This is a genomic window from Aquimarina sp. ERC-38 (assembly GCF_026222555.1).
Taxonomy (GTDB): Bacteria; Bacteroidota; Bacteroidia; order Flavobacteriales; family Flavobacteriaceae; genus Aquimarina.
In genome coordinates, this window is sequence record NZ_CP098511.1 from 3,570,115 (window position 1) to 4,031,487 (window position 461,373).

Sequence of the window (461,373 nt, forward strand, 5' to 3'; positions counted from 1 at the left end):
AAGATAAAAGTTATCCGGTTAAAGGTGAAGTGATGTTTGAACGTCTTATGATTGAAAATAGTAATTGGGGAGCTTTATATTCTAGAAAACCTAGTAATTCTTATTTTGTAACTTTCAAAGATTGTGTGTTTAAAGATATTTGTAAGAATGGTGATAAATCTCCAATCTATCTTGAGGTACAAGATTATAGTAATACTTCACCTTTCCTCGGAGGATACAAATTTGAAAATGTTGTTATTGATTATAAAAGTAATACCGAAGCTTTTGTTGTGTTTGGTCACAAAACATTAAAAGGAGTATCTAATATATCAGGAAACATCAATATCATTCATCCCGATTTGAAGAAAGGACTTTATTTACGTGAAGTAAAAAAACAAGAAAACCTTAGTTTAAAGATAAATAATTTGAATGCTTACCCAAAAACTTCTTTAAGTGTATCCGCCACTGTTCCTAATGCAATTGAAAAAACTGAATCTTCCGGTTACTATACTTTTACTCGTTCCGGAGGAGATATAAATTTACCTTTAGCACTTAAATATTCGTATTCAGGTAGAGTTTCAACTAGATTAGATATGCAATATATTGGTATTCATAAGATTATTCCTTCTAATACTCCTAGTGCTAAACTATACATTAACCCCATTAAAGATACTTATGAAGAAGGTATTGAAAATTTTAGAATTACTTTAAAATCAAGCAATCATTATGATAGGGAGGATTCTAAAGGCACTGCTACTTCATATATCTTAGACGAAAAAACACTTGCTCCCATAGCTACTGATGATTATATTAAAATAGATTCAGGTGAAACTAAAAAATCTATAAATGTTATTAAAAATGATAACAAAGGTGGATCTATAGATCCTGATTCACTTGCCCTTATTGACCCAATGGATTCTTCAAATCATCTTCAAGAATATTTTGATCCGAATACTGGTCGATGGAGTGTTAATAAAAAAGATAGTACTATTACTTTTAGTCCTTGTAGTTCAGGGGATAAAAATTGTAATAAAACATTTTCTTCAGGAAAAGCAACTATCAGGTATTATATTGAAGATCAAACAAATACCGAAAATACATCGGCTGAAGTAACTTTCAGTAGAGAAAATACAATTATTCCGGATCCTTTGCCTATTGCAAGAGATGATACCTTTCTATTTACACCTGGTGTGCCTGAGGAGTTATATATTTTAGCTAATGATCAATCCGGAGATGCTATTGATCATTCCACTTTAAAATTAATTAGAGATATTCCAGGAGGTACTAAAGAAGTTGAAGAAATAGATATACCTAATCAAGGATTATGGGCTATTGATTATGATAATGATTTTGTTGTATTTACTCCGAAATTAGAAGACGTAGTACTTGAAAATTTTAAACTGAAATATTCTGTGAAGGATTTTCAAGGAAATACCACTTACGGATATATGATTTTTTCTAAAAAAAAGATTATCATCGATAAATTACCTATCTCCTACGATGACTATGGAAATATTATTCCTAATGATATTTCAGAAATTAATGTCGTAGATAATGATGTAGATGGTGATGAAGTAGTAGTATCTACCCTTAAAATTTTTAATGAAGATTCTGAAACAAGTGAAGGAGTTTATACTGATAACTTATTGATCGAAAATATAGGAGAATGGAAAGTTAATACAACTGACGGAAGTATTAGTTTTTTACCATTTGATCTTGAAAAAATTGAAGGTGAAGAAATTACAATTCAATATGCTATTGAAGATCCACAAGGTAATAAATCTTATGCTACGGTACACTGGTTGAAAAAAAATACTGTTGCTTCTACTATAGTAGCGGTTGATGATATGGATACTTATACTCCTGGTGAAATCACAAATTTAAAAATATTAGATAACGATGAAAACATAGAACTTGCTGATTTATCCACTCTACACCTACTGGATGAAGAAGGTAACGAAATTAAGCAGTTACATTATGAAGATGCTACTTGGAGCGTTAACGAAGATGAATATAGTATTGTTTTTGATCCTTGCGGTTCTGAAAGTAACACTTGTTCAAATAGTTTTTCTAAAGAAAAAGCTGAAGTTTTGTATTCCATCAAAGATAAAAATGGAATACCTGTGACAGCGAAGATTGTTTTAGAACGAAAAAATAATCTAAGTGTAACTAAGGTTGAAAATTATATTTATCCAAATCCAAATAGTGGTAGTTTTGAAATTGTTATGAAGGAAGATGTTTCTGATGCAATTATTACGGTTACAGATCTTACTGGAAAAACTATCATAAAACAACAAAATTTGAGTGGTCATACTTTTAAAGTTGATTTGGTTGACAATCTATCTAAAGGTCTGTATATTGCTAATGTTAAAACTAATGGTATAATAAATTCTATTAAATTTATAATTAATTAGATAATTTTAAATTTACAATTAAACCTGTATAAAAAATTAGACAGGTTTTTTAGGTAGTGTAAATTAAACTCTGTCTGAGTTATTTTTTCTTATCCATTTCAAAATTAGTCGAAACTTATTTTCGACTGATTTTGGAATGCGACCTAGCGTCAGCGACACGTTTTGATTGGTTTTTACCAATATCCAGGTTTATCCTATCCTCAAAGATAATATAAAGTTGCTGTATGGTAGAGTTCCAGTTGTGCAGAGGGCTTGTCCACTTTTTCTGGATGTTCATCGTAGCAAGGTAAACGAGCTTGAGCAGTGCCATATCATTTGTAAAGGCACCCTTGGTCTTGGTTACTTTGCGTACCTGGCGATGGTACCCCTCTACAGCGTTCGTGGTATAGATGATTTTTCTAATAGGTGCTGTATACTTAAAGTACTGTGATAGATGCTCCCAGTTGTTTTGCCAACTTTGAATGACTACCGGATATTTTTCTTCCCACTTGCCCGATAGCTTTTCCAGTTCATCCTCTGCCACTTGTTTATTTGTTGCCCGATAGACTTTTTTAAGGTCCCTCATAAATTCCTTTTGATCCTTTGAAGCTATATACTTTAAGGAGTTACGTATTTGGTGAACGATACAAAGTTGAACCTCAGCTTTGGGGAAAACACCGAGTATCGCATTAGTAAATCCTTTTAGGTTATCGGTACAGGCTATCAAAATATCTTCAAGCCCCCTATTGTTAAGGTCGGTGAGTACCTGCAACCAGAAGTTAGCACCTTCGCTCTCAGATAAGTATATCCCTAGTATTTCTTTTTGCCCCTCTTTGTTAATTCCCAAGATGTTGTAAAGTGCCTTGTGAACGATCTTCCCTTCTACTTTAACCTTGTAGTGCATAGCATCTAACCAGACGATGCAGTATAAAGGTTCTAGAGGACGGTTCTGCCATGCTTTTACATCCGGAATGATCTTATCTGTAATCTGGCTTAGCACGGTATGGGAGATCTCTGTGTCGTACATCTCTTTGATGTGTGAAGAGATATCACGGTAGCTCATCCCCAGGCCATAGAGACCGATTATTTTATCTGAAAGGTTGTCTGCCAGGATACTTTGCCGCTTTTTGACCAGCTCTGGTTCAAAGCTACTGAGACGATCTTGAGGGGTTTCAATATCAAAAGTCCCAAAACCGCTCTTGATGGTCTTCTTGCCCTTGCCATTACGTTTGTTTCCTTTGGAACGTTCAACATCGTCCAGGTGACCTTCCATCTCAGACGCTAAAGCCTTCTCAATAAAACTTTTAAGCATTAGTGCAAAAGCACCATCTTTACTAAAAAGACTCTTACCAGACATAAATTGCTCTAGTGCCTTCTTCTCTAATTCTTGTTGTTCTTGTGTTGTCATAATATCTCATTAAAATTAAACTAAAATTTTAATCAGACAGAGTACGGTTTACACTCTCTTATTTATTAAATTAATTTTAATGTTATTTAATTTATATTAAATATGTAGACTTATGGATATTAATAATTCTATGTAAAACACTAATATCAACGTTTATGTTATAAGATGTATTGAACTCTTTATAATATAACGAAATAGCATATCATTATTTTTATAGAACTATGTGCTTTCCTTAATTAAAACTAATATTCATTCTAAATTTACTTTTTAATAAACATTTTAGAATTTGACTCACCGTTACTTAATATTCTAACAAAGTAACTACCATTGGGCAATACATTAGTATTAATCAATATCTTATTATTGTTAATACCTTCTAATCTCTCTATTAAAAGTCTTCCTTGCAAATCAAAAATTTGAATTTGATATTTTTCAACTAAATTTTGGTTCATCTGTACTATTAATTTATCCTGAACAGGATTCGGATATAACCAAAAATCTTCGTTTATATTCTTATTATTTTTTTCGATATTGGATGTTTTATTTTTTTTGATTGAAGATGTACAACTTCTAATGACCCTAACATTATCAATATATAAAAGATTACCAATTGTAGTAGCTTTTGTAGGGAAAAAATTAATTTGAGAAATACCGGAGTCGTTTGCTACAAAATCAAATTGGTATCGATCATATGAAGCTGTTTTAACGTCTGTTCCGTATTTCGTATTGCTAGCCAAACATACGTAAGAATCAGCATTCTTTCCAGTAGAAGTATTAATACTTTTACCATCAAAGCTAAAAGTATACGTTTCTCCTGGTATTAAATTATCTAACAGTAAATGATATTCACTCCATCCTGCTGTATTCGATTTAATTTGAACAGCATAATCACCTGAACTGGAATCGTCAGTCAATTTTATAGTAGCGGTATTATGTCTTATCCAATTAGTTAACTCATCTTTTTCTACATTTGCGTTGGTTGGATCTTGTTTTGCAAATAAATTGATAGGTAATAATTTAAAGTTATCTACCCATAGAGTAGCCAACGCCTCACCATCGTCATTATTTAAAGTAGGATAAAAATATATGGTTTTATTTGCATATAAAGAATTTGGTTCGGCTGAACCTGTTCTAAAGCGAATACGATAATTCTCATAATCAGCGCTAGTTATGTAAACTCCCCTTTTTTTAATATCATACGTTACATACGCGGATCCTCTAAAGTTACCAGTGCTATTTAAACTTTTAGCATCGAAAAATAATAAATATTCTGTATTCGGAGTTAGTTTAGAAAATTCATATTTTCCATTACCCCAACTTTTTACGTTTGCTTTTAATTTTACTGCATAAGAACTAGAAAAAGCTTCTCTAACTGTTTCTAAAGTAACTTGACTATCTTTTGTCCAGTTAGTACTAAGGGCGGAACTTTCATTTTTAATACTCGTGGGATCGCTTTGTGTAAATTCATATTCATTACAATTTGTATAGCATGGTATAGCAAAACTTCCGTAATCCACCTGATTATAAAATTCTTCAATATTAGTATATCCATCCCCATCGCAGTCATCGTTGTAGGATTGCGATAAATCCCCGAAAACGCGTATTTCCCAAGCATCAGACATACCATCCTTATCAGTATCATAATTAGCATCCCGTCTAACCATTTTAAATTTAGGTAGTTTCCATTTTTTAGTATTATTAGCGTCGTACCATTGATTCATAGTTATAGTTCTCAAAAATATCATATCTAAACTATCAGAGTCTCTTTCTATAAATCCACCTTCTGTAATAAAGCTATTTGCTCCTGCATTTCCGGAAGTTAAAACTTGAGTAAAAGCTTCTTGCGCACTTTTAACCTGGTATTTATTCGGAAAATTATTCTTATGTTCAGATTCTACAAAAAAATCAGAAGAAACTGGTCTGGTTAATTCAAGTCCAAACTTTCCACCATTTATGGGTACTACATCAATTTCAGCCCAAATTGTATCATTACTTTTTACCTCATCACCGTCTAAAATTCCCTGATAATAATTTCTGTGACTATATATTAACGGATAACCACCGTTATTGTCATCTACATCTCTATCAATATGACTCCAACCTTTTTTTTCGTTTGGAAAAAGGCGTACATTATCCTGATAAGAATAATAGTTTGATATGTGATTAAGATTTAATCCTCTACTCACATTTGAGTTTTTTGTCGGAGTATTATGGATTATGTTATTTATGATTTCTCCATTTCCTTCAAAAGACATATTTGGAGTTCGATTAACAGAATTAAAAATGTTTTGCAGGATGGAGATATTCTTAATTTTATCTGCAAGAATACTATCATTTTTATTTACACCAAAAACACATCCAGTATTGGAATCGGCAACTATATTATTAGAGAAAGTAAAGTTTCCACCTGGTCCAAAATTCCCATTAGCATAATCGTCAGTTGCACCTAAAGTAAAAGCTTTATCTTGTGCAAATGAAAAAGAGCAATGATCTACAATTGAATTATTTGCTCCAGCCAATAGTAAACCGTAAGTAAAATTATCGTCTGATGTATCTAGAAGTCCATTTTTATTAAAAATTGGTCGACTTTTTATAAAACGAATTATTAAATTTTGGTTGTTTCCATTCCTACCATCAAACCTAAGATTTCCTCCGGTTATCGTGACTCCACCTTGAGGAGCAGATTGTCCAAAGATAGTTTTATTGTTAATATTGGGGATTCCACTAAAACCAAAATCTTTATTTGTTCCACCAGTATCAAGATTTATAACCATAGAACGATCAAATATAATATAAGCAGGATTGGGATGTTGTAGAGCGGCATAAAGCCCGCCAGTATAATGTGCATCAGTTTTACTAGCTGCACTGTGAAATGTTAATGGTACTTTTCTCTTGTCCGTATTAACAATTATTAAATCTCCTCCTCTACCTCCGGATGCCTTTGATCCTGCTCCAAAGGCTGTAGGAAAAGCTTTTAATGGGGAATTGTAACCATTCTGCGAAATTATTTGACTTGAATAAATAATAAACATAATAATTAAGTGATAAATTTTCATTTTATTAAAATTTAAATTAACATATAACTAAAAGTCGATGTTAGTTTTAAAATGTTACTTAATAAATTCATAAATAAACCTAACCGTAAAATTTTATTATATGATTAGCAAGGTATGAGTGATTTGTAATATTCAAGTTCTTTCTTTTATGATGATCAACTTCTTTGCCATCCCATTAGAAGTAAGTATAGCTATCGGCAAAATCCATATTAAATATATCTCGACAACACTTGAAGTCTCAAGGAATTTGTTCCGCAATTTTTCTTAATTTGAGATAGATACTATTTATAATGATAATAGTGAAAAAAGCTTAAATAGTACCATATTGTGAAATAAAATTCTTACCAGTATATAGATCAGTGAACCTCTATTTTTGACTTATAAGTAAAGTATAGCTTTTCCAACTATGAGAATTATATGTTATATATTACGACTAAACTCAGGAAGGTATATACAATTAATATTTCTTTCACATATTTCTCATATAGAATACATAGAGATTATTTTAGTTTGATTATTTTTTTGACTATACAAATTTCTGACAATCTTTATTTTATCATTAAAAGTTGAAGAAACCTTATTATAGTTTATAGACTTTATCCTTGAAATTATTAAGCGTAAAAACTTACATTTGTTATTTAAAATAGTACAGTCATATGTTTAAGAATAACAATCCATAGTTCATTAATTAAATTATGAAACAAATAATAAAAACTGATCTCTATAGATATAAGCAACATACCTCAATCTTAAAGGGTTTACTTATACCTGGTTTTAGATACACGTATTTTCTTCGAAAAGCTTCGCAATATAAAAAACTATCAGTTCTAGGTCTACTATATCGATTTATTCATAGAAGATTAGGGTATAAATTTGGTTTTCAAATTCCACCTAATACAAAAATTGGGAAGGGTTTATTCCTAGGTCATTTTGGTACCGTTGTCATAAATGAACAGGTAACCATTGGTAATTATTGTAATATAGCACATACGGTAACCATTGGTCGCGCTAGTAGAGGTAAACTACAGGGAAGTCCAACTATTGGTAACCAGGTATGGATTGGAACAGGAGCAGTTATCGTAGGTAAAATATCAATTGGTTCTGATGTAATAATTGCTCCTAATGCTTATGTAAATATGAATATTCCCGAGCATTCTATAGTTATTGGAAACCCTGCAAAAATTATTAAAAAAGATAATCCTACTAAGGGATACATTAATCATATTCTTTAAAATTGGATAGCTTCTTTATATGTAATAACTAAAAAAGTTCACAACATAATTGAAGAATTATTGGAAGATAAAAGTTGAATAGAATAAACAAAAATATTTCCTGTTTTGATATTGCAGACTATACATATGCATATAGCTCCAGGTTATAAAGAACTTTACTAAGAATACTATTAAACAGAAGTATTTTTTACTGGTGGGGCTAAGACAACCTATCAAGTAACTATTAAAATTTAAAAGTAAGTAAACATAGTTCTACTTTAATAAATCCGTTTGTAAGTCCGGTTGAATGCGTTTCAAAAATAAACTGTTCTCAAGAATAATAAGTGTTAAAATTAACAGGTTATAACTTTTTACAAATATAAAATTTTGATAATGAAGTGGTTTAAACTTTTCTGATTGAAGCGAAAAATAGGTATTTTTTGCTTAATTGAAATCATTTTTCAGTTGCATAGCCGTAGCTACGGAACTTAAAAATGATAAAAAGTAAGTGAAAAAGAACATTTTGCAGCCAATTAAGGAAAGTTTAAACAACTTCAATATGTATAAATCATACATAATATGTAAAATGAATATATTTGTGCATTTGTAACAAGCTTTATTAGTATTACAACTAAAAAGGTTACTAAGACCTCAGAATTCTATGAATTATATTTATGACAAATAAAATTATTCGAGTAACTACAGTACCTGGTTCACTTAATAAACTTTTAAAAGGACAGCTAAGGTTTATGAGTAAACATTTTGAAGTTATAGCTATATCTAGCAGAAAAGATTCAGTTACATCAACCTCTGGTATTAGTAATGTAGCTATCAATGAAGATGTGGAGGTTTATTCAGTAGAAATGACTAGAAAGATCACTCCGATTCAGGATTTAAAAGCAGTTTATCAACTTTATAGAATTTTTAGAAAAGAGAAACCAGATATAGTACATAGTCACACGCCTAAAGCTGGTACTGTTGCTATGATAGCAGCAAAACTTGCAGGAGTCCCGCAAAGGCTTCATACCATAGCCGGCTTACCTTTGTTAGTTACAACAGGATTTAAACGCACTCTATTGGATACGGTAGAAAAAGTTACTTATGGTTGTGCGACAAAAATATATCCGAATTCCTTTGGACTGAAAGATATTATAATAGCAGCGCAATTTACTAAACCTAGTAAATTAAAAGTTATTGGAAGGGGAAGTTCTAATGGTATTGATACCACTTATTTTTCACCTAATTCTATTTCTAATGATGATAGAAAGAGTCTTAAAAAGCAACTTGATATTTCAGAAGACGATTTTGTTTTTATCTATTTAGGAAGGATTACTGGAGATAAAGGAATTAAGGAATTGGTAGAAGCATTCAAAAATATAAAACAAAATCAACCTTCAAAATTACTTATTGTAGGTACTTTCGAACCGGATTTGGATCCAATACCCTCCTCTACTCAAAAAGAAATCGAATTAAATTCTAACATCCTTCTAGTTGGTTGGCAGAAAGACGTTCGTCCATACCTGTCTATTGCCCATGTGTTAACTTTTCCCAGTTACCGTGAAGGATTTCCAAATGTAGTAATGCAAGCCGGAGCTATGGGTATTTTTAGTATTGTAAGTAATATTAATGGATGTAATGAAATTATTAAAGAAAGCAAAAATGGATATATTATTCCCGTAAAAGACAGTCATTCATTACAAAATGCGATGGAAAAAGTTTTAGATAACAAATTAGAAATTATAAATAACACTGATATTTATAGAAAAATTATAGTTGATTCTTATGAACAACAATTTATCTGGGAAGAACTTTTAAATGAATATCATTTACTATTAAGAACAATATAAAGTGAAGCCGTCTCATAACTCAATGAAACGGCTTTTTTTGTTGTTTTTTCTCGGACTCCTATCCGTGAATGGTTATCAAATACTCAATTCTTAGAAAGGTCGATTAGGTATTGAGACACTTTCACTTCAATGGTGTAACCAATAGAAAACTAATTTTTGATAAAAGTTTGTACTTCACTATTAAATTTAATAAAGTAGGTTCCTGTAGGTAACTTAGAAATATCAACAGAAGTTTTATTATTTGTTATACTGATGTTCTTTTTATCTTCTAAAACCCTACCTTGTAGATCAAAAATTTGTAAATGATATATATCACGATTATTTGTTGGAAAAGTATATAATTGAATATTGAGTTTATTTTCTGAAGGATTAGGATAAATCTTGAAGTGTTTTATAGAGTTAAGTTTATTTCCGGCAGTAGTATTTGATTTATCTGAAAGTGGAAAATTACAAGACTTAACAATACGAATATTATCAATAAATAATTTTTCTCCAGCTGCTACTTCCAGTGTTGGATAAAATCGTATCTCTTTTGACGTAGCATTAATGTCAGTAGTAAAGTCAAAATTGAAATTTTGATAGTTCATACTATTAACACCTTTCCCTCTTATATCTATACTTTCAGCTACGTATCCGCTACCAGGTCCGGCACCTTCTGCATTCAAACTTTTACCATCAAAAAACAAAGTATATTTAGTATTAGGAAGTAAATTTTTAAAATTTAACATGTAGTATCCATGAGCCTTTCTTATAGCCTCTAATCTAACCGCATAATTACCAACGGTACTTTCTGTAGTTATAGAAATATGAGTAGCATTATCTCTAGTATACCAATTCGATAAATTATTAGATTCATTTTCTTGTAAAGAACTTGTTGGATCCACAGTATTATAATAATTAGTAATAGCTTGTATCTTTAAATTATCAATCCAAATTATCTCATTAGCCATTTTATTTAAAGTTGGATAAAATAAAATGGTATCATTTACTAAATTTTTTCCGGTTTCTGCATTATTAGTTCTGAATCGTAATCGATACTCCTTATAATCTGCACTTGTTATTGAAACTCCGGTATTATTTATATGATTAGTAACATAACCGGATCCATGAAATACTCCTGAGCTATCCGAACTTTTACCATCAAAGAATAATAAATACTCAGTATCTGGTTTTAAGTTTTTAAATATATACTTAGCATAAGCATATCCTTTTTTATTAGATTTTAATTTCATCACATAATTGCTTTTAAAACCATCTCGCTCTATAGTATAAGTAATACTATTATGAATTTTCCAATTTGTACTTTTACTTGAATTCTCACTAACCATACTAGTAGCATCTTGTTCTGAATACAAGTATTCCTCACAGCCTAAATCGCATGGCAATGAATGCCTACCATAATCTACCTGATTATAGAATTCTTCAATATTTGTATAACCGTCTCCATCACAATCTCCATTATAACTTTCTGCTAAACTATTAAATACCCTTAATTCCCAAGCATCAGCCATCCCATCTTTATCAGAGTCGTAATATGAAGGTCTTTTATATGGTTCCCCGTTTCTAAGAGGTAGTTTAGGCATTACCCAATTAATTGGTTTTAACGGTGTATAATTGGGATCATCGTTAGCAATATAAGTTAATTGCGAAGAATCATAAGAATCCAGGTAAAAACGAACATAGCCTCTATCATCGATATATCTTGAGGCACCAACATTTTTAGAAATAATCACATTTCTAAAAGCTTGAAAAGCATCAACCTGATTATAAGGGTTTGAAAAATCGTGGTTATGCGCAGAATTTACAAAATAAGAATTATCAGCTGGTGGAGATTTTGGTCCTAAATTTTCTTTCCAAATTTTTCTATTATCTTCGTTTTCTAATCCGTTAAGAATAACATGGTAATAATTTAAATTAGAATATATAGATGGGTTTCCTGGTGAACTATCCAAATCAACTTGAATAACGTTAAACCCTTCATTCATAACACCTTCTCTTATAGGCCTTTGCTGACTATAATAATTTCCAATATGATTTAGTTTTAATTTATGAAAGGTTACTGAATTTTTATTAGGCGTATCATTTGCTATGTTATTAATTATTTCTCCATTACCAGAAAATGCCATATTAGGTGTTCGATTAACAGCATTAGATGCGTTGTTAAAAACAGAAACGTTACCAAAGAACTTCTCAGGATCCCCTTTTTGATTAGGATAAACAGAAAAATAATAACCTGTATCTGAATCAGCAACAAGATTATTAGAAAATGTAAAATTTTCACTACGTCCATGACCTCCTTTGATATGCTCTTCACCTATAGTTGCCCCCATAGCTTTATCAAACGCAAAAGAAAATGAACAATGATCTACGATACAATTATTTCCACCACGCAAGTTTAGTGCCCACGTCCATTCATCGTCAATAATATTCTTAGTTTTTTCATCGACAGGCTGTAAACTATCTTTATTTACAATAGGTCTACTTTTCAAATATCTGAAAACTAAATTATTATTTGCTCCGAAGCGTCCATCAAACCGAAAAGTTCCTCCTGTAATATTTACACCCCCTTTTGGAGCGGATTGACCAAAAATAGTTTTATTCCGAACATCTGGTATACCTTCAAATTTAAAATCTCCACTGGTACCTCCCTTCCCCAATTTTATAACTAATGCACGGTCAAAAATAATGTAAGCTTTATTCGGATATTGTAAAGCGGCATATAACCCTCCTGTATAATGTTTATCTGTAGTCGCGGTAGCTTCATGTAAAGTTAAAGGAACGTGCGGATTATTAGTATTAACAATGATAAGATTCCCTCCTCTACCTCCTGATGCATTCGATCCAGCTCCGTAAGCGCTGGGAAATGCTTTTAAGACTGGATCATATCCATTTTGAGTATGAACTTGGATCACATATAAAGCGATTAAAACAATCAAGTAATAATTTTTCATTTAATCTAAGTTTTAAATTAGTTTATAACTAAAAGGCGCTATAAACATTAATCCGTTACTTAATAAAATCATAAAATCTATAATTGTTTAAAATTATTGATACAATTAAAAGTTAGTAACTATGAACTTACTTGAATATCCATTCAAGTATAAAAAGTTCAAGGGAATTTCTTTAAATTATTACAATTATAAAATGCACTTTTTATGTAGTTTCCCGTGATAAAAATCCTCACAATTAATTGAAATAATACTTAACAAAAAAGAAAGGCTATTTTTCAATAAATCACTATTTAAAGTATAATACTAATTATCTGCCTTTTATTTAAATACTATTTTCTATTTATTAAACCAAAGTAGTTTAATTAAGAGTATTATAAACTTATGTAATTTTCATTGCAAGCTTATCACTCAAAACTTACCTTTACATCTTCTTAAAACAATCTCTTTTTTATAATAAATATTTCTTTCTATTTATAACGATCTATGAAACAATTAATTAAAAGAATTTATCGTGAAAGTAGATTTGGGTTTTATATATCTCATCCCTTTATAAAGTTTTACCAATTCTTTTCGATGAAGAAATTTTTAACTTCTGAAAAATTAATAAAAAAGAGGTTTAAAAAAACTTTTAATTACGATTTAAATTTAAATAACCCTAAAACATTAAATGAAAAGGTTAATTGGTTAATAATTAATGAAACTAATCCGATAGCTACTAGTTTAGTAGATAAGTACCTAGTTAGAAATTATATTAAGGAAGAAATTGGGGAAAAATATCTTATTCCTTTATTATTTAGAACAGCCAAAGTAAGTGATATTATTCCTAAAAATTTACCAAATTGTCCATTTATCATTAAAACCACTCATAATAGCTCGGGTGGTATAATTATTAAAAATAAACAGGATCCTACATTAAATTGGAATAAAATTAGAAGTACACTTCGGTGGAATTTAGCTGATAATTATTACTGGCATTGTAGAGAAAAACCTTATCAGAATATTCAACCTCAAATTATTGTTGAAAAATTATTGTTTGATAAAAATAATATGCTTCCCAATGATTATAAAGTACATTGTTTTAATGGTAAAGCTATAATGACAAGTGTCTATTCTGGACGGTTAGAGGGCAATCTTAAAGCAACAACCTATTCTAATAGTTGGGAACCTTTACCATACATATGGTCTGGGGTTGTAAAAACGATCACTACAAGAAATGATGAAATAGATCCAAAACCCCCCAATTTTGAGTTAATGATTGAATTATCCGAGAAACTCGCGACTAGTTCGGATTATTTAAGAATAGATTGGTATGATATTAATAATAAATTATATTTTGGTGAAATTACATTTTATCATCAGGGAGGTCTTGCGCCAATTATTCCAAAGGAATGGGACCAAAAATTGGGAATGAAACTAAAGTTAACAACGTTTAATTCTTAATTTCTAGATATAGTTGGTTGTAATTATAAACCATTGTATTAATATCAAATCTAGAGGCTCTCTTTAAACACTTTTGAATAACTTCATCTTTATACTCTTTATTTGTACTAAGTTTAATAATAGCTTCATAAAGTGTTTTATGATCTTGATCAGGGAAAAGAATTCCGGCTTCTTCTACAACCTCAGTTAAACCTGGAACATCCGAAGCTAAGAATGGATTTCCAGAAGCTAAACCTTCAACACTAGATAGAGATAAACCTTCAAAATGAGAAGAAAGGACAACTATGTCAACTGTTTTAAGTAATTCCGGAATATCCTTTCGTACACCTAAGAAAACAACTCTATCAGATATTTCTAATTCTTTGACAAGTTTTTTACAATTTTCCATAGTTTTACCCTTTCCAGCAAAAAATAAATAATAAGAATCTGGTAGTAGTGCAAAAGCTCGAATTAAAGTCGTTTGATCTTTTTGAATTGTAAAACTTGAAACTTGTAAAATGGCTGTATTAACCTCTGTTATATTTATAATACTTTTATCATAAGACTTTGCTTTATTAATTATGTCTAAATCAATACCATTATAAACTTTGCGTATATAAGGAGGCTTATTTAATGATTTCAAATATATTTTCAAACTCTCATCTACAGCATTTGATATGGTAATAATTAAATCATATCTAGGATAGATAATTTTATCGAGATATTTTAATATAAAATTACTTCTTCTTTTATTAGTGGTATTATGTTCTGTAAAGACTAGTTTATAGGTTCGATTCGGATTAAAAAACTTTGATAATGCGGCCCAGTATAAAGTTGGAAAAAGATGTACATGCACGATATCATAGTTTTTAAAAAATTTGTTTAATTTAAAAGATAGTATAGGGTTATATATATTTAGATTCGTACCTAAATAATGTACAGAAATATTTGTATTATCTTCTAATATTTTTTCAAAGGGAGAATTCGTTTTTTTTAATATTAATAAAGATACTATATGTCCTAGATTTTGAAATTTTATTGAGGTATCTACAACTAACTTTTCAGCTCCACCTGCTGCTAGTGTTGTAATAAATTGAATAATTTTCATTTTTGAGTTTTGAAAATAATATAAGGAGGTTATAAATCAATAAATATTAGGAGATACTACCTCTAAAAACATTTTTTCATATTGAGCTATAATTTTATCAGCACTATATCTACTTAATACGGATTCTCTAACTTTTTCACGAGACGACTTAAACTCTCCACTTTTAAATAATTTTATTTGATCTACGAATTCATCGCTAGTTTCAACCTTAAATCCATTAATCCCATTCAAGATAATTTCACGAGTACCCCCCGGAGTGTCAAAGGCAATAGCTGGAGTACCAATTACTAAACTTTCTATTAAAGCATTCGGAAAACCTTCTACATAAGAGCCTTGAATAAATACATCATGCATTGCTAAATGTTTAGTAACTTCTGTAGTAAATGGAATCCATTTAATACAATCTTGAAGTTTAAGTTGATCAATTTTTTCAAATATCTCTTCTTTTTTCGGCCCATCACCAATTAACGTATAGGTAAAAGGGAAATTTAATTTTTGTAAAATATCTAAAATTCTTAATTGACCTTTTTGATTACACAATCTTCCAACAGTTATCAGTTTTAATGGTGAATTTACATGATAAGCCGTATCCATTAAATCCGGTACTGTAACAATTGGGTTGTTAATAAGAACAGTTTTATCAATTTTAGCTCCAGTTTTTAACTGTACGTCTTCCAACATATCGTTAGATTGACAAACAATTTTGTCTAAGTTTTGATTAGCATAACTTGATAAAAAACTACTTAGCTGAAATAAACCTAATTTTTTCTTTTCCGTAATTTTATTTAAAACACTACTAACATTAGCTTCCCTAGCAATAAACTTCATAGAAGGGAAGAGAATTTTTAAAAGACCTAAAATCCTATTCAAGTGACCAATAGAACTCATAGTAATATCAGGTTTTTCTTTTTTTAAAATTTTAACTATACTCCATATTCCCCTAGAAACTCTTTCTTTATCTAAAAAAATAGTTTTGACCTGAGAAGTATCATAGGCAACTTCTTTATTAAAGCCGATGATTAGTAAAATACAAGTAAACTTTTGTTTATCTAAATGCTGGGATAGAAAAGTTATAACACGCTCTGCACCTCCAGCTCTTAAGGAAGGTAAAATAAAAAGAATTTTAATTTTCATAAACTTTTATACTATTACGCCGGGCGTTATTATAATTTTAATTCTTTGAATAATTTTTCCCATTTCTGACCAATTTCTTCAATCGAGAACTTATCCACAATCTTAACTGAATTTTCTCTTAAAACTAATCGTTTATCAGGATTTTCAATAAGTTGGATTAAGGAATCTCTCATTGCTTTCTGATTTTGATTTTCAATAAGGATTCCATCATAACCATCCGTTATAATGTCAGAAGGACCAGTAATACAATCGTAAGCGGTACACGCCATACCCTGTGACATTGCTTCCAGAAGTACCATAGGTAAACCTTCATATCTAGAAGACAAAATGAATACTTCAGATTCTTGCATAAAATTTTGTACTTTATTTGTGTAGCCTACAAGTTCAATTTTATTTTGTAGTTGTTTTTTAGCAATTATTCTTTCTAATTTATTTGAATTTCCTCCACCTAAAATTTTTAATGTCCAATCCTTATATTTCTTCAGAACAGGTTCAACTATTTCAATCAAATTATCAAAACCTTTATGATAGGTTCTATCTAAATCACCAATTGCTAATATCACCTTTTGACGTCTGTTATTCGCACGGTATGCATTAAAAGTGCAGGGGTTAGGCATAACGGTAACATTAACTTTATACTTTTTATAAAATGCAATATCATATTCGGTTAGCACTGTTAATTTATTTGCATACCTATACATATATTTTCTTAAAAAATTTGACTGTTTACTAACACCTCTACTATGGTTAATATGTTCACAAACTATAATTTTTAAACCTCTTAATTTTGCAGTTATTATAGAAACTAGATTTGTATTTTTTAAAAAAGAAATAATAACATTAGGTTTGTTACTCGATTCTGAATAATAGAAATACAGAGACCTTAATTTACGTACGGTATGATTGATTTTTTTATTTTTTTCATTATCATGAAATTGTACTCTTTTAATTTCTTCATTTAAAATGTATGCCTCACCTGATATAAAGGTAATAACAGTTACATCATAGTAATTAATAAAATGATTAGCTAATAATACTAACACTCTCTCTGCACCGCCTGAATTTAATGAAGGTATAATAAAATCTATTTTCATTATAAATGATCCTTTTAAAACTTAACTAATATCAATTTAATTATATTAAAGGTTGCTCTTGCATATTATTACTTCCTACTAGTTTAAGTTTATTGACTTCAATATGTAACCATAAAGAAATAAAAATCAAATAATAATTTGTGTAGTAATTATGATTAGTCAGTAGAAATAATATTTGAACAATAGTTAAAAATAAGATATAAGGTTTTTCCTTAAAAAATTTAAGACCCCAATAAAACAGATGAAGGTAAAAGCAAATAAAAAGTAATAAAACAAAAATACCAGATTCCCCGTAAATCATCATAAAAGAATTATGTGATCCGACAAAATTCAAACCGCGACCTTGAAAAGATCTGTAACCATGACCAAAAAAGGGTTTATCTGATAAATAAGGGTAAAATTTTGACCATGTTTCAGTCCTACCCCCCTTATTTAAATCTTGTTTTGTTACTTGCTCATTATTTACAATAGCTTGCAATTGAGAAAACCGGGTAGTATTAAAATTTAAAATTCCAGCTAAAGAAATTATTAATATTACAATCCCTATTCCCATACCAAAAATCTTATAATTCTTGGAATCTACTCGAAGAGACAAAAAGTTTATAATTAACCAAATGACAATAAAAGTCCTTGAAAAAGTAATTATTCCTGCAAACGTAAATAAGAACAAAAGGGGTAATCTAATTTTTTGATTAGCTATATTTATAGCTAATCCATATCCCATTAAACAGATAAGTCCACCAGTATTAGGATCAAGGTAGAAACCGCTGTACCTTCCGTAATCACTAGAAAAAATAATGGCATGTAAAAATATAGAAAATGCACCGATAGAAAGAAAAACTAATAACTCATCTTTACTTGTTCTAGCAGCTAAAGAAGTACCTATTATAATAATCCAAAAATATTTTATAAATTTTATAAAATATTCGCGTTCGTCACCTACATAAAACTGTATTCCAGAAATTAAAAAATATCCGAATCCTGCTATTAATAGTAAATTAATAATTATTATTTCTTTTTCTATAATAGCATAGATCAGTAAAGAGAAAAACATTAAAGCACTAAATATAGCACCTAGAGTTGAACTTAAAGTAATTATAAAGAAAGTAGGTAAATTAAATACAATTGTTCCCAGACTAAGATATTTTATAAATCTTATCATATCTTAAATAGTCTATTCATTGATATTCTTAAAAAGCTTAAAAATGAGATAAAAAGCTTTGAACTTGATAAGCTACATTTCTGATCTCTATAAATTAAATAAGCTTTAATAAATTCAAAAGCTAAATTACGATAATATTTTTTAGAGTATATCTCTAAAGTATTTGCAGTATACAATTGATAATAAGAGCTATAATATCGAATTTTAGCTCTCTTTATCTTTGATTTTTTTTGCTGGATAAGACCTTCTGCAGAAAACCAATATGTTCTATGAACTTTGTTAGTACATAAAAAATCATATTTTTTATTTATGCTATTCCATGTAGCTCCCTCGCTAACATAGGCGGCATTTTCGTTATAAAACATTTTGTGTTCAGCTAAAATTTGAGTACGCCAACTATGCCATTTTTCGCCCTTAATTCTCTTTGTTCTGTCTAAAATTCGTTCGTTAAGATTTACTTGCCATAAATTCTTAGGAAATAGATCTCCTTCTATTTGTCCTTCTTCATTTTGTGTCAAAGTCCAAACGGAAGCTATACGATTACCTTCAATGGTTTTGTCTATTTCCCTCCATAATATATGAAGATCTTCTAGTGTATTTGAATAAAAAGAGTCATCACTATCAGCGATAATAGTTATGGGTTCTTTACAGTATTTAAATCCATAATTTAAAGCAAAAGGTTTGCCCTTATTCTTTTTTAATTTGTAGTATGTAATTTCAAAAAAATTATTTTCATTGATCCAGGTTCGAATCAAATCTTCCGTCTTATCAGTACTAGCATCATCAATTATTATCCAATGAAAGTTCTTAAAAGTCTGTTGTTTTAAGGAATCATAAACTCGATAAAGAGTATTATAACGATTATACGTAGGTGTAATTATACTAAACATAAGATTTACTATTAATTCTTTGGATATAGATAAATAAATAAATAGTATTTACTAGAGAAACGATAGATGTAGCTAGTGCTAAGCCGTACACTTTAAATCTACTAATTAATAAGTAATTTAAAACCGTATTAAGTATCAAACTAATTAGAGAAGTTAATAAAAGAATATTATTCTTATTAATAGAAGTAAGGTATCTATTCATAATTAAACCTGATACATAAAATGGTATTTGAATAATATACATTTGCTGTACTCGATAAACAATATCAGTATCATCCGCAGTAAATTCTTTACGTTCAAAAACTAAACTCGTAATCCATTCTGAAAATATATATAAAAATGCGGCAACAACCACACAAAGGATGAAATTAAAAGATAATATTTTCTTTAATTTATCATAAAGAAGACCGGGATTATCCGCGTATTTGGAAAAATAAGGAAGAACTACTTTTCCCATAGACATACCTATAAGTCCGATAACTAACATTGGAATTTTTAAACCATAATTAAGCGCAGCAACTGATCCGACCACTAATTGTGCAGAAAAATACTGATCAATAACTGAATTACTTGAATTCAAAACCGATGAAGAAACTTTAACAGGTACTTGTTTTATCAGTATCCTTATATTCTTACTTCTGAAGTCAAGTTTTCCGATAAATAGAATTTTCTTATATATCGAAAGTAAGAAAAGGTATATAAATACTCCGAAACTACCAATTAAAATTCCAATAGCCAATACTGTTACTGGAAATTGATCTTTTAAAAACCAAATTGAAAATAATGTTCCTAATGGCAAAAGTATATAGGCTAAAGAAGAATATAAAAAATCATTATCTATGTTTAATAATCCGGTGAGTTGAGAAGATAACGCCCATAATAAAATACAGGGTAGTAGATAATACAACTGTTGCCTAATTAAATTATAATATTCTGCATCGTGCCCTTTGAATATATTTTCTAAATAAATACCATTAAAAAAATAAGTGATAATTATAAAAAATAAAGCAATTGCTATGGTAATAATAAAACTGGTAGTTTGAAAAGATTTTATATTACCTTTTTGTTTTAACTCCAAAACGTAGTTTGGGATAAAAACACCTTTATAAGATCCTAGAAATACGTTATTTATAAAACCAGGAATTAACATTGCTATAAGGAAAGTATCTAATAATTCAGAAAGACCAAAGTTTTTTGCTACTTCTAACTCTTTGTAAAAACTTATCGCTTTTGTAAATAATGACACGGAAATTACAATAAGAACACTTTGAAAAAAAGGTTTTTTAATGAATTCCTGAATTTTTTTAAAAACCATTCCTAAGCTTATCTATAGGTTATGCTTACTTAGTAATTTATAAATTAAAATAAGTTAATTTATAATCTTCCGTCAGTTTTTACTTTTAAAATACCTTTTACATCATAAAGAACTCCATTTTTATTTAATAATGAAGCAAAATCAATTTTTAAATACTCATTATGACTAACGGTAAGCACTACGGCATCATATTTTTCTGAAGGTAATTTTTTGGTCGTAGTAAGACCATATTCATGTTTCACTTCATCCGGGTTGGCCCAGGGGTCGTAAATGGTTACATTTGTACCAAAACTTTCCAAATTTGAAATAACATCTACAGCTTTCGTATTCCGAACATCGGGACAATTTTCTTTAAAAGTTATACCTAGAACTAAAACTTTGGCGCCTTTAATATGAATATCTTTTTTGACCATTAATTTAATAATTTCAGAAGCTACATATTGCCCCATACTGTCGTTAAGACGACGTCCAGCAAGGATAATTTCAGGATGATATCCGAATTCCTGAGCTCTTTGAGCCAGGTAATACGGATCAACTCCTATGCAATGACCTCCTACTAAGCCAGGTTTAAATGGTAGAAAGTTCCATTTAGTTCCTGCAGCTTCTAATACTGCATGCGTATCAATATCCATGGCATTAAAAATTTTCGCCAATTCATTCACAAATGCAATATTGATATCTCTCTGTGAATTTTCTATAACTTTAGCAGCTTCAGCCACCTTTATGGTCGGAGCCCGATGCGTGCCCGCTTCAATAACCGAAGCATAGAGAGCGTCAACCTTTTTTCCTATTTCCGGTGTTGATCCAGCAGTAACCTTTAATATTTTTTCAACAGTATGTAATTTATCCCCCGGGTTAATACGCTCAGGAGAATACCCCGCATAAAAATCTTCATTAAATTTTAATCCACTAATATTTTCTAAAACGGGAATACACTCCTCTTCAGTTACACCAGGATACACGGTGGATTCATAAATAACAATATCTCCTTTTTTTAATACTTTACCTACCGTCTCGCTTGACTTATATAAGGGTGTTAAGTCAGGTCGATTATTTTTATCTACAGGAGTAGGTACTGTTACAATATAATAGTTACAATTCCTTATATCTTCAAGATTTGAACTACAAAATAGTCCGTTTTCACTACTTGGCTCTTTTACCAGTACGGATTGAAGCACTTCATCTTCTACCTCTAGTGTAGTATCTGTTCCGGATTGTAAATCATGAATTCGATCCTTATTAATATCAAAACCAATTACGGCAAATTTAGTTGCAAATAATCTGGCTAACGGAAGCCCTACATAACCTAAGCCAATAACGGCAATTTTTATAGTATTCATTTCTTAAATAATTCCTTTTAAAGTTAGTTTTATACTATTTTAAATTCTGCCAATACCAGGATACCGCTTCTTTTAAACCTGATTTTATATCAAATTCGGGTTGATAGTTCAGGAGTTCTTTTGCTTTATCTATTGATGCTAGCGAATGAGGAACATCTCCCTTACGCTCAGGCCCGTGTTTTATTTTAATTTTGGCAATTTTCGGATCATATACTGATAAATATTCTTTAAGAAGTTCTACTAGTTCTAATAAAGTAGTTCTATCCCCAAAGGCAGTATTATAAACCGTATTAAGAGCTTTATCATTATCTGCAACTATAGCCCTCATATTCATTTGAATCACATTATCGATATACGTAAAATCCCTTGAATAGGATCCATCTCCATTAATTACCGGGGATTCATACTTCATAAGTTGCATTACAAATTTTGGGATAACCGCAGCGTATGCACCGTTTGGATCTTGTTTTCTGCCAAAAACATTAAAATATCGTAAACCAATAGTATCTAAATTATAGGTTCTTTTGAAATTCTCAGCATACAATTCATTTACATACTTAGTAATGGCATAGGGAGATAAGGGTTTACCAATGTTATCCTCCACCTTTGGCAGTGATTTTGAATCACCGTAGGTTGAAGAACTTGCAGCATAAACAAATTTTTTAATTCCTGCATCTCTCGAAGCCACTAACATGTTTAAAAATCCTCCAACATTTACATTATTTGATGTAATCGGATCATTGATTGATCTAGGTACTGAACCTAGAGCTGCTTGATGTAAGACATAATCAATACCTTCACAAGATTTGTGACAATCCTCAAGATTACGTATATCCCCCTTTATAAATTTGAAATTTTTGTAGCTCTCAAGCGTTTTTAAATTTTTTTGATGTCCGGTAGCAAAACTATCTAATGCCACTACGGTGCTTCCTATGTCAACCAGATATTCACATAAGTTGCTACCTATAAAACCAGCAGCGCCAGTTACTAAAATTCGAGATTGTTTTAATTGTTCAATATGGCTTTTGTCCAAAATCCTCTAAAATTAATTATTGCTTTCTTTTTTCTAAAATCCAATCTAACTGTTCTTGAACACCTTGCTTAAGTGTTACTTTAGGATTATAATTTAAAAGGTGTTTAGCCTTAGTAATAATAGCTTTTGTTCTAGTTTGATCCCCTGTTCTAGGTGGTTTCATATCAAAAGAAATTTTAGTATTTACCAATTCTTCAACCATTTCAACCCCTTGTTGAGTGGTATATTCTTCTGCGGTTCCCAAATTAATCACCTCTCCGTTACATTTTGATTCATTACCTATTGTATTTATAATTCCATCGATAATATCAAAAACATGTGTAAAGCTTCTTCTGTGAGAAAGGCTTCCTTCAAATAAGGGGAAGGGTTCATTATCCAAAGCACATTCTATTAATTGACTAAACATCTTATCTGGCCTTTCTCTAGATCCGTATACAGAATAAAGTCTTAAAGAACATGCTTTAAAGTATCCCAATCTGGCTTTGGACAATGCCAACTGTTCAGCAGCAAGTTTAGTTACTCCATAATTAGATATAGGTTTTGGTAATGTATCTTCTTCGCAAAAAACATCCTTACCATAAATAGATGACGTACCAATATTTATAAATAATTCTAAGGCTTCTAAATCTTTGGTATAATTTGTTAAATTTTCGGTAGCTAGAACATTATTACTCAGATAATCTTCAAAAGTAGAGGTTGCTGCGATTCCAGGTCGGGCAGCAAAATGAAAAATGTAATTAACATCTTTAGGAAGGTCTTCTGTTAAAGTAGCTGCTGCTAAATCAAGTTCTAAAATAGTGACACCTAACTTATTTAGATCTGATTCATTTTTTCGCTTCAAAGAAACATCATAATAGTCAGAGAATTTATCTACTCCTATTACATCATATCCTTGCTTTTTTAAACGTTCAGCTAGATGAGAACCTATAAAACCAGCCGCTCCGGTTACTAAAATTTTGGAAGATTTAAAAGACTTAAGTGGTTGATCGTCCATAAGATAAATTTAGGTGGTTTAATCTTTGTAGGTAAAATACCGCGCGAAAGTAATACTTCACAAAACAACTAACAACAAAATTTAACATTAATAGATAAAAAACAATCTAAAAAGATTGGTTACTGATTTCAAGAATATGTAAATTTTCTAAATTCATTACTACACTAAAAAATTAAGAATCTTAAATCTATTTTCCTAAGTTTAATTTCTAAATCCTATTAAACAAATTATTATAAAAATAATAGCAATTTTCTTATCATTTTATAATATAACTTATAAAAACTAATTTAGAAAAACTTATTACTAATTAGGTAATACAATGTTTATACTGTTCTTTAGATAATTCGATACTTGCTTAGCCACTTGTTCATGTCCGTAACAAGTCCAATGACGATCATGGCTAAAGGTCCATACCTCCTTATGATTGTTTAATAATATTGTTTTAATAGAATAGTTTTTCATTAGTTTAACTATTTCTTTATTTATTTCAGGTCTTAAAATAAATATAATATCTTTTAACCTGTAATGCCGAGAAAGGTAGTCTATTAATTCTTTATATTCCTTTAAATACATGATTTTCCCCTCTTTTTTTACCAGTGAAAGAGTAGCGTTTTTTTTTGTTTTGAATTTAGGTAGTTTTAAAGGAAAACGCATATACATATAGTAAATAAATTTCCAGTTATATAGAATTTTTTTAAAAATTGGGGCTTTTAATTTACTAGGCAGTAATATTTGTTCCTTTAAATCAACTTGGGTTATATTTGGTTTTCTAGAGATATCGGCAATACTTTCTTTAAAATCACTTTCTCCTAGATAAAGCAATTGTAATTTTGGTTTATATTCTTCTTCTAAATTTTTAGTAATTTCCATAGCCTCAATAAGTGAAACTCCTGAGCGTCCTGCTTCAAAAAAATTATAATCCTCAAAATATTTTTTTAAATAAACTCCTTGATGACAATAATCTGGGTTCATTAAATTTTCTATAAAGGAATCGCCAACAATTGTAATTAAATTATCATAATTTTCGGGTAGTTCTCCGACCCAACCTTTACTATTAACTTTCCATTGGTGTCCACCTCCTTTCCAATACCCCTGCTGATTCGGAAAATATTTTTGAATGGTACCTTGCATCTGTCGATTTGGAATATCTGATGTTAAGTGAAAAAAACGAATAACAATTTCCCCTAATATCAGGATATAAACAGTAAATAAAAATAACCGTAAAATTAATTTCTTCATTTTTTAGAACTGAAAGTATATAAATGATCTATCTGCACTATCATCATAGAACACAAATAAACATGCTATAATTATAGTATATAATCCTACTCTTAATATTCTGGATTTAAATTTAAATGGATCCCGTTCATCTTTTCTTATGACATATTCGTAAACAATGAATGCAAATAACAAATAAAAATATTGTGATAATTCATAGCCTAACGGATGACTATAAGATTCGTAGACAAAGTTTGTAAATATTCTATAAATAAATCTAAAAGCGTCTGATATTGTGTTAGATCTAAAAAAGATCCAAGCAATCGTCACAGAAGAAAATGTAATAAGTATTTGACAAACTTCTTTAAAATTAGGGAAAAACCTATTTTCCGATACTGTAATACCTAAAAATTTTCGATTAGTATTAAATAAAAAAGAAGGAATATATAATAATGCATGAATAAGACCCCAAACTATAAAAGTCCAATTAGCACCATGCCAAAATCCGCTAACTAAAAATATAATAAAAATATTGCGAAGAGAAAACCATTTACCCAATTTAGAACCTCCTAATGGTATATATAAATAGTCCTTAAACCATGTAGATAATGAAATATGCCATCTACGCCAAAATTCGCCTATATTTCTGGAAAAATAAGGAAATTTAAAATTAGACATTAATTCAATTCCAAATAACTTAGACGTTCCGATAGCAATATCAGAATAACCACTAAAATCTCCATAAATTTGAAAACTGAATAAAACAACACCTAGAACTAAAGTAACTCCGGAATAGCTTCCGTAATTCGCAAATATATCATCCACTATAGGAGTTAAAGAATCAGCAATAACTACCTTTTTAAACAATCCCCACAAAATTAATCGTAAACCCTGAACACTTTGTTTATAATCAAAATTTCTCCTATTAGTAATTTGACCCAATAGACTAGATGCTCTTTCAATAGGTCCAGCCACTAATTGTGGGAAATAAGAAACAAAGGTAGCACAGGCAAGGAAATCTTTAGTAGGTTTAACCTTATTATAATAAGCATCTAAAGAATAGGACATTGTTTGAAAAGTATAAAAACTAATTCCAACCGGCAATATAATTCTTAGAGTCCAGTCGCTCTTTATCTGGTATCCCAGACTTTGAAATAAATCTAAGAGCGAATCAACAAAGAAATTATAATATTTTAAAAAGCCAAGTAGTGATAAATTAAAAATTATACTAATCCATAGCCAAAATTTCTTTAATTTAAAATTGTTTATATTTTTCTCAATATTAATGGCAACAAAAAAATCGACAATTGTACTGGCAATTATTAAAGATAGAAATCTCCAATCCCATAAAGCATAAAAAAAGTAACTGGCAACTAAAATTAATAAATTCTGCAGACGTAAATTCTTATTAAATACAAACCAGTAAAGAATCCAAACTGTAGGAAGAAAAAATAAGTATTGCGTAGAATTAAAAAGCATTTGTCTTAGAAAATAGAATTACAACTAACAGCATTAAGCGATAAATTATTTAAATTAAAAGCTGATTTGACTACAAAAAGCAGCATTGATAGCTTTCTCCGAAAAATTTTAATCCTAATTTAATTTTTAACTACCAAAATACCTGAATTTTATTATGAAAATCAATAATTTTTATAATACCGCGCGAAAATAATATTTAGCAAAACAACTGACAACTATAATTGTAAATAAAAGAAAAAAGTATCCCAGATCAGATCAAAAACACCTTATACCTAATATGCCAACAGCTCAGCGATAACTTGTTCCAAACGTTCTTTACCTAAGTATTGCTGTTCTAGGTTTTTTTGAAACGGAATCGGAGTATCCAGACTGGCAACTCTTCTTACGGGCGCATCCAGATATTCAAAGCAGTGTTCTGCTACCAGTGCCGCAATTTCGGAAGCCATACCCCCGAATAAACTATCCTCTTGTAAAATAAGAAGTTTCCCGGTTTTTTGAACAGATTCAAAAATGGTTTCTGTGTCCAAAGGTTGTAAACATCTGAGGTCAATCAAATCTATATGTAGATCCGAAGAAGATTCTAGAAATTCAAGTACCCAATGTACCCCTGCACCATAAGTGACAATGGTCAGGTCGTTTCCCTGTTGCAACACTTTTGCTTGACCTAACGGAAGGGTGTGATCATCTTCTGTAACCAATCCTTTAACTGTTCGGTATAAAGCCTTGTGTTCAAAAAATAAGACTGGGTTCGGATCTTCAATAGCGGATAGTAACAAAACTTTTGCATCTTCCGGAAAAGCAGGGTATACCACTTTTAGTCCCGGGACTTTAGTAAACCAGGCTTCATTAGTTTGACTGTGGAAGGGTCCGGCTCCTACCCCGCCACCACAAGGCATACGTACTACAACATCAGCGGGTTGACCCCATCGATAATAAGATTTTGCCAGTAAATTCACAATTGGGTTAAAACCAGAGGATACAAAGTCAGCAAATTGCATTTCTACTACGCTTTTATGACCTTCAACCGATAATCCGTAGGCCGTCGAGACTATAATAGATTCACAAATCGGCGTATTACGAACGCGGTCTTTACCAAATTCAGCGGTAAAACCATCCGTAATCTTAAAAACACCTCCGTACTCTGCAATATCCTGACCCATAATAAGTAACCGGTCATATTTTTGCATTGCCTGACGTAAAGCCATCGAAATAGCGTCAATAAATCGAATCTCCTGAGTGCCATAGGTAGTATCTTGAATGCTATTTTTAGCAACGGAATAAGGTGCAAAAACATCCTCTAATTCAGTTGAAATATCAGGAACCACTTCCGGTTGAGCAATGGTTTGTTCCCAGGCAATCTGAATTTGCTTACTGATACGTTGACGAATATTGTTTTTATCAACCTCCGTTAGTATACCTTTCTCTCTTAAAAAATGTTCGAATTGTACCACAGGGTCCTTCCGCTTCCAGAGTGCCAACACCTCCTCCGGAACGTAGGCTGTACCACTTGCTTCCTCGTGACCCCGAATCCGAAAGGTTTTAAATTCGATCAATACCGGTTGCGGGTTTTCTCGCATGGTAGTCACAATCTCAGACAACTGTTGATAAATTTCAACAATATTGTTACCATCCAGTACAAAAGATTTCATTCCATATCCCTTGCCTCGATCTGCCAGATGTTCACAAGCATATTGTTCAGACGTTGGAGTAGATAGTCCGTATCCATTATTTTCTATACAAAACAACACCGGGAGTTGCCAGACAGATGCTAAATTTAAAGCCTCATGAAAATCTCCTTCGCTGGTGCCACCGTCACCAGTAAACACTGCAGTGACCGAGTTTTTACTTTCCATTTTATCCGCAAGTGCAATACCACAGGCTACTCCCAGTTGAGGCCCCAGATGCGAAATCATCCCGACAATTTTATGTTCCTGAGAGCCAAAGTGAAAAGAACGGTCCCGCCCTTTTGTAAAACCCTCTGGTTTTCCCTGCCATTGACTAAATAAATGATAAAGAGGTACTTTTCGGGTAGTAAAAACTCCCAGATTTCGATGCATAGGCAGAATATACTCCTCATTGTTTAAAACAGAAGCAACCCCTACAGAAATAGCTTCCTGACCGATACCACTAAACCATTTTGAAATTTTACCCTGTCGTAATAAAACCAGCATTTTTTCTTCGATCATCCTGGATTTAAGCATCTCTTCGTATAATTTTAGAAGTAATGTAGCCTCCGGTAATGAACTATCTTTAAAATTTACGGTTTCAGGAAAATGCATAATAAAGGGTGTTGGAATAAGCTTATTAAACAAACTAAAATAATAAGAAGTATCATAAGATAAGAAATAAACTATCAATTTTTAATCAACCTTACCTGTTATCCCTAGAACTATCTTGTTTTAAATATCCTTAACGTCCTGTTAATATAACGAGGGCAACTAAGGAAATCAGTACATTTATCAATAATTTTAAACGAGGGCACGTTTTAAATTAACACCCGTAAAATAAGTATTTTCTAACATGAAAAATATACCTAGTGTAGACCTGGCTGATTTCATATCAGACGATCACAGTCGCAAATTGCAATTTGTAGCCTCTATAGGAAGGGCCTATGAAGATATAGGTTTTGTCAGCCTTAAAAATCATTTTTTGAGCGAAGAATTAGTAACGGAATTATATAAAGAAGTAACGTCCTTTTTTGCACTTCCGCTAGAAATAAAGAAAAAATATGAAATTGAAGAACTACATGGACAAAGAGGATATATTTCTTTTGGAAAAGAACATGCAAAAGGTAAAAAAGAAGGGGATTTAAAAGAGTTTTGGCATTTTGGTCAGGAAGCTTCCGGAGATGCTAACCTTCCCGAAGAATATCCGTCAAACGTGCAGGTAGAAGAATTAATGGATTTTAACCATACGGGCATGGAAGCTTATCGTATGCTTGAAAAAACCGGAATGTTTGTACTAAGAGCATTGGCACTTCACATCGGTTTAGAAGAAACTTATTTTGATTATTGGATTAGTAATGGAAACAGTATCTTACGCCCGATTCACTACCCTCCTATTACTGAAGAGCCTAAAGGAGCAGTTCGTGCCGGAGCGCATGGAGATATTAACCTGATTACTTTATTAATGGGAGCCTCTGCCGGAGGCTTACAAGTACAAAACCGCGAGGGGCAATGGATGGATGCTATTCCTAATGAAAATGAATTGGTAATTAATGTAGGAGATATGTTAGAACGATTAACTAACGGTAAATTGAAATCCACTATTCACCGTGTGGTCAATCCGCCCAAATCAGAATGGGATCAACCTCGATATAGCATTCCCTTTTTTATGCACCCTCGTAGTGATATGAAATTGAATTGCCTGGAAAAATGTATTACAGAAGAGCATCCTAGAAAATACGAAGATATAACTGCCGGAGAATTTTTAAAACAACGCTTACTGGAAATAGGACTGATAAAAAAATAATTTTTTTTATATTCATATATGGATTTAAAAGACCAATTAAAAAACCTGTTTCCGGAGCATAAAGAAGAAGAAGTAACCGAACATATACCGGAAAAAGAACAGGTATGGATACAAGATGCTGCCCTACTCTGTAAATATGAAAAAAAAAAAGGAAAACCAATCACTATTATTGATGGGTATAACGGAGCTACAGATGACTTTAAAAAGTTGGCCAAACAACTTAAGAAATCCTTAAATACCGGGGGTAGTTTTAAAGACGAAAAAATTATCATACAGGGTGATTACCGAGATCAGATTATGCAAATGCTGAAAAATAAAGGATTTAGTGTAAAAAGAGTGGGAGGATAAATAGGTATTAGTTAAAAGATTATTGTTGAAATCAAGAGCACTACATATAGTTAATGGAGATCACCTCATGCAACGTGTCCATGGTTTTGGCTGGGGTGCAGAATTTGTGGTTTGGCGAGAAATGTTTTGTGAAGGACCATCTGATATTAAAATTGATTCGGAATCTGCTATTAAAAAAAGAATTTCCTTTCTTCAAAAATATTATAGGATTACAGCCGAAGATTATGAAAAGAAGTTTATTACCCAACTTCGTAAATTAAGTAACATCAAGTCTTATGATGATATTGTGCTTTGGTTTGATAGCGACTTATTTTGTCAGATTAATATGGTAGCGGCAATAAGCCTGATTTTACGTAAAATGAAAAAAACCAGTAAGGTTTATCTGGTTGGTAACTATCGTGAGAATAATAAAAATGAATTAAAACCCTTATCATTACTTAGCGATCCTGAAATATTAACTTACTATAATAAGAAAAGTACTTTGGATATGAACGATTTGGAGTTCGCTTCTCATATTTGGACATTGTACTGTGAATCTAATCCAACTAAAATTATCGGGCAAATTAAAAAACAATCTAACTTTCAATACCTTGCAATATGCCTTCGGGCGCATTTACAGCGCTTTCCTAATATGTTAACTGGCTTGAATACCCTGGAGCATAATATTTTGAGAATGGTAGATCAATATGATATACAGAATATGCGGCAACTATTGGGATATGCCTTAGAATATCAGGGGTATTACGGGTACGGAGATATACAAATGAAACGTGTGCTTGCCCGTTTATTCCAGTTTTTCGATCAAAGAAAAGATAGGCTTTACTTATCAGAAAGAGGAAAACTGGCACTGGAACAAAAGAAGAACTTTTACAATACGCAAAAATTAGATTGGTACTACGGTGGCGTTAAAAAGTATGACTATCTGTATAACAATGATACGCATCACTTGCTAAAATTATAATATGCATTTTCCGGAATCCGAATTGATTCTTAATAAAGACGGTTCTGTCTACCATCTTAACTTACATCCTAATCAAATTAGTGATACCATCATCACCGTAGGAGATCCTGATCGGGTTCCGCAGATTACCAAGTACTTTGATAAAATATATGATCAGGTACAAAAACGGGAGTTTCATACCACCACAGGAGCTTATAATAATAAACGAATAACAGTTATATCAACGGGAATAGGTACAGATAATATTGATATTGTCCTTAACGAACTGGATGCTTTGGTAAATATCGATATAAAGACCAGGAAGTTAAAAGAAAAACAAACCTCTTTAAATCTTATTAGAATTGGAACTTCCGGAGCCATTCAACCCGACATTAAAGTTAATTCCTTCCTTCTTACTGAAACTGCGATTGGATTAGATGCATTGTTACCATTTTATAAGGAAAGTACCATTGAGGATGCTTCCCTATTTCAATCCTTGCAAAACCATTTTATAAAGAATCAGTTTACCATTCCTTTCTATATGTCAGAAGCAAACAAGGCTTTAGTTATGCGTTTTGAGGATTCACAATTAATAAAAGGTGTTACTCTAACTAATCCGGGATTCTATGCGCCTCAGGGCAGGGCTTTAAGGCTTCCATTACGTTTTCCTAATTTTAATCAGATGATTCGGGATTTTACTTTTAAAAGTCAAAAAATAACCAATCTGGAAATGGAAACCGCTGGTATCTACGGACTGGCAAACTTATTAGGGCATAGAGCAATTTCCCTAAATGCAATTTTGGCTAATCGTGCAACCCATACCTTCAGTAAACACCCTGACAAAACAATAGAAGCTTTAATTGTATTCGCCTTAGAAAAGATAAGTAACCTCTAAAAGGTAATTAGTGATATGATATATTTTTATCATTAGTGTCCGGTTAAAATATATTATAGTTGATAAAACATAGTAAAATAAAGTGATTCCAAGCTTTAAAGTATTTAGAGGATGCTTTTCTATTTTTCAAAAGTAATTTGCTTTTTTAGACATCGATAATTTTATACTATTGATTTTCAATATTATAATAATTTGTCTTGAGTCTTGATTCTAGAAGCGACAGCGATCTTGAATCTTTACCGAACACTAATGATTTTACGCAACCTAAATCCACTATAACACTCTCAAATGGTCGTCATACTTATAATCTGTAACCAATAGAAAGCTGGATATTAGTAAGGTTTCCTTTAAATTCCCTTTGAATTCCTTCCTGCTCATATAAATTATTGATTCCGTATTCATAACGGGCATCAATATAAAAATTATCGGTAATATTGAAACCAAGTCCACCTACCGCCGCAAAATTTATCGTATTGAAATTCGCTTCGCGTAAACCATTATCTTCCCATTCCCAGATTTTTAATCCGGCTTGTGGACCTAACTGAAGGTTGATTACCTGATTAAAATTATATTTAAAGATAACCGGAAGTTGTATATAATTTACTCTTAAATCTTCCGCTTTATTTCCTTGACTGGAGAATTGTAACTCCGGTTGGATACTAATATGATTCGTTACATAATATTCTGCAAAAAACCCTACGGCAACTCCAATTCTCGCATCTTCTGCATCTTCTTCAATATCATCGGAACTTATAGAACTTAAATTAGCACCTACACGTATTCCATAACGAGAATCTTGCGCATTTGCTACAAATAAAGATAAAAAGACAATTAAAACGAAAAGTAATAGTTTGTTCATAATGTATTATTTATGGTCGGAAAATTATTGTAAAAATAGAATTTTATTTAACAAATATAAATCATACCATGTTATCCCCAGTAATTAATTTTCTTATTTATCCCTTTTTTCAACTTAGGAAACTCTATTGCGCTCGTTGTAAAGTGATTTGATAATACCATCAGTCAGTCCTATTTTCGGGACATAAATCTGTCTTGCTTTACTCCACTTCATGGCTGATAAATAAATTTTTGTTGCAGGGATAATCACATCCGCCCTGTCCTGATTTAAGTTAAGTTCCCAGATACGCTCTTCATAAGTCAGTGAATTGAGTAGTTGGTAATATGAACTCAAGTATAAATATGATAGTGGTTTTCCAATACTTTTTCCGCTATTTTTAAAAATATTATTTATGTTTCCCCCGGATCCGATCAGGGAAATACGTTGATAGGGCTTTGTATTCTCCTTAATCCAATCTTCCGCATCTTTCCAGACTGTTTCATCTACAACATTATTCAACAAACGTACGGTTCCCAGTTTAAAAGAACGAGAGGTAATCGTTCGGCCATTATGGTATAAGGTAAACTCCGTACTTCCCCCTCCCACATCTACATAAAGGTAGGTCGCATCCGTATTAATTAGTTCATTCAAATCCGTCATGGCGATAATGGCAGCTTCATCTTTCCCGTCGATAATATGGATTTGCACACCCGTTTCTACTGCAATTTTAGCTACTAATTCCTGACCGTTTTCCGCCTCACGCATCGCCGAAGTAGCACAAGCTTTATAAGCAACTACCGAATGGTTTTTCATCAATAACTGATACGCTTGCATGGTTTCTATCATACGATCCACATTGCGTTGCGATATTACTTTTGTTAAAAAAACATCAGCTCCTAATCGAATCGGGACTCGTATCAGGCTGGTTTTTTTAAAACGGGTGGTTTTACCTTCCTCCTGGTGAACACTACTTATTAATAATCTTACGGCGTTAGAACCTATATCAATGGCTGCAAATTTTTCTATTACTAACATCTAATTCAATTCTAATTTCTTTTGATAATATTCATAAGTAGCTACTTGTGAACGTAAGGGCGGATCATCGTTATGTACGTACTGGTTAGACTGATCGTAGGTCAATTTTCTGGCTTTTACATTATCTTTCCAGCATATGTTAAAGGTATCAATCAATTCGTTTTTAATACTTTCTTCATAGATCGGACAGGAGATTTCTACCCGGCGGTCCAGGTTACGTGTCATCAAATCAGCCGAAGATATATATACCTTTGGATCATTTGCATTACAAAAGATGTACAACCTGGGATGTTCCAGAAATTTATCTACCACACTGATTGCGCGGATGTTTTCGCTTATTCCCGGTAATTCCGGGACCAGGCAACAAATACCCCTTACAATCAAATCAATTTTTACCCCGGCTTGGCTTGCCTCATATAATTTATCGATCATCGGGTAGTCACTGATACTATTCAGTTTTAACCGTATGTAAGCCGGAAGTCCGTTTTTACAATTCGTAATTTCTTTATCGATTAACTTGGTAATAGCACTTCTGGTATAATGCGGAGATACCAGCAGGTGTTTGTAGCGGTTGACTTTATAATTTGTTTCAAAAAACTTAAATACTTTATTAACCTCTTTTAAAATTGCCTCATTTGTAGTAAATAACGTATAATCCGTATAAATCTTGGCTGTAGATTCATTAAAGTTACCCGTACTGATAAAGCCGTACCGAATCATTTTTCCATTTTCTTCCCGTTCGATAACACAAGCTTTACAATGTACTTTAAGGCCAGGAACGCCAAATATAAGTTTCACCCCTTCTCTTTGCATTTGTTCTGCATATTGAATATTTGCCGCTTCATCAAACCTTGCCGTTAACTCAATCTGAACCGTTACTCTTTTTCCGTTTTTGGCCGCATTAATTAAACTACTGGCGATATGCGAAATAGAAGCCAAGCGGTAAATAGTAATCTTGATTACTTTTACTTTAGGATCGATAGCAGCTTCCCGAAGGAATTTAACGGTATATGAAAAGGTGTGGTAAGGGGTATACTGTAAGAAGTCCTTTTTAGCAATATTACTGAGCAAACTACCTTGCAAACGCAGACCAGGAATGGTTAACGGAACCATTTCTTCATAGGTTAGTTCTTTTTTCTTTAGAATCGGGAAGTTCATATAATCCCTACGGTTATGATACTTTCCGCCGGGGATAATACTATCCGTATCATCAATTCCCATTTTATTCATTAAGAATTTTAAGGTGTCTTTATCAATTTTTTTATCATATACAAAACGAACCGGTTCTCCATCCCTCCTGGATTTTACACTACTCGAGATTTTTTCAATAAAGCTTTTACTAAAGTCATTATCAAAATCCAATTGCGCATCTCGGGTAATCTTTATCATATGGGCAGTTGCCTGCTTATACTCAAAAATACTGAAATTGATTTGTAGACAATACCTGATCAGATCGTCCAGAATAATAACATATTGATTTCCGTCCTTTTCCGGTAAAACGACAAATCGATCCGTATTCTTAGGAATCTCAATTAAAGCATAAATTTTCTCTTGAGTAGTTTGATTCAAAAATTTAGAAATGGTACCTTCCTTAGGTACAGTTTCATTAAGCACTAGTTTTACTGCCAGATATGCAATACTATCCCTTAAGTGAGGAAATTTTTCAAGGTCATTTAGAATATAAGTAACTAAAGCCGGACTTACTTTGTTCACAAAATATTTTCGGATAAATTCATCCTGATCCGGTTGTACCTGGGTTTCATCAATAATATAAATCTGATGCTCCTGAAGTTTCTTGCGAATAATCTCAATCGTCTTTAAGCTTTCGGATTGTTGTTTGATCACAATATTAGTGATTTGTTCCAGAAGCTGTTTTGCCGTTTTACCTTTTAAAACATTAGTACCTCCCTTTCCGGCCAGGTCAATACGTTTAATTGTAGCGTAGCGCACCTTAAAAAACTCATCCAGGTTGTTAGAAAATATTCCGATAAAACGAAGTCTTTCTAATAAAGGAACATTACTATCTGCTGCTTCCTGTAGGACCCTTGCGTTGAATTGTAACCAACTTAACTCACGATTAATGTACTGTTTTATAGGTTGTCCCGTCATTTATCGTAGTGATTTAGGAAATAAGGTTAAAAAAGTTTCGCCAGCAGATATATCTTTCCAGTCCGTTATATCAAATTTAATCCCAACCACGCCTGCCGTAGGTACATTTTCTATAAATTTATTTCCGTATTTATTTGCAATCAAAGTAAACGCATGATTATGCCCGAATAATAGTAACGTATTTACCGTTGTACTTGTAGATTTTATATACCATACCACCTGATCTCCCGTAAAATCATACAACCGGGATTCCAGGTCAAACTTATGGTACTTTTTATCCAGTTGCTCGGTAATAATAGCTGCAGTAGTTTGTGCACGTAAAGCATCACTACTCACTATCTTATCTACACTATCCAGTTTTTCGCGTAAACCTAAGCCAATTAATTTGGCATCATTTAATCCTCTTTCATTTAAAGGTCTTTCATGATCTTCAAGATCAAATTCCCACGAAGATTTTGCATGTCGTACCAAATATAATTTTTTCATTGTTTCGTTTATCAGACGTCGGCTATCAGGACTACAAGTTTAAACAATCAATTTTATAATTAATACAAATAATTCAAAAAATGCGAAATGGCTGGTTCTACTTTATTATAACACATTTTACACCAAACTTCTTAATCTTTTCATATGGATAAGCATAGGAATTTTACCAAAGTCATATACTTTATCAATAGATTTAGAACTGGTAAAAAACCTAACCCTATTATCGATAAAACATTGATTTACATCGAAAAACGAATGAAAATTACTATTTTTACAAAACAAACTCTAAATTTGTAGAATAATTCCTACCTTTTCCGACTTACTAACTTATAAAATTTAGGACTATTTTATTTGTAGTTTTTAAGTGGTAGGATAAATTGTTGTTTGTGATAAAGGGAAAATTTAAATTATTTAATAGTGTAAAACTATGGTGCATCCTATTCGTAGGTATGTTGCCCTTAGGGATGTACGCACAGGTAGAAGTACCGTTACTACAACGTACCCAGCTTACCATAAAAGGGGATCTTACTTTTGTCTCAAACACCATTTTAGGTAAAGTAAGTCATGACGACGGAACTCAGGTGTTTGACCCAAACAAAAGCTATAATGACGGCGGACTAAATAATCAGTTTAAAATGGGTTTTATTGATATTGATAAAGATCCTAGCACCTTTAATTCCAGTAGCGCAGACCTAATCATTAATTCAAAATGTGCTAAAATTAAATATGTAGGATTGTATTGGACCGCCTCTTATGCCGACCAACCCCGTTCTCAAAAAATTAACGAATTAAAAATAAAGTATCCGGGTAGTAGTACCTATTCGCTTATCACCGATGGTCTGATCATACACGATTATAAAGACGACCCTGCTTCTGTTTTCAAACAGTATTCCTGTTATAAAGATATTACACAAGAAGTATTAAACCTTCCGGAAAGTACCGGTACTTATACGGTGGCTAATATTGCCGCTTCAACTACCGCTAGCAACCCTGATCCGGAGGTAGGCAACGGCCTTGCGGCAGGTTGGACTATGGTGGTGATTTATGAAGATATATCGTTACCACAAAAACGTTTCTACGTATACGACGGGTATGTAAATATTGATGCGAATGCTGATCCGGTAGCGTTTTCTTTTGATAATTTTCAAACTATTCCTAAAGGGGCGGTACACGGTAAAATCGGAGTGATTTCTTACGAAGGTGATAAGGGTATTCGGGGAGATCGTTTCCAAATTTATTCTGAAGTAGCTGAAAAATTTAAAAACCTTTCTGACATCAGTAACCCGGTAAACAACTTTTTTAATGCGAATATTACTGAAAATGGTAGAAATGTAAATACTCGTAATCCTGCAAGTTATAACACCCTGGGTTATGATGCCGATTTGTTTGAAATTAAAAACCCTAATAATAGCATCATAGGAAATAACCAATCTCGTTCTACTTTTAAATTGTTAACGGATAATGACGGATATTCTGTACTTGCAGTTGCCTTTAGTGTTGAAATTTACGAACCTTCTCTCCAAATTATAAAGTTATCTCGACATGAAAATAAAGAATTGATTTTTCCCGATGATATACTAAAACCAAAACAAAAGATTTCATATAAGCTTACTATCAAAAATGAAGGGAATGACCATGCGGAGAATACTATTATAAAAGATCAACTACCAGAACACGTCATATTGTTAGAAGAGAGTATACAGTTACCTTCTAAAAAGGTAAAGTACATATTTAATGCTAAAGACCGTACCATCTCCTTTATAATTCCAAATAAATATGTTAAAATAGATAGTGAAGCCTTTACCATCAATTATGATGTATTAGTTGATACTTCTTGCGAACTACTTGCTGAAACCGGAGAAGTATTTATTAAAGATCAGTTGGTTACCGCTGAGTTTAATGGTTCATTTAATGATACTAAAAGATTTGCAACCGGTTATAATTATTTTAACGAATGTAAATTACCGGACTATTATCCATTTAATTTGGCTGTTGATATGTCAGAATTACAATGTCCGTTTGTACCGGCGGATATGGTTACTAATACAACTGAAATTGGTAAATTAAATCAGGAAAAAGGCGACGAAAATACTTCTCGTTTTACCGAAAGTACCGGTGGTACTATTAAAAAAGACGGTATTAATAAAAATTCGGATTTAGAAAAGGGGGCACCACTACAACCAGAAGGTACGGTAACCAAAACGATTAATGATTTAATCGAATTAAACGAAATTTATTTTGAGTTTGATAAATGGGAGATTACGAAACGTGCCGAAGTTGAATTACAAAAAGTAGTAGATCTTATGGTCAATCGGTATCCGGATATGATTATTAAAATCGAAACGCATTCGGATAGTAGAGGTAATGAATATTACAACCTACTCTTATCTCAACGCAGGGCCGAGTCAATTTACAACTATTTAGTAAGTAAAAATATTAGTAGCAACCGAATCATTTCATACGTAGGTTTTGGGGAAACAAAACCGGTTAATAATTGTGGAAATGATAAAAATTGTTCAGAAGAAGAATACCGTAAAAATAGAAGATCTAACTTCGTGATCATGTAACTTGTATTTCAAGCATAAGTGTCCGATTAAAATAAATAAAAGTTCATAAAGCATAGTAAAATAAGGTAATTCCAAACTTTGAACTGTTTGGAGGTTGCTTTTCACTTTTTTAAAAGTAATTTGTTCTTTAATATAAAAATTGGCTCTAGTTTAGGATAGCGTAGATAATTCCAATTCATATAAATCCCATCCCCAGCCCTTCCCAAAGGGAAGGTAGCTAAAAGTCCTTTCCTTTGGAAAGGATTTAGGATAGGATAGATAGTTGTAAATAAAATAGTTGGGTCAATTTTGATACGCCAACGCTATTATCTACTAAAGCATAAAAATTTATTACAATATTGATTTTTAATACTATAATGAATAGTCTTGATTCTTGTTTCTAGAAGCAATAGCGACCTGCCCGTCCGCAGGCGGGTCTTGAATCCTTACCGGATAATCATGATTTTCAAGTTTTAAACTAATTTAAGGCGCCAATCTTTTCGTTTTCCAATGTAATTTTTCCTGATCCTTTTCCGGTACAAATAATATTCGATCGTGTAAACGGTTAGGACGTCCCTGCCAGAATTCAAAAGTCACCGGAGCAATTCTAATACCTCCCCAAAAGTCCGGTTTAGGAATAGGTTGTTCTTTATATTTATCTTCCAGAGCTTTCAACTCTTTTTCTAAAACCTCCCTGGACGGAATTACACTACTTTGATCAGATGCCCATGCTCCCAATTGACTTCCCCTAGGACGACTGTGAAAATAAGTAGTACTTTGCTCTTCTGAAACTTTAGCTGCTTCCCCTCTAATAATAACCTGCCGTTCCAGGTTAGGCCAGAAAAATGAAAGGCATACTTTATTATTTTGAAGAATTGCCTTGCCTTTTTCAGAAGTATAGTTGGTATAAAACACAAATCCGTCCTGGTCAAAATGTTTTAGTAAAACAATCCGGGCTTTAGGATACCCGTCCGCTCCTATACTTGCGACCGTCATCGCATTTGCCTCTTCGACACCTCCCTCCGCTTCTACTTCATTAAACCATTGTTCGAATAATTCAAATGGATTATTGGGTAATTGAGTTTCCACCAACTCATTTTTATCGTATGATTTTCTATAATCTGCTAAATCTTTAGCCATAGTAAAAGGGTTTAAAATTCAAAAACTTTTCCGTCATCTGCTACATCACTATTCTTAAAAATGGTTTGTGCTTCTTCTTTAAATAAAGAAATATCTTTATACCGAGTAGAATAATGCCCTAAGATTAAATGTTCTACCTCAGCTAATTTGGCAATAGTCGCAGCTTGCTTTGCTGAACTATGTCCGGTATACTCACATAAATCTTTATTTTTTTCTAAAAAAGTGGATTCATGGTAAAGAGCCGTAACCTTCTTGATCTGATCTAGCTTGCGTTCATCATAACGGGTGTCACTGCAAAAAGCATAACTCTTAACGGGAGCTGGGTCTTCGGTTAGTTCTTTATTATCAATTAATTTTCCGTCAGGCCCAGGGACATCTTTTCCTTTTTTAATGGATTTAAACAAACTAACGTCAATATTATAATTTAAGGCTTTACTAATAATCAGTTTACGATCCCCCGGTTTTTCTTTAATTAAAAAACCATTACAATATATCCGATGTTGCAATGGAATTGTGGTGACTTCTATTTTTTCATCTTCAAAGATAAGTTCCGGTTCTTTTTTAGTCAATTCATAAAAGTGCAAAGGATAAGCTGTCCAGGAGTTAGATAATTTAAGGAGCAAAGTAATTGCTTCCTTAATTCCTTTAGGGCCATAAATATAAAGGGGGTTCTCCCGGTTTAACATTTGGAAAGTAGCTACAAGTCCGGGCAGGCCAAAGAAATGATCCCCATGTAAATGAGAAATAAAAATATGGTTAATTCGTGAAAAACGGACTTTATTTTTCCTGAGTTGTACTTGAGTACCTTCGCCACAATCAATCAATAAGATACGATCATTTATTTCCAGCACCTGTGAAGTGGGATTCGTAAAAGTCCGGGGTGTTGCTGAGTAGCAACCTAAAATAGTTAATTTCAAAAAATAAGTTTAGCAAGTTTATAAAACATTTCTACTTGCGTTAAAGATCAAGGTCTCTTTCAATATCTTCCATAGCAATAATATCACGGGCTTCCTGCAATGTAGGGACCAGGCTCAGTTCTTCCGGCACATCATTATAAGTAAGTTCTCCCGAAACCAGTACAAACGATTGCTTTTTTGCTTTGTGAGCTTTAGAAATCCTTAAAAAATCCGAAATATTTTCGGCCTCATTGTTTTTAAGACTGGACAGTTGAACAATGATATGGTTGTTCTTAAAAGAATCGTATTTTTCTTCTAATTGCTTTACAAATTCGGGGGTACTTAATTTCTCCTGAATAAGCACTACGGTGGAACCTTCGGGATTAATAATCATAATCTTTACTGTTTAATTTTTGAAGCTAATAAATAAATAACTGCCATACGAACCGCTACCCCGTTTTCTACCTGATCCAAGATAATGGCCTGATCAGAGTCCGCCACTTCACTGGTAATTTCTACCCCACGGTTAATCGGTCCCGGGTGCATTACGGTAATTTCTTTGGATAAACTTTGAAGCAACTTCATATGTAAGCCATATTGCTGTATATATTCCCTTTTTGAAGGAAAATAGCTAATTTCCATACGTTCATTCTGTACCCGTAACATATTTGCCACGTCACACCATTCTAATGCCTTTCTTAAGTCTAACTCTACGCCTACTCCTAATTCCTGAATATATTTAGGGATCAAGGTTTTGGGACCACAAACCTTCACCTCTGCCCCTTGTAATTGTAAGGCAAAGATATTAGATAGTGCGACCCTAGAATGTAAAATATCACCTACAATGACTACTTTTTTACCCTTTACTTCGCCAAAGCGTTCCCGGATGGAATAGGAATCTAATAAAGCCTGTGTAGGATGTTCATGCGCCCCATCACCTGCATTGATAATACTGGCATTGATATTTTGCGATAAAAAGACACCCGCTCCGGCACTAGGATGTCGCATCACTATCATATCCACTTTCATAGAAAGGATATTGTTTACCGTGTCTATCAAAGTTTCCCCCTTTTTAACTGATGAAGAAGCCGCCGAAAAATTAATCACATCAGCAGACAAGCGTTTTTCGGCCAATTCAAAAGATAAACGCGTACGGGTACTATTTTCAAAAAATAAATTTGCAATAGTAATATCCCGTAACGAAGGAACTTTTTTTATAGGACGGTTAATCACTTCTTTAAAGTGATCTGCCGTTTCAAAGATCAACTGAATATCTTCGTTAGTTACATATTTAATTCCGAGTAAATGATTTACACTCAGTTCACTCATATACCGGTATTTAGTATTTGCATATTATTCAGATAGTACATAAATAGCATCTTCACCTTCGTTTTCTTTCCAGTGCACCTTCACCTTTTCATTATTAATAGCATCTACCTGCCTTCCTTTATAATTAGGCTGTATCGGTAAATGTCTGCTAAACCTACGATCGATTAAGGTCAATAATTCAATCTCGCTCGGTCTTCCAAAAGATTGAATAGCCGTCAATGCTGATCGTATGCTACGCCCGGTGTACAATACGTCATCAATAAAAACCACCTTTTTATCTTCTACTACAAAATTAATTTGGGTTTTATTAGCTTCCAGGGTTTTAGCACCTCTTCTAAAATCATCCCGATAAAACGTAATGTCCAGATACCCTAATTGCAAGTCCGGTATCTGGTATTCGTTCTCTAAAATACTTTTAATCCGATCTGCCAGAAAAATACCCCTGGGTTGGATTCCGATTAGGATAGAGTCCTTAAAATCCGTATGATTCTCAATTAATTGACAAGCAAGCCTATGTAGAATAATTTCTATTTCATGAGCATTTAATAATAACTTTTGATTCATAGGAGCCGGATATGCGCTTTACAAAAATACATAATTTGACCTTAGTAAACCTATTCTTTATACAGAGCAACTACCAATTTCTTTTACGTAGGCATTGCTGTACTTCCTATTGCATTTGGGTTAATCTTTATAGAGATGAACGGAAGTTAATGTTAAATAAAACAATACTTTTAACCGGATTTCTAAATTACTGTTAATTTGAAACATCATACTATTCTTTTCTTTGCTTTAATACTAACCCTATTACTGGTATCGCAAACTACGTTTACCCAGGAACTACCGGTTATTCAAATTCAAAAACAAATTGAAACTTTAAAAAACGATCGTCGCGGGCCGTATTATCGTATCAAATGGTTTTGTAAAGACGGATCGATTCGGGAACCCAAAGATCCCTGTCCTGACTCTATCGGTGGCGGTATCCAACATGCCAGCTATAAAAAAGAAGTTGAAGAACTGGGCAAAAAACATCATATTTTTTTTGGTGAAATATTAGCCTATACCAATCCTAAAGAATTTTGGGATGCTACAAATAATAATAGCCGAATCAAACAGTATCAGTTGGGGAGATATTTAAATAGTGTTGACGATGGCTGGATATTACAAAAAGGACAATACTACCGGGGAGCCGTACAGTCAGAAGATGAAGAAGAATGGGGAATCCAATTTTATACGGATTTGCTTAAAAACGACCAAATTTTAAAAGAACAGTACTATTTTATTCGCCAAACTTTAAAAGACATTCCGCATGAAGGGGATAGTAACCTGGCGCAACTGATGCGGAGTCAATCCAAGGTTTTAGCCGAAGAATTACCGGAATTTATGGATGCTCGTATTAAAATTCACGGAAATCCTGATCAAACCGATATAGCTTTAGTTCAGACTTTTATAAAAAAAAATCAATCTAAAATTACTCCAGCCTTAAAAAAACAATTTGATGAGTTAAATACAACCATGACCGCTTATTATGAGCCGGTAGATGTAGCAAGCTTAACTGCTATCATTGACAAACTATCAAATTCCGTAGGACTAACTACTACGCTCAAAACATTCACCAACACCCTTAGCCAAAAGAAACCATCCGAACAAATTATGGCTATTGCCGTAGCTTTATGTGATATTCGTGAACAGATTACTGCTTATAAAACCGGAAAAGAAAGGCTTTTACTTCTGGACCTATCTAATAAATTAGAAGGCATTGCCCTGAAAGAAACTCAAAATTGGAACCCGGAAAGCGTATCCGAATTGCTTGGGAAAATTGAAGTACTGGCAAAATTGACTACAGGTACCGGATTGTTAGAAGAATGGGAATGGAATGCAGTAGAGAATCAGCTTATAATTGCGGATAAACAAAAAGAGGTAAGCTTAAAAGAATTGAACAATTTTTTAAAAAGCGCACGTAGTATTGTAGAATGGTCAACCTCACAGGTAAAAGCCGTCTATCAAGATGTAGTCACTACCTATACATCCTTTGAGCCTAAGTCGTATGGGTTTATCGATGACCGGATACGTTCTTCGGTAGCTTTAAGTTTAGGAGAAAGTGTGAGTAAACTTGGATCGTTTATTGCCCAAAAATCCGCAGTCCAAAATGAAGTATTTTCTTTAGAAAATCAAAGTAGCATTCGGGGTTTAAATCCGGGATATGCACAGGGAACTTTAATTGTGGTTTCCGGTTCTCCCGAAAAAACCGAAGTAAACTCAGAAAATATTTACGTTTTTAAACAACCCCCTTCGGATCTAAAACCGGTAGCAGGAATCTTAACCGTTTCCGAAGGTAATTTAGTGTCACACGTTCAGTTATTAGCCCGTAACTTGGGAATACCAAATGCAGCGCTATCTGATAAAAACCTGGAAGATTTACTACCCTATAACGGTTCCAAAGTTTTTTATGCGGTTTCTAATAAGGGCAACGTAATTATCAAGCCTGCTGATCAAATGTCGGCAAAAGAACTTCAATTGTTTACTAAAAAAGAGCGTAAAACAGATAAAATTGAAGTACCTGTAGCTCAAATCCAATTAGATACTAAAGAAGTATTAGATATGCGGAAAGTAGATGCTTCCGATTCCGGTAAGCTTTGCGGACCTAAAGCAGCCAACCTGGGACAATTAAAAAAGATGTTCCCGGACAAAGTAGTTGAAGGTCTGGTGATTCCTTTTGGAATTTTTAAAGCACATATGGATCAAAAAATGCCCGGAACTTCACAATCCTATTGGGAGTATCTAACTAGCATGTTTAAAACCGCTGATGAAAAAAGAGCGAGTGGTACCCCGGAAGAAGAAGTAGAACAATATCAATTAAAAAGCCTGGTAACCCTTAGGGAAGCCATTCTTAAAATGCCACTATTACCGGAATTTGAAAACAATCTTACTTCCCAATTCAAAACCATCTTTAAGGGAAAAATAGGTAGCGTACCAGTCTTTTTACGTAGTGATACGAATATGGAAGACTTAAAAGAATTTACGGGTGCCGGCCTCAACCTTACGTTATTTAATATATTAGATACTACGCAAATCTTAAAAGGCATTAAAAATGTTTGGGCTTCACCCTATACAGAACGTAGTTTTAAATGGCGACAGAAATACCTGGCAAACCCTGAAAATGTATTTCCGTCCATTTTAATTATTCCTAGTGTAGATGTGGATTACTCCGGGGTGTTAATTACCAAAGGCATTAATGAAGGAACGGATAATGATCTTACCGTAGCCTTTAGCCGGGGTGCCGGAGGTGCAGTTGACGGGCAATCTGCAGAAACCCGTTTAATTACCAAAAACTCACAATATTTATTAGCCCCTGCACGGCAAGTAGATTATATCCGATTACCAAAAACCGGGGGAACTTCTAAACATACAACCCATTTTGACCAACCTATTTTAAATGACTCTAATATTTCAGCCATACGCGAAGTTGCCCGACAAATTCGTACAATTTTACCTAAAGAAACCCAATCGGACTACGATGGTGCGTATGATGTGGAATTAGGCTTTCAAAGTGATAAACTATGGCTCTTTCAGATTCGGCCTTTTGTAGAAAATAAAAATGCTAAAACATCCGAATATTTAACCTCCATTACCCCGATTGTGCGGGAACAACAAAAAATTAATTTAGCTTCTAAACTTTAGCCTATGCGTACCCTGTTTACTTTTATCGTTGCCACTGCCATTATTTTATCTTTTGGTTTTAGTACTTACTATCCTATTGACGGATATAAAAAAACGGGTATTGCCCGGTTGTATCAACTTCAGAAAATGATGGAAGATAGTGTGGATAACCGTAGGATTCCGCAAGGTGCTTTTAAAAATGTGGCAGACATTACTTTAAACCTTCTTTCGCGTAAAGATGATAGCATTTCGTTGTTATTGCAAGAGGATGCGACGTTTGCTAAGGAAATCAATCGTTTGTTTCCCGGAAGTGGTTATTCTGCGACCGTTCTGGATATGTCCAATCCTGATAGTTTAAAGTACGCCGCGTATCGCGAAAATAGTGGGTATCAACCGGGTAGTGTTGGAAAAATAGCAGTGTTAAATGCATTATTTACACAGTTAGCAAAATTATGTCCGGATTCCTGGGAAGCCCGTACCGCCCTGCTTAAAAATAAACGGGTACACGCTCGATACTGGGGCACCGGAGATCATCATACCATCCCAATTTATGATATTGAAAGTGAAAAATTAACCCGCAGAAGGGTGCAATCCGGTGACGAATTTTCATTATACGAATGGGCAGATCATATGGTTTCGGTAAGTAATAATGGGGCTGCTAGTGTAGTTTGGAGAGAAGCCCTGTTGATGGCAGCTTTTGGTGAACAATATGAAAAGTTAACCGAAGAGGAAGCAGAAACCTATTTTAAAGATACCCCAAGGGATTCTTTAACCAATTTAGCCAATGATGTAGTAAACCTACCTTTACGGGAGCTGGGTATTACCCATGACGAATGGCGTTTAGGTAGCTTTTTTACCGGAGCCGCAAATAAATATGTGGGAGATAAAGGTGGAAGTATTGGTACTCCGGTTGGGTTAATGAAATTTCTGGTACAATTGGAACAAGGAAAGGTAGTAGACGAAAAATCAAGCTTAGAAATGAAGCGTTTGTTATATCTCACGGACCGAAGAATTCGATACGCCAAATCCCCTGAACTGGACGATGCTTCCGTATACTTTAAATCCGGTAGCTTTTATAAATGTGATCGTAATAAAGATCCTAATTGTGCGGCTTATGCAGGTAACGTTTATAATTATATGAATTCGGTAATTATTGTAGAGCAACCGGACGGTACTAAATATATTGTTTGTTTAATGAGTAATGTATTAAATAAAAACAGCGCAGGGGCACATATGTATTTAGGTAGCAAAATTGATAAGGTAATACGGTCGTAGGTTATTATTGTTTTCTAATAATTAATATCTCGAAGAGCCAATCTAGTTTAGTACTTCTAATACCTTAAAAGCGCTCTTTACAACTTCTGGGTTTTTATGGTTTCTTAAGGCTCGAACCGTTCTTTTAAAACGATGATCTTTAAGATGAAAAACAAGGTTTAATACGGCTAACTTCGTTGTCTTACCCCGGTTTTTTAATAAAAGCAACAAGCATTTCATTTCTTCTTTGATAGGAACGGAAGCTTGCTCTTCAAACTGTTGATTCAACATATAAGTGGTATGAAACTCTATTAATGGCAATACCTTCATCTTTACTTTTGTTTGTAACATATTATCCAGAAATTCGATAGCATTCATTTTAGCTTCCTTAAAATCACTTTTTAATCCATCATAAACTACTTTAATATCTGTCTGATCGTATAATAAACTTAGTAGGTTAAAAATTGCAGTTAAATTTAAGTCCAACTGTTGTTTAAGTAAAAGGATAATTTCATTTCTAGCAATATGTTGTTCCGTTTGCTGATCGCTTAACTTTTCTGAATGTTCCAGTAGTAATCTATTTTGATATTCAAGTGAGATAATACTGTTAATCGTATTTTTATAAGAAATACTTTCTTTATGTAAATACTTATTAATTAGGGTTCGATTGATTTGAAGTACTGGTTTTTTTCTTTTAATTTTTAATAAAGATTTTGAAGCCTGCACTCTTACAATAATATCTTTACTCCGTAAAAAGCGAACCAAAATGCTAACTGCATTTTGATTATAAAAAGACTCCACAATCTTCGGAATGTATTTTTTTGTAGCAACTTTAAGTAAATCATCACTATCCATTTTTAATACGGTTTGGGTGATTTCAGGACCATAGGATTGTAAAGCTCTAATGGTTTTTTTCCTTAATTTGTTATACTTTAAAAAAGATAACAGGGGGAGTACAAACTGTTCTGAAGCCGTAAGTCCCGCTGCTTTAATTGCATGCTTAATGATATATTCGTCTTTATGATGAAGGTTTGCCCCGATATAAGAATAAAACCTAGGAATTCTTGCATATCCGATGGTAATTAATAATTCCGCTATTTCTTCTCTTCGATGCGAGGCTTCATCTTCAGAAAGTTCTTTGACCTTTTCATTAATCCGATAATCCAATTGGTACTTTGTGGCAATCCGCAGGTTGTGTTGCGCTTCTTTTGCCAGACAAAGTAAAGCGGCATTTGAGATATAATCGATTTCATGATCCAGGTAGGCTTTAAATAATTCATCATCCTTTAAATCCGTATGTAGTAATAAATAATTTAAGGAAGCTACGACCAACTCATCATCCTGAACCCATAACAACTGTTCGATTCTATCAGTTACCGTACCTTTATCAAAAGCATATAACTGGTTTACCGCTGCCGTTTTTACCCGATGTGAAGGATGGTCTAATAAGCGAATGATACTTTCCTTAAGGTTTTTACTATTAAATTCGGTTAAGCGATCTAATAAGACTAAAATTTCAGTCTCGGAGCCTTCATTTAAAATCTGGAAGGTGGATTGGAGATTATTTTCTTTTTGTACTTGTCCGGAATTTTCTTCTGAAGCGGATAAAGAAAGTTGTAAGTTTTGCCGAAACGAATCAAAATACGCTTCTCTTAATTTGTAAATAAGGAGCACCCAAACAAATAGAAAAAATAAAATGATAATGGTGATATAGGTAGTATCTAATTGCCATTTCCGAATAATAAATACTAAAATTAGACCGGCGATACCAGTTGCCAGGCTATCTACCACTACATCAATAAAAGCTTTAGCACTGTTTTTTATATCATATGGGATAGGTAAGATTGAAAGTTCGACTGCGGCTTTATTTAAAGACTGTTTAAAACTTCCGTCCAAACCTTTAATGATAATTAAAATAGCTAGTTCAGGTACGGCTAAAAAAATTAAACACCCTAAAGCTATGGTTAAAGGTAAAATCAGTAAAGTAGAACTAACTCCTAATACTCCTAAAACCCGGTTGGTTAAGAATAATTGAATTACCAATGCCAATACATTAAAAGTAGAAAACCAAAATCCAAAGAACGAAGCCAGTTGATCCGAATCCGGTATCCGGACCGAAGCAAAATCACTAAATTGAAAATCTACCAATTTTGCCATAATCACACTAACCCCAATAATTAAAGCCAGTAAAGACAAATGTTTCGAATTTAAGATAAGTTGAAAGGAGTTTTTACTATTTTCTGTAGTTTTAGAAAGTTGGCGTTGTTGTATGGCATATTTATTCAGCTTTCTAATCCTAATAAACCAGACTATTTTAAGGATGGGTATACATAATAGAATAAGGCAAGCGGCTAAAATAATCAGAAATTGATTTCCGGTTATCGGTGCCAAAATGGTAGTTAGATATCCCCCAAAAATACCCCCGGCAATTGCTCCGGAGCCTATAAATCCAAAAAGCCGTTTAGCTTCCCTGGCATTGTAAACCAGATTTGCTATCAACCAAAATTGGGAAGTGGTTAGAACCGCAAAAAGTGCGATCAGAATATAATACACATATAAAATCCAATTATTTAAGAATATGGTTTTTAAAAGAAATCCGAAAACAAGGAAACACATACTAAAAAAGAAAAGAGTTCCCATCGTTAATCGTTGTAGAGAAACTTTCTTTACCAGACGATTATAGAAGTACGAAGCTATTACTGCCACAATAGCAACAATCATATAGGCATAAGGCAGATGGGAGGCTCCGAGTTTGGATAAGAAAAGAGCAGTAACCGTAGGTTTTACAATAAGTAGCACCGTTATAATTAAGAAAATGTAAAGTTGCATAAAGAACGAAATCCGTATTTCTCCGTCCCGTATATCAAAGGTCTTTTTAAACAGTGTTTTTAACATTGACACCTATTTACTAACAATCGACCTTGACTTTTTCATTACTTTTTCAAGAGGTACCACGAGATCCCGGATAATTTGTTCGCCGTAGGAGTCTTCAATCAGGGCTACTAAAATATATCTACGCTTAGGTCCCCATACCATTACAGAATCCGAATGATAGTTTTTCCAGGAACCTGATTTACGATAGAAAGTGGCTTTAGGTGCAATTTTATCTAACGTATTGATAAATTTATGGTGTAAGGCTGGGTCTTTCATAATTTTTAGCATCTCTTCGGAGCGTTCTTCACTTACCAGGTTTCCTAAAGCCAATTGATAATAGAAACTACAAACCTGTCTTGTAGTGGCTGCGTGACTTAAACCTTTGAGTGGGTCGGGGTATCTTCTACCTCCGGCAGCATAACGTTTTCCTACCCATAGCCCACCTCCTACTTCTTCGTTATATAAATCTGTTTTTGGGCTTCGTAATACAGCTTCTATTTTTTCATAACCTACCCGGTCAATCATACGGGTAGAAGCTTGATTATTAGATTTACTAATCATTAACCGCATATCTTTCCTAACCTCAGGAGTATCTTTTAATTCCCCTTTATCAATGGCGTCCATAGCTGCTAATAGCACCGCAATTTTAGGAAGGCTGGCCGCATACATCATATGGGTGTCGTTTAACCCGGCGTATTCAATATTATTAATATCACTAAGGTCTACAATACCTATGGACATCCGTTTAGAATTTACCAGTTGCTTCCACTTTTTATTAATAAATATTTCATTTTCAAGAGTTTTCTGTAATTTCGGACTGTATCTCTCATAAAGCGGGTCTACTTCGCTATTTGCATCAATGGGCAATTCACTGGTTTGACCTGATATTGTAAAACAAGAAAGAAACAAGGAAAGGATAAGAAAACCGTAATTCGAAATCATGTATTAAATTTTAGTCAATGTAATCATAGTCCGTACCAATTACTAACTTATCTGTAATAAATTAGTTGTCAATACCTATAGTAAAGATAAACTAAAAAAAGCCACCCGGTTTACAGGTGGCTTTTTCTATTTGAAATATTAAGGAGTTTAGTTACCTCCTTTTTCCATTTTTGCTTTAAGATCTGCCAATGCGTCAATATCACCAAGGGTGGTTTTCTCTGCATTGCTAGCTGCAACTTTCTTAGCTGCCTGCTTTACAATCTTAGCTTCTTCTTCTTTGAATAATGCGGTGTGAGAAGCAACCACTCTTTTGAATTCTTTATTAAATTCAATGATTTGAAATTCTGCTTCTTCTCCTTTTGCTAACTTTTTCCCATCCTCTTTTTCAAGGTGTCTAGATGGTACAAAGGCAACAATATCTTCATTAAATTCAATAGTTGCGCCTTTATCAACAATATCAGCAATAGTTGCAGTATGTTTAGTTCCTACGGCAAAGTCTTTCTCATATTTATCCCAAGGATTATCCTCGGTTTGTTTATGACCCAGACTTAGCTTACGACCATCCACATCTAATTCAAGAACCACTACTTCTAACTTGTCTCCTACGTTAGTAAAGTCAGACGGGTGCTTGACCTTTTTAGTCCAGGATAAATCAGAAATATAGATAAGCCCGTCGATACCTTCTTCTAGTTCTACAAACACTCCAAAATTGGTAAAGTTTCTTACAATTCCGGTATGTCTTGAACCTACAGGGTATTTAGAAGTAATATCCGTCCATGGGTCCGGAGTTAATTGCTTCACACCCAGTGACATTTTTCTTTCTTCACGATCAAGGGTTAAGATAACCGCATCTACTTCATCTCCTACGCTTACAAAATCCTGAGCCGATCTTAAATGTGTCGACCATGACATTTCAGAAACGTGGATTAAACCTTCTACGCCTTCTTCTACTTCGATAAAAGCACCATAGTCAGCAATAACTACTACTTTACCTTTAACCTTATCTCCAACCTTAACTTCTTTGCTAAGCGCTTCCCACGGATGTGGTTTTAATTGTTTAAGACCTAATTGGATACGTGTTTTAGCCTCGTCAAAGTCTAAAATTACCACGTTTAATTTCTGATCTAATTCTACAATCTCATTAGGATGGTTAATTCTTGACCAGGAAAGATCCGTGATGTGAATTAATCCGTCTACACCTCCTAAATCTACGAATACCCCGTAAGAAGTAACATTTTTTACGGTACCTTCCAGAACCTGACCTTTTTCTAACTGGCCAATGATCTCTTTCTTTTGTTCTTCGATATCCGCTTCAATCAATGCTTTATGCGATACTACTACGTTTTTAAATTCATGGTTGATTTTCACCACTTTAAATTCCATAGTTTTACCTACATACGCATCATAATCCCGAATTGGTTTTACATCAATTTGAGACCCAGGTAAAAAGGCTTCGATACCAAAAACATCAACGATCATTCCTCCTTTTGTTCTACATTTTACAAAACCGTTTACGATCTCGCCAGTATCATGGGCGTTGTTTACACGCTCCCAGGCTTTAATCACTCGGGCTTTACGGTGGGATAAGATCAATTGTCCGGTAGCATCTTCTCGTACATCAATTAATACCTCAACCTTATCACCTTCCTTTAAATCCGGATTGTACCGAAATTCATTTAAAGAAATAACACCTTCACTTTTTGCGTTGATGTCAATAATAGCATCACGATCCGTAATATTAATTACTTTTCCTTCTACTACTTCGTCATTTAACGTGTCCACAAAATTTTCAGCCACCAATTTTTCAAATTCTTCTAATTTTGAATCTGCAATCGGATCAATACCTTCTTCGTAATTGTGCCAGTTAAATTCCTCTAAAAATTGTTCCGGATTTTTTTGTTGCTCGGACACTGCTTTTGGTGCCTCTTGTATTGCAACCTCCTGAACATCTGTGTTTTTTGTTTCTTCAGACATTGAAGATTAAATTTGTATCCTGTATATTATTGAGAACTTATGTGAAAACTATACAGAAGTTATGATTAAAAATTTAATTCCTTTTTATTCTCCTATTCATCAAAAGGAGTGCAAAATTACGATTTAATTTGATAATATACAATTATTTGGTGATTGAGAATTATTATGATGTATGTAAAGAATATTTGGCAAATATGAACTTCACTTATTTATATATGAATGTGTTAGAAAAATATAATTTAAGATAAAATTTTGAATAGGTTAATCTTAACTTTTCTTATTGTTTGATTTGTTTTTAGCAATTTCAATAGCGCGATGCAACTTATTTTGTAAGATCTCTTTAGATGGTAAAAGCGTTAGATATTCGGCTATTCTTATGTTGCTTTTATCCAATTGTAATAATTCCACATGTTCTTCATTTTTTCCGGTACAAAGAATCAAACCTATTGGGCTATTTTCACCTTCAACAATTTCATATTTTTCAAGATAGCGCAGGTATAGTTCCATCTGTCCTTTAAAAGAAGCTTCAAACTCCCCTATTTTTAAATCAATTGCTACTAAAGATTTTAACCTTCGATGATAAAACAAGAGATCAATGTAATAATCTCTACTATCTATCATAATACGTTTTTGACGTGCCATAAAGGCAAAATCACTACCAAGTTCTATTATAAATCTCTGAAGCTCAATAAGAATAGAACTTTCCAAATCTTGTTCGGAATAAGAATCAGATAAGCCCAAAAAATCCAGAAAATACGGGTCTCTAAATACTAGATCGGGCGAAATATTTTGATCTTTATATAGTTTAGCCAAATCCTTTCTTATTGTTTCTTCAGGTTTTTTACTTATGGCAGTACGTTCATAAAGCATTGACTTAATTCTTTCACGAAACGTCCGTACACTCCATTTTTCATGAATACATAATTGTAAATAGAATTTACGTTTTAAAGGATCCTCCATAGGAATAAGGGCTAAAATATGAGTCCAACTCAATTGTCGTATCATTGGTACGACAATATTTTCCTTTGGAAAGCATGAAGCAAACTGCATCATTCTACGCAAATTTTTCTCAGAAAAGGATTTGCCATATTCAGTTGTCAATTGTTTTGATAGTAATAGGACAATCTGTTTACCATAAGTGCCTCTTTCGTATTTTAAAACTTCTTTATTAATTTTTCTACCAATTTGCCAGTACATTAGACTCATTGTGGTATTAACCGAAAGCGCAACTTGTTGTTTACTTTGCTCTATAAGTAGTTGAATTTCTTTGGCAATTTGATTTATATTACTTACTTTTTTATCTGTCATAAGGTATTTCTCAAACGTATTAAAGGTTTCTACTTTTAGTTACACAAATATTTCGACATTTTGATCTTTTACTCCTGTGAATTTTTTGTCACTTCTTAAAACTACGAATCACATATTCAATCGCTTTATCCTTGTTCGTAGTACTAAGTTCATTTTTTAAATTTTCCACAAATTTATATGGATCTTTAGGGTAGTTTAAATCTTTATGAACTGGTATTCCGATTACTTCGTAGCTTATCCCTTCTTTATCTTTATAAACTTGATTGGATAACTCGAAATCCCATCTATTGGGTAGCTTCTTGGACAAAATATCCGAAAAAATACCTTCGGAAGGGGAACCTATTCTTTCTATATTCTCATACGCTTTGGATGCTAACAATAATACTTCAGAAGCACTAGCAGTCCAATAACTTTGTAAAATATGAAGTTTACCCATGTAGGTTTTTGTCGCAGGTTTTAGTATATAATTATAACTATCCGCGTATTGATCTCCTACCCGATGTGTTTTTGTAAAAACTTCTTTTTCCTCGTTAATTAAGTAGCTTAAAGCTGTAAGTCCAACCATATCTACACCCCCTCCATTAAACCGAAGGTCAAGTATTAAATGCTCCGTAGTTTTTAAATCTTCAACTACTTTTTTCATAATCGAATTAATTCCATTTATTAGATCTTTTAAAGGGGTATTACTTTCTGACATTGCTTTTACGTACAATTTTTTAGCTTCTTTAGCACTCATATCCGGGGTAATTCCGTAATCTGCAACGGTTTCCATACTATTAAGCTGTAAATACCCTACTTGATCATTAATTTTACCCCAAACAACTTTAGATAAATTAAAGGCTTTAGGATCTGTAACATAACGTTCTATTATTTGTTTACGTAGTCCATAAAAATCGGCATCATCCCTGGTATCCCAATTGCCAAGTTTAGCCGCTTTACGCATCAATTTATCCGAAGCTTCAATGCTCACATGTCCGTCATTTAGTTCTTCTAGCATAGCATCACAAAGTACTAGCAATTCTACATCGGTTGTATGTTGATCAATTTGTTTACGGTACTTCGTATTTAAGGCTTGCCAATCCACCTTTCTTTCCTTGAAATAAGCGTATTGGTTATTAAACGTATGCCATAAGAATTCAAAGTTTAAAATTGGATCACGTAGTTCCTTTTTTGACCACTTTTTATTGCATAATTCCGGAACCTGAGCAATTCGATCAAACCAATATTTAGTTACTCCCTGCTCTATGATCAAAACATTGTCGTCTACTTTCATTTTGTCTTGAAGAAATGAAATAGGAAAGGTCTGATTAAAAACACATGCCTGATCGTTACTATCATAAAACTGTATATTTTCATTATCTATTTTAATAATCCAACCGTAACCCCTGGATTTCCAAAATCCCAGATAATTATTATTGACCTGTGCATAGGTCGACGAAAAAACAAAAAAGATCAAACTTAAAACAAAAGAGGAAGGGAATAAATTCATCCGCCCAATATAGCTGATCTTATTTCAAATTACAACTGCTCTAGTTTAAACTAATTCATATCAATTAATCCCATCCCCAGACCTTCCCAAAGGGAAGGTAGCTAAAAGTCCTTTCCTTTGGAAAGGATTTAGGGTAGGATTAATAGCTATAAATAAAATAGTTGGGTCAATTCTAATACACCAATACTATTGTATATTAAAGCCATTACAATTGCTATACGATTGAAAATTATATTTTAGAAGATGTTTTTTTAAGAACAACACTTAAATAAATACAAGTCTTTTGAGTTTTTATAAGCCTTTCGCATAATAATTATTACGCTTAACAAGAGCATCATCATAAAACTATAAAACACCGTGTCAGAAATATGTGTATGTACTATATTGTGAAATTTAATTGCTAATACATTTGTGTTATATGATGTTTCTGTATTTTCAGCATATAAACTTCCAATAGTATATAAAAAGGTTGTAAAAAGCAGGTATAGAAAAATATAGAAGGAATAATGATTAATAACTGAAAAAAAAGCTAATTCCTTTCTTTGTAAAGACTTCAGATAAGAATTATCATATAAAGCTAAAACTAATCTTCCTGAATCTTCTGTATTGACTAATTTTAATTTAAATAAGGGAACTATCTCTTGCGCTTTTTTTTCTGCTAAACGAATAAATAGAAATTTTTCTTTCACCGTAATTTTATCAATATCTAAAAAATTAAAAGACAATGAATCATCATCTTTTGTTCCCAGATTTTTAGAAGTTGATGGATGTAGAAAAACCTTATTTTCTGAAATCGAAATTTCTTTGAATTTTGTGTGATGCACTTTAAATGACATCAAATTCATAACTAATACTATTTGCTAAAGAAAGCACATTAAATTAAGTATCATCTGAAATGTTGTGAAATGCAAAGATAGAAATTCTCCATAGAAATAACCAAAATTTCGGGAAATTATAGGTCAATTTTTTACGAATTCCTCAATTAACTTTTTGTTATATACTTGAATCATTGATAGCTGTAGTAGTTATAATTAACTCACCTTCTATCTCCTAATATTCATTACCTTCAAACTTACCCTAGAATAAATAATCCAAAAATTTTCATAATAACAATTAATATTTAACAATTTCAAATTCACTTCGCCGGTTTAGCTGATGTTCTTTTTCACCGCAATCGTTACTATCACAATTTATTAAAGGTTGTGATTCACCATATCCGGCAAACTTCATTCTTCGCGCATTTACATAGCCTTCCAGGGCAAGGTAGTTACGCGTGGATTCTGCTCTTTTTTCAGATAATTCCTGATTATAATCTACCGTTCCCCTACTATCAGTATGAGATGCAATGGTGATGTAAACGGTATTGTATTTATCCAGTTTTTTTGCAAAATCATCCAGAACTTTTTTTGAATCAGCCCTAATATTCCATTTATCATAGTCAAAATAAATAGGGGGTAATTCAAAGAATAACCTACCGTTTTTTTCTACCACCGGCGGACCTTCTACATCTTCCAGCAATTTCTTTTTTAAAGCTTCACCAGTTAATTTTGGCTTTTGATTACCTTCCGTAGCGGTAAGGAGCTGTCCGTTTGCCGTATTTAATTTAGTTGAATCCAAAATAGTCTTGTCTTCTTCTAAAAACAGCGTATAAGTTTGATTTTGTTTTTCTTTAACTACCAACTGTTTTTGCTTCTCAGAATAATTTTTAGCATTTCCGGACCATTTATATTTACCAGGTAGTACTGTAATCTGCGTACTACCAGTCACCAAACTATCTTTTACTATACTTTCCTCCCCAATAATTAATTCGGTATATGCATTTTTAATGAGACTATCCGTAGCAAAATCTTTGATTTCTAAAGTAACCTGGTAAGGTTTTGGAAAAATCTCACCTACTTGTTCGAACTGATAGATATCATCGTTGTTTTTACTTTTTCGATTAGATGAAAAATAGCCCTTAGTAGCTTCATGATAGCTTATACCAAAATCATCATAACTGGAGTTAATAGGGGTACCTAGATTTATGGGTTTTTGTAATTTTCCATCTTTAAATTCGGCGGCAAAATTATCCATCATTCCTAATCCTAAATGACCGTTTGATGCAAAAAACAAATGTCCTATTTTACTAATAAATGGAAATTGTTCGCGATTCGAAGTGTTTATGGTTTCTCCCAGATTATGAGGCTCTCCGTAAGTACCATCTTCATTAATCTGTACTGCATAGATATCGAAATCTCCGTATCCCCCGGGCCTATTAGAGCTAAAATACAATGTAGTTCCATCCGAACTAATGGCAGGATGTTCCGTAGAATATTGTAGATCGTTAAAGGGTAAAGCTTCCGGTTTTTCCCAGTTACCATCCACTTTGAGAGACCGATACAGATGTACCGGGTTGTTGCCCAAAGAATCAAATTTCTTTTTTCCGTCTTTTTCGTAACTTTTAGAAAAATAAACGGCATTATTATTTAGGGCAAAACAAAAGGTACCTTCATGTAATGGCGTATTAATTTCATCAGAAATAGATTCGATGTCACTAACTACATTATTATCATCAATCTTTCCTTTTAAAATATTAAGGAAAGGTCGATGTGTCCACTTATAATTTTTTCCTAACAACTTCCCCATCGGGCGGTCACTAGTAAAGTAGAGTAAAGAATCCATTTTTACCGCACCAAATTCAGAATACTCCGTATTAAATCCTGCTTCTTCAATAACATAATCGTCATCTTTTAACTTAAAGGCTTCTATCTCTTCGATAGCTTCCATTTTTAAGAAATTAGTGACTCCGGAATTCTTTCTATAAGTAGCTAAGAAGTCTATGGCTTTTTCATATTTGCCTAAAGCCGACAAGACCTGGAACATCATAAAATTATACTGGTTGTCGTAACTTTTATCTTTTGCATAAAACTTACCAGCCGTTAGAATTTTAAGATACCGATATGCATTTTTAAACTGAAACGTATTGTAATAAGCCACTGAAATATTTTCAAGTATATGTTTCTCATATCCTTTTTGATTTAGTTCTTCTTCATAGGATAAAGCGGCATTTTTATAATCTCTAATTTCAAAAAACCGATCGGCTCTGCTTTTCTTTTGTGCTGTTAAATGGCTGGAAAAGGCTATTATTGCTATAAATAGTAGTAATTTTTTCATAGTACTAGTAGAATCTAGGTGAAGTAAACGTTTTGCTAAAACTCAATAAATCAAAATTATAGAGTAATATAATTTCATGGCTTCCGTTGTTATAACCACTTAAATCACTGGTGCTAAAATCATAGGAATAGCCTAGCTTTAAATTTGGGGTTACTGAAAAACCTGCCAGGGCAATAAAAGCATCCTGATACCGGTACGAAACTCCAAGTTCAAAACGATTAAACAACAAAGAATTTAAAGAGACATCAAAGGTCAGCGGAGAGTCTAAAACTTGTTTAATAACCGTAGAGGGTTTTAGTTTTACATCACTACTCACATCAAAGATATAACCACTAATCGCATAGAGATGCGTTTTTGATTGTGCAACTCCAATTTCTCCTAACTCCGCATCATTCGGTAATAAATTAGGAGATGAAACTCCAGCATAGAAATTATTAGCAAACAAGAATAATCCGGCACCTAAGGTCATATTAAGTTGGGAGGCGTTGTCTGCAAAGGCAGGATCATCACTTACATTAGAATCCAAAGCATTTACCTGAAGACTATTTAAACCAAGCTTAAGACCGTAGGATAATCTGAACTTTTCAGAAAGTCGTGTGATATACGCAACATCTGCATTTACAAAATCATTCTTCACATTGATAGCATCCCCTATATTGTCATTTACATAGTTGACACTTACTTCTATCTTTTCATTTAAAGGAATGTTGGCAAAAACATTCGCCGTTTGCGGGGATCCCGGTATGGAAGTCCACTGTTTGCGATACAATAATCCGGTAGAAATCATTCCGGTTTGATTAGTTACATATCCGGGATTAACCGTACTCATATTGTACATATACTGGGAATATTGAGGCTCTTGTTGTCCGTAAGTAAAGACGGAAAAAAGCATGGCTATTCCTAAAATTAGTAGTGTTCTCATAGGTTATCGGGCTAGGTAAAAGCTTCCCTGCATCGGAAGGTTATTATCAAAGTTCGGGTTGAAAATATAAAAGTAGGTACCTGATGGCAAATCGTCTCCCAGACGGACGGAAGTATTACTTTCTCCTCTAAATTCTTCCGTATTTTTATCTGCTTCGTATACCAGCGTACCGTAACGGTTAAAAATTTGAAGGTTAAAATCCGGAAAGGCTTCGGGTATATTAAACTCTTCTTCTACAAATAAAGAAAAAGTATCGTTCTGATTATTATTATCCGGTGAGACGCCATCCTGAAACTCCAGGGTACAAATATCTCCGTTTGCAAAGCGTTCTCCGGTGTTTAAGATATCTACGGTTACCGTTACCCGGTCCGATTCACAATTATCTACATCTACATTAGCAATATAGTATACATCATTATCGAGTAAGATAGGATTATCTGTGATGGGTGTATCACTTTCTAAGGTTGCATACCAATTAAAGTTATCTACATCTACTTCAATATCATCCAGACGTTTAGCATCCAGGATACAAAATTGAGGATTAGGTACTACCGGTTCTGGCAGGTCAATAATAGTCACTTCTACGTTTAACGTAGATTCATCACAGGGAGCAAGGTTAGGAACAACGTATTGAAAATTATAAATTTTATTTACCTCATTGTTCGGATTAGGTAACTGCTCAAAAGTGACAACTCCATCCGCACTCAAGGCTGCTGTGTTTTCAATATCCCGAAAGACTCCGGTTCTGGTAGTTTGACGGTCTAATACATCATATAAATTGACACGACCATCCAATATACAATACGAAACAAAGATGTCTTCACCGATAGGAACCGGATCGATAATGGTAACATTTACGGTTGCCTGATCCGAATCCGGACAACCTTCGTTTCCTTCTATTAAATACGTATAAGTACCTTGACCCAATACAGGTAACATCGTATTATTAGCATCAAATACACCCCGGTGATCTTCGGATTCATACCCGAAAGGTCCTGTCCATCTACCGATAGTATCCGGAGTTTGCGTAAGTAAGTCAAATAATGTTACGTTCAAATCATCAGAACATAGTGTGATATCGGTACCATCTCCCGCATTTGCCTGTTTATAAACGGCAAACTTAAGGTTAGCACTATCCGTACAGCTTTTAGCCGTAGTGGTAGTATAGGTAAAATTAAAGCGTTGTACCGAGTCGATTACCGGAAATACAAATTCATTCTGAATAGGGTTTCCAATAGAATCTCTCCAAACCCCGCCAGGCACTATTGTATCACGACCGTTTGTATCCAGTAAGCTTACCAGGTTAATTGATGTATCCGTATTACAAAAGATTAAGTCTTCTGTATTTTCTCCAGCATAGTCAAAAGGTAATAATTCAATGGTAATAAGGGTAGATAATACACTACAGGGAGTAAGGTCAAAAGTAAGATCCAGTGAATCCGTAACAAAGGGGTCAAGAATCTCATTAGCGCCAGTACAGTTAATTTTTGGAGCTACTGCATACTCAAATGTATAACTTCCGGGAACTCCTGCGTTTAAATTAATAGTACCCAAATGATAATCATAATCCGGTATAAAGTCCGATAGGGAATTAGGTTGGGTTAAAATTCCTAAATCTGCCGGACCGGAAACCTGTCTCCAGCTAACGTAATTATCATCATTATAGCTAAAATTATTAGTACCATCGTCTTCAAAATCTATTAAATTATAAAGGTCATATGTAGACGGAATTTGGTTGATACATAGCTCAGGGATACCCGGGGATTGCTCAAAAGGCCTTAATTCTTCAAAAATTTGAAAAGATACCGAAGCTCTCCTTTCTGTACAAACCGCAGAACGTTGGGGTACAAAATAGGTAAAGGAATAGGATGCACAACCAAAACGAGCTCCTCTATTTGCTATTAAATCATCATAGATCTCTCTTATGTTAATAATAGAATCCTGTTCGTTTTCAAGTTGTCCGGTAAGGTCTAACTCAGATAACCAGTATCCTTCTTTATCTTCACCGACCAGATACGCATCATCATTTAAATTAATATCTGTATCCCAGTTCCCGGCGGTAATATCTTCTTCACAAATCTCTATCAAATTTCCGGTTCCGGGATCTACCTGACGTACTACAGAAACTTTTACTATAGTCTCTCCTTTACTATTAGCAGTACAGTCTGTGGTATTACTAACAGTATATCTTAACTCAAAAATTTCATTATCCGTAGAACGATCATCATCATTTTTAGGGACAACGGCACTAAAAGTAGAACCGTTTAAATCAAAGGATCCTTTAAAATTAGCTCCCGAACTACTTCCTATATATTCCCATCTACCGTTTAAATGTGGTGCGGGGATAAATTCGTTTTGTGTTAGGGTTTCAAATAAATCCAATCGATCCGTTTCACATATTTCCGCATTGGCACCATTAGCTTGTGGTGGAGCCGCTTCACCAGCATAGGGACCAAGAATCAAATCAGCAACAATCGCTGGTGTATTACCACAGGCTGCGGTAAACAACTCAAACCTGTATTCTTCACGAGTAATATTAGTCGTAGCGTTTAGAAATTCCCAGGTTCTTACATTTCCGGTACTTTGATCTAGAGTACCAGCGTATCTGGGACGTGCCTGCCAGGTACCTGTACCGGAAGGGATACCTAACTCGGTGTACAGGTTGATAATTCCGTCTGGTCCGGGAGTACTATCGCCATCTATAGTTTGCATATTACAAACGACTATTTCCCGGCTCTCATTACATTGACTATACGAGAAGGAGTACAGTAGAAAAAATGCGATAAAAGCGTAAAGTAATTTTGCTCTATAATTCAAAACATTAAATTTTATAGGGCAAAAATATAATTTTTTGTTAATAAAACAACTTTTTAGCGGATAATTTTACTTTTAACCGATTATTTAATTGATAGGAACTAAACCCTTGACTTCAAAATTCTTACAACGTCAGTAATTTTGTAGTCCTTAGCTTGTAGGAGTATTAAATAATGAAATAATAAGTCGGCACTTTCATTAAGAAACAAATCGTCGTTATTATCTTTTGCTTCAATAACGACTTCTACGGCTTCTTCCCCTACTTTCTGTGCAATTTTATTCATTCCTTTTTTAAATAGAGAAGATACGTAAGAAGTGTCTTTTTCTTCGGTTATTTTCTGAGATTGTAGTTTACGTTGTTCGATTACGTTTTCTAATTCTGTGATGAATCCGTAATCCGATGTATTTTCTTCATTCCAACACGTATCCGAACCGGTATGGCAGGTTGGTCCTTGAGGGTTTACTTGAATAAGTAAGGTATCCTTATCACAATCATTTTTAATAGAAACCACCTGTAAAAAGTTACCACTTTCTTCTCCTTTTGTCCATAAACGTTGCTTTGAGCGACTGTAGAAGGTGACTTTTCCGGAAGTTTCAGTTTGTTTAAAAGCTTCCTGATTCATATACCCCAGCATTAACACCGTCTTAGTAGTGGCATCTTGAATAATTACCGGAACTAAACCGTTGTCTGTTTTAGTAAAATCGATTGTCATTGATTAGTTTAAATTTTGTAGTATTTATTTTAAAACTACAATTGATTAAATTACCTATGAATATGTACACATCATAGTGATTATAAAGAATTATAAGTTACCTAGAAAGTACTTTAAAGATTTCCTCTTCAGTAACAATATCTTTTCTATTTGCCTTTAGCATCAAAAGTAATAAACCTAAATCTTCTTTATCCTCGTTACTTAATATATGTTTGTTTTTAGACTCCATACTTACTATTTTATATTCGAACTGGTATTCCTTCTTTCTCAAGCTCTTCTTTTAAGTCATCAATAGCAATTTCTTTAAAATGAAAAACGCTTGCTGCCAGTACTGCATCTGCTTTACCCACTTTAAAAGCATCCACAAAATGTGCTATGGAACCGGCTCCACCCGAAGCAATAATTGGAATATTACATTCTTTAGAAAGCTTAGATAAAGCCCAATTTGAGAATCCGTCTTTAGTCCCGTCATTATCCATAGAGGTAAATAAAATTTCGCCTGCCCCTCTTTCTTCGGCTTCTTTTGCCCATTCAAATAAATCCAGTTCTGTAGGTACTTTCCCCCCTACCAGGTGAACTTTCCAACCTCCTTTAACTTGTTTGGCATCTATTGCTACGGTAATACATTGACTACCAAATTTTGCTGCCAACTGATTGATTAAGTCCGGGCTTTTTACTGCAGAAGAATTAATGGAAACTTTATCCGCCCCATTTTGCAATAAAATATCCACATCCTCTACCGAAGAAATGCCACCTCCTACGGTAAATGGAATATTAATTTTTTCTGCTATTCTCAGTACCAGGTTGGCCAGGGTTTTACGACGTTCTTCTGTAGCAGAAATATCCAGGAACACCAGTTCATCTGCTCCTGCTTTTGAATAAGTATCTGCTAGTTCAACCGGATCTCCGGCATCTCGTAAACCTACAAAATTAACACCTTTTACGGTTCGTCCATTTTTAATATCCAAACAAGGAATGATTCTTTTTGTTAGCATGCTAATTTTTATTTTTAAGGTTTAAATCAAATCCTTTGTAAAAACCCAAATCCTTTTTATTTTTCAATTGTTTTACCCAAAATGCAATTTGTCCGGTATGATACGAATAATGTTCGGTCACATGAATCGCAATTCCTATTCCGGTAAAGTGAAACCCCTGTACTTCTCTTTTTCGCATCATCTCAGAATGGGAACAATTCTTTAAAACTTCTTTACTTTCTTCTACAGTATTGGATAATTTAGTTAAAAGACTTTGTTTATCATGTCCTCCCGTACTTGAAAATTCTTCATTTCTTATTCTAATATCTTTCTGATTTCCTAAAGAAGCAATAGCATATTGACGGATATTACCACACAAATGCAAGATTAAATTTCCAATACTATTAGAAGATTCATTAAAACGCTTCCAAATTTCTTCTTCGTTTATCTCTTCTAAAGCCTTATAAATCATTCTTGTAGATTCGTCTAGCCGATAACAGGTTTGTTCTTTAAATTCTCTTAAAATTTCTGCTTCCATAGTATATAAGTTCGCTATTTTATCAGTTTATTCTGAAACTTTCTTAATTATCAGTTGTTTAGAATAAATCCTTCTAATTGTTTTAAACTAATCCTATTTTCATAAATCGCTTTTCCGATAATGACCCCTTCGCAACCTATTTCTGCTAATTTAGGTAGTTCATCAAAAGTTGAAATTCCCCCGGAAGCAATTAACCTTAATTTAATTTTCTCGTTCGGATTCTTACAATTATCAAGAATTTTTTGATATAAATTAAAAGCCGGGCCTTCGAGCATACCGTCTTTACTAATATCGGTACAAATAACATAGGAAATTCCGTTTTCCTGATATTTTTGAATAAACGGAATTAAATCTTCTTCACTCTCTTCCTGCCAGCCGCTTACCGCAATTTTTTCATTTTGAGCATCAGCTCCTAAGATAATTTTATCAGACCCGTAATTTTTAATCCAAGATATAAAGGTTGACGGGTCTTTTACGGCAATACTTCCCCCGGTAATTTGATTAGCTCCACTTTCAAAAGCTGTTTTAAGGTCATCATCAGTTTTCAAACCTCCCCCAAAATCAATTTTTAACCTTGTTTTAGTTGCAATCTTTTCTAAAATTTTGTGATTGACGATATGCTTAGATTTGGCTCCATCCAAGTCAACCAAATGTAAGTATTGAATACCACTGTCTTCAAACTCCTTAGCAACTTCCAGCGGGTTTTCGTTGTATATTTTTTTAGTAGCATAATCCCCTTTGGAAAGCCGGACACACTTTCCGTCGATGATATCAATGGCCGGGATGATTCTCATGATTATAGTTTTTTAGTATTAGGTACGAAGTATTAAGTTATAAAAAGATCAATTTTTTAAGTTATAAGTTAAAACTCATTTATGTTTGTTTTTAATACTTCTTTGTAAGGAAAAGTTCATATTCCTAATTTCTCGACACTTACAAATTATATCGTCTGTATTTTCTTTAGTTGTCATTTTAAGTTTTGTAGCTAATAAAATTTGAGTTTCTAATTCGCATAGCGATCCATTTGCTATACTGAGAAAATGTAAAAATTCTTTCGATGAATTTCTACCTGAACCTTCTGCTATGTTTGAAGGTACAGATATAGCCGACCTTTTAATTTGAGAAATTAATCCATATTTTTCATCATTTGGTAATAATCCTACTATTTCATAAACTTTTTCAACCAGTTCCATAGACTTCTTCCAAATATTTAAATTTTCAAACTTATTCATTATCCATAATTCACTTTTTACTTAATACTTAATACCGTAGGAGAGAAAGTTTTCTAGAATTTTCTCTCCTACGGTACTACTCTTTTCCGGGTGAAATTGGGTTCCGTAAAAATTGTCTTTTTGTAAAGCGGTTGAATAAGTGATGCCGTATGTGGATTGAGCAATGGTTTCGGTAATGACCGGGGCGTAGTAACTATGTACTAAATAAATGTATTCTTTCTCTTTAATGTCTTTAAACAAAGGGGAAGATAGTTGTTCGATCTGATTCCAACCAATCTGCGGAACTTTAACATCAGAGCTGAATTTTTTAACCTTTACATCAAAGATTCCTAAGCCCTCCGTATCTCCCTCTTCAGTGTGAGTACACATTAATTGCATTCCCAAACAAATACCAAGTACCGGTTGGGTTAATTGCGGAATTAAGGTATGCAATCCGGAAGCTTTTAATTTATTCATGGCACTACTTGCTTCTCCGACTCCCGGAAAGATTACTTTGTCTGCATTCTTAATCACTTCCGGATCGTCACTCAAAATAGCTTTGTAACCTAAACGTTGAAAAGCAAATTTAATTGACTGAATATTACCTGCTCCGTAATTGATAATCACTATGCCCCCTCCGCCTGGAGGCAAAGTAGAATCATCATTCTTTATAATTTCATTCATAATTCTGAATTCTGAATTCATAATTCTTATATAATTCCCCCCTTTAGGTGCTTGGGGGCTCTAAAGCATCCCCTTTGTACTCGGCAAAATCATTTTATCCGCATCTCTTTTTACCGCTACTTTAATAGCTTTGGCAAAAGCTTTAAAAATTGCTTCAATCTTATGGTGTTCATTTTCCCCTTCCGCTTTAATGTTTAAATTAGCTTTGGCACCATCAGTAAAGGATTTAAAGAAATGGTAAAACATTTCCGTAGGCATTTTGCCAATCATTTCTCTCTTAAAGTCCGCTTTCCAAACTAACCAGTTACGTCCGCCAAAATCAATGGCTGCTTGCGCTAAGCAATCATCCATAGGTAAACAAAAGCCATAGCGCTCAATTCCTAATTTAGTACCTAATGCCTTACTAAAGACTTCACCCAAAGCAATAGCGGTATCTTCAATAGTGTGGTGCTCATCTACTTCAAGGTCTCCTTTTACGTTGATATCCAAGTCCATTTGTCCGTGACGCGAAATCTGATCTAACATATGATCAAAAAAAGCAATCCCAGTAGTGATATCACTTTTTCCGGTACCATCGAGGTTTAATTTGATATAAATATCAGTTTCATTCGTTTTTCGGGTGATTTCAGCAACCCGTTCTTCTAGTTTTAAAAATTCATAAATTTTTTCCCAATCATTAGTTTCAATGGCAATATAAGGTTGAAGTTCTTCTTGTTTGACAGTTACTTCATCAGTACCCAAATGGGTTTGATCCTGTATAAAAATCCCTTTTGCTCCTAGGTTTTTAGCCAACTCCATATCGGTTAAACGATCTCCGATGACAAATGAATTAGCCAAATCGTATTCTTCGGAAAAATATTCGGTTAGTAGCCCGGTTCCTGGTTTTCGGGTATTAGCATTTTCATGAGGAAAAGTCCGATCTAAAAAAACCTTATCAAACACCACTCCCTCATTCTCAAAAGATTTTAAAATAAAATTATGAACCGGCCAGAAGGTATCTTCCGGAAAGGAATCAGTTCCTAATCCGTCTTGATTGGTAATCATCACCAATTCGTAATCCAATTCTTTGGCAATTTTACCCAGATAGGTAAATGCTTTAGGATAAAAAATCATCTTTTCAAACGCATCAATTTGTTCATCCACGGTTTCTTTAATGATCGTACCATCCCGGTCTATGAATAGTACTTTCTTTTTTTCTATATGGGTAGCGGAGTCTTCTTTGTCTTTACTCATTTTTATATCTTTATCAAATCAAAATGATTCTAAATTCAGAGTTCAGAATTTAGAATTGTTAGGGTATTCATTAATTTTTTATTTTCTTCGGAAGTTCCTACCGTGAATCGCAAGGTGTTTTTACAAAGCGGTTGTGTAGTACGATTCCTAATCACGATACCTTTAGCTAATAGTTGATCGTAACGTTTATTGGCATCATCCACTTTAGCTAAAATAAAGTTGGCATCACTTTGATATACTTGTTCAACAAAACTCAACTCTTTTAAAAAGGCATTTAGTTTATCACGTTCTTTTAGAATGTCTTTGACTTCACTCTGAACGCTGGATTGATCTAAAATACGTTGTAAAGCCCTTTTTTGAGTTAACTCATTAACGTTATACGGGGGTTTGATTTTATTTAAAATCCGGATTATTTCTTCGGAAGCGATACATAAACCTAACCGGATACCTGCTAATCCATATGCTTTTGACAAAGTTTGGGTGATCATTAAGTTAGGATAACTTGTCAATTGATTTGTCCAGGAAGGTGCTTCGGAAAAATCGATATAGGCTTCATCAATTATGACCAAACCGTGAAAAGCTTGTAATAACTTTTCTATTTTTTCCTTCTGAAAAGAATTTCCGGTGGGGTTATTCGGCGAACATAAAAAAATAATTTTGGTATGTTTATCAATCGTATTTAATATTGCGTCAACATCCGGCTGAAAATCAAGAGTTAATAAAACTTCACGTTCGTTAACAATATTGATTTCAGACAGAACTTTATACATGCCGTAGGTAGGAGGTAACGTAATAATGTTATCTACCTTAGGTTCGCAAAATGCCCGAAAAATCAAATCTAACACTTCATCACTTCCATTTCCTAACAAAATATTTTCCGGTTGTATACCTTTTTGATCAGCAATTACTTCTTTTAAACTACGTTGTTGCGGATCCGGATATCGGTTTACCCCGTTTTCAAACGGATTCTCGTTAGCATCCAAAAATACCATCTCCGAACCATCCGAAACATATTCATCCCTCGCTGAAGAATAGGGCTTTAGTTTTTTTACGTTGTCCCGGACTAGTTGGTTAATATTGAAGTTTTGTGTTGTCATTATTACATTTAAAATGTTCCTTTAAATAGGAGCGTTCCTATGATACCGATTATCATTATGATTAAAAAAACACCTACAGTTATTATAGGAAACTTTAATAATTTTAAAAAAGTTTTACCCCAGGATAATTTTAGTAATTGTTTGTAGGTAACTAAATAGTAAATCATTAAAAATGGTACATTAAAATAAATTCCATTCACTTTTAATAAAGGAGATAATGTAAACATTAGAGTCATAGTAATCATAGAAAAACCTTGTAGATAACAGTTAATTACCAGATGTTCTCCATAATTTAATTTTTTCCAACCAAAGACTAAAAATGCAATAAAAGTATACATTGGAATGGTCAAAAAAGCTATTAGATTAAAATGCTTTAAAACTGTAGCATTTTGAGACTTCATAGTTGCAATCTGCTGTTCTTTATATTCTGTATATTCCTTTAAATAATTGGGAGTTCCTATTAATTCTGGAGTTTTGGCATATTTCGCATCAAATGTGATTTTATAAAATGACTCCGGAAAAATAGAAGATTGCATTGTTAAATATTGGTTAGGAAAAAAATTAAATACAAGAATACTTACGGTTAATCCAATTGCCAAAAAAGAAAAAGGCGATAAATATTTTTTACGAACTCCTGCAATAAATTCCTGGCATACCAATCCGGGGGATTTTAAAAAAGTAAAAAAGGTCTGAAAATATCGATTATCCCAACCAATATAGTCTTGTAAAAAATCATTAGTAATCTTACGAACTGTTAGCCTATAATCCACAAATTTTGCTCCGCATTGATGACAAAACGTTGCAGATTCTTCAATCGCATTTTTACAATTTTTACATTTTACTTCGCTAATCTCTAAAGATTCTCCTATCGTTGGTTGTAATTCCATATTACTCTAATTAATCAAAGACTTCCCTTTTAAATCTCCTTTACAGTTATTACTAATTTCGTTTCTATTTTATTAGTAATGGTCATTACCATATTGTTACATTAAATTCTAAAAAGTTTTAGTCCATTCTAAAACAAATTTAAAATTGTCTTGTTTCATCGAATTTCTACTTTAAACTATCCAACCGCAAGGTTACCGCATTTTTATGTGCTTGTAAACCTTCGGCTTCTGCCATAATTTCTATAGCCTCCCCAATTTCTTTAATACCCTCTTTACTAATTTTCTGAAAGGTCATAGCTTTCATAAAACTATCCAGATGTACCCCACTGTATTGTTTGGCATATCCATTGGTTGGTAAAGTGTGATTGGTTCCGGAGGCGTAATCCCCGGCACTTTCCGGCGTATAATTTCCTATAAAAACCGAACCTGCATTTTCAATATGACTTATATAATAATTTTCATCTTCAACACAAACGATAAAATGCTCCGGCCCATATTCATTAATCAACTCTAGGGCAATCTGATCATTTTCTACATAAACCAATTTTGAATTTTTAATAGCTGCTTTAGCAATTTCCATACGGGGTAATTGCTGTAATTGAGCGTCAACTTCTTTTTCAACTTCGGCTATCAATTCTTTTGAAGTGGATACTAAAATAACCTGGCTATCCTTACCATGTTCTGCCTGGCTTAATAAATCCGAAGCAACAAAAGCTGCATTTGCAGATGTATCTGCAACTACCAATAATTCACTGGGGCCTGCTGGCATATCGATTGCTACTCCAAATTGGGTTGCCAATTGTTTAGCTACCGTGACATATTGATTTCCCGGACCAAAAATTTTATAAACCTTAGGAATGCTATCGGTACCAAAAGTAAGTCCGGCTACTGCCTGAATCCCTCCTACTTTACAAATTTTGGTAACTCCACAAAGATTAGCCGTATATAAAATTGCCGGATGTATCTTACCTTCATTATTCGGTGGCGAACATAAAACAATTTCGCTACAACCTGCAATGTTAGCAGGTATAGCCAACATTAATATGGTTGAAAACAAGGGTGCGGTTCCTCCTGGAATATATAATCCCACCTTTTGAATCGGACGTTTTTCCTGCCAGCAATCCACTCCGGTAGTAGTTTCTACCCGTACCTGAGTAGTTTTTTGAGCTTCGTGAAAGCGTTCGATATTACCTTTAGCTACCTGAATAGCATTTTTTAATTCTTCGCTAACCAGCGTGTTTGCGGTACTTAATTCTTCTTGCGAAACGACAATTTGATCAGTACGGACACCATCAAATTTTTTCGTATACTTTTGAATGGCCTGATCTCCATCTTTTTGAACTTCTTTAAAAACTTCCAAAACCGTAGCTTCAATATCCGCCACCGTTTTAGTAGGACGTTTCAAAATCTCTGCCCAGGATTCCCGGTTTGGATTATATATCTTTTTCATAGTCCTCTGCCTTTTGCATCTCCCCCAATTGGGGAGATACCGTAGAATTTCTTTAAAATTTTTATTATCTCTTTTTTAATTATAAATATCACTCTTCAGTAATAAAAACACTTCCCCTTTTGGGGTTAGGGGGCTTATAAAACCATCTTCTCAATTGGGCAAACCAGAATCCCCTCTGCCCCGGCTTGTTTTAATTCATCCAGAATTTCCCAAAACCTATTTTTTTCTACTACGGTATGTATCGAACTCCACCCCTTTTCGGCTAATGGTAATACTGTTGGACTTCGCATCCCCGGTAAAATCTTCACAATTTGATCAATATTCTCATTGGGTGCATTTAATAATACATATTTAGAAGCTCTTGCTTTTAAAACAGACTGAATCCTAAACTGTAATTTCTCCAACAATTGCTTGTTTTCCGAATCAATTTTAGGAGATACTGCCAGTACCGCCTCAGAAGTTAACATTACTTCTACTTCCTTTAAATTATTTTTAAACAACGTACTCCCACTAGAAACTATATCGCAAATGGCATCTGCTAACCCAATATTCGGAGCAATTTCTACCGAACCCGAAATTTGATGTAACTCAGCTTTTATCCCTTTTTTCTCCAAGTACTGATTTACCGTGTTTGGGTAGGATGTTGCAATTTTTTTACCGTCCAGATCTTTAATGGAATGGTATTCAAACTCTTTTGGTACCGCTAGAGAGACTTTACATTTAGAAAAATTTAACCGTTCAGCAATACTAATATCTTCTCCTTTTTCGACTAAAACATTTTCTCCGATAATAGCAATATCAACTACGCCATCACGTAGATATTGAGGAATATCACCATTTCGTAAAAACATAACTTCCATTGGAAAGTTTCGGGTGGCTGCTTTAAGCTGGTCTTTCCCATTATCAATTGAAATTCCGCAATCTTTTAAAATCTGAACCGAATCTTCGTTCAGCCTGCCACTTTTTTGAATGGCAATTTTAATTTTTGACATGTATGTTTAATTTGTGTCTAAGCCTTTTTTACAACAAGTTTGAACTACATTTAAAGTCCTTACCTGAGCAGAGTCTATTTGTAAAAATCAACTACTGCGTTTCGTTTGTACAAACAGGTTCTCATTAAAAAAACCCGTTTGATAGCTCAAACGGGTTTTAAAATATGATTACTTTTTACGCATATCTCTTTTACCTCGCCTGAACGATTCCGTAAAAATGATGATGATGTAAAAAGATAAAATTCATTTTCTTATTTTCACTGCGAATGTATAAAAATAAATTGAATTTCTAAATTACTTTTAAATTTTACTTTTTAGATATTTATTGTTGCACTTCCGTTGACTTTTGTTACCAAACTTAAACCTGTATTCACTTTCATTTAAAAACAGTAGATTTACTTTAAGTTATAAATTGTTTATATGTCATTATCAGTATTAGATTGGGGTATCATTGCTTCCTTTTTTATCATTTTTGCTATTATCGGAATTAAGGTATCCAAACAATCCGGAAAAAACGCGCAGGAATTTTTTCTTTCCGGACGTAATATGCCTTGGTGGTTGTTAGGTATTTCCATGGTTGCCACCACTTTTTCAGCAGATACCCCTAATCTGGTCACTGATATAATTCGGCAAAACGGAATTTCTGGTAATTGGGTTTGGTGGGCTTTTTTACTTACGGGGATGCTCACTGTTTTTGTATATGCAAAATTGTGGAGACGTTCTGAAGTTTTAACGGATTTGGAATTCTATGAAATACGCTATAGTGGTAAAGCTGCTGCTTTTTTAAGAGGTTTTCGAGCCATCTATTTAGGAGTTTTTTTTAACGTAATGATTATGGCTTCGGTTTGCCTGGCCGCCATAAAAATCGGCGGAATCCTTTTTGGATTGCAACCCTGGGAGTGTGTCACCTATGCGTCTATCATTACTGTGCTCTATAGTGCTTTGGGCGGATTACGAGGGGTCATATTTACCGATTTTCTACAGTTTATCGTAGCCATGGTAGGTTCTATCTGGGCGGCGTACTACTTAGTTAACTTACCGGAAATCGGAGGATTACAACAACTATTAACCCATGATAAAGTGGCGAATAAATTAAACTTTCTACCGGACTTTAAAGATACAAAAACCCTGATTCCGTTGTTAGTAATTCCCTTGGCGGTACAGTGGTGGAGCGTTTGGTATCCGGGTGCCGAACCCGGTGGCGGGGGTTATATTGCTCAAAGAATGCTATCGGCTAAAGATGAAAAACATGCGGTAGGTGCTACATTATTATTTAACATTGCGCATTACGCATTACGACCCTGGCCCTGGATTTTAATTGCGCTAGCATCCCTGGTTGCTTTTCCGGAATTGAGTACGATACAGGCGGCGTTTCCGGAAGTAAATGCTTCCATCATAGGACATGATTTGGCTTATCCCGCTATGTTAACGAAACTACCTAGCGGATTATTAGGTATCGTGGCTGCTTCGTTAATTGCAGCATTTATGAGTACCATCTCAACGCATTTAAATTGGGGTTCTTCTTATATCGCCATTGACTTTTACAAACGTTTTGTAAATCCAAATAGTGAAGAAAAAACCCTGGTCAATGTAGGAAGGCTAAGTACCGTTTTGTTGATGGTATTTGCAGCGCTTCTTGCTTTGGTTTTAGAAAGTGCACTAAGTACGTTTAATATTTTATTACAAATTGGTGCCGGAACCGGATTGATTTTTATTTTACGTTGGTTCTGGTGGCGTATCAATGCTTATAGCGAAATCACCGGAATGATTGTTTCTTTTCTATTTGCCGTATATTTTGAATTTGTACACGAAGCAATTTTTGGTAGTCGGATGGAAAATTACCAGGAATTAATTATTGGAGTAATTTTTACTACCCTGTCCTGGATTGTAGTTACCCTCCTCACCCCTCCTACCGAAAATTTGGTGTTACTGGAATTTTACAAAAAAGTAAAACCATATGGTATGGGGTGGAATGGTTTTAAAAAAATAGTAGCGGCTCAAACGGAAGCTAAACTGGAAGAAAGTCCGGATCAATTTACTATAGATTTAGCATCTATGTTACTGGGAGTATTACTGGTCTATTGTGCCCTTTTTGCTACAGGATACTTTATTTATGGCAACTGGATTGGTACCTTAGTTTTAAGTACGGTAACCGCATTAGCGATTGTATTGTTGATTCGGATCCAGAAAAGCAGGTAAATGTTCTTCAGAAATATAAGTTTAAGACCCCAAAGGTTTTAAAACCTTTGAGGTATTTACTTTAGTAATTGAATTACTCATTTGCAATTAGAAGAATAGGTAATTGAAAATTTTGGTAATAATTAGGCAAAACATATTGGACAAAGCAAATTGTATCCAACTGTATTAAATTGTAAAATACTTAATTGATAGTCGATGTATTAGTATTTAATTTTAAAAATATAATATGGTAAATGACTATAACTATTACGCTATCTTAGCTTTATATTCATTTTTATCCCTTTCTTTTTAAAAGTGAAAATAGCAATTTTTACCACGCTTATTTGGTAGTCTTTGATTAGAACTATTCCTATTTTACGGATTTAATAAATTTTTTGTTATGTTTCTTAATTCTTATTTTCGGACTAGGCGAATTGCATATATTTATCCTAACTAAGCTTACAAATTACTATGGATTTAGATAAAATTGTTTCACATTCAATCAAAGAATTTTTAAACGTTGAGGTACATCGGGACACTGAAGATTTGGATTATTTATCCAAAATTGAAATTGTAAAAAGAAAAATTAGTAGAAAAGTACGGCAAAACCCGGATTTATTTTCAGCAACTACTCTTGAAGAAGAATAGTTTTTACTAATAGAAGTCTCACACTAACTTTCTTAAAACAAAATTTAGGGATTGACATAAATAATTTTTATGTCGATCCCGAATTGGTATGAAATTTATAATGTAAAATATTATATTTTCCTCGTCTTAATCTTCAAAAATTCTATTTACTTTTCTTCTTCATTAGTTTTTAATAAAGTTGACTTTTATTCCAACCTTATTCTCAATCACAGATGACCCTTTACTCGTGTTTGTAATTTTATTGAAATTTAATAAGCTAAAGATGAAAGCTATCATTCTCCTATCTTCCTTCCATTCTTTACATTAACCAAACAGTACAAATTACTTTATAATCAAAAATACAAGTACATAATGTTATAAAATGCAGAATAGTAGTACGAAATAAGACAAATGTGCTATTTATCTCAATAGAGAACTACTACATTTCCAAAAAATTAAGTAAAATGAGATTACGGATTACTTTATTAAAAATCCAAACTGTCATTGCGATAATCCTATCCATGAATACAGGTTGGACGCAAACTTCTAAAAAACTAAATGGCGGTTTTATTTTAATCGATGACTTTAGCTGGAATGAGGTAGGATATGACAGCTCTACCATCTATGAAACTCCCTACTTGGACCAACTGTCTAAAGAATTCATGCATTTTGACAGATACTATACGCCCAGTCCTATATGTTCGCCTACACATGTAAATATTATTACCGGTAAAAAACATGGCAAGATATGGCGCCAAGTTATGGTTACCGGGACGAGCTAACTGACCGGGGAAACCAAAACACTTCAAAAGATAGGTTCTTGTATCTTACTAGCTTTCTTTATATTAACATTACTATCATAAAATCACAAATTCACCATGAACATAAAAAAGTTGTTTTTTAACTATTATATTGTAGTAGTATTGCTTTCAATTTCAAGTGTAGCATTCGCTCAAAAAGATCGGGATAAAGCTTATATCCCTTTAGAAAAGAATATATCAGATGACTATATAAATTCACTATTTAAAAAAGGGGATCAAAAAATATATTCAAAAGAAGAATTAAAGCATATTTCAATGCCTTGTGGGGGTATAGGTACGGGGCAGGTAGAAGTTACTGGTTATGGTGAGTTGATTTTTTCAGAATCTATTTATAACCAACAACAACAACCCAATGCAGGTTTTGGACTTTCGACAGGTTATCAATATATACATCCTCAAGAATTACAGCAGAAGTTACCGAATGAATTTACAGTGATTATTAAACCAAAAGGAGCAGAAGCAATTGTCAAACCTTTAAACGACAAGGGGTTTGATGCTATTGAATTTATAGGGGAATATCCTATAGCTCAAATCGCATATCGTAACACTGATACGCAAATACCCGTAGATATAAAATCCGAAGTGTTCTCTCCCTTTGTTCCGCATGATTTACGAAGTTCATCAAACCCGGTGACTATACTTAAATACGCTATAACTAATAATAGTAAAACAAAAGTTGAAGTAACCTTGGCAGGTTGGCTAAAAAATGCCGATTTTCCGGTGGAAGGAGCAGTTAACCAGACTAATACGCTGAAAAAGTCAAAAGGATTAAGTGCTGTCTCTTTAGAAATGCAAACTTTAAAAAATATTGATTCCATAAATAAACATCCTGGATTAGGTGGTGTCTCTATTGGTGTTATGGACTCAAAAGCTATATACTCAGTTGCAAGTGAATCATCGGAAGAATTTATTAAACAATTAGTAAAGGGGAATGTAAGTCAAGCAAAAAAGTATACATCAGATAAAGCTATAGGATCAGGCTTAAGTTCAACCGTATCTTTAACTCCAAATGAAACTAAAGAAATTACTTTTTTAATATCCTGGTATTTTCCGAATTATTACGAAAATGGCCGGCGATATGAGCAACTTATGAATGAAGCTCCAGGGTTAGTAGGGCACTTGTATAATAATTGGTATCAACATTCTTTTGATGTTGCTACTTATGTCACAAATAATTTTGATAGCTTATATAATAATACTAAGCTTTATAGAGACACCTATTTTGATACTACATTGCCGTATTGGTTAGCGAATCGTATATCTATGCCACTATCTACCCTAGCAGCAGGTAACATTGCAATTTGGCAAAACGGACGCATGTACGGATATGAAGGAATTGGATTTTGCCAGGGAACTTGCGGACATGTATATAATTTTGTAGTTCCTATTTCCAAATTATTTCCGGAATTAGAACGATCTGTGAGGCTTCAACAGGATTTTAATAGTTCCGGTTCTTACAGTGCCTATAGTAAATCAGGGCGTATTAACTTTAGAGGTTATGGTGTGGATGACCCAAATGCTAAACATGCTTACGCTTCTGATGCACAAAGTGGTTATGTTTTAAAAGCATATAGAGAACATTTAATGTCAACGGATAATACTTTCCTAAATAAAGTTTGGGAGCAGGTCAAAGGTGCAATCGGCTACCAAATTTATAAAGACGGAGCGGAAATAGGACTTGAACCTAATGGTGTTCTTGAAGGAATTCAAACCTTTTGGGATCCGATGTGGTATGGACCAAATCCGTATAACAATTCCCTATACCTTGCAGCTTTAAGAGCAGTAGAAGAAATGGCAAAAATTCAGGGTGAATTTGACTTAGCCAAACGTTATCGTTCCTTATTTGAGAAAGGACAAGCATTTATGGAAGAACAATTATGGAACGGAGAATTTTATATGCATTTATACCCTAACGGATTCAGAGCAAAAAAAGCAGGTAACGGTTTTATTGCGCCTGAAAATACTGAAATTAATGCAGAAAGATTCATCAAAAATTTTAATAGTGGCGGTGCTAATTATTATGAAGGTGGGGGTTGTGACGCACAACAACTATTCGGTCAAAACTGGGCTCGTCAATTAGGTTTGGGTTATATTTTACCTAAAGAACATTGTGCCATAGCAGCAGCGAATATTTTCAAGTATAATTGGACACCGGATATAAGTACTATATATGATTACTTTGAGCCAAATGCCAGAAAATTAGCCGACAAAGGAGAGGCAGCGATGGTAAATGGTAGCTGGCCCCATAAAAAATCATTATGGTTTGAAAACAGACATGATAAATACAATATTTGGTCAGGATTAGAGTATGAAGCCAGTTGTGATATGATTAATGAAGGATTAGTCAAAGAAGGTCTTATCATTATACGTTCGATTCATGATCGATATGACGGGGTAAAGCGTAACCCCTGGAATGAAATAGAAGGTTCCGACCACTATTCCAGAGCTATGCAATCCTGGAATGTACTACTTTCTTTAAGTGGGTTTACTTATAACGGACCTGCCATGGAAATAGGATTTACCCCTAAATTTAAACCGGAAGATTTCAAAACCTTTTTTTCTGCTGCAGAGGGCTGGGGAACTTTTGAACAAAAAAGAGAAAATAAACAACAGAAAAATAAAATTACGCTTCGTTTCGGATCGCTTAAACTAAAAAAAATAAATCTAGATATGGATAGCACCCAAAAATTTCAGAAGGCTCAAGTATTACTAAATGGTAAAAAAATCAAAAGTGAATTTGAATCAGAAGATACAAATGCTTTTATTAGATTTCAATCTCCACTTCAAATTAAAAAAGACGATGAGCTTTTAATAACACTTCTATGAATTTAAATAAACTTATTCTTTTAAGCCTATTTATTCTAACGACAGTATCCTGTGACGAACAAAAGCCAATTATCCAGAATATTGAGGTCACTAAAAAGGATAATTGGAAGGATGTACTAGAAGATCAAATCAAGCTTTTAGGGCATAGGAACTGGATAGTTGTTGTAGATAAAGCCTATCCGTTACAAAGTAATACAGGAATTACAACCTTATTGAGTGATACCGGACAATTAGAAACTTTAAAGTATGTGGCGGATGTAATTGATAGGCAACAACATATCAAACCTATTATTTACGTTGATAAAGAAATAGATTTTATAGAAGAAAGTGCTGCACCAGGAATTTCTAAATATCGCGAAAGTCTACGTAATTTATTAGAAAAAGAAAGCTTCAATAAAATCATTCATGAAGATATTATCACCATGTTAGATAAAGCAGCAGATCAATTTAAAATTATCATCATCAAAACTGATTTTACCATTCCATATACATCAGTATTTTTTCAATTGGATTGTAAATATTGGAATACCGAATCTGAACTACTATTAAGAAAAAAGATTATAAATTCTAAAGAATGAAAACATTTAAAATGTTAGTCCATTTAGCAAAAATTCAAACCGTTGTTGCAGTCATCCTTTCAATAAATACAGGTTGGACCCAAACTTCTAAAAAACCAAATGTTGTTTTTATCCTGATTGATGACTTTGGCTGGAATGATGTAGGTTACAACGGCTCTACCTTCTATGAAACTCCCCATTTAGACCAACTGTCTAAAGAATTTATGCGTTTCGACAGATGTTATACGCCTAGTCCGATGTGTTCACCTACACGTGTGAGTATAATAACCGGTAAAAACCCGGCTAGACATGGAGTCACGCAATGGCTACCGGGACGAGCCAACTGGCCGGGAAAACCAAAAACACTACAAAAGGTCTTGTGCCCCGCTCCACAAGTTAGTGGTATCAATCGTAACGAAACCACACTTGCGGAAGCACTACAAAAAGTTGGCTATGACACTGGTTTTTTTGGAAAATGGCACATGGGTAAGTTTAGTGAAACGGGAGATCCTTCTGCACACGGATTTGCTACGCAAAAAGCAGTCATTGAAGAAAATAGTTGTGCTATGTTCTACCCGTTTAAAGACCATAAAGAATATTTTCCAGAGGCGGTACCAGGTGATAATTTCACGGATTTACTAACGGAGAGTGCCATTGAATTTATAGATAAAAAACGTTCGGAACCCTTCTTTCTTTACTTATCTCATTTCGCAATGCACGCCCCTATTGCTTCAAAAAAAGAGGAATTACAGAAGTTCACAGAAAAAGCCAAATTACTTCCAAACCTTTCAAAAGAAGAGAAAAAAATCAAGGATCCTTATGCGCATAAACCCTATAACAGTCGCCAGGACTCCCCTGATTATGCAGGTGAACTAGCTACCCTAGATGAGAATATTGGGAAACTTGTTCAACATTTAAAAGATAGTAATCAGTTTGAAAATACGATCATTATCATTACGGGTGATAATGGTGGCAGAACTTCGTTCTTTCACTCTCCACCCACAGCGGTAATGCCTCTAAGGGGGGGTAAAACTTTTAATTTTGACGGCGGATTACGAACCCCTTTGTTAATACATTGTCCGGGGATTACCAGGCCCAATCAGCAGGATAGTACCGTAATTACAAGTATTGATTTTTATCCGACGATCTTAGAGATGATCGGTCAACCATTATTGCCTAATCAACATCAGGACGGTGTAAGTCTTGTACCTTTGATGAAAGATAAAACTATTGAAAAGCGTAACGTATATTGGCATTTTCCTCATTATCAAGGCGAAGGAAGCTACCCTACCAGCGCTATAATGGACGGAGCATATAAATTAATTGTAAATTATCATCAAGAGGACGTTCTGCTATTTAATGTTTTTGAAGATATTGGTGAAACTCACAACCTTGCAAAATCAATGCCTGACAAAGTGTTAGAAATGCAAAAAAACCTTTCTGAATACCTTAAAAGTACAAATGCTTTGATCCCAAAAGCCAATCCTGATTATGTACATCAATAAAGGTAGGTTTAATTTAAAAGCTTGGATTATTCGATGGCTTCATAGATTATACGCTGTATTTCCGATCGAATATCATTTACAATTAATTTCCGGTTAGAAGCATCAGGAAAAGTACGGTTACTAAGAAATACGTATACTATTTCTTCTTCGGGGTCCGCCCAGGTAAAAGTACCGGTAAAGCCACTATGACCAAAACTTGTATCTGACACACACCCGCAGGTAGGTCCTACGCTTCCTAATTGAGGTTTATCAAACCCAATGCCCCTTCTTACTTTTTTATAACAATACGTACAGGTATTAAATGCTTCTATAGTTTCTTTTTTAAGGTATTGCTTCCCTCCGTAACTTCCTCCGTTCAGGTACATTTGCATTATTTTAGCCACATCATTGGCATTAGAAAACAGACCGGCATGTCCGCCTACTCCTCCCATCATCGCAGCTCCCTGATCGTGTACATACCCATGAACTATCTGATTCCTAAAAGTGACGTCATCTTCTGATGGAACAATTTCTTTTTTATTAAATCGTTGCAATGGCAGGTAGCCCATACGATAGGCACCCAAAGGCTGGTAGAAATGATTTGCTGTTAATTCGCTTAAAGAACCATCATAGTGTTTTTCTATAAACGTTTTTAAAATATAATAAGGTAGATCACTGTATTTATATTGCAACCTCTTTCTAAGTTCGCTATCTTTAATTTGTAATAGTAAGGAATCCTTCATATCCTCCCTTAAATATAAATTATTAGTCACCTCCACATTAAACTCTTTATTCAACTTATTTCGATAATATCTTTTATCCGGTTTTGCAGTTATTGAGTCCATTGTTTTTAAGTAAAACGGAATCCAGGCTTTTAACCTTGCATAGTGCGATAGCATAGATCGTACGGTGATATACTCTTTATTAGAACCCTTAAAAGAAGGTAGCAATTCACCTACTCTTGTTTTTAAATCAATAACCCCCTGATCTACCAGTTCCATAACTAAAGGTAACGTACCTAAAATCTTAGTTAAAGAAGCCAAATCATAAATATCCGTATTTTTTACCGGGCGTTTTTTATCATACGTATGAAAACCGTAACTTTTGTTAAAAACCACTTTACCCTTTCGGGCTACCAGTAATTGTAAACCCGGTGCCATTTTTTCGTTTAACACCCGGTATACTACAGAATCAATACGTTTTAAACCAATACTATTCAATCCAACTGTTTCCGGTACTCCGTAAGAAAGCCGATTCATAGCCCGGGTTTCTAACCCATGGTTAATCTGAAATTCCTTATTAACACTCACGGGTAATTTACCTTTAGCATCAATGGCTCCGAAAAGAAGCTGAGCCGATTTTTGCTGTGCTAGTACACTATTTTGATAAGATACTAAAACTCCTTCGTAATTTTTAAAAGATTTAAAGTCCAGCAATGCATACGGACTGGCAAATAAAGTAAAAATGGTGGTATTAAGCTTTGCAATTTCCTGTACCCAGTCTAATTCTTTTTCACTTAATTGATATTTAGTCCAGGGCGAAGTATTTAAAGAATGATGTCCTATGATGACGTGATTATACTCCCGCAGTTTTTTAGTCAAATCATTTAATTGCCCTGATTTTACCCAATCTACTTTAGCATATTTATTTAATTCTTCATAGAAAGGTTGTGCATCCCCTTTCCCAAAAGATACATAAGCGATCTTTTTAATATCTAAATTTTTAACCGGTAAAACGGATTTGTAATTTTTAACCAAAGTCAAGGATGCCTCGTAAAGCTGATCTCTTAAGGCAGCATCTTTAAAAGAATTTAAATCATTTGTAAGATTAAATAAAGAAACCGGTTGGTACTTATTTAATCCCACTTTATATTTTGCTTTTAGAATTTTCTTCACTGAAATAGATAAGCGCTCCTCTGTTATCTGTCCTGCATAGTAAGCGGATACTATTTTTTGCGAAGCCAAAGGGACATCTTCAGAAATTAACAGGATATCGTTACCTGCCATAAAAGTAGCTAAGTCTAGTTCGCCCGGAGTTTTAAAATCCGAAGCTCCTTTCATATTAAGAGCATCCGTTATAATCAGGCCTTTAAACTCAAGCTGTTTTTTTAAAATATCCGTAACAATTTTATCTGATGCAGATGAAGGAAACCCGACGCGAGATTCCAGCGAAGGAATATTTAAATGTGCGGTCATCACGCTTTCTAACCCATTTTTAAATAGTTCTTTGTAGGGATATAACTCTACTTCATTAATACGCTTGGAATCAAAATTAATGGTAGGTAAGGTTTTATGCGAATCCTGATCCGTATCTCCATGTCCGGGAAAATGCTTTGCACTTGCCAAAACACCCTGGGATTGCATTCCTTGTAAAAAGGCCAAAGACTTTTGGGTAACACCTTCTTTATCTTCTCCAAAAGAGCGGTTACCAATAATTGGATTTTGAGGGTTAGTATTGATATCTACTACCGGAGCAAAGTTGATATGAACCCCCAGGCGTTTACAGTTTTGGGCAATATGCTGACCGGTTTGTTTAATCAATTCCAGATCCTGAATGGCGCCCAGAGTCATATTCCAAGGAAATGGCTGTACGGAATCCAAACGCATAGCAAGCCCCCATTCTGCGTCCATACCGATTAGTAGGGGAATCGTACTTTTTTCCTGAAATTGATTGGTTAATCGAGCTTGACGTCCGGGTCCTCCCTTAGAAAAGATAATACCTCCAATATAAAAATCTTTAATTAATTTTTGAACATTAGCAAAGTCTTCTTTAGTACCTGAAGAGAAAACATCTACCATAAATAGTTGTCCTACCTTTTGTTTTAGGTTCATCGTATTGTAAATACTATCTACCCAGAACTGTTGTTGATCTTCTTTTCCTTTGACTAAAAGGGGATCTTCCTGCTGACCATACGTGGGGGCCACCAAAAGGAAAAATACAAATACAGGAATAGAAAAAACTTTAAAATGTTGCCACACAAATAATTTTAGTTTAAAAAACGGTTATGCCAACTATCCTTTGCCGGGACTTCCCAGTTGGAAAGATATTCCCCTTTGTTGGTAACCAAGTTGTTAAATACAATAGTGTTTGGGGAAACAGAACGGTTTTTAGCCATTTTTTTAAAATCAGTAAGTGTTTTATAGGCAACGAATTCTCCTTGTTTAAAGGAAACATTCATTTTATCCAATAAATTAATCCGGTAATCCTTTTCTAATTGTTGGATAAAGTGAACGGATGCATCGATAGAACATCCTGTAGCATTTGCTACTTCTTGATCCAAACCAATAGTGATAAATCGTTTATACTTAATGTCATAACCTGCCTGTAGATGAGCTCCGTGTGCAGTCCAGCTTTCAATAAAAGTGTCTAATTTCTCTTTTATCTCTTGCAGTTCAACCGGGCTTAAAGAACGATCTGCCTGGTAAATCCATATTCTGGAAGAATTCGGTAATTGTTCAAAATCAACAAGCATATTCTGTTTTATTTAGGGAAACTTAAAATAACGAAAAGTATTCCGAATTTGTACGATTTTTCGGATAAAATTTATAAATCTTTTGCAGTAGCAATCATTTCGGCCACGTCAAGTACTTCTATCGTGTCTTCTTTCTCTTTGTTTTTAATTCCGTCAGTCATCATAGTATTACAAAAAGGACAACCTGCCGCAATTACCTGGGGTTTTGTTTCCAGGGCATCTTCAGTACGCTCGATATTAACGTCTTTATTTCCGGGTTCGGGTTCTTTAAACATTTGTGCCCCACCGGCTCCGCAACATAATCCGTTACGTTTACTACGTTTCATCTCTATAAGTTCTACCTCTAGTTTTTCCAGTAGCTCCCTAGGGGCTTCATATACATTATTAGCTCGTCCTAAATAACAAGGATCATGAAAGGTAATACGTTTTCCTTTAAATTTACCTCCCGCCACCTTTAAACGGCCTTCTTCTAAAAGAGATTTTAAAAATTGCGTATGATGTACCACTTCGTAGGAACCTCCCAATCCGGGATATTCATTTTTGATGGTGTTAAAACAATGTGGGCAGGCGGTTACTACTTTCTTTATTTCATATGCATTCATTACTTCGATATTAGTAACCGCTTGCATTTGAAATAAAAATTCATTTCCTGTCCTTTTTGCCGGATCTCCGGTACAACTTTCTTCGGTACCTAATACGGCAAAATCCACTCCAGCATGATGCAACAATTTGACAAAAGCCTTAGTTATCTTTTTTGCTCTATCATCAAAACTACCAGCGCACCCTACCCAAAATAATACTTCAGGTTGTTTACCCGCGGCCATATATTCTGCCATTGTTGGCACTTTGATTGTTTCACTCATTGCGTATGTGCTTCTACATTAAATAGACCTTTATTTTAAGGTCAAATTATCAATCGTGTTTACCATCGTCAAAAACTTCGATAGTAACCACCCGCTCTACCAATTCTGTAAATTTACCAGTATAACGAGTTGCTTTTACCAGGTGATTATCAATCCAATGATAATTTCCACCTCTTGGTTTTCCCATTAATAAACTATGGTATTTAAAATCGTGCTTTTGTAACCATTTTTCTGTTACTTCTCTGTGTTCTTCTGTTCTAGAAGTAAAAAAACAAATTCTATGCCCTTCATCATACCATTTATTCAGAGTATGTAAAGCATCCGGGAAAGGGATACAGGTTTCCATACGTTCCGGCTCTTCGTTAGGAACATCCTCAGTGATGGTACCATCAATATCAATCAGGTAATTTTTTACTCCTTCGGGTAATACGGGGCTGATACTTTCTCCATCTTCAATTTTTTTACTCAACAATTTGTCTACATCCTCTTTTTTCATGTGTGTTTTTATAGTTATTAATAGGGTATATTTATTTTATTAGTCCTTACTCCAGTTTAATCGATCCATTTGATTAAACGGCCAGGGAGCTCCATTATTTTCTATATTGGACATCATATTATTTAAATCTCCCGGGGCAGCACTCTGCTCCATTACCAGGTATCGCCTTAAATCAACAATAATAGATAGCGGATTGATACTTACCGGACATGCTTCAACACAGGCATTGCAGGTAGTACAGGCCCAAAGTTCTTCCGGGGTAATGTAATCATTTAATAATTTTTTTCCATCATCCTGAAAAGAACCGTTTTTGTCAATATTCTCCCCCACTTCTACCAGGCGATCTCGGGTATCCATCATGATTTTACGTGGAGATAGCTTTTTACCCGTCTGATTTGCCGGACATTCACTGGTACAACGCCCACATTCCGTACAGGTATATGCATTTAACAATTGTGCCCAATTTAAATCCGTTACATCAGAGGCTCCGAAAGATTCGGGAATTGCTTCGGCATCTCCTTCTGCCGGAGCAGCAAAAGGATCTGCACTCGGGTCCATCATTAATTTAACCTCATCGGTAACCGAATCCAAGTTATCAAATTTACCCTGTGGTTTTAAATTGGCAAAAAATGTATTTGGGAAAGCCAGTAAAATATGTAAATGTTTTGAAAAATATAAGTAATTTAAAAAAATCAAAATACCTATTATATGAAGCCACCAAGCGGTTCGCTCCACTATTATCAGGTTTTCAATGGACATCCCATCAAATAATGGTAATAAAAACTGACTGATAGGGAATGATCCAGCTCTCTGATAATGTTCTGCTCCCAGGTTTTGCAATTGTAAATCCGCAGCATTCATAGTTAAAAACAAAACCATCAACACCACTTCAAAATACAAAATGATATTTCCATCTTGCTTAGGCCAACCTTTTAAACTTTTAAAACGATAAATATTCAACACATTTCGTCGTATCCAAAAAATTAATACGCTAACTAATACTAAAAAAGCCAAAATTTCAAAAGAACCTATTAATATATTATAAACAGTACCTAAGGGTGCAAAAATACGATGTGTACCAAAAATGCCATCAATAATAATTTCCAGGACTTCAATATTAATAATGATAAAACCTACGTAAACGATCAAATGTAAAATACCAGCAATAGGCCTACGAACCATTTTAGTCTGCCCCAAAGCGATCTTAGCCATATGCTTCCAGCGTTCCGGTTTACGATCCGTTCGGTCTACTTCTTTACCTAATTTAATGTTACGTATGACTTTACGGATATTCAAAGTGAAATACCCTATCCCTGCTACTAACAGAAGTATAAAAATAATATTAGGAATATATTGCATTATTCGTTCTTAATTACTTGTTCAACAGGATCATCTTCCGGAAGTTCGTAAGGATCTCCTTTTTTACCAAAAACGGAAATATGTACGTAACGCTTCGGATTAAGACGTAAATCCTGAAGTAGAAATTCTAACTGCTTGGTAGATTCAGTTAAATTGTAATAAAGTTGATCATCTTTTAGTAATTTACCTACCGTTCCCTGATCCAGGTTATTTACCGTTTTATCTAAATTATCTAATACTGTAGTTATATTTTGTTCCAAACGCTTAATATCGACGGAAGCTAAAGAATTCGTAAATTGATTTAACTCCATTGTCATTTGGTCAAGATTGGTCATAGTACGACTTAATTTATCCTGGTTTTGATCAAAAACCCCATTTAGCGAACCCGAAACTTTTCTAAAATTTCTTGCGGTAATACTTAAATCATTAAATATTGCGGATAGGTTTTTTTGGTTATCCAGAGATAACACCCCATTTACCGAAGTAAGGAGCGTATCCGCATCTGTAATAGCCGATTCCAGTTTAGCTTGTAACGGAGTCAATTTTTCATTTACTAATTCTAACAATCCGGCTTCAATTCTTCCTGGTAAGGTATCCCCGTCCTTAGCTTCTTTTCCAGCTTCGTATTTAGGTATAATTGCCAGGGATTTCCCTCCAATTAATCCCCCTCCATATACTTTAGCCTCACTATTTTTAGAAAATGGAAAATCACTACTTACAATAAACTCAACGACCAGGTTTGCCTCTTGATCTGCAAAGGTAATATTAGTTACCTTACCAATATTAAGTCCGTTTATAGTGACCGGCGAAGAAGGAATTAATCCCTCCACATTTTCATATACTGCATAAAAGGTACGGTCGTCTTTAAGGAGATTATTACCTTTTAAAAATGCATATCCGAATATTAACAAAGCAATTGCTGTCAGGGCAAGTAATCCGGTCTTAACTTCTCTGGTTAGTTTCAAAATTATCTATTTAAGAAACAAATTTAGAATAAAATTCATACTTGCCATGGATATTAACGAATCATTTATGAGTCTTTATCACCAATAAGTCTAATTTTTCATGTCTTTTATTGCTTCTTGAAGCGAAATAGGTTTATTGTTTTTAAAGGCTACCACAAAACTTGCTTCGTAGCCTTTTGTCTTTACTTCTTCCTGTAATTCACAGGCTTCTTGATAAGAAAAAGTCTGCCCAAAATAGTACTTATACACACTACCTACTTTTTCTTTAGAAAGATGAGTAAGACCTTTAAAGTTTGACGCATCCAGTTTTAAATTTTGTGAACTTGCTGCGATTTGCACTTTAAAAAACAACTCCTTAGAAGGTAGTTCGGCTTTGTTATCATTTTTAGCTACTTCAGGAGAAACTTCTTTTTTCTGAGCATCCGGCGCATTTTCTACAACAATTTCTTCATTCACATAAGATTCGTCCAGGCCGTCTTTATAATTGATAATAGAAGCAGTAATAGCATTTGCCATATTAGTTTGACCAATTTTCGAATTTAAATATTTACCCTCTCGATTATTGGTTAAAAAACCCAGTTCAATTAAAACACTAGGCATATAGGTTTGGTGTAAAACAATAAATCCGGCTTGTTTGACACCACGACTCTTTCTTTTTAAATTTTTAGTAAATTCTTTTTCTACTACACTTGCCAGGTGCAAACTTTGATCTAAATATTCTTCTTGTAATAAGGTGAGACCAATAATAGATTCCGGTGCATTAGGATCAAAACCGTCGTAATTTGCCTGATAATTATCCTCCAATAAAATTACCGAGTTCTCATTTTTTGCTACTTCAAAGTTTTTGTTGTTAGCATTTAATCCTAAAACAAAAGTTTCCGTACCATAGGCTTGCGACCTGTGAGAATTGCAGTGTATGGAGACAAATAAATCCGCTTTAGCCTTATTCGCAATTTTACCTCGCTCAAATAATTCCACAAATTTATCAGATTTACGGGTGTATATTACCTCAAACCTTCCGTCTGCTTCCAGCAACTTACCTACTGCCAATACTACTTTTAAAGCAATATCCTTTTCCTTATAACCATTTCCCCGATTGCCCGGATCGTGCCCCCCGTGCCCGGCATCTAATACCACTACAAATTTGTCTTTAGTATCCGTTTTAAGGGCCGCGCTGACTTTTTTCTGAATTGGTAAAAGAAATACCACAATTAGCACCACTAAAAATCTCGTTTCTCTCATATCATCCTTATACCTGAAACATTTACTACGACCACTCGTTTGTTATACGAGAGCTTCAGCATTTTGTAAGTTCATATTATATCTGACAATTGCCTTAAAAATAAATTTATTTTATTGCAACTGCTTGAACAAAAATAAATGTAATTTTGCCACTTCAAAAACTGAGCCATAGTTTTACAAAAATAGAATTAAAACCATTGCAAACAAAGGTAGTTCACATACTTTATTTATTAAGTTTTTCACTTCTGTGCTGGTGCAATGTTAGCGCTCAAGAATTCGGAAAAACAAATAAAGTTCCGGTTGAAAACCCAATTGATACTACTATTCTTAAGTCACAACTTTCTAGAGACACTCTTACCAATGTTCCTGCAAATCCTGTAAATGAAAAAGTACAGGATACTGTAAAAAAAGATACGCTACCGGAACCTTCTTTATTAACGGATAATGTAAGGTATAAATCAAAAGATTACATGCGTTTGAGCCGACGGGAAAATAAGATGTACCTATATAATGAAGCCGAAATTATATACGGGGATATGCAAATCAATGCCGGATATATTATTGTAGATAACGAAAAAAACGAGGTATATGCTTACGGAATTAAAGATTCTACGGGAGTGTATACGCAAACCCCCATTTTTAAACAGGCGCAAAATGTAGTAGAACCTGATTCCATACGTTTTAATTTTGATACGGAACGTGCCCTTATCTATAATTCTCGTACCAAACAAGGAGAAATGAATATTAAAGGGGAAGTGTCCAAACGGGTAAATGATTCGGTGATCTATATGAGTAATGTTAAGTTTACGACTTCAGAAAATGTGGATGAAGCGGATTACTATTTTTACGCCCGTAAAATCAAATTAGTACCCAAGAAAAAAATTGTTACCGGATTGGTCAATATGTATATTGCTGATGTACCTACCCCCCTGGGGTTACCCTTTGGTTATTTTCCGTTACAGGAAAAGAGGACTTCGGGATTTATCATTCCCAGTTACGGAGAAGAAAATACGCGTGGTTATTTTTTACAAAACGGAGGTTATTATTTTGCTGTAAGCGATTATGCGGATTTAACTGTAACCGGAGATTACTATACAAACGGAAGTTACACCTTACTTACTCAAACGCAATATGCCCTGCGTTATAAGTTTTCCGGTAATTTTAGGGTTCGATACGAGAATAATTTACAAAGTGAACGCGGATTTCCGGATTTTTCTCAAACTACCTCCTATAATATACAATGGTCCCATAGCCAGGATGCGAAATCCAATCCTAATTCACGCTTTTCAGCATCCGTAAACTTCGGGAGTAGTGATTTTTTCAGGCAATCCACTAATCAGTTAAATACTGGTAACTTTTTAAATAATACGTTGAATTCATCTATCTCTTATGCTAGAACATTTACCGGTGATCCTCAAGTAAATGTAAATGTAGCGGCTACGCATAATTCTAATGTGAATACGGGTATTGTAAATCTTACCTTGCCTAATGTAAGTGCCAGCGTTTCCCGTGTCTTTCCGTTTGCTCCTAAAACCGGAACCAAAAAAGGAATCATACATAATATTAATACACAATACAACTTTAGGGGAGAAAATCAAATTCAGACCCTAGATAGCCTTTTATTCACCGCACGTATGTTTGAAAATACCCGTATGGGACTACAACATAGCGTTCCTTTGAGCACTAACTTTAAAATTTTTAAATATTTCAGTGCTTCTATGGGTACCACCTTGGAAGAAAATTGGGTTTTTGAAACTTATGAACAACGTTTTGATGAAGAAACGGATATGGTAGTTCGAGATACTATTTCCGGATTTGAAGCCTATCGTACCTACAATTTTTCAACAAGTTTAGGGACCACTATTTACGGTACGTTTAATTTTAAGAAAGATAAAAAAATACAGGCAATTCGTCATACGCTTCGGCCTTCTATTAGTTATAATATCAATCCTGCTTTTAATAATTCTTACCGAACCTATACCCGACCAGTTACGGATAATCCTACAACTCCGGAAGTTGAGGAGTTTGAAGAGGTGGAGTATTCTATATTTGATGGTAGTTTTTACGGGGCTCCCAGTAACGTATTCTCAAGTAGTATTGGTTTTGGGGTAAGTAATAATCTGGAAGCTAAGGTAAAGGATAAAGATACCACTGCTACTGAATTAAAGAAGATTGTATTTTTAAATAACCTGTCCATTCGTTCTTCTTATAACCTGGCGGGGGACTCCTTGAGGTTAAGTCCGGTTTCTATTAGTGGTAATATACCGATAATTACCGGAAAGCTGGATATTAATTTCTCGGCACAACTGGATCCTTATGCCCTGGATAATAATAACGTACGTATAGATACTTGGAATATAAATAACGGCGGAAGTTTATTCAGGCTTACCCGGGCTAATGCCAATTTTGGCTATTCCTTTTCTAGTAAAGATTTCCAGAGGGTTGAAGAAGATGACCCTCTTAAAAATCAAACCTTAAGAAACGGTGGAAGAACAGACAACCTATTTGGAGGCGGAACAAATTTTGGGGACGAACAAAGTTTTGATCGGAAAAACGAGAATAAAGAAAAAAAAGAAGTAGAAAATTATAATTTTAAAGTACCCTGGACCTTAAATTTGACCTATGTAATCAATTACTCAAACAGCCGTAGAGAAAATGATATTAGTTCGCACACCCTTATGTTTACGGGAGATGTGGAACTTGCTCCCAAGTGGTCCGTAGGGGTATCCTCAGGTTATGATTTAAGAAACCCCGGGTTTACCTTTACAAATCTACGATTTCAAAGAGATTTAGATAGCTGGCGATTAAGTTTTAACTGGATTCCCTTTAGTGAACGAACTTCCTGGAACTTTTTTATTGGTATAAAATCATCCGTATTAAGTGATATTAAATATGATAAAAGAAGGCAACCGGACCGCAGGTTGTAAAAGTTTTAAGTATTTCGACGACCAAAAGACCAGTTATCTAATCATATCTAACTAAATCAAAATTAAATTACATTAACTTATTAAAGAAAATTATTTTGAAACAAATTATTAATACTAAAAAAGCCCCAGCGCCCATTGGACCTTATAATCAGGCGGTTAAAACAGGTAATATGTTGTATACTTCGGGACAAATTGCAATCAATCCCGAAACTAACGAACTGGTTTTAGATTCAATTAAAGAAGAAACCAAACAAGTAATGCTTAATTTAAAAGCCGTATTGGCTGAGAACGATATGACGTTTGAAAATGTAATAAAAACTACCATTTTCCTTAGTGATATGCATAATTTTACTGAGGTGAACGAAGTATACGGCTCTTATTTTAAAGAAGATACCGCTCCGGCAAGAGAAACTGTGGCCGTGGCAGCGCTTCCTAAATTTGTTAATGTTGAAATTTCTGTTATTGCCGTAGCGTAATTTCTTAATTCAACTTAGAGAGCGAATTATCTATTATGAACCTATTATGTAGATTTTTAGCCATTTTTTAAAGAAATCCCTTTATGATGTTGTATTTTTAGCCAAAAATTCCAAGCATTAACATGAACTCAAACGAAAAAGGATTTAATACCATTTGTACTCATTACGGGGAACTAATAGATACTCAGTTTAAAGGAGCTATTTCTCCTATTTATTTATCAACCTCTTACGCATTTGACGGGGTTGATGAAAAGCGATATCCCAGATATTTTAATACCCCAAACCAACAAGCACTTTCTAAGAAAATTGCAAAATTAGAACATGCGGAGTCAGGACTGATCTTTGGTAGCGGGATGGCTGCCATAAGTACTTCTTTATTTGCTTTTTTACAACAGGGAGATCACATTATCTTACAACGGAATCTTTACGGTGGGACTATAAATTTAGTTATTGAGGAATTTAAAAGATTTGGTATTGAACATACATTTGTAGATGCAAAAAATGGAAACGGTTTTGAAGAATATATAAAATCTAATACTAAAGTTATTTATATCGAAACCCCTTCAAATCCTTTACTAACCGTTACCGATATTGCTTCTGTAACAAAATTAGCTAAGAAACACGGTTTGATGACCATGATAGACAATACCTTTGCCTCACCGGTCAATCAAAATCCAATTTTATTGGGCGTGGATATCGTTATTCATTCGGCTACTAAATATCTAGGCGGACATAGTGATATCCTTGCCGGTGCGGTTGTTTCTACAGAAGAGAATATGCAACGTATTTTTAAAATGGCCATTAACTTTGGAGGGAGCTTAAGTGATTTTACGGTGTGGATGCTGGAGCGGAGTATCAAAACCTTAGGTTTACGGGTAAGACAACAAAATGAAAATGCAATGGCTTTGGCTCAGTGGCTATCTCAACATGAAGATGTGGCGCAAGTGTACTATCCAGGGCTAGAAAGCCACCCGGATCATGCTGTAGCCTCTCAACAAATGAAAGCTTACGGAGGCATGCTCTCTTTTGAATTAAAAGAAAATATAGATTCTTCACTTTTTCAAAAGAAATTACAGCTTATTAAAAGTTCAATGAGCCTTGCGGGAGTAGAAAGTACAATCCTATCCCCTACACTAACTTCACACGCCCTGCTTACGGAAGAAGAACGCTATCATCAGGGAATTCGAAACGGATTATTACGTTTTAGTTTAGGTATTGAAGAAGCAGAAGATTTAATTGAAGATATTGAGCAAGCTTTACGAGTAGTTAAAAACCAGCAATATTCCGTACCCACTTAATAGCATCCTTTTATGAAACTAGATATTTTAGCTTTTGGAGCGCATCCGGATGATGTAGAATTAAGTTGTGCCGGTACGCTGGCAAAAGAAATTAGTAAGGGTAAAAAAGCAGGAATTATCGATTTAACTCGTGGGGAATTAGGAACCCGGGGTTCTGCTACCTTAAGACAACAAGAAGCCGATAAAGCAGCTAAAATTCTGGGGGTTGATGTAAGGGAGAACTTAAAATTCAGGGACGGTTTTTTTCAGAATGATGAAAAACATCAGTTAGAAATCATTAAAATTTTACGAAAATACCGTCCGGAGATTGTTTTTTGTAATGCTATTGAAGATCGACATATTGATCATGGTAAAGGGAGCCAATTGGTAAGCGATGCTTGTTTTTTATCCGGACTTGAAAAAATCGTAACTGACCAGGACGGAGGACAACAGAGAAAGTGGCGTCCAAAACAGGTGTACCATTATATCCAGTGGAAATCCATTACCCCGGATTTTGTAGTTGATATCTCGGGCTATATGGATATAAAAATAAAAAGTGTAGAGGCATATGCTTCTCAGTTTTTTACCAAAGAAGCTACGGATAAGCCGTCTACTCCCATATCTAGCCAAAATTTTAAAGATAGTATTAGCTATAGGGCAGCCGATTTTGGTAGGTTGATAGGTACGGATTATGCAGAAGGTTTTACCGCTGAACGTTATGTAGCGGTTGATTCAATTTTTGATTTAATTTAAGTTCAAAATACTTGTACTAACGGTATAAATATTTTATTTTTGCATGCTCAATTTAAATGGTGGTTGTAGCTCAGTTGGTTAGAGCGCCTGATTGTGGTTCAGGAGGTCGTCGGTTCGAGACCGATCTTCCACCCTTATTAACAAAAAACCCTGCGATTTGCAGGGTTTTTTGTTAAAGCTAAGTACCGGTTTGTGACTATTGATTGCCTAGTATTAAAGGCATTCCACTTTCACCTGAACCTACTACAATCACTTTTGAATTTGGTGATTTTGCTAACTCCAGGGTAGCTTCTATTCCTTTTTCCGTTAGGATTTTATCGGTAAGGGACGCGCTTAGAATTTGGTTTGCCACAGCTTTACCTTCCGCATCAATTTTTTGTCGTTCTGCTTCTTTTTTAGCTTTAGCTAACCTAAACTCATATTCTAAAGATTCCTGTTCCTGACGTAGTTTACGTTCGATCGCATCTTTAATCGTTGGTGGTAAAGTTACGTCCCTTACAAGTATCTCATTTAGCTGAATAAACTGATTTTCCACGATTTTTTTTGTTTCTTCAAAGATTTCCTGTTGGATTACATCTCTTTTGCTTGAATATAGCTGTTCCGGGGTGTACCGCCCCACTACACTACGTGCTGCAGAACGAATGGTAGGTAAAAGTACTCGGGATTTGTATTCCTCGCCCTTCTGCTGATGCAATAAGCCAAGTTTATTATAATCAGGTTGATACCAGGCCGATGCTTCTAACTTAATTTCCAATCCGTTTGATGATAATACCTGCATTTTTTCAAATGCTTCCTGTTGTCGTACTTCGTATACAATTACTTTATTCCAGGGAGCTACCAGGTGAAAGCCTTCTCCTAGAGGGGGCGCATCGGTGACTACCCCACCACTAAAGGTTTTATATAATACCCCTGCTTCTCCGGAACTTATCGTCACCGTAGATTTTGAGATAAAAATAATTAGTAAAACAATTGCAATTAAAATCGGCACTCCGATTTTTGGTAATCTATCCATAATGATTTAAATTATATTAATCCTTTGTATTTTCGAACAAACCATTCGGTTGCTAATAAGAGGAGTAACAAGGCTAATAGAATTTTCCAATCAATAATGGAAATTTGTGTTACTTTACTTCTTTGAACGGTTTGATACCTTTTATCTGATAGCAAATCCCGAACCAAGCTATCTTTCTGATCAATAGTATATAATTTACCTTCTGTGTCAGTGGCAAGTTGTCGTAAACTTGCCAGATTAGCGGACAAGCTTTGTTTTTCCACATCAAATTCTAAAACTGAGAAGGAATCAGATACTGCTATTTCTTCACCTTTTACCGAGACCGTATATTTATAATCCCCGGGGGGAAGGTCGCTAAGTTCTACTTCATAAGTACTATCTTTTAATAGTAATGGTACACTTTTTACAAAGCTTTTATCTTTATTGCTAATAGTGATGGTTAATCTTGCCCTTTTATCAAATTCGTAGTTTTTAGTAAAATACTCTGCTTTGATAACTACTCCTGCATTGCTATAATAAAAAGATTCGGAAAATACGTTCAACCGGCTTCTTTTTTTAGTAGATGATAAATATTGAACAATTTTAGCTATAAACAGATCAACGGATTCAAAAGACTTGTTCTGAGTATAGGCATAAGACCTCCATTTCCAAAAACCTTCTCCCAACAAAAAACCATGGCGCTGCCCTTCGGTTTCAAAAGTAACCAACAAAGGATCTTCCGTTTCAATGGAATTGATCGTTCGGTACATTAAAATATCCGAGGTTGTTAGTAAACGAACCTCTCCGAATGCCCCAACTAAAGGCGGATATTCATTAAAGATATTGGGACTCACCAGGAAGCTGTTATATAACGTATTTATTTTGGGTTGATAATATTCGGTTTGCCCGGTAAGCTCTTGCGAAATTAATTTTTGCGCGCCGTTTAAAAATCGCCAATCCGTAGATTCTCCACTTACTATTAAGTAATTCTTTTTAGCTGTTTGTAGGCTTGTCATAATACTTTTAAATGAAGCATCAGGTTGGTATAACAATATCAACTGGAAATCTTCAAAATTAGTAACTTCCCCTGGTTTTTTAATGACTACAGAACGATTCTCCTGGCTTTCAATACTTTTTTTAAACGCCCCGATATCGGGATGTATGATGTTGGAAATAATCAGGGCTTGTGTTTTTTGTTCAATTACTTCAACAGCAAAATTCTTTTGATTATTTACCGTATTTCTTTCATCCGGATCCGGTTCCAGGACTGCACGGTATTTTTGAATCCCAGAACGGGAAGCAGGTAGGGTAAAGTTGATTATTTTTGAAGTAACTTCCGAAGAGAAAGAAAGCTTTTGCCGATAAACTACTTTTCCTTTTTGATATACTTTAAACTCGCTATCCTTTTGTACATTACTGGAAACCAAAACTTCTACCGGAAATTTATTCTTTAAAAAAGCATATCGATTTACGTTTAACCATTCAATTTTACTATCCTTAGTTTGAGCAGTATCTCCTATAACTATTGGGAAAATTTGTTGTTTATACAAAGTTCCCTTATAGGTATAATCTTTACCTACCGTTTGGTTACCATCACTAACTAATACAATAGGTGCTAACGTACCTTTATATATTTGATCAATTTCATTCAGACTTTTTTCAATATTCGTTTGCTTATCTTTAAAACTAAGATGTAGTGAATCCAGTAGATGATTTGAAAAACTAATCAAATTAAGGTCAAACTTTTTGTTTAAATCTTCGTTAGCTTTTAATTCTGAAATGAATTGTGAAGTATTTTTATCTTCTTCAAGGTAGGCAATGGAAGCACTATTATCTACAGCTACAGTTAAAATAGGTTTAATTGACTCAAAACTACGTTTGGTAAGGGATGGATTGATTAATAAAATTAATACGATTAGTATACTTAAAAAGCGTAGTGAAGCTAAAATCCAATTGATCTTTTCTTTTTGTTTAAAGAAATATTGAAACCAGGTAATTGATAAGGCTACACATATAGCTCCTACGATCAATACCACGGTTTCTGATTGCATAAAATTGGCTTAGGCTTAATTAAAGAAATAAGTTAGGTAAGCATTCCGCCGTCTACCTGTAATACCTGACCGGTAATATAACCACTTAAATCACTCGCCATAAAAACACAGGCATCTGCGATATCTTGAGGAGTTCCTCCCCGTTTCAAAGGGATGGCTTTTCGCCATTCTTCTACTACTTTATCATCCAGTTTCCCGGTCATTTCTGTTTCAATAAAGCCGGGAGCAATCACGTTACTACGAATGTTCCGGGAACCGAGTTCGAGTGCTACGGATTTAGCAAAACCAATAATTCCTGCTTTTGAAGCTGCATAATTAGCCTGACCCGCGTTTCCTTTAACCCCCACTACGGAACTCATAAAAATAAGACTACCTTTCCTCTGTCGTAGCATGGTTTTTTGTACAGCTTTAGTCATGTTAAAGACACTCTTTAAATTTACCTGGATTACTGCATCAAAATCATCTTCTCCCATTCGCATTAATAGATTGTCTTTAGTGATTCCGGCATTGTTTACTAATACATCAATTTTTCCATCAAAATCCCTAAGTATTTGTGCCACTAATTCCTGAGATTGCTCGTAATCTGCAGCATTACTCTGATACCCTTTTGCATTAACCCCCATTTCTTTTAATTCTTTTTCAAGCGAAATGGCCGCATCGACAGAACTACTATAAGTAAAGGCAATATGAGCACCTTGTTTTGCAAAAGTTGTGGCTATGCCTTTTCCGATACCACGGGTTGCTCCGGTAATGATAGCAGTTTTTCCTTCTAAAAGATTCATTTGTAAACGTAATTATTTTCTAAAGTGAGCCTCAAATATACAGATTACTATAAGGCAAAGCTATAAATTCAAATATTAAAAAGGAAATATCTTATTTTGATTTATACGCTTTATAGATGGTTTTGAATAATAAAATTGCCGAAAAACTTAGGATTACTTAGTCTTCCGGCAACTTATTTATTTACTTTTGATTTACAATTTTACGGCTTCATCACTATTTTCGTAATTAAAGAGGTAGTCAATCTCTAATTCCTGTACTTTACCTATTTTCTGTAATGCTTTTAAATCTACATCTTTTTTATTACCTATAACCAGCATGTTATACTGTTCCCCTTTAATATTTTCTTCAAAGAAACCTTTGAGATCAGACATAGTCATGGATTTGATTTGGTTATAGATTGCTTCTCTGTTATCGTTTGTGATACCTAACCTCTTTAACCTTTCATAATTCCAGAAAATATTAGCCTTGGTGATACGTTGCGCTGCTATCTTTTTTAAAGTGGCCTCTTTAGCTTGTTCAAACTGTTCCTGAGCTTCGGGCATTGTGGTCATTAAATCCATCATCGCATCTACGGCTTCCGGCATTTTATTTGCCTGTGTACCAATATAGGCGTATAAATAATTGCTCTTACCTTTATCTCGAGCCTGAGCATATTGTGAAAAAGCTGAATAGGCTAAAGATTTAGATTCTCTAATCTCCTGAAAAACTATAGAAGAAAGTCCGCTACCAAAATAGGTGTTAAATAATAACGAACCAGCCATCTTCTCCGCATCAAACTCCGAACCTTTAGCAAGTAATAGCATTTCTGCCTGTACCATATCATAATTTACAAAATATACATTACCCCCGGTTTCTTTCTGTTCGTAGATAGTTTGTTCAGGATAATCTTTTAAGTTTTCCGGAATGCTATGGTATTGATCTACTACCTTAATAGCGTTATCAACGTCTTTTCCATAATAAAATAACCGATGCTTATAATTCTTCAAATCTTTAATAGTGTTTACTAATTCCTCCGGGTTTAAATCCTTTAATTCCTGAGCGGTATAGATATTACGTAAGGGTGAGTTCTCGCCATATTTACCGTAGTTAAACAATCCATTCCATAAAATATTACCTTTTTGTGTCTTGCCATCTTCTCTACCCTTTAGGATACTATCTACATAATCTGCATAGGTTTTAGGATCTGCTTTAGCATTTTCTAGTAAATGCTCCAGTAACTTTAAGCCTTTGTCCAGGTTTTCTTCTAATCCGGATAGTTTTATAATAGTCCGGTCAGAGGATGCGGTAACAGAATAGTTAACCCCTAATTTATAGAATTCTTTCTGTAAGTCTTCAGGAGTATACGTATCAGTACCTAGAAAATTTAGATATCCGGTGGCCAGGGAAACCTTTTTGTTGTGATCCTGCCCCATGTCCAGAATAAAATTAAGTTCAAAAAGATCGTTATTTTCATTTTTCACATAAGCAAGAGGTAATCCGGAAGTTGTGTTTGCTTTCGAAATAGCGGTTTGGTAATTTACAAACTTAGGTGATAGTTCCGGAGACTCGATTTGATTAATTTTCGTTAAAAAGATAGATTCCTTATCCCTGTTTAGGTCTACCGGAGTAATACCCGGATTATTTACTTTGATTACAGAAGGGTCTTCGCCTTTTAACTTATGAACCTCAACGTAGTTAGTTCCATATAATGTATTTGCGTATGCTACCACTTCCTGTTTAGTAATCTCTTTCATCTTATCCAAAGTTTGCAAATATTCATCCCAGGGAAGATCGTAGATATAAGCATCCAGGTACGCATAAGCTACAGAAGATGCATTTTCATATTCTTTGATTTTATTTACCTTTAAATCGTTAACTACGGCTTCGATTAACCAATCGTCAAAATTTCCTTTTTTTACTTGTTCCACTTGAGCTAAAAGTAAGTCTCTTACCTCATCCAGACTTTGATTTGCTTTAGGGGTTCCATAAAGTAGGTGAAACCCATATTCTCGATCAAAATTAGTGAATGAAGAGGCATTTTGTACTTTCTGCTTTTGGTTTAGGTTTAAATCGATCAATCCGGCTTTTGAATTTGCCAGAATCATATCGATTAAACTAACCATGATTTCATCTTTAGTACCTTTTCCCGGAGTTCGATATGCCAGATATAAGGATTCTGAAGTAGGTCCAAATATTTCTTTTTTAATAGGTGAAGTGATGGGTTGTTCTTCAGAAAATTCAGGTTGTACCACTTCTTTCTTTTCGTAACTACCAAAAGCTTTATCTACCATTTTTATCGTAGTATCATAATCCAAATCTCCAACTAGAATGACCGCCATATTATTAGGCACATAATAGGTATTAAAATAGTTATGAATTGCCTCCATAGAAGGGTTTTTCAAATGTTCTGATTTACCTATAGTAGTTTGAGTTCCATAAGGGTGAGTAGGATACAAACCTTCCAGAACGGCATAATACTGTTTTCGACCGTCGCTATCCTGTCCGCGATTAAATTCTTCATATACCGCTTCTAATTCCGTATGAAATAAACGAAGTACAAGTTGGCTAAAACGCTCACTTTCTATCTGTAACCACTTATCAAGTTCGTTAGAAGGGATTTTATTTACATAAACTGTCTGCTCCTGAGAGGTAAAAGCATTAGTTCCTTCTGAACCTAAGGAATTAACCAACTTATCATACTCATTAGCAATCGCTAATTTTGAAGCCTCTTTTGAAATTTGGTCAATTTCTTTATAAATGGCTTTTTTTGCAACGGAATCTGAAGTTGCTTTATGCTTTTCATATAAATCGGAAATCTGCTGAATCAGCTTATTCTCTTCTTCAAAATTTTGAGTACCCATTTCATCCGTACCTTTAAAGACCATATGTTCCAGGTAGTGTGCTAGACCGGTATTATCAGCGGGATCATAGGTAGATCCGGCTTTTACCGCAATTAAAGTTTGGATTTTAGGTTCTTCCTGATTCTGTCCCAGGTACACCTTTAAACCGTTGTCCAATGTATACAACCTTAGACCCGTAGGATCGTTGGCAACTTCTTGATAGGCATATCCATTGCTATCCTTTTCATTTTTAATAGCATATTCTTTTTCTACACTGGCTATTTGATCAGATTCCTTTTTACAGGAAAAGAAAAAAACCACGCAGAGCATGTAAATTAGATAAATTTGATTTTTCATTTTGTAAGTAGCTTAGTTTATCGTTAAAGATATCTTATGAGACACTTTTTAGTCAATAATGTTACTCTTTTTAATATTTATTTAACAGGGAATAACTATAATAAAAATTGATAACTGAAAAAAGTGGTATGGATGCAACCTTTATTCTTTAGCTATATGTTGTTTTAATCTATTCTAATCTCAAAATCAAATTACTGATTAACCCTAGCCCTTTCTTTATAAATATTAATCGATAATTGGCTAATAGAACGTGATACCTCATCATATTGCATAAAAGGATTCTAAATAAGAAGCTTTTATGATAAATTTGATAATTGTATATCATCGTAACTTGTAATTTTAAATAAAAACTAAGATATGTTGGGATTATTTAAAAAAAGATCGGAAAAGGAAATTTTAGAGAAAAAATATCAAAAGTTGATGAAAGAGTCTTATGAACTTTCTCACCGTAACCGTAAGGCCAGCGATACTAAATTAGCAGAAGCAGAGGCGCTTATGAATCAAATTGAGCAATTAAAGGTTACTTCTTGAAGATAGCTTTTAGTGTTTTATACATTATTTTGTTTCAGGTTTATCCAACCACTATGACTATTTTTGACTTCACCAAAAACCCTACTATGAAGCAATGGAAAGTAGTTGACGATGTAGTTATGGGAGGTAAGTCAGCCGGTTCTTTTCAGTTAGACCCAAAAGGTTTTGGTGTTTTTTCCGGTACAATTTCATTAGAAAATAACGGTGGATTCTCTTCGGTTCGCTATGATTTTCCTTCAAAAGAAATTAAAAATTTTACATATATCTCATTGAGGGTTCGCGGAAAACCCAGTCGTTATCAATTACGATTAAAAACGAATACAGAAGACCGACACGCCTATATTCACTATTTTGAAATTGATGAGAATTGGAAAACCGTACTTCTTAAGATTTCTGATTTTTACCCTACCTTCAGAGGTAAAAGATTGGATATGCCTAACTTCTCAGAGGCAACTCTGGAACAGGTAGCTTTTCTACTTGCCAATAAAAAACAAGAATCATTTAGATTGGAAATTAAAAATATACATCTAGGTTCTTACTAATATAGAAATAACACCATATGAAAGTAATTAATGCATTTGCCGCGCAAAAAGCTGGCGGTTTACTAACTCCGTATTCTTATAAAATACCCGAAATCAATTATGATGAAGTTGATATTAAAATTCATTATTGTGGTATATGCCATTCGGACCTAAGTGTAATTAGTAATGACTGGGGAAACGCTCAATATCCTTTAGTTCCCGGGCATGAAATTGTAGGAGAAGTTGAAGAAGTGGGCAATCAGGTCAAACATCTTAAAAAAGGTGACCTTGTAGGTTTAGGTTGGTTCTCAGAATCATGTATGCACTGCAATCAATGCCTGAACGGAAGTCATAACCTATGTCCTAATCGAAAAGAAACGATTATCGGGCGTCACGGAGGCTTTGCAGATAAAGTTCGCTGTCACTGGTCTTGGGCTACTCCTTTACCAAAAGGGATTGATATGAAAAAAGCAGGGCCTCTTCTATGTGGTGGTATTACTGTTTTTAACCCAATTCTAATGGCAGGAGTAAAACCTACAGATACCGTAGGGGTTATTGGTATTGGTGGATTGGGACATATGGCTTTACAGTTTCTAAACAAATGGGGGTGTAAAGTAGTGGCTTTTACCTCCAGCATGGACAAAAAAGAACAAATTCTTAAAATGGGAGCACATGAGGTAATTAATTCAAAGGATTTATCTACTATGGAACCAATTACCGGCAGACTGGACTTTATTTTAAATACAACTAATGTATCACTCCCTTGGGATGAATACTTAAATGCACTAGCACCACAAGGCACCTTACATACCGTGGGTGCTGTATTAGAACCTATGCAAATACCGGCATTTGGGTTGATCGGTGGTGAAAAAACACTTTCCGGAAGCCCTTTGGGAAGTCCGGCACTTACCCGAACCATGTTGGACTTTTGCATTCGGCATGATATTTACCCAATCGTTGAGGAATATCCTATGGATCAGGTCAACGACGCAATACAACACTTGAAAGAGGGTAAAGCTCGATATCGGATCGTTTTAAAAGCGTAATTTTTATATTACAAGAATGTAATAATAATGAAAAGGCCTGATTTTGAAACTATTGCTTCCGGAGAAGAATTCAATAAATGGTATTGGTTAAAAGATGAAATGATGGCAATCTGTAAAAAATCAGGGCTTTCTTCTACGGGTTCCAAATTTAAATTACGTGACAGGATCATGTACGCTTTGGATCATAACGGAAAACAACTTCCCAAATCCAAAGTTAAAAAGAAAACTTCTTCTTTTAACTGGTCGAAGGAAACTCTTACCCTAGAAACCATTATTACTGATTCCATTTCTTTTGGTCCTAATTTTAGAAATTTTATGAAAGGTCATATTGGCAATTCTTTTTCTTGTCATGGGGATTTTATGGATTGGGTAAAGAGCAATACCGGAAAGAAGTTAGAAGATGCCATAAAACAATGGAAACTTCTTGAAGATAGAAAAAATGACCCCGCGTTTAAAAGAGAAATTGCAGATCACAACATGTATAATCAATATCTTCGTGATTTTGCAAAGGCAAACCCTAAGGCTTCGTTGCATCAAGCTATAACCTGTTGGTTGTTAAAAAAGCAATTACCTACAAAAAATGGTTTTGTAAAATATGAAGATACAGATCTAAACTTAGGGAAATTCACATAGAATTGCTGCAATCTATCCTATTTTTTTATTTCTTTTCTCATTTTGTTTTTTGATAAAAATATCCGCTATTTTTCTATTAAAAGTTATATTTACATCTGTCATGATTGGTATGAAGAAGTAATCCTAATTTTGATAAGTAACCTTATAATTCTTAAAAAACTATGAAAAAATTTGTGCATCTTTTTCTTTTATTTCCTCTTTTGTGTAATACGATCATTGCACAATCGGAATCTTTACCTGATGTAGAAGTTACCTCGGTTGACGGTACTAAAATTAAACTACAAAAGGTTATTGATAAATTAACAATATTAGATTTTTGGGCTACCTGGTGTACCCCTTGTATTGCAGAAAACCCTTATCTAGATAAAATATCTGATCAGTATAAAGGTAAAATAAATATTCTGTCCATATCCATCGATGAAAATGTGGATAAATGGAAAGCATTTTTGACTAAAACTAATAAAACTAGAAATCAGTTTTGGGTAGAGGCAAATAATGAATTGCAGGATGTCATTACTGAAAAGAAAACCAATATTAGAGGTGAAGCTTATACAGAGCTGTATATTCCAAGATTTTTCTTAATTGATAAGAATTTTAATGTTTTATCAAGAGAACTTCCCCCTCCTTCTACCGGACAATTGCAAAAAGTATTGGATTCTTATCTATAGCTATTCTAATAACTACCTTAGTTGTAAATTTCACTTGTATTTACACTTTATGAACTATACTGATTTTTGGATAAAAGTTCTATCAGGTTTACAAACAGAAAAAATTAGAGAAAAAGTTTTAGGTGAAAATGAGCAAAGCATATGAAAAGAAATTTCCGAGAAACGGTTGATTGTAAAGTTAACTAAGATTTATCTAAATAAAACTATGGACAAAACCATCACTATTGAACCACTAGGCTTCCCTTGGAAAACCAGCGATCCTTTTTTATTTTGTGCTTTTCATCATGACAATTATCCTAAAGGAAACGGGCAATTTGGACCTTCAGATACTTTGCAGGGCAGGAACCTGAGGCAGGATTTTTCAGGAAAAGATGGTTGGAGTATGTATCATGGTACTAAGGTTCCTGGATTTCCAGCCCATCCGCATTGTGGTTTTGAAACCATTACTATAGCTGAAAAAGGAATGGTCGATCATTCGGATTCTTTAGGTGCCGCCGGAAGGTTCGGAAACGGTGATGTACAATGGATGACTGCCGGAAAAGGGGTACAGCATTCGGAAATGTTTCCGTTAGTTGAAGATACTAAAGAAAATGAACTTCTACTATTCCAAATTTGGCTTAATTTACCTAAAAACAAAAAGAAAGTTCCGCCATTTTTTAAAATGTTATGGAAAGAAGACATTCCTGCGATTTATCTAGAAAATAACACTGAAATTAAATTAATTGCCGGAAGTTATAAAAATAAAACGGCTTTATCTCCTGCCCCTGAATCCTGGGCCAGTCAAACAGGTAGTGAAGTTGCCATCTGGATTATTAAATCAGCACCACATAGTTCATTTACGCTACCTAAAGTTAATGAAGGTACCAATCGATCCCTTTATTTTTACAAAGGAGAAAAAGTGGAAATAGCAAAAACTTCAGTAAATGTAAACCTTAGGGTACATATACATTCTTATGACGAAATAACAATAAAAAATACCGGAGGTGAAGCACACTTTTTACTGTTGCAAGGAAAACCTTTGGAAGAACCTGTAGTACAACAAGGACCCTTTGTTTCAAATTCCAAAGAAGGAATTATAGAAGCAATCCGGGATTTTCAGGCTACCGAATACGGAGGTTGGCCCTGGCCAAATAAAGATCAGGTTCACGATAAAAGTAAGGGGCGATTCGCACTATATCCAAACGGGGAGAAAACGTATAAGTAACTCAATGTTTTTCGGACAAGAGCTAAGATTGAAAGTTATAATATTAAATATTTAGCATTTATTGTACTATATTTAGAAATAAACCTTTCTAAATAGCCTTTATGATCAAAAAAATGTATCTTTTTTTGATAATACCTTTATTTGTCTATAGTATCAGCTCTTGTACTCGGGAACTAAACTTAACAAAAGAAGAAAAAGCATATTTAAAAGCTACCGATAGTATAAAAGTAGGACTCTATCCTTATTATCCTCCCTATCAGTTTATCAACGAACAAGGTAAGATTGATGGAATTTTTGTAGATTACCTAAAACTGATTGAGAATAAACTAGGATATACCTTTAAAAAAGTCCATTATATGGACTGGTCTGAGTTAATTCAAGATACCCGTACCGGACAACTTGATGTAATCCTGGAAATACAAAGTACCAAGGAAAAAGAAAACTACCTCACCTTCTTCCCTCCTATTTTTAGTTCAGAACACGTTTTGGTAACCCATAAAGATAAAAAGGAAAAATTTTTAAAAAATTACTTAGATAAAAAATTTATTTTACCAAAAGAATACGCATCTACCGAGATCTTATTACAGAAATATCCAAAATTATCTATTACTACGGTAAGCAATGACTTAAAATGCCTGGAACTATTAAATGAGGGTACATATGATGCTTATATTGGTCCAAAGGCTTTGGTTTACTACTTACTAACCAATAAAAAGCTAACAAATCTGAGAATACGTTCCCGGGTCAATTTAAAATACGAACCAGGTATAGCGACGTCTAAAAGAGATCCAAAAATTAAAGAAATTCTAGAAAAAGTCATTAATTCTATCTCTAGAGAAGAAAGGGATGAAGTTATGAATAATTGGCTATTTACCTCAGTTCTTCCGTTATACGAACAACCTAAATTTTGGTTATATCTATCATTGCTTAGTATACTGGTGCTAAGTCTTATTGCTGCAACAAATCGATATCTTAAATATCAAATTCGAAAAAATGTAAAAGAATTACGTATTGCAAAGGAAAAAGCAGAACAAAGTGATCGCTTAAAAAGTAATTTCATTCAAAATATTTCTCATGAAATACGGACTCCTATGAATAGTATTATTGGGTTTTCAGAATTATTATCTGATGAAAATATTAAAAAAGAAGAAATTAATTTATACACCAGTACCATTATTAAAAACGGAGAGAATTTAATATCGATTATAGATAGTATAATTGAAATTTCAAAACTCCAATCTAAAAGTGAAACTGTCCGTCCGGTGGCGACAAGTTTAAGAGAAATTATTGATGAGATTGAAGGCTTGTATCGAACTAAAATTGAGGCTAAGGAGGTAGATTTTATCATAAATTGTAATCCTGATAAGGAATTAATTCCAATTGTTATTGACAAAATAAAGGTGCATATTATCTTGTGCAAACTATTGGATAATGCTTATAAATTTACGGATAAAGGTTTTATTAAGGTAATAGCTGTACTTGCTGATAAAAGCATTACTATGATAATTAAGGATACCGGTATTGGTATTTCAAATGAATATATTGAACTTATTTTTAATGATTTTGAACGACTGGAAAAAGATATTTCTCAAAATTTAGGAGGATTGGGATTGGGATTAGCTATTGCACGAATGAATACGCTGCTAATCGGAGGTACGCTAACAGTTCAAAGTAATTTGGATATTGGTTCAACCTTTACGCTAACTTTTCCTTATAAGCCCATTACTAATAAGTAAACTTAGTATAATTAAATATACAGTAGTTTTATCCGTATGATAGTTTTTGTTCTTTAATGTACTGCTACGGAATGCGCACATTTTTATATGGTTTTCCGGTAAAGAGATTAAAGCCTAATCTTTACTTTTAAAAGATTTTCAAAATTACATGTCCTTATTAAAACAGTATCTTGGATTTCTTCAAAGTCATATACTTTGGAAAAATTCCAAACTTTTTGGGTTAATTGCTTTTGACCCTAAATTAAGCATTGATAAATTAGATAATATCGTCCATGTGGAAATTCCTAATTTTGAAGTATTAGGGAAACGGATAGAGTCCTTCTTTGCGGATTACCTGGAGCACTCAAATGATTTTGATATTCTTGCAAAAAACATTCAAATATTTTCAGGTACCACGACCATAGGAGAAATTGATTTTTTGTTGAAGGAAAGAATGACTGGACAGCGTATACATGTAGAGTTAGTATATAAATTTTACCTTTATAATCCTGCTCTTAGCAACGATCAATTAAAATGTTGGGTTGGTCCAAATAAAAGGGATCATCTCCTAAAGAAAATCAAGAAAATTACCGAAAAACAACTACCGCTTTTATATACGGAAGAAGCAATTTTTAAATTAAAAACCGAATACGACTTGTTAGTTGATGGCTTCGATCAGCAAGTTTGTTATTTTGCTAACCTTTTTTTACCCTTGTCAGTCAGTAAAGAAGAGCTCAAATATATTAACCCGGATTGTATTGAAGGTTTTTGGATTCGGAAAATAGATTTTACGGTAGCAAATTTTGGTAAGAATCAATATAAAATTCCGGATAAAGCAGATTGGATTATTGCTCCGGCTAGCAATCCGGATTGGCAAAGTTTTGAAAAAGTACTTTCACAAATAGACACCTATTTGCTCAATGAATATGCACCACTTATTTGGCTAAAAACACCGGACGGGGAATTCCAAAAATTTTTTATAGTATGGTGGTAATCTAAGATAAAGAACAAATAGTTTAATGTTAAAACCATTAATGTCCGGAAAAGATCCAAGATCGCTATCGCTTCTAGAATCAAGAATCAAGACTAAGTATTATAATAACCAGTGGTGCTTTTAAATAATAATTATTGTAAAATACGTCCGTTCGAGTCAAGGGATTTTCTATTGAAAATCATATCGAAAACATGAAATGTTTATGATAAGAAATAACTAGAGAATGAACTATTAAAAAACACTAAACAGTTCATTTTCCAATTATTTCATCATATCATTCTAATTAGTTATTACAAGCCTAAAGTCCTGAAATATAGCTACCATAGATATCTTTAAACCGAAAACCTTCTGTAAGACGGTACTTGCTTAACTTTTTAAATTCTACCAATCCCCAAAGCAGAAATTCCTTTAAGAAAAATACATCCCCAGCTGGAATGTCGTTTTGATACTTTTTAATCAAATCGTCCAGCGGTTTGATAGCATTCAATTGCTTTTTGTATTCTTCATCACTAATATCGTCTAGTAATTCAAAATTACTTTCCTCAAAAAACCAGTCAATTACCTCCTGATAGGGACTTCGTTCATTTTCCTTTTCTAATTTTTCAATTTTCGGAAAATATTGAGGGAACAAACTTTTAATCGCATCCGTTATTAACGATTGTGCTACAAAGTCAGCTCCTTCCTGTTCTCCTTCATAAACCAATTCTACCTTACCTGTAATTGCCGGTACAATACCCATAAAATCGCTAACTCTTATTGTAGTATTTTCATCTCCGTTCATTAAAGATCGATATTCTGCCGTACTCAAGAGATTTTGAAATGCCGTAATACTCATTCTGGCACTAATACCACTTTTATGATCTATAAATTCACTATCACGTGCTTCAAAACTGATTTGTTCTAGTAAATCTCTAGCCAATTCCGGAACGTAAATCTTATCACTCTGTCGGGTATCCAGATTAGCCTCTTGTGAAGTAATGGTTTTGGCAATTTCTATAGTTTCCGGATAATGTGTTAAGATTTGTGACCCGATTCGGTCTTTTAACGGAGTAACGATACTTCCTCTATTGGTATAATCTTCAGGATTTGCCGTAAACACAAATTGAATGTCCAGAGGTAAACGCAATTTAAATCCCCTGATCTGTATATCACCTTCCTGTAGAATATTAAATAAAGCTACCTGAATCCTGGCTTGTAGATCCGGAAGTTCATTGATCACAAAAATGCAACGGTTCGCCCGGGGGATCATTCCGAAATGAATCACCCGGTCATCTGCATAACTTAACTTTAAGTTAGCTGCTTTAATAGGATCCACATCTCCAATAATATCCGCTACGGTTACATCTGGCGTTGCCAGTTTTTCAGCAAAGCGGTCTTCTCTGTGTAGCCAAGTAATAGGGGTTTGATCTCCTTTTTCTTTGATCAGATTAGTTGCAAACCTGGACATAGGTTGCATTGGGTCGTCATTTATTTCGGAACCTGCAACCACCGGGATGTACTCATCAAGTAGCGTTACCATTTGACGTGCCAATCGGGTTTTTGCCTGTCCGCGTAATCCTAATAAATTGATATTATGGCGGGATAAGATGGCTCTTTCTAATTCAGGGATTACCGTGTTTTCATACCCATGAATTCCGGTAAAAGTAACATCCCCATTCTGAATTTTAGTTCTTAAATTATCCCTTAATTCATCCTTAATTGATTTGGATTGGTACCCGGAAGATTTTAATGCCCCCAGGGTTTTTATATGTTCAATATTCATTCTTTAGTATTCAATTTTAGTTTGTTAATATATTTGTCAAACAATATAATCACGTGTAGTAAAAGCTTTACGACTGTATAGACATAAACTTACTAATGAAATTTTAAACGGAGTGCTATACTAGCAAAATCTTAGAAATTTATCCTTTAATTCTCTTTTTACGATTACTTTCGTAATCTTCAAAAATCATTTCACCCAAGCCTTTTAGTCCGGTATAAAAAGCCTTGCCTTGATTAGCTTGCGTAAACTTACGAACAAATTGCATCAAGTACGGGTCTTGTGCAATCATAAATGTAGTAATAGGTATATGTAGTTTTCTGGCTTGTTGCGCCATCATATAACATTTACCTACAATATGCTGATCCAGCCCGTTACTATTTTTGTAATACTGCCCGTCTGATAATTTTAAACAACTCGGTTTTCCGTCAGTAATCATAAATATTTGCTTGTTCGTATTACGTTTACGTCGTAGCATGTCCATGGCCAACTGAAGCCCTGCCACCGTATTCGTATGATAGGGACCAACTTGTAAATAAGGTAAATCTTTAATCGCAATCGGCCAGGCATCATTACCGAACACTAATATATCCAAAGTATCTTTTGGGTAACGAGTAGTGATGAGTTCTGCTAAGGCCATAGCCACTTTTTTTGCCGGGGTTATCCGATCTTCACCGTACAGGATCATACTATGACTAATATCTATCATGAGCACCGTACTCATTTGTGCTTTGTACTGAGTTTCTTCTACAACTAGATCATCTTCGGTAAGGTTAAAGTCAGCCATTCCATGATTGATCTGCGCGTTTCGTAAACTTTCGGTCATAGAAATTCGCTCTAAAGCATCACCGTACTGGTAATTACGAAACTCTCCGGCATGCTCATCACCCTGTCCGGTATATTTAGTTTTATGATTTCCTGAACCGCTTCGTTTTAATCTACCAAAAATCTGATCCAATGCACGTTGGCGTATGGCCCTTTCTGTTTTAGCAGTAATCGCCATACCCCCTCCTTTACCATCCGGTTTAATTTCTTCTCGGATGTATCCTTTCTTCTTTAAATCTTCAATAAAATCATCCATGGTATACTCATCCGTAGTCAACTTATATTCTTTGTCTAACTGATCTAACCAATCTAGTGCTTCATCCAGGTCACCAGAAGTATGTGTTATAATTTCCTGAAAAATATCAAAAAGCTTATCAAAAGGAGATTGTTCAGGGGCGGTGTACTGTTTAAAGGTGAATCCTTTTTTAAATACATTCTTATTCTTTTCCATACCTTAAAGTTACTATAAAATCAAGTAGATTCCCAGTATTTACAGTAGTCGAAATAAAAATTAACAAAATTTAAGAAACTAGCATTTTTTACGGATTAGTCTTTGTCTTTTAAAATCATACTATAAGGATTATATCATACTTTTATTTCCCATCGAGCTTCCTTATCATCCTTAATAGTATGCAGTCATTAAATAGTTGATAATCTATAAGTTTTATAACACTCTAACCACAATATCAACAAGGGTTTTTATCCTAAATTGCAAATTTGATAATAATCATATTTATTACGGCATTCCCTTATTTTTTCGTATTTTTACCTTACTTATTTATTAACACATATTATACTTTACGAATGCTAAAAAAACTACTCTTTATCCTGTTTCTAACAGGATCCTCTCTAATCTCACACGCTTCAATTAATAAGGAATTATCATTAGACCTTATTACATTTATAAATGATAGAAAATTAAGCGAAGAAGAGGTGCAGGAACGTGGTCTGGACGTATTGGTTGCTAAACTTCTGGAAACTGCAAATCAGGAGGTGCTCAAAAAAATGGCACGTTCCTCTATTTTTGAAACCAATTACGGTTTTCGATGGAAAATGATCAATACGATTTCCGGCGAGATTGTAATCATAAAGGTAGATAAAGATTTTAAACTTATTGAATTAAAAAGTAAAGGCTTGTACTAAGCCTTACTTTATTTAATTATTTGTGTTCCTTTTAAAATAAGTAATAGTTCATTAAAGTATAGAAAAATAAGGTGATTTCAGACTCTAAAGTATTTGGAGGTTACTTTTTTAAAAATAATTTGCTGTTTACGGTGAATGATTATTATCATATTGATATTCAATATGATAATAATTGATCTTGATTTTTGGTTTTTAAAGCGATAGCGACCTGCCCGTCCGCAGGCGGGTCTTAAATCTTTACCGGACACAAATATCATTCAATTATAGCTTCTTGTTTTTTAACATTGCTCTAAGGTTTTGGCCTAATATCTTTAATATATTTAGCCTTTTCTAATAAGTACGTATTTCTATGAAAAGGGCTTTTTTAATTCTATGCTTTTGTATAAGCTATTCTATATTTTCCCAGGGTATTACCGATAGTATTTTTAAAGAAATTAAACCTCGTAATATTGGTCCGGGAGGAATGAGTGGCCGGGTAACTAGCATTGCTGTAGTTAATAAGAATCCGGATATTATGTATGCCGGGACTGCCTCCGGTGGCTTATGGAAATCTACTTCGGGTGGTATTAAATGGAAACCTATTTTTGAAAATGAAGCTACTGCCTCTATTGGCGCGGTTGCCATCCAACAGAGCAACCCATCCGTTATCTGGGCTGGCACTGGTGAAGGCAATCCCCGAAATAGCCTGAATGGCGGTTATGGTATCTATAAATCCCTGGATGCCGGTAGAACCTGGCAATTGATGGGACTTGAAAAAACCCGACATATTCACCGGGTAATCATTGATCCAACTAATCCTGATATTGTATATGTTGCTGCAATTGGTTCCCCCTGGGGAGAACATCCGGAACGTGGCGTTTTTAAAACTACAGATGGTGGGTTGACCTGGAACAAAATACTTTTTGCAAATAATAAAACCGGAGCGGCAGACTTGGTGATCGATCCTTCAAACCCGAATAAATTGATTGCAACCCTTTGGGAGCATAAACGAGAACCCTGGTTTTTTAAGTCAGGTGGTGAAGGCTCCGGATTATTTATAACCTATGATGGTGGAAAAACCTGGAAAGAAAAAACAAAGAAAGATGGTTTGCCAGAGGGGGAATTAGGTCGTATAGGTATTGCTATTGCACGTAATAAACCTGATATTGTTTATGCGCTGATTGAAGCCAAAAAAAATGCACTTTATAAATCTACAGATGGTGGTTTCAGTTGGAAAAAAATAAATGATAAAAATGATATTGGAAACCGCCCATTCTATTATTCTGAAATCTACGTAGACCCACAAAATGAAAACCGGGTATATTCTATTTTTACATACGTGAATGTTTCAGAAGATGGGGGTCAAAATTTTAAGCAATTAATGCCTGCGTACGGAGTAGATAACGGGGTACATCCGGATCATCACGCCTGGTGGATTCACCCGGAAAATGGTGATTTTATGATTGACGGTAATGATGGAGGTCTTAATATCACCAAAGATGGCGGACAGACCTGGCGTTTTATTGGTAATCTACCGGTGGCACAATTTTATCATATTAATGTAGATAATGAGTTTCCATATAACGTATACGGAGGTATGCAGGACAATGGTAGTTGGCGTGGACCTGCTTACGTCTGGAAAGATCAGGGCATCCGAAACAGCTACTGGCAGGAAATATCTTTTGGAGATGGATTTGATGTAGTTCCCGATAAAGAAGACTCCCGTTACGGATGGTCTATGAGTCAGCAGGGATATGTAAGTCGATACGACTGGATGACCGGTAATAATTATACCGTACGCCCTACACATCCTGATCCGGATGTTGAATTGCGATTTAACTGGAACGCAGCAATTAACATAGATCCGTTCGATAGTAAAACGCTTTATTTTGGGAGTCAGTTTGTACATAAAAGTACGGATAAAGGAAATACCTGGACTATTATCTCATCTGATCTTACCACAAATGATCTGGAAAAGCAGAAACAAGGAGAAAGTGGAGGGCTTACCATGGATGCCACCGGAGCAGAAAATTATACAACCATATTAGTAATCGAACCTTCACCTTTACAACAAGACTTACTTTGGGTAGGAACCGATGACGGCAAAATCCATATTACCCAAAACGGAGGTGCTGATTGGACAGATGTATCCGAAAACTTAAAAGATTTACCAAAAGGTAGCTGGATTGTACAGATTAAGGCTTCTAATAAAAATAAATCCGAAGCTTTACTGGTGGCAAATGATTATCGTCGCTTTAATTACCAACCTTATGTATACCGAACTACGGACTACGGAAAATCATGGAAACGTATCGTAGATAATGCTGATGTACAAAGTTATGCTTTAAGTATCGTAGAAGACCCCAAAGAGAAAAAACTCCTTTTTTTAGGGACGGATGATGGCCTATATGTTTCTTTTACTGCCGGAGAAAGCTGGCAAAAATGGACGAACGGTTTTCCCACGGTACCAGTCAAGGATTTAGTTATTCATCCAAGGGAAGATGACCTTGTGATCGGTACATTTGGTAGAGCAGCCTGGGTATTAGATAATATCAAGCCACTTCGGGCACTGGCAAAAAATCAGGGAATTCTTAAGAAGAAAATACACGCTTTTCCTACTACTACGGCTTATCAGGCAGCCTATCAGCAACCTTCCGGAAGCCGTTTTGGGGCAGATGCTATTTTTAACGCAAAAAACCGTCCGTACGGCGCCAGTTTATCTTATTATGTAATTCCTCAGAAAAAAGACAAAAAAAGTGAGGAAGATAATGAAAATGAAGATGATAATGCTACTGAAGAGAATGAAGAAAAGGTTGATGAAAGCGGAACGCCCAAGGTAAAATGGGACTCTATATATGTAAAAGTATATAAAGAGAATTCTTTACTACGAACCTTAAAACATAAAACACCGGACTCTACGGGAATCTATAAAATCTATTGGAACCTGGACGAAAAAGGGCCCGAGCGTCCGTCACGAACTTTATCCAAAAAGAAAAATAAGACCGAGCCTAGTGGTACGGATGTAATACCCGGAACCTATAAGGTTGTTTTTGAATATGGTAATCAGAAAGATAGTACCACAGTTACCGTTAAAAGTGACCCCAGGTTAAAAATCTCCGAACAAAACATACAAGAAGTGTATACGGCATCAAAACAGGTAGAAGAATTGATTCAAACCGCAGCTACTGCGGTAAAACAGCTGGTAGAAAGTAAAACTATAGTATCGCGGTATCAGAAGGACCTTAAAGAACTGGATAAGAAAAAATATAAAAGCGCTATCGATTCCTCAAAAGCAGTAACTAAGAAAATAGATAGCTTAGTTGCTTTTTATATTGGTAAAGAAGATAAAAGACAAGGAATTACACGTACTCCGGAAGTTACTATAATGCAACGACTGAGTACTGCCAACTGGTACGTAAGTAGCAGACAAAATGGTTTGACGGCAACGGAACGTACCTTAATTAAACATGCAAAAAATGACCTTACGGAAGCTTTACAAAAAACCAATTCGTTCTATACTTCAGATTGGGAAAGTTACGAAGCACAGATCAAAGCCTTAAACCTATCACCCTTTAAAAAACCGGAATTGTTTAGCACGGAGTAACATACTATATAAGTTTACTTTATTTATAATGATCAGGTTTTTTGATGAATCTGAGGGCATATTGCATTAACACAGTTTTAACCCCTATTTCCGTTAGTTCCATTTTTAATTTTCGACATTTAGTTCTTAAGTATTAATACGAAAATTTAAAACATTTATGGGGTTGCAAAAGGTAACATTTCAGAATAAAGAAGGACATCAACTTACAGGACGGCTTGACCTTCCGGCAGATCAGCATCCTCATAATTATGCTTTGTTTGCTCACTGTTTTACCTGTAATAAAAACCTAGGTGCCGTTCGGAATATTAGCCAGGCATTAACCAATGAAGGGTTTGGCGTACTACGCTTTGATTTTACCGGTCTGGGAGAAAGTGACGGGGATTTTGAAGACACTAATTTCTCAGGGAATGTAGAGGACCTAATTGCCGCAGCAGCATACCTTACAAAAGAGTATCAGGCTCCTTCGCTTTTAGTTGGTCATTCCCTGGGAGGTGCCGCAGCGATCTTTGCTGCAAGCCAGTTGACATCTGTAAAAGCCGTTACTACAGTGGGAGCACCATCAAACCCAAAACATGTACAAAAGTTGCTAAAAAGCAATTTAGCTGAGATAGAAGAGAAAGGAGTTGCCACGGTAAATTTAAGCGGGAGAGATTTTACCATTAAAAAACAGTTTCTTGAGGATCTGGAAACCAAATCTTTACCAGACGCCGTAAAAGAATTTGATAAAGCGCTGTTAGTCATGCATTCTCCACAAGATACTACGGTAGGTATTAACAATGCGGAGGAAATCTATATGGCAGCAAAACATCCTAAAAGTTTTGTCTCCCTGGATGGTGCAGATCATTTATTAATGAATAAAAAAGACTCGTTGTATGTTGGGAAAGTAATTGCAGGTTGGTCGTCACGTTACGTTGATATGCCGGAAGAACCTAAGATTAAAACTAAACATCAGGTAGTGGCAAGCCTGGATAGTACCGAGGAATTTACTACTCAAATGAAAGCCGGATCACACTATTTTATCGCAGATGAACCAATTGATTTCGGTGGAAACAATTTTGGTCCGACACCTTACGATTATATTTCAGCCGGATTGTCTGCTTGTACTGCAATGACTATCCAGATGTACGCCCGCCGCAAAAAATGGGAAATTAATACTGTTGAGGTACATACCAGCTATGATAAAATTCATAAAGAAGATTGTGATCATTGTGAAGAAACTACAGCTAAAATCGATTTATTCCAACGTGAGATTAGGTTTGGCGGTAATTTAGACCAAAAACAGGTAGCTAAACTACTAGAAATTGCAGATAAATGCCCGGTACATAAAACCTTAGCGTCCGAAACCAAAATTGAAACCAAGTTACTTACTGATAATAATTAAATTGCTTTTGATAAATGGTTAGTATAAGAAGAGGTTGTTTAAAGAGTTATCAAGTTTTTATGATTACCCTTTACCACCTCTTTATAAGTTAAAGAAAGATATAGTAAAGTATAAACGATAATTCTCTTAGCGCTTTATAAACTTACTAGTCGTTATTGCTGATCCATTTGCATCAATTACAGATAAAAAGTAAACACCGGATGATAAAGTTGCTAGCTCAATTTCCATCTGATCTATCCCTTTTTTAGCTTCATATACTTTTTTATATACCGGTTTGCCATTTATAGTATGAATGGCAATTTTATAAGTAGAAGTACTAATAGTTGCTATTCCTTCAATCTTAATATTTTCACTAAAGGGGTTAGGGATTATAGAAATTATAGGAAATGTTCTATGGATGGGAGGTGATACTTTATTATCATTACTCTTTCTTTGATTTGAAGAAGATGAACAGTTTTCCAAATTAATCCAGGAGGTTTCCCCAAGTTCAAATAAGATATTTTGAAAGACCACCCGGTCCCCTACTTCGTAATTTATAGAACTACTCCACTTTGCTACTCCATTGCAAGGATTAGAAGAAGGATTATCAGTTCGATAGCTAATTTGCAATACAGAAGCCTTAGATACTCCGCCTTCATAACTTTCAGCAGTTCTTTTTGCGTTCGTATTCGTCAGGCTTTTTCCAGTACCTTCTATGATAAAAGCCATACTATTGCCGGATTGCCAGTTCGGTTTATTTACGACCTGCTGTACCAGAGCTTTTACATCAGAGGTTCTCTGTGCACTGCTCCGATCATCTTTTTGCCAAGAATTTGGGTTCCAAATACTATTTTGAGCAATTTTAGTTCTTGAAGACACATTTGCCGCATCACTAAAAGCTCTTGCATTTGAGGTATTTTCAATGCTCACTTTTAAATTTGTAGGATCACTATGACTTTCATCTGCTGTAAACTGAAGAAATGCATTTGTAATAATAGCTCCTTTCGGTACACCTACCGTAGCAAACCGCAATCCTATTTTTTGATAACTAAAGTCGTTAAACTGATCGTAAACCAATTCTAAGTCGCTGCTGTCTACGTATAGGTCTCCGTTTTTATCTTCTTCTACGTCATCACTACCTGATGTAATCGGTATGGAAAGTGTTTTAATTCCCGGATTTACAATGGTATTATCATTATTAATTTCAACCACACTACCGTTTGAAGGTCTCCAAACATCCAGGTTGGATGGAATACTAAAACGGTTATTATTGCTTACCGATCCTACTTCAAAGGCGTTATCGGTTTTTATGGTTCTGGCTTCTATTTTTGTTTTGTATACAAAAATCCATTTAAACTGATTAAAAGATGCTGAATTTCTTGTCCAATTCTTAGCATCTCCGTTGCCACGTAAAGGGGCACCCCAGCAACCTTCACCAATATAAACCGTACCGCGATTATTATCCCTGATAAAGCCTTCATCACTTCCGGATTGAGAAGAAGGGCGTACTGGCCAGGTAGATTTTACGACATGGGCATCACACTCTACTACCAATCGTACTTTATAGTCATAAAATAGTTGCGCCCAGTTGGTATATTGGCTATTTCCTTCACTCTTAAAAAATACATGAGGTCGCATGGGTTTATGATACTGTGCCATTCTCCAGGAGACATCCTGATTGGCAACCAGGTCTTGTTGTAACCAACTGGTTTGATCTCCAAAGATCGAAATCTCAGTATTTAGGGTATAAGCTCTTAATATATTATTCCCGAATGTAAGTGCATAATACACCTTAGAACTTGGAGTATCAAATAGATTGTAAATGGTACTATTGCTATCTTCATGGTTCCCCCGGGTGGCTACGATCGGAAACATACGACCATCAGAGGCTGTAGTGAGTTGCCAATCATCAAACCAGGCTCGCCATTGTGAACTGGTATCGTCATCCGTCATATCTCCACCAAAGAAAACTGCATTTGGTTTTAATTTTGATACTAATATATTCGCATTTCTACGAGGCGTACGGTTATTTCTGGAATCTCCCCCGGCAATAAAAGATAATCGGGAATCATCATTTGTTGCGGTTTTAAACCAGAATCGATCACTGGTACTATCATTATCGCGAATGACAAAGTAATAAGCGGTATTAGGCCGTAAACCAGTTAGGCGAACAAATCTATTATTCATCCCTTTGTAGTTGATGCTCCTATCCGGAGCTTTAGCATTGGGATAAGCATTGTAGTTAGTTCCCTTATCGCTGGTTCCATAATATACGGTAGCATCTTGTCCGGAAATCTGATTCCACCCAATAGTAATAGTCGTTGCAGGGTTACTTCTTAAGGTTAAACGATATTTATCATGCGAAGCATAGAAAACGTTGGTCAGGAAAACCAATATTAAAAATAATTTGTGTGAATATGACATGGTATAACAGCTTAGTTTACTACAAAGGTAAGTTGAAATTATTTTCGTAAATAGGTGATGATACATTGATAATGATTACATAATATTTCCCGTTATCTTATTAACATATTCTTTACAACAAAAAGTACCTTATAAAAATTAATTATATTTGATTTACACATGCAATTATCTTACCCATTTTTATTACGAGTTTTAAGACTGACTACTTTTTTTGTTTTTTTAGGCAGGGCCTATCAACATATTTTCTGGGATGCTCCACACCGATCATTTTTTTGGGATGAGTCCTTATTACAACCTTTTGTTGAAAATGTTTTTTCCATTTCTTGGCAAGACTACGTGACTAATCTACGTGTCGATGGTTTCATTCAAAGCATTATAAGAGGAGATGGGTATTTGTATTTACTGGCTGCTATTTGTACCTTAATAATCAAAGAAAAGCAGTTTAGATTTATACAAATTCCTATTCTTATCGGAGGTATTAGTTTGTTTATTCTGGCGGTTTTACTTACTAAAGAAAAATTTTATCATATTGCTCAATTTTTTGAACATAGTTTGCAATTTGGTATTCCTTTTGTTTTTTTAAGAATGATAAAGATGGGAACTATCCGTTCCAAAGATGTCTTAACCTTAAAAATTTTGACTGCCGTAACCTTTGCTGCGCATGGACTGTATGCTTTGGGAGTGTATCCGGTACCAGGATATTTTATTGATATGGTTATTCAAATTTTAAACCTATCAGAATCTACGTCTATTCAATTATTATACGTAGCAGGTATTTTAGATATAGTCATTGCAATTCTTATTTTTGTACCAAAAGTAGCTGTATATGCCTTGGGTTATGCTTTTATCTGGGGGTTATTAACGGCACTGGCAAGAATAGTTTCAGGTTTTGATGTTCATTTTATAGGAACCTCTCTACATCAATCTTTATATCTCACCGTATATCGTCTCCCTCATGCCCTGGTCCCACTATTATTATTATACTATCAAAAAAGTTCAATAGTGACAAATCAATGATCAGTAAAAATATTATTCAATAAAATTACCGTTTAAAAAAGGCTACTAATTAAAGTAGCCTTTTAGCAGTATTACAAACATTTCGGTAAAAGCCCCCTTTTCCTTATTGCTTGAACACTTTTTCAGTAAAAACAATAGTGCCCTGATTGTCTTTTATATTTATAAAATACATTCCGGTATTCGTAATATTTGGTTTAATTTTTAGTCGACTAATAGTATTATCATTTTTTATGAAAAAACTATCTGAGTATACTTCTTTACCATTAATAGAATAGATAGCAAGATGATATCGTTCCTGCGCCTTAAATCGCTGGAAAAGACCTGAAATTTCTATATCTTCATCAAAAGGATTAGGGGAGACTACCAGATTCGTTGCCATTATTTCTGATGATGAAATATTTAAAGTATTAATTTTGTAACTAACAATTAATTTTGCTGCTTTGGTAACACCAGCTTCAAAACTTTCTGCTGTTCTTCTGGAAGTAGGAGAACGTAGACTATTACCCTTACCGTCAATAGTTACTACCATGCTATTTCCTTCTTTCCAAGCCTTCTTAGCTACTATTTTTTGTATTAAGTTTTTTATGTCTGGTGATTGCTGCGCTAATCCGGCTTGGTTTGCTATCCATTCTTTGGGAAACCAGGTAACGACTTCATTTATTTGATTTCTTGACGAGACATTTTCCTGATCCGTAAATGGAAGAGCATCTGCGGTATCTTCCATTCCTATCACTAAGGTAGTAGCTTCACTTTCGCTATCATCTGCTGTAAATTGTAGGTATGCTTCACTAATAAGGGCGTTTTGGGGTATAGAAACAGACCTGAATCGTAAGCCTATTTTTTGAACACCTGCATTATTCTGATCATTATAAATCAATTCCAGTTCATCGCTTTCTTTTAAAATTTTACCATTCTTATCTTCTTCTACATCATCTTCTCCGTAAGATACGACAACTACCGTACTGATAAGATCAGGGTCATTTCTTGTATTATTAGAATTCAGAATAGTTACTACACTGCCATTAGAAGGTTTCCAAATATCAAGGTTAGCAGGTATAGCAAAACGATCGTCATTAGAAACAGGGATAACCTGGGTAGCATTATCAATTTTAATGGTTCGGGCTTCCATTTTATTTTCGTCAATAAAAATCCATTTAAATTGATTAAACGAATCTGAATTACGGGTCCAGGATTTAGTATCATCATTATTCTTAAGCGGTGCTCCCCAGCATCCTTCACCTATATATACCGTACCTTTTTGATTATCGCGAACGAATCCTTGATCATTTCCTGAGTTTGAAGATGGTTTTATAGGCCAGGTAGATTTAACCAGGTGCGAATCACATTCAACTACAAGTTGCACTTTTTGGTCATAGAACAATTGTGCCCAGTTGTTATATTGAGCATTACCCTCAGGTTTATATGACAAATGGGGCCGGATGGGTTTGTGGTATTGAGCAATACGCCAGATGGTATTTTGACTATTTTCCAGATCCTGCGTTAACCAGTCTGTCTGATCGCCATATATAGATATTTCCGTATTAAGTGTATATGTTCTTACTACGTTATCACCAAAGGTTAAGGCATAATAAATACCGATATTTGGAGTATCGAATAAATGATAAATACTTTCATTACTTTCTTCATGATTTCCTCGGGCGGCAACTAACGGGAACATTCTACCATCATCCGCAATAGTTAGTTGCCAATCGTCAAACCACTTTTGCCATTGATCATCAGTATCATCATCGGTCATATCTCCACCGAAAAGTATGGCGTTTGGTTTAAGTTTGGAAACCATTAGATTAGCATTTTTTCGAGGTTCTCGATTGTTTCTGGAATCACCTCCGGCAATGAAAGACAGCCTTGAACGGTCACTAGTGCATGTTTTAAACCATAAACGTCGACTGGTTTGCTGATTATCTACGATTACAAAATAATAGGCGGTATCCGGTAATAAGTTAGTTAGACGTACAAAACGATTGTTCATCCCTTTAAAAGTAATACTTCGATCCGCACTTTTAGTGAACCGATAACTTTGATAATCCGTACCATGATCTGTAGTATCGTAATATATCATTGCATCATTTCCGGATACCTGATTCCAACCAATAGTTATGGTCGTAGCTGGATCATCCCTTAATAATAATCTGTATTTGTCATGAGAAGCATAGGTAGTACTCCAACCAAATAAGATTAAGATTAACAATTTCAATTTTAAAAACATAAAATAGGTCTTAAATAGTAATTGTAAGTATGATTTAATGCATTATTTGTAATAACAAAAATATCTCATTTTTATTTCAAACTTACAAGCAAAGTTATAAAAATAATGTTTACATATTATCATGAAAAATTAAACAAAATTAACTTGTAATTGAAAATCATATAGATTAAATAGCATGTAAATTCTCCGTTATTATCAATGTTATAAGGTTTAAGCAAGCATTTTATAAAGAAAAATCTTTATAAGATGATAATAGTAATTTATGTTAAAATTAACTTTTAAACTAAACTTTAACTTCTTTTATCGATATTAATTGTCTTTTTATCTATATTTGCATCAAATTTAAACCCAAAATATTTATGAAAAAAATTACATTAACATTGTTAACTTTATTTTGCACTATTGGAATATATGCGCAACAAGAGAATAAATTTAGAGTAGACTTCGGTATAGGTTATACTGCTCCTAAAGGAGGTGGCGGTATTCTGGTAAACTTAGAACCTAAATGGAATATTAAAGATAATATGGCGGTAGGAATACGTCTGGGAGCCGCAGCTATGGCAAAAGAAATTGAAATTAGTGATGATGAATCTAGTTCAGAGGCTAAACTAAGTTCAAATGGTTCATATGTAGGAACTTTTGAGTATAACTTTAATAACGGAAACTCTTCATTTGCTCCATTTGTAGGAGCTGGTATTGGTTACTTTTCTATTGCCAATTTAGAATTTAGCAGTTCTGATACTATTGAAGGTCAAACCTCTTTAGACGCTTCCGGAAAGATCGGAGGTATGTTAAGAACTGGTTTTGACTGGGGTAAGTTTCGGCTAGCTGCAGAATATAATTTAATACCTGAATCAGAAGTACAGAATTTAAACGGTGATAATACCGGAGAAATAGCTAATAGCTACCTTGGTGTTTCTTTAGGCTTCTTTGTAGGCGGAGGAAAATGGGGTAGATAAACGTAAAGTAGATATTTTTATAATAAAAGAACGCTCTAGTTTAAATAAGCGTTATTAATATAAGTTAGCGATATTAATATTATTACATAAAATACTGATAATCAGATTTTAAAATTAGCATCATTAAAAACATCCTTCCCCAACCCTTCCTTCGAAGGAAGGGAGCAAAAAAGTCTCCCTTTAAAGGGAGATTTAGAGGGATGTTCAGCATTATTTTGATAACAACGCTAATTTAAACTAGAGCCTAAAAGAACTATATTTTACAATCTAAAGGAAGCCGTCTCATAACTCAATGAAACGGCTTTTTTTGTTGTTTTTTTCGGACTCCTATCCATGAATGGTTATCAAATACTCAATTCTCAGAAAGGTCGATTAGGTATTGAGACACTTTCCTTTTGTAATGGTATTATGTAAACTGCTTTAAAATTATATTAAATCTTTTGCACCCGTAGGAAAGAACTTTATATTAGAGGTTAATAACTAACTAATCTTCATATTTATGAAATTAAGGAATATATATTTTAGTATTGCTATAGGGATAATCTTTACTTCCTGTAAAGAAACTGTAAAAAAAGAAAATACAAATGAAACCGTAGATGAAGTTGAAGAGACTATAAATGAAGTGGATGATGTTACAGAAGTGGAAAGCGAAGCTAAAACTATTGAAATACAACTAACCCCCAAAAGTGAAAGTGACGTTACCGGAACCGTAAGCTTTACAGAAAAAGATGGAATGGTAACTATGAGTGCTAATCTTACCGGACTTGCAGAAGGAACTCACGCTATTCATTTACATGAAAAAGCAGACTGCTCTTCGCCGGATGGTAAGTCTTCCGGAGGGCATTGGAACCCTACTAAACAACCACATGGTAAATGGGGTTCGCAAGAAGGATATCACAAAGGGGATATTGGTAATTTTAAGGCAGATGCCAGTGGTGCCGGTAGTATTACCTTTGCTACTAACGAATGGTGTATTGGTTGTGATGATGACAATGAAAACATTTTAGGAAAAGCTATTATCGTACATCAGGGTACAGATGACTATACCTCACAACCTTCTGGTGCAGCAGGTAGTCGGGTAAGTTGTGGTGGTGTTATTCAATAGTATGATCAACACGTAACTACATTGGCGTAAGACGATATAAAAGCCGGTCAAGTTTGTATAAGAATATACTATATAAACTTGATCGGTTTTTTTTAAAGTTAGATATAATGAAGTGGCGCAAATTTAAAACTTAGTACCATTTACTCTAAAGCGTGTAAATCTTTATCTTTCTTACAAGCTTAATTATATAGTTAACCAAAGATTATCTTACTTCAAAAATTACCAAAGCTTAGCTATAAACTTGTATTTTTACATAAAAAAATGAACCCTTCTGCCGCCGGCTGGATTATAAAATATGGTAGAGATCTGGATGCTGGTAAATTCCAAGTATTACCTCCGGACCAACTTTATTCTATTCTGTTAAGAAGCGGTTTTATCTACGGCACTTCGGTTACAACGGTTGTAGACAGTTCACCAACCCTATCCTATTCTGAGGAAGAAATTACTAAAATAAATCTTTTTACTGCCCTTGCTTCTATCTATTACGATACTATTGAAAATAGTTCTTTCCAAAATTTTATTGATACCCTGAATGAATTTTACGAACTTATAAACGTAAGGAAAAGTACTTTTTCTTTTTTGAAAAATTGGTCCGGAAAACCTTCTGAAAAGTTGGAAAGTATTATTCATAACCGGATACAGACTACTGAGTCACCTTTAAAAAAGAATTTTAGCCATTTAGTGACTAATGCTTTATTATTTATCGATGTACTTGCTTTTGATCATTTTCTAATGAATGAGGAGCATCCGATACAATTTGCCTCTGACCTGGAAAATCTGGTTTCTAAAACGGTTTTATTAGCTTTAGAATCCAAAATGCAAAAAAATCATTCGGATGAATTACTTATTTATTTATTTGCTAACTCTGTCAGATACACCACCACATCTTCCAATCAGAAAGTACTACTTAAAGACCTTAATTTAAACCTGCTACAAGAAACTTTTGAAAAACAATATATATTAGACCTGGTTAGTTTAGCATTATGGACAGATACGTATCTTGATCCAAGGGAAGATGCTTTTGTTACCACATTGGGTAAAAAACTTCAGGTTCCGCATACATGGGTTAAAGAATGTGTTGCCCACGTTGACCAATTTATTACTAAACATAAAAATCAGATAGCGTATTTTAATTATTCTAATCCGGCTCATCATTTTTACAAGCATAGCTTACGTACCGTACGTATTCTTATCCTACGTAATAAGAAACGTCTCTTAACTGAAATTACCGAAAGTAAAGACCTGGTAATTCTATTAAAGCAATCCACCCTACGGGACTTATCTGAAGAAGAACGTAAAAAAGTACGCCAACAACTCCTGGATATTTGTAAATCTATCCCCTCATTTGCCATATTTATAATGCCGGGAGGTAGTCTGTTACTTCCGGTACTTATCAAGTTTATCCCTAAATTATTACCTTCTGCTTTTAATGAAAATACACACTAAGATAGTTTAGAGTTATAGAATACATCGATTATTTGAGATGAAGTTGTTTAGTAAAATCTGTAAGTTACAGATCGATCTTTTCTAATTCCTGGTAATTTCTTTTTAGCTTACGGGTTAAAACTCCATAGATCATACGATAAATCAGACCGACGCCTATGGCAAAAAATGCAACTACTAATACAGCTACTGTAATATAAAATGCTACCGGAATTCTAGGGTCAATATTCTTTACAAAATATCCTTCTGAAAAGAAGGATACGTACATAATACTAACAAAGATGGTAACTGCAACTACCGTAATATTAATAAATACATACATTTTTACGGTTTTACGGGTTTTTAAGATGGTACGCATCAAGTCCCGTACGGTATCCGTAGTCTTAATTTTATTGTAGTTTTTATAAAACTCAAATACAAAAAACAATAAAACCCCATAGGATAGTAAAGCTCCGACGATTGCAATTTTACTTTCCTTTGCAGTCATAGCTTCTTCAAACCCATCACTTAGTCTAAAAATAACATCTACAGTGGCAAAAAAGCAGAATTCTAAGATGCTGATAATTAAAATCCACCTAACCGCAGAAGATGATTTTTTTAAAAGCATTGCATAAATTTCTTTATACGATAATTTCGGAAAAATCTCCTTCTGCTGCTGCCAATCCTTTTTTAATAATTCTAATTCGTCCATTATCAGGGGTTTATTATTTTTTTTAGCTTTATTTTTACACGGTTCATTTTGACCCGTGCATTTACTTCAGAAATCCCCATAGTTTCTGAAATCTCACAATAACTTTTATCCTCCAAATATAAGAATACTAAAGCTTTTTCAATATCATTAAGTTGTTTTACTGCTTTATATAAAATACTAATTTGTTGATCTTCCTGATCATCATATTCGGTATCTGATATCTTAAAGGCGTAGGTTTCCCACTCTGAAGTAGGTATATTCCGCTTTGACTTTCTAAATAAGGTTATTGCCGTATTAATTGCTACCCGGTACATCCAGGTACTAAACTTGGCCTCTCCACGAAATTCCGGAAAGGCTTTCCAAAGTTGTATGGTTATCTCTTGAAATAAGTCGTTGTGTGATTCTCTGTCGTTCGTATATAAACGGCAAATTTTATGTACGAGATTTTGATTCTCTTCCAGATGAAGTACAAAAGTATGTTCTAGTTTTTTATTCACAATAGTTGGTTATCACTATTAGTAGCTCTCCTCATAATTTTGTTACACTTTTTTAGAAAAAAATTTAAAATAAAAAAACGAATGAAAATACTGACAATACCGTTACGAATTTAATGCTTCAAGTTGGCTTTGCCTATATAGTATATTATATTTGCACCATATCTCTATTATGAATATTCCGTTTTCAAACTTACCCCGACTTGTGATTATTGGCGGAGGCTTTGCCGGAGTGGCATTGGCTAAAAAATTAGTAAAAAAAGATGTGCAATTGGTAGTTATCGATAAACATAACTATCACACGTTTCAACCCTTGCTTTACCAGGTATCTACTGCCTCTCTGGAACCTGATTCGATTGCTTACCCGCTTCGCAAAATTGTTAAAAAAGGTAAGAATACTTATTTCCGGATGGCAGAAGTTACTGCGGTTGATCCGGTATCTAAACGGATTTCTACAAACATCGGAGATATATCCTATAATTATCTGGTTATTGCTACGGGTGCGCGAACCAATTTTTTTGGTAATACTTCTATTGAAGCAAATGCCATGCAGATGAAAAACCTGCCGCAAGCTTTGGATTTACGGAGTTTAATGTTAGAGAACCTGGAGCAAGCCGTAATTACGGAAGACGAAGACAAACGTAAAGAATTAATGCGTTTTGTTCTTGCCGGAGCTGGTCCAACCGGAGTTGAGTTAGCCGGAGGAATCGCGGAACTTCGTCAAAATGTATTGCCCCGGGATTATCCGGATATGGATTTTAGCGAAATGGAAATACATCTTATTGAAGGCGGTGAACGAGTGCTTTCACCCATGAGTAAACATTCTTCAAAAAAAGCAACTCAATTTTTAGAAGAATTAGGAGTTACCATTCATTTAAATACCCAAGTTGCCACCTATGAAGATAACTTAGTCACTACAAATACAGATTTATCGTTACAAGCTGCTACCCTTATATGGAGTGCCGGGGTCACCGGAGCTCCTATACCCGGTTTACCGGAACAAAAATTATTTAAAGATTCTAATCGGTACAGCGTTAATCAATACAATCAGATTGAGGGATACGAAGATATTTTTGCCATTGGAGACATTGCTTATATGGAAACAGCGTCTTTTCCTAAAGGACATCCGATGGTAGCACAACCTGCCATACAACAAGGAAACCATCTTGCTGAAAACATTATAAGAAGTTTACATGGAAAAGCAATGGAACCTTTCTCTTATTTTGACAAGGGATCTATGGCAACGGTGGGACGGAATAAAGCCGTAGTAGATATCGGTAAATTAAAATTTGGCGGGTTTTTTGCCTGGTTTATCTGGATGTCCGTACATCTTTTATTTTTGGTTGGTTTTAGAAATCGATTTGTTACCTTTTTTAATTGGGTATACAATTACATAAATTTTGATAAAGCCGCCCGATTAATTGTCAGGCCTTTTAAAAAAAGACATGAATTTATAGAAAAAGTATAATCTTAAACCTATTTATAACTTGAACATTGCTATGAAAAAGTATCTCACAACAATATTTATCTTATTAATTACTACCATTATGTCTTCTCAGAATCAAAATAGCCGTGTGGAGGTTACTATAGAAAATATTAAAAATGATAAAGGAATTATTCTTGTAGGTCTTTATAAAGATCCTGCAAAGTTTTTAAAGATACCTTTTAAATACGAAAAAATAAAAGCAAAAAAGGGTTCGGTAAATTGTACTTTTATGGATGTAGCGCCAGGAGAATATGCGATCTCTCTTTTTCATGATGAAAATGAAAACGGTAAATTAGATACGAATTTTATAGGTATTCCTAAAGAAGCCTACGGGGTAAGTAACAATGCAAAAAATACCTTTAGCGCACCAGAATGGAAAAATGCAAAATTTACTGTAAGTGATGGTAAAACTGTTACGCATAATATTAAGTTGTAATAGATAATTAGCCTGAAATTCGTAAGGATAGGTAACCTTTGGTATACCCTTGTTTGTAATTTTTAATTGCTACTAAATTCTATTTGGTAACATTAGTATCCTGTTGAAACAAATAAATTTTTATGAAGCATAGTAAAATAAGCTGACTCCGAACTTTAAAGTGTTTGAAGGTTGCTTTTTCGCTTTTTGAAAGTAATTTGTTCTTTATCGTAAGTATTGATTGTCAATATTATAATAATTAGTCTTGATTCTTGTTTCTAGGAGTAATAACGATCTGCTCGTTTGCAGGCAGGTTTTAAATCTTTACCGGACGCTAATGTTTTAAATTTTAGTTTTTTAGCTACCCCTTCATCTTAACGCAGCTATCGTTTAATACAGCCCATCCGTTATATTTTACAATTCGGTCATATAGTTTTACCTGGAAAGTAAAAACCTAAGATATTTGTTTTCAACAAAAACGTAAAAGTCTGAAGTAGAAAAATAACTATCTTAAACCACAGATTGATATTTAGAATTCAGCAACGTAGCAGTATGGCAAATTTTATAAAACACTTAGGAAAAGCATTTTTAATTGGAAATATTATTTTTCTGATGTTTTTGATAGTCTACTACTTTACCGGAGTTGAATTTCATTTGAATATTCATTTTTTTCTGGAATACGCACAAAATATTATTTTTTCTGTAGTAATCTATATGGCTAACGGATACCTATTTCACTATTTACAAATCTATTTTAGAGGGCAGTTTTTTAAACGTGGTAATTTTATATTTAGTTGCGTATTATCTGTTATCACTTCTGTGACGTGTATTTTTTTAGTACGATTGTTTTTAAAAATAACTTTACATGAACAATCCATTTCTCAATTTATTAGTAGCGAACGACCTGAATATTATATAATTGCACTGATATTATCCATCACAGTTACCGCTATTTTCTACGGAATTAACTATTATCGCTACACGCAGGAGTCTAAAATAAAAGAGCAAAAAATTATTGCCGGAACTGCTTCGGCAAAATTTGTAGCCTTAAAAAATCAGTTGGATCCTCACTTTTTATTTAATAGCCTAAATGTTCTGACCTCTCTTATTGAAGAAAATCCGCAAATGGCGCAAAAGTTTACGACTTCGCTATCAAAAGTTTACCGATACGTGCTGGAACAAAAAGACAAAGAATTAATAACCGTTGCTGAAGAATTAAAGTTTGCTAAAACTTATATGACCTTATTAAAATTGAGGTTCGAAGATAGCATTGTATTTGAAATTATGGAAACCTATGATGACCCGGATGCTAAAATCGTACCCTTATCCTTACAAATTCTTCTAGAAAATGCAGTAAAACACAATATTGTGACGGCAACACAACCTTTACGAATTAAAATCTACGAACGAGAAGGGTTTCTAGTAGTTGAAAATAACTTACAACCCAAAAACGTCATGGTACAAAGTAGCGGGGTAGGCCTAAGTAATATTAAACAGCGTTACGGATTGCTTACTAAAAAGGAATTTACCATTACTAAAACCGCTAAAGTTTTTAGTGCGGAATTACCCATATTAACCAAACAAATCTTAGCAGCACAAATGATTACAGCAAATTACAGTTTATCTTCTGATGAGAAATACATCAGGGCCCGGAAAAAAGTTCAAAAAATAAAGGAGTTTTATAGCAACCTGGCATCCTACTGCATTGTTATCCCAATCCTTGCCTTTATTAATTACCAGACGATTAGGTTTCGTTTTCCCTGGTTTCTATTTCCGCTTTTTGGTTGGGGGATCGGTTTAATTTTTCATTATATAGAAGCCTTTGACTGGCATCCTATTTTCGGAAAAAACTGGCAACAAAAACGGATTAAAAAATATATGAACGAATTTTAAACGATACTATCATGGAAAATCAAATAAAAAAAGAAGCTGCTTATGCCCTGGCAAAAGAACGGGTGATTAAAGAAAAAAAATTTTACAACCACTTAATCATCTTTATAGTTATCAATATATTTATAATGCTGGTGAATTCCAAATTTGACTTTTCTAGTCAACGCTGGATGGAATGGAATTTTTATGTATCCCCGTTTTTTTGGGGGATCGGACTACTTATACATGGTTTAAGAACTTTTAATCAAAACTTATTTTTTAGTAAAAATTGGGAAGAACGAAAGATTAAACAATTTATGGAAGAAGACACTTTGTAAGTAATACAAATTTTATAAATAGACATCATATGATACCACCTATCCAAAATGAAACAGAAAAATACTACCTCGCTAAAAAGAGGGTTGAAGAAGAGAAAGCGTTTTATCAAAATTTGATTTCTTATCTAATATTTACTTTTCTTTTCGGCGGTTTTAATTACTACGTAAATCAATGGGATTACCCCTGGTTCTTGTGGGGAGCTTTAGGTTGGGGAATCGGAGTAGCCTTTCATGCTATGAAAACTTTTCAAATCCTTCCTTTTTTAGGTAAAGATTGGGAACAGCGTAAAATTAGGGAATATATGGAGCAAGAGCAGAATACGAATCTATGGGAATAGTTGTATAACTGTTTTCCTAACAATTAGTATTCAGGTAGATAAATGATAATTACAAATCCAAAGGGCTTCGGTCGCTCACTATTTATTACAATTTATCAATTTCCGGTTAAAATAAATAATAGTTGATAAAGCATAGTAAAATAAAGTGATTCCAAACTTTAAAATATTTAGAGGATGCTATTTTACTTTTTTAAAAGTAATTTATTTTCTTGACATCGATAATTTTATAATACTGATTTTCAATGTGATAATAATTAGTCTTGAGTCTTGATTCTAGAAGCGATAGCGATCTTGAATCTTTACCGGACACTCGTTATTACAGTTAAAACCTTCATCTGAAAAAACAACTTATGAAACTACTACTATTTTTATACGTTTGCGGTTCTATAACCCTAACGGCACAATCTTCTTTACGTATCGAAAATATTACCCTTTTTGATGGAGATCAGGTCATCAAAAACACCGTGATACAGGTTGAAAACGGAAAAATTGTTGAAATAGGTAAATCAGCAAAAAAAGTAGACACTATAATTGACGGTACGGGTAAGTTTGTAATACCCGGTATGATTAATGCGCATGTACATGCCTGGGGTCTAGGTTCGTTACAACAAGCAGCAAAGGCAGGAGTTCTTTCCGTTTTAGATATGCACGGTCATGAACCTTCTCAATCCGGTCTGGTCAAATATAAAGATTCTACGGGGTATGCTCGGTATTTTAAAGCAGGGTTTGCAGCTACTGCTCCTGGCGGACACGGGACACAATATGGTTTTCCGGTTCCCACACTCGAAAAACCGGAAGATGCAAAAGCCTTTATCACAGAACGGATAGCTAATGGAGCGGATTATATCAAAGTAATCGTAGAACCCTGGAAGACAACACTCTCACATCAAACGGTAAAGGCAATAATTGAAGAAAGCCATAAAAGCAATAGAAAGGTAGTAGTGCATGTATCAAAAATGGACGATGGCTACCAGGTATTAAAAAATGGAGCTGATGGATTGGTTCATATCTGGAGTGATCAACAAATTCCGGATAAAATGCTTAAAGAACTAACTGATCAAAAAACCTTTTTTGTCATTCCTACCTTATTAACGAATATCTTGGTTCAAAAAGCCTATTTCCAAAAAACTGAGGAAGAAACAGAAAAAGTAAAACAATTTCTATTAGCAGAAATTAAGCGATTATATGATGCTGGAGTTACCCTTCTGGCAGGAACGGACCCACCCAATGCTAATATTAATTACGGAACGGATTTATACAAAGAGATACAATTACTTACTGAAGCTGGAATACCCGCTTTAGACGCTTTAAAAAGCGCTACATCTTATACCGCGCAACAATTTCAATTAAAAGATATTGGAAAGCTTAAAGCAGGATACGACGCTGATTTTATAGTACTTATAAAAAATCCTTTGGAGGACATAACCAATTTGAATAGTATAGAATACATTTGGAAAAAAGGAAAACAACTCTCCCTAAAATAGCTTTATGAATGTTTTAATCATTGAAGACGAAAAACCAGCTGCTCGTAGATTACAACGAATGCTGGCAAACCTGGGCATTTCCAAGACCATCCTTTTACATTCGGTTAAAGAATCCATTGAATGGTTTTTAAATAACGAGCATCCTAATCTGATTTTATTGGACATACAATTAAGTGATGGATTATCTTTTGAAATCTTTGACCAGGTAACTATTAACAGTGCTATCATTTTTACAACAGCCTATGATGAATACGCGCTTCGTGCTTTTAAGTTAAATAGTATCGATTACTTGCTTAAACCCATTGATGATGAAGAACTGGAAGCTGCCATTCAAAAATATCAGAATCAAGCTACCCCAGTGAACACTTTACACATGGATTTTAAAGAAATCCGAAAGCTGTTAAATCAACCTGCAGAACCTACTTATAAGAGAAGATTTACGGTCAAAGTCGGACAACATTTAAAAATTATAGCAGTGCAAGATATTGAATGTTTTTATTCTGAAAATAAAGGAACTTATCTCCATACAAAAAACGGGCGTAATTATTTGCTTGATGTAACCCTGGACGCTCTGGAAGGTCAGTTAAACCCTCAAAACTTCTTTAGGATTAATAGAAAGTTTTATGTGCATCTGGATGCTATCAAAGATATTATATCCTATACCAACTCTCGGCTACAACTAAAATTAAACTCGTATCAAGAAGCAGAAGTCATTGTCGCCCGAGACCGGGTAAAAAGCTTTAAAGAATGGTTAGGGTAATTATTTTTAATATTCAACTGAAAAAAGCAGATAAACTTTTAAAGTCTGGTATATCATTTAAGAAATCCAGAAACGAACATTAATACTCCCATTGTCTTTTTTTATTTAATTCTTCTTCAGCTTCTAATTCTTCCAGCGGAATTACTTTTAAAAAAGAAGAGTGTTGTTCAATAGCATGTTCCAGCTTACTAACTACTTCATCGATGCTATCATTTTCATAATCTATTGCCAGGGGTTCTTTAATAACCATGGATTGCAATATATTTCGTTTTTTAATCCGAATTCCTTTCTTGTCAAAAGAACGCCGGAAACCATCAATGACAATCGGAATCACAATTGGTTTATACTGTTTGATAATATGTGCGGTACCTTTTCGGATAGGTTTAAAGGGTTTTGTTGTTCCCTGCGGAAAAGTAATTACCCAACCATCTTCCAATGCTTTGGAAATATTAGTGATATCACTCATTTTTACTTGTCGGTTAATATCTTTACCTTTTTCCCTCCAGGTACGTTCCACCGTAATTGCCCCGGCATAAGCCAAAATCCTCGCCAGTAGACCAGCTCTCATTGTTTCTTTTGCCGCTACATAATATAGATTCATTTTAGGATGCCATAAATACCCCACGTTTTTAATAGAATCCACCCTACCACTCAGGCTGGCATTAAATACATGAAACATGGCGACCACATCTGCAAAATACGTTTGATGATTGGAGACAAATAGTACATTCGTATCCGGTAGATTTTTAATCACTTCACTACCTTCAATTTGCAATTCGTTAAAACCCCGAAACCGTCGATGGGTTAATCCTCCCAGTATTCTGATTAACCATTTTTTGATAAATAAAATATGTCCGAAGGCGTTTCTTTTGAATAACCCCATAAGTTTTTTTAAAGTTCTACCGGTTTTATAGTGTGTGCTCTATGTGAAATTCTAAATAGCCTTTAAGCAAAACCGGAACTCTCAACCATCTAAATCTGTAGTCAAGAAAAATCAAATATACAAAATCAGGAAGCTATAATGGTCTTTAAAAACACTTTAAACTCGTTTAGCATCATGGCAGTTGCTCCCCAAACCATATGTCCGCCTAAATTAAAAGAAGGTACTTCTACATCTCTGATATCTGCTTTACCGGTACGATGTGTAGTTAAATTACTTTCATCCAGCAAGCTATCAATAGGAATTTCTAAAACCGCTGCTACCTCTTCTTCCTGTCTTTTAAATTGTGGTTGGCGGTCGGCGTACCCTAAAAAAGGATACACCCAAAAATTAGATGGTGGGATATAAACCTTGGTCATTTCCCTTACCAATGCTATCTGTTCGGGAGGTACTCCCACTTCTTCCCAGGTTTCGCGTAAGGCCGTTTGTTCTAAAGAGGAATCCTCTTTTTCAACTTTTCCGCCTGGTAAAGCAATTTGAGCAGAATGAACCCCTTTGTACACCGGACGTTGTATAAGTACGATGTGAGCCCTATGATTTTTAGGAAATACTAAGAGTAATACTCCCGCTTTCCTGGGATTCCTTAATACCGGATTAATTAATTCTAGTTCTTTTTTTCGGTCTGTAGAAACCAAACTTGCATGGGCTTTAACCCCCGGTAATGACATTTTCTCTATTTTTGGAAGATATTGTTTAAATTGTTCGAATGTCATTTTACAAATTGCCTTTACTGATCTTTTCAGGACTAAACCTGTTATTTTTTGCCTGCCAAGATACTCAAAAGAAAGTAACTAAACAGGAGGATCAAAAGCCATTAGTAACAAAATTAAAAGATTCTTTACCTCAACAAAGCGAAGAAACCACTACTCTAGAAGTGGAAAAAAGTGGCAATCAGGAAGATACTACCCTGTTTAAACTAACCAATAAAAACATGCGGGAATTTTTAACAATCTACGGAAAAGAAAACCAAGAGACAAAGGTTCGTGTTTCAACCAAGTTTGGAGCTATTGATATCCGTTTGTATAAAGAAACCCCCTTGCACCGGGCTAATTTTTTATATTTAACCAAACAAAAGTATTTTGACGAAACCTTTTTTTACCGGGTAGCTAAGGATTTTGTCATACAGGGAGGTAATAGCGACCGGGATCAAATGGCACACAAACGTTTTGAGATTGGAGACGATTATACCATACCGCAGGAGCAGATACCCGGTAAAACGCATAAAAGAGGTAGTGTAGCCCTATCCAAGCAGTGGGTAGATAATCCGTCTAATCGCTCTACGCCCTTTGAATTTTTTATTGTCGTTGCAAAAAACGGAGCGCATCATCTGGACGGAGAACATACCATCTTCGGAGAAGTGATCAGCGGAATGGATGTCGTAGATCAAATAAATAAAGTCCCGGTAGATAGCAGCGAATGGCCTAAGGAGAATATTGATATTAAAGTGGAGGTGTTAGAGTGATTTTTAGTTAACTAGGCACTAGGCAGAAGTTATTTAGGTTACTCAGTTATTGGGTTACTCAGTTATTAGGTTATTGAGTTACCGGGTTATTCATGATCTCTCATAATATTGTTTGACAGTTTCTAACAAACTATCCAACTTGACGTTAAAAACTTTATAACTATTGCCTTTTGGCTAATGCCTAACAAACTAAACCAAAGGCTGAGGTTTTTCTAATTAAGAATTCAGAATGTAGAATTATGAATCAATTCAAAGTTATAAATTGGGAAACAAGTGAATTTTAACTTAATAACCCAATAACTTTATAACTAAAAAAGAGGGCTAAGGCTCTCGAAGCAGTGGGCTGAGGCTCTCGAAGCCCTATTTTTTATAGGCACAAGGCACTAGGCAGAAGTTATTTAGGTTACTGGTTATTTTATAGTAGTTATTAAGTTATTAGGTTAATAAGTTATTAACTACCAAACAATTACCCAATCTTACATAGTGGTATCCACAATTTTATATGTTGAATTTTAATTCAATACATATAATAAAACCAGGGGCTGAGGCTTCTTTAATTAAGAATTCAGAATGAAGAATTATGAATTAATTTAGCATTAAAAATTCAAATTTATAAGTGTTGAGTGAAGTGAATTTAAACAATATGACTCAATAACTTAGTAACTTGAAAAGAGGGCTGAGGCTATCGAAGCCCTATCTCATTAAAATAAAACCTAATAACTAATGCCTTTTGGCTAATGCCTAACAAACTAAACCAAAGGCTGAAGTTTTTCCAATTATGAATTCAGAATGTAGAATTATGAATTTACTTAACATTAGAGATTCAAAGTTATAAATATGGAAACAAGTGAATTTAGACTAAGTAACTAATAACTAATGCCTTCTGGCTAGTGCCTAACAAACTAAACCAGGGGCTGAGGCTCTCGAAGCCCTCGAAGCCCATCTCCCCTACATCTTTTGTGTAAAATAGTTATAATCCTTAAGTACCGTATCTAAAAATTGTCGGTCGTACAATTCTGATTTGATATGGAGCACCTCTTCTACCCGGGTACGAAGTAATGATAAGGTCTTAAGATCCTGTGATCGTCTGGCAATACGATAGGTTTCCTTAATTAAACGTACATCCTTATCAGTTAGCGAAGTTACATTTTGAAATTTCGGTTCGTAGGTATCTTCAACTTCTTCTAATATGGTATGCGAAATTTTTGTCTTTTGTTTGGTACTAATAACAATAGTTCCGGCGGCAGCATCTCCTAATCGTTGATGTTTATCGCTAAATAAGATACTTAAAATACCAATTGCCGCAAAAAATAACCAGATGTCCACCAGACGTAACATCCATCGAATCATATAATGACTCCAATGGGGTGGCAAACCGTCTGCCCGTACTACTTTTATTTTTAATATCATTTTACCAACCGTACGACCATTAAATAACAGGTGCATGTACAACGAATAAAAAAATACAGGTAGCATTAATAAAGACTGAACGCCCAGTACGGTCCAACGATCACTAAAAGCTTCTCCTACTAATCCGGTGACAAAATCAATAACGATAAAATACAACCAGAAAATTACAATGTCAATTAGAAGTGCAAGCGCCCGTTCACCGATACTTACCGTTTTATAATTCAGGTTAACATTTTGAGTGGTATTGATTGCTAAATTTGCCATTGTTTAAGAAGTCATTATCTTTATACAGTATCAAATATAATTAGTAAATGCGAGAAGCTGCTTTTGTCAGGCAAAATAAAGAAAAATGGATTGCATTTGAGAAAGCCATTACCAATAAATTACAACTACATCCGGACCGTCTGGCTACCTATTATATTCAGCTTACTAATGATTTATCCTATGCACAAACCTATTATCCGGAAAGCAAAACCCTGGCATACTTAAATTCCCTGGCGTCACAAGCACATCAAAAAATCTACGGTAATAAAAAAGAAAGTAAAAACCGAGTACTATCTTTTTGGAAAACGGAATTTCCCAACTTTTTTTACCAATACCACAAGACCTTGTTATATGCATTTATCATTTTTGTAACTGCTAGCGCAATCGGTAGTATTTCTGCTTTACACGACGCCTCTTTTGTTCGCTTAATCCTTGGGGATGCATATGTGAATGAAACGATTGCTAATATTGAAAAAGGGGAACCTACTGCTATCTATAAGAGCGGAAGTATGGTAGGCTCTTTTCTAGGAATTACTATAAATAATATTAGGGTTGCTTTTTTAGCTTATGCTTTTGGAGTGATTACATCCATTGGTACGGGATATATTTTGTTTTCAAACGGCATTATGTTAGGTGCCTTTATGACTTTTTTTTATACCAAAGGTGTACTTTTTGAAGCATCTAAATCTGTATGGTTACATGGTACCATTGAAATTTCGGTAATTATTATTGCAGGTTGTGCTGGGCTAGTTATGGGCAATAGCATCTTATTCCCAGGTACCTATTCACGCCGGGTTTCATTTATGAAAGGGGCAAAAGATGGTTTAAAAATTGTAGTCAGCACTATTCCGTTTTTTATTATAGCTGGGTTTATAGAGGGCTTTATTACCAGGTACGCAAATATGCCGGTTGGGTTAGCCCTATTTATTATCTTTGCTTCCTTAAGCCTGATTTTATTTTATTATATTTTTTACCCCATTTACCTAAAAAGAAAGAATGCAACAAAACTATATGGAACTTAGGCAACGGCGAAATTTTGGTGCTATAGTTGAAGATTATTTTACCTTTTTTAAACAAAATGTAAAGCCGTTTACCTCTCTTTTTATCAGTTATAATGGTATCTTCATTTTATTACTACTAGGTATTAGTTATTTATTGGTAACCGGATTTATTGGACTAATAGATCATACCGGAGGTTTTGATGGTACCGGGGGTGGTAGCACAGAGTCCTTCATATATCTGGGAGTTGGATTCTTATTTCTGATCTTCGTTTTTATTGCGGTAGCAGCTTTAAACTACAGTTTGGCCTCTGCCTATATGATTTCTTATGAAAAAGCAAACGGGACTATGGTTGAAAACAAGAAGGTTTGGAGTTTTATAAGTTCCCGGCTTGGACATATTATAGTCTTTATTTTATTATTGTTTCTTATCTATGGAATTTACGGTGTAGCTTCTATAATTTTAGCCTTTATACCGATCATTGGAGCAATTATTCAATACATTTTTGGTTTTGCCTTATCAGCTTGGTTGGGTATCTCCTTCATGGTTTTACTTGCTGAGGGAGTAGCACCTATTGATGCCTATTCAAAAGGAATGGAATTGTTAACTGCCAATTTTAAAAAGTGTATTGGAGTTAATTTTATACTGGGTATACTGGTAGGTATACTTATTATTATGGTTTTAATGATCCCCGGGTTTATCGTGGGTATCTACCAGTATCATGCATTGTATTCAGAAACTAATCTTGCCGAATCTGCCTTTTCAAAAATTATCTATACCCTGGGATTATGCGCTTTTTTAGTAGTTGCAGCATATGCACAATCCTTATCTCAATTTATAAATGGTATCCTATACTTTACCTTACACGAAGAGAAATACAATGTAAAAACCAGAGAACGAATCTCGCAAATAGGCTTAGAATAGGTAGATGGTAGTAGAATTCTTTAGTAGTAAAAATATGCATCCCGGGTTATGGTTCAGTACTCAGGATAGTACCTCGGTAGCCTTGGACAGCAGTAAAACGTCCATCGTATCTTTTACTGAAGATTTATCACAAATTTATACGGATGATGCTTTTAAATACCCGGTAGAAGAAGTTGTCAATCAGAACTTTTTAGAACGAGCTATCAACTGGTTGTTCCGAAGTCTACAGGATTTGTTTGGGATTAACCTTCCCCCGGGAATCCAGAAGTTGGTTACAAGCTTTATCTATATTTTATTAATTGCAGCTGCTATTTATTTTATAGTAACATTATTAGTGGGTAAAGAAGCGGTTTCTTTTTTTAAAAAAAAGGAAGTTTCCGTACAACCCTTAGTATTTAATGAAGAAGATATTGATCAATTAGACCTTGACAACTTATTAAACGAAGCCCTTTCTGATAAAAATTACAGATTGGCTATCCGGTTTCTTTATCTAAAAACATTACAACAGTTAAGTTTAAAAAATAGGATTCAATTTCATGCTGAAAAAACCAATAAGGATTATGTAAGCGAAATCGAAAATATACAGGTTAAAAATATTTTTAAAAAGATTTCTTATGCCTACGAATATATCTGGTACGGGGAATTTGAAATTGATCAAAATGGTTTTGAACTGGCACAATCTTCATTTGAACAATTAAAACGCATCACCGGATAGCTATGAATAAAAGAACACGAAATATAGGTATTCTTTTAGGTATTGCCATCCTAACCATAATCATCATTGAGGTAGTACGCCCCACTCCCATTAACTGGAGTCCCAGCTATACTTCTTTTGATAAAATACCTTACGGAGGGTATGTTGTCACCGAAGAGCTTAAAAAATTACACAAAGGGGAGAATTTTAAAATCATCAATCGGAATCCTTTTGAGTTCCTGTTAAATTCTGAAGATACTGTTACTTCAAAAAATGCAACCTATGTTTTTATCAATAATACGGTTAATATTGATAAACAATCCTACCTTCAGTTAATGGATTTTGCTGAAAAAGGAAACCATGTCTTTATCTCCTCTCATTACTTCGGAAATTACTTTGCGGATTCGCTAAAGGTAGAAACTGAAATTAGCTACACCTTCTTAGCAGAGGAAGTTTATCCTAATTTTTATTCGGAACATACGCAATTAGAACAACCACCAGCATTAAAAAGGGGTGTTTATAAGACTACTTTTAAAAGTTTTGATACGCTTCAAACCACAGTTTTAGGTTATTTTAAAGAAGAAATTAAAGAGGTAGAAGATCAGGAAGAACTCACGGATACCTTGTCCGTAGTTACAAACGAAGTAGATGCAGCTGCAAAGACAACTAACTTTATAAAAGTTAGAAAAGGTAAAGGATATTTATTTCTACATACCGTACCCGAAGTTTTCACAAATTACTACCTCTTAAAAAATACCAATAGGTATGCTGCGACTACAATGTCCTTTGCAACAACACATCCAATAATCTTTTGGGATGACTATTTTAAGACAGGACGTAAAGTAATTAACTCACCCATGCGGTATGTACTAAGCCAAGTTCCGTTAAAATGGGCGTACTACCTTTTATTATTTGGGTTAATTATTTTTGTCATTATTAAAGGAAAACGGAAACAACGAATTATCCAAGTAATACCACCTTTGGAAAACACTACAATTACTTTTACTCAAACCATTGCGGATCTATATTTTCAACAGAAAGAATATACCAGCATCATAGAAAAGAAAATTACCTACTTCCTAGAAAAGGTAAGAAGCACTTTATACTTACCTACCGAAGATTTATCGACTTCCTTTATTAAAAAGTTGGCTTTGAAATCTAATAATTCTCCGGATATCACCCGGGAGCTGGTAGCATTTATAAAAGTATTGCAAAAAAAAGAACACTGTACTGAACAGGATTTAATTACATTACAGAAAAAAATGAACGATTTCAGCATCTAATTATGGACGAAATAGATATCAACACTTCCGGTTCTTCTGAAGAAAACGAACTACAGTTTAATAATCGTATTGATTTAACGGCTTTGCAGGAAGCCGTACAACAAATTAAGGACGAAATAGGAAAAGTAATTGTAGGTCAGGATCAATTTATTGAATTATTGATTATTTCCATTTTGGCAAACGGACATTCGCTTATCGAAGGTGTTCCGGGTGTGGCTAAAACGGTAACTGCTAAATTACTGGCAAGAACGATGAACGTAGATTTTAGCCGTATTCAATTCACTCCGGACCTGATGCCTAGCGATATCTTGGGAACTTCTATTTTTAATGTAAAAACATCGGAGTTTGAATTTAAAGAAGGCCCGATCTTCTCTAATATTATCCTAATTGATGAGATCAACCGGGCTCCGGCAAAAACTCAGGCAGCCCTGTTTGAAGCCATGGCTGAAAGACAAATTACCATTGACGGTAAGCAGTATGGTATGGAAGCCCCTTTCCTAGTATTTGCCACACAAAATCCGATCGAACAAGAAGGAACTTACGCTTTACCCGAAGCACAACTGGATCGTTTTCTATTTAAAATAGATGTGGGTTACCCTTCATTACAAGAAGAAATTAAAATCCTGGAAGGGCAACACGAGCGTAAAGATGAAAACCCGACGATGTCAATTAGTTCCGTATTAACTTCAGAAAAAATTGCGGAATATCAACATACGATTCAGCAGATTATTGTAGAAAAAAACCTGATGCACTATATCGCATCTATCGTACATCGTACCCGGGATAACGCCAACTTATATTTAGGAGCTTCCCCTAGGGCATCTTTATCCATCTTGATAGCATCAAAAGCCATGGCAGCTATTAACGGAAGGGATTTTGTAACTCCGGATGACATAAAAAATGTAGCTCCCACCGTTTTAAAACATCGTATCATCTTAACCCCCGAGCGGGAAATGGAAGGTTTTACGACTGATCGCATCGTACGTCAAATTATTGAAACCATCGAGATCCCTAAATAATTGAAGCAGTTTTTTAAAAGCCTATATCTTTCCACCCGGTTCTTTACAGCATTCTTTAGCATTGCCGTATTATTTATTATATCCTATTTTTTCCCGGGATTATTTTTTGTAGCACAAATGCTATTTTATCTATTAATGGGCTTGTTAATTATTGACATTATATTATTGTATCGAAATAAAACGGGAATTAAGGCAAAACGAGCGCTTCCGGATCGGTTGTCAAATGGAGATAACAATACGGTTCGGATTGAATTACAAAATACCTTTTCCTTCCGTTGTTTTTTAAATATTATAGACGAATTGCCCGTGCAATTTCAGCAAAGGGAATTTTCAAGATCTATTTCTCAGGCTTCAGGAACAACTAAGGAAATTCAGTATCAAGTACGGCCTCTGGAACGGGGAGAGTATCATTTTGGTTCTTTGAATATCTTTGTTTCTTCTGCTTTACAGTTGGTTATTAGAAGACAACAATTTTCTAAGGAAACCATGGTACCTACCTACCCTTCTTTTCTTCAATTAAAAAAATACGAATTTCTGGCTTTTACCAATCGATTAAAAAGTTACGGTTTTAAAAAAATAAGAAGGATCGGACATACCCTTGAATTTGAACAAATTAAAGAATATATTCCCGGAGATGATGTAAGAACCATTAACTGGAAAGCAACGGCAAAGCGCAACCAGATTATGGTCAATCAATTCCAAGATGAAAAATCGCAACCGGTATATTCTATTATTGATACCGGGCGAGTGATGAAAATGCCTTTTAATCAATTAAGTTTATTGGATTATGCTATCAATGCAACGTTAGTCATCTCCGGAATTGCTTTAAAAAAACAAGATAAAGCCGGGATGTTTACCTTTTCTCGAAAAGTAGAAAATCTAATACCTGCGGATCGAAAACAAAGCCAAATGCAGCGTATTATTGAAACCTTATATAACATCCAAACGGATTTTGCCGAATCGGACTTTGAGCGTTTGTACGTAGATATTAAAAGAAATTTAAAACAACGCGGACTTCTATTGTTATACACCAACTTTGAAACCCTGGATGGACTCTATCGGCAGTTACCTTATTTACAGGCTATCGCCAAAAATCAATTATTGGTGGTCATCTTTTTTGAAAATACGGAACTTACGGAAGTTTTAGAAAAACCAGCCTTATCAACCCGACAAATTTTTGAAAAAACCATTGCCGAAAAATTTGTATACGAAAAGAAGCGTATTGTAAATGAACTCCGGAAACGTGGTATCTACAGCATTCTTACCAAACCCGAATCCTTGACGGTAGATACTATTAATACTTATCTTGAGATTAAAGCCAGAGGGCTTTTATAGACTATTCTCTATTTCGGTTAAACTAAAGATTACAATTCATCTTAAGTAAATGACGGTTGAGTAAGTCAAAATAGTGAGAACTATGAGCAAGTTATACTTTTGAACTATCAAATTAAAAGAATAACAATTAAATCTTATTATTATGAAATCACTATTTATCTTTCTAATTGCATTCACTTTACAATTTACAACAAACGCTCAGAATGCTTCAGGTACGACCATTACCGTAACGATTCCTAACGTTACCAGTTCTGAAGGTACAGTACAGGTTGGTCTTTATGATGAACAAACTTTTATGAAAGCAGCTCCGATCCAGGGTGAAATAAAGAAAATAGAAAACGGTAAAGTTACTGTCACTTTTGAAGACGTAGCCCCCGGGACTTATGCTATTTCTTGTTATCATGATAAGAATAATAATAACCAAATGGATTTTGAACCTACGGGAATGCCTAAAGAAAGCTACGGAATCTCTAATAATCCGATGAGTTACGGACCTCCAAACTGGTCAGAAGCCAAATTTGAAGTCTCAGGGGATCCTATAACCATGGAAATACGGATGTAATATAATTTTTATTAAAGAAAAAAAGCCATTCTGAAACCTTCAAGGATGGCTTTTTTAATTACTGTTAAACTCATTTACAAATGGTATAATAATAGAAAATTAGCATTGGTTGACCTCTGATATATTTAGGGAAAAAAGCGTCAATTTGAGTGTTTTTTCGTAATGAAATGAAGAAAAAATAGCCTGTCCTTGACTTGATCGAGGATATCGAAAATAGCTTTTTTGACTAAAATCCTTGTCATCTTGAGCCTGGACGAAAGACTCGATAGCTCTGCCGAACGTAGATGAAGTACACTTCTTCCTTTGGTCAAAGCATTCAAACTTACAGATTTTAAAATAAAAATTACTTAAATGTACTTAGGGTCAAGTTAATAGTTACCAAATCTTACCTGTTATTTCATTAAGGCATGGCTTAATAGGAACTATTTACATTTTCAATAGACAAAACCTGAACTTTTGCAGTTTTTTAATAGCTATTAATGATAGTACAATTACTTTTGTAAAAACCAACAAGATAAATGACCATTACTCAATTACGCTATGTTCTTGCCGTAGCCGAACATAAAAATTTTACCAAAGCTGCCAGAAAGGTGTTTGTAACCCAACCTACCTTAAGCATGCAGATTCAGAAGTTAGAAGATGAACTGGATATTCTGATTTTTAATCGAACCAAGAAGCCCATTGAACTTACCGAAGTGGGCAGTAAACTGGTCGAACAGGCCCGTAATATTGTAAATGAAAGCGAACGTATTCAGGATATTGTTGATCAACAGAAAGGGTATATAGGAGGTGAATTTAAACTAGGGGTAATCCCTACGGTAATGCCCACCTTACTACCGATGTTCTTAAATACGCTAATCAAAAAATATCCTAAATTAAAATTAAAAATAGAAGAACTTCCTACGGACGCTATTTTAGAACGATTGGATGACGGCCATCTCGATGCTGCAATTGCAGCAACCCCGCTGGAGTTGGCGGATATTAAAGAAAGGGTATTATACTACGAACCCTTTGTTGGGTACATTCCGAAAAACCATCGGTTACATGCTAAAAAGGATATAGATATTGAAGACCTGGACATAGGTGATATCCTTTTATTAAAAGACGGGCATTGCTTTAAAGATACGGTACTTAATTTATGCAAAGCAACCCGATTGTACAATGACGACCCTTTTCAATTAGAAAGCGGGAGTTTTGAAACCCTGATTAAACTTTCAAACGAAGGCTTAGGGATGACCCTGCTTCCTTATTTACATACTTTAGATTTAAATGAATCCGAAACTCAGAATCTTCGCTATTTTACGGAACCTTCTCCCGCCCGGGAAGTAAGTTTAATTTTTAATAAAAGTGAATTAAAAATGCATTTAATAGAAGTTTTATATGCAATCATACGTAGTATCGTTCGGGGGGCAATTACTTTTCAAAATGTAAAAATTATTAGTCCTAAAGAAAAAAGTGGCGTTTAAGCCACTTTCTTTAACATCTCTCTATCTATTTAGATAGATTAAACAAGGTCGTAATTCCGGTTGATTTTTTAATAAGGATTCAATCCAAAGCCTTAATTCATCGATTTCGTGTGGAAGTAATCTATTTAGTGCTTTAATTACTTCTTTAGTAAAAAGATTGACATCAAAACTAACTTTTTTTAAAATTGTTTTGGTGTAATCAAACATTGCTCTAGCCATACACAAATTTTGGTTTAACAAATTATTTTTTACTTACATTAAAGTAAGAAATTACTTACTTTTTTCTAAAGTTGTTAAGCTAATATATACAAATTATAACCATAATTTGTTCTTTAACCCATTTTTAACAATGTTAAAAATTATTATCCCCATCCAGAATATTACCTAAACCACCGAGAATACTTCCCTCACCTCTACTCTTTCCTCCTGCTGCCGGAGCAAGTGCTAACACTCGGTTTGCCAATCGGCTAAACGGTAAAGATTGTATAAAAACAACACCCGGTCCGGTTAAGGTAGCAAAGAAAAGGCCTTCTCCTCCAAAAATCGTATTCTTAATACCACCCACAAACTCAATGTCGTAATTAACCCCTTGTGAAAATCCGATAATACACCCGGTATCTACTTTTAACTTTTCTCCGGCAGCAAGTTGTTTACGTACCATGGTACCTCCGGCGTGTACAAAAGCCATTCCGTCACCTTCTAATTTCTGCATGATGAAACCTTCGCCCCCAAAAAGGCCTCGACCTAGCTTTCTTGAGAATTCAATTCCCACCGAAACCCCTTTGGCAGCGCATAAAAAGGCATCTTTTTGGCAAACAAATTTATACCCGAATTCCGTCAAGTCCAACGGAATAATTTTTCCCGGATAGGGAGAAGCAAAACTTACCTTTTTCTTACCGGGAATAGTATTGTAGAAAGCAGTCATAAAAAGACTTTCACCAGTAAGCAAACGTTTACCCGCCCCAAAAATTTTTCCCATCACTCCGGTGTCTTTTTGTGAGCCATCCCCAAAAATAGTATCCATTTTGATTCCCTCTTCCATCATCATAAAACTACCGGCTTCTGCAATAACCCCTTCTTGCGGATCGAGTTCGATCTCTACATATTGCATTTCTTCTCCGTAAATTTCATAATCAATTTCGTGTGATGTCATAGTTGTATTATTTGTCAGTTGTTGTTTATTTAGTTACCAGGCAAAAGGCACTAGTTACTTGTTAATGCTTTATTGTTGATGGTTATTAGTCCTTTCTATTATAAAAGAATTAAGTTCCCAAACTGGAATATCTCCAAGTTTAAAAAGTTAAAACTGATTTATACATTTAAAAGAAGAATAAAATTAACTTTTGTTACAAAATGCGATGATAAGGTTTTCTTAAAAATTAATTATTAAGGAAGGCAAAAAGTTGTTTTCTATCAGCTACTCTATTTGCTAAAGGAGCATGAAGGATACGAAGAAATGAAGTTACTTCATAAAATTGTTCGATTTAACATTAAAGTAAGCTATGACCGTATCATTTAATTGGGTTGTCCTTTCCTTTTTTAATAGATTTACAGCCGAAAACGCAAGCTTACTTTAACCACATGAACTTTAGAACATCACTCTTTACAGGTATACTCATTATCCTGACAACTTTTAGCTATTCACAAGCTAGAATTGGTAATTTTAATCTTTCCGCATATAAATTTAATAAACTCAATAAGGAAACCATAAAGAAATTTACTTCCAAAAAAACAACGTTCATCTTACCGGACTTGTATTCCGAATCTGAATTTAATGATATTATAAGTGAAGTTTGGGATGTTACCCCCTATCAGTTAGTAATGCAGAAAGATTTTAATGTATCGCTAATTAATGAAGAGGATGGGATCGGGCAATTTAAAAATGTAGGTATTTCAAAAGTAAAATCTAACGGTACTATCATTAATTATTCCTTTCACATTTTAGATTTTCATGTGGTTAATTCCTTTAGAAAAAAAGTTAAAAAAGGAAAAGCTGCGTGGAGTTCCTCAAAAATAGGAACTATCTACTTTACACCGGATATTGAATTACGAAAACAAGCGGGTGCCTTTTCTAAAGATATCAAAGGGGAATTAATAAACTTTAAACTTGGCTATTTAAAGAATCTCCTGCAGTTTGTAAATAACTCCATAAAGAATGAAATATCTACAAATCTCTATGACAACTTTGTAAAACCCGAATTAAAAAATCTTCGGAAAACCACCCTGTATATTGATAAAAAGTTTTTAGAAAATTCATATGACCCTTTTCTTGTAAGTTTCAAAAAACCACTTAAAACAGAAAAGATGATGAAAAATTATACTTACGACTATAAAGTAGTTGAATATAAAGAATTAGAAAATATGATTTTGGGAAGTCAGAAAGAAGATTTTTATTATCTCATGTATAATCAAATCAACTCTAATAAAATAATAACCATTATCAATGGAAAAACCGGGGATATTATTTACCAGAAACATACTTTAGTATCCTACAATATCAAACCAAAAGACCTAAAACAACTGGACAAAGAAATTAGAAAAGCAAAGTAAAATCAAAAGAAATAATTTTTATCCTCTAACAGTGATAAGCGAGCAAATCTATTTTCTATTCTCTAAAAGTAAGCGACAGCGAACGAGTAAATCTATCATCTATCAGTGAGCAAAGCCAACAAATTTATTTTCTTAAACCTACTATTGAGCGACAGCGAACAGGTCTATCAGTGAGCAAAGCGAACGGGTCTATCATCTATTCTCTAAAAGTGAGCGACAGCGAACGAATCTAACCAACTACTTCACCCGAATCGTCCATTCAAAATTAAAAGTAGAAACCACCACTCCCTCTTCATTTGTGCCTACCGCTTGCATCCAAAAGGTCTGCCCTTCTTTAGTTTCAATAGTCTTAGCGATAGCTTCAGTAATTAAATGACCGTCTTTACAAACAAAATTGATCCGTCCGGTGGCTTTCTTAGTAAAGGTAGCATTATTCGTAGCAACCAACATAGAAATCTTTTGACCACTTTCCTGAATATGTCCGATCACCAATGCCCCCGTAGATAATTCGGCTGCCATGGCTTGTACCGCAAAATACATGGATTTAAAGGGATTTTGATTGATCCAGGAATGTTTTACACTTACCGTACAACTGGTATCATTAATAGCCTTAACCCGTACCCCGCACAACCAGGCAGAAGGCAATTTAAGCATCGCAAAACTATTCAATTTAGCTGGTGTAATTTTCATAAGCTGTAGATATACCGGGCAATATACCAAAAATTACCTGAGCACATATAAATTTCTGAAATCACAATTATATGTTAATTTATACTACTATGTTTTGCACAATACCTTCTTTTAGATATATATTTGCATAAGAAACTATTATATACTTTTAAAATGGATACTACACATTATCAGAATATCGCTACATTTTTACATCTAAGTACATTTTCGAAATATTTTATTCCCCTAGGTAATTTTATCGTACCCATAGTTATCTGGATAATGAACCGCGATAAATCCAATTTTATTGATAAAAATGGTAAAGCTGTGATCAATTTTCAATTAAGTATCTTGATTTATACGATTGTACTAGGTATGATTTCAATCCCCTTTTTTGTATTTAATCTTTTTGATCACTCCGAAGCTTTATTTGATTTTGATAATTGGAATCATTTTAATATTCATATTCCGGACTTCGTGGGATTTCAAACCCTAATCGGTTTCTCCATAATCGGGTTAGTGGCAGCAGCCGGGTTTTTTATTGAAATTATTTTAATCCTAACTGCTTCTATTAAAGCAAATAAAGGCGAAGCTTACGAATATCCCTTTACTATCCGATTTTTTAAATAAACCTAACTATAAAATTTACGATATCAGTTTTGTCATTTATCAATCCAATTACAATCATTCATCAATTAGAAATTATCAATCATGAACGAACAGTTTAACCCTATAAAAACGAATACATGAAAATCGAAAACACAAAAGCGCAGATGCGTAAAGGTGTGTTAGAATATTGTATACTATCCATCCTTAAAGATGAGGATGCATATGTAGCAGAAATTCTGGGAACACTTAAAAACGCTAAGATGCTGGTTGTAGAAGGAACTATCTACCCTCTGTTAACCCGTCTTAAAAATGCTGGTCTTCTTTCCTACCGATGGGAAGAATCAACCTCCGGACCGCCACGTAAATATTACGGACTTACTAAAACCGGACGCCTATTTTTAAAAGAACTAAACACCACCTGGGACGAGTTACAACAAGCGGTAACTATGGTCACTAAACAAAAAAATAAGAACCATGAATAAAACAGTAAATATCAACCTGGCTGGAATCTTTTTTCATATTGATGAAGATGCTTACGCAAAACTACAGCGTTACCTTGAGGCTGTTAAACGCTCTTTTACCGACTCTGAGGGCCGCGATGAGATTATTGCTGATATTGAAGCCCGAATTGCTGAATTGTTTAACGAAAAAGTTGAAAATTCAAAGCAGGTCATTGGTAATAAAGAAGTAGACGAGGTAATTGCGGTAATGGGACAACCGGAAGATTATCGGATCGATGAAGAAATATTTGAAGAAGAAACCACTGCAAACCATAGAAAGGCATCGGGTAAAGCAAAACAACTATTTAGAGACCCTACTAATTCTTATATCGGTGGAGTGAGTTCAGGTTTAGGGCATTATATTGGTATAGATCCCATATGGATTAGACTGGCCTGGATATTCTTGACCTTATCTTCGGGAGGTGGGTTTATCCTAATTTATATTGCGCTATGGATTTTTGTACCGGAAGCAAAAAGTACCGCGGATTTTTTAGCCATGAAAGGGGAAGCGGTTAATATCAGTAACATCGAAAAAAAAATTAAAGAAGGCTTTAACGGGGTAGCTGATAAGATGAAAGATGTTGATTATCAAAAATATGGTAATAAAGTAAAATCCGGATCTACCTCGTTCTTTAATGCATTGACTAAAATTTTAGTTACCTTATCTAAAGTCATCGTAAAACTGGTAAGTTTATTTTTAATTTTTATTGCTGGTTCAGCTATCATTGGGTTATTGATTGTCTTTATTTCCATTGGTATCTTTGGATGGATAGAAAATCCCATGGTAGATTATATTACCGTATCTCATCATTCGGATTTTCCTCTTTGGTTGGTATTTATATTTATATTTTTAATTACGGCCATTCCTTTCTTCTTTCTATTAGTCCTGGGACTTAAAATTCTGTTTAGTAACTTAAAGTCTATTGGGAGCCGTGCAAAAATGGTATTATTAGGTATTTGGATTTTATCGGTAATCGGATTATCAGTATACGGTATTGTCCGGGCTACCGGTAGTAATTATGAAGCTAAGGTAGAAAGCAAATCCGAAGTTCTTGATATCACCGCTAAGGATACCCTGATCGTTCGAATGAATAGAGAATCCGGGCTATACAATTATTCCTCCCGAGGGAACAAGTATAAAATCAGAACGGATGATAATAATACTAAATGGATTATATTTAACCGGGTAAATATTCGCATCCAGGAAAATTATACCGGAGATAAAGTAACGCTAAAGATCATTAAAAACGCAGAAGGGAGATCCTATAAAGATGCGGATCAAAGGGCTCAAAAGAGTAATTATTCTTATCAATTGGTAAACAATCAACTATTACTAGATGCTTTTGCTACTACAGAGTTTCAAAACAGGTATAGAAATCAGGAAGTTGAAGTCATACTTGCTATTCCCGAAGGAACTACCCTCTATTTTGATCAAAATACAAGGCGTTTTACAAATTCGTATCGACATGATGGAAACTATGTAGACATTGATCGTCAGGAAGAACAATACCTGAAGCTACAGAAAGGTATTTTTGAATGCCTGGATTGTAACGAAAAAAAGCGTTTTCATAAGGGTAAAAAAGAAACTTATGTAGATGTAAAAAACGAGAATGAAAAAACAAGTTTACTGATTGATGAAGATGGCGTGAACCTGGAAGGTGAAAGTGCTAAACTAAAAATAAATGAAGATGGCGTACGTATACAAAATGAAGAAATGGAACTAAGAATCGATGAAAATGGGATTCGGGTGATTACTAAATAAACTTATAATGGACCTTGTAAACTTATTTTATTAAATTCTAAAAGAGACCGCGCTAATTTTATTATAGTACGGTCTTTTTTACAGTAATTCAACCCTGATTGACTTTAAAAAAGTATGAATTTCCTTTTGTTTTTAGTTTGCAAAATTTCTGAAAAGTTTACATTTGCCTTATGAAAACGTTCACATACTTATACATTAGCTTATGTCTTTGCGGACAACTATTCGCACAACAAAGCAAAATTAAAGGGAATAAAATTGTAGAAACCAAACAACACGTACTGGATGCTTTTCACTCCTTAAAGCTTTCTAACGAATTTAATGTTATCCTGGATGAAGGTAGTGAATACATTGCTACTATTGAAGCAGATAGCAATCTCCATAAGCATATTGAAACTACGGTGACCAATGGGGTTTTATCTATTTCGTCCGGTAAAAAGTTCTCCAAATACAGGAAGTTAGAAGTTCGTATATACTACCCAAATACCATAACTAATATTAGCTTATACGATGAAGTAAAGTTGAAAGCTGTCACTGCAATAACTTCTGTCAACTTTAAGCTAGATGCTCATGATGCCAGTGAGACATATTTAACGGTCAAAGCAGATACTTTAAAAACCTTTTTGAATCATAAAGCCAATGTAGAACTGCATGCTATGGCTACTACCATCTATTACCAGTTACAAGATGATACCACCTTAAAAGGTATTGTAATGTCTGATGATCTTGCTGTAGATATGTACCAGAAAACAACTGCAAAATTAGAAGGTGAATCAAAGCACATTCGCGTAAGGGCTAACCAGGAAGCTAACTTTTTAGGCAATAAACTAATAAGTGAAAAAGCCGTACTTATGATTAAGGATAAAGCAGATATGTATTTGCAGGCAACTTCTGAAGTAAAACTTGATGCCAGAGGTACTTCTAAGGTATATTTAATCGGAAATGCTCCGGTGGTAACTATTAATGTATTTGAAGATACTCCAACCTTATTTAAAAAAGAAATTGACTACACACCCGGTCTCTTTTCTTTTTAGCATCAACATCTTATTATTCAAGTATAATAAAATTGTCTCCATAAAAAAGCCTGTTTAAAGACCAATACTAATACTTTTAAACAGGCTTTAGGTATTTTTCTTTCTATATTTAGAAGAAGTTAGGCTATGATTTCCTCTTCATGTGATTCTACTTTTGCCAGGTATCGCTCCGCATCCAGGGCAGCCATACATCCGGTACCCGCAGCAGTAATTGCCTGGCGGTATTCTTTATCCTGTACATCACCACAGGCAAAAACTCCTGGAATATTGGTTTCAGTAGACTTTCCTTCGGTAATAATATAACCGGTTTCATCCATAGTAACCTGATCCTTAAAAACTTCCGTATTAGGTTTATGTCCTATGGCAATAAATAACCCGGTAATGGCTATTTCGTCTTTCTCATTCGTTTTATTATTTACAATACGTAAGCCTTCTACCACTTGATCTCCCAGTACTTCATCTACCTCACTATTATACCTTACAGTAATATTTTCCATTCCGTTTACCCGGTGTTGCATTGCTTTAGATGCCCGCATTCGATCTTTACGAACCAGCATCGTCACGTGAGAACAAATATTTGCCAGGTACGTAGCTTCTTCAGCTGCAGTATCACCTGCGCCTACGATGGCTACGTCTTGTCCTTTATAGAAAAATCCATCGCAAACCGCACAGGCAGATACTCCCCCACCCCGTAAACGTTGTTCGCTGGGTAATCCCAAATATTTCGCCGTAGCTCCGGTAGATATAATAACCGTTTCCGCTTCAATATGGGTAGTATTATCCACTACCACCTTATGAACACCTCCATATTCTTTACTAAAATTCACTTCGGTAACCATTCCAATCCGTACCTGAGTACCAAAACGTTCTGCCTGTTGTTGCAGTTGCACCATCATGGTAGGCCCATCAATACCTTCCGGATATCCGGGAAAGTTATCAACTTCGGTAGTGGTGGTTAACTGCCCGCCCGGTTCCATTCCGGTATACATTACCGGTTTTAAATCAGCTCGCGCTGCATAAATTGCTGCTGTATACCCGGCAGGACCGGAACCTATAATTAAACATTTTATTCTTTCTATATTTTCTGCCATTTTCGTTATCCTTTATTCTATAGTAAAAGTAGTAATTAAGTAGGAAACCTTACAAATAAAATTAATGGGATTTATATTTGTCTTATGAATTTTAATACTATCGTATTTCCGTAAATCATATGTCCTACTAAGCGTCAGCTTTAGTAAAATTTAATTCTTAGTTTCTTTAATATTCAGTTGAATTGAGTAAAAGTTTGTAGAGCATAGTAAAATAAGGTAATCCCAAACTTTAAAGTAGTTGGAGGTTGCTTTTTCACCTTTTTTAAAAGTGATTTGTTTTTTACTTACTTCAAGCTCTAGTTTACAATAGTGTAGATAATTCTAATTCATATAAATCGATCCCATCCCCAGCTTTTCCCAAAGGGAAGGTAGCTAAAAGTCCTTTCCTTTGGAAAGGATTTAGGATAGGATAGATAGCTGTAAACTCAATAATTGGGTTAATTTCAATACACCAACGCTATTGTACACTAAAGCTCTAAATAATTTTATAATTTTAGTTTTCAGTAAATGATTAATCTTGGTTCTTGGTTCTAGGAGCGATAGCGACCTGCCCGTCTGCAGGCGGGTCTTGAATCTTTACCGGACACTATTGATTTTCAATACTATAATAATTAGTCTTAGTTCTTAGTTCTAGAAGCGATAGCGACCTGCCCGTGCAAGCGAGTCTTGAATCCTTATTAAAAATAAATGTTTTGGTTTCTTTTTTAATTACTGTAAGTTCGCAACCTAAACCGATAGAAAGATGATTATACAACCCAGAACAAGAGGATTCATATGTTTAACCGCGCATCCGGAAGGTTGTGCAAAAAATGTTACGGATCAAATAGCTTACGTTACTTCCAAAGAAAATATCGACGGACCAAAAAAGGTGTTGATCATCGGAGCTTCTACTGGTTTTGGTTTGGCTTCACGTATTACAGCTGCTTTTGGTTCGCAAGCTGCTACTATAGGGGTATTTCTAGAGAAACCTCCTAAAGAAAACCGTCCGGCTTCCCCGGGATGGTACAATAGTGCTGCCTTTGAAACCGAAGCCAATAAACAAAACCTTTACGCAAAAAGCATCAACGGAGATGCCTTTTCTACTGAAGTAAAAGAAGAAACGATTCAACTGATTAAAGAAGATTTAGGCACGGTTGACCTTGTGATTTATAGTCTGGCTTCCCCGGTTCGTAAAGATCCTGAAAGCGGAATAAAATATAAATCTGTTTTAAAACCTATCGGAAAAAAATTTGAAAATAAAACGGTGGATTTTCATACTGGTGAACTTTCTAACGTAGCCATTGACCCGGCAAATCAGGAAGATATAGACAATACTATAAAAGTAATGGGTGGCGAAGACTGGACTTTGTGGATCAAAGCTTTACTTGAAGCCGGAGTACTTGCGGAAAATTGTACAACCGTAGCGTACTCCTATATCGGCCCGGAAGTAACACAACCCGTGTACCGCGAAGGAACAATCGGGATGGCAAAAAACGACTTGGAACAAACAGCGTTTACCCTTACCGATCAGTTAAAAGATATAAAGGGTAAAGCATACGTTTCGGTAAATAAAGCATTAGTAACGCAGGCAAGTTCGGCAATTCCGGTGATTCCCCTTTATATTTCCCTTTTATACCAGGTAATGAAGGATAAGAATATTCATGAAGGTTGTATTGAACAAATCTACCGGCTATTTTCAGAACGATTATTTACGGAAGATACAATTCCGTTAGATACTGAAGGTCGAATCCGGATTGATGATTGGGAAATGCGCAAAGACGTACAGGAAGAAATACAAAAGCTTTGGAGTAGTGCAACCTCTGATAACATTGCAGACATTAGTGATCTGGAAGGCTATCGGAAAGATTTCTTTAACTTATTTGGCTTTAAGGTGCCGGGTATAGATGAGAGTAAAGAGGTAGATGAGATGCTTTGGATTACTTCGATAGCTCAAAATGCATAAAAATATTGATGTAGCGCTTCTGTTATCCTAATAAAAACAGGAGGATACTTTTTTATATTTTAATGGTGCTGTATCTTTACAGTCCACTTTTACCAAAGGAATGCGATTACTATGCTCCATATTTTTAATAGTATCATTTGTCTCACGACCGGTGATGGAGATTAGTGCTGTTCTTTATTATCAATTTAATATTGATTATATCATTGCTAATTATTGTGTTAATAAAAAACGTCCTCAACTTAAATGTGACGGAAAGTGTTATTTAGTACAAAACATAAAAAAAACAGCAACTCCAACAGAAAACAATACAAGCGGAGCGATAAGCATAGTAGAATCATTTTTACCCTTGTATTTTCAACAGCATATTATGGATATGCCTGAAAATATAGATACTCTTTATCAAGAACATCAGTGGGGAATTAAAAACCTACATTCCAATTTATTTACCACTACGATAGACCATCCGCCCAACCTATTTTCATAAATAGATATTTTTAAGTCTGTTTTCATTTTTAATTTCTGAAAGACACCTGATTTTATATCAAGTTGGTATTTACCTTCTGGTCTAAACTATAATTAATTTCCAAATTACCAGGTGATTACTACATTTTCGGTAGTCTTTTATGTGAATCAAATATTAAACTCATATGAAGTGTATCATAAATTCACTTTTTCAATTCCCTATCTTTAATTGAGGGATAAGCGCGGGGTTTTCCATTTAAGTAGATTTTGTTTGACTTTCCTTTAGAGGAAGGAAGCATATCCATATTGCTATCGAATAGCGAAATTTTTTGTACACCACTACGACGAAAGACTTTAAAATTATCTGTTAAACTTCAAAATATCTAGTATTTAGAACCTAAATATTTGATAGGTAAGCTAAAGGATTATCAAACAAATTCTTTGGATAAGATAATCAATGCTTACCAAAAAATCACAGTTGTATTATTTATTACCTAAAGATGAAGCTCCCGGAGCAATCTGGAAGTATGACATTATTAATAGCCAATGAATACGGTTCGATAGCACAAACACTTAAAAACTATAACATAAACTATATTAAAAGAAACAATGAAAAATTTATTTAAAACACTCTCGCTTACACTAATTGTACTATTTTTTACTAATTGCGAAAGCGACGATTCTAATGAAAATTCTGAAAACGAAGTAGGAACTATAGAACTAAAATGGGATAATGTAGTTGGATCACTAGACATGAATTTATTGGCTTTAACGGATAAAACCTATGCTTATAAGACAGCTAACGACCAGGATTTTAATATTAATCAATTCGGATATTATATTACCAATATAAAGTTAGAAGGTCCTGACGGAACAGTGTATGAAGATAAGGTAGAAGTTTCAGCAGATAAAACTACCGGAGTTTATCATATTTTAGAATCTAATCCTTATTCTACCATACTGAATCTTACCAACGTGCCAGCGGGTACTTATAACAAGATTACCTTCACTGTAGGTATTCCTGAAGAGATTGTAAATGAAGGAGCTATCGGTGGTGTATTGGATCCGGCAAACGGAGCCTGGTTTTGGAACTGGAATGCAGGATATATCGCTTTTGCCATAGAAGGATATGCTTCTACTTCGACGCAAAGCCTGGTAGAAAAGGATGGAGAAGTAATAACCCCCGAAGGTTTTTATAGAGTACATATTGGGGGATGGAAGAATCAGGAGCCTGTTGCAGGCGAAGCCCCCAAATTTGTAAACAATGTAAAAACTATTAGTATAGATATGAACTCGGATGCTACCGTAGCTTCAGATCTAAGCCCAAGCATACACATGATTGCCAATGCTAAGGCCTTATTAGATGAATCAGAAATGGATTTTGCCACTACCTTTGCCGTACATACTCCGGGAAAGGGAAAAGCTTTTGCTGATATTTTGGAGAAAGTATTTACCTTTAGTCACGTACACCAATAGGATGTATACATATATAAAAAAATGGAAGGCATGGATACTCTTATGGAGTTCATGCCTTGCCTTTATCGCCTGTCAAACGGACGACGATACCTACGTTTCTGTTACTGAAGTTGATTTTACGCTTCCTGAAAATTTTCCGGAAAGCACCTATGACTTTGATAAAAACCCAATTACCAAAAATGGTTTTGCTTTAGGAAAAAAGCTTTTTTTCGATCCTATTTTATCCAAAGACGGAAGTGTTTCTTGTAATAACTGCCATCAGCAATCCCGGGCTTTTGCAGATCTTCCCCTTCATCCTTTAAGTATTGGTGTAAATGATTCCCTGGGTGACCGTAATGCACCTGCATTGTTTAACCTGGCTTTTAGAAAGGAGTTTTTCTTTGACGGTGGCGTGACCCATCTGGATTTTGTTCCTATCAATGCAATTGAATCCGAAGTGGAGATGGCAAGTTCTATGAAAGTTTCCGTAGAAAGGCTTGAGAAACATGATGAATATCCCGAGTTATTTAAAAAAGCCTTTGGTACGGATAGCGTTACTTCTCCCAGAATTTTACTGGCTTTTTCTCAATTTCTAAATGCTATGATTTCGGATCAGTCGAGATTTGATCAATATCAAAGGGGAGATACCGAGGTTTTAAGCAAACAGGAATTAGATGGTAAAGCTGCATTTGATCAAAAGTGTGCCTCTTGTCACAGTGGGATATTGTTTACCGATCAGACCTTTAGAAATAACGGTATTTCGGATACCTTTTCTGATCCCGGGAGGGCTTTAATTTCAGAATCAGCAGAGGATTTAGGAAAATTTATGGTGCCCAGCCTTCGTAATATTGAGGTAACTGCCCCCTATATGCATAATGCCTCCTTTAATTCCTTAGAAGAAGTTCTGGAACATTATGCAACCGGAGTAAAATACTCGGAAACCTTAGATCCGGAATTTCAAAAAAACCCTTCAAAACCAGGTATTGATTTAAGCCCGCAGGAACAAAAGGACATCATTTCTTTTTTAAAATCTTTAACGGATGATGTGTTCCTAACCAATCCTAAATTCAGAAATAATCCATGAAAAATCTTGTAATTACTTTTATATTTCTATTGGCTACGATGATCACTCAAGCTTGTGATATTTGCGGTTGTCAACTCGGCGGTTTATATTTTGGATTGTTGTCAAATTCTAATGCGCATTATCTAGGCGTTCGGTATACCAAGGCGCATTTTAATGCTTCTATTGATTATGGGGAAGGTAGCTTGCTTGCTAATGAATTTTCAGAAGACACTTTTCACCGGGCAGAACTTTTAGGACGTTATATTTTATCAGATCGTTTTCAACTGCATACCATCGTACCTTATATATATAATGATATGAATGGTAGCGAACAGGTATTGACTTTTCAGGGGTTTGGAGACCCTAGTCTACTTTTATATTTTAATCCCCTACAGAAAAAGGAAGATCCCGAATCAAAAATAGCAGTTCCCAAATATAAAAACATATCTCATTCCTTACGTATCGGAGGAGGAATCAAATTACCGGTTGGAAAATTTAATCGACTTGATAAAGGTGAAATTGTCAATAGAAATTTTCAGGTAGGTACGGGAAGCGTAGATTTTTTAGTGACCACCAACTATAGTTTGGCTATCAAGAGATGGGGAATTAACTTAGAAGGTAGTTATAAAATAAATACCCGCAATAAGGATGAGTACCGTTTTGGAAACCAATTTAATGCCAGTAGCTATCTTTTTTACGCTCAGCCCTTGATCAATGCGTTACTTACGCCCTACTCCGGAATTTTTTATGAGACCGGAGAAGTTCATAAAGAAGGTCAAATTAAACAGGTAAATACAGGAGGAAATGCTACACATTTTACCGCTGGAGTACAATTGAACTGGAAGGCTATTACACTAAATTCTTTTTATCAAACCCCAATTAACCAAAATTATAATACTGATGATATTTCAACAATAAACGCTGGGGAACGCTGGAGTATTGGTCTGTTGTACAACTTTAAGAAAAAAGAAAAACTTACTTTTAATTAGTCAAATAACTGGGAAGTCAAAATCAATCATAGCTTATTAAAGAAATTTCTTAAATTTTCAGTTATTTTGTATGATATCTAAAGTTCCCATAAAACTATGAAAACTTGCTTTACTTTTTTCGTCACCGTTTTATTTTTAAGTTGCAATCAACCTTCCAAAAAAGAGCAACAATTTGACCAATTAATGAATGAAGTTATTGCCGTACATGACGAAGTAATGCCGAAAATGACGGATATGAGTCAGTTAATCTCAGAATTAAAACAAAAGACTGATACTACAGCAACCGGACTAGCTTATGGGGAAGCAAAAGATGATTTAGAAGCATCTTATGATTTTATGATGGAATGGATGCGGGATTTTAGTGATAAGTTTCCACCTGAAGAAGTAGTCACGGAAAAAGATGAGGAATTATTCAACAAGAAGTTACAAATGCTTGAAGAAGAAAAAGTAGAAGTAACTTTATTAAAAGACCAGATAAATACCAGTATAGAAAATGCAAAAGCATTGCTTGGTCAGTAAGTATAGCTGAATTGGCGGAAGATATTATAAACGTTATTTGAGCCATTGTGACTATCTCGGAAGAATAATTATTTTTGATAGACCTTTAAAACTAAAAATCAATCTAAACTTTGGTACGGCCTTTGTTTTCTAAAAATGTTTTACTTTAGCAACTGAAAATTTAACCCAATGATTAGACCCGTTTTATTTATAGTATTTGCTTTTTTAACAACAACTTCTACTATAACCGCACAGAAGAAAAAAGACTTACTGGAAGAAATCAGTAAATTAAAACAAGAACTAAAATCCGTTCAATCAGACCTTGTTTCAGCAAAAAAACAGGTAAATGCCAGTGAATCTAAAGTAAAAGGAATGGAAACTCAGGTGGCTGAATTAAAAGCAACCAATACTTCACTTTTAAGTAATATGAGCAGTTTTACCGAACTTTCTAATAAGAAAGCTTCGAATTTACAGAAGTCACAGGAAATTATTAAGGAGAAGGACCGTCAATTAAATGCTATTAATGATGCGTTGACTCAAAACGATTCTATCAATCTTGCAGTCTACAGTAAATTAAAAAATGCCCTGGGGGGTGATTATTTAAAGATAAGTAAAGGAACTATTTTTCTAGCAATGCCTAATGATGTTTTGTTTGGCGATACGGATAAAAGTATTAGTGTAGAAGATAAAGCAAAAACCACTTTAGAAAAATTAGCGGGTATTTTAACTAAGGATCCCGAATTAAAAGTGATTATTGAAGGAAATAGTAATGCTATAAAATTTGATGAAACTACTGCCCTTGATAATTGGGATTTAAGTTCAAGACAGGCAGCAGCCGTTGCCCGAACTTTGCAAACCGAATATGAGATTGACCCTAAGCGTTTATATGTGGTAGGTAAAGGTGAAACCGGTACCAGTGCTATTGAAACAGTAACCCGAATTATTATTGATCCTCAGTTCGAGCAGTTTTATGCAATGGTAAAGGATAATATGAAGAACTCTAAGTAGTTTGTAGTAGGTGGTGAAGGAGTGTCTACTAAAGTGGATACATTCAATCTTAATTCTTTCTTTAAAGATTAGATCCGGAAAAGGAAAACTTATAGCATACTTCTTTAATTTAATGTTCACTTTATACTTTTGAATAAATAAGGCTATCTATTATTTCATTGAAAGTTTATCTTTGTCTTTCACTTATTACTGACAAATTTGAAATCTTATCCTACCTATAACGACCTGGAAAAATGTGAAGACGAACCTATTGCATTTTATCCAAAGATACAAAGACATGGTTGCGTATTAATTCTAGACCGTACGCTGCAAATTAAGCAGGTAAGTACGAATACCGAGGATATTATTTCTATTGCTGCCGAAGACTTACTGAACGTTCTTATTAAAAAAATAGTTGACGAAGCTACTTTTAAAAAGATGGAGCAATGGCTTCATACCGATGTTGAATTTCAATATTTAACGGTAAATTTCGGGGGAAAAGATTGTATCGTAGCGCCTAAAAAAACTAAAGAAGGCCTGGTTTTAGACATTGAACTTGCAGATAAGAACTGGGATGAAGACATTTTTCAACAGAAACTATTACGTAGTTTTAAAACATTTTTCTCAGCACCTACCTTATCAGAATTATTAGTTAAGGCAAGTATAGAAATCAGGCAATTGATTGGTTTTGATAGGGTCATGATTTATCAGTTTGACAAAGACTGGAATGGTCATATTGTTAGCGAATCCCGTAATTCGGATTTGGAGTCCTGGTTAGGCTTGCATTATCCGGCTAGGGATGTTCCTAAAAACGCAAGAGATCTTTTTCAAAAAATGGGGGTACGTTCACTTAGTAATGTTACAGAGGAGTATGCAAAGATGGTTCCTAAATTACATCCGGATACCGGTGAATTAACTAATTTAGGAAATAGCCAGTTAAGAGGCTCCTCTCCTTTTCATATTGAATATCTAACCAATATGGGGGTTGCTGCAACCCTTAATTGCGCCATTATTCATAATCATAAATTATGGGGGTTAATTGCCGGTCACCATTACACTCCTAAAAAAGTCGGGTATTTAAAAAGACAGTCCTGCCAATTATTAGCCGAAATGTTTTCTTCTCAAATATCTATCAAAATAAGCGGGCAAACCTTTGAAGGCATCGAACGAATGTCATCCGTACGCCAAAAATTAATGGATAGCATTAATAGTACCGGAAGTATTTTGGATGGGCTAACAGCATACAAAGTAACCGGTAAGGATTTAGTGGACTGCTCGGATTTTATCGTAGGATTTGATACTCAGATATCTTCGGTATCAAACACCTTACCGGACTCAGTGTTACAACGCCTGGTTTTAGAATTATTCCGAGAATTTCCTGATCAGGATTGTATTGTTTTAGACAGCTTGTTAGATTATTGTCCCTGGATGGTAGATTACGTGAACGATGTTTCCGGGGTTTTACTTTTTAAAGTATCTAAAAGGTCATCTGTAGATTATATGCTTTGGCTCCGACCTGAAAAATTAAAGGAGGTAAACTGGGGAGGCGAACCTACTAAAAAATCCTTAGAAGCTGAAAAAAGCATACGGCTGTCACCTCGAAAATCTTTTGATAAATGGGTAGAAAAGGTAAAACATACCAGTGAATCCTGGACTCCCGATGAAATATCTATCAGCGAATCCCTGGTAGAAGATGTACGAAATATTATTGTAACCAAATTTACTGAAGTTAATTTGCTAAACAGACAATTGTCTGATTTGAACCGGGAATTGGAAAGTTTTAGTTATAGTGTAAGTCATGATTTACGAGGACCGCTACGCGGTATTGACGGATTTGCTCAAATTTTAATTGAAGATTATGGTGAAATACTAGATGACTACGGTAAAGAATCCCTGGATACCATCATAAAATCCTGTGCAAAGATGAATGAGTTGATGGATGATATCTTAGGATATAGCGGAATTGCAAAATTAGATCGAATTGATCAATATCATAACGTAGCAAATATTTGTAATAACATTGTTAAAGAAGGTAATTTTAAAGGGGAATTCCCAAATACAACTCTTACCATTCAAGATAATATTCCTGATATTTATGGGGACAAATCTATGATTTATCAGCTATTTTCTAATCTTTTGACTAATGCTTTTAAGTATTCAAGTAAAGTAGCTCATCCTGAAGTAAACGTAGGCTATAAGATGGAAGGTGATGCTCCCATTTATCATATTAAAGACAATGGTATAGGGTTTAATCCCGACTATGCTACAAAAATATTTGGAGTATTCACCCGATTAGTAAAAGAAGAATATAAAGGTACCGGGGTTGGCTTAGCTATTGCACAACGTGTTGTTTTAAAACATAATGGGCAAATCTGGGCAAATGGGGCTTTAGGAAAAGGAGCTATTTTTAAATTTAGGTTCGGTGACTAGGGCATTCCACTGGCTTTAGACAATTCACCTTACTGTAGAATAATGTTAAAAGTAGTGAAAGGTTAATAGGGTTGACTCTCACTATAAAGGCAAGATATATTGTTTAAGATAAATTTATCTTAATTTCTAAAAAAATATATAAAACTTTGAAAATAAGTTATTTGAGGACGTATTCCTAGTATCCCGGTTAATAGAATTTTATCTGATAAACTAAATTTATAGTAAATTTTAAAAATAAATACCATGAATGCAACAACAGATAAAATATACGACGAATTACAGGAAATTCTTGAAAAAAACAGAGATGCAGTAAAAGGATATAAAAAAGCTGCTGAAAATACCGATCATAGCGGACTAAAAGCTTATTTTGAAAGAAAAGCAACGGAGCGTTCTCAATTTAATTCTGAATTAGGAAGAGAAATTAAAGCTGCTTATACGGATTTTGACATTGACGGAAGTTTTGCAGGATCTATTCACAGAGCATGGATGGATGTTAAATCCTTATTTTCTGCTGATGATGCAGAATCAATGCTTGAAGAGTCTATCCGAGGAGATAAAGCTGCTATCGACGAGTATAATGATGTATTGGAAGAAACCGGAATTTCTCAATCTTTACGTTCGTTATTAACCCAACAAAGGAATAAAATCCAACAAGATATTTCTAAAAACAACAGTTTGGAAAACCTTCACTAGGAGAAAACTTATTTAAATTAGTTGTAAAATGGTTGCTTATTGTTAAGTAACCATTTTTTTTGTTTTGAGATATTAAGGGATAGTTTCGTCAGTACCTGTTTTTCTTTTAATCATTTTTTGGATAAAAATGTTATTGGGTAAAGTTAGTTCTTCATCATTCTTCATTCTAATAGTAATAAAAAAGAGACCAATATTACTAACCGTACCTTCTATCTCATATTCTTTGCCCTCCATGATAATTATTTCATCATCTAATTTAATGGAGTGGTTAAAAAAGATGATTACACTTGACGTAATATTAGAAAGAATAGACCATTGCGCAAAGAAAGCAACCCCCACTACAGTAAGAAAAGAACCGATAAAAACAACCAAATCGGATTGATGCACCCCCCATATGGTAAAAATGACAACTATCAGGATAAAACTAAGAATCAGCTTAATTGATTTTTTAACAATCCGTTCCCGGGAAGAATGTAGTAACTTATTTTCAATAGTCTTCTGAATAAGTTTACTGGAAGCTTTTTTTGCAATGATAAATACAATCACCACTATAATCGTTTCTAAAGCTTTGATATAACTTATCTCCATTGTTGTTACTTCTTTAAAATAGTCAGGATATGTAAAAAACTGATTTATACTTTTATCAATCGGATACAAATATATTCTTTTACTTGTTTCTTATCGGTTTAAAGTCCAGTAGCTTTGGTTATAGGTTAAAAAACGATTTAAACAGATTACTAAACCTTATTCTAAGCTACTTTTAATACTTCCTATATCTTAGTAATAAGAACTAATTCTTGATAACAGTTAAGTACAACATTAGGTTAAGCCCTATACTTATAAATTAGATATACAGGCAAATCTTATGTAAATGCATTAAGCAAATTGGAAAACTGTAGAATAAAAAAGAAGACTAATTACCCTTTAAATTCAAAATAGGTTTTACTACTATTAAAGTTTACATAAAAAAAGAATGAACGTTCATTTTTAAATTATATTTGTATGATATAAGATGATATGGTTGAATTATCTAAAGGTGAAATTAAACGAAAGGCTTTGGTAGACGCTACCATTTCTCTAGTTAACAACAATGGTTTTCATGCTGCTCCAGTTTCAAAAATAGCAAAAATGGCAAACGTGTCACCGGCTACTATCTATCTATATTTTGAAGATAAACAGGACCTGGTCAACAAAGTCTATATAGAGGTTAAGGAATCATTTACCGCTTATACTTTTAAAACTTATACTAAAAGTATGCCTGTGGCGGAAGGTTTTAAGCTTATTTGGAAACGAATTGCAACTTTTAAAACTACTGAAATTGCTAAGGCTATTTTTTTAGCGCAATGTGATAATACCCCGATAATTGATGAATCTAGCAGACAAGAAGGAATTAGGCATTTACAACCACTTTTAGATTTATGGAAACGTGGAAAGGAAGAAGGGGTAATTAAACCTTTATCTGACTATTTGTTGTACGCCTATACTATTAATCCTTTATCTTTTTTGATAGTAATGCAGCAACAAGGCGCTTTTACCATAGAAGAAAAGCATATCGAAGAAGCTTACCACGCTGCCTGGAACAGTATTAAATTATAAAAGACAATATTTTAAAATAATTTCAAAAGAAAAAATTAATTATGAAAAAAGTTTTATTTGTGCTTACAAGTCACGATCAATTAGGGGATACAGGAGAAAAAACAGGATTTTGGATTGAAGAATTTGCAAGCCCTTATTATTTATTAAAAGACAAAGGGGTTGCTATTACCCTGGCTTCCCCAAAAGGAGGACAACCCCCGATAGACCCTAAAAGTGCTGCTGAAGATTTTAGTACCCCGGCAACGGAGCGTTTTAATAAGGATAAAGAAACTCAGGAAGTTTTAAGTAAAACCTTAAAACTTGATACTGTAAACCAGGCTGATTATGATGCGGTCTTTTATCCGGGTGGTCATGGACCCCTATGGGACCTTGCAGAGGATAAAAGTTCTATTGCTTTAATTGAAAGTTTTTATAGTAATAATAAACCTGTCGGTGCCGTCTGCCATGCCCCTGCTATTTTTAAACATACAAAAGATGCTAAGGGTACTCCATTAGTTAAAGGAAAAAAGGTAACCGGATTTACAAACACCGAAGAAGAAGCCGTACAATTGACGGATGTAGTCCCTTTTTTAGTAGAAGATATGCTTAAGGAAAATGGAGGAATTTATTCTAAAGGGGAGGATTGGAACCCATATTCAGTGCAAGAAGGTAATTTAATCACGGGCCAGAATCCCGCTTCATCAGAACTGGTAGCCGAAAAATTATTAGCTATTTTATAAATTCAATTTAGCGAATGAAAATAGCGAAAGGCTTCTATCCGGAAGCCTTTTGCTATTTTATTTGTTTATTACGTCCATTCCACAAAAACTTACCAAACCCCCTCTTTCTTAGTTTATTTTAGGCTACCCTACTCCTCTTCTTCCCTAATAATTTGAAAAATATAGCAACAGTTGAAAGTTTTACTATGCTCTTTTAATTTCCACTTTTCTCCCGGTTTTAGCAGATTTATAAATAGCATCGATGACTACCATATCTTTATAGCCTTCTTCTCCGGTTATATGAGTGGGTAGCGCTTCATCTCTTAAGATATATTCGGCTATGCCATCCATCTGTTCGGATTGCTGGTTAATTAATGGAAAATTCATAATTCCCTGACTGGATTTTCCTTTTAAAGGGGCATAATTATGTGCCGGATCTAATTCAATAAACCCCTTATCCCCCGATGCATATATTTTATTGACATTATAACTATAAGAACTAGCGGAGTTGGTAATAGCCCCTCCTGGAAATTCTAACTGCCAGGTAATAGATTCTTCAACCTCTTTAAAATATTCAGGTCGCTGTATGGGTCCAAATTGCGCTGTAACGTATTTAGGCTCTTCTCCTAAGATATATCTATTATTTTGTATACAATAAATTCCAATATTAGGTAAAGGACCTCCCCCTGAAAGCTCTTTTTTTAAGTGCCAGGCATCTTTAGCCCAACCTTTTATCCTGTAGCCGAATCCCGAATCTATATATCTTACAGGACCTAGTTCATCCGTACTAGCCAGTCGTTTCATCTCATGATAGTAAGGGTCAAAATGTAATCGGTAGCCCACGGCTAATTGTACTTTATTCTTTTTACAGGCTGCTATCATTTCTAAACAATCCGGTGCATTAAGAGCCATTGGTTTTTCAACGATGACATGCTTACCAGAGTTGGCAGCCCTAATCGTAAACTCCTTGTGCATAGAATTAGGAAGTACGACATATACTAAATCGATATCTTTATTGTCTTTTATAGTATCAAAATTCTTGTAGTTGTAAATATTCTTTGAAGGAATATTATACTTCTCACCCCAGGAAACTTCTTTTTCAGGGGTACCGGTTATCAATCCCATCAATTTACAATTATGGGTTGATGCTAAAGCTTCGGCTAAAATTTTAGCATATTTTCCAAGTCCGCATAGGGCTATACGTAATGGTTTATCGTTTGTTAATTTAGTTTTTAGTTTTACGGATGATAACAAAGTAGGAGTAATGAGTGTTGCCCCACTAACTACTGCCATTTTTTTTAAAAAATTACGTCTTTGATCCAATGTGGTTTGATTTTAAGTCCGTTTGCTGAAATCAAATTTAATTATTAATCACGTACTAATGACCTAATTCTAAACTATATAATTATCGATCTAGTATTTTAATTCTAAAGGATGTATGCTAGTCAGATTATGTGTTGTTAAACAATACACTTAGTCGTATTATACGGTTTGGTTTTATATCCCGAACCGCTATTTATATACTTATTAATGTAATTTACGCTTGTGTATACACTGCATTCTCAGCAGTATTTCTATTTTTCTCCAGGTCAGATTTTACACTATCCAGTTTCATACCAATGGTCATCAATGCAACTTTACCTAATGGTAAACGGAGTGTCTGGTTTTCCGAATTAACTAAGTTGATAATAGCTTCCGCTGCTTTTACCGGATCACCTTCCTGTTTTCCATCTACACTTTTTAACTTGGTTCTAAATGCTCCTGCGGTTTCGGAATAATCAGTAATCTCGTTTTTAGCAAGTCCCAATCCGTTTCCCGCGAATTTTGTCCGGAACGGACCTGGTTCCACTATAGAAACTTTTATTCCGAGAGGTGCCACTTCTTGTGCCAGGGCTTCGCTAAACCCTTCTAAAGCAAATTTACTTGCATTATAAATCCCAAATCCGGCAAAGGCTTTGATTCCTCCATGTGATGAAATTTGTACGATATTTCCGCTTTTTTCCTTACGCATATAGGGTAAAACGGCTTGGGTCAGTTTTAAAGTACCAAAGAAATTAGCGTTAAAAACCTCCTTTACCTCTGCCATAGAAGTTTCTTCAATAGCACCTACAAAACCGATGCCTGCATTATTAACCAATACGTCAATCTTTCCGAATTTGTCAATGATGTTTAAAACGTTTTCTTCAATATTATGCTCATCTGTAATATCTAAAAGTATGGAATGGGCTTTATTCTTATACTTAGCATTAAAATCTGTTACCTGTTTCTGATTTCTAAACGTTCCGATCACGAAATCTCCGTTTTGAATAACGGATTCTGCAAGTACCTTACCTAATCCGCTTGAAATACCTGTTATTAACCAATTTTTCATAGACTTTTTTAAGTTTTAAATTATCCTAATGTTTGACATGGCGCAACCATTGTTGCCTCTTTTGTATTTTAATAAATTGATTTAAAATTAGTTATCCAATACTAATAAACACTAAAACGATTTTTTCAATTTATAAAAATTAAAATTTACTTTGCAAAAGTCTATTAAATTTAAAACTTAAAACTTGAAGTAGATTAAGTTTTTAAAGTCAGGTTTTTTCTAATTTTTGACATAAATTCAGGGGTAATACCGAGATAAGAAGCAATTACCTTTTGCGGAACACGGTATACAATTTTCGGATACCGTTGTTCTAGTTCCAAAAAACGTTCTTCGGCGGTCATACTTAAATTAGATAATGCTCTTTTTCTGGAGAAAGCGAAAGCCCTTTCGGTTGTAATTCTAAAATATTCACTTAATGCATGGATATCTCTGCAAAGTCCTTCAATATCTTGATAAGTCATTTGCAGAATTATAGAATCCTCTAGTGCTTCTACAAAGAGCGTAGCCGGTGTTTGCGTAATATAGCTATAAAAATCACTGGTAAAATGGTCTTCAATAGCAATTTGAACCGTATGCTCCTTACCTTCTCTATCTATAAAAAATGAACGAAAAGCTCCTTTTTCAATGTAATTTCGATATTTACAAACGTGATCAGGTTGGTCTATCAACTCCCGTTTTTTAATCGATTTGGTTCTGATTATAGAAGTCAATCTTTCTGTTTCCCCTGCGGTAAGAGTAACGTACTTTTTAATATTTCCTAATAGATTAACATATAAGTCCATTTTTTCCGGATGTATCGTAGGGTATTTCGAACTTTAAAATTAGTAAAATTATAATTGATAAAAGGTTCGTAAGTCTTGTATCAATAGTTCAATACCATCATTTGAGGTGATATTTGTCAACCCCATAGGGAAGCAGTAAGATTTAATTTAGAAATCAGGATTTAGTTGGTAATTAATAACTTCAATCAATAGTTTTTTCAGTTCAGTGGCTAAAGTAGTACTACTGAAAAACGATTATAATTAGTCAATTTTATCCATCAATATTTGGATCTGTTTTTATCTTTTATTTTAAGATAGTAAAGGTGAAGCTAAACCTATTTTAGAAAAAAAAATCTTTTCCCATATTTTCCCTAAAAATAACTTACATTTACTCCTGTTAAAAAAAACTTAATTATTAATAAATCAACTCTTTATCTTTAAATATTGTTTTTAAACAGTTTTATTACGGGATAAACTTTTAGATTTTTTTTAGGCTAACTCAAAATATAAATACATGGTAAAAAATTACTTTCCCACACAACCTAAGCCAGTACTTAAAAAAAATAAACCTATCCTAAGCTTTGCATTAATAGCCATTTATATATTGACTTCATTAGCTGCATATTCGCAAAGTTGTACGATTAATGCCGGGTTAGATCAAATTATTTGTGGTAACGATCGCATGCAGTTACAAGGAGTTAGTCCGGATACGTATGCAGACGGTCCTACTTGGAGTCAGGTGTCCGGTCCATCCGTAATTATTAGTGATCCGAATATTGACGATCCGGAGATTACCGGTTTTGTCGCCGGAAATACCTATACGTTTAGATATGCGGCAACTTGTTTTAATGGAGATACTCCCTTTCAGGAAGTTTCTATTAGAGTAGAACCCGTGACTCAAGCAAGTGCGGGTGCAGATATAGCTTCTTGTCCGGATAATACCGGTGCTATCGTTATTTCCGGAAACTCTCCAGCTAATTCCGGTGAAACCGGTCTATGGACTATTGAAGGGGCAAATAACGCAGGAGTTACCATTAATTTGCCTAACTCGGCATCAACACCTATTACTTTAGCAGATAATGTTGCTGGTACCACACGCTTACGTTGGACCATCAGAGGGGCTAACTTTGCTCCCGGACGATTTTGCTCTTCTTTTGATGAATTAATTATTACCAATTATGGAGGTCAAAATCCGATAGAAGCCGGAAATAACCAAACCTTATCTAATTGCTATACGGTTAGTCAAAATACCAGATTAAACGGAAGCTTTGGTGGAAATAACTTAAACGGACAACAAGGCACCTGGATCTTTGTAAGTGGGCCTAGTAATCCTACTATCAGTAATATTAATAACGCTCGAACTCCAGTGTCAAATCTTATTGAAGGAACCTATACCCTTCGCTGGGAGGTTGTAGGGCCTTGTGCTATGGGTTTGGATACGGTTACTATTACCGTGCCCGAAGCAACACAGGATGTTACTCCTGCTTTTATTGAAAATGATAATGTAAGATTTTGTGATGCAGGAGCTACCGAAGTAACACTCGTAGGATCTACTCCTGACTTTACTAATGAAACTGTACAATGGACACAAATTGCAGGTCCAGCAGCTACTATAGAAAGTCCGACAAATAGCACCACCCGTATCACTGGTCTTTCCAATCCGAATAGTTACCAGTTTCAATATACTATAACAAATAATATTACCGGGTGTACTACTTCAGATACTGGCAGGGTTCGCTATGATGTCAATACGATTTTCATAAATGTAAACAATGGTAATAATATAGTAACAACTTGTGGTGAAACTTCAGCTAGCATCCCTTTTACGTTTACGGGTGGTAATCAAACCCAATTTCGAATTGTTTCAGGTCCCGATGATTCAGCTCTCAGTTTTCCGACTAACTATCAAACTATTTCCGGTAATTCGGTTACGGTAAATTCTTTTGACGCACCAGGTACTTATCGAATTAATTTTAGAAGAAGACGTACTGGAGACCAATTGACGAGTTGTGATGAAGCTAATGATGCTATTAATGTAACTATCTCCGCAGTTCCCAGTGGAGCTAATGGTGGTTCGGATCAATTTTTAAATTGTGGCTTGACAAACGCTAGTCTTGCCGGTAATGCTATAAATGATGGCGAACAATCTGTTTGGACCCAGGTTTCAGGGCCTAATACAGCTACTATTAGCGATATTTACGCCCAAGCCCCCTCTATTTCTAATATGATCCCGGGAACTTATATTTTTAGATATACGGTAACAGCAGGACCTTCCTGTACTCCCCCGGCCACAGCTGAAACAAGGGTAGAAGTTTCACCTACTTCGAATAACCCGGTTGAAGCTGGTCCGAATCGAACGGATATTTGTATCAATGCCCCCGTTCAATTAGATGCGGATCCTGGAACAGCAGCACAATTCGGTACTTGGTCCGGGCCTCCTGGTATTACCTTTAAAGATATAAATGACCCTAAAACCATCGCAACAGGTTTTATAGCTGGTACTACTACCTATACCTTAACTTGGACATTGGACAACAATAGTGATAGCGGTTGTACCCTGGCTCCGGCAAGCGATACCATGACCGTCACTACTAATAATTTTACTTCTCCAACTCCATCAGACGCAGGACCAGATCAATGTTTAAATACGGGAACTACAAGCGTTACGTTAGCAGGTAATGAACCTGGTACGAATGAGCAAGGGCAATGGACGGTTACTCCTACATCGGGAGTTACTTTTACAGATGATACTGCATTTAATGCCGTAGCGACAGTTCCCGGTGACGGTATTTATACGTTTACCTGGACAATCGGATATAACATGGCTCCTCCCGGAAATACATGTCCAGCTACCTCAGATAGTGTTGAAGTGGTCATTGCAGATACCGCAGCCGTAGTAGATGCAGGTCCCGATCAAAGCCTTTGTTTAGATCCGAATACGCTATCTTTTAATATGAATGCAGACCCTGCTCCAGCGGGAGGAATAGGAACCTGGAATTTAGTTTCCGGAAGTAGATTTTCCGTAGATGATGAAAATAGCCCCACGGCTACTTTTTCAAATCTTCTGGACGGTGTATACGTTTTTGAGTGGGTGATTACTTACGGAGATTGCCCGGCAGGTAGTACTCCTGATCAGGTGACTATAGAAGTTGGAATTCCACCTACACCTGCTAATATCCCTGCTGGTAACCAGGTTATTTGTAGCGATAACAATACAGTCATCACAGCCGATCCTTTACAAAACCCTAATACAGAGTTCGGCACCTGGGCACTGGTTTCCGGACCTAATTCCCCAAACATCAACGACCCTGGTTCAAACAGTATTAATGTCACTAATTTAATTACCGGTCTTTATACTTTTAGCTGGACGGTAACTTCTAATTCGCCTCTATGTCCGGTTTCTACTGCCACGGTAGACGTTGAAGTATTTGCTCCGGTTAGTGCCGGGCCTGATCAGGATTTATGCGAAGTGACTAGTGTTTTACTAGAAGCCTCTGCGGGTGCTACTGGTACCTGGACGCAAGTAGGTACCATTACAGATGCTGCGACTATAACCCAATCTCCTACCAATAGCAATACGGCAAATGCAACTGTTACCCCTGGGAATACCTATCTATTTGAATTTAACACGGATTATACAGGAAATGGAGCTACCTGTAATTCTTCGGATCAGGTAGAAATAGTGGTAAGTTCCGGTCCTAGCAGTCCGCCAATGTCCGGACCAGATCAAATACTATGTAACGGAGATACTACCCAAACGACATTAGCAGGAAATACGCCCCCGGGTGATCCAGGGTTGATGGCTACCTGGAGTTTTCTGGCAGCACCCACAGGAAGTGTGGCAAACATTACTACACCAACAGCTAATAATACAACGGTTACCGGTCTAAGTGTTCCGGGAGTTTATATTTTACAATGGAACTTTGCCACCGCTAATTGTTCAAGCGAAGCCGATATTATGCGTATGGAAGTCTTTGAGGCACCTACCCCCGTAGAAGCTGGACCGGATCAAACTAATGCTTGTCAACAGGATATTCAGTTAAATGCAACTACGCCTACCGCAGGTATCGGTACCTGGTCTTTTGCTAATCCCGGCGATGATCCGTCCGGAGGGACTATCGTAATTGACAGTCCTAATAATCCACAAACTACTTTATCAAACATTCCTAATGATATCGGAAACGACGGAGTAGCTGATGTATACCTACTTACCTGGACCGTTTCTACCGGACAAACTTTCCCTGATCTCAGTTCAGCGTGTAATCCACAATCAGATACGGTTGAGGTTACCTTTACCGGAACTCCTCCCACTCCTGCTGATGCAGGGCCGGATCAAAGCTTTTGTGATCGAACCCAAACTTTTATGGATGCCGTTGACCTAACAGAAGGCTCCGGAACCTGGACGCAAACAGCGGGTCCAATTGGCCCTACTATTGCTTCGCCAAACAATCCAAACACCCTTATTATTGATTTTGTACCGGGAATTTACGAATTTACCTGGACGGTGACCGGAGGCGGGTGTACAGATACTGATACCGTATCTATTGAAGTACAACAAGGTCCGGGAACTGCAAATGCAGGACCGGATCAAACTGTAAACGAATTTGAAACAATTCAGTTAAATGCAACTCCTGCGACGGCACCTACCACCGGAGAATGGACACAAATTTCTGGACCTAGCACCGCTAATTTTATTGATGCTTCCGCCCCAAATACTCAAGTTACCGGAACTGTGGCTGGAAGTTATATTTTTGAATGGACGCTTTCTAATGGTAGTTGTAGTGTTGTTTCAGATCAGGTAACTGTTAACATTCGTGCTATTGTAGATTTAGAACTGACCAAAACTGTTTTACCTACGGCAGCCAAAGCCGGAGAGACCGTAACCTTTACCATAGCAGTTTTTAATAATGATGCCATCAACAGTTCTAATGCTTCAGGGGTACAAGTCACAGATATTATTCCAAATGGTTATACACTAGTTCCTGGAACCGTTAGTAATTCAGGCTTATACAATGCCGGAAATCTTTCAGTAACCTGGAACAATCTTTCCATACCAAACGGAACCACCCTTAATTTGACTTTTGATGCGGAAATTAATGAAACCGGAACGTATATTAATACTGCCGAAATTACTGGTGGAAATGAATTTGATTCCGATTCTACTCCAAATAATAACAATACTTCCGAAGATGATCAGGATACGGCTGAAGTTACAGTGACTCCAAATGATAATCCGGTTGCCGTTAGGGATGAGGATTTAAATAATACCATCGGGGATAATGTTGAAATTTCTATCCTTACCAACGATACGGATGTTGATGGAACAATTGATCCGGCCTCGGTAAATTTAATAGTTCCGTCAGGAATTACCGGAATGCCAGATATTGATGGTGATATTATTGGTTTTGTTGTTTTTAATGAAGGTACCTGGGAATATAATGCGAATACAGGTGTACTTACTTTCTCTCCCGAACCTGGTTTTACTGGAAATCCAACCATTATCGAATATACGGTTCGGGATGATAGCGGAAATACTTCGAACCAAGCCGAAGTAGAAGTTACGTATACCGTAGCTCCTCCTATTGCTAACAACGATCAAAACTTAGACCCTTCCCCTATTGGTACTGCTACGGTATTAAACATTATAAACAACGATCAACTCCCTGACGGAAGTATTCCGAACCCTGATGATGTTGCTGTGGATCTTGACCCAGGTACAACTGGTGTTCAAACAAGCATAACAATTTCAGGGGAAGGTGCTTGGTCTTATAATGAAACTACCGGAGAAATCACCTTTACTCCGGATGCTGGGTTTACTACGGATCCTACTCCTCTTACCTATACCTTAATTGATTTGGATACCAATCAAACCGATACCGCGATCGTTACGGTAGTCTACGAAGTACCTCCGGTTGCAGTTAATGATTTCAGTACGGGAAATACTGTAGGAACCACTGTTTCCCTATCAATTATTGGTAATGATACGGATGCCGATGGTACGATTGACTCTTCAATGGTAAATTTGGTTGCGCCCACCGGAGCTACCAATATAGTTACCGACCTGGACGGGGATGTGATTGGATTTACCGTTCCTGACGAAGGAACCTGGTCGTACAATCAAGCTACCGGACAGCTGGAGTTTGATCCGATCAATGGCTTTACCGGAAACCCAACCGATATTACCTATACGGTACGGGATAATGATGGGAATGAATCTAATGTAGCGACCGTATCTGTAGGCTATGGTGTGGCAGCCCCGATTGCTAATAACGATACAAATTCTATCGCTACACCTATCGGAAACAATACTGATATTGCTGTTTTAAATAACGACACGTTAGCAGACGGAACTACACCTATGCCTTCGGATGTTGCTATTGATTTAGACACCGCTACCCCTGGAATCCAAACTACCTTTACTGCTCCCGGGGAAGGAACCTGGGACTACGATACCGGAACAGGGATTTTAACTTTCGACCCCTTACCTGCTTTTACCGGGAACCCAACACCAATTACCTACGAACTAACCGATTTAGACAACAATCAAACCGATACGGCTTTAATTACTATTACCTACCAGGTACCGCCCGTTGCTGTAAATGATTCTAATACCGGAAATACTGTAGGTTCAACTGTTTCCGTAGCGATTATTAGTAATGATACGGATGCTGATGGTAGCATTGACCCGGCAACGGTAGATTTGGTTGCTCCGGGAACTGCTACCAATATTATAACTGACCTGGATGGGGATGTGATTGGCTTTACCGTTCCTGGCGAAGGAACCTGGTCGTATAGCCAAGCCACCGGACAACTGGAATTTGACCCAATCAATGGCTTTACCGGTAATCCAACTGATGTAACTTATATCGTTAGGGATAATGATGGGAATGAATCTAATGTAGCGACCGTATCTGTAGGCTATGGTCCAGCCGCTCCAATTGCTAATGACGATACCAATACAACGGCTACATCTATTGGAACCAATACCGATGTGGCTATTTTAAACAATGATACCCTGGCTGACGGAACTACGCCTATGCCTTCGGATGTTACTATTGATTTGGACACCGCTACCCCTGGAATCCAAACTACCTTTATTGCTCCTGGAGAAGGAACCTGGGACTACGATACCGGAACCGGGGTTTTAACTTTTGACCCGGAACCTACTTTTACTGGGAACCCAACACCAATTACCTATGAACTAACGGATTTGGATAACAATCAAACCGATACGGCTTTAATTACTATTACCTACGAAGTGCCTCCGGTGGCAGGTAACGATTCCAGTACCGGAAATACCGTAGGTACCACTGTTTCTATAGCAATAATTAGCAATGATACGGATGCCGATGGTACGATTGACCCGGCAACGGTGGATTTGGTTGCTCCGGGAACTGCTACTAATATTATTACCGATCTTGATGGAGATGTGATTGGGTTTACTGTTCCTGGTGAAGGAACCTGGTCGTACAATCAAGCTACCGGACAGCTTGAATTTGATCCGATCAATGGTTTTACCGGAAACCCAACCGATATTACCTATACGGTACGGGATAATGATGGGAATGAATCTAATGTAGCGACCGTATCTGTAGGCTATGGTGTGGCAGCCCCGATTGCTAATAACGATACAAATTCTATCGCTACACCTATCGGAAACAATACTGATATTGCTATTTTAAACAACGACACGTTAGCGGACGGAAGTACACCTATACCTTCTGATGTTACTATTGATCTGGATTTGGGTACAACCGGAATCCAAACTACCTTTACCGCTCCTGGGGAAGGGACCTGGGACTACGATACCGGAACAGGGATTTTAACTTTTGACCCGGAACCTGCTTTCACCGGGAACCCAACACCAATCACCTACGAACTAACGGATTTGGACAATAACCAAACCGATACGGCTTTAGTTACAATTACCTACGAAGTGCCTCCAGTGGCAGTTAATGATTCCAGTACTGGGAATACTGTCGGTACCACTGTTTCCGTAGCGATTATTAGTAATGATACGGATACGGATGGTAGCATTGACCCGGCAACGGTAGATTTAGTTGCTCCGGGAACTGCTACCAATATTATAACCGACCTTGATGGAGATGTGATTGGCTTTACCGTTCCTGGCGAAGGAACCTGGTCGTACAATCAAGCTACCGGACAGCTGGAATTTGATCCCATCAATGGTTTTACCGGAAACCCAACGAATATAACTTACACCGTTAGGGATAATGATGGAAATACTTCAAATGTAGCGACCGTATCTGTAGGCTATGGTGCAGTCGCTCCAATTGCTAATGACGATACCAATACAACGGCTACACCTATCGGAGCTAATACGGATGTAACTATTTTAAACAACGACACGTTAGCAGACGGAACTACGCCTATGCCTTTGGATGTTACTATTGATCTGGATCCGGGTACAACCGGAATTCAAACTACTCTAAGCGTTGCTGGGGAAGGGACCTGGGACTACGATACCGGAACTGGGGTTTTAACTTTTGACCCGGAACCTACTTTTACTGGGAACCCAACACCAATTACCTATGAACTTACGGATTTGGACAATAACCAAACCGATACGGCTTTAGTTACAATTACCTACGAAGTGCCTCCGGTTGCGGGTAACGATTCCAGTACTGGAAATACCGTAGGTACCACTGTTTCCGTAGCGATTATTAGTAATGATACGGATGCCGATGGTATGATTGACCCGGCAACGGTAGATTTGGTTGCTCCGGGAACTGCTACCAATATTATAACCGACCTTGATGGAGATGTGATTGGCTTTACCGTTCCTGGCGAAGGAACCTGGTCGTATAGCCAAGCCACCGGACAACTGGAATTTGACCCAATCAATGGTTTTACCGGAAACCCAACCGATATTACCTATACAGTACGGGATAATGATGGGAATGAATCTAATGTAGCGACCGTATCTGTAGGCTATGGTCCAGCCGCTCCAATTGCTAATAACGATACAAATTCTATCGCTACACCTATCGGAACTAATACCGATATTACTATTTTAAACAATGACACCCTGGCTGACGGAACTACGCCTATGCCTTCGGATATTACTATTGATTTGGACACCGCTACCCCTGGAATCCAAGCTACCTTTATTGCTCCTGGGGAAGGGACCTGGGACTACGATACCGGAATAGGAATTTTAACTTTTGACCCGGAACCTGCTTTTACCGGGAACCCAACACCAATCACCTATGAACTAACGGATTTGGACAATAACCAAACCGATACGGCTTTAGTTACAATTACCTACGAAGTGCCTCCAGTTGCGGGTAACGATTCCAGTACTGGAAATACCGTAGGTACCACTGTTTCCCTAGTAATAATTAGCAATGATACGGATACGGATGGTACGATTGACCCGGCAACGGTAGATTTGGTTGCTCCGGGAACTGCTACCAATATTATAATTGACCTGGATGGGGATGTGATTGGGTTTAGCGTTCCTGGCGAAGGAACCTGGTCGTATAGCCAAGCTACCGGACAACTGGAATTTGACCCAATCAATGGCTTTACCGGAAACCCAACCGATATTAGCTATACGGTACGGGATAATGATGGGAATACTTCGAATGTAGCGACCGTTAATATCACCTATAATCTTAATGAACCTATTCCGGAAGATGACAATAGATTAAATAATATTACAAATACCTCCGTAAGCTTAGACATTTTATTAAATGACCGATTGGCTGACGGTAGTACTCCGCTTCCCTCCGATGTGTTTGTAAATTTGATAACACCGGGAAGCGTCACTACTTCTAATCCGGTAACCGGGGCGAATGGTACTACCATTGGGTTTACCGTTCAAAATGAAGGAATTTGGTTGTACAACGAGGTTTCAGGTAGTATTACTTTTACTCCGGAAACCGGTTTTACGGCTGATCCCACCCCTATTACTTACACGATTCAGGACAGTGATAACAATGCTATAAGTACAACTTCGGCTACGATCACTATTGATTATGATATACAAGCTCCTATTGCCCGAGATGATGAAAATTTAGGTAATACTCCGGGAAATACAGTGACTCTTTTACTGCTTACAAATGATAGTGATCCGGATGGAAGCTTAGATCCGGCAAGCGTGAATTTAGCTACGCCTGTCGGGGCTTCAACTATCCTAACCGATGCCGATGGAGACGTAATTGGTTTTGATGTTCCCGGAGAAGGAAGTTGGCTATATGATTTGAATACCGAAACGATAATTTTTAGTCCGCTCCCTGGCTTTATCACCCAACCTACACCTATAACTTATACAATAGATGACAACGACGGCAACCTCTCTAATAATGCAGAGATTAGGGTAGATTACCTGGATGTAGCTAATCTTTCACTTGTAAAATCAGTAGTCGATGGAGATCTTACTCCGCTCCCCGGTACCGAAATTACATTTAGAATTACAGTAACCAATGACGGACCGGATACTGCTACAGGGGTACAGGTAAGGGATCAGTTACCCACCGGATTTGATTTTGTATTATTTAGTTCGACTGCTGGTAGCTACGATGAAAATACAGGGATTTGGAATGTGGGAACGGTACCTTCCGGTAATTCGGAAGTGTTATTAATTGATGTTTTAGTTAATACAACTGGTAATTTTACAAATATTGCTGAAATAAGTGCTTCTGATGTTTTAGACTTAAATTCAACTCCAAATAATGACGATGGAGATCAAAGTGAAGATGATGAAGATGTAGTGACCATAACACCTGTTCAATCTCAAGCGGATTTATCTTTAGAAAAAACAGTAGTAGACGGAGATACTTCGCCTTTAGTAGGTACTGAAATTACTTTTAGAATTACAATAACTAACGACGGACCTCAAACCGCCACCGGGGTTCAGGTAAGAGATCAATTGCCATCGGGATTTGATTTTGTATTATTTAGTTCTACGGCGGGGAGTTATGATGAAAATACAGGGATTTGGAATGTAGGTACCGTTCCTTCAGGAAGCTCAGAAGTATTATTAATTGATGTTTTGGTTAACCCAACCGGAGATTATACGAATATTGCCGAAGTAAGTGCTTCCGATGTAATCGATAATGATAGTACTCCAGATAATGATGACGGAGATCAAAGTGAAGATGATGAGGATGCAGTGACCATAACACCTGTTCAATCTCAAGCGGATTTATCGTTAGAAAAAACAGTAGTAGACGGAGATACTTCGCCTTTAGTGGGTACTGAAATTACCTTTAGAATTACGGTAACTAACGATGGGCCTCAAACCGCAACCGGGGTTCAGGTAAGAGATCAATTACCTACCGGATTTGATTTTGTATTATTTAGTTCTACGGCGGGGAATTATGATGAAAATACAGGGATTTGGAATGTAGGTACCGTTCCTTCGGGTAGCTCAGAAGTATTATTAATTGATGTTTTGGTTAACCCAACCGGAGATTATACGAATATTGCCGAAGTAAGTGCTTCCGATGTAATCGATAATGATAGTACCCCAAATAATGATGACGGAGATCAAAGTGAAGATGATGAGGATAACCAAGTAATTACTCCGGTGCAGAGTTTTGCTGATATTTCACTTAACAAAGCAGTGGTAGATAATGATATCAACGTACAACCTGGAGATGAGATTACGTTTCAGGTAGTCGTAACCAACGATGGACCGGATCGGGCAACGGGTATTCAGGTCAGTGATGTATTACCTGTAGGTTTCGATTTTATCTTATTTAGTACTACCTCGGGTACTTATGATGAAAATACCGGAGTTTGGAATGTAGGAACGATTCCTTCAGGCTTTACCCAAACCTTATTGATTGATGTGCTGGTAAATAACCCTACCGGAACACCCGGTGAATTTATAAATGTAGCAGAAGTTACTGCTGGAGACCAAATTGACCCGGATAGTTCGGTTGCCAATGATGATGGAGATCAAAGTGAAGACGATGAGGACCGCATCCAGATATTTGTGGAACGGGCAGATTTAAGTTTAGAAAAATCGGTTAATACGAATACTCCGAACGTAGGCGAAACGGTTACTTTTACCCTTCAAATTAATAATGAAGGCCCGGATGCAGCGACAGGTGTTTCTGTAGAAGATACGTTACCCATTGGGTTTAACCAGGTAAGTGTGGTAAGTAACGCCGGAACTTATGAAGCAGCCGAAAATAAAGTGGTTTGGAACAATCTAACGATACCGGTAGGCGGACTTAGCTTAACTTTTGAAACCATCGTACAGGAGCCTACTTTGGCTGAAGATGAATATGTGAATGTCGCCCAAATAACGGGAAGTAACCAGTTTGACCCGGATAGTAGTCCGGCTAATGATAACGGAGACCAAAGTGAAGATGACGAAGACAATGCGTTTATCCAAACTCCGGGCATCGACATTGAAGTTACAAAAGAAGTAAGTAATGCTAACCCATCTATTGGCGATGAGATTTTATTTACTATTACCGCAATCAACACCGGAACTCTGGCAGCAACAAATGTACGTATTGAAGATCGGTTACCGACCGGATATCGATACCTTACTCATGAAACTACCTCCGGGACGTATAATGAAAACACCGGGATATGGGAAGTTCCTTCGGTAAGTAATTCCGGTTCGGAAATCCTAACCGTAAGTGTTGAAGTTTTAGATATTGATGATTATGTGAATATTGCTACTTTACTAGACCTGGATCAGATTGACGGAGACCCAACTAATGATAGCGACGAAATTACGATTACTACTATTTGTCTAAATGTATATAATGAATTTACTCCTAATAATGATGGTACCAATGATTTCTTTTATATCGATTGTATTGAGCGGTTTCCCGGGAATAAACTAATTATCTACAATCGATGGGGTAATATCGTTTACCAAAAGCAGAATTACGATAATTCCTGGCAGGGTACTTCAAATGGCAGGGCTGTTATTTATACTGAAGAACAACTTCCCGTAGGAACTTACTACTACACATTAGATTTAAATGACGGTAACGACCCGAAATCAGGATGGATATACTTAAACCGATAATAGAATGGCACTACAAATAATAAAAAATAACCCGATGAAAGTAGTTTTAAAAAGTGCATTAATTCTATGTACCTTACTTATGTACTTAAAGGGAAAAGCACAACAGGACCCGCAGTTTACACAATATATGTACAATACGTTAAGTGTAAATTCTGCCTATGCTGGCTCGAGAGGATTTTTAAACGTAGTGGCTATTCACCGTTCGCAGTGGGTAGGCATTGACGGTGCACCGAGAACCCAAACTTTAACGGTGGATTCACCGATAGGTAAAAAAGCAGGATTGGGATTATCTATAGTCAATGATCGTATCGGGCCATCTGATGAACAATTTATTGACCTTAACTTTTCTTATACTATTCAGGCTTCTTATACACATAAACTATCTTTTGGGATTAAAGGCGGAGGCCGGTTATTTAGCATAGACTGGTCACGGGGTCAATCTCAGAATCCTGATGCTTTGTTACAAAATATTGATAATAAAATTTTACCTACCGTAGGTGCGGGTTTATACTTGCATAGTAAAAAAAGTTATATTGGTATTTCCATTCCCAACTTTTTTACGGATCAGCATTTTGATGATATCCAGAATTCTGTAGCTTCTGAGCGATTGCATTTTTTCCTGATTGCAGGATTGGTTTTTGACCTTAAGAATACTATTAAATTTAAACCTGCTACGCTGGTAAAGCATGTTGTTGGGGCTCCGCTAATTGTAGATCTATCTGCTAATTTTATGTTTCACGAACGGGTTCGTTTAGGGCTTTCTTATCGCTGGGATGATTCGGTAAGCGGATTGGCTGGGTTTCAAATTACCCCCGGTTTATTAGTAGGCTATGCGTATGACTATACAACTACCGAGTTGCAACGTTTTACTACAGGTAGTCATGAAATTATGATTCGATTTGAATTAAAAACACAAGAACAACGTCTTAAATCTCCACGATTCTTTTAATTTGATAACTATGAACTTAAAATACTTATGTTACTCTTTAATTTTTCTGCAAACGATGGGTTACGGTCAGAAAAAGTTTAAAAATGCAGATGCCCTCTTTGAGAAAATGTGGTATAAGGAAGCGGCAGAAGCTTATGAATCAGGATTGAAAAACGGAAACTATACGGCACTAGCATTAAAGAATGCAGGAGATGCACACTATTTTAATACTAATATGCCGGGGGCGGCAAAATGGTATGACATTTTACTTTCTCAATTTCCGGAGGAAGCAACTTCTGACTATTATTTTAGATATGCACAATCTTTGAAAGGAATGGGAGATTACGGACAGGCTAAAAAATGGATGAAGCGTTATACGAACCGGACAAGTACAACTACTAGCACTTCTCCCAATGTTACGAACATTCAAAAAATAGTAGCGCAGCAGCCTGAATATGAATTAAAGAACATATCAGTAAATACTGCTTTATCGGATTTTGGTCCGATGTATTTTGAAGATCAGTTGGTATATGCTTCGGCAATTGATTCTTCTTATTATAAAAAGCGTACTTACGGTTGGAATCAGCAACCTTATCTTAATTTATTTATCGGAAAACTAAATACGACAGGTACGGACGTATTAGAAGCCGAAGAATTTTCAAGGGAAATCAATACAAAATACCATGAAGCTACACTTGCTTTTTCTCCGGACGGTCAAACCCTATATTTTACGCGAAATAACTACAACGGTAGTTTGAAACGGGATAAGGAAGGTACCAATCATTTAAAGTTGTATCGTGCACGGCGTAGTACGGATAAAGGTTCTGTTGATTGGATGGATATCGAAGAGCTTCCGTTTAATAGTGATTCCTATTCAGTAGGACACCCCTCTGTAAGTGAAGATGGTACTAAGTTGTACTTTGTCTCGGATATGCCCGGATCTATTGGTGAAACTGATATTTTTATGGTAGATATCCTTCCGGACAACACTTTTTCTTCACCTCGTAATCTTGGACCCATCATCAATACGCCCAACCGGGAAATGTTTCCTTTTATTAAGGATGAAATATTGTATTTTGCTTCAGACGGACATCTGGGATTAGGGGGATTGGATGTTTTTAAATATTCTTTTGATCAGACCGCTACCCTACCCCAAAATTTAGGGCCGGGAATGAATAGTAATTTGGATGATTTTGGGTTTATTACTAAAGACCATACCACCGGATTTGTTTGCTCTAACCGAAAAGGTGGAAAAGGAGATGATGATATTTATTCTTTTGAAAAGTTAGAGACCTCTTGTTCGCAATCCATTACCGGAACGGTAAAAAATAAGAAAAACGGACAAATTCTGAAGAATGCCAAGGTTGCCCTACTTACTCAAAACGGAACTGTCACCGCTGAAACTTTAAGTGATCAAAATGGTAATTTTTTCTTTGAAGAACAAATTAATTGTAGTACATCATATGTTTTAAAAATTTCTAAAAAAGGTTACAGTCCTGCTGAAGAACAAGTAACTATACCTGATGAAACCGGAGTAACCGATCGTTCTATTTTATTAGAGACGGTTGATGACCTAATTGTTGAAGAAAACGGGTTGTTAAAGATTAAAATTGGAATTATTTATTTTGATTTGGACAAGTCAAACGTACGAAATGATGCAGCAATTGAACTAAATAAGATTGTACTCTTAATGAAGCAATATCCTAAAATGAAAATTAAAATTGCTTCTCATACGGATGCAAGGGATTCTGATGCGTATAACCTTGATTTATCTGACCAACGGGCAAAAGCTACACAAGCGTATATTATCTCGCAAGGTATTAGTTCTAATCGTATTATTGAAGCTATAGGTTACGGCGAAACGCAACTCATCAATAAATGTGCTAATGGTATTCCGTGTAGTGAGTCCCAACATCAATTAAACCGAAGGTCTGAGTTTATTATTGTAGAGATGTAGGGGGGTGTTTAGTAGTAGATGTTTGGAGTGATTTACGTATTTGAATTATTAATGTCCGGTAAAGATTCAAGATCGCTATCGCTTCTAGAATCAAGACTCAAGACTTATTATTATAATATGAAAAATCAATATTGTAAAATTATTCAAGTAAAAAACAAATTCCTTTTAAACAGTAAAAAGCAAACTCCAAATGCTTTAAAGTTTGGGATTACCTTATTTCACTATGCTTTATAAACTTTTATGTGTTTTAATCGGACACTAGTATATAAATATACGCTTACTTTATATTTTCGAATTGTAATTTAGGAAAATGTGCAAAAGCTTTAAATTAAAAATCTACTATCCCAATTTTGCTATAGCTTTAGAAGTACCAAGTATTTTTCTTCGCTTAGTAGATTATTTCAAGTTTTAATTGAACTATGACAATATTATTCCTTACACTTACTTTTTATATCCTAAATTCAAATCAATTCTGAATAGATTTTACTATAAAATCATCTACTACTCTACTCCTATTTTCACTCTTAACCTTTAAAGGCGTGAATGGTATCTTTATTATATCGATAAACGCCATCTAGAGCACCAATCCAAATATCTTCGTTATCCGCTTCTAAAATCCCGAAAATCATTTCTTTATTAAATCCGTATTTTGACAATATTTCAGTTGCCATTGGCTTTTTATCATAACGGAAAAGTGATCATCATAGTTGATAAGTAATATATTTTAACTTAGCACTAAGCTAGATATATTGATGATGTTTTTATTATTTTACAGAAATACCGAATTTAAACTTGGCGACTTTAAAAATTAGAACAGGACTTTCATTTAAGCCTCAATTGCCGTACGTATTTTATATTATTTGAATTGCTATTATATTTTACATTTATAGTTGTTGGTTAAATTCTGTCTATATTATTCTATGTATGCAGGTAATGTTTTTTATGTTAAGTTTACTTTACAAAAGGAGCTAGTGAACTACACAAATCGTCATAAGCTGGTTTTATTTGGTTATAAACTCTAATGTTTCTTTGATGAAGTCAGTTTTTCCTAAAACATAAGCTCCTCGATCATTTTTAAATTTTGAAGCTAATTCCAATTTTAAACTTTCGTATTCTTTGGCTTTTTTTTCATTTGAATAAAGATAATCTCTAAAATCAATTTGTCTCCACATTATATTATCTTTTGGACACATGTGAATGTGAAAAATCTGTTCTTTTGTTCCATCCACATTATATCCTTTTCCAAAAGTTGAATACGTCTCAATATTCTCTCTATTCGGAACTACAAAATGAGAATATCCTAATTCAGTAAATTGAGCAATTAGATTCTCGTCAAAAAGTTTTTCTTTTGGTATTTCAATTATTAAATCGATATAAGGTTTTGATTTAATACTAGGAATTGATGAACTTCCAAAGTGTTCTATACGCAAAATTGTTTCGTTTCCAATTTTGTCAATGATTCGTTTCTTTTCTTCTGCATACATAGTTTTCCATTGTGGATTATGTTCAACCAATTCGATAGGAAAAAGTGTATTCCAGTCGTCTTTGGTCAAATCATTCAGTGTTTTTTTCATTCTTAGCGTTTAATTTGTTCAACTTGCGCACAATGTGCAGACAGCTATGATATATTATTACGGAGCAAGATATGAAATATCTTATCGGTGTGGAAATTTACTATTCTACCTGAAGCTGTACAAGTAGTAGCTGGTTCTCCACTACTGGTAGTGACGGGGGAGAACTGGGGTTCGCTTAGGCAGACCATACATCCAAACTCATACTCCGATTTCCATGTTAAAACCAAGTATTAAAAGTTAAAATTTAAGCGGCAGTCTTTTTTTCATAAGGCTGCTGTTTTCTTATCACCGCACAGACTCTATGTACTAGTTTATTTCTTATGTTATTAATAACAAGCATTTTTGGTTTTCCTTCCTCGACTTTTCGCTCGTAATATGCATTGAGTTCCGGATCATAGGTCTTGGCTGATAGTGCACATAAATGCAGTTGTTTTTTTAGTGTTTTATTAGCCATATGATCTACTCTAGCTCTTTTTCTAATACTAGTGCCAGAAGAGTGTTCAAAGGGTACAACGCCACAATAACAAGCTAATTGCTTTGGGTTTTGATATCGTGTAAAGAAGTTGGTGTATATGGTTAGGTGTAGTGCAGTGATTTTCCCGATACCAGTAACAGAAGTAGCTAAATTGATCGTCTTACTTAATTTATCATCAGAGAGTATCAGTTTGTGAATTTCCTGTTCAATCCTTTTGATTTCATCGGTAAATGTCTTTACTGTTTTTTTAATGTTTTTCTCAGCCAATTTACCTAACTCTGGAGCAAATGTTTTAAGTTCTTTGGGATATTTGGTTAAATCTGTTTTACTCTTTACCAAACGCTCCCTAATGGTTATTAATGTTTTAATCTTCTCCAATAGTTCGGGTATTGATTTATAAAGTTCTAGTTCTTCGTGATTCTTTGCAGCGTACTTTGCAATACGAATAGCATCGATTTGATCGTTTTTACCTCTTTGTAGTCCAAGGCTTCTTATAATCTTAAGAGACATCTCTACACAAAGATTTGCTTGTTTCTCTATCAATTTTGTAATGATCAATTTGCTATAAACACCTGTATGTTCCATACATATCAAGGTTTTTGAGAGTTCAATCTTTTGATTTTTAAGTAATCTCAGAAAAGCTTTAATCCCTTTGACAGTATTTTCAAAAACGTAAGAAGTGGACTCTGAATTGATCAGAATAGCTACATCAAACGTTAATTTAGAGATGTCGATACCAATAAAATTAGAAAAATTTTGTTTATTCATAATCAGATATTTTTAGTGATAACATACCCAAGAATCTGAACAACAATCGAAACCCTGATACTAGGCCTAAAAACCTGAATTTCCATTTGATACTGTTTCAGAAATAACCGATAAAGGATTTAATCGGAGGATAAGTCTAAAAACTTTGCAACGCTCTTAATTCACCTTTATCGGTTGGGTGGTTATCCACAATTATTAAGGTTATCAACAAAGAAAAGAAAAAGAAGCAAAAAGAAAAGAAAATCAATCACTTACATCATTATTAACTTCGTTAATATAACTCTATGTGAATAACTGTGCTAAACTAAGGGATACGCTCTTTATGAGTTCTAATGATTAGTATAGGAAGTATATCTTGTCGATTGGCGGTAATGATTTTATATACAAGTTAGCACCAATTTTTTTCCTATGGAAAGGTTTAGACTTCCTTATTTAAATCTACAACTATTTTACCAACTACGGTACGCTGCTCAAGACTATGAAGAGCATCGGGCACGTCTTTTAGTGAAATAACTTTTTGTATTGCTGGTTTTATCTTTTTATCGGCAATCATCTCAAGTACTGTTTTAATATTTTTGGTAACCTCAACCTTTTGAGTTAAAGCCATAAATTTTTGACTGCCACGATCAAATCGACCAAGAGATTTTACTTTAAGCATATTATAAAAATCACCTCCAACTAATACATATCTACCACTTTTCTTTAAAATCTGTTTGTATCGGCCTGGACATTCAAAGGATGCGGTATCAAATACGGCATCAAACTCTTTTCCAATTAATGCTTTTATTGAATCCTTTTTTTTGTAGTCGATAATTTCATCTGCCCCCCAACTTTTTACCACCTCAATTTTTTGAGTAGAACAGATTGCTGTTACGTAGGCTCCCTGAGCTTTTGCTATCTGAATGCCAAAAGACCCCACACCACCTGAGGCACCATTGACCAGCACTTTATTACCTAGATTGATCGAATAGAGAATCATTCCCATCATGGCAGCTTGACCAGAAATAGGCACGGTACAAGCTTGTTCAAAAGAAACTCCCTCAGTTTTTTTTACCAGGTACTTTTTATGAACAGTGGCATATTCTGCATAGCCTCCCCCATAGGATTTTCGAATGTCAGCTACCACTGCGTCACCTACTTGAAAACCTTTAACATTTCGCCCAATGCTTAGAATAGTTCCCGCTATATCCATTCCTAAGATTCTCTTGTTTTTAGAAGGTCTGAACAATCCAAAAATCAACCGAATAATAAGATAATTAGCTCGCACGATATGCCTATCAGCTGCATTGACTGAAGCACATTCAACTTTCACTAAAACTTCATTCTTATTAGGTATTGGGATTTTACGATTTTTTACAAGTTTTAATACTTTCTGAGGGTTCCCATAATCTCTAAAAATGATAGCACGCATCAATTTTGAATGTTTCATATTCTTTTTGATGCAAATTTATTATCGAATTGTGATTCGATCTTTGCCAGTGGGTTCAATGATCATTCATTGAGGTTCTTTTTGAACTCAGTAGGAGAATAACCAAATTCACTTTTAAACATTCGAGAAAAACTAGATGGATTGATAAACCCACAATCATAGCAGATTTCTTTTATGGAATTCTGAGAAAGAGCTAAATAACTACATGCTTTTTCTAACTTTTTTTGAGTGATGTATTTAGCCGGTGTGCCATCATACGTTTTGTTGAATTTCCTTTTAAAAGAAGCCATACTGTTATTAGTCATAGCTGCCAAACGATGAAGGTCCAAGGGTTCATACAAATTAGCCTCGATGACTTTCTTAAAGGAAAAAGTTTTATCAGAAAATAGACGTCTTATAATTAAATTCAAGTGTGAAGACTCTTCGGTTTGCAGAAGGAGCAGAATAATTTCTTTTAACTTAACAACTAAAATATCCTCACTCAATGCTGTTTTATGTTCAAAAAATTTGGCAACACTCATAAAATAGGCTTTTATTAAAGCCGAAGCATCTTCTTGAAAGCTGTCTTTCTTCAAGGGATGACCTAATTCCTTCCAAAACTTTGGCTTTTCACCAGCAAAAACTTCTTGTAGTACTTTTTGATTGAAATGAACAATAATAGTACTTATATATCCAGCTTCAATTTTTAAGAAACTACGTTCAACTGTTCGGCCACATAATGAAAGAATGACAGTTCCTGTTGTAGCAAAAAGCCCCGATTTTGTTACATCCTGATGATCGCCTTGAAGAATATAGGCAAAACAAGATTCAGAAGGTAAACTTAATTCTTTCTCTATGGGCGTAGATAATTGATACCAAGAGAATAATGGTTTATCATACAACGTAATTTGATTAAGTTTTTGAGCCATAGAGTTTACATTTTGCCTTCTGTGATTTTTTATTTTATTTGTTGTAATTAATATTAATCTGCGAGCGGCTATGGCATGTGTCCACAGAGCAAGATATTTATATTTGGCGGAATGGAAATATGCTATTCTGTCCATAAATAGATAATTAGCAATCGGTTTTTATCCTTATTCTAGTTTTTTGGGGAGTGAACCAAGATTTACCTTTTGTATACATTTGAGCCTATGTGGAGTGTAGCAAGGTATATGTTTAAACGTCTTGGCTAAAAATAGTTTCAATTTCGTAGAGTAGCCATATTTCTTGTCATTGTTGTAGATAGTTTTATATGGAATCTGTTTTTTTAATAGAAATGTATTTAGCTAAACCAAGCCCTTCACTTTTCCATTTTTCTTTAATTAAACAAAAACCGAACTTTAAAAATTTTCTTTAACTAAACCTGGCATTTGAATTATTTCAACAAATCAGCCAAATTATTTTTTCTCACTGGAACTCCTAATTTTTCTTTCTAAACTATTTATCATCATCCAATTTAAACTTATCAATGGTGTAGTCTAAAAGTTCTACCCCTCCGTATTGACCGTGTCCGGGAATAATCCTTTTTAAATTAGGATAAGCTTTCTTAATGGCTATAACGGTTTCTGACCACTTTTGAGTATTAGCGTCTGCCAAATTTCCTTTTCCAGAATGCAATGCCTTTATTAAACAACCCCCAAAAAGAAGATTTTTAGAAGGAATGTAACTGACGATATTATCATGAGTATGACCCGGACCAAAATAGGAATTTATGACTTCTTCTGTACCGATCTTTAAATTAATTTCTCTATCAAAACTGATTTGAGGTACTACTTCTTCATTCTTTTTAGCTAAGGTAATAGTTTCTTTATAAGCATAAGAAGGTATATCCCTACTATGAAATTCTTGCAAACCTCCCAGACAGTCTTTATGGAAATGATTGATTACAACTGCTTTTATCTTAAACCCTTTTTCTTCTGTAATCCAATTTATTAATTCTACCGTGGTTGAATCATTAATGGCCGTATCAAATACAATTACTTCCTTTTTATGAGCAAATATTAATCCATTACAAGGAAAATCCCCATACTTTGGAATTTTGATATAAGAAGTGTGTAACCAGGTATTTCTACTTAACTTCTCAATTTTTAGTCCTTTAGATTGATAGGTATATTTTGTTGATTCCTGTGCACTGGTATTAAACTGAAAAAGTATAAAAAGTAAGACTATAATTTTTATTATAAATGTTGAACTAGATTTTACTAAGAGGTTTTGATCGATAATAAATTTCATAATTTTTCAATTTAATGCTACTACCCTATCTAAACTATAACTACTAGGAGATTTTAATCCAATCTTCTTCTTTGTATTAAAATAGAGGACTGTATGGTCTGCTCTTTTAAGTGTAAAAACTTCTTTCGCTCTTTGTCGAGTTTAAAATTATTAAAATCTTGTTGGGTATTAAATTCTACCAAGTGTATTTCAAACGATATCTCCATATTACTTTCTATAATATAATTTTTACTTGGAAGAATTCTAAAGCTTAGCCGACCTTTGTATTTTAATATTATTAGAATTGCACAGCTTCAAACTAATTAAAAACCACTTCCTGCCCTTCTTTGATATAAATTAACTGGGTTATGTAAATCATTGGTTATCGTTTTATAAAACTAACTTAAGAAAATTGATGCTATAAGCCTTCAAATGGACTCACTTAAAATAATATTTCCTACAAAAAGTCGCTTTTTTAATTAATAAATTAAAGGGAAATTTAAAATCTTATGACCCGTTATAAAATTTTATGTGAATTCAATATGTTATTTTTAATAGTATATTTATAAATAATGGTTAATAAAACACTTAAATTATTACCTATTTCATAAAAAATTAAAACTCAGTACACTTCTTGTCTAGTTGATATGTGGTTTAATTCACATTTGTACAGTTTCAGTCTACGTTAAAATAAACCTCTATTTACGTACATCCTATAATTTTACCATTGTATTATATAAACTATAATTTTTCGGAGAAATGCTACGGCTAATTACTTCTTATATAACTCATATTTTATACATATATATGTTCAAAAGGCATTTTTTACTTTGGAAATAATTAATCGAATTTTAATTATTAGGTAAAAATTTTTGAATAATAATTTAGCCTTAAAAAGAACAGAAACAATAGTAAGGGTTTATATTCCTTTAAATTTTAATTAACAAATATCTACTTATGACTACAGTTAACACAAACTTGATAAAGAATTCTTTATCTAAAAAATTTCTAAGGTATTATACTGCCTATTAGCATTCCTTATTTAATAGTTCACTAAGTAGCAGATATTCCAATAGTACGGATTCAAACGATCGCTAGTAGTAATCTATGGCATACCTTTTAAAATCATGTGATATCAAAAGTATCATCATCTTACATATTTTGATCTGATAATTTGAGGAACAAAATATTATTAAACTAATATAAATTGCATAATTCAATATTTTAATTTTTAACTATGAAAAAACACAGACTATTCTATTATATACCGCTTCTTTTACTATTCCCGATAGTAGGTATAGCTCAAAATGTCGAAGTCGATGTGAACGTCGATATCAAACATTCGGTAAACGGAGTCTCGGACTTCGGAAGGGAACGACACATTACCATACATTCCAATCTATATGAAGGTGACTGGGAAGGGGAAATGGACAAAGCGAAATACCTTATCGATGACCTGGATGCTTATTTTGGTAGGGATAATGGTAACGCATCTTTCTTATTTGGGTTTACCCCGGCAGATCCGGACAGGCGTAACAAACACGACAGGGATAGCTTATCTAACATGTTAGGGTTTTGGCGTGGTTTTTTTGAAGACCGCCTCGTTGATGAGAACCGCGTGCAATTTAAAGATAAGATACAGAGTATGATCATGGGTACCAACCCCCACCCTACCTATCCTACTTTGTCCTATCGTCACCCTAGTGGTTCCACTTGGGGACGTGCCAATGGAACTATTTGGATTCCTCAAGATATTGAAACTTCTGCGGAATGGGTAGTTCAGTATATGGACGAATTCTTTTCAACAGAAGATAACAATGAAATGCCCCTACCAAAGTACTGGGAGGTAATCAACGAACCTGACTTTGTGTTGAACACAGGACAGTTTATGATGTCCAGTTGGGAAGATATCTTCGAATACCATAACCTGGTTGCCAAAGGGGTCAAAGAGAAGTTGGGTAGCAAGGCACCTAAGATTGGGGGTATGACCTGGGGGCTTCATGACCTGTTTAGAAGAGACGGTTTCTCCAGGTTTAAAAATGTAGACTACCCTAAGAATTTCTATGGTAATACACCCGGTGACCAGGTAGCAATAGATTATGCAATCAGCCAGGTGGACAAACCTTCTTTCTTTGTAGATAGAGCACAACCATGGTTCCAGTGGGATGTTATCTGGAAAGGTTTTATGGATACTGCCGGTAAGAACATGGACTTTTATGCAGTACATTTATATGATTGGCCTACCTATGACAACAACGGGGGTGTGACCAGAAGGGGTGGACACGTGGAAGCTACCCTGGAAATGTTAGAATGGTATGACGTATCTAAAAACGGAGCAGAAAATAGAAAGCCTGTCGTAATTTCAGAATACGGAGGGGTAAATGGTTCCTGGGATTTCAAACCGCATGATACCCGGTATGACTGGGAGATCATGAAACCCTTTAGTGCCATGCTAATGCAGTTCTTAGAAAGACCGGACTATATTGAACTTACCATGCCATTTACCCCTACTAAAGCACAGTGGGGGGATACGGATACGAACGGGGATGGTACCCCGGAATATAGGTACCAATACAAAATGCTACGGGATGATGATGGCGATGGTGAATGGGAATGGAGTGACTATATCAAATGGTTCGAACTTTGGTCAGAAGTAAAAGGTACCCGGGTAGATACCAAGTCTACCGATCCTGATATCCAAGTAGATGCTTATATTGATGGGAATGACGTTTATTTAATTTTAAACAACTTAGAACCCATAGCCAGGGACCTTAACCTTAACTTCTTTGGTAACACCCCTAACTTGCAAAGTGTAAATACAAAGCATTTATACTTATCCGGGATAAGGGACGTAAAGCTAGACAATACTACAAGTACTACTGCCCCAGGTTCTGTAGAGTTAGCAGCAGATGGGACTATGATTATCAAATATACCTATGCTAGTGACATCAGCATCAACCAGAATTCTATTGAGAAGAAGTTCTATGGTGAGGCGGTTAGTAACAATGAGCGGGTACAGATTAAACCAGGGGACAATAGTTTTTCTGTAAACGGGGTAACCGTACCTTCTAACCCAGCACAGGCGGAAGCCATGCTAAAAGTAACAGCAAACCTATTTAACGATGAAGATAACGATCCAAATAGCTTTTTAAGTATTAAAAAGCTAGTATTTAACGGAACCGAGATAGAAGCCCCTATCGATTGGAGGGGTGGGGATCAGAACAGAAGTAGATGGTTCGGGACTTTGGAAATCCCAATTCCAACAAATCTACTAAAAGAGGATAATGACATCGTAATCGATTTCCGTCATAACGGGGAAGTGAACGTAGTGAATTTACTTACCTGGGAATTCAGTAAAGTACCGGGAAGGTCTACCAAAGGAAATACGCTAAGTTCTTCTATTGAAGGTCTAACTAATGAGTCACCGGAAAATATCTTTTTATTCCCGAATCCTGCGACAGGACAGGTATTTATCCAAGGATTAGCAAAAGATGAGCAACATACGATAAAGGTATATGACCTAAAAGGTGCTCAATATCTAGATCAGGAACTTGGTAAAGATCATATCCTCAATATTGACAGTTTACCACAAGGGGTATACTTCCTTACGCTTATTAACCAAGCACAGGGAAATAAAACTTTAAAACTGGTAAAGAAATAGACTAATTTCAGTCTACGTAACGAACTACCCTCAAGGCAAAGCCATTGAGGGTAGTTTATTTTTATGTATATCTTACAAATTAGAATTTAATTCTTCTGAAGGATAACAAACCCAGGAAAGTATTATTGAAGGAAAAAAAGGTCTAAATAATATATCTTATAAATACTGCTAGATAAACAAACCTTTAAATAATTTAGGTTAATAGTTAAATCAACATAAAATTACAAAAACCCTTATATAAAAAATCCTATGTCTGTGTTGAAAAGCCTCGTCTGAGCTAAGGTTATTTCTACTTTTTTTCCCTTTAATTCCCAACTAATTTATTTATGAATCTTCTACTTATCAAATATCTATTTAGCTTTATAACTTGAATACAATAATCAATTAGGAACCATTTTAGTTTAAATCTTCCAACAAATTGCAGCTTATTCCTTTTAATAATAAAAGGGGAATTTTAAAATACTAATTCGCTATAAATTTTTATAAAAATCTTCTGTAAATTAGATATGCTATTTATTGAGTGTATTTATAAATAATAATCAATAAAACGATTAAATAACTAACTATTCCCCATAATATCAAAGTTCAGTTTACTTCTTGTACAGTTAATACGTAGTTTAATTTACGTTTGTACAGTTTGAGTCTACATCAAAATAAACCTTTAATTACCTATCATCATATAATTTTGCCATGGTATAATAGGAACTATAATTTTTAGGGGAATTTGGTATAACTGACCAAGTCCTATATACTTTATAGTATTTATTTAATATTTGTTTAAAAGGCATTTTTTACTTCGGAAATAACTAACCTATTTTTAGTTGCCAGGTAGAATTTATTTTAAATAAAAAAAATTTAAAAAGAACGGAAATAATAGCAAGGTTTTAAATTCCTTTAAAAATTAATTAACCACTCATAACTATGACTACAGTTAACACAAACCCAGTAAGAAAAATTTTATTAAAAAATTTTCTAAAGCATTTTACCACCTATTAAAATATCTAAATTGGCAGTTTAGTAAATATTAAGATATCCATATGGATATAATTATTTGCAGCTGAACCTTTCTCATATTTTCTAAAATCCATGTGTTGTAAATATACGTGATACCGCATATTTAGATCTAAAAACTTAGGGAATATAATTTATACAATCTACATAATCTCTATTAATCAATATTTTAATTTTTAACTATGAAAAAACACAATCTATTTTATTTTATCGGGCTTCTGATGCTATTTCCGATAGCAGGTATTGCCCAAAATGTTGAGGTCGATGTAAACGTCGATATCAAACATTCGGTAAACGGAGTCTCGGACTTTGGGAGGGAACGACACATTACCATACATTCCAATCTATATGAAGGCGATTGGGCTGGGGAACTAGATAAAGCGAAATACCTTATCGATGACCTGGACGCTTATTTTGGTAGGGATAATGGTAACGCATCTTTCTTGTTTGGGTTTACCCCAGCAGATCCGGACAGACTTAACAAACACGACAGGGATAGTCTTACAGATATGCTTGGATTTTGGAGAGGTTTTTTTGAAGACCTATTGGTTGATGAGGACCGCGTGCAATTTAAAGATAAAATACAGAGTATGATCATGGGTACCAACCCCCACCCTACCTATCCTACTTTGTCCTATCGCCACCCTAGTGGTTCCACTTGGGGACGTGCCAACGGAACTATTTGGCTTCCACAAGATATTGAAACTTCTGCGGAATGGGTAGTTCAGTATATGGACGAATTCTTTGTTGATAATGCCAGTAATGAAATGCCCCTACCAAAATATTGGGAGGTAATCAACGAACCTGACTTTGTACTGAACACAGGGCAGTTTATGATGTCCAGTTGGGAAGATATCTTTGAATACCATAACCTGGTTGCCAAAGGGGTTAAAGAGAAGTTGGGTAGCAGGGCACCTAAGATTGGGGGTATGACCTGGGGACTTCATGACCTATTTGCTGGAGACGGTTTTTCCAGGTTTAAAAATGTAGACTACCCTAAGAATTTCTATGGTAATACACCCGGTGACCAGGCAGCAATCAACTATGCAATCAGCCAGGTGGACAAACCTTCTTTCTTTGTAGATAGAGCACAACCATGGTTTCAGTGGGATGTTATCTGGAAAGGTTTTATGGATACTGCCGGTAAGAACATGGACTTTTATGCAGTACACTTATATGACTGGCCTAGTTATGATAATAACGGAGGGGTGACCAGAAGGGGTGGACACGTAGAAGCTACCCTGGAAATGTTGGAATGGTATGATGTTTCTAAAAACGGAGCAGAGAATAGAAAGCCCGTCGTAATTTCAGAATACGGAGGGGTAAATGGTTCCTGGGATTTCAAACCGCATGATACCCGGTATGACTGGGAAATCATGAAGCCCTTTAGTGCCATGCTAATGCAGTTCTTAGAAAGACCGGACTACATCGAACTATCAATGCCCTTTACTCCTACTAAAGCACAATGGGGGGATACGGATACGGATGGTGATGGTACCCCGGAATATAGGTACCAATACAAAATGCTACGGGATGATGACGGCGATGGTGAATGGGAATGGAGTGACTATATTAAATGGTTTGAACTTTGGTCAGAAGTAAAAGGTACCCGGGTAGATACAAAGTCTACCGATCCTGATATCCAAGTAGATGCTTATATTGACGGGAATGATGTTTACCTGATTTTAAACAACTTAGAACCCATAGCCAGGGACCTTAACCTTAATTTCTTTGGTAACACCCCTAACCTGCAAAGTGTAAATACCAAACACTTATACTTATCCGGGATAAGGGACGTAAAACTAGACAATACTACAAGTACTACTGCCCCAGGTTCTGTAGAGTTAGCGGCAGATGGGACTATGATTATCAAATATACCTATGCTAGTGACATCAGCATCAACCAGAATTCTATCGAGAAAAAGTTCTACGGTGAGGCGGTTAGCAACAACGAGCGGGTAGAGATTAAACCGGGGGACAATAGTTTTTCTGTAAACGGGGTAACCGTACCTTCCAACCCGGCACAGGCGGAAGCCATGCTAAAAGTAACAGCAAACCTATTTAACGATGATGATAACGATCCGGATAGCTTTTTAAGTATCACCAAATTAGTATTTAACGGAACCGAGATAGAAGCCCCTATTGACTGGAGGGGTGGGGATCAGAATAGAAGTAGATGGTTCGGAACTTTGGAAATCCCAATTCCAACAAATCTACTAAAAGAGGATAATGACATCGTAATCGATTTCCGTCATAACGGGGAAGTGAACGTAGTGAATTTACTTACCTGGGAATTCAGTAAAGTACCAGGAAGGTCTACCGAAGGAAATACGCTAAGTTCTTCCATTGAAGGTCTAACTAATGAATCCTTGGAAAATATCTTTTTATTCCCGAATCCTGCGACAGGACAGGTATTTATCCAAGGATTAGCAAAGGATGAGCAACATACGATAAAGGTATATGACCTTAAAGGTGCTCAATATCTAGATCAGGAACTTGGTAAAGATCATATCCTTAATATTGACAGTTTACCACAAGGGGTATACTTCCTTAGGCTTATTAACCAAGCACAGGGAAATAAAACTTTAAAACTGGTTAAAAAGTAATTATATTTTAAACTACCGACCAAAATACAGTATTGCATTTTGGTCGGTAGTTTTTTACTCATTGAAATAGCTTGGACTTCTCTGATTAGATCCAATAAATAGGTGTTTCTTGCGTAGTTGAAATCATTTTTCAATTGCATAAATTCGTTTTTTTAACCTAAGGAGTTGTATAAGACTTACTAAAATTATTGGTAGTTTAGTTTTGCATAAAGATGTTACTAATATTTCTTTCAATTAAAGTCGAGTCAATGTTAGTTATGTCGAGGTTTATTTTTACATCAATTTGTATCTCCCACGATGTAGCGTTTAATTTTTTCCCAGATATTGTTCCTTCTGTTATTCTTACGCTTTGGATATTAGAGCAAAAACAGGTAGCTCTGTAAAAAGCATTGATATCTTCCAGGCTTTCGTTATTTAAGCTAAATTCCTCCATATCCGATTCAATTTCAAAAATAATCTCTTCACTAAAACCTGAATCAGCTATTTGAGGATCAGAAGGTGAATCAAAAGTGTATTCAAAAACAAGTTTATTTCCTGATTCAATTGTAGCAATAAAAGAATCTGAATTTTGAGACGGTATTTTAATTTGAGAATCAGTTCTAATAGTATATTCTTTAGTATCAACTTGATTTTGGTCATCATCTCCTTTACATCCGAAAATTAAAAATAGCAGTATTACATTTAAAAAGATTAGTATATTTTTCATTGAGTTATTTTATACGTAGATACAAAATTTCAAAAAGGTTGCTCAATTGCCCTCAACGTCAGTGTAACAAACATATGACAAATAATAAGCATTTTTGCTTCGGATTATTGTTTAACTAAATATAAATATTTTGTTTCTATCTTTTCTTCTATAGATGCTAATTTTAAAAATTTAGCGGACTTTATAAAAATGCCCAAACTTTAATTAATAAAATAATCAGCTATCAGTTATATACAATACCGGCAGTAGGTTTTATTCTGAAGTTTGAATTGGTGTACAAATTTCTATAATAAATCCGTTCAAATCTCTTAAATAACCAACTTCTTGACCCCAAGGTTTCGTTACCGTTTTTTCTAAAAGTACAGCACCATTTTTAACTGCATTTTGCATTAATTTTTCAACTGTTGATGTCGTAAATGCTAATTCAATACCAAAGGGCTTGTCATTCAAGGTGCTTTCACTAAAACCTTTTTTAAAGTTCGAGTTACCAAGCTCAGTATTGGCAAATGCAATTGTTGTCGTTCCTGAATTTATCTCGCCGTAGTCCTTTTCAGGTGTGAGAAATTTTTGTACAAATCCAAATGCGTTTTTGTAGAATTCCATTGTTTTTGGAACGTCTTTTACATATAAAATTGTGTATGCGTACTGAATATCTATTTCTTTTGTTTTAGATTCTTATTTATGAACCGTACTATTATGTAGACTATTGACCTCATTTACTCAAGACAGATACACAACTAAGCTGATTGATAAAAGACAAAATTTTAAATTGGTATTTAGGCACAAAATTACGCTACTAGTATAATTTCACTTAGTAAAAAAACGACATTATCTAAAGTAGCTTGGATTTTCTCCTGAAATTCGATTGAATTCATAATTCATATGGGAATGGTCAAAAAAACCTGAATCAAAAGCAATTTCTAAAAGGCTCGTTTCAGTGAAAGAATTTATTAGTTCTTTAGTGTTTCTAAAACGTACCACATTTGAAAATTCCTTTATTGTTAAACCAATATAACTTTTAAAACGCCTTTCTAATTGTCTTAAGCTAATGTTGTTTGATTTTGCTATATCGCTAATTTTTATATTCCCTTTTAATGACCTTATTTTTTGTACTACCGACAAAACCAAGTTATCCTGTCTATTATAGTTTTTTTGAAATAATGTTATTACAAAGTTCTCAAGAAAATCAACTTTATGCAATGTTTGCTTGATATTGTTTAATTCGGTCAATAAATTTTCTTCATAGAAAGGAAATATTTGAGATAGTTCAGTTCTTAGGTTTTTGGTTTCGTAGAGCGGGATTTCAAATAGAGAGCCAAACTTTTCGGTTTTAAAACGAACTCCAATTAAATCCGATTCGATCGTTAATTCCCGAAGTTGGTAATTGGTCATAATACCTGAAAGAAAGGCTTTATTTTGATTAAGGTCAAAAATCAAATCTGCACAGGTATCAGGCAATACTTTAAAATTCTCGCTCGCCTTATTCTGTGAGAAAATCCAAAAAGAATCGATGATAGCGTTAAGTCTTTCCGATGGTTTTATCTCTTGGTACATTGTTTTTTGAATGAATGCCAATGCGCGGGCGGCTATGGTATATTTTTGCAGAGCAAGATATGAAATATCCTAACGGAGAAAAAGTGCGTTATCCCGCCCACGGCTGGACAAGTAGCAGTCAGTTCTTGCCAGTTCTCCACTCTCGGCGGTGACCGGCAAGAATTGGTGGCGTAGCCGCTCACACACTCAATCCCATACGGAGCATGGGCTTGAACGGACGTGACTATGAGTAGTTGCGTGGTTTAGTACTTAACTTAGCAAATACATACCGAACTGAAAATCCGAGAGGATTTACAGAAGTAGGCAAAAACAAGCAATTACTTATAGCCATTGTCTGCATTTCGTTATTTTTTTTCAGCTTCTAATTTAGCAGTCATTTCTTTATGCTTTTCAACATCCCAAGTTATATTCCAATTTGATATATATTCTTGTAAAGAACCAAGTCCGACTTCATATCTTCTTTCATCAACTTTTTCCGGATTTTCGATTGGTGAAACATAAAACTCTCCTGTTTCTTGGTTTCTTCCAATTTGGCTACCGTAAATTTGTCTTTTACCAGTTCTTAAAGCTACTCTGTCCTCTAATAATGCTAAACTACTTGATCGTGCATTATTTTTCTTAACTGCATCTCTAATCATTGGTAAGTACTTTTGCTGTATTTCAATTGGCGAATGTTGAATGACTAAAAATAATGTCATATTTCCTTGTCTTCCAATTATGTCTTGACCAAGCCAACCTCTTTCGTCAAGTATCTTCTGTATTTTTATAAGATTGATAGAGTCTTTTTCCCTTATGGTTTTCCAATGCATCCTCATTTCGTCTGAATCTCTACCATATTTTTCCTCAACTTCGCTTATTTGTCTTCTTAAACCTTGGTCTTCTTGATATACTGTATCAAGTATTGCAACTAAAGGTTTGTCTAAATTTTCTTCAGCTTTTTCTTTATTACTCTTAACTAAATTCAAAACCTCATTCCATCTTTTGTCAGAATGTAGAGCGTTCAAATCTCCATCTGTTGTAATATGTCCATAATTACTATAATTACCTTTTTCCGCTATTCTGAATAATTGCGCGAATGATGAGTCAATTTGATTGGTTAAAGCCCAAGAACAAGCAGCGTTATATCTGTCATTTGTATTTTCTTTATTTCTAAGAATAGTAAATGCTTCCGAATATTTCTTTGCAGATGCTAAATAGTCTTGGTTTTCGTAAAGATTCCAAGCTTCGGTTTTCAATTCAGCATATTTTGCTCTTTCCTCTGAAGTAGGTACTCTTTCTACTATATTTTCTTTTTTTTTCTCTGTGTTTTTACAAGACGAAAATATTGTTAGTATGACTAGAATTAAAATGTGTTTCATAAGTTTCTGGGTTTTGTTAAAATGAATGCCAATGTACAGGCGACTATGGCATATTTTCATGGAGCAAGATATGAAAATCTTAGCGGAGAAAAAACGCGTTATCCTATCAACGCCTAAACAAGTAGCCACCAGTTTATGCCCGTTTTCCGCTCTCGGCGGTGACGGGCAAGAACTGGTGGCGTAGCCGCTCATACACTCAATCTCATACGGGCATAGCGGAGTATGGGATTGAACGGTTAGTACATAAAAAGTAGGCAATTATAAAGAACCAAACTTTCGGTTAAACGCAAAGTTTGATAAGAGTCAAGAGCTTTGGATTTATTAATACTTCGCCTATTTTATATATATATTGTTCTAAGCAAGTATTTAAGATATTCTTTCTCCGTTTAAGTATTCTTGGATATTTTCTAAATTCCCATTCTCATCATAAAGAAATCTTTTACCCTCAAGTTCTCCATTATTATAATACTCTCTTATAGATTTAGTTCCATTGCTGTTGTACCATACTCGTTCCCCGTTTTCTTTCCCATTTACAATAATTCCTTCTCTCATTTTATTTCCGGTTGGATAGAAAACCGTTTCTTTGCCATTTGGAATATCTCCTACGTATTCTGTTTCGCTATAAATTCCGCCATCAACTACTTTACCCTTAAAGTCCCATAATTCGTAGACAAGTCCTTCAATTTTTCCATTATTGTAAAACTTCTTTCTCTTTAGCTTTCCATTTTCTAAGTATTCTTCACTTTCTCCAACTTGAAGCCCATTTATAAAGTTTTCTTTAAATTTCAACTGTCCATTCTCGTACCATTCACATTGTTCTCCATTTAAATTTCCATTGACGTAATTCTTTTCTTTTTCTTTCTGCCCAGTGCCAAACCATTCTTCCCATTTACCATTGAGTTGATCATTCTTCCATTCTTGTCGAGTTTTAGAACCATCATCATAAAAGTTTTCTGAAACACCTTCCATTAAACCTTCTTTATAGCTTTCTATTAGGTAGATTTTACTTCTATAGTTCGGATATTGAAAAAAAGGCTTTTTCATTCTGCCAACCAAACTGCCATTTAGTTTTTCACCTTTATAGTTCTCTTCTAAAGTATAGTTATCAAAAATCTGCAATTTTTTATCAATTCCATCTTTTTGATAAACTTGGAATGTTGAAGTTTCTTCTTTGAGAGTCCAACCCTCAAGATTTAGTTCTTCTATTTCTGATATATATGTCGGTTTCATTTAATTGCTTAGAATGCACGGGCGGCTATAGCATGTTTTCACGGAGCAAGATATGAAATATCTTAGCGGAGTGGAAATATGTTGTAGCCGCCAGTTCTTACCTGTTCTCCGCTCTCGGCGGTGACGGGCAAGAACTGGTGGCGTAGCCGCCTGCACATTCAAGCCCATACGGAGCGTAGCAGAGTATGGGCTTGAATGGTTCGGCTATGGCAAGTAGGGCAGGCAAGGAAACTTTTCGTTTCCGTCTGGTCTGCTAGCCAGAGCTTTTCGTTTTGTAATTATCTTTTCTTTTTTAATTACCAAATCCAAAAGATTTGGCGGACTCAATAAACACGCCCAAGCCAATGTCTACAAGACTTAACGCCCTATTTGCTATAGCCATTGTGCTTGTTGCACAAGATAGTAAAAAGCTAACATTGGGTTAATATGTTTAGTTCTTTGATTTCTTATCTTGAAGTATGCAAGGCAAGAAAATATATCAGGAGAAGTTGTTCAGTAGTTTCCAGCTTAGTGATCGTGTTGGCAAAGGTAATTTTTACCGCAGGCTCAAAGAGGCTTTGGACCTGGACTATTTATACAATCTTACTTCAAAGTTTTATGGTTCTAGCGGTCAAAAAAGTATTGATCCAGTGGTTTTCTTCAAACTCTGTTTGGTAGGTTATCTGGAGAATATCATAAGTGACCGCAAGCTTATTGAACACTGTAGTATGCGACTGGATATTCTTTATTTCTTAGGGTATGATATTGATGAAGAACTTCCTTGGCATTCGACTATCTCGAGAACACGTCAGTTATTTCCGGAGTCCATATTTGAAGAGGTCTTTACAAAAGTACTTGAGTTGTGTGTGGAAAAAGGTATGGTCAGTGGTCACACCCAGGCTATTGACAGCGCCCCTGTAAAAGCCAATGCATCCATGGATAGTTTAGAGCTTAAAGTCCCAAGCCAAGATCTGGATGCCCACCTGGCAGAAGTACGCCATATCAGTAAAAGAGATAAACAAACCTTCAGAAAAGCCAAGCAGGATAAATCCAGTAAAGACCAAAGAATCATTACTGCTAATGAGAAAGAACTGCAAGGAATCACTTCCAGGAACAAAAGATGGTCAAAAGATCAGGATCAGCGCCCGGGAGCTGGAAACAAAGGAAGTCGTTATACGAGTAATAAAACTCATTACAGTCCCACAGATCCGGATGCAAGGATCAGTGTTAAGCCAGGTAAGGCCAGAAAACTGAACTATTTAAGCCAACTCAGTGTAGATACAAACAACCACGTCATTACCGATATAAAAGCTTACCATGCAGACGGCAAGGATAACCAGCAACTACCTGATATTGTAAAGCGCTTACAAAGGCGGTTATGGAAGCAAGGTATGTTTTGGGAAAATTGTGTAGCTGATACTGGTTATAGTAGTGGAGAGAACTATGCATTTTTGGAAAGTCAAGGTATAAAAAGTTTTATACCGCCTCACGGCACCTATAAGGGTGGTCCGGATGGTTTTCAGTATATAGAAACAGAAGATCATTATCTGTGTCCCAAAGGAAACGTAATCCCATTTACCAAAGAGTTTTTAGATTATAGAACCAAAACAAGAAAGAAGGAATACAGAGCCAGTAAAAAGATATGTACCGGTTGTCCACTGCGTAAAGAATGCCTAAAGAGCAGTCAGGAGAAACGAATAACGGTTACTTATTACCGGGCGGAATATGAGCGTAACATAGCTAGAGTAAACAGTAAACAGGGGCGCTATATGAAAGCCAAACGGCAGAGTACTGTGGAGCCGGTATTTGGGACTCTTACCCAATTTATGGGACTACGAAAAATTAATACTATTGGAATCCAGCAAGCAAACAAGATTATGCACTTGGCGGCTATTGCTTATAACTTGAAGAAATACCTGAAATTCACCAAGAAAAACCCAATAAGTAAAGTGGGAGTCTGTTTAGCCCATAATTTTTCGATTAAAATACCTTTTAAGGCGTAAAATAAGCAATTTAGCGCTAGTTGTATTGAGGTAGTTATGAATATATCCCTCTAGAAAATCAGGGCTTAAACTCAAGATTATTGATTGTCCTTTGACTTTTTAGGGGCTTGTGCAACGGTTACCATTGTTGGCATAAGTTTTTCTTTTCACGTAACGATTACGTTTAAGTAAAGTCCATCTGCGCAACGATTTTCAGTTCCATTTGCACAGCTTTTTCACACTCTACTTTCAATTCTTTGCATCATACTTGAATTCAAGTTGTCAATTTTTAAATTAGAACGAATTTCTTTAAGAAGTGTTAAATATAGTTGGAATATTTTATCGTGTGAATTACAATTCTTACATTCAAGTTATAAATGCGACAGTTTGGGTTTTGTTGATAAAAGTTGCGTATACCTCATTGGGTGTTTTATACCCGAACCTTTTCCTGGGCCTATTGTTTAAAATGTTTTCTACTTTCTCTACCGCTTCCTTAGTTATCTCTGCAAAGCTACTACCTTTTGGGAAATATTACCTTATCAGCCCGTTGAGGTTTTCATTGGCACCCCGTTGCCAGCTATGGTAGGGTTTTGCAAAGTAGAAATCAATGTCAAGCTCCTCTGCTATTTCCTGATGGTTTGCAAACTCCTTCCCGTTGTCACTGGTAATAGTTTTAATGAAGGGCTTCCAATCTTCCAGTAGTTCTTCCGTTTTCACCTGGACTTCCCGGGCTGATTTGTTTTCTATATGCCCCATCCTTAGCATCCCTGTAGCCCTATCGTTTATAGTGACAAGGGCACCTCTATGGTCTTTACCTATCACCAGGTCAATCTCAAGGTCACCTATCCTTTCTTTTTTGTCTACTACCCGGGGGCGTTCTGTTATGTCCCTTCTATTAGGGATGCACCCCCTACCTGCTTGCTTACCGCCCCTTTTCTGGTACTTCCTTCCCTGGTTACGCAAACAAAGGTATGCTTTCCCGCCTGCTTTCTTATCTTGCCATATAAACTGGTAGATACGCTCATGCGATACACAAGGGGTCCCTTCTAACATAGCCCTTCCTTTGATCTGTTCCGGGCTAAGGTGGTCTTGAAGCCCATCGCAAACAAGCTTCTCCATGGAAGGGGTAAAAACCTTATGCTTTGTTTTATCCTTATGGCGTTTTTGGGCTTTTCTTTGGGCTAGCTCAGCATTGTACTTCCCACTTCGGTGATCAGCATTGCGTCCTACTTCCCTATATATAGTAGAGCGATCCCGACCCAACTGTTCTGCTATTTCCTTTTTAGGGGTTTTAAGTTCTAAAAGCGCTGATATTTTGTACCTTTCCTCCAGCGTTAAATGTTCCATATTCTTTAAGTTTTCCAACCCAAAGGTATGAGATTTTTAGCCGCCCCCACCATAGTTTTAGCCCTAGGGCTAAAACTATGGTGGGGGCTTTTTATCAACAGCTAAGCTGTTGCATTTATGTGTTGAATCTAAGATTTAATTCAGTATCAAAGTGTGCATATTGAGTAATATATTTAATGCAATACTGTGAAAATTCTAAGGCTGCATTCAAAGTCTCGCTAGGAAGATAAAATGATGATTTCATAATGACTCTTTCTATTTCCAAGGCAATTTCATCCATTTTCATAACTTCTTTTTCATAATATTTGGTCCATTTATCTTTGTCCTTATAATCATAGATTTCAACGAGAGGTGAATTATTTGGATTCAATTTGTTGAATGCGTTAAAACATAGCTCGTTCAGTTTTGAGTATGTCTCAAATTTCATATTGAAAATTTTGTCTTCATAATCTTTCTTTTTGTAAAATCGATATGTTAAGTACCCGACAAGAAATGTCGCTGATGTTAGGAGGATATTTATTGAAGTTAAAACTTGTTCAGAATTCATTTTTGAAATTTGTGCCAATGCGCGGGCGGCTATGGCATGTTTTCACGGAGCAAGATATGAAATATCTTAGCGGAGTGGAAATTTGCTATCCTGCCTACGGCTGGACAAGTAGCAGCCGGTTCTCGCCCGTTCTCCGCTCTCGGCGGTGACGGGCAAGGACTGGTGGCGTAGACGCCTACACATTCAAGCCCATACGGAGAGTAGCGGAGTATGGGCTTGAACGCCTCTTGTATGGTGCGTTTGATTCCCGAAGGGAGCAAATGAACTATATAAACTGTTGTGATGCGTTTTAAATTATATTTTTGGCTTTTTTAAGTTCAAATTTGTATGGATTACCTATTGTTCTCTTTAAACTGGCTATCTGTCCGCAATGCCACATTGTATGTTTTATATTCCAATCAATGGCTTCAAATTTTGTCTTAGCAACAGGATGTTCCACTTTTCCGGGTATCAATTCATTTTTAAGTTCTTCCGGAGTTAAAGAATTGATTATTTCTAGGGACTTTTTTTCAATAATCTCAAGATGATTTTTTAATTCCGTCGTGGTCAGTTTTCCAGCAGAATCTTTAGGTGAAGAATAAAACGTATATAATTCAGAATACTTTTTTATTGGAATTTGCTTTAGAATATCTTCTTGATGTCCTTTAATAACAAGAATCGAATGATAATAAATGCTAATTACTAAATGTCCAACTTGCCAAGAGACATTCGACTCTAAGATTTCAGGAGTTTCATTCCATTTTTCTTCAGGAATCGAATCTACCAGTTTATGAATCCATAGATAAGTATCCTTAGTTTGCTTACTAAAAATTTCAATTTCTGTCATTTCTTTACTTTAATATATCCAATAAACTATAATGTGCGAGCGACTATGGCATGTTTTCACAGAGCAAGATATGAAATATCTTAGTGGAGTAAAAATGCGTTATCCTGCCAACGGCTGGACAAGTAGCAACCAGTTGTTGCCCGTTCTCCGCTCCTGGCAGTGACAAGTAAGATCTGGTGGCGTAGCCGCCCAAACATTCAAGCCCATACAGAGCGCAACAGAGTATGGGCTTGAACGGGTTTTTGTTAAGTAGACAAGGAGATGCTCACCCCCCTAACCTCTCACAGATCCGTATCCCAATCTGCATTGGGACAAACTGTGATAGTCTCCAATCATACGGCTCTTTTTATACAAATCTATTAATGATTTTATCTCATTCCATAAAGTCATCCTCTCTCAAGTCTGTATAAGCCCATCCCTTCGCTTCGGATTCATTACAAAACCCTCATAACTACTACGGACGGGTCCGCCCCTGTATACCCTATCGGTATTCTGCCCCTAAGTTGTACTTATTGTACATTTCCCTTTGCACGGGTATACAAGTTCCCCGAGTTCCATTCATAAGCCCAGATAAAAGTCATGTCTCCTAAATGACGCCTGTCGCTTAGCCTGTAAACAGGTTTGCGCTAAACTGATCACGGATCATATATTTGAGTCCGCTTTTGATAGAGTGTGGCACTTCTCCGGCACTTCATCAGAGGTTCATTCTCATTCGTCTCTTTTATCTATACCTGAACGCGTTCTTGACGCGATCTTTTACATAACGCTCAATACCTTGGCTCTTTACCAAAGCACCCCCGCATCAAGTGCGGGGCAAGCTTTATGGGGGTTTGATGCGCTCTCCTGTAAGACAACACCGGTGGGTCGGTTCCACCATCTTATAAACAGTTGCGTAACGATTTTCAGCCGTTCATTACTCTCGGTACACATATGAAAAGTAGCGGATTTTACTCACTTATTTTTCAGTTTTACAATGACCTTATTTTATTTATTTTCTTTCGATTAAGCGATAAAATCGCTATTTTTTATATACGTTACGTGCTAGCTTTTATTTATTTTCTGTTTTAAATTCAATCAAATACGGTTTTAATGGAATCCAATCTGTTGTTCTAAAATTGTTGTGTAATAAAATTTGATACTGTTTATTAGGTTCTAAATCTACAGGAATTGTATAAGATTTATTGTCTTCTGACCAATATCTACCAACTGCGCTATTTTTAGGGAAATAGTCCTTGCTTAAAGGCCCAAATTCTATTCCTGTACTAGTACCATTTAATGGCTCTGAAAATTCTACAGTGATTTGGTTCATTTTTGGATTCACATTTTTATTTTTGTTTTCAAATTGCTTTATTCCTATTACAGTAGGTCTTTTATTCTTAAAATTTTGATAAAGTTCATCAAGCGATGCTGAAAAAAAACTTGTTGAATGTACGAATTCCTCTATTTCGGTTTCGTTGTTAAAATCTAATTCGATAAGCTTTTTAATGGCTTCTTTCTTATTTTCTGCTTGTTCATAAAAGTTTTCTGCCATTTGATACCCTATGTAATATATTAAATCTCGCACTCCAAATTCATTAGATGTACCACTGCTCCATAACCATTTGAATCTATTGTTGGTATAGAACATTTCTTGTTCAAATTTATCTCTAACACTATCTGCATTTTTCTTCCCAAATTCAATAGAAGGTGCAGCAGAAGGAACATCCATTGCTTTTACAGAAACAAATTCTGCAACACCTTCATAGATTGACAAAGAAAGTAAGTTGTGAACCATTGGTTTCTGTTGTGTATGGACATATTCATGAATGTTCAATAGAACCAAATTATCAATGGGACTACTATCAAAAAATGTTCGTCTATCTTCTCGCTCTTCTTTAGGAAATTCAGTTGATATTGTATGTTTATCTGCCATTGCCAATTCGCTGCCTATTAGTACTAAACTGTCTAATGTGGTTCCATTTGTTCTAAATGCTCCAATTGTAAAATAGATTTTTGCAGGTTTTAGGTCAGGATAAATTTTACTAAATTTTTCGATTCCATCTTGTAATTCAGAACTAAATTGGTTGGCTTTTAAAGTGTTTTCTCTTATTGAAGTCCAAAATTCGGGATAGTTGTTAATAGTGCGTAAGTAATCTTGTAGCGTATAATTTCTTACTTGTCGGATAGCTTTTAATCCTTCTGTCCCTTTTTTAAAGTACAGGCTGTCGAGATATTGGTATTGCAAAGTTGAATCTTGAGTCGATGTGATTTTGTCATAGGCTTCCCAAAAGTTATTTATGTCTGTTGTTACAATGTTTTTATAGCCCTTTTTTTCTGTTTGACGACTCACTAAAATTATTACTGTTGTCAGTAAACCTAAAAGTTTTATCATATTTATTTCAGTGTTTTATTCAGCTTGAACATAATGTGCGGGCGGCTATGGCATGTTTTCACGGAGCAAGATATGAAATATCTTTGCGGAGTGGAAATTTGCTATAGCAGCCAGTTCTTGCCCGTTCTCCGCTCTCGGCGGTGACGGGCAAGAACTGGTGGCGTAGCCGCCCGCACATTCAAGCCTATATGGAGCGTAGCGGAGTATGGGCTTGAACGTAGGTATATACAAACCTATCAAAAAAAGAACTGATAACTCAATCAAAGAAAGTAATTATCACAACATTTTAATAGTCATTTTTATAACTCTCAACAAGTCAGCTATACCAACCTTTTAGTATCTCAAATGAAAGTATGTATAAAAGAAATCCCTTTAAAACCTTACAATTTTAAAGGGATTACCGTATGTCGGGTAGAGAGGATTCGAACCTCCGATCTCACGCCCCCCAGACGTGCACTTTAACCGGACTAAGCTACTACCCGTATTTCATTCTTTCCAAAGGTGTCACTAATTCCATTCTTCCCGCTACAACCAGGACACTTTAAACGGACTAAGCTACTACCCGTTGATAGCAGTTCTATACTACCATTTCCAAATTTTGGTTTGCAAATATAAGGATACTACCATAAATAGAAAATGTTTTAAAAACTATCTCTGTAAAAACTCAATTTTAGGTAGAAACCTGCCGGTAGTTTTCTGGTAAGCCCCGTATTCTTTAAAGTAATTAGCCAAAAGCTGCTCTTCATAATTACTTTTATAATAAAACAAAATTAGCAACAATACGGAAATAAGTACTTTATAAAAGGATCCTTGGTAAATAGCGGAACCAAAAAACAACATCAATATTCCACTATAAATTGGATGACGTATATATTTAAAAATTCCACTGGTAATCAATTTCCCCTTTTCACGCGGACTGGGAAAAGGAGAAAGTTGCTTTCGTAATTGGAAAATACTTATAATGATTATAAGAAAACCTACAACTTTAGCCAGATAACAGAATAACATTACATTATATCCTACTTCAAAAACATACCAGGTAAAGGGTAGTAAAAACAAAATAAATAGCAATGCCTGTAGACCTACTAATAGCTTATCCTTTTTAGGAAGTACTGTAAACATTTAATAACTTTATTTTGCAACAAAACTACGTACTATTTCTGATCTTTATACATTCCTATTTTAATCAATTTCGAACCTTTAGACTTTTTAAAGCGTTTCTAAGTTACCCTAATTTGCATTTATCTTTCTAAAAAATTATTTTAAAACTTCTTAGATTCAACACATAAATGCAACAGCTTAGCTGTTGATAAAAGCCCCCACCATAGTTTTAGCCCTAGGGCTAAAACTATGGTGGGGGCGGCGAAAAATCTCATACCTTTGGGTTGGAAAACTTAAAGAATATGGAACATTTAACGCTGGAGGAAAGGTACAAAATATCAGCACTTTTAGAACTTAAAACCCCTAAAAAGGAAATAGCAGAACAGTTGGGTCGGGATCGCTCTACTATATATAGGGAAGTAAGACGCAATGCTGACAACCGAAGTGGGAAGTACAATGCTGAGCTAGCCCAAAGAAAAGCCCAAAAACGCCATAAGGATAAAACAAAGCACAAGGTTTTTACCCCTTCTATGGAGAAGTTGGTTTGTGATGGGCTTCAAGACCACCTTAGCCCGGAACAGATCAAAGGAAGGGCTATGCTAGAGGGGACCCCTTGTGTATCGCATGAACGTATTTACCAGTTTATATGGCAGGATAAGAAAGCAGGCGGGAGAACATACCTTTGTTTGCGTAATAAGGGAAGGAAGTACCAGAAAAGAGGCGGTAAGCAAGCAGGTAGGGGGTGCATCCCTAATAGAAGGGACATAACAGAACGCCCCCGGGTAGTAGACAAAAAAGAAAGGATAGGTGACCTTGAGATTGACCTGGTGATAGGTAAAGACCATAGAGGTGCCCTTGTCACTATAAACGATAGGGCTACAGGGATGCTAAGGATGGGACATATAGAAAACAAATCAGCCCGGGAAGTCCAGGTGAAAACGGAAGAACTACTGGAAGATTGGAAGCCCTTTATTAAAACTATTACCAGTGACAACGGGAAGGAGTTTGCAAACCATCAGGAAATAGCAGAGGAGCTTGACATTGATTTCTACTTTGCAAAACCCTACCATAGCTGGCAAAGGGGTGCCAATGAAAACCTCAACGGGCTGATAAGGCAGTATTTCCCAAAAGGTAGTAGCTTTGCAGAGATAACTAAGGAAGCGGTAGAGAAAGTAGAAAACATTTTAAACAATAGGCCTAGGAAAAGGTTCGGGTATAAAACACCCAATGAGGTATACGCAACTTTTATCAACAAAACCCAAACTGTTGCATTTATAACTTGAATGTAGGCATAGATAAATCTAAATTGTACTTTAATAAGATTTAATCTTCCGGATCAGGTCATTTTTTGATAAAACACCGGACTGTCGCCAGAGTTGCTTTCCGTCTTTAAAAACCATCATGGTAGGAACTCCCCTCACCTGGAATTGATTAGCCAGGTTTTGATTTTTATCCACATCAATTTTAACAATTTTTACCTCATCCCCCATTTCGGATTTTACTTCTTTTAAAACCGGAGCTAATGCTTTACAAGGGTCACACCAGTCCGCATAAAAATCTACCAGTACAGGTGTCGAGGTATTTATAATATTTTTAAATGAATCTGTCATAATTTTATCTTTTACTTAAAAATCTTCGTATAACCTTAGTCGTTTTTGTAGTACTTTCATTTCATCTTTGACTTGTTGCATTTCATCAAGTAAGCGTAAAATCACATCCACTCCTTCTACATTAATATGTAAATCCTTATTAAATCGTACAATTTGTTCCAACCTGGGTAAGGTGTCCTGCTCAATATAATAAGACTGATGAACAGAAACAACCTGGATCAGCCCCATATCTTGCAGTTCACGGATAAAAGTATCCTCTACCTTATGATTTTTACAAAAATCCAATAAGGGTATTAAATGTTCTGATGTCATAAGCCTGATTTAAAGTTTAGACAATTGTGTAAATAATTCTTTTTGTTTTTCAGAAAGCTTGGTTGGAATTTCTACCTTATAAGTGATATAAAGATCTCCAAATTTTCCTTCATTTTTGTAGATAGGAAATCCTTTTCCTTTTAACTTGACCTTCGTATCGCTTTGGGTTCCAGGTTTTACGTTAAGTTTTACTTTACCACTAAGGGTATCAACAGTAATATTTCCTCCTAAAACTGCCGTGTATAGATCTATTTTTACGGTTTTATATAGATTATTATCTACTCTTTTAAACTCCGTATTATTAATTATCTGAAAAGTAATATATAAGTCTCCCTTAGGACCATTATTTACCCCGGAACCGCCATGTCCTTTTATACGGATAGTTTGTCCGTCCTCTACGCCAGCCGGAATAGTTAACCGAATGTTTTTACCATTAACGGTTAAAGTTCTTTTTTCAGTAGTTAGTACATCTGTTAAATTGAGCTGCAAGCTTGCATTAAGATCCTCACCTCTATACTTAACCTGATGACTGCGATAGGATTGACCCGAGCCACCAAACATAGATTCAAAGAAATCTGAAAAATCTGATTCTGAAAATTCATCACTTGTATATCCTGCATTACTATATCCTGTACCTCCAAAATCGTTGTAGCTACGTTGCCCACCGGAATAAGCTCCTTGAGATTGTTTTGCTTTTTCAAACTCATCAGCATGCTTCCAGTTTTCACCGTATTGATCGTATTTTTTACGATTTTCTGCATTACTTAAAACTTCATTCGCTTCATTGATCTCTTTAAATTTCTTTTCAGCTTCCTTATTATTTGGGTTGAGGTCAGGATGATACTTTCTGGCTAACTTTCGATACGCTTTTTTTATATCTTTGTCAGAAGCATCTTTGGCTACGCCTAAAACTTTATAGTAATCAATAAATTGCATATAATAGACTTGCGTTTATGATATTCTAAAAATAAGAATTTGCTAAACTACCCATGTATTTTAAAGCCTAAATTATTAACCCGGTTTTAGTTATTTTATAAAAATAGATATTAGTGTCCGGGTGAAATAAATAAAAGTTTATAAAGCATAGTCAAATGAGGTAATTCTAAACTTTAAAGTATTTGTAAGTTGCTTTTTCAAACCTTTAAAAGTAATTCATTTTTAAACGTGAATTTTATTATAATATTGATTTTCAATAGTATAACAATTAGTCTTGATTCTTGATCCTAGAAGTGATAGGAATTTTAAATCTTTACAGAATACTAATGAAAAAATACTACGTTTTATTCTGAAAGCTTACATATAGTATTGCCTAGAACTTTTTTTAAGCGAAGTTGAAAATTAATGATTGAATTCTCTCATAATTTTAACTACGCTTGATACGACAAAATAGTAATTCTATTACTTTTCAAACAATTTTATCTACAAAACAAACAGTCTTCAAAGAATTTATGATTATTTCAGTTTATTCAATAATATATTTGAAGCTAAAAATAAGTTGTTCGTTGAAAATACTACACTTTTAAAACACGTAGTTTAAAGGCCATAAACACTAGAAAACTCTTGTAATTCAAAAAATATAAATTAGCTATCAATTATTCGAAATTCAAGTTTCTGTAAATAGTAAATCCCGGCATATCTATACCAGGATTTACTATCAAGATGTAAACAAACATCCTGAGGGCTAACTCAAAAATTTATTTCTTAATTATTCTCCTCCGGCAATCACACTTACCGTAGGCTTTATCACCGCATTTACAATATGTACAATACCATTACTCGCTTCGATATCTGACTTAATTACTTGTGCCCCTCCGATATATACCAAATTATCATCTGCGCTTACTGAGATTTCTTCATCTTCTTCGGTACTAATTACCTGCCTTGTTTCAAATTCTGATGCCATTCTTTTATTAGGTAATACATGATATTTTATAAACTTTACCAGTTCCACTCGATTTTTAGGATTTGTTAAATTAGCAAATTCCTCAATAGTCATATCATAGAAGGCTTCATTAGTAGGAATAAATAAAGTATGATCATCTGTCATGTACATTGAAGTTTCCAGACCACTTAAGGCAACCAGATTGACAAACGTTGATAAATTACGATCCATTTGTGCCAATTCGATCGTTTTATACATTTTTGAATCTTCAACCTTACTTAAAATAATATCTTCTTTATCCTGTGCGTTAACACTAAGGCTTGATAGGGAGATTACAAATAATATGGAAATTAGTGAACGTAAATAAGTTTTCATAATCAGTGTTTTAAATTAAACTATTCTTCTTTTTCAGATACGAAATTAAAAACTCCTGTAATTGCAGAAAGACGTAAAAACTTCGGGAATTAATTCAAATAATAGTTCCCCCTAAACTTTTAAATGACCTTAACATAATCAATTGCTACAACCCATTTTTTTAAGATTTTTTAATAAAGCTTTTTAAAGACGAAGTTCCTGTTTTTTATAAAAATCAGTTTTTCATAAAATTAGCAACACCTTTATTTTATACCTACCATGTGGTTTGAGTAGAATTGTGTGTGTTTTTTTGGTGTCCGGTTAAAATAAGTATATAAAGCAAAGTAAAATAAGATGATTCCAAACTTTAAAGTATTTGAAGCTTGCTTTTCTACATTTTTAAAAGTAATTTGTTTTTTAAGGTGAATATTGTTATAACATTGATTTTCAATAGTATAATAATTAGTCTTAATTCTTGGTTCTAATATTGATAGTAATTTTGAATCTTTATTGGAAACTAATTAATTTTTTACCCATCTGTATGCAATACAAAGTAATAGGCTTGATGTCAGGAACCTCCCGTGATGGTTTGGATATTGCTTTTTGCCAATTTGACAAGGTTGGAGGAGCTTATACCTTTGAACTGATAGCCACTCAACATATCGAATATGATACGGATTTAAAAGAAGTATTAAAGAATGCGATTAACCTCGATGTTCCTGATATTTTAGAGCTAGATAGTACTTATGGACAGTGGATCGGCGAACAGGTAAATCTTTTTATCAAGAAGAATAAAATCACACCTGATTTTATTGCTAATCATGGGCATACCATACATCACCGTCCGGAGAAAGGTTTTACCCTACAAATTGGCTCGGGACAAGAAATTGCCCTTGCTACTAAATATCCGGTAGTAGCAGACTTTCGTTCAAAAGATATTGCTCTGGGCGGACAGGGAGCTCCCCTGGTTCCTATAGGAGATCAGTTATTATTTTCAACATATGATTGTTGTGTGAACCTGGGTGGTATTAGCAACCTTTCTTTTACCCAAAACAATAAGCGTATTGCCTATGATATAGCACCCGTCAATATGTTACTTAATTATCTAAGCAAAAAAGTTGGCTTGGAATATGACAAAAATGGAAAAATGGCTTCACAGGGAGATATTAATATTAAAATACTACAAGAACTAAATCAACTATCGTATTACACAAAATCTTTTCCAAAATCTTTAGGTTTCGAATGGTTTCAAGACAAAGTCATTCCTATAATCGATAAAAGTCAGGACTCCGTTACTAACTTACTACGTACTTCTATAACCCATATCGTACAACAAATTAATTTGGCTTTACAAAGTATAAAAAAGGATAACCTAAAAGTTCTACTGACCGGCGGTGGCGCAAAAAACACCTTTCTTATCGAACAACTACAACAGGCAACAGGGGTTAACATTCAAATTATAGTTCCGTCTGAAGAGTTAATAGATTATAAAGAAGCATTAATATTTGGTTTCCTGGGAGTTTTATCAAAAAATAAAGAAATCAATTGCTTACAATCTGTAACGGGTGCCAGCCAGGACTCTTCTTCCGGGGTTTGGTATTATCCATAATAAAGTTTAGTATTTCGTTTTAGTCTAAATTACCAGTAAATTATTTGTCTTCCTTTACATTCATAGTTCTTTGGTCAAATTTGTAAAAGAGGTTTTACTATTTCTTAAAGATTGCCAAAAAAGAAAATAGCAATTGTTCCTACTGTAACTAACAATCTATATTTTTGCAAAAAACTAAATATGTTGATAATTGGTATTGCCGGTGGAACAGGATGTGGCAAAACAACGGTGGTAAATCAAATAGTAACCGAACTTCCTGCTTGTGAAGTCACCGTAATTTCTCAAGACTCTTATTACAAAGATACCAGTCACCTTACTTACCAGCAACGGGTAGACATCAATTTTGATCATCCACAATCTATTGACTTTAAACTATTACATCAACATCTTATAGAACTAAAAAAAGGCAATACTATCCAGCAACCCGTCTATTCGTTTGAAGAACATAACCGTACCAATAAAACCAAAGAAACAAAAGCAGGTAAAGTGGTGATTGTAGAAGGAATTTTAATTCTGACTGACCCGGAAATTAGAGATTTATTTGATATTAAAATCTATATTCAAACCGATAGTGACGAGCGCTTAATCCGGAGGCTTAAAAGGGATGTTGCGGAACGGGGAAGGGATGTAGAAGAGGTACTTACTCGATATCAAAATACTTTAAAACCTATGCATCAGCAATTTATAGACCCTACAAAACAGTTTGCGGACTTAATTGTGCCTAATAACACCTATAATAATGTGGCTATTGATGTATTAAGGACAATTATAAAAGAACGCCTTAATTAAGTTTTGTACCTTTATAAGTATAAGCAAAAGACCCCATTGAGAATTAAAAAATACATCCGAAACATTAAGGAAGCACCTCAAAAATATCCGGTGTTAAGTGTATTATTCAATAAGTACATCTTAATACTATTGGTTTTTGTGGTTTGGATGTTGTTTCTGGATACCAATTCCTTTCTAATTCATCACGAATTAAATAATGAGATTGAGCAATTAAATGATAATAAAAAATACTATCAAAAAGAAATTCAGGTAGATCAAAAGCAGATTAAATCTTTAAAAAATGATGCTTCCTTAGAGAAATTTGCAAGAGAAGAGTATTTTATGAAAAAAGAAAACGAAGAAATTTATATCATTGAATATGAAGATAGTTTAAATAAAAGGTATAGGGATGAGTGACTTTTTATTTGAAGAATTTGACCCTGTTAGTGCCAAACAATGGAAAAATCAGATACAGTTTGAACTTAAAGGTGCTGATTATAACAACCTTCTCACCTATCAAACCCTGGAAGGTATTAGCATTAAACCTTTTTATCATCCAGAAACGGTAAAAGAAAGTTTACCGGTCTCTCTCCCAAAAACATGGAGAATTGCCGAAGTGATTAGAAATACAAAAGTAGATTTGTCTTTAGAGGAAATAACAAATGCCCTACATAAAGGGGTAGAGTCTCTTTTCTTTACCCTGTATGAACTTCCGTCAGAATTAGTAAACCTTCTACAAAAAGAAGCACAGGAAGCCGAGGTATATATACAATTAAAAAATAATTCGGAAGAAATAATTCGTAGTCTTAATAAATTAGGAGAACTCCCTACTCATTGGTTTTTTGAAAATGATATTATCCACTCCTTTCTTCAATCCGGGAATTGGCAAAAGACTAGAAAAATTGATTTTACCAGGTTATTTCATTTGGTAGAAACGGTAGATACAGATCATTTTATGCTAACTATAGATACTAGTATTTATCAAAATGCCGGGGCAACCATGGTACAACAACTGGCGTATAGTTTCAACCATTTAGTGGAATATCTACATCTTTTTGAAAATCATAATAAAAAGTTAATAGAAAATATAAAAATTCAATTTAAAGTTAGTGTAGGTTCTAATTATTTCTTTGAAATCGCTAAAATAAGGGCAATTAGGATTCTATATGCAATTTTCAATAAAGAATATAATTTGTTAAAAAAATGTTATATATTTACTCAGCCTTCAGAAAGAAATAATAGCGTGTTAGACTATAATGTAAATATTTTAAGAGCTACTACTGAATGTATGAGTGCCGTTTTAGGAGGCGCTGATACCGTAGCTAGTTATGCTTATGATACAATTTTTAAAGCTAAAAATGAATTCTCATCCCACATTGCCCGAAATCAATTACACATTCTAAAAGAAGAAAGTCAGTTTAGAAACGCCGGAACTATGGCAGAAGGTTCTTTTTATATCGAAGAAATTACCCGACAATTGGTAGAAAAAGCTTTATCACTCTTTAAAGAAATCGAAAAAAACGGTGGACTTTTTAGTCAGGTAAAAAAAGGTGTTTTACAAAAGAAAATTAGAGAAAGTGCCTTAAAAGAGCAACAAATGGTAGATAAAGGTAAAATAAATATAGTAGGAGCTACCATCTTTCCATCTTCGGAAATACCTGAAAACACTAGGGTAAAAAAGGATAAACCGCCAAAAAGTAAGAAGAAAACAATAATTTCACCGATAAAAGTTAGTAGATTAACGCAAAAAGTAGAAAATAATTGTATATTTGAAAGAAAAATCTGATATACTGTTTTTATAAATAATATCATAGTAAAATCTTAATCGATGCCCCAGAAGATAAGATCCTTAGTGTTAATTTGTATTTGCTTTCTTGCTATAGCCAGGATGCAATCGCAAGATTTTAATTGTTCAAATCTGGACAATACCGGATTCATAGATCAAGCTTTTGAAACTTTTGAAAAAGACCTGTACAACCATTACCAAAGTTTTAGTTCTGACCCTATAAAAGTATACCGTAAGTTTTTAACCGAAGTTGCCAGTCTTTCTATTGATTTACGCAAAATCCCTTCTAAAGATGCGATTGACCTGGCAAGGTTATTTAAAACTAAGACTACATCGACCAATTCCATTTGGGTAAAATTAAGTGACTACGAAAGTAATGAAGCAACCGATTCCTCATCTCCGTACACCAACCCTAAAAAAGATAATAAAGAAGAAATTTATACCTTTAATTACCGGGGAGGATTTATACAATGTTTAAAAAATACGTCTAATAGCGAAGACTTTAAAGATATTGTAACCATTCTTGAAAATGATGGTAATATAAGCACCTCTCTTATTGCACAACGCCTTTATTATATGACCGATGCAGAAATTCTAAAGAGCCAGGTTAAAAAATTCGTTGCATTCGATATTTATTACTCCATTTTAATGGTTATCGAGCGAGCGTTTGGATAATATTACTAATAAAAACACAAAACGCCCTTAGTCTAAAACCAAAGGCGTTCTTACGTAATCTTGTATATCTTTCTTTAAAATTGCTCTCTTCCTGAAAAATGAAATGCACCTTCTATCGCTGCATTTTCATCACTATCACTACCATGTACTGCATTTTCACTAATAGAAGTAGCAAACTTTTGCCGTATCGTACCTTCCGCAGCTTCTTCCGGGTTTGTCGCTCCGATCAACGTTCTGAAATCTTCTACAGCATTCTCTTTTTCTAAAATAGCTGCTACAATGGGACCACTTGTCATATACTCTACAAGATCATTGTAGAATGGACGTTCTTTATGTACTTCATAAAAAGTCTTTGCATCATTTACAGTAAGTTCTGTTAGCTTCATTGCCACAATCCTAAACCCTGAAGCGGTAATTTGTTCCAGAATTGCCCCGATATAGCCTTTTCGTACTGCATCAGGCTTTAACATAGTAAAAGTTCTATTTGTTGCCATCTTTATATTAGTTACGTGAGTTATTTTCGTATTTTCATGTAAAACGGTGCAAAAGTAGTTATAATCACCGCAATAACCAGTAAGAATTACAGAAACTAGCTTTAACTTTAGTTAACCCCCTTATCTTAAATCACTATACTAATTATATTCCTGCACCAACTCCTTAAGTTTTGTACCATTCACCCCATACATACTCATGACTACTTTTTTGTTCTTTAGATCAAAGCTTAGCATACCAAAAGATTTTTTAACTAGCATATCCTGAACACGGTACGTATTAAATTCATTCTCATTTTTTTTATAAGAGTGCGTTAAACCACTTGAAGTAAAATCAATAATAGGATAGGGTAATCCTTCTACCTCTTGTCTTGAAAATTCGGAAATATGCCGGTCTCCGCTTAAAATTATAACCTTCTTATCTTTATTTTTTTTAAGAAGCTGTTCCATTTTTTTAATTTCATGTGGAAAGTTACCCCAGGTTTCATATCCATGATCCCTGGATAAAAATTGAATGCTGGAAACCACAACTATAAAATCTGCATCAGAAGAAGCCAGTTCGTCGGCTAACCAATTCCATTGTTTATTACCTAACAAGGTAGTCGTGGTATCTGTAGTAGGGATGTACCTTTTGTTACCGGAAGTATCTTTTTCTAATGGGGAACGGAAGTATCGGGTATCTAACAAAATAACTTTTACAGAACCTACCTGATTAGCTAAAGTATAGGTGTTATAAATTCCTTCTTGGTTTCTACGAACATCATTTTCAGAAGCGCCAAAAAAATCTAAGAACAATTGCTGGCTTTCTTTCTTCTTTTCCCATTCTACCCCGGAATCATTAATTCCATAATCGTGATCGTCCCAGGTACCGATCACCGGTATTTTTGAACTAAATGTTTTATAATCTTCTTGGTCCTGTAAGAGCTGGTATTTCTCTTTAAGTAATACCATATCGTCCGTATCTCCATAAATAATATCCCCACCCCAGATAAATAAGTCGGGTTGAAGTTTGATAAGTTGTTGCCAGTGCGGTTGTGGTAGTTCCTGTTTATTACAACTACCAAAAGCTATAGTCACTAATGAATCTTCTACTACCTGTTGTTGGCAGGTAATCGTAGAAAACACAAACATAAAAAGCATAAAAATTCTAAATATCATAAGCGTAGATTTGTTGAAGAGCTGTTAAAATTACGTTTTTTACTAATTGCAATTTAACAATTAACATTATATTCGCCCCTCTATGAACACAGCTGATCTGGACACCGTACGCAAATTACTAAGTACTTCAAAAAATATAGTAATTATTCCGCATAAAAATCCGGATGGGGATGCTATTGGCTCCACCCTGGCACTGCATCATTATTTGTCAAATAAAGGACATCAAAGTACAGTAATTACCCCAAACGAATATCCGCAGTTTTTAAAATGGATTCCCGGAGAAAATACTATTAAAAAGTACAGTACGGATACTGAAAAATGCATTTCATTACTGGATCAAGCTGACCTTATATTTACGTTAGACTTTAATCATTTTTCCAGGACCGGAGATATGGAAGCTTTACTCGAAAAAAGTACGGCTCAATTTATTATGATTGACCATCATCAGCAACCGGATACGTATGCCGCCGTAACCTATAGTGACACTGGTATGAGTAGTACCTGCCAGATGGTGTATCATTTTATAGAAAAACTAAAAGATACAGATCAGATTAATCAAGCAATTGCTACCTGTTTGTATGTTGGGATTATGACAGATACGGGGTCCTTTCGTTTTCGATCTACCACCAGTACTACCCACCAGGTAATTGCGGATTTGATAGACCGTGGGGCAGACAATACGATGATCCATGAAAAGATTTATGATACTAATACCTATTCACAACTTCAGTTAAGAGGAGTAGCTTTAAAAAATTTAAAAATACTCTCCGATTATAAGACAGCGTATATTACCTTATCCCAACAAGAACTGGACGACCATAATTTCAAAAAAGGAGATACTGAAGGACTGGTCAATATCGGCCTCTCCCTGGAAGGCATAAAATTTGCTGTGATTTTTATTGAAAATAAAGGAGAAGGTATTATAAAGATATCCTTTCGTTCCAAAGGTGACTTCTCAGTAAATAATTTTTCCCGAAGTCATTTTGAAGGAGGCGGACATCATAATGCGGCAGGAGGTAAAAGCGAACTTTCTTTACAACAAACCGTTGATAAATTTATTAGTATCTTACCTTCTTATCAAAAGGAATTGCAATGAAGCTACAAGGCTTACATATTATCTGCTGTATAATTTGTTTATGGGGTTGTAAAACTCCCGAAGCACGCAGGCCGGTAAGTGTTTCATCCGGGTCGTTTATACAGGAGTCCATTCAGCGTAATAAAAAGTTGGCCGCACGTGAAGAGGCGCAGATTAAACGCTTGATTGCACAGGATACTTCCCATACCTATTTGACTTCTCAAAACGGATTTTGGTACTACTACCGTCAAAAAGATACCATGGCAACACAACAACCTGTTTTTGGAGATGTGGTTACCTTTAACTACAATATTAAAGATTTAAACCAAAATACCATTTATTCTGAAACAGAAATTGATACCGTCCGGTATGCTATTGATAAAGAAGAATTATTTCAGGGATTACGGGAAGGATTAAAACTAATGAAAGAAGGTGAAACAGTCACCTTCTTATTTCCCAGTTATCAGGCTTATGGATATTACGGAGATAATGATAAGATAGGAACTAATATTCCGTTAGTATCAACAGTAACATTACATACAATTACCAAACAATCAACAAAAGAAAATTAAAGTAACACAAAAAATGAGAAAACTAAATCTTTTTTTATTAGCTATTTTAGCTATCACTTTCTACAATTGTGATGAACAATACCCCGAATTAGAAGACGGGATGTATGCAGAAATTAAAACAAATAAAGGTACTGCCATTGCAGAGTTATATTTTCAGGATACTCCGATGACGGTTGCCAACTTTGTAAGCCTTGCCGAAGGTACCAATACCATGGTGGATAGTACGTATAAGGGTAAGAAATATTATGACGGCATCATCTTTCACCGGGTGATCAAAGATTTTATGGTACAGACCGGAGATCCTCTGGGTACCGGTACTGGTGATCCGGGATACAAATTTCCGGATGAGATCGTGGATTCTTTAAGACATGATAGCAAAGGAATTTTATCCATGGCAAACAGTGGTCCCGCGACTAATGGAAGCCAGTTTTTTATTACACTTAAAGAAACTCCCTGGTTGGATGGAAAACATACCGTTTTTGGGGAAGTTATTAAAGGTCAGGAAGTGATTGATAGCATCGGATCCGTTAAAGTGGGAACCGGGGACAAGCCGGAAACCGAAGTAAAAATGGAAACGGTTACCATTATCCGAAAAGGAAAAGAAGCTAAAAACTTTGATGCCAAAGCTGAATTTGATGAAAAACTAGCTGCTATTGAAGAAGAAGATAAAAAGAAAGAAGCCTTAGCTGCTGAAAAAGGAAAAGAAGTAGCTGCCAAATACGAAAAGCTAAAGGAAAATGCAGAGAAACTGGACAGCGGGCTGGAGATTGTATTTACTAAAAAAGGCGAAGGTCCAAAACCTAAAACTGGTGAAACCGTTTTAATTAACTACCAGGGGTATTTTACAGATGGAAAAATCTTTGATACCAATATCGAGTCCGTAGCTACTGAAATGGGTGTTTTTGACCAAAGAAGAAAAGATCATCCTATGGGGTATGCTCCAATCCCTATGCCCTACTCTCCGGATGCACAAATGATCCCCGGATTTAAAGAAGGCGTACAACAGATGAAGGTAGGTGATGAAGTAGTCCTTTATATCCCTTCACATTTAGCCTACGGCGAAAGAGGTGCCGGTCCTATTCCTGCTAACGCCGATTTAATTTTTGAACTAGCATTAGTTGATATTCAAAAGGAAGAAGCCACACCTCCCACTCCTGAAAGTAACTAGTAATAATTAGTTTAGATAACATCATATAATAAAAATCCCGCTCACTTTTGAAGCGGGATTTTTTATTTTATATGGTCGTATATTGTAAAAAAAATGATGGATAATATAAATATATCAGGTGATAGATCTCAAAGTTGGATAGCTATAATTTTTAAGGCTTTAGAAGGTGCTACCAACCCTTTTTTGTATTTAGTGTTTTTATTCTATTGCCCATTCTACTTTTTGGTTAGCAGTTCCCCGTTAAAATTGATCTTTGCATTTAACGCTTTAAATACATTTAAGATAGTATTAAATATTGCATCAGTAAGTTTGTTTTCAATTCTTTTAATTAAGTTATTTTTCGTATATTTATAGCATCAAAAAATATTGGATTGGGCATTTCCCGGTCGGCATTTCTCCTCGGTCTTTACTGGGGAATTTGTTTTTTAAGGAAATATTTTATATCTATAAATTTTTGAATTAATTATATCATAAGCTCTGTTTGGTTGTGATGGTTTTAAATAATGTAATCCAACAGGTCTTGCCGTCAAATCAGCTAATTGTAATCCACTAGAATTAGATTTCTTATCAGCAAGTAATAATCGGTAAGTCATTTCCTCAAAGTCTGTCTGTTTGTATCCAAACTGTTCGTCTTTTTTACAAATTCTTAAAAACTCAAGTTCTAAATCCTTATCTTCCTTACGCCCTCTTTTTTCGCAAATTAAATAAATTTCTTTTTCTACTTGATCTTTGCGTAATAAGACTTCATTTAACTTTTCAAGACCAAAACGAAGCCCTAAATGATATGGATTGAATGGTTGAGCATATTTCGTTTTTAGTTTACTTTTATCTATCACAATAGGAACAATTATAAAAGGTGTTTTTTCTATAATATTTGACAGGTCTGATAGAAAATTACTTCTTAAATCTTTACTTGTTCTTAAAAATTGAAAAGGATCTTTGTTTTTTCTAATATCAGTTTCGTGAAGTATTATTTGATCATGTCCAAAATATTTAAATTTAAACTTTTGAAGAGCAGGGACTGCAATATCAATATATTCAGGTATTTTAAAACAACAAAAAGTAAGTACGAATATGGGATAATTTGGGTCTATATTTTTTAATCCGTGATCACCTGATTCATCAATATATACAATATAATCTCCTTTTTCAATCATTAATATAATTCAGATTTATTTTTTTACGTATGAAATACAACGGATGATAGTATGTCATCGTCTCTGACGAAAGAGGATATGCGATCATACTTGTTGTTATGCTCAGTGCTTTATGGTTAATAGTTCCAATCTTTTCAAATATTTTACTTGATAATCCAATAAGTCATCATAAGTTATAATATTGATTTTAGAGTTCATCTGATTCATTCTATCATTTATGATATGCTTATTCTCTTCTTTATGGTCATTTCTTCCTATTAAAATATTGTATTCAACATTTTTAGGAATAAATCCGAAGACATTATTAATTTGCTTTTTGTATTCTACTTCTTCTAAGTATGCTTTATAGTCGTTTATTTGAAATAGATGATCTATGAATTTAGCTCTTAGAGTTGGGTGAAATTTCTTCTTTTTTGCAATTAGTTCATTTGGTAATTTTACTTCAAGAATGCTGAGGTCTGTTTCAAATGTCATTTCAGGTTTCAATACATAATCAGGTTCATAAAAATTTTTGTCGGTATAGTACAATTTAGGTTCGTAAAAGTGTCCTGAGAATGAATCTCTTTTAATGAATGATAAGTTTTCGTTAAAAAACCTATGATACTTTTTCTCTTCACTCTTTTTGGATCGCATGGATCGCTTAAGTTTTTTTATGTATTTATCAATTTTTATTTTGATTTGTTCGGTATCATTTACTAACCAATCATAAAATATTTTTCTTGGGAATAGTTTGAAATTACTTGATAAAATTTTAGTATCAATTTTAAATCGTCGATTAGAAGAAAAATAATTTGAATAGTCTATTTTTCCGCTATTTAAATTGATTCCAAGATTTTGCATTTCTTCGAGAACTTGTCTTCGCCAATTTTTTATCTGTACTGCATATTGCTCAATATTTAACACTTCTTCTCTTTGGTTAGAAATTGAATTTTGACTCCAGGCATTTGTATAATAATCCACTGCCATTCTCCTATTCGAAAAAACAACTGAGGTAGAAATCTCCCTTATATTATAATCTCGATTAGAATATGTATCTTCTATATTTGATCTTATTTCATCAAAGTATTTTGTACTTGATTCATTTTTGACCATATAATCTCCGATAATTAAATCAAGAGGCTTTTGCTTATTTATAATTTCTTGACGGATAAAATTTCTCGCTTCCGTAATTGAATAAACGAAAAGCAAAGACCATTTTTCACTTAATGGTTCTAATTGATTTCTTCTAGATGTTTCATTTAATCGGTTATTTGAAATGAAAAGTATTCTCATTCAATTTCTATTTTTTTCTGTATTAAGTATAACAAAGAAATAAAAGAAATATCTAATTTATACATTACGTAGAAGAAATATTTAACCTTTACACTACTACAGCTTTTATAACCATTGAAGAATTATATACGCTATTAATTCCTTCTTGTGAAACATTCATATACTTATCTAAAACAGTAAGAAAATAAAATTACTTAAACCATCCAGTTCCATACTCACTCCCCAGGAATATTCACCAAAACCTCCTTCGTTAATTTCCAAAATTTTTGAACGGAGGAGATGCTTACACGTTCGTCGGGAGAATGTGCTCCTTTGATCGTTGGGCCATAAGAAACCATATCCATTTCCGGGTATTGTTGGCCAATAATACCACATTCCAATCCGGCATGACAGGCAGCAACATGTGGTTTTTCAGAAAATAGATCGGTATAAGTTTTTTCCAATACTTTAACAATCGGAGAATTCATATTAGGGTTCCATCCGGGATAACTACCACCTGTCGCTACGTTGAACCCATAATACTTAAAAATAGCAGTTAGGTCAGCAACCAATTCAGCTTTCCCATCCTCGGAGCTACTACGGGTAAGGCACTCCACTTGTATTTTGCCTTGCATTACCATAACCTTTGCAATATTATTAGAAGTTTCTACCAGATCCGGAATGGCTTTACTCATTGTATACACTCCGTTATGTAAATTTTCTAAAGCATCCAATAAAGATTGTTGTACTTCTTCATCTACGATCTTTTCCACTTCCTCAATTTGGTCAATTTCGACCAAAAAATGAGGGTCCGTATCTTTAAATTCTTTCGTTAATGCTTCCGCTTTTTGAAGCAAAGTTTCTTTCCATATCTCACCAGAGGTAAAATCTACTGCAACTTCAGCAACACTTTCCCTGGGAATGGCATTCCGCAGGCTACCTCCCTGTAAACTGGATAAATACATTTTAAATTTACCTCCTGACCGTAGCAAGGTGTTCATCAATTTATTAGCATTCCCCAGATTTTTATGAATATCCATCCCGGAATGCCCACCGCTTAACCCCGAAATTTTTACACGATAACTTTTAGTATTCCCCGGATTTGCTTTTTCCGTATAGCTTCGGGTACCGGTAACATCAATACCTCCGGCACAACCTACCCCGATTTCGTCATCTTCTTCGGTATCCAGGTTTAAAAGAATCTGACCTTGTAACCAGTCCGGACGTAACTGAAAAGCCCCGGTCATTCCGGTTTCTTCATCAATAGTAAATAAAGCTTCAATCGCGGGATGTTCCAGGTCATCAGCTGCTAGAATAGCCATAATAGTAGCGACACCAAGCCCGTTATCTGCCCCAAGCGTAGTTCCTTCGGCTTTGACCCAATCCCCGTCTACTTTCATCCGGATTCCTTCAGTTTCAAAATCAAAAGCAGTTCCTTCATTTTTCTGATGAACCATATCCAGGTGAGACTGCAATACAATGGTTTTACGATCTTCCATTCCCGGGGTAGCCGATTTCCGGATCAATACATTTCCAGCATCATCTTTTTCAACCGGTAAGCCCAGTTCTTTTCCGAAGTTAAGCATAAAAGCAATAACACGTTCTTCCTTTTTTGAAGGTCTTGGCACCGCATTTAGTGCAGCAAAATGTTTCCAAATGGCTTTGGGTTCCAAAGCAGTAACGGCAGTACTCATAAATCCTAAGGTATAACGAATTAAATCAATGCTAAAAGTTGTAGTTTTACGCTTCTTACGAAGCTAATGCAAGATAAAACGAAAATCTTACTTACCCTACTCCTACCCGTTCAAATTATAGGGATACAACTGATTTCGTTCTTCCCGAAATTTATTGAAGATTATTACAGCAATGGTCTCTATTTGTATATATCCCGAGGACTTCGTTACACCTTTGGATGGATTCCCTTTTCCTTTGGGGATATCGGATATTTTATATTTATCATCTTTATCATTCGTTTTATTTATAAGCAATTTAAAACAAAGCCGTTTTCCTGGAAAAAGTTAGTCATAGAAATCGGAAGTACCTTGTCCGTGGTCTATTTTATGTTTCACATCCTATGGGGATTGAATTACTACCGGCAACCTATGCATAAAATTTTGGATATTGACGATACCTATACAGAAGCAGAACTAATACAGGTAGCCAAATATTTTATTGAGAAATCTAACCAAATCCACCAACAACTACAACCTGATGACTCGCTAGCAGTTGAAATTCCTTATACTAAAGACGAGATTTTTGATAAAACTATTGCTGCTTATCAAAATCTGGTAAAAAAATACCCTTTTCAATCTTATCAACCAGCGAGCATTAAAAAATCCATGTTAAGCCTACCCTTAACTTATATGGGGTTTAGTGGATATCTCAACCCAATTACAAATGAAGGACAGGTCAATTCCTTAATTTTAAATTATAAAACACCTACCACCACCTGCCATGAGGAAGCGCATCAAATAGGATTTGCTAAAGAGAATGAAGCTAATTTTATCGGAGCATTGGCAGCATTGAATTCGGATGATCTATACTTTCGATATAGCGGTGTGACCTTTGCCCTTAAGTTTTGCTTAAACGATTTGTACCGTCGCGACGAACAAAAGGCAATCTGTCTTATCGAACAAAACTTACGTCACGGAGTACGGATGAATTATAGGGCAGTAAACGAATTTTGGGAAGCATATCGCAATCCTATAGAACCACTTTTTAAAGAAAGTTATGATTCGTATCTTAAAGCCAATAACCAACCGGACGGGATGGAAACCTATAGTTATGTTTCCGCTTTGTTAGTGAATTATTTTAAGGGAAAAGAGGTATTGGATTTTTAATAAAAGGAGTGTTTTTTCAACGTTTTTACATCTATTTATAGCTATGAACACTAATTTACAGATTCGACCTATGATTCCACAAGACTGGAAAGCTGTAAAGCGTATTTATAAAATAGGAATGGAATCCGGTAAGGCAACTTTTGAAACCAAAGTGCCGGATTGGGAACAATGGGATCAAAAACATCTGGATATTGGTAGATTAGTAGCCATACTTGACCAAAAGGTAGTAGGTTGGATTGCCCTAAGTGCCACTTCTACCCGTCAAGTATATTTCGGCGTAGCTGAAATAAGCGTTTATATCGATCCTGATTTTAGAAAACGAGGTATTGCCAGAAAGTTACTGGAAGAAGTTATTAAAGTAAGCGAGGAAGAAGGTTTTTGGACCTTACAATCCAGCATATTTAGAGAAAATCATGCCAGCTATCAGTTACATAAAAGTTTAGGTTTTAGAGAAATTGGGTACCGTGAGAAAGTTGCAAAGCGGGACGGAGTTTGGAAAGATAATATTTTACTTGAACGTAGAAGTAATGTAATTGGTTTGGATTAGTTTATAAACCGGTTTATCTTTATTTCGCAACCGTAATCCAACCACATTTCAATAAATAACAACTATGGAAAATAGTATACGTATCCTTATTTATATGCATGCCTTCTTTGGCGGAGTGGGATTATTGACCGGTTTTGGTAGCGTAATTGTAAAAAAAGGAAGTGTGTTACATAAAAAAATGGGGAAACTCTTTTCAATAAGCATGGTTATAAGTTCCTTAAATTCTTTACCTATAGCCTGGATGTCCAACCATAAGAACATTTTTCTCTTTTTGATAGGCATATTTACCATCTACTTAGTATTAACTGGTAATCGTGCGTTAAAATTAAAAAAAGAAAAATATGCCGGTAAAATTGACCTGGTTATTTCCGGTAGTATGATTATTTTCTCATGTATCATGATACTAATAGGAACCTATAGACTTCTAAATTCACAATCCAATAGTATCCTCTTTCTGTTTTTTGGAGGTACGGCTTTATTTTTATCCTCAAAAGATTTCCGTTTTTATAAAAAATTGGATAAAGTTAAAAATGTCTGGTTGATTGCCCATACCGGTAAAATGATTGGTGCTTTGATTGCATCTGTAACTGCTTTTATCGTAGCGGGTTTACAATTAGATAATTTAATATCGTGGATACTGCCTACCTTGTTAGGAACTATATATATCATTTATTGGAATAGAAAAATAGCATGACAAAGACGTTTCCCGTAATCTCTTCTATACTTTCAGCAAAAGAGATAGGTGATTTTATTAAAACAAGATACCAACTCAACCCAAAACTTCAGTGTCGCCTATTTCGAACAGGAATGAACCATACTTATATCTTATCTGGTTCTGAGGAAAAATACGTACTTCGATTGTATACGTACAACTGGAGAACGTTGAATGAGATTAAAGCAGAATTACAGCTTTTACTTTATTTACATCAAAAAGGAATTCAGGTTTCCCTTCCCATTCCGGATAAAAACGAAAATTTAATTCAACAAATCGAAGCTCTGGAAGGAATCCGCTACGCAGTACTATTTTCATTTGCTAGTGGAGAAAAGAAACGCTTTATCAAGGATAAAACTGCTGCGACTATTGGTTTAATAATGGCAAAATTCCATCAGGTAACGGTAGACAAAAAAATTGATCGAATTTCCTATACTAAAAATACACTTCTAGAAAAACCTTATCAAAATTTAAAAAGCTATTTCTCAGAACAACTTCCTGAAATGCGATTTATAGAAGAATATATTAAGTCCTTTTCAAATGTTGAATTTGAAGATATGCAAAAAGGAAGCGTACATATGGATATCTGGTACGATAATATGGCAATATTAAATGACATTGATATCACCCTATTTGATTTTGATTTTTGCGGTAATGGATGCCAAATTTTAGACGTAGGTTATTTCTGTAAGCAATTATTTCATATAGAATCAGATAAACAACAGTTTTTACTCAAAACTCAAAGTTTTTTAAAAGGCTATCATACAAATCGACCACTTTCTAAAAAAGAAATTGATTTTATACCTCGAGCGGGGGTTTTAGTCTTCTTGTTTTATCTGGGAATACAGGCACAACGGTATGACTGGTCTAACATCTTCTTATCCGAGAATTATGTAAAGATGTATATGGCTAAAATACAATCATGGATCAACTTCTGCCAGGAAAACAAAATAGATTTGAACGGTTAAATATAAATATACATGTGATTGTAGTAAACGCAAAAATGCATTAGTATACATTTTTGAAAAGAAGAATAAATGTACTTTGTATAACATTAATATCCAGTTAAAATTAATAGTTTATAGACATCATAAAATAAGTTAATCCTAAACTTTACATTAGTTTTAATTCTTGATTCTAGAAGCGATGGCAACCTGCCCGTTTACAGGTGGGTCTTAAATCTTTACCAGACACTAATGTTTATATACTTATAACTTAACCAATCTTCATCAAAAATACCAAAATGGAAACGACTATCCCCAATAACTACATGCAAAGTACCCGTAAACAGTTTGAATATTATAAAATCCTAGGAGAGAACACTTTTGATCAACTTCAGGAAACGGATTTATTCTGGTAACCTGGCAAAGATGTAAATTCGATTGCGATTATTGTAAATCATCTTTGGGGTAATATGCAATCAAGATGGACAAATTTTCTAACTGAAGATGGCGAAAAAACCTGGAGAACCCGTGACCTAGAATTTGAACCTGGTATCACTACAAAACAGGAATTACTACAAAAATGGAACGAAGCCTGGAAAACGCTTTTTACAGCCTTAGGTACCATCAACGAAGCTAACTTTAATACTAAAATTTTTATTAGAAACCAGGAACATACGATTATCGAAGCAATTAACCGGCAGATGATGCATTATGCTTATCATATTGGTCAAATAGTGTATATCGGTAAAATTATAAAGAATGAACAATGGAAAAGCTTATCCATTTCAAAAGGAAAATCTGAAGAGTTCAACCATAAAAAGAAGATAAAAGGGAAACATGGCGGACATTTTAGTGAAGATATTACGTAGTATACTAACTCGGCTAAAATAATTAATTTCAAAATGTTTGTTTAAGACAACATAACTCCCAAATGAATTTTTATCACCCCTTCCCTTTCCGTATCTTTAGTTCATAAAAAGAAGGGCATGCGATTTACTATAGAATCTGACTTTAAACCAACCGGAGACCAACCGGAAGCTATTAAACAACTAGTGTCTGGGATGCAATCCGGTGATAAATACCAAACCCTGCTAGGTGTAACCGGATCCGGAAAAACCTTTACTGCAGCAAATGTTATTGAAGGAACTCAGCGTCCTACCTTAGTACTATGTCATAATAAAACTCTGGCAGCCCAACTTTATTCGGAGTTTAAACAGTTTTTTCCTAATAATGCCGTAGAATATTTTGTTTCCTACTACGATTATTACCAACCCGAAGCTTTTATTCCCAGTTCAGGAACTTATATTGAAAAGGATCTGTCCATTAACGAAGAGATTGAAAAGTTACGCTTAAGTACCACCTCTTCCCTTCTCTCCGGACGTCGGGATGTACTGGTAGTGGCCTCCGTATCTTGTTTATACGGTATTGGTAATCCGGTCGAATTCCAAAAGAATGTAATATCTATCGCTAGCGGACAATTTGTATCTCGTACCGCACTTTTACAACGCTTGGTACAGAGTTTATACGCCCGTACCGAAGGGGAATTTAAAAGAGGAAACTTTAGGATTAAAGGAGATACCGTAGATATTTTTCCCGGATATGCTGACGAAGCCTATCGTATCCACTTTTTTGGAGACGAAATCGAAGAAATCGAACAATTTGATCCTCAGACGAATAAAATTCTAAATAAATACGATCGGCTAACCATTTATCCGGCAAATATGTTTGTGACTTCGCCGGAAAGTCTTAATAAAGCCATTGATCAGATCGCATTAGATTTGGGAAAACAAATAAATTACTTTTTAGACATTGGCAAGCCCCTGGAAGCAAAGCGTCTGGAAGAACGAACCAACTTTGACCTGGAGATGATTAAAGAATTAGGCTATTGTTCCGGTATAGAAAATTACTCCCGTTACCTGGACGGTCGATTACCAGGTACTCGTCCTTTCTGCTTACTGGATTATTTCCCGGATGATTACCTGATGTTGATTGACGAAAGCCACGTAACCGTACCGCAGGTACATGCCATGTACGGAGGTGACCGTTCCCGAAAAGAAAACCTGGTAGAATACGGGTTCAGATTGCCCGCTGCTATGGACAACCGCCCCTTAAAATTTGAAGAGTTTGAAGTTTTACAAAACCAGGTGATTTACATCAGTGCTACTCCGGCAGACTATGAACTTCAAAAAAGTGAAGGTATTTATGTAGAACAAATCATTAGGCCTACCGGACTTTTAGACCCGGTTATCGAAGTACGCCCCAGTTTAAACCAGATTGATGACCTGGTCGAAGAAATTCAAAAGCGGGTAGAATTAGACGAACGAACCTTGGTGACAACCCTAACCAAACGTATGGCCGAAGAACTTACTAAATATTTAACTAAAATCAATGTACGGTGTAGGTATATCCATAGTGATGTGGATACGCTGGAACGGGTTGAAATTATGCAGGATTTACGTAAAGGCTTGTTTGATGTGCTGATAGGGGTAAATTTACTTCGAGAAGGTCTGGATTTACCCGAAGTTTCTTTGGTAGCTATCCTAGATGCAGATAAAGAAGGGTTTCTTCGGAATAATCGCTCCCTAACGCAAACTATTGGACGAGCTGCCCGAAATGTAAATGGTTTGGCGATAATGTATGCTGATAAAATCACGGAAAGTATGCAGAAAACTATCGATGAAACCAATTATCGACGAGAAAAACAAATTGCTTATAATACCAAACACAATTTAAAACCAACCGCATTAAAAAAATCTTTAGATAATGCATTAGCCGGGAAAAAAGTTGAACCTTATAAATTCGAGACAGCCCCCACCTTACAAGCAGCCGAAGAAGAAACCGCTTATTTTTCTAAAGATCAATTGGAATCTCGTATTAGAAACGTACGGAAAGCGATGGAAAAGGCAGCAAAAGAGTTAGATTTTATGACCGCCGCCCGTTTACGCGATGAAATTAAAATGCTACAGTCAAAAGTACAGGATCAGAAGGTATAGGTTTTGAAACTAAACTATTCAAATTTCTAATTTAAACTTTGAGCTTTAGTTTAGGGATCGAATGCTTGAAAATATTTGAAAGTTACTTTTCTACTTTTAAAAGTAAGACAATTTTATCATTTTGATTTTCAATATGATAATGATTAGTCATGATTCTTGGTTCTAGGAGCGATAGCGATCTTGAGTCCATTCCAGACAGTAAGAAATTAAAACTAAAATACCCCTAAAAACCCAAACTAATTCATAATTTTAAATTAAGGCCCATTTCGTATACAATAAAGTACGTTTACCTAAGCATATTTTTTGTAAAAAGCTTATATTTCCACTAAAGATTTTATAAAATGACCCGAGCAGAAGTAATTCGTAGAAACAATATCTCTTTTCAGGGAGACGGCGAACAGGTTTTACTATTATCTCATGGATTTGGTTGTGACCAGAATATGTTTCGTTTTCTGACCCCTGCCTTTAAAAAACAGTACAGAATCATACTTTTCGACCACGTAGGATGTGGCAAATCAGATTTGGACGCTTATCATTTTGAGAAGTATGAAAACCTTCGTGGATACGCTCAGGATATTATTGATATCTGTGAAGTCCTACAGTTAAAAGATGTGATTTTTATCGGACATTTAGTGAGTGCGGTTATTGGAGTACTGGCGTTTAACTTACGCCCTTACCACTTTTCAAAAATGGTATTGATTTGTCCTTCTCCTAAATATACAAATGAAAACGAGTATCACGGAGGTTTTGAAGCGCAAGACCTGGAAGAACTTATGGAAGTAATGGAAAATAACTATGAAGGCTGGGCTAGTTTTCTGGCTCCCGTAGTGATGAAGAATGAAGACAAACCTTTATTAGTAAAAGAACTGGAAGAATCTTTTAAAAGTATTGACCCTTTAATTACCCAGAACTTTGCAAGGGCTACTTTTTTCTCAGATAACCGAAATGACCTTAAAAAACTCACCATCCCTACCTTAATTCTACAATGCCAGGAAGATTCTATAGCTCCTAACAACGTAGGGCACTATGTACATAAGCAGATTAAAGGCAGTACCTTATTAGAAATGAAAGCAACCGGTCACTGTCCGCACATGACCCATCCGGAAGAAACTATTGCTGCCATTCAATCTTTTTTATCGTAGTAATTTTATAATAAATGCATAAAGCTTTTGAAGAGTTACCTTGTTTTGTTATAAAAACTAATCCTATTGGGGAACTTCTTTATTATAATCGTTATACGACTGAGCAATTAGATCATCAGACCACCTTTAAGAGTATTACAGATATCTTGACAAAAGGAAGCATTATATTTTTTGAAACCTATTTACTTCCATGTTTCTCAAACGAGACCATTAAAAATGAAGTGTTTCTTACTTTAAAAGGTAAAGACAAACGTATTCCCGTACTATTTAATATTAGTAAGAGTACTACTTCTACCGCCCCCGGATTGTTATTTACCGGTCTACCAATTAAAAATCGTATTGCACAAGAAAAACAAATAATTGAGGATAAAAAGAAACTTGAACAGGAAAACCGGGAGAATAAGAAATATTTGGATTTAAAAAAAAATCTAGAGCTACACCAGTTCCAACTAGAAGAAAAACTAAAAAATCAGTCGCGAATAAGTAACGAACATAGAGAGCTGAACAAAGTATTATCTCATGATCTACAAGAACCTATCCGGAAAATAGGTTTATTTAGTGACCTCATTCTAGCTAACCCAAAAAAAGACAGAACACATTATTTGGAACGGATAAACATTCTTGCAAATGATAATAGAAATTTACTTCGTAATATTCAAAAATATTTATTACTAGAAGAAACCTTTGAACCATACGATAGTACTACTATAGATGAAATTCTGATTGATGTTAAAGCAGATTTAAATGAGCAAGACTATCGTATACATATAGAAAATAAAGAAAACCTACAGTTCTTAGGAGATTATCGGCATTTGGTTTTTTTATTTACAGAAATAATTCGAAATTCGATTCAATTTGTTAAAGAAGATCAGCTTCCTACAATTTCAGTAAAAGTTGATTTGATTGAAAAAAATGTGTTTGAAATTTCTAAAGACCTTTATAAATACAAACCATTTTTAAGAATAATGATCACTGATAACAGTATAGGATTCGAAAAAAAATACGCAACAAAAATCTTTGAACTCTTTCAAAAACTTCAGGTATCTAAAAATTTAGGATTGGGATTGTCCTATTGTAAAAAGATTGTACAGCTACACCAGGGGACAATTGAGTTTATACATCCGGAACCCGGATCACAAGTTTTAGTAATTACACTTCCTAAAGAATAAAGTTCTATAAACTATATCTGATAAAATCTTCGGATTAGTTTTGTAACTATCATTTCATAGAAAAAAGAAAATTTTAGTCAATTACCGAAGGCTAATAGGCTTAAAATTATCAGTGTCCTGTTAAAACAAATTAAAGTTTGTAAAGCATAGTAAAATAAGGTGATACAAAACTTTAAAGTATTTGGAGGTTGCTTTTTTGTTTTTTTTGGAAGGAATTTGTTTTTAACATGGATAATTTTATAATATTGATTTTTGATATTTTATAATCAACCCGTGGTGCATTTGAATAATAACTATTATCATAAAATCCGTCAGTTCGAGTGCTTCGACCAAAGGAAGAAGTGTATCGAGAACAAGGATTTTAGCCAAAAAAGCTATGTAGTCCTGAGTTAAACCGAAGGACTCGATATCCTCGACCAAGTCAAGGACAGGCTATTTTTTCTTCATTTCCTTACGAAAAAACACTCCTTTAGACTTGCATTAGCAAAATTATGTTTAATCTAATATATTTAAATCATTAAAATTGAAAGAGAGCGGTTGTTGAAGTACACTAGTATCACTTAGAGTAAAACTCATAATTCGATTCAGACTTGAACAGCCTTCTTTATAGTAATCTCAAATAGAAATTAGGGTTCTTAAAGCCCATTATCAAGGAGTCGAGTTATTATAAAGTGCCCTCTCTCAACTTCGTTTCATGTTAAAGGCAAAACTATGAAAAACATTTTTATCGGTATTGATGTATCTAAGAAAAACGTAGATATCAGTACCTTCAAAGACCAAACCTACACCTCAGAAGTAGTAGTCAATAAAACTAAGGAACTAACTAAGTTCTTTAAACAGTTTACAAACCAAAAGGTCCTTGTTGCCATGGAAAATACAGGAAGGTACAACTTCCCGCTTTATGAAGCACTGGCAGGGTTTGAGTTTGATGTTTACGTGGTTCACCCTATACATATAAAACGGAGTATTGGCCTTACCAGGGGGAAGAACGATAAGATAGATGCAAAACGTATTTGTAGTTTTTTACAAAAAAACTATAGTGACCTACCCCAGTGGAAGCCAAATTCAAAGTTAGTGGACGAGTTTAAAATACTGCTTAGTGAGCGAAAGTCACTAGTTAAAAGGGAAGCTGCTTTAAAAAAACAGGTTAAAGAATTGAAAGTTATTAATTCCAAAGTAATAAACAAGTTGATTACTTCTAAGGGCAAACAAATAAAAGGGCTTAGCAAGAACATTGTTGAGGTGGAAAAAATGATCGTAGCACATTTGGAGAAAGACCATACCCTAAAGGAAGATGTAGAAAGGATAAAGAGTATCCCCGGTGTTGGTAAGGTAGTGGCGTGGACCCTGCTGGCCAAAACAAATGGTTTTACCAGGCTATTAGACCCACGCAAACTAGGTTGTTTTGCAGGTGTTGTACCTTTTGAACAGCAATCCGGGACTAGCATAAAAACTAAACCAAGGGTTTCTAAGATGGCAGATATGGAACTTAAATCCGTACTCCAGATGAGTGCCATGCGTTCGGTAAGGCTCAAAGATAGTTCCCTCAGGGTCTATTATGAAAGAAAACTAGCGGAGGGTAAAAACAAAATGAGCATCCTAAACGCAGTGAGGAATAAAATTATACACCTTGCCCTAGCACTTGTCAACAACAAAACTTATTACAAATTTAACTTGCAATTGTCATAGAAATCGAATTGACGCTTTTTAACCCAATTGTAGCAGAGGTACAATTATTCTTAATTCTAGAAGCAATAGCGACCTGCCCGTCCGCAGGCGGGTCTTAAATCTTTACCAAACGTTAATAATTTAAAATAGTAGTAATTTTACCATATGATGCAATTGACAAAACCCATTCGCTGGGGAATTATAGGGGTAGGTAATGTTACCGAAGTAAAAAGTGCTCCGGCTTATCAAAAAACGGAAGGTTTTGAAATTTCCGCAGTAATGCGGAGGAATAAGGAAAAGTTGATAGATTACGCCAAACGTCACAATATTCAAAAGTGGTATACTGATGCCGATCAGTTAATTCACGATCCGGAAGTAGATGCGGTTTATATTGCTACCCCACCGGATTCACACTGCTACTACGGATTAAAAGTAGCAGATGCTGGTAAACCTTGTTGTATAGAGAAACCTTTAACTCCCTCCTATCAAGATTCTAAAAAAGTAGTTCAGGCATTTCAGGAGAAAAACATTTCATTATTTGTAGCTTACTACCGTAGGAGCTTACCCAGATTTGAACAAATCCGACAATGGCTTGCTGAAGAAAAGATAGGAAAAGTACGTCATATCCATTGGCACTTAAGCAGATCACCCAAACCTATTGACCTGACCAATCATAAAAACTGGCGAACCAATGCTGAAGTTGCACCAGGAGGCTATTTTGATGACCTTGCGAGTCATGGATTGGATTTATTTGCACACTACTTTGGGAATTATAAGGAAGTCCATGGAATTAGTACCAATCAACAACAATTATACAGCGCTAAAGATGCGCTCGCTGCTTCTTGGGTACATAAAAATGGAATTACCGGTACCGGATTATGGAATTTCGGTAGCTTTATCAACCGGGATCAGGTTGAGATTTTAGGAAGTAAAGGAAGTATTCAATTTTCTATGTTTTGGGAAAACCCTTCAATTTTAAATGTAAATGGAAATATAGAAGAACATTTTATTAAACATCCACAGCACGTACAGCAATACCATGTAGAAAATATAAAAAAACACTTATTAGGAGAAGTAAAACACCCCTCAACAGGAATTTCCGGGTTACATACCAGTTGGGTGATGGATCGGATTCTAGGTAACATATAATAACACAACTTATATAAAATAGAAGAGTGCGATCTGGAAATCGCACTCTTACTAACACATACATCTATTTTATAATCGCTATAGATGAACAAACAACTCTTTATATTTTAATTTCTTACAACCTCTATCGAATTACTTAGGGCAAATTCACCTTCAAGATCAGCAGCATTAGCTCCCATCACAGCCCCCTGTAAACCATCGTTAAAACGTAAGTACCAGATTAAACAAACCCCAGTTCCAGCTCCATCAAAATTTACACCTTGTGCCGCCTGTAAAGTTGGTGGAAGCCCTAAAATATTTAATTTATCATCAGTAATAACCCAGGTGCTATTGGCTCCGGTAGCCATAGAGCTATCTACGCCTAGATCCGTAGCAAAATCTGCAGTACCATCTACATCAAAAACATAAGGCCCTCCTGAAATTACACCAGGTACCACATTTTGTACTCTATTTACTTCAATAGGATTTGATAGATCAAAATCACCTTGAAGATCATTGGCATTAGCACCCATATCGGCTCCCATTAATTCACCATTAAACCGTAGATACCAAATAAAACAAATACCCGGTCCTGCACCATCAAAATTAACCATCTGTGCCGCTTCTAATGTAGGAGGTAATCCTAAAATATTACCTTGCTCATCAGTAATAACCCAAGTACTGTTTTCACCAGATGCTCTGGTTGCATCTAATGTCAGGTCAGTTGCAAAATCCGGAATACCATCTACCTGAAACTCATAAGGTCCTCCTGAGATAGTACCAGCGTTGGTTACTTCATTTCTAATGACTTCAATTGAATTACTTAAAGCAAATTCACCTTGAAGGTCAGCTGCATTAGCTCCCATTTCAGCACCTTCTAATCCGTCATTAAAACGTAAGTACCAGATTAAACACACCCCGGTTCCAGCAGCATCAAAATCTACTCCCTGTGTCGCTTCCAACGTTGGCGGAAGTCCTAAAATATTCAATTGATCGTCAGTAATAACCCAGGTACTATTAGCTCCGGTAGCCATAGAATCATCAACATCGAGATCCGTAGCAAAATCTGCCATATCATCAACATCAAATTCATAAGGCCCGCCGGAAATTACTCCAGGTACCACATTTTGAACTCTATTCACCTCTATCGAGTTGGATAGATCAAAATCTCCACTAAGATCATTAGCATTTGCTCCCATCTCTGCTCCTTCCAATTCGCCATTAAATCTTAAATACCAAATAAGACAAACGCCTGGACCTGGATCGTCAAAATTCACCATCTGAGCTGCTTCCAGAGTTGGTGGTAAACCCAATATCATACCATCTGCGTCGGTAATTACCCATGAACTGTTGTCACCAACAGATTCAGCATCATCAAGACCTAAATCCGTAGCAAAATCAGGGATACCATCTACTTGAAAGTTATAGGGGCCTCCAGTAATGGTACCTGCATTTACTTCGCTACCATTGTCAATCACTTCATTGTCATCATCATCACAAGACGTAAAAGCTAAACCTATAGCTAGTAGTCCAATTAAAATTCTATTTTTCATATTTTGGTAATTTTTATTTAAATCAAAATTACCAGATAATGATGAGATAAAATGTTAGCTACCTAACACTAAGCAGCTAATAATCGAATTTGTTTACGGTCAAAATCAATAATTTTATGATTTTTCAACTCGTTCATAGTAATATTAAGGGTAGAACGTGAGGTACCAATAAGATTAGCAATATCACTTTGTGTGTATGGATGTTTAATAATAGTATCCCCGGTATTAGGGCAACAATATCCGTAATCTTCTTTTAATTCTGTAAAAAATTCAACCAGGCGGGTTTTTGTATCTTTAAAAAGTAGCAATTGTAAACGACGCTCTAACTTTCTAAAACGTAAACCCATAAATTTATAGATTTTTAAACTAAAAGAATGGTTATCTCGCATTAAGTCGTGCATGGTATCTACACTAATCGGACAAATAGAAGTTGATTTATCTACGGATTGTGCAAATTCGTTCCGAGTGTCTTCACCAAGAATTGCTTTTTCTCCAAAGATTTCTCCGCTAGTCAAAATAGCCTTAACTACTTCACTGCCATCTTCTGCATAATAACCTATTTTAACTTTACCCTTTTGGATAAGGTACACCTTTGTGGCAGAATCATCTTCAAAATAAATGTAATCACTTTTTTTGTAGGCTTTAAAAGTGTGATTTTTCTTGTAAGCTTTGAATTTGTGAGGACATAAAACCTTAAACAGGTTAGAATCCTCAAAGAACCAGATTGTACTCATTTTGTTTGTAGTGTATTAGTGTTTGTTTAAATGTGTGTAATAACAAACAGTTGGTCGTAGTTTCTTGATAATCTTTACATAGAAGTGAAATTTTAACACTTATTTAATAATCAAAAAAAACCGCTTGTAAAAACAAGCGGTTTTTTAAAGTGTATATTCTGTTTTAAACTAAGTATTTTGTTTTTTAATTAAATTTAAAGCCGATCCTTCTTTAAACCATTCTATTTGCGAAGCATTGTACGTATGGTTTAACTTTATAGTGTCTTTAGTTCCGTCTTTATGTACGATTTCCAGAGTCAATGGTGTATCAGGTGCAAAATGTTCTAAGTCAATAAAATTAAAGGTATCATCCTCCTGAATCAGGTCATAATCTGCTTCGTTAGCAAAAGTTAACCCTAACATCCCCTGCTTTTTTAGGTTAGTTTCATGGATTCTAGCAAAAGATTTTACAATAACTGCCCTTACTCCCAGGTGTCTTGGTTCCATGGCTGCATGTTCCCGAGAAGAACCTTCTCCGTAGTTATGGTCTCCCACCACAACAGTTGGAATATTTTTTGCTTTGTATTGTCTTTGTACATCAGGTACACCGCCATACTCTCCGTCTAACTGATTTTTTACAAAATTGGTTTTCTTATTATACGCGTTAACCGCCCCAATCAGACAGTTATTAGATATATTATCTAAATGTCCCCGATAACGTAACCATGGACCTGCCATAGAAATATGATCAGTAGTACATTTACCGAAAGCTTTAATTAACAACTTAGCCCCCATGATATTTTTACCATCCCAGGGTTCAAAAGGAGTTAATAACTCCAGTCTTTCGGAATCTTCTGCCACTTTAATTTGCACATGACTTCCATCTTCCTCCGGGGCTAAGTACCCAGCATCTTCAACGTCAAAGCCTCTTGGTGGAAGTTCGATACCTTTGGGTTCGTCCAATTTAATTTCTACACCTTCTTCATTTAATAAAGTGTCATTCATCGGGTCAAAATCCAGCCGACCGGAAATAGCGATAGCCGCTACCATTTCAGGAGAACCTACAAATGCATGGGTATTTGGGTTTCCGTCTGCTCTTTTAGAAAAGTTACGGTTAAAAGAATGTACAATTGTATTCTTCTCATCACCCTTTAAATCACTACGATCCCACTGACCGATACAAGGCCCGCAAGCATTTGTAAAAATAGTAGCACCTACATTTTCAAAAACTTCCAGAAGTCCATCACGCTCAGCAGTAAACCTGATTTGTTCGGATCCCGGATTAATACCAAAATCTGATTTAGGTTTTATCTTTTTAGCAACAGCTTGTTGTGCAATAGAAGCTGCCCTTGTTAAATCTTCATAAGAAGAATTGGTACAGGAACCAATTAATCCCCAATCCACTTTAATAGGCCAATCGTTCTTTCTAGCTTTTTCACCTAATTCGCCTACCGGTGTAGCTAAATCCGGTGTAAAAGGACCATTTAAATGAGGACGTAAGGTATCTAAGTCAATTTCTATTAACTGATCAAAATAATCTTCAGGATTTGCGTATACTTCTGGGTCAGCCGTCAGATGCTCTTTTACTTCATTAGCTGCATCTGCAACTTCAGCTCTACCCGTAGCTCGTAAATACCGATCCATAGACTCATCGTACCCGAAGGTTGAAGTCGTTGCACCAATTTCCGCACCCATATTACAAATGGTACCTTTACCTGTACAAGAAAGAGCTTTAGCCCCGGGACCAAAATACTCGACGATACATCCGGTACCTCCTTTTACTGTAAGAATACCAGCTACTTTTAAGATAACATCTTTTGCAGAGGTCCATCCGTTTAATTTACCAGTTAGTTTGACACCAATCAACTTAGGAAATTTAAGTTCCCAGGCCATACCTGCCATTACATCTACGGCATCAGCACCACCAACTCCAATCGCTACCATTCCTAAACCACCCGCATTCACCGTGTGAGAATCCGTACCAATCATCATCCCGCCGGGAAAAGCGTAGTTTTCCAGAACTACCTGGTGAATAATACCCGCACCGGGTTTCCAGAATCCAATACCGTATTTATTAGAAACAGATTCTAAAAAATCAAACACTTCTGAACTTGTAGAATTTGCAGATTTTAAATCCGGTTTTGCTCCTGATTTCGCCTGAATTAAATGATCACAATGTACCGTAGTCGGTACTGCTACTTTACTTTTTCCTGCCTGCATAAATTGCAATAGTGCCATTTGTGCGGTGGCATCCTGACACGCAATACGATCCGGAGCAAAATCCACATAATCTTTTCCTCTGGTAAAAGCTTTGGATGCTTTACCATCCCAAAGATGTGTATATAAAATCTTTTCTGCCAACGTTAAAGGTTTACCGGTGATTTCACGCGCTGTATTAACACGTTCAGCTACCTGGCTGTACACCTTTTTAATCATATCTATGTCAAATGCCATGTATTCTTATTTTTAAATATATAAAACGCGACGAAAATACGAATTTTAAAGTATTTTTTTATAGGAATATTTTGTTTAGTGAATTTTTAGAAAATCTCAAAAAAAGTGATCGAATTTCAGAAATTTATATCGAAAAACTACATTTCATCATCTTAATCTGCTGATAAATGTAATGAAGATGTTCTTATTTATATAATTTAAAATAGCTGTTACTGCTTAGAATGAACTTTACTAATTTAATTCATTTCTGTTCATTTCCTTTTTTTACCATAATAGTTATCCAAAAGACAAAAGCATAAAACTTTATTTTCTTCTAAGAAGGTTATACCCTATTTAGCTTTACGTGACTGAAAAGAAATTGTATAAGGTAAAGTAGATCAAATTAGGAAGTACACGAAAGATGCGTTATTAAAAAGCTACATTATAAACTAGAATTTAAAACAAACTTTCAATAATTGCTTCGATACCCACTCCTTCAGCTTCGGCTTTATAATTCTTGATCATCCGGTGACGTAAAATTCCTTTAGCAACAGCTTTTACATCTTCAATATCAGGAGAAAACTTTCCGTTTACTGCGGCATTGGCTTTGGCTGCCAGAATTAAATTCTGTGACGCCCTGGGACCTGCTCCCCAATCCACGTATTCCTTAACCAGATCAGGAATGGCATCAGACTGAGGCCTGGTTTTACCTACCATTCTAACCGCATATTCTATCACATTGTCTGCTACCGGAATACGTCGGATAAGATGTTGGTAATCCACTATTTCTTGTGCCGTAAACAAAGCATTTACTTTTTTTGTTACGTCCCCGGTCGTACTTTTTACTACCTGTACTTCTTCTTCAAACGTTGGGTATTGCAACTCAATGGCAAACATAAATCGATCCAACTGAGCTTCGGGTAAAGGATAGGTTCCTTCTTGTTCTATAGGGTTTTGGGTTGCTAATACGAAATAGGGCAACTCTAGTTTATAATGGTGACCAGCTACCGTAACCGCACGTTCCTGCATGGCTTCCAGAAGGGCAGCCTGGGTTTTAGGGGGTGTCCGGTTGATTTCATCTGCAAGGATAATATTTGCGAAAATAGGCCCTTTGATAAATTTAAAATGCCGGGTTTCGTCCAGTATTTCACTTCCTAAAATATCACTGGGCATCAAATCGGGCGTAAACTGAATCCTTTTAAAATCCAAACCAAGAGCCTGGGCAATAGTGTTTACCATTAAGGTTTTAGCCAAACCCGGAACTCCAATCAACAAAGAATGACCTCCGGAAAAAACAGAAAGTAATATTTGATCAATTACTTTTTCCTGACCAATAATCACTTTAGCAATCTCTTTCTTAAGGTCGGTATGTTTTTGAACCAGTGTTTTTATCGCTGTAACGTCATCAGCCATATTAGTCTTCGGTTTTTAGCCAATTACCACTGTATTCACATTCACGGTAATCACCATTAATTTTTATATACGTATCATTAATTTTTTCTTCCTGCCACTTACGGATCGCATCAATTTGTTTTTTACGTAATGCCAGTTCCTGTACCTTTAAATAATCCTTTGCATAATCTGCAATATGCTCATCAAAACGGTTTAATACGGTGATTAGTTTAAATTTAGGCTTCCCTTGCCGATCCTGGTCCGGAATTACCTTTGATACTTCATTCTCAGTAAGTTTTGAAACCTGATCGTATAAAATCGGATCAATTTTAGTCAGTTCAAAACGTGTATCTCCGGTAGTAGGGTTTAATAATTGACCCCCGTCTTCCCGGGTTTCTTTTTCATCACTAAACTTTCTTGCTGCTTCTTTAAACTTAATAGAACCGGCAATAATTGCCGTTCGGATGGAATCGACTAACTTTTTTGCTTCGTTTACACTGGAACGGGTAACCTCTGGTATTAATAAGATATGTCGAACGTCAATCTCCTCCCCTCTGATACGGTCTACTTTTACAATATGCCATCCAAAATCGGTTTGAAACGGTTCACTTACTTCTCCTTCCTGCAAACTAAAAGCAACATCTTTAAATTCTTTAGCAAAACCGGTCTGTCTGGTGATTGTATATTTACCTCCGGTTGACTTAGAACCCGGGTCTTGTGAATACAATACAGCTTTAGTAGCAAAACTACTTCCATTTTCTACGATATCTTCTCTGAATTCCCGTAAACGTTGTATGACTTTTTCTTCTTCTTCCTCCGGAACTTTTGGGTCGATCACAATTTGCGCCAACTCCAATTCGGTACCAAACAAAGGGCGTTCTTCTTCTGGTATTTTGTCATAAAAAGAACGTACTTCTTCAGGGGTTACTTCTACTTCTTCAATGATTTTAGACCGCATCTTTTCAGATAACCGATTTGATTTGTTAATATCAAACAATTCTTTACGGAACTCTTCTTCACTATCCTTTTTATAAAACTGTAAAATTTTCTGTATGGTTCCCAGTTCATTTTTCATATAAGCTAACTGCTGGTCTACCATCGCGTTAATTTCAGCATCGCTGATTTCAATACTATCCTGAACTGCATGATGGGCGTATAATTTATTTTCAAATAAACTTCCGGCTAATTCACATTGGCCTACTTCGCTTGCGGATACGCCTTCGCTAACTAATTGTTGATAGGCAATAGCAACATCGCTATCTAAAATAACATATTCCCCGATTACCGCAGCTACCCCGTCAATTTTTATACGATCCTGAGGGTTCAAACCAGATGTATTAGGAGAGGTACTAGTTTTTGTAGCAGATAAAGAATCAGTAATAGTCTCTCGGATTTGAGGAATTGCATTTACGACTAGGGTATCTACAATTTTTTCTTGTAGAACCTTAGTTTGTGCAGTATCTTTAATTACTTGTCCAAAAAACAAGCCGGGTATGATAAAACAACCTATCCGGAAACCGCCTATAAAAAAATTAGTTAAAAACTTCAAATTGTTTATTTTCAATTGCATCTTTTGTAATATCCTTTTCAATTTTTTTTATCAAATCTTTTTTCCGGCTGCTCAGGATGATCTGTTTTATGGTAGGTGCTACGTAAGACAAAGGGGCTTTCTGGTTTTTACGGAGTACCTCTTTAATCTTTATCATATAACTACCTAAAGAATCTTTACGTTGTATGTATGTATTCTCTCTAAGTATTTTATTCTTTTCTTCTTCTATTAACACCGGTATTAATGAAAAGACTCGGTCAATAGGAATCCAGATAGAATCTTCAAAAGAAAATTTTACAAATTCCAACTTTTTCCGAATTAAATCTTCTTGATCATCAGTATTAAAACGATCAAACATCGTTTGTGTGACAATCATATCATTATAACCCGGAGGCAAATGTAAGTAACGTAATTTTACTAACTCCTTATTGAGGTTGAAATTTTTCTGATTCTCCTGATAATACGAAGCAATTTCCTGATCGGACACCCGCATATTAATAGATTTGTCTACAATTGCATTTTTATAGGCGGTTATCAATAAGGTATTTCGATAATCTTCTACCAGTTCTTCAAACTCCTGTATGGTAGTATCGTCCAGATTTTGTTTGGATTGATCCAGGAATAGTTGTTGTGTTGCCCACTGTCTAATAAAGTTATTTACCTGAGCCAGGCTATCCTTTGCAGAACTATTCTCCGGAACAATATCTTTTAACGCCGACTTATACAGATAATTGGTATTAACCCTTGCTACTGGTACATCATTGATTACTTTTTCGTCAGAAGAACAACCTAAGGTAATTACTAAAAGAATACTAAGTAAGTACGGAAGAATGTTCATTTAAGAATTCAATTCTTTTTTAATGGCTTTTAACGTCCTTTTATTAACCTTAACTTCGTATTTCTCTCTTAGTTCCTGCATCCATTTTTTCTCAATTTCTTCCTGGTAATCACTGATTACTTTACCTTTTATTTCTTCAAAAGATTTAATTTTTTTGGGGTTAATTTTGATTACTTTCAGTACTGTATACAGATCACCTTCATTGATACTCACTACCTCGTTTTCTTTACCGGTTAATTTCTTTGTTAGATTGGTATTACCTTCTTCTACCTCTTCTTCTAACCAGATTACATTTGCAGCCTTACCAGCTTCCGTTAGGTTTTTTTCAATAGCTTCTTTTGACAGACCTTGATTAAATAATTTTTCTACGTCTGCAATCACCTCCTGATCGGTAGAAGATGCTTTAACAATCTGATAGGACTTTTCTTTGACGTAAGCTTCTTTATTAGCCTCATAGAATTTTTGCAAGGCTATGGAATCGGTTTTTGCGGCATTCCATACTTTGGTTTCCATAAGGTCAAAAAGTAGTAAACCGTCCCGGTATTCGACCAGCACCTTTGCAAAATCTTCATTATCATTTTCCAGGTTCTCTTCGTGAAAAGAAAGCAATTCTTTAGTCTCATAGTTTTTATAACTATCTTCTATAAACGCCGCTACGTTTTGATACTGCCTGTTATTCGCCGCAGTTTCTTGAATATATTTAGCAAAATCTCCGTAGCTATATTTTTTAGTTTTTAAAGAGAAAATAGTTTTCTGCATAGCGGTATCCGTACTATCCGGTTGCCAGTTACCATCAAAAACGGTAACAGGTACGTTATTTTTAAAGTATTCAACAGCTTCTTTATTAGAAACCAGATTATACTTTTTCTTTAATTTATTCGTAAATGAATTGGTTATAATTTGCGACCTGCTATCTCTCTTAATTTTTTGGGTCAATTCTCCCTTTAACTTATCATATTCTTCTAACGGATTTTTTTCTATCAGTTTTATAATATGCCATCCGTAGTCCGTTTTTACAGGTTCGGAAATTTCTCCGGGAGTTTGAAGGGCAAAAGCCTTTTTCTCAAATTCCGGCGCATTTAATACCCCTTGTCCGAATTTATTCATTTTACCTCCGTTTACTGCAGTATTTTTATCATCACTGTATTCCTTTGCCAGTGCTTCAAAAGAAGCTCCCTGATCCAATTGTTTTTTAATGTCTTTTATCCGGGTATGCGCTTCCTCTTCTTTTACTTCGGGCGTGGTAGCAATCATGATATGAGCCACCGTTACTTCACCTAACGAGGCTTCTTTATCATTTACTTTTAAAATGTGATAACCAAATCGTGTACGAAACGGCATAGAAACTTCACCAACTTCGGTGCTAAACGCTGCATCTTCAAACGGATAGACCATTCTAAAAGCAGAAAACCAACCTAAATCGCCTCCATTATCTTTGGCTGAGGGATCTTCACTGTTCCTTTTTGCTATTTCATTAAAATTTCCTCCGTTAACAATACTATCTCTTATTTTTGAAATTTTATTGTAAATTTCCAATGTATCTTTTGGTGCGGCATTTGGGGTGACCTGTAGTAATATATGACTGGCATTAACCCGTTTTTTCATACGGTCATACGCTTCTTTTACCAATTGTTCTGAAACTTCGTTATCTGTTAAATACCCGGAAGCTAATTGTTTTTTATAGCCTTCAAACTCTTTGATATATTTTTCGTTCTTATCAAGTTCTAAAGCTAATGCCTCATTAAGTTTCAATTTATAATCTACAAAAAGATTGAGATACTGATCAATATCTTTTTGAGATTCGTCTTTGACCAGATCAATATTTTTTAAATAAACCCTTTTAAACTCTGAAGTGTAAACGGGTTGACCATTAATATTTAATAGTACTGCATCTTTTTTTTGCGCTGAAACAACGATGGTTGCCGCTGAAAATAAAAAGATAAATAATGTCTTATGCATTTGTGTTGTATTTAGTTTGCCTTATTCCGACAAAAATAACAATAAATTAATGTCTTACAAATAATAGCAGAAATGTGAAAAGCTTTTATTTTAGTATATAGGTTTGTAAAATACGCTTTATTAGGCTTCAACTTTTAAAAATTTAATAATAATGAAAAGAATTAAAATGATTTGGGATTTTAGAGGTCCTACAGCTAAGCAAATAGCAAATCATCATGTTATTCATCTAAAAGATTACGTACAAACACATAAATTATCGAATACTCTGGCAGATTTTACTGAAGTCAACGAGATGTATACGATGGCTTACCTGGTAGTTGATGAATCGGATATGCTGATTACCCGAAATCAGTTAAAACCGCATCGCGGACAATTATATATAGATAACTAGTAATAGCAACAGGTTTATATAGTTAAATCAACATAAAATAACATGAATCTTCATATAAGAACCTGATTTTCGGATTGATAGTTACTTTTATTTTTAAAATACTATCTTCGCAGCAATTTTCAAAAAAAATTTTATTAAAATGAAAAACGTACTTACTATTGCGTGGTTTACCTTATTTTCTACAGCTGTTCTTATGGGACAATCAAAAGTAGGAACCATTGATACGGAATATATTTTATCCCAAATGCCGGAATTAACAAAAGTTCAGGAAGATTTAAAAACCTACAATACAAAACTAGAAGCAGAACTCAAGGAAAAAGTGGAAGTTTACCAGGCAAAAGTAGCTGCTTATCAAAAAGAAGTGGCCACCTTAACCGATCCCATGAAAAAGACAAAACAAGACGAAATTATCAAATTAGAAAATGATATTACTAAGTTTCGTAATAACGGAACACAATTAGTACAGATAGAACAAGACCGTTTGTTACAACCCTTATATCAAAAAATCGGTAAGACACTAGAAGAAATTGCTAAAGCAGAAAAATATACCCAGGTATTTACCATTTCTACTAGCGGACTTGCTTATCTGGATCCGAAATTTGATGTTACTCAATCTGTAATCAAAAAGTTAGGTATTGTGGTAAAAACACCTGCTACCAATACTCCCAGTGCTAAAAAATAGAAATATTAATAAAAAGTATAAAGAAGCTTCGAGATTACCTGCTGTAATTCGGAGCTTCTTTAGTTATAGTTACGTCATGTGGATGGCTTTCATTGATACCACTGGCTGTAATTTTTACAAACTGTCCTTTTTCCTGAAGAGAAGCAATATCCTTAGCTCCGCAATATCCCATACCGGCACGTAATCCCCCGATAAATTGATGTATGCTTTCGTACAAGTCCCCTTTATAAGCAACCCTTCCTACAATACCTTCCGGAACTAATTTTTTAATATCATCTTCTACATCCTGAAAGTAGCGGTCTTTTGATCCGGTTTTCATGGCTTCTACAGAACCCATTCCCCGATAAGTTTTAAATTTTCTTCCTTCGTAAATAATGGTTTCTCCGGGAGATTCTTTAGTACCAGCCAGCATAGAACCTAACATAACACTATCTGCTCCGGCCGCAAGGGCTTTAGGAATATCCCCGGTATATCGGATTCCCCCATCGGCAATAACGGGTACTCCACTCCTTTTAATAGCAGCAGCTACTTCAAGAACCGCAGAAAATTGCGGAAAACCAACGCCTGCAACCACTCGGGTAGTACAAATAGACCCGGGACCAATACCTACTTTTACTGCATCTGCTCCGGCATCTACCAGATACCTGGCAGCTTCTGCCGTTGCAATATTACCTACCACAACTTCTAGTGCTGTAAACCTTGATTTAACTTTTTGTAAGACTTCCACTACGGTTTTAGTATGACCATGAGCTGTGTCAATAACTACTGCATCCACGCCTGCATTCACTAATGCTTCTGCCCTTTCGACTGCATCCGGAGTAACACCAATGGCAGCAGCAACCCGTAATCTACCTAAACTATCTTTATTTGAACTAGGTTTTAAGGTAAGTTTGGTAATATCACGAAACGTAATTAAACCTACCAGGCTATTATTTTTATCTACTACCGGTAATTTTTCAATTTTATTTTCCTGGAGAATCACCTCGGCTTCTTTTAAAGAAGTTCCTTCTGCCACAGTTACCAGATTGTCCGTAGTCATAACCTCAGAAATTGGGCGGTCATCATTCTTTTCAAATCGTAAATCCCTGTTAGTCACAATTCCGATAAGTTTCATTTGATCATCCACGATAGGAATCCCCCCTATACTATATTCCCGCATATAGTTTTTTGCGTCCAGTACCTTAGCAGTTAAAGGTAAAGTTACCGGGTCTATAATCATCCCACTTTCTGCACGTTTGACTTTACGTACCTTCATGGCCTGTTCTTCAATAGACATGTTTTTATGTAAGACCCCAATACCACCTTCCTGTGCCATAGCAATCGCCATACTGCTTTCAGTTACCGTATCCATCGCAGCGGAAATTACAGGAACATTCAGGTTAATATTACGTGTAAAACGGGTCTGTATATTTACTTCTCTGGGAAGTACTTCTGAAAAAGCAGGAACTAATAGAACATCATCGTAAGTAAGACCTTCTCCGACGATTTTGGATTCATGTGCAGTCATGGCAACTAAAAATTTAATTGCAGGCAAATATAATGCTTTTTCAAGGGATTCATAAGGTAGAAAAAGTTTTAATTCCAGTAATTTCGTATTTGACCATACGCCACTACCTTCATATTACCTTAAATTAAAAATAATTGCTATTTAAAAATAGTCAGATTATGCCGCTTCTTCAAAAGCAATATAATTTACTAACTTGCCATTCGTACTAAATACCGGAAATCCTTGAATCTTACAGATATACGTAGAATTATCTTTTCTGTAATTTAAAACGGAAACTTCAAAAGGTAATGCTTCCTTCACCGCTTTACCCACTTTAGTAGTAGTTAGTTTACAGGTATCCCGGCCCTGAAACATTTTAGGCGATTTTCCAATAACTTCCTGAGGAATATATCCATTCATTCGTTTTATATTATGAGAAGCATATACAATTTCTAAAGTAGGTGTAGTTACTACTACTACTTTATGATTCACCACCATTTCTTTAACGTAGTCTTCATTAAAATTCCATTTAACCGAAATCTTATTAAGCTGGTCAATATCGTTTTTAAAATTAATAACGCTTTCAAAATACTCACTATAAAATTCCCAGGAGTTTAAAGGTAAAATACTATTAAAACTACTTTTGTAATAATTAGCCATCACATTATCGTACACTCTAAATTCTTTCATAGCTTAAATTTTAATTTTTTACTAAATTATATAATATTACTGTACGCTATAGGTGAACATAAGTTAATTATATGGTTTAACAATAGTTAATTAATTCTTACGGATATCCTATTTTATCAAATTTACAGTTCAATTACCAGGTAAATTGTAAGGTTGCAAACCAATTAAATGGTGCTGAAGGTAAGATACCCGGACCCGGATATCCGGTAGCTCTCTGCGTAAAATAAGAACTATCAAAGAGATTGCCAATCCCAGTCTCTAGTTTCCATTTTCTGTAGGTATAAGATAATGATACGTCTACTACGCTATAGGACGGGATAATTCCTTTAATACCTTCTTCCAGTGTTTCGGGAGCGCTCAGCTTAGAATTCGTAGCATCGGTAAACTGTTCACTTAGATAAGTAAACTGAATACTTGCCAAAAAATTACCATATCCGCCGTTAATCCCGGATTTTACATTATACCTCGGAATAAATTCTACCTTATTTCCTTCAACAATCTGATTAGAATTCACGTTATTATTTACAGAGGTATATTCGGACTGCGTTATGGCTGCGTTTAAAAAAACGGATAAACGATACTGGGGATTCTCCGGAAATATCAAATTAGCAAGATTCCAATCTACAAAACTTTCTAAACCGTAGATAAAAGCATCTCCGATATTAGTACGCTCCCGCGCGGCACGGTTATTCGTAAATTCGCCAATTCGATCTGCATACAATAAACCGAATACGTTAATATCATAGGACAAATTTTTTCCGATCTTACCCCGTACTCCTATATCCGCGGTACCCCCTTTTTCATCACTTATTAATTCGTTTACAATAGAACTGGGGTTTACAATCCGTATATCATTAAAGGTAACGGATCTGTAGTTTTGAGATACATTAGCATAATATTCACGTGAATCCGTTGCATTATAACTTAGACCTACTCCAGCTAGTAGGAATGTCCGGTCCAAGTCGCGATCATCTCTTCTGAAACCAATGAGTTCAGGATTGTTTGCATTATCAAATATTACTTCTGAAAAAAGTCCTCTTGAAGATGTTTGAATATTTTCAAAACGCAATCCGGGCGTAATCGAAAAATTATCAGTTAAGTTAAAAATATTTTCAATAAAAAAAGCGATGTTTTGGTTAGGAAAAGTAAAATCAGATTGATTAGGATAACTGGGAAATTCATTAGTACGAAAACTAAAATCAGCATCTGTTCCTAAACTTCCGGCCCCTTGTCTTGCCGTATTGTCTGCTTTATAATATTTACTACCTATAAGAAATACTGCCTTTTTATTAAAAACCATATAGCGAGTTAGCAAGCGAGCTTCTGCCCCATAATTGGAAAAGGTATTATCAATAATGTCCCTGGGGTTTACAAAATTTCCTTCAAAATCCTGTTCGTCATCTACAAAGATGGGATTTGAGTTCAAATTTCCAGGTACTCCTCTAAAACCAACGGCCTGCCGTTGTGCATCCAGTGCAAAAAGGTTCAGGCTAAAATCTGTTTTTTCAGTTAACTGATGTTTAAATTGTAAAGAATATAACTGCCAATTGACCTTGAACCAATTTCGGGTACGATTTGAAAATTCCGGGTTATTATTAAATTGCGTATCGGTTAACCCACCGGGTTGCTGTGCCAGATAATCCAGGTAGGTTATATCTAAAGACAAGGATGTACGGTCGCTAAACGCATATTCTAAATGTCCAAATACATTATGTGAATTAAATTTTGAGTTTTCACGAAAGGTATTTCCGGTTTTATAGTGATAATATGTATAGTAACTGAATTTACCTAATGTACCACTAAGGCTGGTAAAACTAGTAAATAATCCGAATGAACCTAAGGATTGCCGGGTAGTAATTTCTAAAGGTTTTGATAATACCGGGCGCTTCATTTTAAAGTTGATCAGTCCGCCAAATTGTGTCCCATATTGAAGGGAAGCCGCACCTCTAACAATTTCAATTTTTTCCAAAGCTTCCGGAGGTGGCGTATAATAGCTTTCGGGATATCCTAAAACATCTGCACTAATATCATAACCGTTTTGACGCGTATTAAAATTAGCAGTTCGGTTAGGGTCTAGTCCCCTACCTCCTATATTTAATTGCAAACCACCTGCACTGGATTCGTAAATATTAAGACCTACTACCTGTGCATAGATTTGTCTCGCATTATTAGCAGCAATGTTACCGAGGGTGTTATCTAACAGAACGACCTCGCTCTTTTTACCCGCGTAAATTGCCGTACCTTCCACGGGTTTTAATTGTTGTAAACCAAATATTTCTTTTCGGCGTTGGCTAAGTACTACTTCTGATAATTGTTCACCTAACAATTCTAATTGAAAATCAATAGTGACATCACTAATTATCTCTACGTTTTTCTTTTGAATTTTATAGCTATAGCCGTAAGCAAGTACCGTATAAGCCCCTTTTTCTATATTTAGAAGTTTAAATGTTCCGGCTTTATCCGTAATACTTCTGTTTCCGGTTTCTTTCAGGTATACTTCTGCGTTTTCAAGAGGAGTACCGGTTTCATCATATACAATTCCGGTAAGTATATGTTGGCTAAAAATTGCCTTACCGGAAAAAAATATAAACAGGCAAAGTATAAATCTATAAACCTTTGATCTCATCTTGAAAAGGAATTATCCAGTCTTTATGTTTAAAAGAATCCGTTATTAGTGTTAAGTCCACTTCCGGGTCTACGAACGGAGTGCTTAACCTTCCGTTTAAAGTAACGTAGCTATCTGCATAGACAGAAACATTGGTTTGATTTTTAGTTTCAAAAAAGTCTTCAAGATAATGAGCATATTCTAGGATAAAATCAGGTTGCGTTGCCATTTGTTTTTCCTGGAAACTGGTTAGAAAATCCCTATTGTTAACGTAAAACCGTTTATTTGTTTTTTGATCCACTACTTTAAAAGTTATATAACCTGCTTTTTCCATCAGCATCACCCGCCATGAAAACCGATACCCCTGTTCTGTCCAAAATAACTCTCCGGGATATAGCACATAACGGAAGGGCAAAGCTAATTGAACCAAAAAGAAACAGCCTATAATGGGATAAATAATTTTTTTATTTTTTAAAGAGAAATCATATTGATCCTTGATAGGTACTGATTTTTCGTTAAACGGTAACAGGTGATTTACAAAATTTAAAATCTTATGATGAATTCCGGCATCAAAAAATACCATTGCACTCACAATCATAATGTACGGAAACATCCCTATAGGAAATAGCACCCGTGTCAATACGTGAAAAATTACGACCAGAAAAAATGCCACTCCCCTGGTTTTTCGATACCATAGTAGTGCCGGAATACATAGGTCGTACAGAGCACCTGAATAACTAAACAGATAGTGTACCCATTCTTTTTGCAATAAATCTCCTAATAAAGGAGTATCAAACTTAGAAGGCAACCAGATTTTTAAAGGCATGGCATGAAGTAACCAATCCGAATTTAACTTAGCTAATCCGGCATAAAAATAGACAATGGTTAATAATATTTTAATTGCATCCATACACCATTGCGGAATTTTACGGTAGGCATATCCTTTATAGTAAGCATCTATTGAAAAATAGGCATTTGCCGGTAAAAAAATAAGCAGAAAACTTAGAATACTTATAAAGTAATAATGGTTAAGGTAGGTGGTTTTATCCATTAATTCAATATATGTAAAGCTTAGAAAAAAGCTGACTATTGCTATTCTATATTTAAAACCAATAGTTATAAACAGCGCAGATAAACCACATATTACAAATAATATATAAGTGTAAGCACCCATAGGTTTAACCCATTCGAATCCGTAATAAGAAAAGAAAAAATTGGGCTGTATGTACAATTTATCAATCCAGCCGTAGCTCCAGAACCTAATGATACTTATACACATCATGATCCCGAATAAAATACGAAATACCGCTAAAGGCGCGGCATCCGTATGTTTTTTAAAGTATGTAAGGGGAAGTATCAACTATTAATCTCCGTCTGCATCTACAAAATCTACAGATACCGACATAGCAGAAAGCATATCAGCTTTAAGTAGTATTACGTTTTTCTGAAGTTCATCATAAATATTTAACATCAGTTTGTTATTACTCTTGACCTGCTCGGATAGATTATCTTTTAAGTTTTCAGACATCATTTTGACTGCATTGAATTGATTATTTATCAATACTCCTAAATTTTCACCGTTCTTTAAGGTATTTAAAAACCGAAGATAAGAATTAAAACCAGGTCCTTCTTTTTTAGTTCCAAAGGAGTTTCCATTAAAGAAATCCTGCATGGCTTGCAAATTCAGTAAAAATAATTCTTTTGATAAAGTTCCGTCATAATAGGCTTCAATTTTATCTGCCCGGCTTTCTCCTGAAAAAATACCTGCGGGAATCCCAATTTTTCCGGCTCTTAAATTACGTTCGTAATGAAATATATAATCATTAACCAGTTTATTAAAAGAACTGGTAGCGGAAGAACCGTTGTTTGCTATAAAATCATCTCTAAAATTAGTTTTCCAATCCACTACAATTTCCTTGGTCATGGTAGCCATACGTTGAACTACATCAGTTACATAATTTTTATAAGCAGTTCCGGTAGTATTATCCGTATAAACGCTAAGATTTGTTTCTGAGTCTGCTGCCAAACCATTAAGTAAATAATCCAGTGCTCCAAAACCTTGTTCATCTTGTTTAGAAACAGCTGTAAGGTTATATTGACCGCTAGTAAGGTTATTCAAAATATTTTCAGTATCTACCGGATAAGAGTTCATAAAACTACTAAAGGCTAAAGATTCTGCTTTTCCAATCTGAAACATACTTACCCGTTGCCAGGCTCTATAGGCATCTGCCCAGGCTAATTTTAAATTTTCAAAAGATGTTGTATCCGGTGTGGTAGTAAATTTATTTGAAGCGCTTTCTAATAATACTATTTTTGCCTCAAAGCTTTCATAAGCAGGAATGATAATATTGTCTGCTATATTGGTTAGCATTTCCTGACGGTTAAAATTATCATCAAGAGATCCGTTACTACTATCATCCTCGCTACAGGCGGTTAAAAGGAGAAGAGAAATAAAGAAGGTGCCTATTACTTTTTTCATTTTCTAAGTTTTATAATTTTCCAATTAAAGTTTTATCCTACAGAGTAGCATTCTTTAGCTTCCGGCTTCGGAAATTGTTATTCCGTATATAGTTGCGATATTCTCTGAAACCGTTTGTAAATCTTCTGGAGTTACCTCCCAAAATCCGGTAGTTCCAGGAAGAATTTGATTTAACCAACCTTCTACCTGTTGCCCATTTACTAAGGCTGCACTACTCATATCATTTCTGGTAAACTGAAGGCTGTAAATAAATCCATAACCTTCAGATAAATCATGAAATACATCTGCATAATCAATAGTCCCGGATTCTAGTTTTGATTTTCCTTGTTGTAAATAGTAGATAGCCCGGATGGCGATAATTTCAGAAATTTTATTTTTAAGAATACCCGCCTGTTCATCTCTAACTTCATAGTTACCGGCTACGATGGCTGCTCTACCTAATTTAAATGCATTATAAATCTCCGTTGCAATTCCAGCGTAATCTTCATCATTTTCTACTCTACCGATATATTTATTTAAAAAACTATCATCTTCTCCAATAGTAGTATTCGGATTTTCTTTATCTGCTGATGCTCCGTACACATATCCATAAGCTTCATCCCACTTGTGTTCCATATTGGTATAAGACTTCCCTTCTACCGTGACACCATTAGTATTATTTTCGCGATTATCCGCTTCATCCAGGATACCCGGGCTTAAGTAGTTATTTATAGCCTGGTCAACCATTAAGGCACCGATTAAACTTTTTGCAAACGCCTGATTCAATTCTAAGCCTTTTGCAGTTACATATCGCGTTGGAGGATTAGACCCACCTTCTTCTATACTTCCGGCAACTCCCGCGCTTGCAGTTTCTTCCCATCGTGGGAATACTTCGCTATATTGACGCTCTATCCAATCTTGAAAGGTTGATTTAATGGCAGTACCTTCCGTAGCATTAGTACCAAATAGGTCAAATGAAGCAGCTACTTTACTACGGATATTTTTATCACTATTATTTAAATTCGCATTGTTAAAATTATTTTCTCCTTCTTTATGACTGAATTGCGCCTTTAATGTTTCTATTGTTACGTTTGGATCAGTCAAATTACTAACTAATTCTTCTGCCATGGCAATACGAGTAGTTTGCCCACTGAAGCTAACAGTACTTTCGCCATCTCTTTCAAAAGAATAGGTTGTAGGTGCTTCTATTAATATAGTTTCCATATCTGTACCTTCGTCATCAGAAGAACAGGAAAATAGTAATCCGGTAATTGCAAGTGATAAAAAACTTTGTGTAAGTAGCTTCATTTTTATTTGGACTTGTTATAAATAATAAATTTGATGACAAATATACAACGGTAAGTTTCATATTACCAAATTATTTATACTAAATCTAAATAAAGATAGGTTATTAAATTGTTATCGAAATCAGTTCGAAGAAATTAAATATATAACTTGAACATATTCAGCTATTTAAACTCCTATAAACCGGGAAAAAGATCAGCAATTACCATTTTTTTACTGAAGTAATACTTGTAATTACTTTTTAAAATCTTAAGTTTTAATACTTTTTACGAAGCTCTGTTGCCCAGTTAATTAAGTCTTTTTTTTCTGCTTCTGTTAAATCTCCATGAAGCCATGTATAAGATAATAAGGGCATTTCACCTTCTTCTACTTCTTCAATTAATTCTTCCAGTTTGTGGTCTTTTTTCTTATCACTATACGTTGCCCAATCCGAAACATTAAAATGTTCTTTTCCTTCTTCTATATGATGGTCAATAAAAAAGGAAAAAGGGGCAATAGAAGCATACCAGGGATAAACGCTGTGATTACTATGACAATCGTAACAATCTGTTTTAAAAATTTGTTGTACGCCGGGAGTGATATTGGTTTCTTTTTCAAAAAGCTCAACTGATTGATATCCTGCATCATTTTTTGCAGGGTTAAAAAATTGCAGTACAACTATAAGAACAACAATAAGGATAAATATTTTCTTTTTCATAAATTGAAGTGGTTAATGATAAGTACTAAATAATTGAGATGCCTGGTTATGACTAGATTCAAAACTCATCATCCTAACGTTAGTATTTGATTTTTGGGTGGTAAAATAAGAAAGCATTTTTTCGGTTGGCATGTTACCGGTTAATTCATCTTTAGCCATGGGGCATCCGCCAAATCCCTGAATGGCTCCGTCAAACCTTCGGCATCCGGCTTCATAGGCTGCCACTACTTTTTCAAACCAATGAGTAGGTGTCGTATGTAAATGTGCTCCAAATTCAATGTGCGGATATTCTTTAATTACATTTTTAAAAAGATACGAAATCACTTCGGGTGAAGAGGTACCTACGGTGTCAGATAGTGAGATAATAGATACCCCCATACCACTTAACTTTTCCGTCCATTGACCTACAATATCTACATTCCAGGGATCTCCGTAGGGATTACCAAACCCCATGGATAAATAAGCCACTACTTCTTTTCCGGTATTGTTTGCAATCGCTAATATTTGTTGAAGTACTTTTATAGACTGCGCGATGGTTTTATGAGTATTACGCATCTGAAAATTTTCTGAAATACTAAAAGGGTATCCTAAATAGGTAATCGCTTCAAATTTTGCAGCATCTTCTGCTCCTCTTACATTTGCTACAATCGCTAATAATTTACTCTTAGTTTTACTTAAATCCAGACCTTTTAATACCGTTGCAGTATCCTGCATTTGAGGTATGGCTTTAGGAGAAACAAAACTTCCAAAATCCAAGGTATCAAATCCACATTGTAATAAAGACTGTATGTACCGTATTTTAGTGGCTGTAGGTATAAATTGCTTGATACCCTGCATGGCATCCCTAGGACATTCGATTATTTTAACCGTCTCATTCATTAAGTAATTACTCCTCAGATTTTTTTAGCAGATCATAGTAGCGGATAAAAGTATCACTATTTTTTTGAAAATAATATAAAAATACCAATCCCGGTAAAAACAAGAATCTGTAACCATTTAAAGAACATAACAATCTTTTGGGATTGACGTAATTTTGACGAGATGTAGTTGGCCATGAAGGCAATGCTTAGAAATACAATAAAAGAAACAATAATAAAAACACCGCCTAAAATTAAAAACTGAAAGGTCTCCGAAAGCTGTTTGCTAAATAAAAACCCCGGAAAAAAAGCGAGGAAGAATAAAGAAACTTTAGGGTTCAATAAATTCATCCATACGCCTTTCTTATAATATTCCAATATGCTCTTCTTATTATCCGGAGTTTGAAAAGTAATATTTGAATCACTTCTAAACACCTGAAAAGCCAGGTAAAACAAGTAAATTGCACCAGCTATCTTTAGAATCTGAAATAGTAAATTATTTTGTTTAATCAATATAGAAACTCCAAAAGCTATCAGCAATGTGTGCACCACACAACCGGACATTAACCCTAAGATGGTTGCGATTCCTTGTCGTTTGCCGTGTGATAGGCTTACCACCGCTACATAGATATTATCCGGACCCGGACTTACCGCTAATAAAGCAACTGAGAAGATAAATGCAAAAAGAATTTCGATAATCTAGGATTTTACTTATGCAAAATATACAATTGACCTCATTAAATCAAAAAGAACTTCTTCCCGGGTTTTAGTCTGCAATTTACTACATTTGTCAACTTAAGGTTCTTCACACCTATGGATGAAGTGGTTTAAATTTTTCGTAATTGGCTGCAAAATGTTCTTTTTCACTTACTTTTTACCATTTTTAAGTTCCGTAATTATGGCTATGCAACTAAAAAATAATTTCAATTAAGCAAAAAATACCTATTTTTCGCTTCAATCAGAAAAGTTTGAATCATTTCAATGAATTTAGAAATTTATGATATATAGGACTATTTATTACTTTATCTTTTGTTTGTTATTACTAGTATCGTCAGTAAGAGCAGACAATTACTTAAAGTCTGCAATGCAAGCCGTACCCACTTGTACAACTACCATCATTCCAACCGCTACGCAAGACAATGTTCCGGTCAACCTTCGTTTTGAATGGAACGCTGCAGCCAGGGCTTCCGGATATTTTATCTCTATAGGTACTTCAGAAAATACGGAGGATATTCTAACCCGTACGGATGTAAACAACACTACTACGTATCTACCTTCTAATCTTTTACCCTTCAGAACCGAACTCTTTGTTAAAATCATACCCTATAACGGTATCGGTGAAGCTCAAGATTGTGAATCAATAAGGTTTATAACAGAAGATGAACCTTTTGTTGCTCCTAAAACTTTGAAAGGTTTTTCACCTAACGGGGATGGTATTAATGATCGTTGGGAAATCGCCAATATTGAAGACTATCCTCAAAACGAAGTATATATATATAATCGATGGGGTTCCTTAGTTTTTAAAACAAAAGGCTACGACAATAAGGAAAATATTTTTAAAGGTATTGCGAACCAAGGTACTAATATTGGTGCCGATGAATTACCGGAGGGTACTTACTTCTATCAGGTTATTAACGTTCCATCCGGGGCAATTGACCGACCTAAAGGAATGGTGATCATAAAAAGATAGTGATGCGACATTTATTACAAAAATTAGTCATAATCGGTTTTTTATCTTTTGTTCAGGCTTTGTCCGGTCAGCAACTTCCTTCATTTGATCAATATTATTACAATAATGTTCTGATTAACCCTGCTTACGCTGGTTTTCCTGAATTTATAGAAATTATCACCAGTACTACTCAAACCTTTACCGGTTTTGAAGGGAATCCCAGAACTATTAATTTAACCGGAAATGCTCCGGTTTTTGACCGCCAGGGAGGAATTAGTGCCGGATATACCCGGGATGAGGTTGGAGTTACCAGTGCTACTAAATTTTTTGCTTCGTATGCTTACCGAATTGATTTGGACAATAATTATGACAATATTCAATGGTGGCATTATAACCCTACCTTTATTTCATTCGGTTTGCAAACTAGTTTATTGTTCTTAGAAAATAACTTACTATCATTGGGAGTCGAAGGAGATCCTGTTTTTCAGGATATTATAGATGTAACTATTCCTACCGCGAATATTGGTATTTTATTAAATGAAAAAGAGTTTTTTGTAGGGCTTTCCGTAATTCAGTTATTTCCTAATATTTTCTTTTCTGAGAAGAACATAAAATTACAAAGTTCTTATCAATTACACGGTGGTTATTACTGGGTAATAACTGGTAACAGTCCATTAGTTATAAAACCTCATACGCTTTTAAAATATGTACCTAACGCCCCGGCGCAATTGGATATCAACCTAGCAGCAAAATTTAAAAACGGGCTGGAGATCGGAACTGGGTATCGCTCTGATGATACGCTTAACTTTGTTGCGGGATTCTACTTTTACAAAAGATGGCGCGCGATGTATACCCTAAATCAAAGCTTTAACAATAACCCTATTAGCGGACGCCATGGTTTGGTATTAAGTTATCAATTTGGGAACGGATATTAGGAGGTTAAAAATTACTATTTTTAAAACGCTAATTATTTTCGTACATATCTTTGGAACAAACAGTAATATCTCACTTCTATTCTTTTTACAAATACAATTTTCCCTGTAAGTAATGAACCTGAATTCATTTTTTGTATGATCTCAAATTACTAAATTTGCCTTTATATTTAATCATCACATTATCTATTATAATTTAAAATCTTAAACTAAAATTTAAAACTTTGCATGATGAAAAAAACGTACCCTTTACTTATTATTAGTATTGTACTCTTATTATTAAGTACTTCTTTCTCGCAACTTCAGGCACAGAAATTACTGAAAGGTTCTCTAATGGTCGACGGAGTTCGCAGAACTTACAAAATATTCATACCCTCAAAATATCGTCCGGGTAAGAAAGTCCCTTTACTTTTAAACTTTCATGGATATACCATGAACGCGGGATTGATGGTTGCATACGCTGAATTCCGACCAATTGCTAACCGCGAAAATTTTATTGTAGTGTATCCTCAAGGCTTAAGGGATTTTACAGATACCACTCATTTTAATGTTGGATGGGGTAACAGTAATGTGGATGACCTTGCTTTTACTAAAGCCTTATTAAATCAAGTAGAAGCTACCTATTCTATTGATAAAAAAAGAATTTATAGTACCGGTTTTTCAAACGGAGGTTTTTTTAGTTATAAACTAGCCTGTGAACTTAGTGGTCGTATTGCAGCTATCGCCTCAGTTGCCGGTAGTGTAACTCGCGGACAATTTGCCAATTGTCCAACAGTACATCAAATGCCAATATTGGAAATTCACGGTACTAATGATGAAACGGTTGATTATAATGGTAGTGACTTATTTACACCAATTCCTGATGTGTTATCTTATTGGATTAATTTTAATAACACTCGTAGCGTTCCTCAAACCCGTCAAGTACGTAACAAGGCATGGTGGGACGGATCTACCGTTACCGAACTGACATATTCAGGTGGTAAAAATGGTGCAATTGTAAAACATTTTAGGGTAAATAATGGAGAACATTCATGGCCAGGAACTTTTGTTCCCTTTGGAACCAATTTTGATATCAAAGCCTCCAGGGAAGTGTGGAACTTTTTATCACAATATGATATAAACGGATTAAGAAAAGGTGCGAATAAAAGTACGCTCTCTTCAGAAGGTACTGAAGAAGCTATTAGTTTTTATTTTGATGTAAACTCAAGCATTCTAGCTGTTGATCAGGTTAAGAATGATGGTCAACCATATGCCGTAGTTTCTATGGAAGGTAAATTAGTAGACAAAGGTGTTTTATTTAAAGATGATAATTACATCAACCTTTCTACGCTTTCTACCGGAATGTATGTTTTAACCACAGCTGAAGAATCCTATAAGTTTATTAAAAAATAAAGGGGACCCTACAAGTTTCTAATGTAAAGATGCTTCTAATAAGGTTATTCCTAGTTAGAAGCATTTTTTTGTAATTTACCTTAATTTCTAAGGATTTAAAGGAAAAATTATAATAAGACTTGTAAGATTATAGCTAGCTCAACATAAAATAACATGAATCTTTATATAAAGTTAATTTGTTATGCAACGTGAATTATTCTATGGTATTGATTTTTAATATGGTAATAGTTAATCTTGATTCCTGAATCTAGAAGCGATAGCGACCTGCCCGTCTGCAGGCGGGTTTTAATTCTTTACCGGATATTAATATTTCTAAAAGAAAAAATTTAAAGAATCAAAGTGAAGACTGCAATCATATTTCCAGGGAAGAGGATTCTTTAATTTGAAGGCTCTATATTTTATTTATGAAAATTCATTTCGCTCTAGTTTAAATAAGCGTTGTTAATATAAGTTAGCGATATTAATATTATTACATAAAATACTGATAATCAGATTTTAAAATTAGCATCATTAAAAACATCCTTCCCCAACCCTTCCTTCGAAGGAAGGGAGCAAAAAAGTCTCCCTTTGATGAGAGATTTAGAGGGATGTTCAGCATTATTTTGATAACAACGCTAATTTAAACTAGAGCCATTCATTTTAATATTGATCTCGTTATCAATATATTAGTACTGTTCCAACAATGCCGTATTAATATCTTTAATCAATCCCGGACCTTTATAAATAAACCCTGTATACACCTGAACCAGACTGGCACCTGCATCTATCTTTTCTAAAGCATCCTCAGCAGAATGTATTCCTCCTACTCCGATAATAGGAAATGACCCATTACTCTTTTCAGATAAGTAGCGAATTACTTCGGTGCTCTTTTTTCGGATAGGTTTTCCGCTTAATCCCCCATTTCCAATAGCGGTTAATTTTTCCTGGGAAGTATGTAATCCTTCTCTATCAACTGATGTATTACTGGCAATTACTCCATCCAATCTAGTTTTCTGAACCAATTCAACAATTTCGTCCAATTGTTGCCTGTTTAAATCCGGAGCAATCTTTAAAACAATCGGCTTTTGAACCGAAAAAGAGGTATTTGCTTTTTGAACTTCTTTAATCAATTCTTCCAGATAATCCTTATCATTTAATTTGGCGTGGCTTCCTACATTTGGGCAACTTACGTTAAGCACAAAGTAATCCACATAGGGATGTAATTGATTAAAACAAGTCAGATAATCCCTAGTATAGTCTTCTGGCTTCGTATACGTATTTTTCCCAATGTTCCCGCCAATAATTAATTTGGAATTTCGTTTTTTTAAGCGTTGGCAGATAGCTTCTAGTCCGTCGTTGTTAAATCCCATTCGGTTGATAATCGCTTCATCTTCTATTAAGCGAAATAACCGGGTTTTAGGATTTCCTTCCTGTGCTTCCGGGGTCACGGTTCCAATCTCAATAAATCCAAAACCAAAATTTTCAAGTTCCTTATATAAGACTGCATTTTTATCAAAACCGGCAGCAAGCCCGACCGGGTTTTTAAACGTTAACCCAAAAACCTTACGTTCCAGACGTGAATCTTCAATAGCAAATTGTTTTTTTATAATGCCTATAGCCCCTGGTATTTTAGCAATCCTACGAATCCAGCCAAAGGTAAAATAATGTACTTTTTCCGGATCAAATTTAAACAGAAGCGGTTTGATAAGCTGTTGATACATAATTTTACCTTTACGTGCAAAAATACTATAACCAATTGGTATTAAAAATAGATTAAAACGTATTTTTAAAACGAATAGTAAAAACAGGACTTTATGGTAAGTAAACAGGAAATTATTGACCGATTTATCAGTTATGTTACGATTGACACAGAAAGTGACCCGGAAAGTCCTACTACGCCAAGTACCGAAAAACAGTGGGTATTAGCGAGGAAATTAACCGAGGAACTCAAGGTAATGGGAATGCAGGACGTCACTATTGACAATAACGCTTATGTAATGGCTACCTTACCAGCAACCACTTCTGATCTGGCACCAGTCATAGGGTTTATCTCGCATTTTGATACCTCACCTGATTTTACCGGGGCAAATGTTGTTCCTCAAATTATAGAAAATTACGACGGTGAACCTATACTCTTAAGTAAAGAACAAGAATTATACTTATCCCCAGATGAGTTTGAGGAATTACTACTTTACAAAGGTCAAACGTTGATTACTACGGATGGTACTACCCTTCTAGGAGCTGATGATAAAGCGGGAATTACGGAAATTATGACCGCCATGCAATATCTCATACAACATCCTGAGATTAAACATGGTAAAATTAAAGTAGGCTTTACCCCGGATGAAGAGATTGGTAGAGGAGCCCATAAGTTTGATGTAAAAAAGTTTGGTGCGGATTGGGCGTATACGATGGATGGAAGTCAAATTGGCGAACTGGAATACGAAAATTTTAACGCCGCTAGTGCCATTGTTAGAATTCAAGGGAAAATAGTACATCCGGGATATGCTAAAGGTAAAATGGTAAATAGCTTGTATATCGCACAGGACTTTATTGCTGCTTTACCCCGTATGGAAACCCCGGAACATACTACTGGTCGCGAAGGTTTTTTCCATTTGCATGATATTAAAGGTGATGTGGATTACACCGAATTACATTATATCATCCGAGATCATGATAAATCCCAATTTGAAGCCCGAAAGAATAAAATTGCTGAAATAGCAAAGAACTTGAATGAACAATACAAAGCTGAAAGAATTACTGTGGAAATTCAAGATCAATACTTTAATATGCGAGAAAAGATTGAATCGAAAATGCATATTGTAACTATCGCTGAGAAAGCCATTATAAAAGCAGGTATTGAACCTATCATCAAACCGATTCGCGGAGGTACTGATGGTTCTCAACTTAGTTTTATGGGTCTTCCCTGCCCCAACATTTTTGCCGGAGGTCATAATTTTCATGGCCGATATGAATTTGTTCCGGTAGAAAGCATGCTAAAAGCAGTAGAAGTTATTGTTAATATTGCACAACTTACAGTTTCAGAAAAATTTGATGAATAGCAAAAAAAATCAATAAAAAACCCGTAAAAAATAATTTACGGGTTTTTTATTTAGGAAAAAGCCAAAGGTAGTAGTAGGAAACTACGCTTTTGCTTTTATCTTTTTATCTACAGCCGTTTGCGGTTGCACATTTAGTTTCTGGCTCATTTCCAAAGATATTGCTGATTTATCAAAAGTCAGTTTTCCGGAACCGGTCTCAATAATTACAGCATTATTTTTTTCGCTAAAATCAAATACTTTACCGTGCAAGCCACTTTTTGTAACAATACGGTCTCCTTTTTTTAGTTCTTCAGCAAACTTACGTTCCTTTTTTGCTTTTTGCATTTGCGGACGTATCATAAAAAAATACATCACTACAAAAATTAAGATAAAAGGAGCAAACTGTTGTATGGCTTCCATAGATTATTGTTAAGCAATTGTTTTGTTTAGGCTCCAGTTTCAGCTGTTTCTGCTGCTGCCTTAGGAGCTACCATTGCTTTTATTTTTATTACTTCCTTACCAGCTTCAGTGTTAGCAGTAATGGTTACTTGCTTATTTTGCTGATTTGGCTTTCCAGATGAATTGAATTTAACTAACATCTCTCCTTCTTCACCCGGAGCGATAGGTTCTTTTGGCCATTCAGGAACCGTACAGCCACAACTTCCTTTTGCACTAACGATTACTAAAGGTGCACTACCTGTATTCTTAAATTTAAAGTTGTGCTCAACTACATCACCTTCGTTAATATCACCGAAATCATGCTCGGTCTCTGTAAATGTCATTACAGGAAACTCAGAATTTTCAGCGTCACGCTCTGCCGCGTCAGCTACGTTTTCTTCATTTACCTTCTTTGCTGCGTCGTCTTTACAAGAAGTAAATGTAAAAGCCAAAACTCCAGCTAAAATTAAAATTCCTTTTTTCATTACTTGGGTTTTTGATTATTGTAAAGGGCAAAAATACTATTTTTTTTCAACTACATAAGGCCTCGCCCTATTTTATTTAATTTACCGTCCATTTCATACTCTTTTGATATTTTATCTAAAATACCATTGATAAAAATACTACTCTTAGGTGTACTGTACTCTTTGGCAATTTCCAGGTACTCATTAATCGTCACTTTAACCGGTATGGATGGGAATTGGGTAAACTCACAAATAGCCATTTTTATGACGGCTTTATCCAATTCTGCAATCCGGTCTTTATCCCAGTTAGGAGTCCTCCCTTCAATTTCTTTTGCATACTCAACTCCATTTAAGGTAGTTTTCTTAAATATTAAACGGGCAAAGGATTCATCTTCCATATCCTTATATAAAGAAGGTAACTTCAATTCTTCCGTATGCTTCGGTTTTATTTTTTTAAAGAACTTTATAATATTGGTATTGACAAGGGGCAGGTCATCGATCCAGGTTAATCTTTTATCCTCCAGGTAATCGTACAACTTTTCGTTAGGAGCAACAATATTTCTGAAGATATCAATAATAAACTGCTGATCCTTTTTAAAAGAAGTTTCCGGAGCTTCCATATATTCTTTATAATAAGAACTTTCTTTGATTTCTCTCCATAAAATTCTTACGTACTCATCATCTAGGTCCCAGTAGTTAAGCTTTTTTCTTTCAATATACTGTTTTAGCTCTTTATTGATAGAAAGTATTTGTAGAATCGGATTATCTACAAATCTTCGATTAGGATTAATATCCGCTTCTGTAGCCAGATGCTTTTTTTTCTCCAGATTCTGAATATTTTCCGCATGCTTTCGGATTTCAACCAGTAATTGTAGTTGAATTATAAATAGTTCGTACATTTGGTTCAGGCTGTACAATAAGAATTTCTCTTCTTTCGCAAAATCGTCTTTTTGGGTTTGCTCAATAGCATAAAGCGACTGCATCACCTTTACTCGAATATGTCTTCTTGTTAACATCTATTTATTTACAAAGAACTACGGAATAAAACAGCGAAAACCTTTCTGATTTTCGCCAGCAAAAATACTATTATTTTTAAACCTGTTCTTTAATTCATCATTTTTCTACGAATTATTCTTTCTTTTGCGATTGCCATCGCTGCAGTCAACGTTGTAGTTCTGTCAGAAGCTGCCTTTTGTAGAATATCTAAGGTAGTATGATATATGTTTTCGGTTCTTTGTGTGATCTCTTCTTCTCCATATCCGGCAATTTCAGCGTTTACATTTATAATTCCTCCTGCATTAATTAAAAAGTCCGGAGCATATACAATTCCTCTCTGTTGAAGCATTTTACCATGTAGGTTTTCATCAGCCAATTGGTTATTTGCCGCTCCTGCTACAATACTTGCTTTCAATTGTGGTATACTTTGATCATTTAGCGTAGCTCCCAGAGCGCAGGGAGCATAAATATCCATATCCTGCATATAAATTTGTGTATTGTCCACAATGATTGCCTGGTATTTTTCCTGTACCTCTAAGAGCTTATCTGTATTAATATCTGATATATAAACATTTGCATCTTCTTCACTTAAAAGACGAACCAGTTCTTCACCTACGTGCCCTACCCCTTCTACCAGAATTTTTTTACCGGTCAGCCGGTCAGAACCATAGGTATATTTAGCTGCGGCTTTCATACCCATATATACTCCATACGCGGTAACCGGAGAGGGATTGCCAGCTCCTCCTCTATTTTTTGATATTCCCGTTACGAACGGAGTAACCTCACGGATGGTATCCATATCTTCAGTTTCCATCCCAACATCTTCGGCGGTGTAATACGTTCCGCTTAAAGAGTGTACGAATCTACCAAAACGTCGCATTAAGTCGGGGGTTTTTAATTGCTTAGGATTTCCTATAATAACGGCTTTACCGCCACCTAAATTCAAGTTGGTAATAGCTGCTTTATAGGTCATTCCACGAGATAGACGTAATACATCATTCAATGCCTGGCTTTCGTTCTGATACGCATACATCCGGGTACCACCCAATGCAGGTCCTAATACTGTGTTATGAACACCAATTATTGCCTTCAAACCTGTATCTTTATCCTGACAAAAAACAACCTGTTCATGTTCATCAAAAGATGAATGCCCAAAAACCGGATTTTCAGTAGTTGTAGTTGTGTTGGTAATAACAGTAGTACTCATATTGGTTATTATTAGATTCGTAAAAATAAGGCTCTAAAGTATATAATTTTTACATATAATTAAAGTAAAATAGATTTAATTCGATAATTTTTCAATAATAGTTCATGAAGGAACTTAGTCACTTAAATAAATACTTTAAAAAATATAAATTACGTCTTTTATTAGGTGTAGTAATTACTGTTATAGCTCGTTTATTTTCACTTGCTGTACCTAAATTAGTAGGTAATTCCGTAAATGAGGTAGAATTATACTTAAACGGGGAAATTGCCAGTATTGCCGAAGTAAAAAGCGGACTCTTACTTAATATCGGCTACTTGCTAGGTGCTGCATTGATTACCGCCTTATTTACTTTTTTAATGCGTCAGACTTTTATTGTGGTTTCCAGAAACATTGAATTTGACCTAAAAAATGAAGTGTTCCAGCATTATATGGAATTATCACTTAATTTCTATAAAAAAAACCGAACAGGTGATCTAATGAACCGAATTAGTGAGGATGTAAGCAAGGTACGTATGTACGTAGGGCCTGCTATTATGTATGGGGTAAATACCTTAACTATGTTTGTTGTAGTCATTGGATATATGTTTAATAGTGCTCCCCTATTAGCTATGTATACTATTCTTCCTTTACCAATATTATCCGTACTTATTTATAAATTAAGCGTTCTGATCCATAAAAGAACTACAATTGTACAGCAATACCTTTCAAAACTTACCACGTTTACCCAGGAATCTTTTAGTGGGATTGCGGTGATTAAAGCTTACGGCATTGAAGGGCAAACACATTCCGGATTTACTTCATTGGCCAATGAGAGTAAAGTTAAAAATGTAAATCTGGCTCAAGTACAGGCTTTATTTTTTCCTTTGATGATTTTATTAATTGGGCTAAGTAATCTTACCGTTATTTATATCGGCGGTAACCAATATATTAATGGAAAGATTGACCTGGGAACTATCCTGGAATTTATCATCTTTGTTAACATGCTTACCTGGCCAGTGGCTACGGTAGGATGGGTATCTTCTATCATACAGCAGGCGGCTGCTTCTCAAACCAGGATTAACGAATTTCTGCAGGAAGAACCTGAAATTTTAAAACCGGTTACTCCGCCCCAGGCTATTACATTCAAAGGTAAAATTAGTTTTAAAAATGTCACCTTTACTTATGATGACACTAATATTACCGCTTTAAAAAACATAAATTTTACAGTTAGTCCAGGAGAAACCCTGGCAATTATTGGAAAGACAGGTTCAGGAAAATCTACTATCCTGGATTTAATCGGAAGGTTATACGATCCTACAAAAGGAACTATTCTAATAGATAGTACGCCACTGCCGGAGGTTCATTTAACTACTTTACGAGAAGCGGTAGGGTATGTACCCCAAGATGCTTTTTTGTTTAGCGACAGTATTAAAAACAACATTCGTTTTGGTCAGGAAGATGCTTCTCTGGATGAGGTTATCGTAGCGGCAAAAGATGCGGTAGTCCATAAAAACATAGAAAAGTTTCAAAAAACGTACGAAACGGTTCTGGGAGAAAGAGGTATTACCTTATCGGGTGGACAAAAGCAACGAGTATCTATTGCCCGGGCAATCATTAAAAATCCTAAAATTTTATTGTTTGACGATTGCTTATCTGCCGTAGACACGGAAACCGAAGAACAAATCTTACATAATTTACATAAAGTTTCAAAGAATACTACTACATTTTTAGTAAGTCATCGTATCTCTACCGTTCGAAATGCTGATAAAATCATTGTATTGGAAGAAGGAAGAATTATACAACAAGGAACTCATAATGAGTTGGTTAACAAAGAAGGTTATTATCATGAACTTTATGAAAAACAGTTAAAAGAAAAAGAAATTTGAGTTTTTTTTGCCCGATCCGCATTTTTTTTAGATTTTTGGAAACAACTACAAATTAGACTAATTAATAAAGAAGATAGGATTATGAGTGATCATGACATGTTAGAGAAAGAAGAAATTTTCTCAAAAGTTTTAAGGGCTGGAAGAAGGACATATTTCTTTGACGTAAGATCCACAAAGGCTGGAGATTATTATCTAACGATTACAGAAAGCAAGAAATTTACCAATGACGATGGTTCTTTTCACTATAAAAAGCATAAAATCTACCTTTATAAAGAAGACTTTGCTGGTTTTACCGAAATCCTAAACGAAATGACTGATTATATTGTCAATGAAAAAGGAGAAGAAGTCATAAGCGAGAGACACCAGAAAGATTTTCAAAAAGAATTTACCCAAAATCATTCTAAAGAAGAATTACCAGTGGGGGCCACGGAAAGTTTTACGAATGTAAATTTTGATGATATTTAGGACACCAGTCTGTTAAACTTATACAAACCGCTTCTTCCCAGAAGCGGTTTTTTCTATTTTAGGCTTTTGCACCATTTAACTCTTCCTTATTTATGAAAATAAAAATGCTAATTCTGGTTCTCAGCGTGATCAGTTTAAAACTTATAGGACAAACTAACCTAAACTTGGATTACTACCTACCTGATACGGTAACTTACGACACCGCCATCCCTACTCCACAAGAAGTGATTGGTTATGTCCCCGGAGAATGGCATGTAAGTCACGACCAGTTGGTTTCTTATATGAAAGCAGTGGCAAAAGCTTCTCCCCGGATTACTTTGGAAAATAGAGGAACAACTTTTGAAAACAGACCGCTGTTGTTGCTTACAGTAACTTCAGAAAAAAATCAGGGTAATCTGGAAAGTATCCGGACACAGCACTTAAAACAAATCGAAGGTACTTCTGATCAAATAGATACTACCTTACCTTTAATTGTATATCAGGGATTTTCAATTCATGGAAATGAGCCCAGTGGATCAAATGCTTCTTTACTTGCTATTTATTACCTGGCTGCTGCGCAAGGTGGTTTTATCGATAAGCTTTTGGACAAAACAGTCATATTATTTGATCCTTCCTTTAATCCGGATGGATTACAACGTTTTTCGCAATGGGCGAATATGCATAAAAATAAAAACATTAGTACTGATCCTCAAGATAGAGAATATAGCGAAGTCTGGCCGGGTGGGCGTACTAATCATTACTGGTTTGATATGAACCGGGATTGGTTACCCGTGCAATTACCGGAATCTAAAGTCCGGATCAAAACTTTTCACCAGTGGTATCCGAATATACTAACGGATCACCACGAAATGGGAACTAATAGCAGTTTCTTCTTTCAACCCGGTATTCCTACCCGAACGCATCCCCTGACTCCCGGTGAAAATCAAAAGTTAACTAGAGATATCGCTGAATTTCATGCTAAAGCCCTGGATTCTATAGGTTCTTTATATTATACCGAAGAAGATTATGACGATTATTACTACGGTAAGGGATCTACTTTTCCGGATATTCATGGGGCGATAGGTATTCTTTTTGAACAGGCAAGTTCTAGAGGGCATGCACAAGAAAGTGATAATGGTATTCTTACTTTTCCGTTTACCATTAAAAACCAGTTTTCGACGTTTTTGTCTACTTTAAAAGCTGGACTAAGTTTAAAATCATCCTTACAAACCTATCAGCAAAATTTCTTTAAAACCGCATTACAAAATAGCGACAACAGTGCTTATGTCATATCCAAAGAAAAAGATCAAGCTTCTTTACACCATTTTATAGATATTTTAAAACAGCATAAAATTGATGTATACCCATTACAAAATGATCTAAGTATCAATTCTAAAAGTTTTAAAAGTGATCAGAGTTTTGTAATTCCTAAAAAACAACGACAATCCACGCTAATTGAAGCTATTTTTGAAAAAAGGACTACTTTTCAAGACAGTCTTTTTTACGATATTTCCGCCTGGACCTTACCTCTAGCCTTTAATCTTGATTATACGAAAACTACAAAAGCAACATATACTAAAAACAGCGAAGTTGTAAAGAAAATCGAATATCAGCCTAAACCTTTCAGCAAAAGTACGTACGGTTATGTTATAGAATGGCATGAATATTATAGTCCGGCATTGCTATATCAACTTCAAAGTTCCGGGCTAAGGGTAAAAACAGGACTACGACCCTTTGCGATAGATAAGCAAACATTTGATTATGGTTCTTTATTTATCCCTGCCACTAATCAGGAAATGGGTACAACCGAAGTTTATACCTTTCTTAAAAAACTGTCAGAAAAATATAAAATCCCTTGTTACTCCGTAAGTACGGGTTTAACCGAAGGAATTGACCTGGGTAGTAGGCAATTTAAAGCTTTGCAATTACCTAAAATTGCTTTACTTGTCGGAGATGGAATATCACCCTATAATGCTGGAGAAATCTGGCATTTAATGGATCAACGTTTTCAAATTCCTATTACTAAACTCTCTACGGTTCATCTTCAACAGAAAGACCTTAATCGATATACCCATATTATCTTAGTAAATGACCCCAAAGAAGAGATTGATACGGCAGAAGCCGAAGTGTTACGAAACTGGGCAAATTCGGGTGGCACCTTAATCGGATATGATAGTAGCGTACATTTTTTAAAACGTCATAATATGATAAATCCGGTAATAAAAAAGACAGATAGAAAAGCAACTAATATTTCTTTTGAACAACAAGCGGATTATTTTGGAGCGCAACGTATCGGAGGTGCTATTTTTAGGGCAAAAATTGATCGCTCACACCCTATAGCTTTTGGATATACTGATGCCACACTTCCTCTTTTCAGAAGAAACACCATTTTTATGGAACCTGATGAACAAAGTTTTAAAAACCCCATTCAATATGTTAACCAACCTCTTTTAAGCGGGTATATTAGTAAGGAAAATCTTGCGGAGATCGCTAATACGGTACCTTTTGTTTACAGTAACTTAGGAAAAGGGAAGGTGATGTATTTTACGGACAATACGAATTTTCGTGCTTTTTGGTATGGTACGAACAAACTGTTGATGAACACAATATTCTTTGACAAATTAATGTAAAAATAGCATATGAAATCTAATCTAACCGCAATCATTTTCGGAGTTGCTATCGTACTAGCCGCCTTATTGTTAGGTAATGCTTATATTAAAAGAGCTAAAGTCAATGGTGCTATCCAGGTTACCGGACTGGGAACAACTGATTTCACTTCTGATTTGGTCGTTTGGGAAGGTAATTTTGTTACTAAAAATTTTGATTTAAAACAGGCATACAGCACTTTAAAAAATGATCAGGAACGGATAAAAACGTATCTGGTTTCTAAAGGAATTGCGATAGAGAATATCGTTTTCTCCGCGGTACAGACCACCCGGGCAACCCGGCAAAAATTTTCGAATACCGGAACTTATACGGGAGATGAATTTGACGGGTATCGGCTTTCTCAAAACGTTCAACTTGAATCTAAAGAGGTTGATAAAATTGAAAAAATCTCAAGGGAAGTCACAGAATTGCTCAACGAAGGAGTTCATTTATATTCACAAGCGCCTCGATATTATTATACCAAACTATCGGATCTTAAAATAGAAATGATTTCAAGAGCTACAGAAGATGCGCGTACCCGGGCAGAAAGTATCGCTGAAAATTCCGGTGGAAAGCTTGGGAAACTTGAGTCTGCAAAAATGGGTATTTTTCAAATTACGGGACAGAATTCTAAAGAAGACTACTCTTGGGGTGGTACATTTAATACAACCGCCAAGGAAAAAACAGCTTCAATTACTATGAAACTGGTTTATGCAGTAAAATAGCAAGCTGAAATTTTATTTCTTTAAATGACACTCTATTTGTTCATCTAAATATTATAAATTCGTAAGAGTAAAGATTTTAAATTAAAGTATCGCTTTTATGGCAACGACAGCATCTAACATGTTAGCGTTGGGAACTACTGCTCCTGACTTTACCTTAATAGATACGGTAAGTAATGAATTGGTATCATTAGCTTCTGTAAAAGGCGCTAAAGGAACCGTAGTCATGTTTATATGCAACCACTGTCCTTTTGTGCTTCATGTTAATGAAGAAATTGTTCGGATTGCTAATGATTATAGGGTTCAGGGATTTGGTTTTGTTGCTATAAGTAGTAATGATATTCTGAATTATCCTCAGGATGCGCCAGATTTAATGTGGAAAACAGCCCGACAGAATAATTATCCTTTCCCATATTTATATGACGAAAGTCAGGATGTTGCAAGAGCCTACCATGCTGCTTGTACTCCGGATTTCTACCTATTTGACAGTGAATTAAAATTAATCTACCGTGGTCAATTGGATGACTCCCGTCCGGGTAATAGTATTCCGGTAAATGGCAGGGACTTGCGTAGTGCCCTGGATGCAGTACTTAGAAATGCACAGGTTCTACAACCACAAAAACCCAGTATCGGTTGTAATATTAAGTGGAAGTAAGTCTGAATTTATCCTACTTGCAATTAATTCGGAATATCACCAGATAGAATATTATAAGGTATCGGGAAAATCATTAGGTTTGAGCATTAATTTAACCTTTACTATCCGCAATAATTTGAAGATGCGCCAGATGGTGCTTTCCATGCCAGGCGTAGATACCGATATCTTCTGCTAGAGAAATTTTAATATTTCCTTCCGGATGTACAAAATGCTTTTGTAGCTCATTAAAGGATAAGCCTTCTAAAAAATAAGCCCATTTGGCATGTAAGGCCTTTAATAAATCTAAGGATAATTGGATAGGAGCTTTTTTAGAATCAAATAATTCTGCCCAGCGGTCTTCATAATAGGCTTTGATTGTAGGAGATTCTTCCGTTAAAGTCCATTTAAATCTTATATAACCGTGATGATGACTGTCATGAAGATGATGTATCACCTGTCTCGCTGTCCAACCTCCGTTGCGGTATGGAGTTTCTAATTGTTCTTCTGTAAAATGGTTTACTAAATCAATTACTTCTTTAGGTAACTTCTTTATATCATTAATCCAGTTATTCATATGATCTTCTGAAATGGTGTCAGGACATTCGAATTTACCTATTGGATATTTTAATCTTTCTAGCATATTACTGTTTTACAAAAGTGATTTCAATATGTTCGGATTGGTTTTGTAAATCCTTAAGCTTAAGCAGTTCTTCGTCTATAGATACAATTTCATATTTATAAACTATATCACTATTAACTGATTTGCAGGACATGATACCGTCGGTAATGGTAACTCGACGTTTTTCAAAAAATTTCTTATTTCTTAAAATAATCTGGGTTGTTTCATCAAAAACAACAATATTTTCTTCATAATCCGTTTGTTGCCACCGACCTTGTAGTGAATTATAGGTATCTTTATTGTAGTATTTATTGTCAAGTAACCGCTTCATTTTATCTACATAAGCAATGGATACTTCTTCAGGAACAATATCGGGTATAGGAGTTCCATCTTCCTGTTTTTTAAATTCGTTTTTAGCCTGAAAGTAGCGATGCAACCTATATTTTATATTGGTTTGGTCGTAATCTCTCGATACACTTCCATCGGGATTTTTAACTTTGAGATATTCTTCCTGTTCATATAGGACGTAAATCAATTGATCTCCGGAAAAATAGTAGGTAGTTTTAAGCATAGCTTTACGAACCCCTATTTTTTTAATAATTTTCTTTAACTGATTATACTCGTAATAACCAATTAATTCTGCGCCATGGTCAGGCATTTTAGTTAAGAATTCTTCAGGATCCAGATAGATCTGTTCGGATGCTGCATAATTCTCAATAATTTCAATTTTATCTTTAATTGCTTCAATGGGACTTACTGCTTGTTGTGCCCTTATTTCTTCATGTAAGAAAAATAAAAGTAAAGCACCCGTTATTATTCTCATTTACCTTAGGACTATGTGTGAGTTAGTAGAAATACAAATATGAGGATAATTATTAAAATTACAATCCAAGCTTACCATATTGTTACGCTAAATCCGGAATAATTTTCTAGCCTTTAAGGAATTAACTATAAATATTCAAAGTCTTAAAAATTAAGCCTCCTTCTTTGAATATTTTATATATCTTGCACCTGCATGAATCAAAAGATTAATACTTTTTAAAGGAAATTGGTGTCCTATTCACCTATGAAAACTCAACAACAACGTGCTACCCATATTGAATTACTGAGATTAGAATAACTAATCTGATCACCAGTTCTATTCTTGCTGTTTATCTCACTTCATGAAAATAAATATCTTAGCCATTATATGTATCACTGGATTGGGGAAATAATAGCTATCCTAAATAATCCAATACTGTCCTATTATCTATTAGCGGACTTGCATTATCAATCCTATTGACTTGTGTTTGTATCGATAAGATAGTTTCTCCTGTTTTCTCAACTATATTATTCAAAAAAAACCAACCTACATCATGGTAAATTGGTTTTAATACTTATTAGAAATACCTTTTAATAGTATTTACTATATGGTTACTTGACCGCCATTAATTCTACGTCAAAAATTAGAATAGCATTAGGAGGAATTACTCCCCCTGCTCCCTGGCTACCGTACCCTAAATGTGAAGGAATGATAAACCTTGCTTTATCACCTACATTTAATAAAGAAATACCTTCATCCCATCCGGCAATTACCTGACCTTGTCCTAACGGGAAATCAATAGGCTGGTTTCTTTTGTAGGACGAATCAAAAACAGTCCCATCCGGTAAACTACCTTTATAATGAACAGACACTACCTTTCCTTTTTCTGCCTTATCTCCGGAGCCTTTTTGAATAATTTGATACCTAAGACCGCTATCGGTTTTTATAAATCCTTCGCTGAGGGAAGCCAAATTTTGCTCGGACGCCTTACGTGCCTGTTCTTCACGCTCTTGTTTAGCACCATTAAATAAACGGAAGGCTTCTACTGCATTAAACGCCTCCGCTTTACTTCCTTTCTTAATAATTTCAATAGATTTAATACTATCTTCTTGAGCGATTTTATCTACTACCTCTTGTCCTTCTACTACTTTTCCAAAAACGGTATGTTTACCATCTAACCACGGAGTTTCCGTATGGGTAATAAAGAACTGACTTCCGTTAGTTCCCGGACCAGCATTTGCCATAGATAAAACACCTGGTCCATCATGCTTTAATTCCGGATGAATTTCATCGTCAAATTTATAACCAGGACCACCGCCTCCGGTACCTTGCGGATCTCCACCCTGAATCATAAAATCAGGAATTACCCGGTGAAACTTTAATCCGTTGTAATACGGTCTTCCTTGAGGAATTGCCTTATTTTCCATATTTCCTTCTGCCAGAGCAACAAAGTTACCTACAGTACCCGGAGTTTTTTCAAATTCGAGATTAAGCAATATATCTCCTTTTTCAGTGTTTATCTTAGCGTATAGCCCATCTTGCATGTGTGCAAATTTTAAAATTTAAAAACAATTTGCAAATATACATATACATATTCGAAAGCCGTTTTTGATTTGTTTTTGTTTTATACTAATTACCAGAAATTAAAAATATATTAACAAAAAAGTTATATTTGTTGGTTACACAATCTGAGTATTTTAAATTTATGAAATTATTTCACCTACTGTTTTTCTTATTTTTTAGTGTCTTTACTGCAGTTGGCCAAAGCTTATATGAAGCCGGATATTTTATAGATAACTCAGGAGTAAAAACGGAAGCTCTTATTAAAAAGTTACCCTGGCAAGACAGCCCTACAGAATTTGAATGGAAAAAAACCATTTCATCTAATGTACAAACAGCTTCAATTGAAGATATAAAAGAATTTTCCGTAGGTGAAGATTACCGGTTTAAACGGTATATCTTAAAATTTGATTTAAATGGTGATAGTCTAGGAAAGTCCACCCGATCTGAAAACCCAAATTTAAAAATCAGAAAAGTATTTTTACGATTAGCAGTAAAGAGTGAAACTTCATTGTACCAATATTCTCAAAACAATGTACATCGTTTTTTCTATACCAATACTTCTAACGTATATCCGGAACTTTTGATTTACAAAGTGTTTTACGAAGATGATACAACCGAAGATTTAGGTGAAAAGATAATACCTAAAGAAAACAAAAAATATATTGATCAGCTTAAAACCATGGCAAATTGTAAAAATTTAATGCCGGAAAAAGTAGGCTATAACCTTACTGACCTTAAAAACTACTTCGTAAGCTATAATGAATGTAAAGGCAACGACATTGATTATGTACTGAGAAGGAAAATTAATCAAACACGGGTAGGTGTTATTGCGGCAGCTAATTTGAGTAGGTTTAACCACTTGGCACTACAGACATCAGACCAGGTTATTAATTATAAAGATTCTTTCTCACCCAGGTATGGCGCATTTATTGAATCTTTTATTCCGTTTTCAAAAGTCGATTTAAGTTTTTTCCTGGAAGCTACCTATCAGTCTTTTTCTATGGAAGGAAATCTTATACTAGACGGAACTGAGAATATAATATATACACTGGATTATAAAGCCTTAAGTTTAGCCTTAGCCCCCAGGTTTCACATTTACTTAAATCCAAAATTCACCTTGTTTCTGGAAGGGGGTATCGCAGTAGATATTAATTTAAATTCAGAGTTAAATCCAGCTGGAGAAAATGTTGAGCTACAAAATGCAATTACCCATTATTTTTATGGTGGCGGATTCGGAGCGGGACGTCTAAAAATAGGGGTCCGATTTTTTACTACCCGAAATATCTCAAAAGATACCCGACTTCCCAGAACCTTTTTAAATGCTGCCAGCATATATGCCGCTTTCACCTTATTTGGCCATAAAAATAAATTTGAAAAATAACAATAGGTTTTCTTTTCTAAAAAATTACTTACATTAAATTGAATTTTAAACTAAGTTTTAAGTGTAGGAACTATTACTATTCATTAAGATTATAACCCAAATTTTCTTTAAACACATTTAATAATATGTTAATATTAATTATGTTTTTTTAATATTTATTGCATTTAATCGATGTTTTTATGTTTTTAACGGATATTTTTAATATATTTACCTACAGAATCTTGCTTATAGTCTTTCACACTTCTATCTAATTTTTTAAAACTTACTGCCTTTAAAAAATAAAATAAAGGGAATGCTATGCTTGTAAATTGGTTTAAGGAACGTTTTATTCATACTAGTCTTTTTAGAACTCATAGTTCTGAAGAACATAATGTAGATATTTTCATAAAAAAACTATGTACTATTTACAAGGTTAACAACAATTCTGAAACAATATCTGTCAAAGTTCAGGAATTTTATAATGCTTCTCTTTCGCATAAGATTTCTTTACTCCCGGAACTCTATTTGGACCTTGAACAGGTAATTATTAATTCCTGTATGGAAAGGAGAGAAACTAAAAAGACGCTTCGAACCTATATTGAAACTAATTTTCCTCTAGTCTTAAAATATACAAACTTCAATTTAATTTTTAAACCGTTTAAAGAACAAGAAAAATTACTTTGTGGCCTTTTTCAAATGACTTTGTTAAATAAATTTAGTGAGATAGGTCACTCTTATAACCACCCCGCCTTTTCAGAAATTAAAAGCAAACTAGAACCTTTTTGTAAGCAAGAATGTTTTACTACTTTATACAATCCGGAGAAGTTCAATGCTTTAAGTTTAAAAATTTATCAAAGTGCCCTGATAGTTTTTGGCACTACTGATACTACCACAATGTATCTGGAAGTATATCAATACTTTTTTAAGTCTTATTTTTTGTTAGATTCTTTTACCAGTTTGTTGCAGGTCATCCCCAAAGAGATTTTTGGAACCAATTTGATAAACCTCCCCAGTAAACCTGATATGCTACGGATGTTACAGAATCAGCTAGTAAGTATTGAAGAGGTTAATGACCAGTTAAACGATAAAATACAAGAGCGTGATCGTATTGAAGAAGACCTAAAACAAAGTGAGCGAATAAAGGCAAGAATACTGGATACCGCCATGGACGGTATCATTCTTTCTGATCAGGAAGGTATTGTGTTAGATTGGAACAAACAGGCAGAAAATATTTTAAAAGTAAAAAAGGAAGAAACCATAGGCAAAAGTATTTACAGGCTTGTTCCCCGTAAGTTAAGAGAACAATTAAAAAACAGCTTTTCTGATTATGTAACTAAAGGAAAAGGGGATTTTATAAATAAACGAATTGAACGAGAGGTAATTTTAAAAGATAATAGCAAGATTTATGTAGAATTAACAATTGTAGCTATACATGTAAAAGGTGAAGTACTATTTAATAGTTTTTTTAGGGATATTACCGATCGAAAAATTATTGAACTGGAAATTAAAGAAGCAAAAAAAATAGCCGAAAAATCCGCACTGGCAAAAGCTACGTTCTTATCTAATATGAGTCATGAAATCAGAACTCCGCTTAACGTTATTTTAGGCTTAACGAATATCCTGCAAAAAAGTGGTTTTTCTAATATAGAACAAGATCAGAAAAACCTGGATGGAATTAAATATTCTGCCGAAAACCTACTGGTTTTAATTAACGATATATTAGACTTTTCTAAAATTGAAGCCGGTAAATTAACCATTCAACCTTCCGATTTTAATATTTTAGAATCTATTGATAATTTAACCCGCGGGTTTTTAATAAAAGCTCATGAAAAAGGAATTCAATTTAAAACAGAAATTGACCCTGAATTACCTAAGTTTATCAAAGGAGATCAGCATCGTTTACATCAGATTCTTACCAACCTGCTAGGTAATGCTATTAAATTTACAAAACATGGCTGTGTCACTCTACAGATAAAACTGAAGGAAACCACTTTCTCCGGAATGCGAATTCAATTTTCTATTATCGATACCGGATTAGGTATCCCAGAAGAAAAACTAGAACGGATCTTTGAAAGTTTTTACCAGGTACATGCTCCGGGTAAGCACAAGTTTGAAGGAACCGGTTTAGGACTGTCAATTTCAAGACAATTGATCGAATTGCAGGGAGGAATTCTGGAAGCAGAAAGTACTATTAATGTAGGATCAACTTTTACCTTCCAACTGAATTATGAGCAAAGTAAATTCATTCCAGTTACAAAAAAAGATAGTAAGAATTCTTCTAGGGTACAAACTGACCTTCCTAAGAAGATGAAAATCCTGGTAGTAGAGGATAATAAGATGAATAGTTTTTTTCTTAATCAACTACTCACTAACTGGAATCTGAGTGCTACCGTAGCAATGAATGGTGTAGAAGCTTTACAACTATTAGAAAACGATACTTTTGATGTCATTTTAATGGACATGCATATGCCAGTCATGGATGGACTGGAAACCACTTCGGTAATCCGTAATCATACCAATCCTTTAATTAGAAATATTCCGGTAATTTGTTGTTCGGCAGACGTATATCCGGAAGCAAAAAAGGCTGCACTAGAGGTCGGGATGGATTATTACCTGACCAAACCCATTCACGAAGAAGCATTAGAAAAATTATTAGCTACCATTACACAATCCAAACCACTTGTAAGAACCAGGGTTCGTCAAATGAATAGGCTAAAGATCGAAACACCACAAGTCTCAAAGCAGAAGAAATATACCTATTGCAATTTTAATTTTATTGAAAGTACCTTCCGCAATGACCCTAATTCCATATGTTCGGTTTTACAAATGTTTATGAACGAAACACCAAAGGACTTTGAAGACCTTAGAAAGTATCTAAAAGCTGCTGATCAGATAATGATAAAAGAAACCGCACATAAAATTAAATCCAGTTATCACACCTTTGGAATCTATAAAGAAGCTGAATATCTACAGGATCTTGAAAATGTAACGCTTACCGAAAGTACCCAACCGTTAATAATGACCAAATATTTGAATTTACAGGATTCGCTCCCCCATATTTTAAAAGAAATTGAAGAAAGACTAAATGCCCATTGTTCGCTACAAAATCAATGATAATAAGCAGAACTCTGCTATCTTTGTAAAATGCAGGAAGAAATTACCAGCCTTCAGAACAAACATATAAAACATTTAGTTCAACTCTTACAAAAAGCCAGATTACGTAAAAATACCGGTACTTTTATATTTGAAGGAAAAAGAGAACTATCATTAGCAATACGAGGAAATTATAAGATTAAACAAATATATTATTGTCCCTCTTTTGTAACTTATAAAGAGCTCAAAACCTTTTTTGATAAGGCTTCAACTACACCTCAGTTGATTAGCATATCTTCTGAAATTTTTAAAAAATTAGCCTATCGCAATACTACAGAAGGTATGCTAATCGTAGCCGAAGCTAAAAACCATGAGTTAGAAACACTCACCTTACTAAATAATAACGCATTAGTTCTTGTAGCCGAAGCACCTGAAAAGCCTGGAAATATCGGAGCCTTATTAAGAACTACGGATGCGGTAGGTGCGAGTGCATTTATCCTGGCAAACCCCAGAACTGATTTATACAATCCTAACACGATACGTTCCAGTGTAGGCTGTATTTTTACCAATCAAATTGCCACAGGCACTACAAACGAAATTATAAAATTCTTATCTAAAAATAATATTCAAATTGTAAGTGCCGCTTTGCAAAATGCAATTGATTATACCACAGTTAACTATCAAAAATCTACGGCAATTGTAGTAGGAACAGAAGATAAAGGCTTATCTTCGGACTGGATTGAGGAAGCGGATCAAGTGGTAAAAATAGAGATGCACGGTGCCATTGATTCTATGAATGTATCCGTTACCGCTGGTATTTTACTATTTGAAGCAAGACGTCAACGTTCCCTACAAAACCGATAATTAGATATGACACCCCAGGTTCTATTTTATATTATTATTAGTATTCTTAGTATTGAATTTATTATTGAAACCTGTATTGATGTATTAAATGCAAGGCATTATAAAAAGAAAATTCCGGTAGAACTTCAAGATGTTTATCCTACAGAGGAATATCAGAAATCACTGTCGTATAAAAAGGTAAATTATAAATTTAAAATTGTTACCTCAGCGACTTCCCTACTGATAGTATTACTTTTCTTTTTTATGGATGGTTTCGCTTATTTGGATCGTTGGGTTCGTATGATCAGTTCCAATGAAATTATAGTGAGTTTATTGTTTTTTGGTAGTATTGTCATTGTTAGTGATATTCTCTCTATCCCCTCCTCGTATTATCGCACCTTTGTGATCGAAGAAAAGTTTGGTTTTAATAAGACCTCTCCTAAAACGTTTTGGGTTGATAAGTTAAAAGGCCTGATCATGATGGTTTTGATTGGCGGACCTATTCTCGCAGCAATTACCTGGTTCTATTTACAAACTAAAGAAGACTTCTGGATATATGCCTGGTTATTAATGTCCGGATTTGCTATTCTTATGAATATGTTTTATGCTAAACTAATCGTACCGCTTTTTAATAAACAAACCCCGCTAGAACAGGGATCCTTACGTAATATTATTGAAGCCTATTCCGAAAAGGTAAACTTTGGATTAAAAGATATCTATGTAATAGACGGTTCTAAAAGAAGTACTAAAGCAAACGCTTATTTTTCCGGACTAGGGAGTGAAAAGCGTATTACCTTATACGATACCCTAATTAATGATCTGGATGAAGAAGAAATCGTCGCCGTACTCGCCCATGAAGTTGGACATTTTAAAAGAAAACATATTGTAATTAACCTACTGATTTCAATGCTGGTAACGGCACTTACCTTATATCTTTTTTCACTGTGTATCAACAATTCACTATTATCACAATCTTTAAATATTGCAGAACCTTCATTTCATATTGGTTTAGTCGTCTTCGGTATTCTGTACAGTCCTATTTCAGAAATATCAGGAATTTTAATGAATTATATTTCCAGAAAATTTGAGTTTCAGGCAGATAGTTATGCAAAAGAAACCTATTCTGGTGAAGCCTTGATTACTAGCTTAAAAAAATTATCCCGAAACAACCTGAACAATTTGACTCCCCATCCGGCAATGGTTTTTGTACACTACTCCCACCCTACTTTATTACAACGAATTAAAAATATTAGAGAGATGGCCTAATGCCTTCCTTTGGTTATCTCAATACTTAGTTGTATTTTTATGTAGAAGTGGTTTAAACTTTTCTGATTGAAGCGAAAAATAGGTATTTTTTGCTTAATTGAAATCATTTTTTAGTTGCATAGCCGTAGCTACGGAACTTAAAAATGATAAAAAGTAAGTGAAAAAGAACATTTTGCAGCCAATTAAGGAAAGTTCAAACAACTTCGTAAAGAAGGAATACACCTTTACTAAGTAATTGTAAAATACAAAAAAGGGCTTTAACCAAAGGGAAATGCATGACAGAAGCCGCTATTGATCAGGAAAAAAAAGACATTGCCAAGCAATACAAGGAACTGCTTAGAATCAGTTACCGTGACTTAAATAAAGAAGATCAGAAGCTTATCCGAAAAGCATTTGATATTGCCGTAGATGCCCATAGAAACCAGCGAAGGAAAAGCGGAGAAGCCTATATCTTTCATCCGATAGCCGTGGCCAAAATTGTGGCTAGTGAAATAGGTCTGGACGCCACCTCTATTGCTGCAGCATTGCTTCATGATGTGGTAGAAGATACGGAGTATACCCTTATGGATATTGAGCAAATGTTTGGAGAAACCATAGCTCGGATTGTCGATGGATTAACAAAAATTTCTTCTTTAAAAAAGGATCGGGACGTTTCACTACAAGCTGAAAATTTCCGAAAAATGCTCTTAACCCTCAACGATGACGTACGGGTTATTATTATCAAGATTGCAGACCGTCTGCACAACATGCAAACCATGGATGCTATGCGTCCCGACAAGCAGGTAAAAATTGCTTCTGAAACCTTATATATCTATGCCCCTCTCGCTCACCGTATCGGATTATATAATATAAAAACCGAACTGGAAGACCTGGGATTAAAATATACCGAGCCTGAAGTATATCGAGATATTTTAGAAAAAATTAAGGAAAGCAAAGAAGAACAAGACGCTTATATTAAAAAATTCTCCGATCGTATCGAAGAAGGTTTGCAAAAAGAAGGTCTAAATTACGAAATTAAAGGTAGGCCAAAATCCATATTTTCTATTCGGCGGAAAATTATAAAACAAAATATTTCTTTTGATGAAGTCTACGATAAATTTGCCATCCGGATTATTTACAAGTCCGACTTAGAAAATGAAAAATTTATTGCGTGGAAAATTTATACCATTGTTACTGATTTTTACCGTCCCAATCCGATTCGGTTACGAGACTGGATTTCGCAACCTAAATCTACCGGTTATGAAGCTTTACATATCACTGTAATTGGCCCGGATAGTAAATGGGTGGAAGTACAGATACGTAGCGAACGAATGCATGAAATTGCTGAAAAAGGGTACGCAGCCCATTACAAATATAAAAACGAAGACGAAAACCAGGACAACGGAATGGAACTCTGGCTGAACCGGTTACAGGAAGCCTTAGAAAATTCAGAAGCGAATGCGGTTGATTTTGTAGAAGAATTCAAGTTAAATCTTTATGCAAAAGAAATTTTTGTCTTTACCCCTCAGGGTGATTTGAGATCTTTGCCTAAAGGAGCTACCGCCCTGGATTTTGGGTTCAATGTTCATACAGAAATCGGTTTAAAAACCAGGGGGGCACGTATCAACGGTAAGTTAGTCCCCTTAAGCACCGAATTAAAAAGTGGCGATCAGGTAGAAATTATCACCTCTACCCGTGCCAAACCTTCATCAAACTGGTTGGACTATGCTACCACTGCAAGGGCCAGAGCTAAAATTAAATCCGCACTTCGAGATGAGAAAAAGCAAAAATCCGAAGAAGGAAAGATAATTTTAAAACGAAAGTTAAAATCACAAAAAATTAGTCTGAACGAACGGATTGTTAATGAACTGGTATTGTATTTTAAATTAAAAACAAGCCAGGATTTATTTTACCGGGTAGGGATTGGTACGATTGACAATCAAAAGATTAAGGAGTTTGCAAATAACCGGAGTAATGTTTTTATGAATTTTATCAAAAATAAAATTCGTAAAACTCCTAATCCCGAAATAGTAGATGATGAAGTTACTTCAAAATATGATCTGTTGGTTTTTGGCAAAGACGCTGAAAAATTAGAATATAAACTAGCCAATTGTTGTAATCCCATAGCGGGAGACAATGTTTTTGGTTTTATTACCGTAAATGAAGGTATTAAAGTCCATAAAAAAGATTGTCCAAATGCCTTACAAATGCAAAGTAATTATGCCTATCGTATCATGCCTGCAAAATGGATTGATTCCAGTCAGGAAGAATACAAAGCAGTAATACGTTTAAAAGGAATTGATAATATTGGAGTAGTTAATGAAGTGACGCAGGTAATCTCAAATAATATGCATCTAGCTATGTATAATATGAATTTTGATACGAATGACGGAATATTTACTGGTAAAATTACCGTAGGCGTTAAAAATCGTGACACTTTAAAAACCGTAATTCAAAATCTTTCTAAAATTAGTGGAATTGATAAGGTGATTCGGGAGTAAGCCCTAAGTATTTCTATTAAAAATAAAGGAAAATTAGGAAATTAACTATTTACTTTCTTAAATAACGTAACTTTGTTTTTTTAACACTATGAGTCTTAAAACAACCACAGAAAGTGATCAGAATATTGTTAAAAATGTATTTACTGCATTTTTAGAAGAAAAAAAACATCGGAAAACCCCCGAACGTTACGCTATTCTGCAAGAAATCTATGAAAGTGAAGAACATTTTGATATTGAGTCTTTATATATCAAGATGAAGAACAAAAACTACCGGGTAAGTCGCGCTACGCTATACAATACTATTGAATTATTATTAGAATGCAAACTGGTTCGTAAGCATCAGTTCGGACAGAATCAGGCACAATATGAGAAATCTTATTTTGACCGCCAGCACGACCATCTCATACTAACAGATTCAGGCGAAGTACTTGAATTTTGTGATCCTCGAATACAATCCATCAAAAAAACCATCGAAGAAATTTTTGATGTTGATATTACCAATCATTCACTCTATTTTTACGGTACAAAAAAATCTAACTAACCACATATTTATACTAATGGCAGTAAATCTATTACTGGGTCTCCAATGGGGAGACGAAGGAAAAGGAAAAATCGTTGATGTTCTTACAAAAGATTATGATATTATAGCTCGTTTTCAAGGTGGTCCTAATGCCGGGCATACACTGGAATTTGACGGTATCAAACATGTGTTACATACCATTCCCAGTGGTATTTTTCATGACAAAGCGATTAACCTGGTAGGTAATGGCGTGGTAATTGACCCGGTTATTTTTAAAAAAGAACTGGATAACCTGGATCAATACAATATTGACTATACATCCAAACTTTTGATTTCGCGTAAAGCGCATTTAATTTTGCCTACTCATCGAATTCTAGACGCAGCATCAGAAGCTTCTAAAGGTAAAGCTAAAATCGGATCTACCTTAAAAGGAATTGGCCCCACGTACATGGACAAGACCGGGAGAAACGGTATTCGGGTAGGTGATTTGGAATTAAAAGACTGGAAAAAGAGATATCGGAATTTAGCTGATAAGCACATCTCTATGATTGATTTTTATGATGCTAAAATTGAATACGACCTGGATGAATTAGAAAAAGAATTTTTCGAAGCAGTTAAAGTTTTAAAATCTTTAACTTTTATTGATAGTGAAGAATATTTATATCAGGCGCAAAAAGAAGGGAAGAAGATTCTAGCCGAAGGAGCACAGGGTTCTCTATTAGATATAGATTTTGGAACTTATCCATTTGTCACCTCTTCTAATACGACTGCGGCAGGTGCCTGTACCGGTTTAGGAGTGCCACCCAATCAAATTAAAGAAGTTTTTGGAATTTTTAAGGCCTATACCACCAGAGTAGGAAGCGGCCCTTTCCCGACCGAACTTTTTGATAAAGATGGTGAAACCATGGGACGGGTTGGTAACGAATTTGGTGCCACCACGGGGAGACCCAGGCGTTGCGGATGGTTGGATTTGGTCGCTTTAAAATATGCAGTCCGGGTAAATGGCGTGACGCAATTAATGATGATGAAAGGCGACGTACTCAGTGGATTTGAGACCTTAAAAATATGTACGGCATATACGTATCAGGGAAAAGAAATCTCCCATCTACCTTATAATATAGAACCCGAAAACGTAGAGCCCGTATACTCTGAAATGAAAGGCTGGTCGCAGGATTTAACTAAAATGAACGATTCGGAGCAACTGCCGGAAGAATTAGAAGCCTATATTAAATTCTTAGAAAAAGAATTAGAAACACCGATTACGGTTGTTTCCGTTGGTCCGGACCGAACGCAAACGATTCATAGAAAATAAATTGCAACTTTGGTAGCAGAATTGGGTTTAAGTAAGTAAGATACATTTATTAAAAATGAATACGGTTCTATAATACGGAACTTCAAGAAAACCTTTTCCCTATAATTTTTGTTTTTGAGAAAAATAGTTACATATCTGATCGTACTCCTTTGCTGTCTAAATAATAGCTTCGGACAATCTACACCTCAGGGCAAACGGATTGAGGTAAAGTCAGACCGTACAATTAAGGATGAAGCAAGATTCCCGGGGGCAACCATTTTAGCAAAAGTAAATGAGCAGGTCTATATGTTGCATGAAGGTATTGAAATCTGGTGTGATCAGGCGGTTTATTATAGTGAAGATCAGTTTTTCCGGGCGTTTGGTAATGTAAAGATGATCCAGGGGGATACGCTGACCATGACCAGTAATTATTCTGAGTATAATGGTGATACCCAGTTTGCTTATGCCAGGGAGAATGTATTTATGGAAACTCCGTCCAATACGCTGACTACTGACACTTTATTTTTTGATCGGTTACGCCAGCAAGCTTATTATCGCAGTGGGGGTACGGTAAAAGATTCTACCCGGACTAATACCCTGACCAGTAGAATCGGCAGGTATTTTATGGACCGTGGTCTTTTTTCTTTTAACAAAGAAGTAAAAGTGGTCAATCCGGAAAACACCGTAGATTCCGAACATATGGACTATTATAAAGATACCGGTCATGTTTTTGTATACGGACCTTCAACCGTAAAAGGAGAAGAAAGTACTTTATACTGCGAACGTGGATTCTATGATACTAATGCTAAGACTGCGCATGCTATTAAAAACGCAAAAATAGATTATGACAACCGGACCGTCTTTGGGGATAGTATTTTCTACAACAGTGCCATTAACTTTGCTTCGGCAACCAATAATATAAAAGTACTGGATACTGCGAATCAATCTGTGATCACCGGGCATTATGCCGAAGTTTTTAAAGATAAAGATTCGGTTTTTATTACAAAACGAGCTTTAGCTTCTACCCTTCAGGAAAAGGATTCCATTTTTATTCATAGCGATACGTTGATGATTACCGGAAAACCTGAAAAACGTATCTTACGGGGATTTTATGATGTACGGATTTTTAAAACCAATATGAGTGGTAAAAGTGATTCTATTCACGTAGACCAGACTACAGGTCTCACTAAAATGATAGGTTCACCCATTATATGGTCACAAAGCAATCAGATGACCGGAGATACTATTAAAATTATTTCTAATGTAAAAACAGAAAAATTAGATTCCTTAGTGGTGTATGAAAATGCATTTTTAGTACAGGAAGATACTTTAAAAGCAGGATTTAATCAGGTCAAAGGCCAGACCTTATACGGATTATTTGAAGAAAATGAAATTTATCAGGTAGATATTGATAAAAATACCGAGACCATATTCTTTCAGCGAGAAAGTGAAGATGAATTAAAGTTAATCGGAATTAATAAAGTACTCTCCAGTTCCATTAAAATGCTACTGGAAGAACGGGAAATTGTGGATGTCTATTATTATCAGAATGTAGATGGTACTTTATATCAGGAACAGGAACTCCCGGAAAATGCTCGGGAACTTTCGGGATTAAATTGGAGGGGTGAAGAAGAATTACTAGAAAAAAAAGATTTATTTAAAGGTGAAAAACCACCGGAATTGGCAAAAATTAAAGGCATTCCGTTACCTATTGAAAATGAAGATTTCTTTAGTGAAGCAACTTTAAAACGAATTGAAGATACCAATGCGGAAGGGTCAAGCTTATTAGAACAAAATTTAAAAGATGCTGAAATTGAAGATGTTGAAAAGATTAAAGAGATCGTAACAGATTCTATTACTGCTCCAAGAGCTCCACAACAAATAGATTCTCTACAAGACGAGGTCAATGAAATCAAAAAGAAAGCAGAAAAGTTGATAGATGTTGACCTAACCGGAACAGCCAAAGTTAGAGATAGCCTGACAGTTACAAAGTTAAAGGAGAAAGCTAAAAAGGCGAAGGATAGTTTGAAGTGAGTTTTTAGTTGATGGTTGGTAGTTGATAGTTGTCAGTTTTTTATGGTTAGGTTAGTCATGAGATTTTAGTAGTGAGTAGTGAGAATTTAGTCTTAAGTATTAGGTACGAGGTATTAAGTGAATGGTTTGAAGTATAAGGCTTAGAAATCGGACTTTGGACTTCTCGGGCTTCGAGAGCCTCAGCCCTCAATTGATATTTATTCGCTGTTGCGTATTAAATTTAGTGTATATTCTCGAGGACTGAGGCTCCCCAAGTCCTCTTAAATTTTGATTGTATAAATTTATTTTTAGACTAAGGATTAGCACACCATCATTTGAATTCAATAAAAATTTAATTAACCCATAACTTAATAACATAGTAACACAGTAACCTAATAACTTAATAATAAAACAACCAAAAAACCAGTGCCTTTTGCCCAGTGCCTATTCAACTAATAAAATAACTCAGTAACAAAATAACTTAACAACAAAACAACCAAAAAAACCAGTGTCTTTTGCCTAGTGCCTATTTAACTAATAGAAACTATAAAATCAGTAACAAAATAACCTAATAACTTAGTAACTTAATAACTGAAACCAGTACCTATTCAACTAATGAAAAAAGACTTCTTTACATACCAGGCGCAAACCACTCCGCATCCTTTAGCGATGGAAGTAGCGTATGCAAAGGGATCTTATATTTATACCACACAAGGAGAAAAACATTTGGATTTTGTGGCTGGGGTTTCCGCTTGCAGTTTAGGTCACCAACATCCTCGCGTCGTTACGGCTATCAAAGAGCAGGTAGATAAATATTTGCACGTAATGGTGTATGGGGAGTACATTCAGCAACCACCGGTAGCTCTGACCAAGTTACTGGCAGATCACTTACCGGATCCGCTGTCTAAAACTTACCTGACCAATTCCGGCACTGAAGCTATTGAAGGTGCATTAAAATTAGTACGAAGGGTTACCGGAAGAAGTCAAATTATTACGGCTCATCACGCCTATCACGGAAATACCATGGGTGCTTTAAGCGTTACCGGATTTGAAGAACGAAAACAACCTTTTCGTCCGTTGATTCCGGATGTTGAGTTTATTCACTTCAACAAAGAACAGGACCTTTTACAAATTACTGAGAAAACCGCCGGGGTTATTTTAGAAACCATTCAGGGAGGGGCTGGTTTTATCCTTCCGAAGAATAATTACCTGCAAAAAGTAAAAAAACGTTGTGAAGAAGTGGGTGCGCTATTAATTTTAGACGAAATTCAGCCAGGTTTTGGGCGAACCGGTAAGCTTTTTGGTTTTGAACATTACGCTGTTGTTCCGGATGTTGTGGTAATGGGTAAAGGTATGGGTGGCGGACTTCCGATCGGTGCATTTACCGCTTCCCAAAGTCATATGGATCAATTAGCAGATAACCCAAAGTTAGGTCATATTACCACCTTTGGAGGAAATCCGGTTATTGCCGCGGCAGCTTTAGCAACGCTACAAGAAATTACAGAAACCAACTTAATTGATCAAAGCCTTCAAAAAGAAAAGCTATTTAGAGAATTGTTAGTACATCCTTTAATAAAAGAAATTAGGGGCATAGGACTAATGTTGGCAGTCCTTACTCCTTCAATAGAAATTACCAATTTTGTTGTCTTAGAAGCAAAGAACCGGGGATTAATCTTATTTTGGTTACTTTTTGAACCTTGTGCCATCCGAATTACCCCACCCCTCACTATTTCGCTGGAAGAAATAAAAAAAGGCTGTCAGGTTATTTTGTCTATTTTACATGATGCCCTTACTAAATATAAGCTAAATACCTGAGCATTAACCCTTCATAGATAACCTGTAAAACCGTACGGACTGCCAAAAGTGTATTGGTATGTATTTTGTTCATTAGTTTGTTAAAAAGAATTGATTCCGAAGTTGTAATTACAAGATTTGATTTGTAAATTTATTAAAGAGGAAATCAGTTATGCGTACTCCATAGGGAACGTACCCTGGGAAATAGGATGATGAAGTTATATTTATGAATAGTATTCCCGTAGCGCATCTTTAATCAACGTGTATGAAATTTAACCACGAAGAATTCGAAGATCAAAACTTTTCAATCAGTCGATATGAACGTATGTTGCGATCCAACGATATCCGATTTTTTGACTCAGACGAATTTGAATCCATAATACATCACTATTTAGAAAACGGTAAGATAGCAAAAGCTAAAAAAGCCATTTCGCTAGGCTTATCACAACATCCTTCTTCGGTAAATTTAAAGTTATTAGAAGTAGAAGTTATGATTTTTGAAGATCGATTAGACAAAGCCGATCATTTACTGGCTAAGCTACATGCAATCGAACCTGAAAACGAGGAGATTTACATTCAAAAAGCTAATATTCTTTCTAAAAAGAATAAACATCACAAAGCCATTGAACTTTTAAACATCGCTTTAACGTATACTACGGATGAAGCTGATGTGTATTCTTTAATTGGCATGGAATATCTGTTTATGGATGATTTTGAAAATGCTAAAACGTGTTTTATGAAGTGTCTAGAAATGGATAATGATGATTATTCGGCTTTATACAATATTATATACTGTTTTGATTTCTTAGAACAGCACCAGGAAGCCATTAATTACCTAAACCTGTTTTTAGACGCCAATCCCTACTCCGAAGTCGCCTGGCATCAGGTAGGTAAGCAATATTTTGACTTAAAAGAGTATAAAAAAGCCTTAGCCGCCTTTGACTTTGCTATTATCAGTGATGAATATTTTGTAGGTGCATATTTGGAAAAAGGGAAAGTACTGGAAAAACTGAAAAAGTATAACGAAGCTATTGAAAACTATAAGATTACTTTAGAATTAGATGATCCTACTTCTTTTGCCTTGTTACGAATGGGTAAGTGCTATGAACGTTTGGGTTGTCAGGATTTGGCTATACAACATTATTCAAAAACGGTTCATGAAGATCCTTTACTAGATAAAGGTTGGATTGCTATTACTGATTTCTATTTAAAGAAACGTAATTACCAGAAAGCTTTGTATTATATTAACAAAGCTATTGGCATCGATTCTGAAAACGTATTGTACTGGAAGCGTTATGCCAAAATTAATAACCGCCTGGCCTTTTTTGAAGAAGCCGAACGAGGGTATAGAAGAGCTTTGGAGTTAGGAAATTATGAATTAGATACCTGGTTAAACCGAACTGATATTTTACGCTTTATCGGAGAAAATGACGCGGCCATACAAAATATGCATCAAGCCATTGAGTTCTACCCGGAGAATGCCGAAGTACAATTCAGATTAGCTGGAATGCACTACGAAAAACAAGAGTTTAATCAAGGTGAATTTCATCTACGAAAGGCGTTACATTTAGATAAAGAATACAGCATCATCTTGGAAGAACTCTTCGAAAATGTTTATCAACTTTCTTTAGTTCAAAATATTATTAAACAGTATTAGATTAAGAAGGGATTATTGATCTTTTCTTTGTTTGATTATTACATACAGACTTCCCACTAAAAGGGGATTAATCCCTATTTAATATTGTTACAATTTGCATATTAACTTACAGTCTTCCCTCTTTTGAAGGGATCAGTTTTCTCAAACGGGAGGTTAATACTTTTTACAACAAGTTAGTGCGCTTCCCTCTCGAGAGGGATAGCACTTCAATTCGGTTTACCGGATTAGAAGTACTTGGGTGTGTTACGTACTGATTTGCTTATTCATACTCAAACACACCCCTAGCCCCTACTTCGATTAATTCAGTACAGGTCTCTAGAGGGGAATTTACACTATTTCAATATATAATTTTAAGTCAAACTCATTACAAGTCTCGAGAGGAAAACTCTTACTCAAATATAATATTAGTTTAAAATTATAATTTATAGCCTTCCCTCTAGAGAGGGATAGCACTTCAATTCAGCTTGCTGAATTAGAAGTACTTGGGTGTGTTTACGTACTGATTGACCAACATTTCCTTTAAAGAAGAACCATTTTCCTCATAATCTTGAATATAATACTCAATTGCTAATAATACATTGAACATATCTTTAAATACTTGTTGATCCGTGAAACGTAGCACAGTAATTCCCAACTCATTCATTTTCCTTTCTTTAATCGTATCTTTTCGTTGTACTTCTAGTAGTTGATGCGAATAACCATCTACCTCTATACCCACCATTAATTCATAACAAAAGAAATCTAGGATGTAGTTATCAATAGGCTTCTGACGATGAAAGTAATATCCGTACATCTGTTTGCGTTTTAGCTTTTGCCATAACAAAATTTCCGACTTGGTACTATGATTACGTAATTGCCGAGCGTATTCCTTTAGTTTTGGATTGTAGGGTATAATTTTTCTCCGTTTCATACACTACAAACTTAAAATTTTCTAAGAATTTACTGATTATTCCAATTTATCTTTCTTACTCATACTCAAACACACCCCCAGCCCCTACTTCGACTACCTCAGTACAGGTCTTCAGAGGGGAACTCTTACTCAGATATAATATTAGTTTAAAATTATAATTTACAGGCTTCCCTCTGAAGAGGGATAGCACTTCAATTCAGCTTGCTGATTAGAAGTACTTGGGTGTGTTGCGTGCTGATTTGTTTATTCTTACTTACGCTCATCTTTATTCCCATATCATAAACGCTCTCCTATCAATCAAAAATTATATACATTTGTCAGCTTTAAGACTTTTGCATGGAACGATCTTTAAAAGAGTATGTGTTGATATCCCTGAAAGGCATTGCCATGGGTGCTGCAGATGTAGTACCAGGAGTGTCCGGGGGTACTATTGCTTTTATCTCAGGAATTTATGAAGAATTGATCGCCACTATTAGTAAACTGGATCTTTCCTTTTTTACTATCTGGAAGAATTCAGGTTTTAAATACGCCTGGACTACTTATAATCTTTCTTTTTTAGCTGCGCTTTTTTCAGGGATTGCCATTAGTGTATTATCTCTATCCAAAGTAATCAAATGGTTACTACACAATGAACCTTTATATTTATGGTCTTTTTTCTTTGGATTGGTACTTGCCAGTATTTTATATATTGGAAATCAAATTACTAAATGGTCTCCTAAGGTAATAATTAGCTTAGCGATTGCAGCTATTGTTTCTTATTACGTCACCATTGCCGAACCTTTAGCTAGTCCGGATCACTGGTGGTTTTTAATGTTATGTGGGTTTATTGCCATCATTGCCATGATTTTACCTGGAATTTCAGGGGCATTTATTCTTTTATTATTAGGTGCTTACGGAACTTTTATTGGGATTCTTAACAATTTTAGAGAAGGATTGACTGAGTTTAACGGAACGCTTTTTTGGGACGCTTTTTCTAAAATTTTACTGATTGCCGTGGGTGCTGTTGCCGGACTTAAAGTATTTTCAAAAGTATTGAACTGGATGTTTACCAGTTATAAAAATATGACCCTGGCGGCTTTAACCGGGTTTATGATGGGTTCTCTTAATAAACTATGGCCCTGGAAAAAAGTACTTTCCTACCGAACCAATTCCGAAGGACTGGAAGTTCCTTTTATCGAAAAAAGTATTCTTCCCACCTCTTTTGAAGGGGATCCACATATATTTTTAGTACTCCTATTTATAGTCATTGGTTTTTTACTCATATTTGCATTAGAGCGGATCGCAACAAAAAAAGCTGTATGACCACATGCCGGAATCTTTACATACTATAGGTAGCAAGTTGGCCTTAATTCTTAAAGGGTTAGCCATGGGTGCTGCTAATAAGGTACCGGGCGTTTCAGGAGGAGTTGTTGCTTTTGTTGCCGGATTCTATGAAGAATTTATTTATTCGCTCCAACGTTTTAATTTAAAAGCAGTTAAATTATTACTTAATTTTCGATTAATTAGTTTTTGGAAGTATATAAACGGAAGGTTTCTTTCTTTACTTATCCTAGGAATGCTTATTAGTTATTTTAGCATTTCCAAATTACTAGATTATCTTATTTTACACTTTGAATTGTACGTATGGGCTGCATTTTTTGGTATGATATTAGGTTCCTTATATGTTATCGCAAAAGATTTCAATACCTGGAATATAAGAACGATCTCTTTAATTATTTTAGGTATTGGGGTTGGTGTTTTTATTAGTTTATTAGAACCCGCACGGGAAAATGATAATCTACTGTTTGTTTTTTTCTGTGGAATCATTGGAGTTTCCGGAATGACTTTACCCGGATTATCCGGTTCCTTTATTCTTATCCTACTAGGCAATTATGTTTTACTTTTGGTAGATTCGGTAAATGCTTTATATGACACAGCTGGTGAAATTTTTCAAGGTAATTTTAACTTTACAGAGGATCCTGTTCGTATACGTTTAATTAACGTACTTTTTTTCTTTAGTGTAGGTTCGCTGGCTGGATTGATTTCGCTTTCGCATTTATTAGGATATGTTCTAAAAAAATACAAAGCTGAGACTTTTGCCGTCATTATTGGTTTTATTACTGGTTCGCTGGGTGTCGTCTGGCCATGGAAATACAAAATATTCAAAACCGATCAAAATCAAAATATTTTAATTGACGCTCAGGGTAATTATGTTCTGGACAACTACAATAGATACATTCCCGACTTTGATTTAGCTTCTACCCGGTGGGCGCTTTTATATATCGTTACAGGTATACTAATTGTGGTAGGATTAGAATGGTATGGAGATTACCGTAAAAAGAAATTAACATGAATACGTTTGGTTTATTAGGAAAGAATATTGGATATTCTTTTTCTAAAGGATATTTTACAGAAAAATTTAAAAACGAAAATATCTCGGCGCAATATGTCAACTTTGATATTCAAAACATCAACGAAGTTCGGGAGGTTTTAAAAACCGAAGAGTTAAAAGGATTTAATATTACCATACCCTATAAACAGGAAATCTTTCCTTTTTTATCTAAATTAGATCCGGTTGCAAAAGAGATTGGTGCTGTTAATGTTGTAAAAGTTGCACCTGACGGAAATTTAACTGGTCACAATAGTGATTATTATGGTTTTAAAGAATCTTTACAACCTTTATTGCATAAAAAGATAAAAAAAGCTTTGATTTTAGGCACTGGTGGGGCTTCTAAAGCAATTGCTTATGCGCTTACCTCTCTACAGATTACTTATACCTATGTATCACGTAATCCCGGTCAGAATCAAATAGCTTATACTGATTTGACTGAAGAACTAATAAACCAACATCACTTATTGATCAATTGTACTCCATTAGGTACCTTCCCTAATATAACCGATTGTCCGGATATACCTTATCAATTTATAGGAAAGCAGCATATCTTATACGATTTAATTTATAACCCGGAGACTACTACATTTATGCAAAAAGGAATAGACCAAGGAGCAACGGTTTCCAATGGTTTACAAATGTTGATTTTACAGGCGGAAAAATCCTGGGATATTTGGGAACAAGCCTAGTTCTTTAAGAAATAATTTAAATAACAGGTAAGAGCAGTAAAACCATATAACAAATCTACTGTATAGTAGCTCCAACCGGAGATTTGAAATAATTTAGGTTTTTCTAATATCCGCTTACTTTGTGTTTAATTGAGATGTTAGTATATTACAACCATATTTGTCATTATATTTATTATACTGACTTACCAATATTAAGAAAAAAGCATATTTATGTCTGTAAATGATAACCTGCCTAAGGCAGATGGAACTGAAAATAAAACTACGGAAGAAGCTACGACTTCTTCTACTCATATAAATGCAACTGATATAAATGCTTCCGCAGAAAATACCGTAGCACAAGCCATGGTAGAAGAAGCAGCGACAGTTTCCGAAAAACAGGAAAATACTACAATACCCAAAACTGATAATTTGGAAAGCTCAGTAGTAGAAAGTATAGTTTCCTCAGAAAATACCGGAACTTCTATACTATCAGAAGATTCAACTACAGAAAATTTTTCAGCTGAAAGTGCTACTTCTACAAATGCAGAAGAAACTCCGGAAGTATCTGGAAATCAACCTAAGGAAAATTCAACGGTTAAGGAAATTGATATTGTAAAAAAAGAAACTTCGGAAGAACCTAAAAAAGAGGAACCCAAAGAAATTGAAAAAAAGGACTATGCTTCTTTAACCAAAGAAGAATTAGTCAAAGAATTAAAAAGTTTAATTAAAAACGAAGAAGTACAGCGTATTAAAGAACACGTTGAAGAAATTAAAACTGTTCTAAATACAAAGTTTAACGAAGAAGAAGCTCAAAAGAAAGAGGAATTCCTAGCTGAAGGAGGTAATATTATAGATTTTTATTATTCCACTCCAATCAAAAAGGAATTTAACGCTACCTACTTTAATTATAGGGAAAAGCGAAATAACTACTACCAAAATATTAAAAGGGATCAACAGGAAAATCTTAAAAAACGATTAGAATTAATCGAGGAATTAAAGAACTTACCTGAAACTGCACCAGACACCAATACTGCTTACAAACAGTTTAAGGAGATTAAAGAAAAGTGGCATAATGCCGGAGCTATCCCAAAAGATACCAATAACACCGTATGGAATACCTATTATCACCACACCGAAAACTTTTATAGCTACCTGCATCTTAACCGGGATTTTAGGGAACTGGATTATAAGTACAACCTGGAACAAAAATTAAAAGTAATCGAACGGGCTACGGAACTGGCTCAGGAAAGCAATGTCAACCGCGCCTTTAGAGAACTACAATCCCTACATAAAGTATGGAAAGAGGAATTGGGGCCGGTATCCAGGGAGTATAGTGATCAAATCTGGGAGAAATTTAGCGATCTTACTAAAAAAATTCATGATAACCGACAACGGTATTTTGAAGAACAGGATAAAATCTACGAGAAGAACCTGGAAGTCAAGCATGATATTATACGCCAAATTAATGAAATTAATCGACAAGAGGTAAAAGGTCACGGAGATTGGCAGAAGAGTGTAAAAAAAGTGGAAGCGCTACGGGAAGATTTTTTTAAAGCAGGTAAGGTACCTCTTCAAGAAAATGAAGCTACCTGGCAAGCTTTTAAGTCGGCAACTAAAACTTTTAATACGTCTAAAAATAGTTTCTATAAGTCTTTAAAAACAGACCAACTTACGAACTTGGAAAAGAAAAAGGAACTAATTAAAATTGCCGAGGATAATAAAGACAATGAAGACCTGGAAACCACTACGGCCTTGATGAAAAAAATTCAGGCCGATTGGAAGAAGATCGGACACGTACCTCGTAAAGACAGCGATCGTATCTGGAAACAATTTAAGGATGCCTGTAATGCTTTCTTTGACCGTATACATGAAGAAAAGAATGCAGTTAACAAAGAGGAAGAAGAAGCTTTACTTAAAAAAGAAGCCCATTTGGAAACCGTAAAGAAACTTGAACTTACTGGTGATAACAAAACGGATTTACAAACTATTAAAGATCATATTAGTACCTGGAAAAGCCTGGGGAGGGTTCCGTATAAAAAGAAAAATATCGAACAAGCCTTTAACAAAGCCCTGGACGCTCTTTTTTCTAAGTTGGACTTAAACCGGGAAGAAGCTGAAATGATTAAGTTTCAAAACAAAATGGAAACTTTAAAATCTGATGATCGAGCTCTTCAAAATGAGAAAAACTTTATTAAAAAGAAAATTGACGAGGTACAGAGTGAAATCACACAGCTAGAAAATAACCTGCAATTTTTTAAACATGCTAAAGATGACAATCCTTTGGTAAAGGAAGTAAAGAACAATATCAATAAGCAAAAAGAAAACCTTGAGGTATGGAAGAATAAATTCCGCCAGTTAAAACAAATAACATAATACTGAATTATTGTCCTTTATGTAACAGGTTAGCCAAGAGATTCTATGAAGAAAAGCATAGTATTTTTTATCGTTGTGAATACTGCCATGGTATTTTTTTAGGTTTGACGCATCATTTGTCTGCTCAACAAGAAAAAGAACGCTACCTTCTTCATAATAATAACCCGAAAGATTCCGGATATCGTAAATTTCTTCAACCGATTGTTGATCATGTTACCACACATTATATGGCCACAGCAAACGGTTTGGATTTTGGTAGCGGACCGATACCGGCTATGGAGATTTTATTAAGAGAAAAGAAGTATAAAATTACTTCCTATGACCCTTATTTCACAGCAACTTCATTGTCTCAAACTACCACCTATGATTTTATTATTGTCTGTGAAGTCATGGAACATTTTAAAAATCCAGCTAAAGAGTTTAGCCTTCTTTATAGTCTTTTACAAACTGGTGGCGAATTAATTTGTAAAACCAGTCTATTTAATATTAATACTGATTTTAAAAATTGGTGGTATAAAAATGATCCTACCCACGTGTTCTTTTATACCGAAACTACTTTACAAGTAATTTTAAATCAGTATAAATTCAAAAAGTTAAAAATTATGAAAGATTATTTTATTTTACAAAAATAATAAGAAAGAAAGCCCAAACCGTAATTTTAAAGTTTGAGCTTGCTTCAAATCTTTTTTTTAACAGTAATCTATATTAATTAGTTATACCCCGGATTTTGTTCTATTAAACTATTAGTATCCATTTCATCTTGAGGAATAGGTAAAACTAGAGAAGGACTATCTGCAGGAATAGTCCCTATAGCAATATTATTTCTTTGTAAATCATGAAACAAAAACCCTTCAAAAGCCAATTCTAATTGCCGTTCATTCAGAATATCTTGTAATGTAATAGCTCCGGTCAAACTATTAGCGTTAGATCTTTCTCTAATTGTATTTATATCTTCAAGAGGACTAGCACCCATAGTTGTTCCCTCAACTAGATTTGATTCTGCGCGAATTAAATACATTTCAGCTAATCTTAAAATCTCTACATTACCAAATTGATTAGTATACTTCGCGGTTAAACGATCTCCAAATGGATTCTCAACAAAGAAAGTGCTTCTAACATCATCTGCATCAGAGAATAAATTAATATAATCTTCATTAATAGTAATATCACCACCTCGACCTCCATTATCTTCAGAAGCGTAAAAAGTAATCAAATCGTTACCACCAGTTTGATTCGTAACTTGAAAAGCAAATACAGTTTCTTCAGAATCCACGTCATTATTAAAAGCATTAGCATATTCTTCTAATAATACATGACCGCTATTTTCAATCACATCATTTGCCGCATCTCGTGCACTTAAATAATTTCCTTGTTGCAAATAAACTCGGGCTAATAACCCTTGTGCACTGTATTTATCAGCGAAAAAATCATTATCCGCTGGTAATAAGTCATAAGCTATTATTAGATCATTAATTAAGAAATCATAAATAGCTTGAACAGAAGCTCTCGGCGCAGAAACATCTTGTAAAAAATTAGTAATACCTACATTTCTTAATGGAACACCTGGTTGAGAATTTTCACTTCCTGCAACATACGATAGACCCCATAGTCTTACCAAATCAAAATAATTAAGTGCTCTTAAAAACCGGGCCTCACCTTCAATACTATTTTTTCGATCTTCACTACTGACTACCACGTCCAGGTTGTCTAGAATTAAATTTAACTGGTTAATTGCCTCATAAGCATTAGTCCAACTATTTTCTACAAAACCATTATCGACTAAAATTGTCTTTTGAAGAAACTGACGTGGATCCAAAAAAGTTCCATTCCAAGATACTTGATCTTCTGTTCCTAATAAATCTGCCAAAACTTGATTTCTACCACCAAAAGTAGCTACTTGTCCTGATTCATCGTAGGCACCTATCAATAAAGCACTAATATTTTGTTCTGTGGATAACGCTAGCGAACCATCAATACTCTGTTGAGGTTCAAGCTCTAACTCATCTTCACAACTTGTTATAAAGATTAAAAAGAGAGCAGTAAATAGTATGTTGATAATATTTTTCATGTTCTTTCTTTTAGAAATTTAAATTTAGTCCTAATGATAAAACCTTAGCAGGAGGAGCTGAATAGAATTCTTGACCGGGGTTAGGAGTACCCCCTCTGACTCCAGCTGCGTCTGTTCTTGCTTCAGGATCAAAACCTTCATAATTTGTAAAAGTTAATAAGTTAACTCCTGTTAAATATATTCGTATGTTTGAAAAACCATATTTCTGAATAACATCAACTGGAAGAGAATATCCCAAGGTAATATTTCGTAATCTAACAAAGTTTGCTTCTTCAAGGTACCGTGTGGATTGTGCAGTTCCATTACCCTGGAAGAGTCTTACCTGTGGCACATCGGTAATATCTCCCGGCTGCTGCCATCGATCCAGTTGATCAATAGTTTGATTATCGAAAAAATCAGCAGATGCCGACATAAAACGTCCACCACCGTTATAAATACTAGCACCAAACTCTCCTTGAAGTGTAAAAGAGAAATCTACATTTTTGTAGGATATATTATTAGTAAGACCACCATACCATTCGGGAAAAGGATTTCCAATAGCGATTCGATTAGCTTCGTTTGCATTTGTTGTAGTTTCTTTATTTAAACTACCGTCTGCGTTTTCAGAATTAAGAATATACAGGGCATCACCATTTGCGGGATCAACTCCAGCATATTCAAGTAGAAAGAAGGCGTTTGCTACTTCACCCACTCGATTGATATTTTGACCATTTATAATATCTTGATTACCATTTGGCAAAGAAATAATCTCATTTTCATTATTTGAAATATTAAAATTTGTACTCCAACTAAAATTTTCTGTTAAAATATTTTTAGTATTTAGAGTAAATTCAACTCCTGTATTTCTTAATTCTCCTATATTCCGGCTTATTGTAGGATCACCAACTGTAGGATTATTAGGTCCACCGGCACTCGGTACTAAGGGTTCATTAAAAAGAAGTCCACCAGTACTTTTAACATAGTAATCAATTTCACCTGTAATTCTATTATTCAAAAAACCGTATTCAAGGCCAATATCTGTCTGCTCAGTCGTTTCCCAAGTTAAATCAGGGTTACCTGCTTGAGTAAAACTTATTCCTGGACGTTGATTGTATGCAACTGCTCCAAATAAAAACCTTGAAGGAAAATTATTAATCTCGGCATTACCGGCATCTCCCCAACTTACTCTAATTTTTAGAAAGCTTAAGACTTCTGAATCATTCATGAAATCTTCATTAGATATAATCCAACCTCCAGATAACGCAGGATAAATACCAAACCTTTCGTTCACTCCAAATCGAGAAGATCCATCTCTACGTATACTTGCTTTAAACAGATACTTTCCTTTGAAGTCATATGTAGCTCTAGCAAAGTAGGAAAGAAACGCAAAAGCAGTTTCACTTCCGGCTCCTGCGACTACTTCTGCTCCTCCTGTAACCGTTTGAAAATCGTCAGAAGGAAATTGGTTAGAAGTAACGCTAATAAATCTTCTAGTTGTTTTATTTAATTCAGTCCCTGCTACTAAACTTAAAGTATGTATGTCTTTGAATACCTTATCATAACTAAAGTAATTTGATATTATGTAATTTTCAACATCAACACTACTTGCAAAAGCTGATCCATTAGTTGATTGAAAAGGTGCTAAACTGCCAATATATTGATCTTCAGTTTGTGCATATAAATCATAGGCAAAACTACTATTTAATTTTAAGCCATCGATAAACTCATAGTTGCTGAATAATCTACCAATAACTCTTCTAATCTTTGTTTTGTAGAATGCATTTTGATCTTGTAATAAAAAATTAGCGTAAAGCGTATTGGGATTTGCAGTACCATCTTCTAAAAATGGCGCTGTCAAAGGTGTTTGTGCAATCGATTGTAGTGGAGTAACAAAAGCATTATCGTTAGCAATTCGATCAATCTCAGTTCTGGAATAACTTAAGTTCATACCTAATGAAAAACGATCATTAAATTTATGATTAATATTTGCTCTTGAAGAGTATCGTAATAAATCATTACCCTGAACAATCCCTTTATTATCAGAAACAGAACCTGAGAAGAAAAAATTTGTTTTTGAGTTTCCTCCTGACATGGAAAAATCAGCATCAGTAATTTCACCATCTCTTAATGCCAAATCAACCCAATCCGTATCTATCACCCCATTTCTCCAATCTGTATTATTTGAGTAACGATCAAACCTTCCTTCAACAAAGGATATAGCGTCAGCTTCAGTATCAAATATAGCCCCTACCGAATTTATAGCTGCTTCTGTAAATAATTCGACATATTGAGCTGAATTTAAGAATTCACGTGTATTTGTAGGACTACTAAAACCATGAGAAGTATTTAAGGAAAATTGCGTTTTACCTTCTTTCCCTTTTTTAGTTGTAATAATAACAACACCGTTTGCACCTCTTGATCCGTAAATTGCTACGGCAGATGCGTCTTTAAGTATTTCAATAGATTCTATTTCATTAGGACTTAAAGAAATAAGAGGGTTCACCGGAGCTTGATTGTTAGATTCATCGCTGTTATATAAAGGAATACCATCCAAAACATATAAGGGTTGGGTACCAGATGTAAGACTAGCGGCTCCTCGTACTCTAATATTTAATCCTCCTTCGACTTTACCATTATTCTGAGTAATCTGCACTCCAGCTGCTTTTCCTACTAAAGTACTTTGGAAATTAGATACCGGAACTTCCTTAATATCATCTGAATCTAATTTAACTATATTATCGGTCAATGTACGCTTACTTTGCGTACCATACCCCACTACAATAATTTCATCCAAAGAATTTAGTTCTTCTTTTAACACTACACTAATTTCGTTTTGATCTGTATACTTGATTTCTTGATTAGAGAAACCTATAAATGAAAAAACCAATGTTTCTCCTTCATTAATTTCAATAGAATATTTACCATCGAAATCTGTTTGGGTACCTCTGTCTGTATCTTTGACAATTACGTTTACTCCTGGTAATGGCAAGCCTGCGGGATCACTAACAAAACCTTTCATCAATCTATCTTGAGCCACTATGGTAGCTGTTGATAAAAAAGTGAGTATTAATAATAAGTAATAATTTAATCTCATATTTTTGAATTAATGTTAAAAGGAATGTTTTACTACTATAGTAAATCATTTAAACTATTTCGAAAACTAACTTTAATGGTTATCAAAAATAGAGAATTAAAATAACAATACTTTTATATGCATCTACTCAAGGTGTTTCTAATACTTCTTATAAAACAAGTTGCCTTTATAAGTTATAGTCGTTTATTAAATTTATATTAAATTCTAAATAGGATTTCTAAGTATCACTTAAAATAGATAAACTTTTATACGTGTAAATTTAGAATTTTATAAAAGTGATTAGTTTGTAAAAATTCATATATATGATAAATAGTAAAAATTTGATATGCATTTGAAAGTAAATAAAATTTTTCCCTGATAAAATAGAGAAAATTACTTCTTCCTTTAAATGAAATAATTTTAATGTAAATTAACCAATAAGTTACGGTTTCAACATAATTTTTACTTATTGCTTTAAAATTTTAAAAATAACAGCTCGATTTAGTTAATATTATATAAATTATTCAATAAATAGTTTTATATTTAACTAACATATTGTGTTTATGTGTTAAATTATATTGAGATAGTAATAGCGTATTATTCGTTGAAAGACACAAAGATAATACGAACTTCCAACCTGTTACTATTTAAGGGTAACTGATCTTATTCCTCTAAAATTAGATCTAGATCCGTCGTGATTTTTCATGACGGATTTTTTTTCAAATAAATAATTCTTAGATAAGAAGTGAATTCTGTTTAATCTAGCATATAAATTTTACAACCTTTTGGCTTCTTCCCAATACACATCCATTTCGGCTAATGTCATATCTTTTAGGCTTTTCTGATTTCCTTTTGCTTTGGATTCGAGGTATTGAAAACGCTTGATAAATTTTTTATTCGTTCGTTCCAAAGCATCTTCCGGGTTAATTTTTAAAAATCGGGCGTAGTTAATCATAGAGAAAAGAACATCACCAAACTCCGCTTCAATCGCATCCTTGTCATTGTTCTTTACTTCCTCTTGCAATTCTTCCAATTCTTCTTTGACTTTGTCTAATACCTGATGAGAAGCCTCCCAGTCAAAACCTACTCCTGCCACTTTATCCTGAATTCTACTTGCTTTTACCAGTGCAGGTAAACTTTTAGGAACGCCTTCTAATACACTTTTCTTACCTTCCTTTAGTTTCAGTTGTTCCCAGTTTTGTTTAACCTGCTCTTCATTTTCAACCTCTACATCTCCGTAAATATGAGGGTGACGATGAATCAACTTATCGCAAATAGCATTAGCTACATCAGCAATATCAAAATCTTTAGTTTCACTTCCGATCTTCGCGTAAAAAACCAAATGTAAAAGTAAATCTCCTAATTCATTTTTTACTTCTTCTTTATTATTGTCTAAAATGGCATCTCCTAATTCGTAAGTTTCTTCGATAGTAAGATGCCGTAGTGATTGCATAGTTTGCTTTTCATCCCAGGGGCACTGTTCACGCAATTCATCCATAATGGTTAATAAACGATCAAAGGCTTCTAGTTGTTGAGTTCTTGAGTTCATAATTTAAAACTTGACAGATGACATTCTTTTTTGTGTCATCTTATATTCGCTTATCATTTCTGCTACAATAGTTCCGGCAGGCTTTAATTCATGTATCAACCCGGAAACCTGTCCTATTTCCAACTCCCCATTTTCTATATCCCCTTCATACATGCCTTTTTTTGCCCGTGCGCGACCCAGTAAGTTCAATAATTCTTCTTTGGTAGTTCCTTTTTGATATAATTTCTGTACTTCCTGGTAAAACTTATTTTTTAGCAACCGGACGGGAGCTAATTCTTTCAGGGTAAGTTGGGTGTCACCTTCTTTTGCCTTTATAATTTCGTCTTTAAAACGTATGTGTGACGAAGCTTCGGGAGTTGCTACAAATCTACTACCTACCTGTACCCCATCTGCACCTAATGACATTACAGCATACATAGCCGAACCGGTTGCAATTCCTCCGGCAGCGAGTACTGGGATAAGAACTTTACCAGCAATGGTTGATAGCAAAACCAAGGTCGTAGTTTCATCTCTCCCATTGTGTCCGCCGGCTTCAAAACCTTCTACTACTATAGCATCCACGCCTGCCTCTACTGACTTCAATGCAAACTTTAAATTACTAACTACATGGACTACGATAATGCCCCGTTGTTTTAAATAGTTTGTATAGGTTTTAGGATTTCCTGCTGAAGTAAATACAATGGGTATCTTTTCTTTAATTATTATATTAAACAAAGCATTAAGATCAGGATATAGCATAGGTACATTCACCCCAAAGGGTTTATCAGTTGCCTTTTTACACTTGATTATATGTTCCTGTAAAATCTCAGGATACATTGAACCAGCTCCTAATAAACCCAATCCTCCGGCATTACTTACCGCACTTGCCAATTTCCATCCACTTGCCCAAACCATTCCACCTTGTACAATAGGATACTTGATTTGGAAAAGGGAGGTAATCCGATTCATTATTGTTTGATAAACTTAGTCTGATAGAATTGTGATGCTCCTTCAATTTTTATCATGTATAATCCGGAGGTCAAATCCGAAAGTAGGATTGATTCTTTATTAGTAAAAGAAACTTTTTTTACCAACCTACCATCCGAAGCATATATACTGGCTTTAACCTGATTCTTTATTGGGTTAGATATATATATAATATCTTTTACCGGATTAGGATATAAAGAGAGGCTAGCTACTTCATTTGTAACCGTATTTAGAGTCTCTACAATGCTTCCGAAATTTGGGATACCATATCCTAATCGATTATCAGGATTAGCAAACTGACTGGCAGAGGCCCTTACCAATTGCATAATTTCAGCATTGGTCTTATCAGGAAATGCTTCCCATAAAGACGCTACCGCACCTGCTATAATAGGACTACTAAAAGATGTACCACTACTAACTCCCGGGTCTCCATTAGCACGAACAATAGTAGTGGCACTTCCTCGGGCTACCACATCAGGTTTTATCCGATTATCTGCCGTGGGTCCAGTACTACTAAATCCCGAACGATTTCCGCTACCAGTAACGGCGCCTATAGAAAAAGCCCCAGGTGCATCAGCAGGAGCAGTAATAATACCCCAATTATTCCCACCGGAATTTCCTGCGGAAACCACCACTAACATTCCTTTGGCAAAAGCTATATTAGCGCCTCTCGAGATAAAGGTAGTTTCTCCGTCCATATCAGAAGGAGTATAATTATAAGCTGGATTATCAAAACCATTGGAATATCCTAAAGAAGTATTGATAACGTCTACCCCCAAACTATCTGCTCTTTCTGCTGCTTCTACCCATAAAGATTCTTCCATAGGACCTTCCGTAGGTCCGTCTTCGGTGATAAATAAATGATAACTGGCATTAGGGGCTGTTCCTACAAATTGACCGTTTACAAATCCGGCAATGGTACTAAATGTATGTGCCCCATGACTATTACCTGTTAAGGCATCAGTACTTCGATTAACAAAATCATAACTTTCCAGCAACCTTCCCTCAGTTCGCGCTTGTTCAAAAACAGAATTGGTAGCTACCCCCGGAAAACCAGAATCCATAACCGCTATGGTAATACCTTTACCGGTATATCCTTGTTTATGCAATTGATCGACACCTATCTGAAGGGTTTGCGCTTCTGAAGTAGCGTAATCAAAATTAGCTTTTTTTTCTAGTTTAAATTTATCATACTGGTCGTTTTTCTTAGTAATTACTGGCTTCTTTACCATACCGTCATCTAGGGAGTTATCTGCATAATCAATACTTTCTACAAAGGTAAGGTTGGCCAGTTCTTGAATAGCATCTAATTCTCCGCGTACGTATACACAATTAAACCATTTTGACTTCGCTAAATAGGTAATTCCAGCACTATTTTTTATTGTTGCTACATATTTCTCATTTACCGGTACATCTCGTTGGTCAATGGGAGTGTTGTGTCGTGCTTTTCTATCAATAGCTTTTTGGGTTAAGATGGACAAAGGTCGAGCTAAGGCATCCTGAACATTTGGCTTATCTTGAAAATAAATCCATGCGTCTTCTACCTGAGCAAAGCTTAAAGAACTGTAACAAAATAAAACAAGTAAAATAAATTTTTTCATAAGTTTGATTTTAAGAGATTTACAACAAATTTCGCTGGTAGTTCTATTCCTATATATAGAAAGTTAAGAATTGAAATTCTAATTTTTGTAGACATCTTTCCTCCAATATTCCCGTTAGATAAAAGGGCTACTATGCTTTAAAGCTAAATGGCGAAATTGGTTACAAACCCATATTAAATAATTTGTGTTAGTATTAATTTTAATAAATAGTAATAATTTCTGTAATTTACGAAATTACTCCGGAACCTAGCAATTCATCCTGATTATACCAGGCTACAAACTGACCTTCTGTAATAGCACTTTGCGGGTTTTCAAAAACAACATACAATCCTTCTGCAGAAAAATGTAATAATGCATTTTCTAAAGGTTGGCGATAACGTATCCGGGCTTTCACCTGTAATTCCTGACCAATTTCTAACTGTAAATCTTCCCGAACCCAATGTATTTCTTCTTTTTTAACAAAAAGTGCTTTTCGGTATAAACCGGGATGACTTTTTCCCTGCCCGGTGTATATAATATTGGAAGCTACATCAGTTTCAATGACAAATAAGGGTTCGGGAGTACCTCCTACCGCCAGGCCTTTTCGTTGCCCTTTGGTAAAAAAATGCGCGCCCTGGTGTTCTCCTACCTTCTGCCCTGAAATGGTATTATATTGATATTTTTTTGCTAAAAACCTATACTTTTCCGCAGGAGAGTCAAAGTTTAATTCTTCTTTTTTATATAATGAGTTATCAGCTGGTATTTCTACAATATCACCGACTTTTGGTTTAAGTTGTTGTTGTAAAAAATCCGGTAAGCGCACCTTGCCTATAAAACATAATCCTTGAGAATCTTTTTTTTCAGCAGTAATCAAACCTTGTGCGGCTGCAATTTTACGAACTTCAGACTTTACCAGTTCTCCTATCGGAAATAAGGTTTTACTTAACTGTTTTTGAGATAATTGACATAAAAAATAAGACTGGTCCTTATTCGTATCTTTTCCTGATAGTAATTTATAAACTGTAGTCCCGTCAATACTTTCGCTATCCCTACGGCAATAATGTCCGGTAGCGACAAAATCAGCACCTAACGAAAAGGCAATGTCCATAAATACATCAAACTTAATTTCACGATTGCAAAGCACATCCGGATTAGGAGTCCGACCTGCTTTATACTCAGCAAACATGTAGTCAACAATCCGTTCTTTATATTGTTCGCTTAGGTCTACGGTTTGAAAAGGTATGCCCAATTTCTCTGCTACTAATAAAGCATCATTACTATCTTCAAGCCAAGGGCATTCATCAGAAATGGTAACAGAATCATCATGCCAGTTTTTCATAAAAAGCCCAATTACCTCGTATCCCTGCTCTTTTAATAAGTACGCAGCAACACTGGAATCCACCCCTCCTGAAAGTCCCACAACCACTCTCTTACCCATAACCAATTTTTATACAAAAATACGAAGAATTGTTATCTAACCTACTTCTTAACTTTTAAAGGGAACGTCTTTTCTTCTTTTAGCTTACCATTCTCATAATACTTCCATACCCCATTTTTTTTATCGTTTTTGTATACTCCTTCAATACTCAGCGTACCATCGGGTTCATAATAAGATGCAAGACCTTCCAGTTTATCATTTACATACGTAAACTCTTTTAACTTATTTCCCTTTTCAGAATATACTACACGTTTTCCTTCTTTTTTATCATTTACATATACAGCTTCTTCAGTTAGTTTACCATTTTCAAAATATGTTTTTTGAGGTCCGTTTAACATTCCGTCAATATACTTTTCTGTCATCATAATTGCCTTTCCGTCCTGATGAAAATACGTCCAGTCTCCTACTCTTTTCTTGTTTAGCATTTGACCTTTACTAATTAAAGTACCTTTAGAGGTATAATATTGAACCACTACCGTATCGGAGTCTTTTACAAATTGTTTTGTAGCTGTAGGTTGTGACCCGCTGCTGGGTTTATAAAATTTAAATTCACCTACTTCCTTACCATGTTCAAAAGTACCTTCATATCGGAGTTGATCGGTATTTTCATATTTCTTTTGCCATATTCCATGTCTTTTCCCTTCCTGATCAAACTGGTTTATTTCTTGTGCAAAAACACTAGTTAAACTACTACTTATTAACAAAAGTAGCACAGGGAATTTATAAATCATATTATTTAATTTTATCTTTGCTTTTTCAAAAAACATACCATTTCTTATAAACGCTATAAAAACATATTTAAGTATAAAAACTAAAATAATAAATGGGGATTTATTGTCTGTAAACATTCTTGCTCTTGTAACTCTTTCTTGTTAAATCAAATTTACTTAACGTTTCTTTAACTTAATAAGATTGATAATCCTAGCAAATTAATACGTTATTGTACTTATACTTTTATAGATACGATTACTATGATTTCTTTTTCAAAATATAGAATAATAGCATTATTGACTGTTTTATTGTTTGGCTTTTATGCTTGTAGCGATGATGATGATAACAATACAAATAGAGCTAATACGGATTTTACCCTGGCTGCCCTGGCTGCTGATGACCCTGAACTGACAGATCTGGTTGCTGCTCTGCAAGCTACAGAGCTGGTTGACCTACTTAACGGAACTACAAGTTATACACTACTGGCACCAACTAATGCTGCTTTTGACACATTTTTTACTAATAATGATATCTATAATCAAATTAGTGACGTACCGGTAGCACTTCTAACCCAAATTATCCTGTATCACGTAATTGATGGGAATTTACTTGCCGAACAATTTACGGATACCGGATATGAAAATACTATTGCTCCTTCTGAAAGTGAAGTTTTAAATGATACTATCAACAATCGGGGGCTTAGTATTTACTATAATGCTACGAACGGATTAAAGTTTAACAACGAAACTACAGTAGTGACATCTGACGTTACTGCTGCAAACGGGACACTTCATAAAGTAGACCGATTGCTTTCTTTACCTACACTTACTTCAACTTTACAGGTTAATCCGGACTTAGTAACATTGCTTAACCGATTAAAAACTACCGGATTAATTGATACACTTTCTAATGCTAAAGATTTTACGCTGTTAGCTCCAACAAATCAGGCTTTTGAAATTGCTGGAAGTACGGGTATGGACCCATTGGAAGCACTTTTAAAAAACCATGTAGTAGATTCCATTTTGACAGCTACAGCAATCATACAAAAAGGCAATGGATATACGCAGACCTTATCTCAGTTAACTCCTAAAGATAATGTGTTTTTAAGTCTTTATCATAATACGAATAGTGGTGTACGTTTTAACGGAAAAGCAACCGTAACTACACCTGATATTGTAACACCTAACGGGCTTATTCATATTATAGATGCGGTGATCACCCTGCCAGCTATCACTGATTTTATTACCGCTGACCCGGATTTTACTACCTTATTTATAGCATTAACTGATGATACTCCCGGAACAGATTTTACTGCTATTTTCTCTCGAACTAACGTAGATAATCCGGACGGTTTTAATGCCCCGTTTACCTTGTTTGCACCTGTTGAGGCTGCGTTTGCTACTTTTGGACCCGTACCGGAAGAGGCTATCCTAACTCCTATTTTATTAGGTCATACCCTTTCAGGAGCGAATATTTGTTCTGATGATCTAATGGATGGGACTCTTACCACACTAAACGGAGATATTACTGTAGCTGCTAGCGAACGAACTCTTGGCAGTCCGGGTAATGATAGTCTGGTTAGTATTTTATCTACAGATATACAAGCAGTAAATGGAATTATTCACAAGATTGATAATGTTTTATTACAAGAATAATTAATTAAAACATTAGTATCTGGTAAAGATTCAAGATCCGCCTGAGGACGAGCGGGTAGCTATCGCTTCCGGAAACAAAAATCAAGACTAATTACTATAACATTGAAAATCAATATTAGAGATAATATTTACGTTTAAAAACAAATTATTTTAAAAAAGTAAAATAGCAACTCCCAAATACCTTAAAGTTCAGATTCACCCTATTTTACTATGTTTGGTAAACTTTTATTTATTACAACGCCACACTGATAATTACTTAAGTAAAACCTAAATTTTAATTAGGAATCAACCTAATTTATTTAAATATTAAATAAATAAGAAGTTTTAATCAAATTACTGCATTTAAAATGTGAAATTTCAAAGAAAACCCCTCTTTTTAAGTTAATTATTAAATTCTGACTAAAAATTAAGTCTAAAATTCATTTTCAGTGAATGGCTAGCACCTAATTTGGAAAAGTATAGCGTATGATAAAATAATATACTACTTTTACGGCGATGAACAAAGTTTAATATAAAACTCAAAACTAATGACTATTATTTCAAATTTAAAAAGGTATGCTATAGTAGCAGCCTTAGTACTAGGTGTTACCTCTTGTAGTGAGGATGATACCGACAATCCTGTGGGTCCTAATATAGTAGAAACTGCAATTGCAGAAGAAGATCTATCAATTTTAGTAGAAGCTTTACAAATAACTGGCTTGGACGAAACTTTAAGTGGTAGCGGACCTTTTACCGTATTAGCCCCAACCGATGAGACATTTAGAGTTGCATTAACAGATTTAAATGTTGACAGTATAAGTCAAGTACCCGTAGAAATCTTACGACCTCTTTTGTTGAATCATGTGATCTTAGATAAAGAATTGACTTCAGAAACGTTAATTGAAGCAGGTAGTGGTTACGATAATACTGCTGCAGTTTATGATGATGGAGATGATACTACTACCGATCCCGCTTTAAGCATATTTTTTAATACTGTTGAAAATAAAGTTACTTTTAATGGTATTAATGTATTGGAAGCAGATATTGAGGCGAGTAATGGAATTATTCATAAGATAAGTGGAGTTCTTAATTTACCTAGAGTTGCCACTATTGCAGTAGCAGATTCTGATAATTTTTCAAGTTTGTTAGCAGCTGTTGCGAAAGTGGACTCAGATTTACAATCCGGGTTAGCTACTGCTTTATTTAATGTAGATAGCGAACTAACTCTTTTTGCACCTACAAATGAAGCTTTTAGTAACGCGTTAACCGCTTTAGGATTTAATTCATTGGATGATGTTCCGTCAGAAACTTTACTAGCTATTTTACAAGCACATATTATTGGTGATACTATCGTTAGAGCTGAAGATTTAGTAGACGGAGATGTAACTACCTTGAACGGCGATATTACCATAAATGCCGGAGATACAACAGTGCTAGGACCTGGAAACAGTGAACCAGCCAATATAACAACAGCAAATTTAACTGGTATTAATGGTGTAATTCATATTATTGATTCAGTGATCTTACCTGAGCTTTAAAATAAATTAAAATATCTATTTAAAAACCCCAATTTTAACAGAATTGGGGTTTTTCGTATTACATTTCTAATGTATAGCTAATTCTTAAACTAATAACTAAGGTCACAACAAACTACTGACCACGATTCGTATTCTTCATTAAGATAAGTTCAGCAGTGTAATAGTAGCTCATCAAAAGTACGCTACTAAAACACTATTCATATCTATGAAAGAATTAAGATTTAATCTTCAAAAAATGCTTATTACAGTTAAAAACTGTATTGGCAGATAATTGACATCTTTAAACTCCCTGTTTGAAATTTCTCATCTTGTTCTATTACACTTTTATTTGATAAAGCTGCTATTCTTCTTGACCTGCTTGTCTTTTAGTTATAATTCTTTTCAATCGTTATATCATTTATAAAAGACAGTAAGGAATCATTCATTAACAGATTAACTATTGTTTAACTAAATAAGGTGTAAGATATAACAAAATATAGCGTTATCTTAGAGTGATGAATAATTTTTAACTTAAAACTCATAACAATGACGATTTTTTCAAATTTTAAAAAGTACGCAATAGTTGCAGCTTTAGTATTAGGAGTTGCTGCTTGTAGCGACGATGACGATGGAAACGGTGGGAATCCGGATATTAGCGGAACTATTGTAGAAACAGCTATCGGTGATGAGGATTTATCAAGTTTAGTAGCAGCTCTAGAAAAAGCAGACTTAGTTGGAATTCTAAATGGTCCAGGACCATTTACTGTTTTGGCTCCAACGAATCAGGCATTTGCTAATTTATTAGACAATTTGAATGTTGCTAGTTTAGATGATCTTACAGCCGAACAATTAAGACCTGTTTTATTAAATCATGTAATTGCAGGAAAAATACTAACTGCAGAAACTCTTACAACTGCTGGTAATGGTTATGATACAACCGCTGCTACGTATGATGATGGAGATAGCGATACCATGAATAATCCGGCCTTAAGTATTTATTTTACTACGGAGGGTGGCGTTACTTTTAACGGTATCTCTACTGTAATGACAGCAGATATTAGAGCAACCAACGGAATCATTCATAAAGTTGATGAAGTTATTACTTTACCAACAGTTGCTACATTTGCCGTTGCAAATGAAAATCTTTCTACATTGGTAGCTGCTTTAACTACATTAACACCAAGCACGGATTTTCCTTCTATTTTAAGTAGAACTGCAGATGAAAGTGATGGTATTAATCCTCCTTTTACAGTTTTTGCTCCTACTAATGATGCTTTTGCAGCGATTAGCGTACCTACTGATGAAGCACAAGTTGCAGCTATCTTACAAGCACATGTAATTTCTGGAGCTAATGTTAGGTCTAGCATGTTAGCCGATGTTGAAGGAGATGTTGGTACTTTAAACGGAGATGTTACTATTGTAGCTAACCCACCAACGGTTCAGGGATCTGACAATGAAGATCCTGTTGAAATTAACACGGATTTCGTAGATATTCAAGCGATCAACGGTGTTATTCATGTTGTAAATGGAGTGATCTTACCAGAATTATAGATTTTAAAATATGTTTCTTTTAAACCCCCAATTTCTTAAGAAATTGGGGGTTTTTGCTTCTAAATTGGTTGCTTGACTGGTTTTTATTATTTAATTCTCTATTAACTAGGTCAATTATTCGTTTTAACTTAGGTTAAGCTTATAGCTGATAAGCTTTGTAAGTATAAAAGTTTGATTACGATTATCCTATAGCTAGATCAACATTAAATAACCTGAATATTCTTTAGATATAACTTCTGGAAACAAAGATTTAGATGTAGAAAGCAAAGACCCCAAAGGTTTTTGAAACCTTTGGGGTCTATTAAACCTAGTAAGCCTTGTGCTTTTAATTTTGAATTTACAACAAACAACTAGCGTTTTCCTTTTGCTTTTTGTTGTTCGGCTTGTTCCATGAGTTCTTTCATTTTCTGCTGGAACTTTCCTTGTTTTTTTGGTTTCTTTTTACTGGCTTCGATCTTTGAACGAATTTTTTTCGTTGTCAAGATCATCCTGCCTTATAACCTCTGAAAACAAATGTTTAGATGTGGAAAGCATAGACCCCAAAGGTTTTGAAACCTTTGGGGTCTATTAAACCTAGTAAGCCTTGTGCTTTTAATTTTGAATTTGCAACAAACAACTAGCGTTTTCCTTTGGCTTTTTGTTGTTCGGCTTGTTCCATGAGTTCTTTCATTTTCTGCTGAAACTTTCCTTGTTTCTTTGGTTTCTTTTTATTGGCTTCGATCTTTGCATGAATTTTTTTCGTTGTCAAGATCATCTTGCCTTATAACCTCCAAAAACAAATGTTTAGATGTAGAAAGCAGAGACCCCAAAGGTTTTGAAACCTTTGGGGTCTATTAAACCTAGTAAGCCTTGTGCTTTTAATTTTGAATTTGCAACAAACAATTAGCGTTTTCCTTTGGCTTTTTGTTGTTCAGCTTGTTCCATGAGTTCTTTCATTTTCTGCTGGAACTTTCCTTGTTTTTTTGGTTTCTTTTTATTGGCTTCGATCTTTGCATGAATTTTTTCATCGTCAATAATAAAGTTTTTGATTACTAACATAATTCCAATTGTAATTAAATTGGAAACAAAATAATAAAGTGATAACCCACTGGCATAATTGTTAAAGAACACTAACATCATCAAAGGAGACAGGTACATGATAAACTTCATATTGGGCATCCCCGGTTGTTGGGTTTGCATGGTTTGCCCTGTAGTCATGGTCATATAGATAAAGATGGCAATGGAAGCTAGAATCGGAAATAAACTGACATGATCCCCGTAAAAAGGAATTTCAAAAGGTAATTTTGCAATCGTATCATAACTGGACAAATCATCTGCCCATAAAAAGCTTTTTTGGCGTAAATCAAAGGCACTGGGAAAAAAGCTAAATAACGCATATAATAAAGGTAGTTGGATCAAGGATGGAATACATCCTGCCATCGGACTTGCCCCTGCCTTACTATACAATGCCATGGTTTCCTGTTGTTTTTTCATGGCGTTATCCTTATGCTTTTCATTGATTGCAGCAATTTCCGGTCGTAGCACTTTCATTTTAGCCTGGGATAAATACTGTTTGTACTGTACCGGGGATAATAAAATTTTGATCAGAATGGTCATTAAAATAATTACCAGACCGTAAGAGGAGATAAAGCTACTTAAAAGAGTAAATAAGGGAATAAATACATATTTATTGATAACGCCAAATATCCCCCATCCTAAAGGAACAATCTCGTCTAGGTTACGATCATAATCATTTAAAATTTTATAATCCGTAGGTCCGTAATACCAGTTCATATTATAGGCTAGTTCACCCCCCTTAATTTCTAAAGGTGCGGTTGCCGAAAATTCTTTTAAGTATTTAATATCCTTATCACTTTCCTCCGTATCAGCAACTATATTTTTGGAAGTAAACTTGGCTGATTCAAAAGGAGTATCTGTTAATAATATAGAAACGAAAAAGTGTTGTTTAAAACCAATCCAGGCTATATCTGCTTCTTCGTCATCGTCAAGGGAGCTTTGTCCGGTAAAATCGTCTTTTCCATCTTCATATTCATAATGTATATCGGTATAGCGGTTCTCATACGAAGCACTTTTTGCGTGACGGATCGCTTGCAAATTCCATTGCAATACTACCGGTTGATTGCTTACGAGAACGTTATCCAGACCTTTGGATTTTATACTAAAGTCCATCATATAATTCCCGGGGTTTATCTCGTAGCGGTATTCTAAAAACTGACTTTCGGATACTTTTAATTTCATAGAAAGTACCTGGTTTTCTCCATTTTTAGAAAGAGACGGTTCAAAATACAGGTTCTCAGTTTGTAAAATCCGGTTATCTGTAGTGTTTAGTGTCAGGTTAAAACTGGCATTCTCCCCATTACGGATTAGATATACAGGTACGGAATCATATGTTTTAAACTTCTTTAAAATAGCATCATGAATATACCCCCCTTTGTTATTAATTTTAAGCTGTAAAACATCATTTTCTATGGTAGTAAAGGTTTCTTTAGCCGAAGGCAAAGTTACTGAGTAAGCAAAAGCGCCCAGCTGTTCTTTAGCTTTTACTAATCCAAGTGAGTCCTTTGGCTGAACTAATACCGTTTCTGCTTTTTGAGGTGTTTCAGGACTTACTTTTGCTTTTTTGGCATCTTGTTTTTCAACTAGTTCCTGTTTTGCTTTTTCGGCGGCAAGTTCTTCTTCAGAAGGTTTGTTTACATATAGCATGTAAATCATAATTCCGAAAATCAATACAAAACCAATGACCGTATTTAAGTCAAACTTCTTTTCTTCCATTAATCTATTTCTAACTTATAGGCTTTTGCCTTTTCTATTTAGTATTATTTCAACTATGCAAGTGTTCTCAAATTTCAAGACACTTTAGTATTTACTTTTTTAGTAGATTGTTGTACTGCGGCTTTTACAAAGGCTACAAATAACGGATGCGGGTTAGCTACTGTACTCTTATATTCCGGATGATATTGTACTCCTACAAACCAGGGGTGATCTGCAATTTCTATGATTTCTACCAGTCCGGTTTTAGGATTCATTCCGGTAGTTTGCAAACCGGCATTTTCCAGGGCTTCTTTATATTCGTTATTATATTCATAACGATGGCGATGACGCTCTGATATTTCTTCTACTCCGTATGCTTCTGCTACTTTACTACCGGGCACTAATTTACAATCCCAGGCACCCAGACGCATGGTACCGCCCATATCTGTAACGGTTTTTTGTTCTTCCATTAAACTAATGACCGGAAAAGCAGTTTTATCATCTACTTCTACCGAACAAGCTTCTGGTAAGTTCAACACATTACGTGCAAACTCAATTACTGCCATTTGCATCCCCAAACAAATTCCGAAAAAAGGAATTTTATGTTCACGGGCGTATTGTACTGCTTTAATTTTACCGGCAATCCCCCGCTCTCCGAAACCAGGTGCCACCAGTACCCCGTCCAGATGTGCTATTTTTTGTGAAATGGTTTGATCTTCCAGGTGTTCGGAATGTATACTTTCAATGGTAACTTTTACTTCATTAGCAGCACCTGCATGAATAAATGCTTCCAGAATAGATTTGTATGAATCCTGAAGTTCTACGTATTTTCCGATCAGGCCGACGGTAATTTCACAAGTAGGATTTTTATGTCTCTGTAGAAAACTATTCCATTTATCCAAATTAGGTTCATCATCATCTCGTAAAACCAAACGCTGCAAAACAACTTTGTCCAAGCCTTCTTCCAGCATTAAGTTAGGAACATCATAGATTGTGGATGCATCAATAGACTCAATGACTGCTTCTTGTTTTACATTACAAAACAAGGCCAGTTTTCTTCGTAAATCTTCTGATAATTCATGTTCCGTCCGGCAGACCAGAATATCTGCTTTGATCCCGCTTTCCATCAATGTTTTTACACTATGTTGGGTGGGTTTGGTTTTTAATTCGCCTGCTGCTGATAAGAATGGAATAAGAGTTAAATGAATTACTAAAGCATTGGTATCCCCTAATTCCCATTTTAACTGGCGAACGGCCTCAATATAAGGTAAGGATTCAATATCTCCCACTGTACCTCCTATTTCCGTAATAACAATATCGTAGTTTCCGGTTTTACCTAAAATCTTAATACGTTCTTTAATCTCATTGGTAATATGAGGAACTACCTGTACGGTTTTTCCAAGAAATTCGCCTCTACGTTCTTTTTCTATCACGCTTTGATAAATACGACCGGTAGTGACATTATTTGCCTGTGAGGTAGGTGTGTTTAAAAAACGTTCGTAATGCCCTAAGTCCAGATCTGTTTCAGCCCCATCATCTGTCACGTAACATTCGCCGTGTTCGTAAGGATTCAGCGTTCCGGGATCTACATTAATATACGGATCGAATTTCTGAATAGTAACGCGATACCCTCGTGCTTGTAACAGTTTGGCTAAAGAAGCCGCAATAATTCCTTTACCTAACGAAGAAGAAACTCCGCCGGTGACAAAAACATATTTAGTATTAGCCATTGCTATAAACTACGATTATGATCTAAATTAGATTTTGCGCAAAAGTACAAAGAAGTAAAAGTTATTAACCGCTTACAGATCAAAAAATTTGGTTTGTTATTAAAATAGGTGTTAAATCTATAGGTCACATACTATTATAAGGAAGTCAATTGATTAAAAGCTTTAAACTTTTACAATTCATTTGATTCTATTCTTCTTCCTCTGAAACTGTTACAGTTTCTTTACTTTCTTTTTTATCTTCAGTAGGTTCAGAAAAATCGGTAATTTTACTATCGGTTAATAAATTATACCATTGTATTACTTTTTTAATATCGCTACCGTACACACGGTCTTCATCATATTCCGGAAGGATTTCTCTAAAATATTCCTCTAGGACTTTTTTATTTTCTTTGTGGTTGATAGTTCTTTCTCCGTTTTCTTTTTCCTGAATTTTTAAAAAGACTTCTCGAAGTGGTACTTCTTCGGTATACGTATAAATAGCAATCTCACTTAAAATGCTTACGTTATGCCGTAAGTTTACTGACATCTTTTTTTTATCCGTTAAGGATTCTGCTACAAAACCGGTTCGGGTTTGTGTTTTTAACTCGTACAATCCTGGTTTTCCTGAGATTGCTAAAATTTTATCTAAACTCATATTATATTTTTTTGTTTGAGAAGACAGAATATTTAACTAAACGTGTATGCCTAATATAAAGTCTTCTTTACTAAAACATTCATTTTATTATTAGATATACTATTCATGCCTTTAAAAATGTTTATCTTTTTTTCACTTGCGGAAAACGCATCCGGTATTCTGCTTTTGCTTTTCCTTTAGAAATATTAGTTAGTTTTCCTTTAATCAATCTACGTTTTAAGCTGGATAGTTTATCGGTAAACAGCACGCCTTCAATATGATCATATTCATGCTGGATCACTCGGGCAATTAATCCGTCATATTCCTCAACATGCTCCTTAAAATCTTCATCCTGGTACTTAATTTTAATAGTACTATGACGTATGACATCTTCACGAACATCCGGAATGCTCAAACAGCCTTCAGTAAATGACCATTCTTCACCGGATTCTTCCAACATTACCGGATTGATAAACACTTTTTTAAAATTACTTAGTGCCTTTTGTTCTTCGGTAGATAAATCTTCATCTTCTGAGAATGGCTTGGTATCAACCAGAAAAATTCGGATTGGAAGACCAATTTGTGGAGCTGCCAGGCCTACTCCATAAGCATTGTACATGGTTTCAAACATGTTCTCCAACAGTTCCGGTAGTTTAGGATACTCCTTTTCAATATCTTTAGCTTTCCGCTTTAAAACCGGATCTCCATAAGCAACAATGGGTAATATCATAAAATCGCTATATAATTATAAGACTTACTTTTTATAATTCAGGTAATCCTGAAGGATAATGGTAGCACTTATTTGGTCAATTAATTTTTTATCTTTTCTTTTCTTTTTAGAAGCTCCGCTTTGCAATAGCATATCAAACGCCATCTTTGAGGTAAAACGTTCATCTATTCTTTCTATTTTCAAATAAGGTAGTACCTGCTTCAGCTTTACTATAAATGGTTTAATAAAAGTTTCAATATCAGATGCAACTCCATGCATTCGTTTAGGTTCTCCGATAATTAGAGTTTCCACCTCTTCCTCTTTTACATAGTCTTCTATCCACTGCTGTAATTGTGATGTAGCCACGGTTGTCAATCCTGAGGCTATGATCTTAGACTCATCAGTGACCGCTATTCCTGATCGTTTACTTCCATAATCTATCGCTAATATCCTACCCATGTTTTCTTTGTGCAAAAGTATGATTTTAATTATACTAATTTAATACTCTCCTTTATCTTTAAAATAAAAACCTGTTTCTTTTAAAATAATAAATGTATCATATCATTTTATCACATTACGCCTTAATACCTGAAATGTTGCTAATGTTATATTTGTAATTAAAGTTAAAAATTAGTAATTCATTTATAAAATCTGTAATGTTGAACTACTAATTGATATTATAATGTTTGGTTTATCCTCTAAAAAAGTGTTGTACGGTTTGTTATCAATAATTGTAGTATTAACAGTATTACATATAGTTAGTTTCGTATATTTTTATGAAAATAACTTGCCAACTTCTGACTATTTTTTTAAAAAGTTCAATTTCAACAAAGAGAAAAATGTACCGTCTACTTTTTCAACCTTGTTACATTTTATAGCATCCCTTCTTTTATTTCGAATTGCCAGTTTACCTCTAAGTATTAGAAAAAAAACTGTGTTTTGGGTTATTCTAGGCATCCTATTTTTATTTCTGGGCTTAGATGAATTATTAAGGATTCACGAGAAAATTGGTCAGGCTACTTCTAAAGTTTTGGATACATCCGGTATATTTTATTACGCATGGATTATCCCGTATGTTTCCGTATTACTTATTCTTTCTTTTCTATTATTACGCCCTTTTTTGCAACTACCTGCTAGTACTCGAAATGGTTTTATGATGGCCGGAGGACTTTTTGTATTAGGGGCAGTAGGACTTGAAATGATTTCAGGATGGTATGAGGACACCTACAACATTGCTGATTATAATTTATACCGTACATTACCTATATTTTTCATGTATACTGTAGAGGAACTTCTGGAAATGATCGGGGTTACTTATTTTATTTATGTACTGATCAAATTTATAGAACGATACAGTACACGCTGATTTCACAGGTAAATTCATATACAAAACTGAAATATTGTTGTAAAAACTATTAATTTCAGGTTTGTCATAAAATCTTATGTGGACTTTACATATTATTTATATTTGCAAAAAAATACATAATGAATCAACTACAAACTATCATTGAGAAAGCTTGGGAAAACCGGGACTTACTATCAGAAAAAGAAACGCAGGATGCTATCCGGGAAGTAGTTTCTCAATTAGATGAAGGTACATTAAGAGTAGCAGAGCCTACTGCGACGGGTTGGCAAGTAAATGAATGGGTAAAAAAAGGAGTGGTTTTATACTTTCCTATTCAAAAAATGAAAACATTGGAGGCTGGTATCTTTGAATATCACGATAAAATTCCGTTAAAAAAAGGATATGAAGCTAAAGGTATCCGGGTAGTACCAAATGCTGTAGCCCGTCATGGAGCTTATATTTCTCCAGGAACGATTCTTATGCCTTCTTACGTTAATATAGGGGCATATGTAGCTGAAGGTACCATGGTAGACACCTGGGCTACCGTAGGTAGTTGTGCGCAAATAGGTAAAAATGTCCACTTAAGTGGCGGTGTAGGTATTGGTGGGGTTTTAGAACCTTTGCAAGCCGCTCCGGTAATTATTGAAGATGATGCTTTTATTGGTTCCCGATGTATTGTAGTTGAAGGTGTACGAGTTGAAAAAGAAGCTGTTTTAGGTGCTAATGTCGTACTTACTGCTTCCACAAAAATTATAGATGTTACCGGGGATCAAGCTGTTGAACGCAAGGGAGTTGTACCTGCCAGATCCGTAGTGATACCTGGTAGTTATACAAAAGAATTTCCTGCAGGTAATTATAATGTGCCCTGTGCACTAATTATTGGAAAACGTAAAGAAAGCACCAATAAAAAAACCTCTCTTAACGACGCTTTACGGGAGCATAATGTTGCGGTTTAAAACAATGACTATAACTGAAGTCAATTGTAAATAGGAATAATATTTTTAGTTCATATTACCTAAAAATTTAATTAAAATACAAGGGAATAAATCACAAATTCATTTATAATTTATATAGGTGGATTTGTGATTTAAATGAGATAAATTTAAATAATATTCGGTTCCACTAGTAGACTAAATTGTAATACACATTGTTTTAAGCAAGACTGTAATTGCAGTATAATTGTACAACTAAACTATTCTTTATAAATTAAAAACAGCTGAAAATTAAACGGTTTTAATCCTTAATTTACTACTAATCATACCTAAAAATTTTAAAAGCTTTCCTTTAATTCTTAAAAAACTATTTTCTTCTTCTCCTGGTTTTTAAGTTTCGTTTATCTTGAAAGGTTTTACTAAATCTTTGCATTGTAGTGTACACCTCAGCAAAAGGTTTTTGATAAAGTTTTGCATATTGATTCGCAATGACACTAACCATATGACGAGAAATCCATAGTTTTCTAAAGTTTTTCATACGTTTTTTAAAATCCATCACTTCAAAACGCATTCGGTTTAAATCTATCAAATAAAAATTATATTTTTTTTCTGATTTTTTAACGATTAGTGTGTTACCTGGCGAATGGTCCAGAAAATTAATTTGTGCCTCATGCATCTTAAAAGTAAATTCAGCAAATTGTTGTAAAATAAGGTCTCTGTTTTTCAATAAACGGTTATGGACAAGTACCCGAAAGTCGTAGTCATAATCGATATACTTACAAATATAATAGCTATCTTTTAACAACGGATCATAACTTTCTATATAAGCTATTGCTTGAGGTGTATCAATCCCTAAAGAATCTAGTTTCACCGCATATTCATAAGACCGCTTTGCTTTAGAAGGTCTAAATACGCTATAAATCCAACTATTAATAAAATTAGGTTTTTTAAATTTTTTGATAGTTATGGTCAAATTACCTATATGAAATGTTTTTATTTCATTACGGTCTCCATCTGAAATTAACTTCCCATCTTTTGAAAAATTAACAATGCATGACGTTATATCATTTCTAAATATTTCATAATCAGGATGTATAATGAAATGTTCTTTCATACTATATTTTATACTAAAAAAAGTATATTTTAGCGAAGATACCATATATGAAGAAGATTCTAATAATACAAAATAAAAGAATTGGAGATGTCCTAATTGCTTCAATTATTCCAAATAATCTAAAACAGATTTATCCCAATTCTCATATTACTTTTTTTTGCTATCCGTACGCGGCACCTGTACTATGGTATAATCCGAATATTGATCGAGTTGTAACGGTTAAAAATAAAGAGCTTAAAAATTTAAAAAACCTTTTTAAAATAGCGTTACAGTTTAGAAAAGAAAAATTTGATATTGTAGTTGATCCCTATGTTAAAATTCAAAGTCAATTTATATCCCTACTAAGTAAAGCTAAAATGCGGGTCGCCTTTAAAAAGAAGGTACTCCCATTTGCTTATACTCATCAAATACCTATTCTAGAAGAAAGAAATTCAACTTACGGGAAAGCGATAGATGATCGATTAAACCTTTTACGCAGTTTTAGTACTAAGGTAAGCCTGGATCCTTTTCCAAAATTATTTGTACTAAATGAGGAAGTAATTAAAGGAAAAAAACTTCTTCAACAATATAATATTCCCTCAAATAAACCAGTTGTAATGATTGGCGTACTGGGTAGTAATGCTTCTAAATCACTTCCATTACCCTATATTGTTTCTATTGTTGATTATATGACTGCATATCCGGTAAGTATATTATTTAACTACATTCCATCACAAAAAAGTAAAGTAGATAAAATCTACCAAAGTCTTCAAAGAAAAGAAAATGTACACATTGATTTAATCGGTAAAGATATTAGGGAATTTATTGTAATTATGAATCAATGTTCCCTATTAGTTGCTAATGAGGGTGGAACCGTTCATATTGCTAAAGCCCTTAGCAAGCCTACTTTTACTATTTACTCCCCTTATGTAGAACGAACAACCTGGGCGACCTTTGAAGATAAAGAAGAACATACTTCTATTCATCTTAAAGATTTTAAACCTGAATTATTTATTGATAAATCCGAAAAAAATGCCAGAAAATTAAGTTCTCATCTTTACAAGGAGCTTTCACCAGAACTGATTTTACCAGCCCTGAAAGCTTTTCTTAAGAAGCAATTCCCTGAGCAATCTGATAATTCTTAATAATACCGTAGGGTGTAGTAACTAATTTTTCTCTTTTAGTTAGATTTCTAATTTCCCTATTTTTAGCTAAAGCATCCTCACGCACGTAACCCCTTTCATGATCTAAGTGTATACAAACGGCTAAATATCTTATCTGTTTAGATTTTATACCATAATTTAACAGACGCTCACCTAACTCCCGATCTTCACCGCCATATTCCATACGCTCGTCAAAACCGTTAATAGTAATTATATCCTTTTTCCAGCCAGAAGCATTATGTCCGTTCCAAGCGGCATTAGTAGGAGTTAACGTATTTAGAAAAAAACCTTTTACAGAGCCGGAATTTAACTTATTATTTTTAAATGATGGTTGTAATCCATTATCACGTAACCATTTTAAGTTAAAACAACGTTCCAGGTAGATATCTTCTTTAGTAATTTGGTTAGAAATATCCATGGGTAATTTAAAATACCCTCCCGATAGGAAATATCCTTTTTCCCGATATTCTACATGTGTTGCTACAAAATCTTTTCTGGGGATACAATCCCCATCGCTCATAATAATATAGGATGAATTACATTGTTGAATAGCCTTATTTAAAATCTTTGTTTTTCTAAATCCGGAATCTTCCTGCCATACGTGTTTAATAGGATAGAAAACTTTTTTTTTGATTTTCTCAATAAGATTAGTAGTTCTAAAATTAGAACCATCATCAGCAATAACCACTTCAAATGATCTGTAGGTCTGGTTATTGTACCCAGTAAGTACTTTCTCTAACCATGCGGGAGCATTATACGTGCTAATTATAACGGAGGTATCTATTATTTTCATTATAGTTCAAAGATAAAGTTATTTATTAAATTTGTCACTATGTCGATATCAGTAATAATTCCTACGTTTAACGAAGAGAAGCATATTCAGCAAGCCATTGATTGTGTGGGATTTGCGGATGAAATTATTGTCATTGATTCTTATAGTACGGATGCAACTATCCCCATTGTTAAGAAGAATGATTGCGTCTTTTTACAGAGAAAATTTGATAATTTTTCTAATCAGAAGAATTTTGCCATTGACAGGGCAAAAAATGATTGGATTATGATACTGGATGCAGATGAATTTTTACTGCCTAAGGTGCAGAAGGAAATATTAAATGTTTTACAACAAAAAGAATTTGTTGCTTACCAAATTCCCAGAAGTAACTACTTTATTAATAGATTTTTAAAATTCGGTACGGATAGAAGCGAACGTCCTATTCGAATTTTTGACCGTAATTACTGTAGGTATGAAGGTTTAGTTCATGAAAAGTTAGTTTGTAACGGAAAAATCGGAACTTTAAAAAATCCAATGTTACATTACACGTACAAAAGCTTAGACCATTTTATTTATAAAAAAAATAAATATGCCGAATTACAATCACAACAGCTTCTTGAAAAAAATCAGAAAGTCAATTATTTCCATATTGTAATTAAACCTATGTTTCGTTTTTTTAATGAATTATTACTTAGGGTTGGGTTATTTGATGGAGTACCGGGTATAACAACAACCACTATGAATGCCTATGGGGTATTAAGCCGGTATATAAAATTAAGGACGAAGCAAGGAAAAACCAAATATGAAAAACTATTAGATTATGACTGTTATATATCCGCATTAACTAATAAAGCTAAAAATAATTCATATCAAAACAAATCTAAGCACTCACCTGGAATCCGAAGTTTTATTTTTAAGCCCTTTTTTACTTTTTGTTATTATTATTTTATCAAGCTTCATATATTAAAAGGGATTGATGGGTATGCGTATAGTTATACTCAGGGATTTTATGCGTACCAGGTACTGATTTATGACTGGTTAAGACTACGAGAACTTGAATAAAACCATTATCACATTGCTATTTCTACTGTAAGACTATAAATGACAAAAAAAGCTATTACTACATCTCTGGTTACTCCTACCTATAATTGGCCGGAAGCCTTAGAACTATTACTTTTAAGTGTAAAAAAACAAAGCCTTTTACCTAACGAAGTTATTATCGCAGATGACGGTTCAGGTGAAGCTACTACTCAATTAATTAATAAAATTAAAAAGGATTTTCCAGTACCTCTTCATCATATTTGGCATGCTGATATTAAAAACCGAAAACCTGCTATTATGAATAAGGCTATCGCTTCATCTACATCAGATTACATTATTGAGATAGATGGCGATATCATTATGCATAGGGATTTTATTAAAGATCATGTAAGCATGATAAAAAAGGGTCAATTTCTTTATGGAAGTCGAGTAAATATTACAGAAACCTACTTAAAAACACTTTTTACTAAAAAACAGGTGTCCTTTAATTTCTTTTCTAAAGGAATAAAAAACAGAGGCCGAACTATACGGATTCCTTTATTAGCTTACTTATACCAGCCGGAAGATAAACGATCATCAAAATTACGAGGTTGTAATATGTCTTTCTGGAAGGAAGATTTTATTGCTGTCAATGGGTTTAATGAATCCTTAACAGGTTGGGGTATTGATGATAGTGAGATGATACAAAGACTCATCAATATTGGAATTAAAGGAAAAAGACTTAAATACAAAGGTTTAGTTTATCATATTTATCATAAAGAACAGGACAAATCGCATATCGAAGTTAACAAGATTATAGAGCGAGAAACTACTGAACAGGGAATTATATTTATAGAAAAGGGTATTGATCAATACCTTTAATCCGATAGCACTTCTTTATAGATATTAAGAGTCTCTAACCCCAGTTTTTCTCTAGTAAATTTTTCCTGGAACAAGTTAAAAGATTGGTCGGCGAATTCTTTTCTTAAGAATGGGTCTTGTATTAAACTTTTAATATGATTAGCTATACCTTTATAGTCACCAACGTTATCAATAAAACCATTATTTCCGTTTTCAATTGCTTCGGCTACCACGCCAACCCTGGTGGAAACTACCGGAATTTTTTGGCTAAAAGCTTCAAGCACCGTAGTGGGACCACCTTCTCGTTGTGACGTCATTACAAAAACTGTAAATTGAGACATATAATTTATAGCTTCCTTTTCAAAGTCTAAAAAAGAAACGTACTTCTCTATATTTAATTTTATAATCAAACGTTTTAACTCCTCTGTCCTTCTAGAAAATTCTCCTATTTGAATTAGGTGGATATTAGTAATCTTAAGTTCATGAGTTAAATAGCTAATTGTTTTTAAAAGAGTAAATAAATCTTTAGCATCCGTATGATTAGCAATATTTCCTATAATTTTAATATCCTGCAATAGATGCAAATCTTTTTTTAAATCCTTGATAGTAGTTACTTTATTTGGTTCCTGTTGTTGAACCCCGTCATATACGACACATAATTTATGATGTACTTTTTTTACTAAAACTGTTTTAAAATGATCTTTAACAATGGTAGAAACACAAATGATCTTATGGATATTTTTATAATTATACTTATACTTACTTAATAAACTTACCTTTCGGCTAATCCCCTTTTTTGAAAATACAGCTTTTACCTTAAGATTTGAAAATAAGTCCGTAATTACATATCCGGTTACAGAATCACTAGTATGTAAATGAATTAAATCAATTCTATAATGCTTTACAATATTTGTAAGAGCTTCCCGATAAGTCTTCTTATAAGGTTTTACATATGGAATTAAATGTTGTCGAATTATATCTTCCTGAAGTCTTTGAGATAATACAGAGTTCTGATATCCGAATAAATGTTGTTCTACCCCCCTATTAGCCAATTCCTCACTTAAATAAAGCAACTGCTGTTCATTTCCTCCCCAACCTCTTGCTCCGCTAATATGTAAAACTCTCATACAACTAATTGTATTAGTAAAAATAACGTTTACTCCAAACCTTTATCAGTAACAATAATCTCAGAATCTTTAATTTTCATCAGAATTTCTTCGTTCTTCTTTAAATTAGAAAGATCGTTCATTTTATGATCTATATGATAAGCAATTCCGCCAAATTTCAAAGATTTTTTGTGTATACCATTTCGTTGCATACGCAAAATAAATTCGTCATCTTCTTTGCCCCAACCTTCAATAGCTGTATTGTATCCATTTATAGCAAAAGCGTCTTTACGCCAATAAGCCAGGTTGCAGCCACGTAAACCTTTATTTATTATTGAATTAATAAATCCTATTCTGCATAACATTAGTAATAAAAGAATCCTTTTTTTATATGGTAGTTTAGTTTGTTTTAAACTTTGAGAAGAAAGGTAAAGTTTTTGATTTTGTAAAGTTCTATAGCTATCTTCCTTGTTTATTCTACACCTTCTACCACTTATAAAATATCCTTCTTTTTGATATAATAAATGGTCTTCTATAAAATTAGGGTGGCATATAATATCGCCGTCAATCTGAATGATATATTCGTAACTACTTTGTTTTAGTGCTTTATTCCGGATTAAACTTAATCTAAACCCTTGATCCTCTTGCCAGATATGTTTAATAGGGATAGAAGATTCTTTTTGAAGAATTTTAATAATCTCTTTAGTATTATTCGTTGATCCGTCGTCAGCTACTACAATTTCATTGGGTGCTACGGATTGTAAAAATAAGCTACGTAAACATAATTCCAATGCTTCCGGCCAGTTATACGTTGATACTAATACACTTACCCCTTTTCTATTCATACACTATTAAAAACAACATTTCTTCCGGATATAATTAGGAAACCTGTTACTATTTGTAAATTTACAAACAATTTAAGTTACGAATTATCAAAACGGTGTAATACCCAATAATTAGTTGTAAATACATGCAGGACTACCAAGATAAATTAAATAAAGCTTTATCAGTTTTAAAAAAGGGAGGCACTATTTTATATCCTACAGATACCGTTTGGGGTATTGGGTGCGATGCCAGTAATGGCGACGCGGTAGACAAAATCTTTAAATTAAAACAACGAGAAGAAAGTAAATCCCTGATATGCCTGGTTAGTGATTTTAAAATGTTACAACAGTACGTAGAAGAAGTTCCTGAAGTAGCTTATGATATCTTAAAATTTGCTACCAAGCCTACCACGATTATTTACGATCGACCTTTACGCATCGCAGAAAACCTGATTGCAGATGATAATTCACTGGCTATCCGGGTGGTAAGAGATCCTTTTTGTAGTAAGCTTATACGTAAATTAAAAAGACCCCTGGTTTCCACTTCAGCAAATATTAGTGGTAAAGCAACCCCTAAAGGTAAAAAAGAAATAGCTACTGCAATTTTGGAAGGCGTCGACTATATCGTAAATTTGCCATTACAAAATAAAAACGTACCCCCCTCCTCAATAATAAAAATTGGCGGGGACAGTACGGTAAAAATTATCAGGAAGTAATTGATTCATGTCGGAAGAAAAAAACTATACACAAGCCCTTCAACACCCTATATTTAAAACAATCTCCGGAGTTTCTGAAAAACTGAAAACAGAAGCTTATGTGATAGGCGGATTTGTAAGGGATTATATACTAAAACGAGGAGAAGCAAAAGATATTGATGTGGTAGCCATTGGTAGCGGGATTGAACTCGCCCGGGCGGTTTCTAAAGCACTACCTGATCGTCCTAAAGTACAGGTGTTTAAGACCTATGGTACGGCTATGTTAAAAACAAATGACATCGAAGTAGAATTTGTAGGCGCTCGAAAAGAATCATATACGAAGGAAAGTAGAAACCCTGAGGTCACACAAGGCACTTTAGAAGATGATCAAAACCGTCGGGATTTTACCATTAACGCTTTAGCACTCAGCCTTTCAAAAGAAAACTACGGATCACTTTTGGATCCGTTCAATGGTATTACTGACCTGAAGAACAAAATTCTAAGAACACCTTTAGACCCGGATATCACTTATACCGATGATCCGTTACGAATGATGCGTGCTATACGATTTGCTACACAACTACAATTTACCATCGAAGAAGCATCTTTTCAAGCTATTAAAAAGAATAAAGAGCGGATCAAAATCATTACGAAAGAACGCATTGTAACAGAATTACATAAAATTCTACTAAGTCCAAAACCTTCTATTGGCTTTTTACTTCTGGAAAAAACCGGATTACTTCCGTATCTATTACCGGAACTAACTGCTTTAAAAGGAATTGACGAAAAAGAAGGGCAACGTCACAAAGATAATTTTTACCACACCCTAGAGGTTGTTGATAATATTGCCAAAACTACGGATGACCTTTGGCTACGCTGGGCAGCGCTATTACACGATATAGGAAAAGCACCCACCAAAAAATTTCACAAAGAAATAGGCTGGACGTTCCATAGTCATGAATTTGTAGGGGCAAAAATGGTTTTTAAACTATTTAAACGCCTTAAGATGCCTCTCAATGATAAAATGAAATTTGTTCAGAAAATGGTGTTTATGAGTTCGCGACCCATCATCATTGCATCAGATGTAACAGATTCTGCCGTTCGACGCCTGGTGTTTGATGCCGGGGATTATATTGAAGAACTGATGACTTTATGCGAAGCAGATATTACTACTAAAAACCCAAAACGCTTTAAAAAATACCATAATAATTTTAAAAAAGTACGGGAAAAAATCGTAGAAGTAGAAGAAAGAGATCAAGTTCGTAATTTTCAACCACCTGTTACCGGAGAAGAAATTATGGAAACTTTTAATCTAAAACCTTCCCGTGAGATCGGAATTATAAAAGAACATATTAAAGAAGCCATCCTGGAAGGAGAAATACCTAACGAATACGAAGCCGCTTATCAGCTGATGCTAAAAAAAGGAAAAGAATTAGGTTTACAACCCGATATTAGTTTTAAAGAGAAGTTGACCAACTAAGTTTAAGAAGAAACAGAAAATTAAACTAAAGCAATTGGATACGATATTTAAAAAATTAACTGTAATTTCTATAATTTTAATTTACTTAATTATTGTTGCCGGAGCTGTGGTACGTATGACCGGGTCTGGAATGGGATGCCCCGACTGGCCTAAATGTTTTGGATACTACATTCCCCCAACTAGTGAAAGTCAAATTCAATGGAAACCGGAGCATTTATATAAACAAGGAACCATTGTCATTAAAAACGAAGAACTTCGATTAGCTAAAGAGAATTTTACCAGTACCAGTCAATATCAAGAAGATAACTGGCTACCTTATACCAAACATGATTATGCTGAATTTAATGTTTGGCATACCTGGATCGAATATATTAATCGACTCGTTACAGTCTTATCAGGATTACCTATTCTTTTGCTTTTTATACTTTCCTTTAGATACCTAAAGACTAATAAAAGGATTACCCAACTTGCCATAATTACTGTATTAGCGATGGCTTTTCAGGCATGGTTAGGTAAAATAGTGGTTGATACTAATCTTGCCCCGGTTCGGATTACGGTACATATGCTGGTCGCTTTTTTAATTGCTGCCATTCTGATAATGATGTTATACGAACAGCAACCTGAGCGTAAAAAAGTTGAAGTAAGTAAAACTTTTAAGTCCATACTCGTATTTTCTATTATTCTAACCTTTATTCAGGTAGCCATGGGTACTCAAGTACGACAGTATGTAGACGAACAAGTTAAGTTAGCACTATCAAAATCAGAATGGTTAACGCCTACTCCGGTTATCTTTTATGTACATCGCTCTTTTTCCGTTTTAATTGTACTGGTAAATGCCTGGCTTTTTCTACAAAATAGAAAATTATCCCTGGGGTTGACCAAATTAAATTGGGTCATGTTTTTAATTGCATTAGAGGTCATTACGGGAATTGCCATGTATTATTTGGACTTCCCCTTCCTTACCCAGCCTTTACACCTGGTAATAGCTTCTTTACTCTTCGGCATTCAGTTTTACCTGTTACTTCAGGTATTTTATAACCGGAAACAAAGCGTTTTACTCACGTAGGACTATTTTCATAATGCTGCCTACTGCAATGCACTAAATTTGCTGATAATTTCCCCTATAAATAACTTTGAATAATAAGTGTACGTTTAAAAATTCTAACTCATATAAATTAATCCTATCCCCAGCCTGTCCCTAGGGGAAGGTAGCTAAAGGTCCTTTCCTTTGGAAAGGATTTAGGATAAGATGGATAGCTATAAATAAAATAGTTGGATCAATTTTTTAATTCTACTTTGTCATCTTAGAAAAAAAGGGGCAAAACATTTTGTGAATGATAATAAACACATTATTTTGCCCCTGCAAAAATTTATGTTTCACAAAGTAAACAAAAGTGGGCTACAATAGATAGTATCCACCAAAAAAAATGATTCCAGGAATTCAGAATTTCTGGGGTTTATTGAATCGAACCTTAACTCCTTCTTTTTAAATTTCAGCACCCATTTTAAGATTGTCAAGTTCTCTTACGGGCAACATGCATTCGATTATTTTCAATCACTTTTTAAATTAGAGAAGAAGACAGCTAACTGTCAGAATATTGCAGACCACTTGTCGTGTTTGGATCAGCAAAGTATCAATCATTTTATCAATAGTGGTCATTGGTCGTATGAGGGCTTAATGGATCAAGTAGCTATGGAGGCCTCACAGCTCTTTGCCAAGGGCAAACAACCAACTGCGCTACTGATAGACGAGGTAGGTTTTCGTAAAAAAGGTAAAATGTCAGCTTGTGTTTCTAGACAATATTTAGGCTGTATTGGTAAGACAGATAATGGACAAGTAGCCGTCGCAGCAGGCCTTTCGCAAGGCATAAATTACGCCCCTATTGATATGCGCCTATTTATGCCAAAGGAATGGGATTGTGATAGTTTGAGAAGAGACAAATGCAATATCCCTAAGGATCAAAAACATTGTAGCAAGCCAGAGATAGCATGGCAGATCATAGAACAGGCAAAGATCAAAGGGGTTGCCTTCGATTACGTGAACTTCGATGCGTTGTATGGCAATGCTACTTTTTTGTTAGACTATTTGATAGGTGCCCGTATTGATTTTATAGGGGATATCCGCAGTGACCATTTGATCTATTTCAATTACGATCCAAATGAAAAATGCAGGGTAGACAAATACACCGCCAACTTATTGGAAGATGATTTTGAACACATCACAATTCGAGAATCAACCAAAGGAACTCTCAAAGCAAAGTTCCACTATGCCAAAGTGCAAATTCTTACCCGTGAAAACAAGTGGTTAGATTTGGTACTACTGGTTCGAAAAGATACCGATGGAAAAACTAAATATTCCTTGACAAATATGGAAAACGACCACATCAAAGAGCTAGCGCAAAAGCAAGGACAAAGAATATTTATCGAGCAAATTTTTAAAGAAGGGAAAAACCTAGTGGGAATGGGAGACTATCAAATTAGGGGATGGCATGGTTTTCATAACCACATGGCAATTTGTATGATGGCAATGCTGTTGATTGCTAAACTAAAAATAGAAACTAAAGATCAAAAGTATACAGCACCAACCCTAAGAAAAATCGTGTGCCTATGTATAAAAACAAAAATAGAAAAACCTCAAGTAGCTATAAACATTATTCTAAAACAGCATAAAAGATACATCAACCAACTTCTAAGAGATCAAAATAAAAACTATAAAACATAAGATGACAAAGTAGGATTAATATACCAACACTATTGTAAACTAAAACCAGTAAATAACTTTATAAAATTGAATTTTAATACTATAATGATTAGTCTTGATTCTTTATTCCAGAGGCGATAGCGACCTGCCCGTCTGCAGGTGGGTCTTTAATCTTTACCGGATACTAATAAATTTAGATCCATATTGCAGTAACATTTTTAATAAGGTTTCCTGTTCTTTAAAAGTTCAGGAACCTAAAACAATATCGTATCTTTGGCTTCCATAAAAATAGTACTATGATTTACCGCTTTCGGGTAATACTCGATACCGAAGAAGATGTTTTTAGAGATATAGAAATTCAGGAAGAAGCTACTTTAGAACAATTTCATGATGTTATTAATCAATCCTTTGGCTTTGACGGGTTAGAAATGGCTTCTTTTTATATCAGCGATGAAACCTGGAATCAGAAAGAAGAAATTTCGCAATTTGATATGAGCGAAGGAAATGAGTCCATTCGTATAATGAATGAAACTACGCTAAATGATGTGGTCAACGAAGTTTCACCCAAATTAATTTATATCTACGACTTCTTAAATATGTGGACTTTTCTGATTGAATTAGCAGAAATTGTAGACTATGAAAGTGGTAGGGAATATCCGAATATTATGTATGTACACGGACAAATTCCTGATCAGGCTCCTGAAAAAGAATTTGTTGCCGATGATGTAAATCCGGATGAAGAAGACTATGATATTGATTCCTATGATAACCTTGATTTTGATGGCAATTGGAATTAATTTTTAAGGAAGATGTATTGAATTTCATTGAGTTCTATAGCCATGTATTACTAACCAATTTTACTTATAAACAACCTAATGATTAACTTATATAACGCCCAAATCGAATCGCTTTCTATCCATCGTATTGGAAATAAAAGCAGAAACGAAAAAATTTTTTTATCTGAAGCTCCTTACCAATTAAATGATGAACTTACAGCTTTACTAAAAGAATATTTCTTTAAGCCATTTAGGGAAAAAGAAGAAAATTATTTTCAGTTTACCAATGAAGTAGATGTAGAATTTAATCCCTTATTTAAAATTGTTACTGAAATTTTTGAACAACCGGAAACCGCGCACGAAAAGTCCAAACAAATTACTTCTTTATTATACGAACAATCACAACATCCGCATATCAAAGGGGGAGAAGTCTACAGTACGTACCTGGAGAATGTGATGATAGATAATCAAAAGGTAGCTGCTATTGGTATTTTTAAATCCGAATTAAAAAGCGATTTTTTACAATTTGAAGAAAAAGGTAGCAACCTTGATATTTTTTTACAACAAGGAGTTAACTTAAACAAATTAGATAAGGGTTGCCTAATATTTAATATTAAAAAAGAAGAAGGTTATAAAATTTTATCCATAGATTCAAACCGGTATGATACCAAATACTGGCTGGAACAATTCCTGGGAGTTGAAGCATTTGAAGATGAAAATTTTTATACGAAGAAGTATATGAAATTTTGCCAGGACTTTGCCAAAGACGTAGTACGTCCGGCGGAAGATAAGAAAGAAGAAGTCATGTTTATGAACCGTGCAGTTAACCATTTTGCTAAAAATGATGAATTTGAAGAAACGGCTTTTTTAAATGAAGTGATCGAAAACCCGGAACTAATTCCGGAATTTAAACATTATAAAACCGAAAAAGCGCCAAAATATCATATCGAAGACCTTACCTCCTTCCCTATTGCTAATACGGCTGTCACAGCAGCCAGAAAAAAAATTAAAAATCTAATTAGCCTTGACACAAATATTCAAATCAAGATGGATTTTATAAACCCCGAATCTGCCGAAAAATTTGTAGAAAAAGGTTGGGACGAAGAAAAACAAATGTATTATTACCTGGTATATTTTAATAAGGAAACCACTTAAACTATAGCTTTAAAAACGGTTTTATAAAAAAAATATGATCTACTTGTATCCATACATTTATTAGAAATTCGAATTAATTTAAGAGGACTTTAGCATTTTTAGCTTAAATATTGTTAGTCACCTAACATTTTCTTATTGTGTTTGCCTATACTTTTACCATTCAATATAAATGGAAACAACACAATGAAAACAAATTTACTAAAGGAAAGCAAAAAAGTATGGCAGGCAGCCGTATTTAGTTTGCTATGCGGAATCTCATTCGCAAACGCTCAAGATGTCTTATTCACAAACGTAGATCCGGTAGAAGATGTACTTACCATCTCTAATCCGACTAATGCTACGGTTGATCTTAGCAATTATCAATTATGCCTTGGACCAGGTACTTATTTAAGAATTGGTTCTTTAACTCCTATTGAAGGAGATGTTATGTTAGCCGCAGGAGAAGATGTAGTTCTATCTTACACCATGGAAGATGAGGCAGATGGTCTTAGCTTGTTTAGTCAAAGTAGTTTTAGTTCTTCAGATCCTACTATTCTTATTGATTATGTTCAATGGGGTGCTGCTAATCAACCCAGAGTTGATCAGGCAGTTGCTGCCAGAAGATGGGGTGATGTCAATGATTTTGTAATGGGGGTACCTCCTTACACTTCTACAGAAGGTGGATCGTCAGAAGCTTGGGCTACTGCACTTAGTGGTGGTACAATCACTGGTGGACCTTTTGATTTTATTGTAGATGGTACAGCTGATATGATTCCGGAAGGTTCTATTACTTTAGAAGGAGCTATTGGTGACAACATGAGTTATGTAATTACTGACGCAGACTTAAATATTTTAGGATTGCCTCCTACGATAGAAGCTTTAGAAGGTGTAAACTTTGATGAAGCGGGTGTAGGGGTTTGTTTAATATGGCATATCAGTCACGACGGAACCTTAACTGGAGCTGCTATGGGTGAAAATGTTAGTAATTTATCCGGAAATTTTGCACTTTCTAATTCTATTACCGTTGTACGGTCTACTACCGATGAAGTTGTTGGAGGCACCTTAGTTGGTGGACCTTATGAATTCGTAGTGGGTGATGGTGTACCTAGTATGATCCCGGCGGGTAGCTTAACGCTTGAAGGGGCAGTAGGTGATTTCTCAGGATATATCATTACTGATGATAGAGCAGAAATTTTAGGATTACCTCCTACAATAGAGGCTTTAGAAGGTGTAAATTTTGACGATGCTGGTACTGGAACTTGTTTAATTTTTCATATCAGTCATGACGGATCCTTAAACAATGCTGAAATGGGTGTACGATTAGGTGATCTGGAAGGAAATTTCAGTATATCCGAACCTGTTAGAGTATTTAGAAAAACAGTAAATGGTGGTACGATTACCGGCGGACCTTTTGAATTCACCGTAGATGGTACGGCAGATATGATTCCGGCTGGTTCTATTACTTTAGATGGTGCAGTTGGTCCTAATATGAGTTATGTTATCACGGATGCAGATTTAAATATTTTAGGATTACCTCCTACAATAGAAGCTTTAGAAGGTGTAAACTTTGATGAAGCCGGTGCAGGGGTATGTCTGATTTGGCATATTAGTCATGACGGAAGTTTAGAAGGAGCTGCCGTAGGTGGAGATGCTAGTACATTAATGGGTAATTTTGACCTATCGAATTCTATTACGGTTATCCGACCTTCTACAGTAACAGTTGATGGTGGTACTTTGACTGGAGGACCTTTTGAATTTGTAGTAGGAGATGGAATACGAGATGAAATTGATATACGGGATATTACTCTTGAAGGTGCGGAAGGTGATTTTCAAGATTATTTACTTACTGATGAAGATGGAAATATTTTACGAGGGCCTACCTCCATACGAGAAGTATTAGTAGGTGTTAATTTTGATACTAGAGATGCAGGGGTTTGTTTAATATGGCATATCAGTCACGACGGAAGTTTATACGGAGCTGACAGAGGTGCTAATGCAGCAGATCTACAAGGAAATTTTGACCTTTCAAACGCTATTGAGGTGATACGAACTGCTAGCGAAGAAGAAGTTGAAGGAGGTACGTTAACTGGTGGTCCATTTGCGTTTTGTGTAGGTGATGGTGAAGCAGATAGCATAGACCCTGATGCAATTACTTTAGAAGGTGCGGTTGGTGCTAATATGGCTTGGGTAATTACCGATACGCAGGGAGAGATTCTTGGACTACCCGCTACTTTCTCTGATGTTGATTTTGATGGTGCCGGAGAAGGAGACTGTTTGGTTTGGCATATCAGCCACGATGGTACTTTAGAGGGAGCAGAAGTTGGTGCCGTAGCACCAGGGGACCTATCCGGAAACTTTAGTTTATCCAATCCGATAACTGTTGAGAGACTTACAGGTGATGACTGTGAAATACTTTCTACGGATGATTTCTCAAGAGAAACAGCATTTAGCGTATATCCGCAACCTGCCTCTACCTTATTAAATTTAGAAATGAATTTAACTGTTACAAATGATACACGAGTTGTTTTGTATAATATGGTAGGTCAGGAAGTAAAAGCTCTGGATATTACTAATGAAAATGTAACTAGCATAGATGTAAGCGATCTATCAAGTGGTTTATATATCTTAAGTTTAACAAATCAGAACGGTAGCGATAGTTTTAACAAACAGGTTATTATTAACTAGCACTGTCTTCTAAATAAGAATAAAAACCGGAAAGTTATTAAGACTTTCCGGTTTTTTTGTTTTTATAAATAAACAAAATAGTTTCTTCAAATTAGCTTTTTTGATAAAGCGATACAATCTTTCCCTTTACCGCATCTTTTGATGCACTCGCCCTTTCCATTATTTCTTCAATCAATTCTTTGGATTCTGAAATTTCAAAAAGTAATTCGGTTTTAACACGTACTAAGGCTTCTAAAATATCAATAGGCATCCCCTTTACCAATAATAATCTGTCAATTTCAGGAAGGACTTTAAAATCACTTTCCAAACACAATTGAACAATTACCGTGTAATTTCTATTTTCCAAAAATTCCTGGTCTTCTTTTGCACTTCTGTAGGTATGGCCTTTATCAATCCAGGATTTACTAAGTAGAATATCGTAGTCTTTAATAGCTGTTAAGATCTCGTTGGTCCATCGATTCCTGATCGAACTTTGATGGTATAAATATCGTTTTAGGGGCACTATTTGCACATCCTCAGCAGAGTTGTAATAAGATCTTTCTATTCTAAAAAATAACTCTACCAGATCATGTATTGCTTTTTTATCTTTTCCGGTAATAGGATCTTCTTTACTTTGCACACTTACTTCATAACTCATAACAACCATCTCTTAAGTACGGTAAAAGTAGCCTAAGCCTTACATATTTATTATCTGATTCAATAAAATATATATTCTTAATGAATTTAATAGGAACCGATTAAACACGCTATAATAAAAAGTGAACCAGGAAATACTCGTTTTTATTAAAGAATTAATTAATTACAAGCCTTTTTTTTCGTTTTCAGTTAAAACTTTCACTTTTTTTTATATTTTGCATTAGACTTCACAATAAAGCGTAGCAGTTAATTTTTCCTAATAGAAAAATTTCCTTTTACCTATTTATAATTTTTTAAAATAGAATAAATCATAGGCTAATTATATGGATACGATAACAAGACTATTCGATTTTCCGCACTACCAGATAGAAAGGTTTAATTTACCTGATGCCCTGGTAACTAAATACAATGGAGAATGGGTAAAAACATCTACTAAAGAATATTTGGATAAAGCAAATAAACTAAGTAGAGGCTTACTACGCCTGGGTATACAACCTAACGATAAAGTAGCTATTATCTCTACTAATAATCGAACGGAATGGAATATAACGGATATTGGTATACTCCAGACAGGTGCGCAAGACGTACCTATTTATCCGACCATCTCTCAGGAAGATTACGAATACGTACTTAATCACTCGGAATCCAAATATTGTTTTGTATCCGATAAAGAGGTATTTGAAAAGGTAAAAAATATACAGGCTAATGTTCCATCACTTCAGGGTGTATATTCTTATGATGAGGTAGCAGGTTGTAAAAGCTGGAATGAGGTATTGGATTTAGGAAAAGACGAAAGCAATCAGGAAGAAGTCAAACAACGTATGGCAAATGTAAAAGAAACTGACCTTGCAACTTTGATTTATACTTCGGGTACTACAGGGAGGCCTAAAGGGGTGATGTTAAGTCATCAGAATGTAGTAAGTAATGCCCTTAACAGTTCTACCCGCTTTCCTATTATAGATGGGAATACCCGTGCTTTGAGCTTCTTACCGGTATGTCATATTTATGAGCGTATGTTAATGTACCTATACCAATACCGGGGGGTCTCTATTTATTTTGCCGAATCTATTGAAGCTATTAGTGACAACTTAAAAGAAGTAAAACCCCATGTAATGACTGCGGTACCGCGGTTGTTAGAAAAGGTATATGATAAAATTATAGCTAAAGGGGCGGATCTGGACGGAATTAAAAAGAAACTATTTTTCTGGGCAGTAGAGCTGGGGTTAGAATATCAACCTTACGGAGCTAATGGCTGGTGGTACGAAAAAAAACTAGGCATCGCCAGAAAAATCATATTTAGCAAATGGCATGAAGGTTTGGGCGGAGAACTACAATTAATTGCTTGTGGTAGTGCAGCACTACAAAGTCGGTTAGCCAAAGTTTTTAATGCTGCAGGCATTGGGGTCATGGAAGGTTACGGTCTGACCGAAACCTCTCCGGTAATTGCCGTAAATGACAAACGGGATAAAGGTTTTAAAATCGGAACGGTAGGAAAACCCATACCGCACACAGAAGTAAAAATTGCAGATGATGGCGAAATCCTGGTAAAAGGCCCTCAGGTAATGTTGGGCTACTACAAAGATGATATTAAAACAAACGAAGTATTACAAAACGGGTATTTTCACACCGGAGATATCGGAGAGATTGATAGTGAAGGTTTTTTAAAAATTACCGATCGTAAGAAAGAAATTTTTAAAACCTCCGGAGGTAAATACGTAGCCCCGCAGATCATTGAAAATGCTATGAAACAATCTCGTTTTATCGAACAAATTATGGTAATTGGAGAAGGCGAGAAAATGCCTGCTGCTTTTATTCAACCTAACTTTGAATTTGTAAAAGAATGGGCGGAGCGTAAAGGAATTGTGATAGGAACCAATAATATAGAGATTGTTTCTAATCAAAAAGTAATAGACCGTTTCCAGGAAGAAGTTACGGAGCATAATGCAAAATTCGGAAAATGGGAACAGGTTAAACGTTTTGAACTTACTCCGGATGAATGGAGTATAGAAGCAGAGCACCTTACTCCTACCATGAAACTAAAAAGAAGGGTGATCAAAGCAAAATATCAAAATTTATACGATAAAATTTACATTTCCGTATAACTATTCCCTTTAAAATAACAGTATTTTATAAAAAACTTCTCATTCTATGGGGAGTTTTTTTATTATCTTCCTAAAAACTAACAACTTTCATTTAGAAATACGGAAATTTTTATAAATTTATTATGCATGCATAATAAATTTATTTATCTTTACCTTAGTAATGTATTTACATGAAAGAAAAAACAATTGATTATACGTTAAGAGCAACCTGGATGGCTGTTGCTAAGATGTATAATGAAGAAGCTGGAAAAAAAGGCAGTACCATGGCAACCGGATTTGCCTTGTTAAGTATAGATCCGGAAAAAGGTACTCCCTCTACTTCCTTAGGTCCTAAAATGGGAATGGAGGCCACAAGTTTATCCAGGACCTTAAAGATGATGGAAGAAAAAGGTTTGATTTTTAGAAAAAAAAACCCAATGGACGGGAGGGGTGTTTTAATATACCTGACAGATTTTGGTAAGGATATGAGGGATTTTTCTAAAGAGGTAGTACTTACTTTTGACAAAGTAGTTAGAGAAAATATAGCACCGGAAAAACTAAGTATTTTCTTTGAGGTATTTCAAAAGATAAATGACCTGATTGCCATGAAAAAAATTTACAAAAACAACGAATCTATAAAATCTTAAAATAAGTATAAGTTCTATATGAAGAGAAATATAAAAAAGGTAGCTGTCATAGGATCCGGAATTATGGGTTCCGGTATAGCCTGCCACTTCGCAAACATCGGTGTCGAAGTTTTATTGTTAGATATAGTTCCTCGAGAACTTACTGATAAAGAAAAAGCCAAAGGGCTTAGCCTTGAGGATAAAGTAGTACGTAACCGTTTAGTAAACGAAGCTTTGGCTACCGCTTTAAAATCAAAACCCTCTCCCATTTATCATCAAAAATTTGCCAGTCGGATTACTACCGGAAACCTGGAGGATGATATTGCGGGAATAAAAGAAGTTGATTGGATTATTGAGGTAGTTGTAGAACGCCTGGATATAAAAAAGAAGGTTTTTGAAAACCTAGAAAAGTACAGAAAAGAAGGAACCCTAATCACTTCGAATACTTCAGGTATTCCTATAAAATTCATGAGTGAAGGGCGAAGTGATGATTTTAAGAAGCATTTCTGCGGAACCCATTTCTTTAATCCTGCCCGTTATTTAAAGTTATTTGAAATTATTCCGGGACCTGAGACTTCGGATGAAGTCTTAAGTTTTCTCAATACTTACGGAGAAAAATTCTTAGGAAAAACATCAGTGGTAGCTAAAGATACACCTGCTTTTATCGGAAACCGTATCGGAATCTTTAGTATTATGAGCCTTTTTCATATGGTAAAGGAGATGGACTTAACGGTAGAAGAGGTAGATAAATTAACCGGCCCGGTCATTGGTCGACCAAAATCGGCAACCTTCCGGACGGTTGATGTAGTAGGTTTAGACACCCTAGTACACGTTGCTAACGGAATTGCTGAAAATTGCCCGGATGACGAGCGTCATGAATTATTTAAACTCCCGGATTTTATTTCAACCTTGATGAAAAATAAGTGGTTGGGAAGTAAAACCGGACAAGGTTTTTATAAAAAAGAACGAAAAAAAGACGGAAGTTCAGATATTCTGACGCTAGATCTAAATACAATGGATTACCGGGAGAAAAAGAGAGCCTCCTTCCCTACCCTGGAAATGACAAAAACCATTGACAAAGTAGTAGATCGTTTTAAAGTATTGGTAAACGGAAAAGACAAAGCCGGTGAATTTTACCGAAAAAACTTTACTGCCCTTTTTGCCTACGTTTCTAATCGAATTCCTGAAATTACTGAGGAATTTTATAAGATTGATGATGCGATGAAAGCCGGTTTTGGTTGGGAACACGGTCCCTTCCAGATTTGGGATGCCATCGGAGTAGAAAAAGCAATAGAACTAATGAAAGCCGAAGGGTATGAACCTGCAAGTTGGGTAAACGACATGATTGCTTCCGGCAGTACTTCTTTTTATACTATAAAAGATGGAGCTACCTACTATTATGATATTTCAAAAAAGGAACAGGTAAAAGTTCCGGGACAAGATGCTTTTATTATTCTGGATAACATCCGTAAATCCGCAGAGGTATTTAAAAATAGTGGAGTTGTAGTAGAAGATTTGGGTGATGGTATTTTGAATGTAGAATTTCAAAGTAAGATGAACTCGATTGGCGGGGATGTTTTGGCTGGCTTAAACAAAGCTATTGATATAGCAGAAAAAGATTTTCAGGGATTAGTTGTCGGTAACCAGGGGGCTAATTTTTCCGTTGGTGCTAATATCGGAATGATTTTTATGATGGCGGTTGAGCAGGAGTATGATGAGCTAAACATGGCTGTAAAATACTTCCAGGATTCCTGTATGCGCTTACGCTATTCGGCGATACCCACTGTAGTAGCTCCCCATGGAATGACCTTAGGTGGCGGTTGCGAAATGACCTTACATGCAGATAAAGTAGTTGCTGCGGCAGAGAGCTATATCGGACTTGTTGAATTCGGTGTCGGCGTAATTCCCGGAGGTGGCGGATCTAAGGAAATGGCTCTACGTGCTTCGGATATGTTTCAAAAAAATGATGTGGAATTAAATGTATTACAAGAACATTTTTTAACTATTGGAATGGCAAAAGTATCCACTTCGGCTTACGAAGCTTATGATACTAATATCCTTCAGCAAGGGAAGGATATTGTGGTTGTCAACAAAGATCGCCAAATTGCTACTGCAAAGGCTTACGCACAATTAATGGCAGAACAAGGCTATACCCAACCCATCCGACGTAAAGATGTAAAAGTTTTGGGTAAACAAGCTTTAGGAATGTTTCTGGTAGGAACAGATGCCATGGAAGCCGGTAAGTATATCTCTGAACATGACAAAAAGATAGCCAATAAACTAGCCTATGTCATGGCTGGAGGTGACCTATCTGAAGCCACCATGGTATCTGAACAGTACTTGCTGGACTTAGAAAGAGAAGCCTTTTTATCCTTAACCACAGAACGCAAATCCTTAGAACGAATCGAACATATGCTGAAGAAAGGGAAACCGTTGAGGAATTAGTTAATAGTTAATAAGAAACTAGACGCTAGACAACTAGATACTAGACTTATGAAGAGACATAATTTTAAAAAATTAAAGATTTGGCAGGATAGTATAAAATTGGTTAGCGATAGTTATGAACTAACTAAAACTTTTCCTGATTCTGAAAAATTTAATTTGTGTTCTCAAATGAATAGATGTGCCGTTTCCATTCCTTCTAATATTTCGGAAGGATCTAGTAAAAGCACAAATCGTCATTTTAAAAAATTTCTGGAAAATAGTCTGGGATCAGCTTTTGAATGGGAAACACAACTGATTGTTTCTTACAACGAAAATTATGTAGATAAAGAAAAATTTGAATATTTAGAAAATAGAATTTTACAAATACAGAAAATGATTGGTTCTTTTATAGATAATCTTAAAGAATAAAATCTAGTTTCTAGCTTCTAGATTCTAGATTCTCGTTTTCAAAATAACAATTATAGAATGAGTAGAACGGCATACATAGTAAAAGCATATAGAACCGCGGTGGGAAAAGCACCAAAAGGAGTATTTAGATTTAAAAGACCGGATGAACTGGCAGCAGAGACGATCGAACATATGATGAAAGAACTGCCGGATTTTGATAAAACCCGTATTGACGATGTGATCGTAGGGAACGCAATGCCAGAGGCAGAACAGGGATTAAACGTTGCTCGTTTGATCTCACTGATGGGATTAAAAGTAGAGGATGTACCCGGAGTGACGGTAAATCGATACTGTGCTTCCGGAATAGAAACGATCGGGATGGCAACAGCCAAGATTCAATCCGGAATGGCAGATTGTATTATTGCGGGAGGTGCGGAAAGTATGTCTTACATCCCTATGGGTGGGTATAAACCTACCCCCGACTACCAGGTAGCCAAGTCTGGTAATGAAGATTATTATTGGGGAATGGGACTAACTGCAGAAGCAGTAGCACACCAGTTTAAAGTGTCTCGTGAAGACCAGGATGAATTTGCATACAACTCGCATCAAAAAGCATTAAATGCACAGAAAGAAGGGAAGTTTGACGAACAGATTGTTCCGATTGATATTGAACATGTGTATGTAGATGAAAATGGAAAAAAAGCGACAAAAAATTATACCGTAGCTCAGGATGAAGGTCCGCGAGCAGATACTCGATTGGAAATTCTGGCAAAATTACGTCCGGTTTTTGAAGCCGGAGGTAGTGTTACTGCTGGTAATTCTTCGCAAATGAGTGACGGAGCCGCCTTTGTATTAGTGATGAGTGAAGAAATGGTCAAAGAATTAAACCTAGAACCTATCGCACGACTGGTTAATTATGCTGCTGCTGGAGTAGAACCTAGAATTATGGGGATCGGACCGGTAAAAGCGGTACCCAAAGCTTTAAAACAAGCAGGCTTAAAACAGGAAGATATTGAACTAATTGAATTAAATGAAGCCTTTGCTTCACAGTCTTTGGCAGTAATCCGCGAACTAGGATTAAACAAAGACATCATTAATGTAAATGGAGGGGCAATTGCATTAGGACATCCATTGGGTTGTACCGGGGCTAAGCTGTCCGTCCAGTTGTTTGATGAGATGCGTAAAAGAAACCTAAAAGGCAAGTACGGACTAGTCACCATGTGTGTCGGTACCGGACAAGGCGCCGCTGGGGTTTATGAATTTTTAAATTAGACATTAGATGGGTAGACTCTAGATTCTAGACTTAACCTTTTAATAAAATAAGTTAATTATAAATAATAAAATCTAGGCTCTAGTTTCTAGTAGTCTAGTTTCTTAATAAAAAAGTTATGAGTACAGAAACGATAAATAAAGAGATTTTAAGAGGAGGACAGTTCCTGGTAAAAGAAACGAAGGCAGAAGATGTATTTACACCCGAAGATTTTACAGAGGAGCAAAAAATGATGCGTGATAGCACTAAAGAATTTGTAGACAGAGAATTGTGGGCGCATTGGGAGCGTTTTGAAAAGAAAGATTACGCTTACACCGAAGAATGTATGCGTAAAGCTGGAGAACTAGGCTTATTAGGAGTCGCAGTTCCTGAAGAATACGATGGTCTGGGAATGGGCTTTGTCTCGACGATGCTGGTTTGTGATTATATCTCCGGAGCCACGGGTTCTTTTAGCACCGCTTTTGGAGCACATACGGGGATTGGTACGATGCCTATCACCTTATACGGAAATGAAGAACAAAAGAAAAAATACGTACCTAAATTAGCTACTGGAGAATGGTTTGGTGCCTACTGTTTGACAGAGCCCGGTGCAGGGTCTGACGCAAATTCAGGGAAAACCAAAGCTGTTTTATCTGAGGATGGGAAACATTATTTAATTTCCGGACAGAAAATGTGGATATCCAACGCTGGTTTTTGTAACCTGTTTATTGTTTTTGCCCGAATTGAAGATGATAAAAATATTACCGGATTTATTGTTGAAAATGATCCTTCTAACGGAATATCCCTGGGTGATGAAGAAAAAAAATTAGGGATTCACTCCTCCTCTACCCGTCAGGTGTTCTTTGAAAATACAAAAGTATCCGTAGACAATATGTTGTCTGAGCGCGGAAACGGTTTTAAAATAGCCATGAATGCTTTGAATGTTGGCCGAATCAAATTGGCTGCGGCTTGTTTAGATGCACAACGTCGGGTGATCAATGAGGCCGTAACTTATGCGCAGGAACGTATTCAATTTAAAACCCCAATTATCAATTTTGGAGCAATTAAAGCCAAAATTGCAGAAATGGCTACTAATACCTACGTTGATGAAGCGGCCAGCTATCGGGCTGCCAAAAATATTGAAGATCGAATTGCAATTCGTCAATCCGAAGGAAATTCACATCAGGAAGCAGAGTTAAAAGGTGTAGAAGAATATGCTATTGAATGTTCTATCTTAAAAGTAGCAGTTTCTGAAGATGTTCAAAATACCACGGATGAAGGAATTCAAATTTTGGGAGGTATGGGATTCTCAGCAGATACCCCTATGGAGTCTGCCTGGAGAGATGCTCGTATTGCTAGAATTTATGAAGGTACTAATGAAATCAACCGAATGCTTGCCGTAGGTATGCTGGTTAAGAAAGCTATGAAAGGCCATGTGGATTTACTAGGCCCAGCTATGAAAGTTGCCGATGAATTGACCGGAATTCCTTCTTTTGACATGCCGGATTATTCCGAATTATTTGCAGAGGAAAAAGAATTATTGGGAAAATTAAAAAAGGTATTCCTAATGGTTGCAGGTGCAGCGGTTCAAAAATTCGGACCAAAATTAGAAGAAAACCAACAATTGTTATTAGCAGCAGCAGATATTCTGATCGAAATTTATATGGCGGAATCTGCCATTCTACGTACTGAGAAAAATGCAAAACGCTTTGGTGAAGCTTCTCAGGAAACTCAGATTGCTATGTCGCAGTTATATTTATACAACGCAGTTGATATTATCAATCAAAAAGGAAAAGAAGCTATTGTTTCTTTTGCCGAAGGTGATGAACAACGTATGATGTTAATGGGTTTAAAACGCTTTACCAAGTATGCAAACCAACCTAACGTAGTGGCATTACGTACCACAATTGCAGATAAGGTTGCCGAAGAGAAGGGATATTTTATCGCATAATGTAATATGTAAGCGAATTAATATTATTTTTAGTATTAACGTTGTATTGTTCAATAACCGTTCTTTATTGAATTAGAGAACGGTTTTTTTAGCTTATAATTTAGTATTCTTACAATATTTACTACGCTACCGAACAAAGGTTATTTAATGTTGATTTAGCTATAGCTACATAGCTAAAGAATTAGACAAAATTATAAAAGCCCTGAGAAAAAATTCCCAAGGCTTTCGAGTTTGTGTTGTAGGTGTTACCTATTTAAAATTTACTGCTTTAAAAATTTTACAATACCAGTGGAAGTTTTTAAGAAATACATACCGGCACTTAAATTACTTACGTTTATACGATCGCTAGCTTGCGTTGATAGGATTAGTTGTCCTGAGATGGTATAAATTCTGTAATTAGCATTTACGATTTCTTCCTGACCACTAATAAATAATACATCAGATGCGGGATTAGGATATACGGATAAAGTTGTCTCTTCTGCACTTTTTAAAGAGGCAGTAGAACGTACCTGTCCTCTTACTACATTCACATCCATATATCGTGTGAATTCTCGGGTTTTACCTGCACTATCCCTAAATCGAATTAGTAAACGCATTCTATATTTTTGATTGTTTGGTAATGCGCGTGATGGTTCGGTACTAGTAGGTATGGTAAAAGCAAAGTCAACATTTTCAGCCTCTTTAGGTGATGTTCTATCTCCTACGGTAACCTGACGACTTGCAACTCTGACAAATTTATTATTCCTGGTAGTAACTATTAAGCCAAATTGAACGGATCGAAGTATTTGGTTTTCTTGTACCCGATAAGAAATCGTTTGCGTAGTACGTGCTCCGATACGTTGTTGTCTCGTAAAGTTTTCCCAACGTATAAAAGTATTTCCTGATGGTCTTGGCGGATTAGTAGTACTTGACGGTGAAGATTCTACGCTTACATCAGTAAAACTCAATGTAGTTATCACATTACCTGCCGTATCTGTAGTTTGCAATCTGACACGAAGCGTGTATTTTTCACCTGTTGCCAATTCGCTACTAAGAGGAGTTGCCGGAGTAGTAAAATTAAAAGTTTGTGTACCGGAATTAGGACCAGCAGGAACTTCCAGGTTAGTTTGTGGTGCTATTTCTCGTATAAAAGTATTGGTATTAGCGTCACGTACTATTAATCCGAATTGAAGCAAGCTAAGGCTTTGTGAATTTTGAAAAGAGTAAGAAATTCGTTGTCTTTTGCTTTCTCCTATAGTAAGATTAGAACTACTGGTTTCCCAGGCTACAGTATTTGCAGCCGATATGGTTACCGGGGTAATCTCAGAAGTAAATTTATCATTTCCTGCGGCATCTTTAGTACCTAAAATTACCCTGATGGCATAACGTTGCCCTGCCGGTAAACCACTTGAAGGTACAATGTTATTAGGAACCGTAAAACTAAAGGTCTGGGTATCTCGCTGTTTTATATTTCTAGCTACAGATGGAAAAACCTGTGGTGTAATAGCAGAGACTACACTATTATTGTTAGAACTCACCACAAATAATCCAAATTGGGTAAAATCAGGTGTTTCTGAAGGTAGTGTATTATGAGTAATCGTTTGCTGCGTAGTAGCTCCTAAAGAAAATTCAGTAACTGAATTCGTATCCCAGGTAATTTCTGAGGCCGTAATATTCCCAAATATAGCTACCGGTACCTGAAACTCTTCAATGATGTCAGCGCCTCTTCCGTTCACTTTGGTAACTAACCTGGAGCGTATAGCATACCCCTGATTTTGAGGTAAATTTGCAGAGACTACTGCATTAGAAGGAATCGTATAATTAAATCTAACAGTATTTGAACTAGAGCCTCGTGCATTTACAGGAGTAACAGACGATACTGACCGGACTACGGCATTCGTATTTTTATTGATAATCACCAGTCCAAAATCTACGGATTGTAATACCTCATTTGCTTTTCTAACCTCATAAGAAATGCTTTGATTGGTATTTTGACCGGTTGTAAATTCACGTGCGCTTGTATTCCATGTAAGAAAGTTATCGCTAAGTGACCTAAATGACCATCTTGCATCATCTCCCAGCTCTCTAGGTATGCGCGCTCCACTATTAGGCGCTTTCTGTCTTGCGGTTACCAGATTAACTACATCATTAGGTGTAGCAGCAATAGCAGACTGCTTCTCATTTCCACCCGGAAAAATCACAAAATCGTTACCTCTTTTTTGAAAAGACCAAAAAGGTAGTCTGTTTACTAAACTTGATCTAAAGTTGTTAAAGGTATTTTTTGCAAAAGGGAAAAGATTAGGTAGATTATTAGGATTACCTATAATATTACTCTCTGTAAAGGGAATGTCCAGTTCCAGGTATTCGTTGGTCGCAACATTTTGTATCGTATAATAAAATGGTGGAATAAAGGTTACCCTCCATCTGGTAGCACTATTTGAGGCACTTGTAGTACTTAATCGATCGTTATTGCTGTTAGGTATCATCTTTTTAGTAGTACCTTTATTTACAATTTCGTAAATTCCATCTCTAAGTAAAGGCTTAGGAGGTGCAAAATTTCTTATGATTGTTCTATTAGCAGGAAAATCACTGTTAAAACCTCTGTTTCCTTGGGGTAGATTCACCGTTAAAGATCCTATTTTATTACCTAACCCGGTATTTCCCGAAACGGTAAGTCCATTAGTTACAAACTCTCCCGGAAGGTCCGAAGATCTGGGAGATATGGGTTCTTTTCCTGCATTCTCATAAAAAGTAAGATTTATCCAAACAGATCTTCCAACAGAGTTTACAAACTCCCTGGCACCAGTAAAATCATTATTGCGTATCGTTAAATTATTTGGAGCATAAGCAGAAAGAAAGTATAAATATAATCCGGTAACCTTGTTTCCGGAAATGTCAATATCGCTCACCCCCTGTAATTCTCTGTCAAAAGTTATAATTTTACTTCGGGCGTTGTTACAATTAAATAAGTTGTTAATAATCTTAAAATTACTGGAAAACTCTTCTACTCTAATATGCTCAACAACTCCTTCAGAATCTCTAAATTCATTATTATTAACGATAACATCGGTACCTCTGGAAGAAGCTCCGATACCAGTATCTATAAATAGGCACTTTTCAATTCTTGTCCCGTTATGATCCCATACGATTGGGTACGAAGTATTTCCTCCGTCTATTGAAATACCCCGGTCATTAAATTCGATTTTACTTCCTGGAGCTACCGCATTACCGGCACTATTAGCTTCGTTTCTAGGTTCAAAAGTACAGTTTGTAAAAGTAACTCTAGAATGTTCATCTACGTTTCCGGTTCTATTGAACCATACCCCAATCACATTAAAGTTAACGATAGAAACATTATTAAAAGTTCCGCCAAATCCATTTCCGACGGCTACCGCATAACCTCCTCCTACAATTTTTACGTTATCTAATTCTATCCCGGTATACTCATCATTTGTATCCAGGTCACCATCAGTATAGGTAGGATGAATCAGGTTAAAAAAGACATTAAAACGTTGACCGGTGGTCTTTACAAATTCCAGACCTTGCATTTTAATATTATCAGCTCTAAAAACCACATTCTCACAGTTAATAAATCGGGTTCTGATATTTCTGTTATCTGCCCCTCTTCCGGAAAGGTTCGGAGTAATTGAACGAGTAGTTACTCCTCTTAAAGTTACTCCTTCCGGAATTGATAGTCCTCTATTTTCTAAGTTATAAGTAGATGACCTAAATTCAATGATAGCTCCGGGATTACTTCTGATTACTCGTTGGATTTCGGTATTTAAAGGTTTTGAAGAGTCTCTTTCAGCATCGAAGTTTACAACCGTCTGTGCTTGAAAGCTGAAGATACATAGGAGTACAAAGACTGCCCCAAGTATCTTACTGGTATAATTTAAATTCATAATCGTGTTATTAAATATATTAAGTTAAATGAGTGTATTAAATCCGTAATTAATAAAAGGAAAGAAAGTATTTATAACACTTTAGGATGAACTAATAAATTAACAACGATAAAAACAGCTTGTGGTAATGAATCATGTCCGATTTGCAAACATATGACCTATTCAGTAGACCCTACTTTACCGTTTTTATTGAATTTTAGTCTTAAAGTAGTTTATCCCAATTTTTAATGATTTTAATGTTAAATAGAAAGAAATTTTATCTTTTTATATGCTTTATTTTTATACAACTTCCCCATTGCGAGATAAAAATAAACTATTTTTATAAGTATATGCAAATATTTTATAAATTATTTTACACAATCAATATTATTACGCATGTATTTTTATCAAATAGACAAAAATTAATTATTTAACCCTCCCTTAACGTGGATTACAAAGGAGTGTTTGATGTTAATCTATGAACAAAGGTAAATTTGAATTGCTATTATAAATTTGACCAATTTTCTTAGTGAAATAATAATTCTACTTGATCCATAATTGTATTTATAATGGATTTTTGAAAGTATGTATAGGCTTAGTTAGTACTATGATGAAATCTTCAGGAAAGTAAGTTTAAATCCGCCTTAAACAATACCGCTAGTACATTTGGGAAAAAAGCGTCAATTTGAATGTTTTTTTTGCAATAAAATAAAGAAAAAATAGCCTGTCCTTATCTTAATTGAGGATATCGAAACCTTCGGTTTAACTCAGGATTACATAATTTTTTTGACTAAAATCCTTATGATCTTGAGTTGGGTCGAAAGACTCTATAGTTCTACTGATTGTAGATAAAGTAAACTTCTTCCTTTAGTCGAAGCATTCAAACCAATAGATCTTATAATCATTATTACTCAAATATGCCACAAGTTAAAAATTATAAGGCTATAAGAGAAAAATCTATATCCTTTAATGTTATGTAGCTACTCATTTTTATAAAGGTTTATGGTAGTCTCGAAGTTTATTATTAATAATCTTATAAAAATTCTAAAAGATTATTGATTTAACCAATTTTTAAAATCTCCCGTTTTTTGTCGACTCACTGTAAAATCATAATTATCTCCGCCTTCTATTTTTAACTTTAAGCGATGATTAAAATAAGGTTTTATCTGAAGTACTGCATGCTTAGCGACAATCTGACCACGATTAATTTTAAAAAATTGTTTTGGAGAAAAAGAATTAAATAATTGGTCTAAAGTTTCATCGATAATAAATCGCTTACTTTTAGTCACCCCAAAAGTCACACTATTTTCTGAATAACAAAACAACAGATCTTCAACTTTTAACAGAAGCAATGTATCACCTTGTTTAATAAGAATACTCTCCCGAAAATTTTGCACTGGTTCCGGAAGCATTTGTTTTACTAATTGACTTAAGGTTTCAGGAGACAATCCCTTAGGGCGAACTGTTTCTTTAAATTTAGATAATGCAACTTGTAAGTCTTCCAAGCGTATTGGTTTTAAAAGATAATCAATACTGTTTACTTTAAAGGCCTGAATTGCATATTGATCAAATGCTGTTGTAAATATTATGGGTGTTTCTACCTTGACTTTTTGGAAAATTTCAAAACTCAAACCATCGGCCAACTGAATATCCATAAATACTAAATCTGGCATCTTGTTATTCTTTAACCAAAATACAGAAGCTTCTACCGAATCCAAAACTTCCAAAATAGTACATTCAACATCAATTTGAGTTAGTAATTTTCTTAATTGATTAACCGCCCGGAATTCATCTTCAATGATTAATACATTCATAAGTAAACTTTAAGTCAGTAACGGAAGTGAAACAATAAATTGATCTTCTGTTTGTTTAATTGAAGGTAACCTTTTGGCTATAAGCTGGTAGCGTTTACATATATTTTCTAAGCCTTTTTTTGTTGAAGGAACAATAGAAGATTTAGGTTGAAGTGTATTAGATACGATTAGTTGTTCTGTAGCCATTTCAATACGTATTTGAAGTGGTTTTGATTTAGAAATAATATTGTGTTTGATCACATTTTCAATTAATAGTTGAATACTCATAGGCACTATTTTATGGTTATTACCACTTTGTGCGATTTGCCATACTACCTGTAAATTATCACCAAATCTTTCTTGTTGAATATGCAAATACGCTTTGGCAAATTTCAGCTCTTCAGAAAGCGATACCAAATCCTGGTGTTTGGATTCCAGAATAAACCTGTAAATTTCAGAAAGTTGATCAACAAACTTTTTAGTAGTCTCTTTAGACTCCTGGTCAATAATATCTCGAAGTGTGTTTAGGGTATTAAACAGAAAATGGGGTTGTGATTGATTGCGTAACGTATCTAGTTGCGCCTGTATTCTGAACTGTTTTACTTGTTCTTCCTTTCTAATATATTCTTTTAAACGCACATGATAATAAATAACTTCATAAATCCCCTGTACCATAACACTAATTATGAATACGGATACTAGTACCTCGTGTCTTTGCTCATATCTATAATGATTATTAAAAATGAAATTTAGTATTAAGGAAGTCGTAAAATCGATAGTAATAATAGAACACAGAAGTATTATCAAGAGTATAAAAAAACGTTTAAAAGTCTCTTCAAAAGCTGAAAAGCGTTGTCTTAATCGTATAATTACATAGCGCATAAAAAACCAGTTACAGGATGTAATGAATAAAGAGATACCCCAATTAAGTAAAGCTTGCACCAATGGTAGACGCTTAAAAGAATTATGGTTGAATAAAAAGTCAGTAACGAAGGAAAGAACAACTATTCCGATAGCTACAAACCAAAAATCATTAAAGCCTAAATATTTTATTCGCTTATCTTTATTTAGTAACATAGAATTAAAAAGTGGTAAGTCCTTGTTTAGCACGATAAAAAACCCAACCTAACCAAATTGCGTATAATAACGCGAATAAAAGTACAAGAATTAACTGATTTCTTGATTTTTTAATAGATATGGAACGTAACCAAACCGCAAATAAGGGAATAATTTGTAACCCGTGGACTCCAAAAAAATGAGCAATACGTATATCTCCGGCAACCGTACTCCAGTTGAGAATAGCGATACCTTCTCCTCCATCGACAACACCCACATTATGTGCCATCTGACTGATCATCTGACCGCCTACCCAACTGCCAACTAAAATTATTAACCAACCAAAACCTATTGCTAATTGCACGACAGTAGCTACTTTCATACGTAATCGAATAGTCTCTAACAGAAAATAAAACATGATAAGCACATTAATTGCAATCAAAATACCCATAGAGGCAAATAATAGTCCGTCTAAAGGATTAGAAATGTTGTAATGAGATTGAACTCCCCTACCAGCCTGAAAAAGAATAATTAAATATTCCAGTAATAATGTAAATGCAACCGTATAAAGTAATAGATTTCGCCATTTATTTGAAAAAGGATAAAATATACTAAAATATCCTACGGTAAATATATAAACTGCCCCGGATACCGCAAATTTTAAGGGTTTGATCCATACGTTGACCCCTGTTAAGGTGCGGTCATCCACAAATATAGCTAGCGTACAAAAAGCTGCGCAAAGTACATGAAATAAAACTACTTTGTATAAGAAAGAATTAGTATTCTTTACTGTTTTGATTGTTGAAAATAGTGCCATAATGTAATATTTAAGTACTCGTTTGACTCTAAATAGAGACCTTTTTAATGATTTTGAAGAAAAGTTGAAAGGTTATAACTAGTAAACCATCTCTTTTTTCATAAGTCAAAAATGGAACTATCAAAAAAATAATTCAACACTCTTTTGTTGAGATGTCGTTTGTGGTAGTTGAAATATCGTTTAACTTCAATAGAATTTTAATTTTAATAGTTAAACTCTTAATATCCATTTATTGATGATATGACTTTGAATAGATATTTACGCTTTAGATTAATGCGTATTATGCAGTTGATATATAGAATAAATAATGGCTCTAGTTTAAATTAGCGTTGTTATTAAAATATGCTGAACATCCCTCTAAATCTCCCTTCAAAGGGAGACTTTTTTGCTCCCTTCCTTCAAAGGAAGGGTTGGGGAAGGATGTTTTTAATGATGCTAATTTTAAAATCTGATTATCAGTATTTTATGTAATAATATTAATATCGCTAACTTATACTAACAACGCTTATTTAAACTAGAGCGTAAATAATTTGTTTAAAAATCATAGAAAAAGCCTTTCCGGTTGGGAAAGGCTTTTAAACAAAGGATTCATATTTTATGACTTATTCATAAGCTTCATCATGAACATTAGCAACTGCTCTTCCGCTAGGGTCATTCATATTTTTAAAGGCTTCATCCCATTCTAATGCAATTTTAGTACTACAAGCTACTGAAGGTTCCTGAGGCACACTTAATGCTGCCGCATCACTGGGAAAGTGGCTTTCAAAGATGGAACGGTAATAGAATTCTTCTTTATTTTGAGGGGTTTGTAATGGAAAACGGTATTGTGCATTTGCCATTTGTTCTTCTGTTACTTCTTTATCAACCACTTCTTTTAAGGTATCGATCCAACTATAGCCTACACCATCTGAAAACTGTTCTTTTTGTCTCCAGACAACGCTCTCTGGTAAATAAGATTCAAAAGCTTTCCGGATAACCCATTTTTCCATACGTTCTCCGTTAATCATTTTATCCTGCGGATTGATACGCATGGCTACATCCATAAATTCTTTATCCAAAAACGGAACCCTACCTTCAATCCCCCAGGCGGCCAAGGATTTATTTGCCCGTAAACAATCGTACATATGAAGTTTACTTAATTTTCGAACCGTTTCTTCATGAAATTCCTGTGCGTTTGGTGCCTTATGGAAATACAGATATCCTCCGAACAATTCATCAGCTCCTTCACCGGATAATACCATTTTAACTCCCATAGATTTAATAACTCTTGCCATTAAATACATAGGCGTACTGGCACGAATAGTAGTTATATCGTAGGTTTCCAGGTTATAGATCACATCTTTAATAGCATCCAGGCCTTCCTGAATGGTAAACTTAATTTCATGATGTACCGTACCAATATGATCTGCTACTTTTTGAGCAGCAGCCAGATCCGGTGATCCTTCTAATCCTACCGAAAAAGAATGCAATTGAGGCCACCAGGCTGCTTTCGTATCACCGGATTCAATCCGTTTTTCAGCATATTTCTTAGCAATGGCAGAGGTTACCGAAGAATCCAATCCACCTGATAATAATACCCCGTATGGCACGTCAGACATTAATTGACGGTGAACCGCTGCTTCCAGTGCTTCTCTTAATTCATCAATACTAGTTTGATTGTCTTTTACTGCATTAAAGTCTGCCCAGTCTCTCTCGTACCACTTAACCAATTCACTATCTGCACCATATTTATAATGACCCGGTGGAAATAGTTCAATTTTAGAACAAACACCTTCTAGCGCCTTCAATTCTGAAGCAACATAAAAAGTACCATTTTGATCCCACCCCATATACAATGGAATAATTCCCATATGATCACGGGCAATAAGGTAAATATCTTTATCAACATCATATAGAGCAAAAGCAAAAATACCATTTAAATCATCCAGAAAGTCCGGGCCCTTTTCCTGATAGAGCGCTAAAATGATTTCACAATCAGAATCCGTTTGAAAGTTATATTTTCCTTGAAATTGCTTTCTTAATTCCTGATGGTTATATATCTCTCCATTAGCAGCAAGTACTAATTTTTTATCTTCACTAAATAAAGGTTGTTTTCCGGAAACCGGGTCCACGATAGCTAAACGTTCGTGAGCCATTACTGCATTATTTTCTGCATATATTCCGCTCCAGTCTGGTCCGCGATGCCTAATGGTTTTAGACATTTCTAATAATTGAGGTCTTAATACCTCAGATGATTCTTTTAATTCAAATGCACAAGCAATTCCACACATGGTATTCTATTTTAATAAAGTTCAAAAATGAATTATTTATTTCAATTTATAAACATAAATTAATTAATTGGTTTCATTTTATAACCAAAATTAAATATTTAATTCAAATTTTAAACATAAAATCTTTAAATAGCAACATTCATAAAAAGCGTGTGGAGCGTATTAGGTCAAAAACAGAACAACTATGATCTTGTTATAAGTATGTTTCCCATGATTAAAAAACGAAAATAAGTATTAAAAATATAGTGTTCGCCTTCCAAAAAAAGGAGCTAATATAATCTTACTTAAATAAGAAAATCTGTTATAAACACATTAGTATCCTAATGAACGTTTTAGAAATATTAACAAAGCATAAAGAACTAATTAACACTATTAAAGTAAGGGGGTAAATACCTTTACGTCATACACTAAATAAATTTATAGACTTATGAAAAAATTGATCGCTTGTATTGCTATCTTTTGCATGACCTTAATTACGAATGTACAGGCACAGAAATTTGCAGATATGCAAAAAAGCCCTACAGACATTGCTTATGCTAAAAAAAGCCGTGATGCTAAACCGGATATTAAAGTAATTTACAGCCGACCGCAGAAAAAAGATCGGGAGGTTTTTGGGAAATTAGTGCCTTACGGAAAAGTATGGCGAACCGGTGCGGATGAAGCTACTGAAATTAAACTTTTTAAAGATGTAAAACTGGGAGATACTACGGTAAAAGCCGGAACGTACTCCCTCTTTACTATTCCCGGAGAAAAAGAATGGACGGTTATTTTAAATTCTGACTTGGATTCGTGGGGAGCTTATACTTATGACGAAAGTAAAAATGTAGCTACTATAAAAGTTCCGGTACAGGAATCTAAAAGTTCGTTAGAAGCATTTTCAGTTGCTTTTAAAGATGTAGATAAAGGTTACCATATGTTTATGGGTTGGGATGATACTTTAGTTGAAATACCATTTTACTTTTAGTAGCAATACTTACAGACTCTTTTATACAAAAAAGGGATTTTACTTCTGTAAAATCCCTTTTCGACTTTTAAACGGGTAGTTATTATTATCTTCTCATAACATAACTACTTGCACCTGGAAGTTCTCCAAGAAAATCCATAATGATTTTAAAAGTTAACTTGAACTTAGTGTAAAATTGCCCCATGATATAAATTTTTAATTATACTCAAATATAACCCAATCAAGAGGTTACTACAATACTTTTAACTTGACATTAGTTCTTTATCCGTCATAAATTATAATTTTATCGATAAAATACGCATTTAACAAATTTTTAAGATGAATAATTATCTGGAAAAACTTTTAAAATCAGTTATTTCTTACCAAAATAAATTAAAAAATATTTTAAATATTGATTTTCAGAATTTTACAAAACATACGGTATTTCGATAAAACGCTTACTTCTTTCGTTTAAGGTATATTAAGGTATTTATGCGTTTGTAGAGAAACTTTCCATTTAGGCTTGTTCATTACATACGCTACAATCAACGGAATCATTTTTTCACGTACGCTCCATTCCGGTTGTAAGTAAAGAATACAAGTGGGGTTTACCTTTTCTGCTTCTTCTTCTGCAAATTGAAAATCATTCTTATTGTAGATAATACATTTGAGTTCGTTAGCTTTTTGGTAGATTCCAGGTAATGGTTTTTTTACCTTTTTTGGTGATAAGCAAATCCAGTCCCATAATCCGGTTAGCGGATAAGCTCCGGATGTTTCAATATGAGTAATACCACCACCTTCTTTTATTTGTTTAGTCAGAGGTTGCATATTCCAGGTAAGGGGTTCCCCCCCGGTAACTACAATAGTCTTACTATAAGTTAATGCCTGGCTTACAATGGTATCGGTAGAAGTAGGCGGATGTGTCTCCGCATTCCAGCTTTCTTTTACATCGCACCAATGACAACCTACGTCACACCCACCTATCCGAATAAAATAAGCGGCTGTACCTTTATGATAACCTTCTCCCTGTATAGTATAAAATGCTTCCATTAAAGGCAACATTTTACCTTGATTCACTAATTCTTCTTCCTTTTTCAGCATAAGGGATCAAAGATAGTTGATGTTCTTTAAAAAATAAGCTATTTTACAGCGATACAGTCAATTTCTATTTTAGCCCCCCGGGCAAGGTCTTGAGCGGCAAAGGTAGTCCGCGCCGGCTTTTGTGGGAAGTACTTTGTATATATGGTATTAAACTTTTTAAAGTCTTTAATGTTTGATAATATTACCGTACACTTTACTACATTCTGCAAGCTTAAATTGTGATGTTCTAAAACGTCTTTAATATTATCCAATGCTTGTTTAGTCTCTGCTTCAATGCCTCCTGGTACTAAGGTTCTCGTCCTATGATCCATACCAATTTGTCCGGATAGAAAATATAAATTACCTGCTTCCACAACATCCGAAAAAGGGGTATGTGATTTTGACACTTCATGACTGGGGTGAAAAATTAAAGTATCTTTCTTGGTTTCTTGAGCCGTTATAGATAGGGTAATACTCAGGCAAAAAAGTAGTATAAGTGCTTTCATCTTGTTTAATACATTCAAAAGTTATGTAAAGATAAATGTACAAAACTACAACTTAGTATTTTTGTCGATTGAATACAATTAGTACTTTTAAGCTTTTGAAATTTTACCTGTTTGGTAATTTTATAAAAGGAATGAGGTTAATTCACATAAGAAATGTCTAAAACACAGGAATTTTTTGATACTATAGAAACGGGATATGCAACACAAGGAGAAGCTATTACCCTGGGAGCTGCCATGCTTGAAGGTAAAACGCTGACCAATACTTTTGTAAAAGTCCCTTTAAAAACCATGAATCGACATGGTTTAATTGCAGGTGCTACCGGAACCGGAAAGACCAAAACCCTACAGGTACTGGCAGAAAATCTAAGTAAGAACGGTGTACCTGTTCTACTGATGGATATTAAAGGAGACCTAAGCGGATTAGCAGCCGCAAGTCCGGGCCATAAAAAAATTGATGAAAGACACGCAGAAATCGGAATTCCTTTTGAAGCCCATAAATTTCCAGTGGAACTCCTTTCTTTATCTGATCAGGATGGTGTTAGGTTACGGGCTACCGTTAGCGAATTCGGACCTGTGTTATTCTCAAGAATTCTGGATGTTACGGAAACGCAGGCGGGGATCATTGCTATTATTTTTAAATATTGCGATGATCATCAACTACCATTACTGGATTTAAAAGATCTTAAAAAGGTACTTCAATTCGTCACAAACGAAGGGCGTAAAGAGATTGAAAAAGACTACGGACGTATTTCTTCTGCTTCTACCGGTTCGATCCTTCGTAAGATAGTTGCTCTGGAACAGCAGGGTGCTGACCTTTTTTTTGGAGAGAGATCATTTGATGTTGATGATTTACGACGCATTACCGAAGATGGTGAAGGTTTTATTAATATTATCCGTTTAACAGATATACAGGATAAGCCTAAACTATTCTCAACATTTATGTTGAGCCTGCTGGCAGAAGTATACAACACCTTTCCGGAGCAGGGAGACAGTGATCGTCCGGAGCTTGTCATCTTTCTGGACGAAGCGCATCTTATCTTTAAAGAAGCTTCTAATGCCTTAATGGATCAGATTGAAAGTATGGTAAAATTAATCCGATCAAAAGGAGTAGGATTATACTTTGTTACTCAAAATCCTACGGATGTCCCGGAAGGTATTCTAGGACAGTTAGGCTTAAAAATTCAGCATGCGCTACGGGCTTTTACAGCAAAAGATCGGAAAGCTATCAAGTTAACCGCAGAAAATTATCCTGATTCGGAATATTATGATACTAAGGAAGCTTTGACTTCTCTGGGAATCGGTGAAGCACTTATCTCGGTATTAAACGAAAAAGGAAGACCCACCCCCCTTGCAATGACATTATTACGTGCCCCCATGAGCCGAATGGATATTTTGACTGATAGTGAGATAAAAGAAGTACTTGATGAATCCAGTTTGATCAAAAAGTATAATGAAACCATTGATCGGGAAAGCGCCTATGAATTATTAAATGAAAAGATTGAAAAAGCAGAAGCTGAAGAGGCTAAGATCGCAGCTCAAAAGGAAAGGGAAAAAATAGAGAAAAATACAAGAGCAAAAAAGAGTACCACTTCTTCAACCGAGAAAGCCGTAGTTAAAGTGTTGACCAGTGCTACTTTTATCAGGGGAGCTTTAGGTATTCTGAATAAATTTCTAAAATAAGTAAGTAATAATGACTAAAAAATTCTTAGTTCAAAAAAAGCCGTTTGTAGTTCCTACTACAGATCATAAAGTGATAGAAGAACATTTTGGGATAGCTACAGATCAAAATAAAGATATTAGTATTGCCCGAATGATTGCACCCCCGCAATGGAGTGAGCCTTTTCAAAAGCCTGCATTTGACGAATATACCTATGTGATTCGAGGACAAATGCAATGTTTGATTGATCAGGAAACCATTCTGGTCCAGGCAGGTGAATCCATAAAGGTAACACGTGATGTACGGGTACAATACAGTAATCCGTCTGACGACGAATGTGAATATATCGCTATCTGTACGCCTGCTTTTGACATTAACCTGGCTAACCGGGAAGTATGAAACCTTTCTTTAAAAAGTACTTACCTCCTGCCCTGGGCAAATACCTCGAATTTTTACTAGTAGTCAAGCCGGAAAAGGCAATTAAGAAAGCTGTTTATTTTTTTAGTACCCCAAAAAAAGGAAAGGTAACACCGGATCAGGAGTTTTTTTTAGAAGAAGCCGAAGATGATGTAGTTCCTTTTGAAAACCTCCTATTACAAACCTACCGATGGAAGGGAGAAAAAGAAACCATTCTCCTGGTGCATGGATGGGAAAGCAATACCCACCGCTGGAAGATATTAATAGAAAAATTACAGCAATTGCGTTATGATATAGTAGCTTTTGATGCTCCCGCACATGGTCATTCTACCGGAACTTTTTTAAACGTACCTTTATACGCCAATTGTATGGAAAGAATTATAACCATGTACCGCCCGGATTATATTATTGGGCATTCCATCGGTGCCATGACAAGCGTATTTTACCAGTATAAATTTCAAAATCCTGAAATAAAAAAGATGGTACTGCTTGCCCCTCCTACCAAGTTGGAAACTATTATGAAAAATTTTCAAAATATCTTAAAATTGTCAGATCGCTTTATGACCATTTTAGATAGCTATTTTAAAAGAACTTTTGACTTTTATTTTATAGAATTTTCCCTTTTACGCTTTGCTAATACTATGCAACTCCCCGGTTTGCTGGTCCACGATAAATACGATGATATTGCTCCGTTTAGTGAAAGTAGTCAACTTCTTGAACATTGGAATAAGTTACAACTGATGGAAACGGAAAATTTCGGACACTCCCTGTATTTTGACGAAGTTGACGATGCAATTATTAAATTTATACAGATGGGTACTATTTAGATTATCGTTACGTATTTAACTTTCCTCTTTAGGTAAGACCACAAGTCATAGATGATATACTTAAAGTTGAAATTAAGAATATTAAATAGTGAACTCAAATCAAACGACTATATCCTGGTTGATTATTGATTTCTAATGAACCTATAAGGTTACAATCCATTAATTTTTGTTATTTTATCCTGGTTGTCTCACTATATTTTTGATACCAGCTTATAAATGATGAACTTTGTATATGGATTCTACACAAAGCGTTCGGCTTAATAAATATCTTAGCGAAGTAGGCTACTGTTCACGGCGACAGGCAGATAAATATATTGATCAAAAAAAAATTACGGTCAACGGAAAAGTTGCTGAAATGGGTTTACGTGTTTCTCCTGATGACCGGATTGAGGTAGAGGGCACACTTATCACAAAACCAAAAGAAAAACACGTGTACCTTGCATTTAATAAACCGGTTGGTATTGTATGTACTACTTCAGATAAAGAAAAAGACAATATCATAGACTACATTAATTACCCTAAGAGAATTTTTCCTATTGGTAGGTTGGATAAGCCTAGTGAAGGTTTGATCTTTTTAACCAGCGATGGAGATATTGTAAATAAAGTCTTAAGGGCTAGAAATAATCATGAAAAAGAATATGTGGTAACAGTCAATAAATTGATAACGCCCCGGTTTATAAAACAAATGGGACAAGGTATACCTATTTTAGACACCGTAACCCGGCCTTGTCAGGTAGAAGCTATTAATAAATACACTTTTAAGATTATACTTACCCAAGGATTAAACCGACAAATTCGGCGTATGTGCGAATATCTGGATTATGAAGTAGTTAAATTAAAGAGGGTTCGTATTATGAATGTACTGCTGGACGTTTTACCAGGTAAATGGCGATATCTTACCGAAAAGGAACTTAATGAGATCAATCAAGTAACGGTCAATTCAGTTAAAACAAAAGAAGCTTCTGTAGATGAACAAAAAATTTCTAAAAATTATAATAACAGAAAAGAAACAAATCGAGTAGTTAAAAAAAGAAGAAAATAAATTGCATATGAGTCAAAGCAGCTTGTCCCCATTCCATCTTGCCATACCTGTAGACAACCTATCTGTCGCTCGAACTTTTTATGGAGAAGTTATGGGTTTTGAAGAAGGTCGAAGTAGTGAACACTGGGTAGATTTCAATTGTTTTGGCCATCAACTAGTCATACATTATCATGAACATAGTGCTAAGATTTCGGCACATAATGAAGTAGACGGAAAATCGGTTCCTATCCCCCACTTTGGAGTATTACTGGAATGGAGCGAATGGGAGAAGCTGGCAGAACGCTTAACTGCTAAAAATGTGGAGTTTGAAATTGCCCCTTACGTTCGTTTTAAAGGAGAAGTCGGGGAACAAGGAACTTTATTTTTTTACGATCCTTGCGGAAACGCTTTGGAGTTTAAAACATTTAAAGATATGTCAAGGATATTTGCCAAGTAAAAAATATGTGGTTGAAAATATCTTGCCTAAAAAGTAAATTTTTAGTAATTTAGAAGTACTCAAAAGAGGAAACGAAACGTAAAAAGTAAGGAACGAAATGAAACAAATGCTACTTATCCCCATAAGTGTATTTATTGTTGTGTCAAGTTGTGGAGTGTCACAAGAAGAGTATGAAAAACTAAAAAAAGAGAATGAATTATTAAAAAATCAAATTGAAGAGTGTAATCTGGAAGTATCAGAAATGTTATCCCTGGCCAAGATTAGCTACGAACGTTTGGAATACAAAAAAAGTAGTCAACTTTTAGAGTTAATCATTGCTAAATATCCAAATAGCAAAGAAGCAGATCAGTCTGCAGTATTACTTAAAAAAGTCGAAAAAGATCTGGCAGCTACACAAAGAGCCTTGGAAAAAGACAAGCTGATTGAAGAGAGTAACCTATTATTGGGTGAAATGAACAAAAGAATTGATGAAGCCAGCGGAGCTACCTTCTATACAGATAAAGCTTTTGCCGGAAATGGTAAAGCTAACTCGGTATACCTTTATGCCGGAAGCAAAAAAAGATCAAAGCCCTGGTTAGGTCTCGCCATCAATCGTTTTTCTAAGGATAATTGGTTACATACCCAAAAAGTAATGTTCAACGTAGACGGAACGATTTACAATATAAATGAAGAAGTACCGGATGACTTTAAGGAACGTAAGGAATCAGACGGATATAGAGAATGGATTGATCGCGTTGTAGGTGAACAAGAATTTGAACTGATTAAAAAAATTACTACTAGTGAACAGGTTACTTTAACCCTCATTGGGAGCGAAGTATCTGAAAAAAGAATTATGACTCCTGCCGAAAAAGAGGCTATTAAGAATGTACTTAACGTATACACTATTTTAGGTGGCACCTAAATAAATACGAATACATCACATTTTTTAAGGTAAACAAGCGTTAAATGTAAAGTATTTGACTCATATAATACTGACCTTGTTAAATATCTCTAAATTTTATTTCTATCTTGTACCCTACTAAATTTTAATCTAAAACCTACATGGATCTTACAAACCCATTAGTATATGGTGTCCCTTGTTTTTTAGGGCTTATTTTATTAGAACTTACCTATAGTAAATCACATGATGACCATAAAAGTTTATATGATTGGAAGGATTTAGGTTCCAGTCTTTTTATGGGGGTGGGTTCTGCAATCTTGGGTCCGCTGATCAAAACTGCCTTTACCGTACTTCTTTTTGTTTTTGTATACGATGTATTTAACCCCGAAGTAGATGGAGTTCGTACTAATATATTTGGATGGAAATCTTTTGGATATGCCTGGTACGTATGGATACTTTGTCAGCTAGCCGATGATTTTACTTATTACTGGTTTCACCGTCAGAATCATATGGTCCGGGTATTATGGGCAGCACATATTGTTCATCATTCTTCGGATAATTTTAATTTAGGAACTGCCGTACGTAATGGATGGTTTACCTTATTATATAAACCCTTCTTTTATATGTGGATGCCGGCAATCGGATTTCCGGTAGAAATGGTAATTGTTTGCCTGGGTATTGAAGCTTTATGGCAATTTCAATTACACTCGCAGTACGTACCTAAGATGGGAATTATAGAAAAAGTATTTAATACGCATACTATGCACCAGGTACACCATGCTAAGAATGTAGAATATATGGATAAAAACCATGGAGGATTTTTAAATATTTTTGATAAAATTTTCGGAACGTGGAAAGAACTGGATGAAAATATTAAGGTGGAGTACGGAGTTACACACGCCCCTGATTCTTACAATCCCTGGGTCATTTTAACTCATGAATATAAAGATATCTGGCAGGATACAAAAAAATCTAATAATTGGTACCATAAGTTCATGTATATCTTCGGACCTCCGGGATGGAGCCATGATGACAGTACTATGACGGTAAAGCAGATGCAACGCGCTTTAAAAGAAGATAAATTAAAAGCCAACTTAAAAGGCCGGGAGGTAAATAAGAGAAGTAATCTGATTGCATCTAATTGATAAGAGCTTTTTCATATTTAAAAATCAGATATCTCAAGACCCAAATAACTAAGCTAATATTATAGGGTATTCTTTATTTGTAAATAATAAAGTGCGATACAATTTACCTCTTCTCTTAGAATTCGCATCACCTAACCACTCTATATTAAAGTAGTCAACACTACTTATTATTTATAGCTGAAGTAGCAGGTAGTAATATAAACCTGCATATAAAAAACTTACATCTCTGCGTTAAAAAGCCTCATCCTGGCTAAAGCTACACCTTGTTCCAGACCTTAATCTTTAATTTTCATCTCTATTAATCTGCTATTTGATTTGCTATTGTAAAGTAATTCTAAACTTTAGAGTATTTGGAAACTACTCCTTTTACTCTTTTAAAAGTAATTTGTTTTTAATGTAAATAGTTTTATGATATTGAAAATCAATACTATAAAAAGTAGTCATAATTCTCTATTTCTGAAGTGATAGCGATATTGATACTCAACCGAATACCAGGGTTTAATAATACGTGAATCCTACAACATCCTATTTAGAGGTAATAACTTCCAACACCTTCCCATAATTAAACTTAAGATTCTCATGACTTATTAGACGATAACCGTACTATCTCGATTAACAGCATAATTAAGTCATATGCAATCAAAGTAAGTGTTAACAATTTCTAAAAATACTTTTTTACTTAATAAAATGTTAATTAAACTATGCGTACTTATTATTTTAACAAAAATATAGATTTAAAATTTTAAAATACATAAAATTTATTCTACATTTATGTATAATTGATAATTACAAGGTGATTGTAATTAAAATTTTAATAAAAAAAGGAAAAGTTGCTTCACGAAATGACAACTAAATCTGTAGATTTTACTGCTAAAACTTATCATATTTATAATTAAAAGGTATAAATATTATTGTTTTACCGTAATTTTCTTTTTTTTTAATAAGAAAAGTACTACATTGTCACTGTGAATGAAAAAACCCAAAATTATGAATACAAATATTACTCGTCAGAGACGCAGTCTCAAGAAATCAATTTTATGCTGTCTAATTATATGTTCCTACTTATCAATGGGCAGTTTATTAGCAAGAACCTGGAATTTTAGTAAGGCTCAAAATGGAAATCAATTACAAAGTCTAATCGACCGGGCATCTTCCGGAGATATTATTCAATTTACTGATGCCGGTACTTATAATTTAAGTAATAAGGTCATCAACGTAAATAAGGCTATTATCTTTCAAGGAGTAAATCCTTTTGGTTATAATGCTAATACAAGAGGTAGTTCAGGTATTAGGACTGTTCTATCTAATGTAACTTCATTTGCTATTCGATCCAGTAGAGTCAGGTTCTTTAACCTTAAGATTAATGCAGTAAACAACAATGTTGTTCTAATTGACGGCCGTTCTCAAAGATATAATAGCAATTTTAGAAATCCTGGTTATGTTGCAGATGATCAATATTCAGGTATTGGTCTAACTAACGTGGAGTTATCCGGAGGATTTTATAGCTGTTTTGCTGGTAACGGTATGCAAGTAGAATTTAAGAATGTATCTTTTGTGAATTTTGGAAGAATAGGATACATCAACGATCGTAGAACCCGCGTCAACAATATGAAGAAAGCATCTTTTTTCAGATGTTTATTCAGACCTGCTTCACCTAATGGACAGTTTAGTTTTGACAGTAGAGGAATTTCGCTGGATGCTGGTAATACTTCTTATCCAATTGTATGGAATGCAGAGGGTACCACTATTCGCGAATGTCGTTTTGAAAATACAGGAGTAGCTATTTCCAGAGTTAAAAATGTAAATATCACCGGAAACTTTTTTTATGACAACAACGCTTTTGTTGATATGATTCATGTGGAAGAGTTTTCCAGCAACGTTAATATCATTTCCAATCGGTTTGATTGTGCTGCTAATACTACCCGATCGGATTTTGAAAGAAGTAGAATCATCACCCTTGATTCCGAATTACAATGTGTGACGGATATTACGGTAAAAAACAATACGGTAACCGGACAGTATAACTTCTTTATTAATGGATATGCCCCTACCAATATACGTATTACTGGTAATAACCTACTTCAGTCTACTCCTTTTAATCCTAATGTAATCAACTTTAAGTATTACGAAAACAGGTATAAAACCGGAGAGGGAATTGCTGCTAATCAAGAGTTTATTTCCAGAAACATGGTAATTACAGGAAATAAAGGTTTAAGAAACGGAGGGAGAGGATGTCAGATTAATGTACCTATGAGCGGTGGAAACAATAATGTAGATAGGTTACAGTTTGCTCCGGGTAAGACAACTCTAACAAGAATGAATAACCCAGCACCCTTAAGAGGTAACGGAGTTTATGAAATCGTAAATGTAGGTAACACCAGTAGAAAATTAGCAGGAAATGGTAATAACTTTACCTTAATGACAAAGGCTGCAAATGTCAGAGATAATAGTGTAAAATGGCAAATTACCTGGGTACCCCCTTATTACTATACTATTAAAAATGTAGGTAATAACCGATTTTTGGAGACTCATAAAGGATATACTGAAAAAGAAATTTTAGATAATTTACCACAAAATGTATATCCATTTTTAGCCTTTCAAGGTTCCACTAATCCAAAATGGATCTTAAGAAATGGTGGAAGTAACGGTGTATATAAAATTTTACCGGCAGGAAATGAAAAGCAATCCGTTCTGGCAATGGCAGGAACTACTCCTAAACTGATTTTTCATAAGAAATTTAATCCTAGTGGTTCTCGTTCAATTAGAGAACCTAATAACTTCGGGAGATGGAGAATTAATCCCTCCTTCGCAAGAAAAAGTGCTGATACTGCTATTGAAGAAACACTTACTGAAGGTTTACGGATAGTACCTAATATTGTAGATGATATTGCATCCGTATATTTTGAGGATGATGGCAATCCAAAGATAAAAATGACTCTTTACAATGCTGCCGGACAACCCGTAATGCAGGAAGAAATACACTCACGTATTAGTAATGCTATTGATGTATCTCAACTAGCTAGCGGAGTTTACATAGCACGTACTTCTAACAATCTGGTTAAAAGGATCATTGTTAGATAAAATACTATATAACAAGATTTAAAGTCTTAAAGACTTCAGTAAATTTTTAAGAATATAATAGATAAGACGCCATCCCAAAATTGGGATGGCTTTTTTTATAGTTTAGGATAAGGTATTTTTAGGTTCTGATAGCAAGGATAATATCTTATGTTCGATTTGTTCGGAATTCCAAATATTTTCTATGTCCGGGGTTTGAAGAATTTTTTGCATAATTTTATTTTGCTGATCGCCTATAGAAAGTGCTTCAGCATAAGGTTCTGTAGAGAACGTAACCCTGGAATATAAAGGTGTCCATTGTTCCGGATATTTTGTAGCCATATGCTTTTCAATCTTTTTTTGTAACAAAAAGTTAAGATCTGCGGTTTTGCTACTCATCTCCATAAAATTACGATAAGATAACTCTGCAATTGCATCAGCATTAGGCTTACGGGATTCTTGATATGCTTCAAATATAGCTTGCCAATTATTATCACTATGTGCTTCGATCAAATCATCTAGTACCAGAATATCTTCAAAACCGGCATTCATCCCCTGTCCATAAAAAGGAACTACCGCATGTGCCGAATCTCCTACTAAAGCCACCTTATCCCAGTAAGTCCAAGGATAGCATTTCATAGTAACCAGTGCACTAGTTGGATTTTTATTAAAATCTTCTAATAAAGTAGGCATGAAATCCAGCGTATCCGGAAAATGTTTTTCCCAGAACCTTTGAACCTTATCTCTACTTGTTAGTTGTTCAAAAGAATTATGACCTTCATGAGGCATAAACAAAGTACAGGTAAAACTTCCATCCAGGTTAGGTAATGCGATTAACATAAATTTACCTCTGGGCCAGATATGTAAGGAGTTTTTATTCAAACGATGGCTTCCGTCAGCTGCCGGTGGAATATGTAATTCCTTATACCCGGCATCTAGAAAATCCTGTGAATAATCAAACCGGCTACGGCGTTGCATTTTATGGCGAACCCGTGAAAATGCACCGTCACAACCAAAAATCATATCGTATTGATACTCTTGCCACTCGCTCTTTTCGGATTCCCCTGTATATAATTTTGCTTCCGGAAGGTTAACATCCCAGACTTTTTCGTTAAATTTAAATGTAACCCCTTGTTGTTCGGCCAGATTAATCATTTGTTTATTAAGCACCCCCCGGGAGATAGAAAATATGGCTTCTCCTTCTTTTCCGTAATACTGGTAATACTCATCCTGCCCGTTGACGTGAATAGCTCGTTTATCCATAGGGATTCCCAACTTCCGGACTTCTTCCCCAATGCCAATTCGATCCAGGGTTTTCCAACCTCTTGCGGACATGGCTAAATTAATAGACCTACCGCTAAAGTTAATTTCTCTAATATCGGGCCTTCGGTCAAAAACGCTAACCGTATGATTTCTTTTTTTTAGGTACATGGCAAGCAGAGAACCAACCAGCCCGCTACCTACAATGGCAATATTACGTGTTTGCATAAAGTATGTTAAGAGTAACCGAAGCATTCAGGAAATTAAGAAGAACCCCCGAGTTTTAATGCCTTCGATTAATTATTGATCGGGAATTACCTTTGTCTTTAAATAAAAAGGGAAAACCGGAAAAATGGCATACATTAAAACCTTCGGCAAAAATAAGAAAAATTATACAGTTGCCGGTTGATTACCTATCCGGACCTATGATCACCTGTACAAACTACTGTTTAATAGCTTTAATTTCAAATAATAAAGGATATAAAGACGGCTTTTGAATAAAAAGGCCATTACTAATTTGAGTCAAATCAGAAAAGATAGGATAAGGCGTTTCATAATGTTCATTCAGAAAACTAAGTTGTAAGCCGGCATCAATTAGCGCATTGACTACGTCTCCCAGACCGTGGTTCCAGGTACATTCACTTCCGGTAAGGTTAGCGGTTTTATCCGCATAAGACCCCTTTACTACTTCTTCTATAACATCGCTACTGCTATATGTATGTACTGGCGACATTATTGAACTCTCATGGTCAAACATCCAGCATATCGGATGAAACTCTACCATATAAAAAATACCTCCGTGCCTTAGTTTGGCTGCAATAATTTGTCCCCATTCGGTAAGGTCCGGTAACCAGTTGATTACTCCGTAACTAGTAAAAACAATATCAAAGGTATCTTCGACTAACTTTGGAGTATCCAATACGTTTCCACATACAAAATCTGCTTGTAAAGCATTTGTTTCAGCTAATTTCCGCGCTGTTTGTATCGCAGTTTCCGAAAGGTCAATCCCGGTACATATTGCTCCCTTCCTACTCCAACTTAGAGTATCTAACCCAAAATGACATTGCAAATGCAGTAATTTTTCACCTCTAACTTCTCCTAATGCTTGTAGTTCAAAAGCTTGTAAAGTACTTTCTCCCTTATTAAAACCTTTAACGTTATAAAACTCACTTTCTAGGTGCATTGGAACTCTAGCATCCCATGACTTTTGGTTAACATTAAAATAACGATTGTATTTTTTCATTTATCAGGCTTTTAACAGCAAATATCAGCAACTTCCGGTAGTTTTAAAGAAAATTAAATGGATAAGCGCAAATTAGAACTTACCTATACCATAAAAGGTATTCAAAATATTTTAGAAATGAAGTGGTTTAAAATTTTTCTGATTGAAGCGAAAAATAGGTATTTTTAGCTTAATTGAAATCATTTTTCAGTTGCATAGCCGTAGCTACGGAACTTAAAAATGATAAAAAGTAAGTGAAAAAGAACATTTTGCAGCCAATTAAGGAAAGTTTAAACAACTTCAATAATAATCATCAAAGTTGATGACAAAATACAGACCATTCATTATCCCAATTAAACTTACCAAATAACATATTACCTAGTAAGCCTTAAAGTTCAAAAGCTATAGATATACACTTAAAAGTAAAATATATGGAATATTCTGAAAGGTAATAACAAGAATTAAAATAATTAAAGCAGAAATGAAATCTAAAAATTTAAAACAAAGAATAATCCTTGAAAAGCTTTCGCAGCGACAGGATATTTTGGCTAAAAGAATTAACTATTTATTACTATGGTACCGTACTAATGTAAAGAGTATACCTAAATAAGAAACTTTATATTTGAATATGAAACATTTTTCCCAAGAAGAATTACTAACAGCCCCATCTCGCTATAGGGCGAACCTTATTAATAGTTGTACCGGATATAAATCCTGTAATCTAATTGCAACGCAAAATCAAAAGGGTATTACCAATGTTGCTATTTTTAATTCTGTTATCCATATAGGCAGTAATCCGCCGATGTTAGGTTTTATTTTACGACCGTTAAGCGTACCCAGACATACCTATGCTAATTTTAAGGAAAATGAGTATTTTACCGTAAATCAAGTGCCTCATAATCAAATTGAAAAGGCACATCAGACCGCAGCAAAGTATAAGGAAGGAGCTTCAGAATTTAAAGCAACCGGGTTAAAAGAAGAATATCTTAATAATTTTAAAGCGCCTTATGTAAGTTCCAGTCCGATCAAACTAGGGTGTCGTTATCTTAATGAATGTGTCATTAAAGAAAATAATACTTTATTAATTATAGGTGGTATCGAAGAACTTTACATAGATGAAACTATAATAACAAAAGATGGTTGGGTAGACCTTACCCAAGCAGAAACGGCTGCTTGTATTGGATTAGACGGGTATGCCCTGCCGGAACTTCTTGCCCGGTTTAGTTATGCAAAGCCAGAAGAACCCGTACAGAAAATTTAGCTAGCATATAAGGTAAAAACACTAAAAGTAAGTAACACTTAGGACAGCGTGTATGGTGTTTTACCACTTGATTACACTACAGCATTAGTTTTATATATTAATACTATACTCTCTTATCTTTATTTTAATCCTACTTTGTCATCTTATGTTTTATAGTTTTTATTTTGATCTCTTAGAAGTTGGTTGATGTATCTTTTATGCTGTTTTAGAATAATGTTTATAGCTACTTGAGGTTTTTCTATTTTTGTTTTTATACATAGGCACACGATTTTTCTTAGGGTTGGTGCTGTATACTTTTGATCTTTAGTTTCTATTTTTAGTTTAGCAATCAACAGCATTGCCATCATACAAATTGCCATGTGGTTATGAAAACCATGCCATCCCCTAATTTGATAGTCTCCCATTCCCACTAGGTTTTTCCCTTCTTTAAAAATTTGCTCGATAAATATTCTTTGTCCTTGCTTTTGCGCTAGCTCTTTGATGTGGTCGTTTTCCATATTTGTCAAGGAATATTTAGTTTTTCCATCGGTATCTTTTCGAACCAGTAGTACCAAATCTAACCACTTGTTTTCACGGGTAAGAATTTGCACTTTGGCATAGTGGAACTTTGCTTTGAGAGTTCCTTTGGTTGATTCTCGAATTGTGATGTGTTCAAAATCATCTTCCAATAAGTTGGCGGTGTATTTGTCTACCCTGCATTTTTCATTTGGATCGTAATTGAAATAGATCAAATGGTCACTGCGGATATCCCCTATAAAATCAATACGGGCACCTATCAAATAGTCTAACAAAAAAGTAGCATTGCCATACAACGCATCGAAGTTCACGTAATCGAAGGCAACCCCTTTGATCTTTGCCTGTTCTATGATCTGCCATGCTATCTCTGGCTTGCTACAATGTTTTTGATCCTTAGGGATATTGCATTTGTCTCTTCTCAAACTATCACAATCCCATTCCTTTGGCATAAATAGGCGCATATCAATAGGGGCGTAATTTATGCCTTGCGAAAGGCCTGCTGCGACGGCTACTTGTCCATTATCTGTCTTACCAATACAGCCTAAATATTGTCTAGAAACACAAGCTGACATTTTACCTTTTTTACGAAAACCTACCTCGTCTATCAGTAGCGCAGTTGGTTGTTTGCCCTTGGCAAAGAGCTGTGAGGCCTCCATAGCTACTTGATCCATTAAGCCCTCATACGACCAATGACCACTATTGATAAAATGATTGATACTTTGCTGATCCAAACACGACAAGTGGTCTGCAATATTCTGACAGTTAGCTGTCTTCTTCTCTAATTTAAAAAGTGATTGAAAATAATCGAATGCATGTTGCCCGTAAGAGAACTTGACAATCTTAAAATGGGTGCTGAAATTTAAAAAGAAGGAGTTAAGGTTCGATTCAATAAACCCCAGAAATTCTGAATTCCTGGAATCATTTTTTTTGGTGGATACTATCTATTGTAGCCCACTTTTGTTTACTTTGTGAAACATAAATTTTTGCAGGGGCAAAATAATGTGTTTATTATCATTCACAAAATGTTTTGCCCCTTTTTTTCTAAGATGACAAAGTAGAATTAAGATATGGAGCGGAATAATCTTGCGATTTTGACTTTTTCCTTAAATCTTACTTTTATTGAATTTTAAGCAATATTTTAACGACAATCTCCCTATGTCAAATAGATAAAACCACTAATTGTATCGGTAAGATACGCAATTACCGTAAATAACTTCATAAGAGAGCATATTTTTCCTAAGGTTCCATTTGAGCTTTTTCTAAATTATCTTTATCAAAAAGTCCATTTTACTAATTATTTAATAAAAAATAGCTGTTAATTTTCTAATAATATAGGCAAATAACAATTTTTAATTAATAATTTTGAACCCGTGTTCATCGTCTAATTCTTAAAATTTAAATAATGCTATAGAAAATTAAATAAAAAAACTAACACGTATGGTTTTAAACATACATCACTTTCAAATTAAAAACAAGAAACAGCTATTTTATCACACTCTTTTTTAAAATTTAATAAGAAAAAGACTACACTATTAACTTACAAACTATAACTAAAAACATGAACTCAACTATTATCTCTCAAGGACTTAACCTTAAAAAGTCCATGATCTATTGCTTTCTTTTATGTTCCTTCTTATCGTTGGAACAGGCATTAGCAAAAACCTGGCCCTTTAGTAAAAATCAAAATGGGATTCAATTACAAAGTTTAATTGACCGGGCGGCCCCTGGGGATATCATTAGATTTACCGATGCCGGTAATTATGATTTGAGCGGTAAAGTGATTACCGTAAACAAAGCAATAATCTTTAGAGGAGCTAGTCCTGAAACTGATTATAATGTAAATACAAGAGGTAGTTCCGGTATTAGAACCGTACTTACTAATGTAATGTCTTTTGCAATTCGGTCAAATAACATAAGATTTGTAAACTTAAAAATTGAAGCAACAAATAATAACGTGGTCTTAATAGACGGTCGTTCTCAGAAATATAATACTAATTTTAGGTCGCCGGGGTATGTTGCCGATGATCAGTATTCAGGGATTGGTTTTAACAACGTTGAATTGTCCGGAGGATTTTATAGCTGTTTTGCCGGTAATGGGATGCAGGTAGAATTTAGAAATGTATCTTTTTTGGATTTTGGGAGAATAGGATATATTAACGATCGTAGAACACGAGTAAGTAAAATGAGGCAAGCTACATTCTTAAGATGTAGATTTAGACCTGCATCACCTAACGGACAATTTAGCTTTGATAGTAGAGGAATTTCACTAGATGCAGGTAATACTTCATTCCCCGTAGTATGGAATGCAGAAAACACCAGTATCCGCGAATGCCGTTTTGAGAATACCGGAATTGCCATTTCAAGGGTTAGAAGCGTTAGTATTCAAGGAAATACTTTCTTTGATGATAATGCTTATGTTGATATGATTCATGTAGAAGAATTTTCTAATAATATTACTATTGATAACAACCGTTTTGATTGTAGTGCTCAAACTACTCGAAGGGATTTTGAACGAAGTAGGATTATTACCCTAGATTCCGAATTACAAATAGTAACTGGTATTTCCATTAAAAATAATACGGTAACCGGACAGTATAACTTTTTTATTAGTGGGTATGCTCCAAATAATGTAAGTATTATCAACAACAACCTCCTTCAGTCGGAACCATTTAACCTTGATATCATCAATTTAAAGTATTATGAAAATAGAGATAAAACCGGAGAAGGCATGGCAGCTAATCAGGAGTTTGTTTCCAGAAATATTGTGATCAGAGGAAACACCGGTTTTGAAAAAGGAAGCAGAGGTTGTCAAATAAACGTACCAAAGAATGGTGGAGGTAATAAGGTCGACTTATCACAATTTGCGCCTGGAAAAGTGACTATGACTAAACTTGATAATCCCGTAGCATTAAGAGGTAACGGTATCTATGAGATTGTAAATGCAGGTAATACTAAGAGAAAGTTGGCATCAGATGGTAACAATGTTGCTTTGTATACTAAGGATGCCAGTGTAGATGATAATAGTGTAAAATGGCGGTTAACCTGGATTGATCCGTATTACTATTATATTAGAAACGTAGGGAACAACAGGCTTTTAGAAACCCATAAAGGCTATACGGAAAAAGAAATATTAGATAACCTTCCTGAAAATGTGTATCCGTTTTTAGCCTTTAAAGGTGCAAGATTTCCAAGGTGGATATTAAGAAAAGGAGGACGTAACGGTTTATTTAAAATTTTACCGGCAGGAAATGAAAAGCAGTCCGTTCTTGCCATGACAGGAGTTACTCCGGTACTAAAAATGCATAAGAAATTTAATCCGGAAGGTTCTCGTTCTATTCAGGAACCTAATAATTTCGGGCGATGGTGGATTTTACCTTCATCTGTGTCAAGAAGCGCGGATAACCTGGAGGAAAGTGGTACGGAAGGCTTATTAGTAACACTTGATTTGACTAGTGATATTGCTTCTTTATATTTTGAAGATGAAAGCACTCCTATGGTTCAGGTAACTCTTTACAACGCAGCAGGTATACCGGTACTAAAAGATAATATTTATACCCATACAGATAATGCCATAGATGTATCACAATTAGCTGGCGGAATATATATAGCACGTACTTCTAACAGTTTGGTAAAAAAATTGGTTGTAAAATAGAAGTATATTTTAAGATTTAATCTTTTATATTGCTTAGGTATACGAAGTATTTCAATATTTAAAACGCATTTACTCCTTCCCCCCGAAGGGAGAAATGTCTTAAACAGTTGGAATAACTCCTCCTTTAAATAAGGGAATTAAAGTAAAGTATCGTATAGGCACCTACCCTAAGATAGTATATTTAGAAGATTATAATTATAGTAAAACGGATTAAGGCCACCTATTTTTGGGTGGCCTTTTCTTCTGTTATTTCTAACGATATATCCTCAAATTCTGATGATCTATAATGAAAGGAATATAAAATGGCATAGAAGAATCCTATTCTTTTATGTTGAATTAGCTATATAAACCCACTAAATTTATCAAAACCTTAAGAATATCCCGAAGTACCAAGGTTGTTTTCCTATTTTAAAACTTCTATTTTTACATATGCCGTTATCTGTAGAAACCCTGCAAAAAATTCCGCAATTTGACGGAGTTCCGGATCAGCAATTACAATGGCTGATCGATAAATCCAGTTGTACTTCTTATGTAAAAGGTGAATATATTTTTACCAAAGGTGATCCTATTGATTCGTTATTTATTATCCTAAAGGGACATATTGAGATCAAATTAGAACAAAACGGAAATTACAAATTGGTTACTAAAATGACCGATCATCATATTGGCGGACTCCTCCCCTTTTCTAGGGCTAGCGTTGCTATTGGATTCGGTGAAGTAGTCAAAAAATCTGACGTGTTAATTCTTGAAGAAAAATATTTTAGGGAAATGGTTGCGCATCACTATGAACTAACCGAGAGTTTTGTTCATAAAATGACTTCACGGGTTCGGGAATTTACTAAAAGTAACGTACAAGCAGAAAAGATGATGGCTTTAGGAAAGCTTTCTGCTGGCCTGGCTCATGAATTGAATAATCCGGCTTCTGCCATATTACGAAGTGCCAAGTTATTAAAAGCACATCTGGCCAATGTACCGGAAAAATTTAAACGATTGGCTTCCCTTAGAGCAAGTGAAGAAGAAATTGATGTGATTAATACCATCGTTTTTGATCATATTAAAACCCGCAACCATAAACAATTAAAGTTATCCGAGCGCAGCATTAAAGAAGATGAGTTGGAATTCTGGTTAGAAGAACACGGGGTAGAAGATGCTTTTGAGCTTACGGAAACCCTACTTGATTTTCAGGTAGACAAAGATGATTTGCAAAAAATGTACGATTCTTCCGGACCTGGTAATTTTTCAAGTGCGATCGAGTGGGTTGAAAATGTGTTAACCACTGAAAAGATTGTGGATGAAATTAAAGAAGCTTCAGATAGAATTTCAAATCTGGTTAACTCCATAAAAACTTATACGCATATGGATCAATCACCTGAAAAGGTGGCTACAGACATCCACAAAGGTTTAAGTAGTACGCTTACCATGCTTAACCATAAGTTAAAGAAAAAGAATATTGAATTAAAAACGGAATTTGCAGAGAATCTTCCTGAACCTAAAATACTGGTCAGTGAAATTAATCAGGTATGGACAAACTTGATAGACAACGCCATTGATGCGCTCGAACCTTCCGGAGTATTAACAATTAAGACTAGTGAAGAAAATAATACTATAAAAACTGAAATTATAGACAACGGTAAAGGAATTTCAGAAGAAAATATAGACCGCATCTTTGATCCTTTTTTTACTACCAAACCTATTGGAGCCGGAACCGGAATGGGCCTGGAAGTAGTACAACGTATTGTACAGCAACATCAGGGCACCATTGAGGTAGTCAGCAAACCAGGACATACCGTATTTACCGTTTGTTTACCGATATAAAGTTATGAAAAAACCAATCATATTTGCCGTTGACGATGATCCACAAGTGATCCGGGCGGTAGCAAGAGACCTTAAAGCCAATTATAGAAAAGACTATAAAATTTTAAGTACGGATTCCGCTAACGATGCTATAGAAGCCGTAGAAGACCTAAAGAAAAAAAACGAAGTAGTTGCATTATTTCTGGTGGATCAGCGTATGCCTGAAATGCTAGGAGTTGAATTTTTAAGTAAAGCCAGGGAGTTTTATCCAAAAGCAAAGAAGGTATTGCTCACCGCCTATTCAGATACGGAGGCAGCTATCAAAGCGATTAATGAGGTTCAACTGGATTATTATTTAACTAAACCCTGGGACCCACCGGAAGAAAAACTGTACCCTACCCTAGACGATTTATTAGATGTTTGGCAGTTGGATTACCAACCTGAATTTGAAGGTATTCAGGTATTAGGTTATCAATACTCACCCCGTTCTCATGATATTAAAGATTTTTTGTCGGCTAATCTATTTCCGTTCCAATGGTTGGATGCCGAACATAGCGAAAAAGCTCAGGAGATTATTAAACTCCATGATCTAAGCCCGGGAGACATGCCCGTAGTTTCTTTTCCCGGAGGGGAATGCATCCGGAATCCGGAGCGAACTGTATTGGCTAAAACCCTGGGATTAAACGTAGAACCTAGTGAAGATATGTACGATGTGGTAATTATTGGTGCCGGACCTGCCGGATTAGCCGCTGCGGTTTATGGGGGTTCTGAAGGTTTAAAAACATTATTAATTGAAAAACATGCTCCCGGAGGGCAGGCAGGAACCAGTTCCAGGATTGAAAATTACCTAGGATTTCCTAATGGATTAAGCGGACAAGAACTAACACACCGGGCTATCAGCCAGGCAAAACGCTTTGGGATTGAATTTTTGTCTCCCCGCGAAGTGAATTCGATTACTGAAAAGGATGGTTACAAAAGTTTAAGCCTGGATAACGGGGAATGCATCCGAACCAAAAGTGTTATTATTACTACAGGAGTAAATTACAGAAAATTAGAGGCCGAAGGTATTGAAGAGTATACAGGTGCCGGGATTTACTACGGCTCTTCTATGACCGAAGCACAGGCCTGTAAAAATAAAGAAGTATATATTGTAGGTGGTGGAAATTCTGCCGGACAATCTGCCGTATACCTAAGTAACTTTGCAAAAAATGTATATATTGTGATTCGAAAAGAGGACCTGACCAGTAGTATGTCAAGTTATCTGATTGACCAGATCAATGTTATTGAAAACATCAAAGTTTTAGGGAATACGGAAATCAGGAAGGCAATAGGAGAAGATGAGCGATTAACCCAATTAGAACTTGACACCTCTGGTGAAACTAAAACAGTAGCAGCCGATGCGCTCTTTATTTTTATCGGATCCCGGCCTTATACGGACTGGGTTCAGATGGATATTATAAAAGACAAACGAGGTTTTATTGAAACCGGACGGGATCTTGTTCGCTATCAAGACTTTAAACATATCTGGAAAAAAGATAGAGAACCTTTTTTACTAGAGACTTGTAGCCCTGGAATTTTTGCTTCCGGAGATGTACGTGCCGGGGCGATGAACCGCGTAGCATCTGCCGTAGGTGAAGGCGCCATGGCGATAAAATTTGTTCATGAATATCTTGCAGAAATTTAAGGATGTCTACGGATATTTATAGATATTTGAAAAAAAATTATAAAAGGAGTGTTAGCTCAGTTGGTTCAGAGCACCACCTTGACAGGGTGGGGGTCACTGGTTCGAATCCAGTACACTTCACAGAGGATTGAAACTCTTTGGAACAACTTATTTAGTTAGGTTAAACCATTTGCCTTTTTTATAATTGTAATTGTTTAAAGATTTTTTAAATTTAAAAATTATATAATCACATAAACTTCATTATTTTAGAAAATAATTCTTTACTAGTTTATAAAGCAACTTCTTACTCATCCTTACCTTATACGTAATTTCGAATCACTAAATATGAACAGTTTTTTTAAACCAATTTTGTAGTTTAATTTAATCTTGTCTTAGAGTCATTAGTCAACCCTACTACATACTTTAGTTAGTTTTCTAATTTATTAAATTATATGAAGCAATAATTGCTTTAGTAAAATTTAAACCCTTTAAATCTTCAAAATTTACTTTATATTTAGGAATGTCATACATGGAAAGTAATTGTAACTCTTGGATCATACATAATTGCTATTAAGTGGAAGAATATTTAAAATCAATAAACATTTTATTCCCTTTATATTTGTAATATCTAAACATTTATTTCAATTACCGTCAAAGTATATTTAGCAATACAGGTAAGTGGTAATTAAAGTATGTTAGGATGCAAAATAAATTGGAAATATTTCGGATAGAACGGGAGATTACGAAGTAAACGTTCGGAAGAAAAGTAAAATTGGATTTACACTTAAAGAAACTATTCCAATAGGAGAAATTTCATTTATTTCGGAAGAAAGTAAATTATGCAAGATAATAAAACCAATTTAAGTGGATTAAATGAAAAACAAAAGCAGGCAGTTGTTTCTGAGTGTAAAAGATTGCTTGTTCTTGCAGGTGCTGGTTCGGGAAAAACTAAAACACTTCTTCAAAAGCTTATTTATTTAATTGAGGAAAAAGGTGTTAATCCAAGTAATATTTTAGCAATTACTTTTACTAAAAACGCAGCTAATGAAATGCTTGACAGGTTGATTCTTTCGGCAGATGACACCGAAGAATATGCTGAAATTCTTGCCGATAAATATCGAAGTACTAAAGAGAAAGAAACAGAACGTTATTTTTTTACTAAAAAATTTAAATGGATTGATAATCTAACTTTAAGGACTTTTCATAGCCTTTGTTATAGTATTATTAGAAATTTTGGAGTAAATGAATTTGACAACAAATTCAAAATTATTGGGGACACAAAAGCAACTAATAATGAATTTGCAAAATATGCGGCAACTGAAACTGCTTTTGAAGTCATTCATAAAATTCTAATTGAGCATTGTGAATCCAACGAGTATCTACTCAATCTAAAAAAGTATATTTTGGATTATATGATTGACAAGATTCATATTGAAAATGATACACGTTTTTCTCTACCAAAAAACGGTAAGTTTTATACCACCCTTAACGGAACAAAAGTTCGTTCAAAATCAGAGCAATATATCGCCGATTGGCTTTATCGACACAGTATTAAGTTCGAATATGAACCAAATGTAAACTTTAGGGATTTTACATTCAGACCGGACTTTTATATTCCGGAAGCAAATTTGTATTTGGAACACGTAAGTAATAAAAGTTTTCCTACGGAGGGAAAAGAGGAACAGTTCTACAAAGTAAATAAATTGCTTGTAAAGACCTTTGAACATCAAACAAAAGATACTGCCCTATTTAATGTAGCTTTAGAACGAATTATAAAAAATCGTCTTCCTTCGGATTATCACTTTGCTACGGCTTTATCATTTGAAGAAGAATTTAAAACTTATCATAAAGAAGTAAAAGATTTTTTACGCCAAACAATACGGGTGATTGATATGGTAAAAGTGGAAAATCAACTACCTACATCTGTTCTGGAACAATCTCAAGAAGATCAACATGAAAGAGTTAGGGATTACTACAAACTAGCCATTCCGATAATTGAGCAGTATCAATCCTATTGTACTAATAGATCGTATCTTGATTTTAATGATATGATTACAAGAACTATCTCACTATTTAAAAATCATAATGAAATTGCAGATAAGTTTAGAGAAAAATTTGAGTATATTCTTGTAGACGAATTCCAAGACGTAAATAATTTGCAAGTTGGGTTAATAAAACTTCTGCTAACTGATAATAACCAACTTTTTTGTGTTGGAGATGATTGGCAAAGTATTTATGGTTTTAGGGGGTCAAATGTAGATTATATTGTCAACTTCAAGGAACATTTTGACAAATCGGAAATTATAAAGTTAAGTATGAATTACAGAAGTACCGAACATATTGTCGGGGCTAGTAATGAAGTAATTAAACATAATAAATTTAAGGTCGATAAAGATGTTCGTTCCAATAAAAAGTCAAGTAGCAAAATTCATATCTATGCAGGTAAAGATGAAGCAAAAAATATTGAATACGTACTGGAGCAAGTAATGAAATTAAAAGATAAAGGTTACAAAAAAGAGGATATACTATTTTTGTATCGTAGAAATAAAATGTTTGATCCATATTTTGAACGATTTAAACAAGAGCGGATATTTGTTTCAGGTAAAACTATTCACGCCTCAAAAGGACTTGAAGCAAAAGCTGTTTTCATCATAGGGTTAACAGAAGGTAGTGGTGGATTTCCTGATATTTGGATGGAGGACCGAATCTATCAAATTATTAAAAAATCCAATCATGATTTACTACTTGAAGAAGAACGGCGACTTTTTTATGTTGCGATTACGAGAGCAAAAGATGACTTGTTCCTGATTACTGAAAAAGGAAACGAATCAAGTTTCCTAAAAGAAATTCCGGATGATTTCACCTTTAAGACAAGTATTCCTTTTAAATCAGTGATTGAGGAAATAATAATGTGTTCAAATTGTAGCAACCGATTAGACGAAGGTTTTGCTTTTTGTCCATATTGCGGAGAAGAACAAAAATTTGTATAATCAAGTTGTTAAAACAACTTCAATACGTACCAAAATATCTGTGTTTATTTTAAAGGTTTCGTAATTATTAATCAAGTTGACTAACTTCATACAATTCTAATCAGTTTATACAAATTACCGAGGTATATAAAATGATTTATTTATTCCCTAAATTTGAATTCAGATTTTTAGTATCCTACACATTTTAGAGTAGCTCTTTAAACCTAAAGCAGATGCACAAAAAATCTCACTTTTTTATAAAAACCTTTGTATACCCTGATTAAATTTATATTTTTGCAGCCAAATTAAAGAAACCTCTGGCGAAATCCGTTAATGTTATTTAATGATAAGTTTAAAAAATCTTAAAATGGAAGATTTAGTAGCGTACGTACAAAACGAATTTGTAACAAAAAATGAATTCCCGAAGTTTTCTGCAGGTGATACCATCACCGTATTTTACGAAATCAAAGAAGGAAATAAAACCAGAACCCAGTTTTTTAGAGGAGTGGTTATTCAACGAAGAGGATCCGGTTCTTCTGAAACTTTTACGATCCGAAAAATGTCAGGAACCGTAGGTGTAGAACGTATCTTCCCTATTAACCTTCCGGCTATTCAAAAAATTGAAATTAATAAGAAAGGTAAAGTACGTAGAGCCAGAATATTCTACTTTAGAGAACTTACCGGTAAAAAAGCGCGTATTAAAGAAAAAAGAGGATAATCCTTTATATTTCTTATCGAATATAGCTAGCCTATCTTTATAAAGCAGCGTTTTACTATAAAACAAAAAGCCACATGAAAATGTGGTTTTTTTGTTTTCAATAGAAATCAAAATATAAAATCCTATTAGCGAACGCTAATTCACCAATGATTCAAAAATAAATAGGCTTTAGTTTTAAAGAAATTTAAAAAAACCTTTTTAAATTAAAGATAAACTTATGAATTTGTAAAATAGGAGCTTTCACCAGTATTCCTGTTTAACAAAACGTAACTTTTTGTATCTTCGCGCTCGGAATTACGGTAAGCTCCACTAAAATGGCTACCGGATAATACTCTCATCAAACATTTAAAATTTGCTGATACGGGGAGGTTAACGACCGGAACCGCATCAAAATCTAATAACATACCTATGAGCTCTTCAAAAATTGTTTATACAAAAACAGATGAAGCACCGGCTTTAGCCACTTATTCTTTTTTACCAATTATTAAAAAATTTGTGGATGCCGCTGATATCAGTGTAGAAACAAAAGATATTTCTTTAGCTGCCAGAATCCTGGCTGTTTTTCCGGAATATCTAGCAGAAGATCAAAAGCGAAATGATGCACTCTCGCAATTAGGAAGCTTAGCAAAACAACCGGAAGCCAATATTATAAAATTACCTAATATTAGCGCTTCGGTTCCTCAATTAAAGGAGGCTATTAAGGAATTGCAGGAAAAAGGATATAAATTACCGGATTATCCTGAAGAACCTAATAGCGAAGAGGATAAAGAAGTTAAAGCTACATACGATAAAATTAAAGGTAGTGCGGTAAACCCTGTTTTACGAGAAGGAAACTCGGATCGAAGAGCGCCTAAGCCCGTAAAACAATATGCAAGAAAAAACCCTCATACGATGGGTGCCTGGAGTGCTGATTCTAAAACACACGTAGCTACCATGTCTCACGGAGATTTTAGACATAATGAAAAGTCAGTGACGCTTGATAAAGCAACAAGCGTAGACATTATTTTTACCAGAGAAGATGGTACAAAAAATACTTTAAAGAAAGGCTTGTCCCTACAAGAAGGTGAGGTGATCGACGCTACTGTAATGAGTAAAAAGGCTTTATTGCAATTTTTAACGGAAGAAATTCAAGATGCTAAGGAACAGGATTTACTACTTTCCTTACATATGAAAGCTACCATGATGAAAGTGTCCGATCCAATTATCTTCGGACATGTGGTTATGATCTATTTTAAAGATGTTTTTGAAAAACACAAAGATACTTTTGAAGAAATAGGAGTTGAAGTTAATAACGGGTTTGGTGACTTATTGTCAAAAATAGAAAAATTACCGTCAAACCAAAAGAACGAAATTTTAGACGATATCCAAAAAGCGTATGCAAAGCGTCCGAAAATCGCGATGGTAGATTCTGATAAAGGAATTACCAACCTTCACATTCCCAGTGATATTATTATAGATGCTTCTATGCCGGCAATGATCCGTAACTCCGGTAAAATGTATAATGCCGAAGGTCAATTACAGGATACTAAAGCTATCATTCCGGATAGTAGTTATGCAGGAATTTTTCAAGAAACCATTGATTTTTGTAAAGAACACGGTGCATTTGACCCAACTACGATGGGAACCGTTCCTAATGTGGGTCTAATGGCTCAAAAAGCCGAAGAATACGGTTCGCATGATAAAACTTTTGAAATTCAAGATCGTGGTACCGTACAGGTAATTGATACGGATGGAAAGGTATTAACGGAACACGAAGTAAATAAAGGAGACATCTGGAGAATGTGTCAAACTAAAGATGCCCCAGTAAAAGATTGGGTAAAATTAGCCGTAAACCGGGCAAAAGCTACACAAGTTCCTGCTATTTTTTGGTTGGATGAAGAAAGAGCCCACGATGCGGAATTAATTAAAAAGGTAAAAACCTATTTACCTGAACATGATACCGAAGGATTAACCATCGAAATTATGTCTCCGATAGAGGCAACCAAGTATACTCTTAAGCGTACTAAAGACGGTAAAGATACCATATCGGTTACCGGAAACGTATTACGAGATTATAATACGGATCTTTTTCCTATATTAGAATTAGGAACCAGTGCAAAAATGCTTTCTATCGTTCCTTTAATGAACGGTGGTGGTTTATTTGAAACCGGAGCCGGTGGTTCTGCACCTAAGCACGTACAACAATTTATAGAAGAAGGACATTTACGTTGGGATTCTCTTGGTGAATTTCTGGCACTGGCAGTTTCACTGGAACATATTGCAGACAAAGATAATAATGATAAAGCTCTGGTGATTGCAAATGCGTTAGACAAAGCAACTGAAGAATTTCTGGAAAATAAGAAATCCCCTTCTCGTGAAGTGAATGAATTGGATAACCGGGGAAGTCATTTTTACCTGGCATTATACTGGGCACAAGCTTTAGCAGATCAAGACAAAGACCAGGAACTAAAAGAACAATTCAGTCAAATAGCAAAGGAACTGGACCAAAAGGAAGAACAAATATTACAGGAGTTGATTGACGCACAAGGAAGCCCGGTAGACATTGGCGGATATTATATCCCGGAGGTAGAAAAAGTGGAAAAAGCCATGCGTCCGAGTACTACCTTCAATGCAATTATCAATTAGTAATCTATAAGGTCTTTTAATAAATTTATAATAGCCAAATCTTAGGTAGAAAAGCAGTGTAGTTATAAGCTATTAAGTAAAGGTTTTAATATAAAAGCAATAAGTTCAGGGCAGGCTGCTGTTTTTTTATTTATTCTAAGAAATACTCAGTTTTGCCTATATGATTGAGTAGTTGTCGTATTTTTTAAGTACGAAATGGGTATAAGCGTATAACCATTAAGGATTTAATAAAAAGATAACTTTTATATATCAGGATAAAAGTAGTTTTGCAACTTCGTAGGCTGTAACGAATATGTTGCATTTGCGTCTATTTAATAGTTAAATTGATCTCTTTTGAAAAATACTATACATTGTTGTATTATCTTTTTATTAATAACAACTACTCTATTTAGCCAGGATAAATTTACGCTGAGTGGGATTATTACCGAAAAATCCAGTAACGAAACGCTGATAGGTGTAAATATTTTGATCCCTGAGATTAATAAGGGAGTAGTCTCAAATGAATACGGGTTCTATTCAATTACCCTTCCGGAGGGAACTTACAAATTACAAATAAGCTATCTGGGTTTTAATGATATAGTTCGAGAAGTTGTATTAAAAGCAGACACAAAAATAAACTTTGAACTGGTAGAAGCATCTGAAACGCTGGATGAAGTGGTCATTACTGAAAACGTAGAAAAAACGGATATTAGGGATCCTCAAATGAGTGTAAACAGGTTAACTGCCGGAACTATTAAACAAATCCCGGTGGTGCTGGGAGAAGCAGATGTTATAAAATCCATCATCCTACTCCCTGGGGTAACTAATGCGGGAGAAGGATCTTCCGGATTTAACGTCCGCGGGGGTGCAGCCGACCAAAATTTAATTCTATTGGATGAAGCGACCATATTTAACTCATCCCACCTTTTTGGCTTCTTTTCAGTTTTTAACCCGGATGCTATTAAAGATTTAAAATTATATAAAGGAGGTATTCCCGCCCGATATGGCGGAAGGGTTTCATCCGTACTGGATATTTACCAACGAGAAGGAAATAGCAAAAAAATAAAAGCTAACGGGGGCATAGGATTAGTAGCCAGTCGCTTGTTAATCGAAGGGCCTCTTGTAAAAGACAAGGGCGCATTTTTGGTAGGTGGTCGGGGTACGTATGCACATTTATTTTTTCCACTATTTGACCTGGATAATACCGCTTTTTTTTACGACTTGAATACAAAGTTAAACTACCGGATCAATGAAAAGAATAATATTTTTATATCCGGGTATTTTGGGAGGGATGTACTTAGTTTTTCAGAAGTATTTAAAAATACTTACGGTAATACAGTAGTAAACCTTCGCTGGAACCATTTATTTTCGGATCAGTTATTTTCTAATGTATCTTTAATTTATTCCGATTACTTTTACGGGTTGGATCTTAATTTTGTTGGATTTGAATGGAATTCAGGTATTCGTAATTTTAATTTTAAATATGACTTTACCCATTATCTGGGAGATAGCTTTAGACTACGCTATGGAATTAACAATATTTACTACAGATTTAACCCGGGTGAAATAGAACCTAATACGGAAACTTCCGGAATCGTTGCGGATAAACTTATAGACAAGTATGCAAATGAACTTGGACTTTATCTGGATGTAGAACATGATGTGAGCAATCGTTTAAAATTGCAATACGGATTACGCCTAAGTAATTTTATCCGACTAGGTCAGGATGAACTTAACGTGTACGAAAATGATAATCCGTTGCTTTATGATGCTCAAACCCAAATTTACAGTGGTGCAGAACCTATAGCCACCGAATCCTTTAGCCGGAGCGAATCAATCAAAACCTTTACAAATCTAGAACCCAGGTTTGCTCTGTCTTATCTTATTGGTAACTCCAGTTCGGTTAAAATGAGTTATAACCGGATGGCACAATATTTACACCTGTTATCTAATACAAACTCCCCTACTCCGCTGGATGTATGGACACCAAGTGGAAAATACGTACAGCCACAGCTTTTAAACCAATATGCCTTAGGCTATTTTAAAGATATTAAAGAAGGTATGTACTCCTTTGAAACCGAAGTATTTTATAAGGATATAGAGAACCGTATTGATTATATTAACGGAGCAGACCTGATTGCTAATGACGCAATTGAGCGTGTTATCTTGAGCGGAGAAGCCCGTGCTTATGGTGCTGAAGTATTAGTCCGTAAAAACGAAGGGAACTTTACCGGTTGGTTAGCCTATACCCTTTCACGGTCAGAACAACGAACCCCGGGCAGGACTCCGATAGAAACCGGTATTAATAAGGGAAAATGGTACAACACTCCCTTTGATAAAACCCATGACATTTCTTTTACCGGTAGTTATAAATTTAATGATCAGTTAAAAATAAATACCAATTTTGTGCTTCAAACCGGACAACCTACTAACTTTCCGATAGGACAGTATACGTATGAAGGAGTGGTAGTACCTTTATATGACGGAGATACTCGTAATAGCGAACGATTACCTAACTATCATCGCCTGGATTTATCCTTAACCTTAACGCCTAAAAGGAATAAAACCAGGAAATGGAATAGCGAATGGGTTTTTAGCGTTTATAACATATATAACCGTAAAAATGCAGCTTCTTTTACTTTTGGACAAAATACGGAAACCCGGCAAAATGAAGCTGTAAGAACCGCAATCTTTGGCATTGTTCCAGCTGTTACATATAACTTTAAATTTTAAAGGAATGAAAAAGATTTTATATATTTTATTAGTAATTTTATATAGTAGTTGCGAAGATGTTATTGAGGTAGAAGTACCAACTGCCGAACCTAAGTTAGTAGTAAATGCAGCTATTAAACTCTTTCCAAATAATCCGGAAATCTTTTCAGAACTTGCAATTACTTTATCTTTAAGTTCTCCTTTTTTTGAAAATAAGGATACAAGAGTAGAAGGTGCAACTGTTTTTATCACTGACCTTACTACTTCTGAAGTTTTTAATTACCTGGAGTTCGGAGGACCGGGAAATGAAGGAACTTACTTTCCTGATTTTTCCTCATCTAATTTTGTTCCCAGGTTTGACACTGAATATGAGCTTACTATCATTTATAACGAAGAGGTTTATAAAGCTGTTACATCCATGCAACCTTCCGTACCCATTGATAGCGTTGTGAAAGGTAATTCCAGCCTTTTTCAAGGAGATGAAGTAGAAGTAATTATTACTATTACTGATAATCCTGATCAGGACAATTATTATCTATTTGATTTGGATCTTAACTTATTTCTACCTAGCGAAGACCGGTTTTTTCAAGGGGAAACCTTTCCATTTTCTTATTTTTACGAAATGATTGAAGAAGACCGCGAGTTGGAAATCAGACTTTTGGGAATTGACCGGGAACATTTTAATTATATGAATTTACTTTTAGAACAAAGTGGTCAGAACGCGGGTGGTCCTTTTCAGGCACCACCAGCCACCTTACGTGGCAATATTGTAAATACAACTAATCCGGATAATATTGCCTTGGGCTATTTTAGCATTTCAGAAACCTTTATTGAAAAATTTAATTTGTTTGAATAAAAAAACCCATATAAATCTTATTTTTAAAGGATGGCATTTATAAAAACCACCGAGCAGTCTTCTTATTATACCGATCTTGATAAAAAAAGTGTTGGCGAATTACTGCGCGGAATCAATACTGAGGATAAATCCGTTCCTTTTGCCGTAGAAAAAGCATTACCGCAAATTGAAAAGTTAATACTTGCCGTTACCAATAAACTAAAAAGTGGCGGACGTCTGTTCTATATAGGTTCCGGAACCAGCGGGCGTCTCGGTATTGTAGATGCTAGTGAATGCCCACCCACCTTTGGTGTTTCTCACGATGTAGTGATTGGACTTATTGCAGGAGGGGATCAAGCCATCCGGAAAGCAGTAGAAAATGCCGAAGATGATAGATCACAAGGTTGGAAAGATTTACAAGAACACGCGGTTTCACCAAAAGATGTAGTGGTAGGCATAGCAGCTTCCGGTACTACCCCTTATGTAGTAGAAGCATTACAATTGTGTAATAAAAACGACATTGTAACGGGTTGTATTACTTGTAATGAAGGTAGTCCGTTGGCAAGTACCGCTCAATATCCAATAGAAGTAGTTGTGGGACCTGAATTTGTGACTGGTAGTTCGCGTATGAAAGCCGGTACCGCCCAGAAATTAGTTTTAAATATGATTTCTACTACGGTGATGATTCAGCTAGGTAAAGTAAAAGGCAATCGTATGGTGGATATGCAATTAAGTAACGATAAACTGGTAGAACGAGGAATCCGGATGTTAATGGAGGAACTGACTATTACCCAAGAAGAAGCAAAAACTTTACTTGAACAATACGGAAATGTTCGCAGCGCAATCACTTCTTATGGAAAAACACACGGATAAAGAATTACTGGGTAAAGGGGTTCAACGAATGGCTATTGCCCTTATCCTAATGTTTGCAGGTCCGGTTGTCATACATTCTGCTTTTAATAATAAAGATCACTTTTTATATTATATCGTTTTAGGTGTAGGTGTGATCCTTGCAATACTTGCTATTTATATGGGTTTTAAAGGAATCAGAACAATTATGGATGCCATTTTCGGTAAAAGAAAATCATAAGTTTTGGCTATGATTTGAAGCCAATTATATATTAGATAGGCTCTAATTTAAAATAGCATAGATAATTCTAGTTCATATAAATTAAACCTATCCCCAGCCCTTCCGGAAACGAAGGCAGCTAAAATTTCTTTCCTTTGAAAAAAATTAAGATAGGATAGATAGCTATAAATAAAATAGCTTGATCAATTTTGATATACCAAGGCTGTTGTAAACTAGAGCCATTAGGTAACTATGTGGTATTTTCTTTAAAATGTAAAGGAACTATTTAAGTACTAAAACATATCTTTAATATAGAAGTTTAAAGTTCGTCTATACGACGTTTTTATTATTTAGTATAAATTTGCCTGTATAAACGTAGAATACCTCTTATCTTTGCCATTCTTTTTACAACGTTTACAAGGTTGCTATACCCGGGTGCTGGAACTGGTAGACAGGCATGGTTGAGGGCCATGTGTTCATTAGGACGTGTGGGTTCGATTCCCATTCCGGGTACTTTTATTTTTACTTACTAATCGACCCACTTGATGACACCTTACTACGCTTTGTTTTATGAAAAAGTTCCGGACTATATAGAAAAAAGAAAAGTATTCCGGCAGGAACATTTACAACTGGTAACTAGTTTTTATAAAAAAGGCTTATTACATATGGCAGGAGCTTTTGAAGATTTTGATCAGGCCGCACTACTTATTTTTACTACAGAAACTGCCGTACAAAATTTTGTTGATAAAGATCCGTACGTTATAAATAAAGTCATTTTAAACTATCGTATCATTATCTGGAATGTAGTAACCTAGTGAGATAATGATTATGACCTGCTACTATCGCTAAAGCATTTCATTTGTAAAATAGACAGTAGTTGGATCTAACCTATGGTTCTAGATTGCTGATGCATCAAATTGATAAGGTATATTTCCCCATATTCCATAGACTACTTTCAGGTGGAACACACCTGAGATATCATTATAGAGATTAAGCTGGAATGTGCTTTATCTGTTAATTTCCGTACTCATTTAACAAAATAACTATCATTTTTAACAGACTTGCCCGGTAAAGCTTAAACTTTTTATTTAAATTTGTTTAAGCTTTTTACATCATCTATGAACAATATTAAACAACATTTTAGTATTAAAGATTTAGAAAATCTTTGTGGAGTAAAAGCTCATACCATCCGAATTTGGGAGAAACGCTATAATTTGCTAACGCCTGACCGGACGGAAAGTAATATTCGTTCCTACAGTTTGCATAGCCTTCAGAAGTTGCTTAATGTGACTTATCTGGTGAACAGTGGTTATAAAATATCCAGGGTATCCAAATTAAATGAAGAAGAAATTAATGAATATGTCCGCCGAATCGTTTCGGATAATAATTCAAAAAACCAGGCAATAAATTCCTTTAAAATTGCCATGTTAAATTATGACCTTCAGCTATTTTTAACTACCTATGATAAGCTGACTGAGCGAAGATCTTTTCGACAGATATTTATTGATATCTTTATGCCTCTACTTACAGAAATAGGGCTTTTATGGCAAACAGATACAATCAGTGCTTCTCATGAACATTTTATAACTCATTTGATTAAGCAAAAATTATTGGTCAATACTGAAAAGTTACAATATGAAAAGCCGGTAAAAGAAGATAAGGCTTTTATCCTATATCTACCTTCTAACGAAATACATGAGTTAGGTTTATTATACGTGAATTACGAAATAGTTCATCATGGCTATAAAGCTATATACCTGGGTCCTAGTATAGATTTAGAAAGTTTACCAAATATGCTTTCTTTTCATGAAAACACAATTTTTGTCTCTTATTTTACCATCAAGCCTGAAAAACATAAGATCAAAGAATATATCAGTGATTTTGATAGGATTGTAGGTGATAAAAGAAAAAGTAAATTATGGCTGCTAGGAAGACAGGTGATGAATCTTTCTTCTGAAAATGATTCGTTACATAGCTATTTTCATTCCGTAGAGGATCTTTTGCGAAAACTTTAAATTAAATTTCAATTTTATATTCCGTATGTCCCAAAACATTGTCATCATAGGTTCTGGTTTCTCGTCATTGTCAGCTGCTTGTTATCTGGCTCAAGCTGGTAATAAGGTAACCATTTATGAAAAAAATGCTACGGTAGGTGGTCGCGCCCGGCAATTACATAAAGAGGGGTTTACCTTTGATATTGGACCATCATGGTACTGGATGCCGGATGTATTTGAAAAATTTTTTGGTGATTTTGATAAGAAAGTTTCGGACTATTATCAATTGGAAAAATTAAACCCTGCATATACTGTTTTTTTTGAAAATAGGTATAAAATAACTATCGAAGATACGCTTGAAAAAATATACGCTGCTTTTGAAAAAGAAGAAAAAGGCAGTGCTACAAAACTAAAGGCTTTTATAGCTGAAGCCAAATCCAATTATAACATAGCCATTGAAAATCTGGTGTATCGTCCGGGAGTATCCCCGTTAGAATTAGTAACTCCGGATACCATCAAAAAGGTAGGACAATTTTTTAGTACTATCTCCAGGGAAGTTAAAAAGGAATTTAAAAATGAAAAGCTCATTAAAATACTAGAATTTCCGGTGCTATTTCTAGGGGCTAAGCCTAGTGATACTCCGGCTTTTTATAGTTTTATGAATTATGCGGATTTCGGTTTAGGTACCTGGCACCCTAAAGGGGGTATGTACCAGGTGATTCTCGCTATAAAAACATTAGCCGAATCACTTGGGGTTCAAATTAAAACAAATGCTACGGTATCAAAAATAACCTCTCAAAGCGGTCTTGCTACCGGAATTATGGTAGACGGCAAAGAAATAAAGGCAGATATCGTATTATGTGGGGCGGATTATCATCATGGAGAGTCCTTATTAAAACCCGAAGATCGACAATACAGCGATACGTATTGGGAACGTAAAACTTTTGCTCCGTCTTCTTTATTGTTCTACGTTGGGTTTAATAAAAAACTAAAAAACGTAGATCATCATAATCTCTTTTTTGACACGGATTTTGATGCACATGCTAAAGATATTTATGACAATCCCAAATGGCCGGAGGATCCACTTTTCTACGCAAATTTTACTTCGTTAACAGATTTAAATACAGCACCGGAAGGATGTGAAAACGGCTTCTTCTTAATACCCCTTGCTCCGGGATTGCAGGATACACCTGACTTAAGAGCACAATACTTTAACAAAATAATAACCAGGTTTGAGTCTCAAACCGAACAAAGCGTTCAAAATAATATTATCTTTAAAGAGTCTTTTTGTGTAAAAGATTTTGTAGAACAATACAATTCTTATAAGGGAAATGCATACGGAATGGCAAACACATTATTACAGACTGCTTTTCTTAGGCCAAAATTAAAAAGTAAGAAAGTAAGGAACCTGTTTTTTACTGGTCAACTTACAGTACCTGGCCCAGGTGTACCACCCTCTCTTATTTCAGGAAAACTGGTTTCCGGATTGATTGAATCTGCAATAAAAGATATGAACCCCACGCTGGCAACGGTTTAAAAACAATTCACGTATGAAATCTATTTTTGACGAAGTATCTTATTCCTGTAGTAAAATAGTTACCACTTCTTACAGTACTTCTTTTTCTTTGGCTTCTAAAATGTTAGGGGATACTATTCGACAGGATATCTATAATATTTATGGCTTTGTTCGCTTTGCTGATGAAATTGTAGATACTTTTCATGACTACGATAAGGCTATTCTTTTTGATAAATTCGAAGAAGAGATGTATGCAGCTATTGCTAATAAAATAAGTTTAAATCCTATTCTTAATTCCTTTCAGGAAACGGTACATAAGTATCAAATAGAAGCAGATTTGTACGAATCTTTTATGAAAAGTATGCGTCTGGATTTACATAAAAAAGAGTATTTAACTGATGTGGAGTATAAAGAGTATATTTATGGTTCTGCTGATGTAGTGGGACTTATGTGTTTAAAGGTTTTTGTAAAAGGAGACCAGCAACGCTATGATGATTTAAAGGAGAGTGCCATGCACCTGGGTTCTGCTTTTCAAAAGGTAAACTTTTTAAGGGATTTAAAAGCAGATTTTGAAGATTTAAGCCGAACTTATTTTCCGGAAACAGATTTAACCCGACTTGATGAATCTTCTAAAATTAAGATTATTGAAGAAATTGAAAACGATTTTAATATCGGTTTTGAAGGGATTACCAGACTCCCAGCTGAAGCTAAATTTGGAGTGTATACCGCTTATATTTATTATAAAAAACTATTGACCAAGTTAAAAAATACGCCTTCCGTAGAAATTAAAAATACACGAATCCGAGTACCGAATTACCAGAAATTTGGGTTACTGGCCAAATCTTATTTTGATTATCGTCTTAACTTGATGTAATTTAGCTTATATGAAAATTTTTCTTTGGCTTTTTATATTTTTTACTACATTTTGTATTATGGAATTTATGGCGTGGTTTACCCATAAATATGTAATGCATGGCTTTTTATGGTCTTTACATCAGGACCACCATCATAAGCATCATGGTAGCTGGTGGGAGCGTAACGACTTTTTCTTTGTTTTTTATGCAGTAGTGAGCATGGCATGTATCATGCTCCCTCCTTCCTATACCTTCGGGATTGGAAAACCCATCGGTTTTGGAATTTTAGCCTATGGAATTGCCTATTTTTTAGTACATGATATTTTTATCCATCAGCGCTTTAAACTTTTTAGAAACGCAAATAACTGGTATGCTAAAGGAGTTCGGCGGGCTCATAAAATTCACCACAAACATTTAGGTAAAGAAAAAGGGGAATGCTTTGGGATGTTGTTTGTTCCTTTTAAGTATTTTAAGAGGTAGTATTTTAGCCAAAAGTTACTAGCTACTAGCCACTAACCAAAAGTATAAGTTACCAGGTAGAAATATATCTCTTAAACTTGGTTACAGAAAATCTGACAACTACTAGATATCAACCTCTCTTAAAATACAAATAACAAAATACCGACAACCGATAACCAACAGCTATTTACCATGATACCCGTCCAAAAAAGTGTGTCTGTTGACTGAAAAAGTTTCCAACAATTTAACAATTTTACAAAATCAACATCACTGTAAAATTTTAAAAATTGAAGGAAACCATGAATCTTACAAAGAAACAAACTGAATTTGTACTGAGCAAATTTTTAGAAAAGTCAACCGGACTCAACGATGTCCTGGAAATGGTACTTAACGCAATGTTTTACAACGAGCGCAGCGAATTTTTGGCTACAAATGCTATTGAAGGTAATAAAGCCAATGGCTACCGTTTGGGGAAGGTCTTTGGTCAGGGTTGCCAGTTGGAACTGCGCATCCCCCGGGACCGTCAGAGTATGTTTAGCCCTGTACTTCTGGCCCTGTTCAGGGAGCAAGAAGATTACCTTCGCGAGGTAAGTTTTCAGCTCTACGGTAAAGGGCTTACTACCCGGGATATCGGTGAAGTAATGCAAACCCTTTATGGGCGTCACTATAGTAAAAGTAGCATTAGTAATTTCACCCAAAGCTTTTATGATCAGATGCGCCTATGGCGAGAGCGTACCCTGGAGTCCCACTACCTTGCCATCTTTATAGATGGGTTGCAAGTAAAGGTTAGACGCAACGGTAAATACCAGAACGAATGCTATTATATTATACTGGCCTTAAAGGAAGATTATACCCGGGAGGTCATTGCTATAGAAACCCTGCCCAATGAATCAGCTACAGGTTGGAGGTTAGTGCTACAGGGACTTAAAGAACGGGGGTTACAAACAGTTGGGCTGGTAGCCTCGGATAACCTGAGTGGTATTACCTCAGCTGTAGCCAGCGTATGGAAAGCTACCCCGCATCAGTTGTGCTGCGTACACTTGCAGCGAAACTTGCAGGCAAGGGTACGCCATCAGGATAAAGCAGAACTGGCAAAAGACCTAAGGGAAGTACTCTCGCCAGGTGTAGCAGGTCATACCCGGGAAAAGGCAATGAAAAAGATAGGCCAGGATACCCGTCCAAAAAAGTGTGTCTGTTTACTGAAAAAGTTTCCAACAATTTAACAATTTTACAAAATCAACATCACTGTAAAATTTTAAAAATTGAAGGAAACCATGAATCTTACAAAGAAACAAACAGAATTTGTACTGAGCTAATTTTTAGAAAAGCCAACCGGACTCAACGATGTCCTGGAAATGGTACTTAACGCAATGCTTTACAACGAGCGCAGCGAATTTTTGGCTACAAATGCTATTGAAGGTAATAAAGCCAATGGCTACCGTTTGGGGAAGGTCTTTGGTCAGGGTTGCCAGTTGGAACTGCGCATCCCCCGGGACCGTCAGAGTATGTTTAGCCCAGTACTTCTAGCCCTATTTAGGGAGCAGGAAGATTACCTTCGAGAGGTAAGTTTTCAGCTCTACGGTAAAGGGCTTACTACCCGGGATATCGGTGAAGTAATGCAAACTCTCTATGGGCGTCACTATAGTAAAAGTAGCATTAGTAATTTCACCCAAAGCTTTTATGATCAGATGCGCCTATGGCGAGAGCGTACCCTGGAGTCCCACTACCTTGCCATCTTTATAGATGGGTTGCAGGTAAAGGTCAGGCGCAACGGTAAATACCAGAACGAATGCTATTATATTATACTAGCCTTAAAAGAAGATTATACCCGGGAGGTCATTGCTATAGAAACCCTGCCCAATGAATCAGCTACAGGTTGGAGGTTGGTGCTACAGGGACTTAAAGAACGGGGGTTACAAACAGTTGGACTGGTAGCCTCGGATAACTTGAGTGGTATTACCTCAGCTGTAGCCAGCGTGTGGAAAGCTACCCCGCATCAGTTATGCTGCGTACACTTGCAGCGAAACTTGCAGGCAAGGGTACGCCATCAGGATAAAGCGGAATTGGCAAAAGACCTAAGGGAAGTACTCTCGCCAGGTGTAGTAGGTCATACCCGGGAAAAGGCAATGAAAAAGATAGGCCAGATCAAGGTCAAATGGAAAGACTACCCAAAACTAACCTCTCATATAGACAAAGTGCCATGGGAAGATTACTTTACTTACCTGGATTTTGACCATAGGGTACAAAGAATGCTCTATACTACCAACTGGATAGAACGCTTTAACAGAAGCGCAAGAAGGACCCTTAAAGTAAGGTCCGGACTCCCTAGCGAAGAATCAGTATTGACCTTAATTACCAGTGTCGCTATAGAAAAAGGCAATAAAAAGTATGCCTATCCCATATATAATTTTAAATTTGAGAAGAAACTAAAAAAAACGTGATTGTTAATTTGATTGAAAACTTTTTCTAAAAAACCCTAGACACACTAAAATGGACACTACCTTTACCATCAACTACTAACCGTCCATTAAAAACTCCTTTAAAACTTCTTCTCCACCCCAATCACCTTCGAATTTATATAGTTGAAAACGAGAAAACAACTCTTCTTTATACCATTGTTGCTGATGTGTCATTTTGATGGCATCCCGGTGGTTTTTATGGCGATAAGCAAATTGTTTTAGTGCTTCTTCATTTTTCCAAATACTAAAAGTCGCCATCTGTGTAAAAGGTACTTCCCCTACTCCTTTAGTGAAAAGTAAATCCGGGTTATTTTCCAGATAAGATTGGGAGGTAGGTACGTATTTCCAGAAAGAACGAAGTTTTTTTATTTTAATAGTTGCCCGGGTTATTACCGCAATAGGTAAGGTTTTCTCCGGTATATCCATATTTTCCTTGAAAGGTTGTTGCCCGTCCCATTCTCCCTTTGCTTTTATGTTTTTTAGGTACAAAGTCCAAATATGGTCAGCATGGGAGCGGTACCTATGCATAGCTTTTGAATTTAAAAAAAAATCAGTTGCTTTTGCTTCGTTTTCCCATACTTGCAATAAACCATAAACTTCCCAATCCGGTAACGGGTTAAAACCTTGTTTACCACTTCCTAATAACTTATAAAACTCCTGCCCCGAACTATTTTTAAGGTGGGTGTGCATAAACTGCATCATCATAAAAGCCCAACTTTTGCCAAGGAAACTTTTATATCGAAAAAAAGTTAATGTGGTGACTTGCGAACTCATCAGGGAGCGGCTATCAATTGATCTAGGGTTTCTTTTACCTTTGTAGTATTCCAATCTGCAGCTCCGGATTTATCCATAACAATATGCCCCTTTTTATCCAGGACATAGGTTTGTGGAATCGGGCTTTTTACAAATGGTTTTGGGTCTTCTGACCGGGATCGATATACCGGATAGGTATACCTTTTTGCATTCATAAACTTATCTACATCTTCATTAACTTCATTGGTAACAAAAAGAAAAACTACCTTATCTTTATAAGCATCGTATAAATCCTGTAAGGATGGCATTTCTGCAATACAAGGAGGGCACCAAGTTGCCCAATAATTGACTAATACCACTTTCCCTTCAGCGTTTTGTAGATTATATGAGTCCGTATTAATTCCTTGCAATTCCCATTGATAGTCAGTTACCTTTTTTTGATCTTTCTGCTCAATGACACCTGGGCTAAAGGAAAAAATGCGAGTTATAACTATCTGCATCATTCCCCGAGTATTAGGTATTAGAAATAATAGTAGAAAAATAGCAAATAAGAGGTTTGAAATATTCTTTTTTTGAAAAAACTTCACGTTATTTTATATTATTCATTAATCCTTAACTAGCGTACAAATACCAGTTCGTTTTCTTTTTCGGTGTATTGTTCACTAAAGCCGTATCCTTCATAGTTAAATCCTTTTAAATCTTCGATCGTTGTACTATTGGTATCCATAATGTACCTCAACATTAAACCTCTGGCTTTTTTAGCATAAAAGCTGATTATCTTTAATTGATCGTTTTTCCAATCTTTAAAAACCGGTGTGATTACCGGTACTTTTAATTTTTTAGTATCTACAGCTTTAAAATATTCATTACTTGCCAGGTTTATAAAAAGTTCGTCTTCCTTTAATTCGTTATTTAAAAAATCCGTAACCTGTGTTTTCCATACTTCATACAGGTTTTTACTTTTTTTAATTGCGAGTTTAGTTCCCATTTCCAATCGATATGGTTGTATTAAATCCAAGGGGCGCAGTATACCGTACATCCCAGATAGAATCCGTAACGAATTTTGTAGTTGATCTAGTTTTTCCGTTGGAAGCGTGTATACATCTAATCCTGTATACACATCCCCATCAAAAGTATAAACGGCAGGACGCGAATTTTTATTAGAATGTTCTTTACTAAACTCTTGAAAACGGGTATAATTTAAATCCGCTAGTTTATCACTAATATTCATCAACTCCCCTATTTTCTTTCCGGACATTTTTACAAGTTCACGGTTAAGCTGTAAGGTAGTTTCTAGAAATTGAGGTTGAGTATTTCTATCTGTTGGGAGTTTAGCGTCTAGATTTAAGGACTTAGCGGGGGAAACTACAATTTTCATTTTAGGTTCTTTTCTTCAAAAATACAATTTTGTCCTTTGTTTTACAGTATCCGTTCCACCATAAAAGATGTTAGTCCAATCAGGTCAATTATAACAGTGTATCCTATCCGAACAAAAAATCCCGCTTTGCAGCGGGATTGTGTACTAAAAAAATCAAAAATGTATATTATAATACTCTCACGTTTACCGCGTTCAATCCTTTTTTACCTTCTTTAAGTTCAAACTCAACTTGGTCACCTTCTCTCACCTCATCAATTAATCCTGAGATGTGTACGAAATGGTCTTTGTTAGAGCCTTCTTCTGTGATGAATCCAAATCCTTTGGAGTCATTAAAAAATTTTACTGTTCCTGTATTCATTATATTTAATTAAAGTGCGAAGATAGGATTATTTAAATGGCTATTTCCACGTTTTTAAAAATATTACCATTTTTTTTTACTTTTAACCTAGGTTTAACTATTTATAAATGTTCTATTTACAATTTTAGATGCTTTATTGCTACTTACATTACAATCAGGTGGTATGTTTAGGAATAAAATATAAAATTAACAATGGAAAAGTATAAAAATGGAGTTTTAGCTACATATTTTTCGGAGAATTATTAATATTATATGGCAGATTGGTGTACTGTATAATTTCTCCATTTATCAATACATTCTTGCAAATCTTGAGGTATTTCAGTTTCAAAATACATTTCTTTACCGGTTACCGGATGAATAAAGCCCAGGGTTTGTGCGTGTAGTGCCTGACGGGGTAAAATCTTAAAACAATTTTCAACAAACTGTCGGTACTTGGTAAAAGTGGTTCCTTTTAAGATTTTGTCACCGCCATAACGTTCATCGTTAAACAAGGTATGACCGATATGTTTCATATGTACCCGTATTTGATGCGTACGGCCGGTTTCAAGACGACAGGAAACTAAGGTCACGTACCCTAAGCGTTCTAAAACTTTAAAGTGGGTAATGGCCGGTTTGCCCTTATCGGCTTCTTCGCCTTCAAAAACCGTATTTTGCAACCGATTTTTAGGATGTCGTCCGATATTGCCTTCAATAGTACCTTCATCTTCTGTGATATGACCCCAAACTAAAGCCACGTATTCTCGCTTTGAGGTTTTATCAAAAAACTGCTTGGCTAGATGTGTCATTGCTTCTTCGGTTTTTGCAATAACCAGAAGTCCGCTGGTATCTTTATCGATCCGGTGTACTAATCCAGGACGATCACTACTATTATTAGGTAAGTTTTTAAAATGATAGATCAATGCGTTAATCAGCGTACCGGAATAATTACCATGACCCGGATGTACCACCATTCCTGGGGGTTTGTTTAAAACTAGTAAGGTGTCATCTTCATAAACAATGTCTAGTGGAATATCTTCAGGCGTTAACAAATTTTCATAAGGCGGATGTGAAAACAATACGCGAACAACGTCATTTGGTTTTACTTTATGGTTAGATTTTACCGGGATATCATTTACATATACGCTCCCTTCTTTTGCCGCCTGCTGAATTTTGTTACGGGTAGCATTTTCTACAAAATTCATCAGAAATTTATCTACCCGTAAAGGTTCTTGTCCTGCTCCTGCTACAAACCGATGGTGTTCGTATAATTCTTCTTCTTCCGGACCTTCTTCCTTACCTACGGTTGACATATGTTTATAACAGTATTTTAAATTAATTACTATCCCCGGAAAGGTTTAAGGACTTCCCGCTCTGATCTCCAACTACCAGGTCTATGGTGGCGGTTTTCATTAATTTATCCCCGGGTTTTATTTTTTTTCCTTTATACCTTAATTCTAAAACCTGATCGGACATATGCGGTTGATAAGTAATTTTTCCGATTTTAAAGCCTAGTGCAATTAACTTAGGTTCTACCTGTCTTCGGGTTTGCTGAGTTACAGAAGGAACTTCAATTTTACGATATCCGGAAGGGTTTAAGGTTACGTATATTTTTCGGTTTTCCTTAACCGTATTACCCGGAGGTGGGTTCTGGTCAATTACGGAATACTTCGGATAGTCAGGGTTATAATTAGTAGAGTCCTGTACTTCATACCGAAGGTTTTTTGCTGTCAATACTTCTTCTACTTCATCTAAAGTTCTTTTACTTAAGCTAGGCACCACGATTTGTTGGTTATGATTGGTAGAACTTTCCAACCATTCTAACGCAACAAAACAAATAATGACAAAGAGGGCAACAGCAATGATAAGCTGAATTAAGAAGGTTTTGCTCTTTAAAAATTGAAACAGATTTTTCAGAAATTTCATATAGCAGTCATGCTTTGGGCAAATATATAAATAACGACTTGTTTTTATCTTTTGTTATAAGATAAATGATATTTTTGTTTTGAAAGTAGTAAACCTATGAAAAAAAATATTGCCATATTAATGGGTGGTTATTCCAGCGAAAAAGATATTTCAATTAATAGTGGCAATGTCGTATTTCAACATACGGATACTGAAAAATACAATCCTTATAAAATTATCATTACCCGGGAATCCTGGTATCATTTGGATGAAAAAGGAGGAATACATCATGTTGATAAAAATGATTTCTCCATTACCATTGCTCAAAAAAAAATAAATTTTGATGCAGCTTTTAATATTGTCCATGGTTCTCCCGGTGAAGATGGACTTCTACAAGCTTATTTTGAATTATTAGGTATTCCCCAAACCGCTTGTGACTTTTACCAGGCTGCCCTTACGTTTAATAAAAGGGATTGCATTCGTATTTTAAAACCCTACGGGGTGCCTTGTGCTACCAATTACTTTTTAAATAAAGGTGATCGAATTGATGTAGATGAGATTGTAGCACGTGTTGGCCTACCTTGTTTTGTCAAAGCTAATAAAGCGGGAAGTAGTTACGGAGTTTCTAAAGTAAAAAGTAAAGCCGAAATAGTTCCGGCAATTGATACTGCCTACAAGGAAGATAACGAAATTATTATCGAATCCTTTTTGGACGGAACCGAAGTATCCGTTGGGGTGATTACGTATCAGGGGAAGCCTACGGTATTACCGATTACCGAAATTGTTTCGGAAAATGAATTTTTTGATTATGAAGCTAAATACGAAGGGAAATCAGAAGAAATTACTCCGGCGCGTTTGACTAAAGAACAGGAAAACCAGGTACGTGAATTAGCTTTATCTATTTATCAGATTTTAAAGATGAAAGGTTTTTCCCGAAGTGAATTTATTTTTCATAAGGGTAAACCGCATTTTGTGGAGATGAATACGAATCCCGGTTTTAGCGAAGCCAGTATTTTACCACAACAAGCCTTAGCCGCTGGGATCTCTTTAAAAGAATTAGTTACTAATACGATTGAAGAGTGTTTGTAGGAGTTATTGGGTTATTGGGTTATTGGGTTATTAAGTTATTGAATTACTGAGTTATTTAGTTATTGGGTTATTAAGTTTTTTTAAATTTTATCATGTTTGGAATTGTAAATTTTGAAGCGTTTTTATTAGCAGGTCTTATTTTAAATATAACGCCTGGAGCAGACACCATGTATATCTTGGGCAGAAGTATCTCTCAAGGCAAAAAAGCCGGAATTCTATCGGCTTTAGGAATATCTACCGGGGCAATTTTCCATGTCATTTTTGCAACTTTAGGTTTATCCGTAATTCTGGCTAAATCAGCTCTTGCTTTTGAACTGGTCAAATATGTGGGTGCTGTATACCTTGTGTTTTTAGGATTGAAAATGATTTTAAAAAAATCAGAAGGTGCCTTTGAAATTGATAAATTAAGTACCACTACGAATTACAGAAAGATCTATCTTTCCGGTGTGCTAACCAATCTTCTTAATCCTAAAGTGGCTTTATTTTTCCTAGCCTTTCTACCACAGTTTATAGATCCGAGCTATTCGCAAAATTCATTATCATTTCTAATTTTAGGCATTACTTTTCTGATTACCGGAACCCTTTGGTGCCTACTACTTGCTATATTTTCTTCAAAATTATCCGGTCAAATTCGGAAAAATTATAAGATCAAAAAATGGCTGGACAAAATTACCGGAGGTATCTTTATTTTACTAGGAATCAAACTTGCTTTGTTTAAAAGATAAAGGTTATATAAATGATATTTGTATGCCTTATTAAAATAATATGCTTATGCTTTTAAAGCTATTATACGATCCGGAAAACTATACTTGCCGACCCGTATAAAATTCATACATTTGATTTGCAAGACATTTACATTATGAGAAGAGCGGTATTTCCCGGGTCTTTTGATCCGATTACTTTAGGACATTATGATATTATAGAACGGGGACTTACGCTTTTTGACGAAATAATTCTGGCAATCGGGGTGAATGCTGAAAAGAAATATATGTTTTCTTTAGAAGATCGAACCCAGTTTATTAAAAATGCCTTTGTCAACGAACCGAAAATTAAAGTAATGACCTACAAAGGCTTAACCGTTGATTTTTGTAAACAACAAAACGCACATTTTATTCTACGGGGACTTCGGAACCCAGCTGACTTTGAGTTTGAAAAGGCGATTGCACATACCAACCGTAAACTTTCTGAAATTGAAACTGTTTTTTTGCTAACTTCCTCCGGAAAAAGTTTTATTTCTTCTTCTATTGTAAGGGATGTTATCCGAAATAAAGGAGATTTTTCAGGATTGGTCCCGGAAACGGTAATGGTAAAAAGGTAGCATTTATTAAAAAAAGCAAAGGTTATTTCTGAGGTAGAATAACAGGTGAAAGGAAATACAAGGTAGTACTAGCAACTATGAGGAATGCTAAACTTTAAATTCTTAGTTCCCTTTACTTCCCTTTTTAAAGGAAGGCTTGTTTAGTCAACTTGGAGTAAACATCCCATCTCCAATCCCCCATTCAAAGGGAGGGAGCAAATTTTAAGTGTACATATTCACTAACAAATAGCACTTATTAATAGGTTTGTTTTATTTTAAAACTTCAGCCATTACATGGTAACGGGGATCATCTACATCATGTTGTATTACGCTTTCTAACCGGGGGGAGGCTTTGATCATAAGTTCCTGACATTCTTCACTTAAATGTTTTACCCGAACTTTTTTACCAGCTTCTTCATACTTACCTACCAGATTAAAAATAGCTTCTAAAGCGGAGTGATCACTAACCCTGGATTCCATAAAATCTATTTCTACGTTTTCCGGATCATTCACGACATCAAACTTACTGTTAAAAGCCTGGATACTACCGAAAAAAAGCGGACCCCAAATTTCGTATACTTTAGTTCCGTTATCTTTTACATGTTTTCGGGCTCGTATTCGTTTTGCATTTTCCCAGGAGAAAGCAAGGGCAGACATAATAACCCCGGCAATTACCGCAACTGCCAGGTCAAAAAATACGGTAAGTAGGGATACGGATATGAGTACGATGGCATCAGTAAGTGGAATTTTATTTAAAATCCTAAAACTAGACCAGGCAAAGGTACCAATGACTACCATAAACATCACCCCAACTAAGGCGGCAATAGGTACCTGTTCAATTAACCCGGAGGCAAACAGTATAAACATCAGCAAGGTCACCGCAGCTACAATCCCGGATAATCGAGTACGACCACCACTTTTAATATTAATTATGGATTGTCCGATCATCGCACAACCACCCATACCTCCAAAAAGTCCGGTAATAATATTAGCTCCACCCTGCGCCAGGCATTCCCGGTTCGAATTTCCACGGGTTTCTGTTAGTTCATCTATTAAATTTAAAGTCATTAAGGATTCTATCAGTCCGATGGCAGCTAAAATAATTGCGTATGGTCCAATAAATCGTAAGGTTTCCCAGGTGAAAGGAATTTTATCAAAAATGGCAGTTTGAAATTTGGGAAGTCCGCCTTTTAAACCTTCTCCCCCTCCGTCTTTAATAAAACTTCCTACAGTAGCAACATCCAGGTTGGCTAAAATAACTATAGAAGAAACGACAAGAATAGCAATAAGGGCTTCGGGTAATTTTGCGGTAGCTTTTAATTTAGGTAATCCCCACATGATTAACATGGTTAAGCCCACTAAACCAATCATTAAAAATAAGTCAGCACCTTGCATAAATTCTTTAGTGCCATTTTTAAATTCTTTAAACATCCCTAATTGTGAAAGGAAGATCACAATAGCCAATCCGTTGACAAAGCCCATCATTACCGGATGTGGTATCAAACGTACAAATTTACCTAGCTTAAAAACTCCGGCCAACATTTGAATTCCTCCCATTAAAATGACCGTTGCAAATAGGTAGTATAAACCCAGTTGTTCACCGGGAGCACCCAAAGCATTACCTTCAGCTACCAGAGATACCATAACAACCGCTAAAGCCCCGGTAGCTCCGGAGATCATTCCCGGTCTACCGCCAAAGATAGAGGTAATTAAACCGATCATAAACGCGGCGTATAGACCTACCAGGGGATCTACTCCTGCTACAAAAGCAAAAGCAACGGCTTCGGGCACCAAAGCCAAAGCTACCGTTAAGCCGGATAAGATATCATTTTTTGCATTAGCCACTCGTTTGCGTACAAACTCTGTCATTTTTTTAAATTTAAGCTGCAAAAATACGCTTATTTATGAGAGTGTGTTGTTTGAGGCGGTGAATTAATGGTTTCACTGGCAAGGTTAGGGAATAAATTAGTTAAGAAGTCTAATTTTCAGTTTTTGTCACATTGATTTGTAATTATTAAGGGAATTTTACTAGTTATCAACTTTAGTTTAGAAGCTATTTTATGACATAAGTGAAATGATATACGAATAACGTAGAAAACTTCTTCCTGTAAGAAGCCGATTATTTAGACTTTATTATTTGAGAAGTATAAGTGATTTTTCCCTATTAATAGTATCTTTAGGGAGATCATTAGTTATAAATAATTTTAGATTGAATATTTTTAGGTTACTTCTGTTATCCGTAATAATTGGATTTAAAGTTACTGCTCAACATCCTGTATATTATCAATTTACAGATAAAGACGGCTTACCGGACTATGAACTCTATGATATGATTATCGATCAAAAAGGATTTATTTGGCTTGCTGCAAATAACGGTTTATATCGGTATGATGGTAATGAGTTTAAAAACTATACTAATAAAAGCAAGACAGGATTATCTGTATTTGGACTTCAGGAAGATAGCAATGGCAAAATCTGGTGTAATAACCTATATGGACAATTATTTTACGTAGAGGGCGATTCGCTACGAACTTTTATTAATGTTAATAAGTATACGGGTTCTCAACAACTACAAGATTTTAAAGTTTTAAAAGACCATGTGTTTGTAACATCAGACAACGGGCTTATAAAAATTAATCAAAGTACCAAGCATCTTAGCATTTTAAAGTCCAAAAATTGCAATAGTGTAAAATGTAAGACCGGTGCAACCAGAATTGTAGATTCAAATGTTTGGTATATTGAAAGTGGCATAGATAAGGATATTGTTAGATATCATACTAATAATGATAGTCAATCTCTTTACGACCAACAAAATATTGCCAATATTTACAATACATCAAACGGTATCTTTTTTAATACCAATAACAACCTATTTCGCACTAATTTAACGTTTTGGGAACCAAGTTCTAAACAATTAATTGCCATCAAAAATGTTCCTAAGTCTATTGAAAACTCCAGAACCGTTTATATCTATAACGATCATCAAAACTACTACTGGCTTTGTGGGACAGCAGGAGTCATACGTTTTAAACTTGTGGATCATACAATGACCGAAATTAAAACTTATTTCCCCAATAAATTTATAAGTCGTGTTTTGCAGGATCAACAGGATCGGTATTGGTTTTCTACCGTACAAAGCGGAATGTTAGTCGTTCCTGATCTGGAAATGATTAGTTATAATATAAAAAATTCTACTATTGGGTTGAATAGTATTAGAACAATAGCTGCCGATACCATTCGTAAAGATTTATACTATGCCTCAACTAATAAAGTATTAGGAAAATTGTCTAAAAAAGATAACCAATGCTACCTTCAATACAATCCTAGAATGAGATTAGAAACCATGCCGTTAACTTCATTACAATTTTCTTATCAAGAAAATGCAGCTATTATGGTTGGAACTAATGTAGTACGATGGGATCAACATAATGTTACCAATTTTAATGGCCTTCAATGGAAAGATTTTTGCTATTTACCTAATAATTCTATTTTATATTCATCAATCTATACTTCGGGTATTATGCATAACTTCTTTCAAAATACCCTGTATAAAAAACTTAACTACGTAGGAGATAAAAAAGTCAACAAAAAGGAAACTATTAAAGAATTAAGGCCTAAAAGATCCTATACTACCCATCACAATTCTAGAACGGGCATATCCTACATTGGATATGTTGACGACCTATATATCTATAAAGATACTATTGATAGTTATCCGGTACGATTCCGAGGAAATCCTATTTTTTCTACAGATATAACAGAGACTACAGATGGAACTGTTTGGGTTTCTTCTTTTAATTTTGGATTATTAGGTTTTACAGGTGATGTGATCACAGAACGATATACTAAAAGTTCCGGATTACTTTCTAACGAAATTATAAAATTAAAGGCTGATCATAATCATATATGGGTAGTTACAAACAAGGGAGTACAATGTTTAAAGAGAACCAATAAGAAGGTTTATAATATTATAACTATTGATAAAAACGATGGTTTGCCAGTATCTAGAATATCAGATATAGAACTGCTAGAAGATAAGGTATATATTGCTACTCAAAAAGGGTTGTTCAGTTTTTATAAGGATAAGGAGTATTACAACGCAAAAGCACCGGATATCTATATTTCAGAAATTAGGATTAATGATCTTGTCACAAATATGGCTGAAAATCTAGCGATGTATTATAACCAGGATGTTACTTTTTATTTTAACGCTAATGCCTTTAACCTACCCCCTACTACAAAAGCTTATAAGTATCGCTTAAGGGGTTTAGAAGAGCAATGGAAAACTACACATACAAATCAGGCCCGATATTCATCAATACCGGGAGGCAGTTACACATTTGAAGTCAAATCTATCAACGAAGATAAAGTTGAAAGTACTACTATAGCCGTATTTCCTTTAGAGGTCATTCCTCCTTTCTGGTATACCTGGTGGTTCTACATGCTTATATCCTTTATATTATTAAGTATTATAATCTTAGTCTTTAGCCTTAGGTTACAACAAGTTCAAAAACAGAATGAATTAGTTAGACAAAAAAAAAGTATGGAGATAGATCTTATCAATTCAAAGCTCGTGGCACTTAGGGCACAGATGAACCCTCATTTTATATTTAATGCCCTTAATTCAATTCAAGAATATATTATTACAAATCAAAAAGGCCTTGCCTCTGACTATCTAGGGAAATTTGCTGACCTTATGCGAATATATCTTAATCATAGCCAGTTAAATGAAATAACTCTGGCCGAAGAAATTAAAGCTTTAACCTTATATTTAGAACTGGAGAAAAATAGATTTGAAGATTCCTTGCAATTTAAGATAGATTGTCAAGCCTTGAATTTATCTACGTATTCCATTAAAATTCCATCTTTATTAATTCAACCCTATGTAGAAAATGCTATTAAACATGGATTGCTACACAAAAAAACCAACCGTAGTTTAAAAATTATTTTTTCTTCACCGATAGATCAGGAAAAGCTAATCCATTGTACTATTGAAGATAACGGAATAGGAAGAATTAAGTCCAAAAAGATCAATCAAAACCGCCCAAAACATTACAAATCTTTTGCATCCAATGCAGGTAAAACACGATTAGCCCTTTTAAACCGTACGAATGACCAGCAAATTGGTGTAAAAATAAACGATATACTGAGTAATGGTCAGGTGCTGGGAACTAGAGTTATCTTAAAAATACCATATACAAAAAATTAGTTATGAAAGTTTTAATTATTGACGATGAAAATAAAGCACGACAATTATTACGAATTATACTAGAAGAATATTGTCCGCAAATTACAACTATTCAAGAAGCTAAAGATTTACCGTCGGGTGCTAGTTTGATTAAAAAGCATCATCCCGACTTGGTATTTTTAGATATTGAAATGCCCGAATATTCAGGATTAGATATTTTGGAATTTGTAGATAAAGAAGCCTTTCACTTCGAGATCATATTTACCACAGCCTACAGTGAATATGCGATAAAAGCATTTCAGTGCTCTGCTATGGATTACATATTAAAACCTATACGGCCCAAACAAATTCAGGATGTTGTAGCACGTTTTGAAAAAAAAACAAAGAATAATTCACTACATCATCGATTGCACATTTTGTCTGATTCCCTTAAAAGTGCAAATACTTCTAGAATTGCTCTACCTATAAGTGACGGAATTCAATTTCTCGCTATAGATGAAATCGTTTGTTGTAAAGCTGATGGTATGTATACTAAGGTGTTTACCATAAGTAAAGAATTTTTTTTGATTAGTAAACCCTTAAAATATTTTGACCAAATTTTAAAAAAGCATACTACTTTCTTTCGATCTCACCGTTCTTTTATTATTAATTTAAAATTTATTAAACAATTTGTGAAGAAAGATGGAGGGTACCTAATTTTAGAAAATGATTTGACCGCTTCTATATCTAAAGATAGAAAAGAAAAATTGATTACCTTACTCCATTAAAAAACAGGATATTAGATATTCAATATCCTGTTTCAACTACACACAAATTAGTAACTACTTAAAAACAAAAATATTAGTCTGCGATCTCCGGCATAACAATGGTTACTACATTATTAGAAACCGTACAGAAATCGCTACAATTATCTTTTCTCTCATAGGTAAAAGTGGTATTTAATGTATATGTTTTAAGAGACCGTGACCCCTCATATGAGCGAATACTAAGTTCATTGTTAAAACTTGCATCACTTTTACTACCACTTTTCTCTTCTTTTTTTCTCCTAAATCTTTTTCTTCTCTTATAAGTGTAATTAACTCTAGCAGTTAATTGTGTATTTATTGCACTAGGAGCATTACTAAAACAGCTAACATTTCCTCTATATTTAATTTTTGATTGTAAAGAAAAGTATATTCCTGCTTTTTGATAGACATGTTTAGCGTCTGCCAACCATCTTTTGCAATCTACGATAGTCTCAGTTCGATAACCTGTAATGTTACCATCCTGATCAAAAATTGGTATTTGTACAGTTGTAACTGTTCCCGAACCACATTGAGCTTCAGAAAAAACAGTTTTTTTATCTTTTAAAGCATTTGTACTACTATCTATGTCTGTATTCAAATTACAGATTGCGGACATCTTTGTCATATTTTCTTCAAGTGCTGCTTTATGGTTAGCAACCTTTTTCTTTACGCCTACAGAAGTTAAGGTACCCCTATTTCCTGCTTCTAATAGTAGTAACACATCGTCTTCTGTACTGAACCATAATACGCTATCACTATTATAATCCTTATTTTTTAAAGCTGATTTTAGAAAAGTTTTTCTAGCATCAATCACTCCGACTACTTCATTAGCAAAATCAATCATAAAAGTCCATTCTCCAATAGTAATCATGTCGTTTTGATTTAAAATATTAAAAATCGGAGATTCTTGATCACTATCGAATCCGTATAAACTGTGTTTTTCTTCCTTATTCTTAGTTACCCTCTTAAGTTTGTTATCTAGACTTGTAAACTTTTGGTAAGAATCTCCTAAGCTATTTTCCAAATTTTCTTTGGTTAACAGATTATGTTCAATCATGTTTTCATAGGCTTCTATAGAAGAAAAATGCAACTCTCCATCCTGTACGGTAATAGCCTCTTTAGGATTGATAATAATATCGTTTTCTTCTTTCTCACAAGAAATAAAAACGGTAATACAAAATAAGAAGATTAAAAAATTTAAATTAGAGTTTTTCATGGTAAGTACGTGTAAAAATTAATAAATCGTTTTGTAAAAGTTTGTTTATCTGATAATTATATCAGTAAAATTGTTTTGGAAAATTCTCTCTTTTATATAAGAAACTGAGATTATAATTTTCAAAACAAGGGAAATTATTGCTGTAGGACTATTCATGGTTTCTAAAGAAACATTTTGAAAATTTAAATATTCCCCATATTGATTAAAGCTTTTAGTAGAAAGTTAAACGATTATTAATAAAAAAAGATAGATATATACAATTTAAAAGTTCATTGAGTTTATAATTTTATAGTTTAAATCTTCTATATAATGTAAATAGTGATTATTGTAAGTAGATTGAAGGATTACCTTATAATGTGTGTAAACAAAAAACCCGGGGGCATGGCCCTGGGTTCATTATTTACATACTTCTCAAAATGATATTTCAATCCTTTTAAATAAAGTACTACTCTATAAATACAGGTAAACCTGTAGTAGTAAATCAACTACAGGTTTAACCTATTGGTATTTATCCCTTTTCAAAAATTAAAGTTCTCTCTTCTCCGTCAATTATACGGGTTAAAACTACTTTAGAACTGGTAAAGTCTTTTAGAATTTTAAACCCTATACCTTCATTATCTATTGGATTTAAGGATTGTAATATATCGTATTTTTCTTTATCGATAATATTGTCCGCTACTTCTTCGGATCCTACAAGCAGAACAAAAGGTAATAAAGCATCATTATTGAGTTCAGACTTGAACAAACTTGTAGGTGCTATAGTATTGTCGCTATTATCCAACGATAGGTTACCTGGCTCAAAAACAGCCCCTTCTATCTCGTCTTCAAGAACTTCACCAGTGGGAATAGTAGGGTTGCTAAATACAAATCTTACTCCTTCAAATCTATCTGCAAAATCATCTGCTCCCTTTTGAAGTTTTGTTAATGTCCAAAAATCTGATATAGTACTATCCGTTAAAGTATTAATAAACTGCTGTATTTCTTCTATTTGTAAAAATTCAGTAATAGCAGGTGCCATTCTTTTTTCAAAAATTAAAGTTCTCTCTTCTCCGTCAATTATACGGGTTAAAACTACTTTAGAACTGGTAAAGTCTTTTAAGATTTTAAATCCTATTCCTTCATTATCTATTGGATTTAAGGATTGTAATATATCGTATTTCTCTTTATCGATAATATCGTCCGCTACTTCTTCGGATCCTACAAGCAGAACAAAAGGTAATAAAGCATCATTATTGAGTTCAGACTTGAACAAACTTGTAGGTGCTATAGTATTGTCGCTATTATCCAGCGATAGGTTGCCTGGCTCAAAAACAGCTCCTTCTATCTCGTCTTCAAGAACTTCACCAGTGGGAATAGTAGGGTTGCTAAATACAAATCTTACTCCTTCAAATCTTTCTGCAAAATCATCTGCTCCCTTTTGAAGTTTTGTTAATGCCCAATAATTTGTTATAGAACTATCCGTTAAAGCATTGATAAACTGCTGTTTTTCTTCTATTTGCAAAAATTCCTGATTTGTGATGTCTTCTCTTCCTATTGTTTCTATATCTTCCTCCGGAGTTTCACAAGAAGTAAATAAAAAAATACTTACTAATATTTTTAATACAATGTTTTTAAGTTCCATGTTTTTAAATTTCGGATTATACTACTGAAACTAACTCAGTGACACTTACCCTACCCGACCTTTTATAATTTCAAAAAATAAATTTATTAATATGTTGAAAAACAGCTTAATATAAACATAAAAAAATTTCAATAGAAAATTCTTGGTTATGCTATAAAATAGAATATAATTGTAATATAAAGGTAAGTGGTATAAAATTATATGCAAGCAACAATACAAAATAAAATACCTATTACTAATAAATATCATTGAAAACAAAAAAAGTGAAGAGATAGGTAGGGTATTTTAAGTTGAGATAGTTATAGTTAGTAAGTAAACCTTTATAAGATTCAAAAATTTAACAACCCCGCAATAAAAATGAGTAATATACCTTCGGTTTGTGAAAAGAAAAATTTTGAAACTATTTATGAAGCTTATAGTAAGTCCTTGTATAGTTTTTTATATTTTAAATGCGGGGACAGTGATCGAGCTTCCGATTTAGTCCAGGAAGCCTATATCAAGCTATGGAAGAATTGTAAAAAAGTATTTTTTGAAAAGTCTAAGTCGTACTTATACACGGTTGCTAACAATCAATTTTTAACTGAGGAAAAACATCATAAAGTAACCCTTACTTATAAAAACGGATTGAATCAGAATGCATTTAATTCGGAAAGTCCGGAATTTGTATTAGAAGAAAAAGAATTTATGGTAAAACTGGAAAATGCGATTTCAAAACTTACCATTGCTCAAAGGGAAGTTTTTCTATTAAATAGAATTGAAAAGAAAAAATATAGGGAGATAGCAGAAATACTGGCAATTTCTATTAAAGCAGTAGAAAAACGTATGCACGGTGCTTTGTTAACTTTAAAGGATGAGTTAGGAAGGAAATTATAGCTTAATGAATATAAAACGGCATAAAAGACTTGTAAAGAAAAAATTGAAGATGGAGGCAAAAAACGCAAGCATAGCAATAGCTAAAACGAGACATTTTAATGCCAAGATTCGTGTTATTTAATGTTGATGTAGCTACCTAGCTCTTAAAGCATTCACAAAAGGAAAATATTATGATAAATTATAAAGACGACGATACTTTTTTAGGAAGATGGCTAAGTGGTAATTTAACGGATAAAGAGTTGAAGGAATTCCAAAAATCTGATGATTTTGAATTATTATCTAAAATTGCTCAAAAAAGTACGGAGTTTAAAAGTCCTGTTTTTAACATGAACAATGTTAAATTAGAAATTCAAAAATCTATTTATAATAAAAAGCCAAAAGTACTATCGCTTTATTATAAAATAGGTATTGCTGCTTCCATTGCCCTACTCTGTACTATAGCAGGAATTAGTTATTTCAGTTCTTTAAAGACCACGATTACTACTCATATAGGAGAATTAAGAACAGTAACGTTGCCGGATGGTTCTGTTGCAGAATTAAACGGAAAATCATTACTTACTTATAAAAAGAAAGACTGGGAAAATAATAAAAGGACACTTTTTTTAGAGGGTGAAGGTTTTTTTAAAGTTAAAAAAGGATCAACATTTACTGTAATGAGTAATGAAGGAAGGGTGAGTGTAGTAGGTACGCAGTTTAATGTAAAAACCTTACCTGATTTTTATGCAGTCGAATGTTACGAAGGAAAAGTACAGGTTAAAAAAGATACTACTACCCTTTTATTAAGTAGCGGAAAAGGTTTTTATTATAAATATGGTAATCAACATAATTTAAGTGTAGAACATACTTATCCTAATTGGAAAAGTAAAAACTACACCTATGATAAAATACCTTTATCTGTAGTATTTAGGGATTTACAAAATATTTATCATATAACTAATTTAAAACCTACCACAACCGATTTAGCACTCGAATTTACCGGGCAATTAGTTACGGACGATCTCTATAAGGCATTAAATATTATTTGTAAACCTATGCATCTTACTTATACATTATCAAAAGACAATATTATCATAACCCCTTTATAGAATGCACAAATTTTGGTTACTAATTCTTTTATTTTTAGTACAATCACTATCTGCCCAACAGCAATATGAATTAAAACAAATACTTAAAAATCTATCTGAATTACACAATATTACTTTCTCATACAATTCTTCTGAAATTGAAAATATTACAGTAAATATTAATAATGAATCAAACACGCTAAAGGAAGTAGTCAACCAACTTAAAACTCAAACAGGGTTACAATTTGAAAAGGTCGATGCATTCAACTATATAGTTTTTAAACCCATTGGTAAAGGAATAAATCCTATTTGTGGTAAGGTTGTGGATACAAACTTCAGTAGTATTTCTAAGGCAACTGTAAGTGTTGGTAATCAGTATACAAAAACAGATCAAGAAGGAAATTTTTGTATAGAAGTATCCAATAAGAATGCATTTGTAGCCATAAGTTTAACTGGCTATACAACGCAATTTCTACCGGTATCTTCATTTAACGCTTCTCCTAGTACTATAGTTTTACAAAATGAAGTCATACAAATGGACGAAGTAGTGATTAAAAATTATATCGTTCCCGGGCTAACCAAAAATGAAAATGGTAGTATTACGGTAAATATGAGAAAAACCGGAATTTTACCAGGTATTATTGAACCGGATGCCATCCAGACCCTACAATTCATTCCAGGGCTACAGAGTCCGGATGAAACTGTAACCGGATTGCATATTAGAGGAAGCACGCCCGATCAGAACTTAATTCTTTATGATGGCGTTAAAGTATATCAAGATGCTCATTTTTTCGGATTATTATCTGCTTTTAATCCTTATGTAATTGACAACATACAATTATACAGATCAGCTACAAAAGCTAGGTACGGCGGACATGCAGGAGGAGTTATTTCTATAGGTGTAGATAATGAGTTACCAAAAAAAATAACAACAGGTATCAGCACTACCTTAACCCATGCGACCATCGATGCTAAAATTCCCATATTTAAGGATAAAATGGCTTTATTTGCTTCGGTGAGAAGGGGAATTACTGATTTTGCCAGAACCATTACTTATGAAAAATTTGCAGAAGTTGCTTTTCAAAATACCAATATCTCCAGTTCTTTTGATGAATTTGATAGAAACCTCACTTCATCAGACCTTCAATTTGCTTACGAAGATTATTACGCCAAATTAATATTTAAACCTTATTCATCTTTACAGTTTAATTTTGGTTTTTTGCAAAATCAAAATAGATTGTCGTTTAAAGGCCTAAATCCGTTTTTTGAAAGTGCTACAAACGACAACCTGAACGTTAAAAGTCAAACCTTATATGAAAGTATTTCTTATAAAAATAAGGTACTGGGTTTACATAAATTTCAACTGAGTACGACTGCACTTGATAAAAGGTTTAATGGACTTAATGAGTTTGATGTTACAGCGCAACCCCCTACTCTTCTTGAGGTTACCTTCCAGAAAGAAAATTTTGTCAGAGAAACCGGCATCGTTTATCATGGAGAAAAAGAAATTTTTAAAAATGGTTTACTACAGATTGGATACCAGAGAACAAGGTCTGAGTTAGGGTACAGTGCCGATAGTTACGGATTAAATTTAAGAACATTCAGAGAATCTTTTGCAGGAAGCGAGACTTCACAATCATTTTCTTCGGACTTTAAATTTAGGAATAAAAGACTACATCTCAACCTGGGAGGCAGACGTCAATATTTTAACCGGTTTCATAGAGCTTATTGGGAACCTCGTGCATTTTTAAATTATAAATTATATCCCGGTTTATGGATAAAAACATCACATGAGGTAAAACATCAATCCATAAGCCAAATCACAGATTTGAGAAATGACGGATTAGGGAACTTATTCAACCGCTTATGGGTAGTATCTACGCAAGAAGATATTCCGGTCATAAGAAATAACCAAACCGTTGTAGGAATGGATTTTAAGAAAAACAATTGGACGGTAGATATAGAATTTTATACTAAAAAATTAGAAGGTATTGGGATTTTACTGACTGATAACATCTTCGAACCCAGAAATGTTTCCGGAACTAATAGCATCAAAGGAATGGATCTGCTTCTCAAAAAAAAATGGAATAACTACAACACCTGGTTGAGCTATTCCTATTCAGAAAGCACTTATCAATTTGAAGAAATAAATAACAATATCCCTTTTCAGGGATCTTTTAATATTCCTCATAGCCTGGTTTGGGCACATTCATTAACATTTGACAATCTTTCCTTCTCACTGGGTTATCGATATCGAAGCGGAATTCCTTATACGGAAAAATCATTAGACCTAGATAATCCGCAAAGTAATTTTATTGTTTTTGAAGAATTTAATGGTAACCGATTACCGGATTATCATCGTTTGGACTTTACAGCCAACTATACCTTCTATTGGGATAAAACACAAAACATTAAATCACAATTAGGGTTTACTCTTCAAAATATCACAAATGAAAGAAATATACTTTCTCGAGATTTTAGAACTATTGAGACAAACGAATCCCAGGGAGGGTCTGAAGCTACACGCCCGGTACTAAAGACTATAGATCGTATTTCTGTTGGTTTTACCCCTAATCTTTTATTACGTATTAGTTTTTAGAAAACTTGGCATACGCTAAACTTTATTTTTCTTCCCGTACCTTTCCTTTAAGTATCAAAGAGAAATGTTTTAGCTTCAGCAGAATCCTTTGTTAACCTTCTATTCTGAAGGAGATAGCAAATGCATTTACAGCTGAATAAGGAAATTTGTCGTACCTCTGTAAATAAGTATCTTTGGTAGCAAAAAAGGTTTTCACATGAATAAAAGCATCTTACTTTACTTATTCCTATTTAATTTTTTGCATGCTACTTTTTCGCAAAATGATTTTAAAACAGTTTTTGAAAAAAGCAACGGAACTGAAACAGCAACATACCCGGAAGTCGTTTCATTTTATAAAAAATTAGCTACCCAATCCGAATTCGTAGACCTTCAGGAAATGGGGAAAACGGATAGTGGTGAACTTTTACATATCGCTATGTACAATTCGGATAAAACCTTCGACTTTAAAGATATTAGAAAAGACAAAACCATATTACTTATAAATAATGGTATTCATCCAGGGGAAAGTGACGGAATCGATGCTACCCAATTATTATTTAAAGATTTAGTACAACGCAACATTAAAATTCCGGCTAATACCGTAGTGATAACTATTCCTATATACAATATTGGAGGTGCCTTAAACAGAAATACTACTACCCGTACCAACCAGAATGGCCCAAAAGCGTACGGTTTTAGAGGAAATGCTCGCAATTATGACCTGAACAGGGATTTTATTAAAAACGATACTAGAAATGCCCTTGCGTTTGCAGAAATTTTTCACAAAGTACAACCTGATATCTTTATTGATAACCATGTAAGTAACGGAGCTGACTACCAGTATACCCTAACCCATTTATTTACGCAACACAATGCCTTGGGTGGTGCTTTAGGTAAGTATCTACATACTGAGGTTAGACCTTCTCTCGAACGTAAATTAAAAGTTAAAAACTGGGATATTACTCCGTACGTAAACGTCTGGGGTACCACTCCGGATAAGGGATGGGCGCAGTTTATGGATTATCCCAGATACTCTACCGGATATACCAGTCTTTGGAATACCTTAGGAATGATGGTTGAAACTCACATGTTAAAACCTTATAAACAACGAGTAGAAGGTACCTATGAACTCCTAAAAATCATGATTGAAATCGCAGAGGAAAAAGGAAGTGAAATTAGATCTTTAAGAAAAGAAGCTTTTGAGTTTTATCAAAAACAAAAAGTTTATTTAACTAACTGGAAGGTAGATTCCACAAAGAACAGGATAATTACTTTTAAAGGATATGAAGGAAAAACAATACCTAGTGCCATTACCACATTACCTCGATTACAATATGATCAGTCTTTGCCCTATACTAAAGAAGTTGCCTACCAGGATACCTTTAAACCCACATTATCAATTAATGTACCTAAAGCTTATGTAATTCCGCAAGGATGGTGGAGCGTTTTAGAACGATTAAAAATTAATGAAGTGGAGTACCAACTTTTAAAGAAGGATACAGTGATAGAAGTTGAGTCTTACCGCATTTCTGATTACAAAACTCGAAAAGAAGCTTATGAAGGGCATTATTTACATGAAGATACAAAAGTAAGTCGGAAAACGTTAAAAAAAGCATTTAATAAAGGGGATATTATAGTATACACAGATCAAAACAGTATTCGGTATCTATTAGAAACCCTGGAACCTGAGGCTATAGACTCCTTCTTTAATTGGAATTTTTTTGATACTATTTTACAACAAAAAGAAAATTTTTCTCCCTATGTATGGGAGGATAAAGCAGCAGAACTATTAAAAAAAGATTTGGACTTAAAAGACAGGTTTTTAAATATGAAAAAAGATACTATTTTTAATTCGAACTCTAACTATCAACTGGATTGGATTCATAAAAATTCTGATTATTATGAAAAAGCGCATTTACAATATCCTATCTATAGAATTATAAAATAGGTCTAACTCTTATATTTCTGAGAAAAAAGATCCTGAATATTGGCGTAAGACTTTTGTAGGGCCTTTTTTGTTTGTTCAGGGTTCTTCCATTTGACCTTGGTAATACCTTCATCCTCTTGAGGTATCAATTTTTTATCGTAATCCGTAGTCATTTCAAACCAATAAGTAACCTTAAGGCGGTATTCTCCATTACGCTTAAAAATATGATAGGTATGATATAAAAACTTGGTAATTTCTAAATTTTGCACTCCTGTTTCTTCTTCTACCTCCCGTATCGCCGTAGTTTCAATATCTTCCTTTTTTTCAGCTTTTCCTTTAGGAAGGTCCCATTTACCATTACGCTTGATAAATAAAACTTCATGTTCCTTATTGTACACTTTACCTCCCCCTGCAATAACTACAGGTAATTTGGAGTACAAATGTTCCATTAGTTTTTCTTCATTTTTGTGATAAAAATGATATTTTACCAGTTTCCCCGCAGCTTCACCTTTTTCAATTTTTTTTATAATTTTTTCAAAATCAACTTCTTTAACAAGTAAGGTTTTGTAGCCTTCTATTTCTTTTTTGGTAGAAAGAATAATGGGCGTATTATTAACAAAAACTTTATACATTTGCAGCTATGATTTTTAATATAGAGACGGCAAAAAAAACTGCCGAATTGCTGCTGCAAATTAAGGCAATAAAATTACAACCGCAAGAACCCTTTACCTGGGCTTCAGGATGGAAATCCCCTATCTATTGTGACAATCGTATTGCATTGTCCTATCCGGAAGTAAGAAACTATATTAAAGAACACTTATCGGAGATTATTAAAGTTACTTATGGCAGACCTGATTTTATCGCAGGGGTAGCTACCGGAGCAATTGGCATCGGGATGTTAGTAGCAGATTACCTTGATTTGCCATTTATCTACGTAAGGCCGGAAGCTAAATCGCACGGACGTAAGAACCAAATTGAAGGAATAGTACCCAAAGATAAGTCGGTAGTAGTGATAGAAGATTTAATCAGTACAGGGAATAGTAGTTTACATGCGGTTGAGGCTTTACAGAAAGCAGAAGCTGTTATTAAAGGAATGGTTTCTATTTTTGATTACGGTTTTGATATTTCCAAAGAAAATTTTGACAAAGCGGAAATTTCCTTATATTCACTTAGTGATTACACGAATTTATTAGCACAGACAGAAGAAACTAATTATATTACTAAAGAGCAAAAACAATTATTAGATGAATGGCGTAAAGCACCATCTACCTGGAATATATAACGTATGCAATTAGAGAGTAATCAAGCGACAACCCAAAAGTCCCAACAAGAAGTTTTTGACTTTTTGAATAATGTAGAAAACTTCGAACAGCTAATGCCTTCCAGCATTCAAAAGTTTGAAAAAATATCAGACGTACGTTTTCTTTTTCAGTTAAAGGGCATGCCGGAAATTGTTTTGGAAAAAAAAGAAAGTCATGCTCCCAATAAAATCGTACTAGGTGCCGCCAGCGAAAAACTTCCGTTTACGCTCACTGCGGATATTAAAGAAGATAGTCCGACTTCCAGTACAACAAAATTGAATTTTGAAGGGCAATTTAATGCCATGATGGGAATGATGATCAAAAGTCCTATTCAGAATTTTATCAATACCCTGGGAGAAAATATTAGCAAATTATAATAGGTAAAGCCATAAAAGCCTTTACTAATGATAAGCAGACTTCTATATTTAGTTATACAGAAAAGGTTTATTACTAATAAAGTAAGGTGACTTCCTTTAAATCAAAACGCTCGATAGCGTCATTTTCAGTTAATATTTCCACTTGTCCGGCTCTATTTACCCCTTGAATTATTCCGGAAAAAAGAATATTTTCTTCTTTTTTAAAGGTTGCAGCTTTATCTTTTTTGAAAAGATAGTTTTCATACATATTCTTAACATGTTGAAACGAATCATTTAAGTAAGCTAAGAATTTCGTTTGAAAAGCATCAGCAATTGCTAAAAATAGTTGTTCCGGATCATATTTCTGACCTGTAATTATATGTAACGAACTCGCTTTGGGTAAATGGTTAAACGTATTTTGATTTACATTTAATCCTATACCGATTATAGTGGCCGTTATTGTATTTTTAATCACTACGTTTTCAATTAAAATTCCGGCTATTTTAAAAGTATCTGACAGAATGTCGTTTGGCCATTTAACTGCCAGGTTCGGGAGCTGTTCTGCTTCTAGAATTTCAAGTAAAAGTAAAGAGGTTACCATAGAAATCATAAACTGATCTTGCACCGGCAATTCTAGTTTAGGCACTAATATACTGCAAGTTACATTCTTCCCGGCATCAGACTGCCAGGTAGTTCCTTTTTGTCCCCTTCCGGCAATTTGATGTCTGGCAGATACTCCCGTAAGCTCATGAACTACCTGTGACCTATAAAGATTTCTTAAAAACAAATTTGTTGATTCGATGGCATCAACTTTGATTATACGCATAAAAAGAGGTTAAGTTGTATAAATGTATTTAAATACAAACGTTAAAATCATAAAAAGTAATAACTTTACGGAAATTAAAAAAGTGCATGATTCAAAAAGAAATTGACACTGATCAATTGATTGCAGAAATTATTAGGGGGATTGAAGAAGTTAAGGGAGATGATATCAGTATTTTAGACCTTAGGGATATTGATAATACAGTATGCAATTATTTTGTGATCTGTAATGGAACTTCAAACACTCAAGTTAATGCGATTGTAAATTCTATTCAAAAAATTGTTAGTAAATCATTAAAAGATAAACCCTGGCATGTCGAAGGAAGTGAAAATGCAGAATGGGTACTTATCGATTATGTTCATGTAGTGGTTCATGTTTTTCAGAAACATATTAGAGAGTTCTATGATATAGAAGGATTATGGGGAGATGCAAAAACTACTACAATTAATTCAAATTATTAAAAAAAACTAAATGGCTAAAGGCAAGAAAAAGACAGATCCGTCAAAAAAACCAAAATTTAATACGTATTGGATTTATGCGATTATCATTGTGGGGTTTTTGGCTTTAAACTATTTTGGAAGTAGTAGTATTGGAACTGCTCCTGAAATCAGCCCTTCTGAATTTACTTCATACTTAAGTAACGGAGAAGTCCAGAAAGTGGTAATATTAAACCGAAGAGAGGCAAAGGTATATCTGAAACCGGAAGCAAAAGCGGAAGAAAAACACCAACGTAAAAAGAATAAATCCATTTTACCTTCCGGACCTAGTGATCCGGATTATCAATTTGAATTCGGAGACCTTCAGAATTTTGAAAATGAAATTGCCAGAATCAAAGCTGAAAACGGTATTCAAACCGAAGTGAGCTACGATACGGAAACCAACGTATGGGGCGATCTATTAATTACCCTACTACCCTTTGCCCTTATTATCGGAGTGTGGATTTTTATCATGCGAAGAATGAGTGGCGGAGCTGGTGGTGGAGCTGGTGGCCAGATTTTTAATATCGGAAAGTCCAAAGCCAAATTATTTGATCAAAATACGGATGTAAAGGTTTCTTTTGAGAATGTTGCCGGATTAGAAGGTGCTAAAGAAGAAGTACAGGAAATTGTAGATTTTCTTAAAAATCCTGAAAAATATACCTCACTAGGTGGTAAAATCCCAAAAGGGGCATTGTTAGTAGGCCCTCCGGGAACGGGTAAGACTTTGTTGGCTAAAGCAGTTGCAGGTGAAGCAAAAGTCCCTTTTTTCTCGTTGTCAGGTTCTGATTTTGTAGAAATGTTTGTGGGGGTAGGTGCTTCCAGGGTTCGGGATTTATTTAAGCAAGCCAAAGAAAAATCTCCGGCTATTATTTTTATCGATGAGATTGATGCGATCGGACGAGCTCGTGGAAAAAGTAACTTTTCCGGTTCTAATGACGAAAGAGAAAATACATTGAACCAGTTATTAACGGAGATGGATGGCTTTGGTACTAATACTAATGTGATTGTCATCGCTGCTACTAACCGGGCAGATGTACTGGATAAAGCATTGATGAGAGCTGGCCGTTTTGACCGACAGATTTACGTAGATCTACCGGATGTCCGCGAACGTAAAGAGATTTTCGAAGTTCACTTAAAACCTCTTAAAAAGGATACTAAATTAGATACCGACTTTTTAGCCAAGCAAACCCCCGGATTTTCCGGTGCGGATATCGCAAATGTTTGTAATGAAGCGGCATTGATTGCTGCACGTAATGAGCGAAAAGCAGTGGGTAAACAGGATTTTCTGGATGCTGTTGATCGTATTGTAGGTGGATTAGAGAAGAAAAATAAGATCATTACCCCAGCTGAAAAGAGAGCCATTGCTTTTCATGAAGCAGGGCACGCAACGGTAAGTTGGATGTTAGAACATGCAGCTCCCCTGGTAAAAGTAACTATTGTTCCCAGAGGGCAATCTTTAGGGGCAGCCTGGTATTTACCTGAAGAACGTTTGATCGTAAGACCGAACCAAATGCTGGATGAAATGTGTGCGGCATTGGGCGGTCGAGCGGCAGAAAAGGTAATTTTTAATGAAATTTCAACCGGAGCTTTGAGTGACCTGGAAAAAGTAACCAAACAAGCGAGAGCTATGGTGACTATTTATGGGTTAAATGATAAAATAGGAAATCTTACTTATTATGATTCCTCAGGGCAAAATGAATATAATTTTTCTAAGCCTTACAGTGAACAAACTAGTGAATTGATTGATAAAGAAATCTCTAATATTATTGAAGATCAGTATAAACGGGCGATTGATTTACTAGAAAAACATAAAGACAAATTAACCGAACTGGCGGAAGTTTTATTGGAAAAAGAAGTAATTTTTAAAGATAATCTGGAAAAAATCTTTGGTAAAAGGCCTTTTGATAAGTTAGAAGAAGCCTTATAAAATTAGGAACTTCAGATTGATAAAGAATCTTACGCTAAATTTAACTTTAGGTAAGATTTTTTATCTTTGAATTAAAACATAAAAGCCATCATAAATATAGCATTGGTCAATACTAACCTACTTCCTTATTATAATGTATATATATGAGCCTATTTAGAAAATTATTTTTTCGAAAATCTAAATCTAAGGCTAAAGATATTGTAATTCAGGGAGAAGGCCGAAGTAAATATATGCCGGAAATCAATTTACCGGTAGACGAAAGCTTTATGATTAATTTTAAAAGAAATGGTGGTAAATTCTTATATTGTGATACACAGGAAGAATTATTAGATTCTTTTGATAAAATTTTGTTAGAAAACGATTGGTACGAATCGCAGTGCTGTTGTTTTGATATTGCCCTTGAACATAAATTTTCAGGATTTAACTTACAATTCGTTAAAAGTAAAGGTTCCTTTTTTTTTGCAACCTGTGAATACCTGATTGCCGATAGTGGTTCTATTCTGGTATCCTCCAATCAATTGCGGGAAAAAAAGCTTACAGAACTCCCAGATAATTTTGTAATTATGGCAGGTACCAGTCAGTTAGTTACTACTATTGGCGAGGGATTGAAAGGAATTAAGGAAAAGAATAAAGAATCCATTCCTTCTAATATTACTACCATAAAAAACTTTGAACCTCAAAAAGAAAAAGACTTTATGAGCTACGGAAGTAGTTCAAAAAATTTATATTTGCTATTGTTGGAAGACCTATAGTATGAAGGAAATACATATTCGATTTTTATCAGGAGTACTGTATGTTTCTTTGGTTTTAACTGCTATATTTTTATCCCCCTACACCTTTATTGGCCTTTATTTTCTGTTGGGTATTATCAGTATCTGGGAATTTCAAAAGTTGATACACTTAAAGAGTTATGTTAATTATGCCGTTTTTGTATTGCTATTAATAGCTTTTCACCTATTCACTATACCAATCTATGTAAAACTTCTGATTTTAATTATAACCATTACCACACAATTATTTTTACTCAAAGACCTGGTTACGATCAGGATCATACCTATGTATGAAAAAAGAAAATACATGACCACTATTTTCTTTCTCATTACTTCTTTTGTATTTCTAAGCTTACTTCCGTTTACGGGAAAAGATTACGACCCTATATTAATTACAGGACCCTTATTTTTAATATGGACTAACGATTCCTTTGCTTATTTAATAGGAAAAAACTTTGGAAAAAGAAAACTACTAGAACGTATTTCACCAAAAAAAACCATAGAAGGATTCCTGGGAGGCTTGTTTTTTAGTATTATTGCCGGTTTGATTATTGGACTTTATTCAAATTCCCTAACCTTATGGGTCTGGTTAATTATAAGTATAATAATGAGTATCTTTGGAACCCTAGGTGATTTGATACAGTCCAAGTTTAAAAGGCAGGCAGGAGTTAAGGATAGCGGTACCATCATGCCGGGGCATGGAGGCATTTTTGACCGTTTAGATAGTATTATTTTTGCAAGTCCGTTTTTATATGTTTTCTTACAAATCTTAGATTATGTTTCATAAAGAAGGTTATAAAATTATTGCTGTTGTTCTTATTTTATTTTTAGGAATTAATGTAGCAGCCTACATTGCTGTTCAGGATAAGCTTTGGATATCTCTAATTTTCTTTATAAGTCTGGTATTTGCTATTTTAATCCTGCAATTCTTCAGAAATCCCAAGCGTTTAACGGTAGCAGATGACTTGACCCTGGTCTCACCGGTAGATGGAAAAGTAGTGGTTATTGAAGAAGTTTTTGAAAAAGAATATTTTAAAGATAACAGGATTCAGGTCTCGATTTTTATGTCACCCTTAAATGTTCATGTCACCCGTCATCCGATCGGAGGTATTATACAATACAGTAAATATCATGCCGGTAAATACCTGGTAGCCTGGCATCCAAAGGCTTCTGAAGAAAATGAAAGAACAACCGTGGTGGTCGCTAATGATTTTATTACCATTTTATACCGTCAAATTGCCGGTGCTCTGGCAAAAAGAATTGTCAATTACGCAAAACCTAATGAAAGTGTCGCTCAGGGAAGTGATAGTGGGTTTATTAAATTTGGTTCCCGGGTTGATGTTTTTTTACCTTTAGGTACAGATATCGCAGTATCTTTAAATCAAAAGGTAAGAGGCGGAGAAAGTGTGATTGCCCGTATTGAAAAATGAAAGACGAAGAATTAAACATACGATTCCGAGAGGCTTTTGAAAAGGCCAGTAAAACGAAAATTAAATTGCCACCGGATATTATGCTTCACTTTTATGCTTATTACAAGCAGGCTACCATCAATGACTACAACCAGTTTCATACACCCTCCGGACAAAGTGAACTGCGAAACGCTTTTAAATTAAATGCCCTCTTTCAAATTAAAGACCTTACCACACAAGAAGCTAAGCGTGAATATATCGCTCTCGTGGAAAAGTATATTAAATAATAAACGGTAAGGTAATATCATGATAGTTGGTAGTATTCAAATTAAAAGTGGTCAATCTAATTAATGGAAAAAAACTAATTTCACATTTTGAGGTTCCTACAACCTTGTCAAACTTCTAAAAAATACTCATGCTTGATTTTGACTTATTTCAAACTAACGAAGATACCCCAGCACTCATTACTTCGATGGTCACTATATTACTTTCGTTTTTTTTATCCTCTATGATTGCAATAACCTATAAGTTCACTAATAGTTCTTTTGAAAAACGAAATCATTTATTACAAACCCTGGTTCTAATTTCAATGGTTGCTAGTGCAATTATGCTTGCTATCGGAGATAGCCTGGCAGTAGGACTCGGTATGTTAGGAGCACTTTCTATCATACGATTTAGAACTGCGGTCAGTGACCCTAGAAATATAACCTTTATATTTGCTTCTTTAGGAATAGGGATTTCTTGCGGGGTACTAGCATTTAATGTAGCAATAATTGGCACCTTATTCTTTTGTTTAATAGCAATATTCTTTCGTTACACCCCCTGGGAAGCTAAAAATAAAATTTCAGGGAATCTTCATGTAAGATATCAAACCAAACAATTTTCTTCAGGTAAGATTCAAAAATTGATTATTCCATACACAAGCACGAATAGCATTATTGAGATAAATACATTCCGTAAAACAAGAAATCAAAAAAACAAAAAGGTCTTTCGTAATGAGGAAGTTGTTCTTTTTATAGAGATATCAACTATTGAGCATTTACAAGAGCTTTTACTTAAATTAAAGAGTACTCCGGGTATCGTTCAATATAAATTTATAAATAATGTAAATATCGGTAAATTATAAATTTCCTATCTTTCCCTTTATAGGTTTGCAAACTCAAAAGCATGAATTTATGACGAAAAAAAACATACATTACATTGTCATTGCTATTACTGGCTTTATTCTCCTTTTTTTACTATTTGTATCTTCAAAAGAAAGGGTTCAATTTTATGGAATAGCAGATAGTAAAGAAACAGTGATCAACTATAATTTTCCAGTTTTTATTGAAAAAATCTACGTATCTCCAGGTAGTCCGGTAAAAAAAGGAACGCCGCTTTTAGGCATAAAGCTAGCACCAACCAATACTTCGTTAAAGACCCTTCCTTTAGAAATCGAGCAACTACAAGCTGAAAAAGAGTTTTGGAAAACTAAAAAAACTCATGAAATTCAAAACACGTTATTGATCCAAAAAGAAGAGTTAAATAAAATTAACTATACCATAGACCAGTTAAAAAAAATTAGCGATCAAAACACTTCTATTCTAAAAGAAATGAAAAGTTTAAAACTAGTTCCTAATGCGACAACCACAACAACAGAGGATGAACTAAATATGCTCAAGAAACGTCGAGCAGACCTTTTGAAAAAATATAGTTTTACCCTAAATGCTTTAGAGAATGAGAAAGAAATAGGAAGTCAACCACTATTTAAAGAAATGGAAAAAATTGCCGCTGAGGTAAATCTTGGAAATCACGAGAAAAATGACCTTATTATAATCAATGCTCCGGATGATGGTGTTGTCGGTGACCTTCTCTGTAAAACAAATACATATGTAAAACCTTTTGAAAAACTATTATCTTTTTATGAGTCTCATCCTAACATTATAAAAGGTTATATTCATGAAAATGCACATAGTAAAATTAATATTGGTGATAAGGTCTTAGTAAGTTCCAGTACAAATGATACCAAAGTTTACGAAGGTACAGTTACCGGCTTAGGGTCACGAATTGTTACCATTCCTGAACGACTTCGAAAAATTTCACAAATAAAGATATATGGTCGTGAAATAAATGTTTTAATCGAAACCCAAACCAATAGCCTTCTTCAGAAGGAGAAAGTTTTACTAACACATTTAGAAAATAACGATAAGGATTTAAATAGGGTACCGGCAGTATTAAATTAACACCTTCATTTAAAGGAATACTATGAGATCCTTAAAAAATATAATCAAACTAAAATTTCCAGCTATTTTATATGTTGCTTCCGTAGCTGTAGTAAGTTGTAAACAAGATGATGAAGTTAAAAAAGCAGAAGAGGAAGTTAGTGAGGAAGAAGAAATGATCGCATCTGATTTTATAAAAAAGTCTATGCGTAATTCCGGAAACCTTTTTAACATCCGTAATATAACTTTCGGAATCTTATGTTGTTTTTTGTTTAATAAAAGTTATAGTCAAGATCTAATTACCACTGAAATATTCTTACAACGGTTTAAAGATAGTATATCCCAGGATGTTATCGAACCTGCTATGACCAAAAATAATCCTATTCTATCCAGGGTAGAATTTAGGAGTTCAACAGACGAGTTTAACTGGAACAGACAAGAATACCAGCTTCGGTTAGAACCGGTTTCTTTTAAAAAAATAAAAATTGAGAATAAATTAATTTCCCTTTATCAGGATGAAGCAATAACGGATAATGACTTGCACCAACAAGAAAGTCTAAGCAGTGCTTTAAAAGACTGGATTTTTTTAAAATTTTCTGAAAAACTCATAAGATTACATGATTCTCTCCAAGATGTATTAAATGATCAAAAACTATTTGTAACTAGAGAGTTGGAGAACGGTTCCACAAATTATTTATCAATACTGAAAATCAAAAGTGAATTATTTAAAGTCCGGACTAAGTCAAAGAGCTTAAAATTTAAAGCCAGCAATATTCTAAAAAAATACAATTTAAGTAATAATTCCCAGCTAAATTTTGAAGGATTACCTTCGGTTTTTTCGATAAAAGAATCTTTGATCAAAAAAAATCCCTTAGAAAATGAGCTGTTGATAAGAAAAACAAACCTGAAGAATAAAATCATAGATCAAGAAATCTTTCTGGAAAAGAATGAGAATCGTCCTTTTTTTAATTTTCTACAATTCGAATATCAAGGGCCTCACTCTAATAGTTGGCAAAACCGTATTGCCGTAGGTGCTTCCTTAACCATACCTATCGAAAAAAGAAATTATTTAAAAATAAAGGAATTAGAATACAAAAAAATAGATCGTATTCAAGAAAGAAAAGCAGATAGTTTACTTAAAACACAAGCGCTATATAATATAAAAGACGATTTAGTTTTTAAAATAGATACCTATGATCAAATACAAATGTTTACAAATCAAACTGAAAAATTCCTTGAAGAATTATTGACAAAAATCAATACCACGAGTATGGATTTAAATGAATTATTAAAAATAAAGAAGGATATCTTAGTCAATAAAATATCCTCCAAAATATTACAACAAGAAATTATTGAACAATACGTTCATTTTTCTAAAATTCAAGGTATTTTAAAATAATTACAACGTTCTATATTCATTTTAAATTTTTCAAACTTGCCTTTAACGTTGCAATTTTCCCTTCGGCGTCTTGCTCTTTTTTTCGTTCGTTAGCAATTACCTTTTCAGGAGCATTATTCACAAAACGTTCATTTTGCAATTTTTTCTGAACACTTTTTAAAAAGCCTTGGGTATAAGAAAGTTCTTCGGTAAGTTTTTTAATCTCACTTTCTATATCAATAGTTCCCTGGACAGGAACAAAATACTCATTTGCTCCTACGCGATAAGACAAAGCCCCGGTTATAGAATCTTTTACATAGGTAATAGCTTCTATATTTCCCATTTTTAAAATTAACGGATCGAATGTAATCTCTTGGTTCGCATTATTTAAAACAGATAGCGATAACTTTTCTTTAAAAGAGATATTATTTTGCTTTCGGATATTACGTATTCCCGTAATTACTTCGGCTGTACTTTCAAACTGTTTAATCAAATTTGTATCAAAGGATTGCTGTAAAGGCCATGTGGATATAATAAGTGCTTCTTCCTTACTTCGCTTAGTGATAGACTGCCAGATTTCTTCAGAAATAAAAGGTACAAACGGATGAAGCACTTTTAAATTTTCTTCAAAAAGATGAATTACCGATTTATAAGTTTCTGCATCGATAGGTTCCTGATATCCTGGTTTTACCATCTCTAATAGCCAACTGCAAAAGTCATCCCAGACCAATTTGTACGTTGCCATTAAAGCATCGTTTATCCGATATTTTGCGTAATGATCTTCCAGAACCACTAAAGTTTGCTGAAACTTTGCTGTGTACCATTGAATAGCCAATTGTGAAGAGGCAGGTTGACTAATGTCACGATCTACCTTCCACCTCTGTACTAAACGAAAGGCATTGAAAATTTTATTGACAAAAGCGCTCCCCTGGTGACAAAGATCTTCGTCAAACATAAGGTCGTTACCCGCAGGTGAACTTAACAACATCCCTACCCGAACGCCATCTGCTCCATACTTATCAATTAAAACCAAAGGATCCGGAGAGTTACCCAGGGATTTTGACATTTTACGTCGTTGTTTGTCTCTTACAATCCCGGTTAAGTATACATTAGAGAAAGGTTTTTGATCTCTGTATTCATATCCGGCAATAATCATTCGTGCTACCCAGAAAAACAAGATTTCGGGTGCAGTAACCAGGTCGTTTGTTGGGTAGTAATAGTTGATCTCTTTATTATCAGGTTCCAAAATACCGTTAAATACACTCATCGGCCATAACCAGGAAGAAAACCAGGTATCTAACGCATCTGCATCCTGTACTAAATCCGTAACGGTTAAATTCTTATTACCGGATTCTTTAATAGCCAACTGTAAAGCTTCTTCAACGTTTTCTGCAACTACAAAATTCGTTTTATGTTCTCCGTAGTAATAAGCAGGAATTTGGTGCCCCCACCATAGCTGCCGGGAGATATTCCAATCCCGTACATTTTCCATCCAGTATTTGTACGTGTTGATAAATTTTTCAGGAACTAATTGTACCTCTTTTTCTAAAACCGCTTCTAGAGCAGGTGCTGCAAGCTCTTTCATTTTTAAAAACCATTGATCACTCAATCGTGGTTCTATAACCGCTTTGGTCCGTTCGCTGGTTCCTACTTTATTTATATGAATTTCGGTTCTTAGTAATATCCCTGATTCTGAAAGTTCTTTTTCAATTTCTTTTCTTACGACAAAACGATCTTTTCCCTTATAATGAAGCCCATATTGGTTTAAAGTAGCGTCTTCATTAAAGATATCAATGATTTCCAGGTGATGTTTATCGCCTAGTATTTTATCGTTCGGGTCGTGCGCGGGAGTTACTTTAAGGCATCCGGTTCCAAATTCCATATCTACATATTCATCTTCAATAATAGGTATGCTTCGGTTTACGATAGGAACTATGGCTTTTTTACCTTTTAAATGTTGAAAACGTTCGTCATTTGGGTTAATACATATGGCGGTGTCACCCATAATGGTCTCCGGGCGTGTTGTTGCAATGGTTAAGGTTTCATCTTCGCCTTCAATTTGATACGCTATAAAATAGAGTTTTCCTTCTTTTTCTTCATAAATCACTTCTTCATCAGACAAGGTAGTTCTGGCTTCGGGATCCCAGTTCACCATTCGGTAGCCACGATAAATAAGTCCTTTCTTATATAAATCCACAAAAACCTTTAGTACTGATTTAGACAAGTTCTCATCCATGGTAAATGCCGTACGTTCCCAGTCGCAGGAAGCCCCCAGTTTTTTTAACTGTTCTAAAATGATACCGCCGTGCTTATGCGTCCATTCCCAGGCATGTTCCAGGAACTGTTCTCGGGTAAGGTCATTTTTATCAATACCTTCGGATTTGAGTTTGGCTACGACTTTAGCCTCGGTAGCAATAGAAGCATGATCCGTACCAGGAACCCAACAAGCGTTGTATCCTTTTAGCCGGGCTCTTCTAATCAATACGTCCTGAATGGTGTTGTTCAGCATATGCCCCATATGTAATACGCCCGTCACGTTAGGCGGTGGTATAACAATGGTGTAAGCTTCCCGGTCGTCTACCTCAGAGTGAAAGTAATTCTGGTCCGTCCAATATTGATACCACTTCGCCTCTACTGCCTTTGAATCGTATGTATTTGTAGCCATTTTCTGGTTGGTCTGATTTTTGAATATAGTTTGCAAAAATACTTATTAAATATTATTAGTGTCTGGTTAAAATAAATAATAATGCAAATCAAGAGTTAAAATTCAAGGTTATCAAAATAGCGGCTAACCTTCCGTAGATAGGAAGGTTTACACCTTTTGTAGACCGTACTTTACTGGCTTTTTGTATATCTGACTTTTCGAGGCTAGTCCCATCTGTTTTTATAATTATATTCGTTTTGAATAAAGCATTATAAACATTTGACCTTATCGTAGAGATATCAAATTCAAAGTCTTTTACAAGTTGGATTTACGCAGTCACAAGTCGTCACAGAGTTAGGTGTCAACAAGAGTACTATTAGTTGTAAGCTCAATAGAAATATTCCAACGAGAGGTCAGACAGTTCATACTTACATAGCTCGACATAGCATTAAAAATTAAATAAACAACCACTATAAAGTTGCATAAAAAATGATAACGGCTTTACAGGTAGTCTATTACAAAGAATAGACCTAAAAGATACATCCTTCCTAAAAGAGAATTTAAAAAATAAATATCTAACTTTTTTCGTATAATTGTAGTATCATTTAAAGTGGCATAGTTACTGAGAACTAGCGACAAGGTCAGACCGAAATAGCCAATTTTTAAGAAATACATTTTTTTTATGATGCCGGATTAATATCCTTATATACATATATTTAACACTATTGATTTAACTATAAAACTCAACTCTGATGAAAAGTAACCAACTATTAAACTCTATTATTTTACTACTGATAATTAACGTGTTCGGACAAGTACTGCATGCGCAACCAGGACGTAGTTTATACGACGACAGCTATGTGCATAAAATCGAAATTGAGTTTCCCTATGTAAAATGGAACGATAGCTTACTAGAAAATATTCAAAAAGGCTTTGTGTATGCTTTATCAAACATCACCATTGATGGAACTACGGTTGATTCAGTGGGCATAAGGTTTAAAGGTGCGTCCTCTTTGGAAGGAATTAAGGGTGGTAAAGGTGCCTTTAAAGTTGACCTTAATGAGTTTGTAAAGGGCAAAAAGTACGATGGACTTAAAAAGTTCAACTTGCATAACTATTTGAGAGACCCTTCTCGCTTGCGCGAAAAGTTGGCCTACGATTTAATGCGCGATTTAGGTTTAAATAGCGTTCGTGTAGCTTATACGGAACTATGGATAAATGGCGAGCTTAGAGGCTTATACAATATTGTAGAGCAAATCGATAAAACCTATTTAGAATACAACCATGGCACCAAAAAAGGCAACTTATACAAAGCCGATCATGGCGCATCGTTTAAAGTTAACCGCGATACTACGGGTCGTTACCAACCAGATCCTATTACGTTTCCCGACTATTGGATTGACTACCCCAATGATCGCCCAATAAATAAAAGTGCTTGGGAAAAAAAGACCAACGAGAAAGAAGACGATTGGAGTGATTTGATTGCCTTTGAAAAATTACTTTCTACCGATGCTACGGCTACTACTTACAAAGCATTACTGGAAACAAAATTTGATGTAGACAGGGCGCTTAAAGTAATGGCTTTCAACCGCATCTCGCAAACCCACGATGCAGGTTATGGTTTAAACGGCAATTTTTATGTGTATGCTAACCCAAACACGGGTAAAATTGAATGGATCCCTTGGGATTATAACTGGACTTTTGATCAAGCTCCTAATGACGAAGTGGATGTTGTAGCTGCACACAACATTTATATACAAGTAGAAAAGGGAAGGAAGGTGCCATTTACCGGTGTATTGGAGCGCCTGCTAACTAATGCAGCCATACGCGAACAATACAGTAAATCGGCTTGTCAAATTATTCAACTTTTTAATGAAGAAAGGTTATTTAAACGTGTGGATGAATTGAGTGCTCTTATTAGACCTTACGTACAAGCGGATCCTTATAAACTACATTCAGAGCAGGATTTTGAAAGCAACCACGGGTTTACGAGATTAATTTATTTCACTTTACGTAATGGTCATCCGATCTACTATCCTGGCATAAAAGAATTTATACGCCAGCAAAATAGATTTATCAGAGACCAGTTAAGGGTCGAAGGGATCACCTGTGGCGCTTATGTGGCTGCCACAAATATTGATGTGCCTGCTGTTATAAACCTCGGGGTCGATGAAGAAACCCGTATCAATGCCACTATTATGCCCTTAAGTGCAAGTTTAGAAGGCTTGTATTGGTACTCTGAAGATCCTGAAATTGTAGAGGTTGAACAAACAGCTGATGTAGAAGCTAAATCGGAGGGCAGCACGTATATAGTGGTGAGCACGACAGATGGTACAGCTTCTCAGCGTATTAAAGTAAATGTAGGTAATGGTACTCTAGGCATTGGTAACGTTAGCTATGAGGAAGCTAAAATTCACATTTCACCCAACCCTACCGATAATGAGTTAATTATATCAATGGTTGAAAAAAACCCTAACGTAAAAATAAGAATATTCAATTCTGTTGGTAAGCTCGTACTTCAAACAAGCAAGGCGAATATTAACCAGATAAAGTTAAACGTTAGTGCTTTTCAAACAGGTATCTATTTTATCAGTATAGGCACTGAGAATTTAACCTTCCATAGAAAGTTTGTGAAAAAATAATAACATCAGGGATACTATCAACTGGAGTAGAAATGTAAGCCACCTCGTGTTAAGCAACTATCTTAATCTTTAAAAAGTAGTTACTATGAAGGGTAGATTTCGTGCTTAATACGTTCTTAAGGCTTGGTTTATAATGCATAGTAAAATAAGGTGATTCCACTTTAAAGTATGTAAAGGTTGCTTTTTTACTACTTAAAAGTAATCTGTTTATTTGACATAGTTAATATTGTAATAATTGGTCCTGATTCTAGAAGCGATAGCGACCTGCCCGTCCGCAGGCGGGTCTTGAATCTTTACCAGACACTAATAATTAAATATGTAACTAGGAATACTTAAAAATGTTGGGGAATTTTGAAGTTATAAAAAAATAGTATTTTAGCACCTTATAAAAATTTACATTATGAAAAAATTGATGTTAATCTTATGTGTAGCTGTAATGGGAGTTGCTGTTAACGCCCAGGAGGCACAAGCAAAAATTGAATTTAAAACAGATGTTATTGACTACGGTGAAATCGCTAAAGGTGCGGACGGAGTTCGGCAATTTGAATTTACGAATACCGGAAAAGCACCATTAGTAATTTCCAGGGTACAGTCCAGTTGCGGATGTACCATACCTAAAAAACCGAAAGATCCTATCGCTCCCGGTGAATCAGGGGTCATTGAAGTAAAATATGATACCAAGCGTATCGGACCTTTTAGAAAAACGATCTCGGTATATTCCAATGCATCCGAAATGCCTACACCTATTAAAATTAAAGGTACCATCCAGGATAATTCAAAAAGTGTGTTGGAAAAAAAATAATATAGTAGATATAAAGTTATAAAAGCCGTCTTTACCGACGGCTTTTTTGTTTTGCAGATGTTGTATTTAGCATATCTTTTATATTTTCTGATAAAAATTTATCAGTGTCCGGTTAAAATAAACAATAGTTTATGAGGCATAGTAAAATAAAGTGATTCCAAACTTAAAAGTATTTATAGGTTGCTTTTTATTTTTTTGAAGTAATTTGTTTTTTATGAATTATTTTAAAATATTGATTTTCAATGTTTTAATAATTAGCCTTGATTCTTAATTCTTGATTCTAGAAGAGATAGCGACCCGCCCGTTCGCAGGCGGATCTTGAATCTTTACCAGACATCAATAATAAAAATTGCATAAAATGAAATATATTCACCTTAAATTAATTTAGATTTCATTAACAATACCTGCTATTTATTTCGGAAATTAGCAGCGTAAAAATCAAACCTATGCCTGTTGTCTCCCAAAAGGGAAAAGCAATGCCCGAATCACCTATCCGCCGACTGGTTCCTTATGCTGAAAAAGCTAAGAAAAAAGGAATACAGGTATATCACCTTAATATTGGTCAACCGGATGTAAAAACCCCTGCCATTGCTATGGATGCCGTAAGCAATCATAACCTGGAGATACTTGCCTACAGTCATTCGGCAGGATTTGAAAGTTTACGTAAAAAACTGGCAGTTTACTACGATAAATTTAACATTAAAGTTACTGCAGATGATATTTTAGTGACAACCGGGGGGAGTGAAGCCTTAATTTTTACGATGGGTAGTATTACGGATCCGGGGGATGAAATTATTGTACCTGAACCTTTCTATGCGAATTATTATAGTTTTTCCACACAATCAACAATTACGGTGGTTCCGGTTATTTCAAAGATAGAAGATGATTTTGCACTACCACCTATTGAAAATTTTGAAAAACTAATCAATGCAAATACCAAGGCTATACTCATTTGTAATCCGGGAAATCCTACTGGTTATTTATACAGTAAAAGCGAAATTAAAGCACTGGCAGAATTAGCAATTAAATATGATCTCTTTTTAATCTCAGATGAGGTATATCGGGAATTTATTTATGATCAAAACGAGGTTCATCATTCGATTTTACAGGAACCTGGCCTGGATCAACACGCCATCGTCGTGGATTCCTTTTCTAAGCGCTATAGTATGTGTGGCGCAAGAATCGGTTGTATGGTGAGTAAAAATAAGGAGGTCATGCAAACAGCAATGAAATTTGCGCAAGCTCGTTTAAGTCCGCCAACCTTTGCTCAGATAGCCAGTGAAGCCGCACTGGATGCTCCGCAATCCTATTATACGGATACAGTAGCTATTTATAAAACCCGAAGAGATACGTTAGTTAGAGAATTACAATTTATTCCCGGATGTCAGGTAGCAATCCCTAAGGGGGCTTTTTACTGTATTGCAGCTTTACCCGTACAAGATGCTAATGATTTTGCCATCTGGCTATTAGATGCTTATGAACTTAATCAAAAAACGGTTATGATTGCTCCTGCCGCCGGATTTTATTCCAGTCCTAACGAAGGTTTAAACCAGGTGAGAATCGCTTACGTTCTGGAAGAAGCATCACTTATTGAAGCCGTACGTATTTTAAAATCCGCATTGAGCGTTTATCTAGCAAAGTTCCCGAATAAAGCCTTATCAGAAACAGTGTAAAGGTCGTGTATGCTTTATTATACAAAAAATAGTTAGGAGTAACGCAACTTTTCATAGTATCTATATTATGAAGTTGTTTGAACTTTCCATAATTGGCTGCAAAATGTTCTTTTTCACTTACTTTTTATCATTTTTAAGTTCCGTAGCTACGGCTATGCAACTGAAAAATAATTTCAATTAAGCAAAAAATACCTATTTTTCGCTTCAATCAGAAAAGTTTAAACCACTTCGATTTAAAACAAGGATATTATTTTAAAAAGTGGTATTTTCATACTATTATAATAGAATTATTAGTTTCCGGTTAAAATAACTAAAAGTTTATCAAACATCGTAAAATAAGGTGATTCCAAACCTTAAAATATTTGAAGGATGCTTTTTTGACAGGGATAATTTTATAATATATATTTTTAATGTTATAGTAAACTAGTCTTGATTCTAGAAGCGATAGCGACCTGCCCGTCTGCAGGCGGGTCTTGAATCTTTACTGGTCACTAATGTAATAGAATAATAATCCATATCAGGAGTAAAATAAGATAAGTACCCATGTTTTTATGCATATAGAACATCAAAAATCCTTACAAGCCTACAATACTTTTGGTATTGACGTGACCGCATCTTCTTATATTCGGGTTACGGATAGCAAACAACTTGAAGAAGTGGTAAAAGCTTATAAAGACCAAAATATTTTTATCTTAAACGGCGGAAGTAACATGTTACTAACCGCTGATATCGATGCTTTAGTCATCCATATTGCTATTTGCGGAATCACCGAAAAAAAAGTTGATGATAACACCATTCTGGTTTCTGCCGGTGCCGGTGAAAACTGGCATAAATTTGTACTATACTGTATTTCTAAGAACTATGGAGGACTAGAAAATTTAGCTTTAATTCCAGGTAATGTTGGAAGTGCCCCCATTCAAAATATTGGTGCCTATGGGGTGGAGTTAAAAGATACTTTTCATTCCTGTACTGCACTAGATATTACTACCGGAAAAGAAAGAAAATTTAATAAAGAAGAATGTGAATTCGGGTATCGGGAATCTATATTTAAAGGTATTGCTAAAGGGAGGTATATCATTACAGAAGTATCCTTTTTATTAACTACCCACATGCATCAACTTCATACCACTTACGGAGCTATACAGAAAGAGTTAGGCGCTATAACTACCCCTACCATTAAGCAAATAGCAGATGCCGTCATTGCCATCCGAAAAAGTAAATTACCTGATCCTAAACAGATTGGTAATGGCGGAAGTTTTTTTAAAAATCCGGTAGTCTCAAAAACAGTTCTATCGGCTATTCAAGAAAAATACGAAGAAGTTCCTTTTTATGAACTTGATGAGAACATGGTTAAACTACCTGCAGGATGGTTAATTGAAAAAGCCGGTTTTAAAGGAAAGCGGTGGAAAGATGCGGGAGTCCATAAAAATCAGGCCTTGGTACTGGTGAACTATGGCAATGCTACCGGTAATGAAATCCTTGCTATTGCGCAGAAGATTCAGCAACAAGTAAAAAAACAATTCAACATATCTTTACAAACCGAAGTTAACATTATATAAATCCGGCTTTGTCTTTTTAATTTATTTGTAACTTTGTAAAAAAGGAAGGATGAAATTGATATTACTAAGTATAGGTTTATTATTGTTTGCCTTTGCAGGTATTGCTATTAAGCTATGGGCAAAAAAAGACGGTACCTTTTCCGGTACTTGTGCAAGTCAAAGTCCTTTCTTAAACAAAGAAGGAGAATCCTGTTCTATGTGTGGTAAAACACCGGATCAGTACGCTGACTGTAATGATGGCAATGTACAAACCACCAGTAAGCTTTCTTAGAAGTGTCAGAAGATAAAACCCTCAATCTTCAGCAACATATTATAAGTGCAAAAGCCGGAGTCCAGGCATCTTTTAATTATCTTTTAGATACCTTTTGGAACGATGTATATCATTTTCAATTAAAAAGGACTCAAAATGAATATGAAGCTGAAGATATTAGTATTCAAAGTTTCTCAAAAGCCTTTGATAAGATTGCAAGTTTTGATGAAAAATATAGCTTTAAAACATGGTTGATTCAAATATCAAAAAATATTCATATTGACCTGATAAGAAAGAAAAATGCTTCCATTCGATCGAATACTACTAAGGATGAAGAGCAACAAGTGTACAATATTGCGGATAATACCCCTAGTGCGGAAGATAAAATTATCACGGAGCAGAACTTAGCCGAATTATTACAATTTATCAAACTTTTAAAACCTAATTACCAGGAAGTTATTAATTTAAGGTATTTTCAGGAATTAAGTTATCAGGAAATTGCGGATGTTCTGGAAGAACCTATTAATAATATAAAAGTAAAATTGCTAAGAGCAAAAAAATTACTGGCGACCATTATCATAAATAAAAAAGGATTGAAAACTACTTCCAATCCTTCTTAATTACAATGATGTAAGTGTTAATTATCTCACACTAAATGAAGTTATTTTTTTGATAACGCCATGTATAGGTTCAATCCATTTATCATTAATTTTTTTATCGTATTTAATGTACTTTTGGATTAAACCTTTAGGTGCAGAAATATCCTTTTCAATACCGGTTATATTAATAAAACGTTTGTTACTAATTAACCATTTTTCTACTTTTTTTCTGCTTTTTGCTAATTGCTTTTCTTCAGCTGACTGATCTTGTGTCATTACGTTTTGGTTTTATTTTTAACTTTTGTAATAGGGGTTTGTTAAAACTTACCTTAAAGTATGTGTTAATAATCTATTCACACTACAAAAATAATAAAAAATAATAAATTACCATATATAATTTGCGGTTTTACCGTAGTATTAGTAAATTATGAAAAATTATAAGCTTTTAACGTATAATTCCCTCGTTTATTTCATTTTTATTGCGGAATTATCACATATTTGAGGTATTTCTATTTATTTATTATCAATATAAATATAGAGTTTGCATCTTTTTTAAAGAATACACCCTGCAATTTTTGAGAATTCTTTAGTGTATTTACAAAATAGTGCTAGATTTAACAGCAAAATTAAATAATGTATGAAAAATATTGAGTCAAAACGAAACATAGATATACACTTTTAATAATTTTACCTTAATAATCAAGTAAAAAATTTAATCAATATCTAAAAAAAACATGTAGAAAAGTGCATTTTAAACACACTAATTCTACGCTTTATTTTGTCAATAGAACGACATTTAAATTGCTTATTAAGATACATGCTGTAAAGGCGGCTTAGTTATTTTTTACCCGTAAATTGGTGTAATTATGATTGTATTAAAACAATTATTTTTTTCTTAATTTTAATTTTATCAAGATTCTCCGATGTCTATATATAGTTAAGAAGAAATCACCTGATCTTTTATAATTCGATATACCTCAATTGCCTCAACTGTATTTTTAGCATCTTTTATTGTGAGATGATCTGAAATTAAAACAGGATAGTCTAAGGGGCTTGTAGGTACAGTTCCATGAGAGCCCTTAATTAAGTTGGCATCAAGGGGAATCACATTCATTACTGTTCTGAACCCTAGCTTTTTCTTAAGTAGTTTTAAAAGAATTTTAGGTTTTACAAAGAGGTCGTTTGCATTAAGAAGCATTTCTACCGGATCATATCCTGGTTTTTTGTGAATATCAACCATACGAGCAAAGTCCGGTGCCTTTTTATCATCTTCCCAGAAATAATACGTAAACCAGGCGTTCTGCGCTGCAATGACAACCAAATCACCACATCGATCATGGTCCAGATGATAGGTTTTAATTTCTTCACCTGTTAATACTGCCTGAACTCCTTTAGTGTTAAGAAACAAATTTTTAATTTTATTCTGAACCGACGGGTCGTTTAGATAGATATGAGCAATCTGATGATCTGCTACTCCAAAGGCAGTACTCATCCCTGCATCCAGTAACTCCAGACCTCTCTCTTCCCGAATGGCAAGATAGCCTTCTTTCCGTAAAATGCGATTGATATGTATAGGTAAATCGACATCCGTAATCCCGTATTCTGAAAGCAGTATAATATTAGAGTCTTTATTTTTATAATAGGTGATCAACTCCCCCACTACTGTATCTATTTCTTTTAAGTCTTTGTCTATAATCTTTAAATCATTACCGTAGCGTTGTAAATTATAATCCAGGTGTGGTAAATAGATCAGTGATAAAGTCGGATCATATTTTTGATCTGTCAATACCGCAGCATCTGCAATCCATTTACTCGACGCAATAGAGGTCATAGGTCCCCAAAATTTAAATAGTGGAAACGTACCTAACTCTTCTTGCAAGTGATTACGCAAATTAGCAGGATATGAGTAAATATCCGGTATCTTTCTACCGTCAGCCAGGTAATTAGGTCGGGGAGTTACCCCATAATCTGCTGAACTGTACATGTTGTACCACCAAAAAAGGTTTGCACAGGTAAAATCTTTATCCAATGCTTTTAGCTCATCCCAAATCTTTTCAGATTGAACCAGTTTATTAGATTGTCGCCAGAATTTGACTTCGCATTCTTCTTTAAAATACCATCCGTTACCTACTATACCGTGTTCACTTGGCCACTTTCCAGTTAAATAAGTGGATTGAGCCGTACAAGTTACTGCCGGAACTACCGGTTTTATATAAGTAAGCTGTCCTTGATTAAGAAAAGTTACGATATTAGGTGTGTGAGTTCCTATCAGTCTTTCGGTTAATCCGACAATATTGATAACTACGGTTTTTTTCATTCTTGAAGTAATCTATTGGTGAGCCATTTGATTTCCCTCACAATACTATCTGTTAAATTATATTTTAAATCTGCCGGTAAAACTTCCCAGGTATAGGTTTCAATTTCCAGACAAGTACTTATTGGATTAGAAACCAAATATTCTAATACTTTTAATATGTGTCCTTGAGTAGAAGATAAAATACCAAACTGTTCAGTAAAAATAGGAACATGAAAATGAACCCGGGCCTCTTCATAGTAGTGTGTATCTTTTAAAAATTCTGGTAAATCATTAAAAGTAATGACTCTATCATTAGTTAAACTAGTTACCTGATGTAAATAGATATCTTCATCAAACAAACATAATGCATCTTTAATTTCTTGCTCTTTACGCTTATCAAAAAGTACTTTTAATGCAGCGCTTACTTGTATTTTACCAATTTTGATCCCGGCTTCTGATAGTGTATTAAAAGTATATTCTGGCAGTTCATAAGCTAAAGCAAAATGACATACATCATAACAAACAGTGAGGTACCGGTGAATCCATCGATAAATATCGGATCGATTCATCTTCCATTGCTCTTTTAGTTGTTCATAACCCAGAGGTAAAAGGTAATCTTTAAAAAACAACAATACATCTTTTGTATTTTCTAACATACCATCCGGTTCCGGTTCAATATCCAGGTGGATGTATTTTTTAAATCTTTTTTCTACATCATACAGGTACGCGACTACTTCAATTAGATGCTTTGCCCCAGCGATTAATACTCTTTCTTTATCTTCCTGAGAGGTATGCCAATGTTTATAACTAACCGGAGACGTAGAAATACCTGCCGAACCGCCCGGTAAGGTCAATTCTGCAAGCTGTTGACTAAGCCTTATTGTATAATCAACCCGTTCTCTGGTAGTCCAATTAGGTTGATGTACCTGATCTTTAACCCGTTCACCGTGAAAATTACCGTAAGGAAACCCATTAATCGTAACCACGTATAGGTTCTGGCTAGCCAACCACTTTTTAAAAACTTCCAGATGATTCCCAGTTCCTAATTCTTTACTGGCTTCATTCGATAAACGCAATCCAATTCCAAAAGGTTCCTGGTCACAAATGCTCTTTTTAATGGGTACCACATAGGATTCCAAACTTTTAAAGGTAGTCTGCCAGGATTCTCCCGGATGAATATTGGTACAATAAGTAACTTGAAATGTATCAGCTATTAGCATAGGTTTTTATAGGTTAAAAACAGATCATGTACAGCGTTAAGTAACAGCAAAAAGTTTAGCCAGTCCCATAGATACAGGTAAAAGGCAAACTATCAGTAAACCGTACCACCAAAAAGTAAAATTAACCGCTATAGCAGCATCCAGTAACACGATGGATAAAACACCTGCAATAACTGCTTTTTTAATGGTACCTGGGATATTATTTTTATAAGCTTTAAACAACGGAATATAAATACTTAACGAAAACAAAAGTAAAAATAGAAGGGACGCAATAACCTGTACATCTTCTAAACTAAAAATTAAATAAGAAACTGTAAGAATAACCGCTAAGTACAATGCTCCGGAGAATACAATATTTCGTTTATTACCACCATGTACTTCTCCTCTACTGATTAAAGTAACCGCTGCAATATAGACTACCGGAATTAGGCTTAACCATAGCCAATCCCCGGTTAGTAAAGTTCCGGACATCCCTAATACCAGATTTAAACCTCTGCAAACACCCATATTAATCGGACCCAGGAAACTATTATGTTTAGAAACACTGTCATAAAGTATGATCGCAAAAGCTAATATAATGGCTATTCCTCCGGAAGTTGTACTAGCCATAAAAGCAAAGATCACTCCTGTAAATAATAGTAAGCTACCAAAGATCGCCGCGTTTTTTAAAGAAATTAAACCACTGGGTAATGCTCGTTCCGGTCGTTCCTTTATATCAATTTTATAATCAAATACATCATTTAATACAACCCCCCCGGCATACAAACAAATAGTAGCTCCAACTAGAAATAGTAACGAACCGTAACCTGAAGTAGTAATGGCTATCTGCTGTACCAAACCCGAAATAGCAGCTCCTGCTAAAATGTCTGCAACTGCGGTAGGCAAATTTGGTGGTCTCATTAACCTCAGATACCCTTTTACTACCTTTTTATTCATTTATACGATTTTATCAGTATCAATTTTAGGCTTTTGTCCGCGTAAAACACTATTATCCAGAAATAATTGACTCTGATCCACACCTTTATTTTCTAGCCATGCCGAAGGATTCATTTTTCCATTTTTACCAAAAGCGTCCAGGGCATTTTGATAACAGGAATTAATAATTTCCTGTCGGTCAACTCCGCTTTTAAGCATCAACGAAGCCGTTTTAGGAACCGCCAAAGGATCACTTACCCCCCAATCTGCAGAACTATTGACGATAATCTGCTTACTTCCGTATTTTTTTATAACCGCAACCATACGTTCATTACCCATCTTCGTTTTTGGGTAAATGGTAAATGCCGCCCAAAATCCTCTATCTAGCACATCCTGCACCGTTTCCTCATTGTTATGATCGATAATTACATTAGAAGGATCCAATCCATGTTCAAGACATACCTCCATACTACGAATGGTTCCGGATTTTTTATCTCTATGTGGTGTATGTACCTGTACTGTCATATCTAGTTCTTTGGCCATTTCCAGTTGCATTCGGAAGTATTTATCTTCGGCTTTAGTCTGATCATCATACCCGATTTCTCCGATAGCCACAACATTTTCCTTATGTAAATACAGTGGTAATAAATCCACTACTTGTTCGGCGAGAGCCTCATTATTTGCTTCTTTAGAATTTAACCCGATCGTACAGTAATGTTGTATCCCGAACTGACTGGCCCTAAAAGGTTCCCAGCCTACCAGGCTACTAAAGTAATCCTGAAAAGACCCCACTTGCGTACGGGGTTGTCCTAACCAGAAAGAAGGTTCGATAATGGCAACGATACCAGCATCACGCATGGCTTCATAATCATCGGTAGTCCTTGAAGTCATATGAATGTGCGGATCAATAAATAGTAAAGAATCTTTCATACTTTGTTTGTTAAGGTGTTCCAGGTTAAAGTGCCATTTTCAACAGCGTTCACCCAGGTAGCATGTGTTAGTAGTAATTGTTTAGCTTTTCCATCACCAGAATGGTAACAACAGAGGGTAGCTGCTTTATTTTCTATGGGATTGCTACTCTCAAAAAGGTTTTTCATATCTTCTAAAATAACCGTATCCATAAAACTGGTAACTGGTCTCCAGAAATAAGGGTTTACGGTTCTTGAAGCTTTCCAGCGTTCATGGGCATAGTCAGAAATAATTCGGCTTAATTCCGGGTTAGCCATCTTATCAATATGTACGATACGACGTAAATCCCTTTCCATAAAAGCCGCTTTTAAAAATAATTGATTCCATTGTTCTTTAGTAAAATAGACCGAAGGATACGGATTATCCAGGGCAATAGCATCAAAAACCGAAGTGATATTGGTTCTTAAGGCATCCACCGCTACTTCTTTATAATTTCCAGGTTCCGGTAACAGCAATAAAAATTTTAAAAAGGTGGCAAGTTCGGTTTTATCTGCCACCTGGATAATATTTTTAACCAGCGGGGTATAAAAATCAGAATTGTTTTTTAAAAGTTCGGTAAGGAAATGGATACGGGTAAGTTCCGGTAAATTAGCGTTTTGTTGTTTTAAATAAACCTCTAGCGTATCTTTTTCCGGATTTTTAAAATCAATAGTGAAAGCAGGAACCTTACTAGCAATTAAAGAATAGGTAAGATACAGTTCTCTTTGAGAAGGTTGTTCGTTACATTTCTTTAATTTCAAATGTAGCCAGTCCTTCACCTCATGTGAGAGCTGATTTTCTATTATTATTTTAATAGTGCGGTCGGACTCACTATAAAACATATTATTTTTTTTGTGAATATAAAGAGTTATTCTCTGATTACATAACGAACTTAAAGAGACTTACTATAATTTTTATATTTATTATCATAAGGGTTGTTATTATATTTTTAAATTTATAAGAAAGGTAGAATTCCCTTTTAAATGAATTTTTAAGATTTACAATTATTAGTGTCCGGTTAGAATAAATAGTAGTTTATAAAGTATAGTAAAATAAAGAGATTCCAAACTTAAAAGTATGTAAAGGTTGCTTTTTTACCTTTTTAGAAGTAATTTATTTTTTTGATATAGATTATTTCATAATATTGATTTTCAATATTATAATAATTAGTCTTGAGTCTTAATTCCAGAAGCGACAGCGACCTGCCCGTCCGCAGGCGGGTCTTGGATCTTTACCGAACATCAATGATTTACAATATTGAACCTACCCTCTTATAAATCGTTGCTTTCTTTGTATTTTTGTATAAAATTGCAGACGAATGGATGTAACGGTTGAAACCAAAGTTAAAACGAATCCAAAACCGAAATGGTTACGGGTAAAATTACCTACGGGTAAGAAATATACGGAACTTCGCGGATTAGTAGATAAGTATGATTTACACACGATCTGTACTTCGGGAAGTTGCCCTAATATGGGAGAGTGCTGGAGTGAAGGTACTGCAACTTTTATGATTTTAGGAAATATTTGTACCCGTTCCTGTGGATTTTGTGGAGTAAAAACCGGAAGGCCGGAGACTATCGATTGGCAGGAACCGGAAAAAGTAGCGCGTTCCATCAAATTGATGAAAATCAAACATGCGGTGATTACCTCGGTAGACCGGGATGACCTGGCGGATGGTGGTTCTATTATCTGGTCAGAAACGATAAAGGCCATCCGTAGAATGAACCCTACTACTACCTTAGAAACCTTAATTCCGGATTTTCAGGGGAAAACAAAAAATATTGATCGAATTATCGCCGCAAATCCCGAAGTGGTTTCTCATAATATGGAAACCGTAAAACGACTAACCCGTGAAGTACGGATTCAAGCGAAATACGAACAGAGCCTGGAAGTACTCAACTATTTAAAAAAGAACGGTATTAACCGTACTAAAAGTGGTATTATGCTTGGTCTAGGTGAAAAAGAAGAAGAAGTCTTTCAGACGCTGGAAGACCTTCGGAAAATTGACCTGGATGTAGTAACGATCGGGCAGTATTTACAACCTAGTAAAAAACACCTTCCGGTAAAAGAATTTATCACACCGGATCAATTTAAAAAGTATGAAGAGGTGGGCTTACAAATGGGATTCAGACATGTAGAAAGTAGTGCCCTGGTTCGATCCTCTTATAAAGCACAGAAGCATTTAACCTAATTACTTCTTTCTACAACACATATGTCTTCAAAAATTAATGTTGCCATTAATGGATTTGGTCGTATTGGTCGAAATCTATGCAGAATTTTACTGGATCATCCTTTATTAAACCTGGTGGTAATTAATGACCTGGCGGATGCTAAAACACTTGCACATCTCTTAAAATATGATAGTATTCACGGGGTTTCATCTAAAAATGTATCCTTTGACGATCAACATATTATTGTAAATGATCAATATATTCCGGTATTGGCGGTCAAACAACCTTCGGATTGTCCTTGGGACAAATATAACGTACAAGTAGTTGTCGAATCTACCGGAAAATTTAAAAACCTTGCAGAGCTGGAAGGTCATTTAAAAACCGGGGTTCAAAAAGTAATCCTTTCTGCCCCTCCACCGGACGATAGTATAAAAACCGTGGTTCTTGGAGTAAATGAAGCTATTATCGCTCCTACTGACCGTATTATATCTAATGCCTCTTGTACCACTAATAATGCCGCCCCCATGATCCAGGTGATCAACGACCTATGTGGTATTGAACAAGCTTATATTACTACGATTCATAGTTATACTACCGATCAGAGTTTGCATGACCAACCTCACAGGGATTTACGCCGGGCAAGAGCTGCCGGACAGTCCATTATCCCTACCACCACCGGAGCTGCCAAAGCATTGACTAAAATTTTTCCTGAATTTAAAGAGGTAATCGGGGGTTGTGGAATTCGGGTACCGGTTCCTAACGGTTCGTTGACCGATATTACTTTTAACGTAAAAAACCCAGCTACGATTGAAACGATTAACAATGCTTTTCTTCAGGCATCACAACACCAACTTAAAAACATCCTGAGTTATACCGAAGACCCTATTGTATCCATAGATATAAGGGGAAATACCCATTCCTGTATTTTTGATTCTTTAATGACTTCTTCTATAGGAAATATGGTAAAAATCATCGGTTGGTATGACAATGAAACCGGGTATAGTCATAGATTAATTGATTTAATCCTTATGATTTGTAAGAAATAACTATCTTAGAGTTGTTATTTAGTGAACATGCCAAACAAGTTTTTAAAAAGGATATTAGTAGTATTTTACTTTTCCCATTTTTTATTTTTTGCTCAGCAAAAGGAAACTGACACCTTGGCTTCCGTAAAGGACTCAATAGAGTTTCATTTATTAAAAGCTTCTGAGGCGATGAATATGATCCATCTGGAAGAAGCTTTACATAATATTACTATTTCTAAAGAATTATCCCTTAAAAGTAATAATAAAACCTATCGTGCAAAAACCAATAGTATTCTGGCCAAATTATATTTTCAGTTAGGAGATTATAAAAATGCCGAATTTCAAATTAAAAAAGCACTGGATATACAGAAAGAAGAAAAAGACAGTGATGATCTTGCTGATACCTATTATACATATGCCACTATTTTAACAGAATTATCAGAATTTGATTTGGCCTCAGGCTACCTGGAGAAAGCAACAGAAATTTTAGAAAAGCAAGCTGACGAAAAATTAAAAATGTTAATCAGATCGCAATATGGCTTATTGGATTTAAAACAAAATCATTTTAAAGAAGCGCTTCAGGAATTTACCGCTCTTCTTCCGGTAATCAATACTTCAAAATATCCTTACGAAAAAGCACAGCTTTATTTAAACAAAACAAAGGCAGAACTTGAATTAAAAGAATTAGATGTTGCTCTTATTAGTAATGATTCCGCTATGGCCATAGCATCAACCTATGCCTTTGAAGAAATAAAATCAGAAAGTTTTAAATTATGTAGTATTATTTATGAAATGAAAGAGGAAGCAGGTTTGGCTTTAGAAAACTTAAAGGCATACCAAAAAATAAAGGATTCCTTATTTGTCATATCAAAAGCGATTATTGCCGAAGAAACTCGTTCAAAACTTAACCTGGATGAAAGCACTATTATTATCGAAGAATTGACTGAAGAAAATAGCCAACAACAAGCTTCGCTTAAATTAGGAAGATTAACTACTATCCTTAGTATTGCTTTGATTACAATTCTATCGCTATTAACCCTATCCCTCTATAAAAATAACAATCTCAGGGCCAGGGCAAACGAATTGTTACAGGAAAAAAATACAGAACTAATTATAGCTAAAGAAAATGCAGAACGTGCTAGTGAAGCAAAAGTTCAGTTTTTATCCACCATTACCCATGAATTACGTACCCCTCTTTATGCAGTTACCGGGTTAACGCATTTGCTACTGGAAGAAAGTCCTACTCCTAACCAAAAAGAACATCTTAACTCCTTAAAATTTTCCGGGGAATACTTACTTTCGCTTATTAATAACATCTTAGACCTTAATAAACTGGAAGCTAATAAAGTAGAATTAGAGCATACCTCATTTAACTTAAAAAAGCGTATCAATGACGTATTAATTGCA

The 461,373-nt window shown here is 34.8% G+C and carries 364 protein-coding genes, 4 tRNA genes and 3 pseudogenes (2 of these 371 cut by a window edge); 200 read left to right on the forward strand and 171 right to left on the reverse strand.

Features of this window, described 5'->3' with window-relative positions; all coding sequences use genetic code 11:
• On the forward strand, window positions 1–2,393 hold the 3' portion of the coding sequence (locus tag NBT05_RS14930) for a T9SS type A sorting domain-containing protein (protein ID WP_265770674.1). The gene continues 889 nt to the left of window position 1, outside the view; the window shows 2,393 of its 3,282 coding nt (coding positions 890–3,282); its start codon lies off the left edge, out of view; its stop codon occupies window positions 2,391–2,393.
• Between the two features lie 115 nt (window positions 2,394–2,508).
• On the opposite strand, the gene NBT05_RS14935 is transcribed toward NBT05_RS14930, so the two are convergent.
• Together NBT05_RS14935 and NBT05_RS14940 are read right to left on the reverse strand one after the other, a co-directional pair.
• On the reverse strand, window positions 2,509–3,780 hold the full coding sequence (locus tag NBT05_RS14935; protein WP_416346169.1) for an IS256 family transposase: 1,272 nt from the start codon (window positions 3,778–3,780) through the stop codon (window positions 2,509–2,511).
• Between the two features lie 260 nt (window positions 3,781–4,040).
• Entirely contained in the window at window positions 4,041–6,836 is a 2,796-nt protein-coding gene (locus NBT05_RS14940) for a T9SS type A sorting domain-containing protein (protein ID WP_265770675.1), read from the reverse strand.
• A gap of 695 nt (window positions 6,837–7,531) precedes the next feature.
• On the opposite strand from NBT05_RS14940, the gene NBT05_RS14945 reads away from it, so the two are divergent.
• Window positions 7,532–8,068: a serine O-acetyltransferase gene (locus NBT05_RS14945; RefSeq protein ID WP_265770676.1), complete on the forward strand. Its 537-nt coding sequence runs from the start codon at window positions 7,532–7,534 to the stop codon at window positions 8,066–8,068.
• 653 nt (window positions 8,069–8,721) lie between these two features.
• Window positions 8,722–9,894 (forward strand): glycosyltransferase family 4 protein, encoded by a 1,173-nt coding sequence (locus NBT05_RS14950; RefSeq protein WP_265770677.1) that lies wholly within the window; start codon window positions 8,722–8,724, stop codon window positions 9,892–9,894.
• Window positions 9,895–10,043: 149 nt separating this feature from the next.
• On the opposite strand, the gene NBT05_RS14955 is transcribed toward NBT05_RS14950, so the two are convergent.
• The gene (locus NBT05_RS14955; protein WP_265770678.1) at window positions 10,044–12,845 is read right to left on the reverse strand and encodes a T9SS type A sorting domain-containing protein; all 2,802 of its coding nucleotides are present in this window, start codon (window positions 12,843–12,845) and stop codon (window positions 10,044–10,046) included.
• A 483-nt stretch (window positions 12,846–13,328) separates the two neighbouring features.
• Here NBT05_RS14955 and NBT05_RS14960 point away from each other — a divergent pair, with 483 nt between their 5' ends.
• Window positions 13,329–14,285, forward strand: a complete 957-nt coding sequence (locus NBT05_RS14960) for an ATP-grasp fold amidoligase family protein (protein WP_265770679.1) — start codon at window positions 13,329–13,331, stop codon at window positions 14,283–14,285.
• Here NBT05_RS14960 and NBT05_RS14965 read toward each other — a convergent pair.
• From NBT05_RS14965 to NBT05_RS15020, 12 genes are all read right to left on the reverse strand, one after another.
• Entirely contained in the window at window positions 14,275–15,372 is a 1,098-nt protein-coding gene (locus NBT05_RS14965; RefSeq protein WP_265770680.1) for a glycosyltransferase, read from the reverse strand. The genes NBT05_RS14960 and NBT05_RS14965 overlap by 11 nt on opposite strands.
• A gap of 36 nt (window positions 15,373–15,408) precedes the next feature.
• Window positions 15,409–16,506 (reverse strand): glycosyltransferase, encoded by a 1,098-nt coding sequence (locus tag NBT05_RS14970; protein WP_265770681.1) that lies wholly within the window; start codon window positions 16,504–16,506, stop codon window positions 15,409–15,411.
• A gap of 29 nt (window positions 16,507–16,535) precedes the next feature.
• A complete protein-coding gene (locus tag NBT05_RS14975) occupies window positions 16,536–17,600 on the reverse strand; it encodes a glycosyltransferase family 4 protein (RefSeq protein ID WP_265770682.1) in 1,065 nt (354 codons plus the stop codon).
• A gap of 40 nt (window positions 17,601–17,640) precedes the next feature.
• Window positions 17,641–18,762: an O-antigen ligase family protein gene (locus NBT05_RS14980; protein ID WP_265770683.1), complete on the reverse strand. Its 1,122-nt coding sequence runs from the start codon at window positions 18,760–18,762 to the stop codon at window positions 17,641–17,643.
• On the reverse strand, window positions 18,759–19,652 hold the full coding sequence (locus NBT05_RS14985; RefSeq protein WP_265770684.1) for a glycosyltransferase family 2 protein: 894 nt from the start codon (window positions 19,650–19,652) through the stop codon (window positions 18,759–18,761). Before NBT05_RS14985 ends, NBT05_RS14980 begins: the two co-directional genes overlap by 4 nt.
• Window positions 19,645–20,967, reverse strand: a complete 1,323-nt coding sequence (gene murJ, locus NBT05_RS14990) for a murein biosynthesis integral membrane protein MurJ (RefSeq protein ID WP_265770685.1) — start codon at window positions 20,965–20,967, stop codon at window positions 19,645–19,647. The genes NBT05_RS14985 and murJ overlap by 8 nt, the downstream gene beginning before the upstream one ends.
• 59 nt (window positions 20,968–21,026) lie before the next feature.
• Window positions 21,027–22,307 carry a nucleotide sugar dehydrogenase gene (locus NBT05_RS14995; protein WP_265770686.1) on the reverse strand — a complete coding sequence of 427 codons (1,281 nt, stop codon included), beginning with the start codon at window positions 22,305–22,307 and terminating at the stop codon, window positions 21,027–21,029.
• A gap of 34 nt (window positions 22,308–22,341) precedes the next feature.
• Window positions 22,342–23,340 (reverse strand): SDR family oxidoreductase, encoded by a 999-nt coding sequence (locus tag NBT05_RS15000; protein ID WP_265770687.1) that lies wholly within the window; start codon window positions 23,338–23,340, stop codon window positions 22,342–22,344.
• A gap of 16 nt (window positions 23,341–23,356) precedes the next feature.
• Window positions 23,357–24,334: an NAD-dependent epimerase/dehydratase family protein gene (locus tag NBT05_RS15005; protein WP_265770688.1), complete on the reverse strand. Its 978-nt coding sequence runs from the start codon at window positions 24,332–24,334 to the stop codon at window positions 23,357–23,359.
• Window positions 24,335–24,637: 303 nt separating this feature from the next.
• Window positions 24,638–25,573 carry a hypothetical protein gene (locus NBT05_RS15010; RefSeq protein ID WP_265770689.1) on the reverse strand — a complete coding sequence of 312 codons (936 nt, stop codon included), beginning with the start codon at window positions 25,571–25,573 and terminating at the stop codon, window positions 24,638–24,640.
• A gap of 3 nt (window positions 25,574–25,576) precedes the next feature.
• On the reverse strand, window positions 25,577–27,031 hold the full coding sequence (locus NBT05_RS15015) for an MBOAT family O-acyltransferase (RefSeq protein WP_265770690.1): 1,455 nt from the start codon (window positions 27,029–27,031) through the stop codon (window positions 25,577–25,579).
• A gap of 272 nt (window positions 27,032–27,303) precedes the next feature.
• Complete coding sequence (locus NBT05_RS15020) at window positions 27,304–29,310, reverse strand: alpha-ketoacid dehydrogenase subunit alpha/beta (RefSeq protein ID WP_265770691.1); 2,007 nt, start codon at window positions 29,308–29,310, stop codon at window positions 27,304–27,306.
• 241 nt (window positions 29,311–29,551) lie between these two features.
• Here NBT05_RS15020 and NBT05_RS15025 point away from each other — a divergent pair, with 241 nt between their 5' ends.
• Genes NBT05_RS15025 through NBT05_RS15040 form a run of 4 tightly spaced genes read left to right on the forward strand, consistent with a single transcriptional unit; the run spans window position 29,552 to window position 32,685 of the window.
• The gene (locus tag NBT05_RS15025; protein WP_265770692.1) at window positions 29,552–30,502 is read left to right on the forward strand and encodes an isopenicillin N synthase family dioxygenase; all 951 of its coding nucleotides are present in this window, start codon (window positions 29,552–29,554) and stop codon (window positions 30,500–30,502) included.
• An 18-nt stretch (window positions 30,503–30,520) separates the two neighbouring features.
• On the forward strand, window positions 30,521–30,850 hold the full coding sequence (locus tag NBT05_RS15030; protein ID WP_265770693.1) for a translation initiation factor: 330 nt from the start codon (window positions 30,521–30,523) through the stop codon (window positions 30,848–30,850).
• 25 nt (window positions 30,851–30,875) lie between these two features.
• The gene (locus NBT05_RS15035) at window positions 30,876–31,811 is read left to right on the forward strand and encodes a DUF1835 domain-containing protein (RefSeq protein WP_265770695.1); all 936 of its coding nucleotides are present in this window, start codon (window positions 30,876–30,878) and stop codon (window positions 31,809–31,811) included.
• 1 nt (window position 31,812) lies between these two features.
• Complete coding sequence (locus tag NBT05_RS15040; RefSeq protein WP_265770697.1) at window positions 31,813–32,685, forward strand: nucleoside phosphorylase; 873 nt, start codon at window positions 31,813–31,815, stop codon at window positions 32,683–32,685.
• Window positions 32,686–32,986: 301 nt separating this feature from the next.
• Here NBT05_RS15040 and NBT05_RS15045 read toward each other — a convergent pair whose 3' ends face one another.
• The 4 genes from NBT05_RS15045 to NBT05_RS15060 form a co-directional block, all read right to left on the reverse strand.
• Window positions 32,987–33,544 carry a porin family protein gene (locus NBT05_RS15045; protein WP_265770698.1) on the reverse strand — a complete coding sequence of 186 codons (558 nt, stop codon included), beginning with the start codon at window positions 33,542–33,544 and terminating at the stop codon, window positions 32,987–32,989.
• 114 nt (window positions 33,545–33,658) lie between these two features.
• Complete coding sequence (locus tag NBT05_RS15050) at window positions 33,659–34,558, reverse strand: Ppx/GppA phosphatase family protein (protein ID WP_265770699.1); 900 nt, start codon at window positions 34,556–34,558, stop codon at window positions 33,659–33,661.
• Window positions 34,559–36,667 (reverse strand): polyphosphate kinase 1, encoded by a 2,109-nt coding sequence (ppk1, locus tag NBT05_RS15055; RefSeq protein ID WP_265770700.1) that lies wholly within the window; start codon window positions 36,665–36,667, stop codon window positions 34,559–34,561. It abuts the gene before it with no gap.
• Entirely contained in the window at window positions 36,668–37,153 is a 486-nt protein-coding gene (locus NBT05_RS15060) for a SixA phosphatase family protein (protein WP_265770701.1), read from the reverse strand.
• Window positions 37,154–37,539: 386 nt separating this feature from the next.
• Here NBT05_RS15060 and NBT05_RS15065 point away from each other — a divergent pair, with 386 nt between their 5' ends.
• Window positions 37,540–39,720 carry an OmpA family protein gene (locus NBT05_RS15065; protein WP_265770702.1) on the forward strand — a complete coding sequence of 727 codons (2,181 nt, stop codon included), beginning with the start codon at window positions 37,540–37,542 and terminating at the stop codon, window positions 39,718–39,720.
• 462 nt (window positions 39,721–40,182) lie between these two features.
• Here the strand turns inward: NBT05_RS15065 and pdxH are convergent, their stop codons facing one another.
• Genes pdxH through pyrR form a run of 5 tightly spaced genes read right to left on the reverse strand, consistent with a single transcriptional unit; the run spans window position 40,183 to window position 43,628 of the window.
• Window positions 40,183–40,839 carry a pyridoxamine 5'-phosphate oxidase gene (gene pdxH / locus NBT05_RS15070; protein WP_265770703.1) on the reverse strand — a complete coding sequence of 219 codons (657 nt, stop codon included), beginning with the start codon at window positions 40,837–40,839 and terminating at the stop codon, window positions 40,183–40,185.
• An 11-nt stretch (window positions 40,840–40,850) separates the two neighbouring features.
• The gene (locus NBT05_RS15075) at window positions 40,851–41,756 is read right to left on the reverse strand and encodes a ribonuclease Z (protein ID WP_265770704.1); all 906 of its coding nucleotides are present in this window, start codon (window positions 41,754–41,756) and stop codon (window positions 40,851–40,853) included.
• A gap of 40 nt (window positions 41,757–41,796) precedes the next feature.
• Window positions 41,797–42,129, reverse strand: coding sequence for a ribonuclease Z (locus NBT05_RS15080; RefSeq protein ID WP_265770705.1), 333 nt, complete (start codon window positions 42,127–42,129; stop codon window positions 41,797–41,799).
• A 5-nt stretch (window positions 42,130–42,134) separates the two neighbouring features.
• Window positions 42,135–43,064 carry an aspartate carbamoyltransferase catalytic subunit gene (locus NBT05_RS15085; protein WP_265770706.1) on the reverse strand — a complete coding sequence of 310 codons (930 nt, stop codon included), beginning with the start codon at window positions 43,062–43,064 and terminating at the stop codon, window positions 42,135–42,137.
• Between the two features lie 24 nt (window positions 43,065–43,088).
• Window positions 43,089–43,628: a bifunctional pyr operon transcriptional regulator/uracil phosphoribosyltransferase PyrR gene (pyrR, locus tag NBT05_RS15090; RefSeq protein WP_265770708.1), complete on the reverse strand. Its 540-nt coding sequence runs from the start codon at window positions 43,626–43,628 to the stop codon at window positions 43,089–43,091.
• 198 nt (window positions 43,629–43,826) lie between these two features.
• Between pyrR and NBT05_RS15095 the strand changes: the two genes are divergently transcribed.
• Entirely contained in the window at window positions 43,827–46,745 is a 2,919-nt protein-coding gene (locus NBT05_RS15095) for a PEP/pyruvate-binding domain-containing protein (RefSeq protein ID WP_265770709.1), read from the forward strand.
• A gap of 3 nt (window positions 46,746–46,748) precedes the next feature.
• Window positions 46,749–47,999: a serine hydrolase gene (locus NBT05_RS15100; RefSeq protein WP_265770710.1), complete on the forward strand. Its 1,251-nt coding sequence runs from the start codon at window positions 46,749–46,751 to the stop codon at window positions 47,997–47,999.
• 42 nt (window positions 48,000–48,041) lie between these two features.
• Here NBT05_RS15100 and NBT05_RS15105 read toward each other — a convergent pair whose 3' ends face one another.
• The 21 genes from NBT05_RS15105 to hisG form a co-directional block, all read right to left on the reverse strand.
• Window positions 48,042–50,873, reverse strand: a complete 2,832-nt coding sequence (locus tag NBT05_RS15105; protein ID WP_265770711.1) for an Npt1/Npt2 family nucleotide transporter — start codon at window positions 50,871–50,873, stop codon at window positions 48,042–48,044.
• A 6-nt stretch (window positions 50,874–50,879) separates the two neighbouring features.
• Window positions 50,880–51,794, reverse strand: coding sequence for a serine hydrolase (locus NBT05_RS15110; RefSeq protein WP_265770712.1), 915 nt, complete (start codon window positions 51,792–51,794; stop codon window positions 50,880–50,882).
• Window positions 51,795–51,941: 147 nt separating this feature from the next.
• Window positions 51,942–53,768, reverse strand: coding sequence for a 30S ribosomal protein S1 (gene rpsA / locus NBT05_RS15115; RefSeq protein ID WP_265770713.1), 1,827 nt, complete (start codon window positions 53,766–53,768; stop codon window positions 51,942–51,944).
• A gap of 267 nt (window positions 53,769–54,035) precedes the next feature.
• Window positions 54,036–55,076 (reverse strand): PDDEXK nuclease domain-containing protein, encoded by a 1,041-nt coding sequence (locus tag NBT05_RS15120; protein ID WP_265770714.1) that lies wholly within the window; start codon window positions 55,074–55,076, stop codon window positions 54,036–54,038.
• An 88-nt stretch (window positions 55,077–55,164) separates the two neighbouring features.
• On the reverse strand, window positions 55,165–56,532 hold the full coding sequence (locus NBT05_RS15125; protein ID WP_265770716.1) for a S41 family peptidase: 1,368 nt from the start codon (window positions 56,530–56,532) through the stop codon (window positions 55,165–55,167).
• 284 nt (window positions 56,533–56,816) lie between these two features.
• Window positions 56,817–57,410, reverse strand: coding sequence for a hypothetical protein (locus NBT05_RS15130; protein WP_265770717.1), 594 nt, complete (start codon window positions 57,408–57,410; stop codon window positions 56,817–56,819).
• Window positions 57,411–57,678: 268 nt separating this feature from the next.
• Entirely contained in the window at window positions 57,679–59,718 is a 2,040-nt protein-coding gene (locus tag NBT05_RS15135) for an OmpA family protein (protein ID WP_265770718.1), read from the reverse strand.
• A gap of 4 nt (window positions 59,719–59,722) precedes the next feature.
• Entirely contained in the window at window positions 59,723–60,640 is a 918-nt protein-coding gene (locus NBT05_RS15140; RefSeq protein WP_265770719.1) for a type IX secretion system membrane protein PorP/SprF, read from the reverse strand.
• A 3-nt stretch (window positions 60,641–60,643) separates the two neighbouring features.
• Window positions 60,644–63,352 carry a gliding motility-associated C-terminal domain-containing protein gene (locus NBT05_RS15145; RefSeq protein WP_265770720.1) on the reverse strand — a complete coding sequence of 903 codons (2,709 nt, stop codon included), beginning with the start codon at window positions 63,350–63,352 and terminating at the stop codon, window positions 60,644–60,646.
• A gap of 203 nt (window positions 63,353–63,555) precedes the next feature.
• Window positions 63,556–64,167: a bifunctional phosphoribosyl-AMP cyclohydrolase/phosphoribosyl-ATP diphosphatase HisIE gene (hisIE, locus tag NBT05_RS15150; protein WP_265770721.1), complete on the reverse strand. Its 612-nt coding sequence runs from the start codon at window positions 64,165–64,167 to the stop codon at window positions 63,556–63,558.
• A 97-nt stretch (window positions 64,168–64,264) separates the two neighbouring features.
• Entirely contained in the window at window positions 64,265–64,396 is a 132-nt protein-coding gene (locus NBT05_RS15155; protein WP_265770722.1) for a hypothetical protein, read from the reverse strand.
• Between the two features lie 10 nt (window positions 64,397–64,406).
• Window positions 64,407–65,162, reverse strand: coding sequence for an imidazole glycerol phosphate synthase subunit HisF (hisF, locus tag NBT05_RS15160; protein ID WP_265770723.1), 756 nt, complete (start codon window positions 65,160–65,162; stop codon window positions 64,407–64,409).
• 1 nt (window position 65,163) lies between these two features.
• Window positions 65,164–65,679: a DinB family protein gene (locus NBT05_RS15165; RefSeq protein WP_265770724.1), complete on the reverse strand. Its 516-nt coding sequence runs from the start codon at window positions 65,677–65,679 to the stop codon at window positions 65,164–65,166.
• A 50-nt stretch (window positions 65,680–65,729) separates the two neighbouring features.
• Complete coding sequence (gene hisA / locus NBT05_RS15170) at window positions 65,730–66,473, reverse strand: 1-(5-phosphoribosyl)-5-[(5-phosphoribosylamino)methylideneamino]imidazole-4-carboxamide isomerase (protein WP_265770726.1); 744 nt, start codon at window positions 66,471–66,473, stop codon at window positions 65,730–65,732.
• 75 nt (window positions 66,474–66,548) lie between these two features.
• A complete protein-coding gene (locus NBT05_RS15175; protein ID WP_265770728.1) occupies window positions 66,549–66,911 on the reverse strand; it encodes a four helix bundle protein in 363 nt (120 codons plus the stop codon).
• 21 nt (window positions 66,912–66,932) lie between these two features.
• Complete coding sequence (gene hisH, locus NBT05_RS15180) at window positions 66,933–67,574, reverse strand: imidazole glycerol phosphate synthase subunit HisH (RefSeq protein WP_265770729.1); 642 nt, start codon at window positions 67,572–67,574, stop codon at window positions 66,933–66,935.
• A gap of 60 nt (window positions 67,575–67,634) precedes the next feature.
• Complete coding sequence (gene hisB / locus NBT05_RS15185) at window positions 67,635–68,807, reverse strand: bifunctional histidinol-phosphatase/imidazoleglycerol-phosphate dehydratase HisB (protein WP_265770730.1); 1,173 nt, start codon at window positions 68,805–68,807, stop codon at window positions 67,635–67,637.
• Between the two features lie 35 nt (window positions 68,808–68,842).
• Window positions 68,843–69,904 (reverse strand): histidinol-phosphate transaminase, encoded by a 1,062-nt coding sequence (gene hisC / locus NBT05_RS15190; RefSeq protein ID WP_265770731.1) that lies wholly within the window; start codon window positions 69,902–69,904, stop codon window positions 68,843–68,845.
• 8 nt (window positions 69,905–69,912) lie between these two features.
• A complete protein-coding gene (locus NBT05_RS15195; protein WP_265770732.1) occupies window positions 69,913–70,791 on the reverse strand; it encodes a DUF3667 domain-containing protein in 879 nt (292 codons plus the stop codon).
• A gap of 166 nt (window positions 70,792–70,957) precedes the next feature.
• On the reverse strand, window positions 70,958–72,241 hold the full coding sequence (hisD, locus tag NBT05_RS15200) for a histidinol dehydrogenase (RefSeq protein ID WP_265770733.1): 1,284 nt from the start codon (window positions 72,239–72,241) through the stop codon (window positions 70,958–70,960).
• A 134-nt stretch (window positions 72,242–72,375) separates the two neighbouring features.
• A complete protein-coding gene (gene hisG, locus NBT05_RS15205) occupies window positions 72,376–73,233 on the reverse strand; it encodes an ATP phosphoribosyltransferase (protein ID WP_265770734.1) in 858 nt (285 codons plus the stop codon).
• Between the two features lie 420 nt (window positions 73,234–73,653).
• Here hisG and NBT05_RS15210 point away from each other — a divergent pair, with 420 nt between their 5' ends.
• From NBT05_RS15210 to NBT05_RS15235, 6 genes are all read left to right on the forward strand, one after another.
• Window positions 73,654–75,432 (forward strand): sodium:solute symporter family protein, encoded by a 1,779-nt coding sequence (locus tag NBT05_RS15210; protein WP_265770735.1) that lies wholly within the window; start codon window positions 73,654–73,656, stop codon window positions 75,430–75,432.
• Window positions 75,433–75,882: 450 nt separating this feature from the next.
• The gene (locus NBT05_RS15215) at window positions 75,883–76,059 is read left to right on the forward strand and encodes a hypothetical protein (RefSeq protein ID WP_265770736.1); all 177 of its coding nucleotides are present in this window, start codon (window positions 75,883–75,885) and stop codon (window positions 76,057–76,059) included.
• 443 nt (window positions 76,060–76,502) lie between these two features.
• The gene (locus NBT05_RS15220) at window positions 76,503–76,820 is read left to right on the forward strand and encodes a sulfatase-like hydrolase/transferase (RefSeq protein WP_265770737.1); all 318 of its coding nucleotides are present in this window, start codon (window positions 76,503–76,505) and stop codon (window positions 76,818–76,820) included.
• 96 nt (window positions 76,821–76,916) lie between these two features.
• Complete coding sequence (locus tag NBT05_RS15225) at window positions 76,917–79,685, forward strand: GH116 family glycosyl hydrolase (RefSeq protein WP_265770739.1); 2,769 nt, start codon at window positions 76,917–76,919, stop codon at window positions 79,683–79,685.
• Window positions 79,682–80,263, forward strand: coding sequence for an RbsD/FucU domain-containing protein (locus NBT05_RS15230; RefSeq protein WP_265770740.1), 582 nt, complete (start codon window positions 79,682–79,684; stop codon window positions 80,261–80,263). The genes NBT05_RS15225 and NBT05_RS15230 overlap by 4 nt, the downstream gene beginning before the upstream one ends.
• Window positions 80,260–81,747 (forward strand): sulfatase, encoded by a 1,488-nt coding sequence (locus NBT05_RS15235; RefSeq protein WP_265770741.1) that lies wholly within the window; start codon window positions 80,260–80,262, stop codon window positions 81,745–81,747. The genes NBT05_RS15230 and NBT05_RS15235 overlap by 4 nt, the downstream gene beginning before the upstream one ends.
• Window positions 81,748–81,773: 26 nt before the next feature.
• Here the strand turns inward: NBT05_RS15235 and NBT05_RS15240 are convergent, their stop codons facing one another.
• The 7 genes from NBT05_RS15240 to NBT05_RS15270 all read right to left on the reverse strand — a co-directional run bounded on the left by NBT05_RS15240 (window position 81,774) and on the right by NBT05_RS15270 (window position 90,123).
• A complete protein-coding gene (locus NBT05_RS15240) occupies window positions 81,774–84,704 on the reverse strand; it encodes a glycoside hydrolase family 3 N-terminal domain-containing protein (RefSeq protein ID WP_265770743.1) in 2,931 nt (976 codons plus the stop codon).
• Between the two features lie 8 nt (window positions 84,705–84,712).
• A complete protein-coding gene (locus NBT05_RS15245; protein ID WP_265770744.1) occupies window positions 84,713–85,198 on the reverse strand; it encodes an ABC transporter ATPase in 486 nt (161 codons plus the stop codon).
• Between the two features lie 71 nt (window positions 85,199–85,269).
• Entirely contained in the window at window positions 85,270–86,061 is a 792-nt protein-coding gene (locus NBT05_RS15250) for a (Fe-S)-binding protein (RefSeq protein ID WP_265770745.1), read from the reverse strand.
• A gap of 49 nt (window positions 86,062–86,110) precedes the next feature.
• Entirely contained in the window at window positions 86,111–86,557 is a 447-nt protein-coding gene (locus tag NBT05_RS15255; RefSeq protein ID WP_265770746.1) for a phosphoheptose isomerase, read from the reverse strand.
• A 39-nt stretch (window positions 86,558–86,596) separates the two neighbouring features.
• Entirely contained in the window at window positions 86,597–87,916 is a 1,320-nt protein-coding gene (locus tag NBT05_RS15260; protein ID WP_265770747.1) for a (Fe-S)-binding protein, read from the reverse strand.
• Complete coding sequence (locus NBT05_RS15265) at window positions 87,916–88,881, reverse strand: MlaD family protein (protein ID WP_265770748.1); 966 nt, start codon at window positions 88,879–88,881, stop codon at window positions 87,916–87,918. Before NBT05_RS15265 ends, NBT05_RS15260 begins: the two co-directional genes overlap by 1 nt.
• 90 nt (window positions 88,882–88,971) lie before the next feature.
• Window positions 88,972–90,123, reverse strand: a complete 1,152-nt coding sequence (locus tag NBT05_RS15270) for an N-acetylmuramoyl-L-alanine amidase family protein (RefSeq protein ID WP_265770749.1) — start codon at window positions 90,121–90,123, stop codon at window positions 88,972–88,974.
• 197 nt (window positions 90,124–90,320) lie between these two features.
• Between NBT05_RS15270 and NBT05_RS15275 the strand changes: the two genes are divergently transcribed.
• The 5 genes from NBT05_RS15275 to NBT05_RS15295 all read left to right on the forward strand — a co-directional run bounded on the left by NBT05_RS15275 (window position 90,321) and on the right by NBT05_RS15295 (window position 95,690).
• The gene (locus tag NBT05_RS15275) at window positions 90,321–93,050 is read left to right on the forward strand and encodes a putative LPS assembly protein LptD (RefSeq protein ID WP_265770750.1); all 2,730 of its coding nucleotides are present in this window, start codon (window positions 90,321–90,323) and stop codon (window positions 93,048–93,050) included.
• Window positions 93,051–93,145: 95 nt separating this feature from the next.
• Window positions 93,146–93,526 carry a RidA family protein gene (locus NBT05_RS15280; protein WP_265770751.1) on the forward strand — a complete coding sequence of 127 codons (381 nt, stop codon included), beginning with the start codon at window positions 93,146–93,148 and terminating at the stop codon, window positions 93,524–93,526.
• Window positions 93,527–93,648: 122 nt separating this feature from the next.
• On the forward strand, window positions 93,649–94,824 hold the full coding sequence (locus tag NBT05_RS15285) for a trans-sulfuration enzyme family protein (protein WP_265770752.1): 1,176 nt from the start codon (window positions 93,649–93,651) through the stop codon (window positions 94,822–94,824).
• Window positions 94,825–94,836: 12 nt separating this feature from the next.
• Window positions 94,837–95,556: a bacillithiol biosynthesis deacetylase BshB1 gene (gene bshB1, locus NBT05_RS15290; protein WP_265770753.1), complete on the forward strand. Its 720-nt coding sequence runs from the start codon at window positions 94,837–94,839 to the stop codon at window positions 95,554–95,556.
• A gap of 58 nt (window positions 95,557–95,614) precedes the next feature.
• Window positions 95,615–95,690, forward strand: a tRNA-His gene (locus tag NBT05_RS15295).
• Window positions 95,691–95,752: 62 nt separating this feature from the next.
• Here the strand turns inward: NBT05_RS15295 and NBT05_RS15300 are convergent.
• The 4 genes from NBT05_RS15300 to NBT05_RS15315 all read right to left on the reverse strand — a co-directional run bounded on the left by NBT05_RS15300 (window position 95,753) and on the right by NBT05_RS15315 (window position 102,557).
• Complete coding sequence (locus NBT05_RS15300) at window positions 95,753–96,568, reverse strand: prohibitin family protein (RefSeq protein WP_265770754.1); 816 nt, start codon at window positions 96,566–96,568, stop codon at window positions 95,753–95,755.
• Window positions 96,569–96,579: 11 nt separating this feature from the next.
• Entirely contained in the window at window positions 96,580–98,598 is a 2,019-nt protein-coding gene (locus tag NBT05_RS15305) for a VWA domain-containing protein (RefSeq protein WP_265770755.1), read from the reverse strand.
• Window positions 98,599–98,630: 32 nt separating this feature from the next.
• Complete coding sequence (gene fabG / locus NBT05_RS15310; RefSeq protein ID WP_265770756.1) at window positions 98,631–99,380, reverse strand: 3-oxoacyl-[acyl-carrier-protein] reductase; 750 nt, start codon at window positions 99,378–99,380, stop codon at window positions 98,631–98,633.
• 192 nt (window positions 99,381–99,572) lie between these two features.
• Window positions 99,573–102,557: a M16 family metallopeptidase gene (locus NBT05_RS15315; RefSeq protein ID WP_265770757.1), complete on the reverse strand. Its 2,985-nt coding sequence runs from the start codon at window positions 102,555–102,557 to the stop codon at window positions 99,573–99,575.
• Window positions 102,558–102,914: 357 nt separating this feature from the next.
• Between NBT05_RS15315 and NBT05_RS15320 the strand changes: the two genes are divergently transcribed.
• The 8 genes from NBT05_RS15320 (at window position 102,915) to NBT05_RS15355 (ending at window position 109,869) form a co-directional block, all read left to right on the forward strand.
• Window positions 102,915–103,088, forward strand: a complete 174-nt coding sequence (locus NBT05_RS15320; RefSeq protein WP_265770758.1) for a Lacal_2735 family protein — start codon at window positions 102,915–102,917, stop codon at window positions 103,086–103,088.
• Window positions 103,089–103,174: 86 nt separating this feature from the next.
• Entirely contained in the window at window positions 103,175–103,630 is a 456-nt protein-coding gene (locus NBT05_RS15325; protein WP_265770759.1) for a CIA30 family protein, read from the forward strand.
• A gap of 17 nt (window positions 103,631–103,647) precedes the next feature.
• Window positions 103,648–104,655, forward strand: a complete 1,008-nt coding sequence (ahr, locus tag NBT05_RS15330) for an NADPH-dependent aldehyde reductase Ahr (RefSeq protein ID WP_265770760.1) — start codon at window positions 103,648–103,650, stop codon at window positions 104,653–104,655.
• A 27-nt stretch (window positions 104,656–104,682) separates the two neighbouring features.
• Window positions 104,683–105,288 (forward strand): DUF6434 domain-containing protein, encoded by a 606-nt coding sequence (locus NBT05_RS15335; RefSeq protein WP_265770761.1) that lies wholly within the window; start codon window positions 104,683–104,685, stop codon window positions 105,286–105,288.
• A 161-nt stretch (window positions 105,289–105,449) separates the two neighbouring features.
• Window positions 105,450–105,956, forward strand: a complete 507-nt coding sequence (locus tag NBT05_RS15340; RefSeq protein WP_265770762.1) for a TlpA family protein disulfide reductase — start codon at window positions 105,450–105,452, stop codon at window positions 105,954–105,956.
• Between the two features lie 205 nt (window positions 105,957–106,161).
• Window positions 106,162–107,160: a pirin family protein gene (locus NBT05_RS15345; protein ID WP_265770763.1), complete on the forward strand. Its 999-nt coding sequence runs from the start codon at window positions 106,162–106,164 to the stop codon at window positions 107,158–107,160.
• Window positions 107,161–107,285: 125 nt separating this feature from the next.
• Complete coding sequence (locus NBT05_RS15350; protein WP_265770764.1) at window positions 107,286–108,896, forward strand: transporter substrate-binding domain-containing protein; 1,611 nt, start codon at window positions 107,286–107,288, stop codon at window positions 108,894–108,896.
• Between the two features lie 148 nt (window positions 108,897–109,044).
• Entirely contained in the window at window positions 109,045–109,869 is an 825-nt protein-coding gene (locus tag NBT05_RS15355) for a DUF1853 family protein (RefSeq protein WP_265770765.1), read from the forward strand.
• A gap of 298 nt (window positions 109,870–110,167) precedes the next feature.
• On the opposite strand, the gene NBT05_RS15360 is transcribed toward NBT05_RS15355, so the two are convergent.
• Both NBT05_RS15360 and NBT05_RS15365 read right to left on the reverse strand, forming a co-directional pair.
• Window positions 110,168–111,631, reverse strand: a complete 1,464-nt coding sequence (locus NBT05_RS15360) for a magnesium chelatase (RefSeq protein WP_265770766.1) — start codon at window positions 111,629–111,631, stop codon at window positions 110,168–110,170.
• Window positions 111,632–111,770: 139 nt separating this feature from the next.
• Window positions 111,771–112,904 carry a vWA domain-containing protein gene (locus NBT05_RS15365; RefSeq protein ID WP_265770767.1) on the reverse strand — a complete coding sequence of 378 codons (1,134 nt, stop codon included), beginning with the start codon at window positions 112,902–112,904 and terminating at the stop codon, window positions 111,771–111,773.
• Between the two features lie 353 nt (window positions 112,905–113,257).
• Here NBT05_RS15365 and NBT05_RS15370 point away from each other — a divergent pair, with 353 nt between their 5' ends.
• The 3 genes from NBT05_RS15370 to NBT05_RS15380 all read left to right on the forward strand — a co-directional run bounded on the left by NBT05_RS15370 (window position 113,258) and on the right by NBT05_RS15380 (window position 118,560).
• Entirely contained in the window at window positions 113,258–113,596 is a 339-nt protein-coding gene (locus NBT05_RS15370; protein WP_265770768.1) for a hypothetical protein, read from the forward strand.
• A 349-nt stretch (window positions 113,597–113,945) separates the two neighbouring features.
• Window positions 113,946–117,179 carry a WD40/YVTN/BNR-like repeat-containing protein gene (locus NBT05_RS15375; RefSeq protein ID WP_265770769.1) on the forward strand — a complete coding sequence of 1,078 codons (3,234 nt, stop codon included), beginning with the start codon at window positions 113,946–113,948 and terminating at the stop codon, window positions 117,177–117,179.
• A gap of 157 nt (window positions 117,180–117,336) precedes the next feature.
• The gene (locus NBT05_RS15380) at window positions 117,337–118,560 is read left to right on the forward strand and encodes a bifunctional alpha/beta hydrolase/OsmC family protein (RefSeq protein ID WP_265770770.1); all 1,224 of its coding nucleotides are present in this window, start codon (window positions 117,337–117,339) and stop codon (window positions 118,558–118,560) included.
• Window positions 118,561–118,686: 126 nt separating this feature from the next.
• Here the strand turns inward: NBT05_RS15380 and NBT05_RS15385 are convergent, their stop codons facing one another.
• The gene (locus NBT05_RS15385) at window positions 118,687–120,963 is read right to left on the reverse strand and encodes a fibronectin type III domain-containing protein (protein WP_265770771.1); all 2,277 of its coding nucleotides are present in this window, start codon (window positions 120,961–120,963) and stop codon (window positions 118,687–118,689) included.
• 159 nt (window positions 120,964–121,122) lie between these two features.
• On the opposite strand from NBT05_RS15385, the gene NBT05_RS15390 reads away from it, so the two are divergent.
• A complete protein-coding gene (locus tag NBT05_RS15390) occupies window positions 121,123–121,980 on the forward strand; it encodes a hypothetical protein (RefSeq protein ID WP_265770772.1) in 858 nt (285 codons plus the stop codon).
• A 103-nt stretch (window positions 121,981–122,083) separates the two neighbouring features.
• Here the strand turns inward: NBT05_RS15390 and NBT05_RS15395 are convergent, their stop codons facing one another.
• On the reverse strand, window positions 122,084–124,207 hold the full coding sequence (locus tag NBT05_RS15395) for a fibronectin type III domain-containing protein (RefSeq protein ID WP_265770773.1): 2,124 nt from the start codon (window positions 124,205–124,207) through the stop codon (window positions 122,084–122,086).
• Between the two features lie 359 nt (window positions 124,208–124,566).
• Here NBT05_RS15395 and NBT05_RS15400 point away from each other — a divergent pair, with 359 nt between their 5' ends.
• The 3 genes from NBT05_RS15400 to NBT05_RS15410 all read left to right on the forward strand — a co-directional run bounded on the left by NBT05_RS15400 (window position 124,567) and on the right by NBT05_RS15410 (window position 127,717).
• On the forward strand, window positions 124,567–125,166 hold the full coding sequence (locus tag NBT05_RS15400; RefSeq protein WP_265770774.1) for an outer membrane beta-barrel protein: 600 nt from the start codon (window positions 124,567–124,569) through the stop codon (window positions 125,164–125,166).
• Window positions 125,167–125,665: 499 nt separating this feature from the next.
• Window positions 125,666–126,271 carry a superoxide dismutase family protein gene (locus NBT05_RS15405; protein ID WP_265770775.1) on the forward strand — a complete coding sequence of 202 codons (606 nt, stop codon included), beginning with the start codon at window positions 125,666–125,668 and terminating at the stop codon, window positions 126,269–126,271.
• Between the two features lie 261 nt (window positions 126,272–126,532).
• Window positions 126,533–127,717, forward strand: a complete 1,185-nt coding sequence (locus tag NBT05_RS15410) for an LETM1-related biofilm-associated protein (RefSeq protein ID WP_265770776.1) — start codon at window positions 126,533–126,535, stop codon at window positions 127,715–127,717.
• 64 nt (window positions 127,718–127,781) lie between these two features.
• Here NBT05_RS15410 and NBT05_RS15415 read toward each other — a convergent pair whose 3' ends face one another.
• Window positions 127,782–128,405: a hypothetical protein gene (locus NBT05_RS15415; protein ID WP_265770777.1), complete on the reverse strand. Its 624-nt coding sequence runs from the start codon at window positions 128,403–128,405 to the stop codon at window positions 127,782–127,784.
• A gap of 2 nt (window positions 128,406–128,407) precedes the next feature.
• On the reverse strand, window positions 128,408–128,902 hold the full coding sequence (locus tag NBT05_RS15420) for an RNA polymerase sigma factor (RefSeq protein ID WP_265770778.1): 495 nt from the start codon (window positions 128,900–128,902) through the stop codon (window positions 128,408–128,410).
• Between the two features lie 169 nt (window positions 128,903–129,071).
• Between NBT05_RS15420 and NBT05_RS15425 the strand changes: the two genes are divergently transcribed.
• From NBT05_RS15425 to NBT05_RS15455, 7 genes are all read left to right on the forward strand, one after another.
• A complete protein-coding gene (locus tag NBT05_RS15425; protein ID WP_265770779.1) occupies window positions 129,072–130,367 on the forward strand; it encodes an NAD(P)/FAD-dependent oxidoreductase in 1,296 nt (431 codons plus the stop codon).
• A 31-nt stretch (window positions 130,368–130,398) separates the two neighbouring features.
• A complete protein-coding gene (locus tag NBT05_RS15430) occupies window positions 130,399–130,821 on the forward strand; it encodes a DUF2141 domain-containing protein (RefSeq protein ID WP_265770781.1) in 423 nt (140 codons plus the stop codon).
• 531 nt (window positions 130,822–131,352) lie between these two features.
• Complete coding sequence (locus tag NBT05_RS15435) at window positions 131,353–132,693, forward strand: 2TM domain-containing protein (RefSeq protein ID WP_265770782.1); 1,341 nt, start codon at window positions 131,353–131,355, stop codon at window positions 132,691–132,693.
• Between the two features lie 11 nt (window positions 132,694–132,704).
• The gene (locus NBT05_RS15440) at window positions 132,705–133,007 is read left to right on the forward strand and encodes a 2TM domain-containing protein (protein WP_265770783.1); all 303 of its coding nucleotides are present in this window, start codon (window positions 132,705–132,707) and stop codon (window positions 133,005–133,007) included.
• 29 nt (window positions 133,008–133,036) lie between these two features.
• Window positions 133,037–133,345 carry a 2TM domain-containing protein gene (locus NBT05_RS15445; protein ID WP_265770784.1) on the forward strand — a complete coding sequence of 103 codons (309 nt, stop codon included), beginning with the start codon at window positions 133,037–133,039 and terminating at the stop codon, window positions 133,343–133,345.
• A 350-nt stretch (window positions 133,346–133,695) separates the two neighbouring features.
• Window positions 133,696–134,829, forward strand: a complete 1,134-nt coding sequence (locus NBT05_RS15450) for an amidohydrolase family protein (protein ID WP_265770785.1) — start codon at window positions 133,696–133,698, stop codon at window positions 134,827–134,829.
• Window positions 134,830–134,833: 4 nt separating this feature from the next.
• Complete coding sequence (locus NBT05_RS15455) at window positions 134,834–135,589, forward strand: LytR/AlgR family response regulator transcription factor (RefSeq protein WP_265770786.1); 756 nt, start codon at window positions 134,834–134,836, stop codon at window positions 135,587–135,589.
• 79 nt (window positions 135,590–135,668) lie between these two features.
• Here the strand turns inward: NBT05_RS15455 and NBT05_RS15460 are convergent, their stop codons facing one another.
• Together NBT05_RS15460 and NBT05_RS15465 are read right to left on the reverse strand one after the other, a co-directional pair.
• A complete protein-coding gene (locus NBT05_RS15460; protein ID WP_265770787.1) occupies window positions 135,669–136,472 on the reverse strand; it encodes a lysophospholipid acyltransferase family protein in 804 nt (267 codons plus the stop codon).
• Window positions 136,473–136,597: 125 nt separating this feature from the next.
• Window positions 136,598–137,242, reverse strand: a complete 645-nt coding sequence (locus tag NBT05_RS15465; protein WP_265770789.1) for an NUDIX hydrolase — start codon at window positions 137,240–137,242, stop codon at window positions 136,598–136,600.
• Between NBT05_RS15465 and NBT05_RS15470 the strand changes: the two genes are divergently transcribed.
• Complete coding sequence (locus tag NBT05_RS15470) at window positions 137,236–137,991, forward strand: peptidylprolyl isomerase (protein ID WP_265770790.1); 756 nt, start codon at window positions 137,236–137,238, stop codon at window positions 137,989–137,991. The two genes, NBT05_RS15465 and NBT05_RS15470, sit on opposite strands and share 7 nt — an antisense overlap.
• 948 nt (window positions 137,992–138,939) lie before the next feature.
• Here NBT05_RS15470 and NBT05_RS15475 read toward each other — a convergent pair.
• Window positions 138,940–139,665: an RDD family protein gene (locus tag NBT05_RS15475; RefSeq protein WP_265770791.1), complete on the reverse strand. Its 726-nt coding sequence runs from the start codon at window positions 139,663–139,665 to the stop codon at window positions 138,940–138,942.
• Between the two features lie 47 nt (window positions 139,666–139,712).
• On the opposite strand from NBT05_RS15475, the gene NBT05_RS15480 reads away from it, so the two are divergent.
• From NBT05_RS15480 to NBT05_RS15515, 8 genes are all read left to right on the forward strand, one after another.
• The gene (locus NBT05_RS15480; protein WP_265770792.1) at window positions 139,713–140,687 is read left to right on the forward strand and encodes a stage II sporulation protein M; all 975 of its coding nucleotides are present in this window, start codon (window positions 139,713–139,715) and stop codon (window positions 140,685–140,687) included.
• Window positions 140,662–141,588, forward strand: coding sequence for a hypothetical protein (locus tag NBT05_RS15485; RefSeq protein ID WP_265770793.1), 927 nt, complete (start codon window positions 140,662–140,664; stop codon window positions 141,586–141,588). Before NBT05_RS15480 ends, NBT05_RS15485 begins: the two co-directional genes overlap by 26 nt.
• A 4-nt stretch (window positions 141,589–141,592) precedes the next feature.
• Complete coding sequence (locus tag NBT05_RS15490) at window positions 141,593–142,303, forward strand: hypothetical protein (protein WP_265770794.1); 711 nt, start codon at window positions 141,593–141,595, stop codon at window positions 142,301–142,303.
• A 2-nt stretch (window positions 142,304–142,305) separates the two neighbouring features.
• Window positions 142,306–143,565, forward strand: a complete 1,260-nt coding sequence (locus NBT05_RS15495; RefSeq protein ID WP_265770795.1) for a DUF4350 domain-containing protein — start codon at window positions 142,306–142,308, stop codon at window positions 143,563–143,565.
• 2 nt (window positions 143,566–143,567) lie between these two features.
• The gene (locus tag NBT05_RS15500) at window positions 143,568–144,584 is read left to right on the forward strand and encodes an AAA family ATPase (protein ID WP_265770796.1); all 1,017 of its coding nucleotides are present in this window, start codon (window positions 143,568–143,570) and stop codon (window positions 144,582–144,584) included.
• Window positions 144,585–145,919 carry a DUF58 domain-containing protein gene (locus NBT05_RS15505; RefSeq protein ID WP_265770797.1) on the forward strand — a complete coding sequence of 445 codons (1,335 nt, stop codon included), beginning with the start codon at window positions 144,585–144,587 and terminating at the stop codon, window positions 145,917–145,919.
• 142 nt (window positions 145,920–146,061) lie between these two features.
• Window positions 146,062–146,481, forward strand: a complete 420-nt coding sequence (locus tag NBT05_RS15510; protein ID WP_265770798.1) for a DUF2141 domain-containing protein — start codon at window positions 146,062–146,064, stop codon at window positions 146,479–146,481.
• 518 nt (window positions 146,482–146,999) lie between these two features.
• The gene (locus NBT05_RS15515; RefSeq protein ID WP_265770799.1) at window positions 147,000–147,947 is read left to right on the forward strand and encodes a LysR substrate-binding domain-containing protein; all 948 of its coding nucleotides are present in this window, start codon (window positions 147,000–147,002) and stop codon (window positions 147,945–147,947) included.
• A gap of 21 nt (window positions 147,948–147,968) precedes the next feature.
• On the opposite strand, the gene NBT05_RS15520 is transcribed toward NBT05_RS15515, so the two are convergent.
• Both NBT05_RS15520 and NBT05_RS15525 read right to left on the reverse strand, forming a co-directional pair.
• Window positions 147,969–148,166 carry a hypothetical protein gene (locus NBT05_RS15520; protein ID WP_265770800.1) on the reverse strand — a complete coding sequence of 66 codons (198 nt, stop codon included), beginning with the start codon at window positions 148,164–148,166 and terminating at the stop codon, window positions 147,969–147,971.
• Between the two features lie 133 nt (window positions 148,167–148,299).
• Complete coding sequence (locus NBT05_RS15525; protein ID WP_265770801.1) at window positions 148,300–149,100, reverse strand: TIGR00266 family protein; 801 nt, start codon at window positions 149,098–149,100, stop codon at window positions 148,300–148,302.
• A gap of 428 nt (window positions 149,101–149,528) precedes the next feature.
• Between NBT05_RS15525 and NBT05_RS15530 the strand changes: the two genes are divergently transcribed.
• Window positions 149,529–150,497, forward strand: a complete 969-nt coding sequence (locus tag NBT05_RS15530) for a hypothetical protein (RefSeq protein ID WP_265770803.1) — start codon at window positions 149,529–149,531, stop codon at window positions 150,495–150,497.
• Between the two features lie 237 nt (window positions 150,498–150,734).
• Here NBT05_RS15530 and NBT05_RS15535 read toward each other — a convergent pair whose 3' ends face one another.
• On the reverse strand, window positions 150,735–151,187 hold the full coding sequence (locus NBT05_RS15535; RefSeq protein ID WP_265770804.1) for a DUF4442 domain-containing protein: 453 nt from the start codon (window positions 151,185–151,187) through the stop codon (window positions 150,735–150,737).
• 153 nt (window positions 151,188–151,340) lie between these two features.
• On the opposite strand from NBT05_RS15535, the gene NBT05_RS15540 reads away from it, so the two are divergent.
• The 4 genes from NBT05_RS15540 to NBT05_RS15555 all read left to right on the forward strand — a co-directional run bounded on the left by NBT05_RS15540 (window position 151,341) and on the right by NBT05_RS15555 (window position 155,068).
• Window positions 151,341–151,796, forward strand: a complete 456-nt coding sequence (locus tag NBT05_RS15540) for a DUF4870 domain-containing protein (protein WP_265770805.1) — start codon at window positions 151,341–151,343, stop codon at window positions 151,794–151,796.
• 116 nt (window positions 151,797–151,912) lie between these two features.
• Complete coding sequence (locus NBT05_RS15545) at window positions 151,913–152,257, forward strand: PadR family transcriptional regulator (RefSeq protein ID WP_265770806.1); 345 nt, start codon at window positions 151,913–151,915, stop codon at window positions 152,255–152,257.
• A complete protein-coding gene (locus NBT05_RS15550) occupies window positions 152,250–154,037 on the forward strand; it encodes a PspC domain-containing protein (RefSeq protein WP_265770807.1) in 1,788 nt (595 codons plus the stop codon). The genes NBT05_RS15545 and NBT05_RS15550 overlap by 8 nt, the downstream gene beginning before the upstream one ends.
• A 170-nt stretch (window positions 154,038–154,207) precedes the next feature.
• Window positions 154,208–155,068, forward strand: a complete 861-nt coding sequence (locus NBT05_RS15555; RefSeq protein ID WP_265770808.1) for a GIN domain-containing protein — start codon at window positions 154,208–154,210, stop codon at window positions 155,066–155,068.
• 119 nt (window positions 155,069–155,187) lie between these two features.
• Here NBT05_RS15555 and trxB read toward each other — a convergent pair whose 3' ends face one another.
• A complete protein-coding gene (trxB, locus tag NBT05_RS15560) occupies window positions 155,188–156,159 on the reverse strand; it encodes a thioredoxin-disulfide reductase (RefSeq protein WP_265770809.1) in 972 nt (323 codons plus the stop codon).
• Window positions 156,160–156,901: 742 nt separating this feature from the next.
• On the opposite strand from trxB, the gene fabV reads away from it, so the two are divergent.
• The 9 genes from fabV (at window position 156,902) to NBT05_RS15605 (ending at window position 166,678) form a co-directional block, all read left to right on the forward strand.
• The gene (fabV, locus tag NBT05_RS15565) at window positions 156,902–158,101 is read left to right on the forward strand and encodes an enoyl-ACP reductase FabV (RefSeq protein WP_265770810.1); all 1,200 of its coding nucleotides are present in this window, start codon (window positions 156,902–156,904) and stop codon (window positions 158,099–158,101) included.
• Between the two features lie 100 nt (window positions 158,102–158,201).
• Window positions 158,202–158,585: a hypothetical protein gene (locus NBT05_RS15570; RefSeq protein ID WP_265770811.1), complete on the forward strand. Its 384-nt coding sequence runs from the start codon at window positions 158,202–158,204 to the stop codon at window positions 158,583–158,585.
• Between the two features lie 587 nt (window positions 158,586–159,172).
• Window positions 159,173–160,039 (forward strand): MbnP family protein, encoded by an 867-nt coding sequence (locus NBT05_RS15575; RefSeq protein ID WP_265770813.1) that lies wholly within the window; start codon window positions 159,173–159,175, stop codon window positions 160,037–160,039.
• 1 nt (window position 160,040) lies between these two features.
• Window positions 160,041–161,102, forward strand: coding sequence for a cytochrome-c peroxidase (locus tag NBT05_RS15580; protein ID WP_265770814.1), 1,062 nt, complete (start codon window positions 160,041–160,043; stop codon window positions 161,100–161,102).
• Window positions 161,099–162,070, forward strand: a complete 972-nt coding sequence (locus tag NBT05_RS15585; protein ID WP_265770815.1) for a hypothetical protein — start codon at window positions 161,099–161,101, stop codon at window positions 162,068–162,070. The genes NBT05_RS15580 and NBT05_RS15585 overlap by 4 nt, the downstream gene beginning before the upstream one ends.
• A 96-nt stretch (window positions 162,071–162,166) precedes the next feature.
• Window positions 162,167–162,589, forward strand: coding sequence for a hypothetical protein (locus NBT05_RS15590; protein WP_265770816.1), 423 nt, complete (start codon window positions 162,167–162,169; stop codon window positions 162,587–162,589).
• A 168-nt stretch (window positions 162,590–162,757) separates the two neighbouring features.
• Window positions 162,758–163,576, forward strand: coding sequence for an OmpA family protein (locus tag NBT05_RS15595; RefSeq protein WP_265770817.1), 819 nt, complete (start codon window positions 162,758–162,760; stop codon window positions 163,574–163,576).
• A 198-nt stretch (window positions 163,577–163,774) separates the two neighbouring features.
• The gene (locus NBT05_RS15600) at window positions 163,775–165,985 is read left to right on the forward strand and encodes an ATP-binding protein (protein WP_265770818.1); all 2,211 of its coding nucleotides are present in this window, start codon (window positions 163,775–163,777) and stop codon (window positions 165,983–165,985) included.
• A 243-nt stretch (window positions 165,986–166,228) separates the two neighbouring features.
• Window positions 166,229–166,678, forward strand: a complete 450-nt coding sequence (locus tag NBT05_RS15605; protein WP_265770819.1) for a ferritin-like domain-containing protein — start codon at window positions 166,229–166,231, stop codon at window positions 166,676–166,678.
• 72 nt (window positions 166,679–166,750) lie between these two features.
• Here NBT05_RS15605 and NBT05_RS15610 read toward each other — a convergent pair whose 3' ends face one another.
• Window positions 166,751–167,335: a mechanosensitive ion channel domain-containing protein gene (locus NBT05_RS15610; RefSeq protein WP_265770820.1), complete on the reverse strand. Its 585-nt coding sequence runs from the start codon at window positions 167,333–167,335 to the stop codon at window positions 166,751–166,753.
• 360 nt (window positions 167,336–167,695) lie between these two features.
• Between NBT05_RS15610 and NBT05_RS15615 the strand changes: the two genes are divergently transcribed.
• Together NBT05_RS15615 and NBT05_RS15620 are read left to right on the forward strand one after the other, a co-directional pair.
• The gene (locus NBT05_RS15615) at window positions 167,696–168,274 is read left to right on the forward strand and encodes a TetR/AcrR family transcriptional regulator (protein WP_265770821.1); all 579 of its coding nucleotides are present in this window, start codon (window positions 167,696–167,698) and stop codon (window positions 168,272–168,274) included.
• A gap of 41 nt (window positions 168,275–168,315) precedes the next feature.
• Window positions 168,316–168,993, forward strand: coding sequence for a type 1 glutamine amidotransferase domain-containing protein (locus NBT05_RS15620; protein ID WP_265770822.1), 678 nt, complete (start codon window positions 168,316–168,318; stop codon window positions 168,991–168,993).
• 183 nt (window positions 168,994–169,176) lie between these two features.
• Here the strand turns inward: NBT05_RS15620 and NBT05_RS15625 are convergent, their stop codons facing one another.
• The 3 genes from NBT05_RS15625 to NBT05_RS15635 all read right to left on the reverse strand — a co-directional run bounded on the left by NBT05_RS15625 (window position 169,177) and on the right by NBT05_RS15635 (window position 172,125).
• On the reverse strand, window positions 169,177–170,265 hold the full coding sequence (locus tag NBT05_RS15625; RefSeq protein ID WP_265770823.1) for a Gfo/Idh/MocA family protein: 1,089 nt from the start codon (window positions 170,263–170,265) through the stop codon (window positions 169,177–169,179).
• 244 nt (window positions 170,266–170,509) lie between these two features.
• Window positions 170,510–171,343: an oxidoreductase gene (locus NBT05_RS15630; protein ID WP_265770824.1), complete on the reverse strand. Its 834-nt coding sequence runs from the start codon at window positions 171,341–171,343 to the stop codon at window positions 170,510–170,512.
• Between the two features lie 194 nt (window positions 171,344–171,537).
• Window positions 171,538–172,125 carry a Crp/Fnr family transcriptional regulator gene (locus NBT05_RS15635; protein WP_265770825.1) on the reverse strand — a complete coding sequence of 196 codons (588 nt, stop codon included), beginning with the start codon at window positions 172,123–172,125 and terminating at the stop codon, window positions 171,538–171,540.
• A gap of 493 nt (window positions 172,126–172,618) precedes the next feature.
• Here NBT05_RS15635 and NBT05_RS15640 point away from each other — a divergent pair, with 493 nt between their 5' ends.
• From NBT05_RS15640 to NBT05_RS15650, 3 genes are read left to right on the forward strand one after another with little or no spacing between them, the layout of a single operon-like run.
• Window positions 172,619–185,125: a PKD domain-containing protein gene (locus NBT05_RS15640; RefSeq protein WP_265770826.1), complete on the forward strand. Its 12,507-nt coding sequence runs from the start codon at window positions 172,619–172,621 to the stop codon at window positions 185,123–185,125.
• Between the two features lie 4 nt (window positions 185,126–185,129).
• Entirely contained in the window at window positions 185,130–186,074 is a 945-nt protein-coding gene (locus NBT05_RS15645; RefSeq protein ID WP_265770827.1) for a type IX secretion system membrane protein PorP/SprF, read from the forward strand.
• Window positions 186,075–186,084: 10 nt separating this feature from the next.
• The gene (locus NBT05_RS15650; protein WP_265770828.1) at window positions 186,085–188,010 is read left to right on the forward strand and encodes an OmpA family protein; all 1,926 of its coding nucleotides are present in this window, start codon (window positions 186,085–186,087) and stop codon (window positions 188,008–188,010) included.
• 524 nt (window positions 188,011–188,534) lie between these two features.
• Here the strand turns inward: NBT05_RS15650 and NBT05_RS15655 are convergent.
• From NBT05_RS15655 to bla, 6 genes are all read right to left on the reverse strand, one after another.
• A complete protein-coding gene (locus tag NBT05_RS15655; protein WP_265770829.1) occupies window positions 188,535–188,681 on the reverse strand; it encodes a hypothetical protein in 147 nt (48 codons plus the stop codon).
• 330 nt (window positions 188,682–189,011) lie between these two features.
• Window positions 189,012–189,584 carry a GrpB family protein gene (locus NBT05_RS15660; RefSeq protein ID WP_265770830.1) on the reverse strand — a complete coding sequence of 191 codons (573 nt, stop codon included), beginning with the start codon at window positions 189,582–189,584 and terminating at the stop codon, window positions 189,012–189,014.
• 244 nt (window positions 189,585–189,828) lie between these two features.
• Complete coding sequence (locus NBT05_RS15665; RefSeq protein ID WP_265770831.1) at window positions 189,829–190,827, reverse strand: IS110 family transposase; 999 nt, start codon at window positions 190,825–190,827, stop codon at window positions 189,829–189,831.
• A gap of 418 nt (window positions 190,828–191,245) precedes the next feature.
• Complete coding sequence (locus NBT05_RS15670) at window positions 191,246–192,256, reverse strand: NAD(P)-dependent alcohol dehydrogenase (protein ID WP_265770832.1); 1,011 nt, start codon at window positions 192,254–192,256, stop codon at window positions 191,246–191,248.
• 62 nt (window positions 192,257–192,318) lie between these two features.
• The gene (locus NBT05_RS15675; RefSeq protein ID WP_265770833.1) at window positions 192,319–193,299 is read right to left on the reverse strand and encodes a helix-turn-helix domain-containing protein; all 981 of its coding nucleotides are present in this window, start codon (window positions 193,297–193,299) and stop codon (window positions 192,319–192,321) included.
• Between the two features lie 373 nt (window positions 193,300–193,672).
• Window positions 193,673–194,467 (reverse strand): subclass B1 metallo-beta-lactamase, encoded by a 795-nt coding sequence (bla, locus tag NBT05_RS15680; RefSeq protein WP_265770834.1) that lies wholly within the window; start codon window positions 194,465–194,467, stop codon window positions 193,673–193,675.
• Window positions 194,468–195,683: 1,216 nt separating this feature from the next.
• Between bla and NBT05_RS15685 the strand changes: the two genes are divergently transcribed.
• Together NBT05_RS15685 and NBT05_RS15690 are read left to right on the forward strand one after the other, a co-directional pair.
• Window positions 195,684–198,107, forward strand: coding sequence for a T9SS type A sorting domain-containing protein (locus tag NBT05_RS15685; protein ID WP_265770835.1), 2,424 nt, complete (start codon window positions 195,684–195,686; stop codon window positions 198,105–198,107).
• Window positions 198,108–199,300: 1,193 nt separating this feature from the next.
• Window positions 199,301–201,724 (forward strand): T9SS type A sorting domain-containing protein, encoded by a 2,424-nt coding sequence (locus NBT05_RS15690; RefSeq protein ID WP_265770836.1) that lies wholly within the window; start codon window positions 199,301–199,303, stop codon window positions 201,722–201,724.
• A 196-nt stretch (window positions 201,725–201,920) separates the two neighbouring features.
• Here NBT05_RS15690 and NBT05_RS15695 read toward each other — a convergent pair whose 3' ends face one another.
• The 4 genes from NBT05_RS15695 to NBT05_RS15710 all read right to left on the reverse strand — a co-directional run bounded on the left by NBT05_RS15695 (window position 201,921) and on the right by NBT05_RS15710 (window position 205,342).
• Window positions 201,921–202,430: a hypothetical protein gene (locus NBT05_RS15695; RefSeq protein ID WP_265770837.1), complete on the reverse strand. Its 510-nt coding sequence runs from the start codon at window positions 202,428–202,430 to the stop codon at window positions 201,921–201,923.
• Between the two features lie 252 nt (window positions 202,431–202,682).
• Entirely contained in the window at window positions 202,683–203,033 is a 351-nt protein-coding gene (locus tag NBT05_RS15700; protein WP_265770838.1) for a VOC family protein, read from the reverse strand.
• Window positions 203,034–203,258: 225 nt separating this feature from the next.
• Window positions 203,259–203,984: an AraC family transcriptional regulator gene (locus NBT05_RS15705; protein ID WP_265770840.1), complete on the reverse strand. Its 726-nt coding sequence runs from the start codon at window positions 203,982–203,984 to the stop codon at window positions 203,259–203,261.
• Window positions 203,985–204,328: 344 nt separating this feature from the next.
• Window positions 204,329–205,342, reverse strand: coding sequence for a DUF6624 domain-containing protein (locus NBT05_RS15710; protein WP_265770841.1), 1,014 nt, complete (start codon window positions 205,340–205,342; stop codon window positions 204,329–204,331).
• Between NBT05_RS15710 and NBT05_RS15715 the strand changes: the two genes are divergently transcribed.
• Window positions 205,334–205,459, forward strand: a complete 126-nt coding sequence (locus NBT05_RS15715; RefSeq protein ID WP_265770842.1) for a hypothetical protein — start codon at window positions 205,334–205,336, stop codon at window positions 205,457–205,459. The two genes, NBT05_RS15710 and NBT05_RS15715, sit on opposite strands and share 9 nt — an antisense overlap.
• A gap of 249 nt (window positions 205,460–205,708) precedes the next feature.
• Here NBT05_RS15715 and NBT05_RS15720 read toward each other — a convergent pair whose 3' ends face one another.
• A complete protein-coding gene (locus tag NBT05_RS15720) occupies window positions 205,709–206,572 on the reverse strand; it encodes a toxin-antitoxin system YwqK family antitoxin (protein ID WP_265770844.1) in 864 nt (287 codons plus the stop codon).
• A gap of 458 nt (window positions 206,573–207,030) precedes the next feature.
• Between NBT05_RS15720 and NBT05_RS15725 the strand changes: the two genes are divergently transcribed.
• Window positions 207,031–208,554 (forward strand): IS1182 family transposase, encoded by a 1,524-nt coding sequence (locus NBT05_RS15725; RefSeq protein ID WP_265770845.1) that lies wholly within the window; start codon window positions 207,031–207,033, stop codon window positions 208,552–208,554.
• Between the two features lie 345 nt (window positions 208,555–208,899).
• Here NBT05_RS15725 and NBT05_RS15730 read toward each other — a convergent pair.
• The 6 genes and pseudogenes from NBT05_RS15730 to NBT05_RS15755 form a co-directional block, all read right to left on the reverse strand.
• A pseudogene (locus NBT05_RS15730) lies at window positions 208,900–209,880 on the reverse strand (IS30 family transposase).
• A 115-nt stretch (window positions 209,881–209,995) separates the two neighbouring features.
• A complete protein-coding gene (locus tag NBT05_RS15735; RefSeq protein WP_265770846.1) occupies window positions 209,996–210,445 on the reverse strand; it encodes a hypothetical protein in 450 nt (149 codons plus the stop codon).
• A 271-nt stretch (window positions 210,446–210,716) separates the two neighbouring features.
• Window positions 210,717–211,253: a DinB family protein gene (locus NBT05_RS15740; protein WP_265770847.1), complete on the reverse strand. Its 537-nt coding sequence runs from the start codon at window positions 211,251–211,253 to the stop codon at window positions 210,717–210,719.
• 1,048 nt (window positions 211,254–212,301) lie between these two features.
• A complete protein-coding gene (locus NBT05_RS15745; RefSeq protein ID WP_265770848.1) occupies window positions 212,302–213,624 on the reverse strand; it encodes a hypothetical protein in 1,323 nt (440 codons plus the stop codon).
• A 407-nt stretch (window positions 213,625–214,031) separates the two neighbouring features.
• A tRNA-Pro gene (locus NBT05_RS15750) sits at window positions 214,032–214,106 on the reverse strand.
• A 166-nt stretch (window positions 214,107–214,272) separates the two neighbouring features.
• Window positions 214,273–214,746: a methyltransferase family protein gene (locus NBT05_RS15755; RefSeq protein WP_265770849.1), complete on the reverse strand. Its 474-nt coding sequence runs from the start codon at window positions 214,744–214,746 to the stop codon at window positions 214,273–214,275.
• Between the two features lie 281 nt (window positions 214,747–215,027).
• On the opposite strand from NBT05_RS15755, the gene NBT05_RS15760 reads away from it, so the two are divergent.
• The gene (locus NBT05_RS15760; RefSeq protein WP_265770850.1) at window positions 215,028–216,008 is read left to right on the forward strand and encodes an IS30 family transposase; all 981 of its coding nucleotides are present in this window, start codon (window positions 215,028–215,030) and stop codon (window positions 216,006–216,008) included.
• Window positions 216,009–216,038: 30 nt separating this feature from the next.
• Here the strand turns inward: NBT05_RS15760 and trxA are convergent, their stop codons facing one another.
• The 4 genes from trxA to NBT05_RS15780 form a co-directional block, all read right to left on the reverse strand.
• Window positions 216,039–216,335, reverse strand: a complete 297-nt coding sequence (trxA, locus tag NBT05_RS15765) for a thioredoxin (RefSeq protein WP_265770851.1) — start codon at window positions 216,333–216,335, stop codon at window positions 216,039–216,041.
• Between the two features lie 15 nt (window positions 216,336–216,350).
• Entirely contained in the window at window positions 216,351–216,647 is a 297-nt protein-coding gene (locus NBT05_RS15770) for a chaperone modulator CbpM (protein ID WP_265770852.1), read from the reverse strand.
• Window positions 216,648–216,656: 9 nt separating this feature from the next.
• Window positions 216,657–217,583 (reverse strand): J domain-containing protein, encoded by a 927-nt coding sequence (locus NBT05_RS15775; protein ID WP_265770853.1) that lies wholly within the window; start codon window positions 217,581–217,583, stop codon window positions 216,657–216,659.
• 769 nt (window positions 217,584–218,352) lie between these two features.
• Window positions 218,353–218,904 (reverse strand): fasciclin domain-containing protein, encoded by a 552-nt coding sequence (locus NBT05_RS15780; protein ID WP_265770854.1) that lies wholly within the window; start codon window positions 218,902–218,904, stop codon window positions 218,353–218,355.
• 520 nt (window positions 218,905–219,424) lie between these two features.
• Here NBT05_RS15780 and NBT05_RS15785 point away from each other — a divergent pair.
• The 5 genes from NBT05_RS15785 (at window position 219,425) to NBT05_RS15805 (ending at window position 223,721) form a co-directional block, all read left to right on the forward strand.
• On the forward strand, window positions 219,425–220,492 hold the full coding sequence (locus NBT05_RS15785; RefSeq protein ID WP_265770855.1) for an anhydro-N-acetylmuramic acid kinase: 1,068 nt from the start codon (window positions 219,425–219,427) through the stop codon (window positions 220,490–220,492).
• 180 nt (window positions 220,493–220,672) lie between these two features.
• Window positions 220,673–221,281 carry a uridine kinase gene (gene udk, locus NBT05_RS15790; RefSeq protein ID WP_265770856.1) on the forward strand — a complete coding sequence of 203 codons (609 nt, stop codon included), beginning with the start codon at window positions 220,673–220,675 and terminating at the stop codon, window positions 221,279–221,281.
• 147 nt (window positions 221,282–221,428) lie between these two features.
• Window positions 221,429–221,677 (forward strand): FtsB family cell division protein, encoded by a 249-nt coding sequence (locus NBT05_RS15795; protein WP_265773255.1) that lies wholly within the window; start codon window positions 221,429–221,431, stop codon window positions 221,675–221,677.
• A complete protein-coding gene (locus NBT05_RS15800) occupies window positions 221,670–223,046 on the forward strand; it encodes a methylmalonyl-CoA mutase family protein (RefSeq protein WP_265770857.1) in 1,377 nt (458 codons plus the stop codon). The genes NBT05_RS15795 and NBT05_RS15800 overlap by 8 nt, the downstream gene beginning before the upstream one ends.
• 42 nt (window positions 223,047–223,088) lie before the next feature.
• Window positions 223,089–223,721, forward strand: a complete 633-nt coding sequence (locus NBT05_RS15805) for a hypothetical protein (protein ID WP_265770858.1) — start codon at window positions 223,089–223,091, stop codon at window positions 223,719–223,721.
• Between the two features lie 74 nt (window positions 223,722–223,795).
• Here the strand turns inward: NBT05_RS15805 and NBT05_RS15810 are convergent, their stop codons facing one another.
• Window positions 223,796–224,215, reverse strand: coding sequence for a nucleoside-diphosphate kinase (locus tag NBT05_RS15810; RefSeq protein ID WP_265770859.1), 420 nt, complete (start codon window positions 224,213–224,215; stop codon window positions 223,796–223,798).
• Window positions 224,216–224,353: 138 nt separating this feature from the next.
• Window positions 224,354–225,370, reverse strand: coding sequence for an alkaline phosphatase D family protein (locus tag NBT05_RS15815; protein WP_265770860.1), 1,017 nt, complete (start codon window positions 225,368–225,370; stop codon window positions 224,354–224,356).
• A gap of 82 nt (window positions 225,371–225,452) precedes the next feature.
• Between NBT05_RS15815 and NBT05_RS15820 the strand changes: the two genes are divergently transcribed.
• Genes NBT05_RS15820 through NBT05_RS15830 form a run of 3 tightly spaced genes read left to right on the forward strand, consistent with a single transcriptional unit; the run spans window position 225,453 to window position 228,185 of the window.
• Entirely contained in the window at window positions 225,453–226,466 is a 1,014-nt protein-coding gene (locus tag NBT05_RS15820; RefSeq protein ID WP_265770861.1) for a DHH family phosphoesterase, read from the forward strand.
• Window positions 226,463–227,017 carry a gliding motility-associated peptidyl-prolyl isomerase GldI gene (gene gldI / locus NBT05_RS15825; RefSeq protein WP_265770862.1) on the forward strand — a complete coding sequence of 185 codons (555 nt, stop codon included), beginning with the start codon at window positions 226,463–226,465 and terminating at the stop codon, window positions 227,015–227,017. Before NBT05_RS15820 ends, gldI begins: the two co-directional genes overlap by 4 nt.
• Before the next feature lie 13 nt (window positions 227,018–227,030).
• Window positions 227,031–228,185, forward strand: a complete 1,155-nt coding sequence (locus tag NBT05_RS15830; protein WP_265770863.1) for a peptidylprolyl isomerase — start codon at window positions 227,031–227,033, stop codon at window positions 228,183–228,185.
• 425 nt (window positions 228,186–228,610) lie between these two features.
• On the opposite strand, the gene NBT05_RS15835 is transcribed toward NBT05_RS15830, so the two are convergent.
• From NBT05_RS15835 to NBT05_RS15845, 3 genes are all read right to left on the reverse strand, one after another.
• Window positions 228,611–229,342 carry a DUF3800 domain-containing protein gene (locus NBT05_RS15835; protein ID WP_265770864.1) on the reverse strand — a complete coding sequence of 244 codons (732 nt, stop codon included), beginning with the start codon at window positions 229,340–229,342 and terminating at the stop codon, window positions 228,611–228,613.
• Between the two features lie 102 nt (window positions 229,343–229,444).
• Window positions 229,445–230,614, reverse strand: a complete 1,170-nt coding sequence (locus NBT05_RS15840; protein ID WP_265770865.1) for a Shedu anti-phage system protein SduA domain-containing protein — start codon at window positions 230,612–230,614, stop codon at window positions 229,445–229,447.
• Window positions 230,615–230,829: 215 nt separating this feature from the next.
• The gene (locus tag NBT05_RS15845) at window positions 230,830–232,287 is read right to left on the reverse strand and encodes an aminoacyl-histidine dipeptidase (protein ID WP_265770866.1); all 1,458 of its coding nucleotides are present in this window, start codon (window positions 232,285–232,287) and stop codon (window positions 230,830–230,832) included.
• Between the two features lie 66 nt (window positions 232,288–232,353).
• Between NBT05_RS15845 and NBT05_RS15850 the strand changes: the two genes are divergently transcribed.
• The 10 genes and pseudogenes from NBT05_RS15850 to NBT05_RS15895 all read left to right on the forward strand — a co-directional run bounded on the left by NBT05_RS15850 (window position 232,354) and on the right by NBT05_RS15895 (window position 243,757).
• Complete coding sequence (locus NBT05_RS15850) at window positions 232,354–233,433, forward strand: DUF3810 domain-containing protein (RefSeq protein ID WP_265770867.1); 1,080 nt, start codon at window positions 232,354–232,356, stop codon at window positions 233,431–233,433.
• Between the two features lie 43 nt (window positions 233,434–233,476).
• Window positions 233,477–233,980 carry a GNAT family N-acetyltransferase gene (locus NBT05_RS15855; protein ID WP_265770868.1) on the forward strand — a complete coding sequence of 168 codons (504 nt, stop codon included), beginning with the start codon at window positions 233,477–233,479 and terminating at the stop codon, window positions 233,978–233,980.
• A 64-nt stretch (window positions 233,981–234,044) separates the two neighbouring features.
• Window positions 234,045–234,674 (forward strand): hypothetical protein, encoded by a 630-nt coding sequence (locus NBT05_RS15860; RefSeq protein WP_265770869.1) that lies wholly within the window; start codon window positions 234,045–234,047, stop codon window positions 234,672–234,674.
• Window positions 234,671–235,660, forward strand: coding sequence for a phosphotransferase (locus tag NBT05_RS15865; protein ID WP_265770870.1), 990 nt, complete (start codon window positions 234,671–234,673; stop codon window positions 235,658–235,660). Before NBT05_RS15860 ends, NBT05_RS15865 begins: the two co-directional genes overlap by 4 nt.
• A 410-nt stretch (window positions 235,661–236,070) precedes the next feature.
• Window positions 236,071–236,505 (forward strand): annotated as a pseudogene (locus tag NBT05_RS15870) (DUF1572 family protein); the annotation flags it as partial.
• Between the two features lie 117 nt (window positions 236,506–236,622).
• Window positions 236,623–238,629 (forward strand): excinuclease ABC subunit UvrB, encoded by a 2,007-nt coding sequence (gene uvrB / locus NBT05_RS15875; RefSeq protein ID WP_265770871.1) that lies wholly within the window; start codon window positions 236,623–236,625, stop codon window positions 238,627–238,629.
• A gap of 341 nt (window positions 238,630–238,970) precedes the next feature.
• On the forward strand, window positions 238,971–239,771 hold the full coding sequence (locus tag NBT05_RS15880; protein ID WP_265770872.1) for an alpha/beta fold hydrolase: 801 nt from the start codon (window positions 238,971–238,973) through the stop codon (window positions 239,769–239,771).
• 14 nt (window positions 239,772–239,785) lie between these two features.
• Window positions 239,786–240,940: a sensor histidine kinase gene (locus NBT05_RS15885; protein ID WP_265770873.1), complete on the forward strand. Its 1,155-nt coding sequence runs from the start codon at window positions 239,786–239,788 to the stop codon at window positions 240,938–240,940.
• A 711-nt stretch (window positions 240,941–241,651) separates the two neighbouring features.
• Window positions 241,652–242,629 carry an IS110 family transposase gene (locus tag NBT05_RS15890; RefSeq protein ID WP_265770874.1) on the forward strand — a complete coding sequence of 326 codons (978 nt, stop codon included), beginning with the start codon at window positions 241,652–241,654 and terminating at the stop codon, window positions 242,627–242,629.
• A 144-nt stretch (window positions 242,630–242,773) separates the two neighbouring features.
• Complete coding sequence (locus tag NBT05_RS15895; protein ID WP_322874183.1) at window positions 242,774–243,757, forward strand: Gfo/Idh/MocA family oxidoreductase; 984 nt, start codon at window positions 242,774–242,776, stop codon at window positions 243,755–243,757.
• A 107-nt stretch (window positions 243,758–243,864) separates the two neighbouring features.
• Here the strand turns inward: NBT05_RS15895 and NBT05_RS15900 are convergent, their stop codons facing one another.
• The 7 genes from NBT05_RS15900 to NBT05_RS15930 form a co-directional block, all read right to left on the reverse strand.
• Window positions 243,865–245,289, reverse strand: a complete 1,425-nt coding sequence (locus NBT05_RS15900; RefSeq protein WP_265770875.1) for a hypothetical protein — start codon at window positions 245,287–245,289, stop codon at window positions 243,865–243,867.
• 68 nt (window positions 245,290–245,357) lie between these two features.
• Window positions 245,358–246,023 (reverse strand): Crp/Fnr family transcriptional regulator, encoded by a 666-nt coding sequence (locus NBT05_RS15905; RefSeq protein WP_265770876.1) that lies wholly within the window; start codon window positions 246,021–246,023, stop codon window positions 245,358–245,360.
• A 168-nt stretch (window positions 246,024–246,191) separates the two neighbouring features.
• Entirely contained in the window at window positions 246,192–248,456 is a 2,265-nt protein-coding gene (locus NBT05_RS15910; protein ID WP_265770878.1) for an aconitate hydratase, read from the reverse strand.
• A gap of 435 nt (window positions 248,457–248,891) precedes the next feature.
• Window positions 248,892–249,848, reverse strand: coding sequence for an AAA family ATPase (locus NBT05_RS15915; RefSeq protein WP_265770879.1), 957 nt, complete (start codon window positions 249,846–249,848; stop codon window positions 248,892–248,894).
• 1 nt (window position 249,849) lies between these two features.
• Window positions 249,850–251,397: a peptidylprolyl isomerase gene (locus NBT05_RS15920; RefSeq protein WP_416346173.1), complete on the reverse strand. Its 1,548-nt coding sequence runs from the start codon at window positions 251,395–251,397 to the stop codon at window positions 249,850–249,852.
• Window positions 251,360–252,214: a peptidyl-prolyl cis-trans isomerase gene (locus tag NBT05_RS15925; RefSeq protein WP_265770882.1), complete on the reverse strand. Its 855-nt coding sequence runs from the start codon at window positions 252,212–252,214 to the stop codon at window positions 251,360–251,362. The genes NBT05_RS15920 and NBT05_RS15925 overlap by 38 nt, the downstream gene beginning before the upstream one ends.
• The gene (locus NBT05_RS15930) at window positions 252,215–254,173 is read right to left on the reverse strand and encodes a peptidylprolyl isomerase (protein ID WP_265770884.1); all 1,959 of its coding nucleotides are present in this window, start codon (window positions 254,171–254,173) and stop codon (window positions 252,215–252,217) included. It abuts the gene before it with no gap.
• A gap of 151 nt (window positions 254,174–254,324) precedes the next feature.
• Here NBT05_RS15930 and NBT05_RS15935 point away from each other — a divergent pair, with 151 nt between their 5' ends.
• Both NBT05_RS15935 and NBT05_RS15940 read left to right on the forward strand, forming a co-directional pair.
• A complete protein-coding gene (locus NBT05_RS15935) occupies window positions 254,325–254,564 on the forward strand; it encodes a hypothetical protein (RefSeq protein WP_265770885.1) in 240 nt (79 codons plus the stop codon).
• Window positions 254,565–254,703: 139 nt separating this feature from the next.
• Complete coding sequence (locus NBT05_RS15940) at window positions 254,704–255,246, forward strand: OmpH family outer membrane protein (protein WP_265770886.1); 543 nt, start codon at window positions 254,704–254,706, stop codon at window positions 255,244–255,246.
• Between the two features lie 34 nt (window positions 255,247–255,280).
• Here the strand turns inward: NBT05_RS15940 and guaB are convergent, their stop codons facing one another.
• The 9 genes from guaB to NBT05_RS15985 all read right to left on the reverse strand — a co-directional run bounded on the left by guaB (window position 255,281) and on the right by NBT05_RS15985 (window position 265,962).
• A complete protein-coding gene (gene guaB, locus NBT05_RS15945; RefSeq protein WP_265773257.1) occupies window positions 255,281–256,753 on the reverse strand; it encodes an IMP dehydrogenase in 1,473 nt (490 codons plus the stop codon).
• A gap of 156 nt (window positions 256,754–256,909) precedes the next feature.
• Window positions 256,910–257,422: a PAS domain-containing protein gene (locus NBT05_RS15950; protein ID WP_265770887.1), complete on the reverse strand. Its 513-nt coding sequence runs from the start codon at window positions 257,420–257,422 to the stop codon at window positions 256,910–256,912.
• 133 nt (window positions 257,423–257,555) lie between these two features.
• A complete protein-coding gene (locus NBT05_RS15955) occupies window positions 257,556–260,048 on the reverse strand; it encodes a TonB-dependent receptor (RefSeq protein ID WP_265770888.1) in 2,493 nt (830 codons plus the stop codon).
• Window positions 260,029–261,387 carry an HTTM domain-containing protein gene (locus NBT05_RS15960; protein WP_265770889.1) on the reverse strand — a complete coding sequence of 453 codons (1,359 nt, stop codon included), beginning with the start codon at window positions 261,385–261,387 and terminating at the stop codon, window positions 260,029–260,031. The genes NBT05_RS15955 and NBT05_RS15960 overlap by 20 nt, the downstream gene beginning before the upstream one ends.
• Before the next feature lie 3 nt (window positions 261,388–261,390).
• Window positions 261,391–262,506: an imelysin family protein gene (locus NBT05_RS15965; RefSeq protein WP_265770890.1), complete on the reverse strand. Its 1,116-nt coding sequence runs from the start codon at window positions 262,504–262,506 to the stop codon at window positions 261,391–261,393.
• Between the two features lie 54 nt (window positions 262,507–262,560).
• Entirely contained in the window at window positions 262,561–263,793 is a 1,233-nt protein-coding gene (locus tag NBT05_RS15970) for a DUF4856 domain-containing protein (protein WP_265770891.1), read from the reverse strand.
• A 253-nt stretch (window positions 263,794–264,046) separates the two neighbouring features.
• Window positions 264,047–264,487 carry a heme-binding domain-containing protein gene (locus tag NBT05_RS15975; RefSeq protein WP_265770892.1) on the reverse strand — a complete coding sequence of 147 codons (441 nt, stop codon included), beginning with the start codon at window positions 264,485–264,487 and terminating at the stop codon, window positions 264,047–264,049.
• A 12-nt stretch (window positions 264,488–264,499) separates the two neighbouring features.
• Complete coding sequence (locus tag NBT05_RS15980) at window positions 264,500–265,366, reverse strand: hydroxymethylglutaryl-CoA lyase (protein ID WP_265770893.1); 867 nt, start codon at window positions 265,364–265,366, stop codon at window positions 264,500–264,502.
• A gap of 56 nt (window positions 265,367–265,422) precedes the next feature.
• Entirely contained in the window at window positions 265,423–265,962 is a 540-nt protein-coding gene (locus tag NBT05_RS15985) for a LysE family translocator (RefSeq protein ID WP_322874184.1), read from the reverse strand.
• Window positions 265,963–266,428: 466 nt separating this feature from the next.
• Here NBT05_RS15985 and NBT05_RS15990 point away from each other — a divergent pair, with 466 nt between their 5' ends.
• The 3 genes from NBT05_RS15990 to NBT05_RS16000 all read left to right on the forward strand — a co-directional run bounded on the left by NBT05_RS15990 (window position 266,429) and on the right by NBT05_RS16000 (window position 269,337).
• A complete protein-coding gene (locus NBT05_RS15990) occupies window positions 266,429–267,034 on the forward strand; it encodes a gliding motility-associated C-terminal domain-containing protein (RefSeq protein WP_265770894.1) in 606 nt (201 codons plus the stop codon).
• A 2-nt stretch (window positions 267,035–267,036) separates the two neighbouring features.
• Entirely contained in the window at window positions 267,037–267,948 is a 912-nt protein-coding gene (locus NBT05_RS15995; protein ID WP_265770895.1) for a PorP/SprF family type IX secretion system membrane protein, read from the forward strand.
• A gap of 225 nt (window positions 267,949–268,173) precedes the next feature.
• Window positions 268,174–269,337: an alpha/beta hydrolase family esterase gene (locus tag NBT05_RS16000; protein WP_265770896.1), complete on the forward strand. Its 1,164-nt coding sequence runs from the start codon at window positions 268,174–268,176 to the stop codon at window positions 269,335–269,337.
• A 665-nt stretch (window positions 269,338–270,002) separates the two neighbouring features.
• On the opposite strand, the gene NBT05_RS16005 is transcribed toward NBT05_RS16000, so the two are convergent.
• On the reverse strand, window positions 270,003–271,037 hold the full coding sequence (locus NBT05_RS16005; RefSeq protein ID WP_265770897.1) for a quinone-dependent dihydroorotate dehydrogenase: 1,035 nt from the start codon (window positions 271,035–271,037) through the stop codon (window positions 270,003–270,005).
• Window positions 271,038–271,130: 93 nt separating this feature from the next.
• Between NBT05_RS16005 and pepT the strand changes: the two genes are divergently transcribed.
• A complete protein-coding gene (pepT, locus tag NBT05_RS16010) occupies window positions 271,131–272,378 on the forward strand; it encodes a peptidase T (protein ID WP_265770898.1) in 1,248 nt (415 codons plus the stop codon).
• A gap of 81 nt (window positions 272,379–272,459) precedes the next feature.
• Here the strand turns inward: pepT and yajC are convergent, their stop codons facing one another.
• From yajC to NBT05_RS16030, 4 genes are all read right to left on the reverse strand, one after another.
• A complete protein-coding gene (gene yajC, locus NBT05_RS16015) occupies window positions 272,460–272,777 on the reverse strand; it encodes a preprotein translocase subunit YajC (RefSeq protein ID WP_265770899.1) in 318 nt (105 codons plus the stop codon).
• Window positions 272,778–272,803: 26 nt separating this feature from the next.
• On the reverse strand, window positions 272,804–273,280 hold the full coding sequence (locus NBT05_RS16020; RefSeq protein WP_265770900.1) for a DUF1573 domain-containing protein: 477 nt from the start codon (window positions 273,278–273,280) through the stop codon (window positions 272,804–272,806).
• Window positions 273,281–273,330: 50 nt separating this feature from the next.
• Window positions 273,331–274,275: a transcription antitermination factor NusB gene (nusB, locus tag NBT05_RS16025; protein WP_265770901.1), complete on the reverse strand. Its 945-nt coding sequence runs from the start codon at window positions 274,273–274,275 to the stop codon at window positions 273,331–273,333.
• Between the two features lie 89 nt (window positions 274,276–274,364).
• Entirely contained in the window at window positions 274,365–275,462 is a 1,098-nt protein-coding gene (locus NBT05_RS16030; protein WP_265770902.1) for a Glu/Leu/Phe/Val family dehydrogenase, read from the reverse strand.
• A 104-nt stretch (window positions 275,463–275,566) separates the two neighbouring features.
• On the opposite strand from NBT05_RS16030, the gene NBT05_RS16035 reads away from it, so the two are divergent.
• The 5 genes from NBT05_RS16035 to NBT05_RS16055 all read left to right on the forward strand — a co-directional run bounded on the left by NBT05_RS16035 (window position 275,567) and on the right by NBT05_RS16055 (window position 281,794).
• Complete coding sequence (locus NBT05_RS16035; protein WP_265770903.1) at window positions 275,567–277,327, forward strand: ABC transporter ATP-binding protein; 1,761 nt, start codon at window positions 275,567–275,569, stop codon at window positions 277,325–277,327.
• An 81-nt stretch (window positions 277,328–277,408) separates the two neighbouring features.
• Window positions 277,409–277,792, forward strand: coding sequence for a PUR family DNA/RNA-binding protein (locus NBT05_RS16040; protein ID WP_265770904.1), 384 nt, complete (start codon window positions 277,409–277,411; stop codon window positions 277,790–277,792).
• 92 nt (window positions 277,793–277,884) lie between these two features.
• On the forward strand, window positions 277,885–280,401 hold the full coding sequence (locus NBT05_RS16045) for a M14 metallopeptidase family protein (protein WP_265770905.1): 2,517 nt from the start codon (window positions 277,885–277,887) through the stop codon (window positions 280,399–280,401).
• A gap of 9 nt (window positions 280,402–280,410) precedes the next feature.
• Window positions 280,411–281,142 (forward strand): SIMPL domain-containing protein, encoded by a 732-nt coding sequence (locus tag NBT05_RS16050; protein WP_265770906.1) that lies wholly within the window; start codon window positions 280,411–280,413, stop codon window positions 281,140–281,142.
• Between the two features lie 97 nt (window positions 281,143–281,239).
• The gene (locus tag NBT05_RS16055; RefSeq protein WP_265770907.1) at window positions 281,240–281,794 is read left to right on the forward strand and encodes a thioredoxin family protein; all 555 of its coding nucleotides are present in this window, start codon (window positions 281,240–281,242) and stop codon (window positions 281,792–281,794) included.
• A gap of 91 nt (window positions 281,795–281,885) precedes the next feature.
• Here NBT05_RS16055 and NBT05_RS16060 read toward each other — a convergent pair whose 3' ends face one another.
• The 3 genes from NBT05_RS16060 to NBT05_RS16070 all read right to left on the reverse strand — a co-directional run bounded on the left by NBT05_RS16060 (window position 281,886) and on the right by NBT05_RS16070 (window position 284,738).
• Window positions 281,886–282,413, reverse strand: a complete 528-nt coding sequence (locus NBT05_RS16060) for a YfiT family bacillithiol transferase (RefSeq protein ID WP_265770909.1) — start codon at window positions 282,411–282,413, stop codon at window positions 281,886–281,888.
• 1 nt (window position 282,414) lies between these two features.
• Window positions 282,415–283,215 carry a hypothetical protein gene (locus NBT05_RS16065; protein ID WP_265770910.1) on the reverse strand — a complete coding sequence of 267 codons (801 nt, stop codon included), beginning with the start codon at window positions 283,213–283,215 and terminating at the stop codon, window positions 282,415–282,417.
• A gap of 590 nt (window positions 283,216–283,805) precedes the next feature.
• Window positions 283,806–284,738, reverse strand: a complete 933-nt coding sequence (locus NBT05_RS16070; protein WP_265770911.1) for a peptidylprolyl isomerase — start codon at window positions 284,736–284,738, stop codon at window positions 283,806–283,808.
• A 161-nt stretch (window positions 284,739–284,899) separates the two neighbouring features.
• On the opposite strand from NBT05_RS16070, the gene NBT05_RS16075 reads away from it, so the two are divergent.
• The 10 genes from NBT05_RS16075 to NBT05_RS16120 all read left to right on the forward strand — a co-directional run bounded on the left by NBT05_RS16075 (window position 284,900) and on the right by NBT05_RS16120 (window position 301,074).
• Window positions 284,900–286,138 carry a hypothetical protein gene (locus NBT05_RS16075; RefSeq protein ID WP_265770912.1) on the forward strand — a complete coding sequence of 413 codons (1,239 nt, stop codon included), beginning with the start codon at window positions 284,900–284,902 and terminating at the stop codon, window positions 286,136–286,138.
• A 297-nt stretch (window positions 286,139–286,435) separates the two neighbouring features.
• Window positions 286,436–289,231: a PAS domain-containing hybrid sensor histidine kinase/response regulator gene (locus tag NBT05_RS16080; protein ID WP_265770913.1), complete on the forward strand. Its 2,796-nt coding sequence runs from the start codon at window positions 286,436–286,438 to the stop codon at window positions 289,229–289,231.
• Window positions 289,232–289,261: 30 nt separating this feature from the next.
• Window positions 289,262–290,074: a TrmH family RNA methyltransferase gene (locus NBT05_RS16085; protein ID WP_265770914.1), complete on the forward strand. Its 813-nt coding sequence runs from the start codon at window positions 289,262–289,264 to the stop codon at window positions 290,072–290,074.
• A 6-nt stretch (window positions 290,075–290,080) separates the two neighbouring features.
• Window positions 290,081–291,319 carry a M48 family metallopeptidase gene (locus tag NBT05_RS16090; RefSeq protein WP_265770915.1) on the forward strand — a complete coding sequence of 413 codons (1,239 nt, stop codon included), beginning with the start codon at window positions 290,081–290,083 and terminating at the stop codon, window positions 291,317–291,319.
• A 275-nt stretch (window positions 291,320–291,594) separates the two neighbouring features.
• Window positions 291,595–293,799 (forward strand): RelA/SpoT family protein, encoded by a 2,205-nt coding sequence (locus NBT05_RS16095; RefSeq protein WP_265770916.1) that lies wholly within the window; start codon window positions 291,595–291,597, stop codon window positions 293,797–293,799.
• Between the two features lie 88 nt (window positions 293,800–293,887).
• Window positions 293,888–294,340 carry a Fur family transcriptional regulator gene (locus NBT05_RS16100; protein ID WP_265770917.1) on the forward strand — a complete coding sequence of 151 codons (453 nt, stop codon included), beginning with the start codon at window positions 293,888–293,890 and terminating at the stop codon, window positions 294,338–294,340.
• A gap of 16 nt (window positions 294,341–294,356) precedes the next feature.
• Window positions 294,357–295,631, forward strand: a complete 1,275-nt coding sequence (locus NBT05_RS16105; protein ID WP_265770919.1) for an adenylosuccinate synthase — start codon at window positions 294,357–294,359, stop codon at window positions 295,629–295,631.
• 114 nt (window positions 295,632–295,745) lie between these two features.
• Window positions 295,746–297,644, forward strand: coding sequence for an OstA-like protein (locus tag NBT05_RS16110; RefSeq protein WP_265770920.1), 1,899 nt, complete (start codon window positions 295,746–295,748; stop codon window positions 297,642–297,644).
• Window positions 297,645–298,238: 594 nt separating this feature from the next.
• Entirely contained in the window at window positions 298,239–299,438 is a 1,200-nt protein-coding gene (locus NBT05_RS16115) for an aspartate aminotransferase family protein (protein ID WP_265770921.1), read from the forward strand.
• A gap of 244 nt (window positions 299,439–299,682) precedes the next feature.
• Complete coding sequence (locus tag NBT05_RS16120) at window positions 299,683–301,074, forward strand: tetratricopeptide repeat protein (RefSeq protein WP_265770922.1); 1,392 nt, start codon at window positions 299,683–299,685, stop codon at window positions 301,072–301,074.
• A 472-nt stretch (window positions 301,075–301,546) separates the two neighbouring features.
• Here the strand turns inward: NBT05_RS16120 and NBT05_RS16125 are convergent, their stop codons facing one another.
• Complete coding sequence (locus tag NBT05_RS16125; protein WP_265770924.1) at window positions 301,547–301,984, reverse strand: endonuclease domain-containing protein; 438 nt, start codon at window positions 301,982–301,984, stop codon at window positions 301,547–301,549.
• Window positions 301,985–302,320: 336 nt separating this feature from the next.
• Here NBT05_RS16125 and NBT05_RS16130 point away from each other — a divergent pair, with 336 nt between their 5' ends.
• From NBT05_RS16130 to NBT05_RS16150, 5 genes are all read left to right on the forward strand, one after another.
• Window positions 302,321–303,286, forward strand: coding sequence for a DUF368 domain-containing protein (locus NBT05_RS16130; RefSeq protein ID WP_265770926.1), 966 nt, complete (start codon window positions 302,321–302,323; stop codon window positions 303,284–303,286).
• Window positions 303,287–303,290: 4 nt separating this feature from the next.
• A complete protein-coding gene (locus NBT05_RS16135; protein ID WP_265770929.1) occupies window positions 303,291–304,316 on the forward strand; it encodes a DUF368 domain-containing protein in 1,026 nt (341 codons plus the stop codon).
• Entirely contained in the window at window positions 304,313–305,044 is a 732-nt protein-coding gene (locus NBT05_RS16140) for a shikimate dehydrogenase family protein (protein WP_265770931.1), read from the forward strand. The genes NBT05_RS16135 and NBT05_RS16140 overlap by 4 nt, the downstream gene beginning before the upstream one ends.
• A 210-nt stretch (window positions 305,045–305,254) precedes the next feature.
• Window positions 305,255–307,396: a DUF349 domain-containing protein gene (locus NBT05_RS16145; RefSeq protein ID WP_265770932.1), complete on the forward strand. Its 2,142-nt coding sequence runs from the start codon at window positions 305,255–305,257 to the stop codon at window positions 307,394–307,396.
• Between the two features lie 116 nt (window positions 307,397–307,512).
• Window positions 307,513–308,028 carry a class I SAM-dependent methyltransferase gene (locus NBT05_RS16150; RefSeq protein WP_265770934.1) on the forward strand — a complete coding sequence of 172 codons (516 nt, stop codon included), beginning with the start codon at window positions 307,513–307,515 and terminating at the stop codon, window positions 308,026–308,028.
• 77 nt (window positions 308,029–308,105) lie between these two features.
• Here the strand turns inward: NBT05_RS16150 and NBT05_RS16155 are convergent, their stop codons facing one another.
• From NBT05_RS16155 to NBT05_RS16185, 7 genes are all read right to left on the reverse strand, one after another.
• The gene (locus tag NBT05_RS16155) at window positions 308,106–309,464 is read right to left on the reverse strand and encodes a RagB/SusD family nutrient uptake outer membrane protein (protein ID WP_265770936.1); all 1,359 of its coding nucleotides are present in this window, start codon (window positions 309,462–309,464) and stop codon (window positions 308,106–308,108) included.
• A 10-nt stretch (window positions 309,465–309,474) separates the two neighbouring features.
• Window positions 309,475–312,537 carry a SusC/RagA family TonB-linked outer membrane protein gene (locus tag NBT05_RS16160; RefSeq protein WP_265770937.1) on the reverse strand — a complete coding sequence of 1,021 codons (3,063 nt, stop codon included), beginning with the start codon at window positions 312,535–312,537 and terminating at the stop codon, window positions 309,475–309,477.
• A gap of 754 nt (window positions 312,538–313,291) precedes the next feature.
• Window positions 313,292–314,065 (reverse strand): nucleoside triphosphate pyrophosphohydrolase, encoded by a 774-nt coding sequence (mazG, locus tag NBT05_RS16165; protein ID WP_265770939.1) that lies wholly within the window; start codon window positions 314,063–314,065, stop codon window positions 313,292–313,294.
• A 3-nt stretch (window positions 314,066–314,068) separates the two neighbouring features.
• Window positions 314,069–315,013, reverse strand: a complete 945-nt coding sequence (locus NBT05_RS16170) for an NAD(P)H-dependent flavin oxidoreductase (protein ID WP_265770940.1) — start codon at window positions 315,011–315,013, stop codon at window positions 314,069–314,071.
• Entirely contained in the window at window positions 315,013–316,632 is a 1,620-nt protein-coding gene (locus tag NBT05_RS16175; RefSeq protein ID WP_265770941.1) for a S8 family serine peptidase, read from the reverse strand. The genes NBT05_RS16170 and NBT05_RS16175 overlap by 1 nt, the downstream gene beginning before the upstream one ends.
• 226 nt (window positions 316,633–316,858) lie before the next feature.
• Window positions 316,859–318,049, reverse strand: a complete 1,191-nt coding sequence (gene mnmA / locus NBT05_RS16180) for a tRNA 2-thiouridine(34) synthase MnmA (protein ID WP_265770942.1) — start codon at window positions 318,047–318,049, stop codon at window positions 316,859–316,861.
• Between the two features lie 41 nt (window positions 318,050–318,090).
• On the reverse strand, window positions 318,091–318,780 hold the full coding sequence (locus tag NBT05_RS16185; protein WP_265770943.1) for a toxin-antitoxin system YwqK family antitoxin: 690 nt from the start codon (window positions 318,778–318,780) through the stop codon (window positions 318,091–318,093).
• 240 nt (window positions 318,781–319,020) lie between these two features.
• On the opposite strand from NBT05_RS16185, the gene NBT05_RS16190 reads away from it, so the two are divergent.
• From NBT05_RS16190 to NBT05_RS16200, 3 genes are all read left to right on the forward strand, one after another.
• A complete protein-coding gene (locus tag NBT05_RS16190; protein ID WP_265770944.1) occupies window positions 319,021–320,415 on the forward strand; it encodes a fasciclin domain-containing protein in 1,395 nt (464 codons plus the stop codon).
• A 527-nt stretch (window positions 320,416–320,942) separates the two neighbouring features.
• Window positions 320,943–321,932 carry a fasciclin domain-containing protein gene (locus NBT05_RS16195; RefSeq protein ID WP_265770945.1) on the forward strand — a complete coding sequence of 330 codons (990 nt, stop codon included), beginning with the start codon at window positions 320,943–320,945 and terminating at the stop codon, window positions 321,930–321,932.
• Window positions 321,933–322,457: 525 nt separating this feature from the next.
• Window positions 322,458–323,462: a fasciclin domain-containing protein gene (locus tag NBT05_RS16200; protein WP_265770946.1), complete on the forward strand. Its 1,005-nt coding sequence runs from the start codon at window positions 322,458–322,460 to the stop codon at window positions 323,460–323,462.
• 350 nt (window positions 323,463–323,812) lie between these two features.
• On the opposite strand, the gene NBT05_RS16205 is transcribed toward NBT05_RS16200, so the two are convergent.
• The 7 genes from NBT05_RS16205 to ruvX all read right to left on the reverse strand — a co-directional run bounded on the left by NBT05_RS16205 (window position 323,813) and on the right by ruvX (window position 329,724).
• Window positions 323,813–323,944 carry a hypothetical protein gene (locus tag NBT05_RS16205; protein WP_265770947.1) on the reverse strand — a complete coding sequence of 44 codons (132 nt, stop codon included), beginning with the start codon at window positions 323,942–323,944 and terminating at the stop codon, window positions 323,813–323,815.
• A 134-nt stretch (window positions 323,945–324,078) separates the two neighbouring features.
• Window positions 324,079–324,210: a hypothetical protein gene (locus NBT05_RS16210; RefSeq protein ID WP_265770948.1), complete on the reverse strand. Its 132-nt coding sequence runs from the start codon at window positions 324,208–324,210 to the stop codon at window positions 324,079–324,081.
• Window positions 324,211–324,344: 134 nt separating this feature from the next.
• A complete protein-coding gene (gene yidC / locus NBT05_RS16215; protein WP_265770949.1) occupies window positions 324,345–326,234 on the reverse strand; it encodes a membrane protein insertase YidC in 1,890 nt (629 codons plus the stop codon).
• Window positions 326,235–326,308: 74 nt separating this feature from the next.
• Entirely contained in the window at window positions 326,309–327,943 is a 1,635-nt protein-coding gene (locus NBT05_RS16220; protein ID WP_265770950.1) for a CTP synthase, read from the reverse strand.
• Window positions 327,944–328,130: 187 nt separating this feature from the next.
• Window positions 328,131–328,577: a DUF5606 domain-containing protein gene (locus tag NBT05_RS16225; RefSeq protein ID WP_265770951.1), complete on the reverse strand. Its 447-nt coding sequence runs from the start codon at window positions 328,575–328,577 to the stop codon at window positions 328,131–328,133.
• 121 nt (window positions 328,578–328,698) lie between these two features.
• Window positions 328,699–329,286, reverse strand: a complete 588-nt coding sequence (gene def / locus NBT05_RS16230) for a peptide deformylase (RefSeq protein WP_265770952.1) — start codon at window positions 329,284–329,286, stop codon at window positions 328,699–328,701.
• Between the two features lie 24 nt (window positions 329,287–329,310).
• Window positions 329,311–329,724, reverse strand: coding sequence for a Holliday junction resolvase RuvX (ruvX, locus tag NBT05_RS16235; RefSeq protein WP_265773259.1), 414 nt, complete (start codon window positions 329,722–329,724; stop codon window positions 329,311–329,313).
• Window positions 329,725–330,199: 475 nt separating this feature from the next.
• On the opposite strand from ruvX, the gene NBT05_RS16240 reads away from it, so the two are divergent.
• Window positions 330,200–330,631 (forward strand): hypothetical protein, encoded by a 432-nt coding sequence (locus tag NBT05_RS16240; RefSeq protein WP_265770953.1) that lies wholly within the window; start codon window positions 330,200–330,202, stop codon window positions 330,629–330,631.
• Between the two features lie 119 nt (window positions 330,632–330,750).
• Window positions 330,751–331,566, forward strand: a complete 816-nt coding sequence (locus NBT05_RS16245; protein WP_265770955.1) for a 2,3,4,5-tetrahydropyridine-2,6-dicarboxylate N-succinyltransferase — start codon at window positions 330,751–330,753, stop codon at window positions 331,564–331,566.
• A 343-nt stretch (window positions 331,567–331,909) separates the two neighbouring features.
• Here the strand turns inward: NBT05_RS16245 and NBT05_RS16250 are convergent, their stop codons facing one another.
• Complete coding sequence (locus NBT05_RS16250) at window positions 331,910–332,656, reverse strand: lipopolysaccharide kinase InaA family protein (RefSeq protein ID WP_265770956.1); 747 nt, start codon at window positions 332,654–332,656, stop codon at window positions 331,910–331,912.
• A gap of 47 nt (window positions 332,657–332,703) precedes the next feature.
• Here NBT05_RS16250 and NBT05_RS16255 point away from each other — a divergent pair, with 47 nt between their 5' ends.
• Window positions 332,704–333,780 carry a glycosyltransferase family 9 protein gene (locus NBT05_RS16255; RefSeq protein WP_265770957.1) on the forward strand — a complete coding sequence of 359 codons (1,077 nt, stop codon included), beginning with the start codon at window positions 332,704–332,706 and terminating at the stop codon, window positions 333,778–333,780.
• On the opposite strand, the gene NBT05_RS16260 is transcribed toward NBT05_RS16255, so the two are convergent.
• Window positions 333,743–334,591 (reverse strand): glycosyltransferase family 2 protein, encoded by an 849-nt coding sequence (locus NBT05_RS16260; RefSeq protein ID WP_265770958.1) that lies wholly within the window; start codon window positions 334,589–334,591, stop codon window positions 333,743–333,745. The two genes, NBT05_RS16255 and NBT05_RS16260, sit on opposite strands and share 38 nt — an antisense overlap.
• A gap of 39 nt (window positions 334,592–334,630) precedes the next feature.
• On the opposite strand from NBT05_RS16260, the gene NBT05_RS16265 reads away from it, so the two are divergent.
• Together NBT05_RS16265 and NBT05_RS16270 are read left to right on the forward strand one after the other, a co-directional pair.
• On the forward strand, window positions 334,631–335,632 hold the full coding sequence (locus tag NBT05_RS16265; RefSeq protein ID WP_265770959.1) for a glycosyltransferase family 2 protein: 1,002 nt from the start codon (window positions 334,631–334,633) through the stop codon (window positions 335,630–335,632).
• A 39-nt stretch (window positions 335,633–335,671) separates the two neighbouring features.
• On the forward strand, window positions 335,672–336,472 hold the full coding sequence (locus tag NBT05_RS16270; protein WP_265770960.1) for a glycosyltransferase family 2 protein: 801 nt from the start codon (window positions 335,672–335,674) through the stop codon (window positions 336,470–336,472).
• On the opposite strand, the gene NBT05_RS16275 is transcribed toward NBT05_RS16270, so the two are convergent.
• Both NBT05_RS16275 and NBT05_RS16280 read right to left on the reverse strand, forming a co-directional pair.
• Window positions 336,469–337,578 carry a glycosyltransferase family 4 protein gene (locus NBT05_RS16275; protein ID WP_265770961.1) on the reverse strand — a complete coding sequence of 370 codons (1,110 nt, stop codon included), beginning with the start codon at window positions 337,576–337,578 and terminating at the stop codon, window positions 336,469–336,471. The genes NBT05_RS16270 and NBT05_RS16275 overlap by 4 nt on opposite strands.
• Window positions 337,579–337,607: 29 nt before the next feature.
• Entirely contained in the window at window positions 337,608–338,402 is a 795-nt protein-coding gene (locus NBT05_RS16280) for a glycosyltransferase family 2 protein (protein WP_265770962.1), read from the reverse strand.
• Window positions 338,403–338,527: 125 nt separating this feature from the next.
• On the opposite strand from NBT05_RS16280, the gene NBT05_RS16285 reads away from it, so the two are divergent.
• The 7 genes from NBT05_RS16285 to NBT05_RS16315 all read left to right on the forward strand — a co-directional run bounded on the left by NBT05_RS16285 (window position 338,528) and on the right by NBT05_RS16315 (window position 347,852).
• A complete protein-coding gene (locus NBT05_RS16285; protein WP_265770963.1) occupies window positions 338,528–339,097 on the forward strand; it encodes an L-threonylcarbamoyladenylate synthase in 570 nt (189 codons plus the stop codon).
• A 7-nt stretch (window positions 339,098–339,104) separates the two neighbouring features.
• Window positions 339,105–340,556: a CCA tRNA nucleotidyltransferase gene (locus tag NBT05_RS16290; protein ID WP_265770964.1), complete on the forward strand. Its 1,452-nt coding sequence runs from the start codon at window positions 339,105–339,107 to the stop codon at window positions 340,554–340,556.
• 34 nt (window positions 340,557–340,590) lie between these two features.
• The gene (locus NBT05_RS16295; protein WP_322874185.1) at window positions 340,591–341,622 is read left to right on the forward strand and encodes a COX15/CtaA family protein; all 1,032 of its coding nucleotides are present in this window, start codon (window positions 340,591–340,593) and stop codon (window positions 341,620–341,622) included.
• A gap of 444 nt (window positions 341,623–342,066) precedes the next feature.
• Window positions 342,067–343,278, forward strand: coding sequence for an IS701 family transposase (locus NBT05_RS16300; RefSeq protein ID WP_265773184.1), 1,212 nt, complete (start codon window positions 342,067–342,069; stop codon window positions 343,276–343,278).
• Between the two features lie 275 nt (window positions 343,279–343,553).
• Window positions 343,554–344,054 carry an IS1096 element passenger TnpR family protein gene (locus NBT05_RS16305; protein WP_265770965.1) on the forward strand — a complete coding sequence of 167 codons (501 nt, stop codon included), beginning with the start codon at window positions 343,554–343,556 and terminating at the stop codon, window positions 344,052–344,054.
• 78 nt (window positions 344,055–344,132) lie between these two features.
• On the forward strand, window positions 344,133–345,188 hold the full coding sequence (locus tag NBT05_RS16310) for a nucleoid-associated protein (protein ID WP_265770966.1): 1,056 nt from the start codon (window positions 344,133–344,135) through the stop codon (window positions 345,186–345,188).
• A 183-nt stretch (window positions 345,189–345,371) separates the two neighbouring features.
• Window positions 345,372–347,852 carry a T9SS type A sorting domain-containing protein gene (locus NBT05_RS16315; protein ID WP_265770967.1) on the forward strand — a complete coding sequence of 827 codons (2,481 nt, stop codon included), beginning with the start codon at window positions 345,372–345,374 and terminating at the stop codon, window positions 347,850–347,852.
• Between the two features lie 91 nt (window positions 347,853–347,943).
• Here NBT05_RS16315 and NBT05_RS16320 read toward each other — a convergent pair whose 3' ends face one another.
• Window positions 347,944–348,489: a hypothetical protein gene (locus tag NBT05_RS16320; protein ID WP_265770968.1), complete on the reverse strand. Its 546-nt coding sequence runs from the start codon at window positions 348,487–348,489 to the stop codon at window positions 347,944–347,946.
• A 322-nt stretch (window positions 348,490–348,811) separates the two neighbouring features.
• Between NBT05_RS16320 and NBT05_RS16325 the strand changes: the two genes are divergently transcribed.
• From NBT05_RS16325 to NBT05_RS16350, 6 genes are all read left to right on the forward strand, one after another.
• Window positions 348,812–350,590 (forward strand): AMP-dependent synthetase/ligase, encoded by a 1,779-nt coding sequence (locus NBT05_RS16325; RefSeq protein ID WP_265770969.1) that lies wholly within the window; start codon window positions 348,812–348,814, stop codon window positions 350,588–350,590.
• A gap of 170 nt (window positions 350,591–350,760) precedes the next feature.
• The gene (locus NBT05_RS16330; protein WP_265770970.1) at window positions 350,761–351,216 is read left to right on the forward strand and encodes a MarR family winged helix-turn-helix transcriptional regulator; all 456 of its coding nucleotides are present in this window, start codon (window positions 350,761–350,763) and stop codon (window positions 351,214–351,216) included.
• 18 nt (window positions 351,217–351,234) lie between these two features.
• On the forward strand, window positions 351,235–353,640 hold the full coding sequence (locus NBT05_RS16335) for a 3-hydroxyacyl-CoA dehydrogenase/enoyl-CoA hydratase family protein (protein WP_265770971.1): 2,406 nt from the start codon (window positions 351,235–351,237) through the stop codon (window positions 353,638–353,640).
• A gap of 48 nt (window positions 353,641–353,688) precedes the next feature.
• Window positions 353,689–354,048 carry a four helix bundle protein gene (locus NBT05_RS16340; protein ID WP_265770972.1) on the forward strand — a complete coding sequence of 120 codons (360 nt, stop codon included), beginning with the start codon at window positions 353,689–353,691 and terminating at the stop codon, window positions 354,046–354,048.
• Between the two features lie 57 nt (window positions 354,049–354,105).
• A complete protein-coding gene (locus tag NBT05_RS16345; RefSeq protein WP_265770973.1) occupies window positions 354,106–355,299 on the forward strand; it encodes an acetyl-CoA C-acyltransferase in 1,194 nt (397 codons plus the stop codon).
• A 116-nt stretch (window positions 355,300–355,415) separates the two neighbouring features.
• Window positions 355,416–357,227, forward strand: coding sequence for an acyl-CoA dehydrogenase family protein (locus NBT05_RS16350; protein WP_265770974.1), 1,812 nt, complete (start codon window positions 355,416–355,418; stop codon window positions 357,225–357,227).
• Between the two features lie 260 nt (window positions 357,228–357,487).
• On the opposite strand, the gene NBT05_RS16355 is transcribed toward NBT05_RS16350, so the two are convergent.
• From NBT05_RS16355 to asnB, 5 genes are all read right to left on the reverse strand, one after another.
• Window positions 357,488–361,108, reverse strand: a complete 3,621-nt coding sequence (locus NBT05_RS16355) for a T9SS type A sorting domain-containing protein (RefSeq protein WP_265770975.1) — start codon at window positions 361,106–361,108, stop codon at window positions 357,488–357,490.
• Window positions 361,109–362,139: 1,031 nt separating this feature from the next.
• Window positions 362,140–362,901 carry a LytR/AlgR family response regulator transcription factor gene (locus tag NBT05_RS16360; RefSeq protein WP_265770976.1) on the reverse strand — a complete coding sequence of 254 codons (762 nt, stop codon included), beginning with the start codon at window positions 362,899–362,901 and terminating at the stop codon, window positions 362,140–362,142.
• 9 nt (window positions 362,902–362,910) lie between these two features.
• The gene (locus NBT05_RS16365; RefSeq protein WP_265770977.1) at window positions 362,911–363,555 is read right to left on the reverse strand and encodes a sensor histidine kinase; all 645 of its coding nucleotides are present in this window, start codon (window positions 363,553–363,555) and stop codon (window positions 362,911–362,913) included.
• 406 nt (window positions 363,556–363,961) lie between these two features.
• Window positions 363,962–364,753, reverse strand: a complete 792-nt coding sequence (locus NBT05_RS16370) for a hypothetical protein (RefSeq protein WP_265770978.1) — start codon at window positions 364,751–364,753, stop codon at window positions 363,962–363,964.
• 602 nt (window positions 364,754–365,355) lie between these two features.
• Complete coding sequence (gene asnB / locus NBT05_RS16375) at window positions 365,356–367,023, reverse strand: asparagine synthase B (protein WP_265770979.1); 1,668 nt, start codon at window positions 367,021–367,023, stop codon at window positions 365,356–365,358.
• A gap of 427 nt (window positions 367,024–367,450) precedes the next feature.
• Between asnB and NBT05_RS16380 the strand changes: the two genes are divergently transcribed.
• Window positions 367,451–367,987: a DUF2911 domain-containing protein gene (locus tag NBT05_RS16380; protein WP_265770980.1), complete on the forward strand. Its 537-nt coding sequence runs from the start codon at window positions 367,451–367,453 to the stop codon at window positions 367,985–367,987.
• A gap of 450 nt (window positions 367,988–368,437) precedes the next feature.
• Here the strand turns inward: NBT05_RS16380 and NBT05_RS16385 are convergent, their stop codons facing one another.
• Entirely contained in the window at window positions 368,438–369,067 is a 630-nt protein-coding gene (locus NBT05_RS16385) for a 7-carboxy-7-deazaguanine synthase QueE (RefSeq protein ID WP_265770981.1), read from the reverse strand.
• 38 nt (window positions 369,068–369,105) lie between these two features.
• Window positions 369,106–369,552, reverse strand: coding sequence for a RidA family protein (locus tag NBT05_RS16390; protein ID WP_265770982.1), 447 nt, complete (start codon window positions 369,550–369,552; stop codon window positions 369,106–369,108).
• A gap of 153 nt (window positions 369,553–369,705) precedes the next feature.
• On the opposite strand from NBT05_RS16390, the gene NBT05_RS16395 reads away from it, so the two are divergent.
• The 8 genes from NBT05_RS16395 to NBT05_RS16430 all read left to right on the forward strand — a co-directional run bounded on the left by NBT05_RS16395 (window position 369,706) and on the right by NBT05_RS16430 (window position 379,037).
• Window positions 369,706–371,232, forward strand: a complete 1,527-nt coding sequence (locus tag NBT05_RS16395; RefSeq protein WP_265770983.1) for a helicase HerA-like domain-containing protein — start codon at window positions 369,706–369,708, stop codon at window positions 371,230–371,232.
• A gap of 10 nt (window positions 371,233–371,242) precedes the next feature.
• Entirely contained in the window at window positions 371,243–371,608 is a 366-nt protein-coding gene (locus tag NBT05_RS16400) for a cupin domain-containing protein (RefSeq protein WP_265770984.1), read from the forward strand.
• Entirely contained in the window at window positions 371,605–372,453 is an 849-nt protein-coding gene (locus NBT05_RS16405; protein ID WP_265770985.1) for an alpha/beta hydrolase, read from the forward strand. The genes NBT05_RS16400 and NBT05_RS16405 overlap by 4 nt, the downstream gene beginning before the upstream one ends.
• 232 nt (window positions 372,454–372,685) lie before the next feature.
• Entirely contained in the window at window positions 372,686–373,495 is an 810-nt protein-coding gene (gene rluF / locus NBT05_RS16410; protein WP_265770986.1) for a 23S rRNA pseudouridine(2604) synthase RluF, read from the forward strand.
• A gap of 7 nt (window positions 373,496–373,502) precedes the next feature.
• Window positions 373,503–373,931: a VOC family protein gene (locus NBT05_RS16415; protein WP_265770987.1), complete on the forward strand. Its 429-nt coding sequence runs from the start codon at window positions 373,503–373,505 to the stop codon at window positions 373,929–373,931.
• A 97-nt stretch (window positions 373,932–374,028) separates the two neighbouring features.
• Window positions 374,029–374,832, forward strand: coding sequence for a hypothetical protein (locus NBT05_RS16420; RefSeq protein ID WP_265770988.1), 804 nt, complete (start codon window positions 374,029–374,031; stop codon window positions 374,830–374,832).
• 140 nt (window positions 374,833–374,972) lie between these two features.
• A complete protein-coding gene (locus tag NBT05_RS16425; RefSeq protein ID WP_265770989.1) occupies window positions 374,973–375,956 on the forward strand; it encodes a sterol desaturase family protein in 984 nt (327 codons plus the stop codon).
• Between the two features lie 1,068 nt (window positions 375,957–377,024).
• Window positions 377,025–379,037 (forward strand): T9SS type A sorting domain-containing protein, encoded by a 2,013-nt coding sequence (locus NBT05_RS16430; protein WP_265770990.1) that lies wholly within the window; start codon window positions 377,025–377,027, stop codon window positions 379,035–379,037.
• A gap of 102 nt (window positions 379,038–379,139) precedes the next feature.
• On the opposite strand, the gene NBT05_RS16435 is transcribed toward NBT05_RS16430, so the two are convergent.
• Both NBT05_RS16435 and NBT05_RS16440 read right to left on the reverse strand, forming a co-directional pair.
• The gene (locus tag NBT05_RS16435) at window positions 379,140–380,501 is read right to left on the reverse strand and encodes an FAD-dependent oxidoreductase (RefSeq protein WP_265770991.1); all 1,362 of its coding nucleotides are present in this window, start codon (window positions 380,499–380,501) and stop codon (window positions 379,140–379,142) included.
• A 214-nt stretch (window positions 380,502–380,715) separates the two neighbouring features.
• Complete coding sequence (locus NBT05_RS16440) at window positions 380,716–381,516, reverse strand: class I SAM-dependent methyltransferase (RefSeq protein ID WP_265770992.1); 801 nt, start codon at window positions 381,514–381,516, stop codon at window positions 380,716–380,718.
• Between the two features lie 607 nt (window positions 381,517–382,123).
• On the opposite strand from NBT05_RS16440, the gene NBT05_RS16445 reads away from it, so the two are divergent.
• Complete coding sequence (locus tag NBT05_RS16445; protein WP_265770993.1) at window positions 382,124–382,756, forward strand: flavin reductase family protein; 633 nt, start codon at window positions 382,124–382,126, stop codon at window positions 382,754–382,756.
• A 143-nt stretch (window positions 382,757–382,899) separates the two neighbouring features.
• Here NBT05_RS16445 and NBT05_RS16450 read toward each other — a convergent pair whose 3' ends face one another.
• Window positions 382,900–384,213 (reverse strand): IS701 family transposase, encoded by a 1,314-nt coding sequence (locus tag NBT05_RS16450; RefSeq protein ID WP_322874206.1) that lies wholly within the window; start codon window positions 384,211–384,213, stop codon window positions 382,900–382,902.
• Between the two features lie 617 nt (window positions 384,214–384,830).
• Here NBT05_RS16450 and NBT05_RS16455 point away from each other — a divergent pair.
• The 19 genes and pseudogenes from NBT05_RS16455 to NBT05_RS16550 all read left to right on the forward strand — a co-directional run.
• Complete coding sequence (locus NBT05_RS16455; protein WP_265770994.1) at window positions 384,831–386,924, forward strand: hypothetical protein; 2,094 nt, start codon at window positions 384,831–384,833, stop codon at window positions 386,922–386,924.
• A gap of 429 nt (window positions 386,925–387,353) precedes the next feature.
• On the forward strand, window positions 387,354–388,739 hold the full coding sequence (locus tag NBT05_RS16460; protein WP_265770996.1) for an ATP-binding protein: 1,386 nt from the start codon (window positions 387,354–387,356) through the stop codon (window positions 388,737–388,739).
• A 4-nt stretch (window positions 388,740–388,743) separates the two neighbouring features.
• Window positions 388,744–390,402 (forward strand): FAD-dependent oxidoreductase, encoded by a 1,659-nt coding sequence (locus NBT05_RS18395; RefSeq protein WP_322874186.1) that lies wholly within the window; start codon window positions 388,744–388,746, stop codon window positions 390,400–390,402.
• A gap of 45 nt (window positions 390,403–390,447) precedes the next feature.
• Window positions 390,448–390,522, forward strand: a tRNA-Val gene (locus NBT05_RS16475).
• 698 nt (window positions 390,523–391,220) lie between these two features.
• Entirely contained in the window at window positions 391,221–393,371 is a 2,151-nt protein-coding gene (locus NBT05_RS16480) for a UvrD-helicase domain-containing protein (protein ID WP_265770997.1), read from the forward strand.
• 346 nt (window positions 393,372–393,717) lie between these two features.
• Complete coding sequence (gene rplS / locus NBT05_RS16485) at window positions 393,718–394,068, forward strand: 50S ribosomal protein L19 (protein ID WP_265770998.1); 351 nt, start codon at window positions 393,718–393,720, stop codon at window positions 394,066–394,068.
• 408 nt (window positions 394,069–394,476) lie between these two features.
• Window positions 394,477–396,693, forward strand: a complete 2,217-nt coding sequence (locus NBT05_RS16490) for an NADP-dependent isocitrate dehydrogenase (RefSeq protein ID WP_265770999.1) — start codon at window positions 394,477–394,479, stop codon at window positions 396,691–396,693.
• A gap of 333 nt (window positions 396,694–397,026) precedes the next feature.
• On the forward strand, window positions 397,027–399,405 hold the full coding sequence (locus tag NBT05_RS16495) for a TonB-dependent receptor (protein WP_265771000.1): 2,379 nt from the start codon (window positions 397,027–397,029) through the stop codon (window positions 399,403–399,405).
• Between the two features lie 4 nt (window positions 399,406–399,409).
• Window positions 399,410–400,240, forward strand: a complete 831-nt coding sequence (locus NBT05_RS16500; RefSeq protein ID WP_265771001.1) for a DUF4249 domain-containing protein — start codon at window positions 399,410–399,412, stop codon at window positions 400,238–400,240.
• A 30-nt stretch (window positions 400,241–400,270) separates the two neighbouring features.
• The gene (gene murQ / locus NBT05_RS16505) at window positions 400,271–401,092 is read left to right on the forward strand and encodes an N-acetylmuramic acid 6-phosphate etherase (protein WP_265771002.1); all 822 of its coding nucleotides are present in this window, start codon (window positions 400,271–400,273) and stop codon (window positions 401,090–401,092) included.
• On the forward strand, window positions 401,073–401,309 hold the full coding sequence (locus NBT05_RS16510) for a DUF6095 family protein (RefSeq protein ID WP_265771003.1): 237 nt from the start codon (window positions 401,073–401,075) through the stop codon (window positions 401,307–401,309). The genes murQ and NBT05_RS16510 overlap by 20 nt, the downstream gene beginning before the upstream one ends.
• 408 nt (window positions 401,310–401,717) lie before the next feature.
• Window positions 401,718–401,801 (forward strand) — tRNA-Leu (locus NBT05_RS16515).
• A gap of 32 nt (window positions 401,802–401,833) precedes the next feature.
• Window positions 401,834–402,103, forward strand: a complete 270-nt coding sequence (locus NBT05_RS16520) for a YciI family protein (protein WP_265771004.1) — start codon at window positions 401,834–401,836, stop codon at window positions 402,101–402,103.
• 303 nt (window positions 402,104–402,406) lie between these two features.
• Window positions 402,407–403,303, forward strand: coding sequence for a MerR family transcriptional regulator (locus tag NBT05_RS16525; RefSeq protein WP_265771005.1), 897 nt, complete (start codon window positions 402,407–402,409; stop codon window positions 403,301–403,303).
• Window positions 403,304–403,328: 25 nt separating this feature from the next.
• Window positions 403,329–404,819, forward strand: a complete 1,491-nt coding sequence (locus NBT05_RS16530; RefSeq protein ID WP_265771006.1) for a phytoene desaturase family protein — start codon at window positions 403,329–403,331, stop codon at window positions 404,817–404,819.
• A gap of 13 nt (window positions 404,820–404,832) precedes the next feature.
• Window positions 404,833–405,672 (forward strand): phytoene/squalene synthase family protein, encoded by an 840-nt coding sequence (locus tag NBT05_RS16535; protein ID WP_265771007.1) that lies wholly within the window; start codon window positions 404,833–404,835, stop codon window positions 405,670–405,672.
• A gap of 10 nt (window positions 405,673–405,682) precedes the next feature.
• Entirely contained in the window at window positions 405,683–406,132 is a 450-nt protein-coding gene (locus tag NBT05_RS16540; protein ID WP_265771008.1) for a sterol desaturase family protein, read from the forward strand.
• 278 nt (window positions 406,133–406,410) lie between these two features.
• Entirely contained in the window at window positions 406,411–407,334 is a 924-nt protein-coding gene (locus tag NBT05_RS16545) for an IS256 family transposase (RefSeq protein ID WP_265771009.1), read from the forward strand.
• A 114-nt stretch (window positions 407,335–407,448) separates the two neighbouring features.
• Window positions 407,449–408,552 (forward strand): annotated as a pseudogene (locus NBT05_RS16550) (IS256 family transposase); the annotation flags it as partial.
• Between the two features lie 75 nt (window positions 408,553–408,627).
• Here the strand turns inward: NBT05_RS16550 and NBT05_RS16555 are convergent.
• From NBT05_RS16555 to NBT05_RS16580, 6 genes are all read right to left on the reverse strand, one after another.
• Window positions 408,628–409,275 (reverse strand): DUF3291 domain-containing protein, encoded by a 648-nt coding sequence (locus tag NBT05_RS16555; protein ID WP_322874187.1) that lies wholly within the window; start codon window positions 409,273–409,275, stop codon window positions 408,628–408,630.
• Between the two features lie 68 nt (window positions 409,276–409,343).
• Window positions 409,344–409,826 (reverse strand): TlpA family protein disulfide reductase, encoded by a 483-nt coding sequence (locus NBT05_RS16560; protein ID WP_265771010.1) that lies wholly within the window; start codon window positions 409,824–409,826, stop codon window positions 409,344–409,346.
• 113 nt (window positions 409,827–409,939) lie between these two features.
• Complete coding sequence (gene yaaA, locus NBT05_RS16565; RefSeq protein WP_265771011.1) at window positions 409,940–410,701, reverse strand: peroxide stress protein YaaA; 762 nt, start codon at window positions 410,699–410,701, stop codon at window positions 409,940–409,942.
• A gap of 166 nt (window positions 410,702–410,867) precedes the next feature.
• Window positions 410,868–411,059: a cold-shock protein gene (locus NBT05_RS16570; protein ID WP_265771012.1), complete on the reverse strand. Its 192-nt coding sequence runs from the start codon at window positions 411,057–411,059 to the stop codon at window positions 410,868–410,870.
• 248 nt (window positions 411,060–411,307) lie between these two features.
• On the reverse strand, window positions 411,308–412,348 hold the full coding sequence (locus NBT05_RS16575) for an RluA family pseudouridine synthase (protein WP_265771013.1): 1,041 nt from the start codon (window positions 412,346–412,348) through the stop codon (window positions 411,308–411,310).
• A 22-nt stretch (window positions 412,349–412,370) separates the two neighbouring features.
• Complete coding sequence (locus NBT05_RS16580) at window positions 412,371–412,961, reverse strand: PASTA domain-containing protein (RefSeq protein ID WP_265771014.1); 591 nt, start codon at window positions 412,959–412,961, stop codon at window positions 412,371–412,373.
• 96 nt (window positions 412,962–413,057) lie between these two features.
• On the opposite strand from NBT05_RS16580, the gene NBT05_RS16585 reads away from it, so the two are divergent.
• The 3 genes from NBT05_RS16585 (at window position 413,058) to coaD (ending at window position 415,347) form a co-directional block, all read left to right on the forward strand.
• Window positions 413,058–414,029, forward strand: a complete 972-nt coding sequence (locus tag NBT05_RS16585) for a D-alanine--D-alanine ligase (RefSeq protein ID WP_265771015.1) — start codon at window positions 413,058–413,060, stop codon at window positions 414,027–414,029.
• Window positions 414,030–414,121: 92 nt separating this feature from the next.
• On the forward strand, window positions 414,122–414,754 hold the full coding sequence (locus NBT05_RS16590; protein WP_265771016.1) for a LysE family translocator: 633 nt from the start codon (window positions 414,122–414,124) through the stop codon (window positions 414,752–414,754).
• Window positions 414,755–414,888: 134 nt separating this feature from the next.
• The gene (gene coaD / locus NBT05_RS16595) at window positions 414,889–415,347 is read left to right on the forward strand and encodes a pantetheine-phosphate adenylyltransferase (RefSeq protein WP_265771017.1); all 459 of its coding nucleotides are present in this window, start codon (window positions 414,889–414,891) and stop codon (window positions 415,345–415,347) included.
• 249 nt (window positions 415,348–415,596) lie between these two features.
• Here the strand turns inward: coaD and NBT05_RS16600 are convergent, their stop codons facing one another.
• The gene (locus tag NBT05_RS16600; RefSeq protein ID WP_265771018.1) at window positions 415,597–417,195 is read right to left on the reverse strand and encodes a SulP family inorganic anion transporter; all 1,599 of its coding nucleotides are present in this window, start codon (window positions 417,193–417,195) and stop codon (window positions 415,597–415,599) included.
• Between the two features lie 340 nt (window positions 417,196–417,535).
• Here NBT05_RS16600 and NBT05_RS16605 point away from each other — a divergent pair, with 340 nt between their 5' ends.
• Together NBT05_RS16605 and NBT05_RS16610 are read left to right on the forward strand one after the other, a co-directional pair.
• Window positions 417,536–420,535: a histidine kinase gene (locus tag NBT05_RS16605; protein WP_265771020.1), complete on the forward strand. Its 3,000-nt coding sequence runs from the start codon at window positions 417,536–417,538 to the stop codon at window positions 420,533–420,535.
• 2 nt (window positions 420,536–420,537) lie between these two features.
• Complete coding sequence (locus tag NBT05_RS16610) at window positions 420,538–421,281, forward strand: LytR/AlgR family response regulator transcription factor (RefSeq protein ID WP_265771021.1); 744 nt, start codon at window positions 420,538–420,540, stop codon at window positions 421,279–421,281.
• A gap of 73 nt (window positions 421,282–421,354) precedes the next feature.
• Here the strand turns inward: NBT05_RS16610 and NBT05_RS16615 are convergent, their stop codons facing one another.
• Both NBT05_RS16615 and NBT05_RS16620 read right to left on the reverse strand, forming a co-directional pair.
• The gene (locus tag NBT05_RS16615; protein WP_265771022.1) at window positions 421,355–422,515 is read right to left on the reverse strand and encodes a hypothetical protein; all 1,161 of its coding nucleotides are present in this window, start codon (window positions 422,513–422,515) and stop codon (window positions 421,355–421,357) included.
• A gap of 508 nt (window positions 422,516–423,023) precedes the next feature.
• Complete coding sequence (locus tag NBT05_RS16620; RefSeq protein WP_265771023.1) at window positions 423,024–424,136, reverse strand: hypothetical protein; 1,113 nt, start codon at window positions 424,134–424,136, stop codon at window positions 423,024–423,026.
• Window positions 424,137–424,493: 357 nt separating this feature from the next.
• On the opposite strand from NBT05_RS16620, the gene NBT05_RS16625 reads away from it, so the two are divergent.
• The 4 genes from NBT05_RS16625 (at window position 424,494) to NBT05_RS16640 (ending at window position 430,599) form a co-directional block, all read left to right on the forward strand.
• Complete coding sequence (locus NBT05_RS16625; RefSeq protein WP_265771024.1) at window positions 424,494–425,009, forward strand: RNA polymerase sigma factor; 516 nt, start codon at window positions 424,494–424,496, stop codon at window positions 425,007–425,009.
• 170 nt (window positions 425,010–425,179) lie between these two features.
• Window positions 425,180–426,094, forward strand: coding sequence for a FecR family protein (locus NBT05_RS16630; RefSeq protein ID WP_265771025.1), 915 nt, complete (start codon window positions 425,180–425,182; stop codon window positions 426,092–426,094).
• Between the two features lies 1 nt (window position 426,095).
• A complete protein-coding gene (locus NBT05_RS16635; protein WP_265771026.1) occupies window positions 426,096–428,672 on the forward strand; it encodes a TonB-dependent receptor in 2,577 nt (858 codons plus the stop codon).
• 196 nt (window positions 428,673–428,868) lie between these two features.
• Entirely contained in the window at window positions 428,869–430,599 is a 1,731-nt protein-coding gene (locus NBT05_RS16640) for a M14 family metallopeptidase (protein WP_265771027.1), read from the forward strand.
• Between the two features lie 2 nt (window positions 430,600–430,601).
• Here the strand turns inward: NBT05_RS16640 and NBT05_RS16645 are convergent, their stop codons facing one another.
• Window positions 430,602–431,210 (reverse strand): NUDIX hydrolase, encoded by a 609-nt coding sequence (locus tag NBT05_RS16645; RefSeq protein ID WP_265771028.1) that lies wholly within the window; start codon window positions 431,208–431,210, stop codon window positions 430,602–430,604.
• An 8-nt stretch (window positions 431,211–431,218) separates the two neighbouring features.
• On the opposite strand from NBT05_RS16645, the gene pyrE reads away from it, so the two are divergent.
• Window positions 431,219–431,860 carry an orotate phosphoribosyltransferase gene (gene pyrE / locus NBT05_RS16650; protein ID WP_265771030.1) on the forward strand — a complete coding sequence of 214 codons (642 nt, stop codon included), beginning with the start codon at window positions 431,219–431,221 and terminating at the stop codon, window positions 431,858–431,860.
• Between the two features lie 3 nt (window positions 431,861–431,863).
• Window positions 431,864–432,256: an SRPBCC family protein gene (locus tag NBT05_RS16655; protein WP_265771032.1), complete on the forward strand. Its 393-nt coding sequence runs from the start codon at window positions 431,864–431,866 to the stop codon at window positions 432,254–432,256.
• Window positions 432,257–432,329: 73 nt separating this feature from the next.
• On the opposite strand, the gene NBT05_RS16660 is transcribed toward NBT05_RS16655, so the two are convergent.
• Window positions 432,330–433,061, reverse strand: coding sequence for a biotin--[acetyl-CoA-carboxylase] ligase (locus NBT05_RS16660; protein ID WP_265771033.1), 732 nt, complete (start codon window positions 433,059–433,061; stop codon window positions 432,330–432,332).
• 86 nt (window positions 433,062–433,147) lie between these two features.
• On the opposite strand from NBT05_RS16660, the gene rsfS reads away from it, so the two are divergent.
• From rsfS to NBT05_RS16705, 9 genes are all read left to right on the forward strand, one after another.
• Window positions 433,148–433,519, forward strand: coding sequence for a ribosome silencing factor (gene rsfS / locus NBT05_RS16665; RefSeq protein ID WP_265771034.1), 372 nt, complete (start codon window positions 433,148–433,150; stop codon window positions 433,517–433,519).
• Window positions 433,520–433,529: 10 nt separating this feature from the next.
• Window positions 433,530–435,464, forward strand: coding sequence for an ATP-dependent zinc metalloprotease FtsH (gene ftsH, locus NBT05_RS16670; RefSeq protein WP_265771035.1), 1,935 nt, complete (start codon window positions 433,530–433,532; stop codon window positions 435,462–435,464).
• 143 nt (window positions 435,465–435,607) lie between these two features.
• Window positions 435,608–436,216, forward strand: a complete 609-nt coding sequence (locus NBT05_RS16675; RefSeq protein ID WP_265771037.1) for an LUD domain-containing protein — start codon at window positions 435,608–435,610, stop codon at window positions 436,214–436,216.
• 1 nt (window position 436,217) lies between these two features.
• Complete coding sequence (locus NBT05_RS16680) at window positions 436,218–437,021, forward strand: phosphatidate cytidylyltransferase (protein WP_265771038.1); 804 nt, start codon at window positions 436,218–436,220, stop codon at window positions 437,019–437,021.
• Window positions 437,011–437,664 carry a phosphatidylserine decarboxylase family protein gene (locus NBT05_RS16685; RefSeq protein WP_265771039.1) on the forward strand — a complete coding sequence of 218 codons (654 nt, stop codon included), beginning with the start codon at window positions 437,011–437,013 and terminating at the stop codon, window positions 437,662–437,664. The genes NBT05_RS16680 and NBT05_RS16685 overlap by 11 nt, the downstream gene beginning before the upstream one ends.
• Window positions 437,661–437,930 carry an acyl-CoA-binding protein gene (locus tag NBT05_RS16690; protein WP_265771040.1) on the forward strand — a complete coding sequence of 90 codons (270 nt, stop codon included), beginning with the start codon at window positions 437,661–437,663 and terminating at the stop codon, window positions 437,928–437,930. Before NBT05_RS16685 ends, NBT05_RS16690 begins: the two co-directional genes overlap by 4 nt.
• Window positions 437,931–438,058: 128 nt before the next feature.
• Window positions 438,059–438,769, forward strand: a complete 711-nt coding sequence (locus NBT05_RS16695; RefSeq protein ID WP_265771041.1) for a DUF4956 domain-containing protein — start codon at window positions 438,059–438,061, stop codon at window positions 438,767–438,769.
• A 49-nt stretch (window positions 438,770–438,818) separates the two neighbouring features.
• Entirely contained in the window at window positions 438,819–439,865 is a 1,047-nt protein-coding gene (locus NBT05_RS16700) for an HlyD family secretion protein (RefSeq protein ID WP_265771042.1), read from the forward strand.
• Window positions 439,866–439,887: 22 nt separating this feature from the next.
• A complete protein-coding gene (locus NBT05_RS16705) occupies window positions 439,888–441,243 on the forward strand; it encodes a hypothetical protein (RefSeq protein ID WP_265771043.1) in 1,356 nt (451 codons plus the stop codon).
• Between the two features lie 16 nt (window positions 441,244–441,259).
• Here the strand turns inward: NBT05_RS16705 and NBT05_RS16710 are convergent, their stop codons facing one another.
• Window positions 441,260–443,887, reverse strand: a complete 2,628-nt coding sequence (locus NBT05_RS16710; protein ID WP_265771044.1) for a valine--tRNA ligase — start codon at window positions 443,885–443,887, stop codon at window positions 441,260–441,262.
• Window positions 443,888–444,618: 731 nt separating this feature from the next.
• On the opposite strand from NBT05_RS16710, the gene NBT05_RS16715 reads away from it, so the two are divergent.
• The 6 genes from NBT05_RS16715 to NBT05_RS16740 all read left to right on the forward strand — a co-directional run bounded on the left by NBT05_RS16715 (window position 444,619) and on the right by NBT05_RS16740 (window position 451,412).
• Window positions 444,619–446,508: a CotH kinase family protein gene (locus tag NBT05_RS16715; protein WP_265771046.1), complete on the forward strand. Its 1,890-nt coding sequence runs from the start codon at window positions 444,619–444,621 to the stop codon at window positions 446,506–446,508.
• A 400-nt stretch (window positions 446,509–446,908) separates the two neighbouring features.
• Window positions 446,909–447,310: a DUF1573 domain-containing protein gene (locus NBT05_RS16720; RefSeq protein ID WP_265771047.1), complete on the forward strand. Its 402-nt coding sequence runs from the start codon at window positions 446,909–446,911 to the stop codon at window positions 447,308–447,310.
• Between the two features lie 446 nt (window positions 447,311–447,756).
• The gene (locus NBT05_RS16725; protein WP_265771048.1) at window positions 447,757–448,983 is read left to right on the forward strand and encodes a pyridoxal phosphate-dependent aminotransferase; all 1,227 of its coding nucleotides are present in this window, start codon (window positions 447,757–447,759) and stop codon (window positions 448,981–448,983) included.
• Between the two features lie 551 nt (window positions 448,984–449,534).
• Window positions 449,535–450,542, forward strand: a complete 1,008-nt coding sequence (gene murB / locus NBT05_RS16730) for a UDP-N-acetylmuramate dehydrogenase (protein ID WP_265771049.1) — start codon at window positions 449,535–449,537, stop codon at window positions 450,540–450,542.
• A gap of 49 nt (window positions 450,543–450,591) precedes the next feature.
• Window positions 450,592–450,813, forward strand: a complete 222-nt coding sequence (locus NBT05_RS16735; RefSeq protein WP_265771050.1) for a membrane or secreted protein — start codon at window positions 450,592–450,594, stop codon at window positions 450,811–450,813.
• Between the two features lie 2 nt (window positions 450,814–450,815).
• On the forward strand, window positions 450,816–451,412 hold the full coding sequence (locus NBT05_RS16740) for an RNA polymerase sigma factor (protein WP_265771051.1): 597 nt from the start codon (window positions 450,816–450,818) through the stop codon (window positions 451,410–451,412).
• 21 nt (window positions 451,413–451,433) lie between these two features.
• Here NBT05_RS16740 and NBT05_RS16745 read toward each other — a convergent pair whose 3' ends face one another.
• The 6 genes from NBT05_RS16745 to NBT05_RS16770 all read right to left on the reverse strand — a co-directional run bounded on the left by NBT05_RS16745 (window position 451,434) and on the right by NBT05_RS16770 (window position 457,612).
• Window positions 451,434–451,667 (reverse strand): hypothetical protein, encoded by a 234-nt coding sequence (locus NBT05_RS16745; RefSeq protein WP_265771052.1) that lies wholly within the window; start codon window positions 451,665–451,667, stop codon window positions 451,434–451,436.
• A 661-nt stretch (window positions 451,668–452,328) separates the two neighbouring features.
• On the reverse strand, window positions 452,329–453,708 hold the full coding sequence (locus NBT05_RS16750; protein WP_265771053.1) for an alkaline phosphatase family protein: 1,380 nt from the start codon (window positions 453,706–453,708) through the stop codon (window positions 452,329–452,331).
• Complete coding sequence (eboE, locus tag NBT05_RS16755; protein ID WP_265771054.1) at window positions 453,705–454,907, reverse strand: metabolite traffic protein EboE; 1,203 nt, start codon at window positions 454,905–454,907, stop codon at window positions 453,705–453,707. The genes NBT05_RS16750 and eboE overlap by 4 nt, the downstream gene beginning before the upstream one ends.
• 36 nt (window positions 454,908–454,943) lie before the next feature.
• Window positions 454,944–455,843 (reverse strand): UbiA-like protein EboC, encoded by a 900-nt coding sequence (eboC, locus tag NBT05_RS16760; protein ID WP_265771055.1) that lies wholly within the window; start codon window positions 455,841–455,843, stop codon window positions 454,944–454,946.
• Window positions 455,844–456,752 (reverse strand): TatD family hydrolase, encoded by a 909-nt coding sequence (locus NBT05_RS16765; RefSeq protein WP_265771056.1) that lies wholly within the window; start codon window positions 456,750–456,752, stop codon window positions 455,844–455,846.
• On the reverse strand, window positions 456,749–457,612 hold the full coding sequence (locus tag NBT05_RS16770; RefSeq protein WP_265771057.1) for an EboA domain-containing protein: 864 nt from the start codon (window positions 457,610–457,612) through the stop codon (window positions 456,749–456,751). The genes NBT05_RS16765 and NBT05_RS16770 overlap by 4 nt, the downstream gene beginning before the upstream one ends.
• A gap of 476 nt (window positions 457,613–458,088) precedes the next feature.
• On the opposite strand from NBT05_RS16770, the gene lipA reads away from it, so the two are divergent.
• The 3 genes from lipA to NBT05_RS16785 all read left to right on the forward strand — a co-directional run.
• Window positions 458,089–458,961, forward strand: coding sequence for a lipoyl synthase (gene lipA, locus NBT05_RS16775; RefSeq protein ID WP_265771058.1), 873 nt, complete (start codon window positions 458,089–458,091; stop codon window positions 458,959–458,961).
• A gap of 21 nt (window positions 458,962–458,982) precedes the next feature.
• Entirely contained in the window at window positions 458,983–459,987 is a 1,005-nt protein-coding gene (gap, locus tag NBT05_RS16780; RefSeq protein ID WP_265771059.1) for a type I glyceraldehyde-3-phosphate dehydrogenase, read from the forward strand.
• Between the two features lie 114 nt (window positions 459,988–460,101).
• A protein-coding gene (locus tag NBT05_RS16785) for a response regulator (RefSeq protein ID WP_265771061.1) crosses the window boundary here: on the forward strand, window positions 460,102–461,373 show its 5' portion. The gene runs 864 nt beyond the window's last position; only the first 1,272 of its 2,136 coding nucleotides appear in the window; it begins with the start codon at window positions 460,102–460,104; its stop codon lies beyond the right edge, outside the window.

Coding starts and splice junctions, on each gene's coding strand:
- NBT05_RS15165 (WP_265770724.1), bottom strand. CDS start 65,679: ATGGAAGCAGAAATTTTAAGAGAATTTAAAGAACAAACCTGTTATCGG.
- NBT05_RS16185 (WP_265770943.1), bottom strand. CDS start 318,780: ATGATTTATAAATTCCCTGTGCTACTTTTGTTAATAAGTAGTAGTTTA.
- NBT05_RS15440 (WP_265770783.1), top strand. CDS start 132,705: ATGGAAAATCAAATAAAAAAAGAAGCTGCTTATGCCCTGGCAAAAGAA.
- NBT05_RS15940 (WP_265770886.1), top strand. CDS start 254,704: ATGAAAAACGTACTTACTATTGCGTGGTTTACCTTATTTTCTACAGCT.
- NBT05_RS15335 (WP_265770761.1), top strand. CDS start 104,683: ATGAAAAGGCCTGATTTTGAAACTATTGCTTCCGGAGAAGAATTCAAT.
- NBT05_RS16700 (WP_265771042.1), top strand. CDS start 438,819: ATGACGAAAAAAAACATACATTACATTGTCATTGCTATTACTGGCTTT.
- NBT05_RS16290 (WP_265770964.1), top strand. CDS start 339,105: ATGTCGGAAGAAAAAAACTATACACAAGCCCTTCAACACCCTATATTT.
- hisA (WP_265770726.1), bottom strand. CDS start 66,473: ATGAGAATCATCCCGGCCATTGATATCATCGACGGAAAGTGTGTCCGG.
- NBT05_RS15745 (WP_265770848.1), bottom strand. CDS start 213,624: ATGATAAAACTTTTAGGTTTACTGACAACAGTAATAATTTTAGTGAGT.
- NBT05_RS15255 (WP_265770746.1), bottom strand. CDS start 86,557: ATGAAAAAAGAGGATGTAGACAAATTGTTGAGTAAAAAAATTGAAGAT.
- NBT05_RS15365 (WP_265770767.1), bottom strand. CDS start 112,904: ATGGAAAAGAATAAGAATGTATTTAAAAAAGGATTCACCTTTAAACAG.
- NBT05_RS15630 (WP_265770824.1), bottom strand. CDS start 171,343: ATGAAAAATTGGTTAATAACAGGTATTTCAAGCGGATTAGGTAAGGTA.
- NBT05_RS16145 (WP_265770932.1), top strand. CDS start 305,255: ATGTCTGTAAATGATAACCTGCCTAAGGCAGATGGAACTGAAAATAAA.
- NBT05_RS15640 (WP_265770826.1), top strand. CDS start 172,619: ATGGTAAAAAATTACTTTCCCACACAACCTAAGCCAGTACTTAAAAAA.
- hisF (WP_265770723.1), bottom strand. CDS start 65,162: ATGCTAACAAAAAGAATCATTCCTTGTTTGGATATTAAAAATGGACGA.
- NBT05_RS15700 (WP_265770838.1), bottom strand. CDS start 203,033: ATGGAATTCTACAAAAACGCATTTGGATTTGTACAAAAATTTCTCACA.
- NBT05_RS15230 (WP_265770740.1), top strand. CDS start 79,682: ATGAATTTAAATAAACTTATTCTTTTAAGCCTATTTATTCTAACGACA.
- hisD (WP_265770733.1), bottom strand. CDS start 72,241: ATGAAAAAGATATATAATCCAAACCGGGAATCCTGGGCAGAGATTTTG.
- NBT05_RS16360 (WP_265770976.1), bottom strand. CDS start 362,901: ATGAATGTATTAATCATTGAAGATGAATTCCGGGCGGTTAATCAATTA.
- NBT05_RS15220 (WP_265770737.1), top strand. CDS start 76,503: ATGAGATTACGGATTACTTTATTAAAAATCCAAACTGTCATTGCGATA.
- NBT05_RS15050 (WP_265770699.1), bottom strand. CDS start 34,558: ATGTTAGTAATAGAAAAATTTGCAGCCATTGATATAGGTTCTAACGCC.
- NBT05_RS15935 (WP_265770885.1), top strand. CDS start 254,325: ATGAAAAGAATTAAAATGATTTGGGATTTTAGAGGTCCTACAGCTAAG.
- NBT05_RS16620 (WP_265771023.1), bottom strand. CDS start 424,136: ATGGAACTTAAAAACATTGTATTAAAAATATTAGTAAGTATTTTTTTA.
- mnmA (WP_265770942.1), bottom strand. CDS start 318,049: ATGGGTAAGAGAGTGGTTGTGGGACTTTCAGGAGGGGTGGATTCCAGT.
- NBT05_RS15545 (WP_265770806.1), top strand. CDS start 151,913: ATGAAAATCGAAAACACAAAAGCGCAGATGCGTAAAGGTGTGTTAGAA.
- NBT05_RS16030 (WP_265770902.1), bottom strand. CDS start 275,462: ATGAGTACTACTGTTATTACCAACACAACTACAACTACTGAAAATCCG.
- NBT05_RS15405 (WP_265770775.1), top strand. CDS start 125,666: ATGAAATTAAGGAATATATATTTTAGTATTGCTATAGGGATAATCTTT.
- rluF (WP_265770986.1), top strand. CDS start 372,686: ATGGATTCTACACAAAGCGTTCGGCTTAATAAATATCTTAGCGAAGTA.
- rpsA (WP_265770713.1), bottom strand. CDS start 53,768: ATGTCTGAAGAAACAAAAAACACAGATGTTCAGGAGGTTGCAATACAA.
- NBT05_RS16175 (WP_265770941.1), bottom strand. CDS start 316,632: ATGAAAAAATTTATTTTACTTGTTTTATTTTGTTACAGTTCTTTAAGC.
- NBT05_RS15690 (WP_265770836.1), top strand. CDS start 199,301: ATGAAAAAACACAATCTATTTTATTTTATCGGGCTTCTGATGCTATTT.
- NBT05_RS15305 (WP_265770755.1), bottom strand. CDS start 98,598: ATGCAATCAGAAACCGTGGTATTGATCGTAGGAGCTATATGTGTAGCC.
- NBT05_RS16120 (WP_265770922.1), top strand. CDS start 299,683: ATGAAATTTAACCACGAAGAATTCGAAGATCAAAACTTTTCAATCAGT.
- NBT05_RS15585 (WP_265770815.1), top strand. CDS start 161,099: ATGAAAAATCTTGTAATTACTTTTATATTTCTATTGGCTACGATGATC.
- NBT05_RS15225 (WP_265770739.1), top strand. CDS start 76,917: ATGAACATAAAAAAGTTGTTTTTTAACTATTATATTGTAGTAGTATTG.
- NBT05_RS15400 (WP_265770774.1), top strand. CDS start 124,567: ATGAAAAAAATTACATTAACATTGTTAACTTTATTTTGCACTATTGGA.
- NBT05_RS15015 (WP_265770690.1), bottom strand. CDS start 27,031: ATGCTTTTTAATTCTACGCAATACTTATTTTTTCTTCCTACAGTTTGG.
- NBT05_RS16055 (WP_265770907.1), top strand. CDS start 281,240: ATGGCAACGACAGCATCTAACATGTTAGCGTTGGGAACTACTGCTCCT.
- murJ (WP_265770685.1), bottom strand. CDS start 20,967: ATGGTTTTTAAAAAAATTCAGGAATTCATTAAAAAACCTTTTTTTCAA.
- NBT05_RS16710 (WP_265771044.1), bottom strand. CDS start 443,887: ATGGCTACAAATACATACGATTCAAAGGCAGTAGAGGCGAAGTGGTAT.
- pepT (WP_265770898.1), top strand. CDS start 271,131: ATGGTAAGTAAACAGGAAATTATTGACCGATTTATCAGTTATGTTACG.
- NBT05_RS15080 (WP_265770705.1), bottom strand. CDS start 42,129: ATGATTATTAATCCCGAAGGTTCCACCGTAGTGCTTATTCAGGAGAAA.
- NBT05_RS16575 (WP_265771013.1), bottom strand. CDS start 412,348: ATGTCAACCGTAGGTAAGGAAGAAGGTCCGGAAGAAGAAGAATTATAC.
- ftsH (WP_265771035.1), top strand. CDS start 433,530: ATGGCTAAAGGCAAGAAAAAGACAGATCCGTCAAAAAAACCAAAATTT.
- NBT05_RS15845 (WP_265770866.1), bottom strand. CDS start 232,287: ATGAGTACTGCCGTTACTGCTTTGGAACCCAAAGCCATTTGGAAACAT.
- NBT05_RS15955 (WP_265770888.1), bottom strand. CDS start 260,048: ATGAGATCAAAGGTTTATAGATTTATACTTTGCCTGTTTATATTTTTT.
- NBT05_RS15820 (WP_265770861.1), top strand. CDS start 225,453: ATGAACACAGCTGATCTGGACACCGTACGCAAATTACTAAGTACTTCA.
- asnB (WP_265770979.1), bottom strand. CDS start 367,023: ATGTGTGGAATTGCTTGTGCATTTGAATTAAAAGAATCATCTGAGGTA.
- NBT05_RS16685 (WP_265771039.1), top strand. CDS start 437,011: ATGTTTCATAAAGAAGGTTATAAAATTATTGCTGTTGTTCTTATTTTA.
- NBT05_RS15210 (WP_265770735.1), top strand. CDS start 73,654: ATGTCATTATCAGTATTAGATTGGGGTATCATTGCTTCCTTTTTTATC.
- NBT05_RS16555 (WP_322874187.1), bottom strand. CDS start 409,275: ATGATGATGCAGTTTATGCACACCCACCTTAAAAATAGTTCGGGGCAG.
- NBT05_RS15425 (WP_265770779.1), top strand. CDS start 129,072: ATGAATATTCCGTTTTCAAACTTACCCCGACTTGTGATTATTGGCGGA.
- NBT05_RS15815 (WP_265770860.1), bottom strand. CDS start 225,370: ATGATATTTAGAATTTTTATGCTTTTTATGTTTGTGTTTTCTACGATT.
- NBT05_RS15460 (WP_265770787.1), bottom strand. CDS start 136,472: ATGGGGTTATTCAAAAGAAACGCCTTCGGACATATTTTATTTATCAAA.
- NBT05_RS15975 (WP_265770892.1), bottom strand. CDS start 264,487: ATGAAAAAGAAAATATTTATCCTTATTGTTGTTCTTATAGTTGTACTG.
- NBT05_RS16545 (WP_265771009.1), top strand. CDS start 406,411: ATGAATCTTACAAAGAAACAAACTGAATTTGTACTGAGCAAATTTTTA.
- NBT05_RS16080 (WP_265770913.1), top strand. CDS start 286,436: ATGCTTGTAAATTGGTTTAAGGAACGTTTTATTCATACTAGTCTTTTT.
- NBT05_RS15355 (WP_265770765.1), top strand. CDS start 109,045: ATGTCCTTATTAAAACAGTATCTTGGATTTCTTCAAAGTCATATACTT.
- NBT05_RS16000 (WP_265770896.1), top strand. CDS start 268,174: ATGATGAAAAAAACGTACCCTTTACTTATTATTAGTATTGTACTCTTA.
- NBT05_RS15140 (WP_265770719.1), bottom strand. CDS start 60,640: ATGAGAACACTACTAATTTTAGGAATAGCCATGCTTTTTTCCGTCTTT.
- NBT05_RS16425 (WP_265770989.1), top strand. CDS start 374,973: ATGGATCTTACAAACCCATTAGTATATGGTGTCCCTTGTTTTTTAGGG.
- hisC (WP_265770731.1), bottom strand. CDS start 69,904: ATGACAACACAAAACTTCAATATTAACCAACTAGTCCGGGACAACGTA.
- lipA (WP_265771058.1), top strand. CDS start 458,089: ATGGATGTAACGGTTGAAACCAAAGTTAAAACGAATCCAAAACCGAAA.
- NBT05_RS15575 (WP_265770813.1), top strand. CDS start 159,173: ATGAAAAATTTATTTAAAACACTCTCGCTTACACTAATTGTACTATTT.
- hisIE (WP_265770721.1), bottom strand. CDS start 64,167: ATGACAATCGATTTTACTAAAACAGACAACGGTTTAGTTCCGGTAATT.
- NBT05_RS14950 (WP_265770677.1), top strand. CDS start 8,722: ATGACAAATAAAATTATTCGAGTAACTACAGTACCTGGTTCACTTAAT.
- NBT05_RS16100 (WP_265770917.1), top strand. CDS start 293,888: ATGAGTCTTAAAACAACCACAGAAAGTGATCAGAATATTGTTAAAAAT.
- NBT05_RS15045 (WP_265770698.1), bottom strand. CDS start 33,544: ATGAACAAACTATTACTTTTCGTTTTAATTGTCTTTTTATCTTTATTT.
- yidC (WP_265770949.1), bottom strand. CDS start 326,234: ATGGAAGAAAAGAAGTTTGACTTAAATACGGTCATTGGTTTTGTATTG.
- NBT05_RS15250 (WP_265770745.1), bottom strand. CDS start 86,061: ATGAGTGAAACAATCAAAGTGCCAACAATGGCAGAATATATGGCCGCG.
- NBT05_RS15175 (WP_265770728.1), bottom strand. CDS start 66,911: ATGAATAAGTTTGAAAATTTAAATATTTGGAAGAAGTCTATGGAACTG.
- hisB (WP_265770730.1), bottom strand. CDS start 68,807: ATGAGTAAAGACAAAGAAGACTCCGCTACCCATATAGAAAAAAAGAAA.
- NBT05_RS16190 (WP_265770944.1), top strand. CDS start 319,021: ATGATTTCTTTTTCAAAATATAGAATAATAGCATTATTGACTGTTTTA.
- NBT05_RS15445 (WP_265770784.1), top strand. CDS start 133,037: ATGATACCACCTATCCAAAATGAAACAGAAAAATACTACCTCGCTAAA.
- NBT05_RS16660 (WP_265771033.1), bottom strand. CDS start 433,061: ATGCGTATAATCAAAGTTGATGCCATCGAATCAACAAATTTGTTTTTA.
- NBT05_RS16220 (WP_265770950.1), bottom strand. CDS start 327,943: ATGGCTAATACTAAATATGTTTTTGTCACCGGCGGAGTTTCTTCTTCG.
- NBT05_RS16765 (WP_265771056.1), bottom strand. CDS start 456,752: ATGAAAGATTCTTTACTATTTATTGATCCGCACATTCATATGACTTCA.
- NBT05_RS16285 (WP_265770963.1), top strand. CDS start 338,528: ATGCAGGACTACCAAGATAAATTAAATAAAGCTTTATCAGTTTTAAAA.
- NBT05_RS16770 (WP_265771057.1), bottom strand. CDS start 457,612: ATGTTTTATAGTGAGTCCGACCGCACTATTAAAATAATAATAGAAAAT.
- NBT05_RS15415 (WP_265770777.1), bottom strand. CDS start 128,405: ATGGACGAATTAGAATTATTAAAAAAGGATTGGCAGCAGCAGAAGGAG.
- NBT05_RS15675 (WP_265770833.1), bottom strand. CDS start 193,299: ATGGACAGAATAGCATATTTCCATTCCGCCAAATATAAATATCTTGCT.
- NBT05_RS16275 (WP_265770961.1), bottom strand. CDS start 337,578: ATGAGAGTTTTACATATTAGCGGAGCAAGAGGTTGGGGAGGAAATGAA.
- NBT05_RS16320 (WP_265770968.1), bottom strand. CDS start 348,489: ATGAGTTATGAAGTAAGTGTGCAAAGTAAAGAAGATCCTATTACCGGA.
- NBT05_RS16530 (WP_265771006.1), top strand. CDS start 403,329: ATGTCCCAAAACATTGTCATCATAGGTTCTGGTTTCTCGTCATTGTCA.
- NBT05_RS16680 (WP_265771038.1), top strand. CDS start 436,218: ATGAAGGAAATACATATTCGATTTTTATCAGGAGTACTGTATGTTTCT.
- NBT05_RS15465 (WP_265770789.1), bottom strand. CDS start 137,242: ATGACATTCGAACAATTTAAACAATATCTTCCAAAAATAGAGAAAATG.
- NBT05_RS16135 (WP_265770929.1), top strand. CDS start 303,291: ATGCCGGAATCTTTACATACTATAGGTAGCAAGTTGGCCTTAATTCTT.
- NBT05_RS15130 (WP_265770717.1), bottom strand. CDS start 57,410: ATGAATTTGATGTCATTTAAAGTGCATCACACAAAATTCAAAGAAATT.
- NBT05_RS15770 (WP_265770852.1), bottom strand. CDS start 216,647: ATGACATCAGAACATTTAATACCCTTATTGGATTTTTGTAAAAATCAT.
- NBT05_RS15060 (WP_265770701.1), bottom strand. CDS start 37,153: ATGAAAAAATTATATTTGGTACGACATGCAAAATCTTCGTGGGAATTT.
- NBT05_RS15530 (WP_265770803.1), top strand. CDS start 149,529: ATGAACTTTAGAACATCACTCTTTACAGGTATACTCATTATCCTGACA.
- NBT05_RS15880 (WP_265770872.1), top strand. CDS start 238,971: ATGACCCGAGCAGAAGTAATTCGTAGAAACAATATCTCTTTTCAGGGA.
- NBT05_RS16715 (WP_265771046.1), top strand. CDS start 444,619: ATGAAAAGTAACCAACTATTAAACTCTATTATTTTACTACTGATAATT.
- pyrE (WP_265771030.1), top strand. CDS start 431,219: ATGATTTTTAATATAGAGACGGCAAAAAAAACTGCCGAATTGCTGCTG.
- NBT05_RS15315 (WP_265770757.1), bottom strand. CDS start 102,557: ATGAAAAATCAAATTTATCTAATTTACATGCTCTGCGTGGTTTTTTTC.
- NBT05_RS16675 (WP_265771037.1), top strand. CDS start 435,608: ATGAGCCTATTTAGAAAATTATTTTTTCGAAAATCTAAATCTAAGGCT.
- NBT05_RS16415 (WP_265770987.1), top strand. CDS start 373,503: ATGAGTCAAAGCAGCTTGTCCCCATTCCATCTTGCCATACCTGTAGAC.
- NBT05_RS16085 (WP_265770914.1), top strand. CDS start 289,262: ATGCAGGAAGAAATTACCAGCCTTCAGAACAAACATATAAAACATTTA.
- NBT05_RS15235 (WP_265770741.1), top strand. CDS start 80,260: ATGAAAACATTTAAAATGTTAGTCCATTTAGCAAAAATTCAAACCGTT.
- NBT05_RS15930 (WP_265770884.1), bottom strand. CDS start 254,173: ATGCATAAGACATTATTTATCTTTTTATTTTCAGCGGCAACCATCGTT.
- NBT05_RS15590 (WP_265770816.1), top strand. CDS start 162,167: ATGAAAACTTGCTTTACTTTTTTCGTCACCGTTTTATTTTTAAGTTGC.
- NBT05_RS16420 (WP_265770988.1), top strand. CDS start 374,029: ATGAAACAAATGCTACTTATCCCCATAAGTGTATTTATTGTTGTGTCA.
- NBT05_RS15595 (WP_265770817.1), top strand. CDS start 162,758: ATGATTAGACCCGTTTTATTTATAGTATTTGCTTTTTTAACAACAACT.
- coaD (WP_265771017.1), top strand. CDS start 414,889: ATGAGAAGAGCGGTATTTCCCGGGTCTTTTGATCCGATTACTTTAGGA.
- NBT05_RS15800 (WP_265770857.1), top strand. CDS start 221,670: ATGAGTGACTTTTTATTTGAAGAATTTGACCCTGTTAGTGCCAAACAA.
- NBT05_RS15705 (WP_265770840.1), bottom strand. CDS start 203,984: ATGTACCAAGAGATAAAACCATCGGAAAGACTTAACGCTATCATCGAT.
- NBT05_RS15390 (WP_265770772.1), top strand. CDS start 121,123: ATGCAATTATCTTACCCATTTTTATTACGAGTTTTAAGACTGACTACT.
- NBT05_RS16480 (WP_265770997.1), top strand. CDS start 391,221: ATGCAAGATAATAAAACCAATTTAAGTGGATTAAATGAAAAACAAAAG.
- NBT05_RS15710 (WP_265770841.1), bottom strand. CDS start 205,342: ATGAAACACATTTTAATTCTAGTCATACTAACAATATTTTCGTCTTGT.
- NBT05_RS16635 (WP_265771026.1), top strand. CDS start 426,096: ATGCACAAATTTTGGTTACTAATTCTTTTATTTTTAGTACAATCACTA.
- NBT05_RS14980 (WP_265770683.1), bottom strand. CDS start 18,762: ATGATAAGATTTATAAAATATCTTAGTCTGGGAACAATTGTATTTAAT.
- NBT05_RS16245 (WP_265770955.1), top strand. CDS start 330,751: ATGAATCAACTACAAACTATCATTGAGAAAGCTTGGGAAAACCGGGAC.
- NBT05_RS15475 (WP_265770791.1), bottom strand. CDS start 139,665: ATGGCAAATTTAGCAATCAATACCACTCAAAATGTTAACCTGAATTAT.
- NBT05_RS16585 (WP_265771015.1), top strand. CDS start 413,058: ATGAAAAAAAATATTGCCATATTAATGGGTGGTTATTCCAGCGAAAAA.
- NBT05_RS16020 (WP_265770900.1), bottom strand. CDS start 273,280: ATGAAAAAAGGAATTTTAATTTTAGCTGGAGTTTTGGCTTTTACATTT.
- NBT05_RS16070 (WP_265770911.1), bottom strand. CDS start 284,738: ATGCAAGATGGGCTATACGCTAAGATAAACACTGAAAAAGGAGATATA.
- fabV (WP_265770810.1), top strand. CDS start 156,902: ATGATTATACAACCCAGAACAAGAGGATTCATATGTTTAACCGCGCAT.
- NBT05_RS15105 (WP_265770711.1), bottom strand. CDS start 50,873: ATGTTAAAAACACTGTTTAAAAAGACCTTTGATATACGGGACGGAGAA.
- NBT05_RS16640 (WP_265771027.1), top strand. CDS start 428,869: ATGAATAAAAGCATCTTACTTTACTTATTCCTATTTAATTTTTTGCAT.
- NBT05_RS15375 (WP_265770769.1), top strand. CDS start 113,946: ATGAAAAGGGCTTTTTTAATTCTATGCTTTTGTATAAGCTATTCTATA.
- NBT05_RS15655 (WP_265770829.1), bottom strand. CDS start 188,681: ATGGCAACTGAAATATTGTCAAAATACGGATTTAATAAAGAAATGATT.
- NBT05_RS15775 (WP_265770853.1), bottom strand. CDS start 217,583: ATGCAATTTATTGATTACTATAAAGTTTTAGGCGTAGCCAAAGATGCT.
- nusB (WP_265770901.1), bottom strand. CDS start 274,275: ATGTTAACAAGAAGACATATTCGAGTAAAGGTGATGCAGTCGCTTTAT.
- NBT05_RS16630 (WP_265771025.1), top strand. CDS start 425,180: ATGATAAATTATAAAGACGACGATACTTTTTTAGGAAGATGGCTAAGT.
- NBT05_RS15360 (WP_265770766.1), bottom strand. CDS start 111,631: ATGAATATTGAACATATAAAAACCCTGGGGGCATTAAAATCTTCCGGG.
- NBT05_RS16280 (WP_265770962.1), bottom strand. CDS start 338,402: ATGAATAGAAAAGGGGTAAGTGTATTAGTATCAACGTATAACTGGCCG.
- NBT05_RS16125 (WP_265770924.1), bottom strand. CDS start 301,984: ATGAAACGGAGAAAAATTATACCCTACAATCCAAAACTAAAGGAATAC.
- NBT05_RS15270 (WP_265770749.1), bottom strand. CDS start 90,123: ATGAGAGAAACGAGATTTTTAGTGGTGCTAATTGTGGTATTTCTTTTA.
- rsfS (WP_265771034.1), top strand. CDS start 433,148: ATGATTCAAAAAGAAATTGACACTGATCAATTGATTGCAGAAATTATT.
- bshB1 (WP_265770753.1), top strand. CDS start 94,837: ATGAAACTAGATATTTTAGCTTTTGGAGCGCATCCGGATGATGTAGAA.
- NBT05_RS15635 (WP_265770825.1), bottom strand. CDS start 172,125: ATGGACTTATATGTTAATCTATTAGGAAATATTAAAAAGTACGTTACT.
- NBT05_RS16005 (WP_265770897.1), bottom strand. CDS start 271,037: ATGTATCAACAGCTTATCAAACCGCTTCTGTTTAAATTTGATCCGGAA.
- NBT05_RS15760 (WP_265770850.1), top strand. CDS start 215,028: ATGGAACATTTAACGCTGGAGGAAAGGTACAAAATATCAGCACTTTTA.
- NBT05_RS15725 (WP_265770845.1), top strand. CDS start 207,031: ATGCAAGGCAAGAAAATATATCAGGAGAAGTTGTTCAGTAGTTTCCAG.
- NBT05_RS16405 (WP_265770985.1), top strand. CDS start 371,605: ATGAAACCTTTCTTTAAAAAGTACTTACCTCCTGCCCTGGGCAAATAC.
- NBT05_RS15810 (WP_265770859.1), bottom strand. CDS start 224,215: ATGGCAACAAATAGAACTTTTACTATGTTAAAGCCTGATGCAGTACGA.
- NBT05_RS15950 (WP_265770887.1), bottom strand. CDS start 257,422: ATGAAAGAATTTAGAGTGTACGATAATGTGATGGCTAATTATTACAAA.
- NBT05_RS15660 (WP_265770830.1), bottom strand. CDS start 189,584: ATGAAAAAAACACTGAATGATTTGACCAAAGACGACTGGAATACACTT.
- NBT05_RS15285 (WP_265770752.1), top strand. CDS start 93,649: ATGAACTCAAACGAAAAAGGATTTAATACCATTTGTACTCATTACGGG.
- murB (WP_265771049.1), top strand. CDS start 449,535: ATGCATATAGAACATCAAAAATCCTTACAAGCCTACAATACTTTTGGT.
- NBT05_RS15120 (WP_265770714.1), bottom strand. CDS start 55,076: ATGACAGATAAAAAAGTAAGTAATATAAATCAAATTGCCAAAGAAATT.
- NBT05_RS15605 (WP_265770819.1), top strand. CDS start 166,229: ATGAATGCAACAACAGATAAAATATACGACGAATTACAGGAAATTCTT.
- NBT05_RS14965 (WP_265770680.1), bottom strand. CDS start 15,372: ATGAAAATTATTCAATTTATTACAACACTAGCAGCAGGTGGAGCTGAA.
- NBT05_RS16440 (WP_265770992.1), bottom strand. CDS start 381,516: ATGAAAAAATACAATCGTTATTTTAATGTTAACCAAAAGTCATGGGAT.
- NBT05_RS15490 (WP_265770794.1), top strand. CDS start 141,593: ATGGTAGTAGAATTCTTTAGTAGTAAAAATATGCATCCCGGGTTATGG.
- NBT05_RS14945 (WP_265770676.1), top strand. CDS start 7,532: ATGAAACAAATAATAAAAACTGATCTCTATAGATATAAGCAACATACC.
- NBT05_RS16615 (WP_265771022.1), bottom strand. CDS start 422,515: ATGAAAAACTCTAATTTAAATTTTTTAATCTTCTTATTTTGTATTACC.
- NBT05_RS15645 (WP_265770827.1), top strand. CDS start 185,130: ATGGCACTACAAATAATAAAAAATAACCCGATGAAAGTAGTTTTAAAA.
- trxA (WP_265770851.1), bottom strand. CDS start 216,335: ATGACAGATTCATTTAAAAATATTATAAATACCTCGACACCTGTACTG.
- NBT05_RS16355 (WP_265770975.1), bottom strand. CDS start 361,108: ATGAATTTAAATTATACCAGTAAGATACTTGGGGCAGTCTTTGTACTC.
- NBT05_RS16370 (WP_265770978.1), bottom strand. CDS start 364,753: ATGGCACTATTTTCAACAATCAAAACAGTAAAGAATACTAATTCTTTC.
- NBT05_RS15970 (WP_265770891.1), bottom strand. CDS start 263,793: ATGAAGCTACTTACACAAAGTTTTTTATCACTTGCAATTACCGGATTA.
- NBT05_RS15895 (WP_322874183.1), top strand. CDS start 242,774: ATGATGCAATTGACAAAACCCATTCGCTGGGGAATTATAGGGGTAGGT.
- rplS (WP_265770998.1), top strand. CDS start 393,718: ATGGAAGATTTAGTAGCGTACGTACAAAACGAATTTGTAACAAAAAAT.
- NBT05_RS16250 (WP_265770956.1), bottom strand. CDS start 332,656: ATGAAAGAACATTTCATTATACATCCTGATTATGAAATATTTAGAAAT.
- NBT05_RS15320 (WP_265770758.1), top strand. CDS start 102,915: ATGTTGGGATTATTTAAAAAAAGATCGGAAAAGGAAATTTTAGAGAAA.
- NBT05_RS16345 (WP_265770973.1), top strand. CDS start 354,106: ATGAGTAGAACGGCATACATAGTAAAAGCATATAGAACCGCGGTGGGA.
- NBT05_RS15385 (WP_265770771.1), bottom strand. CDS start 120,963: ATGTCATATTCACACAAATTATTTTTAATATTGGTTTTCCTGACCAAC.
- NBT05_RS16045 (WP_265770905.1), top strand. CDS start 277,885: ATGAAAATAAAAATGCTAATTCTGGTTCTCAGCGTGATCAGTTTAAAA.
- NBT05_RS15260 (WP_265770747.1), bottom strand. CDS start 87,916: ATGCAATATATTCCTAATATTATTTTTATACTTCTGTTAGTAGCAGGG.
- mazG (WP_265770939.1), bottom strand. CDS start 314,065: ATGAACTCAAGAACTCAACAACTAGAAGCCTTTGATCGTTTATTAACC.
- NBT05_RS16255 (WP_265770957.1), top strand. CDS start 332,704: ATGAAGAAGATTCTAATAATACAAAATAAAAGAATTGGAGATGTCCTA.
- NBT05_RS16075 (WP_265770912.1), top strand. CDS start 284,900: ATGAAATTATTTCACCTACTGTTTTTCTTATTTTTTAGTGTCTTTACT.
- yajC (WP_265770899.1), bottom strand. CDS start 272,777: ATGGAAGCCATACAACAGTTTGCTCCTTTTATCTTAATTTTTGTAGTG.
- murQ (WP_265771002.1), top strand. CDS start 400,271: ATGGCATTTATAAAAACCACCGAGCAGTCTTCTTATTATACCGATCTT.
- NBT05_RS15500 (WP_265770796.1), top strand. CDS start 143,568: ATGGACGAAATAGATATCAACACTTCCGGTTCTTCTGAAGAAAACGAA.
- NBT05_RS15030 (WP_265770693.1), top strand. CDS start 30,521: ATGGATTTAAAAGACCAATTAAAAAACCTGTTTCCGGAGCATAAAGAA.
- NBT05_RS16525 (WP_265771005.1), top strand. CDS start 402,407: ATGAACAATATTAAACAACATTTTAGTATTAAAGATTTAGAAAATCTT.
- NBT05_RS15755 (WP_265770849.1), bottom strand. CDS start 214,746: ATGTTTACAGTACTTCCTAAAAAGGATAAGCTATTAGTAGGTCTACAG.
- NBT05_RS14975 (WP_265770682.1), bottom strand. CDS start 17,600: ATGAAAATAGATTTTATTATACCTTCATTAAATTCAGGCGGTGCAGAG.
- NBT05_RS16385 (WP_265770981.1), bottom strand. CDS start 369,067: ATGCTGAAAAAGGAAGAAGAATTAGTGAATCAAGGTAAAATGTTGCCT.
- guaB (WP_265773257.1), bottom strand. CDS start 256,753: ATGACTGCACATGAATCCAAAATCGTCGGAGAAGGTCTTACTTACGAT.
- NBT05_RS15485 (WP_265770793.1), top strand. CDS start 140,662: ATGCAACAAAACTATATGGAACTTAGGCAACGGCGAAATTTTGGTGCT.
- NBT05_RS16160 (WP_265770937.1), bottom strand. CDS start 312,537: ATGAGATTAAATTATTACTTATTATTAATACTCACTTTTTTATCAACA.
- NBT05_RS16655 (WP_265771032.1), top strand. CDS start 431,864: ATGCAATTAGAGAGTAATCAAGCGACAACCCAAAAGTCCCAACAAGAA.
- gldI (WP_265770862.1), top strand. CDS start 226,463: ATGAAGCTACAAGGCTTACATATTATCTGCTGTATAATTTGTTTATGG.
- ruvX (WP_265773259.1), bottom strand. CDS start 329,724: ATGGGTAGGATATTAGCGATAGATTATGGAAGTAAACGATCAGGAATA.
- NBT05_RS15135 (WP_265770718.1), bottom strand. CDS start 59,718: ATGAAAAAATTACTACTATTTATAGCAATAATAGCCTTTTCCAGCCAT.
- NBT05_RS16435 (WP_265770991.1), bottom strand. CDS start 380,501: ATGCAAACACGTAATATTGCCATTGTAGGTAGCGGGCTGGTTGGTTCT.
- NBT05_RS15980 (WP_265770893.1), bottom strand. CDS start 265,366: ATGAATGAGACGGTTAAAATAATCGAATGTCCTAGGGATGCCATGCAG.
- NBT05_RS16260 (WP_265770958.1), bottom strand. CDS start 334,591: ATGAAAATAATAGATACCTCCGTTATAATTAGCACGTATAATGCTCCC.
- NBT05_RS16140 (WP_265770931.1), top strand. CDS start 304,313: ATGAATACGTTTGGTTTATTAGGAAAGAATATTGGATATTCTTTTTCT.
- NBT05_RS15510 (WP_265770798.1), top strand. CDS start 146,062: ATGAAATCACTATTTATCTTTCTAATTGCATTCACTTTACAATTTACA.
- NBT05_RS15100 (WP_265770710.1), top strand. CDS start 46,749: ATGCGTACCCTGTTTACTTTTATCGTTGCCACTGCCATTATTTTATCT.
- NBT05_RS15455 (WP_265770786.1), top strand. CDS start 134,834: ATGAATGTTTTAATCATTGAAGACGAAAAACCAGCTGCTCGTAGATTA.
- NBT05_RS15785 (WP_265770855.1), top strand. CDS start 219,425: ATGCAATACAAAGTAATAGGCTTGATGTCAGGAACCTCCCGTGATGGT.
- NBT05_RS15865 (WP_265770870.1), top strand. CDS start 234,671: ATGACAAAGACGTTTCCCGTAATCTCTTCTATACTTTCAGCAAAAGAG.
- NBT05_RS15520 (WP_265770800.1), bottom strand. CDS start 148,166: ATGGCTAGAGCAATGTTTGATTACACCAAAACAATTTTAAAAAAAGTT.
- NBT05_RS16625 (WP_265771024.1), top strand. CDS start 424,494: ATGAGTAATATACCTTCGGTTTGTGAAAAGAAAAATTTTGAAACTATT.
- NBT05_RS15570 (WP_265770811.1), top strand. CDS start 158,202: ATGCGATTACTATGCTCCATATTTTTAATAGTATCATTTGTCTCACGA.
- NBT05_RS15555 (WP_265770808.1), top strand. CDS start 154,208: ATGAAAACGTTCACATACTTATACATTAGCTTATGTCTTTGCGGACAA.
- NBT05_RS16725 (WP_265771048.1), top strand. CDS start 447,757: ATGCCTGTTGTCTCCCAAAAGGGAAAAGCAATGCCCGAATCACCTATC.
- NBT05_RS15780 (WP_265770854.1), bottom strand. CDS start 218,904: ATGAAAACTTATTTACGTTCACTAATTTCCATATTATTTGTAATCTCC.
- NBT05_RS15900 (WP_265770875.1), bottom strand. CDS start 245,289: ATGAAAAATAGAATTTTAATTGGACTACTAGCTATAGGTTTAGCTTTT.
- fabG (WP_265770756.1), bottom strand. CDS start 99,380: ATGAATCTTTTAGAAGGAAAAACTGCTATCATTACCGGAGCAACCCGT.
- NBT05_RS16060 (WP_265770909.1), bottom strand. CDS start 282,413: ATGCTAGAAAGATTAAAATATCCAATAGGTAAATTCGAATGTCCTGAC.
- NBT05_RS14955 (WP_265770678.1), bottom strand. CDS start 12,845: ATGAAAAATTATTACTTGATTGTTTTAATCGCTTTATATGTGATCCAA.
- NBT05_RS16380 (WP_265770980.1), top strand. CDS start 367,451: ATGAAAAAATTGATCGCTTGTATTGCTATCTTTTGCATGACCTTAATT.
- NBT05_RS15625 (WP_265770823.1), bottom strand. CDS start 170,265: ATGGCAGTAGTTAGTGGGGCAACACTCATTACTCCTACTTTGTTATCA.
- NBT05_RS15300 (WP_265770754.1), bottom strand. CDS start 96,568: ATGGATAGATTACCAAAAATCGGAGTGCCGATTTTAATTGCAATTGTT.
- NBT05_RS15995 (WP_265770895.1), top strand. CDS start 267,037: ATGCGACATTTATTACAAAAATTAGTCATAATCGGTTTTTTATCTTTT.
- NBT05_RS16690 (WP_265771040.1), top strand. CDS start 437,661: ATGAAAGACGAAGAATTAAACATACGATTCCGAGAGGCTTTTGAAAAG.
- NBT05_RS16490 (WP_265770999.1), top strand. CDS start 394,477: ATGAGCTCTTCAAAAATTGTTTATACAAAAACAGATGAAGCACCGGCT.
- NBT05_RS15450 (WP_265770785.1), top strand. CDS start 133,696: ATGAAACTACTACTATTTTTATACGTTTGCGGTTCTATAACCCTAACG.
- NBT05_RS15695 (WP_265770837.1), bottom strand. CDS start 202,430: ATGAAAAATATACTAATCTTTTTAAATGTAATACTGCTATTTTTAATT.
- NBT05_RS14960 (WP_265770679.1), top strand. CDS start 13,329: ATGAAACAATTAATTAAAAGAATTTATCGTGAAAGTAGATTTGGGTTT.
- NBT05_RS16095 (WP_265770916.1), top strand. CDS start 291,595: ATGACAGAAGCCGCTATTGATCAGGAAAAAAAAGACATTGCCAAGCAA.
- NBT05_RS16705 (WP_265771043.1), top strand. CDS start 439,888: ATGAGATCCTTAAAAAATATAATCAAACTAAAATTTCCAGCTATTTTA.
- gap (WP_265771059.1), top strand. CDS start 458,983: ATGTCTTCAAAAATTAATGTTGCCATTAATGGATTTGGTCGTATTGGT.
- NBT05_RS16695 (WP_265771041.1), top strand. CDS start 438,059: ATGCTTGATTTTGACTTATTTCAAACTAACGAAGATACCCCAGCACTC.
- NBT05_RS16460 (WP_265770996.1), top strand. CDS start 387,354: ATGCCGTTATCTGTAGAAACCCTGCAAAAAATTCCGCAATTTGACGGA.
- NBT05_RS16560 (WP_265771010.1), bottom strand. CDS start 409,826: ATGATGCAGATAGTTATAACTCGCATTTTTTCCTTTAGCCCAGGTGTC.
- NBT05_RS15665 (WP_265770831.1), bottom strand. CDS start 190,827: ATGAATAAACAAAATTTTTCTAATTTTATTGGTATCGACATCTCTAAA.
- NBT05_RS16580 (WP_265771014.1), bottom strand. CDS start 412,961: ATGAAATTTCTGAAAAATCTGTTTCAATTTTTAAAGAGCAAAACCTTC.
- eboC (WP_265771055.1), bottom strand. CDS start 455,843: ATGAATAAAAAGGTAGTAAAAGGGTATCTGAGGTTAATGAGACCACCA.
- NBT05_RS15515 (WP_265770799.1), top strand. CDS start 147,000: ATGACCATTACTCAATTACGCTATGTTCTTGCCGTAGCCGAACATAAA.
- bla (WP_265770834.1), bottom strand. CDS start 194,467: ATGAAATTTATTATCGATCAAAACCTCTTAGTAAAATCTAGTTCAACA.
- NBT05_RS15325 (WP_265770759.1), top strand. CDS start 103,175: ATGAAGCAATGGAAAGTAGTTGACGATGTAGTTATGGGAGGTAAGTCA.
- NBT05_RS16395 (WP_265770983.1), top strand. CDS start 369,706: ATGTCTAAAACACAGGAATTTTTTGATACTATAGAAACGGGATATGCA.
- NBT05_RS15620 (WP_265770822.1), top strand. CDS start 168,316: ATGAAAAAAGTTTTATTTGTGCTTACAAGTCACGATCAATTAGGGGAT.
- NBT05_RS16195 (WP_265770945.1), top strand. CDS start 320,943: ATGACTATTATTTCAAATTTAAAAAGGTATGCTATAGTAGCAGCCTTA.
- NBT05_RS16540 (WP_265771008.1), top strand. CDS start 405,683: ATGAAAATTTTTCTTTGGCTTTTTATATTTTTTACTACATTTTGTATT.
- NBT05_RS15215 (WP_265770736.1), top strand. CDS start 75,883: ATGGATTTAGATAAAATTGTTTCACATTCAATCAAAGAATTTTTAAAC.
- NBT05_RS15540 (WP_265770805.1), top strand. CDS start 151,341: ATGGATACTACACATTATCAGAATATCGCTACATTTTTACATCTAAGT.
- NBT05_RS15020 (WP_265770691.1), bottom strand. CDS start 29,310: ATGCATTTTCCTGAAACCGTAAATTTTAAAGATAGTTCATTACCGGAG.
- NBT05_RS15025 (WP_265770692.1), top strand. CDS start 29,552: ATGAAAAATATACCTAGTGTAGACCTGGCTGATTTCATATCAGACGAT.
- NBT05_RS15110 (WP_265770712.1), bottom strand. CDS start 51,794: ATGATTTCGAATTACGGTTTTCTTATCCTTTCCTTGTTTCTTTCTTGT.
- NBT05_RS15195 (WP_265770732.1), bottom strand. CDS start 70,791: ATGGAATTACAACCAACGATAGGAGAATCTTTAGAGATTAGCGAAGTA.
- NBT05_RS14935 (WP_416346169.1), bottom strand. CDS start 3,780: ATGACAACACAAGAACAACAAGAATTAGAGAAGAAGGCACTAGAGCAA.
- NBT05_RS15795 (WP_265773255.1), top strand. CDS start 221,429: ATGTTGTTTCTGGATACCAATTCCTTTCTAATTCATCACGAATTAAAT.
- NBT05_RS15740 (WP_265770847.1), bottom strand. CDS start 211,253: ATGACAGAAATTGAAATTTTTAGTAAGCAAACTAAGGATACTTATCTA.
- NBT05_RS15085 (WP_265770706.1), bottom strand. CDS start 43,064: ATGAGTGAACTGAGTGTAAATCATTTACTCGGAATTAAATATGTAACT.
- NBT05_RS16040 (WP_265770904.1), top strand. CDS start 277,409: ATGAGTGATCATGACATGTTAGAGAAAGAAGAAATTTTCTCAAAAGTT.
- NBT05_RS15840 (WP_265770865.1), bottom strand. CDS start 230,614: ATGAGAATACTTTTCATTTCAAATAACCGATTAAATGAAACATCTAGA.
- NBT05_RS16600 (WP_265771018.1), bottom strand. CDS start 417,195: ATGACAGAGTTTGTACGCAAACGAGTGGCTAATGCAAAAAATGATATC.
- hisH (WP_265770729.1), bottom strand. CDS start 67,574: ATGAATGAAATTATAAAGAATGATGATTCTACTTTGCCTCCAGGCGGA.
- NBT05_RS16050 (WP_265770906.1), top strand. CDS start 280,411: ATGAAATCTAATCTAACCGCAATCATTTTCGGAGTTGCTATCGTACTA.
- NBT05_RS16170 (WP_265770940.1), bottom strand. CDS start 315,013: ATGAATCGGATTACCTCCCTTTTCCAAATCAAGTATCCTATTGTACAA.
- NBT05_RS16570 (WP_265771012.1), bottom strand. CDS start 411,059: ATGAATACAGGAACAGTAAAATTTTTTAATGACTCCAAAGGATTTGGA.
- NBT05_RS15890 (WP_265770874.1), top strand. CDS start 241,652: ATGAAAAACATTTTTATCGGTATTGATGTATCTAAGAAAAACGTAGAT.
- NBT05_RS16340 (WP_265770972.1), top strand. CDS start 353,689: ATGAAGAGACATAATTTTAAAAAATTAAAGATTTGGCAGGATAGTATA.
- NBT05_RS15550 (WP_265770807.1), top strand. CDS start 152,250: ATGAATAAAACAGTAAATATCAACCTGGCTGGAATCTTTTTTCATATT.
- NBT05_RS15345 (WP_265770763.1), top strand. CDS start 106,162: ATGGACAAAACCATCACTATTGAACCACTAGGCTTCCCTTGGAAAACC.
- hisG (WP_265770734.1), bottom strand. CDS start 73,233: ATGTCAAAAATTAAAATTGCCATTCAAAAAAGTGGCAGGCTGAACGAA.
- NBT05_RS16510 (WP_265771003.1), top strand. CDS start 401,073: ATGGAAAAACACACGGATAAAGAATTACTGGGTAAAGGGGTTCAACGA.
- NBT05_RS16350 (WP_265770974.1), top strand. CDS start 355,416: ATGAGTACAGAAACGATAAATAAAGAGATTTTAAGAGGAGGACAGTTC.
- NBT05_RS16315 (WP_265770967.1), top strand. CDS start 345,372: ATGAAAACAAATTTACTAAAGGAAAGCAAAAAAGTATGGCAGGCAGCC.
- NBT05_RS15850 (WP_265770867.1), top strand. CDS start 232,354: ATGCAAGATAAAACGAAAATCTTACTTACCCTACTCCTACCCGTTCAA.
- NBT05_RS16645 (WP_265771028.1), bottom strand. CDS start 431,210: ATGTATAAAGTTTTTGTTAATAATACGCCCATTATTCTTTCTACCAAA.
- yaaA (WP_265771011.1), bottom strand. CDS start 410,701: ATGAAAATTGTAGTTTCCCCCGCTAAGTCCTTAAATCTAGACGCTAAA.
- NBT05_RS15525 (WP_265770801.1), bottom strand. CDS start 149,100: ATGACATCACACGAAATTGATTATGAAATTTACGGAGAAGAAATGCAA.
- NBT05_RS15650 (WP_265770828.1), top strand. CDS start 186,085: ATGAACTTAAAATACTTATGTTACTCTTTAATTTTTCTGCAAACGATG.
- NBT05_RS16065 (WP_265770910.1), bottom strand. CDS start 283,215: ATGAGAATAATAACGGGTGCTTTACTTTTATTTTTCTTACATGAAGAA.
- pdxH (WP_265770703.1), bottom strand. CDS start 40,839: ATGGCTAAAGATTTAGCAGATTATAGAAAATCATACGATAAAAATGAG.
- NBT05_RS16035 (WP_265770903.1), top strand. CDS start 275,567: ATGAAGGAACTTAGTCACTTAAATAAATACTTTAAAAAATATAAATTA.
- NBT05_RS15380 (WP_265770770.1), top strand. CDS start 117,337: ATGGGGTTGCAAAAGGTAACATTTCAGAATAAAGAAGGACATCAACTT.
- NBT05_RS15395 (WP_265770773.1), bottom strand. CDS start 124,207: ATGTTTTTAAAATTGAAATTGTTAATCTTAATCTTATTTGGTTGGAGT.
- NBT05_RS16115 (WP_265770921.1), top strand. CDS start 298,239: ATGAAAAAAGACTTCTTTACATACCAGGCGCAAACCACTCCGCATCCT.
- NBT05_RS18395 (WP_322874186.1), top strand. CDS start 388,744: ATGAAAAAACCAATCATATTTGCCGTTGACGATGATCCACAAGTGATC.
- NBT05_RS15410 (WP_265770776.1), top strand. CDS start 126,533: ATGAACCCTTCTGCCGCCGGCTGGATTATAAAATATGGTAGAGATCTG.
- NBT05_RS15925 (WP_265770882.1), bottom strand. CDS start 252,214: ATGAACATTCTTCCGTACTTACTTAGTATTCTTTTAGTAATTACCTTA.
- NBT05_RS16155 (WP_265770936.1), bottom strand. CDS start 309,464: ATGAAAAATATTATCAACATACTATTTACTGCTCTCTTTTTAATCTTT.
- NBT05_RS16200 (WP_265770946.1), top strand. CDS start 322,458: ATGACGATTTTTTCAAATTTTAAAAAGTACGCAATAGTTGCAGCTTTA.
- NBT05_RS15005 (WP_265770688.1), bottom strand. CDS start 24,334: ATGGACGATCAACCACTTAAGTCTTTTAAATCTTCCAAAATTTTAGTA.
- NBT05_RS15040 (WP_265770697.1), top strand. CDS start 31,813: ATGCATTTTCCGGAATCCGAATTGATTCTTAATAAAGACGGTTCTGTC.
- NBT05_RS16335 (WP_265770971.1), top strand. CDS start 351,235: ATGAAGAGAAATATAAAAAAGGTAGCTGTCATAGGATCCGGAATTATG.
- NBT05_RS16225 (WP_265770951.1), bottom strand. CDS start 328,577: ATGAGTTTAGATAAAATTTTAGCAATCTCAGGAAAACCAGGATTGTAC.
- NBT05_RS15685 (WP_265770835.1), top strand. CDS start 195,684: ATGAAAAAACACAGACTATTCTATTATATACCGCTTCTTTTACTATTC.
- eboE (WP_265771054.1), bottom strand. CDS start 454,907: ATGCTAATAGCTGATACATTTCAAGTTACTTATTGTACCAATATTCAT.
- NBT05_RS15885 (WP_265770873.1), top strand. CDS start 239,786: ATGCATAAAGCTTTTGAAGAGTTACCTTGTTTTGTTATAAAAACTAAT.
- NBT05_RS16745 (WP_265771052.1), bottom strand. CDS start 451,667: ATGACACAAGATCAGTCAGCTGAAGAAAAGCAATTAGCAAAAAGCAGA.
- NBT05_RS16265 (WP_265770959.1), top strand. CDS start 334,631: ATGTCGATATCAGTAATAATTCCTACGTTTAACGAAGAGAAGCATATT.
- NBT05_RS16610 (WP_265771021.1), top strand. CDS start 420,538: ATGAAAGTTTTAATTATTGACGATGAAAATAAAGCACGACAATTATTA.
- NBT05_RS16535 (WP_265771007.1), top strand. CDS start 404,833: ATGAAATCTATTTTTGACGAAGTATCTTATTCCTGTAGTAAAATAGTT.
- NBT05_RS15245 (WP_265770744.1), bottom strand. CDS start 85,198: ATGCTTGTTGATTTTGAACAATTACCGAATTCTTCCAGAATATGGATT.
- ahr (WP_265770760.1), top strand. CDS start 103,648: ATGAAAGTAATTAATGCATTTGCCGCGCAAAAAGCTGGCGGTTTACTA.
- NBT05_RS15990 (WP_265770894.1), top strand. CDS start 266,429: ATGCAAGCCGTACCCACTTGTACAACTACCATCATTCCAACCGCTACG.
- NBT05_RS16430 (WP_265770990.1), top strand. CDS start 377,025: ATGGGCAGTTTATTAGCAAGAACCTGGAATTTTAGTAAGGCTCAAAAT.
- NBT05_RS16390 (WP_265770982.1), bottom strand. CDS start 369,552: ATGAAAGCACTTATACTACTTTTTTGCCTGAGTATTACCCTATCTATA.
- NBT05_RS15905 (WP_265770876.1), bottom strand. CDS start 246,023: ATGAGTACAATCTGGTTCTTTGAGGATTCTAACCTGTTTAAGGTTTTA.
- NBT05_RS16750 (WP_265771053.1), bottom strand. CDS start 453,708: ATGAAAAAAACCGTAGTTATCAATATTGTCGGATTAACCGAAAGACTG.
- NBT05_RS16520 (WP_265771004.1), top strand. CDS start 401,834: ATGACACCTTACTACGCTTTGTTTTATGAAAAAGTTCCGGACTATATA.
- NBT05_RS16130 (WP_265770926.1), top strand. CDS start 302,321: ATGGAACGATCTTTAAAAGAGTATGTGTTGATATCCCTGAAAGGCATT.
- NBT05_RS16090 (WP_265770915.1), top strand. CDS start 290,081: ATGACACCCCAGGTTCTATTTTATATTATTATTAGTATTCTTAGTATT.
- NBT05_RS16365 (WP_265770977.1), bottom strand. CDS start 363,555: ATGGTACAGGGGATTTATGAAGTTATTTATTATCATGTGCGTTTAAAA.
- NBT05_RS15480 (WP_265770792.1), top strand. CDS start 139,713: ATGCGAGAAGCTGCTTTTGTCAGGCAAAATAAAGAAAAATGGATTGCA.
- uvrB (WP_265770871.1), top strand. CDS start 236,623: ATGCGATTTACTATAGAATCTGACTTTAAACCAACCGGAGACCAACCG.
- NBT05_RS16310 (WP_265770966.1), top strand. CDS start 344,133: ATGATTAACTTATATAACGCCCAAATCGAATCGCTTTCTATCCATCGT.
- NBT05_RS15910 (WP_265770878.1), bottom strand. CDS start 248,456: ATGGCATTTGACATAGATATGATTAAAAAGGTGTACAGCCAGGTAGCT.
- NBT05_RS15010 (WP_265770689.1), bottom strand. CDS start 25,573: ATGAAGAAATTAATTTTACGGTTATTTTTATTTACTGTTTATATCCTG.
- NBT05_RS15370 (WP_265770768.1), top strand. CDS start 113,258: ATGCTAAAAAAACTACTCTTTATCCTGTTTCTAACAGGATCCTCTCTA.
- NBT05_RS14940 (WP_265770675.1), bottom strand. CDS start 6,836: ATGAAAATTTATCACTTAATTATTATGTTTATTATTTATTCAAGTCAA.
- pyrR (WP_265770708.1), bottom strand. CDS start 43,628: ATGAATCAAAAGTTATTATTAAATGCTCATGAAATAGAAATTATTCTA.
- NBT05_RS15805 (WP_265770858.1), top strand. CDS start 223,089: ATGCCCCAGAAGATAAGATCCTTAGTGTTAATTTGTATTTGCTTTCTT.
- NBT05_RS15580 (WP_265770814.1), top strand. CDS start 160,041: ATGTATACATATATAAAAAAATGGAAGGCATGGATACTCTTATGGAGT.
- NBT05_RS15495 (WP_265770795.1), top strand. CDS start 142,306: ATGAATAAAAGAACACGAAATATAGGTATTCTTTTAGGTATTGCCATC.
- NBT05_RS15860 (WP_265770869.1), top strand. CDS start 234,045: ATGGAAAATAGTATACGTATCCTTATTTATATGCATGCCTTCTTTGGC.
- NBT05_RS14985 (WP_265770684.1), bottom strand. CDS start 19,652: ATGTTTAGTATAATTACACCTACGTATAATCGTTATAATACTCTTTAT.
- NBT05_RS15615 (WP_265770821.1), top strand. CDS start 167,696: ATGGTTGAATTATCTAAAGGTGAAATTAAACGAAAGGCTTTGGTAGAC.
- NBT05_RS15855 (WP_265770868.1), top strand. CDS start 233,477: ATGAACACTAATTTACAGATTCGACCTATGATTCCACAAGACTGGAAA.
- ppk1 (WP_265770700.1), bottom strand. CDS start 36,667: ATGACGGGACAACCTATAAAACAGTACATTAATCGTGAGTTAAGTTGG.
- udk (WP_265770856.1), top strand. CDS start 220,673: ATGTTGATAATTGGTATTGCCGGTGGAACAGGATGTGGCAAAACAACG.
- NBT05_RS15435 (WP_265770782.1), top strand. CDS start 131,353: ATGGCAAATTTTATAAAACACTTAGGAAAAGCATTTTTAATTGGAAAT.
- NBT05_RS16735 (WP_265771050.1), top strand. CDS start 450,592: ATGAAATTGATATTACTAAGTATAGGTTTATTATTGTTTGCCTTTGCA.
- NBT05_RS15965 (WP_265770890.1), bottom strand. CDS start 262,506: ATGAAAAAAGTAATAGGCACCTTCTTTATTTCTCTTCTCCTTTTAACC.
- NBT05_RS16325 (WP_265770969.1), top strand. CDS start 348,812: ATGGATACGATAACAAGACTATTCGATTTTCCGCACTACCAGATAGAA.
- NBT05_RS15535 (WP_265770804.1), bottom strand. CDS start 151,187: ATGAAAATTACACCAGCTAAATTGAATAGTTTTGCGATGCTTAAATTG.
- NBT05_RS16445 (WP_265770993.1), top strand. CDS start 382,124: ATGAAACATTTTTCCCAAGAAGAATTACTAACAGCCCCATCTCGCTAT.
- NBT05_RS15830 (WP_265770863.1), top strand. CDS start 227,031: ATGAGAAAACTAAATCTTTTTTTATTAGCTATTTTAGCTATCACTTTC.
- NBT05_RS16305 (WP_265770965.1), top strand. CDS start 343,554: ATGATTTACCGCTTTCGGGTAATACTCGATACCGAAGAAGATGTTTTT.
- NBT05_RS16330 (WP_265770970.1), top strand. CDS start 350,761: ATGAAAGAAAAAACAATTGATTATACGTTAAGAGCAACCTGGATGGCT.
- NBT05_RS16500 (WP_265771001.1), top strand. CDS start 399,410: ATGAAAAAGATTTTATATATTTTATTAGTAATTTTATATAGTAGTTGC.
- NBT05_RS16455 (WP_265770994.1), top strand. CDS start 384,831: ATGAACTCAACTATTATCTCTCAAGGACTTAACCTTAAAAAGTCCATG.
- NBT05_RS16105 (WP_265770919.1), top strand. CDS start 294,357: ATGGCAGTAAATCTATTACTGGGTCTCCAATGGGGAGACGAAGGAAAA.
- NBT05_RS15835 (WP_265770864.1), bottom strand. CDS start 229,342: ATGATTGAAAAAGGAGATTATATTGTATATATTGATGAATCAGGTGAT.
- NBT05_RS15470 (WP_265770790.1), top strand. CDS start 137,236: ATGTCATTTTACAAATTGCCTTTACTGATCTTTTCAGGACTAAACCTG.
- NBT05_RS16270 (WP_265770960.1), top strand. CDS start 335,672: ATGACAAAAAAAGCTATTACTACATCTCTGGTTACTCCTACCTATAAT.
- NBT05_RS15340 (WP_265770762.1), top strand. CDS start 105,450: ATGAAAAAATTTGTGCATCTTTTTCTTTTATTTCCTCTTTTGTGTAAT.
- NBT05_RS14970 (WP_265770681.1), bottom strand. CDS start 16,506: ATGAAAATTAAAATTCTTTTTATTTTACCTTCCTTAAGAGCTGGAGGT.
- NBT05_RS15915 (WP_265770879.1), bottom strand. CDS start 249,848: ATGGCTGATGACGTTACAGCGATAAAAACACTGGTTCAAAAACATACC.
- NBT05_RS16400 (WP_265770984.1), top strand. CDS start 371,243: ATGACTAAAAAATTCTTAGTTCAAAAAAAGCCGTTTGTAGTTCCTACT.
- NBT05_RS14995 (WP_265770686.1), bottom strand. CDS start 22,307: ATGAATACTATAAAAATTGCCGTTATTGGCTTAGGTTATGTAGGGCTT.
- NBT05_RS16720 (WP_265771047.1), top strand. CDS start 446,909: ATGAAAAAATTGATGTTAATCTTATGTGTAGCTGTAATGGGAGTTGCT.
- NBT05_RS15720 (WP_265770844.1), bottom strand. CDS start 206,572: ATGAAACCGACATATATATCAGAAATAGAAGAACTAAATCTTGAGGGT.
- NBT05_RS15155 (WP_265770722.1), bottom strand. CDS start 64,396: ATGGAGTCTAAAAACAAACATATATTAAGTAACGAGGATAAAGAAGAT.
- NBT05_RS15920 (WP_416346173.1), bottom strand. CDS start 251,397: ATGCAATTGAAAATAAACAATTTGAAGTTTTTAACTAATTTTTTTATA.
- trxB (WP_265770809.1), bottom strand. CDS start 156,159: ATGGCAGAAAATATAGAAAGAATAAAATGTTTAATTATAGGTTCCGGT.
- NBT05_RS15145 (WP_265770720.1), bottom strand. CDS start 63,352: ATGCAAACTATAGATGGCGATAGTACTCCCGGACCAGACGGAATTATC.
- def (WP_265770952.1), bottom strand. CDS start 329,286: ATGATATTACCCATTGTTGCTTATGGAGATCCGGTTTTAAAGCGGAAA.
- NBT05_RS15430 (WP_265770781.1), top strand. CDS start 130,399: ATGAAAAAGTATCTCACAACAATATTTATCTTATTAATTACTACCATT.
- NBT05_RS15670 (WP_265770832.1), bottom strand. CDS start 192,256: ATGAAACATTCAAAATTGATGCGTGCTATCATTTTTAGAGATTATGGG.
- NBT05_RS16590 (WP_265771016.1), top strand. CDS start 414,122: ATGTTTGGAATTGTAAATTTTGAAGCGTTTTTATTAGCAGGTCTTATT.